The following is a 461373-nucleotide window of genomic DNA, read 5'->3' on the forward strand; positions in this document are numbered from 1 at the left end:
AGCCGCCGAGGGCTTCGTCCGATGCGTTGTCGATGACTTCCTGAATGATGTGCAGCGGATTCTCGGTGCGGGTGTACATGCCGGGTCGTTGCTTGACCGGCTCCAAACCCTTCAACACCTTGATCGACGCTTCGCTATACGCGGCGTTTGGCTTTTTCGTAGACATGATTGACTCGGTGCGTCGGTTCATCGTTGTCCACAGGTCCTGTGGACAGGGCCGTGGACAATGCGTTGAGTATTCAAAAAAAAGCGAAACGAAACAACGGGGTTAGGTGGAGCGGCCCGCGATGCGGGCAAGCTGTTTTGTCGCGCGGCTTCCGTTGGCGCGCTCGAATGCCGGAGATGGACGCACAGCCCGCCGGGGAAGCCTGTTCGCGGGGTATTGTACTGATTTCGATCACGGCGGCAATTGACCCCACGCTGAATTGGCCGACTGGATAAGGCGCGGCGGGCGTTGGCGGACATGCAATGGAGGATGGACGGCTTGCAGGACGGCGGCGCGATAGGTATCGGCGGAAATGCACGGGCGCGCGCCCCCTGAATTTCAGTGCCGTGCGCGGCGGCGCTTTCTGTTGTTTTTGTGCCGGCCGCGCACGCCGCGTTACTTGACGCGGTTTTCCAGCTCGTCCCAACGTTCGAGCGCGAGCATCAACTCCTCGTCGATCTCGGTATAGCGCTCGGTCAGACGCGCGCCTTCGCGTGCATCTTTCGCGAACACCGAGCCGTCTTCGAGCTGCGCGCCGATTGCCTTCTGTTCGGCCTCGAGGTCGGCAATCATTTTCGGTAGCGCCTCCAGTTCGCGCTGCTCCTTGAACGACAGCTTCGCGCTGCGCTGCGCATTGCGGCCCGACGCGCTGTCCTTCGGCGCCGCTTCTTTCGGCGCTTCCTTGCTCGATTCTTTCTGCGCTTCGAGCGCAAGTTGCTCCGAGCGATCGCGCTGCGTCTGCCAGTCCGTGAAGCCGCCGACGTATTCGCGCCACTTGCCGCCGCCTTCCGAGGCGATCACCGACGTCACGACGTTATCGAGAAAGGCGCGGTCGTGGCTGACGAGCAGCACCGTGCCGTCGTAGTCGATCAGCAGTTCTTCGAGCAGTTCGAGCGTCGGAATGTCGAGGTCGTTGGTCGGTTCATCGAGCACCAGCACGTTGGCCGGGCGCGCGAACAGGCGCGCGAGCAACAGCCGGTTGCGCTCGCCGCCCGACAGCGACTTGACCGGCGAACGCGCGCGCTCCGGCGCGAACAGGAAGTCGCCGAGATAGCTCATCACGTGCTTCTTCTGGCCGTTGATTTCGACCCACTCGCTGCCGGGGCTGATCGTGTCCGCGAGACTCTTTTCCAGATCGAGCGCCGCGCGCATCTGATCGAAATACGCGACCTGCAGATTCGTGCCGACGCGCACGTTGCCCTCGTCCGGCGCGAGTTGACCGAGGATCAGCTTCAGCAGCGTGGTCTTGCCCGCGCCGTTCGGACCGACGAAGCCGATCTTGTCGCCGCGCATCACCGTGGCCGTGAAGCGGTCCACCACCGCGCGCTCGCCATAGCGCTTCGTCACATCCGTCAGTTCCGCGACGATCTTGCCGGACTTCTCGCCCTGACCGACGTCGAGCTTCACGTTGCCCTGCACGTTGCGGCGCTCGGCGCGCTCGTTGCGCATCTGCACGAGGCGCGCGATGCGGCCGACGCTGCGCGTGCGGCGTGCCTCGACGCCCTTGCGAATCCACACTTCTTCCTGCGCGAGCAGTTTGTCGAACTTCTCGCTCTCGATGCGCTCGACTTCGAGCTGCTGCGCCTTGCGCGTCTGGTACGCGGAGAAATTGCCCGGATACGACAGCAGCCGCCCGCGATCGAGTTCGACGATGCGCGTCGCGACGCGGTCGAGAAACGCGCGATCGTGCGTGATGAACAGCAGCCCAGCGCGCAGCGACACCAGCAGATCTTCGAGCCAGCGGATGCCGTCGAAGTCGAGATGGTTGGTCGGCTCGTCGAGCAGCAGCACGTCGGGCTGCACGACGAGCGCGCGCGCGAGCGCGGCGCGCTTCTGCATGCCGCCCGACAGAGAGCCGACTCGGGCTTCGCCGTTCAGGCCGATCTGCTGCAGCGTGGTCGCGACGCGCGTGCTCCAATTCCATGCGTCCGCGGCGTCCAACGACGATTGCAGCGTGTTCATGCGCGCGAGCAGCGTGTCGTGTTCGGCGCCCTCAGGCGTGTCGGCGAGCTGGTGCGCGACCGCGTCGTATTCGTCGAGCAGCGCGCGCGCCTCGGTGAGTCCGGCGGCGACCGCGTCGAACACGGTGTCGTCGGCGTTGAACTCGGGCTCCTGCGGCACGTAGACCGTGCTCAGATGCTGCTGACGCGTGACGAGGCCGTCGTCGGGTTTGGTCAGATCGGCGACGATTTTCAACAGCGACGACTTGCCCGCGCCGTTGCGCCCGATCAGCCCGACGCGCTCGCCCGCTTCGAGCGAGAAATCCACGTGGTCGAGCAGCGCGACGTGACCGAACGCGAGCTGGGCTCCGGTAATGGTGTAAAGCGACATGGGAATGGGAGAAGACAGCGATGAGTCGGAACTGCTCATTGTACCGGGCGCGGGGCCGGTCGCAGGTATGCGGGACGGGAACATCCGTGCGATGAAGCGCGCAACACAGCGTGCAACGCAATCGGCGCGGGCCGGCGACGCGCGCGCCGGGCCGGCCTTTCGAACAGTTGCTTACTTGACGTGCACCGTGATCGTCTTGCTCATCTCCGGCCCATACGAGCGATGCGCGCCGTCGCCGAATTGCAGCGTCAGCGTATGGTCGCCCGGCGGCAGCGTCAGATCGGTTTCAGTCTGGCCTTTGCCGAAGTGCAGCGACTTGTCGGTCGCGGGGATGACCTCGCCCTTCGGCAGCGGCTTGCCGTCGATCAGCAGGTGATGATGCCCGGTGCCGTCGGTCAGCGTGCCGGCGGGCGCGATCTTCATGCCGTCGAGGCCAAACACGACGTGCACCGGATTGGTGACGGTCGCGCCGTCCGCCGGTTGCACGAAGGTCACGCCCGCCGCCTGCGCCACAGCTGACCCGGCGAGTAGCCCTGCCACCGCGACGCCGACCAACCATCTGTTTTTAAGCATCGGTTTCTCCTTTGGAAACGAAACCCAGCGATGCGGCGCCGCCAGCGGCCTCGCCCGAGACCGATCGTCGCAATACGTGCGAGGCGAGCGCCACATCTGTCCAATGAAATAGCTTGCAGGTCAAAGCGTACACGGCTTGTGTGACGAGGCCAGTCGCGCGAGCCCGGGCTCGCCGCAGAGGCGTTGGGGCGGCGCCGCATCGGTCGTCTGCGGCTGAATTGACAAATTCCGGTAATATTGCGGGTCGCCGCGCCGCCCCATAAAGGGGCAGAGCAAGCCGGCCATTGCATTGAACGAGAGAGCGTGTCGTGAGCGAAGTAATCGAAGTGACGGAATTCAAGAGCTGGGTCTGCCTGATTTGCGGTTGGATCTACAACGAGGAAGACGGTCTGCCCGAAGAAGGTATCGCACCGGGCACGCGTTTCGCCGACATTCGGGAAGACTGGCGCTGCCCGCTGTGCGACGTGGGCAAGGCGGAGTTCGCGGTGGTGGAGTTTTGACAGTGAAATGACGTTGGGGCGATGCGCGCGGTTGCGTGCGCTTCGCCAGATGCTCAGATAGTTGCGCGGCCCGGCAGGCGATGTCTGCGGGGCCGTTTGTTTTTGCGGGATTTCTGCGAGGCGCGGGCGGCTGCTGGCTTGGCTCTCCTTTTGCCCGCGCCGGTTTGATATACTCTGCGCTCGCCGATCTGTCCGGCTCGGTCCTCTCCCTGTAGTTCAATGGATAGAACAAGTGCCTCCTAAGCGCTAGATACAGGTTCGATTCCTGTCAGGGGGACCATCCTGGAACCCAGCATCTCGCAACGTTACCCAAAAAGCCCCGCTCCGCCTTGCGCGACGGGGCTTTTTGCTGCCATCATCCCGCAAGGTTGCCCGATTGAAATCAGTGCGATCAGGGGCATTTTTGGGGCAACCGGCAAATGCCCCCATTGCCGATGCCCCCAACAGATGGCGAAAACCGCCGCCCCGCTCACAGACATACAAATCCGCAAGGCCAAGCCCTCCGAGAAACCGTACAGGCTGGCTGACGGCAAAGGCCTCTACTTGGAAGTGATGCCCAACGGCTCTCGTTACTGGCGCATGAAGTACCGGTTTGATGGCAAGGAGAAGCGCGCCGCATTCGGTGTTTCCCCGTTTCGCACAATCTGGCCCTGGTCGAAGCCCTGCGCAATGTGGCAGACCGCAAAGGTATGACGGTCGCGCAACTAGCAATTGCGTGGGCGGCAGCGCAGGGTGCGGACGTTGTGCCCCTGGTGGGCGCCCGCACGCGAGCGAGACTTGCCGAGGCTCTCGGTTCAGTTAGCCTTCCGCTCACGGATGATGACCTCCTGGAAATAGAGCGCGTCATACCGAAAGGCGCTGCGGCGGGGGAGCGTTATGCATCGACTCTTCTCGCCGAGCTGGACAGTGAGAAGCGGCCCTCGGAGCGCTAATTCACTGCGAGCGGCTGAAACTGGCCGAACCCAGGTCGGCGCCGACCTCGCAGGATCGCTAATCGCAGCAGATATGCGAAAGGAATGGGCCGACACTGAACAGCCCTTCGTCGTCACACCGCCGCAACAACCGTTTCCGAACTACTACGGTCTCACGCGTAATCGAGCGGTCGGACGCTATTGATCTCAGTCGGGTTCAAGGATCAACGCTAATTCGCATAGTCCGTCTGGCCGGCCGGTCAAAGTACGACGACGAACAGTTGGTACCGACCTCGGCGAGCGGCAGACTTGACCAGTGCTTCAAGATTGCAAGACAAACGTCGGCTTTTGGCGCGTAAGTGTAAGCGTTCGTCCCCTACCAACAGGAAATTCACAGTTTGTCGCGACGATCTTGCGGTCTTCAGTTAGGTTGCCGAAGCACTCGTCGTGCTGATCGAAGCGGGGATACTCAACGCATTTGTCCCAGCAGAATTTACTTTTTGCGCATTAAACGTTCCCTAAAGTCGATCGTCCCGCTGTCGTTATGTAGGTGTGGGTTCGATACTGATGTTCGGCCCGCGCAGCAGGCGCCACATCGCCGCCTGCTATCGCGCGTTACGCGGTGCGGTACCTTGGGGACAACATGTTTTCGACGATAAAAGGCCGCCTGGCGCTGGCCATGGCATTCTTGAGCGCGCTTCTCGTGGCAATCGGCACTGTCGGCCTGATCGGCATGAGTCGCTCGAACTACACGACCTACGATCTCTTCACAAACGAAATGCCGAGCGCGGCGTCAGTCGGAAACGCCGAGATGTTCATGGCACGCGAACGCCTGAGTTTCGATCGCGCCGCGATGAACGCCGGCACGCCCGCCGCGGAAGAGGCAATCGGCCGCGGTGCGCTGATGCGCAAGACCTCGGACGAGGCCTGGGCGACGTATGCGGCATTGCCGCAAGGCCCGGGCGAAAAGCAACTGGCTGATACCTTCAATCGCCAGCGGCTCGCACTACAAAAGCTGCTGGACGAGAGCTACGCTGAGGTACGCTCCAACGACCACGACAGAATCATTGCTGCTGCGAATGCCATGCAGGTCGCGTTCAATCAGTTTGCCAAGTCGGGCGTCGAGTTGCGCAAATTTCAGTTCGAGGCTGCCAAAACGGCGTACGACGAGGGTCAGGCGACTTTCAACCAATTCCGCGCGCTTGGCATTTCGGCCGTTTTGCTGGGGTTGGCCGCAGCGGGCTACTCATGGTTCTCATTGCGTCAGAAGATCGCACGTCCGCTCGATACCGCGCTGGCCCAATTTGATGCGATTGCCTCGGGCGACCTTCGCCGCGACGTCATCGTGACTTCGAACGATGAAATGGGTCAGTTGCTTCGCGGCCTCTCGAAGATGCAGACAAGCCTCGTCAATACGGTGCGCACGGTACGCTCAGGCAGCGAATCAATCGCCTCGGCCACGAGGCAGATCGCGGCGGGCAATATCGATCTGTCGTCGCGCACGGAAGAGCAGGCGTCCGCGCTGCAGCAAACGTCGTCAAGCATGGATGAACTGACCGGCACCGTGAAGCAGAATGCTGACAACGCGCGCCAGGCCAGCTCGCTTGCCGCGAACGCGTCGGAAATCGCGGACAAGGGCAGCCGCGTCGTTTCGCAGGTAGTTGAAACGATGGGCGAGATCAATCAGAGCTCAGCAAAAATTGCAGACATCATCACGATCATCGAAGGCATTGCGTTCCAGACGAACATTCTCGCGCTGAACGCGGCCGTGGAAGCGGCGCGCGCCGGCGAGGAAGGGCGTGGCTTTGCGGTCGTTGCGGGCGAAGTGCGCTCGCTCGCCCAGCGCTCGTCGGCGGCCGCGAAAGAAATCAAGCAGCTCATCGACAATTCGGTCGAACGCGTTCAGTCGGGTACCTCGCTAGTCGATGAGGCGGGTCGCACGATGGCTGAAATTATCGGCGCAGTGCAGCGCGTGACCGACATCATGGGCGAGATCGCGGCAGCATCCGCAGAGCAGAGCAGCGGTATCGAACAGGTGGCGCGCGCGGTGACGCAGATGGACGAAGTCACACAGCAGAACGCGGCGCTCGTGGAGGAAGCAGCAGCAGCGGCGCAATCGCTTGAACATCAGGCCGGTGCGTTAAGTACGGCTGTCGCGACCTTCCGCCTTCGCGATGAAGCGCCGCTCGGCATCTCCCCGGTGGTGAAGCCGACGACGGAAACGCCTGCACTGGCTGCGCGCCATGGGGCGCCAAAAATGTCCCAGGCGCGTGTCGAGTCCCGGGCCGACGGACCGCAGCGGGCGACGGTACGCGCCGAATGGGAAACGTTCTGAACTGAGCACGGCAACGCCGGGCGCCCACCCGCGCGCTTGCTGAACAGTGAAGTCGATACTCGCTTTGTGGACGCGCGGGCGGGCACTCCGCGAGGCCGGGATGAGGTTGGCCGGGCACCCGCCGGCGAACATAGTCGAGTGAATAGCGGCTATCAGTGGCCTGCTGACCACGTAGGCGCTACACCCCCTGAAAAATTGAACGGAATGCACGTCCCCGATCTGAAACCGAAGCACACAGCCATCCTGGTTGCAACTGAAGCCGTCGCCGACGCGGAACTGGTCTCCACCCTGATCCACTTGGCTGGGTAATGCGACTGCTTCGCCGGTCATTTCCTTGGCGATGGAGCGAAGGTCAGGATCAGGCAATCAGCACTCCACCGTCAGCACCGGCTGATTTATCAACAGAGCAGGACAAAAATGCGCTCGCCAGGTCTTACCGACGGTCGATCGGTATCGGACAACGAAGCGGTCACGCCCGAATACGTCTATCTCGGCCGCCAGCCGATTCTCGATCGCAACGGAACATTGACTGCGTTCGAATTGCTCTTCCGCGCGCAGGCCGGCAATTTCGCGCAGATCACGGATGATGCAACCGCCACGGCCCAGGTCATCGCGCGACTCGTCGGCGATGTCGGTCTCAGTACTGCGCTGGGCGATCGCGCCGGCTACGTGAACGTCGAGCGGTCGGTGTTGATGTCCGACATTGTCCGGTTGTTGCCGCCAGAGCGTTTCGTGTTGGAGATCCTCGAAACTGTCACGTTCGACGATGCGCTATTCAGGCGCTGCCAGGAACTGCGGCGCGTTGGTTTCCGCTTTGCGCTGGACGATGTTTCGCAACCATCCGCTCGGCTGGTCGAATTTCTGCCATGCGTCGATATCGTCAAGATCGACTTCCTCGGTTGCCCGCGCAAACACCTTGCCGAACTCGTCGGCGTCGTCAGGCAGCATGGGAAATTATTGCTTGCGGAAAAGGTCGAAACACCGGAAGACCATGACGCCGCCATGCGCGCCGGCTTCGAACTGTTTCAGGGCTACTACTTTGCGAAGCCGCAGACGCTGACATCGCAGCGTATCAGGCCATCGCGGGAAGCACTGTTGCGCCTGCTGGTGCTGTTGAGCGAGGAACCGGAGATTGCCGAGCTCGAAGCCGAACTCAAGCTGAATCCGCACCTCGTGATGCAGTTGTTGCGCTTACTCAATTCGAGTGCATTCGGGCTTGGCCACACGATTTCTTCACTGCGCGCGGCGATCATGGTAGTCGGCACGCGACAGATCACGCGCTGGGCGCAGTTGTTGCTCTTCGCACATGAGAGTCTGTTGGCACTGCGCTGCGATCCCCTCGCGCAACTGTGCGGCACGCGCGCGCGTTTCATGGAACTTGTCGCCGGCCGGCTGCGTCCCGGTGACGAGCGATTTGCCGATACGGCGTTCATCACGGGCGTCTTCTCGCTGGTCCATGTCCTGTTCGGCGGTGCGCTTGAAGACGTTGTGTCGACGCTGCCGATTCACGCCAGTATTCGGCGGGCCCTGCTCGAAAAGGGCGGCCAGTTAGGTCTGTTGCTGAACGCCGCTGAGGCAGCCGAATCTGGCGAACTCAACGCGATCCGCGCGGCGTGTGATGCGCTGCATGCCATTACCGCGTGCGAGCTGACCGCGCTCGGGCTCGCTGCGGCCGCCTGGCATGACGACCATGTGCGTGACGTCCACAGTCCCTGAACAGCCGTACTTAACGCACGCCGGGTCGACATCGGGGTTTGTACCAATGAAAATATCGAGAAGGGACGCCGTAATACCGCCCTGCATCCAACGATGCATTGGTCGGGAAGCGGGGATGAAAGCAAACGTTTGCGTACAACTGTGGTTGTCATTACTCGCGCGCTTCGCCTGTTTGACCGCGATCACCGGATATGACGTCTGGTTGTTGCGCCGACTGCATCGAACGGCCTGGGTGCCGGATCATCACCATCCGATCGTGATCACGGAATGCAAGCCGTAACGTGACACGTTGTTATTGGGTTCATGCTGAGAAAAGACCAACATGTTCGACGCCGAAATTGCCGCGACGCTCCTGAACCGGTGGGACCTTAAGCGCGCGTCCCCCGGTGACCGGCCACCGCTGAACCTCTTGCAGGAAGGCAACCTGCATTTCAAGTATCAAGGTGGCAATATCGGCGCGGACGATTCCGCCGCAGACCGATGCCTTCGCGTTGAATGCCTGACATTCCCGGACGGATCGCGCGCCTTGCGTGTAGCTGAGTCAGATGGACAAAGCGGCTGGTCGCGGTGGACGGCTGCCGAGCCGATCCGAACACGCGAAACGAGCGCATGCATCGAGCATGTCGACATCTCTTAGCCTCATTTTGCGTTGGCTTTTTGTGGTCGCCGAAGCCCTTGCACTGATACGGTTCTTCGCGGCCTGCTGACAGCGGGAGTCCCGCCGCAACGGATAACTGAGCCTTGCCGGAGTCGCGCTGTGTGACGCCTCTCGATGCCGGCAGCACAAGGCACGCATGCAGATCTCCTCGGGTATTACGCACCCACCGTCACGCTTATGCTCGTCGGATCTACGTCGTAGCGTTCCCTGCAAGTAGTCGGCTTTAGTGATATTCGACACCTCATCCCGCTACGCCGCCTCAAATCCGCGTCTTGTTCGTCAGGCCAGCGCTTTACCTTCAGCTTCCTCCAGATTCGCGGTCGTCCGCGACACCCTTGCCATTCGGCTAACACTTCCGCTCGCCGGGTGTGTAGAGGACTCTCATCTCCAAGTACGGCGCCCTGCCGGGCGCACGAAAAAAGCCGACAGAATTGCGTCGGCCGGAAGGTTCTGAGGATTCCGAGGGCCATGCCAGAACCTGAGAGGCACGAATTATTGCATTGTCTTCGTCGCCAATTCGCACGGATAAAACTAGGGTGTACACCTATATTCCATTCACCTTTTCCGTCCGTAAACATTTGCAATGTCCATTTAATACGTCCCGGCGGTCAAAAAGAACATGGATAGGCTAACGTTTGCGCAGAAGCTTTGGTTGCCGTTGCTCTTGAGCCTTGCCTGTCTGACCGCAATGACAGGGTTTGACGCGTGGTCATTGCATCAGGTGCGAATCGAAGAACGCGAGAACGACCTGGCGAACAACGCCGACAATGTGGTCAGCCTGGTTCGTCACTATCCCGACCTGGTGCTGCACGGGGTGCTCACGCGTGACGCCGCGCAAAAGGAAGCAATCGAGCGCATCAAGGCCATGCGCTTCGGCAAGGACGGCTACTACACCGTCATGACCGATGAACCGAGGATGTTGCGGCACCCGTTCAAACCTGAACTGGTGGGTCGGGCGCTTGGCGATTTCAAGGATGCCAACGGCACGCTGCTATATCGCGACGCGGTCAATATCGCTAAAGCAGCCGGCGCCGGTTTTATCCGCTATGTGTGGCCACGTCCGGGCGAGGACCGACCGATTCCGAAGCTCACGCGCGTCGCGACCTTCAAGCCGTGGGGCTGGACTTTTCTGAATGGCGTCTACATAGACGACATTGATACCGCGTTCTACCGGTCCCTTATCGAGTCCGGGTCCGTCCTGACCGCTGTTGCAGTGGCGCTGTCAGTCCTGGTTATCGTGATTAATCGAGGGTTGCAACGCTCACTCGGTGGCGAGCCGGCTTCTGCAGCAGAAGCCGCGCGCCGCATTGCAAGCGGCGATCTGAGCGTCCCGGTCAATACCAGCGGTGCGAGTTCAGACAGCCTGCTATCTACGGTCGAAGCGATGCGCGCGCAGCTTGCCCGCACCGTCGGTGCGATCGGAGGTTCCACCGAATCCATCGCCTCAGCGACAAAGGAAATCGCCGCCGGCAACAGCGACCTTTCCCAGCGTACGGAGGAGCGGGCCGCATCACTTCAGGAAACGGCATCGAGCATGGAACAGATGACGTCCATGGTGACAAACAATGCAGACAATGCGCTCCACGCCAACGAGATGGCAAGCACGGCATCAGACATTGCCGGCCGGGGAGGCGAACTGGTCGAGAGGGTGATCGGGACTATGCAGGAAATCTCGAACTCATCGGCCAGGATCGCAGAGATCGTCAGCGTCATCGAAGGTATCGCGTTCCAGACAAACATCCTCGCCCTGAACGCAGCGGTCGAAGCCGCGCGGGCCGGCGAACAGGGGCGCGGGTTTGCCGTCGTGGCAAGCGAAGTGCGAAGCCTTGCCCTGCGCGCAGCGGCCGCAGCCAAGGATGTGAAGGCTCTGATCGGGGAATCGGTCAACCGGGTCGAGAGTGGCTCCGCGCTGGTTGCTGAAAGCGGAACTGCCATTCGGGAAATTGTTGGTGCTGTCAAGCGCGTCGACGCGATCGTCCACGAGATAGCGGCGGCCTCGAACGAACAAAGCGCGGGCATCCAGCAGGTCGGCAAAGCGATTTCCCAGATGGACTCAATAATTCAGCAGAACGCGGCGCTCGTTGAGCAGGCAGCGGCAGCCGCTCATTCACTTAGCGGACAGGCTAGCGGCCTGGCGGACATCGTCGAGGCATTCCGGCTGGAGGCCGCCGATCGTGGTGAAAGTAACGCGGATCATCGCCGGGGAGCAATGGAGAGGGTCCATGTCGCGTTCGCTTAGACCCGTCGTGCGTTGGCTCTTTGTGGTGGCCGGCGTCGGCGCGCTGATATGGTTCTTCGCAACCTACTGGTAGTACTGTCGCGCCACAAGCGGATATCTGACACGAGAGAAGGTCAACCCGGGGGCGGCAATTCACCGGACAACGAGGCGAACCAGGTGGTTCTGGCGTGATCCAGGACCTGTTTGGCAATCAGACTGTGCAGGCGTCGGAGGGAGTTCACATGAACGTGGTGAAGACCGAGATTGGACAACTGGAGAAGGCGCTGAATGTCCTGGTCTGGCGTCCGCGACTTATTCGTCGCGACTATTGGACAATGCAGATCGAACGCTTGCTGGCACGCACTCCCCTCACTGTGCAGGACAGGCAGCGCTTACTCGCGCTGCTCGACCTCCTTGGTCGCACAGGTGAATCGGGCGATTGAAAGAAAACTGCCCGACAGTCGGGACGTCTTCTGAATGCAGTGGTGCCCTTTAGCGACCTGCGTCGTGAGTTGGGGGCCTTGCGGTACACGCGGTAACAACGGGGAACGCGGACACTGGCTGCCGAAGCCATCTCGACAGAGTATCCGCCTGCAGTTGTGGTCACAATCTCGCGATGAACACTTTCGATGCCGAACTTGCAACTAGCCGCAAACGCTTTTAATGCCTGGCGTTTCCCGGCGGTCCGTGCAATTGCGGCAACCAAGAGCGTGATGCCGGTAGCCCGGCCGTGCATGCGACGACGATCGAGGCCAGGGTGAGGTCGCCCGCCCCACCGGTATGTGGTGAAAATTGCGTAACTAGCGTGCCGGCCGTAAGAACGGCACTCAAGGAGCTCTACATCGTTTCGAGCGCAGCCGCACAGCGCGGTGCTCACGGGCTGGATGTTCTTGACGCCCAATGGAAGGCCTTGTATCGGGCGACCCGGCAGGCGAAAGTGATCACGAGCCAACTGTTGCCCGGGAGTGAAACCCAGGCCAGTGCGCTACTGCGCGAACTGGCAGAAACGTGCGCGAAACTTCTTGACCGCCACGCCTCCACTCAGGGCTGCCCGACCGCGGTATGGCGCGAAATAACCCGGCTTGGGCGCGAAGTTTACGAATGTCTGAATCTCTTCCCCACTCACCGAACCTGAACAAGGATCAAGCGCGACTCATGTCTGAGTTTAGTGCCTCGCTGGGCCGGATAGCCCGCCCCGCCCGTGACCGGCGAATCCCTGGCCGCAGGTTCCCTGGGGAACCCGAGGGTCACTGCCAGCGCCTCCGAGTACTTCGAGTAGACACTGGACGGTCGGGGCAGACGAGTAGCGCCACGGGTGTCGCAATTGCACGAAGGTCGGACTACACATGAATGCTCGCAGCCAAGGGCGGACCACTATTCCAGCCGTTCCAGAATTGTGGGAGAGGCGATGAACCCTGACGGAATTCACAAGGCCGCGTTGTTGATGATGTCGCTCGGCGAAGACGAGGCGGGCGAAGCCTTCCGGTTCCTCGGCCCACGTGAGGTGCAGAAAATCAGTTCCGCGATGGCCGCGCTGAGAAACGTTACACGTGGCTCCATCGACGCCGTGCTGCAAGACTTTATCAAGGAAGCAGAAACGCACACCTACCCGCATCACTACTACAACATGACAGCCGAGGGGATTCTCAACCTCTTCGGATCTGCGATCAATGTCGAACGTGTGTACGTACCGGAATCGACAACGGCCATCTGGTCGATTTACTGGATCATGAGCGAATGGGCCGATGGTCTCGACGAGAATGCGCTGAAAGAATTCAAGGCGCTCACGGTCGAAGAAATTCCGCAGGGACCGCCGACGTTGCTGGATCGATCGTTTGTGAAGCAGTAAAGCGCAAAAAAGAATCTCGACATTGCGAGTTCGACGACTGTGATCGCGAAACGCGTTTGAGACGAGGCCAGTCCAACGGCTCCATTATTTTTGCATCGGCCGACGGACACTTTGCTCGTATATCGAAGGATCGACGACGTTCATCTGATCCTTTGGGCGTTCACCAAAAACTCGCTCGAAGTCGTCGGGACCCAGAATGTCAGCAGCGTCGTGGAGAAAAGACGAATAGGCCTGGTTCAGCTCCGAGGCGGACGGAACATCGCTGCCCTGCGGGGCATGTTGCAAACGCTCGACCCGCACCATAAATACGCGTCGATGATTCATCAACGACTTGATCTTCGCATCCGCGTCGGGACCCTTCAAAGTCGCCTGTAGATGCTCCTGAAAATCATCGACATCGGATTCCTGATGTCCTGGCTTCATGGCGTTACTCCCGCTTGGTGTCGAGCACTGAATCTTCTTGCTCGCCCATGCAGCATGCTGCTTGCCGTATGTTCCGAAGATCGCGATGCTCAACCAGTAGCCCCTGCACATGCGGACCGTAACCGGAACTGCTCCACCGCTGCCGGTCCCCCAAAGAATCTGATTTGACAGCTGATGGCATACACCATCGCGACCATAGCTGCAAATCGTTCCACGAGCGGCCGGATCGATGTTCGAGTCCACATCGGGCTTACATAGACAACTAGCATAAAGCAGATTTGCCGCGCCGGAAGCCAAAAAACCATCCGCACTGACAGGCGTCCCACCTCGGGCGTGGAAGCTGCCCCAGCTGTACCAATAGTGCTCGCCAGCGATCAGGACGTCCGCCAGTGCTGGGTAAATCTTCACGCGGCTGTCGTAGGTCGTCACCCATGTATGGTCGACCACGGAATCCTGGAAATACGCCGGAACGGACCACGCGAACAATGTAACGGCGCTCATTGCTTCACCTTTTCGTCCGGTCGCATCGGCACTGTCGCGCGAAACTCGCCCGACAAGCCGGTAAGAACTTTACTCACCTCAAAGGTTATACATCTCGTAGTTCAACGTCCAGCCGACGCCCCGCACGGACGCGGCCATGCCGGTCCAGCTCATCGACGGTAGAAACTGAAACGACGACAGCGCATGCCAGGCGCTCACGCGCGCATGACCGAACGCTTGGGGAACGCCCGGCACGAACGCGACGAGCGCGATAAACAACGCGGTGAGAATCCAGTAGAGCGGCACGACCCGCGCGTTGCGGGCGCAAATGAACGAGCGCGCCGACTGGATTCCCGACGGCAAACCCCGAGTCACCTGCGCCATCACGAAGCCGGAGATCACGAAGAAGACGTCGACGCCGATTTCGCCATAGCGCGACACGCGCGGAAAAACATGGACGAGCCAGCCATGCGCGGCGACGATGCCGTCGGTATGAAACGCGCCGACGCCAAGCGCGGCGAGCGCGCGCAACGCCTGAATTGACCGATCCTTCCTGATACCTGTCACGCCCTTCGATCCGGCAAAGTGCGTAACGGGGCATGGTAGCGCAGAGCGTCGCACGATGCCGCGTGGCCGGGCGCGTCCGATTCGCGCCCGCCCGGCCGAGCGGTCAAGCTCGCGAAACGCTCAGGCCATCAAGCCGGCCGCTGCGGAATATTCAGGCCGCGCGCCACCGCCGGACGCTCGACGAACGCCCCCAGCACGCGCCGCACGTTCGGGAAGTCGTGAATGCCGACCAGTTCTCCCGCCTCATAGAAGCCGACCAGATTGCGCACCCACGGGAAGATCGCGATATCGGCGATCGAATACTGATCGCCCATCACCCATGTGCGTCCTTCCAGGCGCTGCTCCAGCACGCCGAGCAGCCGCTTCGATTCGGCGATGTAGCGATCGCGCGGACGCTTGTCCTCGTACTCCCTGCCAGCGAATTTGTGGAAGAAGCCGACCTGGCCGAACATCGGACCGATGCCGCCCATCTGGAACATCACCCACTGGATCGTCTCGTAGCGCCCGGCGGCGTCCTGCGGGATCAGCCGGCCGCTTTTGTCGGCGAGATAAATCAGGATCGCGCCCGATTCGAACAGCGGCAGCGGTTTGCGGTCGGGACCGTTCGGATCGAGGATCGCCGGAATCTTGTTGTTCGGGTTCAACGACAGAAACGCCGGCGTCATCTGATCGTTGGTATCGAAGCGCACCAGATGTGGCTCGTACGGCAAGCCGGTTTCCTCGAGCATGATCGAGATTTTTACGCCATTGGGCGTCGGCAGCGAATAGAGCTGAATGCGGTCCGGATGCTCGGCCGGCCATTTCTTCGTGATCGCGAAAGCGGATAAATCGGTCATGGGTTCGGGTCGCCCTATGGGACAGAAATTGCAAGACCGCCCAATATAAACCGACTCGCCACAACGCGTGCGAGGCCGCGTGAAGACCTTACAAACGCTGCGGCAACGGCGCCGCTCGCGATCGGCGGTTCACCACAAGTCCTTCGTCGCCGTACCCGCGCGCACGTTGAAGCCATCGCGCCACAGCGCCGCGCCGACCGTCAGCAGCAGCGTCTTTTCGGTGCCGTCGAGCAGTTCCCACGCGGCCGCGAGCCACGTCGCGAAGTTCGCGCAGGTCGCTTCGAGATCTGGCGGCGCCTTGCCTTCCAAATACTGCCGTTCGAACATCGAAAGTATCTTTGCGGGTGTCATGGGCGCGACCTCCTGATGGGATTGCGCCAAGTCTAAAGGGCTCGCAGCGCGTGCGGAATGCCGATCATCGCGATCACGGGTTACTCCCAGGCCGGCCGCCGCGCCAACGTCAGCCGCGACCCATCTTGTGAAATCGGACGCGTCGTGTCCGACCTACGCCGTACAAAAAACAAAGGCGCCGCGACGATCGCGACGCCTCCGCCGTTACGGCAACCTGCACCGAACGGGTTCTCAGTGACGGCCGCGCTTTGCATCGTCCCTGGCGTCTTCCTTCGCATCGCCATAGGCCTTCTGCACCTTGCCGGCGCCCTGCTGCAGGTCGCCCTTGAGTTCCTTCGCAGGGTCGTTCGTGGCCTTGCCGATGCCCTTGTTGACCTTGCCCTTGACCTGCTCGCCAACGCCCTTCACTTGATCCTTGTTCATGCTCGGCTCCCATATGCGTAGTCGACAGAGATGCCGGCGCGGTATTCCGCCGGTGTGTGGGAAGTAGCAACGGCTGTTCCCGGGAACTGCTCCGCGCGCGGGGCCGCGGCACCGACGAACGCCGACGCGCGATCTGGCAAATTTTTTATCAAAAGGCCTAAAGTCTCGCCGCGCACCGCCGTAAATCCGTTCAGGGAGGAGTCATGGACCGCACGGACACTACGATTTCGGGATCATCGCAAGCTGCGTTGATCGACCACGACATCGCGCACATCGCGCGGGTGATGCACGTATCGCTGCGCGGCGATTTCGGCGGTCCGATCCTGCCAGCCACCTATTGGCGCAAACGACTGACCGCGCTGGTCGACAGCGGCCAGCTTTCTACCGCCCAATGGGACAAAGTCGACAGCCTGCTGCTGCAACTCGATCGGCTGGCCTCGACGCCGCTGCCCGAATGGGAACGCTTCGCGCCCGCGCCGACCTCGCGATTCGAGCCGGCTGACCCGGTGAAGAAGGTGAAGTCGGCCTGACCGCAGCCGCCCCACCCGCTGCACCCGCACGCGTCGCGCTAGGCCGGCACGCGGCTCGTCTTGCGCGCCGCAAAAAAGCGGCCGGGCACGAGTTCGCGGCCGCCAACACACATCGCAACGCCGGAAACCAGCGTCACGGGACAAGCGTATATCCGCGTCCGTGACAGGCATGTCTCGCCGCAGACAAACGCAGCGGCGCGACGTATCGCGAAAAATTCCTGATCAGTCGGCGCCGACAATAGGGAAAGGGGACGACCTTAGGTCATAAAAATTCCCAGCAAGGACGCCCCGTGACCCTCGCCGCTCGGTTCGACCTGCTCAAGCAGGCGCGCGCCCGTTTCATCCAACGCGAAATCGCAGCCCATGTCGGCAAAGACATCAAGACGGTGCGTCGCTGGGAAAAAGGTGAAACGCCTTGTCCCGCGATGCTGGAACCCGCGTTGCGCGATCTGCTGCGGCAAGGCGCGCGTGAGGCGCAACACGCGGGCGACGCGGCGCGCTTCCGCTTCCTCGATCTGTTCGCGGGTATCGGCGGCATTCGCATGGGCTTCGAGGCGCACGGCGACGAATGCGTGTTCACCAGCGAGTGGAACGAGTTCTCGACGCGGACTTATCGTGAGAACTACGGCGACAACTCCGCGAGCGGCGGCGCGCACGCGCTGATCGGTGACATCGTCACGTTTCCCGCCGAGGACGTGCCGAGCCACGACGTGCTGCTCGGCGGCTTTCCGTGCCAGCCGTTTTCGATCGCCGGCGTCAGCAAGAAAAACGCGCTTGGCCGGCCGCACGGCTTCGAATGCACGACCCAGGCACGCTGTTTTCGACGTCGCGCGCATCATCGCCGCGAAGCGCCCCGCCGCGTTCCTGCTCGAAAACGCAAAGAACCTGCTGTCGCACGACAAGGGCCGCACCTTCGACGTGATCCTGCAAACGCTGCGCGACGAGCTCGGCTACGAGGTGCACTACCGCGTGATCGATGGCCAGCATTTCACGCCTCAGCATCGCGAGCGCATCATCATGGTGGGCTTTCGCGGCAAGACCAGGTTCACGTGGGACGACCTGCGCCTGAAGCCGCGCGACGCGTGCAGCCGAAGGACACGCTCACCCCGAAGCTATGGGCGTATCTACAAAACTACGCTGCCACCCTCTGGTCCGGCGCGACCCATCTCCGCGGGCGCAGATCCCCTACCATCCAGTGAACGCTTCAACGCACAAGATTTGTCGACCGCCTTCTTGAAATACAAGAAACCGCCTTGCGACGAAGTGCGGCGTAGCAAAGTTATGCATACATCAGTAGCTATAGTTTTCAGCAATTATCGTAAATGCCTTGTGCTCACTTCATTCGTGCTTCCTATCGATCCGTGAGGTGTTCTGGGTGCACCATCGCTCGCCGTGTAAAGCTGACGTTAGAACTCGAATTTAATGAACGGAGTAGACCAGACGACAAGTCACGCGTTGAGACTTTCCCCCGCCTGCTTAAAGACACTGGCTTTGGAGACAAACCCGATAAATCGCATCAGCACGAATTTCATGGCGTAGTAGCCCTCAAGGCGATTTTCGGGACGGGTCGCACCGAAATGAATGCAATTTTTCGGTCCGGGGCAACGATGTGCGGGACACTGCGAAGGTCACGTGATACGACGCCCGCATTGACCATCCCACGCGCACCGAGTACCGCCTTTATTTTCAACAGAACGACGTCATGGCGTGCGCCCAAGCTGGGGACAACATCCTCGTGGGATTCGACGGTACGGGGCAGCTCAACTTCATCCTCGTCCCGAGCGGAGCTGAAGGCCATACGCCTGGGATCAATAGCTGATAGCCTGTTTGAACGCCCTCGACGTCGATTCTTGATACGACTTGTTTGTTTGTATCGCGACACAAAGGCGCAAAAAGACATGACGACGGCCCAATCATTCGTCACCGAGGTCGAGACGAAAGCATAGTGCCGCACGACGATGGCAAATAGTCTATCGCGCCGGCACAATCACCGAATCGCGGAACTCACTTCATAGCGTGGGCCGTTTTCATCACGCTCGTGACATACGGCATCATCAGGCATGCGACTTGATCGATAACTGGAACGACCACACTGTTCCCAAATTGCCGATATGCTTGAGTATCGCTAACGGGTATCACAAAATCATCCGGAAAACCCATCAGTCGTGCGCACTCACGAGGCGTGAGACGCCGAGGACGCCTTTTGCCTCCTTGCGAGAACAAAATTTCACTCCCGTCTTTGAAATAGCGCGCTGACAACGTCCGCGTAACGCTCTCCGGGTCGACTAATCCATATCCAAACCCGTTGCCTGCCGCACGGTGCTTGTCCGCATACACTTGAAGATATGTCCACAGATTCGGTGTCAACGTGTACTTGTCTTGGACCTTTTGCAGTTCATGGTCGAAGAATCGATTGCCGTCGTGCGCAAGCACAGGCTCCGTGCCATCTGTCTTGTGTAGGATCGATCCAAGTCGCGGACCCACTGCTGGAAGTTCGAGTGCGCTGAAATCGAAGTCCGTGCTCTGCCGAAAGCCAACAATCACGATTCGCTCACGATGCTGAGGCGTAAAGTGTTGACCGTCAATGACCTTGTAATGCACCTCGTACTTTAGTTCATTTCGCAAGACCGACAAAATCGTTCTAAAGGTATTTCCCTTGTCATGCGAAATAAGATTCTTAACGTTTTCCAAGAGGAAAGCTGCCGGCCGTTTTGCGTCAATGATTCGCGCCACATCATAAAAGAGCGTGCCCTGAGTTGTGCACTCAAAGCCATGTGGCCGACCCAACGAATTCTTCTTGCTGACACCTGCAATGCTGAATGGCTGGCAAGGAAAGCCAGCTAACAGTACGTCATGTGAGGGAACGGCGCCCGACGGGAACGCGGTTATATCACCAATAAACTGATGATCATGTTGTGAGCCGTAATTCTCCAGATACGTCTTTTTTGAGAATTCATTCCACTCGCTCGTGAAGACGCATTGACCTCCAAATGACTCAAAGCCACGACGTATGCCTCCAATCCCCGCGAATAAATCGATAAACCGAAACTTCGCAAATGCCGGCGCGCGTGGCCTCTTCATTTTCGCACTGATCAATTCCCGCAAGGCCGCTTCCGCAATTACAGGGAATTGACCGCCGTTTGCCTCCCACCTCCGAATCGTGCGCACATTCCGGCCGATTCGCTCGGCCAGTTCGCACTGGGAATAAAGCTCCAGGGCTTGACTTAGGAGTTGCTGCGGCGCGGACATTGTCATATTTATCGACTTTGGGAATTTTAGCGGACATTTTGGCCATTCGCTTTCCGTATGTCCAGGATTTCGTTCCGTTTGCCGCGCGAAGAACTGGGCAGGTTTCGGCGAGGAGTCGGCGATACGATGAGCTTCACTGGATCCCCCGCCTGGGCCGCGTTGCGACGAATGGCCCGGGCATGCCGTACCGAGGATTGGTACACTATCGGTTCAAAGCCAATTGGTGGTTGATAAAAGATCGACAAACCGAACTCTCGTATGTGGTGCCGCCGGTCAGGCCGTGGCCCACTGACGGAGCCGCCCGCGGCGCATTCAAGTGTATTGGAGCGTTCCGGGCCCCGGCGGGCGGGATCGGCTGTCTAAACTGGTGAAAGGTTGATCGAAGCATGGAACCGAAGTTCTACCGCGGCTGGCACCTGGCAAAATCGGACATGGAATACAAGGCAACGGAGTTCGAGTGGGCACTGATCCGCTTCTACGAGTCTTTTTCGCGCTTCGTGCTAACGACCGGCATGATCACAATTGCGGCGGACGTTGACATCAAGTACCAGGAGCACGTCATCCTGCATGTGATCCGCATGCAGGATCGGCCGAAGAATAGTGCGACCATTGCGCGACTGATGAATCGGGATGACATCCCAAACATTCAGTACAGCTTGCGCAAGCTTGAGTCGGCCGGACTGATCGAAAAACAGAAGGACAAGAACAGCAAGACTTATTCTTATACGGCGAGCGAGCTCGGAGTGAAGCTCACCGACGAATACAATAAGGTCCGGCAGGAGATTCTCGTCAAGCGCTTCGAAGAGATCAGCGACGTTGATGAGAAATTCGAGCGCTGCGCGCGCTTCATGTCGCTGCTGACCGGAATTTATGAAGAAGCAGCCCGTGATTCGGCGACGATCACGCCGCAAACCGACGAGCCGCCGCCGAAACCGAAGACTTCACGCAAATCCGCATAACCGTCGGCGCGACCACGCGCGCCGGCTCGCGCGGACGTTACAGTGCCGGATGAAGTTTGTGCCAGTGGGTGGCGTGCTGGAATGCCATGCCGGCGCGGCACAACAGGGCTTCGGCGCCATGCGCCGCGACGAACTGGAAGCCGATCGGCAGGCCGACTTCCGTGAGTCCGCACGGCAATGTGATCGCAGGGTGGCCGCTGGAGTTGAACGGCGCCGTGAACTGGATGAGGCGCGCATTGAGCTCGGGGTCTTGCGCCAGCGCGCCGAGCTGTTCATGGGTCGGCGCGGCGAACGGCTGCACCGGCACGATCAGCAGATCGAGTCCATGCATCAGCCGGTTGATCTTGCCGCGTAGTGCGGCGCGGTTCAACAGCACCTGCTGATATGCCATTGCGCTGGTTTCGCGCCCGATCTCGATCAGGCGCGTGAGCGCCGGGCCGTAGTGCGCCGCGAGCCGCGGGTAGGTATCGGCGTGAGCCACCGCCACTTCGACGCCACAGTTCACCTGCCACTCGTCGACTACCGTGCGCACATCGGGAAAGCTCACTTCCTCGACCTGTGCACCGAGGGACCTCACCGCCTCGACGACCTGCGCGAGCGCACGCACGATGACGTCGTCGGTGCCGTGGCTGCTCCATGCCGGGTCGATGCCAATTCGCAGTCCGCGTAGATCGTGCGCGTCGTTCGGTAACGCGAGCTTCGACTCGGGCAACGAGGTCGGATCGAGCGGATCGTGCCCGGCAATCGCACCGAGCAGAAGCGTCGCGTCGGCGGCATTGCGGGCCATGGGCCCGGCATGATCGAGACTGGCACCCAGCGCAAACACACCGTGACGACTCACACGTCCCCACGTCGGCTTGATGCCGGTGAGACCGTTAGCCGCCGAAGGGAAGCGGATCGAGCCGCCGGTATCGGTACCGAGCGACGCATAGCATAAGCCAGCCGCCGTCGCGACGCCGGAACCGCTCGACGAAGCGCCCGCCCAGTGCCCCGGATGCCACGGATTGACCGGCTCGGCGATCTCGGGGTGATGCGTTGCGAATGCGCCCTCCGTCAGCTGAAGTTTGCCGAGCACGATTGCGCCGGCACCGCGCAGCCGCTTGACGGCGGTCGCGTCTTCGGTCGGCACGAAGTTGCGATGAATGGTTGTGCCGGCGGCAGTCGGCGAACCCGCGCACCAGTACAGGTCCTTCACCGCCAGCGGTACGCCGTGCAGCGGCCCGAGCGCCTCACCATTCAGCACTTTTCGTTCGGCTTCGCGCGCGGATGCGAGCGCCTCTTCACGCATTACGAGCGCGTAGCTGTGCAGCGTGGGGTCGAGCCGCTCGATGCGTTCAAGCATCGCGGTCGTGACTTCCACGGGGGAGATCTCGCGGGTGGCGATCAGGTGCGCCAACTCGCGCACCTCCATGTAGTGCAGTCCGGAATGGGACATGGTCAATCTGCCTCCGTACTCAAAGTCCGAGCTCTGCGCGCTGCCGCGTGAGCGTATCGATCACGGCGTACATGATCTTGTGCGCGCAAGGCATCAGGTCGGGAATGTAAGTCGCGCCCATGCCGCCCAGCCCCTCGGCCACCGGCACCGGCGAGCCTTCGGCGGGCCATGGCCAGCCGATGCGCGCGGTCGGAATGCCGAAGCGGCGCAACGCGGCACCGTCGGTCTGACCGCCGAGCAGCTCGGGTGTCGGATGCGCACGCTGCTCGATATGCTCCCAGCCGCGCCGCGCTGACTGCACGATCCAATTCGACGGGGACGTCGTGCCGCCGGGCACGGAGCCATACATTTCCCAGTCGAGATCGAAATCGGGATGACGCTCCCGTAGTGCCGCGACGAATGCGGCGAACTGCGCCTTCACTTCGCCCGGTGAGGTACGGGGATTGATGCGCACGTCGAAGAAGATCTCGGTGACGGCCGAAGGAAACGCCGGCCGTTCAGGCCAGCCCGCCCGCACGCCCGAGATCCAGCCGTGCGGCTTGACCGCGCCGGACGTATTGCGCTCGGCGTACTCGATCAGCCATTGTTCCAGCTCCAGTATCACGTGCGCGGCGGGCACGACCGAGCTGCGAAAACCCGGCGTGTCACGCGGCACACCCGCGTAACCGAGCGTGCCTTTGACCTTCAGCTTGAACCAGCCCATGCCGGGCTCTTCGTGATAGACCCAGTTCCAGGGCTTCATCACGATCGCAAAATCGGGCGCGACGCCGCGGCTCAACAGGTGCGTGACGCCCGCGGACATGCCCGCGTGGTCACGCGCGGCAAGATCGACGGGCATGCCGCCATCGGCCATCGCGACGATCAGGTCGCCGACCAGCGGCACGTCGGCTTCGATCAGCGCGGTCGCGACTTCGGTGAGCGTCGCGATCATCCCTTTGGGGTTCGACGCGCCAAGGCCATAGACCCAGTCACCTTGCATGCGTGCGCGCGGCTTCAGGTCCGCGAAGTCCGGTGGACCGATCCACGGGTCGTCGCTTTCGTCGCCTTCGAGATGGGTGTCGATCGGCGCGTAGAGCATCAGCGCGGCACCGCCGCCGCTGCCGCGTTTCTCCGCGACGACGTTGCCGGTGCGCTCGTTCATGGGCCGATAGCTCGAGTTCAGGCCGACGCGCGCCAGATGGCTGACCATGAACTGGCTCGCGTCGCGCGCCGCGCCGGTCGGGCTGTGAATGTCCGTGAGTTCGAAGAGCAGCTGTTGCAGCCGCCGCGCGTCGAGCTTTGCGCAGGCCCGGTCGTACCAGGCCTGTTGCTCGGGAGAAAAGGGCAGTGGCGTAGTGCTGACCACGATGGATACCTCCAGATTGCGTTGCGATGTGTGGTCAGTTCGACGGCGCGAACTGCTCGGCGTAGATGTTTTCCGGTCGCAGGCCGAGATTCACGAGCTTCGTCGTGGCGGCCTCGATCATGCGCGGCGGACCGCACAGATAGGCGACGGCGCTTTCATGCGCTATGTCGCCTTCGCTGATCGCATCGACGGGATTGCCGGCGAGCAGTTCGCCGCTCGCGTGGTGGTCCACCGAAACACGCGTCGTGAGATTCGGCAGCCATTGCCGGCGCAGTTCCAGATCGTCGAGGCAGAAAAGCTGCTCGGGCGTAGCACAGCCGAAGCTCAGCAGGATCGGCGGCTTGCGTCCGGGCTGGCGACGCAGCGCGTCGATCATCGACAGGATGGGCGCGAGGCCGGTCCCGCCCGCCACCATGATGTGCGGTGCAGGTACCTTCTCACGCAGGAAGAAACTGCCGAACGGGCCTTCGATTTCCAGGACGTCGTCGGGTTTCGCCTCGTGCTCCAGCCACTTCGACATCACGCCATCTTCAAGCACACGAATCAGCAGTTCGAGCTTTGGCAGGTCGGCCGCCGTGCTGGCGGGCGAATAGCTGCGCGTGACATTCGTGCCCGGCACGCGTACCTGAATGAACTGCCCCGGCTTGAAGTCGAGCCATGCGCCTTCGGCCAGTTCGAGCCGCAGGCGCACAACGTTCGACGCCACTTTCTCGACGCTGTCGACGAATGCGTGCGCCTTGACCGCCTGCACGTCGGCCGCATCGCTCGCATAGTTCAGCGTGAACGTGCAGTCGGTTTCAGGTTCGGTCAGGCACAGCAGCCGGTCGCCGGCTTCGTATTCGCTGCGCAGGAGCGTCGAGCTGGCGCCCGCGCGCATACCGGCGTGGCCCTCGACAAGCTTTGCCACGCAGCTCGAACAGGAACCCGACCGGCACTGGTGGATGACCGGGATACCTGCGGCGAGGGCAGCGTCCAGCACGCTCACGCCCTGCTGCACGGCAACCGATGTCGCTTTCCCGTCGCGGAAGTTCAATGTGACGTATTTAACGGAAGACATACGGATACCTTCAGTGCTGCTGTGATTAGTGTTCCTCTTCGATCTTCTCGACGAAGTACGAAGGACGTTTGCCGTCTGCGGTCCGCTTCATGCGGATGCTCGACGCCTTGATAGTGCCGTCGATCCCATTGCCGGGCTTGGCGATGCCACGATTCCAGCGTGAAGCGATCTTGCGCCAGGTGATCGGCGACACGTCGGTTGCAACGAGTTGTTCGTTGTCCCAGCCGGTGCCGTCAGCATAGAAGTCCTGCATCGCTTCGCGTGCGTACAGGTCGCAGTTGTTGAAGCCATGCAGGCACAGCGGCTTGAACAGATAGTCGTAGCGATACTTGAAGTCCTTGCGCTCCTTGTCGGTCGGGCACACGCGCGCGAGGATTTCCCAGTACTCGTAGGTGTCGTCGGTGATCGGCACATACCACTCGAACTGGACGACATGCTCTTCCGGCCAGTTCTCGACCATCAGCACGCCGGGCAGGAACACGGAGGTGCGGTACGGGCGGGCATTGACGTTCTCGACCTTCAGGTCGACTCTCTCGTTCTCGAGGACAGGGTCCCACTTCTCTGTGAAGAGCCATTGCACGAGGCCCTTCGGACCGTTCTCGTCTTCGACCGGCGCGATACAGTCGTCTGCGGTCGGCACGATGCCAAGCGGCAGCACCCAGTCCTTCGCATGAATGATCGCGTTGTCCTTGTGCACGAGGATGTGTGCGTTATCGAAACCGTTTTCGCAGGCGATGCGCCAGTTCGCGAAACCCGTGCGGTGCATGCCGTATGCGACGACGTCCTTGTCCAGCAGGCTTGGCGCGGACGGCCACAGCGGATGCGGGAAGCGTTCGTCGTTCTCCGGGAAGCGGATGGGCAGGTCGTGCGCAAGCGGCGGCACGTCTTCATCCGGATAGTCGTCTTCGCGCATGAAGACGAAGATCATGCCGGCGATTTCCTCGACCGGATAGGTCGTGATGCCCGTTGTGCCAATCAGCTTGTCGTCCGGATTGCCGGCGATGGTCGCAAGCTTGCCGCTTTCCAGGTCGAACGTGAAGCCGTGGTACCAGCAGCTGATCGTGTCCTTGGTCAGACACATCGGCTTGGCGGAGAGCCGCACGCCGCGGTGAATGCACTGATCCTTCAGCGCGTAGATCTTGCCGTTCACGCGGCGCAACACGATCTGCACTCCGCAGATCTGGATGCCTTCGACGGCATCTTCCGGCAACTCATGGCTGAACAGCGCCGGATACCAGTGGTTGATGAAGCCCCATGCCGCGTCCTTGTACGGCTGGTACTGGCTCTGGACTTTCGCGTCATTGACGCGGGCATCGCTGATCTCGTTGAGTCTCTGACCGGTGCTGCGCCGGCGGACGATGGGCGTGTCGCTCATGGAGTGCTCCTTGATGTGTGGGCTGGGCGCGTCTCGTGACCGCTCACGAGCGCTGATTTCTGTACAGCTTGTCGAGGTTCGATGCGCCTCGCCGTGCGCCTCTCGACCGATGCTGTGAGTGAAGACTACGAAATCATAAATTGACAGTCAATTTATTTTCAATCAATCTTCCGTCGTACATTGATTGTAAATCGATCGAACGTGATGCGATAAAAATCGGTGAACGCCCATGGGAAGGCGCTTAGCGGGCGATTTGCGGATTTGCAGCGGGTGCCGCAGCGGGCAATCTCACCAGGGTTGTCCCTGGCGATGCAGGCGGCAAAAACGAGACCGGGACGAACACCTGTCGCCGTTAAGAGCGTCACGCAGGCAAAAAAAGCGGCCCGAAAAGCGGCCGCCTGACAACTCGCCGGTCGGCAGGCGCAGCAAAGGCTATTGACGAAAGGAAGAGGAGAACGCGGTGAAACTGAAGCAGTCCGTACTACTAATCGGCTTGGCGTTGGCCGCCAATGCCCATGCGCAAAGCAGCGTCGAAGTCTACGGGATCATCGACACGGGCGTGATGTACGTGTCGAACGTGGGCGGCCACAGCAACTGGCTGGCTGATCCCGACACGATAGCGCCGAACCTGTTCGGCTTTCGCGGAACCGAAGATCTCGGCAATGGCCGGAAGGCGATCTTCAAGCTCGAAGGCATGTTCAGCGTGAACAACGGGGAATCCAGCAACGGGCTTTTCGGGCATGAAACCTATGTGGGATTGCGTGACGAGCGATGGGGCACGCTGACCGCCGGCAACCAGATCGACTTCATGTTCTATTCGCTCGTGGTCGACCACTGGGGTCCGGCTTTCCCGTTCGTCAATTCACTGGGTCTGCGGCAAGGCTCGTTCTCAGGGCTGAACATTCCGGGGCCGCCGGGTAATAACTCGTTCGACTTCGATCGCACACTCGGCGCTCCGATCGCGAACTCGGTCAAGTACATGAGCCCGACAATCGGTGGCCTCTCGATGGGCGCGCAGTACAGCTTCGGCGGACAGGCTGGTTCGTTCGGTCAGGATAGCGGGCAGAGCTTCGGCCTGAACTATCACATCGGCACCGTCGCGCTGAATGGCGCGTACACGTACGTCAAGTATCCCGAGTTGAACAACGGCAACGACGGTATCCGTAACATAGGTCTCGCCGCTTCGTGGGTCGTGGGGCCGACAGTGCTGGCCGCGATGTACACGAGCACGCAGAACACGCAGAACGGCGCCCGTGTCGGCGTCTACGAGGCCGACGTGACGTGGACGGCCTCCCCGTTCCTGCATGCGAATCTCGCCTACCAGTACATGAAAGGCAACGACGTCTTGAAAGACCAGAAGGCCAGTCAGGAGACGTTGTCGCTCATGTATTCGCTCTCCAAACGCACGAGCATTTACTCAGCGCTGGCGCTACAGCAGGCCTCGGGCGGTCCCGCCTGGATTTCACTGGTGCCAGGACCCGCCTCGGGCGGCCGGCAGACGGCAGTCGACATCGGTTTGCTGCACGTGTTCTGACGATATGACCTCAGCGCGGACGCTCGCTCAGCAGACTGTGGCGGCAGCACCGCGCTTCTCGACTGGCGCCGGCCAGTCATGCCCCACTGAACCCAAACTGGAGACACCATTTTGAACACCCGCTCAACCATGCGCGCAATGCGCGTTCACGAACCCGGTGGCCGCTTCGTGCTCGACACGGTTCCGCGCCCCGAGCTGCTGCGTCCGACCGACGTCCTCGTCGACGTGAAGGCGTCCGGCGTCGTCCCGAATCTGCGCAACGTAATGAGCAATTACGGCGAGCGTGCTTACCTCACCGTGCCGGATCTGCCCGCTATCTACGGGCTGGACGCGGCCGGCGTGGTTGCCGAGGTGGGCAGCGCCGTAACCGGCCTCGTGCCGGGCGATCGTGTCTATATCAATCCGGGCCGCTCGTGCGGATCGTGCGACGCGTGCCGGACAGGTCAGTCGATCAACTGCGTGGCCTTCACGTTTCAGGGCTACTTCGGCTTTGGCCCGCAATCGAAGACGATGTACCGGCAATACCCATACGGCGGCTTCAGCGAGTTCGCAACGGCGCCCGCCGACGGCCTCGTCAAGCTGCCTGAGGCAGTGAGCTTCGAGCAGGCGGCGCGTTTCGGCTACCTCGGCACCGCGTATTCGGGCCTACGCAAGGCAGGCGTCGGTGCGGGCCGGACCGTGCTGATCGTGGGCGCAAGTGGCACGCTGGGTCTGGGGGCCGTGCAGATCGCACGCGCGATGGGCGCGACTCGTATCCTGTGCGTCGCGCGCAACGAGGCGCTTCTCGCCCGAGTGCATGCGCTCGATCCGCAGCGCATCCGCACGTTTTCGTACGGCACCGGCTCGCTGGCCGACTGGGCCCGTGAACAGACGGACGGAGTGGGCGTCGACGCGGTCATCGACGCGATCGCGCCAGGCGCCTCGCATCAGGTCACGCTCGACAGCATGGAGGCACTCAGGCGCGGTGGCCGGCTCGTCGAAATCGGCGCGATGACCGACCCGCTGCCGCTGAACCTGCACGAGATGATGTGCGCGCAGGTCAGCGTGATCGGCTCACTCTGGTTCTCGGTTGCCGAAGGCCAGGACCTGGCTGCAATGGCCGCGGCCGGCACGCTCGATCTCGGCGTGTTCGAACACCACCGCTACACGCTCGACCAGGCCAACGAAGCACTCTCGGAAGCGGAAAAACGCGCTGGTGGCTTCGTCAACGTTGTCATCGTTCAATGAAACAACCCGAATCGAACAGGAGAACATCATGGTAAGACGCGTCGTGACAGGCGAGAAAGACGGCAAGTCAGTCATCGTCTCCGATGGCCCCGTCGCCAATACGCACGACTACGCAGCCGTGCCCGGCTTCCAGACTACGCTGGCATGGGCGACGCTGCAGGGCGTGGCGCCCCTGCCGCACGACGGCAAGGACCCGGTGGTCGGCATTCAGTCGGTCGTGCCCGATCCGCATGGCACGCGCCTGCTCGTCGTGCAGTTCCCGCCCGAGAGCTCGCTCGATTCCGGCGACTTCGACCCGGTTGCGGCTGGCGCGGAATACGAAGCCCATCTGCCAGGCCTCGCCCAGGCGTTCGAACCCGATGGCTCAGGCATGCACCGCACCACGTCGGTCGACTACGACATCATCGTTTCCGGCGAACTGTGGCTCGAACTCGATGACGGCGAGATTCGTCATTTGCGGGCGGGCGACATCGTGATCCAGAACGGCACGCGCCACGCGTGGCGTAATCGCGGCACGGTGCCGGCGGTGATGGTGGCGGTCTTGATCGGCGCCGAGACGCAGGCAGCGCGGTAACGGCAAACGAAGTGAGAGAGCAAACAATGAGTCAGCAAGCAGAACATCCCCACGACGGGCCGCCCAGGGCACCACGCGCCGAAACGCTGGAATGGAGCGACGCGATGTTGCTCGGTCACGCGCCGATCGACGCCGCGCACGAAGAGTTTGTCGAAGTGGTGACGGCGCTCGCCGGTTGTACGCAGCATACGGCGCTGGCCTGCTTGCAGGCGGTGGAGGCGCATCTGCTGTCCCACTTCGCAGTCGAGCAGGAATGGATGGAAAAGACCGATTTTCCCGCCGCCGAATGCCATCTCGACGAGCACCAACGGGTGATGGAGGCCGTGCAAAAGGTGAACGCACTCGCAGCCATTGGCCAGGTCGGCCTGCAGGACGTCAAGCGTCTCGCACAGGCATTGGCCGACTGGTTTCCAGGCCACGCCGACTATATGGATTCGGCGTTGTCGGCGTGGATCAACAAGAAGATGCATGGCGGCGCACCCGTCGTGTTGCGACGCGATCTGCAGGTGGCCGAAGTGGCCTGAACGAAGTAACGGAGCTAAACATGATCATGAAGGACAAGGTGGGACTCGTAACGGGCGGCGGCTCGGGCATGGGGCGCGCGGCGGCGCTGGCGCTGGCGTGCGAGGGCGCGATCGTCGTGCTCGCTGGGCGTGGTGAAGAAAAGCTTGCGGCAGTGCGCGACGAAATCCAGCGAGCCGGAGGGCGCGCGGAAATCCGCTCGGCCGACGTTTCGCGTCGCGAGGACAACGAGGCGCTCGTCGCATTCGTCGAGTCGCGCTTCGGCAGGCTCGACTTCGCATTCAACAACGCGGGCGGCCACGCAGACTTCAAGCCCATCGACCAGACTCCAGTCGAAGAGTCGGAATGGGTGATCGATCTGAACTTCAAGGGCGTCTATTACGGCGTCAAGTATCAGGTTGAAGCGATGCTGCGCGCGGGCGGCGGGGCGATCGTCAACAACGCGTCCATCTTCGGCTTGCGAGGCATGAATGGCATCGCTCACTACGTTGCAAGCAAGCACGCAGTAGTCGGCCTCACGCGCGCAGTCGCGAAGGAATATGCCGGTAGCGGTATCCGCATTAACGCCGTGTGTCCGGGCGCAACCGAGACGCCGAACTACATGCGCTCGACCAACGGCGATGTGCACCTGCTCGACGACATGATTCCGATGCGCCGCATCGGCCAGCCTCATGAAATCGCCGACGCGGTGCTCTGGCTGCTCTCCGAGAAGGCGGCCTACGTGACGGGCACCACCCTGTCCGTCGACGGCGGCATGACAACCTGAACGACAGTTTCAGGCTCACGGGACACAAGGAGAAAGAACGATGAAATCGAATCGTGCAGCACGGTATATCGGCGGCGCGCTCCTCGCGCTGGTTGTCTTCGGTGCGAATGCTCAGGGAGCAAGTGCAACGGCTTCGACGCCGGCTGCAAGCGCGGCTTCGGGCGAGAGCAAAAGCACGGCGCGCGCAGCGAACCGGGAACTGCAGAAGAAAGTGCGCCGCGCGCTGGCTCACACCAAGGGCCTCAACGCGTCGGGCATTGCAGTACGCGCGCACGACGGCACGCTCACTTTGCAGGGGTGGGTGCCGGAGCAGTCCCAAATCCGGCTTGCATTGCGCACGGCGCAAGGTGTGCCCGGTGTCGTGTCGGTGAACAACCAGTTGACCATACGGCCAGTGGGACAGTGAGACATCGTCCCGGCGCGGGCGTTCAGGCGTTGAACGGTCACGCCCGGGACGACGAATCAATGTGGAATCAGGCAAAAGAAATCGAACAAGATCGCCGGCGGCAATCTCGAGTTGTCGGCGCGCACGGAGTCGCAGGCGGCGTCGCTAGAAGAGACCGCTTCATCGATGGAGCAACTGAGTTGGACGGTCAAGCTCTGAACGCCGAAAACGCCCGCGAGGCAGACCCGCCGGCCCGTTCGGCCCCCGAAGTGGCCGCTCGCGGCGGCGCTGCGGTCGGGCGCGTGGTCGAGACAATGGCGTGGATCGACGAGTCGTCGAGGCGGCGCGCGCAGGTGATCAGGGGCGTGGGTTCTCGGTAGTGGCCTCCGAAGTGCGCAGTCTTGCGAAGCGTTCGGCCGAAGCCGCGAAGGAAATCAAGGTTTTGATCGACGACTCCGTGTCGAAGGTCGGTGCGGGCAGCCGGCTCGTCCACGAGGCGGGAGCGACGACGAACGAGGTGGTCGACAGCATCCGTTGCGTCGCCTCCATCGTGGACGAGATCTCGGCGGCGAGCCAGGAGCAGTCGGCGGGCATCGCCCAGATCAATCGCGCGGTAATGCAGATGGATGACGCGGTGCAACCGAGCTCTGCGATGGTGGAAGAAGCCGCGGCCGCCGCAAACGCGCTGCATGACGAGGCAGGCCAACTGACCCGTGTCGCGTCGCCGTTCAGCCTGGGGGCGGAGTCAACGGTTTGAGTGAGTGCCGGTCGGCTCCGGAGAAATGCCCCTCGGCCACGAGGGGCGAATGAGTAGTGGAAGCAGTCTCTTGATTTTACGTTGGCATCGCTAATTAAACATTTTGATACGCCGAATGGCGCTACGTTGGAGAGAGTCATGTCTAGCTCGATTGAATTGGCGCAGGAAGACGAAGTCGATGTCTCAACCGTCCGGGTGCCGGACAGCTCGCGCATGCCGAAGTTCGCACTCACGATGGCCTGGTGGGGGTTGTGCAGTGCGATGGTGTATCTGATCATCGGCGCAACGCTGGCGCTTTACTACGGCACGACCAACGCGCTGATCGGAATGCTGATGTCGGTGATCGTCTATTCCGCCGTGAACTATGTACTGACGAACCATGCAATCCGCACGGGCCTTTCCGTGTCGCTTTTCTCCCGTGTGCTGTTCGGCAGCGCAGGCGCTGCGCTGGCCACGCTGATATTCGCGGCAACCGTCATCTACTACGCCGTCTTTGAGAGCTCGGTCATCGCGGTGGCCTTGAACAGTCTCTTTCCGTCTGTTTCCTATCCATTGGCGTGCCTGATCGTGGTCGCCTATAGCGTGCCTCTGGTCTTCGGCAGCGTGCAGAACTGGCTCGACAAGCTCAACGGTGTGCTTCTGCCCTTTTACGCGGCCGGTCTGATCGCAGCAGTGGTCGTAGCGACGACAACGCGTGGCTATAGCCCGGCGTGGATGCATTTCGGCGAGTCGTCGAAAGGACCAGCTGTGTCGAACGGCTGGTGGGACTGCTTCGTCTATTACATGGGCGTCTGGCTCTTCATGCTCGCCGCATTCGACTTCGCCCGCTTCGGCAAAAAACAGCATGCCCGCTACCACAGCCTGATCAACTTCGGCATGCCGTTCTGGATTGTCACATTCATGGTGAACGGCATCGTCGGGATTTATCTCGTCAGTACGATCTCCGGGCAAGGTGCACTTTCCGAGGTGTCGGTCGTGCTCGCGCTGCTCAAGCTGATGGGGCTCTGGGGACTCGCGTTTCTCGTTGTCACGCAGACGCGCATCAACACCGCAAACTACTATCTCGCGACGATCAACACGCAGGCGCTGTTCGAAGCGGGGCTCGGCCTGAAGCTGCCGAAATTCGTCTGGACGATCGCCGTCGGCGCGATCGTGTACGCGCTGATGCTGTCCGGCATCTTCTCGAAGCTGCTGCTCGCGCTCGCGTATCAAGGGGTGTTCGTCGTCGCGTGGGTGGCGGTGGCGCTTGCTCATATCCTCTCGCACAAGTCGGAGCGGACTTCCGACGACACAGTTGAAGCGTCCCTGCGCGACGTGCCGACCTTCAACGCGGGCGGACTGATCGCGTGGTTTGTTGGGGTCGCGGCTGGCATTGGCGTGATGAGCGGACCGGAATCGATCCACTCCTTTTCCGCGCCGGCGACGTTTGTGATTTCGGTCGCGGCGTACCTGATGGTGTCGACCTATACGAAGCGCTCCGTACCGATCGCGACGTAGTCACGCATTTGGCTTCAATAAGGGCCTGGAGTTCGCGCCCGGTTCATCCTGACCTGTCTGACCAACGGGGCTGCGCTCACAACAAGTCTGCGGCCCCCTATTTCATCAAGGAGCAAAGTAATGTCAGATCCGACGATCATCCGCCGCCGCACGGTGAGCGGCGGCAATGGTGGTACATCGAGTCAGTATCAGCCCTATAGGGACGCTGCATGGGGCTTCGTCAATCATTGGTATCCGGCGCTTTTCAGCCGCGAACTGGTGGAGGACCAGGTGGAAGGCGTGCAGATATGCGGGATTCCAATCGTATTGCGGCGCGCGAACGGCAAGGTTCATGCGCTCAAGGATCAATGTCTGCACCGTGGCGTTCGCCTTTCCGAAAAGCCGATGTGCTTCAACAAGAAGACGATCTCGTGCTGGTATCACGGCTTCACGTTCGACCTTGAAACGGGCAATCTTGCGACCATCATCGCGAACCCGGAAGACAGGCTAATTGGCACGGTCGGCATTACGAGCTATCCGGTGCACGAAGTAGCGGGGATGATCTTCGTGTTCGTGCGTGACGACGATTTTCCGCTCGCGGACGTTCCCCCGCTGGAACAGGACCTGCCGGTGCGCTTTCCGACGCACAGTGACCGCTACCCGCACCCACTGTGGCCGGCCGTGCCCAGTCTGCTCGACGAGAACGCGGTCGCGATGGGCATTCACCGGATCGGCTTTACGAACTGGCGCATTGCGTGCGAGAACGGCATCGACAACGCACATCTACTGCTGCACAAGGACAACAGCATCATTCACGCGATGGAATGGGTCCTGCCGCTTGGCCTGTTGCCGAACGGCGAAGACTGCGTGGAAGTCCTCGAGGACCCGGACGGGCCCAAGGGCATGCTGCAATGGCTCGGTACGGACAAATGGCAACCGGTGCTGGAAAACAAGGAGCTCGGGCTGAAAGTCGCCGGACTCGTAGGCCGGCCCTATCGGACTTCGATTGTGCTGCCGGGACTCGTGGCGGTCGAGAACTGGCCGGGCGAACATATGACCCAATTGGAGTGGTTCGTGCCGATTACCGACGATACACACGAGTACTGGGAGGTGATCGTACGTATTTGCAATACTCCGGAGGAACTGGAAGCGCACAAGTACCGCTATGAGCGTGTCTACGAGCCGCTGGCCCTGCACGGCTTCAACGACTGCGATATCTATGCGCGTGAGTCGATGGAGGACTTTTACGGCGATGGCACAGGCTGGGAGAACGAGAAGATGGTCGCAACGGACATTTCAGCCGTCACCTGGCGCAAGGTGGCGTCGCGATGGAATCGCGGCATCGCGAAACCGGGACGGGGCGTGCCGGGCGCACGAAAGGACAGCAGCCTGCGCTTCAAGCGCGCGGCGGACGGCAAGCGAATGACCTATAAGACGGAGCAGATCGAAGACTGATCTGCGCCTTGTGCCCCCTTCCCCGGACTTTGCACCGGGAAGGGAGGCTTTTCGTCGGGGGTCAGGTCTGTTTCAGGTTTCTTTCCGCCTTATCACGCTCGGCTCCGATCCGGTGGCTGGCGCACTTCTTTCAGTCCGCGGGGTGATGGTGGCGGCGTCGCGAGCTGCCTCATCGTAGATCCCGGTAAGCAGAGACATGAAGCGCCCGTAGCGCTCGAACTTTTCCTCCGGGTCGTTGATTTCCCCAAGGCGCTGGACCAGTATTTCTTTTCGAACCTTGTAATACTCGTCCGTCAATCGAATCCCCAGATCGCTCGCAAAATACGAGTACGTCTTGCTGTTCGTGTCCTGTCGCTTCTCGATCAATCCAGCGGCTTCCAGCTTTCTCAGGCTGTACTGGATATTGGGAATATCGTCGCGATTCATCAATCGTCCGATCATGGCGCTCGTCTTGGGGCGGTCCTGCATACGGATGACGTGAAGGATTACGTGCTCCTGATGTTTGAGATCGACGTTCGCTGTAATCGTAACGACGCCGGTTGCCAGAACGAAGCGGCTGAACGATTCGTAAAACCGAATCAGTGACCACTCGAACTCGGCGATCTTGAACTCGGTGTCCGATTTTGCTAGGTGCCACGACCGGTAGAACCTGGGATCCATTGCTTGACTCGCTCATTAAAAGTTGTCGATGGGGGAATGCGGCCCAATTGGTTGGGCCGCCGACGGATACCGGCATCACCAGAGAGTTCCGCGTGGGTAGCTAGCTACTTGCTGCGATGAGGCACGGACAATGGATTATCAATCGACAAAATATTGAACAACATTGGATGTCCACCAGTACTCGTGGGCGTGTGGAAACGCCATTTTTGCTGCTGAGCGCGAGATTGCCGGTCAGGTCGATCGAGTTTAATACGTCGAGCTTGTCAATCGAACATCGCTAGCACAAGAAAGCCCCTCGGGGCTTCAGGTTCCTGCCATCTTCATGGCCTTCATCGTCCCCGCAACGCCAAGTATGTTCACGACTCGCTTGAGGTTGTAGGCCAATACCTGAAGGCTCATTTCAGTACTCACTCGCTCAAGCGTCCTGGTCAGGAAGTGTGCGGGCCCCAACCAGTGTTTGAGCGTACCGAAGACATGCTCGACAGTACTTCGACGGATGGTCATCGCATCGGGCTTCCGGTCAAGCCGGCGCTGCATGGCTTCAATTTTTTTTCGTGCTCCCATCGTCGGATGCGGCGATAGTCGCTGGGCGAACATCGCTCCTTCAGAGGGCGGCGCGGGCAGGCGCTGGGCCAGTACACCCGCAGAGTCATCTCGTGCTCAACGGTGTTGAATCGATGAATGGCCCGCTCGCCGGCAGGGCATCGATTCACATCGTTGCTTGACTCGAAGATAAAGTCGGCTTTCGTGAAGAGACCTTTCTTCCTTGATGCGGAGGTGAGTGGCTTGGGAACGTACGCACTGATCTTGTTCAGATCGCATGCCCGTATCTCCGGGCCGCTGAAGTAGCCACGGTCAGCAACAACCTTCAGCTTCGGTTTGACCACCGCGTCCTTCGCAGACAGCGCAATTCTGCTGAGTTGTCCGTGATCGTTGCCTACGTTAGTCACCTCGTGCCCAACGATCAGGTGATGTTTCGTGTCCACGGCCGCCTGAACGTTGTCGCCCACTATGCCGGAGCCTCTCCCGCTTGTTGCCATGGATCGTGCGTCGGGATCCGTCATCGACAGCTGTTTGTCCGGTTGCTTCTTCAACTGCTTCTTGATCTGGTTGAGCTCATGCATCTGCTGACGCAAGCGGGCCATCTTCTCGTACAGCCGCACGGTCTTCACATCGAACCCCGTCGGGCTGGTCCGGTCCGCGCTTTCGATCAGATCGAGGTATCGCGTCAAATAGCGTCCACGAGTTTGCCACTCCCAATGAGCGGGCACGATTCGTTTTGCTAAGACCTTGGCATTTCCGGTCTGCGTCTCCACACCAGCGAAGTTGACAATCTCGAACAACCCTTTGGCAATACAGGCGAGAATGACCGCGTAGAACAAGAAAAGCACGCTTGCGGCACCAGGCTGACCGCGATTCAGTAACGTGAATCGCAGCGACACAACGTTATGCAAAGACACTCTTGATCTCCGGCTGGGAGGAAGAACGGTGTAACGCGCCGGGTGACCCTTACACGAAAGGCTGTCAATTGTCCCTCGGACCTCGCGGAATTGTCAGCAATCCCGCCGCTCATGCGACGTTCATTGTGTTGCATCGACCGGTTGAATCCGCCGGGTGTAGCGGTCATCGTTTTCTTCGAGCGCGCTACTAATCAGACCAGCACGCCACCGCCGTCCACAATTATGGTCTGTCCCGTAGCATAGCGATTGGTCATCAGATAGACGTACGTTTGCGCGAGGTCCTCCGCCTCGCCGACACGACCGACTGGCAGGGCCGCGCCGCTCGCGGCGTAGAGCGCTTCGCGCTCGAGTTCGGGCAAGTCATCCCACAGCGGCGTGCGCACCAAACCGGGACTCACGAGGTTGACGCGAATGGGCGCCAACTCCACCGCGAGTGCCCGTGTGAGACCTTCATTCGCGCTGCAGACGCTGGCCAGCGCCGCCCACCCCTTTTGTGGCCGCAAGCTCGCAATACCGCTGGTCAACACCACGGAGCCGCCGGGACGGAGATACGGCGCCGCATGTTTGACGGCGGCAATGGCGCCGAAGACTCGCACTTCGAAAATCTGACGCACGGTAGCGAGGTCCATGTCGGCGAGCGCCCCGGTTCGCAACGAATCCCCCGCGCTATAGACCAGATGGTCGAAAGCGCCGACTTGCCCGAACAGCGCGCGCACGGCGGACTCGTTACTCAGATCGACCGTGTATCCCTTGACCCGATCGCCGAGTCTCGCGACGGCTTTGGCGACTCGCTCACTGCGCGATGAAACAACGCTCACCGAGGCGCCGGCTGCCAGCGCGGCTTCAGCCGTGGCAAGGCCGATTCCCGAGGTGCCGCCCAGCAGGACGACGTGTTGATGCCGAAGCTTCATGCTTGCAATAGTCATGGTTGAGTCCTCGCTGTGGTTGTAGTTGAAGCCATGACCCTAGTATTATTCATTAGCTTGACTTGATAAACTCCGAATCTTTTCGAACACTCATTAATAGAGCTTGCGAATGGATCGATTCAGCAGCATGGCAATATTTGCACGCGTGGTCGAACGCGGCAGCTTTACCGCCGCGGCCGAAGGCAGCGGTATGACGCCCACGATGGTCGGCAACCATATTCGCGAGTTGGAGCGACGCCTCGAAGGCCGGTTGCTGAATCGCACCACGCGGCGTCAAAGCCTGACCGAACTCGGCATGCGCTATCACGCGCGATGCCTCGAAATTCTGGCGATGGTGGATTTCGCCGAGCTGGATGCGCGAGAAATGCAGAGCAGCCCGCGTGGCCGGTTGCGGGTGAGTTGCCCTGCTATCTATGGCACGCGTGTGCTCGTACCGGCGCTTGCCGCGTACCTCGACCGCTATCCTGAGGTTCAGGTCGAGCTGTCCCTAAGCGATCGCTTCGTCGATCTGGCGGAAGAAGGTTTCGACGCCGCCATCCGCGCCGGTGTACTGCCGGACTCGGGCTTGATTGCGCGGCCGTTGACCCATTCGCCGCGTATCGCCTGCGCATCACCGGCCTATCTGGCGCGCCACGGGCAGCCGCTGGTGCCAGCCGATCTGGTACAGCACAACTGCCTCGCTTTCATGGTCGCGACTGGACCCGAACGTGAATGGCGTTTCCCACGTCCCGATAACAATGGCGTGGAGCGCATCGCGGTGCGCGGGCGTCTCGACGTCAATGGCGGCCTAGCGCTTCGCGAAGCCGCCCTCGCGGGACTGGGGGTGATTTTTCAACCTCAGGTAATGCTGCAGGAAGATCTGGACGCGGGCCGGCTCGTTCGTCTTTTCCCCGACTGGCCGGCGCAGACCTGGCCCATCCATGTGGTGCACCTGCCCGATGCGCACATGCCACCGAAGCTGGCGAGTTTTATCGCCTTTCTCCAGGAAACGTTGGGGCACGACAGCGAACCGTAGACCGGCCATGTTATGGGAAAGCGGCATGTAGCTACTCGACAGCGAGTTTCTGTGACGGCTTGAATGGCGAGTCTGGTCGATCACACGCCTGACACTCTCGGCTCGCGAAGGTCCGCTGCTTGAGGCGGAGCCGCCGCTCGAATGACCGTGTAGCGGCGACGGCGAATGGCGGCTCCTAGCCCGAACCCGGTCCGATAGCTGAATTGAGAACCGCTTGCCGGCCCGCAGCGGATGATCGTCGCAAGTCGACCCCAACGAGACATCCGACTTTGGATTTGCAGCCGTCCGTTGCCAAGCGGGATCTGGCCATTCAGGAAACCGGTTCCGCGCACTGGCGATACCACGGCAACCGAGAGCCGCGTCGGAGTAATCGGCCCCCTCAAGGATCGAGTTGCCAACGCAGTACGGGATGGGTCGCGCCGGCCGGCAATGCCCAGACGCCGGTTGAACTGAAGTCGAACGTCGGGCCGAAGCTCAATGGCACGCTCATCTGCGCGGTGGTGAGTCCATTCGCGATCGGCACGGGGGTACCCGTGCCCACGCCGACCGTGGCTCCGGTTGTCTGCGTGTCCCAGAAGACGTCGTTGGCGATCGTGCCGGTATTGCTGGTCGCAACACCGAGCGCGGGCGGCCCCAAGCCTGGGATAATTTCCTGGATGACGTTGCCCGTCGCGAAGGATTGCTCGATCGTGCCGGTGTTGCTTTGAACGAGCGCGGCGCTCCCCCGGCCAAAGCAGAGCCCGCCGCCGCCACCACCGCAGTAGTCGGGCGTGAACGTAACGGTCCCGGTCGCATATGACTGCGTAATCAGACCGTCGTTGGTGCCTACTAGACCGCCGGCGCCCTGAGTGTGAGCAACGGCATTCACTGTGCCCGTCCCGGACGTCGGCGGGATGTCCGGGCTTTGCGCTTCGTACGACTGCCGGATCACGCCGGTGCTGAAGTTGTATCCGACGAGGCCGCCCAACACGCCCTCGCTCACCATCGACGCGTCGCTGGACGAGCGTGTGATCGTGCCGTAATTCGAGCCCACCAGGCCGCCGCTGATCGAACCGATCGAGACGAAACCGTTAGACAGCGAAAGGCTGCCACTCGTCTGGGCGTGCGCGATCAGGCCGTCGTTGACGCCGGCCAGGATGCCAAAGGAGCCATAGCCGCTGATGCTGACGAAGCCATTTACGCTGACGTTGCGAACGACAGCCGTCGCACCGATCACACCGAACAGACCACTCGCTGCCTCGAAATTCGCCGGATCGCTTGTGGCGGGAACACTCTGCCACGCATTCAGATTCGAGATCGTGTGGCCCATGCCATCAAACTGCCCGGTGAACGGCGTGGCGCCTGTTCCGATCGGCACATAAAGGCCTGCGCAGCATCGTGGCGTGCTGATGTCGAAGTCCTTGCCGAGCGCATAGTCGCCGGCAAGATCGAGCGATATATTTTCCAGCGAATTGACGAGCCGGTAGCCGGTGATCTGCGTGATCAGTCCGCTGTTGGATGGTGCCGTCCAGGTCGTGTTGGCGAGCAGCGTCCCCGGCGCGTAGGTGCCGTTCATGTCGTACAGCGCGCTGACCGTCCCGGTGCTTTTCGACCAGTCGATCGTGCCGCCGTTCGTCACGCTGCCGCCGTTATCGATGCCCGTCGCGTCCGCGCGCAGCGTGAGGTCACCAGAACCCGTGTCGCGGATCTTCGCGCCCGACGAAAGCGCGACGTTATGGTACGCCGCGAGCGTCAGCGCCGACGCACCGTGCCAGTCGATATCGGATGCGATCTGCAGGTCTCCGGCCGCACCATTGGCGCCGGTGGTCGTGAGGTCGACCGTGCTGCCCGCGTTCAGGCTGCGCTCGAGCGCACGCGCGACTGAGGCGTCCACGGTGAGCGATGGCGTCGCGATGTTCCATCGACCGGCGTACACGGCGGCGCCTCTCTGGAACGACAGTTGCGCTGCCTTGGTATCAACCGTGCCTCCGCGGCCGTCAGCGTTCTTCGCCACGATCGCGCCTTGTTGCGACACCGTGCCGTCGTCCGCCACGAGCCACACGTGGCCCTCGCGGGTCGCCGTGCCCGTCGCACGGATGCGCGCGCCGCCGCCCGCGAGCGCGTACACGTTGCCGTCCGCGGCTTGCAGGCTGATCTGCGCGGCGCGCGTGGTACCCGAATCAATCACATTGCCCGCGCTGCCCGCCTGGACGAATACCTGTTGGCCGCTCGACGAGTCCTGCAGCAGCACCTTCGATCCGGCCGCGAATTCCGCCGCGCCTTCAGGCGCATTGACAGTTCCAGCGTTGATCACGGTCCGGGCGAGCAGGAACACGTCGCCGCCACTGGAGCTGATCTTCCCGAGATTCACGACTACCGCGTCCGAGTTGCCCGACAGGGTAAGCGCGCCGCCGTTCATGAACGCGCAGTTGCATGTGTCCAGCGTGGATGCAACGAAGCGTCCGCCCGTCGCCACTATGCCGGATCGACCCACGACGATGCCTTGTGGATTGATCACGTACACGCTGCCCGTGGCACTGAGCGTGCCGAGAATCGCTGAGAGCGAGCCACCCGTCACCCGGTTCAGCGTCGCACCAGCGCCGTTGTTGAACGTCACGCTATTGTTCCGGCCGATCGAGAAGCTGTTCCAGTCGATCACACCGCGTGTCGAACTGGGTTGCGTGATCACGAGGCTGTTGCCCGCGCCCGCTATCGTGCCGGTGCCAGCGACGTAATGGCCGCCCTGCGGAAGGCTGCCCGCCGCGAACGCCACGGTTGTCAGGCAAAGTCCAGTCAGCGAAATGCCAGTGGCAAGCCAGATGCGTCCGTTGGACTGCTCACGATTCCGTGCGCGTCCCGCGGACCGAGGTTGTTCTGGACGTGACATACAGCCCCCTTTCCGCATGCATGCGAAATGGCCGCCAACGACCCGCGGAGCCGACCGGAGACGCGTGAGTCGCCGTGTCTGAAGAATAGCAGTTGGCGTCGCGCATGCATGCCGATATCTCAGCGCCTGGCGCCTTCTTATGGGGCTTTTTGTGCCACCCCGTTTGCGTGGGGGGACTTGGTGAAGAAAAACCAGGTGGTAGATTACGGGCTTGAGCCCCGCGTCGGCCAACGCGCTTAAGGTCGAATAACGTGGCTAGACTAAGCCGCGGTCGATCGGGCAAGTGTAACGTTGAATCGTTCTGACATTGAGTCAGATTGTCGGCAATCTCGATACCACCTCGAATGTCTCAAAGTGGCCGATCCCGGAAGGTCGAAGTCAAACGTGGCTTGCTCAACCCGGGTCGGCTTCGCACTTCCGCAGCCGACCCGTCGATCCGTCATTCAGTCAAGGGCGGCAATGGAGTGCAAAGCAGCCCGCGGCGCTTCTGCCTGAGCCCCATGAGGCGCGCGGTGCCGCTGCGCGGGTAAGCACGTCAACCTTTGACAACGATAGCGCGCGGCCTACGCCATCACGATTTGGATGCGCCGGAATCACCACCCGCTGCGTGCAATGACACAAGTCGCGCAAGCACGATGGCCGGATAGAGTTGGCCAATTAGCGCCTCGAGATGCGTGAGCGATCTTGCCTGCGGCGCGACGGGCAGAATGTCGCCATAACCTGCCGTGGTCAGCGTGACAAAACTGAAATAGATCCAGATCGAGCGGTCCAATGCATTCGAGTGGAGTGATGCACTGTAAAACGCCTTGGGAACAAGGATGCTGACGAGTTGGTAAGCCTGGGTCGAAAGTACGCCTATCAATATATAAAGAGCAATAGCTCCGTCGATTCGGTCAAATGTCACCCTACCTGGAACGAACACATTCATTCCAGTGGCCACGCTAATCAGCGCAACGGCAGCGAGAGTGCTTGCGTCACGTACCGCGAATGTGAGATTGGCCGGAGCCGACCAACTGGCCCAACGGACGATGATAGCGAGGAGAGCGACGAGCGCGATCAGCAGGAAGGCTCTGGGTCGGTCTGTTGCCGATACCACGCCGGTCAGGAGGACCAACGAGAGAAGCAGGTCCTGCACAATTCGGCTGACCACGGTGCCCGGTTCGGTGAAGAACGGGACGCCGAACACAGCGATGACGAGAAGCGCCAAAAGTACGCCCATGCTCGCCTTGCGTAGCAGTGCGCCGCAGTCTGCCAATTGTTGCGCGTACGACATCGCTTCTCCCGCCAAACGAATGCGGACATTCGATTCTTTTCGTCAACTGACAAAACGTAGGTTAAGCGCAGCGCACTGGCAATAGGTCCATGGTCCCACCCGCCCGCAATTTCAAAGCGCTGCGGTGCTCTCGCTCAAACCACCGACGAAGCCCTATTCAAAGCCGAGCGGTTTCCCCGATGTGCAACCAGGTGCTCTCCGCGCGGCCTAGCAAAGCGTTCGGCGATCGAATGTTCGCTACCGCAGTGGAGAAGACGCGAGCCGGTCAGCAGTCGATAAGTGCGGAGAGTCGTGAATTCTGCTCGGGAACAGGAAGTCGGTTGAGTCCTGAACGAGGCCGCTGCAATACTGGCGTCCCGGTCGGTGCGCCAGCAAAGAATCATTGCTCATGCCTGCCTTCGCGCCTGGCAACCGTCCGCTCCGCCTCCAGCCTAGACGGGAGCCTGTAACACGCCCGCTTCTGCCTTCGTTGCTTCTCTCCTTGATTGAGCTTGCCGACTCAGCCAGCGATTCGTGTTACGGCAGCAGGCTCAGTCGTTACCCCTCCGAACCCTCAATGCCGTATTGCCTTGCTTCGTGCTAGCGCCTACATTGGGAAAGGATTTGCGGAAAATCCCACGATTGGCCGTACGCGTCGAAGCACGGGATTGTCTACAACAAATACAAAAGAGGCCTGACGGCGCCATCACGTACTTCGAAGACGATCCAGAAATGCCGCCGAAATGCTTCGAAGTCTTGAAGAGACCAAACGCGCATAACGCCACCCATGCCGATGTACCGCCGATGCTCGAGTTGCTTCCTCGCGCGCCGGGTCAAGTCGAGTTCATTCAGCCGTAACGGAGGAGAAGCATGCGCCCTGTAATCGTCGACGTAGCGGAGCAAAAGCGCCTGAACGACTCTCGTGAGGCGCACGTGCCGTGGAAGAAGTGGGGGCCCTACCTCAGCGAGCGGCAATGGGGAACGGTGCGAGAAGACTACAGCGATAACGGCGACGCCTGGAACTACTTCACTCATGACCATTCGCGCTCACGCGCCTACAAGTGGGGTGAGGACGGGCTCGGCGGAGTGTGCGACGACCAACAGCGGCTGTGCTTCGCGCTGGCACTCTGGAACGAACGCGACGCGATATTGAAGGAGCGCCTCTTCGGCCTCACCAACAGCGAGGGCAATCATGGCGAGGACGTGAAGGAGTATTACTTCTACCTCGACAGCACGCCGACGCACTCGTACATGAAGTACCTCTACAAGTATCCGCAGCGCGAGTATCCGTACCGCGATCTGGTCGAGACCAACCGGAAACGATCGCGGGAGGAAATGGAGTACGAACTGCTCGACACGGGCGTCTTCAGCGATGACCGCTATTTCGATGTGTTCGTGGAATACGCGAAGGCGGCTCCTGAAGACATCCTCGTGCGCATTTCCATTCACAACCGCGGACCGGAAGCAGCGCGACTGCGGGTCTTGCCGATGCTATGGTTCCGCAACACATGGTCGTGGGGCGAGGACGATTGCAAGCCCTCGCTGCACGAAGAAGGTCCCGGCGCCATTCGCGCCACGCATCACGATCTCGGCGAGTACTGGCTCCATTGCGAAGGCGCGCCGGAGACACTTTTCACCGAAAACGAGAGCAATGCGCAGCGTCTATGGAATCAGCCGAACACGTCGCCCTATGTCAAGGATGCGTTCCACGCCTACGTCATCTCGGGGCAGCGCGACGCCGTGAATCCCGCCAGGACGGGGACCAAGGCCGCCGCCCATTACGTGCGCGACGTACCCGCCGGCGGCAGCGCGACCGTTCGCTTGCGCCTGACGGCATCGAGACTGGACGACGCCTTCGGCGGCTTCGAGGAGACGTTCAATAGCCGCCTCGCCGATGCGAACGAGTTCTACGAGCGCATTGCGCCCAATTCGCTGACCGAAGATCAGCGCCGGGTGCACCGCCAGGCATTGGCCGGAATGCTGTGGGGCAAGCAGTACTACTACTTCGACCTCGAACACTGGCTGCGCGAGCACGGAAGTCATCCGTTGCTCGACGCCGCCCGGGGCGATGTGCGCAATTCCGAGTGGTTCCACATGCTGAACGCTGACGTGATCTCCATGCCGGACAAGTGGGAGTATCCGTGGTACGCGGCCTGGGACCTGGCCTTCCACACGATTACGCTGGCGCTCGTCGATTTCGATTTCGCGAAGGAGCAACTGCTGCTGATGCTTCGTAGCCTGTACGTCCATCCAAGCGGCCAGATTCCAGCCTACGAGTGGAACTTCAGCGACGTCAATCCGCCGGTGCATGCCGCCGCCACGCTCTGGCTGTACAAATACGAAAAAGAACTGGGACGGGCCGACCCGCGTTTCCTGGAACGCTCGTTTCAGGGCTTGATGCTCAATTTCAACTGGTGGGTAAATCGCAAGGACCCATCGGGTCGCAACGTCTTCGCCGGCGGCTTTCTGGGCCTCGACAACATCGGCGTGTTCGATCGCAGCGCGCGGCTTCCGACCGGCGGCTCGCTCGAGCAGGCGGACGGGACGGCGTGGATGGCGTTCTACTGCCAGACCATGCTCGAGATGGCGATCAATCTGACCGAATACGACCCGATCTACGAGGAAGTCGCTTTCAAATTTGTACAACATTTCATGTGGATCGCCTATGCGATGGACCGGCGCGGCGAACATGAGGACGAGATGTGGGACGAGCAGGACGGCTTTTTCTATGACCTGCTGCGACTCCCCGACGGCCGGACGACGCGCCTGAAGATCAGGTCGCTGGTGGGGCTGCTGCCGCTGTGTGCGTCGACCGTGTTCGAAGCGCAGTCGCTCACGCGCTATCCGAAGCTCGTGGAACTGATCGCGCAGTTTCGAAAGCGCTACCCCGAATTGATCGCGCACGTTGCCCCGACCGATGCGGGCTTCATCGGCTACAAGGAGCGGAGGCTTCTGTCGATCCTGAACAAGCGCAAGCTCGAACGGGTGCTCGGCTACATGCTCGACGAGAACGAGTTCCTGGGGCCGCACGGCATCCGTTCGCTCTCCCGCTATCATCTGGACCATCCGTATGTGATCCACGTCGGCCCACAGGAGTACAAGGTGCAGTACCTGCCGGCTGAATCGAATACCGGCATGTTCGGCGGCAATTCCAACTGGCGCGGTCCGGTCTGGATGCCGATCAACTTGCTGATTGTCCGCGCGCTGGTGAATCTGTATAGCTTTTTCGGCGACGATTTCAAGGTGGAATGCCCGACCGGGTCCGGGCAACGGATGACGCTCTTCGAAGTGGCGCAGGAACTCGTCCGGCGCCTGACCGGTACATTCCTGCGCGATGCGGGCGGCAAGCGGCCCGTCTATGGCGGAACGGAAAAGTTCCAGAACGATCCGCACTGGCGCGACCTGATCCTCTTTTACGAGTACTTCCACGGTGACAATGGCGCGGGCCTCGGGGCCAGTCACCAGACTGGCTGGACGGGCCTCGTCGCCCCGCTCCTCGACCTGTTCGGACGTGTGGACGCGAACGCCGCCCTGGAAACCGACCGTGGGCGCGTAATGGCACGGATCGTCAGGGAACAAGTGGGCGGCGAAGAACCCGGCGAGAAGTGACGAAAGGAAAATGCCCGACGTCCGCTACCCGATGCTGAATCAGATCAACACTCGCGTCTGGCTGACCGAGTTGTCTCGTACGCTCGGCAGGCGCGCAACGCTCGACGACATCCCCGACGCCGAACGGCATCGTATTGCCGGGAGAGGCTTCGACTGGGTCTGGTTGCTGAGTGTCTGGCAGACCGGCCCGGCAGTTCAGGCGATCTCGCGTGCACCGAATGGAGCCGAGAGTTCGCCGATACGCTGCCGGATCCTACGAACGACGACATCGCCGGCTCCCGGTTCGCCATCCAGAGCTACACGGTCCATCGCGATCCGGGCGGTGCGGCGGCGCTTTCCCGGTTGCGGCAGCGACTGCAGCACGCGCATGCCTCGTAGCTCGACAACAGAAAACGCCACCCTTTTGCCCGCACGGAAAACCGTGGGTTGAGCCGTCGCGCCGGGGTGGCCTTCGTTACCTCTGCGTTCTCGCGCCTAAGTGCCGCTATGACGAGCCGCTTTCCGCGTTCTCAGTTTCTTCCCTTTGATCGGACGATGCCGGTGTCGCATACCACTGCTCCCGCGGTACAAGCTTCGGTTCGTCGGGATCGCCCTCGTAGGCAGGAGTCATGATCTGCACTCCGTACTGGTTGAAGACATCGAGGATGTGTCGGTGCAGGTCCGCATAGATCCGGGCGATCCCATTCGGGTCACGGATATAGACATTCAGTTCGTAAGTGACCGCAAAATCCCCCAGCCTGGTTAGCAGGATGAACGGCTGCGGCTCCCCGAGCACCCGCGAAGTTCGCTCTGCGGCCATGCGCAGCATCGCCTCCACCTGTCGCCAGGGGGTCTCGTACCCGATTCCGACCGTGGTATGGAGGATCAATCCTCGGGTGCCGGCCAGGGAGCTGAAGTTTGTTACGTCGCCGTTCAGGATCTGGGAATTGGGAATCGTGACCTCTTCGTTCTTGACCGTCCGCAGATGGGTCACCTGGAGGCGGATGGCGATCACCTCGCCGGTCACGTCCCCCACCTTCACCCGGTCGCCGACCTTGAACACCCTTCGATAAGTCATCAGGTAGCCAGCAATGAGATTGGCAATCGCTGTCGAGGAGCCGAGCGAGAGCACTAGACCGATGAAGATGGAAATCCCTTTGAAGGCGGCGGACTCGGAGCCAGGGATGTACGGGTAGGCGACGACAAGCGCGAAGGCCAGGATCAAAACCCGGACAAGCTTGTAGGTCGGGAGGCCCCATTCCGGCTCGAATTGGGCAAAGGTGACACGCTTCTGCGCCACCGCGTCGAAGAAGCGCCTTATCCGGCGCAGGACGAACTGGGACAGATAGTAGATGATGCCCAGAATGAGAAGGTCCGGGATATTGGCGCCCACGGATTTTCCCATATGCTCGACCGCGCCAGCGGCGAGGGTGAACAGGCCATTGGAGATGGAGCGAGTCCATGGAAAGAGCCCAAGTACGTAATGCAAATAGGCATACGCTGACACAATAATGGTCGCGACGCCAATCACAAGCATCAGGCGATGAAATGCCTTCCAGATGGTCTCGGAACGGAGGATCTCAAAAGACTGGATGCCGACGGCGTGGACACGACTCTTCAGAAGTCGGGAAAGCGCTTTGTCCAACCACCGGTTGAGCATGAGCAGAACTGCGATCGCCAGCACTAGCAGGGCCGTGGCTCCGGCCCCATACAGCCCCGCCTTGACCAGGGCGTCGCTTCTACGGGACTGCCGGTATTCGTCGATGGCCCGGTGGATTCGCATCAGATGCAGTGTGGCGAGATGGTCGCGGCTCGTGTGTTCCAACTGGGCATCCGCTTCGCTCACAATCATCAGCGTAGCTTGCCCGGCCATGATCATCGTGACGTTCTCCACAACTTCGGCGCTCAACCCGTCGCTCGGGAATGAGGGGTCTGCCGCTACCTTTTCGATTCTTCCCCTGATGGCCTCGGCGCGCTGCTCGGCGGGAAAGGACGAAACCCCTCGGACGCTGAACAGGAGCTGACCGTCGATCTCGACCGGGGCCGTGTCCAGCACCGACTCAAGGAGGATGGGCGTTTCCGGGCGCAACTCCTCACTTGCAGCCTGAAGCGGAGACGCCAGCATCATGAACAACACCGCAAGGATGGGAATTCTGAGAGACATTGGGCGCTCTCCTGCCAACAAGGCCGTCATCGTGTCACCGGACAAGGCGTCTGCTCGGCCAAACTTTGCCGGAAGACTTCCCACGGATATCCTGCCGTGCGCGCGACTGGCGCTCTTGACGTATATCAAGAGAGCCCAAAAAGCGACGCCCGGATTGTCGGATTCCATGCGCGTCGCGCGGGCCGAGGTTGTTCTGGACGTGACATACTGCCCCATTTCCGCATGCATGCGGAATGGCCGCCAACGACCCGCGGAGCCGACCGGAGACGCGTGAGTCGCCGTGTCTGAAGAAGCAGTTGGCGTCGCGCATGCATGCCGATATCTCAGCGCTTGGCGCCTTCTTATGGGGCTTTTTGTGCCACCCCGTTTGCGCGGGGGACTGAGTGAAGAAAAACCAGGTGCTAGATTACGGGCTTGAGCCCCGCGTCGGCCAACGCGCTTAAGGTCGAATAACGTGGCTAGACTAAGCCCCGGTCGATCGGGGAAGTGTAACGTTGAATCGTTCTGACATTGAGTCAGATTGTCGGCAATCTTCGATACCACCTCGAATGTCTCAAAGTGGCCGCGTACCGCCCGACGATCGAGCGCGGCGATCGCGTCCGGCGCGTGCGCGATGCAATAGGCATAACACGACCCACAAGAGCCAGTCAATTTTCTAGGTAGCGGACATTCGCGAGCGCGTAACGGCGGGTAATATTCATCAGATAAATATCCCTCCCGGACCGTCAAGGACGGTAGCTGAGCAGCCGTTATATAAAAGAGCATTTAAAAATGCCAGTAACCGGGGATATATTTGAAAAGAACATTGAGAATTTCCTTAGCGTCGTTCGCTTGCGCGACGTTCCTTGCGGGATGTGCGACCAACGAGCAGGGCCAACTCGTTATCGATCCGAACAAGGTGAACGAAGTATTGGCGGGCGCACTGACTCCGCCGCCCCCAACGCCGCCGCCCGTGGTGGTCGAAGAGGTTTATCAGCCGATGCCAACTGACATCTACATCTCTACCGTTGTCGACCGCGATGTGGTGATATTCGGCGGCAATACGTATATCTGGGTGGTCGGCCCGGACGGAGTGCGTCACCGGCGCTTCTACGCCCATGGCGATCATCGGGAAGACGTCTTCCATCGTAGGGACGAACTTCACAGGGTCATGATGAATCACGGCGGCCACTTGCCCGACCATGCGATAGCGGCGCACGGGCCGATCGAACATCCTGGTGGGCCGGCCCACCCGGGTGTTGCACAGAACCATTCGATGCCCGGTGCTGTGCCGCTTGCGCATGCCGCTGTTCAGAGCAAGCCTGCCCCTGCGGCAAAGCCGGCGGCAAAGGATGTGAAGAAGTCGTAGGTTCGCCTCTCGACATTAGATGGCGGAGAAGCCGAGCATTTGCTCTCCGCCTTCCGGTTGAATCCGCCCAATACACGTCGATCGCCGGGCTCACAGCCGCCCGTCGGTGTGGCTCTCGCGCAGTCTGCTTCTGTCTGCTGACCATCGGCGGACCTCGACCAAGCCACCCAATCGTCGATTGTCATCAATTCAGCTGCATTAGTCGAACGTCGCTAGGTGGCCGGACAGCGACCGATCGCAGGCCGGCCGCCTGCCGCTCAGACCTCGGTCTGTTCGGCCATCTCAAGCGCATCGTCGACTTCGATGCCTAGATATCGAACGGTACTCTCCAGCTTCGTATGTCCGAGCAGCAACTGTACGGCACGGAGGTTTTTCGTCCGGCGATATATCAATGATGCCTTCGTCCGGCGCATCGTATGCGTGCCGTATGCCGTGTCGTCGAGACCGATCGAGCGTACCCAGCGATGCACGAGTCGCGCGTACTGACGCGTTGATAGATGGGGCGATTCGTGAATCCGGCCTGGAAACAGGAAGTCAGAAGGTGAGAGCCCTGCGGCCTTTATCCAGACTTCCACACTCTCCCTGGTTTGCTCAGTGATTTCGAACTGCACGGGTCGTTGCGTCTTCTGCTGCATCACAGTCGCCCGGGGCGCAACGCGGGAGCCGAGGCAGATGTCGCGCACTCGTAGTTTAGTCAGGTCGCATGCCCTCAGCTTGCTGTCGATCGCCAGATTAAACATCGCAAGATCACGGGTTTTCGCCCCGAGCTGCAGCCTGATCCGGATGGCCCAGATTTCCCTGAGCTTCAGCGGCGGCTTCTGCCCGGTCAGCTTGTCTTTGTTCCATGGCACACGCGCGACGCTGTTGTTGGTTGTCGCTTCCATCACGATCTCCTTTCAAGGGAAGGGAGACCCAGTTTGCGTCAAGCGGCGGTGGGCGATAGCCGACCCATAGCCGCTATTGCGACCGTGTTGGCCAAAGGTCCGCTCTCGAGCGCACAACGGACCTCTCGTACTGGCCGCGTCTTTCCAGCACGCGGCAACGGACTTCGACAAGTCTGTCGTCGCCTGGCTTCAAGCAGGCTGATCGAAGCTGCCGGGGCTCTTGTCCGTGGCCGTCCACTGCGAAGTACGAGCTCGATCCGCCTTCCGCAAGCCGGCCTTCAGGCCTTCAGTGTCGAAGTCCGTCGTATAGACTGGCGTGCCGGGCTGGTGACGCCAGGAGTCGTCGATACCGCCATTATCGACGGCATCGAAACCCACTTCGTTGACGAGCTGCATCACTGTCGCCTTGGCGTCGGCGCTATCGCCCGAGACTGGCAGCGCAATCCGCCCGGGTGCGCCTTCCGGCTTGCCGAGATTGCGCAAATGATCCGCGTAGATGCTGTTGAACACCTTGATTACTGGCCGGCCGATCTGCTGCGCGACCCACGCGCTTTCCGTCATTCCGGACTCGATCCCGTCGATGCGGCCATCGCGCTCGCGTGGATAATAATTGCCAGTATCGATTACAACCGTGGTTTCCGGCACGTCGTCGAACAGGCCGGCAGGCAGATCGAGCACCTTCTTTTCGGGAATCGTGACCACGATCACTGCTGCACCGCGGACCACATCCGCGAGTTCGGCTGGTTTCGCGCCAGTTTCGCGGGCGACATCGGCGAGCGTATCCGGCCCGCGCGAGTTGCCGATAAGCACCTCGTGCCCTTGTTCGACCCAGCGCAGCGCCAGCACCCTCCCTATATTCCCCGCGCCAATGATGCCAATTTTCATACACCCTCCTGTTCTTTCCGTTGACTGAAGCGGGACGCGCACAACGGCCATGCCCATGCGAGTTGACCATCCCCGCGGACTCGCCATAGCCTAGCATCATCCGGGCTGAGATACTGGGCCGTTCCGTCCCGCAGTATGGGCGGCCTTGGGCCAACAGCGCATCGCGGGTCCAGCCTTCCTGCGGCCTGCTCATGCGCAGCTTGTAATCGCCAAAACGCTTCAGGTTGTGGGTTGGATACGGACTCAGGAACTCCAGGCCTCGGGCGGATCGACTAAACCAGTCGCGCGGTGAAGTGGGCCAGCGCGGCCCGTGTAGTGAGTTTTCCTAACCGGGTACTGCGTGACGCGACAGGCTCGTGCCGACCCTGAGCCGCCGCTGGGACCGACGCGAGATCAATGGCCGCTTCGAGGTCCAACGGTCATCCGTGAGTCAGCGGCGGCCGCCAGGTTGTCGGCCTGAGCTGACGCTCGCCGCTCGGGCAGCGTGCCGCGGCTGCCCGTCGCTTTGCTGACATTCGCAAACCGGTGCCGGCGAATGTCAGCTCCCGTTACTAACGAATGAGTCTTCTCGTTAAGGGTTATTCGACGTCTGCCCACACGCGCCGCGGCACACTCACAGCCATGTGAATGACAGCAGACGTCGAATAACCCTTAACGCGTGCTGCCGGCCGCAGCCTTGCGAAGTTGGGGCTGCGTGTGTCAATTGCATGTAGCAGTGACCGGCCATCTCCCGCCATTGGGCCATTCGGCGACCGGTCCACTCGAATGTCTCTTCCATTTCAACACCAGCCATTTCTCTTGAGGCCGGTCTAGCGACGTAAGCACTCATGCTGGCCGGCCGTCCTGCTCATGGATTTGGGGATTTCCTAGGCAGCCACTGGCCAGGGTAAACCAGAGATCCGGGCCCGACGACATTGGTTCGACATGTCGTTAAGTGCCGCGCTAACAGGACCTTTCAAGCCGCCTCTGGTTCCATCGCGAGAATATGCCCGGCACGATCAATTCGATGCTGACGTGACATGGCTTAGCTCCCTAAGCATTGGAAACGTTTCGAGTCTTAACGTTTCCTTCAGATCGGTCTAGTACGATCTTGTGCAACATGTGTTTCACCGTATTCGACCACCATGCTGCGCATCCCGTCGCGTTGGTACGCTGACGGCAGTTCCTCCTGCGGACGGCTACGCTTCGAGGCGCCAGTTGTAGCATCGGAAGGTTTGAATAGATCCGGGGCGGACTGAAGTTGCCTTCAATCGTCGCCACGATGACCCGGCGATCATGGCGCGGCCCGCGATCGTCATTCACGTTGCGTCTTAAAGTAACTGCAGAAAGGTAGTTGCGCGAACCTTTCGCCACACTGCTGCGCGAGGGCGAAAATGAGATCGATGACTTCTGGAATCAGGGTGACAGGGAGACGGTGCGGGGCCGCCGCAATCACGGCGTTCACTTTTTCGGGCGCATATGCCGGCGGGATCGATCACGAAGTCGCGCTGGATCAGAGCGGCATATGGAACCGCAATGTTCAGCTCGCACTTGAATACGCCGTGATAGCCACGACGGCGGGTGGGGCTCTGTGGCTTGGGAACGACAACGAACTGGGCCATACATTCTGGCAAACGGCCGACGCTACGGCGATATCGGCGGTCGCTGCTCAAGGCATGAAGTATGCATTCGGTCGCCAGCGGCCCAGCGCTGGCCAGGGACCGAACCAATGGTTCAGCGGCGGAAAGAGTTTTCCCAGTGGTGAAGTCACCCTTCAGGCGAGTTTCGTAACGCCGTTCATCGTCAACTATGGTCGGCGTGATCCGTGGGTTTGGGCACTCGAGGTGTTGCCGCTCTATGATTCGATCGCACGCGTGAAAAGCCAGGCGCATTGGCAGACCGACGTCCTCGCCGGTTGGGCGCTGGGCACGGCGGTAGGATACTTGACCACGACATGGCAGACACCCCTGTTCGTGCAGATTCTCCCGCACGGTTTAACGGTAGGCTTCGCGAAGCGGTTCTAGGTCTGGTTGCGAAACGGACGTGACTGGTGTGCAGGTGGCGGCACGGCGACGTCCTGACCTCGTTTGAACAACGCTCCGTAAGTTCGACGCGGAGAGTTGCTCGCAGCCACGCGTATCCAGCATCGCGAATCGTCATCGCGATGGAATGGCCGTTTGAATCCGCCCTCCAAACCTGACGATTTCACCACGTCGCGTCGAAGGACCGAAAGGGGTCGACAGTACACTTGGCGCCGGCGAGACGCGTCGCTCACGACCGCTGAGGTGCGAACGGCCGGAGAGTGTCCTGAAGCTGACCGACCAAGGCCCACTCCTGAATGTCAGCTATGGCCGAGCTGCTCGCATTGGGCATCGGGCAGGTTTCGGAGTGGACCAGCCGTTCGAATGGCAACCTCGTGGTATGGACGAGCGGCAGCTCTTGGCCGACCTCTGCCCGACGGCATTCGGCAGCGGCCGGTAGAGTCGAGATGTGGCGCGGTAGCGGTAGGTTCGGTTTGTCTGTTGCCGCCCCTTTCGTCTGGCGGTGCCCGAATAACTTCACCCTAACCCCGTTTCCACACCCCGCTCATCGAACCGGACATGCAGATCTCCCGCATCCGGCTCTCGGACAAGACCTCACGCCGTCACACACGCCAGGCTACGCCCCCGCGGGCGCTCAGACGTACGAGACCGAAGTGCCCGTAGAGGTGCGAGGATGGATAGGTCCCGCGCCTGCGACGTCTGAGCTTGTACTTGTTGCGTAACCACCGGCGCAACCGCGTCGCGGTGTAGCTGTCGAGTGCACGGTATGCCCGGCTAACGCTCCCTACCTGGAAGTAATTCGCCCAGCCGCGCAGCGTGCGGTTCAACCTGCCCACCAGTTCCGTGGTCTCTTGCCATGCCGTCTTGAGGGCGGTCATTGCATGAATCTTTTCGACCATGCGCCGGATACTCTTCTTCGACGGGCGCATGCCCATGCGGGCCTGACCAGTTGTCGCTGAGTACATCCGCCCAAACGTAAAACCCAGGAAGTCGAATTCGCCTTCCGGCACTTTACAGATTCGTGTCTTCTCCTCGTTGACCGTCAACTTCAGCTTGCTCATGATCTCGCGCAGTCGCGACAAGGCCTCTTCGGCCTTACCCCGCTTGCACAAGATCACAAGATCGTCCGCATAGGTCACGATGCGACTGCCAAGACTGCGCTGAAGTCCAAGCTTCTTCCATGCCAGCACAAACCGGCGCATATACATATTTGCCAGTAAAGGTGAGATGGGTGATCCTTGCGGAATGCCACGTCTGCTGTCCCTGGCCTCCGTCGTACGTGTCTTCCGGCCTCGGTTATCGGTTTCTTCAACGGGGCATTCCAGCCACATCCTGATCAGATGCAGCACCCGCCGATCCACGATGCGTCGCGCGAGCGACAACATCAAGTCGGCGTGAGGAATACTTCCGAAGTAGTCCGCGAGGTCGGCGTCAACAACGTCCGTTTGCCCTCTATGCAGCCGTTCCTCCACCTCGGTCACCGCTTGCTGGGCGTTGCGCCCCGGGCGGTAAGCGTACTGCTCTGATGGAAGGTCCGCTTCGAAGATCGGTTCGAGCACCAGCATTGCTGCTGTCATGCACACCCGATCTCGCAAGGTCGAGATGCCCAGTGGCCTCAACTTGCCATTGGCCTTCGGGATAAACACTCTTCTGATAGGGTCCGGCCGGTAATTCTCCTGCCTGAGCGCAAGCGCCAGTTCGCCGAGCCACTTCTGCACCCCATACGCCTCAACATCCGCGAAGTCCTGCCGGTCGACACCCGGCGCGCCCCTGTTCGAGCGACACTGGGCGTACGCATGCGCCAGCACATCCTCGCGATAGATCTTGTCGTACAGCGCGTAGAAGCGATACCCGGCTTCTGCCTTCGCTTTCGCGTGTAACGCCATCTGCAGCTTCTGAACACGAATCGGAGTTGATAGGTTGCCCAATCTCCACGTCCTCACTACGTATTGCGTTCGTCTTGAACTGAGGCCCCTTCCCTCCACCGGCATTACCCGGCTTCAGCGGTACTACGGGCCTCTCCGTCATCCCAAGGCGCCCGGCCTGTCCCTCACGGGCGTCCGGTTGGTCATCCCTGACCACGCCGAGGGACTTCCCGTGTTGCGTACGCTTTCCTTGTGTACATGCTGTCGCCACTACCCCGGCGCAGCGACTGGGCGTCCAGCCTGCTCATTCGCCCAGCCGTATCAGCCTTCCCCGATAGGGTTGTCGGGTCGGCCTGCGCATCGACCTTTTCGAGGTTTGCTCGGCGTTCACTCGCGTTACGGCCTGCACACTCGCGCTGTCACCAATTTGTGACACGCATCACCGAAGGCTTCAGCCATTTCGTTGCCTCCACGATTGCTCCGAATTAGAAAGGACTTTCCCCATTCCGTGGCGTAGCGATATGCCACGATGGTTGGTGCTGGCAACCCATCTGAGAAGGGGAAAGTCATGGAGAAGATTACTCGTATCGGCGTCGACCTCGCCAAGAACCTGATCGTGGTACATGGAGTCGACTCAATGGAGCGCGTGGCGGTCAGGAAGGCGATCCCAAGGCAGAAGTTTCTCGAATGGTTCGCCAATCTCGAGCCCTGCCTGGTGGCCATGGAAGCCTGCAGCGCGGCCCACTACTGGGGCCGAAAGCTTCGCGCGCTCGGCCACGAAGTCCGCCTGATCGCCCCACAGTTCGCCGCGGCGTACCGCAAAGGCGGAAAGCACGTGAAGAACGACCGGCTGGACGCGGAAGCCATCTGTGAAGCAGCGAGCCGCCCCCATATGCGTTTCGTCGCGCTGAAGACCGCTGACCAGCAGAACGTTCTGGTGCTGCACCGGATGCGCAGCGGCTTTGTCGAGGAGCGTACGGCACTCGTCAACCGCCTGCGTGGCGAACTGTTCGAGTTCGGCGTGTTCCTCCCGCAAGGCATCGACGCGTTCCGTGACCACTTCGTCGAGGCACTGGAGGACGGGACCACGGAGCTGGACGGTATCGCACGCACCGCGCTCCTCGCCGGCTGGCATCACATCCACGCCCTCGACGAGCAGATCGCGTGGTATGACTCGCAGATTGCCGCGCGGGTCAAACATGACGCCAACGCGCAACGCCTCATGGCCATCGTTGGTATCGGGCCGCTCACCGCGTCGGCCGCCGTCGCGACTGTCGGTGACGCGCGCGTGTTCAGGAACGGACGGCAATTTTCCGCCTGGCTTGGCTCTGTGCCCAAACAGGCCAGCAGTGGCGGTAAAACCCGGCTCGGCCACATCACCAAGCAGGGCAACACCTATCTGCGCACCCTGCTGTTCCAAGGTGCTCGCTCGGCCCTAACGAGTGCGCATCGACGAACAGACCGGCTGTCGCGCTGGATCGTTCAGCTCCGCCCGCGGGCGGGCTGGTATCGAACGCTGGTGGCCATCGTCAACAAACACGCGCGAATCCTCTGGGCGATCCTCGCCAAAGGCGAGCGCTTCGATCCCTCCCATACCCCGATCCGTCCGTCGTGACTCGTGAGCCGCACCACGATCCCCGAAACACAGGACACCACCGTACAGCACCCCAAAGGGGCCACTCCCAACACTAGGACGCAACAGGCATGGATAGCGACAGGTCAGACCGGCAGCAGGCGAACTCGAGGAAGCTTCAGGCGACGCATCTCATGCGTGGCGCCGCGCTCCGGATGGAGTCCTGCTGCGCGGTTACTATCCGGGCCCGGGCACAGAAGCGACAGTGCCCCAACAAGGCCGTTTATAGGTATGCAGTCTGCCCCGCCGCCGATCTGCCATCGTGTCCGCCACAACATCGGAATCAATCAATGACCGAATAAACCTCAAGCTTGCAAAAAGGGAAAGTCCTTATAGGTTGCTTCCGGCTGGAGCATTTGCCGCGCGGGGCTTGCACCCGCTGGAAAGCGCCACCTTTTCACGGCGCACACCCACAACGGTCGTTCAGCTTCCTCCATAACGGCCGCTCGTTCGGGAGTGGAGGCGTTTTGTAAGCGCTCACCAATCCGAATGCTCTTTTATTGTCCACTGTAAAATTTCTTGCAGGTTTTGACTTGCTCCAGTCTTGCAGGTTTTGACTTGCTCCAGTCTTCACGGCCTCACATCAAAAAGCCATACCCCTCAAGGCAGGATGAGTGCCTTCAAAAGGCTGCTTGAGTAGCGCAAGCTAGCGCGACGGATTTTGCTACTTACTCCGCGCTCGTAAAGGAACATGAGAGTAACCTCTCTCGACAATTGGCCTTCGAATCTAAGGACGGTAGATGCTAAGCGATCTGGGTGATTTCGACGATTACATAAATGCGCAGGTGCATGAATGGAATGCGCCCGGCATAGGCGTCAGTATTGTAGAAGACGAAGAAGTTATCTTCACGAGAGGCTATGGTTACCGCGACTATGCAAACAGACTGCCGTTTTCATCTTCAACTTTGTTTCCTATCGCGTCGAACACCAAATTATTTACAGCCATTGCGGCCGGCGTTCTAGTCGAGAAGGGCGCGCTGACCTTCGACCAGCCGATTCGCGACGTTGTCCCGAGTTTGCGCTTTTACGACAAGTCGCTTGATGCCGCGGTGACACTACGCGATATGCTCGGCCATCGTACCGGCGTGCCCCGGTACGACATGATCCTGCATAGAGCCGAGTTCTCAAAAAAGGAACTATTCGACCGGATCCGATTCATGAAGCCTGTCGCTCCGTTCCGGTCGAAGCTTATCTACAACAACATGATGTACGAGGCTGTGGGCCACATCATCGAGTTGCTAAGCGGCAAGTCGTGGGATCAATTCATCCGCGACGAGGTTTTGACTCCTGTGGGTATGCCCCAGACTGCTTTCACCATTGCCGACATGTTGGCTCATCCGAATCATGCGGTACCGTTCACGGAGAGGCGCGATAGTGAGGAGCTCTGGCAGACACCATATCCAGAGCTGAACTGGTCGAGTCCAGCTGGGAGCATCGTCTCTAGCCTCGATGATATGAGTCGCTGGCTGGCCATGTTGATGAACAACGGGGTGATGGCGGGAAAGAAGGTGCTTCCGGAGCAGATACTTCGGGCGACTTTGGCGCCGGGGCTCGCATTTCCGGACCCGCTGGGCGACGTCCTAGGTTTTCAGCCGGAGATCAATTCAATCTATGGGATGGGCCGGCAAACCTCTTCGTATCGGGGACATCTGCTTGCGAGTCATGGCGGCGATCTCCGCGCCTTCCATTCGCAGGTCTCGTATTTGCCGCGCGAGAAATTGGGCGTAGTCGTGTTCGTGATCGGCGACCACTGCTCAATGCTGCGAAATGCCGTCGGCTATAACGTCTATGACCGCCTGCTGGGACTGGGCGAGTCGAGTTCGATGGACGCATTGCGCGAGTTCCATTCGAAAGCAAAGCAGAACATGCGCGAGTCGCGCGAACGGGTAAAGCCAAGCGCCATTCCAGACACACGACCCTCACACGATCTCGCAGTCTACGTCGGTCGCTACGAGCATCCTGCCTACGGGCAACTGTATATCTCGCTCACGGATTCCGAGCTTCAGTTTCGCTTCCGTCAAACGAAGCTGCCATTGCATCATTACCACTATGACCGGTTCGATACCGACGATGACGAGGCTGAAGGCGCATGGTCCATGTCGTTTCTGACCAGTCCACTCGGCGATATCGACCGCGTCAGTTTGTGGCTCGACGCGACGGATGCCGTGTTCGTCCGGATTCCGAATGCGCCTTCGCCGAGTGTGCTCAGGCAGCTCACCGGCACGTACCAGGCTGCTTTCGGCGCCAAGTGCTTGATTAAGCTGCGGCGCGACAACCAGCTCATGCTGCACTTTCCAGAGGCTCCCGCGGAAGTTTTAACTCCGTTCAAAGATCTTCAGTTTCGCAACCCGAAATGGCCACAAAGGACATTCGAGTTCGTGATGGAAGACGAGCGAGTGACCGCATTGAGGCACTGGAACTCGGTCGCCGAGTTTGTTTTGACTCGGGTCGAGAATGTTGAATCCGCCGATACGATGGAGGACGAAGAGCCGATCGCCGATTAAACCACTGTTCGGGCTGACTTCTGCTTAAGGCATCCAGCTCATGTCGATCCACATGGGAAGGTCGCATTGGTTGGACCCAGACATCCACCCAAATGCATCACGCAGAACTCTGCCGCCTGTCAGGCTGTCATCAATGCCTGATGGTCAAGGAGTCGTAAAGCTTGTCGCCTGGATAGATGGAGCCAACACGATGACTATAGCTGCAAGTCCGATTGATCCGATCACCGGTATTCTCGAAGCTTTCAAATCCCACAATGTCGTCGCGATTTGCGACGGCGGCCACGGATGTGAACAGGCTTATGCTTTTCGGATTTCGCTGATCCGGGACCCCAGATTTGCTTATATCGTGAACGATATCGTCGTTGAGAGCGGCAATTCCCTTTATCAGGAGATGATGGACCGATTTGTTGCGGGGGAAGACATACCCGAAAATCAACTCCGCCAAGCCTGGCAAAACACTACGCAACCCCACGATGTGTGGGATCGTCCAGTCTTTGAGGGGCTTTTTCGTGAGGTGCGCGATGTGAATACCTCACTCCCTAAAGACCGTCAGATTCGTGTCTTGTTGGGGCGATCCGCCGATAGATTGGTCGAGAATCAAAAACGCCGAGGAGTTCGATGAAGCTTCGAGAGCCGTTGGCGACCGCAACAGCTGTGCAGTAGAAATCATCCAACGTGAAGTGCTGGCCAAGCAGCGCCGCGCCTTGGTCGTCTACGGTGGCATGCATTTATTGCGTAAAAACCTGTACTGGCAAGCGACGAACCAAGAGAGAGCGGAACAACGATTCAATCCGCTACCGAACAGCATCGTTTCGTTGCTGGAAAGGCAAGGCGTCGAAGTCTATTCTGTTTGGGTTCCAGTGTTTGTTGATCCGGCGACCTTGCAGCCCGACGTCAACTCCTGGCCGACTCCCAGCCTGGTGCACATTCGCCGCACCTCGCTCGGGGAGGCGAGCTTTCGCTCATATTACCCGCACGCCATGTTTATCAAGCATCACGATGTCATTGTGGAGATTTATGTCGATCCTATTCGCTCTCCCGTGATGCAGGAGCAGTTCAACGCCATCCTTTATCTTGGGCCGCCTTCGGGGCTAACCTGGAGTCAACTCTCTCCCGCGTTGTCCTCAGATCCGGAATACATCAAAATGCGGGCAGACAGGTTAGCGTGGGCCAGCATGGGCGGCAGCCGCTAATTCACAGACGTCCGTCTAATTAGATTCCGGAAGAATTGCAGCATGCTGCTCGTCAGTTGCCTGCGAACGCGCGGGGGCGTTTTGTCGACGAGTTGGGTGGCAGTGTCGAACGTCCCAAATGGCCGACCTCTGCCCGACGCGAGCGGCAGTCGTCGGCCCGACGGCAACCTAGACCGGGACGGCCAGACGCTTCGTCATCGGCACGCAAGCCAATTCCAGTCCACGCGCGGTGCGGTACGTCGAAACCGAATCTCCCGACCAACCGCAGTGGCGATAGAAAGGTGCCGCGTTCAGCGTTGCATCGAGGTGCATCGTGGTAACGCCGTGATCGACGGCCAGCGATTCGAGAAATTGCAACATCTCACGCCCAATGCCGAGCCCCATGTGAGAGGGCCGCACAAAGATAGCGTCGACTTGGCCATTTGCCACCGTGAGCATTCCTGTACCAATGACTACATCCTCATCCGTAGCAACGTAGAAGTCGCGCTCAACGACGCTGGCCCATTTCTCGGTAGGCGCACCGTTGACCCACGCCGAGAGAGCCGCTGCGGGATAGTGACCAGTGCATGCAGCATGCACCGATGTTTTACGAATATGCCACGCGTCGAACACGTCATCGCAGGTCGCTTTTCGTATGGTCAGCATGCCGCGCTCCTCGACCTGAGCGGCCAAGTCGCCAAGTCCGAAAGGTTCCGAGAAACGGGATTGCGATTTTTGTAATGCATGTATTCACTCCGATTTACGTCAATGCAATTCGGGGCGAATGAAAAGAGACGGCCCCGTCATGACTGGCCGGGCCGTTGAGAAAGTCTACATGTGATCTTGGAACGTCACGACTCCCACGGCTCGCCATCGGCGGTCATGGTGCACATCATGAAGTTGAGAGCAGTGCGGTTCATGAGAATATATTGCCCACCGAAAACGATGCAGTCAAGGACGGCCTGCCGATCGTCAACAATCCAGGGGGCATTTGGAATGTCTCAAAGTGGCCGGTCCGTGCATCATGCGATTTGCATACGGAGCCGGCGTCCGCCGACGAAGGCGGGTGGCTGTCCGCGCCCCCCACTTCCGACGTTCAAGCATCCCTCACTTGAACGGCTGCTCATTAATGCGGAGGAGACGTACACGCAATCAGCTTTGGGCGGCCGGGCGGCTAGCCCACTTAGAATCCACGCAGTCTTCCACTGCGGCTGGCTACGAGGATTGCCGCGCATATGTTCATCGAATATGCGATCGCGGACCTCTCTAAAAAAGCCGGAGAAGGAGACTCGATCTCAGCATTAAGCGATGCGCGCAGCATCGAGTCCCACCTCCTCGCACAACCAGTCGCAGAAGCACTTCACCTTCTCCGTGTTGCGCTCGTTCACGCGATAGGACAGAAAATGCGTCTCGCGGGAGATCGGCTCGAAGACATCCGCGCCCAGCTCAACCAGTTCACCGCGCGACAACTCGCGCTCGGCGAGACGCGTGGTTTCGAGCGCGACGCCCATCCGATCGACAGCGGCGGAGATCGCGAGCGCCCCGCGATCGAACGAGGGCCGCGCCCGCGACGGGAACGGGAGTCCGTTGAGCGCGAACCAGTCGGACCACGTCACGCGGCTGAGCTGGGAATCGATCAGCGTCATTTCCCCGATCTGCTTCTCGATGGCAACGCCGCTTCGCACGAGCGCAGGCGAACACATCGGCACGATGCGTTCTGCGCCGAGCGCGCGTGTCACGATGCCCGCGCGCTCGTGTGCGACCGCGTATGAGATGGCGACATCGACTTCATGCACCCGGGTGAGGTCGATCGGCTCGGGACCGGACGACAGACGGATCGTCACGCCCGGATGCGCCTGCGTGAATTCAGGCAGGCGCGGACCGAGCCACTTGGCGGCGAAGCTCGGCGCGCTGTGCACCGCGAGCACTTGCGCATCGGGCGCGAGCGCGACCTCGCTGCATGCAGCCTCGATCACATCGAAAACGCGTCCGAGGCTCTCATAAAGGCGCCGTCCTTCCGATGTCGCTTCCACCCGCCGATTGCGCCGATGAAACAGCGGCCGGCCGAAATATTCTTCGAGCTCCTTGACCTGATGACTGATCGCGGACTGCGTCAGATGCAGTTCCTCGGCCGCGAGCGTGAAGCTCTCCAGCCGCGCGGCCGCTTCGAAGGCGCGCAGCAGCACGAAATTGGGAATTCGTCTCATGTCTTTCACCGAAACATGAATGTGGTTCATCTTTGTATGAACAGCCGTCGTTTGTCAATGACGGCAGCGACCGCGACCATAGGACCCATCGAAGCAATCCGCTTCGACCGGTTCAAACCTCACTTCAAAAAGGAGTCGACCCATGGCAGCAGTGATGGAAACGCGGCCGCAGGCGCTGATCAAGGACGGCAAGGTTTCAATCTATCAGCCGGAGCAGGAAGGGCTCATCTTTCCGGAGCTTCCGTCATTTTCGAATCCCGCCGCGCAGCGGCAGCATGTGAAGGAACGGCTGGTCGGCGCCTGTCGCGCGTTCGCCCAGCAAGGGTTCGACTACGGCTTCGCCGGACATCTGACCGTGCGCGATCCCGAGAATCCCGGCCTTTACTGGACCAATCCGATGGCCATCCACTTCTCGCAAGTGAAGATCTCGAACCTGATCTGCGCGGACCATCAGGGGCACGTCGTCGAGGGGCGCCATGCAATCAACCGCGCGGGCTTCGTGCTGCATGCGGCCGTGCACGAGATGCACCAGGACATCGTCGCGATGTGCCATGCGCATACGGTCTACGGCACCGCGTTCGCGTCGCTCGGCCGGCAACTCGAGCCGATCACGCAGGACGCCGCGGCGTTCTACGAGGATCACGTCGTGATCGGCGACGAAGCAGGACAAGTAGCCGTCGAGGTGAAGGCGGGTCACAAGGTCGCGAACGCGTTCAAGGACGTGAAGGCCGCGATCCACCAGAATCACGGGCTTCTGACGGCAAGCCGGCACAGCATCGAATCGGCGGCGTTCTGGTTCATCGCGCTCGAACGGTGCTGCCAGCAGCAACTGCTGGTCGAGTCGACCGGCATCGCACCCAAGCTCGTCACGCCCGAACGCGCGCGCTACAGCCGCGAGCACGTCGGCAGCGACTACATCGGCTGGCTGCACTTTCAGGCGATCTGGGACGACCTCGTCGCCACGCAGCCGGACATGTTCGACTGATTCCGTAGAAGCAGTCCGAGCACGGCGACAACGCGAGACGAGCGCTAAAAAACGCAGCGTTGCGCCGCAACCTGAACACCAGGAGACACCACAATGAGTTCCCCCAGTCCGGTTGCGTATTACCAGGGCAGCGAGTCGTCCACCTATGCGAAGGTGACATGGCGGCTCTTGCCGTTTCTGTTTCTGTGCTATCTATGCGCGTATCTCGATCGAATCAACGTGAGCTTCGCGAAGCTGCAGATGCTGCAAGCGCTCAAGTTCAGCGACGCGGTCTATGGCGCGGGCGCCGGCGTCTTCTTCGTGGGCTATCTTCTCTTCGAAGTGCCCAGTAACCTGATCCTGCTGCGCGTCGGCGCGCGCCGCTGGATCGCCCGCATCATGATCACCTGGGGCATCGTCTCGGCGGGCATGATGTTCGTCAGAACGCCGATGAGCTTCTACATCATGCGCTTCCTGCTGGGCGTCGCCGAAGCGGGCTTTATCCCCGCGATCCTGCTCTATCTCACGTACTGGTTCCCGGCCTCGCGCCGCAGCAAGGTCACCGCGCTCTTCTTGACGGGCATTCCGATGTCGGGAGTCGTCGGCGGGCCGCTGTCGGGCTGGATCATGAATCATATGAATGCATCGCACGGGCTGGCGGGCTGGCAATGGCTGTTCCTGATAGAAGGCATTCCGACCGCGATCCTCGGGCTGGTCGCGTTCTTCTATCTCGACGACAAGCTTGCCGATGCGAAGTGGCTCACAGACTCGCAGAAAGCCATGCTCGAAGCCGGCCTGAAGGACGAAGAGCCGGCTCACGCGCTGCATTCGGTGAAGGACGGCCTGATGCACCCGAAGGTGCTGCTCCTGAGTGCGATCTACTTCTTTTTCACGATGGGCCTGTACGGCGTGAGCTTCTGGCTGCCCACGCTCGTCAAGGCGAGCGGCGTGGCCGATCCGCTCAATATCGGCCTGCTTTCCGCGATCCCTTACGCGGCGGCGGCCGTCTCCATGCTGCTCGTCGGTCAGAGCTCGGACGCCCGCGGCGAGCGGCGCTGGCATCTCGCGTTGCCCGGGGTGGTCGGAGCGGCCGGACTGTGCACGAGCGTCGCGTTCGCCCATTCGACGCCAATCGCGATGATCGCCCTCACGATCGGCACGATGGGCGTGATGACGACAATTTCGCAGTTCTGGGTGTTGCCGCCCGCTATCCTGGGCGGCGCCGCCGCGGCGGCGGGGCTTGCGCTGGCGAATTCGGTCGGCAGCGTATCGGGTGTCGTGAGCCCTTACGTGATCGGGCTGATCCAGACAGGCACGGGATCGACCGGCAACGGCGTACTGGGGCTGGCGGCGAGCCTGATCATCGGCAGCGCGCTCGTCTTCACCGTGCCGGCCGCACTCGTGAACGGCCGGCGCAAGCGGGCTTGAGCGAAGTCCCGCTCCATGCAAAGACCCCGCGTTCGCGGGATCATCGCATCAGCTCACTTTTTCTTCCTGCCGATTGCTCAGCACCTGCCCGAGCCGCTCGACGAGATTCTGCCGCGCCCGAGTCGTATGAAGATCGGTCAGTTCCGTCGCGCGCTGCGGGTCGCCATCGGCGATGGCCGCAGCGATGGCTGCGTGCTCGTCCCAGATCGCCTGGCGCTGCCCCGACGACTGCAGCACCGCGCCCATCACCCGTCGCAGATGGACCCAGTGCATCTGCGCGGTCTCCACGATTAGCGGATTGCCCGACGCGGCATAGATCGCGGTGTGGAACGCCATGTCGGCATCGATCATCGCCTTCACGTCGTCGCCCTTCGATGCGCGGCGGCCGTTCGTGATCAATGCCTTGTCCAGCTTCGCGCCGCGACCGGCGGCAAGACGCGCGGCGAGCGAGTCGAGCGCGCCGCGGATTTCATAGAGATGGCTGATCCAGGCCGCGTCGAGCGGAGTCACGAGCAAACCCCGACCGGGCGCGTCCTGCACCAGTCCGTCCTTCTTGAGCAAGCGCAGCGCCTGCAACACCGGCGAGCGCGACACCGCAAGTTGCTCGGCGATTTCTTCCTGCGTGATGCGCGTCCCGGGCGCGAGCGTCCCAGAGCTAATGGCATCGAGCAGCACCTTGTAGACCTCGTCCACGTAGTCGGTGCGCGCCTGAAGCTTGAGCAGTTTCGTCGCCATGATCAAAGCTCGTTTTTGGATACAGAATACGGCAAGGGTATAACCGCACCGCGGGACGCGTCAATCTCCGGCGCTAAAGCGAAAAGGTGAATCTCCGCGTTTACCCATAGAGACATCGCCGTAGCGCGCGACTAATCTTTGGATACAGAGTACGGTGTTCTGAATATCGAGTTCGGCGTTCAAAGTGCCGGCGACTGACCACTCCACCACCTCAAATAGGATTTGCGATGACGATCAAGGAAGACAAGCTGGAAGGACAGAAGACGAGCGGCGGCAATGTCGTGTCGAAGAAGCTGATTCCGTACGGCGGTTACTACACAAGCAAGGTGCCGGGCCACGATCCCGAGCTCACCGAGGCCGGCCCCGGTACACCGATGGGCGAGTTCATGCGCGCGTTCTGGCATCCCGTGTGCATGTCGATCGAACTGACGGACACACCGCGTTATCTCAAGATCCTCGGCGAGGAACTGGTGGCGTTTCGCGATGGCAGCGGGCGCGTGGGCGTGCTGCATGCGCATTGCGTGCACCGCGGCGCGTCGCTCGAATACGGCGCGATCCAGGAGCGCGGCATCCGGTGCTGCTATCACGGCATGGTGTTCGACGTGGACGGCACATGCCTGCATGTGCCGTTTCCGAAGGGCGAAGAGAAGGAAGCCGAGAAATACGCGTGCTCGATCCAGCAGGGTGCGTACAAGGCGGTCGAGCGCAACGGCCTCGTGTTCGCGTACATGGGACCGCCCGATGCCGAGCCGCCCTTTCCCGAATGGGAAGGCGACTTCACGGTGTTGCCGGGCGACGAGCTTGTGCCGTACAGCAACTTCCAGCATTGCAATTGGCTGCAGGTGCAGGACAACGCCGCCGACAACTATCACCCCACCGCGCTGCATGCCGGCAAGAATGTCGTGAATGGGCAGTACCAGGGCACGACATTCGACGAGGTCGGCGCGGCATCGATGGAAGTCGCGCCCGACATGCACTTCGTGCCGGTGCAGCAGGGCCGCAGCCTCGCCTGCGCGGGCGCGCGTCGAGTCGATAAGGACCGGCTCTTCGTGCGCGTGCAACATCAGGTGCTGCCGAATCTGAGCCTGCATGCGTACACGTCGGAAGACGGATCGAAGAAGAAGCTGTTCAGCCGCTTTCACATCATCCGCTGGACCGTTCCCGTCGACGACGAGAACAGCAAGATGATCGGCTGGCGCGTGATGGGCCCGGGCATCGATACGCGCGGCGTCGGCAAGAAGGAACTCGTCGGCTATGAGTCGATCGACTTTCTCGAAGGACAGGTCGCGATGCGGCGCGCCGAGCGCTTCGGCGAATACAAGCTCGAAGATCTGCCGCCCATTCCGCCGAATCATCGCGAGCGCGAGAACTACAAGGCCGCGCAATACGCGCCCGGCGACTACGAAGCGATCATCAGCCAGCGACCGATCGCCGTGCACGCGCTCGAGAACCCGACGAAGTTCGACGCCGGCCTCTTCCTCTTTCGCAAGTTGCTACGCGATGCGTTGCGCGGCACGAATCCGGCGGCATCGGCGCAGAGCTTCGCCGAGTGGTTCCGTGCGAACGCGGGCGCACCCAACAGCTATTGCTCGGGCAACGTGTTCGAGATTCCCGAAGGCGAGACGGTCGAAGAAGAAGTCGCGCGGCGCCGCAAGGTCACGAAGACGATCGTCTCGATCCTCACCGAGAGCGAGCGGCTAAAGGCGCATGAACGCGCAGTGTTCGTGCGCGAGAAGTTCGAGCAACTCGAACAATCGATGAAGAACTGAGGCGCCACGACAAGCAAGGGGCGCGTTGCGCGCCTCGTGCGGCGAATCGGGATTCGGCAGCACATATGAGGGATCAGGAAAATGGCAAGCGAACAGACATCGAACTCCGGCGGCAGCACGCTCCAGTTGCTCGTGCGGCAGGTTCGTTTCGAAGGCATAGGCATCAACTCTTACGAACTGGTCGATCCGTCCGGCGCCGAGTTGCCGGCCTTCACTGCCGGCGCTCATATCGACATCCATCTCGGCGACGGCCTCGTGCGCCAGTATTCGCTGTGCAACGCACCCAACGAACGCCATCGCTATGTGATCGCCGTGCTGCGCGACGAGCGCGGCCGTGGCGGATCGAGAGCGCTGCACGAGCGCGTGCATGTGCAGGACATCGTGCGCGTGAGCCGTCCGCGCAACCAATTTCAGCTCGTCGACGATGCGCGCAGGGTGATCCTCATCGCGGGCGGCATCGGTGTGACGCCGCTCACGTCGATGGCGCATTGGCTGGAAGACGCCGGCATCGAATACGAAATGCACTACTGCGCGAAAGATGCGGACTGTGCCGCGCTTTCCGGGGAACTCGAGCCGATGCGCGTGAACGGCCGCGTGCACTTTCACTTCGACGGCGGTGATCCGAAGGTGGGGCTCGACATCCGCCGCCTGCTGAGCGAGCCGTCGCACGGCGTGCACGTGTATTACTGCGGTCCAGCTGGTTTCATGCAGGCATGCGCGGATGCGAGCGCGCACTGGCCCGCCGGCACCGTCCACTTCGAGCACTTCAAGGCGCCGGAACGAAGCGAACCCGCGAGCGCGGCGAACGATGTGGCGGACACGTTCAGCGTGAAGATCGCGAGCACGGGACAGATGATCGAAGTCGCGAACGATCAGAGCATCGCGGACGCACTCGAACAAGCGGGCGTCGCAATCGAAACATCGTGTCATGCGGGGCTGTGCGGGACATGCAAGGTGCGGTATCTGTCCGGGGAAGTTGAGCACAACGACTGCATTCTCAACGACGACGAGAAGGCCGAATTCCTGACGGCCTGCGTATCGCGCGCGAGAAGCAAGGTACTGGTGCTCGATCTTTAGCCGAGATGTTCGATTAGACTCGCGATGGAGCTGTAGCCTCTCGTGCGCAAGGGGCCGTTGTCGGATATGAGGCCGACCTCCGTATGTCTCTTCTCACGCACGGACGAAAGGCTGATGATGGCCGGACACCGCCGACGGAAGGGATCGAAGCTAATCTCGCCCACCAGCTTTGACAAAGGCGAGCCAGTTCCAGGTCACACCCATCCGCTGATTTCCTCGTTGGGTGGATTCGGTCCGGACATTTAGCACAGTCCTCAAGCTATGGGCACTTGCTAACCGAATGGTCTCTGCTGCCGAAACATCAAACATTCTGCGTGGCTGAATGCAAGCACAGTTGCAGTTAATCCGAGCACGCGCGTCGCGTCAGTTGCAGTCATTTCGAGCAGGAAGCGGCGTCAATTGCAAGCACGGTCGTTTTCAAATGCAAGTCGCTACAATTAATGGTCGGTCCAGCGCCTGGCCGAGCCCGTCTTTATGACTGGCGCGTAGCGCGTGGGGGCCGGCTCCGCCTCTTGATTGCCTTATCAGAAGCCGTCCGTCAGCGGCTCACAGCGTATGCGAAGGTGCTGGCAAGTGAAGGTTTACTTATGCGTAGCTCCGAAATTCTCTTCGATCAGGGCGAGGCGCTGCGCCCGCGTCGCCTGACGCCGCGCGAATGCGCGCGACTGATGGGCTTTCCCGACGCCTTCAGGATTCCGGTCAGCGATACGCAGGCCTACCGGCAGTTCGGCAATAGCGTCGTGATGCCGGTGATGCGCGAAGTGGCGCGTATCATGCTGCCGCATGTGCAAACCCTGCTTGCCCACCCCACCCGCGATGCGTCAAAACACTCCCCGCCGCTCTACGCGTGAGCGGCCGCGCGACCCGACGGCCCGCTGACGATGGTCGATATCGTCGATAGCGCGACGCGCAGCCGGATGATGTCCGGCATTCGCGGCCGCAATACCAAGCCGGAGATCCTGATCCGCAGCCTGCTGCATCGGCGGGGCCTGCGCTTTCGGCTCGACGCGCGCGATCTGCCCGGCCGCCCCGACATCGTGCTGCCGCGCTATCGCGCGGTGGTGCTCGTGCATGGCTGCTTCTGGCATGGCCACGACTGTCATCTGTTCAAATGGCCGCAGACGCGGCCCGACTTCTGGCGCGACAAGATCGGCCGCAATCGCAGCAACGACGACAAGGTGCGCGCCGCGCTGCTCGCGAGCGGCTGGCGCGTCGCGGTGGTGTGGGAATGCGCTTTGCGGGGCGCGAATTGCGATATCGCGGGCGTGATCGAGCGGCTCGTAGCGTGGATCGGAAGCGACGCGCCGGAGTTGGAGGAACGCGGCTGAAAACCGCGCGCGACCTGCCCTGCTCGCGCGAGTCTCGCGGCCGCTGGTGCTACACTCGAAAGGCTCACCCGGCGCGCTTTCGAGATGCCTTCGAGGCACGCTTCGGCAGCGTTTTCCGGGTGCTTCCCGGCGATTTCGCGGCACGTCCTCACGCGCTTCGGCATGCCACGAGTTGCGCCTCGCCCGCCGCGACATCGCGCACTCTGACGATCCCAGAACCAATCAACAAGGGAGGCACATCATGGCTGACTTCCGTCTCTGGTCCGACGATTTTCCCACCAACGGGTTCATGCCGAGAGCCCACGAGTACAACGACAAGGCGTTTGGCGGCGACGGCGAAAACATCTCGCCGTCGCTGCAATGGGAAGCGCCGCCCGCGGACACGCAAAGCTTCGCGCTCACCGTTCACGATCCCGACGCGCCGACCGGCAGCGGCTTCTGGCATTGGGTCGTCGTGAACATTCCGGCCGACGCGCGCTCGCTGCCGCGCAACGCCGGCAAGGCCGACGGCTCGCTGCTGCCGCAGGGCGCGATGCAGGTGCGCAACGACTATGGGACCGTCGGCTTCGGCGGCGCCGCGCCGCCGCGCGGCGATCGCACGCATCGCTATATCTTCCGGCTGCATGCGCTGAAAGTGCCGCATCTGCCGGTCAGCGCGGAAACCACCAACGCGGTCGCGCGCTTCATGACGCACCTGAACGAAATCGATTCGACGACCCACACGGGCCTTTACGAACTCAAATAACGCACGCGCGGCGCCGGCGCCCGGTAACGCCGGCGGCGCGCCGACCGATACGCCTGCAGCGGCCAGCGCGTGAGCCGCGCACAGGCGCGCCAACATCTCCGACAAATCAAACAATCGATGCACGCACCCTCCCCGCGCACGGACGGCTCGACGCCGTCCACTTCCCGCTTCGAAGGCAAGGAACTGGGCCTACCGGTTCCACAACGCTACTGGGCGATGCTCGTCATCGCGCTCTCGCTGACGCTCGCGGTGCTCGACAGCGCGATCGCCAACGTCGCGCTGCCGACGATCGCGCGCAACCTCAATGCGAGCGCCGCCGCGTCGATCTGGGTCGTCAACGCGTATCAGCTCGCGATCACGATCTCCCTGCTGCCGCTGGCGTCGCTCGGCGACCGCATCGGCTACCGGCGCATTTATCTGTCGGGCCTGATCCTGTTCACGGTCGCGTCGTTCGGTTGCGCGCTGTCGAACTCGCTGGCGACGCTCGCGCTCGCGCGAGTGATCCAGGGCTTCGGCGCGGCCGGCATCATGAGCGTGAACACCGCGATCGTGCGCATGATCTATCCGCCCACCCAGCTCGGGCGGGGCGTCTCGATCAACGCGATGGTGGTGGCGGTGTCGTCGGCGGTCGGGCCGACGGTCGCCTCGGGCGTGCTCGCGGTCGCGAGCTGGCCGTGGCTGTTCGCGATCAACGTGCCGATCGGGATCGCGGCGATCGTCGGCGGCTTCAAGGCGCTGCCGATGAACCCCGGCCACGAATCCCCGTATGACTATCTGAGCGCGGTGATGAACGCGTTCGTGTTCGGCCTGCTGATTTTCGCGGTCGATGGCCTCGGCCACGGCGAGCATTTCGGCTACGTGACGCTCGAGGCGCTCGGAGCGCTGGTAATCGGCTACTTCTTCGTGCGTCGCCAGCTGACGCGGCCCGCCCCGCTGCTGCCGATCGACCTGCTGCGTATTCCGGTGTTCGCGCTGTCGGTCGGCACGTCGGTCTGCTCGTTCTGCGCGCAGATGCTCGCGTTCGTGTCGCTGCCGTTCCTGCTGCAGGAAACGCTCGGCATGTCGCAGGTCGAAACGGGTCTTTTGATGACGCCGTGGCCCGCGATCATCATCATCGCGGCGCCCATTGCCGGCGTGCTGTCGGACAGGATATCGGCCGGCTGGCTCGGCGGCGTCGGGCTCGCCGCGATGACGGTCGGCCTGCTGCTGCTCGCGACGCTCGGGCCTCACCCGGACGCGCTGCAGATTTCGTGGCGCATGGCGCTGTGCGGCGCGGGCTTCGGCATCTTCCAGTCGCCGAACAATCGCACGATGCTGTCGTCCGCGCCGCGCGAACGCAGCGGCGGCGCGAGCGGCATGCTCGGCACCGCGCGCCTGACCGGGCAAACGCTCGGCGCGGCGCTGGTCGCGCTGATCTTCGGCGTCGCGCCGCAGAGCGGGACGATCATCGCGCTGTATGTGGCCGCGGGGTTCTCGGCGGTCGCGGCGGTCGTCAGCACGATGCGGGTCATGCAGAAGGTGGCGCAGCCGGCCTGAGGGTGTGGCCATTACGCGCAAGACATGCACGATAAAAGGCGCGCATCGCACGAGGCGATGCACGCCTTTTTGCTTTGATCTTCCCTGTCACTCCATGCACGACGTGAGCGGCATACGCGCGGCCCGCGCGGGCCGCGCGTGTCGGCTCAGGGTGATGCCGTCACGTCAGCGAGCTTTACCGCTTTGGCCGTCACCGAAGACGCGGTCGCGACGTGGCGCAGATCATCGAGCAACGTGTCGCGCCACACCGACAGGTTGCTCTCGCGCATCGGCTCCATCATGTCCGCATGACGCGCCTGACGTTCGGCGAGCGGCATCGCTAATGCGCGCTCGAGCGCTTCGGCCATCTGCGACAGATCGAACGGATTGACGACGAGCGCGCCCGGCAGCTGCTCGGCCGCGCCCGCGAATTGCGACAGCACGAGCACGCCCGGATCGGCCGGATCCTGCGACGCGACGTACTCCTTGGCCACCAGATTCATGCCGTCGCGCAGCGGCGTCACATAGCCGACCTGCGACTGGCGAAAGAGCGCCATCAGCAGATTGCGCTCGTACTTGCGGTTCAGATACTGGATCGGCGTCCAGTCGAGCTGCGCAAATCGGCCGTTGATGCGGCCCGCCTCGCCTTCGAGCGTTTGCCGGATGCGCTGATAGGTCTGCACGTCCGCGCGGGTCGGCGGCGCGATCTGCACGAGCGATACGCGGCCGTGCCAGCCGGGCGCGTTCTGCAACAGCCGCTCGAACGCCTGGAAGCGCTCGACCAGCCCCTTCGAATAATCGAGCCGGTCGACGCTCATGATCAGCTTGCGCCCGCGCATGCCGTCGCGCAGGCTGCGCACCGCCTTGCGGTCGGTGAACTGCTCGGCGGCCTTCGCGATCGCATCGGGATAGATGCCGATCGGGTACGCGCCGACCTTCAGGAAGCGGTCGTACGCGTGCACCATGCCGTCTTCGCTCGACGTGCCGTGGTGACCGCGCTCGATATAGTCGACGAACGACTGGCGATCCGCCTCGGTCTGAAAGCCGATCACGTCGTAGCTGCACATCGCCTTGACGATCTCCTCGTGAGGCGGGATCGTGCGCAACACTTCGGGCACCGGAAACGGAATGTGCAGGAAGAAGCCGATCGGGTTCTTCACGCCGAGTTCGCGCAGGCAGCGCGCGAACGGCAGCAGATGGTAGTCGTGCACCCAGATGATGTCGCTGGGCTTGAGCAGTTCCTTGAGCTGCTTCGCGAGCGTCGCGTTGACGCGCTGGTAGCCCGCGTAGTCTTCGCGGTTGTAGCGGGACAGGTCGTTGCGATAGTGGAAGGTCGGCCACAACGTGGTGTTCGAAAAACCGCGGTAGTACTCGTCGTAATCGCGCTTGGTGAGGCCCACGGTCGCGTAGGTGACGTTGCCCTGCTTCTCGATCACGGGCGCGGATGGCTCGCTGACCGTTTCGCCGCTCCAGCCGAACCAGACGCCGCCGGTCTCCTTCAGTGCGTCCAGCACGCCGATCGCGAGCCCGCCCGCTGCCGGACGCGCTTCCTGAATCGGTGCGACACGATTCGATACCACGATCAATCTGCTCATTAGTGCTCCATTGTTTCGTTGTATGCGGAATTGCGCCAAAACGGTGCACGCAAGCACCGTGCCGATATATGGGAGATCGGAAATAAAGTTGTATAAAAATGTGACAAAACGAACGAATCCCCGCAATCATCAAGGATGGCGAAGAAAATTTTTCTGTTAAATCCGACGAATGCGACGGTCTTTCTTACCGGCATTCGGTCGCACAGGCACTCCGCCCGGGTGCTACGCTGCCTCAGGCATCCTGCTCCGACCCCAGATCGCGCTGGTATTCGAGCCCTTCCTGACGCACCCCGCCCTGGTTGTGCTCGCCGTCCGGCGGCGTGTGCGGGGCGATCCGATTCTGCGCGGCCGGGTCCGGCGACACCACCGGCTCAGTCTCGACCTCGGCCGGCCGTGGCCCGCGCTTGGAGTGCCGCGCGGAACGTCGCAATGCGGGGTGTCTCATGATCGTGCCTCCGGGGGAAGCCTGCCGATTGTCGCGGCATCCCTACAGTCTAGGGGGCGAAACCGTAAATTGCCGGTAAAACATGCGCCGGCTTTGTAACAAATACAGCAATGCGCTGCACCGCTCCAGAGCATGGCCCGGTGCATCGAGTGCGCAACAGAGCGCCGACATCGAGGTCGTATCAACATTGCCGTGGTCGCGACAGACGGTCGGCGGCCTGAGGCGTTTGCGTTGGCTGCGGCGGCGGATCGCCGATCGGCGGCGTGACCGGTTCGACGGGTTCGATCGGATCGGGTGTCGGGCCGGGGATCGTGTCGGGCTCGGCCGGGTCCGGCGGCGCGACGGGCGGTGCAGTGGGGGGCTCGACCGGTTCGGGCCGATGAGCGTGCAACGGCCTGGACGGCGCGGAAACGGCAGCGTAATGCGGCAGGTGCAGCATGTCGGTGACCTCGTTTTGCGTTCCACCGGAGCGCAGCAAGGCTTGTGCCGTTCGGGTGTCCGCCCGGAAGCCCGGGCGGGCGGATGCTGGGGACGGGGATGACGTGCGAACGAGCGCGGATCAGGCGTCCGCGCCGCCGAGTGCGCGTGATTCGTCGGTGGGCTCGCCGTCGTCGCGCGCATCGTTGCCGTACTCGACGAGCCGGTTGTACAGGGTCTTCAGGCTGATGCCGAGAATTTCCGCGGCGCGCGTCTTCACGCCGCCGCATTGCTCGAGCGTCGCAAGAATCAGCTGACGGTCGGCTTCCGCGAGCGAGGTGCCGAACGGGATCGTGATCGCGGTGCCGGCCGCGGGCTTCGACAGCGTGATTTGCAACGGCACCGTCGCCGTGCTATCCGAATCCCCGCTCGACATGATGTGCGCGCGCTGCACGTAGTTCTTCAGTTCGCGCACATTGCCCGGCCACGGATACGACAGCAGCATCTCCTTCACCGCGACAGGGAAATGCTTCTTCGTGCCGTGACGCTCGTTGAGCTCATCGAGGAACGATTGCGCGAGCAGCTCGACGTCCTTGCCGCGATCGCGCAGCGGCGGCAGGCTGATTGGAAACACGTTCAGCCGGTGGTACAGATCGAGCCGCAGCTTGCCTTCGAGCACCGCCTGCTCGGGATCGCGATTGGTGGCCGCGATCAGACGCACGTCGGTTTCGATTTCCTTGGTCGTGCCTACGCGCATGAACATGCCGGTCTCGAGCACGCGCAGCAGCTTCACCTGCAGCTCGATCGGCATCTCGGTGATTTCGTCGAGGAACAGCGTGCCGCCGTTCGCGCGCTCGAAATAGCCCTTGTGCTGCCGGTCCGCGCCGGTGAACGAACCGCGCTCGTGGCCGAACATTTCCGATTCGATCAGATTCGGCGAAATCGCGCCGCAGTTGACCGCGAGGAACGCGTGCTTGCGACGCAGGCTCAGCTCGTGCAGCGTCTGCGCGGCAACTTCCTTGCCGGTGCCCGATTCGCCGACGAGCATCACCGAGGCCGCCGTCGGCGCGACGCGGCTGATCTGGTCGTAGACCTCCTGCATAGCCGGCGAATTGCCGAGCATCAGACCGAAGCGGCCCATGCGGCGCAACTCGCCGCGCAGCGTGCCGATTTCGGCCTTCAGGTCGCCGGCGCGCGGCAGGCGCGACAGGATCGACTTCACGCGCTGCATGTTGATCGGCTTCACGAGGTAGTCGGCCGCGCCCATTTTCAGAGCGCTGACCGCCGACTCGACCGTCGCATGGCCGGTGATCACGATCACTTCGACGCCGGAGCGCGGATCGAGATCTTCGAACAGATCGACCCCGCTGCCGTCGGGCAGCTTCAGGTCGGTGAATACGACGTCCGGCATCTGCCGGATCAGTTGAATACGCGCTTCGCGCAGATCGCCCGCGGTGGCGGTGGTCAGCCCGTCTTCCCCGATGACGGCGGAAAGTGCCTCGCGGGTACCTGCGTCGTCATCGACAATGAGTACATGTGGCATCGCGTTTCGAAAGCCTGCAAGCGTGGTTCAGAAAATATGCGGAACATGCCAATGGGCATGCCGCTGGGTCGGGTCGGCTGCATGACGCGGAATCGACTGCGTTCCGTTCAGCCGACCATTCGATGAAAAATGGCAACAATCACGGGCAAGTTCGCCCCGATTTCCGCGTCATTGTTGTCAATTTATCTATTATACGGCTTTATAAGGTTCATTTAACAATCCCGTTCCAGGCGCCGGCCGCAGGCCGCTTGATTCGAGCGAACCGCGTCAGCCGCGCGGAAACGGCCATGCGCGGGGTTCGCCGTTGACCTGCCCCGAGCCGTTGGCGCTGTGCGAGGCGGGCGCCAACTCGGTCGACAAGGTCGCCGGCGCCGCCACCGCGCCGCCCTCGTTTTCCCAGCGGCTCAGCTCGCGCGCCGGTGAGACCTGGCCCGTGCGTTTGTGTTGCACGTAGCGAACCGCCAGGAAGCCGCCGATTGCCATCAATGCGCCAAAAAAACCAATTGTGGGTCGTGTCATCATGAACTCCTTGGATCGTGATGCGGATGAATGCAGCCGTGCCAAGCGTGCGCCGCGTCTAACGCGCGACCAGCACGCCGAGCAGAAAACCGGTGCCCGCCGCGAGCGCGAGCGAGTGCCACGGGTTATGGCGCACATAGTGCTCGGTGCTGACCGCCGCCTCGCGATACCGGCGATGCACGTTGCGTTGTGCATCGCCGAGCGCCGATTGCAGCGTTTCCACGTGCGTGCCGAGCCGGTCGCGCAAGGCATCGACACCTTCGCCCGGCACATTGGCGGCGAGCCGCAGCATTTCCTCGGAGTCCCTCAGCAGCACCCGAAGGTCCTCGACGATCTTCTGTCCGCCGAGTGCAAGTTGTTGCGTGGTGGTGTCAGTCATCGTTCACTCCTCGTCTGATTCGGCGTTCGTGAGTTGCCGCGGAATCGGTGCGTCGACCGGTGCAACAGTTCGGGCTTCGGGCGCACGATGCAGGTTGCCGGTTTGCGCTGGCCGGCGGCGCTGCGACGTAGCCGTCAAAGCTCGCACGACTCGATCAAACGGTCAATGAGGCAATGCATGTGCCCGGTATATTTACCGCTCCAGCGCACTGATAAAGCCAATCTCGCGCACTTTCGACCGATTGCGCCCACGGCTATTTCAGCGGCTGCCAGTTCGATTGCCGGAATCAGTGTCGAAGTGGTTAAATCGTCTTTTATGAGATAGTGGCTGTACGGTCTATCGCATTCAAGGCCTGCGCGCCGCAACACGAACTCCATTTGCACAGGACTTCCCTTTTTATGGCGTCAATCGATCTGGACTCGCCCACCGTGTCCGCCGGCGGCAATGCTTCGCCACAGGCGAAGCAGCGCGTCGCGGACGCCGTCGCGGGACTGAAATCGTACGGGCTGCTGTACGGCTCGTCGCCGGTAATGCTCGATCTGTACGAGCAGATCGAACGCGTCGCCAATACCGACGCGACCGCGCTGATCATCGGCGAATCGGGCACCGGCAAGGAGCTGATCGCCCGCACCATCCACGAGCGCAGTGGCCGCAAGGACGGCGCGTTCGTCGCCGTGAACTGCGGCGCGATTCCCGATGAGCTGATCGAAGCCGAACTGTTTGGCCACGAAAAAGGCAGCTTCACCGGCGCGGTCCAGGGCCGCGTCGGCTACTTCGAACATGCGAACGGCGGCACGCTGTTTCTGGACGAAATCACCGAAATGGCGCCGGTGCGCCAGGTCAAGTTGCTGCGCGCGCTCGAAACCGGCACGTTCTATCGCGTCGGCGGCAACGAGTTGATCAGCGGCAACGTGCGCGTGATCGCCGCGACCAATCGCGACCCCGCGGTGGCCGTCAAGGAAAACGGCTTGCGCGAGGATCTGATGTACCGGCTAGCGGTGTTTCCGCTGCGCGCGCCGCCGCTGCGCGAGCGCGAAAACGATCGCGAACTGCTCGCGCAACACTTCCTCGCGCAATTGAATCAGCAGGAAGGCACCAACAAGAGCTTCAGCAAACGCTCGATCGAAACGCTGCGTTCATGGTCGTGGCCGGGCAACGTGCGCGAGTTGAAGAACGCCGTGTATCGCGCGTTCATTCTCGCGGAAAAAACGGTTGAATTGCCGCATCCGCATCTTGCGTCGCGAGTCAAGAAAGCGGTCACGCAAGGCGACGCGATGAGCGTGTGGATCGGCACGCCGCTCGCCGACGCGCAGAAGCAGATCATTCTCGGCACCCTCAAGTACTGCGGCGGCGACAAGCGGCGCGCTGCCAAAGCGCTCGGCGTGAGCCTCAAAACGCTGTACAACCGGCTGAGCGCATACGGCGACGAAAGCGGGGAAGACGAAGCCGACTCATAGGCACGGTGCAACGCGAGCCGTCCGCCGATGGCGACGGCCAGCTGTTGTGCCGTTCGTCATGAACCCTTCGCCGCGCGTTTCGCGGCGCCGGATTCACCTGCTCAACGTCTCACGCCGACGGCAAATTCACCTGATGTCCGAGATACCTGGCAGAGCCAGGTAAGCCCGCCCATCCATGCAACAGAAAACATCGCAGCGCACGATGTTTTGCAATTTCTTGCATTTTTTCCCTGCCAATTACAAAACGCATCCTGCACAATGCGGCAGCGTAATAAACGACGTGTCCTTCGTTTACACGCGCGAAGCGTGAACGCAGGCACCTGTACGGGCAGGGATGGGAGAAATGCAAAAGAACATGGTGTGGGCTGTCAACGCGAAGTCCCTCGTCGCTGGCAAACGCCCGCACGTAACAGCGCTGATCGCGCTGGCGCTGGCGGTGTCGTCGGCATTGAGCGGCTGTAGTTCGTTGTACACGGAAGGCGCGGTCGCGGGCGCCGGTGTCGCGGGCGCCGCGGTCGCCAACACGGTCACCAGCAATGCGGCGGTCGCGACCGGTATCGGTCTTGGCGCGGTCGCCGCCGCGCGCGCCGGTGTGCAGTACTCGGAGCGCGTGGTCCACACGAATTCGCAGAACAGCATCGCGCAGGCGGCCGGTCCGCTCGAGGTCGGCGCGGTCGCCCCGTGGAGCATCACCCACTCTTTCCCAATCGAAGACGACGAACACGGCCGCGTGACCGTCAGCCGTCTGATCAGCACCGGCCCGCTCGACTGCAAGGAAATCGTCTTTTCCGTCGATCAGAACGCAACGCGCGACAAGCCCGCGAGCAGCGCGTTCTACATCGCATCGGTGTGCCGTGATGGTAAGGACTGGCGTTGGGCATCGGCCGAACCCGCCACCGAGCGCTGGGGTGCGCTGCAATGAAATTTCGTTCGCTTGGCGGTCCGATGGGTGATCGGATGCGGCTCATCGCGGCCGGCGCACTATGCGTCGGCGCGAGCCTGCTGGCGAGCGGCTGCGCGTCGATCGGCGCGGCGAGTGGCGCGGCGGCGGGTATCGCGTCAGGCCTCGTGACCAGCAATCCGGCCGTCGCGCTCGGCGTCGGCGTGGCCGTGCAGGCCGCGACCGACGAAGCGGTCGCGCGCTACATGCGCAGCATGCACAAGGATCAGCAGGATCTGATGGCGGCGCTGGTCGGCACGATGCCGGTCGGCGAAACGAAACCGTGGTCGGTCAAGCACACCTTGCCGATCGAAAACGGCCACGGCGAGGTGCGCGTGACCCGCGCGTTCAGCTCGGCGCTCGCGCTGTGCAAGGATTTCGTGTTCTCGGTGCAGGACGGCGACGGCCCGAATGCGCCCGAGAGGTGGTTCACCGCGAGCGCGTGCCAGCAGGACAAGGGTTGGAAGTGGGCAACGGCCGAGCCGGCGGTTGCACGCTGGGGCAATCTGCAATAAAAAAGCGGCGAGGTTTTCCTCGCCGCTTTTTTGTCTGAACCGCAGTCGTTTCCGCGGCAACTTTGGCTTAAGACTCCACGTCTTCCAGACTGAAGATTTCAGTCTGGTCGTTATACGAAAAGATCTCGCCGTAACGGCCCCAGTTGATGACCGCGTCGAGCGTCTCTTCTGCCGCGCTGTCCGACAGGAAGTCCTCGAGCTCCTGCTCGAAACGCACCCGCGGCGCGCGATGTCCCGGCCGCTCATTCAACACCTTCTTGATCCGCGCCGCGAGCGGCACGTGCCGCAGCAGATGCTCGGCGAACATCATCTTCCGTTCCTGCGTGCCGAACTCGGAGAACACGCGCGCCGGCGGCGTCAGGAAAATGTCGCCCTCGCGCACGTCGGCGAAACCGAGGTGCTGCAGCACTTCGGCGATCGGGAACAGATCGTCGACCTCCAGATGCAGCGAGCGCGCGATTTCCGGCATGTCCGCGCGGCCGTGATACGGCGCGGCGGCGAGCGTTTCGATCAGACCGGCCATCAGGTTGGTCGACACGTGCGGCAGCCAGCTACCGAGCTCCAGCCCCTTCTTGGTCTTTTCGTCGGTCTGACGCGCGGTCATCTTCGCGTAGATCTCGTCGACGAGGCGGCGGAATGCCGGGTCCAGACGGTTGCGCGGATGCTTGAACGGCACCTTGATCTCGGCGATCACGCGGCCCGGGTTCGACGACAGCACCAGAATGCGGTCGCACATGAACACCGCTTCCTCGATGTTGTGCGTCACGATCAGCACCGCCTTGATCGGCATGCGCCCCTGAGTCCAGAGATCGAGCAGGTCGGTACGCAGCGTTTCGGCGGTCAGCACGTCGAGCGCGGAGAACGGCTCGTCCATCAGCAGCAGCGTCGGATCGACGACGAGCGCGCGCGCAAAGCCGACGCGCTGGCGCATGCCGCCCGACAGCTCGCGCGGATACGCGTTTTCGAAACCGTCGAGGCCGATCAGGTCGATCGCGGCGAGCGCGCGCGTGCGCCGCTCCGACGCGCCGACGCCTTGCGCCTCGAGACCCGCTTCCACGTTCTGCAGCACGGTCAGCCACGGAAACAGCGCGAAGGTCTGGAACACCATCGCGACACCCTTCGCCGGGCCTGCGAGCGGCTTGCCCATGTACGTGACTTCGCCGTCGGTCGGCTCGATCAGACCGGCGATGATGCGCAACAGCGTCGACTTGCCCGAGCCCGAACGGCCAAGCAGACCGACTATCTCGCCCTCGCGCAGCGACAGATTCGCGTCGTCGAGGACGAGCAGTTCGCCCTGCGTCTTGTTGAAGCCGCGGCACACGTCCTTCACGCGCAGGATTTCCTCGCCGAGGCGCGGAGGCTTCGGCGGCGTCTGGATCGGCGCGGCGGTCATAGCAGCTTTAGGATTTTGCATCGCGTTAAGCCTTCGTTTCTCAATCTAGACGGAGCTTGCCTTCGGCGTAGGCGTACATCGGACGCCACAGCAGACGGTTGAAGAGGGTCACGAACAGGGACATCACGGCGATGCCCACGATGATCTTCGGATAGTCGCCCGCCGCGGTAGTCTGCGCGATATAGGCGCCGAGGCCATGCGCGGCGACCTTGGTATCGCCCCACTGCACGAACTCGGCAACGATGCTCGCGTTCCACGCGCCGCCCGACGCGGTGATCGCGCCGGTCACGTAGTACGGAAAAATACCCGGCAGCATCGCCTGACGCCACCACTGCCAGCCGCGAATGTGGAAATTCTTGGCCGCCTCGCGGTAGTCGTTCGGATACGAGCTTGCACCGGCAATCACGTTGAACAGGATATACCACTGCGTGCCGAGCACGATCAGCGGCGACAGCCAGATGTCTGGATTCAGGTGAAAGCGCACGATCGCGATCACGAACACCGGGAACAGCAGGTTCGCCGGGAACGCCGCGAGGAACTGCGCGAGTGGCTGCACCTTTTCCGCGAGCGCCGGACGCAGGCCAATCAGCACGCCGACGGGCACCCAGATCACGGAAGCGATCGCGATCAGCACGACCACGCGCAGGAGCGTGATCAGGCCCAGCACGAACACGTGGCCGATCTCGTCGAGCGTCACGCCGGTACGCACATACAGGAACACGCGGTACACCACATACACCGTGGCGAGCAGCACGATCGCCGCCCAGACGATGTCGCCGAGCTTCGAGTTCTTCTCGCGCTGCGGGATGTGAAAGCGCGGCGCGCTGAACGCCGGCAGTTGGAAGCGCACCCGGGCCGCGCGCGCGAACATCCAGCCCAGCGGCACGAGCAACCGGTGAATCAGCCGCGTGCGGCGGATCAGGTCGAGCAGCCACGATTCCGGCGCATCGCCCGAACTCGTGAACTCCATGCGGAACTTGTCCGCCCACGCGACGAGCGGACGGAACAGCAACTGGTCGTAGGCGAGAATCACGACCGTCATCGCGAGGATGACCCAGCCGATCGCGTGCAGGTTCTTGTCGCTGATCGCCTGCGCCAGGTAGGCGCCGATGCCCGGCAGCTTAATCGTGTTATTGCCGACCGTAATCGCCTCGGAAGCCACGACGAAGAACCAGCCGCCCGACATCGACATCATCATGTTCCAGATCAGGCCGGGCATCGAGAATGGCACTTCGAGTTTCCAGAAGCGCTGCCATGAAGTCAGATGAAAGCCGCGCGAGACTTCGTCGAGATCGCGCGGCACCGTGCGCAGCGACTGATAGAAGCTGAACGTCATGTTCCACGCCTGGCTCGTGAAGATCGCGAAGATCGCGGCGAGTTCGGCGCCGAGCACGCGGCCCGGGAACATCGCGAGGAAGAACGTGACCGTGAACGAGATGTAGCCGAGCACCGGCACCGACTGCAGGATGTCGAGAATCGGCACCAGCACGAGACCGGCGCGGCGGCTCTTGGCGGCCAGCGTCCCGTAGACCAGCGTGAAGATCAGCGACGCGACCATTGCCGCGAGCATGCGCAGCGTGGTGCGCATCGCGTACTCGGGCAGGTTGGCCGGATCGAGCGAGATCGCCTGCGTGTTGAGCGTCGACATCGGCGCGAGCGTCTCGTGAAAGCCGATCGACGCCATCGCGATCAGGCAGATGATCAGCGGGAACGCGACGAAGTCCCAGCGGTTGGGCAACACGCGCCATGCCGATGCATTGGCGGTGCGCTTCAGGTCGAAGCTGAAATCCATCAGATGCCCTCCCTCTTCAAACAGGCATTCGAACGCTCGAAGGAGGCCGCGGCTGCTCCGCGGCGGTCTATGGGTCGGTCCGGAAAGCGGAAATCAGGCATGGCAAAACGCGCGTGCGTGGTAAATCGTTAGCGTTGGAGACACATGGGCCGGCAATGGACAGGTTCGTGAACGCGTCGCCCACGACCACAACCATCACGCCGAACTCCTGTCGCCGCAGGCGCCGCCCGAGGGCTGGCGGGCTTTCCTCGTTTTGGACGGCACGACACTACACCATCCTATGTTTCAGGCACAACCTTTTGGCCGCAAATTGCGAGGCGGCGCCGCGAGGCCGTGGCGTAAGGCTTCAGCAAGCCCCGGCACGCGTCGCCGCGCCGCACCGTACCCTGCTGCCGCGTACTTCAGGGTGACAGGTCGCGAGGCCGTCTCGCGGCGTGGCGCACAAGCCACATCGGCGCGTCGCCCCGGCCGTCGTCGCTCGATCGCTCCATTGGCCCGCACAGCTATCAAGAAAGCGGCGCGACTGCCGTTAAGAACCTGATCGGCGCGGCATATGCAGGCGGCATCCCAGCAATAACGGTGGCATCGTGCTCCGCGACGGTTAAAATCGGGAAACGACGTACCTGTTTATCCAGCGGTTCATCCCGGACATGGCGACGGCGCAGCGCGCCTCGCTCGCGACGGGATGAAACCGCAGCTGATGCAGATAACGACACAGCGTTGAGAGCGCGCTGCCCACGAACGAGCAAGTTGCATGTCACAGCCAGACGGATCAGAGGGTCGATGAACAGGACAATCTTGCGCCAGGTAGCCGGGCCGGTCAGCTTCGTGCTGATCGTACTCGTCTGCTGGTTCGTGGCTGGCATGGTCGCGGACCGGATGGTACAGCAAGAGCTGGACGCGGCGTTGCGCACGCAGCGGCAAATGTCCACGTCGATCGTCGACAACATGGCTGAAGTGATTGCCAGCGATCTCGCGATGTCCCGCGCCATCCCCGCAACCATGGCCGAAATGGACGTGGTCCAGCGTGCCCTGGTGCAATCGCAGAATTATGCCGTGAACGGCGAGGCGGCGGAACCCGCCTTGCGGGCCGCCTTGCTCAAGGATCCGAAGATGGCCGCGGTCAGCAGGTTCCTGCACGAAGCGCAGGGCTTCTCCGGGCTCGATCAGGTCTGGATCGTCAACGCGAACGGGATTTGCGTCGCGTCGAGCGGCACGATGTCGAACCCCGAGGGCGCGCAGCAATCGTTCGTCGGCGTGGACATGCGCGCGCGCGGCTATCTGACCAACGCGCTGCTCGGTGCATTCTCCGAAGCCTACGGCGTGGGTCGCGCGAGCGGCGAGCCGGGCATCTTCATCGCCGCGCCGGTGTACGCGGACGGGCTGCTGGTCGGCGCGGTGGTCGCGAAGGTCGGCATCGCGCGGTTGCGCCACTGGGTCGCGCACGCGGGCACCTTCGTGTCCGACGACAACGGCGTCATCATCATGGCGCACAACAGCGCGCTCGAAGGCCACGCGTTGCCGAACTCGCGCGTCACGCTGATGAGCCCCGCCGAGCGGCGCATCGTCTACCGCCGGGAGACGTTCCCCGACATGCTGATCCGCGAAGACACGCAAGTGCGTGAGCAGGCGCCGTGGGTGCCGGCGTCGGTCGCCGCGCAGCTGTTCGGCATGATCGAACGGCCGGCCCCGGCTCTCTATCAGAACCGCGGCGGCCTGAACTCGGGGCTCTCCGCGCACCTGGTCGATCCGCTCGCCGCGTGGCCGGAGCTGCTGCGCAACCACAAGCGCGACCACCTGCTGGTGTTCTTGACGCTGGCCGGCACCGTCGCGCTCGCGTGGGTGATCACCGTGTCCTACGTGCGCGAGCGGCGCCACCATCGCGCGACACGCGATCTCGCCGAGCAGTTGCAGTCGGCCAATACGCTGCTGTCGGCGGAGGCGCGGCACGATGCGTTGACCGGCGCGCTGTCGCGGCGCTATTTCCTCGACCTGCTACGCCACGAGATCGATCGCGCGCACGCGGGGCGCGAGCCGCTGTGCATGGCGATCGCCGATCTCGACCACTTCAAGCAGATCAACGACCGCTTCGGCCACGCCGCCGGCGACCGCGCGCTCGAACATTTCGTCGATACGTGTCGCGCCGAGCTGCGTGGCTCCGACGCGGTCGGCCGGCTCGGCGGCGAAGAGTTCGGCCTGCTGCTGCCGGCCACCGATCTGACGGGCGGGCGCGAGGTCGTCGAGCGTCTGCGGCTGCGGTTGAAAGCGGTGCCCTCGCCGAAGCTGCCAGCCTCGGCGGGGCTGAGCGTGAGCATCGGCATCACCGAACTGTCGCCCGACGATCTGCCCGAGCGCCTCATGAGCCGCGCCGATACCGCGCTGTACGCGGCGAAGACCGGCGGGCGCGACCGCACCGAAGCACTGCGGCCCGACGATACGGCGCCGCCTACGCGCACGGCGGTGAATGCCTGGTGAATGCCTGGCGCTCGCCGAAAGATTCAGCGCGCGACGGTATCGCCCTCTCCGCTCAGCCAACCCACGCCGACACCCTACCTGCGCTGAAGACGACGCCGAGCCTCCCGCAACGAAGCAGGTATCATCAATCCTGATATCGGATTGTCACTACCGCACTAACGGGAGATTCGCATGAAGGGAAATCTGGTGATCGTCTGTCGCGATCACGACGCTGATGCATTCGACCATCTGCTCGCCGAATACGGCGCGTTCCAGACGCGTCTGTCGTCGACCGCGTGGTATCTGAAACTGGAGGTCGCGCCGGAACTGATTCAGGAGGAAATACTCGCGCGCCTCGGCAAATATACGACGCACTATATTTTCGAGGCGGAATCGGTGACGTGGAATACCGTCGATAGCGAAACGGCGAACGCGTTGAATACGCTGTTTTCGGACTGAGCTCTCGCCGCTCGCGATGCCGACGCCCCGTGCGCATCGCGACTCCAACACCCCTGCTTCTACCAGGCGATTTCCGAGGCGGTCGCGACCCGCGGCAACACGTCGAACGGAAAACTCATCAACACCCGCAATCCGCGGCCGCCATGATTGCCGATTTCCCATTCACCGCCCGCGCGCCGCACGAGCCGCTCGACGATCGCAAGGCCCAGGCCGCTATGGCCGTTGCCGCCGCGCGCCGGATCGAGCCGCACGAACGGCCGGCTCGCGCTGATCAGGTCCTGGGCGGCGATGCCCGTGCCGTTGTCGCTAATTGATAGCGTAAAGCCCTGCGGTGTGCGCGCGGTCGCGACGACCACCGGCGGCGCGCCATACGCATGCGCGTTGTCGATCAGATTCGACAGAATCCGGTCGAGCGTGGCCGCCGGCAGCAGAAATGACGGCCCGGCGTTCAGTTCCGTGCGCACGGTCGGCGCACTGGCAGCCACCGCCCGATAGCTGCGCACGACACGCTCGCACTGCGCATCCACTTCCACGGGTTCGCTGCGGTCCGCGCCGTCGTGCGCGAACAGCAGGAACTGCTCGACGATATGCGTCATCGAATCGACGTCGCGCACGACGCCGTCGCGCGTCTTCGCGTCGTCCATCATTTCGGCGCGCAGCCGCAGACGCGCGAGCGGCGTCTTCAGGTCATGCGCGACACCGGCAAGCATCACCGCGCGATCGTTCTCGGTACGCGCGACTTCCTGCACCATTTGATTGAAGCCATGGGTGAGTTGCCGCAACTCGCGCGGCCCGCGCTCGGGCACCGGCGGTACGGGCAGCCCGCGACCGAAGCGCGCCACCGCCTGCGCGAGCAAGCGCAGCGGCCGCTGCAGCGCCCACGCGGCGAACAGCGCCGCCATCACCGCAAACGAGAAAATGATGACGAGCCACAAGACCGTGCGGTCGAGCGAGCGCGGCATGCGCAGCGGCTGCACCGGCACGACGATCCAGTTCTGATCGGTCGCGGCGCGCACCCATAGCGTGGGCGGAGCGCCGGGCGGACCGACGCGCACCTGGGTGTCGGCCGGCATGCGGTCGCGCACGTCCTCGACGAAACGCACGAGCGGCGGCGGCATGTTAGCGCTGGCCGCCGGCACGTCCGGGCTCGCCGGATCGACCAGCTTCACACGCGACGGCAGCGGTTGATCCGGTGTGCGGGCGACGTGCTGACGCACCGCGTCGACGAGGAAGGTCGCTTCCTCGACCGCGTAGCGCGTTTGCAGTTGCGAACGTTCGAGTCGCATCAGCGCATACCACGCGAAATGCGACAGCAACAGCACCGCGACGACGAGCAGCGCAAGCCGCCCGAACAGCGAATCAATGGGCCGACGCATGCTGCTCGCCGTCCGGCACGAACACGTAACCACGGCCGCGCACGGTCTGGATGAAGCGCGGCGTGGATGGATCGGTTTCGAGAATGCGACGCAGGCGCCACACCTGCACGTCGATGCCGCGGTCGGTGCCGTCGTACTCGGGACCGTGCAGCAGTTCCAGCAGGCGCTCGCGCGTGAGCGTGCGCATGGGGTGATTGACGAAAATCTTCAGCAGCGCGAACTCGCTGCCCGACAGCGTGAGCGGCTTGTCTTCGAGATGCAGCGTACGCGACTGGAAATCCAGCGTGAAGCGGCCGAAGCTGAACGGCTCGCGCTGCTCGGGCGCGGCCGCCGACGGCAGCGTGCGGCGCCGCCGCAGCACCGCCTGCACGCGCGCGAGCAGTTCGCGCGGATTGAACGGTTTGCCGAGGTAATCGTCCGCGCCGAGTTCGAGCCCGACGATACGATCGACGTCGTCCGCACGCGCGGTCAGCATGATGACGGGGATATCGTCGCCCGACGCGCGCAGCTTGCGCAGCGCGGTGAGGCCGTCCACGCCTGGCATCATCAGGTCCAGCACGATGAGGTCGGGGCGCTCGCGCTCGAGGCGCCGTTCGAGCGAGCCCGCGTCGTGCAGCACTGAAACTTCGATGCCCTGACGGGCGAGATAGTCGCGCAACAGATCGCGCAGTTCGACGTCGTCGTCGACGACCAGAATTTGAGTAGCCATGGAATGAAGTTTAACGCGCAGCCAAAAGGGATTTCGTTTTCCAAACGGTCTGAAGGGTTACCGGGTGTTACGGTGAAAGCCACACGTAATTGCTGGTAATAGCGGCGTCCGGGCGCGTAACACGGCGGCGCACGCGGTTCTCTACGCTGTGCCTTACCGAGTGCAGGCAGTCCAAAGACCGGTTGCTTCGTCGGCTATTCCATTACAAGGAGCCTCATATGTCCACCAAAAAGATGTCGCGCGTTCTCGCCGTTGCTGCCACCGCTCTCGCCATCGGCGCGGGCGCCGCTTACGCCGCCCAACCCGCCGAGCAGGCGCACGGCGGGCCCGGCGGCTGGCATGGCCATTTCATGAAGGAACTGACCCAACTCCACGACCAGCTGAAGCTGAACGCGGATCAGGAAAAGCTGTGGCAAAACGCGCTCGATACGATGAAGCAGAACCACGAAGCGATGCGCGCCAACCACAAGCAGGTTCAAGATCAGTTCAAGGCCGCACAGCAACAGCCGATCCTGGACCTGAACGCGATGGCCGCGACGCATCAGCAGATCGAGCAGAAGGACGCGCAACTGCGTCAGCAAACCACCGACGCGTGGCTGAAGTTCTATAACGGCCTGAACGACCAGCAGAAGACCACCGTCAGCACGGCGCTGAAGCAGCGCTTCGCGCGGATGGAGCAGCGTCACGAGAAGATGCGCGAGCGCTGGGAGCATCACAAGGGCGCGGCGTCGGCGCCGGCCGCCAATCAATAAGCGGCGCGTTGCATCCGGGAGGCGGGCCAGGGAGGGCGCCTCGCTAATAGAAAAACGCCACGGAAGATGTTTTCCGTGGCGTTGCTGTTTGGCGCTGCTCGCTGCCCGATCGGCGGCCCGCGCGAATCAACTGCTTGAATCAGCCGTTCAACTGACCCAGATCGAACAGCAGCACTTCCGCGTCGTCGCCCTTTTCCAGCGTCACCGTGTCGACGTCGCTGAGCTTCGCGGCATCGCCCGCCTCGAGCACCGTGCCGTTCACGCTCAGCGTGCCGCGCGCGACGTGCAGATAGCCGAGGCGCCCCGCCGGCAGCGCGAACGTCGCGTGTTCGGCGCCGTCGAACAGTCCCGCGTAGATCGACGCGTCCGCATGGATCGTCACCGAGCCGTCGCGGCCGTCGGGCGACGCGATCACGCGCAGGCGGCCGCGCTTGCTGTCGGCGTCAAAGCGCTTTTCCTCGTAGCCGGGCTGGTCGCCCGCGCGGCGCGGGATGATCCAGATCTGCAGCAAGTGCGCGAGTTCGTCGCGCGACGCGTTGAACTCGCTATGCTGCACGCCGGTGCCCGCGCTCATTCGCTGCACGTCGCCGGGACGGATCGTCGAGCCATTGCCCATGCTGTCGCGATGCGCGAGCGCGCCTTCGAGCACATACGTGACGATCTCCATGTCGCGATGCCCGTGCGCGCCGAAACCCTGACCGCCGGCGATGCGGTCTTCGTTGATCACGCGCAGCGGCCCGAAGTGCACGTGCTCGGGGTCGCGGTAATCGGCAAACGAGAAGCTGTGATACGAGTCGAGCCAGCCGTGGTTGGCGTGACCGCGTTCTGCGGAGCGGCGAATCTCGATCATGGAGAGTCTCCCGGTAAGTAGTCAATCAGAGCGATGTTGGGAATGTAGGGGTTGCGCCCCCCCATAACAATCGTGCGCGACCGCACCGCAGCGTTCCATCGCTGCATGCAATCGCGCGGGCGGCGAGCCCGGCGAGCCTATTGCGCGGACCGCCCGGCGTCCGGATGCCGGCGCCCGGATGCCCGACGCCCGGCAGCCCGGCCCCCGCAAAACCACGCCGGCGTCGCGCACGCACAACGCGTTGCACGGCGTCTTGCCGCTCGATGCCGCGCTGCGCTGGCAGCTTGCCGCTCTTCGGGTAAAATACCGCGCTTTTCAAGCCGCGTGGACGTCCCGCGGGACGTGCAGGCCGCGCCGGCAAGCCTCGGCGGGCCGGCCGCAACCGGTGCGCGACGGCTTCGACTCGGCACCAAACCGTGCGAGCCGCGCCCGATAAGCACCGAACGCGCCGGACCGGCGCGCCACGTCGGACGAACCGCCCGCGCAAGGACGACCAGAGCGCGGCGACAATCCCTGCGGCACGGCAATTTTGACCGCCTAGAATAGCGACCGTCTGCCCTCGGCCGGCGCTCGTCGAGTCGTGTCATCACGACGATCAGTTTGATTCAGGAGAAACATGAAGAAGTTCGCACTGTGCGTGGCTCTGGCAGTCATGGCCACCGGCGCGATGGCGAAAGAATGGAAAACGGTGCGCATCGGGGTCGACGCCAGTTATCCGCCGTTCGAATCGAAGGCGCCTAATGGCGACATCGTCGGTTTCGATGCCGATCTGACCCGCGCGCTGTGCGCGAAGATGAACGTGAAGTGCGTGTGGGTCACGCAGGATCTCGATGGCATCATCCCGGCGCTGAAAGCTCGCAAGTTCGACGCGATCGTTTCCTCGCTGAGCGTCACCGACAAGCGCCGCGAGCAGATCGACTTCTCCGACAAGATGTTCGACGCGCCGGCCCGCATGATTGCGAAAACCGGTTCGCCGCTTCTGCCCACCCCTGAATCGCTGAAAGGCAAGCACGTCGGCGTCGAGCAGGGTTCGACGCAGGAACAGTACGCGAAGGCCTGGTGGGAGCCGAAGGGCGTGCTCGTCGTGTCGTACCAGAATCAGGACCAGGTGTACGCGGATCTCGCGTCGGGGCGCCTCGACGCCGCGCTGCAGGACGAAGTGCAGGCCGACGCCGGCTTTCCGAAGACGCCGCGCGGCAAAGGGTTCTCCTGGGCCGGTCCGGAAGTGAAGGATCCGCAGACGATCGGCGAAGGCACCGCGATCGGTCTGCGCAAGGGCGATGCCGAGCTGAAGGCGAAGTTCAATCAGGCGCTCGCCGAGGTTCATCAGGACGGCACGTTCAAGAAGCTCGAAAAGCAGTACTTCGATTTCGACATTTATCCTGGCCGTTGAGCGAAACAGGCAGGATACTGCGTGGTAAGCCGGCTCGTGCCGGTGGCAGTGAAAGCGGCAACGAAGGTGGCGACGCCAGGCAGTAGATTCAAAACAATCCGAGACGAAAGTCCCACAAGCGCGCTGCAGGAGCACCAACGTTTCTGCAGCATGATTTGCACAGCGGTACGCTGTGCGCCGCGGATCACGGCGAGCCAGGCGCTCGTCCCCGACGCGGCGCTACGTGGACCGCGTCTTTCGCGGTGCGCGAGAAGCGCATCGTCGTGGACTACCTATGTTCCTTCAAGGCTACGGCCCGCTGCTTCTCAGCGGCACCTGGCAAACCGTCAAGCTGGCGGTGTTCTCGCTCGTGCTCGCGTTCGTGCTCGGCCTGCTCGGCGCGGCGGCGAAATTGTCGAAGAACCGCCTGTCGAACGGCATCGGCACCGTGTATACGACGCTCGTGCGCGGCGTGCCCGATCTCGTGCTGATGCTGCTGCTGTTCTATAGCATCCAGATCTGGCTGAACAACCTGACCGACGCGCTCGGCTGGGAGCAGATCGACATCGACCCGTTCGTGGCCGGCGTCGCGGTGCTCGGCTTCATCTACGGCGCGTACTTCACCGAGACGTTCCGCGGCGCGTTTATCGCGGTGCCGCGCGGCCAGCTCGAAGCGGGCGCCGCCTACGGCATGACGAGCTGGCAGGTGTTCTCGCGCGTGATGTTCCCGCAAATGATGCGCTTCGCGCTGCCGGGCATCGGCAATAACTGGCAGGTGATGGTCAAGGCGACGGCGCTCGTGTCGATCATCGGTCTCGCCGACGTCGTCAAGGCCTCGCAGGACGCCGGCAAGGGTACCTTGCGGTTCTTCTTCTTTACCCTGCTCGCGGGGGCGATCTATCTCGTCATCACCACAGTGTCGAACTTCGTGCTGATGTACCTCGAAAAGCGTTACTCGACCGGCGTGCGAAAGGCGGATCTATGATCGAGATCATTCAGCAATACTGGCGCAACTATCTGTTCACCGACGGCTATCGCTTCACCGGTGTCGCGATCACGTTGTGGCTGCTGGTCGTGTCGATCGGCCTGGGCTTCTGTCTGTCGGTGCCGCTCGCGGTCGCGCGCGTGTCGAAGAAGAAATGGCTCGCGGGCCTCGTGTGGCTCTATACGTACATCTTCCGCGGCACGCCGCTCTACGTGCAGCTGCTGCTGTGCTACACGGGTCTCTACAGCCTCGAGATCATCCGCAACAACGAGCTGACCAACGCGTTCTTCCGCGACGGCATGCACTGCACGCTGCTCGCGTTCACGCTGAATACCTGCGCGTACACGACCGAAATCTTCGCGGGCGCGATCAAGGCGACGCCCTACGGCGAGATCGAAGCGGCGCGCGCGTACGGCATGTCGTCGTTCACGCTGTACCGGCGCGTGATTCTGCCGTCGGCGCTGCGCCGCGCACTGCCCTACTACAGCAACGAAGTGATCCTGATGCTGCACGCGACCACCGTCGCGTTCACGGCCACGGTGCCGGACATCCTGAAGATCGCGCGCGACGTGAACTCCGCGACGTATCAGTCGTTCAATGCGTTCGGCATCGCCGCGCTGCTGTATCTGTGTATTTCTTTCGCGCTCGTGTGGCTGTTCCGCCGCGCCGAGCGTCGCTGGCTCGCTTACCTGCGGCCGCAAGGCAAGTAACTGCGCGTCCCTGGACAAGCAAGCTCGTTAAGGATCCTGATGAACTCCAAGAAGCAGAAGCTCTTCGTCGACGAGCTTCACAAAAAGTACGGCGACAACGAAGTCCTCAAGGGCGTGTCGCTGAAAGCCAATGCCGGCGACGTGATCAGCGTGATCGGTTCGTCCGGCTCGGGCAAGAGCACGATGCTCCGCTGCATCAACTTTCTCGAACAGCCGAACGCGGGGCGCATTTTCGTCGACGGCGAGGAAGTGCGCACGCAGACTGCCAGGAACGGCGCGTTGCGCGTGTCGGACCCGAAGCAGTTGCAGCGCGTGCGCACCAAGCTTTCGATGGTGTTCCAGCACTTCAATCTGTGGTCGCACATGAACGTGCTCGAGAACATCATCGAGGCGCCGGTGCATGTGCTCGGTCTGAAACGCAAGGAAGCCGAGGACCGCGCGCGCGAATATCTGGAGAAGGTCGGTCTCGCGCCGCGTCTCGAGAAGCAGTATCCGTCGCATCTGTCGGGTGGCCAGCAGCAGCGTGTCGCGATTGCGCGGGCTCTCGCGATGCATCCCGACGTGATGCTGTTCGACGAGCCGACCTCCGCGCTCGACCCGGAGCTCGTCGGCGAAGTGCTGAAGGTAATGCAGAAGCTCGCCGAGGAAGGCCGCACGATGATCGTCGTCACTCACGAAATGGGCTTCGCGCGCAACGTGTCGAACCACGTGATGTTTCTGCACCAGGGCCGCGTCGAGGAAGAAGGCCATCCCGACGAAGTGTTCAGGAACACGAAGAGCGAACGTCTGAAGCAATTCCTGTCGGGCAGTCTCAAGTAATAAAATTACCCGCCACTTATGATGCGAACGGCATCGCAAATGTAGTCAATGTAGTTTTACAAGGCGCTTACGAGCGCCTTTTTCGTTTCTGCCACGTCCTTCCACCCGGCCATTCGAACGACGAAAAAGCGCCGAAAATCCCAAAAAACGGGCCATTCGGGCCAAGTTTTCGCCCTACCCTGCCACTTTTGACTCGTCAATAGTGGCAATCCTTAATGCGCCCCCTTGCAGGCCGCGATTTCCTTGCCGAACAAGGCTTTGCGCCTTTTCCCGAGGAACTGCTTCGGGTGCCGGCGCGCATTCGTATTGCAATTTGGCGACACCCCTTATGGACGGTACTAATTTCTTCTTCCAGTTAAAGTTATTTTTGATAAATTGGTAACCAAAGTAGCAAAACAAAGTTGATTAAAAGTAGTTTCACTTCAAAACACAGAGGAGAACCGGTCGGCGTGGGATCGGCATGATGCAAAGATAGCTCGACGCTACATGTCATGACAGGAGAATCCCTATCCACCCGCCACTCTCCCTGGTACCGCTTTCTGTTCGGTGCTTATCGCGTCCGAACACCACTCGCAGTACTGGGTTTCTTTTTTGACAGGGTATGGAGGAGAAGATGAAGAAAGCTTTGCTCGTCGCCGCGCTGATGTCGGCCGGCGTTGTTGCACACGCTCAGAGTAGCGTCACGCTGTATGGCCGTTTGGATGCAGGTCTCGAGTACATGTCGGGCGTCCCGACCGGCGCTAACGCCAACGGCGCGGCCAACACCAGCTCGAACCGCTTCAAGGCGGAAAGCGGCGACTGGGGCACCAGCCTGTGGGGCATGAAGGGTGTCGAGGACATCGGCGCCGGCAACAAGATCCTGTTCCAGTTGGAAGGCTCGTTCAACACGATGACGGGCGCAGGTCCTGGCGGCGGCGGTCTCTTCAATCGCTGGGCAACGGTCGGTATTTCGAACAACCAGTACGGTACGTTCACGATGGGCCGCATGCTCTTCATCTCGAACGGCGTGTGGGACTTCGACCCGTTCGGTCAGTCGAACTGGTCGTCGGCATCGCTGGTGCGTGGCCGCAACTGGCCGCAGTCGAGCAACAACTTCGCGTACCAGTCGCCGAAGATCGCAGGCTTTGACTTCTACGGTCAGTACGCGCTGTCGAACGCGACGAGCTGGAACGGTAACGGCTCGACGCCGCAAGGTCGCGAAGCTGGCGCGCAGATCACCTACACGACGTCGCTCTTCCAGGTCCGCGGTCTGTACGACGAAATCCGCAACCCGGCAAACGGCGGTCTGTACGGCCCGCACCTCGACGTGATCAACGCGGGCAATGCGGCTGGCGGCGTATTTTCGGCATCGCGCGAGTACTCGGCTCTGCTGAACGTGTTCCTCGGCCAGTTCAAGATTCAGGCTGCTTACCAGGCGGTCCGTTCGGCAGGCGCTACGGGCGTTCTGCCCGGTCAGCCGACCACGCTCGATCACGAATGGGGCGGTGTGACATGGCAGGCAACGCCGGCTGCAGCGCTGATCGCGGCGGTCTACCACGTGAACGGCAACAACGGCGCGGGCAATGCGACGATCTACACGGTTGGCGGTTCGTACAACCTGTCGAAGCGCACGCTGCTCGACCTGCAGGCCGCGACGGTGCGCAACAGCCGTAATGCTAACTTCGGTCTGAACGCGAACAATGCGGGCTTCGCCGCTGCAACGGACAACCCGCTGCAAGGCCGCCAGCAAAGCGGCGTGTACGCGGGTATCCAGCACTCGTTCTAATCGAACGGTGCGCCCCGAGGGTCATCCCTCGGGGTGTAATACAGGTTTCTTCAAGAGAATCTTTTTCACGCTGCTGCGAGAGGCGCGTATCGGTGCGATATCCGCAAGGGTATTGCACCGTTTTTTATTCGGCGCACGGTTTTTGCCGTTGCGCGCACCGGGCCGGTGCGTGATTGCGTCGGCTTATACCGCTGCTTCGTTCTCTTCGCCGGTACGGATTCGGATCACGCGCTCGACGTCCGAGACGAAGATCTTGCCGTCGCCGATCTTGCCGGTACGCGCCGCGCCGATGATCGCATCGATGACCTGATCGCACTGGTTGTCCGCGACCACGACTTCGATCTTCACTTTCGGCAGAAAGTCGACCACGTATTCCGCACCACGATAGAGCTCGGTATGCCCCTTCTGGCGGCCGAACCCCTTGACCTCGGTAACGGTCAGGCCGGTGAGGCCGACTTCCGCGAGCGCCTCGCGCACTTCGTCGAGTTTGAACGGTTTGATGACTGCGGTGATGCGCTTCATGGCGAACCTCGTCTCTTGATGGGAAGAGTGGAAAGGGAAAGGATGATTTTTATTCTACGCCGCGCCGGATGCATTGCGGCATCCGCGCGCGGATGTCGTCTTTCACTCCACCGGTTCGGTGTAGCGCGACGTGATCGGATAACGCCAGTCGCGGCCGAACGCGCGATGCGTGACGCGAATGCCGATCGGCGCCTGACGGCGCTTGTACTCGTTGATCTTGATCAGGCGCGTGACGCGCTTCACGTCGTCGACCTGATAACCCGCCGCGATGATCTCCGCGAGCGAACGGTCCTCCTCCATATACATGCGCATGATCGCGTCGAGTACTTCGTATTCGGGCAGGCTGTCCTGATCGGTCTGGTTCTCGCGCAGCTCAGCGGACGGCGCGCGCGTCAGAATCCGCTCGGGAATCACCTCGCGCGTCGCAAACGTGGTGGCCGCGTTGCGATAGCGGCACAGCCGGTACACGAGCGTCTTCGCGATGTCCTTGATCACCGCGAAGCCGCCGGCCATGTCGCCGTACAGCGTGCAATAGCCGACCGCCATCTCGCTCTTGTTGCCGGTGGTCAGCACGATCGAGCCGAACTTGTTCGACAGCGCCATCAGCAGCGTGCCGCGAATGCGCGCCTGAATGTTCTCTTCGGTCGCATCTTCGGCGCGGCCCGCGAACTCCTCGGCGAGCGAGCCGCGGAACGCATCGAACATCGGCGCGATCGCGATCTCGTCGTAACGCACGCCGACGCGGCGCGCCATCTCGGCGGCGTCGCTGGTCGAGATATCGGCCGTGTAGCGCGACGGCATCATCACCGCGCGTACCTTGTCGGCGCCGAGCGCATCGCATGCAACGGCCAGCACAAGCGCCGAATCGACGCCGCCCGACAGACCGATCAAAGCACCAGGAAAACCGTTCTTGCCGATGTAGTCGCGCACACCCATGACGAGCGCCGCGTAGACCTGTGCTTCGATCGACTGCTCCGGCGCGATCGCGGCCGGCAGCGGCGTGCCGTCGTCGAACTCGACGATCGCCGTGGCTTCCTCGAACTGCGCGAGCTTCGCGACGAGGTCGCCCCGCGCGTCGAGCACGAACGAACCGCCATCGAACACGAGTTCGTCCTGGGCCGCCGACCATGTTCACGTAGACCATCGGAATACCGGTCTCGCGAATGCGCGCGCGCAGAATGTCGAAGCGCACCGCTTCCTTGTTCAGGTGGTACGGCGAGCCGTTCGGAATCAGCAGCACCTGCGCTCCCGCGGCCTTTGCCATCTGCGCGGCCGACGCATGCCACGCGTCCTCGCAGATCACGACACCGTACTTGACGCCAGCGAGTTCGAACACGAAAGGCTGCGGGTCGGAGGCGAAGTAGCGTTTCTCGTCGAACACCTCGGTGTTCGGCAGATCCTGCTTGCGATAGGTGCCCTTCACTTCGCCGTCGACGATCAGCGATGCCGCATTGAACGTATCGACTGGCGGCAAGCCGCGCTCGATCGGCGCGTTTGCATTACCATGGCCGTTCGCCGGGCGGTGCGCGAGGTTGTCCGACCCGTCGCGCAGCGGATGGCCGACGATCACATGCAGACCGGTGAACGGCTTCAACTGTGCGGCGAGATCGGCCAACGCGGCCGCGCTCGCGGTATAGAACGCGGGGCGCAGCAGCAGGTCTTCGGGCGGATAACCCGACAGCGCGAGTTCAGGCGCGACCAGCAGCTTCGCACCATCGCTGTGCGCGGCGCGCGCGGCGGCGACGATCTTCGCGACGTTGCCGGCGAAGTCGCCGACGGTGACATTGATTTGAGCAAGAGCGATTCGGGTCTTCATGGCAGGATCGACAGGCAAGCCTTCACGGCTCGCGGTACCGCGGCTCGATGGCTCGACGGGATTGAACAAACCGGATAAACCAACTCAACGAACGACGTGGCAGCTTCAGTTTCACGGCGCCGCGCCGGTCATTGCACACAGTCACTCAGATTGAACCAGCAACGTATCGATTATCGCACGGGCATTCTGGCATCGCCCTCCGAGGTGGACGCCGCCGAGTGGAACGCCCTCCTCGCCGCGCAGCCGCAGCCCACGCCGTTTTTGCGGCACGAGTTTCTGAGCGCGCTCAACGCGACGCAATGCGCGGTTCCCGACACCGGTTGGGCGCCGCAATTCGTCACGCTGACTGACGCGCGCACGGGCATGCTCGCGGCGGCGGCGCCCGTCTATCTGAAAGGACACTCGTACGGCGAGTACGTGTTCGACTGGGCCTGGGCCGACGCGTACAAGCGCAACGGCCTGCCCTATTACCCGAAGCTGCTGTGCGCGGTGCCCTTCACGCCGGTACAGGGCAACCGGCTGCTGTCGACGAACGAGCATGCGTTGCGCCATCTCGCGGCCACGTTGATGGCGTTCGCCGAGCAGGCCGAGGTGTCGTCGCTGCATGTGCTGTTTCCGACGCAGAGCGAAGCGGACGCGCTCACCGATATCGGCATGATGCAACGCGAAGGCGTGCAGTTTCACTGGCTCAACGACGGCTATCGCGACTTCGAAGACTTTCTGTCGACGCTCGAACAGAAGAAGCGCAAGAACATCCGCGCCGAACGGCGCAAGGTGCACGAGGCCGGCATCACGATGCGAAGGATCCGCGGCGCAGACATCGAGGATGCCGACTGGCGCTTCTTCAGCAAGTGCTATCGGCAAACCTATCGCGAGCATTTTTCGAGTCCGTATCTGAACCTCGATTTCTTCCGGATGATCGGCGCGTCGATGCCGGAGAATCTGCTGCTCGTGATCGCCGAATATGAAGGCAAGCCGATCGCGAGCTCGCTCGTCGTCTATCAGCGCGACGAGAAAACCGGCGGCACCTTGTACGGCCGCTACTGGGGCGCGCTCGAACACGTGCCGTGCCTGCACTTCGAAACCGCGTACTATCAGCCGCTCGAATTCTGCATCGAAGAAAAGCTCGGCGCATTCGAAGGCGGCGCGCAGGGCGAGCACAAGATGGCGCGCGGCTTTCTGCCCACGGTCACGCGTTCGACGCATTGGCTCGCGCACCCGGCGTTCGCCGATGCGGTCGGGCATTTCCTCGATAACGAAAAAAACAGCATCCACGCGTACGTGGACGAGCTGCGCGAACACAATCCATTCAAAGGCTAGAAGCGCGGTTATGGCGTGGTTTCTCTATCTGCTCGAATGCTCGGACGGCAGCGTCTATACCGGCATCGCGACCGATGTCGCTGCTCGCTTCGACAAACATCTGAGCGGCACGGGCGCGCGTTATACGCGCTCGCGCAGGCCGGTGCGGGTGCTGGCGTCGTTCGAGCTGGCGGACCGGTCGAGCGCGTCGAGCGCCGAGTATTGGGTCAAGCGGCTCACGGCGGCCGATAAACGGGCGCTGGCGGCCGGGGTGTTCACGCTGCAGTCGGTGTTGCCGGTGGCAGCGGTGAATGACGTCGCGGAAGACGGCGAACGTTCCGACTGCTGAGTCGAGCTATCCCCTCGCCTCCCGCATCCGCTCCGTCAGCAGCCGATGCACCCGCGCCAGCTCGCCCACCACATCTGCTTCCAGCGACGTCAACTGCTCGCGAGCGGGTAACTCGAGCCGCACCGGCCGTAACGTGCGGTTCAGCGCGGCCTCGATCGCCGCGCTCGTCGCCTCGACCCATTCGTCGAGTTCGCTATGCAGGTCGCGACGGTTCGCGGTGAGGCGCAATTGCGTCGCGGTGCCGGCCATCCGTCGCAGCAGGCTTAGCACCGTCAGCGTGACCGTATCGGCCATCGAGTCCTCGAGCTTTTCGAGCCGCACGCGGCCAATCGCTTCTTCCGCGTTGTTGCTGGTGAGGCCCGCAGCGCGGCGCAATTGCTCGATCTCCTTGCCGCCGTGTCGAGGCGCTTCGAGCGACGCGCGCAGATACGCGAGATTCGCGCGCACCGCGTCGCCGAGATAGACGCGCACATCGAGCTTCTCGCGCGTCGGCCATAGAAGGAACGTCGCGAGCAGCGCGAGCACGCAACCGAGCACGTTGTTGCCGAGCCGCGTCAGCGCGAACGTCAACTGGTTGGCGCCCGGCGTCGCGAAGTCGGCGACCAGCACGAAGGTCGGCGTCAGGAACAGCACGAACAGGCTGTAACTGACGGGGCGCAGCGCCATCGTCGCCATCACCAGCGGGAACACCGCGAGCGAGATACCGAGCGGCGAATGAATCGCATAGCCGATCGCCGCCGCGAGCACGCCGCCGACGATACTGCCCGTCGCGCGTTCGATGCTGCGCGGCCAGGTCGCGGCGATCGACGGCTGCAGGATCAGCAGCGTGGCCATCGTGGCCCAATAGCCGAACGGCAGACCGAGCGCGCGAATCACGACGAAGCCCGCCGTCGTCGTCACGCCGACACGCGCCGCATGGCGCAAGCCGACCGACTGCCACGACAGGTTGGCCTTCAGCGTCGACCACGCGCGCGCCGTATAACGCGCGACGCACGCGCTCCACGGCTCGACGTGCACCTCACGCGGCGCGAAATCGACGAGCTCGAAACCGGATTGCAGCTTCACCGGTTCGAGCAACGCGCTTTCGAGCCGATGCGCGAGACGCCGCAGACGCGCCTGCTGGTCCGCGAGACGTTCCCAGCGCGCGTCGCCGGTCGCGCTGCCGATGTCGCTGAGCACTTCGCCGATCGCATTGAGCGAGCGCACCGCGCGTTGCGTGCGGCGCGGATCGTCGGGCACTTTCGCGCCCGCGCCCGACACTGCGATCAGATACGCGAACAGCGCTTCGCCGTCGGTCAACAAGCCGAGCAGCGTGTCGTAGACGGCCGCGCCGCCCGCTTTCGATGCGGGCACGCTCGCCAGCGCATCGCGCGAACGTTCGAGCGCCGCGCGCGCATCGGCGCGAAACCGCGCGGCATGCGTGGCCCATTCGCGCGGCGCGGCACGTCCGCCGACAAGCCGCGCGCTATCGAACGCGACATCGGCGAGGCGCAGATACACCGCGCGCAACGACGCGCGGCTCGCGCCGAATGGATGAATGCGCCACACCGTCAAGCTCAGCACGATCGCGAACAGACAGCCAACCAGATAGACGCCGAGAAACGCAACACCGGTACGCGCGTCGTGCATCGGCCGATCGACCATCACGACGCAGGCGGTCGCCGCGAGGATCGTCACCTGCGACGTGGCCGCGCCCCAGATGCGGCCGAACGCGCCGAGCGTCGTGAGCGCGAGTACCGCGAGCGCGGCGAACGTGGTGCCCGCGGCGGACGCGAATGCGGCGATGCCGCCGCACAGCGTCGACAGCAGCGCGAAGCCCATCATCGACATGAAGCGCGCGCGGTTCGAGCCGGCGGCATCGGCGAGACAGGTCCAGAACGCGCCGATCGCGGCCCACGCGAACACTGGATCGTGCAGCAGGTTGCCGAGCGCGAGCATCGCCGTCGACGCGCATGCTGCTCGCAAGCCCTCCGACAGATTCGCCTCGCTCGCCGCGAACGACACCATCCAGACCGGCCGCTTGCGATAGATCGCGGTGACGACCGAATGCAGCCGGGTCGACCAGCGCGGCGATGTCGAGTGGGACTTGCTGCGGTTCATCATCCGGACAGTGGGTTTGGTTAAGCTTATGGAAACGCGCGGGGGGGTGCCGAAGTGAGTTCGCGCGCGCAAGGGCGTGCGACGAATGATAAGGGTTTACACCTAAATATAAAAATGCGTTCCGTTCATCGAGGCAATGCGTTCAGCTTATGTGCGCGAGACGAAAATCGTGGCGCTCTTTGCACGGTAGACGAACGCCGCGCAAATCACATGAAAAAACCGCGCGGTCCTTGCGGACTCGCGCGGTTTTCGTACTGCATGCAGCGAGCGGATGAACCGCGGCGCGCTTACTTCTTGTAGTTCGCGACGCCTTCGCTGACTTCCTTATGGGCAGCATCGACGTCGGCCCAGCCTTCGACCTTCACCCACTTGCCCTTCTCGAGCGCCTTGTATTGCTCGAAGAAGTGCTTGATCTGGTCCTTCAGGTACGCCGGCACGTCGTCGATCGACTTCAGGTTCGCCGTCATCGGGCAGATCTTGTCGTGCGGCACGGCGATCAGCTTCGCGTCGACACCCGACTCATCGGTCATCTGCAGCATGCCGAGCGCGCGGGCACGCACGACCGAGCCTGCCAGCAGCGGGAACGGCGTGATCACCAGCACGTCGACCGGATCGCCGTCGCCCGACAGCGTCTGCGGAATGAAGCCGTAGTTGGCCGGATAGCGCATGCCGGTGCCGATGAAACGGTCGACGACGAGCAGGCCCAGGTCCTTGTCGGCTTCGTACTTCACCGGGTCGCTTTGCGCCGGGATTTCGATGATGACGTTGAAATCCTGCGGAAGGTCTTTGCCTGCGGGAACGTGATTGAAGCTCATGAGCGCTCTCTGAAGGGGATGGAAATCGAAGGCGGCGAACGGCGCGCGGGCTGCGGATGCGGTGCGAACTGTGTGCGAACCGCGAACGTCGGGCCCTGATGAAACCCTCTCGCCCCGAACGACGGGGCCGCGCACCGGACCGTACGGAATGCGCCATTATAGCCAATCGGCAGGTGGCATCCGCGGTCGGATCGGCGCGATAATCGTCTGGCGAGTCTCGCTTCGCGTCTCTACCGTTTTGTGTCTCCCCTTCGAACCCGCGCCGCCGCACGCCGGCCGCACGTCATCAAGGAGCATGCATGGAAGAAGCACGGCATTTCATCGGCGGCGAGTGGTGCGCCGCTTCCGGCGGCGAATCGATCGCCGTACTCGATCCCTCGGACGGCCAGCCGTTCACGCGCATCGCGCGCGGCACCGAGGCCGATATCGACACCGCCGTGCACACCGCACGCGCAGCGTTCGACGGCGCATGGGGCGCGCTGAGCGCCGCCGAGCGCGGCCGCGTGCTGTACCGGCTGTCGCTGCTGGTGGCAGCGCGCCAGGAAGACCTTGCACAGCTCGAAGCGCGCGACACCGGCAAACCGCTCAAGCAGGCGCGCGCCGACGCCGCCGCCCTGACCCGCTACTTCGAGTTCTACGCCGGCGCGGCCGACAAGCTGCACGGCGAAACCCTGCCCTACCAATCCGGCTACACGGTGCTGACGATCCGCGAGCCGCACGGCGTGACCGGCCACATCGTGCCGTGGAATTACCCGATGCAGATCTTCGGGCGCAGCGTCGGCGCGGCGCTCGCGACCGGCAATGCGTGCGTCGTCAAACCGGCCGAGGACGCGTGCCTTTCCGTGCTGCGGGTCGCAGAGCTCGCCGCCGAGGCCGGCTTGCCGGCCGGTGCGCTGAACATCGTGACCGGCTATGGACACGAAGCGGGCGCCGCGCTCGCGCGTCATCCGGGCATCGATCACATCTCGTTCACGGGCTCGCCCGAAACCGGCAAGCTCGTCACGCAGATGGCCGCCGAAAACCACGTGCCGGTCACGCTCGAACTTGGCGGCAAGTCGCCGCAAATCGTGTTCGCCGACGCGGATCTCGACGCCGCGCTGCCAGTGCTGATCTCCGCGATCGTGCAGAACGCCGGGCAAACCTGCTCGGCGGGCAGTCGCGTGCTGATCGAGCAGGCGATTTACGAGCCGCTGCTCGACAGACTCAGCAGCGCCTTTCAGGCGTTGCGCGTCGGGCCGTCGAATGCCGACCTCGACTGCGGACCGCTGATCAGCGCGAAACAGCAGCAACGCGTGTGGGACTTTCTGTCGGACGCGCAACACGACGGCATCGCGATGGCCGCGCACGGCGAGGTGATTCCCGAAGCGCCCGAAAGCGGCTTCTATCAGGCCCCGACCTTGCTGCGCGACGTGCCCGCGAGCCACCGCCTCGCGCGCGACGAAGTGTTCGGTCCGGTGCTCGCCGCGATGTCGTTCCGCGACGAAGCCGAAGCGCTCGCGCTCGCGAACGGCACGCAATTCGGGCTCGTCGCCGGCATCTGGACACGCGATGGCGCGCGCCAGATGCGCCTCGCCCGACGGTTGCGCTCGGGCCAGGTGTTCATCAACAACTATGGCGCGGGCGGCGGCGTCGAATTGCCGTTCGGCGGCGTCAAGCATTCGGGACATGGCCGCGAGAAAGGCTTCGAGGCGCTGTATGGCTTTACGGTGCTGAAGACGATCGCGATCCGGCACGGCTAGCGGGTGCCGTAGGGCCCGCTCGCGAGCAGCGCGAGCAGCACGTTACACGCAACAACGCATCGCTCTATCCATCACAAACAACGGAGACATCATGCGGTTGACAGGTAAAACGGCCATCGTCACGGGTGGCGGTTCGGGTTTCGGCGAAGGCATCGCAAAGACCTTTGCGCGCGAAGGCGCGAACGTCGTGGTCAACGACCTCAACGAGCCGGCCGCCGAACGCGTCGCGAGTGAGATCGCGATTGCGGGCGGCAAGGCGATCGCCGTCCCCGGCAACGTCGCGCAACGCGACGACTGGCGCACGCTGCGCGAGGCCGCGCTGGAAGACTTCGGCAGCGTGCAGATCGTCGTCAACAACGCGGGCACCACGCATCGCAACAAGCCGGTACTCGAAGTGACCGAGGCCGAGTTCGACCGCGTCTATGCGGTGAACGTGAAGAGCATCTACTGGAGCGTGCAGGAGTTCGTGCCGTATTTTCGCGAGCAAGGCGGCGGCAGCTTCATCAATATCGCGTCGACGGCGGGCGTGCGGCCGCGGCCCGGGCTCGTCTGGTACAACGGCAGCAAGGGCGCGGTGATCGTCGCTAGCAAGTCGCTCGCCGTTGAGCTGGGGCCGGAGCGGATTCGCGTGAACTGCGTGAATCCGGTGATCGGTGAGACCGCGCTGTTGTCCGAGTTCATGGGGGTTGAGGATACGCCGCAGAACCGGCAGAAGTTCCTGGCAGGGATTCCTCTCGGGCGGTTTTCGACGCCGCAGGATATTGCGAATGCGGCGCTGTATCTGGCTTCGGATGAGGCGGAGTTTATTACCGGCGTGTGCCTCGAAGTGGATGGGGGGCGCTGCGTGTAGCGGTAGGTGAAGCGCTGCGCACGCACAGCGTGCGCAGTCAGTGTTTTCCCCCAATATCGATTCGTCCTGCAAAAGACCTGGCGCGGATAGAATCGTTCGGCGACTGCACTTCAATTCCATAAAAAAGAGGAGACATTGTCATGGCTAGTCCTGCAAATCCGCTGCGCCATCCCGGCGCTGGCGCCCCGCCTTCGACGTTCGAAGAGGCGACTTATCGCAAGGTTACCTGGCGGCTCGCGCCGTTATTGATGCTCTGCTACATCGTTGCCTATCTGGACCGCGTAAACGTCGGCTTCGCGAAGCTGGGGATGAGCACGGATCTTGGCTTGAGCGATGCCGTGTATGGCTTCGGCGCGGGGATTTTCTTCCTCGGCTATTTCATCTTCGAAGTGCCGAGCAACGTGATCCTGCATAAGGTCGGCGCGCGTGTCTGGATCGCGCGGATCATGATTTCGTGGGGCGTGATATCCATACTGACGATGTTCGTCACCACGCCGACGATGTTTTATGTCATGCGCTTTCTGCTCGGGCTTGCAGAGGCGGGCTTCTTTCCTGGGATTATTTTGTATCTCACCTACTGGTATCCGGCACATCGGCGTGGACGGATGACGACCTGGTTTATGACCGCGATTGCGTTGTCGGGGGTGATTGGTGGGCCGGTGTCTGGCTATATCCTGAAGAACTTTAATGGCGTGAACGGGTGGCACGGGTGGCAGTGGCTGTTTCTGCTCGAAGGGGTGCCGTCGGTGTTGGTTGGGATCATCGTGTTTGTGATGCTCGATGATCGGATTTCGAAGGCCAAGTGGCTGACCCGGGAAGAGCAGCAGTTGCTTGAGAGTCAGGTGTCGGCTGAGGAAGCGACCAAGCACGATATGCCGATTCGGCAGGTACTCACTAGCGGGCGGGTGTTGATGTTGAGCCTCACCTACTTTTCGTTTGTGATGGGCCTTTATGGGGTGAGCTTCTGGTTGCCGACGATTATCAAATCTACCGGCGTCACCGATGCGTTTTTGATTGGGCTGCTATCGGCGGTGCCGTTTGCGGCGGCTGTTGTGGCGATGGTCTTTGTGGCGCGGAGTGCGGATCGGTCGAGGGAACGACGCTGGCATATTGCGTTGCCGGCGTTTCTTGGTGCTGTGGGGCTCGTGCTTTCCGTCGTTTGGGCGCATAACACCTTGCTTGCCATGACTGGGTTGACGCTGGCTACTATGGGCATCCTCACTACACTGCCGTTGTTTTGGAGTTTGCCTACGGCGATTCTTGCAGGCACCGGCGCCGCTGCCGGGATTGCGATGATTAATTCGATTGGGAACCTTGCCGGTTTCCTTAGTCCTTATGCTGTGGGGTGGTTGAAGGAGGTTACTGCGGCGAACGACTCAGGCATGTATATGCTCGCGGCGTTTATGGTGCTTGGCGGTTTGCTTGCTATTAGTGTGCCGGCGAGGATGGTTGATAAGTGAACGGAATCGCTGCTGCGAGAGTCTAGCGACACTCGTTACTGGCCCCTCTCTTCTTACAAGCGGAAAGCCCCGAAAAACGGGGCCTTCCGCTAAGGCTTCGGAAGAAGCATTGTGGTGCAAAAGGAACGACCCAACGAGGCAAGTGATCGAACAGGCCGAGCGCCCCGTATGACTTCCTATCAGAACAGACGTACAGCGTCCGTTGCTGTCAAATGGGTGACGAAAAACATCGCAGTCAAACCTGGCCAAAATTTCAATGACCGCCGCTGCACCTGGCCGGTTGTACCCATTCAGTTCTGGTGCCGCAAAGCTGCCGCTGCCGCAGGGAATGGCGGCCTTCGGAACGAGGTTTCGGCGTCGTCAGAACAACGCTGCGATATCGCGAATTGGGTGCAGTGCCAGGTTACTCGTCATCGTCCCCGTGATGATGATGGTGCTCCCAGCCCCTGTGCCAACCATGGTCATGGTGCCAGTGCCTGTCACGGTCGTCATTGTATTCGTACCCATAGCCATACCCGTAGCCATAGGCCGGAGCAGGCACGTAAGTCACTGGTGGCGCCTCATAGACCACTGGGGGCGGCGCGACATAAACTGGCCCCGGCGCGCCAAGGTAAACACCAAGGTCTACATGAGCCAGCGCCGCGCCCGAAGTGCACGCAGCGGAAACGCCTGCAATACACAAAATGAAGGTGCGCTTCATGTTTATCTCCCTGTTCGCTGGCATCGGGTGTTGATGCGATTTAGCGATATCGATTGTATGTGTAGCTCTAGTGGACAAATAAACGTGAAGTGTCAGCCTGGTAACCGTTTGTAAAGCGCTGTGCCCTCCGGTTCTCTGCGTGCTTACGAAGCACTCAGAGAATCGCCATAGACATGCACATGCTCACCAACCTGAACGGTAGGCTGCGTGTCGTAGTTGAAGTTTCGATACTTGCCATCCTGCATTCTGACTTGCACCTGGTAGGTGGCATCTTTGCGTATGGCATGTTCGATAACCGTTACCGGCAAGGCCGCCGCCAACCGCACCCGCTATCGTCGCAGAACACGGCCGCGCCCTTGGCCAACCTGATTGACCAGCAGCCCGCCTGCCACCGCACCGCCTACTGCGCCGAGCCCGGTGGTCGACTCTTGCGTTTGGACTGCGTTGACCGCGACACCTGCATTAGGGTCGACGGCAACGGGTCGTGGCGGCTGGGTGGCATTACGGTAAATATCGTCGTGCGCGTACCTGGGCGCTGGCGACGACGCACTGCTATGGTGGTGATGAACATGGGATTCGCTCACCGTGTTGGTCCGCGTGCCTTGTTGCTCCGCATACGGTTGAGCCACGTCGAGCGGCATGCTGGCTGGCTGCGCGGCGACCGCTGCAGTTTGCGACAGCGGCGGCGTTACCGCTCGGGATTTCGGAAGCAGACCGGTCATTGCGGCGATGCCGGTGAGATTTGTAAGCAGTAGTAGCTCGCCGGGACGCGTTGGCATCACCTGCTCCAGCGGGCCACGGATGCGTCACGCGCCTGCAAGCGATCCGCGTGCGGTGCGCGCCTCCGGTAGAGTCGTGAAAAGGAAAAGTGCTTCGGCTACTGTAGACCGCACGCAAGCAATTCGACTCATAGAGAAACAATGGCCGGTCACCGCGGCCATTATCGATTGGTCCTGCGCAAACTCCCGCATCAATCCTTTTCCGCCATCCGCGCCGGCTGCACAGCCGGCATCCTGCGATAGATAGTGTTCCGCGAGACCCCGAGCGCACGCGCCGCGGCAGACACGTTTCCGCCATAGCGCGCCAGCGTCATCGCAACCACAGAGGTGGCAACGTCCTGCAGCCGAGCACCGTCGGGCAGCGACGCATCGCCAGCAGCAGGCGCATTCGCAGCCGAACCGGCCGAAAGGGCTGCAGAGCTCGAAGCGGCCGACGCAGCAGAGTCCCCCTGTCCAAGCTCGCCATCGCCGCAACCCGCGCCCCCCACATCATCCAGAAAATCATCCGGCAAATGCTCCCACCGAATCACCCCATCCTCCTCCACCATCGCCGCCGCAGTGCGCAGCAGATTAGCCAGCTGCCGACAGTTACCCGGCCACGCATGTCGCCCGAACGCCGCCATCACATCAGCCGAAACGCTGAGCGCCTGCCGCCCCCCGCTTTCGACTGATTCCCACAGCAACATCTTTTGAACGACGACCGCGAGATCGCTCCGCTCACGCAACGCCGGCAACCGAACCGCAAGCCCGTTGATCCGATAGTAAAGATCCTCGCGAAACTGGTTCTGCGCAATCATCTCGCGCAAGTTGCGGTGTGTCGCGCAAATAATGGCGACATCAACAGGAACCGCCCGCGTCGCCCCAAGCGGCGTCACAACCCGCTCCTGCAAAACACGCAGCAACCGCACCTGCAACGAATGCGGCATATCCCCAATCTCATCGAGAAACAGCGTGCCTCCATGCGCCTGCATCAGCTTGCCGATCGCCCCTTTACGCCGCGCGCCGGTAAACGCTCCCTCTTCATACCCGAATAGCTCGGATTCGATCAGCGACTCCGGAATCGAAGCACAGTTAACCGCCACAAACGGCCCATCACCTCGCGGCGAATCGTTATGAATCGCTTGCGCGAGCAACTCCTTGCCGGTACCGGTCTCGCCGGTGATCAGAATCGGAATATCCTTGCCGAGCACCCTGTGAACCTTCGCGATCAGTGCGGACACACGGGCATCGCCAGTATCGAGATCGCCGAGCCGCGACAGTCCCGCAGCCGGTTGACGCGCATTCGCACACACCGGTCGCGGCGCGACTGCACCCTGCACATCGACGGCCCCACGCCCCAGCCCAAACGACGACCGCCTGAACTGCCCGCGCGCGCAAACCACCGCACCGTTGTGCAAATTCAGCAGCAGATGCGGCGCGACGCCATGCGTCAACCGGTCGATCAATTGCGCATACGAGATCTGAAACAGCGACGACAGCGTATGCGCGCGCAACGCAGCGAGCGAAAAGCCCAACTGAAACTGCGCACTCCGATTGGCGGACAGAAAGCGACCATCATCGGTAAACGCAATGATCCCTTCCATCAGCGTGCCGAGAAATTCCGGCCGTCCGTGGAAAGACACTTGCAGCACGTCGCGAAACGCTGTCGAGAACAGATGGTTTTCGATCATCTGCACCGACATCTTCGCGAGCGCCATCGTGTGCTGGTGATAGCTGCGGTGGTCGCCCGTCACGTCGAGCACGCCGGTCAGATCGCCGTACGGATCGAGAATCGGCACGCTCGAACAGGTCAGGAAGCGGTTTGCCGCCAGATAGTGCTGATCGCCATGAACGACCATCGCACACCCCTCGGCCAGCGAGGTACCGATCGCGTTGGTCCCCTGACGATCCTCGGCCCAGTTCGCGCCAGGCCGCAGCGCCACTTTTTCCGCGCGATGCAGAAAGTCGTCGTCGCCGATCGAATGCAGGATCAACCCTTCGGCGTTGGTCAGCACGATCATGCTTTGCGTATTGACGATCTGCTCGCGCAGCGTCTCCATGACCGGCATCGCATGCGCGCACAGCACCTGGTTCTGTTCGCGCTTCAGCGCGAGTCCCGTGTCGGACAGGATGTCGTAATCCGGCCGGATCGATGCGCGCAGGCCGAACGTCTCGGAGCGTTCGTGGGCTTTCTGGATCGCCGGTGCGGGCCAACTTTTGGAGCGGTTAGCCGCCGCCACGCCGAGCGGATGAACGTCGTCGCGCATTGTCTCCTCCTGAATGCGCCCAGGTCGTGCCGGACGCTTCGATGCGTGTCGACAGAATACTCCCTTTGTCATTCCGCCCGACGCGTGCGGCGACCCCGCGCGGGCCCGCATCCTTGATCTGCGTCAGCGTCGGCCGAATCTGCGGCGTTTCTGAACACCCGCTGCCCGCGCAACTGTTCCGAAACGGAACACTTCCGCCCTACAACTCACCGCAGTCCCTGAAATATCCCACTTCGATGCATTGGTACGGTTCGTGCCTGTTGTGGTCCCGCGCAGTCACCCGATCAACATCACAAAACGGAGACAAGTGATGAATCCATTTGACCTGAAAGCCCTCGGCATCGACATCGAGTATCCCTATCGCCAGCGTTACGAAAACTACATCGGCGGCAAGTGGGTACCGCCGGTCGGCGGCGACTATTTCGACAACGTGTCGCCGATCAACGGGCAGCCGTTTTGTCACGTGCCTCGCTCGAGCGCTGCCGATATCGACCTCGCCATCGACGCCGCGCACGCAGCGCGCCGCAAATGGGCGAAGACCTCGGTGACAGAGCGCGCGAACCTGCTGCTGGCGGTGGCCGAGCGCATGGAGAAGAACCTGAAGCTGCTCGCGGTCGCCGAGACGATCGACAACGGCAAGCCGCTGCGCGAAACGATGGCCGCGGACCTGCCGCTCGCCGTCGATCATTTCCGCTATTTCGCGGGCTGCATCCGCGCGCAGGAAGGCGGCATCTCGGAGATCGACGACAACACGGTCGCTTATCACTTTCACGAGCCGGCTGGGGTGGTCGGTCAGATCATCCCGTGGAATTTTCCGCTGCTGATGGCGGCATGGAAGCTCGCGCCCGCGCTCGCGGCCGGCTGCTGCGTCGTGATGAAGCCCGCCGAGCAGACGCCTGCTTCGGTACTCGTGCTGGTCGAACTGATCGGCGACCTGTTCCCTGCCGGGGTCATCAACATCGTCAACGGCTTCGGCAAGGAAGCGGGCGAAGCGCTCGCCACCAGCAAGCGCATCGCGAAGATCGCGTTCACCGGCTCGACGCCGGTCGGCAAGCGCATCCTGCACGCAGCCGCGGACAACCTGATCCCGTCGACGGTCGAACTCGGCGGCAAGAGCCCGAACATCTTTTTCGCCGACGTGCTCGATCGCGACGACGCGTTCCTCGACAAGGCGCTCGAAGGTCTCGCGATGTTCGCGCTGAATCAGGGCGAAGTGTGCACGTGCCCGTCGCGCGTGCTGGTTCAGGAGTCGATTTACGAGCGCTTCATCGAGAAGGCGATCGCCCGGGTGGAACTCATCAAGGCCGGCCATCCGTTGAACCTCGAAACGATGATCGGCGCGCAGGCATCGCAGCAGCAGCTCGACAAGATCCTGTCGTATATCGACATCGGCCGGGACGAAGGGGCGCGGTGTCTCGTCGGCGGCGAGCGCGCAACGCCTGGCGCCGGCCTCGGCGAAGGTTTCTACGTGAAGCCGACGATGCTGTTCGGCAACAACGATATGCGTGTGTTCCAGGAGGAGATCTTCGGGCCGGTCGCCTCGGTGATGACGTTCAAGGACGAACAGCACGCGATCGAACTCGCGAACGACACGTACTATGGCCTGGGCGCGGGCGTGTGGACTCGCGACGGTACCCGCGCTTACAAGATGGGACGCGAGATCGAGGCGGGACGCGTGTGGACCAACTGCTATCACCTGTATCCGGCGCATGCGGCCTTCGGTGGCTACAAGCAGTCGGGGATCGGGCGCGAAACACACAAGATGGCGTTGTCGAACTATCAGCAGACGAAGTGTCTGCTGGTCAGCTATCAGGCGGAAGCGCTGGGGTTCTTCTAAGCGAAGGGCGCGTCGTCTATGGACGGCGCATGCCGGCTCTCCGGTGACCCAGCTCCAAGTCTGAATACTATTCCTTCCCAACCCCCTCGACATAGTTATCAACCGCACTGCTCACGGTCGGATGAAAGCACGCATCGCCAATCAGATCGGTCAACTCGAAGCGTCTGAGCTTGTCGCGAACCGGATCCTTCATCTCTGCGAAGTGCAGCGCGATCCCGCGCTCGTCGAGCGTGCGGGTCAGTTCCCGCAGCATGTCGGCGGAGGTGACGTCCACGCTCGTCACCGGTTCGGCCGCCACCACCACACGCCGCACCGGTGCCGGCGATTCGGCGACGGCTTCCTGCAGGCGCTCCTGAAACTGCTCGGCATTCGCAAAGAACAGCGGTGCATCCCAGCGAAACAGCACGAGCCCGGGGATTCGCTGGGCATGCGGATAGCGCTGCAAGTCGTGATAGCCGCGCAAACCTTCGACGCGACCGAGCACCGCGTAGTGCGGTCGCCAGCCGTCCCACAGAAATTCGATGACCGCGATCACCACCGCGAAGCAGATGCCGGGAATCGCACCGAACACCGCGACGCCGGCAAAGCAGGCCATCGACAGCCAGAACTCCCATTGCTGGATGCGGAAAATCCGCTTCAGGTCCGTGATCTCGAACAGACCGATCGCCGCCGCGATGACGACCGCGGCGAGCGCACTGTTGGGCAGGTAGCGCATCAGATTGGGCGCGGCCATCAGCAGCGCCGCGACCGCCAGCGCGCCGACGACGCCCGTCAGTTGCGTCTTCGCACCCGCCGCCTCGGCGACCGGCGTGCGCGACGAACTGCTGCTGATCGGGAAGCCGTGGAACAGGCCGGCCGCAAGATTGGCCGCGCCGAGCCCGACCATCTCCTGATTGGGGTCGACGCGGCTGCGAAAACGTGCCGCGAAAGTTCGCGACAGCACGCTGGTATCCGCGAACGAGATCAGCGCGACCGCGCAGCCGCCGAGCAGAATCTTGACCAGATCGGCGTCGGTGACCCACGGCAGCGCAAAGGTCGGCAGGCCTTGAGGAATCTTGCCGAGCACCTTCACACCAATGCTATCGAGGTGCAATGCGGTGACGCACAACGTCGCAACGATCACGGCGATCAGGATACCCGGCAGCTTTTCGAAGCGCTTGAGAAACAGGATCAGCACGAGGCTTCCAGCGCCCACCGCGAAGCTATACCAGTTGGATTTGCCGTCGGCGATGGCCTGCACGAGGCTCACGATGTCCCGCAATGGCCCGCGCTCTTCGATCGAGATGGCAAACAGTTTGGGCAGCTGACTGATCAGCACGGCGAGGGCAATGCCGTTCATATAGCCGTAGCGAATGGGTTTCGACAACAATTCAGTGATGAATCCCAGCCGCAGCAAGCCCATCACGATACAGAACAGGCCGGACACGATCGCCATCATGCTGGCCGCCGCAATCGCGCGCGACGGGTCGCCCGCAGCGATTTGCACGACGACCGCCAGAATCGGAGCGGCGAGCGCGGAGTCGGGACCGAGCACGAGAATCCGGCTCGGACCGAACAGCGCATACGCCAACAGCGGAACGATCGTCGCGTAGAGGCCGTACACGCCAGGGACGCCGGACGCCTCCGCGTAAGCGATCCCAACCGGCACCAGCATCGTGGTCAGCACCAGTCCAGCCGTCAGATCGTTCGGCAGCCAGCTCAGCCGGTACGCCTTGAGCACCGTCAGTCCCGGCAGCCAGCGCATCCAGCGGTGTGCGCTGCTTACAGCAGTCTGTTCTTTGCGAGGAACTGGCCTGTCCGCTTCCATTTTTGGAATGTCCGTAGTCGAGGACGCCGCACCACGGTTTGTGGACGGTACCGTCATTCGAAGGATAGTCCAGACATTCCGTCGGCGACAGGGATGAGGCCGACCGGCCGCGCATCAGGGCCGCTGGCGCCTCAGCAGCCACGCGACGCCCCCGGCCAGCGCCATCACTGCCGCGGCGTACACCGCATGGCGATGCCGATCGGTGAACATCTGCCAGCAGTACGCACGCGCTTCATCATCGAAGCGACCATGCGAAGTGTAGTGGCCCGGCACCGGCTCGTAGAGATTCGCGGGCGCATCGGCGGGCAACGGTTCATCGGTCAATTGCCCGTCGTAACCCGCCCGCGCGAGATAGCGGTCGAGCAGCGTCGGCGCGATCCGGTTCGCGAGGATCGCCTTGACCGTCGACCACCCGACCCACACCTGCCGCCGCCGATGGGTGGCCGCAAAGTAGATCGCCCGTGCCGCCACTTCCGGCTGAAACACCGGCGCCACCGGCCGCGCCTTGCGCCCCGTGCGATTGAGCGCCCAGTCGAATTGCGGCGTATTGACCGCGGGCAAATCGACCATCGTCAGATGGATATCGACTCCGTCGTGCAGCAACTCGGAACGCAACGAATCGGTGAAGCCGCGCACGGCAAACTTCGCGCCGCAATAGATCGACTGCAACGGCACCGACCGGTACCCGAGCGCCGAGCCGACATTGACGATCGTCCCGTGCCCGCGCGCGCGCATCACGGGGAGCGCCGCCAGCATGCCGTTGACCTGCCCCAGATAGGTCACCTGCGTGCCGCGTTCGACATCGCGCGCGCTGAGCGCCGACACCGGCGCAAACGCGGTCGCCATCGCGACGTTGACCCAGACGTCGATGCCGCCCCACTCGCGCTTCACGCGCTGCGCGGCGCGCTCGATCGCGTCGGCATCGGCGACATCGGCCGCAATGGCGAGTGCGCGCACGCCATAGGTCGCGGCGATCTCCTCGGCGGCACGAGCGAGCCGTCGCGGTTCGCGCGCGATGAGCCCAACGTCATAGCCCTGCCGCGCAAATTCGGACGCGCTCGCGCGCCCCACGCCGGCACTTGCCCCTGTAATGACGACGACGCCCTTGCGCTCGACGTCGCCGCTGCGGGTCCCGGTTTGCACCGTCACAGCGTCGCTGGCCACTTTGAACACCTCCGAGGTTGCGCATCCAGTGAGGTGGTGAAGCAAAGCGCAGTCCCGACGATTCGAGCTGGGGATCTGCGAATTGCGCGCGAGTCCAGCGCACGCTCGGCCGGCGGGACGCCGGAAAAACAAATGGCCGCAGCGCGGGGCTGCGGCCATCAGGTAGCGGTTTGCGGGGCTTGCGCGCTTCAGCGCATGGCCGAAAACGCCGAACTCACGTCACGTTCATCGCCAACGCACTCTCGCGATAGTGCTGGCTCGCCTTGTCGGTATCGCCCAACTGCTCGTGCAGACGCGCGAGCGCGCGATGCGAGCGGATCTTCAGCGTCTCGTTGTCGGCAAGCTTCAGCGCGCGTTCGAGGAACGACTGCGCCTTGCCCCACAACTGCTGATGCAGGCACAGGCGCCCCAGCGCGAACATCAGGTCCGCGTCTTCCGGCCGATCCTTCTGCCACGCCTCGGCCTTCTGGATCAGCGGCAACGCATCGCCGCCGGCCGTGTCCGGATAGCGTCGCAACAGGCGCGCATCCCAGTTCTGCGCGAGCGCCTCCTCGACGATCTTGCGCGCCTCCTGCGGACGGTTCAGCGCGACCAGCAGTTCGGCGGCGGTGTCGGCGAGGCGCGGCGAATGACGCTCGGTCGCCGACAGCGAGTTCCACAGTTCGAGCAGCGCGTCCGCATTGTGGCGACGATCGCGCAGCAGATTTTCCGCCGCCAGTTGACGCAGCCGCACCGCGACCGCCGGATGGATCGCCTCGCGTTTCTCCAGCGTCTTCACGAGCTTCAGCACTTCGCCCCAGTTCTTCAGCTGCTGCTGCGCGCGCAGCATGATTTGCTGCGCGTGAATGCGCCGCGCGCCCTGCGATTGCATCTCGGTCAGCGCATTGAGCGCGCCGTCGGCGTCGCGGCCGTCGGCGCGCATGTCGGCGGTGGCCATCAGGCGCGCGTCCTGCCAGTCGGCTTCGTCGATCTGCGCGAGCCATTCGTCGCGCCGCGCGTACTCATGCATGCGATGCGCGGCGGTCGCCGCGATCAAACCGGCCGCGCCCTTGTTGTCGCCATTCGTGAGCGCGTCCTTGGCGGCCTTTTCCGCGCGCGAGAAACGCCCCGCGTACAGGTTGCCGATCGCGTCGCGCAACGCCGCATGCGCCTTCGCGACACGCGCGCGTGCGCGGTACGCGGCGACGCGCTGCGGCATGCGCCAGACATTGCGGATGATGCGCAACAGCGCATAGAGCAGGATGAACAGCACCACCAGCCCGACGACGAACAGGTTCAGCGACATGTCGACGCGGTACGGCGGATAGATCAGCAGCACTTGCCCAGCGTCGAAGCGCCCGCCCACCGCGAGCACGACCGCGACGGCGAACAGCGCCGCGAGCCATAGGAGTCCCCGGATCGCCATGATTAACCCCGGTTCCGGTATTGATTGACGGCCTGCAGGCTCGTATCGAGGTTCGGCAGCTCGACGGCGGCCGAACCGGCGTCCACCTGCTTGACCAGATCGATGACCGTCTGCGTGTCTTTCGACGACGCGTCGAAGTAGCGCGTCAACGCGGACTGCGCCGCCTGCAGGTCGGACTTCAGCGTGGTCTGGTTGCGCGACAGCAGCGCGAGACGCGCCGACAGCAGACGCAGCTTCAGGTTCTCGCGCACGAAGTAGCCTTGATCCGGCGTGACCAGCATCGCGTCGGCGTTGTCGATACGGCGCACCTGCACGAGGCTCGTCAGCTGTTCGCCGATGCCGTGCGCGACCTCGTCGATCCACACTTCCCAGCGCGGCTTGCCGGTGGCCGCGGCCACCTTCGCGGTGTCGGCCCACGTGGCCGCATGCGGCGTGGCACGCGGAATCGGTGCTTCACCCGACAGCGGCAGGCCGTTCACGTGATCGATCGCGTTGTCGAGCTTGATCGCGAGGCCGGTCAGATCGGTGGACGGCGCGGCCTTCAGCTTGTCGATGTCCTGCGCGATCGCCTTGCGCACCGCGACCGCCTGCGGACTGTCCGACGCCGCGAGGCGTGTATCGGCGCTTTGCAATGCGAACAGCGCGAGCTGCGTATTGCCGGTCAGCTGCAACTGCTGGCTCGCCGCCGACAGCATCTGCCCGACTTCGGCGAGCGTCCAGTCGTCGCGATTGCGCGCGAGATCCGCGTATTGCTGTTGCAGCGCCTGCTGCGCGGCCTGCGCATCGGCGAGCTTGCCTTCGAGCTGCGCGACCTGCGAGTCCGATTGATGCACGGTGGCGAGCGCCTGGTCGATCTTGATGCGCAGTTCGTTGGTCTGAGTGTCGTTGGCCTGCTGACGCTGCGCGAGTTCCTGCTCGGTGCGCACCAGCTTGCGGTTCATCGCGAAGCCGCCCACGCCCGCCGCGCACGCGATGACCACGATGACAAACCACAGCAGCGGTCCGCTCGTGCTGCGGCGCTTTTGCGCTTCGTACGGCGTGAAGGGTTGGTTCGGCGGCAAGGCGGCGCTTGCGGGCGGCTGAGGTGAGGCGTTCGTGGATGCGTTCGTTTCAGTCATGCGTGGTTGAGCCGGGTTGGACGATACCGGTTGGACGACGGGAGGCACGGCGGCCGCGGCAACGAGGGCTCGGACTATGCGCTCGTCGCCCGCGCCGGACACCGTAATCCTATCAAAACCCAATGCCCGCGCGGTCTGCGCGATGCGCGGATGCGGCGTGACGAGCGGCGCGTGTTTGAGCTGCTCGAGCTCGCCGGCGGTCAGATGTTCGTGCGCGAGTTCGTGCAGATTGCGTACGCCTTCGGAGCTGGTCAGAAGCCATGCGTGCGGCGTGCCCGCGAGCAGTTCGTGCACGCGCGCCCATGCGCCGATCGACGGCTCCGGCACGATGCGCCGGTAAGCAGCCACCGCGTCGATTTCGGCGCCGGCTTCACGCAGGCGCTCGCTCAGCCATTCGCGGCCGCCGTCGCCGCGCACGATCAGCACGCGCTTGCCTTCGAGGCCCGCGGCACCGAGTTGCGCCTCGAGCGCGGCAAACAGGCTCTCGGAGTCGAAGCTCGTCGATTCGTCGTCGGCGCCCGCCGCGGGGCTGATCACGCGATGCTCGGGCGCGCTGACGCCGTGGCGCGCGAGCGCTTGCACGCTGCCCGGGCCGACCACGCCGATCGGCAGCGCATGCGGCCAGATATCGTTCTGGCGCGCGAACGCGTGATCGACTGCGTTCGGCGACACGAACACGACGAGCGCGTAGCGTTCGAGCGACGCGAGCGCGGCGCACAACGACGCGTCATCGATGACGGGCGCGATGTCGATCAGCGGGAAGTCGAGCGACGCGAGTCCGGCTGCTTCGAGCTGTTCGACGAGTTCGCTCGACTGGCCGGCCGGCCGCGTGATCACGACCGTGAAGGGCGCCTTCTCGGGCGAGACGGCGGCCATCACTCGCTGGCCGCCGCGCCGGGCGCGGCCGCGGGACCGCTCGCCGTACTGAGCGCGCGGACGATGTCGAGCGCGCCCTGCTGCGCGAGCGAGTGCGCTACTTCCTCGCCGAGCGCGCGCGCGCGTTCGACGGTGAGCGCCGGCGCCGACGCCTGCGCGCTCAGCACGCGCTGGCCGTCCGGCGTCGCGACGATGCCGCGCAGATGCAGCGCGCCATCGCCCCAGGTTGCGTAGGCGGCGAGCGGCACCTCGCAGCTGCCGCCGAGCACGCGCGATACCATGCGCTCCGCTTCGACGGCCGCCGCCGTGTGCTGATGATGCAGCGGCGCGAGCCATGCGGCGAGGTCCGCGCGATCGGCGCGAATCTCGATGCCGAGTGCGCCCTGGCCCGCCGCGGGCAGACTGTCCTCGGGATCGAGCAGCGCGCGGATGCGGTCGGCGAGGCCCAGCCGCTTCAGCCCGGCCGCGGCCAGAATGATCGCCGCGTAATCGCCGCGATCGAGCTTGGCGAGTCGGGTATCGAGATTGCCGCGCAACGGCCGCACGTCGAGACGCGGATAGCGCATGCGCAGCATCGCCTCACGCCGCAGGCTCGAGGTGCCGACCACGGCGCCGGCCGGCAGCGCGGCGAGCGAGTCATACTGAGTGGACACGAGCGCATCGCGCGGGTCCTCGCGCTCCATGATGGTGGACAGCGCGAAACCGGCCGGCAACTCCATCGGCACGTCCTTCAGCGAATGCACCGCGAGGTCGGCGCGGCCATCGGCGAGCGCGGCTTCGAGCTCCTTCACGAAGAGCCCCTTGCCACCCACCTTCGACAGCGTGCGATCGAGAATCTGATCGCCACGTGTCGTCATTCCGAGGATTTTTACGTCACAAGATGGATATAATTTGTGCAGCGCACATCGCACATGCTCGGCTTGCCACATGGCAAGGCGGCTCTCTCGCGACGCAATCACAAGCGTGTGGGGTGGCGTGGAAAACGTCTCGGTGTTCATTAGCTTGCTGCTGGATGTCGGGATGGAATAACAATCAATGTTAGCACGCGGCCTCGTTCGCGCCCTTTGGTTCCAAGGCACGGCGAAGCGCCGTGCGCAAGCGATATCGACGGAGGAGACGGGCTTCGCGTCATGCGCGACGGCCCCATTCCGCGTTGTCACGTACGGTCGTTCGCGCACTGCGCGGCGGCATGCGGGATGATGCAATGCGGCGAACATGCTGAGGCAATGCCTGCCGCGTGTTCGGTCCCAGCGCGGGCTGGCAACCCGTGGCTCCTCTCTCCCTCGTCGGCGTCGCGCGATTCGGCAGCGCGCGTGTCGTTCCGCGTACGCGGTGCGGCACGCGCGGGCCCCGCTTCTAGTGGGTCGAGCAATCGCCGTGTACAGTCGCCGTTTCAAGTCTCCGTTGCAGTTGCACTAGCAGTCCGTCTTGCAGTCCGTTGCGTAGTCCCTGTTGCACGCAGTTCACGTTGCACTTGCTGATGGCAGTCCCGCAGTCGCAGTTCATCAATCAACAGACCCTGGCTTCCCCGAGGAAACTCATCGTGACGTCTTCCGGATCGGCGCGCCCCGCCCGCCGCAACACTGCCTCGCCCACCGCTCGCCCGGCCGACGCCGCGGCGCCTGACCCCCTGTCCGACGTTGCCGCGCACGCTATATCGTCGAGCGTCGGTCAACATGGCGACACGCGCGCCGACCAGCGCGCCAGGCGCCGCGCCCTCGCCGCTCGCGCCACCAAAGCCCCGAAGGCCGCGCAGACCTCGGTGCCCGTCAAGCAGGACAAGGCGCAAAAGGCGTCGAAAGCCGGCAAGGCCAGCAAGGCTGAACAGGCCGCGACGTCGGCCACCGCGCGCAAGCCGGCCAAGGCCAAGGTCGATGGCGACACAACACTCCCGCGCGCCGCGAAACCGTCGAAACTGAAGGACCTGCCGCAGGCTCAGTCCGCCGCCGCGACCACCGCGAAGAGCAGCGGTCGCACGCGCGAGGACAAGGACCACCCGCTGTTCCAGGACATCCGCTATCTCGGGCGTCTGCTCGGCGACGTGCTGCGCGAGCAGGAAGGCGAGGCGGTGTTCGACATCGTCGAGACGATCCGGCAGACGGCAGTGCGTTTCCGACGCGAGGACGACAGCGCCGCCGCGCAGACGCTCGACAAGAAGCTGCGCACGCTGACGCCCGAGCAGACCGTCAGCGTCGTGCGCGCGTTCAGCTACTTTTCGCATCTCGCGAACATCGCCGAGGACCGTCACCGCAACCGCCGACACCGAATTCACGCGCTCGCGGGCTCGGCCTCGCAGCCGGGCACGATCGCCCATGCGCTCGAGCGGCTCGCCGCGGCTGGTGCCGCAGCGACACCGGTGCTGCAGCGGTTTTTCGACGACGCGCTGATCATGCCGGTGCTGACCGCGCATCCGACCGAAGTGCAGCGCAAGAGCATTCTCGACGCGCAGCACGACATAGCGCGTCTGCTCGCCGAGCGCGACCAGCCGCTGACGAACCGCGAGCGCGCGCACAACGAAGCGATGCTGCGCGCGCGCGTCACGTCGCTGTGGCAAACGCGCATGCTGCGCGACTCGCGTCTGACGGTCGCCGACGAAATCGAAAACGCGCTGTCGTACTACCGCAGCACCTTCCTCGAAGAACTGCCGGCGCTGTACGCCGACATCGAGGAGGCGCTGAAGGAGCATGGCCTCGAAGCGCGCCTGCCGCCGTTCTTCCAGATGGGCAGCTGGATCGGCGGCGATCGCGACGGCAATCCGAACGTCACCGCCGAAACGCTCGAAAACGCGATCACGCGGCAGGCCGCGGTGATCTTCGAGCACTACCTGGAGCAGGTGCACAAGCTCGGCGCGGAGCTATCGATGTCGAATGTGCTCGTCGGCGCGAGCGATGCGCTGAATGAGCTCGCGGCCATCTCGCCCGACCATTCGCCGCATCGCACCGACGAGCCGTATCGTCGCGCGCTGATCGGCATATACACACGGCTCGCGGCGAGCGCGCGCGTGCGCCTGGGCGAAGGCAGCGTGCCGCTGCGCAGCGCCGGCCGAGGCGCGGCGCCGATCCGCGCGCTTCCCTACGACGACGCCGCCGACTTCGTGCGCGACCTCCACGTGCTGATGGATTCGCTCGCCGAGCATCACGGCGCGCCGCTCGCCGCGCCGCGTCTCGCGCCCCTCGCGCGCGCGGCCGAAGTGTTCGGTTTCCATCTCGCGAGCATCGATCTGCGGCAAAGCTCCGACATCCACGAAGCGGTAATCGCCGAGCTGCTCAAGCGCGCCGGTGTCGAGGACGATTACGCGGCGTTGCCGGAAGCCGACAAGCTGAACGTGCTGGTCGCCGAGCTCGCGCAGCCGCGCGCGCTGCGCGTGCGCTCCGCCGACTACTCCGAGCTCGTGAAAAGCGAACTCGCGGTGCTCGAGGAAGCGCGCATGACGCGCGAGAAGTTCGGCGCGCGCGCGGTGCGCAACTACATCATTTCGCACACGGAGACCGTTTCCGATCTGGTCGAGGTGATGCTGCTGCAGAAGGAAACCGGCCTGTTGCGCGGACGCCTCGGCGACGAGCACGACCCCGCGCGCGCCGGCCTGATGGTGATCCCGCTGTTCGAGACGATCCCCGACCTGCGCAACGCGCCGCACATCATGCGCGATCTGATCGCGCTGCCAGGGATTAGCGCGCTGATCGAACACCAGGGCAACGAGCAGGAAGTGATGCTCGGCTACTCGGACAGCAACAAGGACGGCGGCTTCCTGACGTCGAACTGGGAACTGTATCGCGCGGAGCTTGCGCTCGTGTCGCTGTTCAACGAACGCGGCGTGACGCTGCGTCTGTTCCATGGGCGCGGCGGCACCGTCGGCCGCGGCGGCGGCCCGACCTACCAGGCGATCCTGTCGCAGCCGCCGGGCACCGTCGACGGTCAGATCCGTTTGACCGAGCAGGGCGAAGTGATCGCGAGCAAGTTCGCGAATCCGGAAATCGGCCGGCGCAATCTGGAAACCGTCGTGGCCGCGACGCTCGAAGCGTCGCTGCTGCCGCACGACCACACGTTGGCCGAGCTGCCGGTGTACGAGGAAACGATGCAGCAGCTGTCCGATACGGCGATGGCCGCGTATCGCGCGCTGGTCTACGAAACGCCGGGCTTCAAGGAGTATTTCTTCGAGTCCACACCGATCGCGGAGATCGCCGAGCTGAACATCGGCAGCCGCCCCGCGTCGCGCAAGCTGCAGGATCCGAAGCAACGCAAGATCGAGGATCTGCGCGCGATTCCGTGGGGCTTCTCATGGGGTCAATGCCGGCTGCTGCTGACCGGCTGGTACGGCTTCGGCAGCGCGGTGGCCGAGCACCTCGACAGCGCGCCGTCCGACGCCGAACGCGCGCGCCGTCTCGCGCTGCTGCAGAAGATGCACAAGAGCTGGCCGTTCTTTTCGAACCTGATGTCGAACATGGACATGGTCATCGCGAAGACCGACCTCGCGGTCGCGTCGCGTTATGCCGCGCTCGTGACCGACAAGAAGCTGCGCAAGCATGTGTTCGAGCGCATCGTCGCCGAGTGGGAACGCACGTCGAAGGCGTTGTCGGAGATCACCGGCAAGAGCGACCGGCTCGCCGAGAATCCGCTGCTCGCGCGCTCGATCAAGAATCGCTTCCCGTACCTCGATCCGCTCAATCACCTGCAGGTCGAACTGCTCAAACGCTATCGCGCGGGCGACACGAATGCGCGCGTGCGGCGCGGCATTCATTTGAGCATCAACGGAATCGCGGCGGGGTTGCGCAATACCGGTTGAGGTTGCCGCATTGGTGGACAAAAAGCCGGGTGTGGCCGACGCAGGTCACACCCGGCTTTTCTCATTGCGCGAATCCAGCCGCTACAATAGAGCCCGCCATGTACCAGTACAAGTTCATCAATTATTCTGGTATCTCGATTACCCCTCCACGCGCAGCCGATAGCATGACGACGCCGTCCTCCGCCGATCACCCGCCGCCGCTCGACGCCACCCCGGCCCGCGCGCTCGGCGACTTCATCCGCGCCCATCGCGAGCGGCTGTCGCCGCAGGCGGTCGGGCTGCCGCCGGGGCCGCGTCGCCGCACGCCCGGTCTGCGGCGCGAGGAAGTCGCGCAGCTGTGCGGCGTGAGCCCGACCTGGTACACGTGGATCGAGCAGGGCCGGCCAGTGTCCGCTTCCGCCGATGCGCTCGCGCGCATCGCGGTCGCGTTGCAGCTATCGCGCGCCGAGCGCGCGTATCTGTTCGAGCTGGCCGCGCAACGCGATCCGGCCGACCCCGACCCCGCCGCCGCCGATGCGCCCGCCACGCTGCTGCAAACCGTGCAGCTCATCGACACGCCCGCCTACGTGCTCGACCGGCAGTGGAATGCGCTTGCGTGGAACCAGCGCGCGGCCGATCTGTTCGTCGGCTGGCTCGACGGCGCGCACGACCGCAACCTGCTGCGCTACACGTTCACCGAGCCGGCCGCGCGCGCGTTGATCGTCGATTGGGAAACGCGCGCGCGGCGGCTCGCCGCCGAATTCCGCGCCGACTCGATCCGCCATCTGAACGATGCGCCCACACGCGGGCTGATCGATTCGCTGTCGGCCGCGAGCGACGAGTTCGCACGCTACTGGGCCTCGCAGGACGTCGGCGGGCGCGAAGGTGGCAGGCGCGAGTTCAGCCATCCGCGCGACGGGCGCATCGTTTATGACCAGATCACGTTCAAGCCCGCGCATCGCGAGGATCTGAAGCTCGTGGTGCTGGTGCGCGAATAGGCCCGCGATGGGCGGCAGCGCTTTGGCCGCCCTCCCCCGGTGTTAAAATCTTCGTCTTTCTTCGCTGCGGCGGCGCTTTTGCACGATTCGCGCACTCGCGTTGCCCGCCTCTTCACCGCTCGTTTTTACCGCCCTACACCATGACGTCCCAACTGCACAAAAAAGGCGAAGCCTGGTCGGCTCGCTTCTCGGAGCCGATGTCGGAACTCGTCAAACGCTACACGTCGTCGGTTTTCTTCGACAAGCGTCTGGCGTTCGTCGACATCGAAGGGTCGCTCGCGCACGCGTCGATGCTCGCCGCGCAGAAGATCATTTCCGCCGACGACCTCGCCGCGATCCAGCGCGGCATGGCGCAGATCAAAGGTGAAATCGAGCGCGGCGAGTTCGAATGGCAGCTCGATCTCGAAGACGTGCACCTGAACATCGAAGCGCGCCTGACCGCGCTGATCGGCGACGCCGGCAAGCGCCTGCACACCGGCCGCTCACGCAACGACCAGGTCGCGACCGACATCCGCCTGTGGCTGCGCGGCGAGATCGACCGCATCGGCGAGCTGCTCACCGAACTGCGCGTGGCGCTGCTCGAGATCGCGGAGAAGAACGCCGCGACCATCATGCCGGGCTTCACGCACCTGCAGGTCGCGCAGCCCGTCACGTTCGGCCACCATCTGCTCGCGTACGTCGAAATGTTCTCGCGCGACGCCGAGCGCATGATCGACTGCCGCAAGCGCGTGAACCGTCTGCCGCTCGGCGCGGCCGCGCTCGCCGGCACCAGCTATCCGATCGACCGTCACGCCGTGGCGAAGACCCTCGGCTTCGACGGCATCTGTGCGAATTCGCTCGATGCAGTCTCCGACCGCGACTTCGCGATCGAATTCACGGCCGCCTCCGCGCTCGTGATGACGCACGTGTCGCGCTTCTCCGAAGAACTGGTGCTGTGGATGAGCCCGCGCGTCGGCTTCATCGATCTGGCCGACCGTTTCTGCACCGGCTCGTCGATCATGCCGCAGAAGAAGAACCCGGACGTGCCCGAACTCGCGCGCGGCAAGACCGGCCGCGTGAACGGCCATCTGATGGCGCTGCTCACGCTGATGAAGGGCCAACCGCTCGCGTACAACAAGGACAACCAGGAAGACAAGGAGCCGCTGTTCGACACCGTCGATACCGTCGCCGACACGCTGCGCATCTTCTCTGAAATGGTCGCCGGCATCACGGTCAAGCCGCAGGCGATGCGCGACGCCGCGCTGCAAGGCTTCTCGACCGCGACGGACCTCGCCGACTATCTCGTCAAGCGCGGCCTGCCGTTCCGCGATGCTCACGAAGCAGTCGCGCTCGCGGTGCGCGTGTGCGCCGATCGCGGCTGCGATCTCGCGGACCTGACGCTCGACGAAATGCGCGGCGAACTGCCGAACGTCGCGCATCTGATCGGCGAGGACGTGTTCTCGTATCTGACGCTCGAGGGCTCGGTGGCGAGCCGCAATCATCCGGGCGGCACCGCGCCCGAGCAGGTGCTGGCCGCGGTGAAAGTGGCGCGTGCGGCGTTGAGGTAATCGACGCCTGGGTAGCGCCGTGAGTCTCAGCTTGCGGCGCGGCTGGTTGAACCGGGATCGAAAAGGTGGACCCGTTTGGCGGGTTCGCCTTTTTTATTGCCGCGTGTGAATGGCGAATCGAAGGCAAAAGAAAGCCCGCCAGAAGCGGGCTGAAAAGACTTCCACCGATACCTCAGCAAGAGGCCATCAGAGTGTAGGCGGGTTTCGCTCGCCGACCAATGCGCGCACATTTCCGGCCATTACAGCGGAAAGCAAAACGCGTCAGCGGGGCGCACGCACAATGACATCCGGCGGGCGAACGCCAATTGAATCCCGACGGTTTTTGACTACCATTCAATCAGGTTCTCCTCGTGGTTCGTCGACCATGCTCTCTCGCACTTCTCCCCCTCCTGTTTCTCACCGTGTGGCTCTGCGCTCCTTCACGGCCGCTCGCATGCATCGGCTATCGCTCGTCGCGCTCGGTGTTGTCGCCGTAGCCGGTTGCACGATCACACCGCTGACGCCGCACGAAACCGTCAGCACACCGGTGGCCGCGATCAACAGCGCGACGCTCGATCAATATCGCGAGGCGGTCGCACGACGGATCGTCGAGCGCAATCCGTCGTATGTGCTCCAGGGCAGGCCTCAGCCGATGCTGCGCTCGCTGGTGGTGGTGTCGTTCACGGTCGATCGTGATGGACACATCGTCGAGTCGTCGGTGTATCGCACGAACGGCGACGACGAAGCCGAAAGCACCGCGCTCGCGACGCTGCGCCGCTCGGCGCCGCTGCCGCTACCTCCCGGCAAGCTGCTGAATGGCCGCGGCCAGCTCGAGCTATTCGAAGACTGGCTGTTCAACGACAACGGCAAATTCCAGCTGCGCGAGCTCGCCTCGCCGCAAGCGGAAGCGTACGACTGAGCGCGGTTGGCGCGTGCGCTGACACGCACCGCCCAGCGCATCCGCGCATGGGTCGGCCACGCGCGAGCTACTCGAGTCATCGCGCATAACTCATAAAGCCCCTCTCGTTGCCGCGCAAACTTACGCCGCCATTGCTGCGCGACGAGCGCGCTCGCTATAATTTTCCGATTCCCCGCGCCGGAGCCTTCCGGCATGGCTCACGCCGTCCGCACACCCGCCGGCGCGGCGCATGAGCCGACTGCAGTGCCGCGCCGCCACCCCGCGTGCGGCGCCCAAACCTATACCTCAACGAGGATGCCGCCGTTGCGCGCCGCCTGTCTGCGAAGACGGCTCAGCGCGCCGCGGCCTCATACAATTGGAGACCCTGCATGTCCACTTCGCCGATTTCCGCCGCTCAGCCCGCAAGCGGGCAAAACAGTAGCGCGCGGATCATCTTCGCGAGCTTCATCGGCACCGCGATCGAGTTCTACGATTTCTATGTCTACGCGACCGCCGCGGCGCTCGTGATCGGACCGGTATTCTTCCCGCATGGCTCGGCCACCGCGCAGGCGCTGTCGGCGTTTGTCACGTTCGGCATCGCGTTCGTCGCGAGACCGATCGGCTCGTTCCTGTTCGGCCACTTCGGCGACCGCATCGGCCGCAAATCGACTCTGGTTGCGTCGCTGCTCGTGATGGGTCTGTCGACCACGCTGATCGGCTTCGTGCCGGGCTACGACGCGATCGGCAGCCTCGCGCCGATCCTGCTGTGCGTGCTGCGTTTCGGCCAGGGTATCGGCCTCGGCGGCGAATGGGGCGGCGCCGCGCTGCTCGCCACCGAAAACGCGCCGGCCGGCAAACGCGGCTGGTTCGGCATGTTCCCGCAGCTCGGGCCTTCGATCGGCTTTCTCGCGTCCAACGGCCTGTTCTTCGCGCTCGCAATGTCGCTCTCCGACGAGCAGTTCCGCAGCTGGGGCTGGCGCGTGCCGTTCATCGTCAGCTCGGTGCTCGTCGCGCTCGGGCTGTACGTGCGGCTGAAGATCGCCGAAACGCCCGCGTTCCAGGTAGCGATCGAGCGCAAGGAGCGCGTGCGCGTGCCGATCGCGACGCTGTTCTCGCAGCACTGGCAGCCGACCGTGCTCGGCGCGCTCGCGATGGTGGTCTGCTACACGCTGTTCTACAACGCGACGACGTTCTCGCTGTCGTACGGCGTCGGGTCGCTGCATATTCCGCGGCAGACGTTCCTCGGCCTGCTGTGCGTCGCGGTCGTGTTCATGGCAATCGCGACGCCGCTGTCGGCCCGTGCAAGCGATCGCTTCGGGCGCAAGCCGGTGCTGATCGTCGGCATCATCGCGGCAATCCTGTCAGGCTTCACGATGGCGCCGCTGCTCGGCAGCGGCGAGCCATTGCTCGTGCTGCTGTTTCTCGTGATCCAGCTGTTCCTGATGGGCGTGACCTTCGCGCCGATGGGCGCGCTGCTGCCGGAACTGTTTCCGACCAACGTGCGCTATACGGGCGCCGGTGTCGCGTACAACCTCGGCGGGATTCTCGGCGCATCGGTCGCACCGTATATCGCGCAGGTGCTCGCCGCGCACGGCGGCTTGGCGTGGGTCGGCGCGTACGTGTCGGTCGCCGCAGCCGTGAGCCTTGTCGGCGTGCTGTGCATGCGCGAGACGCGTGATGAGAGTTTGATGAAATGATGCAACGCGCATCGACGGAACAATGCTTCCGTCGATGTGCGTTTGCCGAGGTTCGATCGATGCTGCACCCGCGCAGTTTTTACGCGTCTGCGGCAGCATGCAGCGGGCATTAGTTCCTCGCTGTTTCCGCGGGCCGGCCCGGGTAAAACCCCCGCCTTGCGCGTCCTTTTGACTTGCCTATACTCCCTGACATAACCCTATAAAGAACGGGGAGATCCGCATGAACGTCCATCTTCACAATGCCGATATCGTGACGATCATCGCGCTGGCCTTGCTCGGCTCGCTGCTGCTCGCGCTGCGCTTCCGTCCGACGACATGGAAATCCATCGTCGTCGAGGCGCTGGCCGCGAACGCCGCGGCCATTGCCGCGGTGGTGGCGTTCGAAATGCTGGTCGCCTGAGGCTGGTGCTTCGGGCCTGAGCACGGCGCGCGGCTTAGCGGTAGTAGTAGCCGTGATGGTAGTAGCCACCGCCGCCGTAGTAATAGCCCGGCGCCGGCGCGATAACGCAGCCGCCGAGTGCCGATGCGAGCAGCGTGCCGGCCACGAGAGTCAGGATCAAGCGTTTCATGTTGTTCTCCATCGAGTCAGATTGATTCGAGCGCAAACCCCGAATGACCCGATTGGACACGATGCGCGCCGCTGCGAACGTTGCCATTTGTAAGGGAACATCACCGAGCGGTTACAGGACCGGCGCGCTGGATCGACGCGTTCGATCGACCCGCCCCGCTGCCGCCGGATCGCGCCACCATGGCGGAAAACACCGCCTATACTCCGTTGAGCGCACTGTCGCGATAGAAGCCTTGCTGGCCGCGCCAGCGTCGCCGCAATCGAGCGGGTCAACGCGCGCCGTGCGAGCCTCGACGCACCGCGGCGTATCAGCTTGCCGCCTTGGCGTCCGCGCATCGGACGCTTCGGCCTCAAACGAAAAGCGACAGTTTTAACAGACGTGTAATCGATTCCTCTCCGCCCGCTGTTCCCCGACACGGGCGTTGTTTGAGGCGCGACGATGCAGTCCCCGCCAGCAAGGGCGGACTACGCATCGCGCCTCTTTTCTTTTGCGCAAACGATTGCGCGAGCGGGCGAACGGACTCAGGCGGCGGCTGATCCGTGCTGCATCGCGAGCACAGGCTCTGCCGCGTACACGTAATCGATCGCTTCGAGCGCCGCGCTGATGGGCGGCACCGAGTGGCCGTCGCCGATCGAGGTCGAGCGATACGGCGCCTCGACGCCGCAATGCAATGGCGACGTCGCGACGAAGATCATCACGGTGCGCTTCTGCAGCGCATGCGCGAGGTGCACGAAACCCGTATCGGTACCGACCACGAGCGCGCACGCGCCGATCATCTGCGCAACTTCAGTCACACTCAATCGCGGCAGCACGGTCGCGCCTGGCACCTGCGCGGCGATCTGCCCGGCTTCGGCAAGCTCACCGTCCGAACCCCACGGCAGCACCACCCGAAAACCGCGCTCGCTCAACTCGCGTCCAAGCGCCGCCCAGTGCGTGAGCGGCCATTTCTTGTCGGCTTTCGAGGTGGCGTGAAAGAGCGCGGCGACAGGCGCGTCGTGCGTCGCGAACGGCTGCGGGACGGTTTCGGGTAGCTGCAGGTCGTAGATGGGCGGCCCTTCCACTTCGTAGCCGAGCGCCTCGCTGGCGCTGATGCGCATGCCGTGCCACGCGTTGCCTTGCGGACGTGGGCCGAAACGCCCGGTGTAGGCGAACGCGGCGCCACCCTCGCCCAGATCCTGCGATTGATAGCCGATGCGCCGCGACGAGCGCGCGAGGAAGGCGATGATCGCGCTCTTGTAGACGCCGTGAATGTCGATGATGTAGTCGTAGCGATACGCGCGCAGCTCGGCGATCGATGCCCAGATCGCCTTCAGATCACTCCAGCGACGCGCCTTCTTGAAGCGGCGCAGCGGCGCGCACAGCACGCGATCGACGCCCTGGCTCCAATGCACGACGTGCGCAAATGCTTCGTCCGCCGCCCAGTCCACCTGAACGCCAGGAAATGCGCGTTTGATGTCGGCGACGACTGGCAACGCCTGCACGATATCGCCTAGTGAAGTGACCTTGACGATAAGGATTCGCTTCATTGAGGGTCTGTTGGTTGTTCGAAATTGAAAGTATTCTAGCTGACCTTCTTACCGATCCCCGCCAAATGGCCGTTGCGCGCGGTTCGATTCTCAATACGGCGCGTTACAGCAAAAAGATATCCGCCTCACGATTCACTTCACTTCATTATTTCAAACATCTTTCACGTATTCTGGTTGGTCCCGCACGCTTTATACTTGGCCCTTTGCACGAATCTAATTCATGTCCCGGCCCTTCCCTTCCCGTTCGCCCGCTGTCATGCGTCACGCAAAACGCCTGTGGCGGCAATACGGCATCTTCTGGCTCGGTGCCATCGCCGTCGGCCTGGTCGCGGTGCTGTATGCGCGTCTGATCGACTGGGGGTATGACGCGTTTCTCCATGTCCGGCAGCGGTATGTGTGGGCGCCGCTCGTGATCACGCCCGCGGTCGCCGCACTCGCGGTCTGGCTCACGCGCAAGTTCTTTCGCGGCTCCGAGGGCAGCGGCATCCCGCAGGTGATCGCGACGCTGCACATGAAACAGCGCGGATACGGCACGCGGCTGCTGTCGCTGCGAATTCTGCTCGGCAAAATCGGCGTGTCGTTTCTCGCGATTCTCGGCGGCTTTACGATCGGCCGTGAAGGACCGACCGTGCAGGTCGGCGCCGCGCTGATGTTCAATCTGCGCCGGTTCTATCCGCGCTCGAATGCGCAGATCGAACGGCAGCTCGCGTTGGCGGGCGCGGCAGCGGGTTTGTCGGCGGCGTTCAATACGCCGCTCGCGGGCGTCGTATTCGCAATCGAGGAATTGACGCGCAGCTTCGAGGCGCGCACGAGTGGCGTGCTGATCACGGCGATCATCATCGCGGGTGTGGTCGCACTCGGCCTGAACGGCAACTACACGTATTTCGGCACGATCCAGATCGGCGCGCATTTTCCCGATCTGCTCGCCGTCGCGGTGGTGCTCACCGCGATCGTGACGGGAATCGCGGGCGGTATTTTCGGCTGGCTGCTGCTCAATACCGCGCGCTGGATTCCGGAACCGCTGCGTCAGTTGCACGGCGAGCGGCCGGTCGTGTTCGCCGCGCTGTGCGGCTTCGCGATCGCGGTGGTCGGCGTGATCTCGGGCGGCACGACGTTCGGCAGCGGCTATACGGAAGCGCGCGGCCTGCTCGAGGGACACGAGCAGTTGTCGGTGTTCTATCCGTTCCTGAAGATGATCGCGATGGTCGGCTCATACCTGCCCGGCATTCCGGGCGGCATCTTCGCGCCGTCGCTGTCGATCGGCGCGGGCTTCGGCAATCTGCTGCACATGGTGTTCGATTCGATGCAATTGCCGATGCTGATCGCGCTCGCGATGGTCGGCTATCTGGCCGCAGTCACGCAGTCGCCGATCACCTCGTTCGTGATCGTGATGGAGATGATCGATGGCCACGCGCTCGTGATTTCGCTAATGGCCACCGCGTTGATCGCGAGCCGAGTGTCCCGCCTGTTCGCGCCGCCGCTCTATGAGTCGCTCGCCGAGCGCTACGTGGCACCGCTGCCGCAGCCCACGCCTGCGCCAGTGCCGGAAGTGCCCGAGGTCGAGGTGCCGGAAGCGGAAAGCGAGGACGGCGAGCCGCGCGCCGACGATGCCGCAGACGACATCACGACGGATACCTCCGACTCGCCGCGTCAGTAGATGCGCGAGGGCGACGCGAGGCTGACGTTGCGCGTGTAACGGCACCGCTGGAGTGCAACGGTCATTTCGACAGGGAAATGGCGAGCGCCGTGGAGATGCGAAGAGATGGCTTCAGACAGAAGCCAGAGAACGAGCCCAACGCCGCACGGCGTCGCGTCGCTCCGACGCGACGCCGTGCGACGTCTGCACATGATGCGAGATGGACCGCGGTCCATCCGAAGCTCAGGCCTGCGGTATTTCGATCTTGACTTCGAGCACTTCGAGATCGTCCTGACGCTCGAGACTGACGCGTATGTCGTCGTCGGAAATCTTCACGTACTTCGAGATCACGGCCACCAGTTCGCGTTGCAACGCCGGCAGATAATCGGCGGGCGCATGGCCGCCGGCGCGCTCGTGCGCGATGATCAACTGCAGGCGTTCCTTCGCTACCGACGCGGACTTCTTTTTCTCGCCCAGCAAAAACGAAAGAATCGACATTACGTGCGCTCCCCTTACTTGGTGCCGAAGAGGCGCTGCAGCAGCCCGGGCTTCTGGTAATCGACAAAGCGAAGCGATTTCTGCTCGCCGAGGAAACGCGACACGACGTCCTTATAGGCTTCGGCCACATCGGTGCCGTCCATATGCACGGCCGGCAGACCCTGGTTCGACGCGTGCAGCACCGCTTCCGATTCCGGAATCACGCCGATCAGATCAATGCGCAGAATTTCCTGGATGTCGGTCAGCGACAGCATTTCGCCTTCGCTGACGCGCTTCGGGTTGTAGCGGGTGATCAGCAGGTGCTCCTTGATCGGTTCCTTGCCTTCGATCGCGCGCTTGGTCTTCGACGACAGGATGCCGAGAATGCGATCGGAGTCGCGCACCGACGACACTTCCGGGTTCGTCACGATCAGCGCTTCGTCGGCGAAGTGCATCGCAAGCAGCGCGCCCGACTCGATACCGGCCGGCGAATCGCAGACGATGTATTCGAAGTCCATCGCGATCAAATCGTTGATGACCTTTTCGACACCTTCCATTGTCAGCGCGTCTTTATCGCGCGTCTGCGAGGCCGGCAGAATGAACAGGTTCTCGCATTTCTTGTCTTTGATCAGCGCCTGATTCAGATTCGCTTCGCCCTGGATCACGTTGATCAGGTCGTACACCACGCGGCGCTCGCAGCCCATGATGAGGTCGAGGTTGCGCAGGCCGACGTCGAAGTCGATCACGGCGGTCTTGCTGCCGCGCAACGCGAGGGCCGACGCGAAGCTCGCGCTCGTGGTCGTTTTGCCCACGCCACCCTTGCCCGAAGTCACCACAATGATTTTTGCCATTACCCTTACCTTGAGTTCATCAAATGCGTCAATTGGTGCGCGGCCCGCCTCGCCGTGAAACGCCGCGCGCCGCAATCGCTCGGGGCAGCGCGCGTTTCGCGGCGCTTTACGTGAGCCGCAGCGGTTCGATCATCAGTTTTTCTTCTTCGAGCCAGATCTGCACCGCCTTGCCGAGCACGTCGGCCGGCAGCGGGTTCTCGGTCGTTCGATAGATGCCCGCAATCGAGATCAGTTCCGGTTCGAGACACGTGCAGAAGATGCGCGCGTCGTGATTGCCCTGCACGCCGGCCAATGCCCGGCCGCGCAGCGGCGCGTAAATGTGGATGTTGCCTTCCGCGATCACCTCGGCGCCATAGCTGACCAGACCGAGCACGACCAGATCGCCTTTTGCGTAAATACGCTGCCCCGAGCGCAACGGCTTGTCGACCACCAGCGTTTGCGGCGACGTGGCAAGACGCACCGGCTCGGCGGCAGGCGTGGGTTCGACGGCAGCGGCCGTGCCCGTGGCCGCACTGGCGGTTGCGGATGCAGAGCTGGCGGACGCGCTCGTGCCCGCGCTTGCCTCGGTGCCTGCTGCCGCGTTTGCCGCGCTCGCCGTGCTGTCCTCATCGGCCTGCTTCGCCGGCGCGCCGCGACGATCGCGCGCTTCGAGCAGCGGCAATCCCGACTCCGTCGCCCACTGTTGCTCCGCATTCGCGACCACGCCGACCGGACGCATGCGCACGCTGTCGAGCAGTTGCGCGATGTCGGCGAGCGGCACGCGTTCGTTGCCGGCGAGACGCCGCACGTCGATCGCGACGACGTCGTTAGCGAAGAATTCGGGGGTCGCCTCGAAGCGTCGCGTCAGCTCGGCACGCATCGCATCGAGGTCGGTCGTTTTGACCACGAACATCAGCGTGTCGACAGAGCCGCTGCGCAGTTCGAAAAAGGGCGATTTCTTGGGCGACATAGCGTTCGGCGAAAAATTTTGCGTATTTTACAGGCGTACACGCGCGCGGCCACTATTTTTCCCGGGAGAATCGGTGCTCGCGCGCGCGAGCAACGCGTGTCGTCGATGCGATCGACGCGCGACGGTGCGAAAGAAACGCTGGCCGGAAAAAGACCGTGATGAAGGGACGGCGAAGACGAGCGGCGCGCGCGACGCGCCGCTTGGGCGATCACTGCTGTAACACCTGCGAAGTAGTCGGCACGTGCCGCACCAGCAGACTCTCGACCTGCTCGGGTGCGCGCTCGACGCGCCGGTGCTCGCCGGTCGGGCCAAAGCCGAGCGCTTCGTAAAAGCGCATCGCGTTGCGGTTCGCGTCGGCGACCCACGCGTAGATTTCCGTGGCGCCCGCATTTGCGAGCCAGCTGCTCGCGGTATCGACGAGCAGCTCGCCGCCGCGCAGATGGCGCACGGCCGGCGCCACCCACAACTCGCAGACGAACGCGCGGCGCGCCGCGGTGTCGTCGAAATGCGCCTCGATCAGCCCGGCCGGATGGCCCTCGGTATAGAGCAGGAATGTACCGACGGACTGCGAAACCGCGTGATTCGCCGCGGTCGCGTCGAAACTGGCGGCATCGGCCGACAACGCGTCCTCGAGCGTAGCGCCGAAGGCGTACGGCGCCTCCCGCAGCGAGGCAGTGCGGAGTTCGCGAAAAACGGCGCCCTGATCAGCAGTGATGCGGCGAACGGTCAATGACGGACTCATGCAGACGAAAACCCCTGGAAACCCTAACGCGTAGCTTTAACCGAACCGGCCGGCGAGTCAAATTTATTATTGACCACAATAGGCGGTTCCGCTCACGGCGCGTCGTAGTCGCCCGTGCCGTCCGGCCACGGCGTCAGCAGTTCATAGCCGTCGTCGGTCACGGCGACCATGTGCTCCCACTGCGCCGACAGCGAGCGGTCCTTCGTGATCACGGTCCAGCCGTCGCGCTGCACCGACGTGCCGGCGCGGCCCGCGTTGATCATCGGCTCGATCGTGAAGACCATGCCCGGCTTCAGACGCGCCCCCTGTCCCGGCTGGCCGTAGTGCAGCACCTGCGGGTCCTCGTGATAGACCTTGCCGATGCCGTGTCCGCAGTAGTCGCGCACGATCGAGAAGCCCTCGCGTTGCGCGATCTTCTGGATCGCGTGGCCGACGTCGCCGAGCGTCGCGCCCGGCTTCACCTCGCGGATGCCGGCCACCATCGCCTCGTAGGTCGTATCGATCAGCGCACGCGCGACCGTGCTCGGCTGGCCGACGCAGTACATGCGGCTCGTGTCGCCGAAATAGCCGTCCTTGATGATCGCGACGTCGATGTTGATGATGTCGCCATCCTTCAGGATCTCGTTGCGATTCGGGATGCCGTGACACACGACATGATTGACCGACGTGCAGACGGTCTTCGGAAAGCCCAGATAGCCGACGTTGGCCGGAATCGCTCTCTGCGTGTGGACGATGTAGTCGTTGCACAGCGCGTCGAGGTCGTCGGTGGAGACGCCAGCCTTGATGTGCTCGCCGATCATTGCCAGCACATCGGCCGCGAGGCGGCCCGCAATGCGCAGCTTCGCGATATCGTCGGGAGTCTTGTAGGTAATGGCCATGAATTCAGTCGATGTGAGTCGCGGGTCAAGCGCGAGATGACCCGCCGCGCCCGAAAGCCCGGCGGCCCGCAACCGCCACTCGATCGGGCGATTTCGGGCAATTGTACAGAGGATCGCGGATGGACCCCGCGCAAATCGGCTGACGCGGTGCGCGGGAGGAGGCGGTGGCGCTATCGGAGCTATGCCGTGGCGCGCGCCCGAATCACAATGACGGGCTTTTGCCCGGCCAGCTTGCAGGCCTGTTCGTTCAGATGGACTAACGGCAAAGGGACTCGAACGATCATCGAGCCGGACATCGTGATCGTTCAGTTTCCCGAACTAAATTTCGGGCGTCCCGTCATGCCGCCCGCTGCGTTCCGCCCTTCGCCATATCGTACGGATCACGCTGATTGCGGGCGTACTGCTTCGGCGCCATTCCCGACCAGCGCCGGAACGCGCGAATGAACGCCTTCTCCGACGCATAACCGCCGCTCTCGGCGATTTCGATCAGACGCCGCCGCGGATCGCGCAGCGCACCGCTCGCAAGGTACATGCGATAGGAGGTCAGATGCCCGAGCGGCGTGTCGCCGAACAGCTCGACGAAGCGCGCGCTAAAGCGCGAGCGCGACATGCCCGCCGCCGACAGCGATTCGACGGTCCAGCTCCGCTCGGGCTGCCGATGCAGCAGATCGAAGCGGCGATCGCGCGCGTGACCAGCATCGTCGGTGAAATTGCGCAGGCATCGCGTGAGCAGAGCGATGGGATTTAGCAGGTGAGCATCGCGATCACGCAGATGGACGAGGTCACGCAGCAGAATGCGGCGCTCGTCGAGGAAAGCGCGGCGGCGGCTGCGTCGCTCGCGGATCAGGCGCGGGCGTTGAGGGAGGAAGGGTTTCGGGTGGGATGAGACGCCCGTCCCCTCGCCTCGATACGCTGAAGGTAAGGGTTGGGCGCCGCTGTCAGGCCCGGCGACGTGCTGCCCTTGACACCGGGCAGCACCGATTCCCACTGACGCGCAGGGCCGCTTGCGTCGATATCCGCGGCTTAGTTGTCGGGATGGGCGGCCGTGAAGCTTTGGAACGCACTGTACGACGGATTCAACGGCGAGCCGTTCATCATGATGCCGAAGGTCTCGTTGCCGCTGTCGAGCACGTAATACATGACGCTTTGGATATTGTGCGTCTTGCGGTTCTGATAGAACTCGCCGAGCTTCGTCGTGATGTAGTTCCCACGATAGGTCTCAGTTTGCTCCGGTCCGGTGTTCCACTCGGTGACGATGAACGGCACGCCATACCGGGCCTTGCAATAGATCGGCAGATCGAAGCCTGGCTGCGCGCCGTCCGTCCCGAGGTCGAACAGATCGCCATACACCTCGTAGTTGTGCCACGTGGTGATGTCCCAGCGCACGGTCGGGTGACCGCCGCTACCATCCGGTTGCATACCGTCCCACAGCGCGTCCGCCGCGCCGACATCGTTCACGCAGAAGTTGATGCCGCATTTGGCGTTGGACTGAACCGACTTCACGCCGTCGATCATCCCGCGCATCACGCCGCGCATCACCGGCCAGTTCGCGTTGTTGAAGTCCGACGCCCTTGTGCCCGCACAGGTGAAGTCGAGCACGGTGGCGTTCGTCCGCGTCAGCTCATTGCCGCATTCGTAGATCGTGACGCCATACGGCTTCAGTGCGTTCGCGATGCCCTGAGCTACCGCGTAACCCTGGCTGTAAGCGGCATTCTCGCCAGCCATCAGGTTGCCGTTGGAGTCGTAGACGCCCTGACTGATCAGCACGATCAGCGTCATCCCCGCCGACTGGAAAGCCTGCGCGAGCCCGATCACCGCGTTCAACTGGGTCGACGTGTTGGTGCAGCCGACGCGATAGCTCGTGCAACCCATGCCCTTCAGGATCGACACGATCTGTTGGGGCGTGTAGTTGTAGTCGAAGTGACCGTTCATGCCGTAGAACATGCCGGCGGACGGTGCGATCGCGATGCGCGGATCGTTACAGGGCAACCACTGGCCGGCGGTGTCGTTGTTCACGTAGAACTGGCCACCCGAGCCGCAATGCCAGATCTTGCCGCCGTACCACAACACGAGCGAGACGTTGTACGTATCGCCGACCGTCGCCCCGTTCCGGTAAATGACGCCATTACTCAGCGTCCAGATCGCGCCGGACTTGTCGATGATGTACGGCGAATCGGGCAGCGAGGTGCCGTCGGCCGAGGTGCCGCCAAGGCGCGGGTCGTTGCAGCCCGTCCAGCCCGAGCCCGTCCATTGGTAGAACTGACCACCCGTACCTTCGTGATAAATCACGCCGCCGTAAAACAGCACGAGCGAGACGTTGTAGGTGTTGCCTGCTGCCGACCCGTTGCGGTAGACCGAACCTCCGGAAAGAGTCCAGACGTTGCCGGAGTTGTCCGTGATGGACGTGGCGGGCGGCATGGAGATGCTGTTCGGGTCGCTCGTCTTCGCAGTCGGCGTTGTATTGCTCGATGCACCGGACGCACCCGAAGCTGCCGCTGCACCGGAAGCACCGGTCGCGGCGGCTGCCTTGCCACTCGCGTTCGATGACCCACTGCCCCCACCACACGCGGCCAAAAGATAACTTGCGCTCAGGGCCGTGAGGCCCCCAATGAATTGACGTCGTTTTATCATCGCGGAGTAATTCCAAAGGTCGGGAAAATTCCCGATAAAAAGACCAAAAGGTGAATTCGCTGTGATTCGGACGGACAATGAATAAGGATTCGCTGCAAAAAATTTGCAGGCCTTAAAAAACTGTTGTCCTGAAGTGCTTAGAACGCACGTCTGTGTTGTCCGATTGAACCGATGCGCGAAGTGCTCCTCGCGGTGATTCAGATTGACAGGGCTGGGTGCGCGTTGGTTCGCAAACGTTTGCGGTGCGAACCCTTTACCGATTCATTGCCGAAGCTTTCATTTTTAGGAAAATCCTTCCTGTAAAAGCTTCTGACGGCGTAAATCGTACCCTGAACGAATGACCGAGCCCACCCAAAAATCGTATTTATTTGTAAAAAAGGCACTTCTTGCGGAGATCTGTGGGGTCGGCGAAGATTCGCACTTTCACAAGTCGATCGGGGGGCGGGTCACCCGCAAATTTTCTGACTTCGACCCCTTATAGCGTGCAATAGCCACGCCCCGAGTATTCCGATATATGAATTAGGGGACCTGCAGCACGGATGACTTAAGATACTTGTATGGAAATGAGATGAAAAAAGACCACGAGCAACGAATGGCTCATGTAAAAAATTGAAACAAAGGATTTCGCCAAAATAGAAATGATGCTTGAATAATTTCGAATTGCCTTGGCAAAGCCGTTCGAGAATTCAAAGCAAAAAACCCCTTGATCTCGGTGAAATCAAGGGGTTTCAGAATTTGGCGGAAAGGGTGGGATTCGAACCCACGGTACGGGGAAACCGTACGCCTGATTTCGAGTCAGGTACATTCGACCACTCTGCCACCTTTCCGGGTATTCCAACTCGTTACTTCTTCGTCGGATCCAAGCGGGCCGTTGCTTGGGAGAAAAAGATTATATCAGCTCGAACAAGTTTTCCAAGCCCCCGTCGAAAAAACTTCTGGAAAATTTTCGCGGGACCTCGATGCCGTTCGCGGCATCGTCAGACACGCGACGACACCGCGCCTGCAGGCGCATCGGCGACGCTCAGGCCGCCGGCACTTGCAGCCGCTCGACGCCGCCGAGGTAAGGCCGCAGTGCCGTGGGCACTGTCACCGAGCCATCGGCGTTCTGGAAGTTCTCGAGCACCGCGACGAGCGTGCGGCCCACCGCGAGACCCGAGCCGTTGAGCGTATGCACGAGCTCTGGCTTGCCCTGCGCGTTGCGGAAGCGTGCCTGCATGCGTCGCGCCTGGAACGACTCGGTATTCGAGCAACTCGAAATCTCACGATAGGTGTTCTGCGCGGGCAGCCACACTTCGAGGTCGTAGGTCTTCGCTGCGGAGAAGCCCATGTCGCCGGTGCACAGCGTGATCACGCGATACGGCAGTTCGAGCTTTTGCAGAATCGCCTCCGCATGGCCGACCATCTGCTCGAGCGCGTCGTACGATGCGTCTGGCGCTACGACCTGCACCATCTCGACCTTGTCGAACTGATGCTGGCGGATCATGCCGCGCGTGTCACGGCCATACGAGCCCGCTTCCGAGCGAAAGCACGGCGAGTGCGCGGTCAGCTTGATCGGCAGCGTGTCCGCTTCGACGATGCTCTCACGCACCGTGTTCGTCAGCGAAATTTCCGAGGTCGAGATCAGGTACTGCGTGACCGTGTTTTCACCGCCGCCCTTTTCGACGCGGAACATATCGTCCGCGAACTTCGGCAGCTGGCCCGTGCCGTACAGGATGTCGGGATTGACGATGTACGGCGTGTAGATCTCGGTATAGCCGTGCTGCTGCGTGTGCGTGTCGATCATGAACTGCGCGAGCGCGCGATGCAGCCGCGCAATCTGGCCGCGCAGCATCGTGAAGCGCGCGCCCGACAGCTTAGCGCCGGTCTCGAAGTCGAGGCCGAGCGGCGTGCCGACGTCAACGTGATCCTTGACCTCGAAGTCGAACTGACGCGGCGTGCCCCAGCGGCGCACTTCGACGTTGCCGGCTTCGTCGTTGCCGACCGGCACGCTTTCGTGCGCGAGATTCGGCACGTCGAGCAGCAGATCGGACAGACGCTTCTGGATGTGTTCGAGCTTGACCGCCGACGCCTTCATCTCGTCGCCGATGCCGCCGACTTCGGCCATCACCGCCGACGTATCTTCGCCGCGTCCTTTCATCGCGCCGATCTGCTTGGACAGGCTGTTGCGGCGCGCCTGCAGTTCTTCGGTACGGGTCTGGGTATCGCGGCGCTCCGCTTCGAGCGCGGTGAAGGCCGCGACGTCGAGGGTATAGCCGCGGTCGGCGAGGCGCTTTGCGACGCCGTCGAGGTCTTTGCGCAGCAACTGGATGTCGAGCATGGGATGGGACGGATGTTCGTTGTATGAAAACGCGATTTTAACGCACCGGCAAAGGCGAAACGCCTCAAGCCTTCTTCGGCTTGTTGTCGGCGCGCCACCGCGCATCGAGCTCGCCAAGGCGCGCGAGCTTCTCGCCGATCTTGCCTTCGAGACCACGCGGTGTCGGCTCGTACCAATGCGGCTCGCGCATGCCGTCGGGCAGATAGGTTTCGCCGGCCGCGTAGGCATCGGGTTCGTCGTGCGCGTAGCGGTAGTCGTGGCCGTAGCCGAGTTCCTTCATCAGCTTCGTCGGCGCGTTGCGCAGATGCACCGGCACCGCGCGCGACTGGTCCTTGCCGACGAAGCGCCGCGCCTCGTTGTACGCGTTGTACCCGGCATTCGATTTCGGCGCGACCGCCAGATAGATGATCGCCTGCGCAAGCGCGAGCTCACCTTCGGGCGACCCCAGACGCTCGTAGGTTTCGGCGGCGTCGAGCGTGATGCGCGCGGCGCGCGGGTCCGCGAGGCCGATGTCTTCCCACGCCATGCGCACGATGCGACGCGCGAGATAGCGCGGGTCCGCACCGCCGTCGAGCATGCGGCAGAACCAGTACAACGCGCCGTCCGGGTTGCTGCCGCGCACGGATTTATGCAGCGCGCTGATCTGGTCGTAGAAGGCGTCGCCGCCCTTGTCGAAGCGGCGCAGATTCTCCGCGAGCGCGCTGCCCAATAACGCGCCGTCGATTTCGGTGGTCTTCTGCCGGGCGGCCGCGCGCGCGACGATCTCGAGGTTGTTCAACAGCTTGCGGCCGTCGCCGTCGGCGGATCCGATCAGCGCGGCGCGCGCTTCGTCGGTGAACGTGAGGCCGCCGAGTTCCTTCCGCGCGCGCTCGAGCAGCTCGCGCTGTTCGTCGTCGGTCAGGCTTTTCAGCACGTAGACGGCGGCGCGCGACAGCAATGCGCTATTGACCTCGAACGACGGATTCTCGGTCGTCGCGCCGACGAACACGAACAGGCCCGACTCGACGTGCGGCAAGAACGCGTCTTGCTGACTCTTGTTGAAGCGATGCACTTCGTCGACGAACACCAGCGTCTGATGGCCGTTCGCGCGATGGATCTGCGCGGTCTCGACCGCCTCGCGGATATCCTTCACGCCCGACAGCACCGCCGACAACGCGATGAACTGCGCGTGAAACGCATCGGCCATCAGCCGCGCGAGCGTGGTCTTGCCGACGCCCGGCGGGCCCCACAGGATCATCGAATGGGCCTCGCCCGATTCGAACGCGACCCTGAGCGGCTTGTTCGCACCGAGCAGATGCGACTGGCCGATCACTTCGTCGATATTGCGTGGCCGCAGGCGTTCGGCGAGCGGAACATTGGCACGGGTTTCTTCAAACATGACGTTTTGGGGATAATCTCGGCTTTCCGGGGCACGCACCGCTTCGGAGCAGCGCCTCGCGGGACAGGCGCAAAGCCCGCGCCCGGCCGGAAACACAGGCACGAACGCGGGCAACGTCCTGCATTATGACAGTGACGGCGGCCAGGCGATGGTCGACCCGGGGCGCCGGCAACGCAAAGAATCACAGCACCACCAACAGGAACGAACATCAGATGGCTCAAGATTCTGTCGCCGGCGACGCCGGCTCCACCTACGCGCCGCTCACGCCGGTGCCCGACGCGCGCCGCGCGTTTCGCACCGGCGACGCGTTCGCGCTGTGGTTCTCGCTCGGCATCGGCCTGCTCGTCGCCCAGGCGGGCGCGCTGCTGGTGCCGGGGCTGTCGCTACCGCATGCGCTCGTCGCGATCGTGCTCGGCAGCGTGATCGGCGTCGTGCTGCTCGCGCTCGTGGGCGTGATCGGCACCGACACCGGGCTCGCGGCGATGTCGTCGCTGCGTCCGACGCTCGGCGTGCGCGGCGCGTCGGTGCCGGCCGTGCTGAACATGGTGCAACTGGTCGGCTGGGGCTCGTTCGAGGTGATCGTGATGCGCGATTCCGCCGATGCGCTCGCGAAACAGGCGTTCGGCCTGTCGATGCCGCTCGTGTGGACCGTGATCTTCGGCGTGCTCGCGACGCTGCTCGCGATCAGCGGCCCGCTGTCGTTCGTGCGGCGCTTTCTGCGCAAGTGGGGGATCTGGCTGCTGCTCGCGGGGGCCGCGTGGCTCACGTGGAACCTGCTCGCGCGCCACAATCTCGCGGACCTGATGCGTCGTCCCGGCACCGGCGAGATGTCGTTCGGCGGCGCGGTCGACCTCGTGGTCGCGATGCCGCTGTCGTGGCTGCCGCTGATCGCCGACTACACGCGCTTCGGCCGCCGCGCCGGCGAGACGTTCCGCGGCACGCTATACGGCTATGGCATCGCCAACATCTGGTTCTATGCGCTCGGCGCGGTCTATGGGCTCGCGGCCGGCGGCGGCGATGCATTGCTGACCGGCGCGCTCGCGCAAGCGGGCGGCGGGTTTGCGCTGCTGCTGATTCTGATCGACGAAATCGACAATGCGTTCGCCGACATCCACTCGGCCGCGGTGTCGACCGGCACGTTCTGGACGCGCGCGAGCGTGCCGTTGCTGTCGGCCGCGTTCGGTGCGCTGTGCACGCTGATCGCGCTGCTCGTGCCGATGGCGAAGTACCAGAACTTCCTGCTGCTGATCGGCTCGGTATTCGCGCCGCTGTTCGGCGTCGTGCTGATGGATCACTTCATCGTGCGCAAGCGTCGCGTCGACGCCGCGGTGCTCGCCGATGTGCGCGGCCGCTACGGCTTCTCGGGCGGCTGGCACCTGCGCGCGTTCGTCGCGTGGGCGATCGGCATCGCCTCGTACCAGGTGATCAATCAATGGCTACCGAATGTCGGCGCGACGCTGCCGTCGCTCGCGATCGGCGCGGTATGCTATTACGCGTTCGTATCGGCGCGCAAGACCGCGTATGCGTGAGCGCGTCATCCTGAGCGCGTTGCATCAGACGCAGCTGTCACAAAAATAAAAAAGACCTGCAATCCAAATGCAGGTCTTTTTTTGTGACCGTCGAACGGCCAATCACAGTGCGCGCGGCGGGCTATTTTTTTGCCGCTTTGCGTCGACGCGATTCGGCCTTGCGACACAGATCCGTGAGCAGCCAACGGGCGACAGTCTCCGGCCGATTCGGCGCATACGAGGCGAATTTGCTCTCGTTCGCGAAATGGACGACGACGGTGCCCGTCATTACGCGATAAGCTCCGGCGTAGTTTATGCCGTCCAGTTCCACACTTAGCGCGTGGGTGGTTTCATATTCCGCGAAAGTCAAAATAATGCGATATCTCGAAACGAGACATTATCGCTACGATTTTTCGGGAGTCAAAGAAATATGCAATTGGTTGCATATTAAATCATCACCGGCGGTAATAGTTGCGTCTTCCGCTCTAAAACCCAAATAACGGGCTGCCGAATACGTTAGATAACCTGACTGCCTTACTGCCGTTCAAGCGGAACCGCCGGCGTATCGGCGAAACGCTCAAGCGCGCGATTGCCTTCCCGATGGGCTTCGGCCTCATCGATAAAGGTTTTTTCACTATATGCAACGACCTTGAAACCACTTCCGGCCGCGCGCGGAACCGTTATTCCCCAATGCCACCCGCCCTCCTGCTGAAACACATGGAGGGATGGGGACAAGCGTGAATCGTGTGAAGAAGACAATCTCATGACATGCCTCACCTTTCCAGACATCTGAAGCAACAGCCAGTTTCGATCAGTTTAGGCGTTATTTTGTTGCGTTGCAGCAAAAAATTGTTAGAGATTGCGCACCCAATCCTGGAAAATGATCGGACGCGTCAAATCCAGCCCATGAGCAACGCCGGTCTTTCCAGTCTCGCACTAAATCATTACGTCTGCCGGTACGACGATTTCATGTTCGTCGCGGCGCCGGGCGCGCATCCCCAAGCAATCCACGCGCCGCGAAATAAAAAGCCGCGCTCGACAAGCGCGGCTTCGCGGGCGTTTGCAAAGGCGCCACGTGTCGGCGCCTACCGCGCGGTTTATCCGTTGATCACATCCGCGCCCTTCGGCACCGTGAACTTGAATGCATCGAGCGGCAGTTGCGGATTTTTCTGGATGTTCGAGAACGTGAGCAGCGTCACGTTACCGAACACGTCGTGCAATTCCATCGCCTCGAGATTGCCGTCCTTGAAGCCGATGCCGACCCGCTCGAACTGCGTGTCCTTCGCCTTCGGCGTCAGTTCGAGCCAGTCGATGCCGGCCTTCACGCCCGCGTCGCGCAGCGAGAAGTTCTTGTCCAGATCGTTGCTGCCGAACAGGATCGCCGCCGGGCTTGCGCCGAGCGCGTTGCCGAGCGGGCGCACCGTCACCTGGTTCAGATCCTTGTCGTAGACGTAGAGCTTGTCGCCGTCCGCCTGCAGCAATTGCGAGTAGGGCTTCTGGTATTGCCAGATGAACTTGCCGGGCCGCGCGAACATGAACGTGCCGCTCGACGTGGTCGGCCTGGCCGGGTTCGCGGTGGACAGCGCGCCGCTCGCGCCCTGCGCCTTGCTCGGCGCGCGCACTTCCTGCTGCACGAAGGTGCCGCGCGCCGAATGGACCTGCGCGATGAATGCCTTCAGTTGCTCGGTGCCGCTCGCGAACGCGTGCGAGGCGACGAGCAGCGACGCACCGATCGCGACACTGCCCACGGCGCGCGCGATCTTGCGCATGCCGCGGGACACGCGCTCGCCGAGGCGGCCCGCTCGACGCTGTCGGGCATCCTGCTGCGCGATTGCTTGCATAGGTTTTTCTCCCTTGAATGAATTCGGTGATGGGCTGCGCCGGCTCGATGCACTCGCTGCACCCAGAGCGACTGGCCCGGCGTCGAGCCGAAATGGCGCACCCGACGGTGCACGCGGCGTCGCTCGCGATGGCCGCAATGGCTCGTTGCGGCTATTCCGCCTCGCGCGCCGGCGCCAGGATCTCGCGATTGCCGTTCGACGACATCGCCGACACCACGCCCGAATTCTCCATCTGTTCGAGTAGACGCGCCGCCCGGTTGTAGCCGATGCGCAGGTGCCGCTGCACGAGTGAAATCGACGCGCGGCGATTCTTCAGCACGACGTCGACCGCCTGATCGTATAACGGGTCCGACTCGCCTTCGGTGGACGCGGTTCCCGCCGAGCCTTCGTCGCCCTCGCCGCTCACGCCGCCTTCGAGAATGCCCTCGATATAGTTCGGCTCGCCCTGCTCCTTGAGCTTGTCGACGACGCGATGCACTTCATCATCCGACACGAACGCGCCGTGCACGCGCACCGGCAAACCGGAGCCTGGCGGCAGATAGAGCATGTCGCCCATGCCGAGCAGCGACTCGGCGCCCTGCTGGTCGAGAATCGTGCGCGAGTCGATCTTCGACGACACCTGGAACGCCATACGGGTCGGCACGTTGGCCTTGATCAGGCCGGTGATCACGTCGACCGACGGACGCTGCGTAGCGAGAATCAGATGGATGCCAGCCGCGCGCGCCTTCTGCGCGATCCGCGCGATCAGCTCTTCGACCTTCTTGCCGACGACCATCATCAGGTCGGCCAGTTCGTCGATGACGATCACGATGTTCGGCAAACGCGTCAACGGTTCCGGATCGTCCGGCGTCAGGCTGAACGGATTCGGCAGCTTCTCTTCGCGCTTGGCCGCTTCGTCGATCTTGTTGTTGTAGCCACCGAGGTTGCGCACGCCGACCTTGCTCATCAGCTTGTAGCGGCGCTCCATTTCGGCGACCGCCCAGTTCAGCGCGTGGCCCGCCTGGCGCATGTCGGTGACGACCGGACACAGCAGATGCGGAATGCCTTCGTAGACGCTCATTTCGAGCATCTTCGGATCGATCAGGATCATGCGCACCTGCTCGGCGCTCGCCTTGTACAGCAGCGACAGGATCATCGCGTTGATACCCACAGACTTGCCCGAACCCGTCGTGCCGGCGACGAGCAAATGCGGCATCTTCGCGAGATCCGCGCACACGGGCTTGCCGCCGATGTCCTTGCCGAGACCCATCGTGAGCGGCGACGCGGCATCGGCATACACGGCCGAGCCGAGAATTTCGGACAGGCTGACGGTCTGACGGCGCTGGTTCGGCAGCTCCAACGCCATGTAGTTCTTGCCAGGAATCGTTTCGACGACGCGAATCGACACGAGCGACAGCGAGCGCGCGAGATCCTTCGCGAGATTAACGATCTGACTGCCCTTCACGCCCGTGGCCGGCTCGATTTCATAGCGCGTGACGACGGGCCCCGGATACGCGGCGACCACGCTCACGTCGACACCGAAGTCCTTCAGCTTCTTCTCGATCAGGCGAGACGTGAATTCGAGCGTGTCCGCGGAAATAGTTTCCTGCGCGGCCGGCGCGGGGTCGAGCAGCGAGATGGGCGGCAGCGTGGAGTCGCCGGGCAGATCGGTAAAGAGCGGCACCTGGCGTTCCTTCTCGACACGCTCCGACTTCGCCGGCGTGGCGAGCGGCGGCACGATCACCACGGGCTCGTGCTCCTCGATGCGCACGCGGCCCTTCTCGACCTTGCCTTCGCGCTTCACGGCGGCCGCTTCGCCGAGCTTGCGATCGAGCCCGGCCTCGCGGCGCAGCTTCGCGAACGTCACCGCGGAAATGATCGATTCGCCGACCTTCTCCGCGACCGACAGCCACGAAAAACGAAAGTACAGCGACAGCCCGATCCCGAGACCGAGCAGCAGCGCGAGCGTGCCACCGGTGAAGCCGAGCGCATGCGAGATGCCGCGCGCGACAGCCTCGCCGATCACGCCGCCAGGCGCGCGCGGCAACTGCACCTTCAGCGACCACATGCGCAGCGCTTCGAGGCCGTTGCAAGACAGCAGCACGAGCATGAACGCGAACGGGTCCGCGAGCCAGCTGACGCCGCGCGGCGCGTCGTCGTCCTGCGGCTCTTCGTTGCGGGTGATGCGCCTGTAGTTCGCGGAGATGTGACGGCCGAGCAGCACGATCCACCAGTAGGCGGACAGGCCGAACAGCAGCAGCAGGATGTCGGAAGTCCACGCGCCGACGCGGCCCGCCCAGTTCGAGATATGGTCGACCTGCGCGGCATGGGTCCAGCTCGGGTCGTGCCTGCTGTAGCTGACGAGCGACATCAGCAGGAACACGCCGAGGGCCACCTGCAGAATCCAGCGGATTTCGGTGAAGAGGCGCGACATGCGGTGCGGCAATGCCTGCGCGCTCGCGGTATAGGGAGCTTTTGCCATTGATCCTGTTGCCTGGGGTAGCCGGTTCAGGCTGAAACTGCCGCCGGGAACGCGGCCCGAGCCTCGCCGCGCACGGCTTCGGGCCCGATCCCGGCTACCGGAAACTTCGATCCGGGCTATTGTAAACGCTGTCTCCCGCGCGAGGCTGTAAATGACGGTAACTTGACTGTTTGACCACAGACTGACCACAGACGCATGCGCGAGGCGCGCTGAATTCGTCGTATCGCGCCGCGGGCTCGCCCCGAGCGCCCACGCCGCCACGCTATCGCGGCGATCAGAAAGCTTGATGGCGCAGCGGCACGCCCCGCCCTTTATAATGCCCGACTGATACCCATCTACAGTTTCAGCTCAAAAACGCACGGCTACGCAGCGACGAGCCGCGCGCCGTACAAGGATTCGATCATGCCCGCAACTGCAACGAAACACGCCAAGGTTCTGATTCTCGGTTCCGGTCCCGCCGGCTACACGGCGGCGGTTTACGCGGCGCGCGCCAACCTCGCGCCGGTGCTCGTCACCGGCATCGCGCAAGGCGGCCAGCTGATGACCACGACCGACGTCGAAAACTGGCCCGCCGACGCCAACGGCGTGCAAGGCCCGGAACTGATGGCGCGCTTCCTCGAGCACGCCGAGCGCTTCAATACCGAGATCATCTTCGACCACATCCACACGGCGAAGCTAGATGAGAAGCCGATTCGCCTGATCGGCGATTCGGGCGAGTACACGTGCGATTCGCTGATCATCTCGACGGGCGCATCGGCGCAGTATCTCGGCCTGCCGTCGGAAGAGGCGTTCATGGGCAAGGGCGTGTCGGCCTGCGCGACCTGCGACGGCTTCTTCTACAAGCAGCAGCACGTCGCCGTGATCGGCGGCGGCAATACGGCCGTCGAGGAGGCGCTGTACCTCTCCGGCATCGCGAAGAAGGTGACCGTGATCCATCGCCGCGACAAGTTCCGCGCCGAGCCGATCCTGATCGACCGTCTGCTCGCGAAGGAGAAGGAAGGCGTCGTCGAGATCAAGTGGAACCATGTGCTCGAAGAAGTAACCGGCGACAACTCCGGCGTGACCGGCCTGCGCATCAAGCACACGCAGACTGGCGAGACCACCAACATCGCGCTGCAGGGCCTGTTCGTCGCGATCGGCCACAAGCCGAACACGGACATCTTCGAAGGTCAGCTCGAGATGAAGAACGGCTACATCATCACGAAGGGCGGCCTGAACGGTTTCGCGACCGCGACCAGCGTGCCGGGCGTGTTCGCCGCGGGCGACGTGCAGGACCACATCTATCGCCAGGCGATCACGAGCGCGGGCACCGGCTGTATGGCCGCGCTCGACGCGCAGCGCTATCTCGAGACCATCAATGAGATGGCCGGCGAGCACGCGATGAGCGCTGAAGCGGACCGCTGATCCGGCAGCGCGCTGCCGGATGGCGAGACGAAGTCCCGACAAACGGGCGCGACAGTAGAATGACGGTGGCGCAGCGCTGCTGTCATTGGCTCACGAAGGCCGCGGCTGAAATGCCGGCGGCCTTTGTCGTTTTTGCCGCTTTGTCAATGTGCGTCGAGCGCATTGGCAGCACCACCGACCGACCTTTCCGCCTGTATTGCCACCATGCCGAAGAATCAGCCCCATCCGAACGAACCGAAACGCCCGCAAGCCGCCACGCGTCCCGCGCCCGCAACGGCTGCGCCCGCCGTCGCACCGAAGCTCGATCGCGCATCGGGGCTCGCCGGACTCGGTGCGTTGCGTGAAGCGTTGAAGGGCGAAGCCGAGCGGCGCGAGTGCGAACAGGCGGCGGCGCGAGCGGCGCAGCGCGAAGCGGCCGCGGACGCCGATCTGTTCCGCCGCGAGATCGGCGAAGTCGCGCCGCTGCCGATTCCGCCGCGCGCGACGCTCACGCGCAATCCTCCGCCGCCGCTGCCGGTGCAGACGCTGCTCGACGAGGAAGCGGTGCTGCACGAAGCGATCTCCGACGAATTCGACCCCGAAGTGCTGCTCGAAACCGACGAAACGCTGTCGTATTGCCGCCCCGGCGTGAGCCGCGACGTAGTGCGCAAGCTGCGGCGCGGCGACTGGATCGTGCAGGCGCAGATCGACCTGCACGGCATGCGGCGCGACGAGGCACGCGAGGCGCTCGCGGAATTCATCCGCGAATCGGTCAAGCGCGGCCTGCGATGCCTGCGCGTGATTCACGGCAAGGGTTTGGGGTCGATCGGCAAGGAGCCGGTGCTGAAGGGCAAAGTGCGCGCGTGGCTCGTGCAGAAATCCGAAGTGATCGCGTTCTGTCAGGCGCGCCCGCATGACGGCGGCGCCGGTGCGGTGGTCGTGCTGTTGCAGCCGGGGTCGTTGCCGCCGCATGGGGCGAGCGCGAAGGTCTGAGGTCGATTTTTTCAGCCGTCGTTCGTCGTGGGGTAAACGGCCAGCCTGGCCGTCGCGCGGTGTGGCTCTCGTCGTCACCGCGTAGTCGTGCTGTGCAACCGTCAAAGGTGATCGCGATGCCCGTGCTGCTTTATGCCCATCCGTTCTCGTCCTACTGCCAGAAGGCCCTGACCGCGCTGTACGAAAACGGTACGCCGTTCGAGATGCGCGTGCTCGCGCACAACGACCCGAAGGTCATGGCCGAATTGGCCGCACTGTGGCCGATCAGGCGCTTCCCGGTGCTCGTCGACGGCGGGCGCACGGTGGTCGAGGCGAGCATCATCATCGAATATCTGGGCCTGCATTATCCGGGGCCGGTCACGCTGTTGCCCGCCGATCCGCGCGCAGCGCTCGAGGTGCGCACGATGGACCGCTTCTTCGACAATTACATTTCGACTCCACAGCAAAAGGTCGTGTTCGATAGCCTGCGTCCCGAAGCCGAGCGCGACCGGCGTGGCGTCGCCGATGCGCGCGCGCTGCTGGACACATCGTACGCATGGCTCGACCGTCACATGGCCGAGCGCGAATGGGCCGCCGGCGACCGCTTCAGCCTCGCCGACTGCGGCGCCGCCCCGTCCCTGTTCTACGCCGACTGGACGCACCCGATCGACCCCGCGTTCGCGCACGTGCGTGCGTACCGGCAGCGGCTGCTCGCGCGACCCTCGTTCGCACGCGCGGTCGACGAGGCGCGGCCCTACCGGCCGCTATTTCCGTTGGGCGCGCCGGAGCGGGATTGAGCCACGAGCGGCGGTCGCAGATGCGCGCGAACGAGGCGCGGCAGACAACCTGTTTTGCTGGCTGTAGACTTCCTGTCGTGTCGCAAACCTGCCCCGCCCTTCTTCTGGCTCACCACCCACAAGGCACACCATGGACCGTTTCGAAGCGATGGAGATCTTCACGCGCGTGGTCGAAGCGAACAGCTTCACCAAGGTTTCGGAATCGCTCGATCTGCCGCGCGCGAAGGTCAGCCGCACGATCCAGGCGCTCGAGGAACACGTCGGCGTGCGGCTCCTGAACCGCTCGACGCGCCAGGTCAGCGTGACCGAAGACGGCGCATCGTTCTACGAACGCTGCGTGCGCATTCTCGCCGACGTCGCCGATGCCGAGTCGTCGCTGTCGAGCAAGCGCGAGAATCCGGCCGGGACGATCCGCGTCGACACCTCCGGCACGCTCGCGCGCTCGCTGCTGCTGCCCGCGCTCGACGACTTCTACGCGCAATACCCCGCGATCGACGTGCGCCTTGGTCTCGCGGACCGCAACATCGATCTGATCCAGGACGGCGTCGATTGCGTGATCCGCATGGGCACGCTCGACGAGTCGAGCCTCGTTGCGAAGCGCATCGGGCTTGCGCGCATCGTCACGTGCGCGTCGCCCGCGTATCTGCGGAAGTTCGGCACGCCGACCACACTGGCGGAGCTCGGCGAGCATCGCGCGGTCAACTACGTGTCCGCGCGCAGCGGCAGGACCTTCCCGTTCGAATACGAAGTGGACGGCGAAATCGAGCGCGTCGCGATGGATAGCACGCTCGCCGTCAACGACGGCTCGGTGTACATCACGGCGGCTGTGTTGGGCCACGGCATCATCCAGCCGTCGCGCTTCATGGTCGCCGAGCTGATCGAGCAAGGCGCGCTCACGGAGATTCTCGGCAACTACACGAGCCCCGGTACACCGCTGTCGATTCTGTATGCGCATCGCCGCAATCTGAGTTCGCGGCTACGCGCGTTTATCGACTGGGCCAGCGAGCTCGCGCGCAACAATCCGGACTTGCGTTTGCCCGAGGCGGCGTAACGGCTGCAAAAGAACAAAAGCCCCATGCGCAATTCAACGCATGGGGCTTTTCCGTAGCGACGGATTCAGCGCTTACGCGACGACTTACGCAATCCGCTCTTCATTCGCCGGATCGAACAACACCGCCTTCGACGTATCGAACAGCAGCGTCGCATTCTTATCCGGTTGCGGGTTCGACGCCGGGTGCACGCGGCTCACCACGCGCTTGCCGTTGATCTGCGCGAACACCAGCGTGTCCGGACCAGTCGGCTCGATCACGTCGACCTTCACTTCGACCGGCTGCAGCTTCGCGTCGTCGCCGTGCGCGCCGCGCGCATCGGTGATGCGTTCCGGACGCAGGCCGAGAATCACGTTGTTGCCGACGTGCGAGCGCACCTTCCCCGAATCGAACGGCAGCACCAGCACCTTGCGCGCGACGCCCGTATCGAGTTCGATACCGACGCCCGAGCCCTGCTCGACCAGCTTGCCTTCGATGAAGTTCATCGGCGGTGCGCCGATGAAGCCCGCGACGAACAGGTTCGACGGCGAGTCGTAGATTTCCTGCGGCGCGCCGAACTGCTGAACGATGCCGTCCTTCATCACCGCGATGCGGTCGCCGAGCGTCATCGCTTCGATCTGGTCGTGCGTCACGTAGACGATCGTCGTGCCGAGGCGTTGATGCAGCAGCTTGATTTCCGAGCGCATCTCGATGCGCAGCTTCGCGTCGAGGTTCGACAGCGGCTCGTCGAACAGGAACATCACCGGATCGCGCGCGAGCGCGCGACCCATCGCGACGCGCTGACGCTGGCCGCCCGACAGCTGACCCGGCTTGCGATCGAGCAGATGCTTGATCTGCAGCGTGTTCGACACACGCTCGACAATCTGCGTCTGCTCCTGCTTCGGCACCTTGCGGATGTTCAGGCCGAACGAGATGTTGTCGCGCACCGTCATCGACGGATACAGCGCGTACGACTGGAACACCATCGCGATGTCGCGATCTTTCGGCGACAGGTTGTTGACCGTCTTGCCGTCGATCTGGATCTCGCCCTTGGTCACGGTTTCGAGACCGGCAATCATGTTGAGCAGCGTCGACTTACCGCAGCCCGAGCCGCCGACCAGAATCAGGAACTGGCCGTCTTCGATGTCGATGTTGACACCCTTCAGAACCGGCACCCCGTTCGGGTAGGTCTTGTACACGTCACGGATGGAAAGGCTTGCCATGCTGTGAATCCTCTAGTCTCTGGTACTGCTTGAAAACGTCTTGTCAGGCGACGACGGCACGCGTTCGGTGAAACGCCGTCGCTCCAGGGTGATTTAGCCCTTCACCGCGCCCGCGGTCAGGCCGCGCACGAAGTAACGTCCGGCGATGATGTAGACGAGCAGCGTAGGCATCGCCGCGATGATCGCGCCGGCCATGTCCACGTTGTATTCCTTCACGCCGGTCGAGGTGTTGACGAGGTTGTTCAGCGCCACGGTGATCGGCATCGAATCGACGCCGGAGAACACGATACCGAACAGGAAGTCGTTCCAGATCTGCGTGAATTGCCAGATCAGGCACACCATGAAGATCGGCAGCGACACCGGCAGCAGGATCTTCGTGAAGATCGTGAAGAAACCCGCACCGTCGATACGCGCGGCCTTCACGAGTTCAGCCGGCACGCTCACGTAGAAGTTGCGGAAGAACATCGTCGTGAACGCGATACCGTAGATCACGTGCACGAGCACCAAGCCGCTCACTGTGTTCGCCAGGCCGAGGATGCCTTCGAGGCGCGCCATCGGCAGCAGGATCGCCTGGAACGGAATGAAGCAGCCGACCAGCAGCATCGTGAAGATCGGATCGGCGCCGCGGAAACGCCAGTGTGTGAGCACATAGCCGTTGAACGCGCCGATGATCGACGAGATCAGCACGGCCGGAATCACCATGCGCACCGAGTTCATGAAGAACGGCTGCATGCCGTCGCAGCGCACCCCCGTACACGCGCCGCTCCACGCCTTGATCCACGGCGCGAAACTCCAGCTCGTCGGCGGCGTCAGCAGGTTGCCGGTGCGCAGCTGGTCGATGTCCTTGAACGACGTCGACAGCATCACGTACAGCGGGAACAGGAAGTACAGCGCGAACAGAACCAGGGCCGCGTAAATGACGGCACGGCTAATCGTCATCTTAGGCTGCATTGCGGGTGCTCCTCGATTCCAGATACATCAGCGGCACGAGCACGGCCACCACGGTAGCGAGCATCATGATCGACGATGCCGCGCCGACGCCGAGCTGCCCACGGTTGAACGAAAACGTGTACATGAAAATGGCCGGCAGCGACGACGACGTGCCCGGACCGCCGGCGGTCAGCGCGACGACCAGGTCGAACGTCTTGATGGTGATGTGACAAAGGATCAGCAGCACGGAGAAGAACACCGGCCGCATGCTCGGAATCACGATCTTGCGGTAGATGGTCGGCAGGTTCGCGCCGTCCATCTGCGCGGCCTTGAAGATCTCGCTGTCGACGCCGCGCAAACCGGCGAGGAACAGCGCCATCACGAAGCCGGTGGACTGCCAGACCGCCGCGATCACGATACAGAAGATCGCCCTGTCCGGGTCGCCGAGCCAGTTGAATGAGAAGCTCGTCCAGCCCCAGTCGTGAAACACCTTCTCGATGCCGATGCTCGGCGTCAGAATCCATTGCCACGCGGTGCCGGTCACGATGAACGACAGCGCCATCGGATACAGGAACACGGCGCGCAGCGCGCCTTCGTTGCGGATCTGCTGATCGAGCAGGATCGCGAGCAACAGACCCAGACCGATGCAGATACCGATGAACGGAATGCCGAACCAGCCGAGGTTCGCGGCCGAAGTCCAGAACACGTCGTTCTGGAACAGTTCGCGATAGCGGTCGAGACCCGCGAACTCCCACCGAGGCATCAGCCGCGAAGTAGACAGCGACAGATAGCCGGTGATTGCGATAAAGCCATACACGAAGATCAGGCTGATCACGACGCTGGGTGCGAGCACCAGCTTCGGAATATAGCGATCGGCAAGGGCCGCCATGGGCGACGTGCGGCGGGCGACGGGGGCCGTTTTCCCGTTCCCGCTGATGGAAGCAGTCACTACTCGACTCCTGCTGAAACTGTACCGCCGGGCTGCCCGTGCACGCATGGCGCGGGACCGCGACGGCCTGGGTGTGACTCCATGAAACCAGGGTGAGCCGCGTGGGCGCCAGACTGCGCTGCGAACCAAAGCAGCGAGGTCCGATCCCACACGGCCCGAAGGGCGCGCCCGGTGCTTCGGATGCAAGCCGCCGGGCGCAACGCTTCGTACTTACGCTTACTTGGTCTTCGCTGCCCTCGCGAGAGCCTGAACCGCGGTCTTCGAATCTTCCTGCGAGTTCATGAACTTCGTGACGACGTCGGAGATCGCGCCTGCCGCGGCATCCGGCTGAGCCATGCCGTGAGCGAGCGACGGCACATAACCGCCGGCCTTGATCGCAATCTGCTCATCCGCGTACGACTTCTTCGCGCAGTCGTCGAACTTGTCCATCGGCACGCCGAGACGCACCGGGATCGAGCCCTTGTACAGGCTGAACTGCTCCTGGAACTCCGGCGACATGATCGTCTTCGCGAGCGCGAGCTGGCCCGGCGTCGCGGCCTTCTGGCCCTTCTGCTGGAAGAACACGAACGAGTCGACGTTGAACGTATAAGCCTTGTCGGTGTTCGGCACCACCGCGCAGATGTAGTCCGTGCCCGACTTCTTGCCAGCGTTGGTGAACTCGCCCTTCGCCCAGTCGCCCATGAACTGCATACCGGCCTTGCCGTTGATGACCATGGCCGTGGCGAGGTTCCAGTCACGGCCCGTACGGCCCGCGTCGAAGTAGCCCTGGATCTTGCGGACCGTGTCGAACACCTGAACCATCTTTTCCGAGGTCAGCGTCTTCTCGTCGAGGTCGACGAGCGCCTTCTTGTAGAAGTCCGCGCCTTCCGACAGCACGACGTCTTCCCACAGCGTCAGGTCTTGCCACGGCTGGCCGCCCATTGCGATCGGCTGAATGCCCGCGGCCTTCATCTTGTCGGCCACTGCGAAGAACTCAGGCCACGTGGTCGGCACCTTGCCGCCTGCCTTGTCCAACGCTGCCTTGTTGATGTACAGCCAGTTCACGCGGTGCACCGAGAACGGCGCGGCGACGTAGTGGCCGTCCGCTTGGATGATCTTGTCGATTTGCGGCGGCAGGTTCTTCTTCCAGTCGCCCGCGACCGAGTCGATCGGCACCAGCACGCCCTGCGAAGCCCATTCCTGGATCAGCGGACCTTTGATCTGCGCGGCGCTCGGTGCGTTGCCCGAGATCACCTGCGTCTTGAGTGCCGTCATGGCAGCCGCGCCAGCGCCGCCCGCGACCGCGAAGTCCTTCCACGTGTAGCCCTGCTTCGTCATGTCGTCCTTGAGGACGCCGACGGCCTTGGATTCGCCGCCCGAAGTCCACCAGTGCAGCACTTCGATCGACTCGGCGGCCTGCACGGCCGACACGCCACACATCAGACCCGCAGCGCACAGAGCGCCCATGATCGCGCGAAATTTCATTGCTTATCTCCTCCAGACACCTGAACAAAAAAACGAATGGCCCCTGATGTCGCCAGGGTGCTGTGGTTGGTTCAAACAGGCAAAACACTGGGCGATCGAGCACGGTCGGGCGCATGCGCGAGGGCATGTGCCGGCGGACCGATGTCCGGCCGCTGGACGCTCAAGAGGTGAGTGGTTCGGGATGCAACTGACTGTCTCCTCTTTTGATTTTTGCCTGCCCGCATCGCGCTGCAGACTCGAGGTACCTCATACGCCAACTCGACGCCAGCCTGACGTCGGCTGCGGGCAACGACCCCGCAAGCCCGTCGACTCCCCGGCTTTCCATAAGGTCCGCCGGCACCCTGCTGGCGCGTACCGGAAGGCGTTGTCCCATTGTCCGTTAGCGTGCCGGGGACGCCCGCCGATTCGCAAAAAACGTGCATTCCGTCAGTACAGCGCACGCTTTTTTCATCGAATTAACGCTACCTCTTGATTTGGATTGTAGTTAAACTACAATTCAGTGTCAAAAAATATTTTATCGGACTACGGTCGCTCTTCCGGGGCGCTGCGCGTGCAGTGTCCGATCAGCGCGGCGGCCCTTCAGGACATCGACGGAGACTCATGCATACCGACACAAGCTTCACCTTCGTTCTCTTCGGCGGAACCGGCGATCTGTCGATGCGCAAGATCCTGCCCGCGCTGTTCGAGGCGCACCGCGCGGGTGGCATGCTCGCCGACAGCGGCAAGATCGTCGTGGTCGCGCGGCACGTCGAGGATCGCGGCGAGTATCTGCAGTGGGTCGACGGGCACGTCAAGCCGCATGTGTCGAAGAACGGCCTCGACGAAGCCGCGTGGACGAGCTTCCTCGCGCGCATCGAGTTCGTGAAGATCGATCTCGGCAATCCGGACGACTTCGCGCAACTGCGCGACGCGATCCAGGAGATGCCCGGCATCCGCGTGTTCTATCTGGCGACGGGTCCGTCGCTGTTCGTGCCGATCTGCCATGCGCTCGCCGCGGTGGGCCTGAACCACAACGCGCGCATCGTGCTCGAGAAGCCGCTCGGCTACGACCTGAAGTCGTCGAACGCAATTAATGATGCGGTCGGCGAAATCTTCGCGGAAGAACAGATCTACCGGATCGACCATTACCTCGGCAAGGAGCCGGTGCAGAACCTGCTCGCGCTGCGCTTCGGCAATGCGCTGTTCGAGCCGCTGTGGCGCCGCGAGTGGGTCGAAAGCATCCAGATCACGATCGCCGAGGAGCTCGGCGTCGAAGCGCGCGGCGATTTCTACGACAATACCGGCGCGCTGCGCGACATGGTGCAGAACCACCTGTTGCAGTTGCTGTCGATCGTCGCGATGGAGCCGCCCCACTCGATGGATTCCGACTCGGTGCGCGACGAAAAGCTGCGCGTGCTGCGCGCGCTCAAACCGATCGAGCCGCAGGAAATCGGCAAGGTTGCGGTGCGCGGCCAGTATCATTCGGGCGTGATCCGTGGCAACACGGTCCCGGCCTACGCGACCGAGCACGGCGTGAAGCCCGATAGCTCGACCGAGACCTTCGTCGCGCTGAAGGTCGAGATCGAGAATTGGCGCTGGGCCGGCGTGCCGTTTTTCCTGCGCACGGGCAAGCGGCTCGCCGACCGCGTCGCCGAGATCGTCGTGAATTTCCGTGCGGTGCCGCATTCGGCGCTTGGCGCGTCGGCGCTGCGCGCGGGCGCGAACCGCCTCGTGATCCGTCTGCAGCCTAACGAGACGATTCGTCTGTACTGTCTCGCGAAGCAGCCCGGCGAGGGTATGAACCTCGCGAGCGTATACCTCGATCTCGCGTTCGACCGGTTCTTCCGCGAAGGCCAGATGGAGGCCTATCAGCGGCTGCTGCTCGACGTGATCAACGGGCGCCTCGCGCTGTTCGTGCGGCGCGACGAACAGGAAGCCGCGTGGCGCTGGGTCGAGCCGATCCTCAACGAGTGGAAGGCCTCCACCAAGCCGCCCAAGCCGTACGCGGCGGGCACGTGGGGACCGTCCGCGGCGAGCGCGATGCTCGCCCAGCACGGCACCTGCTGGCTCGAGGAAGAGAATTGAGTTTGATGAATTGATGGACGGCGCCGCGCGCAATGAATACCTCGGCGCGCGGCGCCGGCAACACCACCGACGAACTGAACGGAGTCGCGCCGGTATCGCGTCATGCGTCCGCAGGCCACCGGCCTTGCAGGCATCGCGCGAGAGCAGTCAGGCTGATTCCGCAGACCTAACAAGAAAGCAGCACGGAGGAGAAGTGATCGAGCTTCACGCTTTCGACGACCAGCGCGCCCAATCCGACGCGCTGGCGAAAGCGGTGGGCGACGCGTTACATGCGTCGCTTGCCGCACAGGCGGCCGGCACCGGCACGTCAACCCCGCTCGCGCGCCCGGCCATGCTAGCGGTGTCCGGCGGCAGCAGCCCGCGTCCGTTCCTGCAAACGTTGTCGACGCAGACGTTCGACTGGCCCCGCATCGCGATCACACTGGTCGACGACCGCTGGGTGCCGGAGACCGATAGCGCGAGCAACGCGCAACTCGCGCGCGCCACGTTGCTGCAGAACGCCGCGCAACACGCGACCTTCTGGCCGCTCGTCGACACCACCCAGGATCTGCATTCGCACGTCGCCGCGCTGAATGCGGACGCGCGCTTCGCCACGGCGCCCGACGTCGCGGTGCTGGGCATGGGCGAAGACGGCCACACCGCGTCGATCTTCGCCGACGCGCCCGAATGGAATCACGCGATCAACACGACCGAGCGTTTCGTCGCCGTGCATCCGGGCGCGGCGCCGCACGCGCGCGTGAGCTGGTCGCTGTCCGCGCTGAAGGACGTGAAGCATCTGTTTCTGCTGATCGCAGGGCCGCGCAAGATGGACGTGCTCAACGCCGCGTCCGCCGCGCTACAAAAAAATGCCATCTCGCAGCTGGCAAACGACAAGGGAGTGAGACTCGATGTCTACTGGTGTGCAAACTAAGGCTGTGCCGGGCGCGGTCCAGCACGCCGATGGACCGAGGCTCCTGGCCGACATCGGCGGTACCAATGCGCGTTTCGCGCTTGAGACGGGCCCCGGCGAAATCGGCTCGGTGCAGGTCTATCCTTGCGCCGACTACCCGGGTGTCGCCGACGTCATCAAGAAGTATCTGAAGGACATGAAGATCGGTCGCGTCAATCACGCGGCGATCGCGATTGCGAACCCGGTCGACGGCGACCAGGTCAGCATGACCAATCACGACTGGACCTTTTCGATCGAAGCGACGCGCCGCGCGCTCGGTTTCGACACGCTGCTCGTCGTCAACGACTTCACCGCGCTTGCGATGGCGCTGCCCGGCCTCACCGACACGCAGCGCGTGCAGGTGGGCGGCGGCCAGCGCCGGCCGAACAGCGTGATCGGCCTGCTCGGCCCCGGCACGGGCATGGGCGTGTCGGGTCTGATCCCCGCCGACGACCGCTGGATCGCGCTCGGCAGCGAAGGCGGCCATGCCACCTTCGCGCCCGCCGACGAGCGTGAAGATATCGTGCTGCAGTACGCGCGCAAGAAGTGGTCACACGTGTCGTTCGAACGCGTGGCCGCGGGTCCCGGCATCGAGATGATCTATCGCGCGCTCGCGGGCCGCGACAAGAAGCGCGTGCCGGCCAGCGTCAATACGGCCGATGTGGTCAAGCGCGCGCTCGAAGGCGAGCCGCTCGCGGCCGAATCGGTCGACGTGTTCTGCGGCATTCTCGGCACCTTCGCCGGCAATATCGCGGTGACGCTCGGCGCGCTCGGCGGCATCTATATCGGCGGCGGCGTCGTGCCACGCCTCGGCGAGTTCTTCGCGCGTTCGTCGTTCCGCCAGCGCTTCGAGGCGAAGGGCCGCTTCGAGGCGTATCTGCAGAACGTGCCGACCTATGTGATTACCGCCGAGTACCCGGCGTTCCTCGGCGTATCGGCGATTCTGGCGGAGCAGCTGTCGAACCGCGCGGGCGGCAGCTCGTCGGCGGTGTTCGAGCGGATTCGCCAGATGCGCGACGCGCTGACGCCGGCCGAGCGCCGCGTCGCCGATCTCGCGTTGAACCACCCGCGTTCGATCATCAATGATCCGATCGTCGATATCGCGCGCAAGGCCGACGTCAGTCAGCCGACCGTGATCCGCTTCTGCCGCTCGCTCGGCTGCCAGGGGCTGTCGGACTTCAAGCTCAAGCTCGCGACCGGTTTGACCGGCACGATTCCGGTCAGCCACAGCCAGGTGCATCTCGGCGACACCGCGACCGACTTCGGCGCGAAGGTGCTCGACAACACCGTGTCCGCGATTCTGCAATTGCGCGAGCATCTGAACTTCGAGCACGTGGAACGCGCCATCGACCTGCTGAACGGCGCGCGGCGCATCGAGTTCTACGGACTCGGCAATTCGAACATCGTCGCGCAGGACGCGCACTACAAGTTCTTCCGCTTCGGCATTCCGACCATCGCATACGGTGACCTGTACATGCAGGCGGCCTCGGCCGCGCTGCTCGGCAAGGGCGACGTGATCGTCGCGGTGTCGAAGTCGGGGCGCGCGCCCGAGCTGCTGCGCGTGCTCGACGTCGCGATGCAGGCCGGCGCGCAGGTGATCGCGATCACGTCGAGCAACACACCGCTCGCGAAGCGTGCGACGGTCGCGCTGGAAACCGATCACATCGAGATTCGCGAGTCGCAACTGTCGATGATCTCGCGCATCCTGCACCTCGTGATGATCGACATTCTCGCTGTCGGTGTGGCGATTCGGCGCGCGATGCCGAGCGACGACGTCGCCGAGACGGTCGAGAAAGCGCGCGAAGGCGCCGACGACGACGCGACGGCCGTGCTCGACTGGCTCAGCCACGGCGCTGCTTCGTCGGCGCGCGACTGAGCCTCCGCTCACGGCTGTCCCGATCCGCTTGCGGTGAACGAATCCGCGGCGTGTGCATCGTCTTCGATGCGCCCGCCGCGGGTTTTCCTGTTTGGGGACGCGAAAAGCGGCCGATAATAGGCGCTCTATCTCCTGGCCGAACCGCTTTGCCATGATCATCCGCCCGCATCTCCACTGGTTTCGCATGCTGCTCGCGTGGCGCGGCTCGGTGCTGCCGCAGTTGCTGCCGCGGCTCCTGCTGATCTTCTTCATCTCGATCATTGCGCTCGCCGCACACGATCATCTGCTGCCCGTCAGCCTGAACCTGAGCTCGATCGCGCCGTTCTCGCTGGTCGGCATTGCGCTCGCGGTGTTTCTCGGCTTTCGCAACAACGCGAGCTACGACCGCTGGTGGGAGGCGCGCAAGCTGTGGGGGCAGTTGCTCAATGAGTCGCGCTCGCTGACGCGCCAGGCGCTGACGCTGCCGTCGCGCGAGTTGCCCAAAGAAGAAGCCGCCGCGTTTCTCACGATACTGAGCGCGCTCCCGCATGCGCTGCGTCATCAGTTGCGCAAGACCGAACCGCGCGACGACCTTGCCGCGCGGCTGCCCCGCGCACTGTTTGAACGTGTGACTGGATCGCGCTACAAGCCAGCCGCGCTGTTGCTGTGCCTCGGCGAATGGGTGCAGCGCTCGGCACGCGCGGGGGCGCTCGATCCGATGGCGGTGCTCGCGTTCGACCGCAATCTGAGCGGGCTGTCGGATGTGATCGGCGGGTGCGAGCGCATCGCGTCGACGCCACTGCCGTTCGCGTATTCGGTGATGATCCACCGCACCGTGTACTTCTTCTGCGCGTCGCTGCCATTCGGACTCGTCAATAGCATCGGCATTTTCACGCCGGTGTTCGCGGTGTTCGTCGCGTACACGTTCATGGCGCACGAAGCGATCGCGTCGCAGCTCGAAGAACCGTTCGGCACCGACGACAACGATCTCGCGCTCAACATGATGTCGGCGATGATCGAGGATGCGATGCGCGATCTGCGCGGCGAGCCGGCACTCGCGCTGCCGCAGCCGCGCGAAGACCGATATCAATGGGATTGAATGCGCGGTGGGCGGCGCCGGTCGGCGGCCGTCAGTGGTTGCCGGCCGTTTCGGAGAGCCGTTTGATCGTCGCGACGCGCGCGCCGATGATGTCGATACGCCCGTGCTCGTCGACGAGCCGCGTCGACGCCGTCAGATACGAGCTCCACGCGCGTTGCGCGTGCACGAGCGTCGGCCGCGATTGCGCCGGCATCTTCGATTCGAGCACACGGTAGTAGCGGTTCAGATCGAACATCGCGTGTTCGCACCGCGCGTCGGCGTTGCAGGCGCGCGGCCGGCGCGGCGCCGGACCGTTCGCATCGGCGAGCGCGCTGCGCAGCGCGAGCGCGCGGTCGCGCACCGGCTGCAGCTGCATGTCGGCTTCGGAAAGCACGTACATCGAACCCTGGGTCGTGGCGAAGACAGCGGCGAGCAACTGCTTTCTCGGCATCGCGCGACGCAAGCCAGCTCGACTGGCTCCTTTCCCACAGCCTGCGCCGCGCGGGCGGCAGCTTCGCGAGCAACTGCTGGTACGCGTTGTCGACCGCGACCTTCCAGCCGATGCGCGCAGCGTCCATGCACTGCACCTGCCCCATCGTCGTCGACATGTCGGCGCGCGCGAGACACGCGCGCATCGACGCGTCGATCGGATCGGCGGCGGCCACCTCGGCATGCGCCGCCGGACTCGCGATGCCGCCGAACACCACCGTGCCGGCCGCCAGCGCGAAGGCCAGCATACCGGCCCCGCGCCGCCAGCGGCCGATCGCTGCCAGGCCCGGCAGAAACGTCACCCACCCCATCGTCAGATGCGCACGCAATCGACGAAGTATTCGATGCGCCCGTTGACCATTTCGCCGACGAGCCCGTGGATATCCGTATGGAAACCCGGGAAGCGCTCGTTGAACTCGCGCGCGAAACGCAGATAGTTGACGATGGTCCTGTTGAAACGCTCGCCCGGAATCAGCAGCGGAATGCCCGGCGGATACGGCGTCAACAGGATCGACGTGACACGGCCTTCGAGCTCGTCGATCGGTACCCGATCGATCTCGCGGTGGGCGAGCTTCGCGAACGCGTCGGACGGCTTCATCGCCGGCTCCATGCTCGACAGGTACATCTCGGTCGTCAGACGCGCGATGTCGTTCGCGCGATACACGCTGTGGATCTGCTGGCACAGGTCGCGCAGGCCGACACGCTCGTACATCGGATGATGCTGCACGAACTCGGGCAGCACACGCCACAGCGGCTGGTTGTTGTCGTAGTCGTCCTTGAACTGCTGCAGCTCGGTCACCATCGAGTTCCAGCGGCCCTTCGTGATGCCGATCGTGAACATGATGAAGAACGAGTACAGGCCCGTCTTCTCGACGATGATGCCGTGCTCGGCCAGGTACTTCGTGACGATCGCGGCCGGAATGCCGGTTTCGCCGAAGCCGCCGTCCATGTCGAGACCCGGCGTGACGATCGTCGCCTTGATCGGATCGAGCATGTTGAAGCCTTCGGCGAGCGGGCCGAAGCCGTGCCACGCGTCGTTGGGGCGCAGCATCCAGTCGTCGCGCGAGCCGATGCCTTCCTCGGCGAACTGGTCCGGGCCCCACACCTTGAAGAACCAGTCGTCGCCGTATTCGGTGTCGACCTTGGTCATCGCGCGGCGGAAGTCGAGCGCTTCAGCGATCGATTCCTCGACGAGCGCGGTGCCGCCCGGCGCTTCCATCATCGCGGCAGCCACGTCGCACGACGCGATGATCGCGTACTGCGGGCTCGTCGACGTATGCATCAGATACGCCTCGTTGAAGCGATGCTTGTCGAAGCGGCTGTTCTTCGAATCCTGCACGACGATCTGCGACGCCTGCGAGATGCCGGCGAGCAGCTTGTGCGTGGAGTGCGTCGCGTACACCATCGCGCCGATGCGCGGACGGCCCGCGCCGATAGCGTGCATGTCCTGATAGAACTCGTGGAATTCGGCGTGCGGCAGCCACGCTTCGTCGAAGTGCAGCGTGTCGAGCCATTCGCCCAACATCTCCTTGATCATCTCGACGTTGTAGATCACGCCGTCGTAGGTGCTTTGCGTGATCGTCAGAATGCGCGGCTTCAGGTTCGGGTTCTTCGCGAGCGCTTCGCGCGCGAACGGGTTCGCCTCGATCTTCTTGCGGATGTTCTCCGGTTCGAACTCGCTGCGCGGAATCGGGCCGATGATGCCGAAGTTGTTGCGGGTCGGCGTCAGAAACACCGGGATCGCGCCGGTCATCGTGATCGCGTGCAGGATCGACTTGTGGCAGTTGCGGTCGACCAGCACGATGTCGCCCGGCGCCACCGTGCCGTGCCAGACGATCTTGTTCGAGGTGGAGGTGCCGTTGGTCACGAAGAACACGTGGTCGGCGCTGAAGATCCGCGCGGCGTTGCGCTCCGAGGCCGCGACCGGACCGGTATGGTCGAGCAGCTGGCCCAGTTCGTCGACCGCGTTGCAGACGTCGGCGCGCAGCATGTTCTCGCCGAAGAACTGGTGGAACATCTGGCCGAGCGGGCTCTTCAGGAACGCGACGCCGCCCGAGTGACCCGGGCAGTGCCACGAGTACGAACCTTCTTCCGCGTACTGCACCAGTTCCTTGAAGAACGGCGGCGCAAGCGAGTCGAGATACACCTTCGCCTCGCGGATGATATGGCGCGCGACGAACTCCGGCGTGTCCTCGAACATATGGATGAAGCCGTGCAGCTCGCGCAGGATGTCGTTCGGCAGATGGCGCGAAGTGCGCGTTTCGCCGTACAGGAAGATCGGAATATCGGCGTTGCGGCGGCGCACTTCGGTCACGAACGCGCGCAGCGCGACGATCGCGGCGGCAAGCTCGGGCGTCTCGCCTTCGACGACCACGTTATCGACGTACGGCAGCAGTTCGTCGTCGTCGATCGACAGGATGAAGCACGACGCGCGGCTCGACTGCTGCGCGAACGAGGTCAGATCGCCGTAGCTCGTCAACCCGAGCACTTCCGCGCCTTCTTTCTCGATGGCTTCGGCCAAAGCCCGGATGCCGGAACCCGAGATGTTCTCGGAGCGGAAATCTTCGTCGATGATGACGACGGGAAAACGGAACTTCATGGGCGATTCTCCAAAAAGAAAACGACCGCTGCGTTACGTAAAAAGCGCAGCGGTCACCCGAATAACTGGTGGTTCAAGATGCTGCCGGCGTCACGTTTTCGGCAACGTGACGCCGTGCTGACCTTGATACTTGCCGCCGCGATCCGCGTACGACGTTTCACAAATCTCATCGCTTTCGAAAAACAGCACCTGGGCGACGCCTTCGTTCGCGTAAATTTTCGCAGGCAATGGTGTCGTATTCGAGAATTCGAGCGTGACGTGGCCTTCCCATTCCGGCTCGAACGGCGTCACGTTGACGATGATCCCGCAACGCGCGTATGTCGATTTGCCGAGGCACACGGTCAGCACGCTGCGCGGAATACGGAAATACTCGACCGTGCGCGCGAGCGCGAACGAGTTCGGCGGGATGATGCAGACGTCGCCCTTGAAATCGACAAACGACTTCTCGTCGAAGTTCTTCGGATCGACGATCGTCGAGTTGATGTTGGTGAAGATCTTGAATTCGTCGGCGCAGCGGATGTCGTAGCCGTAGCTCGAGGTGCCGTAGCTGACAATCTTCCGGCCGTCTTCGGAGACGCGAACCTGATCGGGCGCAAACGGCTCGATCATCTTGTGCGACTCGGCCATGCGCCGGATCCACTTGTCAGATTTGATGGTCATAGGTGAGAGCTGCTCGACGTGAATATCAGGAGTGACGAAAGGTAGATGAAAACGGCCGCCCGGCGCTTCGGCGCCCAGCCGGCGAAGGCCGCTCATTTTACGCGATCACGGAGACGCTGCCGCCGATGGCGCGAGCCGCGCCCGATGAAGGAGGTCCGCCGACTGGCACGACGCCGTTGCGGGGCGGGTCACCGAACGGCGGCCGAGCGGCGAGAGCGCGCTCGCGGTTCACTGCTGGCGAATCACGCCGCAGGCGATCGCCGCGCCCGCGCCATGCTGAGGGTACGCGTAGGGATCGGTCGCGTCGTGGTGGAGCAGTACCGCGCGCTGCAGCACCGAGCGGATGCCGTCGAGCGACACGTCCGGCGCGACGATGAAGCCGGTGGCCACGCCGTTCGCGTCCGCATGGATGTTGCCGAGATCGCCCTCGACGCGCGCGCCGGCCTTGAGCCGTTCGGCCGCCGGCGAAAACACCGGACCGGCGCTGGAGCCGTCGGCGGCGTTGCAGTCGCCGCGCTCGTGCACCTGCAGCGCGTGGTCGCTGTTGGGCGGCAAGCCCGCGAGATTGTAGGTGACCTGGACGCCGTCCGAGCGCTCGATAAACGTCACGAGGCCGTGCGCCTGATTGCCCACGGTGGGCAGCAATTGCGCGTCGGCGCGCTTTTCCTGTGGTCTCAGGAATACGCCACAGCCGCTCAACAGCACACAGCTGGCAGTCAGGACGATGAACGCATGTACCGCGTGCCCGTCGATTCGTTTTCCCATGCGATCCTCTTGTCGGCCTGGCGGCCGCCCCTGCGGCCGCCGAGCCGAACTCGTGAAGTCGACATGATACCGCGAGAGTTCGTGAAAATAGGGATCGAGATCGCCCCTAATCCCTCGCCCGAACGGCCGCTCAGGTGTTCTGCACGACGATGTTCGGAAACTTCGAGCTCATGTCGCGCGCGCGCTCGGCGATATGCACCGCGACCTTGCGCGCGATCGAGCGATAGAGCTCCGCAATGCGCCCGTTCGGGTCCGCGACGACCGTGGGACGGCCCGAGTCGGCCTGCTCGCGGATCGTGATGTCGAGCGGCAGGCTGCCGAGCACGTCGACGCCATACTCCTTGCCCATGCGCTCGCCGCCGCCGGCGCCGAAGATGTGCTCCTCGTGCCCGCAATTCGAACAGATGTGCAGCCCCATGTTCTCGACGATGCCGAGAATCGGGATGCCGACCTTTTCGAACATCTTGAGGCCCTTCTTCGCGTCGAGCAGCGCGATGTCCTGCGGCGTCGTGACGATCACGGCGCCCGTAACCGGCACGCGCTGCGCGAGCGTCAGCTGGATGTCGCCGGTGCCTGGCGGCATGTCGACGATCAGATAGTCGAGTTCGTGCCAGTTGGTCTGGCGCAGCAGCTGTTCGAGCGCCGAGGTCGCCATCGGGCCGCGCCACACCATCGGGTTGTCCGCCTCGATCAGGAAACCTATCGAGCTGGCCTGCACGCCGTGGCCGGTCATCGGGTTCATCGATTTGTCGTCGGGCGATTCGGGGCGGCCCTCGATGCCGAGCATGGTGGGCAGCGACGGGCCGTAGATGTCGGCGTCGAGAATGCCGACCGCCGCGCCCTCGCTCGCGAGCGCGAGCGCGAGATTCACCGCGGTCGTGCTCTTGCCGACGCCGCCCTTGCCCGAGGCAACCGCGACGATGTTCTTCACGCCGGGCAGCAGTTTCACGCCGCGCTGCACGGTGTGCGCGGCAATCTGTTGCGAAACCTCGACGCGCACGTTCGCGACGCCGGGCACCGCGCGCAGCGCGTCCGCGAACCGCTGGCGGATCGCGTCGAACTGGCTTTTTGCCGGGTAGCCGAGCGTCACCTGAATGCTGACCGCGTCGCCCTCCACAACCACGTTGCGGATGCTCTTCGCGGCCGCGTACGGCGCGCCCGTGTTGGGGTCAGTGACGGCCGCGACGGCGACGTCGACCAAAGCCCGATCGATACTCATTGATACTCCGTGGGGAAGAGGTGCGGCGCGGCGAGATGGACCGATCGGCCACGCGGCGGAATTTGCAAGAAATTGTTATGCGGCATTGCGAAAATCGAGCTTGCCGGGCACCCTTCGGGGCACGCGGGACGCCGTAGGGTCGCATCGCTGCGTGTTTCAGGCATTATTGTAGTGTCTGACGGCAGACGGTGCCTGAAGACCCTTCTTCGCTGTAGGACCGCGCGAAGCAAGGCGCAGGAATCGTTCCCGAACATTCTGAATGGTCGCTGCATTGCCGGAATGTTTGCTGCATGGACTGACCGCTTCCCGCTGGTTTATTCGCACTCGAAAGGAAATCAAAATGAATGCAAGAATCATGACTCGCGTGGCCGTATTCGCCGTGGCCGGCTCGCTGGTGGCCGGCTGCGCGACCCAACAGGGCACCAACACAGCAGTCGGCACCGGCGTGGGCGCTGGGGCCGGCGCGGCGATCGGCGCGATCTTCGGCGGCGGCAAGGGCGCGGCGATCGGCGCGGCCACCGGCGCCGCGGTAGGCGGCATCACCGGCTACAACTGGGACAACATCCGCAACCGCATGTCGGGCGCGACCAAGGGCACCGGCACGCAGATCACCGAGCAGCCGGACGGCTCGCTCAAGCTGAACATTCCGAGTTCGGTCACGTTCGACACCAACAGCTACGCGATCAAGCCGTCGTTCGCACCGGTGCTCGACCAGCTCGCGCAGACGCTGCAGCAGAATCCGGAAGTCGTCGCGTCGGTCGTCGGCCATACGGACAGCACCGGCTCGCTGCAATACAACGAAACGCTGTCGGTCAATCGCGCGCAGAGCGTGACCGGCTATCTGGCGCAACGCGGCATCGCGCCGCAGCGCCTGTCGGCCACCGGCATGGGCCCGAACCAGCCGATCGCCGACAACAACACCGAAGCTGGCCGCGCGGCCAACCGTCGCGTCGAGATCTATCTGCGCGCCACGGCCCAGCACGCGACGCAATAAGGGCAAGTCTCAAGGAGAAGGCGCCGCCGGGCCGGCCGGGCGTTTCAGCTGCACGCGCCCGGCTTGCGGGCGGGACGAGCCGCCGGACCGGTTTGTCGACGGATCGAAAAAAATTTCGAACTCTGCGGAAAATCCGCGGTCTGTGTTTACGGTACGTGGTTGGCGAAGCCATCACGTCACCATTCTCCTCTTGTCGTTGTTGCTCCGGGGTTTATCGACCCCGGTTTTTTTTGCCCGCGCGGTTTTGCACCCCGCTTCGCCAGACGTCGTTCCTGGCTGTCCCCCACCGCAGCGCCCGCCCCCATCCCCCTCTGTTCCGCGCGTCCAGCCCGCCGCGCCCGGCCCGCGTGCGGCGTGCGCCCTGCTAAAATCACCGTTTCGTCCCACCGCAGGCACCCCCGATCCTTATGTCAGCACCCGCCACCGACCTCCCAGCAGGCGAGCCGTCCGGCCGCCGTCAGATTCTCGTCACGTCGGCCCTTCCTTATGCGAACGGGCAGATTCATATCGGCCACCTGGTCGAATATATCCAGACGGACATCTGGGTCCGGGTGCTGCGAATGCACGGCCACGAGGTCTACTACGTCGGCGCTGACGACACGCACGGCACGCCGGTGATGCTGCGCGCGGAACAGGAAGGTCTGACGCCGAAACAGCTGATCGATCGCGTCTGGCTGGAGCACAAGCGCGACTTCGACAGCTTCGGCATTTCGTTCGACAACTACTACTCGACGGACTCCGACGAAAACCGCGTGCTCAGCGAAAACGTCTACCTCGCGCTGAAGGAAGCGGGGCTGATCGACGCGCGCGAGATCGAACAGGCGTACGACCCGGTCAAGGAAATGTTCCTGCCGGACCGCTTCATCAAGGGCGAGTGCCCCAAATGCGGCGCCAAAGACCAATACGGCGACAGCTGCGAAGTCTGCGGCTCGACCTACCAGCCCACCGAGCTCGTCAATCCGTACTCGGTCGTCTCGGGCGCGACGCCGATTCGCAAGACGTCAACGCACTATTTCTTCCGCCTGTCCGATCCGCGCTGCGAGAACTTCCTGCGCGCCTGGGTCGGCGGCCTCGCGCAGCCGGAAGCCACCAACAAGATGCGCGAATGGCTCGGCGACGCTGGCGAAGCCAAGCTCGCCGACTGGGACATCTCGCGCGACGCGCCATACTTCGGCTTCGAGATTCCGGGCGCGCCCGGCAAGTATTTCTACGTGTGGCTCGACGCGCCGGTCGGCTATTACGCAAGCTTCAAGAATCTCGCCGAAAAGCGCGGCCTTGACTTCGACGCGTGGGTCCGCAACGGCTCGACGGCCGAGCAGTACCACTTCATCGGCAAGGACATCCTGTATTTCCACACGCTGTTCTGGCCCGCGATGCTCGAGTTCTCGGGCCATCGCACGCCGACCAACGTGTTCGCCCACGGCTTTTTGACCGTCGACGGCGCGAAGATGTCGAAGTCGCGCGGCACCTTCATCACCGCGCAAAGCGTGATCGACACCGGCCTGAACCCGGAATGGCTGCGCTACTACTTCGCGGCCAAGCTGAACGGCACGATGGAAGACCTCGACCTGAACCTCGACGACTTCCAGGCGCGCGTGAACAGCGACCTGGTCGGCAAGTACGTGAACATCGCGAGCCGCGCAGCCGGCTTCCTGATCAAGCGCTTCGACGGCCGCGTGCAGGACAGCGCGATGCATCATCCGCTGCTCGGGACGCTGCGCGCGGCGCTGCCGCAGATCGCCGCGCACTACGAGGCGCGCGAGTACAGCCGCGCGCTGCGTCAGACCATGGAGCTCGCCGACTCGGTCAACGCCTACGTCGATACCGCCAAGCCCTGGGATCAGGCGAAAGACCCGGCCAACGCGGTCGCGCTGCACGAGACCTGCAGCGTCAGCATCGAGGCGTTCCGTCTGCTGTCGCTGGCCCTGAAGCCGGTGTTGCCGAAGCTCGCCGAAGCGGTCGAGGCTTTCCTCGGCATCGAGCCGCTCGTGTGGGCCGACGCCACCGTGCCGCTCAGCTCGGCGCGCCCGATCAACGCGTACAAGCATCTGATGACGCGCGTCGATCCGAAGCAGATCGAGGCGCTGCTCGCCGCCAATCGCGACTCGCTGCAGGCCACGCCGGAAGCGGCGCCGGCCGACGCGAAGGCCAAGGCGAAGGCCCACGCCAAGGCCGTCGCCGCGAAGGAAGAAGAGTCCGGCATCATCACGATCGACGACTTCGCGAAGGTCGATCTGCGCATCGCGAAGATCGTCGACTGCAAGGCGGTGGAAGGCTCGGACAAGCTGCTGCAACTGACGCTCGACGTCGGCGAAGAGAAGACCCGCAACGTGTTCTCGGGCATCAAGTCCGCCTATCAGCCGGAGCAGCTGATCGGCAAGCTGACCGTGATGGTCGCGAACCTCGCGCCCCGCAAGATGAAGTTCGGCATGTCCGAGGGCATGGTGCTGGCGGCATCGGCGGCGGACGAGAAGGCCGAACCGGGCCTCTACGTGCTCGAGCCGCACAGCGGCGCGAAGCCCGGCATGCGCGTGAAGTAACGCGCGGCGTCTTCGGGCGCCTGGGCCTCACCTCGCCGCAGGCAGGTATGACGAAAAAGGCACGCTTCCAGGCGTGCCTTTTTTATGTTGCCCGCGTCACCATGAGATCCGATCGAAGCGCCGCGTGTACAGCACGTCGGCGCCATAGAACGTGCCGCCATACACGACCAGCGACCAGTATCGCGTCAGATTGATCGTCGCCTTGATCGCATTGCTCGCCGACTGCAACCCCTGCTCGTAGCCGATCACCAGCCGCTCGTTGATCGCCTTCGACACCATCACGACTTGCGGATCGGTCAGGCCGACGTCGCTGCGGCCGATCGAAAACTCGTCGAGCCCGACGGTCTGCGCGATCCGATGACCCGTCGCGCTGCCGAGCAGCGCGAGCGCGGTCGTCATCGTGCTCTGCTGGCCGAGGTTGTTACCCTGGTCGGTGCCGTGGCCGAACAGCAACCACGACAGTTTTTCATTGTCCGGCACGCTTGGCTCCGACACGAGCCGCGCGACCGGCGCCTGCAGCGTGCCTGTTACCTGCACGCCGGCCTCGACCTGCTGGTTGCGGCGCATCGCGAGAATGTTGATGCCCGGATTCGTGACCGGACCGTTGAACGTGAAGAAGCCGTTCTCGATCGTGAGCTTGCGGCCGAATGCGGTGTAGGTCGAACCCGGTGTGACGCGCACGTTGCCGACCGCGCGCAGCGGCGTATTCGGCGCGCTCGTCGCGGTGATCGTGCCGGCGAGGCCGAGATCGGCGCCCTTGCCACGGAAGCGGAAGGCGTTGCCGAGGCCGATCTCGATGTTGGCGCGTGGCGCGAACGGGCTCGCCGGCCGCTCGCCGCCTTCGGACGGACGCGGCCGGCCGCCCGAGCGCGTGCCGTCCGGGCGGATGATCACCACGTCGTCGCCGAGGCTCGGCGCGGCCTGCTCGGGCAGATCGAACAGCGCGCTGTCGACCACGAATTTGCCGTCGATCACGGGGCCGCGCTCCACGGCGCCGTTCGAGATGTTCGCACTGCCCGACAGCGACAGATGGCGGTCCGGCGACGCGAACACATCGAGCTTGTCCGCGACGATGCTCGCGGTCATGTCGGGCTCCGAGCTGTCGAGACGCACGCGCCCAGTCGCGCGCAGCGTGCCGCTCGCGCCGTGGAACTCGACCTGCTGGAAGTCCACCATGTTCTGCGACAGCGCGATGCGCACGACCCCGTCCTTCAGTTGCACGCTCTGGCTCACGACCGTCGCGGACAGACCGTCGCCGGTCAGCGCGCCGGTCACGTTCGGCTTCGCGACGGTGCCGCCGAGCGCGAGCTTCAGCGCGAGATGGCCGTCGAGCAGATAGCTGGGGCCGAGCAGGCCGCCCGTCGTGCGCAGCGACGGCACGTTCGCGTTTACATTGCCCGACAGCGCGCTTTGCGGATCGACGCTCAACACGCCGTCGCGCAGCACGAGCGGCGTGTGCGCGTCGGCATCGATCACGCCGACGCGGCTCGCCTGCGCATGCACGGTCGCGCTGAGCCGGTTGCCGCCGGTGAATTCGGCGCGCGCTCGGACGTCGCCAATGCCCATCGACGCGAGCCCGCGGCCGATCTCGACCGTCACGTCGCCGCTGCGCCGGCGCAGCTCGATGTGGCCGCTCGCCGTCGCGCCGAGCGAGAAGTCCCAGTCGCCGTCGAACACGAGGTCGGTGCGCACGGCGGGCGGCTCGCCGGTGATCTGGCGACGCAGCTCCTGCAAGTGCGCGAGCGACACGTCGGTCAGACTGCCGACCGACTGGATACGGCCGTGATCGAACGCGAATGACTTCAGGGTCAGCACCGAGCCTTCGATCGTCAGGCGCGTCGCACCGAGCGTGAGGTGCCCCGGCCCGGCGCTGAGCGCGAGCGGCGATTCGAGATTGAGCGCCGGCGTGCCGCGATTATGCAAACGCGTGACGGTGCCGTCCCAGCGCGAGCCGTCGCGCGTGTCGGTCAGTTTGCCGTTGGCGGCGAGCGTCAGATCGAGCGGTCGGTCCTGCAGCTTGCCGGTCGCGGCGGCTTCGAGCGTGTGGTTCGCGCGTGTGCCGGACAGGCGGGCGGTCAGCGTGGCGAGATCGACGCCGCCCGCGCTGACATTGCGCGCGTCGGTCGTGAACGCGAGCGCGCCGTTCGCGCCGTCGCGCAACTCGGCGTGGCCTTCCGCATGGCCGATGCGGTTGCTGGCGAACACGACGCTGTCGGCCTTGTAATTCAGCGTGACGTTCGGATGCGCGAACGAGCCGGTAACGTCGCCGTCCGCGGCGACCGCGCCCGCGAGGCCGAAGCCCAGCCGATCGAGCTGCGGCGCGTCGATGCCGAAGCGCAGCCGGTCGCCGGCCGCGCCGAAGCTGCCTTGCAGATTCACCCGGTTGCCCGCCACCGAAAGATTCGCGTGGCTCGGCAGGATTCGCGAGCCGGCCAGCTGGATCATGCCGCCGCCCGTGAGCGGCAGGTCGTTGTAGACGCTCGGACCGAGCGTGAATTCGGCGCGCGTTGTGAAGACCGGCGCGAGCACACCTGCCGCCGTGACCGTGGCGTTCACGCGCGCCTCGATCTTGCGCGCTGGCGAACCTGCATGCGCGGCTGCGCGTGGCGCAGGGCCCGCCCGATGCGCGGGCGGTGGCGTCCTGCGCTCGAGCACTTCGGTCTGCACCGCAGCCTGCGCGGTGTTCTTTGCGATGGCGGCGGCCTGATCGCCGGGCGCCGAGCTCTTCGCGCCGGCGGTGCTGCCCACGAGCGCCGCGGCTTGCGCTTGCCGCTCGCGTTGCGCGCCGCTCGCAGCGGACGCGCCGGATGTCGTGACGGGCGTGCGGGCGGGCATCTGCGAGGTCAGCGACAGCGGATCGAAATCGGTCAGTTGCGCCTTCAGGTTGTAGGTCGAGTTCTCATCGTGCTTCAGCGCACCCGATAGATCGATGCCGCCGCGGCCCGACGTGACGCGCACGTCGTTGAAGCTGATGCGTGCCGGGTCGAACGTGATCTTGCCCTGGGCGCGCAGCGCGGCGGCGGGGTCGGCGAGATCGAGCGTCAGGGTCTGGATGTCGTCGTTCAGGCGGATGCCGATCGGGCCGGACAGCTGCGTCGGCCGCACGGTCGCCTGCAGCGCGTTCAGGTCGAGCCGCGCGACGTTCAGATCGAGCCGGCCGTGCCGGCCGCTCAGCGTGCCGCCGCCGGTGAGCGTCGCATTGCGCACGAGCCGCACGTTCAGGTTCGAGATGCTCTGTGTGTGGGCGTCGAGGCGCACGTCGGCGTTCGCATCGATCAGCGGCAGCAGTTTCTGGTCGATTGCACCGGGTTTCGCGTTGACGATCGAGACATGGCCGGCGACGGCGAAACCCGCCGCCGGTTTGGCCGGCGCGTGGTGGCCGCCGAAGACCTGGTCCGGATGGCTGGCGGCCGACGGTTTGGCCGCGCTGGCTGTGCTGGCCGCGCTGGCTGTGCCAGGCGCGGTCGCCGCGCCCTGCTCCACCGGCTGCAGTTCCGCGCGCACCGCCAGATCGGCCAGCGGCGCACCCGGCGCAAAAGCCTGCGGATTCACATGATCGAAGCTCAGCGTCGCGCGCTGCAACAGCACTGCGGCGAACGGCGCCGCTTCGACCCGCGCGTGGCCGGCGAGCTTCATGCCGCTCGCATCGAGCTCGGCGACGAGCTGCTCGAGCGTGCCGCTCAGGTGGCCGGCCACCTGCACCGCTTCATCGTTGATCTTGCCCGCATAACCGACTTCGCCGCTGAGCGGAAACGGCCGCACGCCATCGAGTTTCGCCGCTGCCGTCAGCGCCCCGAACGGCGTGTCGAGCCGATCGATCGCGGCCTCGTGATGACGCCCGTCGCTGCGTCCGTGAAACGCGAAGCTGGACAGCTCCGTCGTCGACGCGCCCTGGTGCAGCAGCAGCCGCTCGACCTGCACGTCGCGAATCTCCAGCTGCATCGGTAGCTGCAGATCCGGCGGCACGCTCAGCGGCTCGCTGGTGCTCGACGACGGGCCGACGCGTGCCTCGATCGTGCCGACGTGCAGGTAGTCGATCGTGAACCGCCACGGCTCGCGCGCGAGCGCCCAGCTGCCCGCGACGCGGTCGATCTCGATGTCGGTGCCGCTGCCGTCGAGGCTGCGCCAGCGCACGTCGCGCAGTTGCACGCCGCACGCGAGCGTGCCGCCGTCGAGCGTGCCGGCGAGCCGGCCGCCGAGCAGCTTCACGGCCGCGTGCCACGCGTACGCGGTGCCGCGCTCGGTCGTCAGCGCCCCGTACAGCAGACCGACCGCGAGTGCGGCGAGCAGTACCAGCATGACCACCGTGCCCGCGACCGCCTTCAGCAGCAACCGGCCCCAGCGCCGCCTCGGCGGCGGCGTGTCGGGCGGCTGCTGCCCATCCGGCGGTCCTGGCGGCATGGCGCCGGGCGGCTGCGCGGGGGGTGGGGCGGTGACGTCGGTGGTCATGCGTGAATGCGATGGCAAATAAGGTAGAGGGTTGTCGTCAAAACGTCAGAACGCGATGCCGAGCGTGATATACGGCCGCACCCTGTTATCGCGGATCCCGTAAGCGACATCGAGATTGACCGGGCCGACCGGGCTGCGCCAGCGCGCTCCGACGCCGGCGCCCGGATAGAAAACTTTTTCGCCCCAGGTGTCGGTCGCGGTGCCGATGTCGAAGAACACGGCCGCGCCCCAGTTGTGCGAGAACCAGTGCTGGTATTCGGCCGCGCTCGTCACCAGGTACTTGGTCGGCAGGATCGAGCCGGCGACGTTGTTACCGATGCTCTGGAAGCCGTAGCCGCGCACCGAGTTCGAGCCGCCCGCGCGGAACAGCAGCGACGCCGGAATGCCCCTCGAGCTGCCGCTCGTGAATACGCCGCCGAGTTCGGCGCGGATCAGCACGATGTCGTCGACGCCGATCGGGAAATACTGCTGGCCGCGCGCGTAGCCGCGGATGAACGACTGGTCGGCGAGCAGACCTTTCACCGCGAAGCCCGCCTCGACGTGGATCAGGTTGCCGCGGCGCGGGAACAGCGGGTCGTCGGTGTCGCGCCGCGTCCACGACCACCCCGGCACCAGCGCGTGCGCGCGGGTCGGCGGCGCCGCGTTCTGGTTGAGCTGATCGTCGTAGAACAGCAGCGAATAGCTGTAGTCGAGGAACTGCGACGTACGCGAGCGTTGCACGCCGCCGCGGATGCTGTAGATGCGCGTGTCGGAGACGTCGGTGGTCGTGTACGACGCGAGCACGCTATTGGTCCACCCGTGTTTGCCCGGCGGCATCGACAGCTGGATCTGCCCGTATTGCTGCGTCTTGTCGGCGCGGCCCTCGACGGTGAACGGCCACGCCGCGCCGAACGTGTTCAGATACGTGTAGCCGCCCTGCACGAGCGGGCCGTTGTCGGTCGAATAGCCGACGCCGCCGCGGAAACTGTGATACGGAAACTCCGACACCTTCACGTGCACCGGCGTGTCGAGCGGCTTGGCGGGGTCGTTGTCCAGGTCGATCGCGACGCTCGCGAAGTACGGCGTGTTCTGCAGTTGCCGCTGCAGTTCGGCAACAGTGCGCGTGTCGTAGATGTCGCCCGGCGAGATCGGATTGACGTTGTGGACGATGCGTTCCGGATAGCGCTTCGTGCCCTGCACGTCGAGTTGGCCCATCGTGAAGGTCGGCCCGCTGTCGTAGATCACCGACAGCTTCGCCGTGTGCGTGCGCGGATCGATCAGCGCCTCCGAGTGGTAGATCTTCGCGGCGAGGTAGCGGCGCGATTGCAGCTCGCGCAGCGACGCGTTCTTCGCGTCGTCCCAGTCGCCCTGTGAGAACGGCTGGCCCTCGCGCAGCGAGAACGCGAAGCGCGTCGCGTTCTCGCGCGACGGGTCTTCGGTCAGCACCGCGCCGCGAAACGACAGATCGACCGACGTGACTTTGGTCTGCGGGCCCGGCTCCACGCGCACGGTGACCTGCCGCAGGTTGTCGACGGTGCGCACGTCGGTGCTGACGAGCGGCGAGAAATAGCCCTGCGTCGCGGCGAGATCGCGCACCTGCTGTGGCGTCGCGGTGATCAGGAACGAGAACTGGTCGTCGGTGACGTCGGGCCGCGTCGCGAAACGCGAGATATCGAGGTGCTGTTCGAGCAGCCGGCGCAGCGCGCGCGGCTCGGCGACCACCTCGACCTTGTAGCTCGGTGCCTTGCTCGCCGCGTGAGCCTTGCCCACGGCGAGCAGCCACATCAGGAGGCCGAGGCCGACGGCGAGCGACACACGCAGCCAGCACCGCGCGAGCGCCTTGCGCGCACGCGCGCGCCCGCGCGCCTGGCCGGTCTCGCCGCGCAACGCACGCGGCATGTCGATCGTACCTCCCGCCAAACAGGACCTCCGGCCAATGAGTGAATTCTCGCGCCCCGGCCGCGCATGCGAACGAGGCATGCTATTTGACCACAACGCGACCCCGATCGGCCTCTCTCGTGCCCCCGGCGGAGCCCCGCGCTTCATCTCAAAAATGGGCGGCCCGCGGCGATTTTCGACCGCGCGCGACGCATGCGGTAAAATCGCGGACGACGGCGCCCTCCCCGCGGCACCGCGCAGCGGCCAGCCCAAGAGCCGCCACCCTACCCACCACGGACGTCGAGCCATGTATCAATCGGACATCACGCAGTTCCTGAACCAGCTCAAGCAACAGAAGCCCAATCTGGAGGCCGAGCAACGCAAAGGCCGCGCACTGCTGTGGGACAAACAGCCGATCGATCTGGAAGAGCGCGCCGAGCAGAAAGCTTCGCGCGTGCAGCAGACGCCTTACTCGTACTACCAGAATTTCTAAGCGCCCCAGTCACGCCGACGATGAGTCACGCTGACAAGGTGCATGGTCCGCTTCACGGTCCGCTTCACGGTCCGATACACGGCCCGATACACGGCCCGGTTCACGGCCCAGCGCCGGCACCGTCCGACACCGCGCTTTCCACCCCCGCCACCGATTCGACGCCCGACACGGTCGACGGCGTCGCGTTCGCGCGTCTGTACGGCGAGCCGCTGTTCAAGCTGCCGAACGATCTGTACATCCCTCCGGACGCGCTCGAGGTGTTCCTCGAGACCTTCGAGGGGCCGCTCGACCTGCTGCTGTACCTGATCCGCAAGCAGAACTTCAACGTGCTCGACATCCCGATGGCGGATGTCACCGTGCAATATCTCGGCTATGTCGAGCAACTGCGCAAGACCAATCTCGAACTCGCGTCCGAGTATCTGCTGATGGCCGCGATGCTGATCGAAATCAAGTCGCGCATGCTGCTGCCGGTCAAGAAGGCCGACACCGGCGAGGAAGCCGAAGACCCGCGCGCCGAACTGGTGCGCCGCCTGCTCGAATACGAGCAGATGAAGCTCGCCGCGCAACGCATCGACCAGTTGCCGCAGCTCGGGCGCGATTTCCTGCGCGCCGAGGTTTACATCGAGCAGAGCATCACGCCGCGTTTCCCCGACGTGAACAGCGACGACCTGCGCGCCGCGTGGGCCGACGTGATCAAGCGCGCGAAGCTGGTCCAGCATCACAAGATTTCGCGCGAGGAGCTGTCGGTGCGCGAGCACATGAGCCTGATCCTGCGGCAGTTGCAGAATGCGCGCTTCATCGAGTTTTCCGATCTGTTCGACACGAGCCGCGGCGTGCCGGTCGTCGTCGTGAATTTCATCGCCGTGCTCGAGCTGTGCCGTGAATCGCTCGTCGAAATCACCCAGGCGGAGCCGTTCGCGCCGATTTACGTGCGGCTGGCGTATCTGCCGGCCTGAGTGCTGAATGACGGCCGCTTGACGGCCGGACCGCGGCCGGACCCTGGAAATCTCGCTACGAAAACCATCGCAGCGAACCCTGGCAGGCCTCAGCGGGGAGCGCGCGGCAAGTGCGTCGCGCGCCGCTCGGAAGTGCCGCCGCGTTTCGGTGCGTCCGCTGCCCAAATCCACTACAATCCGCGCTCCGAACCCGTCATTTGCCGGTGAGGCGATGACCCGTGCGATTCCGCCAGGTATCGCGCCAACCGGATCGCGCGCCGCGCGAGCCTATCCCTGTCCGATCATGAAAGTCATCAGCTCGATCCATGAATTGCGCGACCAGTTGCGCGGCCAGAATCGCACGGCCTTCGTGCCGACGATGGGCAACCTGCACGAGGGCCATCTGTCGCTGATGCGCCTCGCGCGCCAGCACGGCGACCCGGTCGTGGCGAGCATCTTCGTCAACCGCCTGCAGTTCGGCCCGAACGAGGATTTCGACAAATATCCGCGCACGCTCGAAGCCGACATCGAGAAGCTGCAAAAGGAAGGTGTCTACGTGCTGTTCGCGCCAACCGAAAGGGACATGTATCCGGAGCCGCAGGAATACCGCGTGCATCCGCCGCACGATCTCGGCGACATCCTCGAGGGCGAATTCCGCCCCGGCTTCTTTCACGGTGTGTGCACGGTCGTGATGAAGCTGATGTCGTGCGTGCAGCCGCGCGTCGCGGTGTTCGGCAAGAAGGATTACCAGCAGCTGATGATCGTGCGCCAGATGTGCCACCAGTTCGCGCTGCCGACCGAGATCGTCGCCGCCGAAACCGTGCGCGACACCGACGGCCTCGCGCTCAGCTCGCGCAACCGGTTCCTTTCGGCCGCCGAGCGCGCCGAGGCGCCGATGCTGGCCGCCGAACTCAATCGGGTGCGCGACGCGGTGCTCGCGGGCGAGCGCGACTTCGCGAAGCTCGAAGAGTCGGCCAAAGCGACGCTCGCGGCACGCGGCTGGAATCCCGATTACATCGCGATCCGCAAGCGCTCGAACCTGATCGCGCCCGGCGCGCAGGACGCCAACGCACCGCTCGTGGTGCTGGCCGCCGCGAAGCTCGGCGCGACGCGGCTCATCGACAACCTCGAAATCTGACGCCGCAACCGTCCGCGCGAACACAGTTACACTGCGCAGTCACACAGGATTGGATTGATCATGCAACGCAATATGCTGAAGTCGAAGATTCACCGCGTCGCGGTCACGCACTGCGAGCTCCACTACGAGGGCTCGTGCGCGATCGACGAAGATCTGCTCGAAGCGGCGAACATCGTCGAAAACGAGCGTATCGACATCTGGAACATCAACAACGGCGAGCGCTTCTCGACGTACGCGATCAAGGGTGAGCGCGGCAGCGGCATGATTTCGCTGAACGGCTCGGCCGCGCGTCGCGCGCAGCTCGGCGATCTGGTCATCATCGCGGCGTTCGCGGTGGTCGACGAGGCGGAGTTGAAGGCGGGCTGGAAGCCGGACCTCGTGTTCGTCGATGAAAACAACAAGATAAAGGGCAGCCGCGACCACGTGCCCACGCAGGCCTGGAACTGAGCCAAGCTCAGCTTGACGCTTGACTGATGGCGGGCAGCTCCCGCCTCAGCCCTTCTTCCCCGCGCCGTTCGTCCACTCGACGATCGGCTGCCACTGCTCCAGATCCTTCTCCACGCGGCTTTTCGCGACGTCCCACAGCGTCAGGCCGTGCGCCGCGAGCTGCACGTAGTTCTGCGTGTCGCGCAGAAAACCGAGCACCGGCAGCTTCAATCCCTCGACGAAGCGATGCAGCTGCTCAGCCGAGCGCGTGCGCGCATCGACGCGCATGCCGACCACGCCGACCTCGATCGCGCCCTTCCTGACCGCCTTTTCCTTCGCCAGCCGCTCGAGAAATTCCTGGGTCGCGAGAATATCGAACAGCGACGGCTGCAACGGCACGATCACCTTGTCGGCGAGATCGAGCGCGATGTTCAGGCGATTGCCGTGCAGGCCGGCCGGCGTGTCGACGACCGCGTGCTCGAGGCCTTTCGGCGGCTTGGCCGGCGTGTCGGGATTGACCTCCCAGGTTTCGATGTTCGGCAGCGTGGCGGGCCGTAATTCGAGCCACGCATGCGCGGAGTGCTGCTTGTCGAGGTCGGCCAGCGCGACCCATTCGCCCGCCGCTGCGAAATAGCCGGCCAGATTGGTCGATATCGTGCTCTTGCCCACGCCGCCCTTCGGATTCGCCACCACAATCACCGACATGAAATCTCCCGGAAAGAAGGCTGGACGCTGCCAGCCGGTTTGCCGCGCTATTGCTCCATTCCCGCCGATCCGTTGTGACCGGCGCCTGCGGGCCCCACGATCGCTGCCGTTCGAAGTTCGAATTCCAGGGACGCCCACCGGTCCAGCCGTTGATAATATCGACAAATTCAGCGCGGCCGAAGCCCCCACATCGCGAATCGGCCGCTCCAACCCGCCGTTTTTTTCGACAAGGACCTGAATCTCATGAGCAAACTGCGCCCGGAATACACGGTCGAACGCCTGCTGGAGCGCCAGAAGGGCACGCTGCCGGACCTGCTGGGCCTGCGCGTGCTGACTGTGGACCAGGGCACGCTGGTCGCCGAACTGTCCGTGCGCGAGGAGCTGCTCGCGCCGAACGGCTTCCTGCACGCGGCCACGGTGATCGGCCTCGCCGACACCGCGTGCGGCTACGCGTGCATCGCGCATCTGCCCGAAAACTCGCGCAGCTTCACGACGATCGAGCTGAAGAGCAACTTCCTCGGCACCGCGACGCAGGGCACGATCCGCGCGGTCGCGAAGGGTGTGCACCTTGGGCGCAGCACGCAGGTCTGGGACGCGACGGTCACCGGTCCGGATGGTAAGACCATCGCGCTGTTTCGTTGCACGCAGATGGTGTTGTACTGAGCGAACCGCCCGCGCAGCAATCGCGTTCAAGCCGATAAAAAAGGCCGGCGCAAAGCGTCACCCCAGCGCCGCGAACAGCCTGCGCATATCGACGTGCCCCGCCAGCGTATCGGCCAGCCGCTCCAGCGACGCCTCGCGCAACGCCGGATAGTCGACCGCTTCGGCATCGCTCAAACCCGCCCATGCGAGCAGCGCCGCGCACGCGGCCGGCGTATCGAACAGGCCATGCACGTAGGTCGTGAGAATCTGGCCATCGGCGGATATCGCGCCATCGGGACGGCCCAAGTCCGCGCCGCCCTCGTGCGGGCCAGCGTGGTCGAGTCGCAGCGCCGGCGTGTCCAATGCCGGCCCGCGCGTCTCGCCCATATGAATCTCGTAGCCGGCGACGTCCGGCGTGCCGGGCAGCGCCAGGCGCCCGGTCACATTCTTGAGCGTCTTGTCGCGCGTGAGCACCGTCGCATAGTCGAGCCAGCCGAAGCCCGCGAAGGTGCCCGGCGCGCCCTCGACGCCATGCGGATCGGCGATCTCGCGGCCGAGCATCTGCATGCCGCCGCAAATGCCGATCACGCGGCCGCCGTAGCGCAGATGCCGCGCGAGCACGTCGTCCCAGCCCTGTGCGCGCACAAACGCGAGGTCGTCCGGCACGTTCTTCGAGCCCGGCAGGATGATCAGATCGGCGGCCGGCGGCCGCGTACCCGCGCGCACATAGTGAAAATCGACCTGCGGATGTGCGCGCAACGCGTCGAAGTCGGTGTGATTGCTGATGTGCGGCAGCACCGGCACGACCACGCGCAGCAGACGGCGCGAATCAACGCTCGCCGCCGCGCGCAGCTCGGGCGGCAGCATGTCCTCGGCGTCGAGCGTCAGGCCATGCAGATACGGCACGACGCCGAGCACCGGCTTGCCGGTCTTCGCTTCCAGCCAGTCGAGCCCTGGCTTCAGCAGACCGATGTCGCCGCGAAAGCGGTTGATGATGAAGCCGCGCACGCGCGCCTGCTCGCTGTCGGACAGACACGCGAGCGTGCCGGTCAGGTGCGCGAACACGCCGCCGCGATCGATGTCGGCGACCAGCACGACCGGGCAGTCGACCGCCTCCGCGAAACCCATGTTCGCGATGTCGCGCTCGCGCAGATTGATCTCGGCCGGACTGCCCGCGCCTTCGACGAAAATCGTGTCGTACGACGCGCGCAGCCGCGCATACGACTCCAGCACCGCCTCGAACGCGATCGGCTTGTAGTCGTGATACGCGCGCGCGTCGAGATTCATGCGCGCCTTGCCGTGGATGATCACCTGCGCGCCGCGATCGCTGGTCGGCTTCAGCAGCACCGGGTTCAGATCGGTGTGCGCGTCGATGCCCGCGGCGAGCGCCTGCAATGCCTGCGCGCGGCCGATCTCGCCGCCGTCGACGGTCACCGCGCTGTTCAACGCCATGTTCTGCGGCTTGAACGGCGCGACCCGCGCACCCGCGCGCCGCGCGAGGCGGCACAGTCCCGCGACCAGCGTGCTCTTGCCCGCGTCGGACGTGGTGCCCTGGATCATCAGCGTGCCGCGGGGCACGGGCAGGGTGTCGGGAGGAATGGGCATTCGGGTCACGGCGGTGCAGGTGGAAGATGGACAGTGGCGTTGCAATGCAATCGAGCGGCATTATCCCATCGCGCCGGTACAATCATAGGATGACTCTCCGCGACCTCACCTTCGTCCTCGGCGGCGCCCGCTCGGGCAAGAGCGCGCATGCCGAGCGGCTCGCCAGCGACAGCGCCCTCCCCGTCACCTACATCGCCACCGCCCGCGTAACCGACGACGCCGAATTCAACGCGCGCATTGCGCATCATCGCGAGCGGCGGCCCGCGCGTTGGGAGCTCGTCGAAGCGGACGACGACCTCGCCGGCGCGCTCGCGCAACACGACGCGCCGGGCCAGTGTCTGCTGATCGACTGCCTGACGCTGTGGCTCGCAAACCTGCTTTGTCCCGCCGGCGGCGCGGCGGCGCCGCTGTCGCACTACTACGAGCAGGCCGCCGCGTTCGAAGCGGTGCTCGCCGGCGCGCGCGGCAAGATCATCGTCGTCAGCAACGAGATCGGCCTCGGCGTCGTGCCGCTCGGCGAAGCCACGCGTCTTTACGTCGACGAACTCGGCCGCCTCAATCAGCGCATCGCCGCATTGAGTAGCGCGGCCACGCTGATGGTCGCGGGGCTGCCGCTCGCGCTGAAAAGCGCGATCCGCGAGTGATGGCGCCGCTGACCATGCCGCTGGTCGCGACGCTCGCGGTCGCGGGCGTCGCCGTCGATCGCTGGTTCGGCGAGCCGAGCCGCCGGCATCCGCTCGTCGGCTTCGGTAACTGGGCCGCGCGCATCGAGGCGCGCTTCAATCACGACCGGCGTCTGCGGCTCAAGGGCCTGCTCGCATGGGCGCTCGCCGTTCTGCCGCCGGTGTTGATCGCGTGGTGGCTCGTCGCCGTGCTGCCGTTGTTCGCGGCCTGCGCGCTGCATGTCGCGCTGCTGTGGTTCGCGCTCGGCGCGCGCAGCCTGCGCGATCACATCGCGCCGATCGCGCGGGCGCTCGGCCAACGCGATCTCGCCACAGCACGTGAGTTGACCGCACGGATCGTCTCGCGCGACACCGCACAGTCGGACGAAGCAGCGCTCGCGCGCGCCGCGATCGAATCGGCGCTCGAAAACGGCAACGACGCGATCTTCGGCGCGCTGTTCTGGTTCGCGCTCGCGGGCGGGCCTGGCGCGCTCGGCTTTCGCCTCGCCAATACGCTCGACGCGATGTGGGGTTATCGCACGCCGCGCTATCTGCGCTTCGGCTGGGCCGCCGCGCGCATCGACGACGTGCTGAACTGGATTCCCGCACGGCTGACCGCCTCGAGCTACGCGCTGCTCGGCGACACGCTGACCGCCTGGCGCTGCTGGCGCGAGCAGGCGCCGCGCTGGGACAGCCCGAACGCGGGCCCGGTGATGGCCGCCGGCGCCGGCAGCCTGAACGTGCTGATCGGCGGGCCGGCCGTGTATCACGGCACGCTCGAGCATCGGCCGACGCTGGGCTTCGGGCGTCCCGCCGAGGCGCGTCATGTGGGCGCCGCGTTGATGCTGGTCGAACGCACGGTGATTCTCTGGCTGGCCGTGCTGATCGTGCTGGCGTTGTTGAGCGTGCCGTTTCATGGCTGAGCGGAACGACGCGCGTAGCGATGGGATGAGCGCATGACCGACTGGACGCAACCGCGCGAGCACGCCGCAAGCGGCCCGATCGCGCACGGCGGCAACCTGCACGAAGCGGCGGCGCGCTACGGCATTGCGTACGCGCAGTGGCTCGATCTGTCGACGGGCATCAATCCGCACGGCTATCCGGTGCCGCCGCTGCCCGCCGACGCGTGGCGCCGTTTGCCCGACGAAGGCGACGGCTTCGCCGAGCGGGCCGCGCGCTACTACGGCGCGCCCGATGCCGCGCACGTGCTGCCCGTGGCCGGCAGCCAGGCGGCGATTCGCGCGCTGCCCGCGTTGCTGTCGCCCGCGACGGTCGGCATCGCGCCGCTGACCTACGGCGAGTACGCGCCCGCGTTCGCGCGCGCCGGACACGCGGTCGCGCCGCTCGACGTGCATCGCGACACGCTGCCCGCCGCGCTCACGCACGTCGCGATCGTCAACCCCGACAATCCGACCGCCACGCATATCGATGCCGCCAGGCTGCTGCACTGGCACGCGCAACTGCGCGAACGCGGCGGCACGCTGCTCGTCGACGAAGCGTTCGCCGATACGCTGCCGGCCGCGCGGGTCGCGTCGCTGGCGGCGCATACGCATCGGGACGGGCTCGTCGTGTTGCGCTCGCCCGGCAAGTTCTTCGGGCTCGCGGGTGTGCGCGCCGGCTTCGTGCTGGGCGCGCCCGCATTGCTCGCCGCGTTGCGCGACAGGCTGGGGGCGTGGACGGTCAGCGGTCCCGCGCGTCATGCGGTGAGCGCCGCGTTCGACGATGCCGCGTGGCAAACGCGGATGCGTGAGCGGCTCATCGGCGACAGCGCGCGGCTTGCCGCGCTGTTGCATGCGCACGGTTTCGCGACACGCGGCACGCCGCTTTTCGCATGGACCGACGATGCGCGCGCCGCCGCGTTGCATGAAGCGCTCGCGCGGCGCGGCGTGTGGACGCGTCTTTTTCCGCCATCGCTTCGGGTGCCATCGGCCAGCGTGCGCTTCGGGCTGCCGGGCGATGAAGCCGAATGGACCCGCTTCGAGCAACAGTTGCAACAGGCGGTTGACTCTATCGATACCGCGCGGTCGAGTTAGCGCAGTGACCTTCGCACCCAATCCGCTCAACGCTTCGTGATCCGCCCTCGTCCGATGATCCGCTTTCCTCATTCCATCCGCTTTGCCCCGCCCGCGCACCGCTTCATCCATTGGTTCGGCGCCGCAGCGCTCGCGCTGACCGCACTGAGCGCGCACGCCGCGATCACCGTCACCGACGACAGCGGCGCGACCGTCACGCTCGCCGCGCCCGCGCAGCGCGTGATCAGCCTCGCCCCGCACGTGACCGAATTGCTGTACGCCGCGGGCGGCGGCCCGAAGATGGTCGGCGCCGTGTCGTACAGCGACTATCCGCCCGAAGCGAAGCAACTCCCGCGCGTCGGCGACAACAAGGCGCTCGACCTCGAACGCATCGTCGCGCTGAAACCAGACCTGATCGTCGTGTGGCGGCATGGCAACGCGCAGCGCCAGCTCGAGCGCTTGCGCGAACTACACGTGCCGCTCTTTTTCAGCGAGCCGCGCCGTCTCGACGATATCGCCGTGTCGCTGACCAAGCTCGGCCGGCTGCTCGGCACATCGGCGAGCGCGGATGCGGCGGCGGCCGCCTTCCGCGACGACATCGCCCGTCTGCGCGCGCGGTATGCGAACCGCCCGGCCGTCAGCGTGTTTTATCAGGTATGGGACCGGCCGCTGATGACGCTCAACGGCGAGCACATGATCAGCGACGCGATCACGCTATGCGGCGGCCGCAATGTGTTCGCGGACCTGCAGCCGCTCGTGCCGACCGTGTCGACCGAAGCGGTGCTCGCGGCGAATCCGCAGGCGATCGTCACCGCCGCGCCCGGCGCGACGCGGCCCGACACGATGCTGCCGCAACTCGACACATGGCGCGCATGGCCGGGCCTCGCGGCCGTCGCGAACAACAACCTGTTTGCGATCGACGGCGATCTGATCAATCGCCCCGCGCCGCGCATCGCGCAAGGCGCGCGGCAACTGTGCGAGGACCTCGAACTGGCGCGCTCGCGCAGAAAGCAACCCGCGCCATGACGGCGCCGCGTGTGGCGAGAAAAAGGGATCAGTTTTCCCGATGACCACGCGCGGTCACGCATTCCATCGCACGAGCGACCACTGCAGCGTCTCGTCGTTACGTCGCAACCAGACGATCCCCGTCATATCTAGCGACCACTGCACGCAATGCGCGAGCGGCACCTCCAGCACCCACGACGCGATCGCGCGCATCACGCCCGCGTGCGTGACTACGTATGCGGGCGACAGCTCGCGCGTCAGCGCGAACGCATCGAACCACGCTCGCACACGCGCGACGAATTGCGCGACGCTCTCGCCGCCATGCGTGCGCGCATGTTCGAAATTGGCGGCCCAGTCGTCGAGCAGCGCGCGATCGATCGTATCCCAGCGCTGCGCTTCCCAGTCGCCGAAATCCATTTCCTTCAAGCGCTCGTCGTGGCTGACCACGCAGCCGAAGTCGTTCGCGATCTCGGTCGCTAGCGCGGCGCAGCGCGTCAGCGGACTCGTGATCAGCACACGCGGCGCCGGCACCTGCAAGCTCGCGAGCTTCACGGCCAACGCATTGGACGTGACCTCGGCGCTCTCCGCCAACGCGACATCACTATTGCCGTAACAAACCCCCGCCTCGAGCGCGACAGCGGGATGTCGAATCAGGACGATATCCATGCAAGCCCCACCAGGTAGATGCTCAATTCGAAGATCTGCTGCGCGAAGCCGAGGCAATCGCCGGTATAGCCGCCGATGCGTCTGACGAAATAACGGCCCATCGCAAAGCGCAGCGCGAACAGCACAGCACACGTGAGCGCGGCAAAACGCCAGTCGGGCATGCCGGGGCCGTTCGGCCACAGCAGCCACGGCAGCCCGAACAGCGCGGCGCACAACAGCGCCGGCCCGCTCAGACGCTGCGCGACCGGCTTGGCTTTGCCAGCCGCGCGCACATAGTCGAGCGTGGCCAGGTAACTGACCGCGCACGCGCGGCTCGCGCCATGCGCCGCAAGCATCAGGCTTGCGGCGCGCAGCGGTGGCAACGCCGCGAGCGTTTGCCACTTGATCGCCAGGGCGATCACGAGCGCGATGGCGCCGAAAGCACCGATGCGCGAGTCCTGCATGATGCGCAGTGCATCGTCGCGCGTATAGGCGCCACCGAACGCATCGATGCAATCGGCGAGACCGTCCTCGTGAAATGCGCCCGTGACCACGAGCGACGCGGCCATCGACAGCAGCACCGCGACACTCGCCGGAAACACGCGGAGCGCGGCCACATAGACGAGCGCGCTAAGGCCACCGACCAACACGCCGACGAGCGGAAAATAGCGCGCCGCGGCGTTCAGATAATGCGGCTCGAAGCCGACCCAACGCGGCACGGGCACGCGCGTGAAGTAACCGAGCGCCGTGAAGAAATAGCGCAGTTCCGCGAGCGGGTTCATGAAAGTGGCGAGTGCAGGTTCACGGCGCTGCGGGCCGAGCTTCGCGTTATCGCGAGGCGCGTGCTCACGCGCTTCACGGTTCGCGATCGGCGACGCTCGCCGAATCAAAGCTGGCCATCTCGTTGACGAAGGCCACCGCCGCGCGCAGCAACGGCACCGCGAGCGCGGCGCCCGTGCCTTCGCCGAGCCGCAGGTCGAGCGACAGCAGCGGCTGCGCGCCGAAATGATCGAGCATGCGCCGATGCCCGGCCTCGTTCGACGCATGCGCGAACACGCAGTACTCGCGTACCTCGGGCGAGAACGCATCGGCAACCAGCAGCGCGGACGTCGCGATGAAGCCATCGACGAGGATGGTCATGCGCGCCTCGGCGGCCGCCAGATACGCGCCCGCCATCATCGCGATTTCGAAGCCGCCGAAGGTCGCGAGCACGTCGAGCGGCGCGCGTGCATCCGCATAGCGCGCGAGCGCCGCCGCGAGCACGTTGCGCTTCTTCGCGAGTCCGGCGTTGTCGAGACCGGTGCCGCGTCCGACGCAGTCGTCGATCGGCACACCGCATAGGCGGCTCATCAGACACGCGGCCGCCGAGGTGTTCGCGATGCCCATCTCGCCGAAGCCGATCACGTTCGTGCCGAGCGCCGCGTGATGACGCACACGCGCGGCGCCCGCCTGCATCGCGGCGAGCGCTTCGGCGTGCGTCATCGCGGCTTCGTGTGCGAAGTTGCGCGTGCCGGGCCCGACCGGGATGTCGACGAGTCCGTCCGTGGACGGCAGCGGCGTCGCGATGCCCGCGTTGACCACTTCGAGTTCGAGACCCGCGACGCGACTGAGCGCGTTGATCGCCGCGCCGCCCGCGATGAAGTTCGCGACCATCTGCGCGGTCACGGCTTGCGGATACGGGCTCACGCCTTCGGCGGCGATGCCATGATCGCCCGCGAAAACGATCATCGCGGCACGCTGCACGGTGGGACGTGTACTGCGTTGGATCAGGCCCATCTGGCGCGCCAGCGTTTCGAGCCGGCCGAGGCTGCCGGGCGGTTTGGTGCGCGTATCGATGATCCGTTGCAGCTCGGCGCGCAGCGTTTGATCGAGCGGGGCGACTTCGGGCAAACCGGTCGGGAGTGGGATGCGAGTCATAGGTAGGATCGAAACAAGGAATAGAAGTAAATAATCAGCCTGACTGTGCGTCATGACCGGCAGGCGATTCGTGACGCGCGCGCGGCGCGGGAATCAGCGCCTCGTGCTCGCCGTCGCGAATCAGAATCAGCGGATAGCCGAACGCGCGGCTCGTCAACGCGGGCGTCAGCACGTCGCGCACCGGGCCCGCATACGCGCCGCCCGCGCCGTCGAGCAGCAACGCATGCGTCGCGAAGCGGCGTGCAAGGTTCAGGTCGTGGCAGGAGAACAGCACGCTGCGGCGCGGTTCGCGTGTCCATGCGACGAGCGCTTCGAGGCAGTCGATCTGATAATGCAGGTCGAGGTGCGACAACGGTTCGTCGAGCAGCAACAGCGGCGCGTCCTGGCACAGCACTGCCGCGAGGGCAACGCGCTGACGCTCGCCGCCCGATAGCGTCAGCACGTCGCGCGCCGCGAAGTCCGCGAGGCCGAGCCGTTCGAGCGCCGCCCGCGCGGCCGCGCGATCCTCGTCGCGCTCCCAGCCCCAGCCGCCCAGATGCGGGAAGCGGTTCAACAGCACGATGTCGAGCACGCTTGCGTTGAATGCATCGGCCGCGCTTTGCGGCATCAACGCGCGGCGCCGTGCGAGCGGCAGCGGCTGCCAGTCGGCCACGCGCACGCCATCGAGTTCGACATGGCCCGCCGCCGGATGCAACAGGCCCGCCAGCGTCGACAGCAAGGTCGTCTTGCCCGCGCCGTTCGGCCCGGCGATACACCAGATTTCGCCCGCATGGAACGTGTGCGTGAATGCGTCGAGCAAGGTGCGCGCGCCGGCGCGCAACGTCAGGCGCTGCGTGCTCAGCATGGAAGGGGTGGGGCTGGGTTCGGCTCGCATCATCGGCGGCGTTTGAGCAGCATCCACAGGAACACCGGCACGCCGACCAGCGACGTGATCACGCCGACCGGCAATTGCGCGGGGGCGATCACGGTACGAGCGATCAGATCCGCGCCCATCACCGCGACACCGCCGCCGAGCGCGGCCGCCGGCAGCAGCATGCGCTGATCGTTGCCGAACGCGAGCCGCAGCATGTGCGGCACGACGAGACCGACGAAGCCGATCGTGCCCGCGGTCGTCACCGCCGCGGCCGCCGCCAGCGACGCGACCAGGTACACACGCAAACGCAGCGGCATCACCGCGACGCCCAACGCCTGCGCGACCGCGTCGCCGCGCAGCAACACGTTCAGACGCGGCGCGGCCGGCACGATCGCAAGCAACACGAGCGCGAGCGCGATCAGCGCGGTCCACGGCAGCGCGCCGCCGCTGAGGTCGCCGGTGAGCCAGAACAGCATGCCGCGCAGACGGCTGTCGGGCGCGAGATTGAGCAGCAGCGTGATCAGCGCGCCCCACCCGGCCGCGATCACCGCGCCGGTCAATAGCAAACGGGGCGACGTGTCCTGCGGCTCGCCGCGCCATAGCTCACGACGCGCGAGGCCGAGCACCAGCAGGATCGACACGAACGAACCCGCGAACGCGCTCGCATCGACGATCCACCATGCGCCGCCCGCGATCATCGCGACGAGCGCGAACGTGGCCGCGCCGCCCGACACGCCGAGCACGTACGGCTCGGCAAGCGGATTGCGCAGCAGCACCTGCAGCAGCGCGCCGGCGAGCGCGAGCAACGCGCCGCACGCGAAGCCCGCGAGCGCGCGCGGCAAACGCAACGTGCGCACGATTTCGCCGGCGAGATCGTCTCTGCCCGTGCCGCCGAACGTGTGCGTCGGCACGAGCGCCGCAAGCACGCGCGACGGCGCGAGCGGCACGCTGCCGAGCACCAGCGAGGCGCCGAGCACCGCGATGGCGGCGAGCGCGAGGCCGAGCCAGATCGCGGCCGCGCGTTTCGCGTTCATCGGGCGCGGCGTCGCCATCGCGGCGCACAGCGCAGCGGACGCGCGACTCATCCGCGTGCGCTCACGCATGCGACCACCCCGGCGCGCGCGTCACTGCTGCTGCCAGCCGAGCGTGACATACGCACCGCGTCGCGGCGAGTTATACGAGTAGGCCGTTTCATAATCCTTGTTGAACAGATTGTCGATTTGCGCACTGACGTACCACGCTTTGGTGACGTTGTAGCGCGCCGACAGATTCACGATGCCATAAGCGCCGAGGTTGCCGGTGCTATCGGTACGCGGACCGCTGACAATCCACTCGCCGCCAACCCGCCATCCACCGATGCTGCGATTCACCGCGAATGACCCGAACCGACGCGCGCGCCGCACGAGGTCGGTACCGTTGTCGAGATCGACCGGGTTCTGCAGCGTCACCGTTGCGCGCACGTCGGTCTTGCCGACATGACCGCTCCACGATCCTTCGAGTCCCTGCACCTTCGCATGGCCGACGTTCTCCGCGAGGTAGATGCCAGGGATCGTCTGCACGTAGTCAATCAGATTCGTATAGCGCGTCTGGAATGCATTCAGACGCATCACGCCGAGCGCATCGGTCGCGTACTGCAAACCGGCTTCGACCGAATGACTGCGCTCGGGCTGGATCGACGGGTTGCCGCTGATCGGATAGTACAGATCGTCGAAGCTCGGCGCGCGGAACGCATCCGAATAGCTTGCGGTTACCTTCCAGCGCGACGTGATGTCGAATCCGTAGCCGAGATAGTAACTGTTCGCTCCACCGAAATCCGAGTACTGGTCGCGTCGCACGTTGGCCTGTATCTGGTTGCGGCCGAAGCGCGCGCTGTAGCCCGCGAAGACCGAATCGACGTGACGGTCGGGCGCGGCGAACGTGTCGGAGTCGAGCGTCTGGTCGAGATGCTCGTAGCCGAATTGCAGCTTCTGGTTCGCGGCGAACGCGAAATCGTTCTGCCACGTGTACTGGCGATTGTCGGTATCGAAGCGGCCGTTGTAGATGCCATTGGTGTTCGACACGCTGCGGTCGTCGCCCTCGGCGACCGTGAAGTGGGTGGTCCACCAGTCGGTCAGCTTGCCGTTCGCGAATACCGACACCTGACGCACCTTGCTATAGAGATTGTTCAGATCGGTGGGCTCGCCGTACGCATTGTCGTAGCTGTTGTCGTTGTTCGACTGGAAGTAGCTGACGCCCGCGTCCCATCTGTCGGTGAACTTGTGACGCAGCGACGCGCTGATGCTCTCGTTCAGATTGCCGTTCGCGTTCGGATTCGCGGCCGGCGCCTCGAGCGGATTGAGCGACGAAAAGCCGTCGTCCTTCGTGCGCGCGAGCGAGATGTTGAAGGTCGTGCGCCCGTCCTGATCGAGCGCGCCGTTCACGCCGGCCGTTTGCGTCTGCGTGTGATAGCTCCCGTAGCCGACCGAAAAATTGAAACGCGGCGGATGATCACCGCCGTCTTTCGTGAACACCTGCACGACGCCGCCGATCGCGCCCGAGCCATACAACGCCGACACGTTGCCGTTCACCACTTCGACGTGATCGACCTGATCGAGTGGAATCTGCGCGAGCTGAGCGGAGCCGAGGCTCACGGAATCGACGCGCACGCCGTCGATCAGCAGCAGCGATTGCGTCGACGATGCGCCGCGCAGAAAGAGGCTCGTGGTCGAACCGGGGCCGCCCGTGCGCGAAATTTGCGCGCCTGGCGCGAGTTGCAGCAGGCCGGGCAGATCGGTCGCGGTCGTGTCGGCGATGTCCTGCTGATCGAACTGCGTGGTCTGCGGAATCGCATCGCGCAACGCTTGCGGTCCGCGTTGCGCGGTCACGACGATCGGCGACAGCACGTTGCCCGACGCATCGGCGGAGGCGGCATTGGCAGCGATTGCAGCGTTTGCGGCGGTGGCATCCGTGGCGGACGATGAAGACGAATGCGGCGTCGCAGACGCGGACGCGGGCTCGGCGCTTTGCGCATGCACGACGAGCGGCAGGCTCGCGAACGCGAGCAGCGTTGCGCGGGCGATGGGGGACAGCATGGGATGACATTCCTGTGGATAGCGTGCGCGGCCTGCTTCCCCGCGGGCCGACGCGTCACGAGGCGTCCCCTTGTTCAACGTTTTCGCGGGGACGTCCCTCTTTTCTGGCCGGTATCCGGGCTACGACACATCGATCCCGCCTTCCCACGCGTGACGCGCAGTGGCACACTCGCACGTTGAACTTCCAACCTTGCGATCAGGACCGACCTGCATGAGCACATCACATGCGGTCGCTTACCGTTGCGGGGGCAGCGCAGGTTCGCGCATCCGGTTTTGGCACCGCGCGCGCCCTGCTTCCCGTTTAACTGCGCGCGCCGAGAAGCGCGCGCGGGCACCAGAGTGCGGGAAGTTTACGAGCGGCCTCGCGGGGCGTCAAGAAAGGTCAACCGGAGCGCAATCGGTTCTGTTGAATGCAGGTTATTGTCCGATGGATTACCGGTTTTTTACCTTATGGTCGACGACACGACATGCAACGAACCTGCACGAAGCGATGCTGTTACGTCTCGAAACGAGACAATTGTCGGAACCTGTAATATTCCGCGCTAAAATGCGATGTCTTTAGAGGACGCAGCACATGCTCACCGAACTCGAATCACTCTCCCAGAACATCGGCAAGCTGATTGCGATCAGCCAGCGCCACAACGAAGCGCGGCTCGCGCTCGAAGAGCAGCTCGCACAAACGCGTGCCGAAGTACAAGCCACGCATGCGGAACTCGTGCAATTGCGCGAAGAGCGCGACGCGCTGCAGGCGGAACGCGACGCGCTGTCCGCCAAGATCGACGACGCTCAGGTGCGCCTGAATGCGATTCTCGAAAAATTGCCGCGCGCACGCGCGAGCAGCGAACCGGATAACCAGCTCGATCTGCTCGAGTCCGCCCAGCCCGAACACGAGGAAGCGGAAAGCGACGTGAGCCGACACGGAGAAAACGCATGACCACCAAGCAGATCGAGGTATCGATTCTCGAAGTACCCTATCGTCTCGCCTGTTCGCCGGAAACGGAAGGCGCGCTGCTCGAGGCGGTCGCGCGCGTAGACGCCGAGATGAAGAAAATTCGCAGCGGCAGCAACGTGCGCGGCACCGATCGCATCGCGGTGATGGCGGCGCTGTCGCTGGCATCGGAACTGCTTAAGCTGCAAAGCAGCGTGCGGCACGGAGAAGCATTTCCCGCTGAAGAAATCCGGCGTACAATGCAGCAAATGAACGAACAGCTAGGTACTGTGATCGAGCAGTACAGCTTGCAGTAAGCAGTAATGGGCCGGTTTCGAACCGGTCACGTGTTCAACGGTATGTGTTGTAGCTTCATCGGTTTAGCTTCCCTGCCTGGTTCGCCAAGGTCATATATTCCTTGAACCAATGCCATGTGCACGGTTGCGGAAATTTGTAGCACGGGTGTGCGCGTCACTCAGTCTGATGTACCCGAAGTGTTGCTAACTGCGACCAATTCTGAACCCTCGGTTCAGGATGCCGGCCTAGCGGCTAAGGCGGGGACCTTATCTGGAACGGCATCGGACTTCGGTTCGATGCCGTTTTTATTTGGTCGTCGTTTTTTCGTTTGAGCGCCTTTTTCAGGGGCTTTTCCGTACGCGCCTGCTGTTGTTGCGCTTCGTTCAATCTCACACGCTCACTCCGATTCATGCGCTACTGGCTGATGAAGTCCGAACCGGACGAAGCAAGCATCGACGACCTCGCCAACGCACCGCATCGCACCTTGCCGTGGACCGGCGTACGCAACTATCAGGCGCGCAACTTCATGCGCGACGTGATGCAGGTCGGCGACGGCGTGCTCTTCTATCATTCAAGCTGTCCGGAGCCCGGCATCGCGGGCATCGCGGAGGTCTCGTCGACCGCGTATCCGGACCCGACGCAGTTCGATAAAAAGAGTCCGTACTACGACGCGAAATCGTCGCCGGAAACGCCGCGCTGGATGCTCGTCGACGTCGTGTTCAAGAAGAAAATCGAGCTGATTCCGCTTGCCGCGCTGCGCGAGCATGCCGAATTGCAGGACATGCGCGTGCTCGCCAAAGGCAACCGCCTGTCGATCACGCCGGTGACCGACGCCGAATGGCGCTTCATCACCAAACAGCTGGTTTAAGGGCGAACGCGCGACGCGGCACCTGCCGTGATCGCATCCAGGTCATCGTTTCCGATGCGGCGGCGAAGCACTAATTGGGGAACCAAGCGTCGGTAAAACACGCCTAATCGGTCGACGAAAGCGTGAGCTCGAACTGACCGCTCGACGGCAAGCCGATCCATTCGCCAGCGCATCCGTCAAACCGCGCGCCACCACCCGTCGCTCGCGTCGAACGTGCACAACCTGTTCAAACAAGGATTCCAGTCATGACGACAAAAACCGCACGGTCCCTCGCACTTGCGCTCGCCTTGGGCGCGCCTGTGGCACTCGCACTGAACCCTGCGCCCGCTCGAGCGCAGACCATGATGCCGCAGCCTTCGGGCGTGCTGTCGTTGAATGCGCAGGCGAGCGCGGAAATCCCGCAGGATGAAGTCGAAATCACGCTGTTTTACGAACAGGAAGCGAGCGAGCCGTCGTCGCTGACGTCGACGCTGAACGAACGCGCCGACGCGGCATTGCAGAAAGCGCGCGGCGTCAGCGGCGTGACCGCGCGCTCGGGCGCGTTCTCGATCTTCCCGTCGACGGACCGCGACGGACGCATCTCGACGTGGCGCGGCCGCGCGGAAGTCGTGCTCGAATCGCGCGACTTCGCTGCGGCTTCGAAGCTCGCCGGACAGATGGCATCGATCATGCAGGTTGGCAACGTGCGTTTCTCGCTGTCGCCGGAAGCGCAGCGCGCGGCCGAACAGCGGCTCAGCGGCGAGGCGATCAAATCGTTTCGCGAGCAGGCCGCGGCGTCCTCGCAGGCGTTCGGCTTTAGCGGCTATTCGATCCGCGAGGTCAACATGAATCACAGCGGCGTGATGCCGCGTCCGATGATGATGATGAGCGCACGCGCGATGGGCACCGACGCGAAGAGCGCGCCGCTGTCGCTCGAAGGCGGCACGTCGACGGTGACGGTCAACGTGTCGGGGTCGGTGCAGATGAAGTGACGCGCAAGCGCAAGCCCAAACAGAAAACGCCACGGCATCCATCGATGCCGTGGCGTTTTTTCATGCAACGCTTGCTACGCTGGCCGAGCGCCGCTCAGTTCGCGCCAACCGCCTGCGCCGGCTCGCGACGCCCACGGCGATACGCCCACACCATCAGGCCGATGCCCGCGAGAATCATGGGCAGCGACAGCCATTGACCCATCGACAGCCCCATCGCGAGCAGGCCGAGGAAATCGTCCGGCTCGCGCGCGAATTCGACCGTGAAGCGCGCAAGGCCGTAGCCGATCAGGAACATCGCGGAAATCGCGCCGAGCGGCTTCGGTTTGCGCGAGAAAAAGATCAGCATGAAGAACAGCGCCACGCCTTCGAGCGCGATCTCGTACAGCTCCGACGGATGTCGCGGCAGCATGTGATATTGCGCGAACACTTCGTTCAGATGCCATTGCGCGGCCAGTTGCGGATGCGCGGCGAGCCACGTGGCGTCGTCAGGCGCGGCGCCGGGAAACAGCATCGCCCACGGCGCGGACGGCTCGGTCACACGGCCCCACAGCTCGCCGTTGATGAAGTTGCCGAGGCGCCCCGCCGCGAGGCCCGTGGGCACCATCGGCGCGACGAAGTCGGTGACTTGCAGCCACGAGCGCTTGCGCTGATAAGCGAACAGCATCATCGCGAGCGTCACGCCGAGAAAGCCGCCGTGAAACGACATGCCGCCTTCCCACACCTTGAAAATGTCTAGCGGATGCGCGAAATAAAAGCTCGCCTTGTAGAACAGCACATAGCCGAGCCGGCCGCCGAGGATCGTACCCAGCACGCCGTAGAACAGCATGTCGTCAATATCCTTCGGGGTCCAGCCCTGCGCGGCGACGTACGGCAGCCGCAGCCGCAGCCGGGCGACGACGATCGCCGCGACGAACGCGACGAGGTACATCAAGCCATACCAGCGCACGGCGAGCGGCCCCAGATGGATGGCGACAGGGTCGAAATTGGGGTGAATGAGCATCGTGTGGTTATGGGCAGTTCAGGTTCGAAAGCAGTTTTTACAGGGAATCAGAAGTGGATCTAGACACGCGACGCGACGCTCGCCGCATGCGCGCGCACGATGTCGATGAAGCCCGCCAGCACCGGGCTGACCTCGTCGGTGCGCCAGACGAGGCCCGTCTCGATCGCGGGCACCGACTCGGACAGCGGCCGGTACACGACGCCCGTGCGCCGCAGGTTACGCAACGATTGCGGCACCAGCGCGACGCCCATGCCGGCCGACACGAGACTCACGATGGTCTGCATCTGGATCGCCTCCTGGCCGATCCGTGGCGCGAGGCCCGCAACGCCGTAGCAATCCATAATGATGTCATAAAAGCCTGGCGCGAGACGCCTTGGGAAGATCACGAGCGGCGCGTCGGCGACATCGCGCAGGCTGACGGGCGCGTCGAGCCATTCGGCGGCGGAGTCTTCAGCGGCGCTGCCCTTGCCGTTTGTGTTCACGCTGCCCTCCAAGCGTTGCGCCATCTCCGTCGACAGCGCGATCACGAGCGGCTCGCGCGCGATCGGCAGCCACGACAACTGCGCCGCATGCCGCGACGGCAGCGGCGCGATCACCAGACCCGCGTCGATACGCCCGGCCACCAGTTCCTCGACCTGCACGTCGCTGGTCGCCTCGGTCAGTTCGAGCCGCACGCGCGGATGCCGCGCGCCGAAACTCGCGCAGCAGCAGCGGCAGCAGGCCGTAATCCGCAGTCGACACGAACGCGAGCGACAGCACGCCCGCCTCGCCGCGCGCGAGGCTCTGCGCGAGCGGCCTGAGCCCTTCCGCGGCCGCGAGCAGCCGCTGCACCTCCGGCAACAGATCGGCGCCGACCGCCGTCAACTCGACCGAGCGCTTGGTCCGCGCAAACAGTTCGACGCCGAGCGTCTCCTCGAGCGCGCGGATCGCCTGCGACAGCGGCGGCTGCGTCATCGACAGACGCGCGGCCGCGCGCCCGAAGTGCTTTTCTTCGGCGACGGTGACGAAATAGCGCAACTGGCGCAGGTCGGGGATCGTGGGCAGCATGACTAATATATTTTACGACCTGAACAACGGCGAATAATACACACGACGCGTGTCACGCAAAACTGCCTGTTTGCGCGGTCTGGCGGAACTACACTGAACGGATGCGCGCGCGGACGCCGCCGCGCGCTTTCATCAGAACAGCCAGACTGGAGCGCCCCATGGCCTACAACCGTCGTTCGAAGAACATCACGCAAGGCATCGCGCGTTCACCGAATCGCTCGATGTACTACGCGCTCGGCTACCAGAAGGAGGATTTCGACAAACCGATGATCGGCGTCGCCAACGGCCACTCGACGATTACGCCGTGCAACGCCGGCCTGCAGCGTCTCGCCGACGCGGCCGTCACCGCGATCAGGCGCGCCGACGCGAACCCGCAGACCTTCGGCACGCCGACGATCTCGGACGGCATGTCGATGGGCACCGAGGGCATGAAGTACTCGCTCGTGTCGCGCGAGGTGATCGCAGATTGCATCGAGACCTGCGTGCAAGGGCAATGGATGGACGGCGTGGTCGTGATCGGCGGCTGCGACAAGAACATGCCGGGCGGCATGATCGGCCTCGCGCGCATGAACGTGCCGGGCATCTACGTGTACGGCGGCACGATCCGGCCGGGCAACTGGAAAGGCACCGATCTGACGATCGTGTCGTCGTTCGAGGCGGTCGGCGAATTCACGGCGGGCCGCATGTCGCAGGAGGATTTCGAGGGCATCGAGAAAAATGCGTGTCCATCGACCGGTTCGTGCGGCGGCATGTACACGGCCAATACGATGAGCTCGTCGTTCGAGGCGCTCGGCATGTCGCTCATGTATTCGTCGACGATGGCGAATCCCGACCAGGAGAAGGTCGACTCGGCCGCCGAATCGGCGCGTGTGCTCGTCGAAGCCGTCAAGAAGGATCTGAAGCCGCGCGACATCATCACGAAGCAGTCGATCGAAAACGCGGTTGCCTTGATCATGGCGACCGGCGGCTCGACCAACGCGGTGCTGCACTACCTGGCGATCGCGCACGCGGCCGAGATCGAATGGACGATCGAGGACTTCGAGCGCATGCGCAAAAAAGTGCCGGTGATCTGCAACCTGAAGCCGTCGGGCCAGTACGTCGCCACCGATCTGCACAAGGCGGGCGGCATTCCGCAGGTGCTGAAGATCCTGCTCGACGCAGGGCTTCTGCACGGCGATTGCATGACGATCACCGGCAAAACGATCGCCGAGGAGTTGAAGGACGTACCAGCCAAGCCGCGCAGCGATCAGCAGGTGATCTTCCCGATCGACAAGGCGCTCTACGCCGAAGGCCATCTCGCGATCCTGAAGGGCAATCTGGCCGAGGACGGCGCGGTCGCCAAGATCACGGGGCTGAAGAACCCGGTCATCACGGGCCCGGCGCGCGTGTTCGACGACGAGCAGAGCGCGCTCGAAGCGATCCTCGCCGACAAGATCGTCGCCGGCGACGTCGTCGTGCTGCGCTATCTTGGCCCGAAGGGCGGCCCCGGCATGCCGGAAATGCTCGCGCCGACTTCGGCGATCATCGGCAAGGGGCTCGGCGAATCGGTCGGGCTCATCACCGACGGCCGCTTCTCGGGCGGCACCTGGGGCATGGTGGTTGGGCACGTCGCGCCGGAGGCGTTCGTCGGTGGCACGATCGCGCTCGTGCAGGAAGGCGATTCGATCACGATCGACGCGCACCAGCTGCTGCTGCAACTGAACATCGACGATGCCGAGCTGCAGCGCCGCCGCGCCGCATGGCAGGCGCCGAAGCCGCGCTACACCCGCGGCGTGATGGCCAAGTATTTCGCGCTCGCCCAGCCGGCGAATCGGGGGGCGGTGACGGGGTAATGACCGGGGCCGGCGTGGCCCGCCCCGACAGGGATAACCCGCCGCCGCGCTACGCAAAGACGCAAGGGGCGCACGAAAATCCGTGCGCCCCTTTGCTCTTATAATGCGTGGACCACGAGCCGGGCATCTGCACTGGCGGAGACCATAATGACATCGATGTCGTACGCAGCCGTAGCAGCCGCTGTTGCGCTCGCCGCCGCATTGAGCGCCGCCAGTCCCGCAGCCCGTGCCGAAGCAGCCGGGCTCGTGCTCGCCCAGCAGAAGAACTGCATGAGCTGCCACTCGGTTACCCGCCCGTTCATGGGGCCGGCGCTGCACGACGTTGCTATCCGGTATGCGGGACGCGACGACGCCGCGACCTATCTGAAGCACAAGATCCTCGATGGCGGCACCGGCGCATGGGGAACCGTACCGATGCCCGCGAACACGCAACTGACGCCAGATCAGGCGGCCACGCTGGCGGCTTGGGTGCTGACACTCAAATAACGGTGCTCTCAGGTCACCGCGGGGTCAACGCGAGTGCCGCGCGATTTCTTCTTCCACCGCTTCACGTACCCAATCGGTCATCTCGGCTTCGAGCGTCTGCGCGACCTCGCGCGTGATCTGACTCACGAGCAGATTCGTGTGCTGCTGCACTGCATCGCGGCAGCGCGCCTCGATGATGCCGCGCCCCTCGCCCGTCAGAAATCGCTGGAAGCGTCCGTGCAGACGTGCGGCGAACGTGTCGGCATCGAGTGTGGGCTGAGCGGGAGCGGCTTCGTGCGCGCCTTCATGGTCGATATCCGGCGGCACGGTCGCGCCGGCTTCGAGCGGTATGAAGGGCTCGGTACGATCGAACACGCCGGGCGACACCCCCACGTCCTCATGCAAGTCATCATGCCCATGTCGCACATGAATGCCGTGATGCGGCCGTGCGTGTTTTCTCGGGTGCGTGTGATCAGCCACGCGCGGCTGATGAAGCTCGGTCTGCGCGGGAGGCTCATGCTCCGCCGCATGCGCGGCTTCTCGCGTCGGCATCGGCTCCGGCACGAGCACGGGCTCCGGAGAACTCAGTTGCTCGGGCGTGGGCACCGGTTGGGGCGCGAGTACCGGCTCGGGCGCCAGCGTCGGGTCGGCTTGATGCGCGGGCGGTGGCACGAACGCGGGCTCCGTGCGGGAAGCGGGCTCCGGCACCGCCGCCGGTTGCGCGACGGCTGGGGTTGCGGGCTCGGCGCCCGGCTGGGATGCAGGCGCGGCGGCATCGGTCGACGCCTCGCGCGTCTCGCGCGCGCGGCCCGGCACGAGGACCTCGTTCAGGACCGGAATCGAATTGTCGTGGGGATCGGACACGTGCGCTCTCCGTGTTTGAGTCGAAGCCAGGGCAGGCGGTCCGTATGCCGCGTTCCTCGCGGCCATGACGTGCAGCGCAACGAACTAGCCGCCCTGCTTGTAGTTGTTCAAAGCATAGCCGCGATCGCGATAGAAGCGATAGCGCTCGCGGCCCGCAGCGAGTTCCTCGTGTGCGTTACCGACCACTTCGAGCAATCTTTCGAAGCGCGCGAACTGCGCCGGCACCGTTGCGCCCAGATTGAGCAGCACCTGATGATGCGGCACGTCGTCGAGATTCGTGGCCAGCACGACGGGCGTGTCGGCGGCAAGCGGCGTGCCCGCCATGCAGTGCGGCACGAAGTCGAGGGGCGAGAAGGTCCACAGCATTTCGTCGAAGGCGCGCAGGCGCGCGGGCTCGGCCAGCACGACGAGCGGCTGGCCCGCCAGATACGCCTTGCGCACGAGGCGGCACGCGTACAGCAGCGAATCGCCGACGTTCGAGTGAAAGTCGATTCTCGTCATCGGCCGCTCCGCCCCGCTTGCCGCGCGCCGTGCGCGCGCTTACCGCACTGCGTCATTGGCCGGCGCGGTCGATCAGGAACTGCGCGAGCAGCGGCACCGGACGGCCCGTCGCGCCCTTCGCGGTGCCGCTCTTCCACGCAGTGCCGGCGATGTCGAGATGCGCCCACGGGTACGAATCCGTGAAACGCGACAGGAAGCATGCGGCCGTCACGCTGCCCGCCGGACGCCCGCCGATGTTAGCGACGTCCGCGAAGTTCGACTTCAGCTGGTCCTGGTACTCGTCGTCGAGCGGCAGGCGCCAGGCCGGGTCGGCCGCTTCGCGCGACGCGTCGAGCAGTTCGCCCGCGAGCGCGTCGTCCTTCGAGAACAGGCCGCTGTTGTGATGGCCGAGCGCGATGATGCAGGCGCCCGTCAGCGTCGCGATGTCGATGACCGCGGCCGGCTTGAAGCGCTCCGCGTAGGTGAGCGCGTCGCACAGAATCAGGCGGCCCTCGGCGTCGGTGTTCAGCACCTCGATCGTGAGGCCCTTCATGCTGGTGACGATGTCGCCCGGCTTGGTGGCCGTGCCCGACGGCATGTTCTCGACGGCCGGAATGATGCCGACCACGTTGATCTTCAGGCCCATCTCGGCGACCGCGCGCAGCGTGCCGAGCACCGAGCCCGCGCCGCACATGTCGTACTTCATCTCGTCCATGCCCTCGCCCGGCTTCAGCGAGATGCCGCCCGTGTCGAACGTGACGCCCTTGCCGACCAGCACGACCGGCGCGGCCTTCGCGGCGGCGCCCTGGTACTGCAGCACGATGAACTGCGCCGGCTCGACCGCGCCCGCGGTGACCGACAGGAACGAGCCCATCTTCAGCGCTTCACACTGTTTCTCGCCGAGCACCTCGACCTTCAGCTTCCAGTCTTTCGCGAGCTTCTTCGCGGTGTTCGCCAGATAGATCGGCGTGCAGACGTTGCTCGGCAGATTGCCGAGCTCGCGCGTCAGGTCCATGCCGTTGGCGAGCGCGGCGCCCTGCCTGGCGGCGAGCTTGGCGGCCTTCTCGTCACCGGTGTTGACGCTGAACACGATGCGCTTCAACGCGCGCGGCGTGTTGTCCTGCTTGCTCTTCATTTGCGTGAAGCGGTAGGTCAGCTCGCGCAGCGCGAGGATCGCGGCGCGCACGCACCAGTCGGTCGTGCGTTCGAGCACCGGCAGTTGCGCGAGCGTGAACGTGACCTGCACGATCTTCGTGCCGAGTAGCGCGCGCCATGCGGCGCGGACCGCCTCGCCGTAGGCTTTCTGACTGAAAGCATCCTGTTTGCCGAGTCCGACGAGCAGCACGCGCGACGCGCCGATGCCCGACACCTCGTGCAGGAACAGCGTGGTACCCGCCTTGCCGTCCATGTCGCCCGCCTTGATGATGCGCGTGAGCAGGCCCTTGGTGGCCACGTCGATCTCGAGCGCGGCGCCCGACAGCGTTTGCGACTCGAACACACCGATCACGATGCAATCGGATTTCCCGGTCAGGAAACCGTTCGTCGAGCCTTTGGTCCAATCACAGGCTTTTATGCTAAAGTCCATCGCGCTTGTCCTCGGATAAAATCTGGGCTTAGGATGAAAGCCGCAATTATCCGCTATTTTTCCCGCGGCGGCTGCACCGGAGGCGTGACGGGAACGAACCCGAGCGTCGCCGTGAGCGCCCCCTCTCGTCATCAATAATGATTTTCGAACGCTCCCTCCAGCGCGAGCTCGCGTACACGGCTGGCGCCGTGTTCATGGTTCTCCTCACGCTCGTGCTGACGACGATGATGATCCGCATCGTCGGCTTCGCGGCATCGGGCGAGGTCGACCCGCGCGACGTGCTGGTCCTGATCGGCCTCACCGTGATCGGCTATCTGGCCATCATGCTCGTCGCGACGCTGTTCGTGTCGATCCTGTTCGTGCTCACGCGCTGGTACAAGGACTCCGAGATGGTCGTGTGGCTGTCCTCGGGCGTCAGTCTCACGCAATTCATCAAGCCGATCGGCATTTTCGCCACGCCGATCATCATCCTGATCATGTTCTTCGTGTTCGTCGGCTGGCCGTGGTCGAACCAGCAGAGCAAGCTGATCCGCGCGCGCTTCCAGCAGCGCGACGAAGTCTCGCTGCTCGCGCCGGGGCAGTTCCGCGAATCGCCGAGTACGCACCGCGTGTTCTTCATCGAGAAGATGTCGCCCGACCAGGGGCATGTGGAAAACGTGTTCGTGACGAGCACCGAGGGCGGCAAGGTCAACGTCGTGGTGTCGAAGAACGGCCACATCGAGACGCACAAGAACGGCGACCGCTTCGTCGTGCTGGAAAACGGCCGCCGCTACGACGGCGAACCGGGCCACCCCGATTTCCGCATCATGGAGTTCGAGCGCTACGGCGTGAAAATCCAGAGCCAGCCGGTCGTCAATACGCCGACCACCACCGGCTTGCCGACGCTCACGCTGCTGCGCAATCCCACTAAAGAGAACCTCGCCGAATTCGCGTGGCGCGCGGGTCTTCCGTTGATCGCGATCAACCTGATGCTGCTCGCCATTCCGCTCGCGCACCAGAACCCGCGGCGCAGTCGCACGATCAACCTCGTGATGGCCGTGTTGATCTACCTCACGTATTCGAATCTGCTGAACGTCGTGCAGGCGTGGATCGAGCAGGGCAAGATGTCGTTCGGCGTCGGGCTCGTGATCCTGCACGTGATCGTGCTCGGGATCGTCGCGTTCATCTTCTGGATGCGGGTGCGCAACCGTCCGCTATTTACGCGCGCCATTTTCAGCCGTTCGCAGGGAGCCTGACCGATGCGCATTTATGAAAGGTATTTCGCGCGTCAGATCTATCTCACGTTCGTCTTCATCCTGTTCGCATTTTCAGGTCTGTTCTTCTTCTTCGACCTGATCAACGAACTGAACTCGGTCGGCCACGGCAACTACAAGTTTCAGTACGCGGTGCTGCGCGTCGCGCTGCAAACGCCGTCGCGTTTCTACGAAATCATTCCGGTCGCGGCGCTGATCAGCGCGATCTACGTGTTCGCGCAGATGGCGGCGAACTCCGAATACACGATCTTCCGCGTATCAGGCCTCGCGACGAATCAGGCGCTGCGCTCGCTGCTGAAGATCGGCATTCCGCTCGTGATCGTCACCTATCTGATCGGCGAAGTGGTCGGCCCGTATACGGATCAGCTGTCCGAGCGCGTGCGGCTCGAGGCGCTCGGCTCGTCGGTGTCGAGCAACTTCCAGTCGGGCGTGTGGGTCAAGGACACGCTGACCGAGCGCGCCGACGGCGAGCAGGTCACGCGCTTCGTCAACGTCGGCGAGCTGAAGCCCGACGCGACGATCAGCAACGTGCGCATCTACGAGTTCGATTCGAAGTTCCGCCTGTCGAACATTCGCATCGCGCAGAGCGGCCGCTATCAGCCGCCGGGCCACTGGCTGCTGACCGGCGTGACCGATACGCAACTGCTCGACGTGGCCCCCGCTCCGGGTACGCCGGCAGATGCGCTCAATCCGGTCTATCGCGCGAAGCAGGTCACGCTGCCCGAGTATTCGCTGCGCTCGGAGCTGACGCCGCAGATCCTGTCGGTGCTGCTGGTGTCGCCGGACCGGATGTCGATGTTCAATCTATTCCGCTATATCCAGCATCTGACCGAAAACCATCAGGACACGCAGCGCTATGAAATCGCGCTGTGGCGCAAGGTGCTGTATCCGTTCGCGGTGTTCGTGATGCTGGTGCTGTCGCTGCCGTTCGCATATTTGCATACGCGCGCGGGCGTGGTCGGCGTGAAGGTGTTCGGCGGCATCATGCTCGGCATGAGCTTCCAGCTGTTCAACACGCTGTTCTCGCATATCGGCACGCTCAATACGTGGCCCGCGCCGTTGACCGCGGCGACACCTGGGCTCGTCTACCTGGTGCTGGGGCTCGTAGGGTTGAAGTGGGTCGACCGGCACTAACGCCAGTGCGTTGAGGGGCATCGTCAGGAGCTGATGCGATGGCTATGCACGGACTGATTCTGTTTGGCCACGGCGCGCGCGATGCGCGCTGGCGGGAGCCGTTCGAGCGGCTCGCCGACAAGCTACGTGCCGCGCGCGCGGCGACGGGCGAAGCTCCTGCGGTTACGCTCGCCTTTCTCGAACTGATGGAACCCGACCTGCCGACGGCCGTCGCGCAACTCGTCACGCAAGGCTGCGATGCGATCACCGTGGTGCCGGTGTTCTTCGGGCAAGGCGGTCATGTCCGCAAGGATTTGCCCGCGATCGTCGATCATTGCCGCGCCGCGCATCCCGGTGTCGAGATTCGCTGCGCGGTGGCGGTCGGCGAGGATGATTCGGTGCTGGATGCGCTCGCGCAGTATTGCCTGCGGCAGCTCTGATTTTTTCGTTCTGGTTGCTCAGATTCGCCGCTCTCGGGTCGGCCCTGCCGAGGATATTCAGGCCGCGACCAGCATCCCATTCGACGAGTGCTTCGCCTCGGTCTGCCGCGCCGCGAACGCCTCGCCGATCATCAACAGACTCGGCTGCGACGCATCGACCCAGCGCTGCGCTTCGCCGGCCGCAAGATCTTCCAATGTCAGCGTCAGCATGCGTTCGCGCGGCGTGCTGCACGCCTCGACGATCGCCACGGGCGTCGTCGCGGGCTTGCCAGCATCGATCAGTTGCTGCGCGATCTCGACGCCGCTGTCGCGGCCCATGTAGAACACCAGCGAATCGGCGTTGACCTGCTCGCGGATCTCATCGGAACCTGGCGCGCGGCTGAACGTCGCGAGCGCGACGCTGCGCGACACGCCGCGCAGCGTCAGCGAACGCTTCAGCGTGGCCGCGCTCGCCAGCGCGGCGGTGATGCCCGGCACGACTTCATACTCGATGCCCGCGGCTTCGAGCGCGCGCATCTCTTCGTCGGCGCGGCCGAACAGCATCGGATCGCCGCCCTTCAAACGCACGACCACGCCGTGCTCCAAAGCCGCATCGACGATCTGCTTGTTGATGAACTGCTGGGCCGTCGATAGCTGGCCGCAGCGCTTGCCGACCGCAATGCGCTTCGCCCGCGTGGGCGCGTAGTCGAGCATCGCCGGCTCGACCAGCGCGTCGTGCAGCACGACGTCGGCGGCGCCGAGCAGCCGCGCGCCGCGCACCGTAATCAGGTCCGCGGCACCGGGTCCCGCACCAATCAGATAAACCTTACCCATTTACATCAACCTGTTCGTTGGAGCGTACGCGGCGGCGCGTTGCGTCGCCTGTGTGGCCCATCCGTCGCCTGCTAGCCTTGCCGTGCTCAGGCGGAAAACGCGCGGATCATGCCGGCGGCGACCGTGTGGTTCGTTGCCTCGTCGATCAGCACGAATGCGCCGGTGCCCTGATGCGAGTCGTACGCGTCGCACACGAGCGGCTTCTGCAAGGTCAGCGCGACACGACCGATGTCGTTCATCGCCAGTTCCTTGCGATCGGTCGCCTGCGACAGCGTATGCACGTCGAGCACTTCCTTGATCGCGCCGATCTTCGCGAACACGGTGCTGGTGGTCTGCTTCAGCAGATACTTGCGCTGCGTCGACAGCGGCGCGTCGTCGAACCAGCAGAGGTCCGCTTCGAGCTTCTTCGCCGGCTCCGGTGCCGCTTCGCGCAGCACGAAGGTGTCGCCGCGCGACACGTCGACATCTTCCGCGAGACGGATCGTCACCGTCTGACCGGCGAACGCACGGTCCACCTGTGCGGTGCCGCCGACCACCGGCGCGATGATCTCCGCCACGGTCGCTTCGCGATTGGCCGGCAGCACGACGATCGTGTCGCCGAGCTTCACTTCACCCGATTCAACACGGCCCATGTAGCCGCGGAAATCGTCGGCCTGACTGCCGTCCTGACGCGCAACCCACTGCACCGGGAAGCGCAGCGCCTCGCCGCTCGCGGTTTCGACCGGCAACGCTTCGAGCACGTCGAGCAGCGGCTCGCCCGCGTACCACGGCATGCGCTCGCTCGCCGTGACGATGTTGTCGCCCTTCAGCGCCGACACCGGCACGAAGCGCACATCCTGCAGACCGAGGTGACGCGCGAGCTCGACGTACGCGTCGCGGATCTCGTTGAAGCGTGCTTCGCTGTAGTCGACGAGGTCCATCTTGTTGATCGCGACGATCGCGTGCTGCAGACCGAGCAGCTTGACGATCGCGCTATGACGCTTGGTTTGCGGCAGCAGTTGCGCGACGCCGTTTTCGAACGTCACGCGCGTCGCGTCGACGAGGATGATCGCCGCATGCGCGGTCGACGCGCCCGTCACCATGTTGCGCGTGTACTGCTCATGGCCCGGCGTATCGGCGATGATGAACTTACGCTTGGCGGTGGCGAAGTAGCGGTACGCGACATCGATCGTGATGCCCTGCTCGCGCTCGGCTTCGAGGCCGTCGGTCAACAGCGACAGATCGATTTCGTCGCCGACCGTGCGCTTGTTTTTCACGCGCGACAGCGCCGAGAGCTGGTCGCTCAATACAGCCTTGCTGTCGTACAGCAGGCGGCCGATCAGCGTGCTCTTGCCGTCGTCGACGCTGCCCGCGGTGATGAAACGCAGCACGCCGAGGTCTTCTGGTTGATGAATACTGCTCATGATTTTCCTTGTCCCTCTGTCGGCCGGAGTTAGCGCTTCAGCGCTTACTCCCGTCCCAAATGTGCTTAGAAATAACCCTGCTTCTTGCGCTGTTCCATTGCCGCTTCCGACACCTGGTCGTCCATCCGCGTCGCGCCGCGTTCCGTGATTTCGGTGACAGCCGTCTCGGCGATGATCTTCTCGATGACGTCCGCGTCGCTTTCGACCGGGCAGGTGCAGCTGATGTCGCCCACCGTGCGGAAACGCACGATCGCCTGTTCGCTCGTCTCACCCTCGCGCATCGGCGTGAGCGGCGTGACCGGCACGAGCAGGCCGTTGCGGCGCACGATCTCGCGCTGGTGCGCGTAGTAGATCGACGGCAGTTCGAGCTGTTCACGCGCGATGTACTGCCACACGTCGAGCTCGGTCCAGTTCGAGATCGGGAATACGCGCATGTGTTCGCCGTTGTGCAGACGCGCGTTGTACAGGCTCCACAGTTCCGGGCGCTGCGCCTTCGGGTCCCACTGGCCGAATTCGTCACGGAACGAGAAGATGCGCTCTTTCGCGCGGGCCTTTTCTTCGTCGCGGCGCGCGCCGCCGATCATCGCGGTATAGCCGTATTGCTCGATGGTTTCGAGCAGCGTCACCGCCTGCGCGGCATTGCGCGAATCCGTTTCGCGACGCAGACGCACGGTGCCGCGCTTGATCGAATCTTCAACATGGCCGACCACCAGTTCCGCGCCAATCTGTTGCGCGCGACGATCGCGGAAGTCGATCACTTCGTCGTAGTTGTGGCCCGTGTCGATATGCACGAGCGGGAACGGTAGCTGCGTTTTGCGGTTCGCACCGAGGCCGAACGCCTTCAGTGCGAGCGCGAGCACCACGACGGAATCCTTGCCGCCCGAAAACAGCAGCGCCGGCTTGCTGCATTCGGCGACCAGTTCGCGCAGGATGTGAATCGACTCGGCTTCGAGCCAATCGAGGTGATCCATCCGGTTGACCGTGTTGGCAAGCGGAGCGTTGACAGTGGAATCGAGCGTGGTGCTCATGGCGGGTCCTTCGTTGGTTCGTCCGGCAAGCGCTGCTCGCACGGGCGAAAGTATTCAGATCGGTTTCGGCGTAGTGCGCCGCAAGCTCGGTTCGCGGCGCTCAGGCCGACGCGTTTTCGTTGCGCTCGACCGCAATCGGAGTAATCGCCGTGATGTGCAAGCCGCATTCCTTCGTATCGCGCGACTCCCACCACCAGCGCCCCGCCCGGCTGTCTTCGCCGGGGCGGATCGCACGCGTACACGGCTCGCAGCCGATGCTCGGATAACCGCGCGCATGCAGCGGATTGACCGGCACGTCGAACGCACCAAGATAATCCCAGACTTCGGCTTCGGTCCAGTCCGCGAGCGGATTGAACTTGGCGATGTTGCGCGCGCCGTCGTGCTCTTCCTCGTGCAGCTCGGCACGCGTGACCGACTGCTCGCGACGCTGCCCGGTCACCCAGGCGCTGACGTCGGCAAGCGCGCGATTGAGCGGCTCGACCTTGCGGATCTCGCAGCAGCGCTTGCGCAGCTCGACGCTTTCGTAGAACGCGTTCAGGCCGTGTTCGCCCACATACTGTTCGACCGCGGCCGGCTGCGGATGAAACTGCTCGATGTCGTAACCGTAGCGCTCTTTCACGCGATCGAGCATGCCGAGCGTTTCCGCATGCAGACGGCCCGTGTTCAGCGAGAAGATGCCGATCTTCACGCCGCGCGACAGGATCGCGTGCGTGAGCAGCATGTCTTCGGCCGCGAGGCTGCTCGCGAGCTTCACGTTCGCGTGACGCGCCGCGATCGAGTCGAGCAGCGCGTCGAGACGCTCGACCTTCGCTGCCAGCTCCGGGCTCAACGATTGCGCGGTGCTCATGCCGGAACCTTGTCGGCGCCAGCCTGCGCGGCACGGCGGCGGAACAGCGGCGACGTGTCCACGGCGCCCTGGTACTGCACGCTAAAGTCGTCGAACGCTTTCAACGCGTCGTTGATGTCCTTGTCGGCGCGCAGTGCATACGCGTCGAAGCCGCAGCGGAACATGAACGTGATCTGGTCGCGAAGCACGTCGCCGATCGCGCGCAGTTCGCCCTTGTAGCCATAGCGCTCGCGCAGCAGACGGCCGATGCTGTAGCCCCGGCCGTCGCGGAACACCGGGAAGTCCACGGCGATCAGCGCGAGCTTGTCGAAGTCGCCGGCGATATCCGCCGGTTCGCTATCCGGCGCGAGCCACACGCCGAGGTCGGCGGCGCTACGCGCAGCGACGAGCGCTTCACGCTCGGCCTGCCACAGCGCCAGCGGCACGATGACCTTGCCGGCCGGCAGTTCGCTCACTGCCGGCAAAGCGCCGTCTTCCGCGGCACGCACGACGCTCCAGTCGTCGTTGACGACCGCGCGGTTCTTGATGATAGAAGCCATCTGTCCAGTATCCTTTCGCGGTTACGCGTGAGCCGGTTGACGCGCGGCGTACACGCGCTCCTTGAACGGCGCGATGCCGATGCGGGTGTACGTATCGATGAAACGCTCGCCTTCCTGGCGGTTTTCCACGAACGTATCGATCACCTTCGTCATCACGTCGGGCATTTCCTCGGCCGAGAACGACGGGCCGATCACACGGCCAAGGTGAGCGCCGGTCGCGCCGGTGCCCTGCTCGCCGCCGAGCGTCACCTGGTACCACTCGGAGCCGTCCTTGTCGACGCCCAGAATGCCGATGTTGCCGACGTGATGGTGACCGCACGCGTTGATGCAGCCCGAGATGTTCAGCGACACGTCGCCGAGGTCGTACACGTAGTCGAGATCGTTGAAACGTTCCTGGATCGCGAGCGCGATCGGAATCGACTTCGCGTTCGCGAGCGAGCAGAAGTCACCGCCCGGGCACGAGATGATGTCGGTCAACAAGCCGATGTTCGGCGTCGCGAAACCCTGCGCCTTGGCCTTTTCCCACAGCGCGAACAGGTCACGCTTCTTGACGTCGGCGAGGATCAGGTTCTGTTCGTGCGATACGCGGACCTTGCCGAACGAGTATTCGTCGGCCCAGTCGGCGACCGCGTCCATCTGCACGTCCGTCGCGTCGCCCGGCGCAACCGTGGTCGGCTTCAGCGACAGCGTGACCGACGCGTAGCCCGCCACCTTGTGCGGACGCACGTTACGCTCGACCCAGCGCGCGAACGCGCGGTTTTCGAGCAGATGCTTTTCGAACGACGTATCGGTGTCCGGCAGCTTGTCGTAAGCGGGCGGCGCGAAGTATTGCGTCACGCGATCGACTTCGGCCTGCGTGAGCGTCGACGGGCCGTCCTTCAGGTGCTGCCACTCTTCTTCGACCTGCGCGGCGAACTTCTCCGGCGACAGCGCCTTCACCAGAATCTTGATACGCGCCTTGTACATGTTGTCGCGGCGGCCGTAGCGGTTGTACACACGCAACACGGCTTCGCTATAGGTCAGCAGGTGCTGCCACGGCAGATCGCGGCGGATCACCGCGCCGACGATCGGCGTGCGGCCCAGACCACCACCGGCGAGGATGTCGGCCACCAGTTCGCCCTGTTCGTTCTTGCGCAGATACACGCCCATGTCGTGGATCTGCACAGCCGCGCGGTCTTCCTTCGAACCCGACACGGCGATCTTGAACTTGCGCGGCAGCCACGCGAATTCGGGGTGGAACGTCGACCATTGCCGAAGGATTTCGGCCCACGGACGCGGATCGACCACTTCGTCGGGCGCGACGCCGGCGAATTGGTCCGCGGTGATGTTGCGAATGCAGTTGCCCGAGGTCTGAATGCCGTGCATCTGCACCGAGGCGAGCTTGCGCAGAATCTCCGGCGTTTCTTCGAGCTTGATCCAGTTGTACTGGATGTTCGAACGCGTCGAGAAATGGCCGTAGCCGCGGTCGTGCTCACGCGCGATCTGCGCGAGCACGCGCATCTGGTCGCTGCGCAAGTTGCCGTACGGAATCGCGATGCGGTGCATGTACGCGTGGCGCTGATAGTACAGGCCGTTCTGCAGCCGCAGCGGACGGAATTCCTCTTCGCTCAATTCGCCCGACAAGCGGCGGCGAACCTGATCGGCGTACTGCGCGACCCGTTCATCGACGATGGTCTGGTCGTACTGGTCGTATTGGTACATTCGGGGGCCCCAATTTTTTCGAAACTTGCGTGACACGCGACCGTCCGGCTCGGCCGCGGCTTGAATACCGGCTTTGTCAGCTATCGCAAGCGAGCGTTTAGACCCATCGCTCATTTGCTTATAACAAATACAGATATCCATATTGAAAAAGATGGACAGATCGTAATAAACTCGCCTTATATTTCAAACGACTAAAAAATTCTTTTTATATGCGGCGAGGTTATATATGAACCTGCACCAATTCCGCTTCGTCCGCGAGGCTGTGCGGCAGAACTTCAACCTCACCGAAGCGGCCAAGGCATTGTTTACCAGCCAGCCGGGCGTCTCGAAGGCGATCATCGAGCTGGAGGACGAACTTGGCGTCGAAATCTTCACCCGCCACGGCAAGCGCGTGCGCTCGCTGACCGAGCCGGGCCGCATCATATTGCAATCGGTCGAAAAAATCCTGCAGGAAGTGGAAAGCCTGAGGCGGGTCGGCAAGGACTTCGCGGCGCAGGACCAGGGCAATCTGACGATCGCCGCGACCCACACGCAGGCGCGCTACTCGCTGCCCGCGGCGATCGCGGAGTTCAAGAAGCGCTTTCCGAAGGTTCACCTTTCAATTCTGCAAGGCAGTCCCACCCAGGTCGCCGAAATGGTGCTGCACGACCAGGCCGACCTCGCGATCGCGACCGAGGCGATCTCGAACTACAAGGATCTGGTGTCGCTGCCCTGCTTCCAGTGGCACCACGTCGCGGTGATGCAGCCCGACCATCCGCTGCTCGACCGCAAGCTGCTGGCGCTCGATGACCTGACCCAGTACCCGCTGATTACGTACGACAACGCGTTCGCCGGCCGCACCAAGATCAACGAAGCGTTCCGCCTGCGCGGGCTGCATCCGGACATCGTGCTCGAGGCGATCGACGCCGACGTGATCAAGACCTACGTCGAGCTGGGCCTCGGCGTCGGCATCATGGCCGACATCGCGTTCAACGCCGAGCGCGACCGCCATTTGCGCGCGATGCCGGTCGGCCATCTGTTCGGCAGCAACGTGACGCGCGTCGCGCTGAAACAGGGCGCGTATCTGCGCAGCTACGTGTACACGCTCGTCGAGCTGCTGTCGCCGAGCCTGAACCGCAAGCTGATCGAGCAGGCGCTGAATGGGGAACACGAAACCTATGAGCTTTGAACCGCTTCCATACCGCTCTCTCGCTACGGAGACCTTCCGATGAAGTTGCATAACAATAAAGTACGCAACACCCTGCGCGGCCTCGCGGCCGCGGCGCTGCTCGTCGCCGGCGCGGCGCACGCCGACCTGAAAGTCGGCATCGACCTGTCGAACACGGGGCCAGCCGCCGTGATCGGCATCACGAGCAAGAACGCGATGCTGATGTGGCCGCAGACGATCGCCGGCCAGAAAGCCGACTACATCTTCCTCGACGACGCGTCCGACCCCGGCAACGCCGTGCGCAACATCCGCAAGCTGATCAACGAGGACCACGTCGACGTGATCGTCGGCCCGAACATCACGCCGGCCGCGATGGCCGCGCTCGATCCGGTCGCCGACAGCCAGACGCCGATGATCACGCTGATCGGCTCGGCCATCGCCGTCGAGCCGCAGGAAGGCAAGAAGATCTGGGCCTACAAGATGGCGCAGACCGACAGCGCGATGGCCGACGTGATGACGCGCTACATGTCGAACCACGACGTGAAGACGGTCGGCTTCATCGGTTTCGCGGATGGCTACGGCGAGAGCTGGCTCAACGAGTTCAGCAAGTTCGCGGCGCTGCGCCATATCCAGCTGGTCGCGACAGAGCGCTACAACCGCACCGACGCGAGCGTGACCGGCCAGATCCTGAAGCTGATGGCCGCGAAGCCCGACGCGATCCTGATCGCCGGCGCAGGCACCCCAACGGTACTGCCGCAGCGCACGCTGATCGAGCGCGGCTACAAGGGCCCGATCTATCAGACGCATGGCATCGCGACGCCGGAGTTCATCAAGCTCGGCGGTAAAGACGTGGAAGGCACGCTGTTCCCGACGCAACCGGTCGTCGTCGCGCGCACGCTGCCGGCCGATCATCCGTCGAAGAAGGCGGCGCTCGCGTTCGTCGACGCGTACGAGGCGAAGTACGGCCCCGGCAGCGTCACGCAGTTCGCGGGCGACGCGGCCGGCGTGTACCCGCGCCTGCAGGACGCCGTCGCGCGCGCGTTGAAGACCGCGCAGCCGGGTACGCCGGCGTTTCGCGTCGCGTTGCGCGACGAGCTCGAGCACGCGCATGAACTGGTGGTGCCGAACGGGGTCGTCAATACGAGCCCGAAGGATCACGTCGGTCTCGATCAGCGAGCGAGCGTGATGGGCACCATCAAGAATGGCAAGTTTGTTTACCTGAGCCAGTAATCTGGCATCGGGGCGCCGATCGGGTGCCCCTGACGGCGGCTTCGCGAATGTGGAAGCCGCCGTTCGTGCAGCGGGCACCCCATCCGCTTCCATCTGCCTTTCGGTAGAACTTCCCTCACAGCGCATCCGCACGATCGGCCACATCGCGCCAGCGAACGCCTACACTGCATGGGTCCGCTTCTCCGTTGGCGCATTGCACGCGTGCGACGCATGCTGCGTCACGGTCAACGCGTTGCCCGTCCGGCAGACCTGATCACGCGAACGCTGCCGGAGCACAATATCCGCACGGGAGGCATGATGGCCACCGCTTCGATCGCAGAGAACGCCAGCGCTGGCATCGTCACCGTTGCAAGCACCCATACTGGCGACGCGACCGCCGAGCGTCTTCAAACCTTGATTCTGGAGCGAGGGCTGACGGTTTTCGCGTGCATCGATTTCAGCGGTGACGCTGGGCGCGAGGGACTGGCGATGCCGTTCAGCCGGCTCCTGATCTTCGGCAATCCCAAAGCCGGTACACCGTTGATGCAACTCGCGCCGACCGCCGCGCTCGATCTTCCTTTGAAGGTGCTCGTCTGGGAGGACGCGGACGGCCGTGCGTGGCTATCGTTCAACTCGACGGCCTATCTTCGTGAGCGGCATGGTCTGCCGGACGACTTGATGAAGCCGGTGAGCGGTGTGGCCGCCCTCGTCGATGCGGCCGCGCGGTAACGCGTCGAACGAAGGAGACCGCCATGTCCATGCACGCTCTGATCCTCAGCCAATACAACGGCCCGCTCGAATACACGACGCTGCCCCGCCCGGAACCCGCCGCCGGCCAGGTCCTGGTGCGCGTCGCCGCGAGCGGCCTCAATCCGCTCGACATCAAGATTCGCGCGGGCGAAGCCGCGCACGCGCAACACCCGTTGCCGCTCGTCCTCGGTATCGACCTCGCGGGCACGGTGGAGGCGCTCGGCGATGGCGTCGGCGGATTCGCTGTCGGCGACAACGTGTATGGCATGACCGGCGGCGTCGGCGGCATTCAGGGGTCACTCGCCGAGTACGCTGCGGTCGATGCCGCCCTGCTCGCCCATGCGCCGCGCAATCTGTCGATGCGCGAGGCCGCCGCGTTGCCGCTCGCGTTCATCACGTCGTATGCGGGTATCGTCGATCGCGCGCATCTGCAAGGTGGGACCAAAGTGCTGGTCCAGGGTGGCGCCGGAGGGGTCGGCCACATCGCCGTGCAACTGGCGCGCGCGCTCGGCGCCGACGTATATGCAACCGCGAGCGCACACAATGCCGAGCTGGTTCGGCGGCTCGGCGCGACGCCGATCGACTACCGCGCACAGACGGTCGAACAGTATGTGGCGAGTTTGACCGATGGCGAAGGATTCGATCTGGTCGTCGATACGGTAGGGGGGGCCTCACTCGATGCGTCGTTTGCCGCGGTCCGGCACTTCGGGCACGTGGTCAGTGCGCTTGGCTGGGGGACGCATGCGCTTGCGCCGCTGTCGTTTCGCGAAGCCAGCTATTCAGGGATCTTCACGCTGTATCCGTTGCTGACCGGTCGATATCGCGCGCACCTCGGCGAGATGATGCGCGAAGCGACGCGGCTCGTGGAAAGCGGCGCGATCGCGCCCGTGGTCGATCAGACACGGTTCGATTTGCGCAGCGCGGACGAGGCCTATCAGCTCGTTGCCAGTGGGACTGGACGTGTGAAGGTGGTGGTCGACGTGGATACCGCGCAACGCTGACCCGGTCACGAACAGCCCGTCGAAATCAGCGCCGTCACCCGACTCAGGTATGCTGGGCCCTTTGTAACCGCTTCCGTTCAAGGGGAGACCATGCGGCGCGTTGTATTCAATCAGAAAGGTGGCGTAGGCAAATCGACCATCGTCTGCAACCTGGCGGCCATCAGCGCGAACGAAGGTCTGCGTACGCTGGTGATCGACCTCGACGCCCAGGCGAATTCGACCCAGTATCTGCTCGGCCCGCAGGCGAGCGAGGTCAACCCCACTGTCGCGGGCTTCTTCGAAACCGCACTCGGCTTCAGCTTCAGACCCGTGGAAGCAACCTCGTTCATCCACTCGACGCGCTTCGAGAATCTCGACGTCATGCCCGCCCATCCCGACCTCGACACTCTCCACGGCAAGCTCGAATCGCGCTACAAGATCTACAAGCTTCGCGACGCGTTGAACGAACTCGACATGTACGACGCTATTTACATCGACACGCCGCCCGCGCTGAACTTCTACACGCGCTCGGCGCTGATCGCCGTCGAGCGTTGTCTGATTCCGTTCGACTGCGACGACTTCTCGCGTCGCGCGCTCTACACGCTGCTCGAAAACGTCAAGGAGATCCAGCAGGATCACAACGACGGGCTGCAGGTGGAAGGCATCGTCATCAACCAGTTCCAGCCTCGCGCGAGCCTGCCGCAGAAGCTCGTCGACGAACTGATCGGCGAAGGCTTGCCGGTGCTGAGGTCGCGCTTGTCATCTTCGGTGAAGATCCGTGAGTCGCATCAGTTGGCGACGCCCGTCATTCATCTTGATCCGGGGCATAAGCTGGCGCAGGAGTATCGGGCGTTGCACCGGGAGTTGAGCGAGTAAGCCGGAGCTCGGCGCCGAAGCGCGAGCGCGAGCCACCCTTCTTCGCTGTCGCTGAGCGGGTCGTGGTTCATCGCGTGTTTTCGTCCATAGTCCCCGACCGCATACCGTCGGCATAATTGTTAAAGTAACGCTCTCGTCAATCAGCCGCCGCAGTCCCCATCATGCGCACCACCCGAGCCATCCACGCCGTCGAGCGCCTGAAAACGCGCACCGGCAACCCGCGCTTCGCCGCGATCAGTCTGTCTGGCGGCCTGTTCTATCTGGTCGACAAATCGAGCGGAGTCGACAAGAAAGTGTCGGACCCGCTGACGCTCGACGACTTCGTCAAGTTCGTCGACGCCTACGGCCCGCAGAAACCGCGCAAGGCCAGCAAGCTCGATATCGCGTTCGAAGCGCAGATCAAGAAAAGCAAGGGCGGTTGACGCTTCGGCAGCTCCGCCGACCTGGCGTTTTGTTGCAACGCTTCACGCCTCTTCGATCTCCACCCACCGTCCATCCGCCGTACTGCTTTTCAGCACCGCCTCGATAAACCGCAAACCGTCGACGCCATCATCGACCGTCGTCAACAGCAGGCTCTCGGCTGGTGGCGGGCGACCATCGTTCAACGCATCGATCTGCAACGCCGCATCCAGGTACAACTGCGCGAACGCTTCCAGATAGCCTTCCGGATGCCCGGCCGGCACGCGCGTCGCATGCGCGGCAACCTGACTTTTCACCCGAGCGCGCGTCAATCGTTCGGCAGCGCCGCCCAACGGCGTGAACCACAAGGCGTTCGGCTCCTCCTGATCGAACGCGAGTCCCGCCTTCGTGCCATGCACGCGCAAGCGCAGCGCGTTTTCCGCGCCGCTCGCCACCTGGCTCGCCCACAACATGCCGCGCGCGCCGTTCGCATAACGCAGCATCGCCTGCACGTGATCGTCGACACGACGCCCCGGTACGAACGTGTGCAACTCGGCCGACAGCGCGCGCGGCATCATCCCAGTGACGAAAGCGGCCAGTTGATACGCGTGCGTGCCGATATCGCCGAGGCACCCGGCCGGCCCCGCCAACGCCGGATCGGTGCGCCAGCTTGCCTGCCTGTTCGCGCCGCCTGTTTCGACCGGCTCGGCGAGCCAGTCCTGCGCATACTCGACCTGCACGACGCGAATCTCGCCCAGTTCGCCACGTTCGACCAGTTCGCGCGCATGCCGCACGAGCGGGTAGCCCGAATAGGTGTGCGTCAACGCAAACAGCCGCTTTTTTGACTGCGCGAGCTTTGCGAGCGCCTCACCTTCGGCGAGCGAAACCGCGAGCGGCTTGTCGCAGATCACGTGGATGCCGGCTTCGAGAAACGCCGTCGCGACCGGCGCGTGCAGATGATTCGGCGTGACGATCGCGACCGCGTCGATGCCGTCCTCGCGCGCGGCCTCGGCACGCGCCATCTCGCGCCAATCCGCGTAGCTGCGCGCGATGCCCGCTTCGACGGCGCTCGCCCGCGCGCGCTCGGAATTGGACGACAACGCGCCCGCCACCAGTTCGAAACGATCGTCGAGCCGCGCGGCGATCCGGTGCACGGCGCCGATGAACGCGCCCTGCCCGCCGCCGACCATCCCCAGCCTGAGCCTTCTTCGCTGCATTGTTTGCGCTCCCATGTGTTGCGCCGGCTTAACCGCCCGGCTGTCAGATGCCGAGCACGCTCTTTAGCTGCGCGGTATCGACACCGCTTCCCGCGAAGTCATCGAACGCACGCTCGGCCACGCGGATGATGTGCCGGCGAATGAACTCCGCGCCTTCGCGCGCGCCGTCGTGCGGATGCTTCAATGCGCATTCCCATTCGAGCACGGCCCAGCCCGGAAAATCGAACTGCGCCATCTTCGAGAAGATCGCGCCGAAGTCGATCTGTCCATCGCCGAGCGAGCGAAACCGCCCCGCGCGTTCGACCCAGCCGCTGTACCCGCCGTACACGCCCTGCTTGCCGGTCGGACGAAACTCCGCGTCCTTCACATGAAACGCCTTGATGCGCTCGTGGTAGATATCGATGAACGCGAGATAGTCGAGCTGTTGCAGCACAAAGTGACTCGGGTCGTACAGGATGTTCGCGCGCGGATGCTGACCGACCGCAGCGAGAAAGCGCTCGAACGTCACGCCGTCGTGCAGGTCTTCGCCCGGATGCAGTTCGTAGCAGACATCGACGCCGGCCGCGTCGAACGCATCGAGAATCGGCGTCCAGCGGCGCGCGAGCTCTTCGAACGCGGCTTCGACGAGACCGGCCGGCCGCTGCGGCCACGGGTACAGATACGGCCACGCGAGCGCGCCCGAAAACGACACGTGCGTGCTCAGGCCCAAACGACGCGACGCCTGCGCCGCGAGCTTCATCTGCGCGATCGCCCATTCGGTGCGCGCCGCCGGATTGCCGCGCACCTGCGGCGCGGCGAAGCCGTCGAACAGCGTGTCGTAAGCCGGATGCACGGCGACCAGTTGCCCTTGCAGATGGGTCGATAGTTCCGTGATCGCGACGCCCGCGTTGTCGACGGTCTCGCGCAGTTCGTCGCAATACGCGTCGCTCGCGGCCGCCTTGTCGAGATCGATCAGGCGCGGGTCGCACGGCACCTGGATGCCCTTGAAGCCGAGACCCGCGGCCCAATCCGCGAGATGCGCGAGGTTGTCGAACGGCACGTCGTCGCCCATGAACTGCGCGAGAAAAATCGCCGGCCCTTTGATGGTTTTCATCGTACGGTTCCTCGAACTTTGCGCGCGGGCCGCGCCCGCGCGTGCTAGACGATGCTGGGCGCGCCGCTCAGAACGGCGAGTCGGGGAAATAGAACTGCTGGGCGTTTTCCTTCGTGATCAGCACCGACGGAATGATCGTGGTGGCCGGCAGCTTGTCGCCCTTCAGCCGCGCTTCGGCCGTCAGCTTGATCGCGTCGTAGATGAATTTCGGCGAGTACGACACGTCGGCCTTGATCATCGGCGCGCCGTCCATCACGTTCTTCACCATGCCCTTCGAGCCCGCGCCGCCGAACACGATCTTGATGTCGTTGCGCTTCGCCTGATCGATGGCCTTCAGCACGCCGACCGCCATGTCGTCGTCGGCGGCCCATACGGCGTCGATGTGCTTGAAGCGCGTCAGGTAGTCCTGCATCACCTTGAACGCGTCGTCGCGATTCCAGTTCGCGTATTTCGCGTCGAGAATCTTGATGTCCGGATAGTTTTTCATCACGCCGGTGAAGGCGGTCCAGCGTTCGTTGTCGAGCGTGGTCGGAATGCCGCGCAGCGCGACGACGTTGCCCTTGCCGTCGAGCGCCTTCGCCAGATATTCGGCGGGAATCTTGCCGAACGCGGTGTTGTCGCCGGCCACGTAGGCATCCTGCGCGCTCGTGTTCGTCAGGCCGCGATCGACCACCGTCACGTACACGCCTTTCTTCTTCACCTGCTCGACCGGCTGGGTCAGCGTCGCCGATTCGTACGGGAAGATCACGAGCGCGTTGATCTTGTTGACCGTCACGAGATCCTGCAACTGGTTCGCCTGTTCGGGCGCGTTGGCGGCCGTTTTCACGATCACTTTCAGATCGGGATGCGCCTTCTCGAGATCCGCCTTCGCCTTGTTCGCCCACCAGACGATGCCGCCGGTGAAGCCGTGATCGGCCGTCGGAATCGCGACGCCCAGCGTGACCTTGTCGTCGGCGCGCGCCGCGCCGCTCGTGCCCAGTATCCCCAACGCCAGCACGCCGGCGCCGATCGCTCGAATGACTTGCTTCATGGTGTGTGTCTCCAATCATGAGGCGTTCGCTCGCCCCGATTTTTCGGACCTGCCGTTGGTTTACCGCGCCTGCCTTGCTACGCCTGCTTTGCTGCGTTTTCTTCGCTGCGCTGTCGTCACTGCGGCGCCGCCGCCTTGAAGCGCTCCGCTAGCGCCGCCCACGCTGCACGAACGCGACGAAAATAATCACGACGCCCTGCACCGCCGCGTTCAGATACACGCTGATGATGCTGGTCAGGTTCAGGATGTTCGCGATCACCGACAGCAGGATCGCGCCGATCACGGTGCCGATCACGCGTCCCTCGCCGCCCTTGAGCGCGGTGCCGCCGACCACCACCGACGCGATCGCTTCGAGCTCCCACAACAGGCCCGTGGTCGGCGTGGCGGAGCCGAGGCGCGGCACGTAGAGCACGGTGGCCACGCCCACGCAAATCCCCAGCAGCACGTACGTGACGATCTTCACCGTATCGACGCGAATCGCCGCAAAACGCGCGACCTGTTCGTTCGAACCGATCGCCTGCACGTGCCGGCCGAACGCGGTGCGATTGAGGATCAGCGCGCCGCCCGCCGCGACCACGAGAAACACCCAGATCGGCACGGGCACGCCGAACAGGCTCGCGTAATAGACGGGACCGTAGAGGTCCGATAGAGAATCATTGAGCGTCAGCGCGCCGCCATCGGCGAGCCATGTCAGCACCGCGCGAAAAATCCCGAGCGTGCCCAGGGTGACGATGAACGGCTCGATGCGCCCTTTGGTGATCAGCAGCCCATGCGCGCAGCCGAACAGCGCGCCGAGCACGAAAGCCGCGACGATGCCGATCGTCACGATCACGAGCGGCGGCAACGCATGACCGGCGGCGCCCGCCGCGAGCCCGTTCATCAGCCAGATCATGATGCCCGCGATCAGCGCGGCCATCGAGCCGACCGACAGATCGATGCCGCCCGAGATGATCACGAAGGTCATGCCGACCGCGATGATGCCGATGAACGACGTGCGCGTAAGCACGTTCATCAGGTTGTCGAGCGTCGCGAAGTCGCGATTGAGCAGCGTGCCGACGATGCACAGTACGATCAGTCCGGCGAGCGGCCCGAGCGTGTAGAGCCGCTGCGCGACGCGCAGCGCGCGCCGTGATTGCACGGCTTCAGTGGGTGCCGGTCGCATGAGCGATCAACTCCTCTTCAGTCAGATGTTCGAGCGTCAGCGTCGCTTGCAGATGTCCCGCGCGCATGACGGCGACGCGATGGCACAAGCCGATCAGCTCGACCAGTTCGGATGAAATGACGATTACCGCGCGGCCCTGCGCGGCGAGACGATGAATCAGGAAGTAGATGTCGCGTTTCGCGCCGACGTCGACGCCGCGCGTCGGCTCGTCGAGCACGATCACGTTCGGGTCGGGCTGCAGGAACTTCGCGAGCGCGAGCTTCTGCTGGTTGCCGCCCGACAGCATGCGCGCGCGGCTCGACAGGTCGCCGGTACGAATGCCGAATTCGCCGACGGCCTTCTGCAAGGCCGCGCGCCCTGCTTTCATGTCGAGCAGCGGATGCGCGTAGCGTTCGAGCGTCATCAGCGTGACGTTGTCCTGCAGACTCAGGTCGACGTGCAGACCCTTGCCCTTACGGTCCTCGCTCAGATACGTGAGACCGTGGCGCATCGCGTCGCGCGGGTTCTTCAGATCGACTGCCCGGCCGGCGATTTCAATCGTGCCGCCCGTGCGTTTGCGCAAGCCGATGATCGCCTCGAACGCCTCGGTGCGGCCCGCGCCGACGAGGCCCGCGAAGCCGAGCACTTCGCCCGCGCGCACCTCGAAGCTCAGATCCTCGACCCAGTCGGGCACCGTCAGGCCGTTCACACGCAACGCGATCGGCGTGTCGGCGGGCACTGTCTGCTTGTCGGGGAACATGTCGGACACGTCGCGCCCGACCATCAGGTTCGCCATCTGCTGACGCGCGAGCCCCGCGGTTTCACCGCGCGCGACGAAGCGGCCATCGCGCATCACGATCACTTCGTCGGTGATGCGCTCCACTTCATCGAGCTTGTGCGAGATGTAGACGATCGTCACGCCATCGGCCTTGAGCTTCAGCATCAGCGCGAAGAGCCGGTCGGTTTCGGCGGGCGTCAGCGTCGCGGTCGGCTCGTCCATGATCAGCAGGCGCGCGCGGCGCGACAGCGCCTTCGCGATCTCGACCATCTGCTTTTCCGCGACGATCAGCTCGCGCACCTTCGTGTCCGGCGCGCGCTCGAGCCCGACCTGCGCGAGATAGCGCGCAGCGTCGCTGCGCATCGCGGCATCGTCGACTAACCAGCCGCGGCGCTTCTCGTGACCGAGGTACATGTTCTGCGCGATCGTCAGATGCTCGGCGAGATTGAACTCCTGGTGGATCAGCACGATGCCCTGCGCCTCGGCGTCGCGTGAGCCGGCGAAGCGCTGCGCGTGGCCATCGACCAGCACGCTGCCTGACGTTGCCGTTTCATATCCGGCGAGGATTTTCATCAGCGTCGACTTGCCCGCGCCGTTCTCGCCAAGCAGACCGTAGATGCGGCCGGGTGCGAGTTCGAAGCTCACGCCGTGCAGCACGCGCACGGGCCCGAAGTCCTTGCGGATGTCGTCGAAACGGATCGCGAGGCTCATGGCTCACGCACTCCCACGGATCACGAGACGATGCGGCAGCAGCACGCCCGGCACGTTGGCCTGCGGATTCGCGAGGCGTTGCAGCAACAGACGCGCGGCGGTCTCGCCGAGCTCGCGCATCGGCTGCGCGATCGTCGTGAGCGGCGGATCGATCTGCGCGGCGAGCGAGATGTCGTCGAAGCCGGCCACGGCGACGTCGTCGGGCACGCGCTTGCCGACGCTGCGCAAGCCGTGGATCACGCCGATCGCGAGCGTGTCCGACACCGCGAAAATCGCGCTCGGCGCATCGGGCTGCCGCATCAAGCCGGCCACGGCCGAGGCGCCCGCCTCGTAATCGAGGCTGTTCAGATTCATGCGCCAGCGCGGATCGGGCGCGATGCCCGCGTCGCTCAAGGCGTCGAGGTAGCCCTGCTGACGCTGGCGCGCATACAGATAGTCGACGTCGGAATTGATCAAGCCGATGCGCCGGTGGCCGCGCGTGAGCAGGTGGCGCACGGCGTCGCCCGCCGCGCGGTAGTTGTCGATGCCGACGTACGGCACGCCCATTTGCGGATCGAACTCGCAGCACGCGACCCACGGTAGCGCCTGCGACGCCTCGCCGAGCGCCTGCTGGATCGTCGCCGGATCGAGGCAGATCGCGCCGTCCGCGCGGCGCCGCCGCAGCATGTCGAAGTAGCTGCGCTCACGCCCCGGATCCGCGCCGGTGTCGCATAGCAGCATGAAATAGCCGTGCTGACGCGCGACGCTGTCGATGCCGCGCACGATCTCCGCGTAAAACGGATTGCCGAAGTCCGGAACCATCGTCAGCAGCAGGCGGCTTTCGGCGGTGCGCAGATTGCGCGCGAGTTCGTTGACGCGGTAGCCGCTCGCGTCGATCGCGGCGAGCACCCTGTCGCGGGTGGCGGGCCGCACGTTCTCGTGGCCGTTCAGCACGCGCGACACCGTCGCGACCGATACGCCCGCCTGCTCGGCCACGCCGGCGATCGACGGCCGGTCGGCCGCGCGCGGCGAGCGCCTCTGCGGCTGAGGTTGCGGTCGACTGCTCGCGCCGGACACCACGGCCGGCGACGATCGGGACGGCGTTCGGGACACACGACCTCGCAGCGAAAATGTAATCGATTACATTTTGTGGCGATGGCGATGCGAATCGCAAGGACGGATCGCTAGGGATTAACACGGGGTCCGCCCGGCCTGGCGCTTGCCCGCGAGCGGCCGGCGCGAGTCAGCCATTTGGTACAATCCCGCAGTTCCCCTGACGCGGCTTGCGATGCGAATGCCTTGCTCCGAAGCCGCGGCCGCCGGCCATCCGCCGGGGCCGGGTCAGGACGAAAGTTAGCGGCAGCCGCCGCCCGCTCGCCAAACCAAAACCGCCGAATCCACCATGAACATCGAGCAAGCGCGTTTCAACATGATCGAACAGCAGATCCGCCCCTGGGAAGTGCTCGACCAGGACGTGCTGAATTTGCTGTCGATCGTCAAACGTGAGAATTTCGTCCCCGCCGCTTACCGCGATCTGGCTTTTGCCGACTTCGAAGTGCCGCTGCCGGCCGGCCAGCATATGCTGGCGCCGCGCGTCGAGGCGCGCGTGCTGCAGGAGCTCGCGGTGAAGAAGCACGAAAGCGTGCTGGAAATCGGGGCGGGCTCGGGTTACATGGCGGCGCTGCTCGCGCATCGCGCGCAACACGTATTGACCGTCGACATCGAACCGGAACTGGCCGAATTCGCGAAGAGCAATCTGATCGCCAACGGCGTGCTGAACGTCGAAGTCGCAACCGGCGACGCCGCGCGCGGCTGGACCGGCGCGGCACCGTACGACGTGATCTGCGTGTCGGGCGGTTTGCCGGTGCTGCCGCAGGAAATTCTCGAACAGCTGAAGGTCGGCGGCCGTCTCGCGGCGTTCGTCGGCAGCGCGCCGGTGATGAAGGCGCAAGTCATCACGCGCATCGACGAAAAGCAATACCGCATCTCCGACGTGTTCGAAACCTATGTCGAGCCGCTCGCCAATGCGGTGCAGCCGGCGCGGTTCAGGTTCTAAGCGGCTCTTTTTCGCCGCGCTTCGCGCTGTATTGTTGATCCGGACGAGCGGCGAGTATGCCGTCGTCCTTTTAACTGGATGTCTCGCTGATGCAAAACCTGACCGCTCCCGCACTCGCCGAATGGCTCGCCGATACCTCGCGCCCCGCACCCGTGCTGCTCGACGTACGCGAGCCGTGGGAATTGCAAACGGCGTCGATCGCCGGCATCGTGTCGATCCCGATGCGCGAGATTCCCGCGCGCAGCGAAGAACTCGATGACGACGCGCAGATCGTCTGCATCTGCCATCACGGTGCGCGCAGCGCGCAGGTCGCGATGTTCCTCGAATCGCGCGGACACACCAACGTGTTCAATCTGCAAGGCGGGATCGACGCGTGGTCGCGTCAGGTCGATCCGTCGGTTCCGACTTATTGAGTCGAGCTCGATAGACGCGATGCGAAACATTTGGTGATTGAAGGCGGGACAGTCGCTCCAGAAGCGTTCGACTGAGCTTCATCGAACAGTACGTATCATTTCACGACCCCTTGAAGTAAATCCCGAACCATCGGTCCAAGACACTGGCAAACGGAAAGCCGACCCTCGCGAGTCGGCTTTTTTGTACCCACGCCGTCTGATTCAGCGCCATACCACGGACCGAAATCCCACCGAAGCCGAACCCGACGCCGCGATAGCCGCGCTCGCGTCCGATGAACCGGGTGCGCTGCCCTCCGCCTTTCGCGTGCTAGCAGGCGAGCACTGTCCATTTCCCCGCCCTGCTCCCGTTCGCTCATGCCGGGCCTCCTTGTTCCGCATCACTAGTCGTCCGATGTAGCCAGAGCGCACGGCATGCACAAAGACGCGGCGCACTGATGCCGCCGATGCACCGCCGATGCACGCCGATGCCCCGCGCGCGCCAGCGGCGCTTCGCTGGCGGCAAAGCGCGCTTCGTCGCGGCACGACACGCACCCGAACGAAGCGCGGCGCGCGCGACTGCACCAGTTTCGCGCCGCGGCATCGATGGCTCGACGCGCCGCCCTCGCGCCGATAGCCGCGCCGCAATGGGCATCGCACGCGCACCGCGTCGAGTGTGTCACATGGCATGTGCCTTGCAGTAGACGAGCGGCTACTCGTGCGAGCTCAGCCAGGCTGGCTGAAATCGACGCTCATAAACATTGACCATCAATGACAAGGGGAAAGCACATGAAACGTCGCAGTCTGTTGAAGTACGGCTCCATGTCCGGCGCGCTCGCGCTCGCCGGCCGCGTGCCGTTCGCGCACGCGCAGTCCGGTAGCGGCCCGATCAAGGTGGGCATCCTGCATTCGCTTTCCGGCACGATGGCAATCTCCGAAACGTCGCTGAAAGACACCGCGTTGATGACGATCGCCGACATCAACAAGAACGGCGGTGTGATGGGCCGTCAGATCCAGCCAGTGGTCGTCGATCCGGCGTCGAACTGGCCGCTGTTCGCCGAGAAGGCGCGCCAGCTTCTGACGCAGGACAAGTGCGCGGTCGTGTTCGGCTGCTGGACCTCGGTGTCGCGCAAGTCGGTGCTGCCGGTGTTCGAGGAGCTGAACGGCCTGCTGTTCTATCCGGTGCAGTACGAAGGCGAGGAAATGTCGCGCAACGTGTTCTATACGGGCGCCGCGCCGAACCAGCAGGCGATTCCCGCGACCGAATACCTGATGAGCGCCGAAGGCGGCGGCGCAAAGCGCTTCTTCCTGCTCGGCACGGACTATGTATATCCGCGCACGACCAACAAGATCCTGCGCGCGTTCCTCAAATCGAAGGGCGTGCAGGAAGCCGACATTCAGGAGGTCTATACACCGTTCGGCCACAGCGACTATCAGACCATCGTCGCGAACATCAAGACCTTCTCGCAAGGCGGCAAGACTGCCGTGATCTCGACCGTGAACGGCGATTCGAACGTGCCGTTCTACAAGGAGCTGGGCAACCAGGGGCTGAAGGCATCGGATGTGCCGGTCGTCGCGTTCTCGGTCGGCGAAGAGGAGCTGCGCGGCATCGATACGAAGCCGCTCGTCGGCAATCTCGCGGCCTGGAACTACTTCATGTCGTTGCGCAATCCGTCCAACGATAAGTTCAAGAAGCAATGGGCCACGTGGGTCAAGGACAACAACCTGCCGGGCGGCACGAAGCGCGTGACCAACGATCCGATGGAAGCGACCTTCGTCGGCATTCATATGTGGAAGCAGGCGGTCGAGAAAGCAAAGAGCACCGACGTCGACAAGGTGCGCGTCGCGATGGTCGGCCAGACTTTCGCCGCACCGTCGGGCTTCACGCTGGAGATGGACGGCAACCACCATCTGCACAAGCCGGTGATGATCGGCGAGGTACGCGCGGATGGCCAGTTCAACGTCGTGTGGCGCACCAAGGGACCGATTCGCGCGCAACCGTGGAGCCCGTTCATCGCCGGCAATGCGGGCAAGCCGGATGTGGTCAGCTCGATTCCGGCGTTCCTGCGGCGCGCGCGCGTCGCATGACGTGTCGGCGTGAGCCTCGTTGCGGCTCGCGGCGGCGATGTGGCGCGCGGGTCGCCGCGCGTGTATCGCCGCTTCGGTCGCGACGCGCGACCTGCGTGCCGACGCGCGCGCGGCGCGCGCGTGACCCAGACGGCCTGCGCTTCGCGCCGCCGCGCGTTCGCTGCGTCGCGCGGCGTGACCGCGCACGCCAATGCGCGGCAACGTCCCGCTGAAGCGGCGGCGACGTCTGACGCGACGCCCTCGCGCTCTCGAGCGGCTCATCGATTCAACCCAGTGCAAAAGGCCATCATGGCGTTTTCATTTCCGACTTCCGTACGACGACGCGGCGCGACGCTCCTGCTGCCGCTCGCGGTCCTTCTCGCCGCCGCGCCGGGCGCTGCATTCGCGCTGACCCAGGCCGACGTCGCGCCGCTCGCTGGCGACGACTTCGAGGCGAAGTCCGCCGCGATCGACAAGCTGATCGCCACGCACGATGTCGCGTCGCTCGCGGTGCTCAAGGCGCTCGCCGACGACAACGCGCTCGCCACCGACGCAGGCGCGGTACTGCTGCAGGACGGCGACGCCACCCGCGATGCCGTCACCGGCCAGCCCGTCGCCACGAGCGACGCGCAACCGGTCACGCTGAACAACCTGCTGCGCTCCAAAGTGGCGGGCGCGCTGTCGGGTCTGCAACTCGCCTCGCCCGATCGGGCGACACGCGCAGCCGCCGTCGATGCGCTGCTGCAAAACCCCGATCCGTCGATCAAGCCACTCGTCGACGCGGCGCGCGCAAAAGAAACCGATCCCGCTCTGAAGAAACGTCTCGACACGCTGTGGGCGATGAGCGCATTGCACGACCCGGATCCGGCCAAGCGCCTCGATGCGGTGCAACTGGTCGCCGCGCGCCACGACCTCGACATGAACGAACTGCTGCGTCCGCTGGTCGCGAAGAAAGCCGACGGCACGTTTGCCGAAGCCGACGAACGCGTGCGCGCGGCCGCGCAAAGCGGCATCGATGAGCTCGATGCGATCCAGCGCCGCAGCCAGATCGCGGGCACGCTGTTCGCGGGGCTGTCGCTCGGCAGCGTGCTGCTGCTCGCCGCGCTCGGCCTCGCCATCACGTATGGCCTGATCGGCGTGATCAACATGGCGCACGGCGAATTCCTGATGATCGGCGCGTACGCGACCTACGTCGTGCAGAACCTCGTTCAGCGCTTCGCGCCCAATGCGTTCGACTGGTATCCGCTGCTTGCGATACCGGCCGCGTTCGTCGCGGCGGCGCTGGTCGGCATCGTGCTCGAACGGCTCGTGCTGAAGCACCTGTACGGCCGCCCGCTCGAAACGCTGCTGACCACCTTCGGCGTGAGCCTGATCCTGATTCAGGCGACCCGCATGCTGTTCGGCGCGCAGAACGTCCAGGTCGTCAATCCGTCGTGGATGAGCGGCGGCGTGACCGTGCTGCCGAATCTGATCCTGCCGTACAACCGGCTCGCGATTCTCGCGTTCTCGCTGATCGTCGTCGCGATCGCGTGGGCCGTGCTCACGCGCACGCGGCTGGGTCTGTTCGTGCGCGCGGTCACGCAGAACCGTCGCATGGCCGCGTGCGTCGGCGTGAAGACCGCGCGCGTCGATTCGTATGCGTTCGCGTTCGGCGCGGGCATCGCGGGGCTCGGCGGCTGCGCGCTGTCGCAGATCGGCAATGTCGGGCCGGACCTCGGCCAGAGCTACATCATCGATTCGTTCATGGCGGTCGTGCTCGGCGGCGTCGGCCAGCTCGCGGGCACCGTGCTCGGCGGCTTCGGGCTGGGACTCGTCAGCAAGGCGATCGAACCGTTCTGGGGCGCGGTGCTCGCGAAGATCGCGGTGCTCGTGCTGATCGTGCTGTTCATCCAGAAGCGTCCGCAGGGCATGTTCGCCTTGAAGGGCCGTAGCGCGGAGGCATGAGATGACATCGGCTACTTCATCGGCAGACCCCGCTTCCGCTTCGTCGTCGCGCGCCAGTGCCGCTGGCGCTGGCGGCGCGCGCGAGTCCAACACCGGCTTCGCGCTCGGCCTGCCACCGCGGCCCGCGCTGTTGTCGCGTCGCGCGTGGCTCGCGCTGATCGCGCTGATCATCGTGTTCGGCCTCGGCGTGCCGTTCGCCGCGCTGGTGATTCCGGAGACGAGCGCCTTTCATCTGTCCGCATATGCGATGACGCTGACCGGCAAGTTCATGTGCTATGCAATCGCCGCGCTCGCACTCGATCTGGTGTGGGGCTACTGCGGCATCCTGAGTTTGGGTCACGCCTTGTTCTTCGCGCTCGGCGGCTACGCGATCGGCATGTATCTGATGCGCGCGATCGGCCACGACGGCAAGTACGGCAGCGATCTGCCCGACTTCATGGTGTTTCTCGACTGGCACCAGTTGCCGTGGTACTGGCAGGGCACGCAGCATCTCGGCTACGCGCTCTTGCTCGTCGTGCTGGTACCCGCCGTGGTCGCGTGGGTGTTCGGCTTCTTCACGTTCCGCTCGCGCGTGAAGGGTGTCTATCTGTCGATCATCACGCAGGCCATGACCTTCGCCGCGATGCTGCTGTTCTTTCGCAACGAGACGGGCTTCGGCGGCAATAACGGCTTTACCGACTTCAAGCGCATCGGCGGTTTTCCGATCACGCATCAGGGCACGCGCGCCGCCTTGCTGCTCATTACGTTCGCGGTGCTGATCGCCGCGTTCATCGGCGCGCGCGCGATCGTCACGTCGAAGCTCGGCCGCGTGGTGACCGCGGTGCGCGACGGCGAAACGCGGCTGATGTTCCTCGGCTACAGCCCGCTCGCGTACAAGCTGTTCGTGTGGACCGTGTCGGCGGTGCTGTGCGGCATCGCGGGCGCGTTGTACGTGCCGCAGGTCGGCATCATCAATCCGGGCGAGATGTCGCCGGGCAACTCGATCGAAATGGCGATCTGGGTGGCGGTCGGCGGACGCGGCACGCTGATCGGCCCCATCATCGGCGCGTTCGCCGTGAACGGTGCGAAGAGCTTCTTCACGGCGAACTTCCCCGAATACTGGCTGTTCTTTCTCGGCCTGATCTTCGTGCTGGTGCCGCTGCTGCTGCCGAACGGCATCATGGGGCTCGCCGATCTGCTGACGCGTAAAAGGAACCGCTGATGAACGAAAACCCGATGGTTCCCGATCTGGATTTACCCGAAGCACCACCGGAACGCTCGCTGAGCGGCGTCGCGAGCATGGGACACGCGGTCGTGCCCGGCGAGATCGACGTATCGCACGGCACGATCCTCTACCTCGAAGACGTGACGGTCAGCTTCGACGGCTTTCGCGCGCTGAACGCGCTGTCGCTCGCGATCGACGCGGGCGAACTGCGCTGCATCATCGGCCCGAACGGCGCGGGCAAGACGACGATGATGGACGTGATCACGGGCAAGACCGTGCCCGATCACGGCAAAGTGTTTCTCGGCCAGTCGATCGATCTCACGCGCATGAACGAACCGGCGATCGCGCGCGCCGGCATCGGCCGCAAGTTCCAGAAGCCGACCGTGTTCGAGCAGCATCCGGTGTGGGAAAACCTCGAACTCGCGATGAAAACGGACAAGGGCTGGTGGGCGTCGCTGCGCGCGCGGCTCGATGGCGACGCGCAGGCCCGCATCGAGGAAACGCTCGCGCTGATCGGGCTGGAAAGCGAAGCGCGAAGGCTCGCCGGCGAGCTGTCGCACGGCCAGAAGCAGCGCCTCGAAATCGGCATGCTGCTGATGCAGCAACCGGCGCTGCTGCTGCTCGACGAACCCGCGGCCGGCATGACCGATGACGAAACGATGCAACTCGCCGAATTGCTCAACCACCTGCGCGGCACCTGCTCGATGATGGTCGTCGAGCACGACATGGAGTTCGTCGCGGCGCTCGCGGGCGACACAGGCAAGGTGACAGTGACGGCCGAAGGCCGCGTGCTCGCGCACGGCACGCTCGACGAAGTCAAGCGCGACGAGACGGTGATCGAGTCTTATCTGGGCCGCTGATTGCTGCCGGAAGCGGGACCGCATCGTCAACCCGACAGGATGACTGAACAATGCTCGAAGTAGACCGACTGAACCAATACTACGGCGGCAGCCATATTCTGCGCGACGTGAAGCTCACGGTGCCCGACGGCAAGCTGACGGTGCTGCTCGGGCGCAACGGCGTCGGCAAGACCACGCTGCTGCGCTGCCTGATGGGCGTCGTACCCGCGAAAAGCGGCGCGATCGCGTGGCGCGGCGAACAGTTGATGAAACTGCCGACCCATGCCCGCGTCGCCCAGGGGCTCGCCTACGTGCCGCAGGGCCGCGATATCTTTCCGCGCCTCACCGTCGAGGAAAATCTGCTGGTGGGCGCCGCGAGCAGAAAGGCGCCGAAAAAAATCCCCGAGCGCATCTACGAGCTTTTCCCGGTACTGAAGGACATGCGCAACCGGCGCGGCGGCGATCTCTCCGGCGGTCAGCAGCAACAGCTCGCGATTGGCCGCGCGCTGATGAGCGAGCCGCAACTGCTGATCCTCGATGAGCCGACCGAGGGCATCCAGCCGTCGATCATTCAGGACATCGGCCGCACGCTGCGGCAGCTCGTCGAGGACATGGGCATGACGGTGCTGCTGGTCGAGCAGTATTACGACTTCGCCAAAGCGATCGCCGATCGTTACTGGGTGATGAGTCGCGGCGAGATCGTCGCGGGCGGCGAGGGGGCGAACATGGATGCGGATGGGGTAAGAGGGTTGATTGCCGTGTAAGCGAGCTCAAGTTATCCGCCGCGCAACCGTTACACAGGCTAGGCAACGCCGCAACGGTTCGACGAGGTGGACACCATGAACGACAACAAGCAGGTCAGACGCGAGTTTTACAGAAACCCAGCCTCCTATTGCAGGGTGATGAACGTCGTGTCGGCGGTCACTTTCGGTCTATTCGAAGTGGACAACGGCGGTACGGTCGGCATGCTGTCGGTGCGCTGGGAGAAGCTCGGCAACGAACTCGCGCCCCAGCTGCACGCGTATTACGACAGCTGGCACGTGCTCGCGTCGTTCCCCGACGTTCTCGCGAGAATGGCCGGGACGACCGGGCCGTCGTGTTCGCCGGAAGCTTTCTGTCAGCTATTGCTCGACTGCGGATTCATCAATCGCGCGGAACGGGGCGTGGACGATCACGCCGAGCCGACACTAGTACGCTAGACGCCGCCGCGATACGGCCTGGGTCGGCGACACAACATCGATATAGAGGGAGAAAAGCATGTCCGTGACGGTTCACGTCGAATATCAGTATTGCCAACATGGCAAGAAAGCAATCCAGACAGGCAGCGACTCGTTGACCGTCCAGGAAAACACCCCCCGCGCGATCCTTGCGTTGCTGCGACTGTTGCATCCGCAGTGGGAGGGCATCAAGGTGCTGTCGGTGACCGAGGCCTCGCCAGAAGGGGCCGCATCGTAGCCGCTTGCGCGGCTTCCGCGCTTCGACACGCGTGCTATCCTCGCCGCACGCCGATTCCCCCATCCATCCGCATGTCGCTTCACGAAAATCACGCCACGCTCGCCGCCGGGCACACGCCGTGGCGCGCGCGACTCGAACTCGGCTTCGTCGGCGGCGACGCTCGCACGACGCTCGCGCACCGGCGGCACGACGGACCGCTGCGCGTGCAACGGCCGCTCTATCCGGAAGGCCCGGCGATCTGTCACGCGGTGATCGTGCATCCGCCCGGCGGCGTCGCGGGTGGCGATCAGCTCGACATCGACATCACCCTCGCCGCGCACACGCATGCGGTGCTGACGACGCCGGGCGCAACCAAGTGGTACAAGTCGAACGGCCGCGCGGCGCGGCAGCGCATCGCGCTGCGTGTCGGTGAGCACGCGAAGCTCGACTGGCTGCCGCAGAACAACATCGTGTTCGATCACGCGAACGCGCAACTCGATTTTTCGTTGACGCTCGGCGCCGGCGCGAGCGCGATCGGCTGGGACGCGACCCAGCTCGGACGCCAGGCGGCCGGCGAACGCTGGTCGGCGGGTAGCTTGCGCGCGGTGTCGCGCATCGTCGGCGCGAATGGCGAGCTGCTGTGGTTCGAACGCGCGAGCCTCACCGCCGACGATCCGCTGCGCGGCGCGCCGCAGGGGCTCGCCGGCTTTCCGGCCTACGGCACGCTGTGGGCCGTAGGCGCCGCTTGCGACGACGCGCTCGCCGAATCGCTGAGCGCGCAACTGCCGTTCGACGATACGTTGCGAGCGGCCGCGTCGTGCGTGACAAACGGCGTGCTGCTCGTGCGCGCGGTGTCGCGCTCGATGGAAACGCTGCAGCACGCGCTCACGCGCTGCTGGCTGCAATTGCGGCCGGTCGTGCATGGTGTCGCAGCGTTGCCGTTGCGGATCTGGTCGACCTGAGAGCGCGGCTTCCCGCTTTCGTCTTCATCACGCTCTTTGCGCACCAAGGCGGCGCACGCGCACGCCCCAACCATGTGCGCGAACTGGCGCAGCACGCCGCCACGCCGCGCCGCAGAGGGATGGCACACAGCTTGCGTTGCACTCGCCACTTCGCGGCCGGCCACGATGAAGCCAGCGACGACCCGACTCCAACGACACTACCACCGCTCACGCCCATGACCCGCACTCTCTCCCGCTCCGCGCGCCGCGCCTTGCTGGCCGCATTGCTCGCCCTGCCCATCGTCGCCGATCTCGCGTTTCATTCAGGCTCCGCGCACGCCGACACGCTCGACAACATCGCCAAGGCCGGCGTGCTGAAGGTCGCCGTGCCCGAGGACTATCCGCCGTTCGGCTCGGTCGGCCCCGACATGAAGCCGCAGGGCTATGACATCGACACGGCCGCGCTGCTCGCCAAAGCGATGAACGTGAAGCTCGAACTCGTGCCGGTCAACAGCGCGAACCGCATTCCGTATCTGCAAACGGGCAAGGTCGACCTCGTGATCTCGTCGCTCGGCAAAACGCCCGAGCGCGAGAAGGTGATCGACTTTTCGAACGCGTACGCGCCGTACTACCAGGGCGTGTTCGGTCCCGCCGACATCAAGGTGAGCGGTCCCGCCGATCTCACCGGCAAGACCGTCGGCGCGACGCGCGGCGCGCTCGAGGAAATCGGTCTCACGCAGATGGCGCCGAACGCGACGATCAAGCGCTTCGAGGACAACAACGCGACGATCGCCGCGTTCCTGTCCGGCCAGGTGCAACTGATCGCGGCCGGCAACATCGTCGCGGCCGCGATCCTCGCGAAAAATCCGCCGCGCCGTCCGGAGCCGAAGTTCGTGATCAAGAACTCGCCGTGCTTCGTCGGCATGAACAAGAACGAGCCGCGCCTGCAACAGAAGGTCGATACCGCGATCGCCCAGGCCAAACACGACGGCACGCTCGGTGCGATGTCGAAGAAGTGGTTCGGCGCACCGCTGCCCGCCGACCTGTAATTTTGCAGACGCGGTGGCATGCGCGGTCGCAAACGTAGTTGTAAGCGCGCCGTTAGCCGGACTTGATACCGTGATCGGCTGATCGCGCGACGCCAGGACCCCGTCACCGCGACGCGACCACGACACATCAAACGCCGAGACCCACACCCGATGAAGCTGACACCTCGCGAGAAGGACAAGCTGCTGATCTTCACCGCCGCGCTGCTCGCCGAACGGCGCCGCGCGCGCGGCCTCAAGCTGAACTATCCGGAGGCTGTCGCCTTCATCACCGCCGCGCTGATGGAAGCCGCGCGCGACGGCAAGAGCGTCGCCGAGGTGATGCACTACGGCACCACGCTGCTCACGCGCGCCGACGTGATGGAGGGCGTGCCCGAGATGATCCCCGACATCCAGGTCGAAGCGACGTTTCCCGACGGCACCAAGCTCGTCACCGTCCATCACCCGATTCCCTGAACTCCTCTTCGTCAAGGCAGGCCCCATGATTCCCGGCGAACTCCTCATCGACGACGGCGAGCACGAACTGAACGCGGGCCGCGCGACGGTCACGGTGGTCGTGTCGAATACCGGCGACCGTCCCGTGCAGATCGGCTCGCATTACCATTTCTACGAGGTGAACGACGCGCTGTCGTTCGATCGCGAAGCGGCGCGCGGCTTTCGCCTGAACATCGCGGCGGGCACCGCGGTGCGCTTCGAGCCCGGTCAGGAGCGCACGGTCGAACTCGTCGCGCTGGCCGGCGAGCGCATCGTCTACGGCTTCAACGGCAAGGTGATGGGCAAGCTGTGATGCGCTGCCCGCGCCCTGGCGTTTCGACCGCCCTGCTCCGCCTTGCCTTGCCTGTCGCTCGCTTGTAGCTCATTCCGGACCCACACCATGACACTACGCATTGGCCGCCGCGCGTACGCGGAGATGTTCGGCCCCACCACCGGCGACCGCGTACGCCTCGCCGACACCGAACTGCTGATCGAGATCGAGCGCGACTTCACGACCTACGGCGAAGAGGTCAAGTTCGGCGGCGGCAAGGTGATTCGCGACGGCATGGGCCAGTCGCAGCGCGTGCATGCCGAGGTCGTCGATACCGTCGTGACGAACGCGGTGATCCTCGATCACTGGGGCATCGTGAAGGCCGACATCGGCATCAAGGACGGCCGCATCGCGGCGATCGGCAAGGCCGGCAATCCGGACATCCAGCCGAACGTGACGATCGCGATTGGCGCGGCCACCGAAGTGATCGCGGGCGAAGGGCTGATCGTGACCGCGGGCGGCATCGATACGCACATCCACTTCATCAGCCCGCAGCAGATCGAGGAAGCGCTCGCGAGCGGCGTGACGACGATGCTCGGCGGCGGCACCGGCCCCGCGACCGGCACGAATGCGACGACCTGCACGCCGGGGCCGTGGCATCTCGAACGCATGCTGCAAGCGGCCGACGGCTATCCGATGAACCTCGGCTTTCTCGGCAAGGGCAACGTGAGCCAGCCGGCCCCGCTGACCGAACAGATCGCCGCGGGCGCGATCGGCCTGAAGCTGCACGAGGACTGGGGCACGACGCCCGCGGCGATCGACAACTGCCTTGGCGTCGCCGACGATACCGACACGCAGGTCGCGATCCACACGGATACGCTAAACGAAGCGGGCTTCGTCGAAGCGACCGTCGCCGCGTTCAAGGGCCGCACGATCCACACGTATCACACCGAAGGCGCGGGCGGCGGCCACGCCCCCGACATCATCAAGGTGTGCGGCGAAGCGAACGTGCTGCCGTCATCGACGAATCCGACGCGGCCCTACACGGTCAACACGCTCGACGAGCATCTCGACATGCTGATGGTGTGCCATCACCTCGATCCGTCGATTGCCGAAGACATCGCGTTCGCCGAATCGCGGATTCGCCGCGAGACGATCGCCGCCGAGGACATCCTGCACGATCTCGGCGCGCTGTCGATGCTTTCTTCGGATTCGCAGGCGATGGGCCGCGTCGGCGAAGTGATCATCCGCACGTGGCAGACCGCGCACAAGATGAAGGTGCAACGCGGCGCGCTGCCCGAGGACAACGCGCGCCACGACAATTTCCGCGCGAAACGCTATGTCGCGAAGTACACGATCAATCCGGCGATCACGCACGGCATCGCGCATGAAGTCGGTTCGATCGAACTGGGCAAGTGGGCCGACCTCGTGTTCTGGGAGCCGGCGTTCTTTGGCATCAAGCCGTCGCTGATCCTGAAGGGCGGCATGATCGCGATGGCGCAGATGGGCGATCCGAATGCGTCGATTCCGACGCCGCAGCCCGTGCACTATCGCGAGATGTTCGCGACGCGCGGCGGAGCGCTGGGCCGCACGTCGCTGACCTTCGTGTCGCAACTCGCCGCCGATGCGAACGTGGCCGAACGCTATGGTTTGCAGAAACGCATCGTCGCGGTAAAAAACTGCCGTAACGTGACGAAGGCCGACATGATTCACAACGCGTGGCGCCCGAACATCAGCGTCGATCCGGAAACCTACCAGGTGATCGCCGACGGCCAGTTGCTGACCTGCGATCCGGCCACCGTGCTGCCGATGGCGCAACGCTATTTCCTGTTCTGATCATGCGTACACTGAACAAACTTCTCGCGCCGCATCTGAAGATCGCGCCGGTACTCGTCAAGCGTGCGCCGACTTTGACGCTCGCGTTCGATGAACGTCGCAAGAGCCGTCTCGCCGCGACGCTCGATGACGGCGAGGAAATCGCCTTGCTGTTGCCGCGCGGCACCGTGCTGCGCGATGGCGACGTGCTCGTCGCCGATGATGGCGGGCTCGTGCGTGTCGTTGCTGCTGATGAAGCCGTGCTTGTCGTACGCGCACCGGACGCGTTGACGTTGACGCGCGCCGCCTATCACCTCGGCAATCGTCATACGCCGGTCGAAGTGGGCGCCGATTATCTGAAGCTCGAATACGATCCGGTGCTCGCCGACATGCTCAAGCGCATCGGCGTGACGGTCGAGCAGGTGTCGCTGCCGTTTCAGCCTGAAGCCGGGGCGTATGGCGGTGGACATAAGCATGGGCACGACGAGACGTTCGCCGAGGACTATGCGATCGCGCAGCAGGTGTTTGGTGAGCATCATGGGCATGAGCATGCTCATGCCCATGAGGGCTCTTCGCACTCGCACGATCACGACCATGACCACGTGCACGACGAAACGTGCGGACATGGACACCACCCGCATCGTCATGCGCATCGCTGAATTCACCGCGCTGCTGCATCTCGCGTCGCCAGCACTGCCGATTGGCGCGTTCAGCTATTCCCAGGGTCTCGAAGCGGCGATTGAAGCGCAGCTCATCACCGATGCCGACTCCGCGCGCATATGGATTGAACGCGGCCTGACCGACGTGCTCGCGCGCGGCGAGTTGCCGTTCCTCGCGCAGCAGATTGAGCGCTGGCGCACGCACGACGCCGTGGAACTCGCCGACGCCAACGCCGAATTCCTCGCGAGTCGCGAGTCCGCCGAATTGCGCCGCGAAACGGAGCAGATGGGCTGGTCGCTGCGGCAGCTGTGTGTGTCGCTCGAATGGGGCGACGTGGCGAGGCGCGAAACGCTCGCGTCGCTGACGCCACTCGCGCTGCCGAGCGCGTTCGCATTCGCCGCCCACGCGCACAATGCTCCGGTCGATGCCGCGCTCGCCGCCTATGCGTTCAGCTGGGTCGAGAACCAGGCCGCCGCCGCGTTGAAGGCTGTGCCGCTCGGCCAACTCGCGGGGCAGCGCATCATCGTCGCGCTGCGTGAGCCGATCGACGCGGCCGTCGCGCGCGCGCTCGCGACCTCGCGTGACGACCTCAACACGTTCGCGCCGCAGCTCGGCATTCTGTCGGCGCGCCACGAGTCGCAGTATTCGCGGCTCTTCCGCTCGTAACACGATTCCCACGATCCATCATGAACGCATCTCATCATTCCGCTTCCGCTACCCAGACCCGCACGAAGAAGCTGCCGCCGCTGCGAGTGGGAGTCGGCGGCCCGGTTGGCTCGGGCAAGACCACGCTGCTCGAAATGCTGTGCAAGGCGATGCGCGACCAGTACGACCTCGTCGCGATCACGAACGACATCTATACAAAAGAGGATCAGCGTCTGCTGACCGTCGCGGGCGCGCTGCCGGCCGAGCGCATCATGGGCGTCGAGACGGGTGGCTGCCCGCACACAGCGATCCGCGAGGACGCATCGATCAACCTCGAAGCGGTCGACCGCATGCTCACGCGTTTTCCGGATGCGGACATCGTGTTCATCGAATCGGGCGGCGACAATCTCGCGGCGACCTTCAGCCCGGAGCTGTCGGACCTGACCATCTACGTGATCGACGTCGCGGGTGGCGAGAAGATTCCGCGCAAGGGCGGACCTGGGATCACGAAGTCGGATCTGCTCGTGATCAACAAGACCGATCTCGCGCCGCTGGTGGGCGCGAACCTCGATGTGATGGCATCCGATGCGAAGAAGATGCGCGGCGAGCGGCCGTTTGTGATGTGTAATCTGAAGGTGCTCGAAGGTCTTGATGACGTGGTGAAGTTTATTGAAAAGAAGGGTTTGTTGAAGGTATGAGCAAGTGACGCTTCACTCGCCAGGATGGCATTCGCACTTCTTCGCTGAGCGCGCGGGTCCCTGCGCCGAAAACCCAGTTGAGCTCTAAAAAGCACAACAGAGTCGGGCGTCCCTTTTTTGCTAACCGCGGCACCACAGTCACCCCTACTCCGGCAACAACGCCGCCAACACATCCACCGTCCTCGCCGTCGCCCCGCGATGCCTCGCCGCAAACGCGGCAGCCGCACCGCCCATCGCGAGCCGCCGCGACTTGTCGCCGAACAGCTCGCGCAGCGCGCGCGCCAGATCGGCCGGGTCCTGCACCTGCACGGCGGCACCGGCCGCGACCGCATCGGCGGTGGCTTGCGTGAAGTTGAACACGTGCGGCCCGATCAGCACCGGCACGCCGACCGCGCACGCTTCGATCAGGTTCTGTCCGCCAAGCGGCAACAGACTGCCGCCGATAAACGCAAGATCCGACGCCGCGTAGTAAGCGCCCAACTCGCCCATCGAATCGCCGAGCAGCACGTTCACGTCGCGAGGCAGCGGCGCCACGCCATCGTCAGCGGTGCGCGCCGCCGACGCGACCTTCGCATCGGGCGCCCAACTCGATCGGCGTTCGAGCCGCAACCCCGCTTTCTCGACGAGCGCCGCGACTTCATTGAAGCGCTGCGGATGACGCGGCACCAGAATCAGCAGCGCATCGTCGATGCCGAGCGCCGCGAACGCCTCGAGCACGAGCGCTTCTTCGCCCTCGCGCGTGCTCGCCGCGACCCACACGGGCCGCGTGCCGATCGCCGCGCGCCATGCGTGGCCGCGTGCCGCGAGTTCGGGCGGCGTGCTCATGTCGAACTTCAGATTGCCGAGCACCGCGACATTGCGCGCGCCGAGCGAGGTCAACCGCTCGGCATCGGACGGACTCTGCGCGAGCACGCGCGCGAAGCCGCCGAACACGTCCTTCGTCGCGCCGCCGAATTTCGCCGCGCGCTTGAACGAACGCGCCGACATCCGTGCGTTGGTCAGCACGAGCGGCACGTCGGCGCGACGGCACTCGTCGATCAAGGTCGGCCACACCTCGGTTTCCATCACGAGACCGAGCGACGGCCGCCACACGCGCAAGAAGCGCCGTACCGCATGCGGCATGTCGTACGGTAGATAACTGCGCAACACGCGGTCGCCGAAAATCTCGATGCCTGTCGCACGGCCGCTCGGCGTCATGTGCGTAAGCAGAATGCGCGCGTCGGGGCGCGCATTCATCAGCGCATCGATCAGCGGCTGCGCGGCGCGCGTCTCGCCGACCGACACCGCATGCACCCAGATCAACGGCGCGCTGTCTTCTGGCAAGCGCCCGCGCGAATAACCGAAGCGCTCGCCGATATGCTCGCGATAACCGCGCTCCTTGCGCGAACGGATCAACAGACGCAGCACCGCAAGCGGCGCGATGAGCCACCAGAGCGCGCGATAGATCGCCCTTAGCATCGGCGCCCCGCGCGATTCGGAAAGCGCAGCGCGCTCACGCGCGCGATGCGGGCCGGCATCTGCCCGGCCCTTGAATCGACCGCCGCGCTCAAACCAGCGCCCTGCCCTTCAGGCGCTCGAGAATGCCGAGCGGCGCGCATTCCGGCTGCGCCATCGCCTTCACCGGCAGGAAGAAAGTCTGCTCCAGCATGAACTGGCCGGACATCACCGCATGCGAGGTCTGATCCGAGAAACACACCCACACGCTGCCCGGTGGAAACGGCATGGTTTGTTGCGGGCTCGTCTTCTGATAGTCGAGGTCGGCCTTCATGCCATCGTGCAGACTGAGCATCAGATGATCGTATTCGCTGCGCAGCGATTTGGTCACATGCAGCAGGTTCAGCAGCCACGCGGAGCCCGGCATCTGCGGCTTGATACGCGGCAGGAAGCGCCGCGCCATGTCCTCGAACGGCTCGCCGACGCGCCATACGCGCGGCACGCCATGCGGATTGACGTTGGTGAACACGCGCAGGATGCGCTCGCCGTAATTCGGCCGCGACGGAAACGCGTCGACGTGCAGACGGCTATCGTCCTTGCGCCACGAGGTTTCGCGTGTCTCGACCTGATGCAGCCGCAGGCTCGTCGGCGCGACGCGCAGCTTGCCGCTGTACTCGGGAAAGAGCCCGTCGACGAGCGTGCGCGCATTCGCCTGATAACGCGCGATCAACGCGCGCACCGCCGACTGCGTGACCGCATCGCCGGCCACGCCATGCAGCGCGCCGCCGTTCGGTTCGAGGCTGATGTTCTTGCGGTTCGGATCGGCGAGCGCCGGGTCGAGCAGCGCCTGCTCGCCGCCGTCGATCGCGAAGCGCAGGTTCGGGAAGTACAGCACCTTGCCGCGCTCGACGCCGGCGAGCAGCGTCTCGCGCGGCACGGACAGGTTGCAGCCGTGCCAGTCGGCGTTCGCTACTTCGATGATCTGGGATTCGTTCATGATCGCCCTTTGGAACGGAGGGTGCGCAAGGCGAAGCGCACCGACAGGTTGCAGCAGGTGCTGATGCCTGCCGGCCCGGGTTACAACAGCCCGAAGCCGGCAAGCGCCGACTTCACCTGCTGCAGCGTAGGCGGCTGCCCCGCCGCACCGAGATTGACGACGTTCGGCGACCAGTAGCCGCCGGTGCGCCACGCGGTCGAGAAATTGTACAACTCGAGCGTGGGCCGCTTCAGCGCCGCCGCGATATGGACCAGACCTGTGTCGACCCCGACCGTCGCGGCCGCGCCATCGATCAGCCCCACCACCGCCGGCAGCGACAGCTTCGGCGGCACGATCGCGGCCGCGCCGAGCTCCTTCGCGAGCCGCTCGCTGGTCGCGCGCTCGGCGTCGCTGCCCCACGGCAGCACGATCGACGCGCCGCGCCGCACCAGCGCTTGCCCGAGTTCGATCCACGCGGTATCGGGCCACTGCTTGTCGGCGCGCGAAGTCGCGTGCACGAACACCACGTACGGCACCGGCAGATTCAGATTCGCCTGCGACAGCGCGAGCGCGGCGCGGCCCGTGTCGAGGCCGAAGTCGATGTCGTCGGTGGGTTGCGGCGGCGGATCGTTCAGCGCCGCGGCCACCAGTTGACGCGTGCGTTCGACCACGTGCGTGCGCGGCGCGATCGGCACGCGCCGCCCGTAGAAAAAGCGCACCGGCCATTCGTAGCCGGCGCCGTCGGTACGGTTGCCGAGGCCGACGAGCGGTCCGCGCGCCATGTTCGCGAGCCACGCGGTCTTGATGAGCCCCTGGCAGTCGATCACCAGATCGTAGTGCTCGGCGGCGAGCGCGCGGCGAAACGCGCCGATCTCGCGCCAGTTGTCGACGGACAGGATGCGCTTGCGCCAGCGCCGCAGCGACACCGGAATCGCGCGCCGCACACCGCTCACGAGTTCCACGAGCCCGACGAAGCTTTCCTCGACGAGCCAGTCGATCTGCGCGTCGGGATGACGGCGCCGGATGTCGGCGATCACGGGCATGTTGTGAACGACGTCGCCCAGCGACGACACCCTCACGATCAGTATCTTTTGCGCGCTCAAGAGTGGGAAAACCGGCTATCCGGCATCGAAGATGCGTTGAAAGGACCGCAATTCTAGCGCGCCGTCCATGAAAGAAATGAAAAACGCGGCGCGGTAAGGCAACCCGCGCCGCGTTCGGTAGCGGCGACGCTTCGAGCCGTCTTAACGAACTTCGAAGCGCCGCACCGCATCAGCCGTTAGAACGGCAGTTTCGCATCGGCCTTCTCCGCGAGAATCACGCGGCGGAAGTCGTCCTGGATGCGTTTGAGCGCCGCGTCGTTGTCGGCCTCGAAACGCATCACCACGACCGGCGTCGTGTTCGACGAACGCGCGAGGCCGAAGCCGTCCGGATACTCGACGCGCAGGCCGTCGATCTTCACGACGTTGTCCGCGCCGGTGAACTTCGCGTTCTGCTGCATACGCGCGATCAGCTCGAAGTTCTCGCCTTCCTCGAGTTTCAGTTGCAGCTCGGGCGTGGAGTGCGAGTTCGGCAGCGAGTTCAGCAGCTTGCTCGGGTCGGCGACACGCGTGAGGATCTCGAGCAGCCGCGCTCCCGTGTACAGGCCGTCGTCGAAACCATACCAGCGGTCCTTGAAGAACACGTGGCCGCTCATTTCGCCAGCCAGCGGCGCGCCGGTTTCGCGCAGCTTCGCCTTCACGAGCGAGTGGCCGGTCTTCCACATCAGCGGCTCGCCGCCCTTGTCCTTGACCCACTTCGCGAGATTGCGCGTGCACTTCACGTCGTAGATGATCTGCGCGCCCTTGTTGCGCGACAGCACTTCTTCGGCGAACAGCATCAGCTGACGGTCCGGGTAGATGATCTGGCCGTCTTTGGTGACGACGCCGAGGCGGTCGCCGTCGCCGTCGAACGCGAAGCCGATTTCCGCATCCGTTTCCTTCAGCGCGCGAATCACGTCTTCGAGGTTCTCCGGGTGCGCCGGGTCCGGGTGGTGATTCGGGAAGTTGCCGTCGATTTCGGTGAACAGTTCGACGAGTTCGCAGCCGAGCTTCCTGAACAGCTTCGGTGCGAGCCCACCGGCCACGCCGTTGCCGGTATCGACGACGATCTTGATCGGACGCGCGAGCTTCACGTCGCTCGCGATGCGCTCGAGATACGCGTCGGCGATGTCGTACTCCGTGTAGCTGCCGCTGCCGTCGGCGAAGTTCTCGTCGACGATGCGCTGATGCAGCGCGAGGATCTGCTCGCCGTAAATGGCCGCGCCGCGCAGCACCATCTTGAAGCCGTTGTAGTCCGGCGGATTATGGCTACCCGTCACGACGATGCACGAGTCGACGCGCCGCTCGCCGCCCGCCAGTTTCAACGGTACGCTCGCCGCGAAGTAGCCGACCGGCGTGGGCACCATACCCACGTTCACGACATCGACGCCGGCCGCACGCAGGCCGTCGGACAGCGCTCCGATCAGCTCGGGGCCCGACAGGCGTCCGTCGCGCGCGACCACGACCGCATCGCCGCCCTGCGCGCGCACTTCGCTTCCGAATGCGCGACCGATGGAACGCGCGGCGTCGGCGTCGAGCGTCTTGCCAATGACGCCACGAATGTCATACGCCTTGAAAATGGATTTGGAGATCATGTTGGCTCACTTGCGTGCAATGGAAAATTTTGACCTGCGGACCGACCTCGACCGGTAACAATCGCCGGCAAAAACGCGGTAAAAATTCGCGTTAAAAACCACGGTAATACTCGCGTTAAAAACACGTGTTACCGCGCCTCGGTGCGCCCTTGCCGGAAGCGGTCCGGTTCCAACTTATAATTGCGCTTTTCTGACCAGCCTGAATACCGCCATTCTAATGCTTAGACGCCCTCCTTTTGTAAAGTTGCCATGGCTGCCGGCCGGGCGGGCGAATGCGCATAGCGCCGCATGCATGGCCGTACGAGGCGGCTTGACCGACGCGCAGCGGCGAGCGGCCAACGGATGCTGACACTCAAGCGCTTCGCCAATCCCGACGTCACCCGAGCGTTTACGAACATCGTCTGGCTGGGTCTCGAACGGCTCACGCAGATCGGCGTCGCAATCGTGATCAGCGGCATGCTCGCGCGTTACTTCGGGCCCGAAACCTTCGGCAAATGGCAGTACGCGAATACGCTGCTGCTGGTGCTGTCGCCGATCACCTGGGTCTGCGGCGCGGAAATCCTCGTACCGACCATCGTCAACCGGCCGCCCGAACAACTCGGCACCGTCCTCGGCAGCGCGTTCGCGTTGCGCTTTTCCGTCTCGGCCGTTGCGCTGCTGCTTACGTGGCTCGGCATTGCGCTGCACTTCTTCGAACCGCTCGTCGGTGCGATGCTCGCCGGCCTCGCGGTGACGATGCTGTTTCGCGAGCCGTTCGTCGGCGTGATCAACGCGTGGCTGCAAAGCATGACCTACAGCAAGCCGCAATTGCTGACCAGCATGAGCACCGCGGTGATCAAGGCGGGTCTCGTCTATCTGCTGGTGCGCGCGACGGCCGCGCCCGCGCGTTTCGGCTGGCTGTGGGCGCTCGAATCGGCGGCGATCGGCGCGGTGCTGCTGCTCTACTTCATGCGCCGGCATGGCGGCAAGCTGGGCTGGCATGTCGAACGTTCGCTCTTCAAGCACTTCGCGAGCGCGGGCACCGTGTTCTGGCTCGGGCTGATCTGTATGTATCTGTTTCTGAAACTGGACCGGCTGATGCTCGAGCGCGCGATTTCGTTCGCCGACCTCGGACGCTACTCGGCCGCCCAGCAGTTGAATGAAAACTGGATCACGCTCGCGCTGATGCTCGCGCAAACCATTGCGCCCGCATTCGTCTACCGCGTGCAAGGCATCGCGCAACTGCGCCGCAACATGTGGCGGCTCACCGCGCTGACCGCCGTGCTGATGGTGTGCGGCGCGTTCGTGCTCGATCTGCTCGCGGGTTTCATCATCCGCCGTGTGTTCGGGCCGGACTTCGAAGGCGCGATCGAAATCTTCCGCTGGGCCGTGTGGCTGTCGGTGCCCGCCGGCGTCGAGGCGATCGGCAATCTGGTCGTGCTCAAATATCAGGCCAAGTTCGTGTTGCTCGCCAAGTGGCTGCTCGCGCTCGCCGTCGCGTTCGCGGTCAATCTGCTGGCGATCCCGCGGCTCGGCGCGTATGGCGCGCTCGTCGGCCTCGCGGCCGGCTATCTGGCGGCCGTCTCGGTCAATCTTTATTACATCCGTTTCAAATTGCGCCCATGACGAATTCATCCGCCACCGCGCAAACCACGCTCGACGACGTCGCGGTGCTGATACCCGCCTATAACGGCCAGGCGGACGTCGATTCTACGCTCGCGTCGTTCGAAGAAAGTGCGCTGGTGCACGTACTGATCGTCGATGACGGCAGCACGCCGCCGATCGTCGCGCCCACGCTGCCGAACCTGAAGATCGAAGTGCTGCGCATGGCGCAGAACGGCGGCATCGAGCGTGCGCTGCGAACCGGCATCGACGCGCTCGCGCAGCGCGGCTTTCGCTATGCGGCGCGCATCGACGCGGGCGATCGCGCGGTGCCACAGCGGCTCGCGAAGCAGCGCGCGTTCATGGAAGCGCATCCGAACGTGGCGGGCCTCGGCATGTGGACCCAGGTCGTCACGCGCGCGGGCGAGCCGCTTTTCATGCTGACGCCGCCGGCCGAGCCGAACGTGATCCGGCGCCAGCGCTTTTTCCGCTCGTGCCTCGCGCATCCGTCGATGATGCTGCGTATCGATGCCGTCCGCACAGTCGGCAGCTACCGCGCCGCGTATCGTTCGGCGGAGGACCTCGATCTGTTCGTTCGTCTGATGGAACGCTACGACTGCGCGAATCTGCCGGAACTCGGCCTTTTCTATGAGCTGAACGAAGGCGGCATCAGCGCGACGAAACGGCGCCGGCAGATCGGTTCGACGCTACGTTTGCAGTTGCGCTACTTCAACGTGGCCAATCCGTACGACTGGTTGGGCCTCGCGAAGAATCTGTTGCATCTGATGCTGCCTTATCGCACGTTGCAGCGGGTCAAGCGCGCGCTGCTCACGCCGCGCGCGAGCCGTTGAGTCGCGCCGCGTGTGAGCGCTGTCGCTGTCGCTGTCGTTGCCGCTGTCGCTTCATTCGCTGAGGTTCGCGCCGCATCGTAGGGCGCTGTATTCGTATCAATGGTCCACACTTCATTCAACGCCCGGCATTTCTTCGCATGAAGCCCTCTTTCAAGTCGACGCCCGCGCTACGCATTACACTCGTTTGCAACACGGCCTGGGCAATCTATACCTATCGGCAAGGGCTGATCCGCACGCTGATCGGGCGCGGCGTCGACGTGACGGTGCTCGCGCCGCGCGACCGCACGTTCGAGTTGCTCGCCGCGATGGGCTGCCGTTGCATCGAGCTGCCGATGGCGTCGAAAGGCACGAGTCCGGGCGAAGATCTGCGCACGCTCGTCGCGCTGTATCGGCAGTACAGAACCATCCGTCCGCATGTCGTGTTTCACTACACGATCAAGCCGAACATCTACGGCTCGATCGCCGCGAAGCTGGCTGGCGTGCAGTCGGTGGCGGTCACCACCGGGCTCGGCTACGTGTTCATCCAGCACAGCCGCGCCGCGCAGATCGCCAAAAGGCTGTATCGTTTTGCGTTCCGCTTTCCGCGTGAAGTGTGGTTCCTGAATCGCGACGATCAGGCCGCGTTCATCGACGGCAAGCTGCTCGTGCATCCGGAGCGCGCGCGGCTGTTGCACGGCGAGGGCGTCGATCTCGAGCAGTTCGCGTTCACGCCGCTGCGCGAGCGCGCGGAGTTTCGCTTCCTGCTGATCGGGCGGCTGCTGTGGGACAAAGGCGTCGGCGAATACGTCGAGGCCGCGCGGCAATTGCGCGCGCGCTACCGCCACGCGCGCTTTCAGCTGCTCGGCCCGGTCGGCGTCGACAATCCGAGCGCGATCACGCGCGACGAAGTCGCCGCGTGGGAACAGGAAGGCGTGATCGAATATCTGGGCGAGGCGCACGACGTGCGGCCGTTCATCGCGGACGCCGATTGCGTGGTGCTGCCGTCGTATCGCGAAGGCGTGCCGCGCACGCTGATGGAAGCGTCGGCGATGGGCCGGCCGATCGTCGCGACCGACGTGCCCGGCTGCCGCGAAGTAGTGGCCGACGGCGTCAACGGCTTGCTGTGCGAAGTGCGCAATGCGCAGAGCCTCGCCGCGAGTCTCGCGCGCATGCTCGACATGAGCGGCGCGGAGCGTCGCGCGATGGCGGAACGCGGCCGGCAGAAAGTCGCAACCGAATTCGACGAACGCATGGTCGTCGAAACCTATAAAGACCTGGTGCAAAAAATCACGGGTGTTTTACTTTAATGGGAGCAACAGCATGACCACGAAGGGCACGATTCTGGTAACGGGCGGCGCGGGGTTCATCGGCTCGCACACCTGCGTCGAACTGCTGAACGGCGGCTACGACGTCGCGGTGATCGACAACCTCGTGAACAGCAAGCGCGAAGCGGTGCGGCGCGTCGAGAAAATCACCGGCCGTGCGGTGAGCTTCTACGACGACGACGCGCGCGACGCAGCCGCGCTGCAGCGGATTTTCGATGCGCATCCGATCACCGGCGCGATTCATTTCGCGGCGCTGAAAGCGGTCGGCGAGTCGGTCGCGAAGCCGATAGAGTACTACGCGAACAACGTCGGCAGCCTGCTGACGCTACTCGGCGTGATGCGCGATCGCAACGTCAAGCAGTTCGTGTTCAGTTCGTCGGCAACGGTATACGGTGTGCCGAAGAGCTCGCCTATCGACGAATCGTTCCCGCTGTCGGCGACGAATCCGTATGGTCAATCGAAGCTGATCGCCGAGCAGATCCTGCGCGATCTCGAAGTGTCGGACCCGTCGTGGCGCATCGCGACGCTGCGCTACTTCAATCCGGTCGGCGCGCATGAAAGTGGCCTGATCGGCGAAGATCCGGCAGGCATTCCGAACAACCTGATGCCGTACGTCGCACAGGTCGCGGTCGGCAAGCTCGACAAGCTGCGCGTGTTCGGCGGCGACTACGAGACGCCCGACGGCACCGGCGTGCGTGACTACATCCACGTGGTCGATCTCGCGCGCGGGCATCTCGCCGCGCTCGATGCGCTCGTCGAGCGCGATGCGAGCTTCGTCGTCAATCTCGGCACGGGCCAGGGCTATAGCGTGCTCGACGTGGTGCGCTCGTTCGAGAAGGCGTCGGGGCGGCCGGTGCCGTACGAGATCGTCGCGCGCCGCCCGGGCGACGTCGCGCAGTGTTTCGCGGACCCGAGCGCGGCCGAGAAAATCATCGGCTGGCGCGCGCAGTTCGGCATCGAGCGCATGTGCGCGGACCACTGGCGCTGGCAGTCCACAAATCCGCAGGGGTTTGCATAAAGCGCTTCGGCACCAGCGCATCCCGTTAAAAAAACGGCGGCGTCATTCGTGTAGCGCGGATGCCGCCGCCGTTTGCTTTGGCGCTCACCTCGTCAGAACGGTGAGCGCCGTGGCTGCTGAACGCGTTACGCCGTTGCCCCTTCCAGCTGGAACACCGCGACCGCATCACGCAACGCCATCGCATGCTCTTCCAGCGACTTCGCCGCGGCCGCCGCCTGCTCGACGAGAGCCGCGTTGTGCTGCGTGACCTCGTCGATCTGCGACACCGCCTTGTTGACCTGCTCGATACCGTCGCTCTGTTCGAGCGCCGACGCCTCGATCTCGCTCATCACGCCGGTCACGCGCTCGACGGCCGTCAGCGCTTCCTGAATCGTCTTCTGCGCATCCGACACCAGCGAGGCACCCTCCTCGACCTTTGCCGCCGACTCGCCGATCAGCTCCTTGATCTCCTTGGCCGCCGCGCCCGAGCGCTGCGCGAGGCTGCGCACTTCCGAGGCGACCACCGCGAAGCCGCGTCCCTGCTCGCCCGCGCGCGCCGCTTCGACGGCCGCGTTCAACGCGAGAATGTTGGTCTGGAACGCGATCCCCTCGATCATGCCGATGATCTCCGTGACCTTGCGCGATGACTGGCTGATGCCGTCCATCGTCTCCGTCACGCGCGACACCACCTTGCCGCCGCGCGAGACCGTATCGAGCGCGCCGTGCGCGAGGCGGTTCGCCTGCTTGGCGTTGTCGGCGTTCTGTTTCACGGTCGCCGACAGCTGCTCCATGCTCGCCGCGGTCTGCTGCAGCGCGGCCGCCTGCTGCTCGGTGCGCGCCGACAGATCGGCATTGCCCGAGGCGATCTCGTTCGCGCCCTGTGTGATCGCGCTCGTGCTGCCGCGCACCTTGCCGACCGTTTCGACGAGGCCGTCGCGCATCCGCGTCAGCGCGCCGAGGAGCTGGCCCATCTCGTTGCGCGATTTCACCTTGATCGCGCCGCTCAGGTCGCCGGCCGCGATGCGCTCGAAGTGCTTGACCGTCGCGTTGACCGGCTTGATCAGCGCCGACGACAACGCGACGCGCGCGCCCACCGCAATCACGAGCGCGATCACCGCGATCGCGCCGAACAGCACTGTCGCGAGCTGGAAGCGTCGCGCGCCGGTCGCGGCCTGCTGATGCTGATTGTCCATCTGCGCTTTTTCGAGCGCGTCGATCGCTTTCGAGTACGACGCGTACAGGCTGTTCGCCGTGTCGCCCTGGATGTTGCGGAAGGTGTTGAAGTCGAAATCGGTCAACGCCTTGAATTCCGGCTCGATCGCCTTGTCGACGAGCGCCGCGCGCGCGTCGCCGACGCTCTGCGCGAGCTTGCGCTCGGCGTCGCTCTCGAACGGGCCGGCCATGTAGTTGCGGAAGTCGTGGTTAGATTCGAGCAGCACCTTGTGCGCGGCCGGCAGCAGATCGTCGGTCTGCTTGCCGACGCTGAACAAGGTCTGATAGGTGCCCAATGCGAGCTGCACCTGCAGAAGCTTCTCGGAACTCGCCTTCAGATGCGACAGCGCGACCGCACTGCGCTGCGTGTCGTCGAGGCTGTCGTTGGCGAGCTTCAGCGCGCCGTAGCCGACAGCGATCACCGTCAAAAGGAAGGCGACGAATACGCTGATCACGAGCGTCAGTCCGCCACGAATTGTGATGTTATTTAGCATTGGGTCTCCGGAACGCCTTTGTTGCGCGCGACTTACACTTCGTCGCATCCAGGTTTACGGTTGCGGCGCGCGCGCGCCGCATAGGGGGAATCCATGAGGAGCGAGCGCTCACGGGCCTGTGCGGGCCGCTTCGGTCTCGCTATCTGGGATTTTTTGCTGGCCTGGATGAAAGCTTCGCGCCCGTGCCGCGCGCCGGCCGCCGCACGTTTCGTTTGTATAATTCCGCGTCTTCGCTCAGGCCCACTTTCATGCTTAGTTTCGCGCTCGGCTTTCTCGTCTCTCTGCTGATCACGCTGTTGATCGTGCGCTATGCGCATCTGCATGAAAAGTTCTCGACCGACACCGATCTGGCCGGCGTCCAGAAATTCCACGTGCGTCCGGTGCCGCGCATCGGCGGGATCGGGATTCTGGTGGGGCTGATCGTCTCCGCGGTGCAATTGCATCGCGCGTATCCGGCCGTATCGGGCAGCATTCTTGGGCTGGTCGCGTGCGGCATGCCGGCGTTCGGCTCGGGGCTCGTCGAGGATCTGACCAAGCGCGTGTCGCCGCTCGCACGCCTCATCTGCACGATGGCGGCCGCCGCGCTCGCCTGGTTCTTTCTCGACATCGCGGTCACGCGCATCAGCGTGCCGCCGCTCGACTTTCTGCTGTCATATGCGGCGATCTCGTTCGTGGTCACGGTGCTGGCGGTCGCGGCGCTCGCCAACGCGATCAATATCATCGACGGCTTCAACGGCCTCGCGTCGATGGTCGCGTTCATGATGTTCGCGTCGCTCGCGTATGTGGCGTTCCAGGTGCACGACCCGGTCGTGCTGTCCGCGTCGTTCATGATGATGGGCGCGGTGCTCGGCTTCTTCATCTGGAACTTCCCGGCCGGGCTGATTTTTCTCGGCGACGGCGGTGCTTACTTCATCGGCTTCATGCTCGCCGAGCTGTCGATCCTGCTCGTGATGCGCAATCGCGACGTATCCGCGTGGTATCCGGTGCTGCTCTTCATGTACCCGATCTTCGAGACCTGCTTCTCGATCTACCGCAAGAAGTTCATTCGCGGCATGTCGCCGGGCATTCCGGATGGCGTGCATCTGCATATGCTGGTCTACAAGCGGCTGATGCGCTGGGCGGTCGGCGCGCGCACCGCGCGCGAGCTGACGCGCCGCAACTCGCTGACCTCGCCGTATCTGTGGCTGCTGTGCCTGATCGCGGTCGTGCCGGCGACGCTGTTCTGGCGGCACACGCTGCATCTGTTCTGCTTCGTCGTGGTGTTCGCGGCGACTTATGTGTGGCTTTACGTGAGCATCGTGCGGTTCAAGTCGCCGAGATGGATGGTGGTGAGGAAGGGGAAGCGGTGAGCGAAATTCATCAATGCACGGGATAAAAAAAGCCCCGTCGTCGGGGCTTTCGTCTACTTCGTGCGATACCACCGCCATAGCTTCATGATCGCCACATACGGCAGCGCCGCCGCGATCAGTTCAATCGTCACCCACACCACGAAATACAAATCTTCGGGATCGCGGACACCAAGCCAACGCGAAGCACCAAACCATGCGCGCGACTCGCTTTCTGTCCACTCATAATGGTACGGACGGACATAGAGCAGAGAGAGATAGCACAGGCCGATAAACAGGGCGACCTTGAACACCCTACGGGCAAGTGTTGCCATATGTGATGACCTCAATTGTTCCGTAGGCGAGAAGGCCCGAACTGCGCGCGGGGATTTTGACCGTGTGCAGCAGCGCGTTGCGGATTCTCATGAAATCGCTATGGCTCGGCAGCGTGATGCAGCCAAGCGAAATCCCGCGTCCGCCTGCCGGATGCAAACGGAACTGCCCGCGTTTGACGCCATTAATCCACGTCACATCATCGATCGTCCCATCATCACGATACAGCGCGAACCACTCACCGTGATTCAATGGGTGACCCATTGCTGCATTCCACTCATCTTTTGCCGATGCAAACATCTGAGAACGGATGCCGCCCGTGGGGCGGTCCACGATCCAGTATTTACCGGCAGGGAGCGGCCCATCATTAGGTACCATCGTGCAGCCGCCCCGATTGCGGTATTGATTGTTGCCTGAATACGCCTTGAATGTGCTGATGCCAGAAATGGTGAGCGGTGATAGTGGCTCGTTATTCACGAAAAATTTGCCCGTGTGGGCCATGTGTCACGCCTCCTGATTGCGCTGGCTGTAGGTCATTGCGTCCTGCATAGATTCCTCCCGTTGGTGAACCTTGACCGTAAGCGCGCGTGCCGCTGGCGCGCTACAGGTCGATTCCGGAATTGCCGCCTCTTTCGCCTGGACAAAAAAAAGCGCCACAGGGGCGCGCAATACCTTTGCATCACAGAAAAAGAGCCAACAGGGCCGCCACCTCAGCGGGAATGACATACCGGGCGGCGACGGTTCAATGCTAGGTGTATGTGCTGGGCGCAGGCTTCAGACGACTCCGAAAAGCCGGGGCGTGCGCGATGTTCGTCAAACTCTCCTGGGAAAAAAAAGTTCGTCGCGGATTTCCGGGGAGACCTATTGCAGATAGGCTGTAGTCGCCCAATAGCGGGCATTGAGTGTCTAGGAGATCCGGGGCGATTCACTGGATTGTCCTCCATAAAGACCGAGATCTAGCTTCGTTCAACAAGATCTATAAGGCGCAAATAGCGTGGATCTGATGTCAGATCAGGTTCGGTTTCCGCAATCAGTGCTAGCACCTTCGGTAACTCGTACGGCGGACGGGTGAGGACCTGAGGTGTAGTTCTGTTCATCAAATCCAGCGTCGCTTCAGGGAATAGAGCGGTGATCGGTTTTTCCTCATTGATCTCTCGGGTGAACCGGTAGAACGGATGGTCATTTGTCTCCACCGACACCAAGAACTTTTTCACCGCGTCGTAGACGGCCGGGAAACTATCGCCGGTGTCATCAAGCAGGCCGATCCATGCCCGCATCGATGCAGAGGTCCTGTATCGGCGCTCTCTCGGCCAGTCCTCGTTGATTAGCGGGATGACGTGTTTGGCCCAGCCGTTCTCATTCTTTTGTCCAACCAGGCCCAACCAGGATATGAACCGGTTTCGGGTATCGTCAGACATCGCTCGAAAGACTGAACGCATTTCGCGTCGTGAAAGACCGCTCGGCTCATTCGGGTGAAACACCCGCATGAAGCCTAGCCATTCAGCGGCTACCGTCGAGAGGTCGCGATCCCAAGAAAATCCTTCGACCCACGGAAAGAAGTTAAGCAGGAGCGGTTTGATGATCTCTGCCAACGGCGGCCGAGGCACTTGCCCGCTACGAAGAAACCCGTTCCATGCGGGTTCCGAAGCTGGATGCTCAAACGCCAACATTGAAATAAGACGTTCCTCAGTCCAGGCGGGATCGACGAACATGAGCCAATTCAGTTGTGCGCTTGCTATCGACACGGCGTGATCCGAGCCCTCACCTGATGCCGCAAAGAGGCGCTCGATACGAGACTTGATGTGGTCTGGGAATTAGTGAACAAGCCTCTTTCTCTCTAGGGACTGCGTGGAAAAGGGCCTTAGCACACATGCCGACGGGGCCGTTGATCGCATGGCCGAATGTGCGCCGGGACTGTTGAATGGCTTTTCCACCTCGCCGGACATCGCCCAAACCGCTCTTCGCTGCATCTGCTCCACCGCTCAGGATGCCATCGACGATGTGATCGTAGACTGCCCAACCGAGATCATCGTCAAACTCAAGGATCGCAACCAGGTTCTTTTCGAGCCATCGGCCCAAGGTATGGCGCAGTTCGGCGACAACTGAATGTGGCAGTCGCGCTACCCGGTTCAGTAATACCCGTCTCAGCCTGGGCGTGATGGCTGCGGGAAGTTCATTGATCATGGACGACCAGAACGCCTCTGGGTGGTCGCCAGCCTTTCCTGCAATCGTCAGCGCAGACAACGCCTTTCGCGGATTGGCTTTTACCAAACCAGTGAAGGGTCGCCTCTCGGTAAAGCTGCCGAAGTCCCGCCTCAGGTCTTCCTTTGCTTTAGATACCACCTCGTCTACGGGAAGGTCCAAGATTGCGTCGGGTTTTTCGTCTATACCGACCCAACCCACGTGAGAGCCCCACTCGATCACCGTCGAGGTCGCCCAACCGTCGCTCCATCCAGGAATACCTCTGATCATCTCGGCAAGGTGTTCACTGCGATCAGCCGTCAGCTCACAACCCTGTAGTTCGAGATACCGGGCGTATCTGGCGGCGAACTCATCCCGTAGCCCTGGGAACTCCTCGTCAGACCAATGGGGAAGCTGATCTGGGCCCGTCAAGATGCGGTCAGTGAGTTGATTCCGGTTCTCCTGAGAAAACTTTCCCCATCGGTCCACTAGTAGGAAAAGAAGCTCTCGAACCACATCGATGTCCCAGAATGTCTCTTGGTCTAGGGACAAGACTTCTTCGGCAACATGAGCGGCCTCGAAGGCACCCGTTTTGCTGAACGCATACAGCTTGAGCTTCCGAAAGAAGAACTGGTCTGTCGCAGGCCAGGTCGTTGCATGTGCATTCGCCAGTACTGGCCACTTGGCCGCCATTCGGTCAAACAGTTGGGTGAACCAAGTCACGACCTCCGCGGCTTTCGTGATGTCCTCTCTCCCATCGACTTCGCGGTCCGGATAGCAGGTCGGTGTCTGGAAGCAAACGGTCTCGATATCCCCCAGTAGCTCTGAGGCAACGGTTAGATGTTGTTCCAGGATGCTAAAGACCTGCGGCAACACATCGTCTGGGACCTCTAGATTTTCGTTGTGCCGTTCAAGGAAAACGACTTCGAACTGACCTGGGTCGCCGAGATGAATCTCCCCCCAGGGCCTCCACGGTGGTCTGGACTGACCCAAGCCAAACGGTGGCTTGATCTCCAATCGCGGCGTCGCAACTCTCTGAAATTCTCGTAGGACACTGGCCGTCCACCCCTCCGCATCGATCCGTTTCTTTAAGTCGAACCATTCATTGTTCCACTGACGATTGCGAGGGTCTCGATGGTATTCGAGGATGAGGTTCCAGATATGACGAGCACGCTCGTTGAGAGCCTTCGAATGCTCCACTTGCCACTCGAACTGTTGCAGCAGTCGCGGATGCAGTCCGTTCTGCCGAATGGCCCACCAAGCCAGCACAGGACTGTCGACGGACTTGCTCGCCCAAGCGACGAGGTGACCAAGCCTTATGGGCGTCGCCTCGAAACCTTCCACCTGTCGCCCGCCCAACCGATGAAACTCATGTGGATTGTCGTCTTCGCTGCGCCAGACTAAAAGATTATCGTTATTGACGCCCTGTCTGCGAGCATCCTCAGGGATATCTTCCAGATCGTCATCAAGCCCATAAGCGATCACAGGGTCGAAGGTCTCCGCGTCGCTGTCGTAGCCACTGCTCCGTTTGCCTGATCGGACATTCGCATCCATCACACATACCCATTCAGGGTGGGGTACCGGAACGGCCTCCGAGAACGATCTTGCCCCCTGTACTGTGCGAAGGACATGCGCAACTTGACCACGCTCATAAGAGGCCAGATTTTTCGGGTCCTGCTGGCTTTTAGCGATTATGGATGCACGCCACCTACGCGGATCGTCGGCCCGGTCAGCCCACGCTTCCATACTCTTCCACAGGTCCGGATGATCGGAATAGGCTATGGATGTAACACCTCGATCACGCCACTTGGCTTCGATCTCTTCAGGAAGCCCACGGTCAAAGGCAAAGAGTCTAGACCGATCATACTGGCCGTCGTGGTTGAGACCCTGAAGAAGATATTTGACTGGTGGATCTTCCGCCTGATAGCCGACTAAAACGACGGTATATCGTTCGAGGAGGTGCCTGATGAAGTTGGTAGCCCATCCTTCAGATAGGTAGGCACGTCCGAAGTCCGCGCTGCTCAGCACGTATGGGTGACTTTCAGAGACTGTGTCCATCAGTCGCCCATGTAGATAGGTGATCCCCTCTATCTTCGATCCGAAGTTCAGGTCGGGAAAAGCAGGCGGCACATGCCGGGCCAGACGCTCTCCCCCTTGCCCTATCTCGAACAATCGGTCGAAGTTCGTCGTGACAATCTGTGGCACGCCGCTCTGGCCCGAAGAAATGCGCTTAATCAGACCGTGCTCACGTCCAAGATCCTTGCTTTCTCGAGGAGCACTCAACCGCTCTGTCACCAGAGCGTTAAGGAAGGTCTGCACAACCCGCTTTTGAAACGTTATTTTTCACATCGAATGCAGCCTCGGCGTTCAGATCTATGTTGGTGAGTTGATTGCCATGGTTTTTCCGCGCGCCGGAGCGCTCCAACCAGACATATGACCTTCATCGGCCCGGTGTTCAAGCTTTGCGCAAAGCTCTGCGCGTCATCCATAAATTGCCCAAAGCAAACAGCGTGGTGATCTGGGCGATGTTCTTCATCAAACCACGATAGCGGGTCTTGAGGTAACCGAACTGCCGCTTGAGGACGCGAAACGGGTGTTCGACCTTGGCCCGAATACCCGCCTTCAGGCGTTCGATCTGATCGTAGATCGCGTCCAACGAGTCGCTCAGATCCAGTTTCCTGCGCTTTGCCGGTCGCATTGCCACATGCCAACGAACCGCGTCAGTCTCACAACGCTTCTCGATACCCTGATAACCGGCGTCCGCATACACGTCCGTTTCTTCACCATGCAGTAACGCTTGGGCTACGGTGATGTCGTGAACATTGGCCGCCGTTCCAATGACCGTATGGACCAGGCCCGAGTCGGCGTCCACGCCGACATGCATTTTCATCCCGAAGTACCAGTTGCCACCTTTCTGCGTGGATTGCATTTCCGGATCGCGCGTGCCGGAGCCATTCTTTGTCGAACTGGGCGCGCCAATCAGGGTAGCGTCGACTGCCGACCCAGCCTTAAGCATCAGGCCTTTCTCCGTCAGGATTTCATTGACCAGCGCCAGCATTTGCACCGCCAGTCCGTGCGTCTCCAGCAGGTGGCGGAACCGGAGAATCGTGCTTTCATCCGGCAAGCGAACCATCGCGCCGTCCAGACCCGCGAACTCGCGATAAAGCGGCACGTCATAGAGTGCCTCTTCCATAGCAGGGTCTGACAGACCGAACCATTGCTGCATGAAATGAATCTGCAGCATCGTTGCAATCGGGAACGGCGGCCGACCGGTTTTGCCCGTGGGATAGTGCGGCTCGATCAGCGCGATCAGCTTCAACCAGGGCACAACGCGTTGCATCTCATCGAGAAATTCCCGCTTGCGCGTGCGCTTCGTTGACAGGTCCAGACCAAGATCAAGCTGCGTCATCACGTTGCCCCTCACCTAATTCGCTCTGTTTCCAGGATAGCTCAGCAGCAAGGCAATGCCAGGACTTTTGCAGATCTTCCTTAACTTCATCCTTACCGTATTCAAGGTGGAGCAGATTAAAGATTTGATCGAGTGGGACATTCGCCGCAGATTGACCGTCCAGCCATGGTCGGAACGCGACCATGATCTCTGAGTCGGCTGGCGGGTCGAAGAATTCTATGACGTACTGAGTGAGGCCGACAAAGGTCGGCATTCCGGATCGCGACGAAACTCCGGCACCACACAGAAACACGACGCGACCAGCATCACAGCGTTCTAGAAGGATATCCGGTATGGAGGGACCATTGGGATCGAATCTCATGAGCTCAATTTATTAATGTTATTCATGGATTCTACTGGCGGATTTGGCGAGAGCACGTGCTTTGATGGTATCCGTCGCTCACGAGTTCTGGCTGACCGGCATTTGACCGTCCGCTGATTGGTATTCAATTTCGCGCCACAAGTCCGCTTCGGGTCCGAACAGAGACCTTCCCCGGAAATCTGCGAAGAGCCCCAAAAAAGCCCCAGCATGTCTGTAGGGGCTCTTATCGATAAACATCCGACTCCGACGGCCAATTTCAACGGGTCAAATGACCTGCCTTCGCGGGTACTGATTCAATGCTTCGACTACTCTCCGATGACTCGCGGCAGCGGAAGCCTACGACACCCGCGTCGCTGGCGCCACACTACGCAGCGTCGTCGCCGTCGCCGGCAGATACTCCGGCACCCAGCGCCGCAGATCGCGCCGCACTTCATCGTCGGCCGGCACGCGATGCTGCATCAGCCACGGCAGCAGATTGTCGATCAGGCTGTCCGGCACCTCGCGCGCCTGTGCGATGCGCAGCTTCGGGTGCGGCGTGCGCGTGGTGGTTTCGTCGTCCGCGAGCAGTTCCTCGTAGAGCTTCTCGCCCGGGCGCAGGCCCGTGAACACGACGCGAATCTGCTCTTCGGTGAAGCCGTACAGCCGGATCAGATCGTGCGCTAGATCGGCGATTCGCACCGGCTTGCCCATGTCGAGAATGAAAATCTCACCGCCACGCCCCATGCTCGACGCCTGCAACACGAGTTGCGACGCCTCGGGAATCGTCATGAAGAAACGCGTGATTTCCGGATGCGTAACCGTCACCGGCCCGCCGCGCGCGATCTGCTCCTGGAACTTCGGAATCACGCTGCCCGCGCTGCCGAGCACGTTGCCGAAGCGCACGGTCTCGAACTGCGTACGCCGCGCCCCCTGCTGCTGCAGCGCCGAGCACGCCATTTCCGCGAGCCGCTTGCTCGCGCCCATCACGTTGGTCGGGTTGACGGCCTTGTCGGTCGAGATCAGCACGAAATGCGCGACGTCGTGGCGGATTGCCGCGCGCGCGACGCGGTACGTGCCGAGTACGTTGTTGCGCACCGCCTGCCACGTGTTGACCTCTTCCATCAACGGTACGTGCTTGTAGGCCGCCGCATGAAACACGATATGCGGACAGTAGCGCGCCATCACCTGATCGAGCAGAAGCGAGTCCTTCACGTCGCCGATGATCGGCACCACCGACACTTCCGGATACTTGTCGCGCAGTTCTTCATTCAGGCGATAGATCGAGAACTCGGAGATGTCGAATGCGACCAGTTGCACGGGACCGAAGCGCAGGATCTGCCGGCACAGCTCCGAGCCGATCGAGCCACCCGCGCCCGTCACCATCACGACGCGGTTTTTCAGCAGCGCGGCGACGTGATCGGTGTCGATCGTCACCGGGTCACGGCCGAGCAGATCTTCGAGATCGATCTGCCGCACGCGCGACAGGAACGCCTGACCTTGCGTGAGCGGCGTGAGCGCGGGCAGCGTCATTGCACGCACGCCGGCGCGCACGCATAGCGTGGCGACGCGTCGCTGGGTGTCGACGGAGGCCGACGGAATTGCAATGATCGCGTGCTCGACGCGCAGCGTCTCGGCCCAGTGGGCCAGATCGCTGATGGGACCGAGCACCTTATGGGCATAGATTTCGCGGCCATGCTTGGCGGGATCATCGTCTAGCAGGCCAACGAGCCGCCATTCGCCCGAGCGGGAAAGCTCGCGGGCAAGAGTGGCGCCCGCGTTGCCCGCGCCGAGAACGATCACAGGCTTGCCTTGGCCGACGAGGCCGCCGTACAGGTAAAACTCTTTGGTCGCGCGATAGAGCGCACGGGCGCCTCCCATCACGAGAAACAACAGGATTGGCGAGACGATGAGGACCGAGCGCGGGACGATGGGAATCGGCTGGATCATCACCGCGGCGACCATGACCACGATCCCGCCCGCGATGACCGCCTTGGAAATGCGCATCAAATCGGGCAGGCTCGCGAAAACCCACATGCCGCGGTACAAGCCGAAGATGCGGAACATCAAACCGTAAACCGGCAGGACCCAGACTAGCGCGTGCAACGCGCCCATCCAGAAATCGTGGGGAATGGGACCGTTGAAACGGATCAGATAGGCGGAAAGCCACGTGCCCACCACTGCGGACAGATCGAACAGGAAGGCGCTGAACGATAGCCATGAGGCTTTGTTTCGAAGCATCGGCGTCACACCTTTGGTTGTTCGGAGGCAATTGATTGAAAGCGACGCCAGCGGCAATCAATGGCGACACCTATCAGCACGAGCACGACAGCCCATGCAATAACGAAGCTCCACTGCACTTGCACAGACCGACCAAGCGTAGAAACGGCAAGTATTATGCCCGCGAGCATTACTACATACCAGTAAAGCGCTGTCCAGGCGTGCCCCATGCCCGAGCGAACCATGCGTTGATAGTAGTGCTCGCGGTGAGCCTGCCAAAATTTTTCTCCTCGGACGAGGCGACGCGCCAGAGTGACCGAAGCGTCGCCGATGAACGGGGCGAAAACCATGGCTGGAAACCAGATCGGCCACGCGCCTTCGCGCCAACCCCAGTAACCGAGGGCGCCCGCCAGGAAACCGAGAGGAATCGAGCCAGCGTCGCCGAGAAAGATGCGCGCCGGGTGAAAATTGAACAGTAGAAAGCCGGCCGCGGCACCCGCTACGGCCGCGCTCGCAAAGCCCAGCTGGGGCACCGGATGCCCGCTTATCAGCGCCGCCACCGCGTAGCCACCGAAACCGAACAATGCCATTCCGCCGGCGAGCCCGTCGGCACCGTCCATGAAATTGTAAAGATTGACGAGCCAGAGCATCAAAAAGGCGAGGCTCGTCAGCATCCACCACGGTACGTCGGCAGGATAGACCGCCACCAGGACGGCTACCGCGGCGAGATGGCCGGCAAACCGAACGCGCGCCGGCAACCCGCGGCGGTCGTCGATCTGGGACATCGCTGCGAGGAAAACAACGGCGCATGCGATCATCCAGAGCGACGAAGCCGTCAGAAGAATAGCGACCACCGCCACCGGAACGACGCCCCAGCCGCCGACGCGCGGCGTCGGACGTAGATGGAGCGAACGCTCGTTCGGAATGTCCGTCGCAAGCCGCCAGGCGAGGCCGGTCGTTAGCAAGAACCAGAGCAGCACCGCGCAGCCTATCGCGGCGGAAATCGCAACCAGCACGGCAGTCGGCAAGGGAAACAACCCGTGATCGGCAGTCAGCATCGATTGCCCTCAATGCGTCGAGCGGTACCAGCGCGCAGTGGCAGCCAGCCCGTCGTCCGTCGAGTACGGCGGTTGCCACCCGAGTTCGTCGCGAATATGTGACGTATCCTGGCGTAGGCTCCCGATCAGTCGCTCCACCTGGGCCTGACGCCCCGTCAGCCGCCCCGCCGCGTGCAGCCAGCTGGCAGGAACCGGTACGAGGCGCGCCGGCTTGCCGAGGTGCCTGCCCAGAGTGCGCGCCAATTCGGCCACGGTCAGGCTGGTGTCGTCGGCAACGTTGAAGCAGCCGCCGGCCGCGCGCGGATCCGTTACGCAATGCTTCAGAGCATCCGCAAGATTCTCTACGTAGACCATGCTCCGTCTGGCCGCGATGACGCCGAGCGGCAGCGGCACGCCCTTGGCGATGGCGTCCATCAGCCGCAGAAAGTTCGCGCGGACTTCGGCGCCATAGACGAGTGGCGGGCGGACCACGACGATTTCGATGCCCGTTTCCGCACCGTAGCGCGTGAGGCTCTGTTCGGCCTCGGCCTTCGAGCGCCCGTAAGCGTCTTGCGGACACGGCGGATCGTCTTCGCGCAACGGGCGCCCCGGATCGATCTCCGCCTGCGCCTTGACGCTACTGACGAACACGAAGCGGCGCGCGCCGTGGCGCTGCGCCGCCCCTGCTACCCGCATCGTCCCGCCCACGTTCATCTGGCGAAACGCTGCATCCGGGTCGGCCGCACTATCGCGCATGACATGGACGCGCGCGGCCAGATGGACAACGCAATCGGGCCGCAAATCCTGCGGCCAGGCGGCCGATACGTCCTTGAAGTTCTCGCTGTCGTGAACCCATTCGCGCACGCCGACCGTGCAACAGCCCGGCTGCCGAACGAGCGCGGTCACGGCGTGGCCTTCGGCGGTCAGCGCGCGGCACAATGAACGTCCGACAAAGCCACTTGCGCCGGTAACTAGCACGCGGCTCATAGCCACCTCCAGCCGAACCGCCTGAAGAACTTGAAAGCAGAGGCGGCGAACATGCGGACATGCGCTGAACCCTTGCGCGAGGCGCCGCCGCCATGGTGCAGCACGCGGACCATGGGCGCATATGCAATACGCGCGAGTTCGTGAGTTCGCAGGCTCAGGTCGTAGTCCTCGAAATAGAGGAAGTAGCGAGGATCGAAGCCGTCGAGTTTCTTCAGCACACTCGTCCGGAACAGCATGAAGCAGCCGCTGACGATGGGTGGATCCCAGACGATGTCGTGCTCGTTGATCAGATCGCGCATTTCGTAGCGCGCAAGCCGCTTTTCGAAGAGACGGTGAATGCTTCGCGGAAGGAAACCGCGGATAAACAGGTCGACCAGGGTCGGATAGCGGCGGCACAAATACTGGATGCGCCCTTCCTGATCGCCAATTCGCGGCGTGATAAGACCCACCTCCCGATTCGCATCGAAAAAATCGAGCGCTGTTGTCAATGCATCGCGCTCGAGATCGATGTCCGGATTCAAAATGAGGTGATACTCGCTCTTGAACCGCTGGATCGCCAGATTGTGGCCTCGCCCATAGCCGACATTGCCGTGATCGCTCAGGATTTCGCAAGCCACGCCTGAGCCGGTCAACGCGCCAATGGCCTGCGATATTTCCGGAAGATCGCCGTTATCCACGATGCATACATTGATCGCGACATCAGGGCGGAACTGGCGCAATTCGCTGCACGCGGCCCCCAAGCTGGCGAGAGTGGAGGACAACAACCGCTCTTCCGGCCTGAATACGACAAGAGAAACGGATAAGCCCCCGTTTTCGGAACGCGGCTCATCTGAAGAAATCATTTTGACAAACCGATGTGTCGTGAAACAATAATTTTAAATTTGAGGGCCGTAAGAGCAGGCATTTTGCTGAAAAACTGCGGATTCGGCAACCGAATTTGCTGTTTGTTACGCTAGTTTCCATGGCATGTCGAGACGCACTAGAAGCAAATGCCGTATTGCGTCCGCACAGCAAATTACCCGGAACATTCTACGAAAGTTGCGCAAAAACAACGAAACAGCAAGTCGAGCCGCTCCAATACGCGGCTCCTCCCATTCGCATGCTGACCGCCCTCGGACTGCCCGAGAGTCGTTGGCGCTGGCGGCAGCGCGTCATGAAGCCTACGCAGAGGCGACTTCTCTTGATCCCGCACGATTGACAAACGGTTGGTGACAAACTGAAAAGTCGACCTATCCACCCGCAAACATGTGTGGCACGCTCGTCACCATGATGATGTTCGAGCATGCTGCTTCCGCTCCGGGCGCCGCAACAATGCGCCTGATATCGGTGTCTTGACCGGACGCGGCGGAACAGGTCAACTAACGCTTGCCTCAAAATCAAGTCACGTATTCGCATGACGGCCTGCGACTTCCTGGCAAGCCGCCCCGAAGCCCTACCGGATTGACAACATTGAACAGCGCACCTGCATTGTCACGGCGACTCTTTACTATCCGCGATTTCAGCGGCGAAGCTCGCATCGAAGTAACGCGCGTGACGAACGTTTGCCTGATACGGCCGATCGCGTTCGAGCGGCTACGTACATGGAATCAGTACTGGACAGGCGAAGAAGCCAAGCGAGATCCAGAGCCGCGTGCACCTTCCCCCACCACCGAATCAACTTGACGTTAATCCAGGCCACGCCCCCTCAGCGTCAAGGGCCCGCTTCAATGACGATGCCGCACCTCCAATCGTTTTTGCGAGCGCGCCAGAATGTGAGAACGATCGGTGGCCACCTAACCGGCCGTACACCATGACCTTGGGGAGATACGGTATCGGGGCGCACCGACATTCCCAATGGGAGCTATCATGTTTAAGCGCATTCAAAAACTCATGGACGCCACGCAAAGCATGGAACACGGTGCACATGCCGCAGCACCTTGGACAAGCATGCATCCGGGGACATTTCGGGCCTCTTTTGCGGAACCGAATTTGACAAATGAGGAGCGACAACTAGTCGAATCGTTCTCAGACTTGTATTATCGAAAAATAGATAACTTTCGCGGTCTTCATACCATCGTCCTCTCATGGATGGGCTACGAAATGTTCAAGTGCCCGCTCGATCTATGGGTTTATCAAGAGTTGATCGTCCGCGAGCGTCCAGATTTAATTGTCGAGGTAGGCACGTACAAAGGCGGTAGTGCACTGTACCTCGCGACCGTATGCGATCTGGCAGGCTTTGGAGAGGTTATCACCATCGACATTGATGCCACACATGATCCGATTCGGCCGCGACATCCTCGGATTACCTATCTGACGGGGGACAGCATCGCCGATGACGTGATCGATAAGGTCGCCAAAGCCGCGGATGGAAAACGCAATATCCTTATCATCTTGGACGGAGATCATCGATGCGAGCACGTCCTTCAGGAATTGCGGCTTTATCAGCGCTTCATTCAACCGGGCGGTTTCCTAGTCGTTGAGGATACCAACATAAACGGTCACCCCACTTATGCGGAATTTGGCCCCGGCCCTTGGGAAGCCGTCGACCTGTTCCTGGCGGAGAACGATCACTTCTATGCCGATCGCTCGTGCGAGCGATTCTTATTGACGATGAATCCACGAGGATTCCTGCGCAGGCGCTGATTTTATCCCAGCACGCCACCCAATAACGATGATGTCTTGGAGATCAGGAAACAGAATGTCGCGACCGTCTTTCTCGATTTTATTACCGAGCCGAAATCGACTCGAACTATTAAAACACGCTGTCGACTCCGTCCTGGCACAGAACGAAAGAAATCTGGAAATCATCATTTCCGACAACGACTCCAGTGAAAATTATATCGATTATGTGCGGACAATTACTTCAGTTCCGGTCCGTTACATTCGCGGAGACTCGCCGATTTCAGTAACCGACAATTGGAACCGTGCGCTCAAAGCGGCGACCGGCGACTACATCGTAATGCTGGGCGACGACGACGCCTTGACGCCAGGTTTCATTCAGAGGATGAGCGATATTATCGAAGCTCATTCGCATCCGGACGTCGTTTACTGCATGGCATATCACTATGCGTACCCCGATGTATTTCCCAATGAGGCAGAGGGCTACCTGTGCACGGTGAACAACAGCAGCCTGTTTGACGATTCCCCCGCCCCCTATGTACTCAATAACCAAAAGGCAAGGCAACTCGGACAGCAGGCTCTTAGATTTCGGCATCTGATAAGTTTCAACGCTCAGCATTATGTCTGGCGGCGCGAATTCGTGCAGCGCAATGGCTCAGAACCAGCTTTTTTCCAATCGCCCTATCCGGATTTCTTCGCCAGTTTCGTGACTTTCTTGACGGCCAAAAAGATAGTTGTCACGCCAACCGCTGAAGTCATTATTGGCATCTCCAAGCGCTCGTTCGGTTTCTTTCACGCAAACGACAGAGAGGAAGAAGGATTCCGCGAATTCTTCGGCGAATCGGTTTCGGAAGCCAGGCTTGCTGCCGGAGACGACGAAATCATCCGCGCATTGCGCCATCCCGGCACTGGCCACTATAGAAACTGGTTGATAGCTGCACTATTCGTGAAGCAACATTTGGCTGATTCCATTGACTTGCGTGTCGATCTTCGTCGTTATCGTCGGATCCAGATATTCGAGCTCGCCCAAAGCAGTGCATATAACAAGACATTGAGCCGACAATTCTTCAGGCAAAAAATGACGGATTTCGATCCACGTGATCTACAGTACGCCGAAAGACTGCTATGGACGTTTGTGATGCTAGATCGCGTCAAGACGCTGCCGCGGCCGATGGTGGTCTACGGAATCAGTGAGTTGTTGAACATCCACCACCCGCCAAAGATATACCATCACGATATCGGTAACCACGTAAACATCGGAGATGCCTTTCGCTGGCTGGAAAAAAACGCCGATTCCATTCTTCAACGCAACGCGCCCCGTTGAGACTCTTTGGATAATGCGAATGACGAAGTGGTCCTCGAAAAAGTCCGATTGTGTCAAACCTTCGCCGAAGCTTGCGTTCCTTCCGGCGTTTCCGAGTTTTCAATCATGACCAGGAAAAATCGCCCCTCGCTTTCGCGGTACAAAGTATTCCTCAGGCTATGTTTCCTGTCGATGGCAGGCGGCCGTCCGCGTCTTGGCGTATTTGCATTGTTCGATTCCGGTTGGTATCGGTCGTCGAACCGCGATGTCCCGCAAAAAGGGCTAAAGCCGCTGTCGCATTTCCTCCGACACGGATTGATGGAGGGCCGCAATCCACACCCTTTGTTCGACTCCGACTGGTACCTCGAGCACAACCCCGACGTCGCATCAGCGGGTCTCAATCCGTTTGTCCATTTCGTCACTTCAGGTGCTCGCGAAAGACGCGATCCGCATCCGTTGTTCGATATCCATTGGTATCTCGAGACCAATGCCGACGTCGCGGCAGCGGGCGTCAACCCGTTGATGCATTTCGTCAGGTCAGGCGCTCGCGAGGGCCGCGATCCTCATCCCTTGTTCGACACAGACTGGTACCTCAAGGGCAACCCGGACCTGGCAGCCTCGGGTGGCAATCCGTTGATCCATTTCCTCACGTCGGGTGCTGGCGAAAGACGCGATCCGCATCCGTTGTTCGACGCCCATTGGTATCTCGAGACCAATCCCGACGTCGCAGCAGCGGGCGACAACCCGTTGCTGCATTTCATCAGGGCTGGCGCTCGCGAGGGACGCGACCCCCACCCCTTGTTTGACATCGACTGGTACCTCAAGACCTATCCCGACGTAGCGACAGCGGGACTCAACCCCTTGATCCATTTCATCACGTCGGGTGCTCGCGAAGGACGCGATCCGCATCCGTTGTTCGACGCCCATTGGTATCTCGAGAGCAATCCCGAAGTCGCGGCAGCGGGCGACAACCCGTTGCTGCATTTCATCAGGGCGGGCGCTCGCGAGGGACGTGACCCCCACCCCTTGTTTGACACTGACTGGTACCTCGAGACCTATCCCGACGTTGCGACAGCGGGACTCAACCCGTTGGTCCATTTCATCACGTCAGGCGCTCGCGAAGGACGAAGCCCACATCCGTTGTTCAACAGCGCCTGGTACCTGGAAACCAATCCGGACGTCGCCGATGCCCAGTTCAACCCGCTAGTTCACTTCCTATGGTCCGGTGCGTCCGAAGGCCGCGCTCCAAGTCCCGACTTCGATACGAAATGGTACGTTTCGCAATATCCGGACGTAGCCGCGGCAGGAATCAATCCGCTGGTGCACTATGTTCTCCACGGGATCCGCGAAGGACGACTGCCGCATGGAAAAGTCGAGGCAGTACAGCAACTAGATGCAGCGATCAAGCTGTATGAGGAAACGGGGGACCTGACCGCCGAGACGATTCTTCGTCTGCGTCGCGATAACACGGGCACTGTTGCGTTGGGCTTTCTGCTGCCTAATCAACCACTCAGCGTGTTCGTCGATCCGAGCCTGAGTTCGACTCCTACCCTGAGGATCCTGCTGCCATCCCTTAAGGTGCAACACGCCACCGGCGGCCCCAACACGGCATATATCCTGGGCATGTTACTCGCCAACGCGGGCATCCCGGTCCATTTCGTATCGACTGACTTACCTCTCGATGACGATCTCGACGGAATCAAGTCGCACCTTCATCGGTTGACTGGCCTCCAGGCGGACATTCTGGACGTCCAGTTTTTCAATGGCAGTGACCGGACGAAGCCGTTGGCCCTCGGCTATAACGATGTGCTGCTGGCCACCGCGTGGTGGACCGCGCAGACCGCGAAATCAGCGACAAACATACTTCGCTGCAAGCGCATTTACTATCTGGTGCAAGACTACGAGACGCTCTTCTATGGCGCCAACGAGAACTTCGCAGATGCCGAAGCCTCGTACAGTTTCGATCATGTCCCCATCGTCAACACCAGTCTTCTGCGTGATCATTTGGTTAGTCGAGGGGTAGGCCGCTACTCGAATGCCGACTTCAGCCGGCAAGCCATCGTATTTGAGCCCGCGATTGACCGATCGTATTTCCATCCTGAGAACCGTAACACTCAGTCGCCTCGCCGCCTGCTCTTCTACGCGCGACCTACAGTCGCAAAGCGGAATCTCTTCGGGCTTGGCGTTGCTGTTCTATGTGCGGCCGTCGAGAAAGGTCTTTTCGGTGACGGTGGCTGGGAGTTCATCGGAATGGGAGAACCGTTTGATCCGATCCCCCTTGGCCGTGGCTATACGCTCACGCCAGCCAGCTGGCTCGGCTTTGAAGCATACGCAGAACAGATGCGGGGAACGGACATTCTCCTATCCTCGATGCTCTCGCCGCATCCAAGCTATCCACCGCTCGAAATGGCCGCATGTGGAGGACTGGCGGTCACCACTGTGTTTGGAAGCAAGACGGCAGCGCGCCTCGTGGCACTCTCGCCCAATCTGATCGGTGCAGAACCAGAAATCGGCGACATGCTTCTGGCTCTCGCGCGCGCGCGGGCGCTGAGCGACGATCGTGGTCGCCGGCAAACAGCGCCACAACTGGGTTTGCCGCGCAGCTGGTCCGAAAGCCTTTCGCCTGCAGTGGAAGCCCTGGTCACGGAATTGCACCGTGATGGCGTGTCACGCCGCGAAACGCTTCCGAAACTCGCACCTCCCGTTTCCGTGGTTTGTGCAAACGACTTCATCGACAACAAACCCAACTTCTATCGTCGGCGGGCGCAAGTGCGTCGCAAACGGTATGTCGAAGGTAACACCCCGCGCCTCCTTAGTCTGGTCACGACTGTCTATGATACTGACCCGTCGTTTGTCACCGACCTTGCCCACACTGTCTTCGGTCAAGATACGACAACCGACTTCGAATGGCTGATACTGGACAACGGCTCGAGGAGGTCTGAAACGTGGGAAGTCCTGAACGAAATCGCTCGGGATCGCCGGGTACGCCTTGGACGTGTGGAACACAATCTGGGCATAGTCGGCGGCATGCGCTGGTGTCTCGAGCGGGCGCAAGGCCGCTATATTGTTCCGGTCGACAGCGACGACCTGTTGTTCCCCGATTGCGTGCGGACAGCTACGAGCTTCCTGGAGCAAGCAGGAATGCCGCGAGTCGCATATACCGATGAAGACAAGACCGACGGACACAAGCATCGTGATGCTTATCTGAAGCCGGACTGGGATCCCGTTCTGTTCGTCCATTCGTGTTACATCGCCCATCTGACCGTAATCGATCGAAAGACAGCACTCGAACTCGGCTGCTACTCAGATCCGGCCACCGAGGGATGCCACGATTGGGATACGTTCATACGGTTCCTCAACGCCGGATATGAGCCCGCTCATATCCCAGAGGTGCTTTATTCGTGGCGCATGCATGCTGCTTCGACGTCGGGCAATTACCGCGCCAAACCTTATATCTACGCGTCTCACAAGGCCGCGCTCGAGCGCTTCCTCGACGCACGCGGCAAGCTCGACAAATATGAGGTCGCGCTTTCACCGCTTTTCGACGGCACGCCAGACTACCGTTTCAAGCAACGCCACGCTTGCGCCGACGGTTCTCAGAACGCGAGGCGCGTCAGCGATATTCAAGGCCTCATCGCTACCATAATGCTCGAGCAACGCGTGTCGCGCGACGGCCTTCGCACTGCAATCGGTCAGGTTGACGCAGGCGTACGGTACATCCACTTGCAAAGTCGCGCATGTGAACTCACCGAAGATGACTTTGCAGACGAAGTGCTCATGCATTTCGATCTTTTCCCAGATTCCGCGATCGTTGGCGGCCGCATTCACGATGGCGAAGTGCTTCGTGAAGGGGGATATGTATTCGGCTATGGTGGTTCAATTGGCTGCCCTGAAAGTGGCAACTCGCTCAGCAACTCCGGATACTTCGCGCAAAGCTGGAAGCCACGTTCGGTCGCGGCTGTGTCTGCACGCCACAGTGTGGTGAGTCGGGAGTTCCTCATCGAAAACCTCGACAAATTGCCAGCAGAAATCAGCTTGACGATGCTCGGTCCGTGGCTCGGCGCTCTTGCGTGTATTGTCGGGCGGCGGGTGATCTATACGCCACTGACTGGTGTGAAAGCGGGAGCCGGCGAGGAAATCGCACCATCGCGGGAGGAACTGGCTGAATTCACCGAAGTGTTCAGCAGGCTGATGCGAAATCCGGTCGGATACGCTCGCCACCTGGATCGCAGCGGACAGCGCGCCTATCAGCCTGAGGAAGCCGGCGCGCCGCTGATTCGCTTGCCCCACGCGGTTTCTTTTCCACAGCACATCGAACAGCGCTTTGCAGCACTAGCTCCTCGTCTTATGGACGATATGCCCATGATATCGGTATTGACGACCGTGTACGAACGTACCGATACGAAGCTGTTCTGTGCAACTGCGGAAGCCATGCGCGCACAACGTCACAGAGCGTCCGAGTGGATCGTCCTGGCGCATGGTCCGATACCGGCCGATCTCGACAAGGCGCTAGCGGCCTTCGAGGAAGAAGGGCTGCTTCGAACACTGCGCCACGAAGTGAATCTCGGCATTCATGGCGGGCTACGCGTTTGTCTCGAAAACGCAACTGGTGACTTCGCGATCTCGATGGATGCCGACGATCTCTTGACGCCGGATGCCCTTGCCATACTGGCCGACGCTGCGAAGAGCAATCCCGACCGGGTCATTTTCTATTCCGACGAAGATCTGCTAATCGGAGATGCGTTGGATCATCCCTACTATCGGCCAGACTTCGACCCCGTACTGTTGTTCGCCCAATCGTACATATGGCACACGATACTGTTCCATCGGCAATTGGCACTCACGCTAGGCGTGTTCACATCGGGTGATGCAGAGTACGCGCAAGATTGGGACATTCTTGTCCGCTTTGTCGAAAGCGGTCATGACCCGATGCATATTCGAGAAGTTCTATACCACTGGCGCCAGCATCCGCGCTCGCTCTCAAACAGTGGCAGCTCTTTCTCGGGAAGCGCAATGTCCATCCAGGCAGTGCTTCGCGGCATCGCGCAGCGCCGTCGTCCGGATCTTTACGAGGTTACGCCGTATCCATTCGATCTCGGCATTCAAGACTTCTATCTTAAGCGCTTGCAGAAGGAACCTCCGTCGATAGACCTCATATCGCTCGGCGTTGATGCACGCGGACCTGAGCAGTTTCCATTCGCTGCGCGTCAAATTGCCCCGCCATCGAGGGGCGTGCAAGGAATCGCCGTTTTGCTCGATCTTCTGGAACATTCCGAGAGCGAATTTTCGATGCTTGTTGGGCCGTCGGCCACGGCAATCGAGAATCAAGCGATATGGGACTCTCTGAAGCACTTCGAGCTGGTGAGCAAGGTTGTCGCCGTTACGGGTCCGCTCATCGACACATCGGGAAGAGTCCTGCGGGGCGCGTTGGTGTCAACTGAAAGCGGACAACTCTGCGACACGATCGCGGGCCGTGCGATGAGCGATCCCTGCGCCGGTTCCCTGGGACTCAAACCGCATTGCGTGGATGGAGTATCCCCTGACCTTCTGATTGCACGTCGCACGTTCCTGGTCGATGCACTCAAAGCAGCTCCTGCGAATCTCGCGACGCGAAGTTTGGGCGCATGGCTCGGAAGCTTCGCCGCCGGTACCGGACGACTCGTGGTCTACGAACCTCTACTGAGGGCCTTTGTGAAGAACGAGAACGGTCTGATCGGCGACGGGCTAAGCGGCCTGCAAACGACCTGGAGTCACTTGCTGGCGTCACGCTCGCCCAGCAATGTGCCGATCCGCGGCCTCGCCGGATTTGTCCGGCATAACGATATACATGAGTAGCCGTTCCACAGGTCACGAAACATTACTGTCAGTAAGGCTCCCCCATGCGCGGAGCGCTCGCTTTTCAAAAAAGAATCGGCCGCGTACACTCTGCTTGCTTTCTGAGCATTCCTGGTCGTCCAATACAACCCGAAACAGTTACTGCTGCATTCCATGCCATCTATGAAAGCCGTAATTCTTGCCGGCGGGTTTGGTACCCGAATCAGTGAAGAGTCCCACCTGAAGCCCAAGCCGATGATCGAGATCGGCGGCAAGCCGATTCTGTGGCACATCATGAAGATCTACTCGCACTACGGGATCAACGACTTTGTGATTTGCCTCGGATATAAGGGTTACGTCATCAAGGAATACTTTGCAAACTATTTCTTGCACACGTCCGACGTCACGTTCGACATGAGCAAGCAAAACGGCATGGAAGTACATCAGCGGTACGCCGAGCCCTGGCGAGTCACGTTGATCGATACCGGGCCGGCGACGATGACGGGCGGCCGCCTAAAAAGAGTTCGTGACTATGTCGGTGGCGAAACGTTTTGTTTTACTTATGGCGACGGTGTCGCTGACATTGACGTGCACCGTCTCGTCGCGTTTCACCAACGACACGGCAAGCTGGCGACGATAACGGCGATTCAACCGCCGGGTCGCTACGGCGCACTGCATACCCACGACGATGCCGTCTTGAACTTCCAGGAAAAGCCCGCCGGCGACGGCGCGTGGATCAATGGCGGCTTCTTTGTCCTGGAGCCCGAGATCTTCGACTACATTGACGGCGACGATACGAGTTGGGAGGCCACGCCCCTGCCCAAGCTCGCAGCCGAACGACAACTCATGTCGTACCGTCACCGCGGCTTCTGGCAGGCAATGGATACGCTGCGCGACAAGAACCATCTGGAAGAATTGTGGCGGACTACTCCTCCGTGGCGGGTCTGGTCGTGAATCTGTTCAGTGGCGCCTACCTCAATCGCCGGGTACTCCTGACCGGTCACACAGGCTTCAAAGGAAGTTGGCTCGCGCTTTGGCTGACGAAGCTTGGGGCACACGTCACTGGCGCATCGCTTGCGCCGGCGACTACGCCTAATCATTGGGATCTGCTAAAGCTCGATGTCATTGACCATCGGATCGACATACGCGATCCAGATGCAGTCGCACGCGTCGTCGAGGAAACGCAGCCTGAGATCGTGTTTCACCTCGCAGCCCAAGCCCTCGTGCGCCGTTCTTATACCGCCCCCGTCGAAACCTGGGCAACCAATGTGATGGGAACGTGCCACGTGCTCGAAGCATGTCGCACAACATCGAGTGTGAAAGCCATCGTCGTCGTCACTACGGACAAGTGTTACGAAAACAATGAGTGGGTTTGGGGTTATCGCGAGTGTGATCGACTGGGTGGCCACGACCCCTACAGCGCATCCAAGGCCGCGACGGAGCTCGTCGTGGCCAGCTACCGTGCGTCGCTCATGCCGAAGGCCAACGCGCCGCTCGTCGCGACAGCACGTGCAGGCAACGTTATCGGCGGCGGCGACTGGTCAGAGGACCGGCTAATACCCGATCTCGTCCGTGCTCTGGCCAACGGCACCTCTTTGGAAATACGCTCGCCGAATGCAACACGGCCGTGGCAGCATGTGCTTGAATCGTTGAGCGGGTATTTGCTTCTCGGTGAGCAACTGCTGACAGAACAGAATCGCTTTGCAGAAGCCTGGAACCTCGGTCCGGACTCCCATGGCAATCGTTCAGTCTCCGATGTGCTGCGGCGCATTTCAGAGTCGTGGCCCGAGATCAAATGGCACATGACGACGCAGAGTCATCCGCATGAGGCGCGTTTGCTATCGCTCGATAGCACGAAGGCGCGCACGTTGCTTGGCTGGCAACCCGTGTGGGGCATCGACGACGCATTGAGGCACACATCCGACTGGTATCGGACATGGCTCGCGTCCGGCGACGTCGTTAGTGCGCGCCAACTCGACCAATATGTTGAGGATGCCGCAGCTATCGGCACACTGTGGTGTGGAGCATGAACGTTACGCCTACTGCCATTGCCGGCGTGATGGTTGCACACGCCACGCCCTTTGCCGATCATCGCGGGATTTTTCAAAGAGTTTTCTGTGACAAAGAGCTCGGATCGATAATCGGCGGACGCCACATTACACAGATCAATCACTCCAGGACAATGCGCGCGGGTGCGGTACGAGGCATGCATTTCCAGCGCGCACCACACGCGGAAATGAAACTGGTTCGCTGCCTTCGCGGCAAGGTCTGGGATGTTGCCATCGATCTGCGGGCCGACTCGCCAACCTTTCTGCAATGGCACGCAGAGGAGCTTTCGTTTGATAACGGAAGAATGCTTGTCATTCCGGAGGGATGCGCGCACGGGTTTCAAGTTATCGAGCCTGAAAGCGAGTTGCTATATCTTCATACGGCGTCGTATGAGCCCTCCGCAGAAGGTGGCATACGACACGATGATCCAGCGCTGCGCATCACATGGCCGCTGGCGGTCGCCGAGGTCTCTCAACGAGATCAATTACACCCACTTATAACGCCGCAGTTTCGCGGAATAACTGTATGAACTGCCGACACTGTCAAAGCGCCCTGGAACACGTCTTTCTCGACTTGGGTTTCGCACCGCCATCCAATGCCTATCTGAGAGCAAGCGACCTGAAGGCACCGGAGACGTACTTCCCGCTCAAGCTTTTTGTCTGCCAACATTGCTGGCTTGTTCAAACCGAGGACTATGCTCGCGCGCATGAACTATTCAACTCGGACTACGCGTATTTCTCGTCGGTCTCCCAGAGTTGGCTAGCGCATGCGAAAACCTACTCCGAAATGGTGACTCAGCGTTTCGGCCTCGGACGGGACAGTCTTGTGATCGAAATAGCATCGAACGATGGCTATTTGCTCAAGAATTTCGTTGAATTGAGTATTCCCTGTTTGGGTATCGAACCGACTGCAAGCACGGCAGAAGTAGCTCAACGTCTCGGCATTCCGGTGCTGCGTGAGTTTTTTGGTCAAGCACTCGCAGAGAAACTCGCCGCAGAAAGCAAACAAGCGGACATCATCGCAGGTAATAATGTTTTCGCGCATGTTCCCGACATCAATGACTTCACCGCGGGTTTGAAAGCAGCGCTGAAGCCACATGGCACGATCACACTGGAGTTCCCGCATTTGATGCGATTGATCGAGCATGTCCAGTTCGACACTGTGTACCACGAACACTTCTCCTATCTGTCGCTTCAAACCGTAGTGAAGATCTTTGCCCGCGCAGGCCTGCGCGTGTGGCAAGTGGATGAGCTTTCGACGCATGGCGGCAGCCTCCGCGTGTACGGGTGCCACCACGATGATAAACGCGAAAATCATCCGTCGGTAGCCAGAGTGCTGGACGAAGAGGCTAAGTTTGGACTCGCGGAGCTTTCGACATATATCAACTTCCAGTCGCGAGCCGATCAGGTCAAGAATGACCTGCTCAAGTTTCTGCTCGAACAGAAAGCACTCGGGAAAAAAGTTGCTGCGTATGGTGCGGCCGCCAAGGGCAACACGCTTCTCAACTATGCTGGGGTGAAGCCGGATCTGCTGTCGTATGTATGCGATGCGGCGCCGTCGAAACAAGGGAAGTATCTGCCAGGAAGCCACATCCCCATTCTTCCGACAGACGCACTCCGCGAACACCGTCCGGATATCGTTCTCGTACTGCCTTGGAACATTCTCCACGAGATCACCGATCAGCACGCCTACATAAGAGAATGGGGGGGGCGATTTGCCGCCGCCGTGCCGGCGATGCGCGTTTCCTGATACCGGCGAACCGAGCTACCACATCCCGCGCCGCCGGATGCCTCGTCCGTCCGGCGCGACTCCGACGCCTCTCTACCAGCTCAAATCCCAGCAGCTACCAACTGCAGTCGGCGTGCATCTCCCCAGAACGCCATGGGTTCATGGCTGGGATAGGGATAATGCCCCAGGTTGAGTGCAATTCGCGTGTTCCGCTCGGCAATTCTTCGCTCCACGAGCCGACGCACGGAGATCGGCACGCCGCTACAGATGTTCGTTATGCCACTCAATTCAGGATGCTCAATCAATACGGCCAAGCGCTGAGCGACTTGCGCCACTGGCAGGTAGTCCCGCAACTGCTCGCCCCCCGACATATTGAAAACAGCATCGCCGTCGTCAATCGCGCGATCAAGTTGTGCAAGTACACTACGCGGGTTTTGTCCCTCGCCGTACATGTAGAACAATCGTGCCCATTGCAGGGTGAATGACTGCTGCTGACGCCAGTTCTCGAGAAATTTGCGAAGTGTGTCTTTCGCAAGCGAGTACGCATTCGCGGGCTGGGATTCCAGCGTCTCCGAGAGAAGCCCGTCTCGCATCCCATATTCAAAGCATGTCCCGGTCACGAGGACTTGCGAAACACCCGCCATCACACACTGCTTGAGGAACTGATATGCGGCGGGCAGATTCTCTTCGAAGTGAAACAGCGCCTGATAGTTCGGAAGCCCTGGCCACGCAAGATGGATGACAGCATCTTGATTCCCTAACAAATCAAAGAAATTGAGCTCTATACAGCCAATGTCGCAGGCGACGATGCGAACCTCACTGGACCACTGAAAACTGTGCGCTTTTGAAATCTCCCGCACGACCGCGACAACTTCGTGGCCACGGGAAAGCAATTCGGGCACGAGATGCCGGCCAACAAAACCAGTGGCTCCAGTTACGACGATTTTCATGGGAGGTGTCCTGTATCCGGGTTACTTGTTCGTCGAGGCGCACTATACCTTGCGGACTAACTCCCCGCCCAAGCGCGACCAAGAACACGCCCCGACGATCTTACAATACAAAGAAAGTCCCGTGTCCTGCATAAGACTCGATATCGCAGCCTCGGAAATAAGTGAGCTAACGATTGCTGATGCAAGAACTTTAAAAACATGGTCGGATAGTCAGTGCAAACATAGGCAATGTGTAATCGTGCTGATGCCGCTGGTCTTGGTCCAATATGCTGCAATTTGCCGATGGATCGAGAACGATTACCCATCACAACGTTGAACCGACTCGTTCGGCGGTTATGGGTACCTTTGTGGCTGCCGCGCGACCGTCGGCACATAATTTCTGCAATGTTTTAGCATCGATATGAACCTCTGTGAGTCCGAGCCAGATGGCTTTCGCACCGGCTTCGCCGTCGCCCTAGCGGCCGAGAAAGCGTGATCAGGCGCAGCACCTCATTGAGCTTGGGCCTGGCTCGTTGCTTGGCGTCGATCACCAAATACGCGCCGCGAATTTAATCGAGATTGAAGAACAGTTCGATGTCCTGATCGGGTCAGCTGCAGCGCATGTGCATCAGATGTGCAATCCGCCAGGTCACGAGCGGGAACAACGCCAGCACACGTTCGAGCCGTTCGATCGCGCCCGATTGCAGCGCCTCGACACCACAACCTTTCTTCAGCACGTTTAACAGGATCTCAATTTCCCAGCACGCCCGATACCAATCGATCAGCTCAATCGCTTCCCGCAGCGTCGTGGCTTCGCGGTTGGTCAGCAAGCGCCATTCGATCGGCTTGACGCCGCGTAGTGCATCAAACTCGGGCGCCACAAGGAGCGTGGCCGCCACGCTTTGACCCACGCCGGCATGCAGTTCGATGCGCCGCAGCCACACATGCTGACGCAGCTGGCGTGCCTTCGCGCCGCGAAGCGTGCCGCCACCGTGAAGGCAATCTTGCCGAGCGGCGCGTCTTCTGTCGCTGCCGCCCACAGCTTCGCTCGGGCAGCGCGGTCACGGGTCGAGCGGATCAGCCGGTCCGCCGGTGTGCTCAACCCCTGCGCCCGCACGATCAGCGCGAGCATGTCTGCCTCGCGATCTGTGACGTACTCCAGTCGCATGTGCGGCAGACCCGATGCCAGTTCCGCGACTCGCTCGTGCCCTCGATCCAGCACGGGCTTTCCTCGAGGGCCGCCGCGCTTAACCTGTGCGTTCCTGGGCTCACACGCCCACATCCGCGCGTCGAGTACACCCAGAGACACCCGCCTAGGCCGTTCAAATCCAGCTCCGTTGCGTCCTGCAGACACAACCCGACCGACTGGCTCGCCATGCGTTGCGCGGTCTGCCTCCAGTTCGGCTCCAGAATCGCTGCCCACTCAACCTCGTCGTTGTCGAAGAAGCGGTACACCACCATCGTCTCGCCCGAGCGAGGACACGCCTGCGGTTGGCTTGGCTGCCAATCGTTCCATCAAGGTCCTCGCTCGCCTGTCCAAGCGCGCGTCGCCAAGCCCAAGGTCGGCAAATTCGGTTTCCGTCCAGCACGCCAAGGCTTTCATGCGTAAAGCGAAAGTAAACGCGAGGCGCCGAAAGTCTACAAGCCCCGGCCTTTCTCATTGCCCGAAAACCGCTTATTCTGGCCTACGGTTGCGGAAGGCTAACTTGTGTATGAGACGATGCCTCACCTATGTGTCTGTCAAAACATTCAGCGCCTGAGCAAAGTTCGTGTGCCACAAAACTTCCGTCGACGTGGCAAACTTGACAGTAGCATTCACGTAAGTTTGCGCCCATCCAGCGATACATAATGAATTTTGTCGAATATGTCTAGTAATAGAAGCAGCAAGATTGCATTTCTACACATCCCTAAAACGGCCGGCGTTTCAGTTATCAATGCCTTTCTTGAACGGCTTGGTACGGAATCTTGCCAAACGTTTAGCAGCGAAATTTCAGATAAATCCTTTAACGGCAAAATTTTTGTTTCCGGGCATGTTTATCTCGGCGACATTCAATGCGATGAATTTATTTTTACCTTTTTTCGGAACCCACTGGAACAGATTGCATCGCATCTGATGTGGATCGACCACTATAATGAACCTGAGTACGAACGCGAACTCAATGGCTTCCCCGAAAAAATCAGACAGGAAATACGTCAGCTTGCATGCGTGGATCTGTCAAGTGCCAAATCGATAGACGGATATTTTCGATCACGCGCCTTTGACGCCGAGCTTAGATTGGTTAATCTTCAATCTGAATTGCTTGCGTTCAAGCACGATGACGTCATTGAAATGGCACAAGCAGATCTCGCAAACGAAGCAATAAATAATCTAGATCGACTTGGATTCGTTGGTATTTCCGAGAATTTATCAGCTGATATGAATGCACTTTTTGATCTGCTCAATTTGGGATCAAATCCGATTATTTCACGCCTCAACTCTTCTCCGTCTTCGCGAAGAGTAGATACGAAGAGGCCTGATATTCGGGATACCCTACTGAAATACGTTCAAGCAGATCTACGATTGTACAAGCACGTCATCGCGAAAAGAAAAGCTCTTTCAAGATCAAACGGAACATTTTCTCGGTTATTCGATTTTTTTCGAGGAAATATGCAAGAGCTTAAATGAAGCGCTAACTAATGAGGATAAACAAGCCGTCAGGCCGAGATCACACTGGTTGCCGAATGGTTTCTATACGCCGGATCGCACGGGCATTCGTCCGCAGCAGCACCTCGCATCGATTGCCGGGGTCGCTGCAAGCCAATGCCTATGGCGGCTAGCAGGCGATCTGTGAAACCGGGCGTGCCGTCGAAGCAGCGTCCTAGGCCCGCGACAGACGTCAGGCCTACGAACTGCACGTATCGCGACCGAATGCCTTCAACACCGAAGCGCTCGCGCGTATCGGCGCGCCTTACCGCATCGACGAGAAGATCCGGGAAGCCACCCGACGAACGTCGGGACTAGCGGCAGACATACACCAGACGTTTGCTCGACCAGCTTCATTTGAGCTTCCTCCGAAATACGAATTCCTTGCTTGAGTTTAAAGGCTCAGCGAGGGATTCGCTTTTCCGGGGCAAGCTCACTCTGCTACGCACAATCTCACCATGACCAGTGGCAGTTGATTCCCTCATGGCGTAGTACGTAAATCCCGTGTACGCTTACAGATCCTTTCCCTGGTGCAAGTTAATTCCCGTATAGGAGGATGCCTTTGGACCGTAGAGAAAAGATGGTCTCCGGCATAGACCTGTCTTCGTCAGTCGGGGCCGAAATCGGCGCACTATGCAATCCTCTGGTCACCAAAGAGGAATGTGACATTATTTACGTCGACTACGCCGACGCAGCGAGCCTGAGAAAGCACTACGCGGGGAATCCATCCGTCAACGTCGACAGGATCGTCGAAACGGACGCCATATGGGGTAAGCAAACCCTATCCGAGACATTGAAGCGGTCGGTGGATTTCATCGTCGCGTCTCATGTGGTCGAGCATGTCCCCGACCTGGTCACGTGGTTACGCGAACTTCGATCTGCGCTCAAGTCCAACGGGCAGGTGCGACTCGCTATTCCGGACAAACGCTTTACGTTCGACCTTCTGCGGAGAGAAACCGAACTCAGCGACGTTCTTGATTCGTACATCTCGTTGGCCCGCGTGCCCAAGCCCCATGCGATCCTTGACTACTATCTGAACGCGACGCAAGTTGATCCTTTGGCCGCATGGCGGGGCGAGCTCAACGAAAGCAACGTCAAGCGTCCCAACACTTTCGAACCGGCGATGGCGTTGGCACGGGACGCGGCTGAGAACGGCACGTACCATGATGCGCATTGCTGGGTATTCACGCCCCGTTCATTTGCGAACCTTATGGCACAGCTGTGCTCGCTCGGACTGGTCGAGTTTGCATGCGATCGATTCTTTGACACTGAAGTCAACACAATTGAATTTTTTGTGTCGCTACGACCTGAAGCCAACACTGAAAAGATCGTTGCAAGCTGGCGGCGGATGGCGTCTGAAGTTTCCCATCCGCCGAAATTTGTTAGTCGGCTCACTCAGGAGCCGGCGAGATTCAAGTCCGCTCTGCGAGCCGTTTGCACGCGACTCCTGCGATCGCCCGTATCAAGCTCGAGATGAAGTGCAACTGGTGCGAATCCGTGAGCCACACTTTTGCAGCACGGCCGGAGTGCACATACGCTGAAGCACGTTCAATCAAGCCGACGACCGCGTCCACTCAACCAATACGGCGACTGTACGCGAGGCGGGCAAAGTAACGCGTTCTATGTGGCAGTTAAATTCCGAGCGCTTTCTTCGCAGCCGTGTGAGCGCTACCTGCGTCCTATGAGCACTCAGATGCTCTTTGCGATGATGGACAGCCAAGAAAAAAAAGCATGGCTTCGAGACAGGCTCGTTGTACTTCAAGGCGTTTTCCAGCAACCGAAGATCGATCATTACAACGCCATCGTCTCGAGGATTCGCGGCGAAGTCGATGATGGAAAAGACGATCAAGGATATGGAGACAGGATCGGGCAGCTTCATCAGAAGGAACCCGATTTGCTGCGTCTCGCATCGTCACCCCGCATACATAGGTTCGTTCGCTGGGCGTTCAACGATGACTCCCTCCTGATGGGATCCCTGCAGTTCGAGAAAGGCACCCAGCAGGAAGCGCATATTGATGCAATCTTCTTTTGGCCCGAGCCCGCCTATTCGATGGCAGGCGTATGGATAGCGCTCGAAGACATCCACGCAGACGCGGGTCCACTGTTCTATATTCCCGGCAGCCACCGTTGGCCGTTCTATCGAAGCGAGGATATTGTACAAACGCGCCCTGAACTCGCGGCAAAGCGCGAGGAAGCGCGGTTGGGAAGACTTACCCCGCAAGAGCGCAGCAACGTTGTAGGCGAAAATCGGTGCTGCCTGGACGGAAGAACTTCACGCCTTCGAAAAAGCGAGCGAGTCACGTCGAGTGCCAATTTGCCTGAAGTCGGGAGACGTGGTGATATGGCACTCATTGCTTACGCACAGAGGCTCGCCAAGAAACGATGTTACTCGAAGCAGAAGGAGTGCGGTTTTCCACTTCTTTGAGCTTCCCTCGGTTTTTCGCCTTCCAGAGGGCCCCGGGTTATGCAGCCGTATCCTTTGTCCGCTGAGCCGCAAGCCAGTCTTACATGAACTGAATTGGCGACATGAAGCCAGGCGATGAATGACGGATTATGCCGAAATCTACTGCGCGTTCACCACCCGCGGTGCCGCATTCCCGCTCCATATCGGCGTAATCCGGAATTCGGCGAAATGAAACCAGCAGCGCTGGCCACGTGTGGTCGGAAACACCTCTTCCAGCGCCGCCCAGAAGGCCATTGCGCCGTCGCCGATCGCCAGCCGTGGCCCTGCCTTCAGACCACGTTTTTTCAGGTCGAGCAGCAGCTCTAGCCACGACGCTTTCTTCTCGCGATACCCATCGTCGATCGCCACACGTTCTTTGCTCCCGTCCGGTTTCACCCCGATGATGACCAGCAAGCATTGCCCATCGGAGTTCTCGCTGCGCAGCCCCGTGTGAATGCCGTCGACCCACCAATAGACGTAGTGCGTCTCGGACATGTCACGCCGGCTCCAAGCCACATGCTCGTCGGCCCATTGCGCCTTAAGCCGGCTCACCACGTTGGCCGACAAGCCCTTGGCGTCATCGCCCAGCAGCACGCTCAACGCTTCGCCCATGTCGCCCGTCGAGATGCCCTTCAGATACAGCCATGGCAGCGCTGCGCTTACGCGAGGCGACTTCCTCACGTACGGCGGCACGATCGTCGAATTGAACTTCACGCCCGATCCCGATCGATCGCGCACCTTCGGCACCTTCACCGTAATCGGCCCGGCGGCCGTCAACACCTCGCGCTCTGGCAAGTAGCCGTTGCGCACGACGGCGCGTTGCCCTTGCAAAGTCTTGACGTTCGCGAACCGCTCCATCAGCTCTGACAGCTCCGCTTCGATCGCTTGTTGAATCACTTGCCGCGCCCCGTGCCGAACCAACTCGTCCAAGCCAAGCCCGACTCCCGATAGACCGACGACTGCTTTTTCCGTATCCTTGCTCATGGTGGATGGTTTGATTTTTTCTGGTTTCCGACTTCGACAATCAGATTCTCAGCTGAAACCTCCACCGCCTTCAACTTCCCGCCTCAACTCTCCCGTACACCATGCATGGACGCCCCGGCTTGCCAAGCTCTCGTTTGTAACGGAGGGCAGGTAGTGATTGCGGCCATGCATCCGGACTTCGCTGTCCGGCGCGAGGCCGGCGGTCCCTGATGGAACGCGCTGGCCGGACTCTCATCACTTTCGCGTGCTCTTGCGCACACTGGTGTACCCAGAGTTTCCCGGCCACGGTCTAACCTGTCTCGCCATCACGTCATGATCGCCTGAGCAATCGGCTGTAGTCTCCTGCCAGTAGTTACGCGGTGTGTAGGCGACTGACGGTCACGCAGTCGCTGCAGGCGAATGGTAATCAGGGTGAAACTCGCGGCCGTGGACCAATAGCGCCCAGACGATCCGCGCGTTCTTGTTCGCGAGCGCGACGGCGGCGACGTTCGCGTTTCGCCGCTGCAGCAGGCTAGTCAGCCAGCCGCTCTTGCATTCCTTGCGTTGGGCAACCTGCAGAAGGGAGCGCGCGCCGTGGACCAGCAATGTTCGCAGGTAGGTATCACCGCGCTTGCTGATTCCCAGCAGCACGTTCTTGCCACCGCTGGAGTTCTGTCGGGGTACCAGACCGAGCCACGCTGCAAGTTGCCGGGCGTTCCTGAAGCTCTTTGCGTCGCCGACAGACGCGACGAGCGCACTCGCGGTAAGTGGCCCGATGCCGGGGACACGTGCGAGCCGTCGACTCGTGTCGTCACTGCGGTGCCAGGCCTGAATCTGCGCCTCGAGATCCCGGACCTGCCTGTCAAGCTCCTTCAGATGGTCCATGAGGCGCTGGATGAGCAATCGAAACGAGCCAGTTAGTTCGTTCTCTGCATCTTCGATCAGTTCGGGTACCTGGCGCTCGAGATGCCCAATTCCCTTGGGAATAACGATCCCGAATTCGGCGAGCAGTCCGCGAATCTGGTTGGCCTGCGCGGTTCGCGCCCGCACAAAACTCTCGCGTACGCGATGCAGCGACAACACCGATTGCTGCTCGATGCTCTTGACCGGCACAAAGCGCATGTTCGGCCGCGCGACTGCCTCGCAGATTGCTTCGGCATCCGCCGCGTCATTCTTGTTCGTCATGACGTACGGTTTGACAAACTGCGGTGCAATCAGTCGGACCGTCTGGCCCATGGCCTGCAGCTTGCGGGCCCAATAGTGCGCGCTGGCGCACGCTTCCATCCCGATCACGCAAGCGGGGAGGTTGGCGTAGAACTCCGCAACGTGATTCCGCTTGAGCACTTTCTTCAGCACCGTTCGGCCATGCTCATTTACACCATGAACGGCAAAAACGTTCTTCGCCAGATCGATGCCAACTGTCGTAATCTTCATGATGGGCGCTCCCCTCGGTCAGGTGGTTGCTTCGACACTTCCACTTTGGCACATTGATGCCGCTTCGGGTGGGGGCGTCCATCCCATTACTTTTGACGTTAGCTCCGCGCTAAAGTTACAAAGCAAATGGTTGCATGAATCAGGCGACAACCACCTTGACTCGCTCCGGGAAAAGGAAAGCTGGTGTTGGCCGGAGAATGTTGAGTGTGACAACGCTACCCGCGGGGCCGATCACTTTGAACGGGCCGCCCGAACCCCATCCCACAGTCCCCGCAGCATGCTATGTAATGCCTGGAATCGATGAGGATGGAACATGATCAGGAACACGAAAATTTGGAGCAAGCGTACCGTGTCTACACGCCGCCAAGCCCAACAAGGATAATTGCGCCTCTGTAGCAGCACGCTGTTGCGGAACATGTAATAGTATCGAAACGGCTTATGGAGTGGAATTTCTCGCCAGCGGCCAAGCCACACCCGCCTACGCTCTTCTCCAAGGGAGTGGTTCATGCTTGCTTCACAGTGCCCCCACACCTGATACCCCTTTGCACGAGCCCGCAACACCCACTCAGTATCGACCTGGTCAATGAATAACACCTCGTCCATCCCGCCAACGGCATCGAGGACATCGATTGAAATCAACGATCCTGAGGAAATAAGAAGGTCTATCAGGATCACCGATTGACCGGGTTCACAGGCGACAGGAGCAAAGCGGATCCTCCCGAAGCGCACATGTGGAGCAAGGTGACCGGTTTGACGGTCTCTGAATCGTGGCCCGATGGCTGCCACCTTATTGCCGTCTGCAACCAGATCCTCATGCGCCAACTTCAGAGCAGCCACCATCCTCGGCTCCGGCACGCTGTCTTGATCCATCAGCAAAATATATTTTGCACCGCGCTCTCGTGCCCAACGGATGCCGACATTGTGAGCCGCCGCAATTCCGAGATTTTTGCATAGGGGCAAGACATTTAACCTCGAGTCGCCCAGCGCAGCCACGAAACCAGCCACGTCTTCGCCGGATCCGTTGTCTACCACAACCACACTGTCGGTCTGCGATGCGACAGACTTGAGAAGTTCGCCAAGACGTGCCAAATCCGGCTGATAACTGACTATGATCGCCGCGACGCCCGCAACCGGAGATGGTAGAGACTGAAGATTCATAGCTGCGCACGCAATCAGCGCTCAAGATTGGAAGCCGGCGAACCGCTGTTCGCCTTTCACTTGGACTGCGCGACAATCGCAGAGCATTCAATCCAAAGTAATGTACATGAAAGGCCATTGGTCGCGAATGCGACTGCTGCGATCGATTTCAGTCGAGTTGCAGCGCGGCGAGGATAGTTTCGCGTTGATTAAACCATGCATACTTCGAACGAGCGTCCTCACGCGCATTTTCGATCAATGTCGACCACCCGGAATCGTTTTCGATTGCTCTCTCGATCACAGAGAACCATTCATGTGCCTGGGCAAGATAGCCGTTCTCGTCGTTGCGAATCGAATTGACATATGTGTAAGACGGTGACGCGACGCTTATCGCTCCCACGACGGCCGCCTCGAAATACTTGAGTTCTGATTTGCAGTTCGTAAAGTCATTTGACTGCAGCGGCATCAGATTGAACTCGACAGTACTGATGAGACGCTGCAAGTTCACATAGTCTTGAAAGGGTTGACGTTTGACCCGATCACCGAATTTACTGAGAGCCGGGCCAGCCTCGATATATCCCACGACCATAAGTTCGATCCTGGGATCCTTCGCCAGCAGCGCCTCGATAGCCGGAACGATAATCGCATAGTCGAGCTTGTGCGAAGGCGAGCCGCTGAAGTAGCCTAGGTGAATCTTGTCGTCACGTGCGAATCCTTTGACCTGTTTATGCCGAAAGAGCGCATCGGAAAAATCGAGTTGCTCTTTGTTCATGAAGTTCGGCACCACGCTCACCGGCAGTCCGGAAAATGCCGTAATCTTGCCGGCCAGAAAAGCATTCGTCGTGATGGCGCCATCGCACATTTTCAGCGCCGCACCCAGCCTGCCAATATACGAGAACCAATAGTCCCAACGGCCGGGATCGCCGACGTCTTCGTCAAGCGTGTTCATGATCAGGTGCGCAAAGCTCGAATCGAAAACAAAATCGTCGATATCAAACAATATGCGCTTTCCTCGCAGCCGGAACTTCATCACGAGCTGATTGATGCGATGACAATACCGGGACCGGCAAATCACCAGTACATCTGCGAGATCTGCTATCTCGTCGATTCGTGCCCAGTCCTGAAGAAAGAAAAAACTCGCCGATACACCCCCCCTCTCGTCCTGGTTCAGCACCTGCACCATGTTATAGGCACGGTAGCGAAACGTGCTGTTGTTCGGCTCTTCATAGAAATAGGCAACCCGCCGCTTACCACGCGTAAGCATTCTCATCCGCTCACTCAGCGGCAGGATCCACGGGTCAGAATAAGCTAAGGGAGCAATATCGACTTTAAACATTAGAGTTCTTCGGACAACTGCTTGATGATCTTGCCGAACGCTTGCTGCCAATCGCCAGCAAGTCCGTTGTTAAGGAAATTTTGCTCTCTCAACTGCTGTTTGGATGCCAGCGTCACTGCCGACCTCAGTGCTTCAACCAATGCATCACGTTCAAGGTCCGCGCAGATCAGGTTATGCGAGTAGCCAGACAAATCGCTCTTGCTGCCAAAGCGGTTGGTTACTACGACCGCCCCGCTGGCCACCAGATCCAATGGCGGATAGCTGGGGTGCGGCGTGCTCATCAAGCTGAGGCCCACATCGATTGTCCCTGCAAGTTCTGCATACTGCGACCATGTGAGATTCTCGAATTTTTCGGGCACGTAGTCACCGTCGAAAACCACGGTTGGTATGTCTTTACCGACCAGACAGATCTCCCATTCCGACGGGTCCAGCACCTTTTCGGCAATCGCCCGTTCGATGACTTCAATCCCAAGATAGAAGAGATTACGCACATTGTTTGGCCTTGCGTAAAAGAAAAATCGCTTCTTTTGCAACGCCTGCTTTCTTCGCGGATGGTAAATAGAGGCCGGGAAAGCCGGCTCGAACCACATTCCTTTGGCGGCAATATTGCTTAGTCCATCGGAAATCAGATGATCGAACAGCAGCTTCGTATTGATCAGAAAGCGGATTTCGATATTGCGAAGTGTATCCTCACATTTAACACGATCGTCGCCGAACGGATAGAACATCCGCTCATCTTCCTGCAACAAATAGATAATCGACTCGCGCGGCACACTGGGTAATGTAGCCGCAGTCGTCCACCACGACGTCGTCACAAAGAGATCGCCTTCCTTGACGTCGAGTTCGTACTTCTGATCGTAGAACGCTGCAAACTTGAACTGCAATTCGTGCTTCAGCTTGATACCGTACAACGCGAGGATGTGATCGATGTTATCGGGTTGAGCCCGCTGCGTTCGCGTGACTATCCGAAGCTGCGCATTGAGTTCATTCGCAAGCAGCGCTGAAAAGATCAGCGCAGTCCCGACTCCGCCAAACAGACTGCCACTGGAGACGCTGTCAGTGACGATGCTGACGCGTCGGACGCCGGATGCGGGAATCGAATACGTCAGCAAAGGCGCAAGCGACTCGAAGCGCTGACGATAAAGCTGCGCCACGCTCTTTTGGGTCGAGTCGCCGCTGCCCACTAAACTGGACGAAACATGTAGTTTTTTGCCCAACTTCCGGTAGACAAGCTCCCGCAACGCCGAGGTTCCATGGGTTTTCCAGTAGCAGTAGACCCTATAAGCTCGATCAATCATTCGAAGTCCTCGTTGCGTGCTGTTAAGCGACACACGTCATATTATTTGACCGACCATCATCAATGTCGGCAATTCAACACGCCTGCATTGAAGACAGGAAAGCGGGCCTTGTGCCTAGTTCCAGCCTTCCGCTGCAGGCGCCATTACGCACTCACACCTGAGCTTCGTACTCCGAAAGCACTTCTTCGGTCGGCCCAAACGCGCGGATGCGCCCGCGCTCCATCCAAAGTACCTTGTTGCAAACCTTGCGGATTTCCGCATTTGAGTGCATTGCCAGCACCACAATTTCCGCACGGCTATGAAGATCCGCAAGGCGCTGTTCGGCCTTATGCATGAAAGACGCATCGCCAACGCCCATCACCTCGTCGAGCAGGAGAATCTCAGCATCGACCGCAGTCGATATGGCGAAGCCCAAGCGCACGCGCATGCCGCTCGAATAGGTTCTGAGCGGCAGATCGAGATAGTCGCCTAGCTCACAAAACTGCGCGATCGACTGCTGCTTCTCTCGGATTTCCGCATCCGACATACCCAGCAACAAGCCTCTCAAGCGGATGTTCTGCATGCCGGTCGAGTTCTCATCCATTCCGAGACTGGTATCGAGCAGCGGCACGATCTTTCCGTCGCTCTCGACCGTGCCGTACGTGGGCGAGTAGATGCCGGCCATGATTCTGAGCAGTGTCGACTTGCCTGCGCCGTTGTGGCCGATCAGGCCAAACCGGTCGCCGCTTTCCAAACGCAAGTTGACGCTGTCGAGCGCACGCACGACCACTACGCCGTCATTACCCTCGGCGATTGAATTGCGACGACCCACGCGCATGACCTGCTTCTTGAGCGACCGTCCTTGAACGTCATAGATGGGCAGGTCGAGCGTCGTGTTCTTAAGTTCGATGTACGCCATGATTTGCTCTATCAGACCCAGTATGGAATGCGTTTCAAGTAACGTCCCGTCAGGGCAAGCGCGAGAAGCCAACCTGCCACGGCGAGCCCCACAGCGACACCCCACGTGGTCGCACTCGGCCACTCCCCGATCAACGGCGCGCGAACCAGTTCGACTAGATGCGCGAGAGGATTCAGATCAACGATGAATGAAAAGCGGGTCAACGAATTCGGATGATAAATGATTGGCGTAACATAAAACGCGATCTGCATTAACGCGGAGACGATCTGCGGCAAATCGCGAAAACGCGCGGATAGCAGCCCCGTGACCATCGCCATCCACATCGCGTTGGCCATATACAGCACCAAAGCCGGAATAAAGACGGGCAGTGTCTCCCAGCTCTTAATGCCATAAATTGCCAGCAACACCACTACAATCACGAAGTTGTGCGCGAGGATGATGAGATTGCGCCAGGCAACCTGCAGCATGAAGATCAGCTTCGGCGTCGCCGCCTGCCGGATGTAGTGGCCGCTGTTTATGTAAGCCGTGCTACCCTCCAGAACAGTGGCCGAAAACGTCGTCCATAGGACGAGGCTGACAGCGAGATACGGAAGATAGTCACTCATCTTCATCCCGAAGAGCGTGCCGTATACCACGCCGATCGAACCGACCATCACGCCGGTGCTGATCGTTAGCCAGAACGGTCCTACGCGCGAACGCGCGTAGCGTTGCCGAACCTCTAGCCAGCCGAGAAGTGTCCAAAGCCGCCAGGAAGCGATGCTTCGCTTCAAATCATAAAGTGCCAGGTTGTACATTACAGAGTCTGCAACTTTTGCGTTAAAAATGGACGCGTCATCGTGTATCGACGCGTACCGTGTCATGGTTGATCGAGCCGGCCCATGCGGCCGGTCACCCCGTGCCAGATTCCCATCAGCGCCATTCGCAGATGGCTCAGACGTGGTTGAAGAAACAACCCATAAATCGCCAATCGAAACGGAAACTTGACGAGTTCCGTGGACTTCCAGGTCCACGGAATATAGCTCCGTTTGATTAGAGCAACTGCATTCCTGAAGAGGTAATAATGACGTAGCGGGCTATGACTCGGATATTGCCGGCCAAGCACTCGAACCGGTTCGCCGCCCAGTTCATGCGCGAGCCGCAACCCCGGCGCACCCAGTACTGCGTAACCTCTCGACCGTGCTCTCGCGCACCATTCGAGATCGACGAAATCAATAAACAACGCGTCATCCATCGGACCAATTTCCTGCCAGGAGGCCAGATTGATGCACGAGCCAGAGCTGATCAGAAAATCGATCTCGAGCGGCTGTGTGCCAACGGGCGGAATCCGCTGCAGCTTCAGGTATCCAAAGCGAACGAACGGCGCAACACCGCCGAGACGGGCATCCTCGTACGCCGGACCGATCAATGCAACCCGCCCACGCTGGCACCGTTCCTCGTCGAGCAAACGCGGCAACTCGTCCAGTAGCTGAATTGACGGCTCGCTATCCTGGTCGAAGATCAGCGCGCAGGTGCGTCCTGCCTTCAGGAGCACTTCGACGCCTTGATTGATACCCGTCGCGATTCCGCGGTTGGCGCCGTTCGCGACGTAGACGATTCGCTTGTCGAGACCGATCTGCCCGGCACTCTGAGTCTGCTCTGTATTGTCGACGACAACGCAGAGGCCCGCGTCTGCATAGCGATTCGCCCGACGGATGCAAGCAGCATCCGGCCGATAAAACACAACGACGATCCCGGCGGACGCATCACCGGACAAGACGCCACGATCAGCCGGAGTCATGGAGGGCAATCACTTTTCAACAATGGATCGGCAGCAACCGCGCCACTCGTGGCCGCGGCTATGCACATTGACAAGCCATGCAGAGTCGCAACGCATCCCGCCAGTCCGGCATTGAAAGCCCGAAGGTCTCGGTAAGCTTGCGATGCGACAACAGTGAATTTGCCGGACGTTTCGCGGGAACGGGATAATCGCTCGTGCCGATCGGTACGACGTGCGGCCCTTCCTCTCCCATTGCAGCTTCAAAGATTGCTTGTGCGAAACCGCGCCACGATGTCTCGCCCGCAGCAGTCAGGTGATAGACGCCCGAACGCTCGCGCCACCAGTTAGCATTATTCGCAGCAAGGCCTTGCGCGATGATGTGCGACGTCGATGTCGCAATGGTATTGGACCAGGTAGGCGCTCCGATCTGATCGGCAACCACGCGCAATTCAGGCCGCTCCTTACCCAGCTTCAACATGGTCAGCAAAAAGTTCTTTCCACGCGTTCCGTACACCCAGCTAGTGCGCAAGATCAGATGCTCGCAGCCGGATGCAGCAATGACCTGCTCTCCCGCGAGCTTGCTCTTGCCATATACGTTTTGCGGATTGGTCGAATCGTCCTCGACGTAGGGTGCGTTCTTCGTTCCGTCGAAGACGTAGTCGGTCGAATAGTGGATCAGCACCGCGCCCAGCTTTTTCGCCTCCTCGGCGAGCACGCCCGGTGCTTCGCCGTTGATGCGCATTGCCAGGTCGCGCTCTTCTTCGGCCTTGTCCACCGCCGTATAAGCAGCCGGATTGACGATCAGCGCGGGACGCACGTCACGCACCACCGCGCGAATCTGATCGAGGTTCGACAGATCGAGCCGCGAGCGGTCGACCGCGACCACGTTGCCGAGCCCTTGCAGCGTGCGCGCGAGCTCATAACCGACCTGGCCGTTCACGCCGGTGACGAGGATGGTCCGTTTCGCGTGATGTGCGGTCATGCGATCCTCTTATGCGTAGACTTCGGCGTCGGCGAGACGCTTGCCCGCCGCATCCTTGGCCGCGAGCAGCGGCTCGAAGTCGACCGGCCATTCGATCCCGATCGCCGGATCGTTCCACACGATGCTGCGCTCGTGCTCGGGGAACCAATAATCCGTGGTCTTGTAGAGGAACTGCGCGGACTCCGACAGCACGACGAAGCCGTGCGCGAAACCGGGCGGCACCCACACCTGCCGATGGTTCTCGACCGACAGCGTCACGCCGACCCACTTGCCGAAGTTCGGCGAGCTCTTGCGGATGTCGACGGCGACGTCGAACACCTCGCCCTCGACCACGCGCACGAGCTTGCCCTGCGCATGCTGGATCTGATAGTGCAGACCGCGCAGCACGCCTCTCGCCGAACGCGAATGATTGTCCTGCACGAACTCGACGCCCGGCTCGACCTTCTCGGCGAATTCGAGCGCATTGAAGCTTTCGAAAAAGAAGCCGCGCGCATCGCCGAACACCTTCGGCTCGATGATCTTGACTTCGGGCAGTGAGGTTGCGGTTACCTGGATGGCCATGCGACGTGATCCGTGAGAATGTTTTGCAGGTATTGCCCGTAGGCATTCTTCGCGAGCGGTTTGGCGAGCGCGAGCAACTGCTCGCCGTCGATCCACTGGCGCCGGTACGCGATCTCTTCCGGGCACGCGACCACCAGACCCTGGCGCTTTTGCAGCGTTGCGATGAAGGTCGCGGCTTCGATCAACGAATCATGCGTGCCGGTGTCGAGCCACGCAAAACCGCGGCCCATGATCTCGACGTTGAGCGCCGCGTTCGCGAGGTAGCGCGAGTTCACGTCGGTGATTTCGAGCTCGCCGCGCGGCGACGGCTTGATATCCGCGGCGATGTCGCAGACCTGCTTGTCGTAGAAGTACAGACCCGTGACCGCGTAGTTCGAACGCGGCTTCGCGGGCTTTTCCTCGATCGACAACGCGCGGAACTGCTGGTCGAATTCGACGACGCCGTAGCGCTCCGGGTCGTGCACGTGATACGCGAACACGGTGGCGCCGTCGGTCTGATCGTCGGCGCGCTCGAGTTGCTTCGCGAGATCGTGGCCGTAGAAGATGTTGTCGCCGAGAATCAATGCCGACGGATCATTGTTCACGAACTCGCGGCCGATGATGAACGCCTGCGCGAGCCCATCCGGCGACGGCTGCACCGCGTACTGGATGTTCATGCCCCACTGGCGGCCGTCACCGAGCATCGCCTCGAAGCGCGGCGTGTCTTGCGGCGTGGAGATGATCAGCACGTCGCGAATACCCGCCACCATCAGCGTGGACAGCGGGTAGTAGATCATCGGCTTGTCGTACACCGGCAGCAGCTGCTTGGAGACGACGTGCGTGATCGGATACAGGCGGGTGCCCGAGCCGCCCGCGAGAATAATGCCTTTGCGCGCCATTGCCGTGCCTTTACGCGCGCTGCGCGTAGTTGGTCTCGACCCACTTCCGGTATTCGCCCGAAGCGACTTCGTCGACCCATTGCTGGTTGTCGAGATACCACTGGACCGTTTTGGCGAGCCCCGTCTCGAACGTCTCCGCCGGCTTCCAGCCGAGTTCGCGCTCGAGCTTGCGGGCGTCGATCGCGTAACGGCGGTCGTGACCCGGACGATCTTTCACATAGGTGATCTGGTCGCGATACGAGCCGGCCGCCTTCGGGCGCTGCTGGTCGAGCAGGTCGCACAGCGTGTGCACGACCTCGAGATTCTTCTTCTCGTTCCAGCCGCCGACGTTGTACGTCTCGCCCGGTGTGCCGCGCGCGAGCACTTCACGGATCGCGCTGCAGTGGTCGCCGACGTACAGCCAGTCGCGCACGTTCTGCCCGTCGCCATACACGGGTAGCGGCTTGCCGCCGAGCGCGTTGGCGATCATCAGCGGAATCAGCTTTTCGGGAAACTGGTACGGGCCGTAGTTGTTCGAGCAGTTGGTGGTCAGCACCGGCAGGCCGTACGTGTGGTGGTAGGCGCGCACGAGGTGATCCGAACCGGCCTTGGTCGCCGAATAGGGGCTATTCGGCGCATAAGGCGTCGTTTCGGAGAACTGCGGATCGGTTGCCGACAGCGAGCCGAACACTTCGTCGGTCGACACGTGCAGGAAGCGAAACGCGGCGCGCTCCGCAACGCCCAGCGTGTGCCAGTAGCTGCGCGTCGCTTCGAGCAGCGTGAAGGTGCCGACGACGTTGGTTTGCACGAAATCGGCCGGACCGTGGATCGAGCGATCCACATGGCTCTCGGCCGCGAAATGCAGCACGGCGCGCGGCTTGTGCTCGGCCAATAGCGCGTCGAGCGCGGCGCGATCGCAAATGTCGACGCGCGCGAAAATGTGTTTGGGATTGCCCTGTAGCGACTTCAGCGTGCCCAGGTTGCCGGCGTAGGTCAGGTTGTCTACGTTGAGCACCGCTTCGTCCGACGCATTCAGCCAGTCGAGCACGAAATTAGCGCCGATAAAGCCGGCACCGCCCGTTACCAGGATCATGTAATTCCCTTGTCGATGTTAGTGACAGGCGGCGAAGAGCTTGCGACCTGTTCACCCCGCGTGGTGTCCATTTCTCTGGTCGTCCGTCGCATTCCCCGGAGGGTGGGCACTCAGACGCCAATTTTATGAAACCCCAATTATAAAGCCGCCGAGTGCAAAAACTAGAACCCTAACAACTTGAAACAGCTTGACAGAATTCGTTGCCGTGGGTCTGTGAAAAGGGGCTTTTCGGTGCGGTTACGCGCATTTTGGCGCCTGTAATGATGTGCGCCACATATTGTGCGGCGCGGCGCGGAAAGAGTGGAAAACGAAGAAGAACGGCGAAAGCGTCATGAAAGGCCGCAAACGCGGCCGTTCGGTGCAGACCGTCAGGCGGTTGCTCGCGCGAGCGCGCTCAGGCCGCGAGCATCCAGCGCAGCGTGTCAATGAAAGGGATCGACTCGACCGCCGGTACCAGCGAGTGCAATTGGGCGGGCGAACCGGCAAGCATCTTGACGTCCGTTTGCCGGACAAAGGCGGGGTTGACCTGGACTTCGATGTCGTGCCCGGTCAGTTCGCTCGCGGTCGTGAGGATTTCACGCAACGAGTACGGCGTGCCGGTGCAGACGTTGACGATTTCGGCGGCGACATTGGAGTCGAGCAACGCCTCGTACGCGCTCGCCACATAACGCACGTCAGAGAAGTCGCGCGCGATGTCGATATTGCCGAGTTCGATCGATGCCGCGCGCCGCGCAAAGTGGCTGACGATCTTCGGCACGAGGAAGTTCACCGCCTGGCCGCGGCCGGTGTAGTTGAACGGCCGCACGATCAGGATCGGCAGGCGGTCGAACCATGTGCGCACCAGCGCTTCCATGGCCGCTTTGCTGGCCGCGTAATGATTGACCGGAGTAAGCGGGAAGCCCTCGTCGATCGCGGCGCTGCTGACGTTGCCGTACACGTTCGCGCTGCTCGCGATCAGCAGCTTGCGCGGCACATGACCCATTGCAGCGCAGGCTTCGAGCAGGTTCTGCGTGCCGATCACGTTGACGCGGTAGAACTCGAGCGGATCGTTGTGACCCACGAAGCTGATTGCGGCCAGATGCACGATGTAGTCGGGCCGCACGGTTTCGAGCACGCGCCGGCATGCGTCCGGTGATGTGATGTCGAGTTTGACGCGTGTCGGCGTGTCGGGCTCGTCGCGGCCGGACACCGCTTCGATCACGGTATGGCCGCGCCCGATCAGCTTCTCGACCAGATAGCGGCCGGTAAAACCGTTCGCACCGGTGACGAGCGTGCGAAATGGTTGTTTCGCCGCGGAAGACGACATGCTTGCTTCGTTCACGAAAGAGTCATCCAGTTGTTGTACTGCAATATCGCGCGTGGTCCATGCGTGGTTGCCGCTTTGCTGTGTTGCTGTTCCACCCGCGTCCCGCAACGTGGTCGCGCGATACCCGAACCCTAAACGGGCTATTATGTCACGCTAACTTGCCGCGCTGCGCAGCACGGCACGCGTCGTGCAACGCCGCGCGTATCGAATCGCCTTGATTTCCTCGATGACACCCCTCAACGCTTCCAGTACCTCCGCTCGCCTCGTCCCTCTTGCTTTCGGCGATCTGCAAGGCTGCCGCGGACCGTTTCAGAAACTGCTCGCCAGAGCCGCGCCGCCGGACGGTACACCGCTGTGGTTCGCCGGTGATCTGATCAACCGCGGCCCCGACTCGCTCGACACGTTGCGCGACGCGGTGCCGGTGCTCGGCAATCACGATCTGCATCTGCTGTCGGTGTCGGCGGGGATTCGCAAGTCGAAGAAAGGCGACACGATCGAAGACATCCTCGCCGCGCCCGATGCCGCCGATCTGCTCGAGTGGATACGCCACCGCCCGCTCGCGCATTTCGACAACGGCATGCTGATGGTGCATGCGGGCGTGCTGCCGCAATGGGATGCGACGCTGACGCTCGAACTCGCCGACGAGTTGCAACGCGCGCTGGGTGCGCCGAACTGGAAAGAGACGCTTGCCGGCTTGTACGGCAATGAATCGAACCGCTGGAAGCCGGGCCTGAAGGGTATCGAGCGTCTGCGCGTCACGTGCAGCGCGTTGACGCGCATGCGCTTTTGCAGCGCCGACGGCGTGATGGATTTCAGCAGCAGCGGCACGCTCGCATCCACGCCGAGCGGCTGCATGCCGTGGTTCGACGTGCCGTCGCGCCAGACCGCCGACGCGTGCGCTGAAGAGCCAGGGGCACAACACGCCGTTGCCCCAACCAATGATGATCAGAAAATGCGGCAGCAGGTTGAGGTGGGCCAATCCGGTAGTAAAACGTGGGCAGGAGCCCCGATCAACAGCGTGCCCAAGAACGCGCACACCGACGAGACTGCGTGCTGCCTCAGCGCCCAATAAATCGCCCACAACTGCAGCAGTGCGCACAGGTAGATCCACGCGCCGTATGTCTGCGCGACCGGGCCGAGGAACGGCCCGAGCAACTTCGTGACGATCGCCAATGGCAGGTTGCCGTCCATGAACACGATATTCGTGCCGACAGGAAAATCGCTCGTCCCGATATGTCCAGGCGGAAATTGCCACGGCGCGCTACGGAACAGGTTGATTGCGGCCAGGTTCCGCCGGTAGTCCCCGATGTACAACCATTCGAGATGCGAAGGACGCAAGGCCGACAGGCGGCGATGATTCGGATGCGGGGCCGCGCTGTGCGCCCGCCTCACGAAAAAACGAATCGCTTGTCGAGTTGGTATTTCACTACATAGCCGATCGTGAGGCCAATGGCGCCGCCGACGAAACGCGCTGGCTCGGAATGAAAGATGGCGTCCGCTCCGAACTCGAATCCCCAGAAGATGACCGTGGTCGCCACGCCCATCAACGAGTACAGGAAGAAACTCGCCACGCCATGCGAAATATTCTTGTGGCGGTAGCGAAAGATCCAGATCTTGTCGAGTACGAACTTCAGCACGAGGCCGCCTCCGGTGCCGACCAGCACCGAGAGCAGCACGTCGAAACGGCCGCCATAAGCCATCAGCGACAGCTTTTGCAGACCGATGTTCGCGACGATGGACAGCGCCGCGAAGAGCGCATAAAGGACCACGAGGTGGGGCGTGGCGAGTGGTTTGGCCGATGAATTCACGGTATCGATGCGTTGATGTATCGAGTGCCGGAAACGGTCGGCCTTCGCGAGCGCGACAGGCCGACCGCCTTCCATTACAACGACAGACGGTTATAGATGCGGCGCGGAATCGATCGAATGATGAGCATGATGCCCGCCCAGAACCACGGGGTGTACAGCACGTCGCGGTGACGCGACACGGCTTTCACGATATCGGCGGCCACGGCTTGCGGCGTCGCCACGAGGGGCTTGGGCAGCGGCAGGCCCTGCGTCATCGGCGTCGCGACGAAGCCCGGCTTGATCGTCACCACATGTGCGCCGACCTTCTTCAGGCGCGCATTGAGCCCTTCGCAGAATGTGGCCAGTGCGGCCTTCGCACTGCCGTACAGGTAGTTCGATGGACGACCCCGATCCCCTGCGACCGAGGCGATCACCGCCAGGGTGCCGCTGCGCTGCTGCTCGAGGATGTTCGCGAAACGCGTAAGCAGTGCGATCACCGAAACGACGTTCGTCGTGAATTCGCGCACCGCGACGGCCGCGTCGCGCTCGCATTCATGCTGATCGGGCAAGGTGCCCGGCGCAACCAGCACGATGTCGATGCTGCCGAGGGCGCTCTGGCATGCCTGCACAACGGCCGCGTGCGCATTCAGATCGTCGATGTCCAGATGGAGGCAGGTGACGAGCTCGGCGCCGCGCGCCTTCAGGTCGTCTGCAGTTTCCTGAAGGCGCCGCGCGTTGCGGGCGACCAGCGCGAAGCGCACGCCCGGCCCATTCCATGCACGCGCACAGGCGGAAGCGATGGCCGAAGTTGCACCAATGATCACAATGTTCTTCATAAGCGAGTCGTTCGCTCCCAAAATCGAGAAAGCAATGCAGGGTCCCTCAGTGCCTCCAGATCCGTCCAACGGGGGTAGGCTGCGCGAAAATCGTTCCCCGACATGTGCGCATCCTTTGCCGGATAGAGACGTCCACCGCTCTCGCGGACGATCGCATCGAGCGTGTCGAACAGGCGCTGGTTCGACGCCTCGCGCTGCGGGAAGTCGAGCGCAAGGGAAGTCCCCTCCCGCGGAAAGGACAGCCACCCCGGCGACAAAAGATCGCCGCAGCGCTTGAGCACGGCGAGGAACGAGCCAGTGCCGCTGCGCGAAATCGCATCGAGCACTTCGCGTATAGCTTCGCGTGCGCAACTCGGCGGAATCACGCATTGATATTGCTGGAAGCCGGAGCGGCCATAAACCCGGTTCCATTGCAACAGCGCGTCGAGCGGATAGAAATAGCTATCGTATCCGACCTTCGCCTTTATCTCGCCCGCAACCTGTCGGCGATAGTACGTCTCATTGAGCACGCGCAGCGTCACCTTGTTGAACACAGGGACTGGTGAGACGATCGGAATCGTGTGCTTCTTGCGGCGCTCGACTGCGAGCGGCCCTTCCGCCGCATGGTCGCCGACCATGAAGATGCCACGTCCGAGCGCCGCACCGCGGCTTTGGCAATCGATCCATGCGACGCTGTATTCATGAAGCGGATCGAGGCGCTCGGACAGGACAAAGAATTCGTCGACGTTGTCGAAGCGGATGCTCGTTACATCCATCAAGCTAGTGCGGATCGGCATGAGTTGAATCTCAACCCAGGTAATCAGTCCCGTGAGCCCCAGTCCGCCGATGGTCGCGCCGAAAAAATCGGCCTCTGCGCCAGCCCCGCCTCCAGGGGTACATTCGTGCTCGCTGCCATCGCTGCGCAGTAGGCCGAAGCGGCGCACGTAGCGGCCGAAAGTACCTCGCACGTGATGATTCTTGCCGTGAACGTCATTGGCCACGGCTCCGCCAAGCGTAACGTACTTGGTCCCCGGCGTAACCGGCAGCATCCAGCCGCGCGGAATCGCGAGCTCGAGAATCATTTCCAACGTTACGCCCGCCTCCGCGCGCAACACGCCGCTCGCGGTGTCGAAGTTGATCAGACGATCGAGGCCGCGCATGCACACGACATGGCCCGAAGACGCGAGACAGCTGTCGCCATAGCTGCGGCCCTGGCCAAATCCGAGCGTCGTGCCGCTATGTGAAGCGGCCGCGCGCCACGCCGTTGCTACTGCGTCGCGCCACGCGGGTGTGTGCGGATTCTGCGGTGCATAAGGATAGAGCCCCCAGGACTGAACGTGCGCCATCTTCTAGATCGCCAACCAGAAAACGATGGCGCACAACCCGATTACCACCCAACTACCACGATCCTTGGCGGCGAAAACGACAGGATCGTCATGCATGTGACCGCGATGGGCGATGATCCAGATACGGCTTACCCAGTAGAGTAGAAGCGGGCAGGCAAGCCAAATATATTGGGGATGGCGATACAGCAAACGTGTATTCTCGTCCTGGATATAGAGCGCCAGCACCAGCACCGACAGATAGCCCGCAGCCGCACCGAGCGATGAGACGAGCGACAGGTCAGCCGCCACATATCCCCGGCCCCGCGACTTGACGAGTCCGCGCGCCTGCAGCAGATGCAGTTCGGCAAAGCGCTTGACGAGGGCGAGGCTAAGGAAGATGAACATCGAGAAGGCGAGCAGCCAGAAGCTCAGTCGCGCGTCGATGGCCGCGCTCCCCGCAACGATGCGCGAAGTGTAGAGGCAAGCGAGTGCCACCACGTCCACCATGACTTGCCTCTTCAGATAGAACGAATAGGCGAGCGTGAGCGCGTAGTACGCGAACAGCACCAAGGTAAATCGGATGGGCAACAACACGTGGGCGATACAGAATCCGATCACCATTAAAACCGGAAATAATATTGCGCCTTGCCATAGCGGCAAGGTCCCTGCCGCGAGCGGGCGCCGACGCTTGGTCGGGTGATGCCGATCGTCCTCGAGATCGAGCAGGTCGTTCAGCAGGTAGACGCTCGACGCGCACAGCCCGAACGAAACGAAACCGAAGACGGCCGCGGCGAGCAGATGCAACGACGATACCTCGTGCGCAGCCAGCAGCGGCAAGAAAATGAGCAGGTTCTTGAGCCATTGATGCAGCCGCAATGACTTCGCCCAAACCTTGGTACGCGGCGGACGCGTCTCGATGACGTTCTCGACATTACCTTGCCTGCGCGCGACCCACTCGACTCCTACCGACGGATTGACCACGTAGGCACGGTCGGCGGCCTGCCACACGGCGATGTCCGCGTGCGAATTTCCGGCGTAGTCGAAGCCCTTTTCGCTGAATTCGGCGACGAGCCGATCGCGCTTGTTGCGCGAGCTCAGATTGACGTTGCTATTGGTAGCGAAGGTTTGGTCGAACAGACTCAGGTGATCGGCAATCGCGTACGCGAAGCGCTCATGGCTCGCGGTGGCGAGGACAAGGCGGCGCCCGGCGGCGCGTTCCTGCTTGAGCCATTCCAGCACCTTCTCGTCATAGGGCAGCACCGTCACGTCGATATCGGTCGTCTCAGCGAGACGGGACTTGAGCCCGGGCTTGCCAAAGCGCATCAGCCAAAGCAGCGGCTGATAAAAACGATGAGGCGCGGCCTTGAAAAACGCAAAGACGGATTCGATCAGAACGTCGGAGCGCATCAGCGTTCCATCGAGATCGACTACGAGGGGCTTTTGGCTCATTTGAATGGCCTTGAATTCCGAAAAATGTGAATGAGCAAAAGGCTGCTCGGCTCCTCGTGACATTGAATGATGGCAGTAAGTGACGGCCGGCGCGAGAGTCTCGCTCGCCAGAGACGCTGCGTCAGCAACGATTGACAGGCGACCTCGGAAACCCATCCGTCAGGCACAACCTCAACGCATCCTTCCAATGCGGCGCGGCGAGCCCGAACACGCGCGCCAGCTTGCCGTTCGACATTCTGGAATTGGTTGGGCGCTTCGCGGGCGTCGGGTAATCCGCGGCCGGAATCGGCAGCGTGTTCGGCCTGTTCGGCAAATCCGCGAGTTCAAAGATCGCCGACGCGAAACCGTGCCACGACGTCGAGTCGCCCGCGCACAGGTGATAGATGCCCGAACGCTCGTCCCACCACTTCGCGCCGTCTTCGGCGGCGAAGGACTGCGCGCACAGATGCGCGCTCAGCGCCGCGATCGTATTGCACCAGGTGGGCGCGCCGAACTGGTCGGCCACCACCTTCAGCTCCGGACGATCGGCGCCGAGCCGCAACATCGTCAGCAGAAAGTTCTTGCCGCGCGTGCCGTACACCCAGCTCGTGCGCAATACGAGGTGATTCACTCCGCTCGCCGCGATTGCCTGCTCGCCCGCGAGCTTGCTGCGGCCGTAGACGTTCTGCGGATCGGTTGGATCGTCTTCGACGTACGCGCCTTCTTTCGTGCCGTTGAACACGTAGTCGGTCGAATAGTGGATCAGCGCGGCGCCGAGCTTTTTCGCCTCCTCGGCGAGCACGCCCGGTGCTTCGCCGTTGATGCGCATTGCCAGGTCGCGCTCTTCTTCGGCCTTGTCCACCGCCGTATAAGCGGCCGGATTGACGATCAGCGCGGGACGCACGTCGCGCACCACCGCGCGAATCTGATCGAGGTTCGACAGATCGAGCCGCGAGCGGTCGACCGCGACCACGTTGCCGAGCCCTTGCAGCGTGCGCGCGAGCTCATAACCGACCTGGCCGTTCACGCCGGTGACGAGGATGGTCCGTTTCGCGTGATGTGCGGTCATGCGATCCTCTTATGCGTAGACTTCGGCGTCGGCGAGACGCTTGCCCGCCGCATCCTTGGCCGCGAGCAGCGGCTCGAAGTCGACCGGCCATTCGATCCCGATCGCCGGATCGTTCCACACGATGCTGCGCTCGTGCTCGGGGAACCAATAATCCGTGGTCTTGTAGAGGAACTGCGCGGACTCCGACAGCACGACGAAGCCGTGCGCGAAACCGGGCGGCACCCACACCTGCCGATGGTTCTCGACCGACAGCGTCACGCCGACCCACTTGCCGAAGTTCGGCGAGCTCTTGCGGATGTCGACGGCGACGTCGAACACCTCGCCCTCGACCACACGCACGAGCTTGCCCTGCGCATGCTGGATCTGATAGTGCAGACCGCGCAGCACGCCTCTCGCCGAACGCGAATGATTGTCCTGCACGAACTCGACGCCCGGCTCGACCTTCTCGGCGAATTCGAGCGCATTGAAGCTTTCGAAAAAGAAGCCGCGCGCATCGCCGAACACCTTCGGCTCGATGATCTTGACTTCGGGCAGTGAGGTTGCGGTTACCTGGATGGCCATGCGACGTGATCCGTGAGAATGTTTTGCAGGTATTGCCCGTAGGCATTCTTCGCGAGCGGTTTGGCGAGCGCGAGCAACTGCTCGCCGTCGATCCACTGGCGCCGGTACGCGATCTCTTCCGGGCACGCGACCACCAGACCCTGGCGCTTTTGCAGCGTTGCGATGAAGGTCGCGGCTTCGATCAACGAATCATGCGTGCCGGTGTCGAGCCACGCAAAACCGCGGCCCATGATCTCGACGTTGAGCGCCGCGTTCGCGAGGTAGCGCGAGTTCACGTCGGTGATTTCGAGCTCGCCGCGCGGCGACGGCTTGATGTCCGCGGCGATGTCGCAGACCTGCTTGTCGTAGAAGTACAGACCCGTGACCGCGTAGTTCGAACGCGGCTTGAGCGGCTTCTCTTCGATCGACAACGCGCGGAACTGCTTGTCGAATTCGACCACGCCGTAGCGCTCCGGGTCCTGCACGTGATACGCGAACACGGTGGCGCCGTCGGTCTGATCGTCGGCGCGTTCGAGGTGCTTCGCGAGATCGTGGCCGTAAAAGATGTTGTCGCCGAGAATCAACGCCGACGGATCATTGTTCACGAACTCGCGGCCGATGATGAACGCCTGCGCGAGCCCATCCGGCGACGGCTGCACCGCGTACTGGATGTTCATGCCCCACTGGCGGCCGTCACCGAGCATCGCCTCGAAGCGCGGCGTGTCTTGCGGCGTGGAGATGATCAGCACGTCGCGAATACCCGCCACCATCAGCGTGGACAGCGGGTAGTAGATCATCGGCTTGTCGTACACCGGCAGCAGCTGCTTGGAGACGACGTGCGTGATCGGATACAGGCGGGTGCCCGAGCCGCCCGCGAGAATAATGCCTTTGCGCGCCATTGCCGTGCCTTTACGCGCGCTGCGCGTAGTTGGTCTCGACCCACTTCCGGTATTCGCCCGAAGCGACTTCGTCGACCCATTGCTGGTTGTCGAGATACCACTGGACCGTTTTGGCGAGCCCCGTCTCGAACGTCTCCGCCGGCTTCCAGCCGAGTTCGCGCTCGAGCTTGCGGGCGTCGATCGCGTAACGGCGGTCGTGACCCGGACGATCTTTCACATAGGTGATCTGGTCGCGATACGAGCCGGCCGCCTTCGGGCGCTGCTGGTCGAGCAGGTCGCACAGCGTGTGCACGACCTCGAGATTCTTCTTCTCGTTCCAGCCGCCGACGTTGTACGTCTCGCCCGGTGTGCCGCGCGCGAGCACTTCACGGATCGCGCTGCAGTGGTCGCCGACGTACAGCCAGTCGCGCACGTTCTGCCCGTCGCCATACACGGGTAGCGGCTTGCCGCCGAGCGCGTTGGCGATCATCAGCGGAATCAGCTTTTCGGGAAACTGGTACGGGCCGTAGTTGTTCGAGCAGTTGGTGGTCAGCACCGGCAGGCCGTACGTGTGGTGGTAGGCGCGCACGAGGTGATCCGAACCGGCCTTGGTCGCCGAATAGGGGCTATTCGGCGCATAAGGCGTCGTTTCGGAGAACTGCGGATCGGTTGCCGACAGCGAGCCGAACACTTCGTCGGTCGACACGTGCAGGAAGCGAAACGCGGCGCGCTCCGCAACGCCCAGCGTGTGCCAGTAGCTGCGCGTCGCTTCGAGCAGCGTGAAGGTGCCGACGACGTTGGTTTGCACGAAATCGGCCGGACCGTGGATCGAGCGATCCACATGGCTCTCGGCCGCGAAATGCAGCACGGCGCGCGGCTTGTGCTCGGCCAATAGCGCGTCGAGCGCGGCGCGATCGCAAATGTCGACGCGCGCGAAAATGTGTTTGGGATTGCCCTGTAGCGACTTCAGCGTGCCCAGGTTGCCGGCGTAGGTCAGGTTGTCTACGTTGAGCACCGCTTCGTCCGACGCATTCAGCCAGTCGAGCACGAAATTAGCGCCGATAAAGCCGGCACCGCCCGTTATCAGGATCATGTAATTCCTTTGTCGATGTGAGTGGCGCCCGGAATCGACTCGCCGACCTTCCCATGATGCGTGATGGTTTGCGATTCTGCAGCAGTCCGTTGCATCCGCCTGTGCGCAAGCAAACGCTCGGACGCTATTCTTATGATGACCCGATTATAAGGTTGTCCACGCCAAAACTCGAACCCAACAACTTGAAACAGCTTCACCAGCCTGGTTGCCGTTGACTGTCGTAGTGACCATTTATGCGGCCGATAGCGCGAACCGGGCACAGAAACGCTATGCCATCTCGCGATCGACACCGCCGGTGAATCGTGTCAAGCCGAGCGGACGCCGCCGCGACACGTGCCGAGCCCGACGCGTGTCGGCGTGTCGGGTTCGTCGCGGCCGGACACCGCTTCGATCAAGGTATGGCCGCGCCCGGTCAGCTTCTCGACCAGATAGCGGCCGGTAAAACCGTTCGCACCGGTGACGAGCGTGCGAAATGATTGCTTCGCCGCAGAAGACGATATGCCGGCTTCGTTCACGAAAGAGTCATCCTGTTGTTGTATTGGAATCGCGCGCGGTCCATGCGGGGTTGCCGCCGTGCCGTGTTACGGCGGTGTTCCACCCGCGTCCCGCAACGTGATCGCACGATACGCGAACCCCAAACGGGCTATTATGTCACGCTAGCTTGCTGCTCTGCCCAGCGTGGCACGCGCCGTGCAGCACCGCGCGTATCGAATCGCCTTGATTTCCTCGATGACACCCCTCAACGCTTCCAGTACCTCCGCTCGCCTCGTCCCTCTTGCTTTCGGCGATCTGCAAGGCTGTCGCGCACCGTTTCAGAAACTGCTCGCCAAAGCCGCGCCGCCGGACGGCACACCGCTGTGGTTCGCCGGCGATCTGATCAACCGCGGCCCCGACTCGCTCGACACCTTGCGCGACGTGATCGCGCTCGGCGAGCGCGCGGTGCCGGTGCTCGGCAATCACGATCTGCATCTGCTGTCGGTGTCGGCGGGGATTCGCAGGTCGAAGAAAGGCGACACGATCGAAGACATCCTCGCCGCGCCCGATGCCGCCGATCTGCTCGAGTGGATACGCCACCGCCCGCTCGCGCATTTCGACAACGGCATGCTGATGGTGCATGCGGGCGTGCTGCCGCAATGGGATGCGACGCTGACGCTCGAACTCGCCGACGAGTTGCAACGCGCGCTGCGTGCGCCGAACTGGAAAGAGACGCTTGCCGGCCTGTACGGCAATGAACCGAACCGCTGGAAGCCGGGCCTGAAGGGTATCGAGCGGCTGCGCGTCACGTGCAGCGCGTTGACGCGCATGCGCTTTTGCAGCGCCGATGGCGTGATGGATTTCAGCAGCAGCGGCACGCTCGCATCCACACCGAGCGGCTGCATGCCGTGGTTCGACGTGCCGTCGCGCCAGACCGCCGACGTGACCGTCGTGTTCGGTCATTGGGCCGCGCTCGGCCTGATGTTGCGCGACAACCTGATCGGCCTCGACTCGGGTTGCGTGTGGGGGCACAAGCTGTCGGCGGTACGGCTCGCGAAAAACCCGGCTGAGCGGACGTTGACGCAAGTCGATTGCGATTCGTGCGGCGAGCCGCGCGGGGGCAACTAAACAGAAGACGGCGACGCGGCCCGGCAGCGCCGCCGCTTAGACCGGGCGGCGCGGCTGATCGACGGGCTCGATCAGCGTTTCCGCCGTCTCAGCAGCGTCGCTCGACGACGCAGCATCTGCAACGTCGCCCTCTTGCGCGACCGTCCCCGCCACTGCGTTGCCGGCCTGCATGTCCCGCAACGCGTTCGCCACCACCTGCTGAGCCTGCGCCGCGAGCACCCGCCGGTCCGCGTCCGGCGCGAGCGGTGCGCCAACATATACGTGGGCGGTCAGCGGACCACCACGCAACAGCATGTCGAGCGAGTCGGACAACGACACGTCGTCGATATATGCGGGTGCCGTCGACTGCCGGCCCTGCGCGTCCTCGTACATGATGCACAGCGGCTGCACCGGCACACCGGCCGACACCGCCGCCTGGAACATGTTCGCGTGAAACGGCAGCAACTCGAGCCCGTTCGACGTCGTGCCTTCGGGGAACACGCACATCAGTTCACCCGCGCTGAGCCGTGCGGCGAGTTCGTGCATGATGCGCTTCGCGTCACTGCGCTTCTCGCGCTGGATGAACACCGTATCGAGCTGCTGCGCGAGCCATCCGACCACCGGCCATTGCCGGATCTCCGCCTTCGACACGAACGGCGTCGGCCGCCACGCGTTGATCACGTAGATGTCGATCCACGAGATGTGATTGGCGACGACGAGCGCGCCACGATCGAGCCGCGCCGCGTCGTTATGCACGACGAGGCGCATGCCGCAGAGCCGCAGCATCTTCAGCGACCACGCTCGATTGAGCGCGTGACGCCGCTCGGCGCTCGCGTTCGGAAAGCGCGTCGCGACGGTCCACATGCCGTGCAGCAGATGCGTGATGAGACGGACCTTGCGTAACGCGAGCTTCATGGCCGGAGCTTTCCTTGACTGGACCGAAACGATACCGCTCAGCGCTGTTCGTAGGCGAGCTGACCTGACACGACGGTCGCGCGCACCTGTGCCGGCAGCTCGTAGCCGAGGAACGGCGTGTTGTGCCCCTGGCTCTTCAGCGCACGCGGCTCGACGCGCCAGTGAGCGTGACGGTCGAACACGCAGAGGTCGGCCACCGCGCCAAGCGCGATGCGGCCAGCCGCTTCGAGGCCGAGCACCTGCGCCGGAGCCGCGGTGATGCGATTCAGCGCGGTCGCAAGCGGCACGCCCGCTTCGTCGGCCCACTTCACCGTCAGCGACAGGAACAGTTCGAGGCCGGTTGCGCCCGGCGTCGCTTCGGCGAAAGGCAGCAGCTTTTCGTCGTCGTCGACCGGCGTGTGCGCGGAGCAGATCGCGTCGATCGTGCCGTCGACGAGGCCCGCGCGGATCGCTTCGCGATCGCGCTGCTGGCGCAGCGGCGGATCGAGCCGGAACTGCGCGTCGAAATAGCCGATGTCGAGGTCGATCAGATGCACGTGGTTCACGGTGACGTCGCACGACACCGGCAGGCCCTCGCCCTTCGCCGCGCGCATGAGCGCCACGCCCGCCGCCGACGACACATGCGACACATGCACGCGCGCGCCGGTCACGCGCACGAGTTCGAAGATCGTATGCAGCGCGATCGTTTCGGCCGCCACCGGGACACCCGACAGCCCGAGCCGCGACGCCAGCGCGCCGCTCGCGGCGACGCCGCCCTTGCCCAGATACGCATCGACGGGACGCAGCCACACGGTGAAACCATAGGTCTTCGCGTATTGCAGCGCGCGCATCAGCACCTGGGTATCGACGATCGGCGTGTCGGCCTGCGAGAAGCCGACGCAGCCCGCCTCGGTCAGCTGCACCATCTCGGTGATGGCCTGCCCTTTGAGACCGACCGTCAGCGCGCCGAGCGGATACACATGCGCCTTGTTCAGATTGCGCGCGCGGAACTTCAGCATTTCGACGAGGCCCGGTTCGTCGAGCGTCGGATCGGTGTCCGGCGGACATACGAGGCTCGTCACGCCGCCCGCGAGCGCCGCGGCCATTTCCGAGCCAAGCGTCGCCTTGTGCTCATAGCCCGGCTCACGCAAACGCGCGCACAGGTCGACGAGACCCGGCGCGATCGACAGGCCGCGCGCGTCGATCGTGCGCTCTGCCTGGAAGCCGGCCGGCGCGTTGCCGAGGGCGGCGATCTCGCCCGCCTCGATAAAGATGTCCTGCTGCTGTTCGGTGCCCGCTGCCGGATCGATCAGCGTGCCGCCTTGAATATGAATCTTCATGCGCTGCCTTTGTTAAACCTGTGGTTCAGCCTATCGTTCGGCTTCCTGATCAGGCGTTGCTTAGTCGTTGTTGCCCGCGACGATCCCCATCACCGCCATGCGCACCGCGATACCGAACGTGACCTGATTCAGGATCACCGATTGCGGGCCGTCCGCGACCTGCGAGTCGATCTCGACGCCGCGGTTCATCGGGCCGGGGTGCATCACGATCGCGTCGGGGGCGGCAAGCGCGAGACGCTCGGGCGTCAACCCCCAGCTCTTGAAGTACTCCTGCGACGACGGCAGCAGCGCGCCGCTCATGCGTTCGTTCTGGAGGCGCAGCATGATGATCACGTCGACATCCTTGAGACCTTCGTCGAGGTTGTGAAACACGCGCACGCCCATCTGTTCGATGCCGCCCGGCAGCAGCGTGCGCGGACCGATCGCGCGCACTTCGGGCACGCCGAGCGTGGTCAGCGCATGAATGTCCGAGCGCGCGACGCGCGAATGCAGGATGTCGCCGACGATCGCCACGCGCAGCTTCGTGAAGTCCTTCTTGTAGTGGCGGATCGTGTACATGTCGAGCAGACCCTGCGTCGGGTGCGCGTGACGGCCGTCGCCGGCGTTGATCACGTGGACGTGCGGCGCGCAGTGCTGCGCGATCAGGAACGGCGCGCCGCTCGACGCATGACGCACGACGAACAGATCCGCGTGCATCGCCGACAGGTTGTTGATCGTGTCGAGCAGCGATTCGCCCTTGCTCGTCGACGACGCGTTGATGTTCAGATTCAGCACGTCGGCCGAGAGCCGCGTGGCCGCGATCTCGAACGTGGTACGCGTGCGCGTCGAGTTCTCGAAGAACAGGTTGAACACCGACTTGCCGCGCAACAGCGGCACCTTCTTCACTTCGCGATCGGTCACGCTGACGAACTGGTCGGCGGTCTCGAGAATGTGATTGACGATAGCCTTCGGCAACCCCTCGATCGACAGCAGATGTTTGAGCTCGCCGTTCTTGGTGAGCTGCGGGTTGCCCTTCAGGAAGCCATAGCGGAAGCGCTCGGATGCGCTAGCGGAGGAATCCTGCGGAGCCGGGGTGGCGGTGTTCATGATGTACCTGCTTCAAATACGGGCTTCAACGTGATCGAGGCCGGCGCGTCGCTCGCGCCAGTTTCAATCGACGCGTGCTTCAGTGTGAAAAGAGAACCGCTGGCCGCCCGCGCCGTCGTCTTCACGGGCCAGCACGAGGGTCGCGTCGGCGGGTACGTCGACCGCGCCGCCGACGAAGCGCGCCGCCACCGGCAACTCGCGTCCGCCCCGGTCGGCGAGCACCGCGAGTTCGACCGATGCCGGCCGGCCATAGTCATACAGCTCGTTCACCGCCGCGCGAATCGTGCGGCCGGTGTACAGCACGTCGTCGATCAGCACGATGCGCCGGCCATCGACCTCGAACGGCAGCGAGGTCGGGCTTGCTTGCGCGTGCAGCCCTTTCTTCGCGTAGTCGTCGCGATGCAGCGCGACGTTCACCACGCCGAAGCTCGGCAGTTTCAGATCGCGCGCGAGCCGCTCGGCGAGCCACGCGCCGCCGCTATGGATACCAGCCAGCACCGCCGCTTCGGCACCGTCTTGCGTGGCGGCGAGATGGGCGCCATACGCCGCGCGAATCTGGTCGAGCAACGCGCGATACAGCGCTTCGGCGTCAATGGAACTCATGATCGTCGGAAAGTCCGTCAAGATATTGCTGGAGGATGATGCTCGCGGCTTCGGCATCGAGCATGTCGGCGCGGGCATTGCCGGCGCGGATTTCCGCCTCGGCCTCGACCGACGAGTAGCGCTCGTCGACCCACGTGACCGGCAGATTGAAGCGGCCGTTCAGCTGGTTGCCGAAGCGCTTCGCGAGTTGCGTGCGCTCGTGCGGTGTGCCGTCGGGATGCATCGGCAGGCCGACCACCAGCGCATCGGGCTTCCATTCGGCGATCAGCTTGCCGAGCGCTTCGAAGCGGTACTCCTTGCTGCGGTTCTGCACGACGACGAGCGGCCGCGCGCGGCGCGTCAGCGAATTGCCGACTGCCACGCCGATGCGTTTCTCTCCGTAGTCGAACGCAAGCAGCGTCGCCTCACGTCCGACCGGCAGATTCATGCGCGGCCCCTCATGCGTGCCCGGCCTCGCCCGACAGCATCGACAACGACACGCCGAGCAGCGCGAGCGCCGCTTCGAGACGATCTTCGGCGGGCACGTCGAAAACGATCTTCGGATCGGCCTCGACCGTCAGCCAGCCGTTCTTGGAGATTTCGTCTTCGAGCTGACCCGCGCCCCAGCCGGCGTGGCCGAGCGTCAGCAGGAAACGCTCCGGACCGCTGCCGCTCGCGACGGCCTCGAGCACGTCTTTCGACGTGGTCATTTCGAGCCCGCCCGGCACCGACATCGACGACGTGTATGCGCTGCCGCCTTTCGGATCGTGCAGCACGAAGCCGCGCTCGGTTTGCACCGGGCCGCCGAAATACACGGGGACATGGAGAAGCGGTTCGATCTCGAGCTTCAGATCGATGCGACTGAAGAGCGCCTGCAGGTCGATATCGGTCGGCCGGTTGATCACGAGGCCGAGCGCGCCGCGCTCACTGTGATCGCAAAGGTAGACCACCGTTCCTGAAAACGTGGGATCGGCCATGTTCGGCATGGCGATCAGGAACTGGTTGGTCAGATTGATGCGATCGGTACTCTTGGACATAGTTCGGATTTTAGCAAAGACGATGCGCGATGGCGGGCTGCTTCGAGCACTGCAACGCGTTGGTTGCACGCTACGCGACGCGCCATCGACGCCGGATCAAGTTGCACTCTATCACGCGCGCGACTTGCGCCATGCCGCGATCAGGCGCCGAAACACCGCGTAGAACGGCACGTTCGGCGCGCGTCGCCAAGTAGCGGGATTGTGACTTGTCACAATGGATTTCAGCGGGTTCGGCGCGCGTCGGTCGAGGCGTTGCGGATGCAATTCGCGCGCCACGTCGCGCGTTTGGTCCGGCCCGGCATGCGCTTCACGCGCCGCCCTGCTCGATCGCACGCGTGAGCGCGGCGAGCGCCGCCTGCGTGAAGCTGCCGCCGGCCGGCCCAACGCCCGCGGCGACCTTGTGCAGCGACGCACGCAAAGCCTCGGCGGCCTGCTCGAGCGTGTCGGCCGGCGGCGCGCCGACCATCACGTGCGCGCGCACCGCCGGCGTCGCGACGCCCGCATGCGCACGACGCCGCCATGCGAGACCGAGCGCGTCGGCGAGCAGCGCCACGTGACCGAGACCGAGCGCGCAGGCGGCCGAGCCGAGCCGGTAGGCGGCGTCGCCTGCCTGCAGCGCTTCGCTCGGGTCGGCTTTTTCCGGCTGATCGGCCGCGCGCGCATGGGCGGCGAGCGCCTCGATGGACGCGTCGGCGGTCTGCAGGAAGTCTTCGTACGCGTTCGCGTTGACGCTCAGCACGCCGAGATCGCGCGTGTGCGGCAGCGACTGCGCCTCGAGCGCACTCGCCTCCCACAGCGCTTCCGACGACTGCGTGCCGGCGACGTGCCAGTCGACGGTCAAGCCATAATCGTGCAGCACCTCGACCTGGTCGGCGTCTTGCGCGGCCGCGCCGAACAGCGCGTAGTCGCGCCACAACAGCGCGAGCGTCGCGCGCACCAGCGAACGCGGCGCGCGCTCGATGCCGCGCGCGTGATCGGCGAGCGCCAGGTTGCAGCGCGCGTAGAAGCGCCGCGCCTCGATATCGCGGATTGCGTGGCCGCGCGCGCGCAGCGCCTTCGCGCAGGCGCGCGCGAGCCGCCAGAAGTCATATGCATCTGGGCCGGCGAGTTCGGTGAACACGGCGTCGAGTTCGTCGAGCGCGGCGTTCGTGACCGCAAGCGCCACCGCGCTGCCTGTGTCGGCCTGCGAGCGCAGCACCGGCAGCAATGCGCGCTCGTAGCGCGCCCGCAGATGGGCAAGCTGATCGGCCGATTGCGCGTGCAGCGAAGCCGGCGGCACTGGCCGCGCGCACAGCGCGAGGTCTTCGAACGCGACGGCGGAGCCCGGCGTGGGTTCGATGAGTTGCGCGCACAGCTCGCGGTAGTGGTTGAACAGCGTCGGCGAGCAACTGAGCTCGCGCAGATTGTGACGCTCGAGCGCCGCGCGGAAGTCGCGCAGCGCCGCGCCGAACACTGGCCGCGCGCTTTCCGCTTCGGCTGGCTCGCCGCTCGCGAGCGGCGAGAGCCGCACGAGGGCGTCGGTGAAACGCTGCGCGCTGAGCCAGCCCGCCGTGCGCAATGCATGCGACGCGCGCAGCAGCGCGGCACCGCTCTCGTCGCGCTGCTCGAACGCGAGCGACGCCTCGGCGAGCGCGAGTTCCGCAGGGCGGACCGCACCGCCGCGCGGGTTCGGCAGTGCATCGATGGAAACGGGTGCTGCGGATCGAAGAGTCATGGGCAGGCGACACGAAGCTGACGGGGCCGTCGCTTCGCGCCGCATGCTGAGTGAGCGGCCACCGCGCGAACCGGCGACAGGACAATGACAGACTACCGTTGCGACACGACGCGACCGGCGATGTTCCGCGCCGGCGCGCTCAGACAGGCGCCGGGCGCGCCGGACGCATCAAGCGATTGCAGCAATTGCACGGCGGATGACGCCGCTGACTTTTCGGGATCGAAGCTCAGGGTTCAGGTTCGGGACCGAATCTCGGGACCCGGTTTGGGGGCCGAAGCTTCCGGCGTGTCGCACGAACCCATCAAACCGCGACGCCGGAACAATGATCAAGCGACTCGAACGACCGACCGGCTGACGCCGGCGGCCTGCCGAACTTCAGATCTGTACCATTTCGAAGTCTTCCTTGCGCGCTCCGCACTCCGGACACGTCCAGTTGATGGGCACGTCTTCCCAGCGCGTGCCCGGCGCAATGCCTTCGTCGGGCAAGCCGGCCTCTTCGTCGTAAATCCAGCCGCAAATCAGGCACATCCAGCTTTGATATTCCATTCTTTTGTCGCGTCATTGAGTCCGTGGAAGCGGGAGCCATGATGGTACCGTGTTGCCGCCCCCATGCCTAGCAATCGAAAACGCGCAATCGTAGCGTGGACCGGGCTTCGGCGGTGCGCCCGCGCGCCGTGCGGACGACGCTTGCGGCGTCATTCCGCACGGCGGTGGGGACACCCGGCAGCGCGATAGAGGGCGTCCTCGGCAAGCTCGCGGCGCTAGCGGGGCAACCTCAAAGCAATCCCCGCCGGCCGCTCGTCAGCGGGCCGCGAGCCAGCCTCTGGCGATCCCCGCCGCGCGAAAAAACGCCCTCTCAACGGTTTAGGCCGCATAATTGAGCCAATTGCGCATTGCGCGCTGAAATCCTGCTTTCTTTATCCATTTTCATGCCCAGCGACACGCCTCCGATCGTCCTCACCTTCGGTCTCTCCGACCCCACCGGCGGCTCCGGCCTGCAGGCGGACCTGTTGACACTTGCCAGCATGGGCTGCCACGGCGTTTCCGTGCTCACGGGCTATACCGTGCGCGACTCGGCGAATTGCGACGAAGTCACCGGGCTCGACCCGGACGTCGTCGCGACGCAGGCGCGCATGCTGCTCGAGGACATGCCGATCGCCGCATTCAAGGTCGGCGCGTGCACGCGCGCCGAAGTGGTCAGCGCGATCGCGGAAGTTGTCGCCGACTACGACGACATCCCGCTGATCCTCGCCCCCGACTTCACGCTCGACGACGAACACGTGCTCGCCGCCGACGAACTCCGCGAAGCGATCGCCGATCTGCTCGCGCCCCAAACCACGCTGCTGGTCGCCGACTCGGCGACGCTGCTCGCGCTCGCGCAGCCCGACGGCGACGCGGAGGCGCCGAGCCTCGACGCGGCGATCTCGCATCTGCTGTCGCAAGGCTGCGAGTACATTCTGTCGACCGAAACCGGCACGCATCGGCTCGTCAACACACTCTTCAGCGAGGACGGCCAGTTGCGTCAGGACATGTGGGACCGCGCGCCGCATCGGTTGACGGGCCTGACCGATACGCTCGGCTCCGCGATCGCCGCGCTTCTCGCCAACGGCCAGGAGCCCGCGGAAGCGGTGCGCGAAAGCCAGGAGTATCTGTATCAGGCAGTGCGCAATGCGTTCAGGCCCGGCATGGGGGCGTACACGCCCGATCGCTTCTTCTGGGCGCGCAGCAGCGATGAAGACGAAACGCCGCCCGCGCAAGGCAAGGGCGCGGCGCCGGGGGAAGCGCGGCACTGACCTCGCCATTCGTCGGCATCGACTGAAAACCCGCTGTCAGCCGCTTTTTTCATTCATGCGAATTTCGCGATTGGCGCGACTTTCCATTCGACGATCCTGCGCGATCCGCTCGCGCGCCAGATCTCGCACTACTGGGTATACGGCGAACGGCAAGAACGGCCAGATCACGCGCGGCGTCAGCGTGTCGGCGACCGAGGCCCTGGCGCTGCAAGGCGTACTGTCGCTCGACGAGTGGGTCAGCGAATCGCTCGGGGGCAGGAACCTGTTCGTGCAGATGCTGAGCGGCGAGCCGGCGGTCAACGAAGCGAGCCTCGCCGTGGCGCAAATCTATTTGCGCGAACAGATCGGTACCGTCGGCGTCTGCCAGGACATGAGCGAATTTCTATTGCGGCTGTGCGGTTCGACGGGGTTGAAATTACCGTTCTGTTTCGAATCGAATCGCATCCATGGCGCGCCGAAAGGCAAAGCTCACGTAAGCGAAGCAGCAAGACAAAAGTTCATCGACGACAATAGCCTTGATTACGAGCTGTTCCGCGACGGGAATCGAATCGAATCGAATCGTCGAAGCCTTTGCGAAAGAAACGGGCAGCGTCTTTTCGAATGCGCTCGAATTGGTGCGCGTGATTCAGTCCGAAATAAATCAGCTCGAGAATCCGCACGTATATAGCGCGACGGTTTTCGGCATCGATGGCTCATTCCTGTCGCGCGTGCATGAAGTGATCGGCCGCTTCGATCTCGCGCCGATCGACACCTATCTGGAGTTCGCGCGAATCCGGCGGCGTCCGCCCGCCGACCTGTTCGACGGTTTGGTCGACACGCTGCGCGACGGCGGAGTGTGCGGCTGGGCCGTCAAACTGAGCGAGCCGCAGCGGCAGGTACCGCTCGAGGTGCGGGTCGGCACGCGGATCGTCGCGACCGGCTGCAGCGGTGAGCCGCGGCCCGAGGTGGCGAGCACCGGCTATCCGAGCGCATACAGCGGATTTTCGATTCCACTGCCGAACGATATCCCGGAAGCCTTTCGCGTTACCATTGCCAATTCCACCGAAAGCCTGCACAACGCCGGCACGTGGCGGCAAGGCTGGCACTGCGAATGAGCCAGAAAAGCCAAGAGAACCTATCCATGAAAGAGCCGCCCCAATTCGTGCAACGCTTCCACGGCAAGATCGCAGTGCAGGACCGCATACGCATGTTCGATCAGATGCCCACCACGATCTGGCTGACCGGCCTGTCCGGCGCCGGCAAATCGACGCTCGCGTTCGCGCTCGAGGAGCAGCTGATCGCGCTCGGTCACGCCTGCTATGTGCTCGACGGCGACAACATCCGCCACGGTCTGGCGAGCGACCTTGGATTCGAGCCCCACGACCGGCGCGAAAACATCCGCCGGGTCGCGCACGTCGCCCAATTGATGAACGACGCGGGTCTGATCGTGATTTCCGCGCTGATTTCGCCGCTACGCGAAGATCGGGCGATGGCGCGCGAGATCATCGGAGCCGACAAGTTCGTCGAAACCTACGTGTCCGCCTCGCTCGCCACCTGCGCGAGCCGCGATCCCAAAGGTCTTTACGCGAAAGCGGGGTCTGGCGAGATCAGCTCGTTCACCGGCTTATCAGCGCCCTATGAAGCGCCGATCGATCCCGACCTGCACGTCGACACGGGCACGCTGAGCCCCGCACAAAGCGTCGCGCAGATCTTCCACTACCTGCGCGAAAAGTGCCTCGGAAGGTCCTCTCATCGCACGGCTCACGCCGCGGGCGCCTGATCCGGCCAAAAAGGGCGTCCCGAAGCGCTCCCCAGCAAGCACATCAACGCCGGCACCAAACGAAAAAAAACCCGCCAAAGCGGGTTTTTTTCGTTTGGGGAAACGCCTCGCGGCGCACTCCCCACATGGACTTCCAGCCGGGCCCCGTCCGTGATCCAGACGCGCGGCAGTTCAACCACGCGGCCGGACCACGAGGCCCGAGCGGAATTACATGTCCATGCCCATGCCGCCCATGCCGCCGGGCATGCCGCCAGGCATCGGAGCATCTTCCTTCGGCAGTTCACAGACAGCTGCGTCGGTCGTCAGCAACAGGCCAGCAACCGAAGCTGCGTTTTGCAGCGCCGTGCGCGTCACCTTCGTCGGGTCCACGACACCTGCGTCGACCAGGTCGACGTACTCGCCGGTCGCTGCGTTGTAGCCGTAGTTGCCCTTGCCAGCAGCAACCGCTGCCACGACGACACTCGCTTCTTCGCCACCGTTGGCGACGATCTGGCGCAGCGGCTCTTCCATGGCGCGCAGAACGATCTTGATACCTGCGTCCTGATCGGCGTTAGCGCCCTTCAGGCCAGCGATTGCCGTACGTGCACGGATCAGCGCGACGCCGCCGCCTGCCACGATGCCTTCTTCCACAGCCGCGCGCGTTGCGTGCAGTGCGTCTTCGACACGTGCCTTCTTTTCCTTCATTTCGACTTCGGTCGCAGCACCGACCTTGATCACCGCAACACCGCCTGCCAGCTTGGCAACGCGCTCTTGCAGCTTTTCACGGTCGTAGTCCGAGGTCGCTTCTTCGATCTGCGTGCGCACTTGCTTGACGCGAGCTTCGATGTTCGCTGCTTCGCCAGCGCCGTCGATGATCGTGGTGTTTTCCTTGCCCACTTCGATGCGCTTCGCCTGGCCCAGTTCAGCCAGCGTTGCCTTCTCGAGCGTGAGGCCGGTTTCTTCAGCGATGACCTGCCCGCCGGTCAGGATCGCGATGTCTTCCAACATCGCCTTACGACGATCGCCGAATCCCGGAGCCTTGACGGCAACGGTCTTGAGGATGCCGCGGATGTTGTTGACGACCAGCGTTGCGAGCGCTTCGCCTTCGACGTCTTCAGCGATGATCAGCAGCGGACGGCCAGCCTTCGCGACTTGCTCGAGCACCGGCAGCAGATCACGGATGTTCGACACCTTCTTGTCGTGCAGCAGCACGAACGGGTTCTCGAGCACGGCGACTTGCTTGTCCGGGTTGTTGATGAAATACGGCGACAGGTAGCCGCGGTCGAATTGCATACCTTCGACAACGTCCAGCTCGTCTTGCAGCGACTTGCCGTCTTCGACGGTGATCACGCCTTCCTTGCCGACCTTGTCCATTGCTTCAGCGATGCGCTCGCCGATCGACGAATCGCTGTTCGCCGAGATCGCGCCAACCTGGGCGATTTCCTTGTTGGTCGTGCATGGCTTGCTGATCTTGCGCAGTTCTTCGATTGCGGCTGCAACAGCCTTGTCGATGCCGCGCTTCAGGTCCATCGGGTTCATGCCCGATGCGACGTACTTCATGCCTTCGCGGACGATCGATTGCGCGAGAACCGTAGCGGTCGTCGTGCCGTCGCCTGCGTTGTCGCTGGTCTTGGAAGCGACTTCCTTGACCATTTGCGCGCCCATGTTCTGGAGCTTGTCTTTCAGTTCGATCTCTTTCGCGACCGACACACCGTCCTTGGTGACCGTCGGGCCGCCAAAGCTGCGCTCGAGAACCACGTTGCGGCCCTTCGGACCCAGCGTTACCTTCACGGCGTTGGCGAGAATATTCACGCCTTCGACCATCTTGGCACGGGCGGAATCACCGAATACGACGTCTTTAGCTGCCATCTTCTAACTCCTTGAATACTTTGGATATAACCGGGAAGTAGCGAGCTTGCGCTTACTTCTGCACCACGGCCATGATGTCTTCTTCGCGCATCACGAGCAGTTCGTTGCCGTCGACCTTGACGGTCTGGCCTGCATACTTGCCGAACAGGACGCGGTCGCCGACCTTCACGTCGAGCGCAATGGCTGCGCCCTTGTCGTCGCGCTTGCCCGGGCCGACTGCGAGGATTTCACCTTGATCCGGCTTTTCCGCTGCGGCTTCGGGGATCACGATGCCCGACGCGGTCTTGGTTTCCTGATCCAGACGTTTGACGATCACGCGATCATGCAAAGGACGAAGGTTCATACATACTCCTCTCTGATTGAGACTGAAGAACGCTGAGAAAAACCCGGCTGGCCGAGCCAACCGGAGATGTTGTTAGCACTCTCGTGCAGCGAGTGCTAATTATATGGACGGGCGGTGACAAATTCAAGAAGTAGGAACGCTGTCGAGATCCACTGCGTGTGAACTTATTCGCTCAAGCTTGAGCCTGCCCCAAGGCGAAGAGTCCGTCGTTCGGAATTTCTCTATAAAAACAATGCTTACCGACGCATGACGCTGACATTCAGCCCCTCGCGAAGCGAACGGCGGGCCACGACGAGGCAGCGACCGCGGAGCGGAGCGCCGGCTCGGAACGTCAAACCTAGGGAAATCCCGGAGCGCGCGCCGCTGCCGCCGCTGCAATAGTCAGCCCTGCCCCGCCTCGGGCGATTCTCCATTTGATGAGGTTTGCGGCTGAGGCGAGTTGAAGATCTGCGGGGACGTTGAATCGATGTCTCGACGTCGCGACAACAATCTTGGGCTATAACTGGATGCGAAAGATTTGAGATTTTTCCACTCTGAAGATCAGTGAAAGATGTGTCCAACCGACGAGTCGGTAATTGCGCTCTTCCAAATAGCGAAATATGGCGGAATCTATCACTTCCCTGATCGATGCCAACGTCGTTTCCACAATAATGATCTTCGGTTTGTATCTGCCGATATCGATCGATCGCAAGGCTTCGAAATCGTGACCTTCCACGTCGATGGAAAGCAGATCGATTTCCTGACTGGCGTAGGGACTGTGCTCCAGAACGTCGTTCAACGTGGTGGTTTCAACAGTCCGGACAGAGGTGGGCTGATGGCCTTCTGTCGCAGCGAATGCGGGGTCTATGGTTGAAGTCAACCCATAATTGGAGAAATTATAAACTTCCTTGACCTGTTTCTCGTTGGAGATGGCCGCGCATACATTTACGTCGCCAGTCCGCGCAAGAGAAAACGCTTCGATTTTCACCGGATCCATGTCTATGTTGATACCGCGCCAACCACGCTTGTACAGCGCATGCGTGTTCGAGAATTTGACAGGGTGGTATGCACCCACGTCTACATAAATCCCCTTATTACACCGCGGACTGATTATTTCGCGCAATACTACGTCTTCCCCAAACTGCGAATAGTACAAACGCGGTCCGCGCGTTATCCAGGTCTTACGAACGAGCCAAAGGAAGTGTCCCAACGTCTTGAAGTTCACGATAGTCGCTCCCCAACATGGAAAGGCAACGGCAAAAGATCAAACAGCGTTTGACCTGTAGACTTGTCCAGCAGAAGGTCGGTCCTGTATTGCGTTGCTAATTACGCGTCGCCAATGCGGCACAGGGCCGACGGAACGATATTCGCGAACTAGATACATGCTCGAATAATCGCTCAGACTAAGATCTGCAGGCTACTCGACGCATGGCTGAACACTGAGCAAAAGTCATAAATTTTGTATCTTTGGCCGAAACCGTGGAGTGGCTTAAAAACTTCCGGTTTGAGCCGGGTCCCGTGTTTCAGCCTCCCGACAGCGCCCGTTCACTTCACTTCTGCGCAGGCCGGTGCAACGCATTACCCGCCATCCACTTGAGCCGTTCGCAATTGACCTTGATGCGCGCCGCGAATTCCTTCGGATCTCGCTCGCGCAGTGCGTTCATCTGGCCATTGGTGATGTCGGCGCGGTGCCAGCCCGTGTCCCAGTGCTGATCGAAATCGGTCGCACCGGTCAGGACCTTTCGGAGCCGCTGCTTATAGGCGCCGATCCGCTCGGGCGACACGTCGCAAAACGCCTGCGCGAAGCTTGCGCGCTCGCCCGCTGTCTCCGCGCTCATGTTGGCGTCGCTCGCGCTGCTCGCTAGCGGCGCGGCGAGCGACAGCACCGACAGACAGAACGCTGCGCAAAGCGGCCGATAGCGATACGATAGGTTTTTCATCTTCGACTCCTGACGATCCTTCGTGGCGACCAGGGATTGTCCCGATCTTAAACGCCGCCTCGCCGATTGTGTCCTGATTGCACTGCACGATGGCGTTTTCGCGCGCTATCCGATGCATCGCGTGGCCAAACCGCGGTGCTACGCTCGTTAGAGCGGCATTCGCGACGTGCCCGTTCCGGGGAGCCGTGGCGCAAGCACCGCAACGCCACGGCCTATCGGCAGGCCGCGACAGAAGCACGAGCGCCAGGCATGAGAACGAGCTCGAACACGACGCGCAACGAGCACAGAACGAAAGCACGACACGAAATCAAACACAAAAAGGCGAGACATCGCTGCGGGAGTGACTGCGATGGCATTTAGAACATATACCGTACTGACGCTGTTGGTGACGAGCACTGCCGCGTTCGCGTGGCGGCCTGTCACCTATCCGATCCGAAGTCAGAGCCCTTACGAGCGCAGCATCGACAACGCGATGTGCTACGCCGAGGCGAACCGCGTGACCGGGGTCAACATGGCCCACGAGTCGCAGATTCCGCCGCGTCAGCCGCCCGCGGCCAAAGGTGCGTCGACCGGCGTACCGCCGAAGCCGCCGCTTCCGCCTAGTTCCTTCTCAGCCACGCCGCTGCCGTGGAGCGCGAGCGCGCCCGAAGCCGCGAGCGCGCCGTTGGCTGGCGCGCAAGCGCCTGGCGGCGCATCGTCGGCGAAACCGGTGGACGAAGCCGCGGCCGGCGCCAGCGCGCCAGGCGCGCCAGCCACCGCGGCGGCGAATGCACCGCCGAACGCATCGGCAGCGGCAACGGGCCCCAGTGCGACCGCGGCACCCGGCGCGTCGGATGGGGCGGCCGCTTCGCTGCAGGCCAACGCGGCGTCGAACGTGAAGCTGCCGCCCCTGCCCGCGCCCGAGCCGCCGATGACCCGCTATTGGGCCGCCTACGGCGCGTGCATGCAGGCGCGCGGTTACGTCGTCCAGTAGTCCGGCCGACGCCGCTTGCGGGCGTCGTTGCATTCATTCTTTTTGATGGCGCCGCCCTTCGGCGCCAGTGGAGCGACACGGCCATGCCGCGCGACACGATCTCCGACCAGCCATTTTTCCATCACTGCGCATACTGCGGCGTGCCGCTGTCGGGCCGCTTTTCGCCGTGTCCCGCATGCCATGCGCTGCCGATCGATTCGTTCGATACGGACGACAAGCCCGGCGAGCGCTCCGCGCGATCCCGGGCGCTGAGCGCATCGCGCACGCAACTCGAACCGCTGCCAGCGGCCGCGAGCTTGCCCGCGGACCGTTCGTCGCGACGCTCCGCGCAAACGAAGATGAGCCCCTACGATCTGATCGACGAAGCGACGTTCGAGCCGGGCGGGCGTCGACGGCGGCATCCGCTCGCGCTTGCCGCAGCCGCGCTCGCGACGCTCGGCGTCGTGTACGTCGGCTTCGTTCTACTCAACGACGACGATGCGAGCGTCGACACGCCGGTCACGGTCTTCGGCACGGTGCGCCAGGACAACCCTGGCCAAGCCCCTGCACAGAACGTTGCGCAGAATGCGGCGCCGTCGGTTGCCGCGGCGCCGAAGCCCGCGTCGACCGTCGCACAACCGCCTCGTCCCGTTGTCGTCGCGCGGCAGCAACCGGCGAACGTGCACGCGGCCCCCGTCGCGCCACCGGCACCGCCCGTCGTGGCGACCGCGTCCACCGTAGCGCGATCGTCACCGCCGGTCGTCACGACCGCGCCTGCCGTAGCGCGATCGAGCCCGCCTATCGTGGCGACCACGCCGACCGTCGCGCCATCGTCAACGCAGGTCGTTGTGACCGTGCCCGCCGTCGCGCCACCGGCACCGCCCGTCGTGGCGACCGCGCCGACCGTTGCGCGACCGACACCGCCGGTCGTCACGACCGCGCCCACCGTAGCGCGATCGAGCCCGCCCATCGTGGCGACCACGCCGACCGTTGCGCCATCGTCACCGCAGGTCGTTGCGACCGCGCCTGCCGTAGCGCGATCGGCTCCGCCCGTCGTGGCGACCGCGCCCGTCCCAGCGCGACCGTCAACGCCCGTCGTTGCGACCGCGCCGACCGTAGCGCGACCGACACCGCCGGTCGTCACGACCGCGCCGACCGTAGCGTCAACGAAGACATCGGGCGCGGCCATCTCCGCGCGGAATCTCCGCGCCTACGCCGCGTGGCACGGCGGTCGCGTCGACCAGCACCAACGCCAGCACCGACACGATGGCCGCCCCGCTCACGCAAGCCGACAAACAGCGCGCCGACGCCGAGCGCAATCTGAAAGCCGCGCACGGCTATCTGCAACGAGGCAATCTGTCGGCGACCAAAGCACGCCTCGCCGCCGTAACCACCGCGCAGCCCGGCAATCGCGACGCGCGCAGCATGCGCGCCCAGGTGAGCACGCTAGAGCAGCAACGGGACGCATTGCTGAGTCTCGCGCGCGGCTGCGGCAACGTCGGACATTGGGAGTGCGCGTCGCACAACGCCAACGAAGCGTTGCGGATCGATTCGAGCAGCAAGGCCGCGCAACGGCTCGTCGCGCTCGCGTCGCACGAGTCGGCGTGGCAAACCATGCAACCGACGGCGGAAGAGTCGCGCGAATTGCGCGATCTGCTGCGTCATCACTAAGGATTGCGAGGTATCTCGCGGGACGGCGGCACGGGCGTGCAGTCGATCACGCCCGCCCGCGTGGCGCCCGAAAGACGCGCGGCTGGCAGCAGTGTCAGCCGGCGATGCTGTCGTAGCCGTAATAGCCGCCCTGATACCCTGAGCCGAGGAACGCCGCTTCCTGCGGCACGTCGGTGAGCAGCACGCCGCGCAGACCAACGCCACCGTTGCGCAGTCGTTTGGTGGTTTCGACGATCTCATGCAGCGGTTGACGCCCATGCCGCACGACGAGCAGCGTCGTCGCCGCGTATTTGCCGATCAGCGTCGAGTCGGTCACGGCGAGCACCGGCGGCGTGTCGATGATCACGACGTCGTATTGCGGCTTCAGCACCTCGAGCATCGCTTCGAAGCGTTTGCTCATCAGCAGCTCGGCCGGGTGCGAGGGCAGCGTGCCTTTCGCGAGCACGTCGAGGTTGGGCAGCACGTCGCGCTGGATCATCGCGTCGAGATCGCCGCCGCACAGCACGTCGGATAGTCCCGGCCGATGGCTGATGCCGAAATGCGAATGCACGTCGCCGCGTCGCATGTCGGCGTCGATGATCAGCACGCGCTTGTTCGCCGACGCGACCAGCGTCGCCAGATTCACCGACAGGAACGACTTGCCCGCATCGGGCCGCGAGCCGGTGATCATCACGACGTTGTTGGCCGCATGATCGAGCGACAGCTGCAGCGAGGTGCGCAGATTGCGCACCCCTTCCACCGCGATATCTTCGGGCGCCTGTTGCGCCAGCACATGCTGCCCGCGCTGGCGCAGCGACACTTTTTCCTGCAGGCGCAATTGCGTCTGGCTGCGCGGCACCACCGCGAATACCGGCACGCCGAGCATCCCCTCGAGTTCGTCCGGGCGCTCCACGCCGCCGCGCATCGCGCGCCGCAAGAAGACCAGCAGCAAGCCCAGCACGAGGCCGCCGCCGAGCGAGATCAGGATCACCAGCATGCGCTTCGGCCACACCGGATCGTCGGGCGTTTCGGCGAAGTCCACCACGCGCACGCCGCCCACCTGCCCCGCCTGCGCGACCCGCAGTCGCTGCACGCTGTTGAGCAGGTTCGTGTACAGATCGGTGTTCACGTGCACGTCGCGCTGCAGACGCAGCGCGGTCTGCTCGGTGTCGGGCATCGTCGAGACGCTGTGGTTCATCGTGCTCTGCGCGCCCTGCAACGCGGCGATCTGCGCATCGAGCGCGGCGACCATCGGATGATTCGGCGTAAAACGCTGCAACAGCTCCGCGCGCTGCTGCTGCAGATCGAGCAGCTTCGTCTTGTTGTCGACGATCTGCTGCAGCAGCAGCTTGCTTTCTTCACCGAGATCGACGGTGCCATGTGTATTGCGGAACTTGCCGTAGCGCTCTTCCGCGTCGTCGAGCGCCTTGCGCGCGTCGGGCAGTTGCTGTTCGAGATACGCGAGCGTGTGGTCGGATTCGGTCGAACGGCTCGCGAGATCCTGCCGCACGAACTGGCGCGCCACGTTGTTGACGATCGCCGCGGTCAGCGCCGGATCGGCGCCTTCGAGACTCACGCGGATCACGCCGGAGTCCTCCGCCGTTTCCTGCACGACCATCGTCTTCGCCAGACGCTCAACCGTGCCGAGCGTCGACGCGCGCGTCAGCTCAAAACGCGAGCCGGGCGCGCCGACCAGTGTGTCGACGTGCAGCGTGACCGGGCCGACCGCGGTATCGGTTTGCACGGTCTCGCCGACGCGCCCCGACAGGATCGCGCTGCCGTGAGGATCGCGCAGCATGAAGGTGTTGCCGGCGCCCGCGACCAGCGTGAAGGTCTCGCCATACGAGTCCTTCGACGTATCGAAGCGCGACACCGCGATGCTCTCGTTGCCCCACGCGAACCCGCGCAGGTTGACGAACGACGGCAGCCGGAACCACCAGTGCCCGTTCACGAGGCCGGCGATCTTGCTGCCGATCACCGGCAGATAACGCGGCTTCGCCGTGATGTCGAGGTGCAGCGCGCGGACCGCCTCCTCGGTGACGAGACGCGACTTCAAAAGCTCGATCTGCGCCGCGGTCGACGGCTTCGAATCGTACGCGCCGGGAAGCGGCGCCGCCGCGTCCCGGCCGTTCGTATTGACGTTCACCGCGTTCGCCGTCCTGTCCTGGACGTGAAACAGCACGTCCGAACGATAGACCGGCGGCGTGAGGAACGCGTACGCGCAACCGAGCGCGAGCGCGATCAGCGTCACGGTGAGGATCGTGCGCCAACCGCGCACGATCGTGCGCGCGTAGTCCGACAGATGCGACTGCCGCGGTTCATACACGCCGGCGTAACGATTTTCGTAATTGATTGCCATGTTTTCACCCAACAAGGCCTGCCGGTTCAGATATCGCGTCACGCATGCGTCACTTCGACACGACGACTCCCGTCACCGCCGCGTTGATCGCAGGCAACAGCAGGTTCAACACACGGTTGAAGCGAACCAGACCGCCCTGACCGACGTACACGATGTCCTTCGGCTGCAGCTCGAACTGGTTCGCGAGCAGCATCGCCACCGGCGAGGTGGCATCGAGGTGATAGATCTGCGGCGAGTCGCTGGTCGAATTGCGGATCACGAACAGCTGCTGCCCCGAGGCCGTATTCGAGTCGAAGCTGCCGCCGTCGGAGATCGCCTGCGACAGCGTCAGCGAGCCGTTGCGCAACGGCAGCACCGTGGCCGGCTTGTTGACTTCGCCCATCACGTAGACGCCGCTGTCTTCGCGCGCGTTCACGCGCACGGTGTCGCCCGGCTGCAGATAGATATCCGACGGATTGCGGCCGCGCTTGACGAGGTCGTCGATGTTCAGCCTATAGGTCGTGCCGTCGCGGATCAGATCGACCCGGCTGCGATCCGCGGTCGTGTTGAAGCCGCCGCTCAGGCCGATCGCGTTCGTCAGCGACAGCGGAATGTCGTTGATTGATTGCGTGCCCGGTGTGCGCACTTCGCCGTCGATATACACCGTCGCGTTACGGAACGACGCGACGCGCACCGTCACCTCGGGCTTCTGATAGACCTTGCTCAGCCGCGAATGCAGCTCGCGCTGGATCGTCCCGACATCCTTGCCGGCGACGTGCAGGTTGCCCGCGTACGGAAACTGGATGTCGCCGTTCTCGTCGATCAGGAAGCCCGGAATTGCATCGGCAGGGCGCGAGGTCGTCGGCGGCTGTCCCAGCGCGGCCGCGAGTTCCGGGTGATCCCACACGACGATCTGCAGCACGTCTCCGGGGCCGACCCTGTAGACGGCCGGCTTGCCGAACAGACCCGACGTCGTCGGCGGCAACGCCGAGGCAGTCTGGTCGGCATTCAATTTCTTCAGCAGTTCCAGATTGATATCGGTAATCGGAATCTGCTTCTGCTGCGAGGCTTCGGTACTGAATTCGCCACCCGTGTCCTGAATCGCGGCAGGCGTGATCATCCGTTGTCCCGGTACGATCTGACATCCGGAAAGCAATGCTGCGCTTGCGAAAACCACAAGACTTCCTGTGCGAAAACCAAGTGAGCTCATGATCTTTACTCCTTCGCCCCGAGGCGTTGTTATCGACTTTCTAGTAAGCGTTTCGATGCACCAGTCCGGCGACAATCGTCGCGCCGATGATCCGCATGTCGAGTGCGAACGACCAGTGACCCAGGTAGTACAGGTCATGTTCGACGCGACGCTCCATCTTCTCGATGCGGTCGGTTTCGCCACGGAAGCCGTTGATTTGCGCCCAGCCCGTGATTCCCGGTTTGATCCGGTAGCGATTGATATAGCCCGCGACCACCTTCTGATAGAGGTCGTCGTGCTCGAGCGCATGGGGACGCGGTCCTACGACCGACATGTCGCCACGCAACACGTTGAAAAATTGCGGCAGTTCGTCGAGGCTCGTGCGGCGCAGAAACGCGCCCACTTTCGTCACGCGCTTGTCGTTGCGCGTCGCCTGGCTCAAGGTGCCCTTCGCTTCGGTATGCACGCGCATCGAGCGGAACTTGTAGATCGTAAACACACGGCCGTCCGCGCCCTTGCGCTTCTGTTTGAACAGCACCGGTCCGCGCGAGGACAGCTTGACCGCGATCGCGATGCCAAGCAGCAGCGGCGCGAGGGCAACGATCGCGGCCGCGGCGAACAGCCGGTCGAAGATTTCCTTTTTCAGCATCGCGTTGGCCGACAGCGGCGAGGCGACCAGATTGATCGCCGGCACGCCGAGCAGATCGACCACGCCACTGCCTTCGAACAGCGCATGGCTGCGCACGTCCGGCATGAAGCGGATATTCACGAGGTCGTCGCGGAACTCGTCGATCAGCGCGCAGATCAGCGGCTCCTCGGACAGCGACAGCATCAGCCATAGCTCGTGCACGTCGTTGGTGCGGATGTAGTCGGCCAGCAGATCCACGCGATCGAACACCGGCAGGCTCGGTTCCGTCACGCCGGAGTCGTCCGGGCGCGTGTTGTAGACGGCGGTCGCGCGAAAGCCCGCGGTCGGCGCCGACTCGATGCGGCGCAGGAGCGCATCGCACTGCGAACCGCTGCCGACGATCGCCACCTGATGCAGGTTCATACCCGCGCCGCGCGCCCGCGCGAGCACCGCGTGCGTGATCACCCGATTCGCGATCAGCATGCCACCCGTCGTCGCGGTCCAGTACGAGAACCACAGCCGCGACACGATATCGATGCGATGCAGCGAGTACATCAGCACGAGCGCGCAGGCCTGCACGATCAGCCACGCGAGCGACACCTGACCGGCGAGCCCGAGCTTCGAGCGGCCGCGCCATGATTCGTAGACGCCGAACGCGGGGAAGATCGCGAGCGCGAACGCAGCCGAAAACATCACCAGCGCCCAGTAGAAACCCGACTGGCCGAGATAATCAAAGCGGATCCGCGACGCCACGGTCGCACCCGCCAATACCAGAGCGACATCGAAAATCCGCGCGAGCAGATCCTGAAACTTGCGCATTTCACTTACCTCGTTCTGCCGTTCCTGTACGCAAAAAGGGGCGTGCATGGGCTGCCTATGGGCAGCGGCCGTAGTTGTCGTCAAACCTCACGATGTCGTCTTCGCCGAGATAGGTACCCGACTGGATTTCGATGATTTCGAGTGGCACCCTGCCGGGGTTTTCGAGCCGGTGACGCGTGCCGAGCGGAATGTAGGTCGATTCGTTTTCGCTGAGCAGGAACTGCTCTTCGCCGCGCGTGACGAGCGCGGTGCCGCGCACGACCACCCAGTGCTCAGCGCGATGATGATGGAGTTGCAGCGACAGCTTCGCGCCGGGCGTCACGACGATGCGCTTGACCTGGAAGCGCTCGCCGCGATCGATCGAGTCGTAGAAGCCCCACGGGCGCCGCACCTTGCGATGCGCGTCGGCCTCCGGCGCGTGCTGCGCCTTGATGCGCGACACGAGCCCCTTGACGTCCTGCACATGCGAGCGATCCACCACGAGCACCGCGTCGGCGGTCTCGACCACGACGACGTTCGCGGTGCCGACGCACGCGACGAGCCGCCCCTCCGAATGCGCATAGCAGGACACCGCACCTTCGAACGTCACGCGGCCGCGCCCGGCGTTGCCGTTCGGGTCCTTCTCCATCGCGGCCCATACCGCGTCCCATGAGCCGAGGTCGGACCAGCCGGCTTCGAGCGGGATCACGACGCCGGGGGGAATGATCGCGGCTCGACTTTGAGCTTGCATATCGTTCTGTGGCGCGCCTTGCGCTTCGACGTTGCTCGCGCTGTCGTCTTGCGCCGGCGGCGGTTCGGTCAAACGCTCCATCACCGCGTAGTCGATCGAATCGGCGGGCGCGTCGAGGAACGCGTCGTGCGATGGCCGGAATACGTCGCCGTCCTGCTTGCCGCTCGCGAACGAGGTTGCGCACGGCGCATGCATGTCGGGCCGCAGCGCCGCGAGCGTGTCGAGCCACACGCGCGCACGCACGATGAAGATGCCGCTATTCCACCAGTACGTACCGGCCGTCAGGTATTGCCTCGCGATTTCCTCGGCGGGCTTCTCGACGAAACCGTCGATCGCATGGCCGCCAGCGGCCAATGCCGCGCCGATTCGGATATAGCCGAAGCCGGTGTCGGGACGCGTCGGCGGCACACCGAGCGTCGCAATCGCGCCCTCGCTCGCGTGGTGCGCCGCGCACGCTAGCGCGCGCTGCAGGGCAGGCACGTCCGCGATCGCGTGGTCGGCCGGCATCACGATCAGGATCGCGTCGTCGCCGGCCGCGCACGCGAGCGATGCCGCGAGCGTCAGCGCGGGCGCCGTGTCGCGGCGCGCGGGCTCGACGATCAGACGCGCGTCGACGCCGTTTTCATGCAACTGTTCGGCGATCACGAAGCGATGCTCCTCGCCGCACACGACGATCGGCGAAGCGTCGACGCTCCAGCCCGCCGGGAAGCCCTCGAGCCGCCGCGCGGTCGCCTGCAGCAGCGAGTCGGAGCCGACCACGTCGATCAGCTGCTTCGGGAAGTTCTCGCGCGACACCGGCCAAAGCCGCGTGCCCGAGCCGCCCGCGAGAATGACCGGGACGATGTGCGCGCAGCGCGCGCCAGCAACCCCGGCGCTTGCGCCGTTCGGCTCGACGGATCGGGCGCTCACACCTGCCTGCGTCAACATATCGGGAATCCTTTTCGATCTGCACGGTACGACGAACAACGGACCAGTCCCCGCCTGTCTCGCGCGGTTACCGGGCTGGCTCCGTCGGCGCTACTCGCCTGCCATACGGCGGCTTTGAATCCTGAACTCGGTCGGCGAAATCCTCATCCGCTTGCGAAACACTTTCGCCAGCCGGTCGCCGTTGCCCATCCCGGTGCGCCGGGCGATCTTGTCGACCGGCAATTCCGATTCGGTCAACAGGCTGCACGTCACCGCGAGGCGCTCGTGCAACAGGAAACTCGACGGCGTGATACCCATTTCCATCTTGAAGCGGCGCAGAAAGTTGCGTTCGCTCATCGCCGCGAACTGCGCGGCATCCGCAATCGAAATCGCCTGCTGGCAGTTTTCCTGCAGCCAGCGCGCCGCCGCGCGAACCTTGTCGCCGGGACTCATGCCGCCGTCCTCGCCGAGCAGCGGCGCGAGGTTCGTGCACGAGTCGGACAGCAGCCGCTCGGCAGCCGAGCGCGCGGTCGCGTTGCCCAGATCGCGCTTGATCATCGCGAGCGCGCTGCGCATCGATTCCAGCCGGTCGTTAAGGTCGACGACGCCCTGCTCCGCGGAGCCCGCGCCATTTCTGGCCAAGGCCGGCTGGTGCGGGTCGCTCCCGTCCTTGTCCTCGGGCAGGGCCGCCGCGTCGAGCACCGCGCGCCCTTCGGCGATCGGCCGGATCATCGCGGTGTTGCGACGCACGCGCCGCAGCCAACCAAGCAGACGCTCATCGCGCGCCGCCGACGCCGCGCCCTTGCCGCCCGCCACATAGAGCGCGTCGAAGCCGGCGTAATGGCGCGCGTCGAGTCCGTCGGTCCATACGCGCAAACCCGACGACGAAGTCACCATGCCGCCGCCGGCGGACAAGAACGATACGTCGTACAGCCATGCGCCCGAACCGGAAGTGGCGAGTTCGTTGGCAGCCTGGAACACCTCGGCGATCACGCCCGCCCCTTGCAGCGAGCAGTCGTTGAACAACAGAATCGCGACACGGCGCACGCCCTTGTTCGGAGCATGCACCCAGCGCAGCATTGCAGACTCGAGACTCGCGCAGGTCATAGTCATCCTCTCGACAGAAAAAGATCTACTACACCTTTTACGATCACGCACAATGCGAACTCCGCGCAGTGCATCATAGCGACGGCCTTCGGCGCTCCGCCGCCATGTCCGAAAGTGCAGACATATTGGCGCTATGACTACGTGATCGGCCAGTGCAATTCGGCACAATGCCGAAATGACCGTCTTTTCAATGGATTAATCGTCTAACCGCATATGGTTGAATATGCACTCGCAAATCTTAAGGCAATTTAGAAAATGAATGCGTACGCCAGCGCACACTGCGCGGCTACTCGAAAAACGGCGTGTCCCGCCTTATGTGCCCACCGAGGCGCATTTTAAAAGAGATTTTTTGCCGTAATTGGCTATTGATGAGTGGAACACCCCCCGCCCCTACCAGGCGTGCCCGGCCGCATCGACAACTTCGCCTGTCGACCCGCGCAAGCGCCGCGCAACCGCCCCTTCCGCCGTCCAATGCAAGCACTCAACGCGCCAGAACAGATTATTTAATCTATTTTTATTGATCGCGGGAATATAAACGTGGCGATTAACGTTTCAAACCTGAAACACGGATATCGGACGACTTTAGCGCCCCTGCAATAGATGGGCCAATGACGGAATAAGTCGGGTGCGAGCGGGTGCATTTCCGCCAACCGATTGCGGAAATGGACTGCGAGGTTTCCGCAAAGGGGGTTGGGGACAGCGAACGAAGTCCGCCATCCCTATGCAACGACTGTGACACCCGTCGAGAACGCGCCGCGTAATGGCACGACGCGACGATAGTTCGGCGTCGCCTGACAGGTTTACGGCGGGCAAGCGCACATAGAAGTGGTTCTGAACGGGTTACGATGCCCCCGAGAAACGCGCTGGAACCGCACACATGAACGGCATTTCATGGATCACGCTGATACTTGCCACGATGATCGGCGGGTTCCTGTTCGCAATGATCGGCGTGGTGCTGCTCGCGCTGCTGCTCGGCAGCGTATCGGACCGGCTGTCGAGCAACGACGAGACTCGCCAGGACTCCTAGGGCCTGTTCACGCTAATAACGGGCTTGCGCTGGCCGCCAGAAGGTTTTTTTAAAACAGGGGAACGTGCCTTTCCGCCCGTCTCGCGGCGTCGGTCGTCGCTTGTTTGGCGCGGCCAAACGGCGCTCCTCTCTCCTTGCACTACGCGCGGAAAGGCACGTTCGCAAGCCCGTTATTAGCGTGAACAGGCCCTAGCTACTTCGAAAGATCCTCGAGCGCGACATCGCGCGTCTTCGGTCCCAGCGTACCGATCGCGACCATGACGATCGCCATTGCCCCCGAGATGAACACGAACACACCGTTCACGCCGAAGCGACCGAGGCAGGCGGCGATCACGAACGCCGAGAACATCGCCGACATCCGGCTCCACGAGTAAACAAAGCCGACCGCGCGCGCGCGGATGCCGGTCGGAAACAGTTCGGCCTGGTACGCGTGATAGCTGTATGAAATGATGTTGCCCGCGAGCACGAGGCACACGCCGAGACTCACGAGCAGCACCGTCTCCCGCGCCTGGCTGAACGCGAGTCCGCACACGACGTTGACCGCCGCCATGCAGACGATGACGGTCTTGCGCTCGAAGCGATCGGCGATCAGTAGCCCCAGCAACGGCCCGAGCGGCGCCGCGATCGCGATGATGCTCGCGTACATCAGACTCGTCGTCACCGTGATGCCTTGCCTGATCAGCAGCGTCGGAATCCAGTTCGCGAAGCCGTAGTAGCCCATCGTCTGGAACACGTGAAAGATGATCAGCATCAGCGTGCGCTTACGATACGGCGGCACCAGCAGATCGCGAAACGCGGCCCGCGCGCGCACCGGTTCGGGCAGCGCGGGCTCGGGCAACGGCAGGCCGCATTGGCGCCGATACTCGCGTGCGACGCGTGCTTCGAGACGCGTCATCACCGCGTCGGCTTCGTCGAGGCGGCCTTTTTGCGCGAGCCAGCGCGGGCTCTCCGGCAAGCCGCGGCGAATCCACCACACCACGATCGCGCCGAGCGCGCCGATCAGCACGACCACACGCCAGCCGTCGAGGCCGAACACGTGTTGCGGCACCAGCAGATACGACAGAAACGCGACGATCGGCACCGCGCAGAAGCCGACCGCCTGCGAGCACGCCGAAGCGCGCCCGCGAATGTGCTTCGGCACGAGTTCGGAAATATACGTGCCGATCGTGACGATCTCGACGCCGATGCCGATTCCCGCGATAAAGCGCCAGCAGTTCAATCCGAGCGCCGTGTGCTGGAACGCCATCACGACGTTGGCCGCCGTGTACCACAGCAGCGACCAGGTGAAGATCGCGCGCCGGCCGAAGCGGTCGGCGAGAAAGCCGCAGGCCGCCGTGCCGATGAAGAGGCCGGCGAACAGCGCGGCGATGAAACTCGCGACGCCACTCGTGCCGAACAGGCCGCGCGTCGTGGCCGTCAGCAGTCCGCTGTGCACGAGTCCCGGCGCGATATAGCCGGAGTACATCAGGTCGTAGAGTTCGAAGAACATGCCGAAGCTCAGCAGCATCACGAGCTGCCAGATCGTGCGAGTCGCGGGTAGCCGGTCGAGCCGCGCGGAAATGCGCGCGCCGTCGAGCGCGATCGCGCCGGCGCGATCCGAGCCTGCTGCATCCGCGCCTGCGTCCGTGGGTGAGCCGTCGAGCGCGCCGGCATCGCCGAGCGCCGTTGCGTACATCGCCTGATTCGACGATTTCATCGTCTGTCTCCAGAATTATTGGTCTATTGCCCGCTGCACCGGGTCAAGCGCGGCACGACGCTCACGCAGCCGCGCGCGGCGCCCGCGATTCCACGCCACCGCCGAGCTCCGCGATCCGCGCGTCCTCGAACCCGAGTTCGCGCAGCACTTCGACGGTGTGCTCGCCGATCTTCGCGATCGGCCGACGCGGCCCGAGACGCGCACCGTCGAGCGAAATCGGCAGCAACGGCATCGCGGTTTCGCTGCCGTCGTCGAGCGTCAGCGGCACCAGGCCGCCGCTCGCGTTCAGGTGCGGATCGTCGAACAACTCCTCGGGCTTCGTGATCGACGCGAACGGAATGTGATTGCGCTCGAACAGCGGCACGAGCGTCGCGCCGTCGAAACGGCTCAGGCTTTCGCCGAGCGTCTGCAGCAGCCAGCCGCGCGCGAGCACACGGTCGTTGTTGGTCGCGAGGCGCGCATCGGCGAGCAGATCGTCGCGTTCGAGAATCGCGCACAGCGCGCGCCACTGCGCGTCGCCGGTCGCGGCGATGAACATCTGCTCGCCGTGCGCGAGCGTAAACACGTCGTAGACGGCCCAGGCGCTGATGCGCTCGGGCATCGGCGCGGCGGCCACGCCGGTCGCCGCGAACTGCTGCATGTGCTGCGCCGAGAGCAGCACGCAGTTCTCGAACAGCGCGCTCTGCACCTCCTTGCCGCGGCCGCTCGCGTGCCGCTCGTGCAGCGCCGCCAGCACGCCGATCGCGCCGAACATGCCGCCCATGATGTCGTTGACCGAGCTGCCCGCGCGTAGCGGACGGCCCACCGGACCGGTCATGTACGCGAGGCCCGCCATCATCTGCACGACTTCGTCGAGCGCCAGACGATGTTCGTACGGACCATTGAGAAAGCCCTTGTGGGACACGTAAATCAGCCTGGGATTTCGCTCGCGCAGCGTCGCGTAATCGAGGCCGAGACTCGCCATGCGGCCGGGCTTGAAGTTTTCGACGAAGACGTCGGCGCTATCGACGAGTTGCTTCAGCGCCGCGAGACCGGCTTCACTGTCGAGATCGAGCGCGACGCTCTTCTTGTTGCGATTGAAGGTGCGGAAAAAGCCCGCGCCGGTGCCGAGCAGCCGGCGCGTGCTGTCGCCGCGCGGCGGCTCGACCTTGATCACTTCGGCGCCGAGGTCGCCGAGAATCATGCCGCAGGTCGGACCCATCACCATATGCGACAACTCGATCACGCGGATGCCAGCGAGCGGCAAGGTACCCGGCTGCGGCGTGGACGTCGACGACGAAGCTGAAGTAGCGGAGGAAAGCGGAGTCATTGCGGCACCTGCGGAACGGAAGAATGGAGACAACGCAAAGATTCGGCGTAGCTGGCGGAGTCGCGCGCGACCGCTTGCGCGTGCGCGAACTGTTTCGGCAATCCCGCTCGCGCGAGATAGCCGTACAGCGGCTCGCCCGGCAGCGCTTGCGCCAGCACCGCGCGCGATGCGAGTAGCCGCGCGATGTCGATACCGGTGTCGTAGCCCATGCTGTGGAGCATGAACACGAGGTCTTCGGTATTGACGTTGCCGGTTGCGCCCGGCGCATGCGGGCAGCCGCCGAGACCAGCCAGCGACGCATCGAACTCGCGGATCCCGTGCTGCAGCGCGACCAGCGTGTTGGCGAGCGCGAGGCCGCGCGTGTCGTGGAAATGCAGCGAGCGCAGCCTGTCGTCCGCGACGTCGCGCACCAGTTCGATGACCTCGCCGACCTGACGCGGCGTCGCTTCGCCGGTCGTATCGCCGAGCGCGATTACGTCGGCGCCGGCCTGCACCGCGGCGCGCGCAATCGCGACGATATCCGCGTACGGCACGGCGCCCTGCAGCGTGCAGCCGAACACCGTCGACAAACCGGCGATCAACTCGACGCGGCGCCCGCCTGCCGGGGACGCGCCATCGATCAGCTCGCGCATCGCGGCGAGGGCGTCGATCATCTCGGCGGGTGTCTTGCGCACGTTCGCGGCGCTATGCGCGGCGCTCACCGAAATCGGCGCGACGATGCGCTCTACGCCAGCCTCGAGCGCGTGCCGCGCGCCCTTCAGGTTCGGCACGAGCGCGGTCACGCTGAGATCGTCGTAGCTGCGCGCGTGGGCGACCACATCGGCGGCGTCCGCCATTTGCGGCAGCAGCTTCGCCGGCACGAACGAGGCGACTTCCATGTGGCGCACGCCGGCCGCGTAGGCGGCGTCGATCCAGCGCCGCTTGTCGTCGGTGGACATGATGCGGGCAATGCTTTGCAGACCGTCGCGCAGACCGACTTCGGTCACGACGACGCGCTCGCGAGTTTCATTCATCGGCTGGAATCCTGGTCGTGGACGCGGGCATCAGAAGCCCGTGGAATGGAAGTGATGCGCTAACTGGGTCACAGCGTGCCCGCGTGACGACGCGCGGCAAAGTCTGCTTTGACGAAGCACACCATCGCCGCTCGCGATGGCCGCTCAGGCCGATGGGGCGGGCTTTGACGCTCGCCTGGGTGAAATGCTTAGGGGTTTGTCTGGGGAGGTGGCGAAGGCGCGGGTGACGAGGTGCGTCGCCCGTCTTACATCGCGCCCAGCAGATGCTCGAGCAAACGCGCGGCCGCCAGAGTCAACGCCGCGCGATCGCGCATGCAGACGACGAAGCGCCGCTCGGCCCAAGCCTCGCGCAACGGCACGGCGACGATGCCATACTCGTCGGCCGCATGGCGCGGCAGCGCCTCGCGCGGCAGGATCGCGACCGCGAGACCCGCCTGGATGAAGCGATAGGCGGCATCGAACGTCGATACAAAGGTGCGGTAATTCAATTCGCTGCCCTTCTCCAGCGCGATGCGCTGCATCAGCGCATTGACCGACGCGTTCGATGCGAGCCCCAGATGATCGAACCCGAGCGTCTGCTCGAAGCCGATCTGCATCTCACCCGCGAGCGGGTGCGTGCGCGGCACGATCAGCGCGAGATGGTCGGCGCGATACGGCAACGTGTCGAGACTGCCGAGCGGCACGGTATCGCGGCAGACGCCCAGATCGGCGACGCCCTCTTCGAGCCCGCGCACGATGTCCGCGCTGACGCGCTCCTCGACGTCGACGCGAATCGCCGGATTCGCCTGAAGAAACGCCGACAACGCCTCGGGCAAAAACTCCACCATCGACGACACATTGGCGAGCACGCGCACATGCCCACGCGCGCCGGCCGCGTATTCGCTGAGCTCTGCCTGCAGGCGTTCGTGGCCGCGCATGATGAGCCGCGCGTGGCGCAACAGCGCTTCGCCGGCGGCGGTCGCGCGCACGCCGCGCTGGCTGCGCGACAGCAACGCGACATCGACGAGCGCTTCGAGATCGGCGAGCCGCTTGCTGACCGCCGACGGCGCGATGAACTCACGTTCGGCCGCGCGCGCGATCGTGCCTTCCTCGCACACGGCGATGAACAAGCGCAGCGTCACCTGATCGATTTGCCACATCGGCGAAGCGGATTCGTGGGTTGGGGTGGGGGAAATTATGGTTGATCGTTGAAAACTGTGGAGGGATTTCTGGCGCTTGCGGTTTCGGAGATTTTCGACAATTCCCACGCTTGGCGCTCAAATGGAAAGCCCCGCAAAGCAGGTCGGCTATTGCAGTAGTACGATTCGAAGCTTCGAAGCTATTGTGCTTCGGGTGGCGCGACTTCGATAGAGTCCAGCGTTTCCGCAATTGAAGTGGTTCCACGTAGTTCGCTGCCGGTTATTTGCCGACCGTGGCTATCAAAAAACTCGGTTTTAGTATCGATTACAAGAGTCACGATGGTATCGTTGAAAGCTAATCGACCCTTCTGCGTAGGCGGTCGGAAGAAGCAGGGTACAGAACAACCAGGCGCTGAGTGCCTGTGCTAAACGTTGTTTATCCATAACTCTATTCCTCGATGGTGGCGCCGGTTTGCGTGACCCGGCTTTGCGGAGACGACCGAAAAAAGCCCCACCGTAGCGGGGCATGATGGCATGTGCGAGCATCAGCGCGATCTGATTGAGGCGTTACGCATGGAGCGGAGCCGCGTCCCTCCATCATTTGCGTCGAAGTCGTATTTGTCTTCTTTAGAAAAAACGTTCAGTTCGATGATTCAGGAAGCCGGGCGACGACGGGTGAGGATGTAATCAGGCATGCCGTTGGCCAACGCCGCGCGCCAACTCGAACGCAGCGGCGCCGATCTCATGATTCTCGCGACGAACACGAGCCGGAAGATTCAGTGCTGCCCGGCTTCGATACCGCCGCGTTGCATGACGAGGCGGCGGTGCAGTGGGCGATTGGAGGAGAGTGACGATGGGCTCGAGGCCTCGAGCCCGCGCGAATTGTGTTGCATCTATTCACGCGCGCAGGGGCGAGCGCAACGACTACTTTTCAGCGGCGACGGTAGAGAAGGCTATTCCGGCTGGCTTGACTGGCGGACGCGCGAAAAACGGCCGCAAATCCTGATAGGTTTGATTCGGCGTTGAATCGGCGCGCCGGTTCAACCCTGCGCCGATTCAATGTACACCGCAAACCCGCGCCAGACAAAGTGCTCAGCGGGCGCGTTGATTGTTTGATAGGCGTATGCGCCGATTCTGAAATTGAGTCTGCTCTAACGACAGATGAGGTTTCAGATGCAGATGGTCAACTCGCTGATGCAGCGCGCTGGATTGCTGCAAGTCCTGCCGACTGATGAAGCCGCCGCTGTGCTTAACCGCAAGCCGCAGACGTTGCGCAAGTTGGCCTGCCTCGAAAATGGTCCGATCCGCATCAATGGTCGTCTCGCCTGGAAAGTCTCGGACCTCGCCCTGCTGCTGAACGGAGGCGCAGCATGAGCACGCTTCCGATACTTCCGGCTTTCACGAAAGCCTGGATCAAGGGTGGCCGCCATGACGTCCTGCTCGTCACGCTGCTGCAATTCTATGGAGAGGCGCTGCGCAAACGATATGCGCCTTGTTGCTGTGTGTCGTGCCGATTGTCTTGTTTTTCTTGGGCCGGCGGCAGGAAGTGTCAAGTCGCTTGCCAGGCGAGGGCGACCGGAGCCGTTCTGATGCGCAATGAATCACATGTGCCGGATTTTCTTTAACGATTGTCAAGATGCGCCTATCTCATATTGTTTCCGTTGACCTCGCGAAATCTAAATGGTCAGTTAACGGGTTTTGCAGCCAATGCTGTATCGCTGGTCTTTTCAAGGAGACGCGAGTGGCAGAGTTTGATCCGTTAAGCCGGGGTATCGCGGGACGACAGGCGTGCCACCTGGCGGTGCCAGGCACCGACAGCGCGTCAGCGTTATCGGTCGTGTCGTTCGAGGCCACCGAGAAGATGGGCGCACCGACCGAGGTGCGCATCGAATTGACCCATCCGCAGCAGCTTGTGCGCGCCGACTACCTGAACCGTGATGCGGCTTTCAGCATCGTGGCCGACGATGGGACCGTGCGGAAGTTCTCGGGATATATCGAGCGCTTCTCGACCATTCAGACAACGAAGGATTTCACGAAGTACGAAGTTGTCCTGAAGTCACACTTCGGACGGCTCGAGGCCGTCACGACCACCCAGCCTTACCAGCACCTCACGACACCGCAGATCATCCAGGCCGTCCTGGGCCGGCACGGTATCCCGGCTCACCTGATGGCGTTCCGCCTGCGCCGCCAGTATCCGGTTCACCTGTGGCGCTTCCAGTACCAGGTGAATGATCTGGCCTATGTCCAGATGCTGATGCAGAAGGCCGGCATCTACAGCTATATCGTGGAAACGGAACATGGCGACATGACCGTTTTTGCCGATGACATCGACCACTACCTCTACGACGAGCCGCAACGGATCGTGCCTTACCGCGAGGCGGCGGGACTTGAAGCGGGCGGTGTGGAAGCCGTCACGGCCATCAGGACCCATACCGTGACGGTGCCGCAATCGGTGATCGTGGCGGACTACAACCCGGACGCCGCCTGGGAGCGTTTGCGCGACACGGCGAATGTCGCGCCTGCCGATCCGACCACCTACGGCCAGCCGTACCTCTATGGCACCAATCACCTCGACCAGGCGGGGGCAAAGTGGGAGGCGCAGCTGCGCCACGAAGCGGCCATTGCCCGCCAGGTGGTCTACGAAGGCGGGAGCAACCTGCTCGCATTGCAGTGCGCAAGCGTACTCGAAACGGATATCGTGCTGCCCGATGCGCCCAAAGGTCAGGTCGTGATCGGGGTCACGCACAGCGGCGCGCGCGACGCGTCCTACACCAACAGCTACAAGGCGATCCCTGCCGACCGGCGTTTCCGGCTGGAACTGGAGCCGGAAAAATGGGCCAGGGTAAGCGGCACACTCAGCGGGCGGATTTGCAGCCCGGACAAATACACCTACGGTTACCTGAACGCGGCGGGCTACTACGTGGTTCGGCTCGATGCCGATTTCGGCACCTGGCCCAACGGCGGTGAGAGCGTACCGCTACGTCTCGCGAAACCGTTTGCAGGCAAGCTGCAGACCGGCATGCACTTCGTGGCGCTGGACAATGACGAGGCGGTCATTTCCTTCCGGGACGGCGACCCGGACAAGCCTGAGATTGTCGCGTTTCATCACCACAGCCAGGCGCGCGACCTGGTGACGAACGACCGTCGCTGGCTCTCGCGCAACACGATCCGCACGCAGAAGAACAACAAGCTGCGCATGGAGGATTGGGCGGGCCAGGAAGGCATCAAGCTCAGCACGGAGCACTCGGGCAAGTCGCAGCTGAATCTCGGCTACCTAGTTGACAGCAAGCTCGAATATAGGGGCGAAGGGTATGAGCTGAGATCGTCGGGCTGGGGGGCGCTTCGCGCAGGCAAAGGCGTGATGGTTACGACCTATGACCGTCCCGGCGCCACCGGCAAGCAGCTTGACATGCAGGAGACCATCGCGCAGCTTGAAAGCGCGCTGGCGACCGCAAAGGCGCTCGCCGCATCGGCCGCGAGCGCGAAGGCCGAGCCAGCCGATACCGACGCCCAGCAGCAGATGAAGGACGATCTGGACGGCCTGAAGAAGCCAGGCCTGCTGATGAGCACGCCCGCATCGGCGGGCATCGTCGCGGGCGGCGGCGTGCAGTTTTCGGCGCAGGAGAACATCAACGCCGTGGCTGGCAAAAACGCCGACTGGAGCGTGGTCAAGCGCTTTACGATTGCGGCGGGCGAAAAGATATCGCTGTTCGCGCAGAAACTTGGCATCAGGATTTTTGCTGCCAAAGGGCCGGTGGAATTTCAGGCCCAGAGCGGCCCGATGTCGTTCATTGCGGACAAGGATGTGACCGTTGCAAGCGTCAACGGCAGGGTCAACCTCTCCGCAGCGAAGGAAATCATCCTCGAATGCGGCGGTGCGTTCATTCACATGAAGGACGGCAGCATCACCTTGGGCGGCCCGCTCGACCTGTTCATCAAGACGATCACGGTGCAGAAGAAAGGCAAGGCATCGATGCGCAATCCCGTATCGCTTCCGCCTGTGCCAATTGAGCAGAACCCGGACGAACTGTACACGCAGATGTTTGATGTCAGCACTGTTGTGAAAAGCCAAGGGGATGGACTTACGCTCGCTAACCAGCCCTATCACATCTATTTGCCCGATGGCACGCTCAAGCAGCAGGGCGTGCTGGTCGAAGGCTCGACGTTTAGCGTCAGCACAGCGGAACCGGTAAAGGTCAGGTGTGAAATTGGAGCCGGGGATTGGAAGGTGGTCGAAGACGCCTACGATTACCCTGAACTGGAAGACGCCGCCGCGCAGGCTTGAGACAGTCTTGCTCTTTAAAGTAACTTGTGAAAGGTAACAGATGACTCATCCGCATCACGCACCGCATCCGGCAGCCCCCAAGGCTCCGCCAGCGCCCTACGTCAAAGTGACCTTCCTGTTCAGGGACACCCTGCAAAAGCCGATTGAAGGACTGTCGGTACTGGTTAAGGCCGGCGCGGGCGCACCGCAAGCGCCTGAATGGAAACTTGGACAGGACCGTGACGATCCGCCAGCCGTGAATCCGGCATCTGCACCGGGTGGAGCATCGGCCCCTGGTGAAGCATCGGCTTCAGCGCCAACGGTAAGCAACAGGACGGAAGTGGTTACAGACGCTAACGGATATGCCGTGACAATCCAGAACGCCGCGCGTAGCCAGCCGATCGCTGTCTGGGTAAAGAACCGGAGTGGGAAGTACGTGTTGAAGGCGACAGTGACGCCCAAAAAGGATATCAGCGCGTTCACCGTTGTCAGTCCCGAGTATCACCTGGAAGCGACGACGAAGCTGACACCGAAGGATGAACTTGAGCAGGAGCTGGATTTACCTGTTGTGAAAGAAGGCGAGGTCATGACGATCGAACGCCTGGTTAAGGATTTTGGCCCGTACATTGGCTGGTCGCAGAAGGTCACCGAGCAGGGGCAGGTTAAGAAGGACTTTCCGACAAAAAAGAAGGATGTGACCGAGGATGCGACGACTCATAAGAAGACAACAAAAATTACGATAGAGCACCACTATAAGGTTGTCGATACGAACAAACCGATGACCGTCGCATTTAACGTATTAGGTTCGCGGCTCAACTACCCCAAGACAATTGAAATATCAGAGGCCAAATTCCAAGCAGTTGCGAACGAGTTAAAAGTCGAAGTGGCCGCACTCAAAGCTGTTGCGGCGACAGAATCATCTGGCACCCCCTTTTGTCACAATGGGCTGCCGAAAATTCGGTATGAGCGACATTATTTTTTTCGGGCAACTCAAGATAATTCACATTGGGAAGATCGGGATATTTCAAAATTGCCGAATTTGTTTCCGAAGTATCCTGATCTTTGCTTGCCAAAGGTAGGAGGATATTCAATTGGAAGGGCAAGGGGAGACGACGGTGGATGGGGACATGAAGACGGCGATGTAATGTACCAATACGAGCGATTAGCAAGGGCGGCGAATTTAAGTCTTCCCGCTTCGATTATGGCGTGCTCTTGGGGGGCATTCCAAGTCATGGGGTTCTTTTACTATCGAATGGGATATTCAACCCCAATGGAGCTGGCAAACAAGGCGATGATGGGTGTGGATGAGCAATTCGAAATATTTGTAGCGTATATGACGAAGGTTAGCGCAGGAGCTTTGGATGCCCTTCAAAAAAAGCACTGGGATAAGTTTGCGAGTAGCTACAACGGAGGGGGCTATCCGCCTGCCTATCCGGCACGGATGGAGGCGCATTACAATGAATTCAAGTAAAATATTTCGCCTGTTTTGCGCCGTTGTGGGATTTTTGTTCTGGCATTTTGCAGTGGCCGGTGTGGTTTCTTTATATGATGAATCTAGATTCGTGACGTTTTCGGATGGTCAAAAAATTTACGGACTCTATTCTGCTCATAATGAATTGTTTTATTGCAATTTCTTGTTTATGTCTAAAAAATCAGTTCACGATCGGGATGAAAATGTACCGATAGAAACATTTTCTCTCGATTATCAAAAGCATGGATATACATATGCTCAGATCGAGCATAATTCTTTTATTCGTGGAGTTTTATCAAAAAATGGAAACACCGTAACGATAAGTACTGAAAAGCCTCAGGGTGGATGTCAAAGTGCAGCTGGATTGTTTTCGGGTGATGGGGGTCTTCCTTACACGGAGATAGCGAAAATTTCCGGCATGGGAATTGGTGTTGTTAACAGGAGGTCGTTTATTTATCAGAATCCGGATTCAATAAATAAGCATGGCTATCTTTTGCCGGGAGACATGGTTGTTGTGATTAATAAAAAATATAATTATTCATATATTCGTTATGTCAATCCCGATATGTTAATCGAAGATGACGATAAAAGGCACATCTCAACCGGCTGGGTCCGCTCAGCTGATCTCGTGAACCCATTCCCGGCAGCGAGTAAGCAATGATTGATTTCATTTGTTTTGGCGAAACCACCGACATAACAAAGCCACGAACAGTGCAAATACTGGGGGGATAGTGAATGGGCGCATTCCGCACGCGGGACCCGGTTGCCTACGTGATCATGTTCGAGAAGGACGATGGAGAACGCCGCTTTCACGGCAGCGAATTGGCGGATGGACAGGTGGCGCTGCGCTGCTACCCGTCGCCTTTCGATGCACTGCTTGATATCTCGCGGAATCCCGCAGTCGTTGTTGGACGAGAACAATCCATCGTCATCCATCCGGTCGATGCACTGCGGCCGGAAGCGGGCGGGACACCAGGCGACCGGCCGGTGATCGCCTGCGTTCATGTCGCGTGGCGGGCGTGTTCGGGCAAACTGCTGATTCGCCCGGACGGCATGCCGGATGCCGTGCTGTCCACCTCGCCTGAACTGGAGTCGGGGGGCACTGTACGGAAACTGCCAGGCGGGCTGTTGCGTCTGGTTGATGAAATTCATGAGCAGGCAGGGCTGTTTGCCTGGAACGAAACAGTGAATACCTTCTCGGACTGGAGTGAACGCGACCTGCGGGCGCTGGCGCATCAGGCGTGGCGGGATGCGCCGACGATGGAAGCGGATCGCGCGGAACCCGGTTTTGACCAGTTCGCGCTTTACGACCCGGAGTTCCGGCAATGGCACTTCGTTCAGGCGGATGAGGTCATCGCATCAGCCTGACGTTCTGATGCCCGTTACGCCGCCTCCGGCAGCGCGGCGCTTGCTCGGGGCCGAGGTCGTAGACCCGTTGAAATCCGGCATGGAATCCCTCAACCCTTCTCTACGCGGCAGCGCCACGCGTGAACAGCATCACCCCTTCGTCGCGCCAAACGTCAGGCCCGCGACGAAATGCTTCTGCATCGCAAAGAACATCATGACCGATGGCAGCGCCGCCAGAATCGATCCCGCCGAAACGAGATTCGGACCCATACCGTGACGGTGCCGCAATCGTTCATCGTGGCAGACTACAACCCCGAAAGCGCCTGGGAGCGTTTGCGCGACACGGCGAATGTCGCGCCAGGAGACCCGATCACCTACGGCCAGCCCTACCTCTATGGCACGAACCACCTCGACCAGGCGGGCGCAAAGTGGGAGGCGCAGCTCCGGCACGAGGCGGCCATCGCCCGCCAGGTCGTGTACGAGGGCGAGAGCAACGTGCTGGCGTTGCAGTGCGCGAGCGTACTCGAAACGGATATCGTGCGGCCCAATGCGCCCAAAGGTCAGGTCGTGATCGGGGTCACGCACAGCGGCGCGCGCGACCACGCCTGGTCGAACACCTTCAGGGCGATTCCCGCCGACCGGCGTTTCCGGCTCGAACTGAAACCCGAAACCTGGGCAAAAATTCCGGGAACGCTTTCCGCACGTATTTGCAGCCCGGACAAGTACACCTATGGCTACATGAATGCCGCAGGCTACTACGTGGTTCGGCTCGATGCCGACTGCGGCACCTGGCCGAAGGGTGGGGAAAGTGTGCCGCTACGTCTCGCGAAACCGTTTGCAGGCAAGCAGCAGACCGGCATGCACTTCGTTGCGCTGGACAATGACGAGGCGGTCATTTCCTTCCGGGACGGCGACCCGGACAAGCCTGAGATTGTCGCGTTTCATCACCACAGCCAGGCGCGCGACCTGGTGACGAATGACCGGCGCTGGCTGTCGCGCAACATGATCCGCACGCAGAAAAACAACAAGCTGCGCATGGAGGACTGGGAGGGTCAGGAAGGCATCAAGCTCAGCACGGAGCATTCGGGCAAGTCACAACTCAATCTCGGCTACCTCGTCAATAACAAGCTCGAATACCGGGGTGAAGGGCATGAGCTTCGCACATCCGGTTACGGCGTCGAACGCGCGGGCAAGGGGCTGATGCTCACGGCCTGGGACCGCCCTGGCGCGAGCGGCGAGCAGCTCGACATGCAGGAGACCATCGCGCAGCTTGAGAGCGCGCTGGCGACCGCAAAGGCGCTCGCCGCATCGGCCAGCAGCGCCAAGGCTGAACCCGCCGACACTGACACCCAGCAGCAGATGAACAGCGATCTGGACGGGCTGAAGAAGCCGGGGCTGCTGATGAGCACGCCCGCTTCGGCGGCGCTCGTGGCGGCCCAGGGCGTGCAGTTCGCCGCCAAGGACAGCATTTCAACGGTCGCCCGGAAAAACGCCGACTGGAGCGTGCTGAAACGCTTCACCGTCGCGGCGGGTGAAAAGCTGTCGCTCTTTGCGCAGAAACTGGGCATCAAGATCTTTGCGGCGAAAGGCCCGGTTGAATTCCAGGCCCAGAGCGGCCCGATGTCGTTCATTGCGGCCAAGGACGTGAACGTCGCCAGTGTCAACGGCAAGGTCAATCTGTCTGCCGCGAAGGAAATCATCCTCGAATGCGGCGGCGCGTTCATCCACATGAAGGACGGCAGCATCACGCTCGGCGGTCCCGGCGACCTGTTCCTCAAGACCATCACCGTGCAGAAGCAGGGCAAGGCGTCGCTGCACATTCCGGTGTCTGAGCTTCCGCTTTCTCCGGACGAGCGCCTTTTCAGCAACCGGGTTGACCTTTCCGGGGCAGTTTCTGCTGCAGAAAGTCTCGATCATCCCTGGGCGAACCTTCCCTACGTCGTGACGAACAAGACAGGCACCCAACTGGATTCCGGCCTGCTGGACGAAGCGGGCACCGGTCCGCGCTTCTTCAGCCGGAAAGCCACGGATGCACAGGTATGGGTTGGCACGACGGGATGGCATGCAGAAGAGGAAACGCTAAGAGACAACGGGGATGAGGAGGAAACCGTATGAGTTCCAATCCGATGACGGATGCGCCGGAAATCTATGTCGTGCAGCCTGGCGATACGCTGGGCGGGATTGCACGGACCTATGGCACGACAACTTACGTGCTTGCAAAGATGAACAGGCTTCAGAATCCCGACCGGCTAACCGTTGGTCAGCGGCTGGTGGTCAGCGAAAAGAAGGTGTGTGCGGTCGTGCCACTGTTCATCGATCGGGACCGCAATCCAATCAAGGGACTGCGCTACCGTATCGAAAGCAGGCGTGCATCGGCGTTTGAAGGGGTGAGCCAGCTCAATGGGCTTGGTGAGCGGTTCATTACAAAGGTCGAAGGCGATGTTGTTCGTATTCTGGTGCGCAAACTCGATGGCACGTGGAAGCTCATACACGAAACCAAGGCATCGATTGGCGAGAAGCTTGTCACGCTGAAGAGCGGCAAGATTCGCCTGCCCCTCAGGATGGAGCCGCATCCGCAGACGCCGGACGGCTTGCCGGTCAGTGATCCACCATCGGCCCCCAAGCCCAAGCCTGTTCCGATTGGTACGCCGCGCCAGGCCAGCGGTGACATGCATCATCCAGCAGCGCACGGCGCGGACAAGGGCATGAAGGGTCAGCAGAGCAAGACCCCGCAGGGCGCGACCGATACGCACTACAGCAAGGACCGGCCCGACCTGCAAAAATATTTCGCGCTATACACGGGCGAGAAAATTACGGACACGGATTGGGATCAAGCCGCCAAGGCTATTACATGTGAAATCGAGGTGATCCAAGCTTTCGCTCACGTCGAATCAGGAAAGGCACCCTTTGACCCCCATCATCGCCCAACGATCCAGTATGAGCGGCATAAGTTCGCCAAGCATACAGGCCACAAGTACGATGCAGTAAATGCAGACATTTCAGGGAAGCCCTATACGAACAAGAAGTCCGACAAGGCTGGCCATCCAATCGCCGCGAACGACCGTTATGTCGCGGATGCCTACGAGCGTTTTGAGCGCGCATATGGTCTCGACGAAGATGCCGCGATTATGGCCTGCTCGTGGGGCAAGTTTCAGGTACTTGGCGAAAATTATCGGGGTTTGGGCTTTCCGACAGTGCAAAAATTTCTGGAAGCCGCCTGTAAATCGGAACGAGAACACCTTCTCAGGCTTTTCGTGCCCTTTGCAATGACGGTGCGAGATGCGAAATATGGACACGGTACGTTGAGGAATGCACTGATCCAGAAGAACTGGGGCGATGCAGCATGGCTCTACAACGGCCCGGACTACCGCAAATATGATTACGACAACCAACTCAAGGCCGCTTATGAAAAAATTAAGACTGGTGCTCTGCGCGTTTAGCCTGTTCGCTGGAATGTGCAGCCAAGAAGCTTTTCCTGAAGCAATCTCCCTTGAAAGTAAAAAAGGGGCTATTGATTATGACAGGCTAGAGGCGGCTGTAAAGCAGCGTCCAGAATCTTTTATATGGAATGGTGCCCAGTCATTTCGTGCGAGATTCGACAGCGGGAATGTGTATTTTCTCGCGGCAAGCACGATGCTTTCCCCAATCGCCAAGCCTGTTACCCACGGCTATCCGGGCGGGCGCGGCTGGTGCGAATTCGATTTTTTCGACAAGAATTTTAGGTACGTGAATGGCATCCGGGTCAATATCCAGGACCATAGCGACACCAACGTCTGTAACTGGATCGAAGGTGTCTCGGCTGTCACCTACAAGAATCAACCTGCATTGTTAGCGACGGTCCAATATCATCGCGGCATCGACCCGGCCAAGTCGATAGACGAGATCGGGAACAACTATCACCGTTTCACTGCGCTGCTTGTGCTGACCCCTCACCCGGACGGCTCACTCTCGATCCGCCAGGACGATAGTTGCCTGGGTCCGGGGAATCAGATTGGCGAGCTTGCTACCGCACGCAAGCGCATCACCGAATGTAGCCAGTAGCAGTCGCGAGCGTCCTCCTTGTGAGGCGTCCAGGATGCCCCGCTTCGGCGGGGCTTTTCAATCGAGCGTCAGCCGCACCTGTTCCTGCTCCGTGTCGGCATGCTCGAACAGCGCGCCTTGCCGGTGCGCATCATTGATGCGCTCACACGCGTTATCGAAATGCACCGGGTCCGGTTCGATACCGACGAAGCGCCGCCCGGTCTGTAACGCCGCTGCGCCGCTTGAGCCCGAGCGCATGAACGGGTCGAGTACGCAGCCGCCGACCGGCACCACCAAGACAGGCACCCAACTGGATTCCGGCCTGCTGGACGAAGCGGGCACCGGCCCGCGCTTCTTCAGCCGGAAAGCCACGGATGCGCAGGTTTGGGTTGGCACCACGGGATGGGATGCAGAAGAGGAAACGCTAAGAGACAACGGGGATGAGGAGGAAACCGTATGAGTTCCAATCTGATGACGGATGCGCCGGAAGTCTATGTCGTCCAGCCTGGCGATACGCTGGGCGGGATTGCACGGACCTATCGCACGACAACTCACGTGCTTGCAAAGATGAACAGGCTTCAGAATCCCGACCGGCTAGCCGTTGGTCAGCGGCTGGTGGTCAGCGAAAAGAAGGTGTGTGCGGTCGTGCCACTGTTCATCGATCGGGACCGCAATCCAATCAAGGGGCTACGCTACCGTATCGAAAGCAGGCGTGCATCGGCGTTTGAAGGGATGAGCCAGCTAAATGGCCTTGGTGAGCGGTTCATTACAAAGATAGAAGGCGATGTTGTCCGTATTCTGGTGCGCAAGCTCGATGGCACGTGGAAGCTCATACACGAAACCAAGGCATCGATTGGCGAGAAGCTTGTCACGCTGAAGAGCGGCAAGATTCGCCTGCCCTCAGGATGGAACCGCATCCGCAGACGCCGGACGGCTTGCCGGTCAGCGATCCACCATCGGCCCCCAGGCCCAAGCCTGTTCCGATTGGTACGCTGCGCCAGGCCAGCGGTGACATGCATCACCCAGCGGCGCACGGCGCGGACAAGGGCATGAAGGGTCAGCAGGCCAAGACCCCGCAGGGTGCAACCGATACGCGCTACAGCAAGGATTTTCCCGATTTGCGCAAGTATTTTGCGTTGTACACTGGGGAAAAAATTTCCGAAGAAGATTGGGTGTACGCGGTAGGTGTCATTGGCTGTGAAATTGAAGTTATCAAGGCCTTTGCTCATGTTGAAACGAAAAAATCACCTTTCGACCAGTTCCTTCGCCCGGTAATCCAGTATGAACGGCACGTGTTCAGCAAGTGCTCTCATCACCGGTTCGACGCATCGAACGCCGATATTTCCGGAAAATGCTATACGAGTGCCAAATTCGCCAAGGATGGAACCCCGATCGCGGCGACGGACCGATATGTGAAGGATGCGTATGCCCGATTCGAGCGGGCCTACCTACTGGACGCGGACGCGGCAATCCAGGCCTGTTCGTGGGGAATGTTTCAGGTATTGGGCGTCAATTATCGGGATATGAATATAAATAGCCCTGAAAAATTTATGCAGATGGCTTGTACGTCCGAGAAGCAACATTTGCGTGGATTGTTCGTTCCATTCGCCATGGCAAGGCGTGACGGGAAATATGGGCATGGCACGCTGAGGAATGCGCTGATAGAGAAAAACTGGGCAAATGCAGCGTGGCTATACAACGGCCCGGACTATAAAAAAATGACTACGCTAACAAACTCAAGGACGCATATGACGGCATCAAAGCGGGTACTTTGCATGTATAGCTTTTTGCTATTTTTTGTGTGCGGCGTTGTCTGCGCGAAAAATAGTGACCCCAAACTCTATAGCGAGGGCCTCGACTATGACAGGTTGCAAAAGGCTACCGGGCTCCCGTGGGACAAATTCGCGATAGCAGAGACCCAGTCCTTTCGGGTGACTTTGAGCAATGGCGGTAGCTATTTTCTTGTGTCTGGCACAACCTATGAGCCCGATCCCAATTTCAGTGGTCACGGCTATCCGGGAGGGCGAGGTTATTGTGAGTTCGATTTTTTCGATCAGAGCTACAAGCGCGTGGATGGTATCCGCGTGAATATCAGAGACCATAGCGACACCAACGTCTGCAACTGGATTGAAGGCGTTTCTGCCGTGACATATAAGGGTCAGCCCGCATTGCTCACGACGGTTCAATACCATCGCGGCATCGACCCGGCCAAGTCGATAGACGAGATCGGGAACAACTATCACCGTTTCACCGCGCTGCTTGTGCTGACCCCTCACCCGGACGGCTCACTCTCGATCCGCCAGGACGATAGTTGCCTGGGTCCGGGGAATCAGATTGGCGAGCTTGCTACCGCACGAAAACGGCTTGCTGAATGTAACCAATAGCACGAGCCCTCCTTGCGGGTAGGCATTTTGACTGTTTCGCCTTTGTTAAAAAATATTTCGTGGCAGCCTTTCCAAGAATGAGGACGTGAAATTGAATTTTTTTCGCAGATTTGATTGTGCAAAAAATTCTTTCTTACTTGCCCTGTTGACGGCGGGCATGGTCCACGCAGCTGTATTGCCAGCAAACATTGTCAAACTCATACCGAAGCGGTTTGAGGTATTGAGCTACGCAGTGGGCCAGCTAACTGATGATAATCGTCAAGACTATCTGATCGTCATCCATCATCCCGTTGACACTATGCAGCGGCCATCTGGGGGTTGGCCATCGTTTTTTTTGAGCACGTAATACTCGTGGTGAGTGCGAATTTTCGACGTCAGCGCTGAGGCTGCCGTGCGACCGCGGCAATCGCACGCCCATGCATAACTCAGGGCGTCGGCCATTTCGTAACCGTTCGAATACGACCGAAGCCTATCCTGCGGAAACCATTCGCCAGTTTCGACGTTCATCACCATTGCAGACGGCATTGGCGGGAAGTTTGAGTATATTGAATAGGTGACACGACAAACTTGGCACTCTTCCTCGCCCGCGGCACCTGTCTTTTTCTGTTGTCCCATTTGACCTCTTTTGATTTTCCAGAAAACACCCGGCGAATTAAGCATCTAAACGGGGCACGGTCAATGATTTTAATTTGAGACAAAACTTCATTGACAGATATTAACGATTGCTCTGGCCATCTCATTTTTAGGCGAATTTTTCCCGATATCACGGCCAAACAAAAAAGCGGCATCGAGCCGCAATGCCGTTCAGTTAAGCCACTGAGCGGCATTTTTGTTTTTCTGACAAAAAAGCAGTTGTAAGCGAGCGCGGCGATGTTAGCTTTCATCGCCATGCTGGCCGATCCGCTGAAGCGAGTCATCGCGCGTCGAGTCTCACCCATCCCCGCCCTTGCCCGCGATTTTCGGTCTGGCTATGCTGGCGGGTGTGCCGGCTGCCGCAGGCGACCGCCCAACCAGAACAACGCTCGAGAACCTGCCCATGTCCACCACCAGTCTGTTTTTCACCGCTGCCGGCGTCGGCCTCGCGATCGCCGCGCCGGTCGGCCCGATGGGCATGCTGTGCATCCGCCGAACGCTGAGCGGCGGTCCGCGAGCGGGACTCGCGATCGGCTTCGGCATCGCCAGCGGCGACGCGGCCTACGGGCTGATCGCGGCGCTCGGCCTCGTCGGCATTTCGCAGTTCATGCTCGCGTACGACCGCCCGCTGCATCTGCTCGCTGGCCTGTTCCTGCTGTATCTCGGCGTGCGCGCGCTGCTGCAGAAGCCGTCCTCTGAACCCGCCGACGGCAATGGCAACGGCAAGCTCGCGCAGATCGGCCGCGCCGGCGCGCTGCGTGCGTACGCGAGCGCGCTGCTGTTGACGCTGACCAATCCGCAGACCGTCATCATGTTCGCGGCACTATTCACGACGCTCGCGCCACGCGGCGCGTTCTCGCCGGCCATCGCGCTGACGACGGTCGGCGGTGTGTTCGCCGGCTCGATCGCGTGGTGGTGCTGTCTGGTGACCATGGTGTCGCTCGCGCGTCACGCGATCGGCAGCAGGCTTCGCGTCGCGATCGATCGCGTGGTCGGCCTTACGCTCGCGGCGTTCGGCGTCGTCGAAATCCGCCGCGCGCTCTGAGCGGCACCTCACACGCCATGCGGCACATCAGCGCCGTACACGCCGAACGCAGCCCGCTGCCAGCGGCGACGCGCTCACCCTGAGCAAGTGCCGCACGCTGGTGCGGCAGTTTTGCGACAATAGCGCCTTTCGCCGCTGAGGCGACAGCCGACGCGGCCGTGCGGCGCACCGCACGCCGCCGCACCCACCCGCCCCGGCGCGTACGCCGGTCTTGCCGCCCAACCCTTCACCCGCGCTGCGTCGGCTGTCCGCTCAATGGCTCTACCCCACATCAATCTGCTGTACTCCGTCTCCGGCCTGTTCGTCGGCTTTCTGGTCGGGCTGACGGGCGTCGGCGGCGGCTCGCTGATGACGCCGATCCTCGTCCTGCTGTTCAAGGTGCACCCTGCCACCGCGGTCGGCACCGACCTGCTGTACGCGGCCGCCACCAAGGCGACCGGCACGCTGGTGCACGGGCTGAAGGGCTCGGTCGACTGGCAGGTCACGCTGCGCCTCGCGGCCGGCAGCGTGCCCGCGGCGACCGTCACGCTGATCCTGCTGCATCGCTATGGAATGGATACGCCTGGCGCGGGCCGGCTGATCCAGGTCGTGCTCGGCGCGGCGCTGCTGATTACCGCGATCGCGCTGGTGTTCCGTCCGCAGCTCGCGGCGCTCGGCGCGCGCAAGCAACGTGCGCCGAGCCAGGCACGCACGCTCGCGCTGACCATGCTGACCGGCGCGACCCTCGGCGTGCTGGTGTCGTTGACGTCGGTGGGCGCGGGCGCGATCGGCGTGACGGTGTTGTTGCTGCTGTATCCGATGCTGCCGACGACGCGCATCGTCGGCTCCGACATCGCGCACGCGGTGCCGCTGACCTTGCTCGCGGGCGCCGGACATTGGCTGCTCGGCTCGATCGACTGGTCGATGCTGTTGTCGCTGCTGGTGGGATCGCTGCCCGGCATCGCGCTCGGCAGCTATCTGGCCTCGCGCGCGCCGGATGCGCTGCTGCGCAATCTGCTCGCCGCGACGCTGACGCTGGTCGGCGTGCGGCTGGTGTTGTCGTGAGGCGCTGAAGACGCGTCAACCGCGCACGCCGCAACTCGTGTCTATTTGAAAAACCGGCAGGTCAGATCGGCCTCGAACTGCCTGACCCACCGACCGTGGCGATCGTAATACGACTGTGACCAGCTGCCGCGCCGCACGGTGACGACCCGCTCGTGCGCCGGCTCACCGGGTGCCGCGCTCGCGCTGATGTGGAAATGCGCGGGCGCGAAACCGTGGCGCGCGCACACCAGTTCGAATGCCGCGCGATCGCCGATCGGCAGATCGATATAGCGAAACAGCGTGGTTTCCATGACCTTGGCTCCCCCTTCCCTGCTGGTCACAGTACGCCTCGCGATGCGTCGGTAATGTGTCGCAGCGCACGAATCCGCGATGGCCGCGCCTCCATCAGGACCTGTGCGTGCGGCAAGCCGCATTGCTGCGGTCCCGCAAACCTCGCGAGTGCCACGCGCTAAAACCGGCGGCGAAAAAAAAGCTCCGCGATCATGCCGGAGCCTCCGAGTTGATAGATAGACCTCGCGACGCGATGCAAGCGCGGCGTCAAACCGTCTTCGCGACGCCGACGACGGCGCCCATGCACCACGCCGCTGCGCACCACCGCGCGACGCGGCCCGTGCGGCGCCGCGCGCGCACGCGCATCGCTTACTGCTGCATCACGGTCAGCTTGTTTGACACCGACGTCACGCCCGCGACACCCTTGGCGGCTTCCCCGGCCGAATCGATCTGACCCTGGTCCGGCACCGTACCGGTCAGCGTCACTGCGCCGCCGCGCGCGCGCACGGCGATGTTCGACACATCGAGACCCTGGGTCTTGGTCAGCGCGGCGCGCACCTTGCGGCCGAGTTCGTGATTCGCGTGCTTGCCGGCCTTGACTGCGGCTGCCGCCGACGCCGTATCGGTTGCCGGAGCGTTTTGGGCGTAGACGTTGCACGCCACCACCATCGCCACAACCGGACCCAGTGCTTTCAGAAAACCGACCGTCTTCATAGCTCTCTTCTCCTTGGTTTCACATTGGACCGCATGAACAAGCGGCATCGTTACGACTACGGGCGGCCGTCCTCGCGCGAACGCGCGCGTGAGGTTCGGCCGGCAACGGCTGTGACACGATGTGCAAGAGGCGAGAGACGCCGATTACCAGTAACCGGCCAACCGCGACGTCCGCCGACGCACCCGGTTCTTGTCCGTCTTGCCGGGGTCGCGCCGCAAACGTTGGATCGCGGTAGCGATGCACAATTTAATCTAGCCGGCACAGAAGCGCAAAGGGTTTAGCGCGTGGCGTGGCGCGCCGACAGCGGGTGCGTCATGCGTGCCGGATAGAAGCGGACACGCTCCGTGATCGCGCAAAAATTTGCACGGACATCAGGCCAGCGCTCATGCTGGCGTTCATCGCGACGCTCACCATTTGTTACGCGTTTGTCGGCGTGACGGGCGGCTACGCGTTTCGCGGCCGCGCCGATCTCAGGTACCATCGGCGCGACGCGTGCTGGCGCGCACCGCCCAAGCCGCCTTCGCGCATTCGAGCCCGATCGACCGCCGCTTTCAGATGATCCGATGAAGCCTGACACCGGCCGCACCCGCCCTACCCGTCTCGTCGCCCGTTTTGTCGCGATCTCGTGGCGCGACCTGGCGGTCTCGTTCGGCCCGCTCGTGCTGCTCGTGATCGTCGCAATCTGGGCCGCCGTGCGGCTGATCCAGCCCGCCCCGCCGAATACGCTGACGATTAGCGCCGGTCCCGTCGGCAGCACCTTCTGGATCGCCGCGCAGAAGTACAAGACGATCCTCGCGCGCAACCGCATCACGCTGAACGTGCTGGCCTCGCAGGGCTCGCAGGAAAATCTGAAGCGGCTGTTGGATCCGAACGCAAACGTCGACGTCGGTTTCGTGCAGAGCGGCATCGCGCCCGCCGGGCTCGACAAGGACAAAAGCCTGATGTCGCTCGGCAGCGTCGCTTACGTGCCGCTCGCGATCTTCTACCGAGGCGCCCCCGTCGACTGGCTGTCCGGGTTCAAGGGCGAACGCCTCGCGATTGGCCCCGAGGGCAGCGGCACGCGCGAGCTCGCGCTCGCGCTGCTGAAGGCCAACGGCATCGTGCCGGGCGGTCCGACCCAACTGCTGCCGCTGACGGGCGACGCTGCCGCCGACGCGCTGATCGACGGCACGATCGACGCGACCTTCCTCGCGGGCGACTCGGCGCAGCCGGCCGTGATGGGCAAGCTCTACCGCACGCAGAACGTGCGCTTCTACGATTTTTCGCAGGCCGACGCGTACACGCGCCGCTTTCCGTACCTGACGCAGCTGAAGGTGCCGATGGGCGCCTTCGACCTCGGCAAGAACCTGCCGGCGAACTCAATCAGCATCGTCGCGCCGACCGCCGAGCTGATCGCGCGCGATTCGCTGCATCCGGCGCTGTCCGATCTGCTGATCGAAGCCGCCCGCGAGGTGCACGGCGGCGCGACGACGATGCAGCGCGCCGGCGAATTCCCCGCCCCGCTCGCGCACGACTTCCCACTTTCCGACGACGCCGCGCGCTACTACAAGTCGGGCAAGAGCTTCCTGTACCGGACGCTGCCGTTCTGGATCGCGAGTCTCGCGGACCGCCTGCTGGTGATCATCGTGCCGCTGATCGTGCTGCTGGTGCCGGCGCTGCGCGTCGTGCCCGGGTTGTACGCGTGGCGCGTCAAATCGCGCATCTATCGCTGGTACGGCTCTCTGATCGCGATCGAGCGCAGCGCGCTCAGCGAACATTCGTCGGCCGAACGCGCGTCGCTGATCGAGCGGCTCGACGCGATCGAAGACTCGGTCAACGGCATGAAGATGCCGCTCGCGTACGCGGACCAGTTCTACGTGCTGCGCGAGCACATCGGCTTCGTGCGGCGACGGCTCACGGAAAGCCGCGACACGCGGGGCGGGCTGAACGAGGCCGACGAGCAGGCGGCCGATAAAGTCAAAGGCTGAGCACCTCTGACGACACCGCCGGAACTACGCCCACCTGCCGCCACCAGGGGATATCGACCGGTGCAAGCCAGGACCGCACCTGGTAAGATCGCTACAATTTTGATGAGATAACGGACGCACCGTCCGCATCGTCCGACACAGGCAATCCGGGAGACATTTATGACCGTTGGCATCGACGCCCAACAGCGGCAGTGGTTTTACGATTTCGTCTCGCCGTTCACCTACCTGTTGCTCGAGCAATACGACAAATGGCCCGGCTTCGACTTCGCGTTCACGCCGGTCGTGCTGAACGATCTGTATCGCCACTGGGGCCAGCGCTCCGCGTACAGCGTGCCCGCCAAGCGCGCCTTCATGTACCGGCACGCGCTGTTTCGCGCGGAGCAACTCGGCATTCCGTACAAAATGCCGCCCGCCCATCCCTTCGACTCGATGAAGCCGCTGCTGCTCGCGACCGCCGCGAACGGCGACGTGCAATTCGTGCGCGAGATTTTCCGCTTCATCTGGCGCGACGGGCGCGATCCGTCGAGCGACGAAGCGTTCGCCGAGCTGTGCGAGCGCGTCGGCAAGCCGGACGGCCCGGAACTGATCCAGGACGAAGCCGTGCAGGCGCAATTGCAGCGCAATACCGCCGATGCGATCGAACTCGGCGTCTATGGCGTGCCGACGTTTCGTCTGAACGATCAGCTGTTCTGGGGCGAGGACGCGCTGCCGATGGTGCTGTACTGCGCGCGCACGCCGAACTGGCTCGAATCGCGCGAGGTGAAGCGGATCAGTTCGCTACCGTGGGGGCTGCCGGACAAACCAACACCGGCATAACACGGCGGCCGCAGCGGGCCGCGCCCTGGTTGCGGCTTCGGCCCGAACGAATCGATGCCGGCAGGCGTCGCGCTGATGCCGGCCATACCGTGCCCGCTATGCCGCCGAAGCGCAAACGGGCCTAAGGTTAAGCTTTCGCACCCCACGCGCGCGCCGCGCGGCGAGCTCGTCGGCAGCGCCCGCGCCACCACGCTTCGATCATGGACGACACCGCCGCCTCACTCGATATCTGGCTCGTGCGCGTGCTGCGCACGCTGCTCGTCGAGCGCAGCGTCACGCAGAGCGCGTTGCGGCTGAACCAGACCCAGCCCGCGATCAGCACCGCGCTGCGCAAGCTGCGCGAAACGCTCGGCGATCCGATTCTGGTGCGCGGCAAGTCGGGCATGGTGCCGACCGAATACGGCGAGTCGCTGCTCGCGGCCGCGCAGCGCGTGTTGCGCGATGTCGATTTCGTCGCGACGCCGCATGGCGATTTCGACCCGGGCCGCTCGCGCCGCACTTTTCGCGTCGCCGCGCCCGACTATCTGAACGACTTCTTCATGCCGACCGTGATCGCGCGTTTTCGCGAAGCGGCGCCGCATGCGCGCCTCGAAATCGAATCGCTGGGGCCGCTGCTCGATCATTCGGCCGCGCTCGACGCCGGCGAACTCGATCTGGTGATCGGCAACTGGCCGAAGCCCGATCCGCGCTTCGAGCGCAGCGACCTGTTCGCCGATACCGTCGTATGCATGATGCGCGCGGACCATCCGCTGACACACGAGCCGCTCACCCGCGAAGCCTATCTGGCCGCGCCGCATCTCGCGCCGACGCCCTACAGCGGCGTGCGCGGCGGCGCGATCGATACCGGCTTCGCGCGGGCGAAGGCGAGCCGGCGCATCGTCGCGACGCTGCCCTACTTCGGGCTCGTCGCGCAGACGCTTCTGCAATCCGATCTGATCTTCACGACGACGCGGCGCTTCGCGATGCACTACGCGAGCATGTTGCCGCTCGCGGTGGTCGACGTGCCGATCGCGTTTCCGCGCATCCGCTGCTATCAGTTGTGGCATCCGCAGCCGGATCGGCCGAGCGATATCGGCTGGCTGAGGACGTTGATGTCCGAGGTGTCGGGTGAGCTGGTCGCGCGCAAGCCCCCGTTGCGCCGTCGTATGGCCTAAACCGTGATCTGCGCCGTTGCGCGGACGTGGCTCGCGGCCTGCCCCAAAGAATCAACCGTCGCGGCCTGCCGTGTCCTCAGTCGCAGCAGTTGCGCGCACACCGCAATCGCGATCGCGGCGGGCGCCTTGTCGACGATCCCTTCGACGCCGATCGGGCAGGTCATCTCCGCGAGCCGCTCCAACTCCACGCCTCGTTCGAGCAGTCGCCGCTCGAACTTCACGCGCTTCGTGTTCGAGCCGATCATGCCGAAGTAGCTGAAATCACGCCGTCGCATGATGCGCGAGGCGAGCGAAAAATCGAGCGCATGGTTGTGCGTCATCACCAGAAACCACGCGCCGGGCGGCGCCGCGTCGACGATCGCCTCGGGCGTGTCGGTCGCTTCGACCTGCACATTGGGCGGCGTTTCGTCGGGGAACAGCTCGTCGCGTTCGTCGACCCACTGGACCACGCACGGCAGGCTGCCAAGCAGATGCACGAGCGCATGGCCGACGTGTCCCGCGCCGAACAACACGATATGCATCGGTGCCGGCCGCGGTGCAAGCTCGGGTCCGGTCCCGCCCGGACAATAATTCAGGCGTGCTTCCATATTGCGCTCCCAACTCCTTTGCCATTCGCCATCACGCCTGCCGCGCGGCCGCCGTCGCGGCCCGCACCGCTCCGACCGCCTTCAGGATTTCCTCGCTGGTCGCGGGCGCATTGAGCGGCGGATTGACCTGATGGCCGCCGACCGCCGACACCGCGTCGCGCACCGCGAAGAACACCGAGAACGGCAGCAGCAGCGGCGGCTCGCCGGTCGCCTTCGAACGATGGATGCTGTCTTCCGCGTTGCGGTTCCTGAACAGCCTGACATTAAAAACCGGCGGCACGTCGTTGACGGTCGGGATCTTGTACGTCGAGGGCGCGTGCGTCATCAGCTTGCCGCCGGCGTCCCACCACAGCTCCTCGGTGGTGAGCCAGCCCATGCCCTGAATGAACGCGCCTTCCACCTGGCCGACGTCGAGCGCCGGATTCAGCGAGGCGCCGACGTCGTGCAGCGCATCGGCGCGCAGCACGCGCATCTCGCCGGTCAGCGTGTCGATCACGACTTCCGATACCGCCGCGCCATACGAGTAGTAGTAGAACGGCCGTCCTTGCAGCTTCGACTGATCCCAGTAGAGCTTCGGTGTCGCGTAGAAGCCGTCGGACCACAACTGGATGCGCGCGAGATAAGCCTTCGCGACCACTTCCTCGAACCGCACGGCGACCTCGCCGACCATCACGCGATCATGCGCGAAGCGCACGTCTCGCGGATTCACGCTGCCCGCGCCGAGGCGCTCGGCCGCGAACGCGGCGAGCCGCTCGCGCAACTGGCGCGCGGCGTCCTGCGCGGCTTTGCCGTTCAGGTCGGACCCGGTCGACGCGGCCGTCGCAGACGTATTGGCGACCTTGCTGGTATCGGTCGCGGTCACCCGAATCCGGTTGAAACCGACGCCGAGTTCATGCGCGACGACCTGCGCGACCTTCGTGTTCAGCCCCTGGCCCATTTCGGTGCCACCGTGGTTCACGAGCACCGAGCCGTCGGTGTAGATATGCACGAGCGCGCCGGCCTGGTTGAAGTGCGTGACGTTGAACGCGATGCCGAACTTGACCGGCGTGAGTGCCAGGCCTTTCTTCAGAATCTCGTTGTTCGCGTTGAATGCGTCGATCTCCTTGCGGCGCGCGCGATAGTCGCTGGTCGCTTCGATCTCGTCGATCAGCTCGTGAATCACGTTGTCTTCGACCACCTGGCCGTACGGCGTCTGGTTGCATTCGGTCTTGCCGTAGAGATTGCGGCGGCGCACGTCGAGCGCATCGATGCCGCACGAGCGCGCGACGTTGTCGAGAATGTACTCGATCGCGAACGCGCCCTGCGGGCCGCCGAAGCCGCGAAACGCCGTGTTCGACTGCGTGTTGGTCTTGCCGCAGAAGCCGTCGATCGAGACGTCCGACAGCCAGTACGCGTTGTCGAAGTGGCACAGCGCGCGCGTCATCACCGGACCCGACAGGTCGGCGGAAAAGCCGCAGCGCGAGGTCATGTCGACCGCGACGCCTTCGATCACGCCCTCTTCGTCGTAGCCGACTTCGTAGGTGTAGTGGAAATCGTGGCGCTTGCCGGTCACCATCATGTCGTCGTCGCGATCCGGGCGCAGCTTGACCGGGCACAGCAGCTTCCACGCGGCGAGCGCGGCGCAGCAGGCGAACAGCGCCGACTGCGATTCCTTGCCGCCGAAACCGCCGCCCATGCGCCGACATTCGATCAATACGTTATGCGATGCAACGCCCAACGTCTGCGCGACGAGGTGCTGCATTTCGGTCGGATGCTGGGTCGAGCAGTAGACGTGCATGCCGTCGTCGTCTTTCGGCACCGCGTACGAGATCTGCCCTTCCAGATAGAACTGCTCCTGGCCGCCGAGCAGCATCTCACCGGCGTCGCGATGCGCGGCGCGCGCGATTTTCGTGCCGGCGTCGCCGCGCGCGAGCTTCATCGGCGGCAGCACGAACTGGTTCGCGGCGCGCGCCTGCTGCGCAGTCAGCACCGCCGGCAGTTCCTCGTAGGCCACCTCGGCGCGCCGTGCGCCGAGACGCGCCGCCTCGTGCGATTTCGCGACCACGATGAACATCGGTTGGCCGACGTATTGCGCGACGCCGTCAGCGAGGATCGGATCGTCGCCATGAACGATCGGGCCGACGTCGTTGACGCCGGGGATGTCGTCGGCGGTGAAGACCGCGACGACGCCGGGCGTCGCGCGCACCTTGTCGAGCGCGATCGAGACGATCTTCGCGTGCGCCTTCGACGACAGCCCCAGCGCCGCGTGCAGCGTGCCGGCCAGCTCGGGGATGTCGTCGGTGTAGGTCGCGCGGCCGCTTACGTGCAGATGCGCGGACTCGTGCGGGCGCGACACGTGCACCTGGGTGAAGTCGTCGAGTTCCTGAAGCTCTTTCAGGAACGGTTCGGCTTGCTGGTTCATGGTTGTGTTCTCCGTATCCTTGAACGCGCGGCGCTCAGGCGCTCGCGCCGGCCGGCGCGACCGCGCGCACGTCGAGCGCGCTCTTCGGCAGCGGCTGCTGCGCGCGCGTTTCGAGCCAGAAGCGGTACAGCGTGTTCTTCGCCGCTTCGAGGCGGTAGTCGCTGGTCGCGCGCATATCGGTGAGCGGCGCGTAGTCGGTGCCCAGCGCGAGCATCGCGGCCTGCGCGGTCGCCTCGTGCCATTCGGCGTCGCGCAGCACGGCTTCGGCCTGGAGCGCGCGCATCGGCGTCGCGGCCATGCCGCCGAACGCGATGCGCGGCTCGCGGATCGCGTCGCCGTCGGCGATGAACGAGAACGCCGCGCAGACGGCCGAGATATCCGAATCGAAGCGCTTCGACAGCTTGTAGGTACGAAAGCGCAGGTTCGCGCGCGCATCACCGCGCGCGGGCACCTTCAGGCCGACGACGAACTCATGTTCGGCCATGTCCTTCTTCTGATACGCGAGGTACAGGTCTTCGAGCGGCATCTCGCGCTCGATGTCGCCGCCACGCACGATCACGCGCGCGCCGAGCGCGATCAGCCCCGGCATCGAATCGCCGATCGGCGAGCCGTTCGCGATGTTGCCGCCGAGCGTGCCGGCGTTGCGGATCGGCAGCGACGCGAAGCGCTGCCACATTTCGGTCAGCTCCGGGTACTGCTTCGCGATCTCGGCATACGCTTTTTCGACGCTGACGCCGGCGCCGATCTCGATCCAGTCGTCATTGGTTTCGAGGTTTTGCAGCTCGGCGACCTGTCCGACGTAGACCAGGTCGCCGAGCTCGCGCATCTGCTTGGTGACCCACAGGCCGATGTCGGTGCTGCCCGCGAGCAGGCGCGCGGCCGGTTCCTGCTGTTTGATCCGCGCGAGCGCCGCGACCGTGCGCGGCGCGGCGAAGCGCTGGCCCGCGTGCTCGTACTGAAACGTGTCGCGGCGTTCGAGCGTCGCGAGCGTGTCGGCGAGCGCCTTTACGTCGACTGGCGCTCGCGGCGCGGGCGAGTCGAACATGCGCTCGGCCGCATCGACGATCGGCCGGTAGCCGGTGCAGCGGCACAGGTTGCCGGTCAGCGCATTGCCGATCGCCTCGCGCGACGGCACCGTGCGGTTCGCGCAGCCATGCTCGTGACCGTTCTTCTCGTAGAGCGCCCACATCGACATGATGAAGCCCGGCGTGCAGAAACCGCACTGCGAGCCGTGGCAGTCCACCATCGCCTGCTGCACCGGATGCAGCGAGCCGTCCGGCTGGCGCAGGTCTTCGACCGTGAAGAGCGCGCGGCCGTCGAGGGTCGGCACGAACTGGATGCAGGCGTTGACCGCCTTGAACTCGACGCCGCCCGCCGGATTGCGCTCGCCGATCACGACGGTGCAGGCGCCGCAGTCGCCTTCGGCGCAGCCCTCCTTGGTGCCGGTGCAATGCGCGTCCTCGCGCAGATACTGCAGCACCGTGCGGGTGACGGGCGCGTCCTCGATTTCGCGGATCGCGTTGCGGTGATAGAAACGAATCGGCTCGGTCATGTTTCGGTGCTCTCGTCTGTTCTGGGTGCGCGCGGACGCGCCGCGTCGATGGTTTGAAAGCTATCACCATCAATAAACCTAACCCATAGCCTGAATCGCATGGGGGACATATTGTTCGCGCGATATGACCCGCCATTGATTCATCCCATTTTTTGAGCAAACTCTGCAAAGGAATCGGTTCCATGGGAGAATCATGCCTTCCCGCCGAATTCAAGTCTGGTTTTCCCGATGTCCACCGACTCCGCGTCCGCCCGCAGCGAATTTGCGACGACCCTGCAGATCATTCCGGTCGTCTTTTTCACCTTTCTTTGCTACCTCGCGATCGGTATTCCGCTCGCGGTGCTACCCGGTTATGTGCACGCCGACCTTGGCTACAGCGCGGTACTGGCCGGCGCGGCGATCAGCGTGCAGTACCTCGCGACGCTCGCGTCGCGGCCGCTCGCGGGTCGCTCGGCCGATACGCTCGGGCCGAAGCGCACGGTGTCGATCGGTCTGCTCGGCTGCGGCGCGAGCGGCGTGCTGCTGTTGCTCGCCGCGCTGACCGTTCACTGGCCGGGGCTGAGCCTCGCACTGCTCGTGTGCAGCCGGCTCGTGCTCGGTTTCGGCGAAAGTCTGTGCGGCACCGGCGCGATCCTGTGGGGAATCGGCCGGGTCGGCACGTCCAACAACGCCCGGGTGATTTCGTGGAACGGCATCGCGACCTACGGGGCACTCGCGATCGGCGCACCGCTCGGCGTGATGATCTCGCGCTCGATCGGCTTTAGCGCGCTCGGCATTCTGGTGATCGCGCTCGCGGGGCTCGGCTATTACCTCGCGCGTCTGATCGCGCCGGTGCCGGTCGTGCACGGCGAGCGGATGTCGTATCGCAGCGTGTTGACGCGCGTGTTGCCGCACGGTATGGGTCTCGCGCTCGGCTCGGCCGGCTTCGGTTCGATCGCGACCTTCATCACGCTGTTCTATGCGGCGAAGCACTGGCCGAATGCGGCGCTGTCGCTGACGCTGTTCGGCACGCTGTTCATCGGCGCGCGCCTGCTGTTCGCGAACACGATCAAGACCTACGGCGGCTTTCGTGTCGCAATCGTGTCGTTCTCGTTCGAATGCGCGGGTCTGTTGATGCTGTGGCTCGCGCCCGAGCCGCATATCGCGCTCGCGGGCGCCGCGCTGACGGGCTTTGGCTTCGCGCTGGTGTTTCCGGCGCTCGGCGTCGAGGCGGTCGGGCTCGTGCCGCCGGCGAGCCGCGGCGCGGCGCTGTCCGCGTACTCGGTGTTTCTCGATCTGTCGCTCGGCATTACCGGGCCGCTGGCGGGGTATATCGCCGGCGAGTTCGGTTACGGCTCGGTGTTCCTGTTTGCCGCGATCGCGGCTGCCGCGGCGGTCGTGCTGTCGACGGTGTTGTATCTACGCAACGCGAAAGTAACCAGTCTGTCGACCGCGCAGTAAGCCTCGCAGTGAACGCGGTCTGTCGACCGCGCAGTAAGCCTCGCAGTGAACGCGCGCAACGAACGCGCGGCGCTGACGCAACAAGGCCGCGACGCGCAAAGTCTTCACGACGCGCGCCGCGGCCATTCGATCCCGCTGTCCATCAGCGCGGCTATTCCCTCTCCGCCGCCATCTCCTGCTTGATCGTCGTCTGCGCGCGCACCGCGATCTGGCCGTGATTGATTCGGCTCGACACGTTGTACACGCCGATCAGCATGAACAGTTCGGTGGCGGCCACCGAGCACGCGGTGCCGACACCGCCCCAGAAGTAGATGCTGATCGGTGCCTGCACCAGATGGAACAGCGCGCCGTAGATATAGATCCGCTTCAGCAACGACTGATTGCCCGACGCGATGATCGTCAGCATCACCTGGGTCGTCGTCATGCCGACGATCGCCGGCACGAACACGAGAATGCGCAAAATGCGGAAAGTCTCGCCGAATGCCTCGCCGAGAAAACGTCCGACGAACCATTCGCCGAGCACCGTAAAGCCGACCAGAATCAGCACCGCCGACGCCGCGAACGCGAGCATGAAACCGCGGTTGACCTTGTGGATATAGGCGATGTCGTTGCGCTCGTAAGCGACGCAGATCTTCGGAAAGAACGCCTGGATGGCCGGCGCCGTGCACGCGCGTAGCGCGTTGGTGAGTCGCTCGGCCGCCACGTAATAGCCGACCGCGCCCGGGCCGCTGATCATGCGCAGCATGATCACGTTCGCGTACATGTACACGGACGTCAGCGCCGAACCGAGAAAGATGTGATACGCCTCTTTCGCCTCGGCCATCACGTCGGCCCAACTGACCCGCACGGTCAGCAGGATCTCGCGCTTCCAGATCAGCGCGCCCATCAGGATCACGCCGCACACGAAGGTCGGCGCATATTGCAGAGCGGCCGCGAGCATCACGTCGTCGCGAGTCCTCACGAACAGGAACAACGGAATCAGCAGACCCACGCGCGTCGCGAGCAGCGTGCCCGCGAGCACCGGCAGGCGCTGCGTGCCTTCGTAGAAGCAGCCGGGCGTCAGCACGCCGCCCCAGATCACGAGCGAGCCCAGCAGCGTCGCACCGCGCTCCTGCGGCGACATGTGCGCGGCGAAGGCCCAGCCGACCAGCACCAGCGAGCACAGCAACGCGAGAATCGTGCGGCCGATCGTGGTCGACCAGTAGATGCGGTTCACGACCTCCGGGTTATCGATGTGCACCGCCACCTTGCGCGCGCTCGACAGTCCGAAGCCGAAGTCGACGATGACGAGAAGAATCTGCGAAATCGATTGCGCGTAACCGATCACGCCCAACCCGGCCGGCCCAAGTACGTGCGACAGATACGGCAACGTAACGAGCGGCAGCACGTAGTTCAGGGCGTACACCGAATACAGCGCGATGATGACGTTTCTCGTCGACACAATCGTCCTGTCTGCAGTAGGCGGTTAAAACTCAGGTCGAAAAAACAGAATACGACACGAAAGCAGGTTCACTTAGTGCGATATCGATCTTGTTGTAGCGATCGTCTTCGCCATTTGCGTTCAACACCGCGCCCTTCACCGCATTGCCGATCAGATTGCTTACCACGGTCTTGTAGTTGGCGTCGGTTGCGTCGGTTGCGAACAGGATTTCGGCGAGTAGAGCATGGCCGCGTGTGGCCGCGCGCAACACCACCCGGCCCGAGGTCGAGCGCAGCACGTTGATCGAGATGCGCGTCGTCTCCTGCGACACGGTCTGGTTTCCGCAATGCAGCGCCGCCGCGACGCCGCCGCGTTCGTAGCCGACGCCGAGATTCAACGCATGCACGAGGCTCGCGTCCTTGCCGCCCGCGATCGCGCCGCCGCCCGGATACGCCTTGGCGTAACCGACGATCGTGTCACCCGCGCGATCGCCGAAATTGCCCTGAATCGTGATGCCGTCGAGCGGTGTGCTGCCCGGCGCGGTCGAACTGCCGTAGACGAACTGCGGGCCGTCGCAGCCGGCGTTCTCGTCGTCCTGGCCGGGACGGTAGCGGTTGCCGACGATCGTCGCCGCCTGCTGGTAATCGATCTGGATGTGGCAACTCTGACCTGGCGGCACATCGAGGTACGACGGATGGCCGCGCGTCGAGAATTTCCAGCGGCCGATCTTGCCGTCGCCGCCGCAACCGTTGCGCGAGAAGTAATTGCCGTTCACCACTTTGCCCCAGTTGCCGCTCTTCATATAGACGCCGGCACAGCCATTGCGATCGAACACCGCGCCGACGATCAGCGACTCCGCGCCGAGAATCACGCCGTGTCGCGCGTTCCATTCCCAGCGTCCGCCGATCACCTGCCAGAAGTTGTCGACGATATCGGCGCCGGCCGTATGGCAGAACATGCCGACGCAATTGATCAGCGAGCCATCGGTGTGCTCGGTCGCGTAGAAGCCGCGCTCGCACATGTACGCATAGCAGCGCTCGAGCGTCGAGGTGACGCCGAGTTCGTAGCCCGCGCGCGAAAAACCGATCGCCGTGCAACGACTAGCCCCGGCCGACGTACCGAAGTGGATGCCGATCGCCGTGTTGCCGGTGTGCGCCGGATAGTTGGCGAGGTAGTAGATGACCTTGTCGTAATGCGCGGGCCGCACCTGCACATGCTCGACGAACGCCGAGTCGCCGAGCGTCAGCGCCGCCGACCTCGGGCCGCCCGCGTCCTGTCTCTCCAGCACCGTCGCCCCCATCGCGATGTCGGTGATCACCACGTATTCGCCGCCGCCGTCGCCGCGCAGTCTCGAGCCGTTCGCGGTGGCCAGGTCGCCGGTGTAACGCCAGATGCCGCGCGGTAGATACAGCCCGCGCGCACCGCTCGCGAACGCTTCCCTGAGTTCAGCGCCGCAGTCGTAACCGGACGCGCCACGCTGGATCGCCGCCAGCCGGTGCGGATCGACGAAGCGCGCGACGCTGACCTCGAGTCCCGCGACTATGTCGCTGAGCGTCTTCAGATAGCTCGGCGCAACCGGTTCCGATGCGGCACGCTCGGGCACGGACGCGGCGACGCGCAGGATGCCGCCGGCACCGTCGCCCGCGCCGTTACCCATACTCGCGATCGCGTCGCGCTCGCGCGGCGCGTGCCCCGTCGCGCGCGCGACGCCCAAATCGGCGGTGCTTGCACTGGCCCCGGCCAGGCCGCCGAGCAGGAACGTCTTGAGCGCCTGTCGCCGGGTTTTCATCTAGTCTTCCCCCATTGCGTTACTCCGTTCTTTTTTCACGTCGAGAGATCGACTGGCGTCACTCCACCGTGATGCTTTGCGCCTGCTCGGCGGCCACCGGACGCGCGCTCACGGTCATGGGGACCGGCACCGCACGCGCCTTCGCGCCGCGAATCAGCCCCTGCACGCCTGGCGGTCTGAACAGCGGCACACGATACTTGCGGCTGAAACGCCACAAGCTGTTCATATGCCGGCGCCCCGCCTTGCTCAGGAAGCCCGCTGCCGACGCACGCTGATGCTCGTGCGTGAGTCGCGCGCCCGGCACGCACAGCACGCGGTAGCCCGCCTGCCAGATGCGCGCGCAAAAATCGACGTCCTCCATATAGAGAAAGAAGTGCTCGTCCATGCCGCCGAGTTCGCCGAATAACGCGCGCCGCACGATAAAGCCCGTGCCCAGCACCCAGTCGGCCTCGAACGGCGTGCCCGCGGCCCACGCTTCGCGCATCATGTGGTTGTCGATGCGGCGCTTGAACGCGCCGAGCCGCCCGAGCGGCGAACGCCGGCCGAGTATGTCGAGCACTGAATAAAACCGCCGCGCGGAAAACTGCCGCTCGCCATCCGGATAGACCAGATCGAGACCGACGAGGCCGACATCCTTCTCCGTTCTGAACAACTGCACCGCGTTTTCGAGCGATGTATCGACGAAATAGGTGTCCGGGTTCAGCACGAGCACGAGCTCGCGCAAACAGCCGACCATGCCGAAGTTGACGCCGGCTCCGAAGCCGCGATTGATCGACGTTTTGACGAGCCTCACTCCCGTCGGAAGCGTCTCCCTCAGATAGGAAAACGAATTGTCGGGTGAAGCGTTGTCCACCACGACGATGTCCTCCTTATCCGCAATCGAAAGTTCGAGCACGGAGCGAACGCAATTTCCGACCAGTTTTGGCGTGTTGTAATTGACGATCACAACGCTAAACATTCCCTTCAGGTTCATCCCCACCTCCTGCTTTACATCAGGTGTTCGTGGAATTACCCCCAAACACGGCTTTCTGGTTCTTGCACCTTGCTTCGCGCTCTTCGCGCGCACTACCGACTACTCACTGCTCGTCCGCGCGACGCAGACGATCTGGAGCGCACTGCCTTCCCGTTCGCTACGTGCTGTTTGGACGCGGTCCGCCCACGTAATCGAATACTGGCAATGTCATCAGGATGAAGAGAAACGGAATCACTTCGATCGATTGATAGAAGAGCGTTTGAAATAAAGCGGCCCACACGCACAACGAAATCCGGCTCGCGCTGCTCGCGAGTTTCGTCACCGATATCAGCACGCCGTAATAGAAGATCGCGCCCATCAGGCCGATATTCAGAATCTGCTGCAGCACGCTCGATTCGACGACGCCGAACTCCTGTTTCACCGGCTCGGGTGCCGAGTTCGTGACGAGCCCAAAGTACGTGCCGGCGATCACGTTGACCGGCAATACGAGCGACTTGGCCTTCTCCCATGCTTCGGCGCGGCCGTCGTTGCCGTCCGATTGCAGATCGGTCGCGCCTACGAGCCGTTCGGTGCCGACGTTGACGACACTATCGTTCTGACTGCTCACGGCGACGCCGAAGATCATGATTGCCATCGTCGCGAACACGGTGGCAACGATCAGTTTCGCGTTTCTCGTGATGAACTGGATCGGCGCCTGCACGAACGCGAGCCCGAACGTGCCGAGAATGATCAGCATGCCGCTACGCGACAGCGCCGAGAAAATCGCGAAGCTGAGCACCGCGCACGCGAGGCCGGACAGCACGTTCTTGCGCACCAGATAGTCGACGCCGCACAGCGACGCGGCAATCGCGACGAACAGCGGGTAGTGCAGATAGCTGCCGGTCAGCGACGGCGCGCGCAGATTGTCGAAGCCGTACGTCGCGCCGGGCAGATCGATCGGGAAAACGTTCTGCTGCTGCGCGAGCGCGACGGCCGCCTCGATCAGCGCGATCAGCACGAGCCCCGCATAGGCGACGCGCGGCCGCACGAAGCGCTTCTGATAGTTCGAGATCGTGTAGAAATAGATGAACAGCGTGAAGATGAAGACGAACAGATAGGACGGCCCGAGCTCACCGGTGAGCGCGAGCGTCGCGACGATCGACAGCCCGGTCGAGAACAGCATGCCCACGAGGAAGCCGAACGACAGGCGTCCTTCGTCGCGGAAGTAAGCGGCAATCGCCGTCGGCGAGATGTACCACACGAGCAGCCCGACGATGCCGCCGACCTGGATCAGATAGGCGGCGTCCTTGCCGATCAGATACTCGAGCACGCCGCGCGAGGCACACAGCACGACGGCCAGCAGATAGGCGATGGTTGCGATCATGGCGTCAGGCCTGATACGCCACGGAGGCGTTGACGTTGACCGGATCACCGCGGTAGATGCGCTCGATCACGTCCTGGAACTCATCGATTTCGCAGACGTTGAGCAAGGTGCCGTCGTGCTCGACGCCTTCCGCGCCGAGCGGAGTCGAGACGACCGGTAGTTTCGCCGCGAGCATTTCGAGCGTCTTGAGCTTGACGCCGGCGCCCGACAGCAGCGGCACCACGCCGATATCGGCGGACTCGAAGTACTTGCCCGGATTCTCGACGAAGCCGGTCACGCAAATATCGTCGCTATTCAGGCGCTTTACGCGGTCGCTCGGATCGGAGCCGACCACGAACAGCTTCAGTTGCAGGCCGCGCCGGCGCAGCGGCAGGAAAATCGTGTCGACGAAATTGAGCAGCGCCTCTTCGTTTTCACGGCGTTGCATCGCCCCCCAGAACAGGATGTTGCCTTTCTCGACCGTGTCTTTGGAGCGCCGCACTTCCTTCAGAAACGCCGGCAGTGAGATTGGCACGACCTGCAACGCGCCGACCCCGGGGTACAGGCCGTTGATCAGCTGCGCGTCCTTGCTGGACAGCACGAGCACCTTGTCGGCCAGCTTCAGCAGACGCTGCTCGAGCATGAACGTCTGCCGGATGAACAGCCATCCTTCGATGGACTTGATGCGCAACATGACCTGGATCTGCAAGTCATGCGCGCACATCACGATCTTCACGCGGTCGTGGAAACGGTCGCGCAGATTCTGGGCATACGCAAAGCATTGCGAGAACTCGAGCCGCACGGTGTCGTATCGGTTCCTGTCGACGAGCTCGCAGAGGAACTTGCCGATCGCGGGTTTATAGCGCGAGAACAGGCGCGGTGAAAAAGTCAGCGGATTCGCGAGGAACGACGGGATCAGGTCGAACCGGCTCACGTACTGGATGTACACGTTGCGCACGTTCGCGCGGAACTCGATGTCCTTTTCGTCGACCGGCACGCGCGACACGATCAGCACGTCGAGCTCCGATTCCGCGCTCAGTTTGATCAGGTAGTCGTAGGCCAAACGGTGGCCAGCTTGCGGCGCGTTTTTCTGAGGCAGAAAAGGCGTGACAAATAGCTGTTTCATCCGAGTAGTCCCTTGCCTGTACGGTATGCGCCCGGTAAGCGCGGCCGTAAGATCCCTTCGCATTGCCATGTTGGTTTTCTGATCGGTCCAGTCGGGCGCTACGCCCCGCTCCGCGGGCGCGTCGCGAACCAGGCGCCGCGCTTACCTGTCGTACGGTTTGTAGATGTAGGCCGCGTAGCGGTAGCGTCCGTAGCCGTAGCTGTAGCGTCCCGGCCGCATCCGCAGTCCGTTCATGATCACGCCGCGCACCGGCAGGCCGACCTTCTGCATCTGGCGGACCGACTCACGCAGCTCGCCGATGCCCGTGACACCCTGACGCGCGACGAAGAACGTCGTCCCTGCCACGCAGGCGAGTCGGACCGCATCCGCGGCGAGCAGCACCGGCGGTCCGTCGAGCAGCACGACGTCGTAGCCGGTCGCGACCTGGCGCAGCACCGCTTCGAGCCGTGTGTTCGACAGCACGTCGCTCGGGCTCGTAACCTGGCGGCCGCTCGCGATGAAGTCGACACCCTGGAAACGGGTCGCGCGAATCAGCTCTTCGGGACGGTGCGCGCCCTGGATCAGATCGGTGAGGCCGGGACCGCGATCGCCGCCGAGATGCCGATGCAGGAAGCCGCGACGCAGGTCGCCGTCGATCAGCAGGACGCGCTTGCCGGTCGCACCGATTACCGCGGCGAGATTCAGCGACACGAACGACTTGCCGATGCCCGGCGTCGGGCCCGTGATCAGCACGATTTGGTTGCGCGCCTTGGTCATCGTGAATTCGAGCGCGGTGCGAAAGCCACGCAGACTTTCGATGGCCGGATCGATCACCGCTTCGCCCGCAAGCACGAGCGCCTTCGATTCCGGACGGCGACGGCTGTGCGCGAACCGCTCTTCCTGACGGCTGAACGGCACGCTCGCGTAGACCGGCAAACCGGTGCGCAGCTCGACTTCGTACGGATCGTCGATCGCGTCGAACAGACGCTGACGCACGAGCGCGATCACCGAGCCGACGAACACGCCCAGCATCAGCGCGCCGATGATGATCAGCAGCGGCTTGGGCCGCACCGGCGTATCGGGAGCGACGGCGCCGTCGACGATGCGCACGTTGCCGGCCTTACCCGCCTTGATCAGCTTCAGCTGTTCGAGCGTATTGCGCAGCGACGTATCGAGCTCGGTGCCGACCTGCACGTCGCGCTGCAGGCGCAGCACGTTCTGTTCGAGCGGCGGCAGCGATTGCGTCCGGCTCGCGAGATCTTTCGCTTCCTGTTGCGCCGCATGCAACTGCGCGTTGACCGACTGCACGGCCGGATGCTGGTCGGTGAAGCGCGTCAGCAGTTCATTGCGCTTCTGTTGAAGTTCCGCGAGCCGCGTCTGCGTCTGAACCGACAGTTGCAGCAGGTTGGTCGCTTCCTCGCCGAGATCGACGGTGCCATGCTTCGCGCGGAAGTCGTTGAAGCGCGTTTCCGAAGCGGAAAGCTGCTGGCGCATTTCCGGAAGCTGTATTTCGAGGAAACGGATCGAACGCTCCGCTTCCTCGGATTTGCGCTTCAGGTTCTGGCTCACGTATTCGCCAGCGATGGTCGCGAGAATCGCGCTGATCCTCTTCGGATCGCTGCCTTCGAGCGACACGCCCAGGATGTCCGATTCCTTGCCTTTTTCCGAGATCGTCAGTTCCTTGCGCAGCTTTTCGGTCGTCGTCAGCGCGGACTGGCGCCGCACTTCGAAGGTCGCGCCGGGCTTCGCCTCGATCCGGTCGACGACGAGCGTGAGCGGCCCGTAGTTGGTCGTCGCGGTCAGCGGTTCGCCGACCGTGCCGTCGAGCTTCAGCTTGCCGTATTGCAACTCGTAGCTCGATCCTTCGCCCATCTTCAGTACGAACGGACGGTCGAATAGCTCTTCGGGGACGTCGAATTTCGACACCGTGATGCGCTCGTTGCCGTACACGTAGCCGTGCGGTCCCGGCGTCGACAGATGATCGGAATGACGGCCGAGCCAGCGGCCCAACAGCGGGAAGTAGCGCGGCGCCGCTTCGATGTCGAGACTGAGCTTCTCGACCGCGCGGCCCACCACCATGCGCGAGCCGATCACCTGTGCCTCGCCTGACGTCGCGGTCTTCACGTCGAACATCGCGGACACGTCGCCGATCACGCTCTTGGACGAGGTACCCGCGTTCTCCTCGACCTGCACCAGAATGTCCGCGCGATACACGGGTTGGGAGAACACCGAATAAGCGATGCCGAGCGCGACCGCGATGGCCGTCGTGATGGCAATCAGCTTGCGATTGTCGTACAGCGCATCCAGATAGTTCGCGAAGCCTGCCGGCGGATGTTCGATGTTGTTGTTCCGGCTATCGAACGGTGTACTGCTTTGGTTCATGCGAGTTCTCCCAAAGTCTCGACGGTTTGCCACTTATTCTCGGCGCCGGGACCGGCACGTCGCCGCATCCAGTGATGCCTGTGTCCATCGAGCTGACCGCCTCGATCGGACGGGGGTAGCTGATTTACGCCACATCGGCTACCTTTGTGTGTAACAGCGCCTATGCGAAGTCGGCTCTTTTCCCTAACATCGCACCACATGCTTTCTTACGGACCCCGAAATGAACAAACTTCTTGCCGCCGTATTGCCGGTATTGCTGACCGCCCAGGTGGGTTACGCGCAGAGCATCGTGTCCGCCGCCTCTTCTGCTTATGCGCCGCGTTATGTGGCCAAACACTCGCAACTCGACGCGATGACGCCTCATGCGGCCAGTTCCACCACGCTCTACGGCTCCTCGTCGGATTTCGCGTACGCTAAAAAGAACCGCTATGTCGCGCCCAACGTGTACACCCAAACGAAAAACAGCCTTCCGAAGCAGAAACGTACAAGCGTTGCACAGCCTGTCCGCGGCAAGAACTCAGCGGACCCCTACGGCAGCGATTTGTGGAATTCAGACCAGACCTACGCGTCTCCCGAGACCTCCGATCCGTACAGCGTGCGCTGAGCTGTAGCGCATCACCGTCTGGATCCCCCCGTATCGCCGATGTGGCCGCTTGCGGCCACATTCCTGTTTGGTTGAACTGACTGCCGGGCCCGGTAGCGAAGGTTCCCCGATTAGCCGCGTCTCGTCCGCCGTTTTTCCACGCAAACGCTCACGACATACACATGCTTTTGTTCTGATGAGTCTGGCTTTTTCGCCGACTCCGCGCCGTCACCGCGGCCTCGTTTACCCTGTCGAGCCACGCGCTTCAGCGCTCGATAAAATACCTTTCCTTGGCGATCATAATATTCAGAGAGCCCGTCCTTACAACGTTCGGCAGCGCACACAAAAGCCGATTGCCACAGGGTTGCTTCAGACAAATCACGCGATAAGAAACGCGTGTTTTAAAGCTACGATAACGGCACGTATATACACGCCGTTTGCCACAATCAGCGCCGGCTATTTTCAGGGCGCCGGACGCGGATTATCCGCATAGCGCGCGCGTCGGCGCGACGATGCGACGTGCGTCGAACTTTCGCCGATATGCATGATTTCAGCCAGACGCCGCGCGTAATGCTCGGGCAGATATTCTTCGACGTCGTACTTTCTGTGTTCATCGGCAAGATGAATGGCGAGTTCGCCGAGCGCCTGTTTTAGACTGCCCGGATCGAACTTGAACTTGATCTTGTTGCCGACCGATTCCGCGGTCACCGCCATGCTGCCGCCATCGCGAACCAGCACCGGCAGACCGAGCATCGCCGCCTCGATCACGACAAGGGGCGCGTTCTCCGCGCCCACCGACGGCACGACCACCGCATCGGCGAACTCGCGCATGGCGGGAAACAACTGCTGCTGCGGCATCGTGCCGAACAGGATCAGCTTGCGCTGTGCGATCAGCGACGCGTAGCGCTGCTCGATCGCCGCGCGGTCCGGGCCGTCGCCGTAAACGCCGATGCTATTGATGCGCTCGAAGCCCGCCGCCTCGCAGAGCGTCAGAAATTGCAGCAGGCCTTTCTCAGGCGAGATCCGTCCGACGAACGCGATGTTGAAGCGCTCCTTGTCACGCACCGTGACGATTGGCATCGCGGTCGGCACCGCCGACGGATTGTGCACGATGACCGTATTCTCGATGCCGACGCGATGCAGCGCCTGCTGCATGAACAGGCTCGGACACAAGATCCTGTCGAACACGCGCGCGGGCTGATAGGCCGCGCGCACCGCGTGCCACCACGCCTTCGTCATCAGATCGTGCACGAGGCCCTTCGGCGTCGGCCGCAACGTGAAGACCGCGCGTGTGCGCAGCACGTCGAGCGGCAGAATGATCGGACGCTTATCTTTGTCGAAGTACTGCAGCGACGGGTTGTAGTAGACGAGATGATAGTCGTGGCAGGTGTGATACGCGCGGTAACCGAACTGACGCTCGTGCCGCGCGATCACGCTGAGAATGGAAGGCGACAGCACGTTGTGGTAGTTGTGCACCATCAGCCGATGCGGCCGGAAACGATGCAGCGCCTTTTCGAGCGCGCGCGCGGCGGTCGTGTTCCAGGAGCGCGACAGCATCGTCGAGCGCGCGGAAAACTGGCTATCGTCGAAACGCTCGACCTCGACGCCGGGCAGCGTGCCCAACAGCTCGGCCGATTGTTGATAGACCACTTCCGCGCCGCCCATGTGCGCGTAATCGTTGATCACCAGTACCCTGCAGCGCTGCATGTTCTCCTCCTGTTGTATGCCCCTCGTGCCGTCTCGCGAAAAACCCGGACGGCTTTGCCCGGACGAATCGCTCCGTCCAGGCGCTCCCTCTGTTCAAAACTGCGGAAACTTGCCGCGCCAGCCTCCACCCTCGCGCAGATACCGCAGAAACAGCGCAATGCCGCTCAATTGCGCCGCGAAGCGCAGCGTCGATGCCGCATCGTCGATGATGATCGTGCGCAGCCGGTACGGATCGGTGTGCTGATCGTTCCAGCCGATGTCGCAGGTGCGCGCGGTTTTGAATCCCGCGGCCCGCACGAACTCCACTTCGCGTTCACCGTAATTGCCGTTCGGATACGCGAAGTGCTCGCACGGTTGTTGCAGCAGCGCCGCGATCTCATGGCGGCTGTCGCGGATTTCGGCCTCGCTTTCAGCGTCGCTGCAATGCGTGAGGATCGGATGGAAGCGCGTATGCGCCTGGAAGTCGATGTGCTCGCGCATCGCCTGCATCGCTTCGATCGACAGGCCGGTCGGCCGGTCGTCGCCGTCCTGCTGGTAGCCTTGGGCCGCCAGCGCGGCGAGGCGCTCGTCGTTCGTCATCCGCTTCAGACGTTCATGGCCGACGCGCAGCGAGCCCGGATGCAGCCACCAGTGACTGCGCGGCCGTCCGACGATGCGGCTGCACAGGAAGATCGTCGGGCGCACGTTGTGCTTGATGAACACCGGCAACAGCTTCGCGTTGCCCGCGTGGCCGTCGTCGAGCGTGATCGCCACGCGTGGCCGGCCGCGGCCGGGCGCGCTGACGTCGGTCAACGGCACGAACTCGCACAGCTTGCCGAGATAAGTCAGGTGACGGTCGAGCGTGTCCGGATCGGGATCGTGATAAAGCAGCACGGCCACGCGATCGCGCCACAGCACCTTGCGCGTGAACCAGGCGAGACCCGAAATCAGGACGAAGCCCGCGAGCATCTCCTTCACGAGCATCTTGTAGCGCTTCATGCGGCGCCCGCGGTAGCTGTCGGACAGGTGCGAGCGCGCAGGCGCGCCAGTTGCGTGGGTTTTATTCACCTGAGCGCTCCGGCATGGGTGCATGGGCGGCGGGCCACGTGCGTTGCCGCGCACCCGCTTTCAACGAACCGATAATGTGCCGCGCCACGGTCGGCGACGCGTGCTTGGTTCCATAGACGAAGCGCATCACGGGCCCGAAGCTGTGCGCGCACGCGGGTCCGATCACATAGAGGCCGCGCACACGCGTTTCGTAATGCGACGTCAGGTCGGGCATGCCGCCCTGATTCGAAATCGCGTCGGCCAGATCTTTGGACAGGAACGCGTGCTGCCGCATGTCGGTTTTGAAACCGGTCGCGGCGATCACGTGATCGGCGCTCACCCGCGCTTCCTTGCCGTCGGTCAGCACGTTCAGTACGACGCGGTCGTTTTCGACCGCCGCGGAGCGCACCACGGTGCGATGCGAGATCTGCACCTTGCCGACCACGCGATCGTGCAGCCACCACGCGCCGGACGCGCCGTACGTGCGCTCCATGATCTGCTTGCGGCGTCGCGGGTCGAGAATGTGGAACACGCCTGGAAACTCGGACAGGAACAGCGAGCGCCAGCCGCGCCCCAGTCCCGCGTCGGGCCGCTTGATGCGCGACAGGATGTTGCGACCGCCCTGCGGCCGCTCATGCCACACCACGCTGCTCTCGCGCATCAGCACATGCGCGCGCGCGCCGAGCTCGTTGAGCAGCGCGGACAGCCCGAGCGCCGACTGCCCGCCGCCGACGATCGCAATGTCCTTGCCGCGCGCCCACTCGAGGTTCCCATACAGCTCCGAATGCGACGCATATTGCGCCGGCAAGTCCCGCAGCGCCGGCGGGGTTTGCGCGAAGCCCTTCAGGCCGAGCGCGATCACGACTCTGCGCGCGGCGAGCGAGCGGCCATCGCTCAGCGACAGCTGGAACTGATCGCCGACGCGGCGCAATGCGAGCACGTCGACCGGCCGGATTTCGCCGACCAGATTCGACTGGAACCACAGCCCGTACTCGACGAAGGTTTCGAGCGTCAGCGCCATGCCGAGCGGTTGGTAAGGCAGTCCTTTCAGGCGGCAGTAGTCTTCGACGGTAAAGCCGCTGCGCGGCGCGTGCAGGCTCGACGCGAAAGCCTCGGAGCGCAGCAGCATGCCGGGCGGCATGTAGTTGCGCCACGCTCCCATCGGTTCCCCGAGGATCTGGTGATCCACGCCGGCGGCCTTCAGATGCGCGGCCAGAGAAGACCCGTAGGGCCCCGCGCCAATGATGATGGTATCGGTCAAAGACATTGCTGGTCTCCAGGGGGAACGGCTTGCGTCGCCAGCGTCAGGCTTTGGCCTGACGCGACTCAGGCGCCCTGATCGCTTTTTTCCAGCTGCGCTTCATGCGTCGCAGCGGATTCATCACGACATAGTGCTGCAACGCTGGTAACGGATCGTTCCAGCGGAAATAGCCATCGAAAATTTTTGTGCGCTCGCTCAGCAATTCGGGCGGCGGCCGGTCGGAAAACGTCGCGCGCCACGCAACCGGTTGCCGGCTCAGGCGCTCGACGGGCAATGGCAGGCCGAGTTCATGGCGGTACGCGGCAAGCGGAATGTTGACGCCGCACAGCGTCGCGATCTCCTCCTGCCAGTCCGTGCGGCCGACCGTCGGCTCGACCATCACGAACTCGTTGTAGTTGTCGTCCCACTTGTACTCGATGCTGCCCATGCCGTCGAAACCGGCCAGCTCGGCGAAGCGCCGCGTCAGCGGTTCGAGCGTCCCGCGCGCTTCGGGCGCGGCCACGCAGATCGCGGTATTGCCGACGCCCGGCGGCGAGCTCAACACCTTGCGGCCGGTGAACATGCTGACCATGTTGCCGTCGGCGCCGCGATAGAACAGCGTGAAGTGGATGTTGCTGTCAGGCCCCTCGATCCACTCCTGCGCGATGATGCCGCCCGGCGTCGCGAGCATCGCGATGGCGCGATCGCGTGCCTGCTGCAGCGTGTCGACGCGCACCGCGCGTTCTTTCTCGCCGCGCAGCACGTTGCGCTTGTCGTCCGGTTTCAGCACGCACGGGTAGCGCAATTCGGCCAGCCGTTCGATGTCGGCAAGCTTGTCGAGCATGACCGAGCGCGGCACCGGAAAGCCATGCCGCTGCGCGAATTCGTGAAAGCGCGCCTTGCTCGACAACATCTTGACGGTGTCGTCGGCCGGCAGGCGGAACCGATACCAGTGCGACAAGGCCGCCCGATTTTCCGACACGGCATGCACCGCGTCTTCGTCGGTCAGAATCAGAACTGGCAGACGATCGAACCGCTTGCCGAGTTCGATCATTTCATCAACGAATATTTTCCCGACAAAACTCTTTACCTGATGCGCGTGAACGTGCCGGCACCACGTCGCCGCGCGGGTCCTCGTATCGACTGCGATAACCGGAACACGGGCCTGCGCGAGCGATCGCGCCACCCCCAGTCCGTTCAACTCTGCTCCAACGATAACTCCTGCCGATTGACCTGAGTCGTATGCGCTCGCCATAGTGTCGATATCCTTGCTTCGTACGTGCGCGGACCCTCGAAGACAGACTTCGAGACTCCACGCAATCGAATTATCGAATCGGATAGAAATCCTTTTTTATCGCCTCGCGGGGGCGCTTTGGCGTTAAAGCCTGGTTCCGGCGGCATGCATGCATGAGCGCGGCAGGCGCGTCCTGGCACGCGCCGTGTGTCGAATCATGGTCTTGCGATTTACCGCAGCGTGAGCATTGCGCTGCTCTCGCCGTGACCTACTTTACGTTTCGGCCTGATCTCGATACGTGCGCCGGCGCACAGAGAACAATAGAAAGCAGGAAAGGAAGAAAAACCCTTTAAAAAGGCGCAGAGCCTTATTCCGTAAGGGTTTCGACGATTTCTTCATTGTTATGTAAAAAGGTTGCGAAGCATTAATTTATTGCAGCGCGATAATGGCGGAAAAAAACTTTCTAATGGGGCTATAAAGTGCTGGATCGCACAAAAGATATGCGCTGCGAATGCTATTCGTAGCGCGTCGGGAAAATGCTTATTTACCTTCGCTCAAGCCGCGCTCGAGTGCCGCGACTCCCGCCGGCAGATCGACCTTGACGCCGAGATCGACCATCGTGCGCCCCAGAGCATGCACGGTGCGAAACAGGTTGTGCTCGCGGCACTGTTCACCCATCTGGCCGATACGCACGATCGGCAGACCGAACGAGCCCGAGATTTCCACCTGATGCTGCCGCGAGATATGCGCGCAGACGTCGGCGGGACTGAGGCCGTCCGGCACTTCGATGCCGACCACCGAATTCAGACGGCAATTCTCCGGCGCATACAGTTGCAGGCCCATCGCGGTGACGCCTTGTTGCAACGCGAGCGAGCATTTCAGATGGCGCGCGAAGCGCTTCTCCAGCGTCTCCGCGCAGACGAGCCGCAGCGCCTCGTGCAGCGCGAGCACGCCCGACACCGGCGCCGTGTAGTGATACCCGGCGTTGTGCCAGAAGTTTTCCGCCAGCGACGCATCGAGGCACCAGTGCGTATTGGGCACCGTGCGGCCTTTGACGCGCGCCCAGGCCGCGTCTGAAAACGCAATCAGCGACACGCCCGGAATCGATGACAAGCCCTTCTGGCCGCCGGTGATCACCGCGTCGATGCCCCAGGTATCCATTTCGAGCGGCATCGTGCTCAGCGTGCAGACGGCGTCGACGATCACGAGCGCGCCCGCTTCCTTCGCAAGCGCGGCGATGTCTTTCAGATGATGATTCCACACGGTGTTGGAGGTCTCGCCCTGCACGACCGTGACGACCTCGGGACGCTCGCGGCGCAGCGCGTCGGCGATCTGGTCGAGACTCGCGACCGTGCGGTCCGCGACTTCGAGCATGCTCACGCGCGCGCCGACGCGCCGGCCCATTTCGCCCATGCGGTCGCTGAAGAAGCCGTTCTTGATGCACAGCATGCGCGTGCCTTCCCACGCGAGATTGGAGATCGCCATCTCCATCGCGCCCGATCCCGGTCCCGCGACGCCGAGCACCCACTTCGACTGCGTCTGGAACACGTAGCGCGCCATCGTTTTCACCTGGTTCACCACCTTCGCCATCGTGCCGCCCAGATGGTTGATCACGATCGCATTGGCCTTCGCGACCGCGGCGGGAATCGGCACGGGGCCGGCGCCCATCATCAGCAGCGGTTCTTCGGGAAGGATGGCGTCGAGTGATTCGACTATCGGACAGGGGACGGACGAAGCAATGGTAGTGGCGGTTGAAGTCGGCATGATCGGTGTATGAATGTGAAGCGCAAAGGAACGAACGGCCTCGCGGCAGGCACGCCGCTCGAGGCCGTTCGTCCGATCATTCACCGAACCGTGTGATTGCGCAAGTTTTTTGGCCAAGGTAGCCAGCCGTCATGCGCGAGCGGTACCCGCGTTCACCACATCACCCTACTCTTTCATTCGCGAAGTCGCCTAACATCGAGAAACAGCTTCTTCGGAGCCCGATATGCGCACGATCCTGTTCAGCAGTCGTCAATACGACGTCGATACATTCACCGAGGCCAATGCCGCGCATGGCTATGAACTGCATTTCCAGGAATCCCCTCTCGACAGCGAGACCGCGATCCTCGCGCATGGCTACGACGTGGTCTGCCCGTTCGTCAACGACAGCGTCGACGCCGCCACGCTCGAACGGCTTCACGCGGGCGGCACGCGCATGATCGCGCTGCGCTCGGCGGGCTTCAATCACGTCGACCTCGCGGCGGCCGAGCGGCTCGGCATGCCGGTCGCACGCGTGCCGGCCTACTCGCCGTACGCGGTCGCCGAACATGCGGCCGGGCTGATTCTCGCGCTGAACCGGCGCCTGCCGCGCGCGGTCGCGCGCACGCGCGAAGGCGACTTCTCGCTGCATGGGCTGCTCGGCTTCGACCTGCATGGCAAGACGGTCGGCGTGATCGGCGCGGGCATCATCGGCCGGGTGTTCGCGCGCATCATGGCGGGCTTCGGCATGCAGGTGCTCGCCTACGATCCGGGGCCGCCGGCCGACGAACTGCTCGCGCTCGGCGCGCGCTACGTGCCGCTCGATACCTTGCTCGCCGAATCGGACGTCGTCAGTCTGCATTGCCCGCTGTTGCCCGACACCTATCACCTGATCGACCGCGCCGCGCTGGCGAAGATGAAGCGCGGCGCGATGCTGATCAACACCGGGCGCGGCGGGCTCGTCGAGGCGAACGCACTGATCGGCGCGTTGAAGGACGGCCAGCTCGGCCATCTCGGGCTCGACGTGTACGAGGAAGAAGGCGGCATCTTCTTCGAGGATCATTCGAATCTGCCGCTACAGGACGACGTGCTCGCGCGTCTGTTGATGTTTCCGAACGTGATCGTCACCGCGCACCAGGCGTTCTTCACGCGCGAGGCGATGACCGAGATCGCGCAGACCACGCTCGCGAACATCGCGGCGTGGCAGGCGGGCACGCCGCGCAACGTCGTGCAGGCGGGGTAGCCGTGATAACCATGGCGTACGCGAATTGCCGCGGACCGCGAAAGTCAGACGTCGCTGTCGCTTCCCAATTGGGTCGCGCGAATCGCGGTGCGGGCATCATCGGCCGCGCCGCACAGCTCACGCAGCAATCCCGCCTCGCGCTCGTGCACTTCGACCGGACACCAGCGCGCGCCAGCCTCGGCCAGATAGCGCGCGCGATGCTGGCCGTTGCGAAACGCCACCACCCCCTCGCGCTCGATGCCGAAACAGCCGAGCAATCCCGGCGCGCGACGCGTGGAGATCGTCACGTAGGGCATCTGCGGAATCCGCGGGCTGTCGGGATCGAGAAACTCGCGAATGCCGCGGACCTTGCCCGCGTGCCACTCGGCGACCGGCTTCAGCACGTAATCGGTGTTGTCGCGATTCGCGCACACGAGCAGCTTGCGCAGATCGACGAGTACGACCTGGTGACGTGTGCCGTCGGCGACGAAGACGCGCTTCAGACGCACATGGTCGTACCACGCATGCTCGTGCAACGGCACGATCCAGACAGCTTCGGCGTAGCCCGGGGCGGGGGCCGGCGATGAATTGGGCAAAGGCAGGGACAAAGGCAGGCTCGGCAAGCTGGCGGCAGAACGCCAGAGCATTAATAGAGCGCTAACGCTACGAGCCGGACGTGACGGAAACATGACAGCCTACCGGATTAATTACGCCGCATGAGCGCATGGCAACACTGCCTGATCGACAGGCAATCGGGGAGCTTCAGATACCTTTCAGATATACACAACGATGATAGCCTTCCAATATTTGAATAACCATGTGCGAATCGAGTCGAATGACGGCAACGGCGTCGCTACGATCGTGCTGGAGAGGCCCGCGCGGCGCAATGCGGTCGATCGGCAGGTGGCAGAGGCGTTGAGCGCTGCGTTCAGCCGCTTCGAGGCCGAGCCGGCGTGGCACGCGGCCGTGCTGTTCGGCGCGGGCGGCACGTTTTGCGCGGGCGCGGACCTGGGCGCGCTCGCCGACGCTACGCGCCGCAATGAGCTGCACGCGGACGGCAGCGGCCCAGGGCCGATGGGACCGACACGCACATGCTTCAGCAAGCCGGTGATCGCCGCGATCGCCGGCTATGCGGTGGCGGGTGGGCTCGAGCTTGCCGCGATGTGCGATCTGCGCGTCGTCGAGGAAGATGCGGTGCTCGGCGTGTTCTGCCGGCGTGTCGGCATTCCGCTGATCGACGGCGGCACGATCCGGCTGCCGCGACTGATCGGTCTGTCGCGTGCGCTCGATCTGATCCTGACCGGCCGCGCGGTCGATGCGCGCGAGGCGCTTTCGTTCGGGCTCGCCAACCGCGTGGTGCCGAAGGGCGAAGCGCGCGCGGCCGCCGAGCAACTGGCCGCGGAGCTCGCCGCGTTTCCGCAGGCGGCGCTGCTCGCCGATCGTCGCTCCGCACTCGAGAACAGCACGCTGGACGATCTCGCCGAGGCATTGCGGCGCGAAGGCGCGGGCGGCTACGCGGCGGTCTTCGCGGAGGGCGTGGCAGGCGCGGCGCGCTTTGCGTCCGGCGCGGGCCGTCATGGCGACGCGTTCGACGCGGATCGCGGATAAGTCGGCGCCGCGCGATCGGTGACAGGTTTGCAATCGCCGGTCGCGACACCCCGCGCGCACGAGACCTGGGTTACCCGAAACGAACAGGAGGAAATGCGATGGCGACGATCTACCGGGAAATCGCCGTGGCAACCATCGCGGCCGATGCATGGGCCGCGCTGCGCGATCCCGCCGAGGTCGCCCGCGTATTCGCGGGCGTGCTGATCGCGGCGCGCATGGAAGGCGACCTGCGCTGGGTCACCTTCGCCGACGGCACCGTGGTCGAGGAACGCGTGATTGCCGTCGACGATGCCCACATGCGGCTCGCCTACTCGGTGGGCGGCGGGCGCTTCGAGCATCATCATGCGACGCTGCAGGTCGTGGCCGACACGTCCGCACATTGCCGCGTGATCTGGATCGCCGACTTCAAGCCCGACGATCGCAGCAATGTGGTCGAAGCGCTGACGGATGCGGGCTGCGCGGCACTCGGGCGCAACCTCGCGCGGCGCTGAACGCCGCCCGGCGGCTCGGGCTCCCGCCGCCGCGTTCCGCAAAAAACAACAGCTTTCCTGACAGCCTGCAGGCCAGATTTGACTTAGGTAGAATCCCCTACTGTTTTTCCCTATCCGGCGATAGCGTTTCCGCCTTCGGAATCGCCCGCCCGGCGCCCGTTGTTCGCGCCGCTTCACGCGTCACACCCCATCATCGCCATGCCATTGCCTCTGCTTGCCCTTGCCGTTGCCGCGTTTGGAATCGGTACCACCGAGTTCGTCATCATGGGCCTGTTGCCCGATGTCGCGCGCGATCTGTCCGTGTCGATTCCAGCGGCTGGCATGCTGGTCTCCGCGTATGCGCTCGGCGTCACGATCGGCGCGCCGATCGTCGCGATCGCGGTTGCCAACATGCCGCGCAAAAAGGCGCTGATGAGCCTGATCGGCGTGTTCATCGTCGGCAATCTGCTGTGCGCGGTCGCGCCGGGCTATGCGGTGCTGATGGCCGCGCGCATCGTCACCGCGTTCTGCCACGGCGCGTTTTTCGGCATCGGCTCGGTGGTCGCGGCCGGGCTCGTCGCGCCGAATCGCCGCGCACAGGCAATCGCGCTGATGTTCACCGGCCTCACGCTCGCCAACGTGCTCGGCGTGCCGCTCGGCACCGCGCTGGGCCAGGCGGTCGGCTGGCGCGCTACTTTCTGGGCCGTGACCGGCATCGGCGTGCTGGCGGCGGCCGCGCTCGCGGTGTGCCTGCCCGCGAAGATCGAGATGCACAAGGCGAGCCTCGTGCGCGAATTCAGCGTGCTGAAGAACCCGCAGGTGCTGATGGTGCTCGGTATCAGCGTGCTCGCGTCGGCGAGCCTGTTTTCGACCTTCACCTACATCACGCCGATTCTCGAAGACGTGACCGGCTTCACGCCGCACGCGGTCACCATGGTGCTGCTCTTGTTCGGCCTCGGCCTGACGGTCGGCAGCACGCTCGGCGGCAAGCTCGCGGACTGGCGGCTGATGCCGTCGCTGGTCGCGTTCCTGATGGCGATCGTCGTGATCCTGTGCGTGTTCGCGGGCACGATGCACGCGCGCACTCCGGCGATGCTGACCGTGTTCGTGTGGGGGGTGCTCGCATTCGCGATCGTGCCGCCGCTGCAGATGTTGATCGTCGATCGGGCGAGCCACGCGCCGAATCTGGCGTCGACGCTGAATCAGGGGGCGTTCAACCTCGGCAACGCGACCGGCGCGTGGCTCGGCGGCATGGCGATCGGCGCCGGCGCGCCGCTGACGACGCTGCCGTGGGTCGGCGTCGCGACCGCGCTCGGCGCGCTGTTGTTGACATTGTGGTCGGTGTCGATCGAGCGGCGGGTGGCCGTGGCGGGGTGAGCCGGCCGGCTCGAAGTCGTCCGTGTCTCACTAGAACGGTATTGCGTCAGCGCTCGCGATCGGCGTCGATGAAAACGGCCGGCCACGATGCCGTGGTCGGCGTGCTGTTGTGCGCGGCGCTCGCGTTTCTGGCGGCGGCGCGGTGGGAGCGCCGGCGGATCTCGCTGCGGGTGCCGAATTGACGAATAGACGCTAATTGCTGGCTTTTACGATCTATACGCAGGGTGATAATCTCAACCCACGTTGCGCGGACACTCGACAAACGGCCCATATTTCGTGGCGCCGCCGCAAGCAACGGGGAGTCCGCCATGGTCTCGATGCGCCTGTTGCTCCGTGCCAGCCTGTTGGGCACGGCGATCGCGGTAGCCGCGATCGTCGCGGCGAACTGTGGAGGCGGCGGAGGCGGAGACAGCAGTGCCCCGACGGGCGCGAGCGTCGGCGCCGGCGGTAGCGGCGCATCCGGCGCATCGACCCCGGCCGCAGCGAGCGGCGGCAGCACCACCAGCGGTGGCACCACGAGCGGCGGCACCACCACCGGTAGCACCGGCGGCTCGGGCACCGCGATGGGTGGCACATCGGCGGCAGCCGTGCACGACGTGCTCACCTATCACGACGACATCGCGCGCACCGGCCAGAACCTCGGCGAAACCACGCTGACGCCCGCCAACGTGGCGGCTTCGACGTTCGGCAAGGTCGGCTTCTTTAGCGTCGACGGCAAGGTCGACGCGCAGCCGCTATTCGTCGCTTCGCTGGCGATCGCGGGCGGCACGCACAACGTGCTGTACGTCGCGACCGAGAACGACAGTGTGTACGCATTCGATGCAGACACCGGCGCGACCCTGTGGCAAGTGCGCACACTCGGCACCGGCGAAACCCCGAGCGACGACCTCGGCTGCACCCAGATCGTGAACACCATCGGCATCACCTCGACACCGGTGATCGACCGTTCGCGCGGCACGCACGGCACGATCTACGTGGTCGCGATGTCGAAGGACGCGGCCGGCGGCTACCATCATCGCATTCACGCGCTCGACCTCGCGACCGGCGCCGAGCTGCTGAACGGTCCCACCGAAGTCGCCGCCTCTTACCCGGGCAGCGGCGCGGGCAATACGAACGGCGTCTTGCCGTTCACCACGTCGTTGTACGCGGAGCGCGCGGGGCTGTTGTTGCTCGGCAACACGGTCTACACGTCATGGACCTCGCACTGCGACCACGGCGGCTATACGGGCTGGATCATGGGCTACGGCGCCGACACGTTGCAGCAGACCACCGTGCTCAACCTGGCACCAAACGGCATCGGCGGCGCGATCTGGATGAGCGGCGCGGGACCGGCGTCAGACGGCTCGTCGATCTATCTGCTCGATGCCAACGGCACGTTCGACACGACGATGACGTCGAGCGGCTTCCCCGCCAACAACGATTTCGGCAATACGTTCCTGAAGCTCGGCACGGCGGGAGGCCTGTCGGTGGCGGACTACTTCGCGATGACGAACGTCGTGCACGAGTCCAACGACGACATCGACCTCGGCTCCGGCGGCGCACTGGTGCTGCCGGACCTGACCGACGCGGGCGGCACCGTACAGCATCTGACGCTCGGCGCGGGCAAGGACAGCACCATCTACGTGCTGAATCGCGACTCGATGGGCAAGTTCAACCCGACGGCCGACAACATCTATCAGGAGATTCCCGCGCAGCTGGCCGGCGGCGAGTTCGGCATGCCCGCCTATTTCAACGGGCGCGTGTATTTCGGCTCGGTCGGCGATCATCTGAAGGCATTCACCGTGACCAACGCGAAGCTGTCGATCACACCGACCGCGCAAAGCGCGATGACGTTCGCCTATCCCGGGACGACGCCGAGCATCTCGGCGAACGGCACCACGAACGGCATCGTGTGGGCCGCCGAAAACGGCACCGTCGCGGCCCTGCATGCGTTCGACCCGATAACGCTCAACGAGCTGTACAACAGCAACCAGATGGGCACGCGCGATCAGTTCGGCACGGGCAACAAGTTCATCACACCATTGATCGCAAACGGCAAGGTGTATGTCGGCACGACGAATGGGGTGGCCGTATTCGGGTTGCTGGGTGGGTGAAGCGGACGACGCGCCGATTAATTGCGACACGGTACGCCCAAGGTCTCGCACAAACGACGAGGGCCGGCATTGCGCGCCGGCCCCCGCTCGTCGCGACTGCTTCGCGCTCACTCGCGCGCCGGCAGAATCTCTCCGGCACACGCGCCGAACCCCATGCGATACCCGTCGCCCTGGCACCAGCCGACGAGCGTCAACTCATCGCCGTCCTCGATGAACGTGCGCGTGCCGCCCTCCTTCAACGCCAGCGGCTTCTTGCCGTTCCACGTCAGCTCCAGCAGGCTGCCGTACGAATCCTCGGTCGGCCCGCTGATCGTCCCCGAGCCCATCAGGTCGCCCACCCGCGTATTGCAGCCCGCCACAGTGTGATGCGCGAGCTGCTGCGCCATCGTCCAGTACATGTATTTGAAGTTGGTCCGCGCGATCGTGCTCGCTTGCCGCGCGGGTTGCGCACGCAACGTCACTTCGAGGTGAATGTCGAACGCATGCTTTCCTCGATGCCGCAGATAGGCGAGCGGCTCTGGCTCCTGCACCGGCTGCGCGACGCGGAAGGGTTCGAGCGCATCGAGCGTGACGACCCACGGTGAGATCGTCGTCGCGAAGGTCTTCGCATTGAATGGGCCGAGCGGCACGTATTCCCATTGCTGGATGTCGCGCGCGCTCCAGTCGTTCAGCAGCACCATGCCGAAAATGTGCGCCTCCGCGTCCTCGCACGCGATCGGCTCGCCCAGCGCATTGCCGCCGCCGATGATGAAACCCGTCTCCAGTTCGATATCGAGCTTGCGGCTCGCGCCGAACACCGGACGCTCCTGGTCGGGCAACTTCAGCTGACCATTGGGACGACGCACCGGCGTCCCGCTCACGACCACCGACGACGCCCGTCCGTTGTAGCCGATCGGCATCTCCGACCAGTTCGGCAGCAGCGCATTCTTCGGATCGCGGAACATCGCGCCGACATTGGTCGCGTGTTCCTTCGATGAATAGAAATCCGTGTAGCCCGGAATCTGCACCGGCAGATGCAGACGCGCATCGGCCGCGCGCACGAGCACCTTCGCGCGCAACGCGGCAGCGTCGCGCAGCGTCGCGGTGTCGCGCGCGAGCAGTTCGCTCAGCTGGATACGCACACTGCGCCACACGTCGCGGCCAAGCGCGATGAAATCGTTCAGCGCATCGCGCGCGAACACGTTGTGCGCCGGCACGTTCAGCAGACCCGCGGCCTGCAACGCGGCGAGATCGACGATCCGATCGCCGATCGCGACGCCCACGCGACGCGCGTCGTTGCCACGGTCGCTGAAAATGCCGAACGGCAGGTTCTGGATCGGGAAGTCGCCAGCTGGGTCGTTGGCCGACTCGATCCAGCTCTTGCGCGACGCATCGAGCGTCGCCTGGAGATCGTTCACCGCGTTCATCGTTGCTCCGGATTGAAGTGTTTCTTGAGGCCTTGCCAGCACTCGGAGTAATGCGCCTGCAATTGCGCGGTTTCGAGCGCGAAGCGCGTCGGCTTGATCAGCGTGCGGGTCTCGAACATGAAGGCCATCGTGTCGTCGACCTTCTTCGGCACCGAGGTATCGAGATGCGACGCCTTCTCGAACGTGTCCGCGTCCGGGCCGTGGCCCGTCATGCAATTGTGCAGGCTCGCGCCGCCGGGCACGAAGCCCTCGGCCTTCGCGTCGTAGACGCCATGCACGAGGCCCATGAACTCGCTCGCGACGTTGCGATGGAACCAGGGCGGCCGGAACGTATCTTCGGCGGCGAGCCAGCGCGGCGGGAAGATCACGAAGTCGATCGTATCGACACCCGGCGTGTCGCTTTGCGATTGGAGCACGAGGAAGATCGACGGATCCGGATGGTCGAAGCTGACCGAGCCGATCGTGTTGAAGCGGCGCAGGTCGTATTTGTACGGCGCGTAGTTGCCGTGCCATGCCACTACGTCGAGCGGCGAATGGCCGATGTCCGCGCGCCACAGATTGCCGTTCATCTTCGCGACGAGTTCGAACGCACCTTCGCGGTCTTCGTATGCGGCGTGCGGCGTCAGGAAATCGCGCGGATTCGCGAGACCGTTGGAGCCGATCGGCCCCAGTTCCGGCAGACGCAGCAGCGCACCGAAGTTCTCGCAGATATACCCGCGCGCGCTGCCGTCCGGCAGGCTGACCGCGAAGCGCACGCCGCGCGGAATTACCGCGATCTCGAACGGCTCGATATCGACGTGGCCCATTTCGGTCGCGATATGCAGGCGCCCTTGTTGCGGCACGATCAGGAGCTCACCGTCGGCGCTGTAGAAGAAGCGATCGCGCATCGAGCGGTTCGCCGCGTACAGATGAATCGCGCAACCGCTCATCGCTTCGGCCGAGCCGTTGCCCGCCATCGTGACCCAGCCGTCGATGAAATCGGTCGGTTCGCTGGGCATCGGCAGGGGGTCCCAGCGCAGTTGGTTCGGCGGCGTCGGCGGCACCTCGGCGAAGTTCGCGACGAGCCGCTCCGACGGCATCGACGTGAATGGCTTGTGCATGGCCGCCGGACGAATCCGGTACAGCCACGAGCGACGGTTGTGACCGCGTGGCGCCGTAAACGCCGTGCCGGAAATCTGTTCGGCATACAAACCATAGGCCGCGCGTTGCGGCGAATTGCGGCCGGTCGGCAACGCGCCCGGCAACGCCTCGGTCGCGAATTCATTCGCGAAACCCGACTGATAGCCGGGCTCGATTTCAGGCCGCAGGCGTTCGTCGGCCGGCGTACGTGTTGAGGTATCCATACAAGGTTCTCCGCGAGTTGCTCGATTCTTTCCCGGTCGATACGTGATCTTTGCAGTCAGGCTCAGGCCGGCTCCGCTTCGGACGCGCGGTTGGGTTGCCGCGTCGCACCGGCGAGCACGACCACCAGCAGCGCCGAGCACAGCACCGGCAGCGCCGCCGCATGAAACAGCGCGGCATTCGACCAGTTCAACGCGATCAGCTGTCCGCCGACGAGCGGGCCGATCACGGAACCGATCCGGCCAATGCCGAGACTCCAGCCGATGCCGGTCGAGCGCAGCGCGGTCGGATAGAAATGCCCGGCAAGCGCATTGACGGCCGGCTGTCCGCCGACCACACAGAAGCCGCCCGCGAACACGACGACGAGCAGCCACGGCAGCACATGCGCGACCGCACCGATCGTGCCGACTGCGACCGTGGCTACCGCGAAGCACGCGAACAGCACGCGCACGAAACCCATGCGCTCGATGAACCAGCCGAGCAGCAGCGTGCCGATTACACCGCCGGTCTGCAGCACCGTGCCGACGATCACGGCCGCGCCCGGCGTGTAGCCGGCGTCGCGCATTACGGTGGGCAGCCAGTTCGACAGGAAGTACAGCACGATCAGGTTCATGAAGCTGATCGCCCACAGAATCAGCGTGACCGGCCCCCGGCCCGCGCGGAACAACTCGGCGACCGGCGCGCCGTCGCTGCGCTTTTCGCTGACGACGAGGCGCGTGTTCGCGTCGATCGGCAAGGCCGGGTCGAACTTCGCAAGCCAACTCACCGCGCGCTCGCTGCGGCCCTTCAGCACCAGAAACTGCAGCGACTCTGGCAGCATCGCCAGCATCGCGAACGCGAGCAGAAACGGCACCGCGCCGCCAACCCAGAACACCGCGCGCCAGCCATAGGCCGGAATCAGCGCAGCGCTGACGAAGCCGCCGACCGCCGCGCCGAGCGTGAAGCCGCACGACACCAACATCATGCGCTTGACGCGATGCGCGGGCGTCGAGAATTCGCCCACCAGCGCCATCGCGTTCGGCATGATGCAGCCGAGCCCGAGACCCGTGATGAAACGCAGCGTGATCAGCGCGGGAATCGTCGCTACGAACGGCGTGGCGAGCATCGACAGCGAGAAGAAGAACGTCGCGCCGATCAGCACCGGTCGGCGGCCGATGCGGTCGGCCAGCACCGACAGCCCGAGCGCGCCCAGCAGCATGCCGAACAGGCTCGCGCTGAAAACCGGGCCAAGCGCGGTTTTTGCGACGTGCCATTCGGCGATCACGCTGGGCGCGACATAGCCCATCGCCTGCGCGTCGAAACCGTCGATCAGCAGACACAGCCCGCACAGCGCAAGCAGCATCGCCTGAAAAGTCGGGCGATCGGTTTCAGCGAGCACGCGCTCGACTTCGATCACATTGGCGGCGGGTTGGTCACTCATTGGGTCGTCCCCTCAGGCTGGCTAAATTGCGTTTTACGAATAGTAAAACGAATTACGAATAGTGAAATTAACGTATACCCTTGGAAACACGCCGGCGAACCTCGTCATTCCGCGCTCAGCCCCGGCCGATAAGCGTGAGGCCAATAACGATATGAGCATTTTGTTAATCTGCGCAGGGCCCGTACTGCTACCATCAGTGAATGCGGCCATCGCGTCGCGCTGCCACGCGCCCGGTGCGCGTTCATCGTCGCCTTTCATATGCCTTCATGATTTCGCCGACCATCCCCGATCTGATCGCCCGCGCCGCTCATCACCCGTTTCTCGGCGAGCATCTGGCATTGGGACAAGGCGCACACGCCGGCATCGCGCTCGCGCATTTCGACGGCATCGAGCTCACGAGTGCCTACGAGCCGATCTTCGACATCAGCGTGCACGCGCTTGCGCAGTCGCTGTCATGCGGCCCGGAAGGGGTCGACCGCTTCGGTGATGAACTCGGCTTTCAGGCGGTCACGCACCGGCTCGACGCGCCGCCGTTCGAGGTGTTCGATCCGTTCGACAACATCGCCGACGATCAGCGGCTGGTCGCGCTAGACCGCATGTCGCGCGCGCTGCACGCAATCAACTTCTTCGGCCCGCAGCGGCATGGGTTGCTGTTTCTGCGGGTGCACGAGAGGCTGTTGAAGAGCGTGAAGTATGACCACGGCCGGCATTTTTCGAGCGTGCTGACGTCGTTCAATTTGAGTCCGACGCGCATCGTGATCGAGTTGCCGGCGGCGGCGGTCGCACACAAGACGTTCCTGGGCTATCTGACGCGCAGCTATCAGCACTACGGGTTCAAGGTGGCGGGCAATCTGTCGAACGCGGGGCAGATCCTGTCGGTATCCGAAACCGCGCGGCTCGACTTCATCAAGATGGATGCGGCGGCCGCATTGCGCGACGCGACCGTGAAGCCGCTCGTCGGCTACGCGGGCCGGCTGCGGGTGCCGCTGATTTTCAATCGCGTGATGGATGAGGCGCAATTCTCCGCGCTACAGCAGTACGACGTGCGGTTCGTGCAAGGGCCATTATTCAACGCGCATTATCACGACCGGGCGGCGTGACACGGTGTGGGCCCGGTTAGCCGGGGCGCCCCGGCATTACCTCAGCCCGGCTCCCCCAGCCGCGCCGCGAGCGCCTTCAGGCGCGGCGCGACATTCTCGCGAAATACTTCCTCCCCCATCGACGACGCCGGCCCGCTGCAGCTGAGCACGAGCCAGCGCTTTTCGCGCGGCTCGCGAAACGGCACCGCGACTGCGTTCACGTCGTCATGCCACGCACGAAACGAGTAGCAGCATCGCTCGTTCGCGAACGCGGCGATCTCCTGTTCGGCTTCGGCGACGAGCATCGCCCCCACTCTGCCAGCCGCTTTTTTCAGTTCCGCGAGTAACGCGGTACGCACGTCGGGCGGCTGCACGGCGAGATAGGCGCGGCCCATCGAGCTCGTCAGCATCGACAGTTTCGAGCCGGATGCGAGGCCGAGCGTCAATGCGGTTTCGCTGCGAATCGTCTCCAGATACACCATGTCGAGCCCGTCCCGGCACCCGAGCGAGACCGCCGCGCCGACCTCGCGCGCCAGGCTGCGCAGGTGCGGGCGCGCCAGTTCGAGCATGTCGGTGCCCGACAGCAGCGCGAAACCGAGCGACAGCACGCCCGCGTCGAGCGCATATTTGCCGTGTCTCTCGTCCAGCCGCAGATAGCCGAGCACGGTCAGCGTGTAGGCGAGCCGGTTCACGGTTGCCTTCGGCAACCCCGTGCGTTCGACGAAATCCCGATTGCCGAGCATCGTCTCCCCTGGCCGGAACACGCGCAACAGGTCCAGCCCGCGAGCAAGGGCGACGACAAATTTGCGTTCGTCGAGCGGAGCGGAGAAAGTGGATGGCAGCGTCATAGGGTGATACACTCGGGCGTCGTTTGCAAAACATTGTTTCGCAACGCGGAACTCTAGTCAAGCTGGTCTGAGCAGGAAATCAGGAGATACGTCATGGCCGTAGCCGCGCAGTTTCACTGGGAAGACCCATTGCTGCTGGATCAGCAGCTCACCGAAGACGAACGTATGGTGCGCGATGCCGCTGCGGCTTACTCGCAGGACAAGCTGCTGCCGCGCGTGCTGGAGGCGTTCCGCCACGAAAAGACCGATATCGGGATCTTTCGCGAAATGGGCGAGCTTGGCTTGCTCGGTCCGACGATTCCCGAACAGTACGGGGGCCCCGGTCTGAACTATGTCGCGTACGGGCTGATCGCGCGTGAAGTGGAACGCGTCGACTCCGGCTATCGCTCGATGATGTCGGTGCAGTCGTCACTGGTGATGGTGCCGATCTACGAATTCGGCTCGGACGCGCAGAAGGAAAAATATCTGCCGAAGCTCGCGCGCGGCGAGTGGATCGGCTGCTTCGGCCTGACCGAGCCGAACCACGGTTCCGATCCGGGCGGCATGGTCACGCGCGCGAAGAAGGTCGATGGCGGCTACTCGTTGTCGGGCTCGAAGATGTGGATCACCAATTCGCCGATCGCGGACGTGTTCGTCGTATGGGCGAAGCTCGAGGAAGACGGCGAGGACAACATCCGCGGCTTCATTCTCGAGAAGGGCTGGAAGGGTCTGTCGGCACCGGCGATCCACGGCAAGATCGGTCTGCGCGCGTCGATCACCGGCGAGATCGTGCTCGACGAAGCGTTCGTGCCGGAAGAGAACATCATGCCGGGTGTCAGCGGCCTGCGCGGTCCGTTCACGTGTCTGAACTCGGCGCGCTACGGCATCGCCTGGGGCGCGCTCGGGGCGGCCGAAGCGTGCTGGCACATCGCGCGTCAGTACGTGCTCGATCGCAAGCAATTTGGCCGGCCGCTCGCCGCGAACCAGCTGATCCAGAAGAAGCTCGCCGACATGCAGACCGAAATCACGCTCGGCCTGCAAGGCGTACTCCGCCTCGGCCGCATGAAAGACGAAGGCACGGCCGCAGTCGAAATCACCTCGATCATGAAGCGCAATTCGTGCGGCAAAGCGCTCGACATCGCCCGCCTCGCGCGCGACATGCTCGGCGGCAACGGTATTTCGGACGAGTTCGGCGTCGCGCGTCATCTGGTGAACCTCGAGGTCGTCAACACCTACGAAGGCACCCACGACGTTCACGCGCTGATCCTCGGCCGTGCGCAGACCGGTATTCAGGCGTTCTTCTGATTCCGATGCTGGTGCATCGATAATGCCAAAAAGCCGGTTCCTTCGAACCGGCTTTTTGGTTCATGCCGCGCCGCTTACGGGTTCGGCTGCGGCGTCAGGCGCAGGTACGGACGCAACGCCTTGTAGCCCTTCGGGAATTTCTGCTTGATGACTTCCTCGTCCTTCAGCGACGGCACGATCACGACGTCATCGCCCTGCTTCAAGTTGCCCGGCGTCGCGACCGAGTGACTGTCGGTCAGTTGCAGCGAATCGATCACGCGCAGCACTTCGTCGAAGTTGCGGCCGGTGCTCGCCGGATACGTGATGATCAGACGCACCTTCCTGTTCGGATCGATGACGAACAGCGAGCGCACCGTGAACGTTTCGTTCGCGTTCGGATGAATCATGTCGTAAAGCCCGGAGACCTTGCGATCCCCATCCGCGAGAATCGGAAAACCGACGTTGGCGGCCTGCGTCTCGTTGATGTCCTTGATCCACTCCTTGTGCGACTCCGCGCTGTCGACCGACAACGCGATCGTCTTCACGTTGCGCTTTTCGAACTCGTCCGCGAGCTTCGCGGTCAGGCCCAGCTCGGTCGTACAGACCGGCGTGAAGTCGGCCGGATGCGAGAACAGCACGCCCCAGCTATTGCCGAGCCACTCGTGGAACCTGATGCGGCCAATGCTCGACTCCTGTTCGAAATCCGGCGCAATGTCGCCAAGACGTAGACTCATAGTGCATCTCCTGTAGGTATTCGGAAGGTATCCGGATAAGGTCGCGGGCGTGTGCCCGCGGCGGCCCGTCACGATAAAGCATAAGGCCGCGGTGGTACATGGCGAACCAACATCGCGTCAGGACTTTATGCCTTTTTGTAATTTTCTCCCGTTTGACGGAAACTTTGCGGGACAGATCAACTCAATCCGATACCGGGCTGGAACAGAGTGCCCTCAAACGGGTGTCTGGACGCCACACGCTGCCGGGAACGGATCGTGCGGATGCGGCATGCAACCGGCACTATGCTCGCCAGCAACCGTTTCTTTGGTTACGATTTACGCGTAGCGTGAGACAAAGGGAGCTGTCAATGTCGGAAGTCAACAAGGAGAGATTGATGTCGGATATCAAAACCGTCCTCGCGGACGCTGAAGACCTGCTGAAACAGGCCGCGAGCGCTACCGGCGAACGCGCGTCGGAACTGCGCGAAACCGCGCTGACGCGCCTGAAGCAGGCGAAAGAAAAGGCAGCCGACGTTCAGGTCGTGGTCGTCGAAAAAGGCAAGAAGGCCGCCCGCGCCACCGACGACTACGTGCACGAGCATCCGTGGGCGTCGATCGGCATCGCCGCGGGCATCGGCGTGGTGGTCGGTTTGCTGATCAATCGCAAGTAAAGGCCGGTGAGGCCGCCGGAGCAGGCATGTCCGGCGCACCGGCGACACGGGCGGACCGGCGCGAGCCTTGCCGGTCCGCTTCTGCTGGCGCGCGCGCGCCGGCCAGGCCCTCACGCGCAACGCCCACAGCCATGACGACCGAAACACACTCGCAGCGCGCAGAACGCAGCCCGTTGCGCCGCATTCTCAGTTCCGTGTTTGCGATCCTGCAGACGCGGCTCGAACTGGTGGGCATCGAACTCGCCGAGGAAAAAGACCGCCTGCTCGGCGTGCTGTTTCTCGGTCTTGCCGCGATGATGCTCGCCACGATGGCCTTGATCGCGTTGACCGCACTCGTCGCCATTGCCTTCTGGGACACCTACCGATGGCAGGCGCTTGCCGGCATCACCGCGGTCTACGCGATTGCCGGGCTCGCCTGTGCGCTGAAGGCGCGCAGCGGTTTGCGCAACGCGCCGATGGTATTCGAAGCGACCATCGCGGAGTTCGAAAAGGATCGCGAAGCGTTTCGCAGCCGCGACTGATGGGAAAGTTCGTCTGCATCCGATCCGTCGCCTCACCCTCACTGCCGCCGACACGCCATGAGCCCCTCCCGTCCTGATACCGCCTTTCGTAACAAGCGCCATCCGTCGAAGGATCTGAGCGCGCCGCATCTGCGGGCGCTGCGCAAGGAATTGCTGCTCGTTCGCGCGGACGTCGAGCGCGTCGAGCTCGCACAGGCCACCTTCGAACTGCGCCAGGCCGTCACGCATTTCAGCTGGCTCAGGTTCGTGATCCCCGGCTTCGGCGGCGTGCGCGTCGGTAAAGGGCCAAAGGCGAGCGTGCTCAACGCGGGCACGATCGGCGCGTTGCTCAAGCAGTACCCGCTCATCAGCTCGATCGCTTCGCTGTTGCTCGCCAAACCGCTGCGCGCGACGGTCGTCGCGAGCGCGAAACCCGCGCTCAAGTGGGGCAGCCTTGCGCTCGGCGCGTGGGAAGCGTTCCGGATCTGGCAACAGATGAAGAACGAGTCGGCGGCGGCGCGGGCGGCCGCGGCGGCTTCCGCTACGGCGCAGTCGGCGGCGACGCAGGACGATTCGATGCGAAGCGGCTATTGAGGTCGTGGCCGCTGCGGGTGGCAGCGATCTATCGGACCTCCCGCTCGCAAGGTTGCGCGTGTCGGCCTTCAATCACCCGCTAACTGGTATTCCAGCATTCGCTGCTTGTGGGCGTCGCGCCGCTCGCGTCGTTTCTATTGCCTCGCTGACCCGTCGCATCTAGCGTGAACGTGCCGCACGGGTCGTCGCGCATCGGGCCCGCTTCCGCGGGCGCCGCTTCGATCGAATAGCCGCCGTTCGTATCGTCCGCGGGCAGCACGCGCACTCGATACACCGGGGCGCCGAACTGCGGCGCCTGATCGATACCCGGTGGCAAGGCCGGCGCCCCATCGCTCGCCGCGGCCTCGACGAATTGCGCAGCCCGATATAACGCCGACGCCGCATCGATGCGATGCGTGCGCGCAATGTGGCTGCGATACGAAGGAATCGCAAACGCGGCGAGCGTGGCGGCAATCGCGAGCGCGATCACGAGTTCGAGCAGCGTGAATGCGGATGTGTTCGGCCTTTTCATACGTGTCCAGTCGGTGCGTTCTTCAGAATGGTCTTGCTGCAACGCTCCGCCAATGACGTTCGATCGCGCCATCTTCGGTCACGACCTCCATCTGCAACCAGACCTGCGACTCGCTGCTCCGCCCGAAGCCGCGCGCGGTCAGCAGATAAGCGCTGGCGTTGGGTCGACTCGCGAGACGCCAAGGCTCGATCAGGCATTGCGGCGCGCGCGATGATCCCGGCCATTGCGCCACAGGCGTGATGGCGCCTGCGTCGAACGCGGTTTCAAGCCTCCATTGAGTCGGCTCGCCGAATATGAGCGGTGCATCGGGCGCGTCGCCACTTGCCGATAGCACGTTGCGCTCGCACAAGCTCAGCGCCGAATCCGCCGCGTGGAAAGCCTGCAGATAGTCGCGCACATTGGTCGCCGCGCGAGCGGCCGCGAGCGATGTTTCGAACCATATCGCGGACGTGGCGAGCATCATGGCCGAGATCAACAGCACGATGGCTAGCACGACGCCGCGTTGATGTGCCCGTCGGGCACCGCCCCGACAATTTTGCCTGCCTAATTGTTTCGCTGTTCCGCCTGGCCCGCCGCATATGTCGTACGCGCGGCCGCGTTGCGTTGCTGTGTCGCGATCCATCACGACGACACCTCCGCGCGATTACGCAGCGCAACTCGGCGGGAAAACACCTGTCGAGGCCGCAAGTCGGTACCGAGTGTACTCACGCCATCGCAGTCGATGTACTTCGAACGCTGTCCTTGCGGCGCGCCGCGCACCAGCACGCAGACATCGACCGCAACGACGTTCGCCCATTGATCCGCCGCCACGGCCGACGCAGTCACCGCATTCGCCGCGCCGTCCAGCCAGTAGCGCAACCGCACGCGCTCGACGCCTTCGACCAGCGGCTGCGCGGACCCCGCATTGCCGCTGCCCACGCAGTAAAGCTCCGGCTCGCCCGTCGAGCCGCTGACGTTGGCGAAGTAGCGATTGACCACCGGCGCGCCCTCATCGCCAAGGACGGCGTCGCTGCTTTTGACGGCTTGTCCGACACAGTCGGTGACCTGACCGCTCGACGATGGCCATGTCGATACGACGTCTGCGACGTAACGGATCGCGACGCCATCCGAGCCGGTGCTCAACGTGGTGCAAGCGAGGCTATCGTCGGCGCCGGTCGGACGACCGCCCGAGCAGCCGAATAGCGCAGGCGCCGCGTTGTAGCCAATGATATTGGCAGGAACGAAGCCGGCCATCTGCAATTGCTGGCCGATCAGCATCAGCGCGGTCAAGCCCGCTTCGCGAATCCGGGTCGCGTTGCTCGCCTGCACGAACGCGTTGCGCTGCGCCGTGTAAAGGGACACGGCGCCCGCGATCACGATCAACCCGAGCGCCATCGCGATCAGGAATTCGATTAGCGTATGACCGAGTGGGCAATGCGGTCGCTTCATTTCGCGAACGCCAACGCGACACACGACGATCCAGCCGGTGCATCGACGTCGCCGCAAGGCTCCGCCGGCTGGGCGCTCGCATCGCCCAAAGCGGGCCGGTCCCGCACGGACGCCCACGTCACGCGCGCCGCCGCGACCGCGCCACTCTCGCCGATCGATGCGTCGCCGTGCGGCAGCAGAGCGCTCGCCCAGGCGCGCCATTGATTGAGCGCGACATCGCCCGTGGAAGGCGTGCGCGTCGCTTCGGCAATCGAGTCGGCTATCCACGCGGCGCTCTCGCGCAGCGTCATCGCGTGCGCTTCGCGTGCGGTCCACACCTGAACCGCGATCAAACCCAGCGCGCTCACCGCGACCAACGCGACCGCCAGCATCACCTCGATCAACGAGCTGCCATTACATGTCGATGCGTGCACACGCAAACCGGTCTTGAATGCGGGCTGTCTCATGACGTCGCTCCACACGCGCCCTCCGAGATCCGCGCGCGACCTCCTGCAGCGACACTGATGCAGCGCCGCCACGGGTACCCCTGCATCGATTTCGATGGGCTTCGCGGCGCGATATCAAAACTTCGAAACGCGCCGATCAGTTGCCCAGCCGGCGGCGTGAACGTCATATCCGTCTGCACGCCGGTGATGCTCACCGCCGCGAGCGCCGGCTGCGCGCGCAACAACGACGGCTTGCCGCCACGTTCGGCGAATACGGCCCAGCCGCAGGCCCAGTCGGCGATGCCGCCGGCGCAGGCTTGGCCCGACACGAGACAGACGCGCGCTGCATCGACGCGGCACACCGTGATGCGCGCACCGCGCCGCAGCGCCTCGCTGCGCGCGTAGGCGAACGTGGACAGCAGCGCCTTCGCGCGCGCGTCGACCTGATCGCGCATATGCCATGCGGCGAACGACGGCACCGCCATCACGGCCATCAGCATCACGAGCGCTATCACCGCCAGCGTTTCGACGAGTGTGAAACCGGCGCGCGATGGCCGGTAAATCCCCTTGAATTTCATCTGCATCCCTGAGCGTTACGAACGGATGCAGCCAATCTAGCGATTTGCGAGTGCGCCGACCATCGTCCGAACGGCCAGGTGGCATTCAGACGTTAGCGCGCGCAACAATGCACGTGACGATCGATCACGGAGACGGGAGAAGCGATGCGTGAAAAAAAGCGCGAAATGCGCGAGGCGATGGATGCGAATGACCGCAGCTCAGCTGCGAAACGCGTGCGCTCAGCGCTTGCGGGAAGGCTTGGGTGGGGAAGAGGCGCGGCGGAATTCCTCGATCACGTCCTCGAATTCGGAGACGTCTTCGAAGCGCCGGTACACGGAAGCGAAACGGACGTAAGCGATCGTGTCGAGCGCGCGCAACTCGTTCATCACGAGTTCGCCGAGGCGCTCGCTACGCACCTCGCGCTCGCCGCTGCCGAGCAGCTGATACTCGATACGGGCCACAGCCGCTTCGATCGCGTCCACCGCAACCGGGCGCTTGCGCAGCGCCAGTTGCATGCTCGCGACGATCTTGCGGCGATCGAATTCCGTGCGCGTGCCGTCCTTCTTGACGACCGACGGCAACGCCAGCTCGACCCGCTCATACGTCGTGAAACGCTTGTCGCAGGCCGGGCAGCGGCGGCGCCGGCGGATTGTCGCGCCGTCTTCGGATACGCGCGAGTCGACGACTTGCGTATCGGCGTGGCGGCAGAAGGGGCAATGCATGGTTTAGCCGTAAACCGGAAAGCGCTTGGTCAGATCGGCGACTTGAGCCTTCACGCGCTCGATCGTCGCGGCATCTTCCGGGTTGTCCAGCACGTCGGCGATCAGGTTGCCGACCTGCTCGGCTTCCTTCACGCCGAAGCCGCGCGTGGTCATGGCCGGAGAACCGAGGCGGATACCCGAGGTCACGAACGGCTTTTCCGGATCGTTCGGGATCGCGTTCTTGTTGACCGTGATGTGTGCCGAGCCGAGTGCCGCTTCCGCAGCCTTGCCGGTGATCTTCTTCGCGCGCAGATCGACCAGCATCACGTGGCTTTCGGTGCGACCCGACACGATGCGCAGACCGCGCTTGACCAGCGTTTCTGCAAGCACACGCGCGTTCTCGACGACCTGCTGCTGATACGCCTTGAATTCCGGCGAAAGCGCTTCCTTGAACGCGACGGCCTTCGCGGCGATTACGTGCATCAACGGACCGCCCTGGATGCCCGGGAAGATCGCCGAGTTGATCGGCTTCTCGAACTCGGCCTTCATCAGGATCACGCCGCCGCGCGGGCCGCGCAGGCTCTTGTGCGTGGTAGTGGTGACGAAATCGGCGTGCGGCACCGGGTTCGGATAAACACCCGCGGCGACGAGACCGGCGTAGTGCGCCATGTCGACCATGAAGTAGGCGCCGACCGACTTCGCGATCTTCGACATGCGTTCGAAATCGATGCGCAGCGCGAACGCGGACGCGCCCGCTACGATCAGCTTCGGCTTGTGTTCTTGCGCGAGCTTCTCGGCGGCGTCGTAGTCGATGTCTTCGGCTTCGTTCAGGCCGTAGCTGACCACGTTGAACCACTTGCCCGACATGTTGACCGGCGAGCCGTGCGTGAGGTGGCCGCCGTGCGCAAGGCTCATGCCCATGATCGTGTCGCCCGGCTTGAGCATGGCGAAGAACACGCCCTGGTTCGCCTGCGAGCCCGAGTTCGGCTGCACGTTCGCGGCTTCGGCGCCGAACAGCTGCTTCACGCGGTCGATTGCCAGCTGCTCGGCAACGTCGACGTATTCACAGCCGCCGTAGTAGCGCTTGCCCGGATACCCTTCGGCGTACTTGTTCGTGAGTTGCGAGCCTTGCGCGGCCATCACGGCCGGGCTCGTGTAGTTCTCCGACGCGATCAGTTCGATGTGCTCTTCCTGACGGCGGTTTTCCTGCTCGATGACCTTCCAGAGTTCAGGATCGACGTTGGCGATGGTGCTTTGGGCTCTGTCAAACATACGGGTTCCGTTGAGTGTTTTCAGGTTGACCGGATCGTGCGCCGAATCCTGCGTAGAGGGTACACAGCGGGGTACGCAGCGCTGTGGGCGGCGAGGCTTGCCCTGACGTGGCGAGTGGAGAGTCGCCGCATGCGCGAGGCAGGCCAGCCACCGTCAGCGCAGATTAATGCGCGCGGTTCACGGCTGCCCAGGCGAACGGCAAAACGGCACCCTGCGCTTCACGGTGGGTTGTTCCACCTTGAACCCGATTGGTTGAATCGGCTGAGTCGGACGACTCGGTTCTATCGCCAGTCACGCAGGGTCGAGCGCGTTAGTGTATTGGAAGAGACCCGAATAGGCAACCGACTTGCGGATGCTCCGGCGGCCCCTGGCGGGGCCTCCGGACGGTCCGGCGGCCCCGCCGCGCACCCATCTGAGGAAAGCGCGCCGGTCGCGCCGCGCACCCGTTGCGCGCCGCCGCGGCAGCCGCCGATCCGGCTCGTGCATCCTTGCCGCAGCGTGGCATTGGAAGTACGCTTTGGGCCTTTGTCTCTTACCGACCAGGGAACTGCAATGATCGTGTTTGTCACAGGAGCGTCGGCCGGATTCGGCGCCGCCATCGCCCGCTCGTTCGTCAAGGGCGGCCATCGTGTCGTCGCCACTGCACGCCGCAAGGACCGTCTGCAAGCACTCGCCGACGAGCTCGGCGACGCGCTGCTGCCGTACGAGCTCGACGTGCGCGATCGCGCCGCCGTCGAAGCCGTGCCCGCCTCGCTGCCGGCGGACTTCGCCGCGCTCGACGTGCTCGTCAACAACGCCGGCCTCGCGCTCGGCACCGAGCCGGCTCACAAGGCAAGTCTCGATGAATGGAACACCATGATCGAGACCAATTGCACGGGCCTCGTGCAGGTTACGCATGCGCTGTTGCCCGGCATGGTCGAGCGCAACCGCGGGCATATCTTCAATCTGGGTTCGGTGGCGGGCCGCTGGCCGTACGCGGGCGGCAACGTGTACGGCGCGACCAAGGCGTTCGTGCGCCAGTTCAGCCTGAACCTGCGCGCCGAGCTCGCCGGCACCGCGCTGCGCGTGACCGACATCGAGCCGGGTCTGTGCGGCGGCACCGAATTCTCGAACGTGCGTTATCGCGGCGACGACGACAAGGCCGCCAAGGTCTACGAAAACGTGCAACCGCTGACGGCCGAAGACATCGCCGATTCCATCTACTGGATCGCCACGCGCCCAGCGCACGTCAACATCAACACCATCGAGCTGATGCCGGTCGCGCAGTCGTTCGCCGGTCTGTCCGTGCATCGCGGCTGAGTTTGAAGGCGGGCGGCGGCGGCCGCCGCTACCATCGGTCGCGCCGCCGCCCATCATCGTGCTGGCTTTTTCCTGCGGCACGTCGATAGCCGCTCCGCCAGTCCCGGCGCGGCCGGCAAAGCCGGCTCCTATCGCCGCCGACGCCCGCCACAAGCAACTCACACTTCGAAACAGACCCCGGGTTGTGCGTTCCGGTAGAATGCGCCGCATGAATATGTCGACCCAGCCAGCCAGGCACGGAAATCGGCTATACGTGGCCCATCCGCGTGTACTACGAAGATACCGACGCCGGCGGCATCGTGTTTTACGCCAATTACCTGAAATTTTTCGAACGCGCTCGCACCGAATGGCTGCGCGCGTGCGGCGTCGACCAGCATCGGCTTGCGGAAGAAAACGACGCGATTTTCATCGTGCGCAGTACCGCGGTCGATTACCGGGCTCCGGCCCGGCTCGACGACATCGTGAAAATTGTCAGCCGGATCGAGCGTCTTGGCCGAGCTTCGGTAGACTTCGTGCAGGAAGCATGGCGCGAAGGCACGCTGCTTGCCACCGGTTCGGTCCGGGTTGGCTGTGTGGACCGCGCGACGCTGCGGCCAGCCGCGATCCCGCCCGCGGTTCTCGCCGCGCTGCGGCACGGGCCGGGCCCTGGCGAGAGCGCGGACTGAACGGCGGCGGCATGTCAACGGACGATACCTGAGCCTCGTTGTTACGGGGCCAGTGAACTCATACCGGTCAGGTAACACAAAGCATGGTTCGGCTTCGATATCGCCGAAGCTTCCGTTTTGCCCACGGCAAGCTTGAAGCGGCCTTGCAGCCGGACGCCCCCTTCCGGGACGTTAAAACGAACCTTTATGAACACTACACAAGATCTGTCGATCGTTTCACTCGTACTCAACGCGAGCCTGCTGGCCCAGGCCGTCATGGCTCTGCTGCTGTTGCTGTCGCTACTCTCCTGGACTTTCATCTTCCGCAAGTGGTTTGCGATTCGCCGGGCGCGCGCGCAAACTGAACGCTTCGAGCGTGATTTCTGGTCGGGCGGCGACCTGCAGGCCCTGTATCAGAGCGCCGCGAACAACCGTCACACGATCGGCGCGCTCGAGCGGATTTTCGAGTCCGGCATGCGTGAATTCCTGAAGGGCAAAGAGAAGCGCCTGAACGATCCGGGCGCGATTCTCGACGGCGCCCGGCGCGCGATGCGCGCGGCGTTCCAGCGCGAAATGGACGTGCTCGAAGCGAATCTCGCGTTCCTCGCGTCGGTCGGTTCGGTCAGCCCGTATATCGGTCTGTTCGGCACGGTGTGGGGGATCATGAATGCGTTCCGCGGCCTCGCCAACGTGCAACAGGCCACGCTCGCGAACGTCGCGCCGGGCATCGCCGAGGCCCTGACCGCCACCGCGATCGGCCTGTTCGCCGCGATTCCGGCCGTGGTCGCCTACAACCGCTACGCGCACGACATCGACCGTCTGGCGATCCGTTTCGAAACCTTCATCGAAGAGTTCTCGAACATCCTGCAGCGCCAGGCACACTGAGGAGGCCAAGATGGCAGGCTCCCGTTCCTCCAGCATGCGCGGCTCGCGCTCGCGTCGCGCAATGGCCGACATCAACGTCGTGCCGTACATCGACGTGATGCTCGTGCTGCTAGTGATCTTCATGGTCACGGCGCCGCTCGTCGCGCCGTCGATCGTCAATCTGCCGACCGTCGGCGGCGCGGCGCCCCAACAGCAGACGCCACCCGTAATCGTCAACATCCGCGCCGACGGCAACATGAGCGTCAAGTACAAGGACGACTCCGGCACGCAGCAGCAGGAAGACATGACGAAGGCTGGCCTCAACGGTTTCATCGCCGATCGGGCACAATCGCACCCCGATCAGCCCGTCGTGATCGCCGCCGACAAAACCGTGAAATACGAAGTCGTGATGAACGTGATGTCCGAGCTGAAGGCTCGGGGCGTCAAGCGCGTCGGATTGCTAGTCAAATCGCAATGATCCGCAAGAACTCCGAATACCCGCTTCAGCCGCCGCGTGAACGCGGCACCGGGCGAGCTTTTCTGTTCGCGCTGGTGATGCATGCGCTGCTCGGATTCTTCCTGTATCACGGCATCCAATGGCAGAACAGCACGCCCGAGGGCGAACAAGCGGAACTGTGGACAGAGGTGCCGGATTCCGCGATTCCGCGTCCCGTCGTCACGCCGCCGCCCACGCCGGTCGCCCCTGCTCCGCCCGTGCGCGACGAACAGGCCGACATCGCGCTGCAGGAAAAGAAGCGCCAGCAGCAGGAAGCGGCTCGCGCGGCCCAACTGGCCGAACAGCAGCGCCAATTGAAGCTGAAAGAGCAGCAGGAAGCGGAAGCGAAGCGTCAGCAACAACTGGCGGCCGAACAGGCGGCCCAGCTCGCGGCGCAGAAGGCCGCGAAGCTCAAGCAGCAGCAGGCGCAACAGCAGCAACAGCAGCAGGCCGAGAAGCTCAAGCAACAGCAGCTCGCCGAGCAGCAGAAGCAACAGCAACTGAAAGAACAGCAGGAGCAGCAGCAAAAGCAGGCTCAGGCAGAAGTGCAGAAGAAGGCCGAGGCGGAGAAAGCGGCGAAGGCCAAGGCGCAAGCCGATGCGGCCGCGCAGGCGAAAAAGCAGCTCGACAACGAACGTCGCGCGCGGCTTGCGCAGATGCAGGGTCTGGCCGGCGGCGTGGGCGGCAGCAGTTCGAGCAGCAACGGACTGGGAAAGAGCGGAACGGGTAGCGGCTCGGGCGGCACGGCGGCATCGCCGGGTTACGCGGACAAGGTACGACGGCTGGTGCTTCAGCATGTGAACTGGGGCGGCGAAACGGAAGGTCTCGAGACCGTGATCGCCGTGCGTTGTTCGCCGGACGGCAATCAGCTGAGCGCAAACATTACCCACAGCAGCGGCAATGCCGCGTGGGACGCCGCCGCGTTGCGGGCGGTGAGAGCCTCCGATCCGATGCCTCGGGACGTCAATGGCAAGACGCCGGACTACTTTACTATCACGCTGCGTCCGGCGGCTTGATGTGCAGGCTGACAGCCGACCGGCGGCCAACGCCGCGCCCCACCCGGCGCGGCGTTGCGCGGGAACGAAATAGCCGTTTTCCGGTCTGTCTGCTGTCTTCGAGTATTAAGTAAAACCGTTTTGAGGAACCCATACAGCATGAGTTTGATGACCAAGCTAGGCCTGCGAACACTCGTGGCAACGTGCCTGATCGGCGTCGGCGGCGCCGCCAACGCACAACTCAACGTCCTCGTGACGGGCGTCGGATCCACTCAGTTTCCGATCGCAACGGCGAATTTCGCCAATGAAGCGAACTCCCCGCAGCAGGTCAGCACGATCGTGCGTCAGGATCTGCAACGCAGCGGCAAATTCACGAATATCGACGCAGGCTCGACGCCGGTGTCCGAGACCGATTCCGTCGACCTCGGCGCATGGAAGGCGAAGGGCGCCAACGCGTTCGTCGCGGGCAGCGTGAACCGCCTGCCGAACGGCCAGTACGAAGTGCGCTTCAAGCTGTACGATACGGTCAAGGGCGAAAGCCTCGGCGGCCTCGTGCTGGTGAGCCCGGAAAGCGGTCTGCGCATGAGCGCGCACAAGGTCGCGGACTACATTTACGCCAAGCTCATGGGCAATCGCGGCGTGTTCGCCACGCGCCTGTCGTATGTGATCAAGTCGGGCAACCGCTACCAGCTGCAGATCTCGGATTCGGACGGTCAGGACGCGCACATCGCGCTGTCGAGTCCCGAGCCGATCATCTCGCCGGCCTGGTCGCCCGACGGCACCAAGGTCGCTTACGTGTCGTTCGAGAAGAAGAAGCCGATCGTCTATATCCACGACCTGCCCACGGGCCGGCGCATCGTCGTATCGGACCAGAAGGGCAACAACAGTGCGCCGGCGTGGTCGCCGGATGGCCGCACGCTCGCCGTCGCGCTGTCGCGTACCGGCAATACGCAGATTTTCGCGGTCAACGCGGACGGCAGCGGTCTGCGTCGTCTGACGCAAGGCAGCTCGATCGACACCGAGCCGACCTACTCTCCTGACGGTCAGTGGATCTATTTCACGAGCGACCGCGGCGGCGCACCGCAGATCTACAAGATGCCGGCGCAAGGTGAAAGCGCGGGCGGCGCGCAACGCGTCACGTTTACGGGCAGCTACAACACCAGCCCGCGTGTGAGTCCTGACGGCAAGGAGCTTGCCTACATCTCGCGCGTCGGCGGTGCGTTCAAGCTGTACATCCAGGACCTGCAAGGCGGAACCGCCACGGGCCTGACGGACACGACACATGACGAATCGCCGAGCTTCGCGGCGAACGGTCAGTACATTCTTTACGCCACTCAGGTGAACGGCCGTGGCGTGTTGGCCGCAGTATCGACCGACGGTCGCACTCGGCAGGTCCTGTCCGTTCAGGGGGGCAGCGTACGCGAGCCGTCCTGGGGCCCGTTTATGCAATAACGTTGATGCAATAACACAAGGAGAGTAATCAAATGATGTCCAAACTTCGTTTCGCATTCGCCGTCGTGATGGTCGGTGCACTGGCCGCATGTCACTCGGGCGTCAAGCTCGACGAAAACGCCAACAAGGGCGCAGGCTCGGCCCAACCGAACCCGAACGACGTCGCGACGGTCAATGTCGACCCGCTGAACGATCCGAACAGCCCGCTCGCGAAGCGCAGCATCTACTTCGACTTCGACAGCTACTCGGTGAAGGATGACTATCAACCGCTGCTGCAACAACACGCGCAATATCTGAAGAGCCACCCGCAGCGTCACGTGCTGATCCAGGGCAACACCGACGAGCGCGGCACCAGCGAATACAACCTCGCACTCGGCCAGAAGCGTGCTGAAGCCGTGCGTCGTTCGCTGTCGCTGATGGGCGTGTCGGATTCGCAAATGGAGGCCGTGAGCCTCGGCAAGGAAAAGCCGCTGGCAACGGGTCATGACGAAGCGTCGTGGGCACAGAACCGCCGCGCCGACCTCGCATATCAACAGTAAGTCAACGGGTGATGAGCCGAATGACGCATCGTTTCTCCTGGCTGCGGTTTGCCGCAGTGGCCTGCGTCGCAGGCACGGCCCTCACGGCCGTGCCCGCCCATGCGGGCATGTTCGACGACGATCAGGCCCGCCAGGCCATTCTCGATCTGCGTTCGAAGACCGATAGTCTGTCGAGCCAGCTATCGGCGGCGCAACGCACGATCCTCGATCAGTCCAACCGTCTCGACCAGCTCAACCAGCAGGTCGCGACGCTGCGCGGACAGAACGAGGACATGGCGAACCAGCTCTCGACGCTGCAAAAGCAGCAGAAGGACTACTACACCGATCTCGACACGCGCCTGAAGAAATTCGAGCCGCAGCAGCAGACGGTGGACGGCGTCCAGGGCGAGGTGCAGCCGGGTGAAACAGATGCGTTCAACGCGGCTTCACAGCAATTCCGCAGCGGCGACTTCAAGAACGCGGCGGCATCGTTCCGCAGCTTCATCTCCAAATATCCGAACAGCCCCTATCAGCCGACCGCGCAATACTGGCTCGGCAACGCGCTGTATGCGCTGCGCGACTACAAGGGTTCGACGGCGGTTTGGCAAGGTATCGTGAAGAACTATCCGCAGCATCCGCGTGCACCGGAAGCGCTGCTCGCGATCGCGAACAATCAGCTCGAACAAGGCCAGAAGGCCGCGGCGAAAAAGACGCTCGAGCAGATCGTCGCGCAATACGCCGGCTCGGACGTCGCGCAGTCGGCGCAGAACAAGCTGTCGCAGATCAAGTAGATCGTGGTGCTGGATTGATCACGTTTTGATGTAGTTGGCAGTAACGCGCAGTGTCCGAATTGATAGCCACGCGCGCCTCTCGCTGGAAAGCCCGGGTAGTGATGCCCGGGCTTTCCATTTTGGGCCGATGGTCTTGCAGAGTTGACAGGGCATTGGTGCGCCGATATAATTTCGCTTCTCTTTTGGGTCGTTAGCTCAGCTGGTAGAGCAGCGGACTTTTAATCCGTTGGTCACAGGTTCGAATCCCGTACGGCCTACCAAAAGATTCGAGGGCTGACATGCGAAAGCACGTCGGCCCTTTTCTTTTTCCTTTGCCCGCGCGTGCAAACAGGTACGCGCGCGGTAACGAGCCGCCTCTTCCCGCCCGCCTCAATGTAGCCTACCGTTCAGGCACTGCCCTCCACCCTCCAACACCGCCAAAAAACACCCGGCATCGCGCAACGACATCGCGCAACGACATCGCGCCAACGCGGCAGCGCATTCTACACGGCTGGCAACCTGCTGGTCTCGCGCACAGCCTATGACCCGGCGTTCGCTCTGAGCGGCACACTGCCTTATAACGCGACTCCCACGACCACCAATGCAGCCCCCGTGACCGAAACGCTGTCTGAACAGTTGTGGGTCCGACTTCAAACTCGACGACCACGAATGATGATCCGCTAACGCCCCACCGTACCCGGGACGTCATTCGCTCAACGGAATGGCGTCCGTGCTCCCAATCTATACGCAGTACTAGTCTGAATCCACTCGAAGTGAAACCGAAACAAATCCTGTCCACACTGATCGCCGGCGGCGTCGCTTCCCTGCTCGCGCTGTCGAACGTCCATGCGGCGACGGGCGCCAACGCCGATCGATTCGAAATCGCGAAACGCTATGGCCTCGAAGGCGGCGAGCGTTGGGATTACGTGGCGTACGACGCAGTTCGGCAGCACCTCTTCATCAGCCGCGACAGGCACGTGCAGGTGATCGATACGCGCACCGGCAAACCGGTCGGCGAGATCGCCAACACCGACGGCATGCACGGCTTCGCGTTCGTGGAGGACCTCAAGCTCGGCTTCGTCACCAACGGCCGCGCCAATACGGTAAGCGTCGTCGATCTCGACACACTCAAGGTCGTCGACAGCATCAAGGCCGCGGGCCCCAATCCGGACGGCATCCTCTACGTGCCGGCCTTGCGGCGCATCTTCGTGAGCAATGGCCACGACGGCAGCGTCAGCGCAATCGACGTCGCGACGCGCAAGGTGGTCGCCACGATGAGCGTGGGTGGCAAGCCGGAGGCGCTCGCGGCGGACAGCCACGGGCACGTGTTCGTCAATGTGGAAGATCGCGCCGAGATCGTCGAGATGGACGGTCGGTCCTCGACGGTGCTGGCGCATTGGCCACTCGCACGGTGCAAGTCGCCGACCGGACTCGCGATCGATCCGGCGAGCGAGCGCCTGTTTTCGGTTTGCGCCAGCCACCGCATGATGATCGTCGATGCGACGTCGGGCCGTCGCGTGGCCGCGGTGCTGATAGGGGTCACCCCGACGCGGCGGCTTTCGATCCGGCCTTGAAGCTCGCGTTCAGTTCGAACGGCGCGGACGGCACGCTGACGATCGTGCATGAAGACGATGCGGACCATTACACGGTCGCGCAGAACATGCCAACGCTGGAAGGCGCGAAAACGATGGCGCTCGATGAACAGCAGCACCGGATCTATCTGGTGTCGTCGAAGTTCGGCGCGGCCGACCCGGCCACGGCTGCCAATCCTCATCCGCGCTCATCCGCGCGCGACGGTCATCCCCGGCACGTTCGAAGTGCTCGAGACGCAGCTCAAGGCACGCTGACGCGCGGCATCGACGCACGGCCGCCCGTTGATCGCGGCGGCGCATCAGACATCGGTTCGCCTAGATGAGGCCGTGCGCGACGCCGCTCGGCGTCGCCCAGCGCTCGCTGTCGTTCGACACGCCGAAATCGGCGGCCCGTAGTGAAACGGTGGCCGAGCAGGCCGTCCCACGCTTTGCGCTGGCGCGCGCGAGGATGCGCTGCTCGTGCACGTAGAAGAATTCGAGTTGGCGCGCGTCGGACGCTTTTCGTTCGAGCTCGAACACATCCTCGAACACGCGCCGCGACAGGTGAAAACGCTGAAGTCCGCGGCCAAGCCGGATCTGAAAGACAACACCGTCGCTGTTATGCGGCACCGCTGCCCAGATAAGCGGAATGCTACTCATGGAGCCCCCGTAACTGGATCTTCACGTCAGGAACATTGACGATTTCATCCTCGCACGGATAAACGCACGGCGCGACTTGTCAAAATTAAACAACGTTGATTTGGCGTTTTCGCGACAGTGGCAGGTGTTGCGACGCAACGCCCCATTGATCGACGACGCACCGATCTGGAACGAATCCTTACTCGACAGCAGTCCGTCGCTTGCGCCGCGCGGTCGTTCGTCGGGTACGATGCAATGAGGCCCGATTTAACTTGCAACGCTTCTCGCTGACTTTTCGGTGGCCGGCCATGCAGGGGAATCATTCGCTTTTGCATCGGGAATCCACACGCAAGGAATATGCGTTGGCTCGTTTGCTTCTTGCCACGAGCCGCCTTATGCGCGCTGAGTCAGAAGCTGAAAAGACGCTCGCCACTTGCTGGATGAAGGCGTGGGCAAGCGTCATCGGCGATGCGCAGTTCCCTAAGCTTCCTTACCGACCGGCCACACCCAAAGCGAGGCGGCGCTCCCCGCCAAGGCCCCGCGATTGACATCTGCCGTCGCTCGAACTGAATGGCGACGCGGCGACATCGTCGCGCACTCCGACCCCATTCATTGACCCTATGGTTCGCCACCTCACAGACCGTCTACGCCCTCTGCTCGCATGATCGCTTCACGACGCCTTAGAGCGTTCGCGACAAAGACAGCAACAAAGAAGAGACGACAAAACGGCGAGCGCGGGACCCGAGATGAGTCAGCAGATCATCAACACCGGCTTGCAGCAACTGCGCGATAAGGTCTCGCCTTATCGATGGTATCCGACGTTGCAGATCGGCATTTCTTGTCGCTTCTGAGGTGCAGCGCACGGAAACCGTCGCAGTACTATAAATTTGCAAAGGACTTTTCACATTCCGATTGCATAAAAAACAAACGAAAGAAAGAGCGATACGACCTTCGCTTTTTCTGGTTATTTATCGAGATGAAAAGATATGCAATGATCGCCGCCGAATCAGCGGAGCATGTCTGAACCTTGCGCGAGCATACGTTCCGGCAACCCTACGGCGTATTGCTTTTTCATTGAACCGATAATGACCACCTTTCTGTTCGATCTGCTGTCGAACCTCGCCTTGTTCGCCATCGTATCGATGGCCTGTCGACTGTATAACCGGTTCGGGTCGGGTGCCGCGTTGAGCGGCCCTGCGATTTTCATCGTGCTCGCGCTGGCCGCGTGCGTGCTCGACGGCTTGTTGACGTTCGTCGTGTTCGCCGACGCGCAGAACCGCTATGGACAATTCGCGCTGCCGATGTCGTTTCTTCAGCGTGCCGGCGCGTATGCGCTAGCGATCGTGATCGCGTTCTCGTGGCATCGGATGTCGAGGCGCCGGTGCGCCGTGAAAAACGCCCCGGACAACGCGGTTGTCATCCAGACGTCACCGTACTCCGAATCGCGGCTGCGCATGTGAACCCGGCACGCCCCGACCGGCTATTCACGTACGCCCCGCCATGTTTCATCTCTTTATTGCCGCGCGCGAGCGGTGCAGGAACGGTCCTTGCGCATGCGGGCGCCGTCGGCTATAACTCCCGAAGACCGCGCGTTGTGGGTCATGGCACCACCGTCGTTCAATCCGTTGATGGCAACCTGTAACGAGGAAACATCTTGGATATCGAAACCGTACGTGCATTCATCATGACCCGTGGCATCGACATCGGCACCAAGGTCGTCGGCGCAATCGTGCTGTGGCTGGTCGGCCGCTGGATCATCGGGCTGATCTCCAATCTGGCGCGCAAGCTGCTCGCACGCAACGGCCGGGTCGACCCGACACTCGCCCACTACCTCGCGTCGATTCTCGCCGGGTTGCTGAACCTGCTGCTCGTCCTCGCGATCCTGGAAATCTTCGGTGTGCAGACGACGTCGTTCGCCGCGTTGCTCGCCGGCCTCGGCCTAGCGATCGGTACTGCGTGGGGCGGCCTGCTCGCGCACTTCGCGGCCGGCGTGTTCATGCAGGTGCTGCGGCCGTTCAAGGTCGGCGATTTCGTCATGGCCGCGGGCGTCACCGGCACCGTGACGGAGTTGGGCCTGTTCGGCACCACGATCGTGACGCCGGACAACGTGACGACCATCATCGGCAACAACAAGATCTTCTCCGACACGATCTCGAACTACAGCGTGCTGCCGTTCCGGCGCGTCGAGCTGACCGCGAAGATCGCCAATGGCGTCGATCCGACCGATGCGATCGCGCGTTTGAAAGCCGCCGTCGCGAAGATTCCGAACGTGGCCGAAAACCCCGCGCCGGATATCGAGGTCTTGAGCTTTACGCCAGAAGGACCGCTGCTGTGCGTGCGCCCTTACTCGTCCAACCAGAACTACTGGCAGGTCTACTTCGACACCAATCGCGCGATCGTTCAGACCTTCAAGGAAGCCGGCTATCCGACGCCGGAAACGCCACTCGCACCGCGCGCGATCACGCGCGATTGATCTGATCGAACCTCCGCGCGCACCCGACCCGGGTCGTCGGCATGGCGGCATGAAAAAAGGCGTCGCGAGATTCGCGACGCCTTTCGGTTTTCAAGGCCCGAAATACCGCAAACAACTCGTCATCCACGCGTACTCGCGTTCGCGCCATTCTTGCGCAGCATCTTCCACAGCGCGCCGAGCACGATCGGCACGATCGCCGCGCCGATACCGACCAGCACGATCACGTTCAGATACTGACGGATGAACGGGATGTTGCCGAAGAAATAGCCGAGCAGTGTCAGCAGCAGCACCCACGACAGCGCGCCGACAACGTTGAACATCTGGAAGCGGCTCCACGTCATCGACGACGCGCCCGCGACGAACGGCGCAAACGTCCGCACGACCGGGATGAAACGCGCGAGCACGATCGTCTTGCCGCCGTGCTTTTCATAGAAGTTGTGAGTCTTCTGCAGCGCGGCGCGATCGAGAAAGCGCTCGAGCACCGGAATGTGCGTATTGAACACGCGCGGTCCGATCGCGCGGCCGATCAGATAGTTGGTCGTATTGCCCGAGACCGCCGCCACCAGCAGCAACAGGATCAGCAGCCCGAGATGCATCTGCCCGGTCGCGCAGAACGCGCCGCCGATGAACAGCAGCGAATCGCCCGGCAGAAACGGCAGCACCACGAGCCCCGTTTCAGCGAACACGATCGCGAACAGCACCGCGTAGACCCAGACACCGTACACGTGAATGAAGTCTCCGAGAAACTTGTCGATGTGCAGGACAAGATTGGCGAAATGTAGCAGCGTATCCAAGGAACGTCCTTTTAAACCGGTATGTGCGTAGAGGGAAAACGGCCGCCGCGCGACCCAGCAACAAGGGCAGCAAGCGGCGAGCCGACCGCTGCGAATTGACCGCGACATGATACCGAAAGTGCCTCGGGTCGAATGAAAATCTGCTGGTTGGGCGTCTGCGCGGCGGCGTGCGCCAAGTCGCTATAATTTCGCCATGTCCGAATTCTCCGAAACGCCTGCGGGCACCGCGGCCGCGGCCGCACCTTCCGACGCCTCTCGCGCGGCGCCCGCGCCGCGTCCGTTGCGCGCCATCCAGCCGCTCCCCGATCAATTGATCAGCCAGATCGCCGCCGGCGAAGTGGTCGAGCGGCCGGCGTCGGTAGTCAAGGAGCTGCTCGAGAATGCGCTCGACGCGGGCGCGCAGACGCTGCGCATCCTGCTCGACGAAGGCGGCGTCAAACGCATCTCGATTACCGACGACGGCTGCGGCATCCCCGAGAACGAACTCGTGCTCGCCCTGACGCGCCATGCGACCAGCAAGATCCGCTCGCTCGCCGAGCTCGAAGCGGTCGCGACGCTCGGGTTCCGCGGCGAAGCGCTGGCGTCGATCGCGTCGGTCGCGCAGATGAGCATCACGAGCCGCACCGCAGATGTGCCACACGCGGTGCGCATCGACGCGGAAACCGGCGTGGTGAGTCCCGCCGCCGGCACCCAGGGCACGACGATCGAAGTCCGCGAGCTGTACTTCAATACCCCGGCACGCCGCAAATTCCTGAAAAGCGAACAGACCGAACTCGGCCACTGTCTTGAACAGATCCGCCGCGCCGCGCTCGCGCGGCCGGACGTCGCGATCTCGGTGCTGCACAACGGCAAGGCCGTCGAGCACTGGAACGCGAGCGAGCCGCCCGCGCGGGTTGCGAAGATTCTCGGCGAGACGTTCGCGACCGCCCATCTGCCGCTCGACGAATCCGCCGGTCCGCTTGCGATCTACGGCTGCGCCGGTCTGCCGACCGCGAGCCGCGGTCGCGCCGATCAGCAGTATTTCTTCGTCAACGGCCGCTTCGTGCGGGACAAGCTGCTCACGCACGCGGTGCGCGCCGCGTATGAAGACGTGCTGCACGGCGAGCGTTATCCATCGTACGTGCTGTTCCTCGATCTGCCGCCCGAAGGCGTCGACGTGAACGTACATCCGTCGAAAATCGAGGTGCGTTTCCGCGATTCGCGCTCGATCCACCAGTTCGTGTTCCATGCGGTACAGCGCGCGCTCGCGCGGCACGCGGGCGCGTCGCCTGAAACGACGGCGGGCGGGCATGCGGCGCACCTGGAACCGTCGGCCGGTGGACCGGCTTCATCTGGTTCGCCGCCGCCGGGTGTCACAAGCGGCGTAGGCGACGGCATTGGAACGGGCGCCGGTCTTTCGAGCGGCGCGGGCTTCGGCGCGGGAAGCCGCGGCGTCCTTGGCGGCGGCAGCGGCTTCAGCAGCTTCGGCGCCCCGGGCGCCTCGCAGCCTGGCAACACGTGGATGCGCCAGGCACGCATGACGCAAGGCACGCTGCCGGTCGCGCAACCGCTCGCCGGTTACGACGCGCTGTTCGGCCGCAAGGATCCGCTTGCCGGCCGGGTCGAAGGTGCGTCGCTGTTCGAAGCGCGCGACTCCGCAACCGACACGACGTCGCCATACGACGCAGCGCCGTTCGCGTCGCGCCCCGCTTCCCCCGCATTCGACGCCACCGACGACCAGCCGCTCGGCTTCGCGCTCGGCCAGATCCACGGCATCTACGTGCTCGCACAGAACCGCCAAGGGCTCGTGATCGTCGACATGCATGCGGCACACGAGCGCATCCTGTACGAGCAGTTCAAGAGCGCGCTCGCCGACCGCGCAATCGCCGTGCAGCCGCTGCTGATCCCGCAGACGATGCAGGCCGATCCGGTCGAAATCGGCACGGTCGAGGAAGAGCGCGATACGCTCGATGCGCTCGGCTTCGACCTCGCGGTGCTGTCGCCGACCACGCTCGCGATCCGCGCGGTCCCCGCATTGCTGAAGGACGCCGACCTGCAAGCGCTGGCGCGCGCGGTGCTGTCCGACCTGCATGCATTCGGCGGCTCGCGCGTGCTGACCGAGCGTCAGCACGAACTGCTCGGCACGCTCGCGTGCCATCACGCGGTGCGCGCGAACCGGCGTCTGACGCTCGACGAAATGAACGCGCTGTTGCGCCAGATGGAAGCGACCGAGCGCGCCGATCAGTGCAACCACGGGCGTCCGACCTGGTATCAGCTGACGCTGGCCGATCTCGATCGGCTGTTCATGCGCGGGCAGTAACGCCGCTGCGTTTCGATCACACCGTTGCGCCGCGCGCCCGCTTGCCCATGACGTCACGCCCTACCCCCATCCCGTGCCTGCTCGGCCCGACAGCGTCCGGCAAGACCGCCGCCGCGCTCGCGCTCGCCGCGCGGCGGCCGGTCGAAATCATCAGCGTCGACTCGGCGCTCGTCTATCGCGAGATGGACATCGGCACCGCGAAGCCGACCGCGGAAGAACGCGCGGTCGCGCCGCATCATCTGATCGATATCGTCGATCCAGCCGACTCGTACTCGGCCGCGCAGTTTCGCGCCGATACGCTGCGGCTCGTCGGAGAAATTCATGCGCGCGGGCGGCTGCCGCTGTTGGTCGGCGGCACGATGCTGTACTACAAGGCGCTCACGCAGGGGCTCAACGACCTGCCCGTCGCCGATGCCGAAGTACGCGCGAAGCTCGACGCCGACGCCGCCCGCGACGGCTGGCCGGCGCTTCACGCGCGGCTCGGCGCGCTCGATCCGGTCACGGCCGCGCGTCTCGCGCCGAACGATTCGCAGCGCATCCAGCGCGCGCTGGAGGTGTTCATGCTGACCGGTCAGCCGATGTCGACGCTGCTCGCCGCGCCCGCGCGCACCGACGACGCAGCATCGGCACGCTTCGTGCCGGTCGCGCTGGAGCCGTCCGAGCGTGGCGTGCTGCACGCGCGCATCGAGCAGCGCTTCGATTCGATGCTCGCGCACGGTTTCGTCGATGAAGTGGTGAAGCTGCGCGCGCGCGGCGATCTACTGCCCGAGATGCCGTCGATGCGCTGCGTCGGGTATCGGCAGGTGTGGGAATACCTCGATGGCGCGGTCGACTATCGGACCATGCGCGACAAGGGCGTCTTCGCGACGCGGCAACTCTGCAAGCGGCAGCTCACGTGGCTGCGCAGCATGCCGGAAAGACAGGTGGTGGATTGCTGCGATCCGCACGCGACGGCGCGGGTGGTGAAATTGATCGAAACGCTGGTTTGAGGCGCCGATCAGCGTGAGGGAATCGGAGGGACGTAAAGCGGGAATTTGAAGCGGGAAATGTGAAGCAAAGGATTCGAAGCCCGCGCGGCGCACCATTGCGGCACGCCACGCGAGCCCTCGTCCACCTTTAGACCACGACCGTCTGCGCTTCACCCGCTGCGCTCTCACGGACCGTGCCGATCTTCCAGACCTGCTCGCCCGCCGCGGACAGCAGACCGATCGCCGCTTCGGCATCCGCCGCGGACACGATCACCGCCATACCGATACCGCAGTTGAACACGCGATGCATCTCCGCATCGGCGACGCCGCCGTGCTTCTGCAGCCACGAGAACAGCGGCGGCAGCGGCCACGCGCGATGGTCGAGCTCGGCCGTCAGGCCTTCGCGCAGCACGCGCGGAATGTTCTCGACCAGCCCGCCGCCCGTGATGTGCGCCATACCCTTGACCTCGATCTGCTGCATCAGCGCGAGCAGCGGCTTCACGTAGATGTGCGTCGGCGCCATCAGCGCGTCGGCGAGCGTGCGGCCGTCGAAATCCGCGTTCAGATCGGGATTGGCACGCTCGATGATCTTGCGCACGAGCGAAAAGCCGTTCGAATGGATGCCGCTCGACGCGAGCCCGAGCACCACGTCGCCCGACGCGATCTTGCTGCCGTCGATGATCTTGCTCTTTTCGACCGCGCCGACCGCGAAACCAGCCAGATCGTATTCGCCGTCCGGGTACATGCCCGGCATTTCCGCGGTTTCGCCGCCGATCAGCGCGCAGCCCGACAGCTCGCAGCCGTGCGCAATGCCCTTCACGACGGTCGCCGCCGTGCCGACGTCGAGCTTGCCGCAGGCGAAATAGTCGAGGAAGAACAGCGGCTCGGCGCCCTGCACGAGGATGTCGTTGACGCTCATCGCGACCAGATCCTGGCCGACCGTGTCGTGCTTGTTCAGCTGGAACGCGAGACGCAGCTTGGTGCCGACGCCGTCGGTGCCGGACACTAGCACCGGTTCCTTGTACTTCTTCGGCACTTCGAACAACGCGCCGAATCCACCGATGCCGCCCAGCACGCCGTCGCGCAGGGTTTTCTTGGCAAAGGGCTTGATGGCGTCGACGAGCGCGTCACCCGCATCGATGTCCACGCCGGCGTCGCGATACGACAAACCTTGGGCCGAATCGGTTGAATGCTCGGCGGATTTCGGTTGATTCATGGGGAAAAGCTCGAAGGTCGGTAAAATGCGATTTTACCCGATGCTGGCCCCCTGGCTGGAATTCACGCGACGCGCGGCCTCACGACCCGGCGAGCACGCTTCACGACAACTGAGCGCCTGGCAACGGTCCAGGCCCCGAGGTCCGGGCCACTCGCGGCCTGAGCCTCATTTTCGGCATTAACCTACTGTGCTTCGTCAACTGACGCTCGATCTCGGCACCCCGCCGCCATCGACATTCGACAATTTCTTCGCCGGCGCGAACGCCGAGCTGGTCACGCGCCTGCGTGAGCTCGACGATGCGCTCGCCTCCGGACCGGTCGCCGATCGCACCTTCTACATCTGGGGCGAAGCCGGCAGCGGCCGCACGCACCTGCTGCAGGCGCTCGTGCACGAAGCGCCGCCGGGGCATGCGCGCTTCGCCGGCCCGCAAAGCAGCCTCGCCGCCTTCGGCTTCGATCCGCGCGTCGCGCTCTATGCGATCGACGACTGCGATGCGCTGTCGGCCGCGCAGCAGATCGCCGTGTTCAACCTGTTCAACGAAGTGCGGGCGCATCCGACCAGCGCGCTTGTCGCTGCGGGCAACGCGGCGCCGATCGGCATGACGGTGCGCGAAGATTTGCGCACGCGCCTCGGCTGGGGACTGGTGTTTCATCTTGCGCCGTTGCCCGACGACGCGAAGGCCGCGGTATTGAAACGCGCGGCGCGCGAGCGCGGCATCATGCTCGCCGACGACGTGCCGGCCTACCTGCTCACGCACTTTCGCCGCGACATGCCGAGCCTGATGGCGCTGCTCGACGCGCTCGACCGCTTCTCGCTCGAACAGAAACGCGCGGTCACGCTGCCGCTGTTGCGCACGATGCTCGCGTCGCCCGACCCCGCCGCCGCGCCGGGTTCACACGCCGCTCTTCCCGCTTCAAGTAAAATAGGCCCCCATGGCTAACCTTGCACTCTTCGATCTCGACCACACGCTCATTCCCACCGACAGCGACCACGAATGGGGCCGCTTCATGGTGAAAAAAGGCATGGTCGACGCCGAAAATTTCGCCCGTGAAAACGATCGCTTTTACGCCGACTACAAGGCCGGCAAGCTCGACATTCACGCTTATCTCATCGCCATGCTGACGCCGCTCGCGAAGTACACACGCGCGCAGCTCGCCGACTTTCACGCGCAGTACATGCACGAGGTCATCACGCCGGCCATCCAGCCGGTGGCGCTCGAACTCGTGAAACAGCATCGTGAAGCGGGCGACCTGTGCTGCGTCGTCACCGCGACCAACGAGTTCATCACGCGGCCGATCGCGCAGGCGTTCGGCGTCGACACGCTGATCGCGTGCGAGGCGGAGACCGTCGGCGGCGAGCCGCACGGCGCCTACACCGGTCGCCCGACCGGCACGCCGAGCTACAAGGAAGGCAAGATCGTGCGCACCGAAATGTGGCTCGCATCGCTCGGCAAGAGCTGGAGCGACTTCGAGCACAGCTATTTCTATAGCGATTCGCACAACGACATCCCGCTGCTCGAAAAAGTCACCGATCCCATCGCGACCAATCCGGACGACACGTTGCGCGCCCATGCGCAGGCCAAAGGCTGGCGCATCCTCGAACTCTTCCAACCCTCGTGATCAAGAAACTCATCCGCAAGCTATTCGGCCAGGACACGGCGACCGCTGACGACACGCTCTCCCCCGCCGCCAGCGTCGACGGCAATGCCAATGGCAAGCCGCCGGCGCGCGGCAAGTCCGTATCCGGCACGACCGCTTCCGGCACGGCCGCGCGGCCGCGCCGCAAGTCCGCAGGAGCCGCTGCTGCCGCGAAAGCGCCGCGCGAGCCGGACGTACCCGTCATCATTCCGCACGACGTGCACGGCATCGACCCCACGCTGATCTCGCGCAATGCGATCCGCGTGACCGAGGGCCTGCAACAGGCGGGCTTCCGTGCGTTCATCGTCGGCGGCGCGGTGCGCGATCTGCTGCTCGGCGTCAAGCCGAAAGACTTCGACGTCGCGACCGACGCGACCCCCGAACAGGTGCAGAAGCTGTTCCGCCGCGCGCGCATCATTGGCAGGCGCTTCCAGATCGTGCACGTGCAGTTCGGCCAGGAAATCATCGAGACCTCGACGTTCCGCGCGCTGGTCGATTCGCCCGCGGCCGACGCGCCGCCGCCGAAGCGTCTGAAGCGCGACGAGCTCGACCGCCGCACCCACGCGGTCGATGCGAGCGGCCGCGTGCTGCGCGACAACGTGTGGGGCGAGCAGCACGAGGACGCCACGCGCCGCGACTTCACGATCAACGCGATGTACTACGATCCGGCCACGCAAACCGTGCTGGACTACCACAACGGCATGGCCGACATGCGCGCGCGCCTGTTGCGCATGATCGGCGACCCGGCCACGCGCTATCGCGAGGATCCGGTGCGCATGCTGCGCGTCGTGCGCTTCGCCGCCAAGCTCGACTTCGACATCGACGACGCCACGCGCGCGCCGATCGAGAAGATGGCCGATCTGATCAACAACGTGCCCGCCGCGCGTCTGTTCGACGAAATGCTGAAGCTGATGCTGTCGGGTCACGCGCTCGCGTGCCTGAAGCGACTGCGCCAGGAAGGCCTGCATCACGGGCTGTTGCCGCTGATCGACGTCGTGCTCGAGCAGCCGACCGGCGAAAAATTCATTTCTCTGGCACTCTCTAACACAGATGCACGCGTGCTCGCCGGCAAGCCGGTGTCGCCGGGCTTCCTGTTCGCGACGCTGTTGTGGCACGACGTGCAGCAGCGCTGGCAGAAGTTCGAGGCCGAAGGCGAGTTTCCGGTGCCCGCGCTGCATCGCTCGATGGACGAAGTGCTCGACATGCAGACCGAAAAGCTCGCGATCCACAAGCGCTTCTCGGCCGACATGCGCGAGATCTGGGGCCTGCAGCTGCGCCTCGAAAAGCGCTCGGGCCGCAGCGCGCTGAAGCTGCTGGAACACCAAAGATTTAGAGCGGGGTATGATTTCCTCCTGTTGCGCTGCGCATCGGGCGAACTCGACGAGTCGGTCGGTGCGTGGTGGACGGAGTTCATCGAAGGAGACGCCGCCGCGCGCGAGGCATTGCTCACGCAAGGCGGGAAGGACCGGAGCCCCAGAAAACGACGGCGGCGCGGTGGCGCCGGAAGCCGCAAATCAGGTGACGGGGTGGAGGGCGGCTCGTCCGCCGAACGCACGGACAACGACGCAGGCCGCGAAGGCTCGCACGAAGACTGACGCGGCGTTCGCGGAAAAGCCGTCAAAACGATAGTTGCAGGAAGATATGCCATGACGGTTGCTTATCTTGGCCTCGGCGCGAATCTCGGGGACGCGCGCCAGACCCTGAAAGACGCGGTGGTGTGCCTCGCACAACAGCACACCATCACCGTGCTCGCCAAATCGAGCCTGTATCGCACTGCCCCGATCGACGCGGGCGGCGACGACTTTTTCAACTGCGTCGTGAAGCTGGAAACGACGCTCCCCGTGCGGCATCTGCTCGCGCTGTGCCACAAGATCGAGCATCAGTTCGGCCGTGAGCGGCCGTTCCGGAATGCGCCGCGCACGCTCGATCTCGACATCCTGCTGTATGGCGATCAATCGATCGACGAAGCCGATCTGATCGTGCCGCACCCACGCCTCGTCGAGCGCGCGTTTGCGCTGGTGCCGCTCGTCGAGATCGACGCGGCGATCGTCATTCCGCTGCATGGCCGGGCCGCCGCGCTGCTCGACAGCGTCAGCGATCAGCGCATCGAGAAGGTGAAGTCGCCCTGCCTATGCCCGATGCTCAATGCGCTGACCGGCAATTCCGCCGAGAAAGGCCGTTGCGAATGAGTTCGCCGCCGCTCACGGTCACCGCGCCGCAGCTGCGCCCGCCGTTCGGCTATATCGCGATCGAAGGGCCGATCGGCGTCGGCAAAACCTCACTTGCGCGGCGCCTCGCGCAACGCTGGTCGATGCACGAACTGTTCGAACGCTCGCAAGACAATCCATTTCTTGAACGCTTCTATCGCGACACCACGCGGTATGCGCTACCGGTGCAGTTGCACTTCGCGCTGCAACGCGCGCAGCAGGCGCAGGAAGTCAGCACCGCGCAGGCGAGCGGCACGCCGCTGATCGCCGACTTCATCACGCAGCGAAACGACATCTTCGCGCGTCTGACCTTGCAGGAAGACGAGTGGCAGTTGTACCGCGCGCTTGCCATGCGGCTCGAGGTCAGCGCGCCGGAGCCGGACTTCGTCGTCTATCTGCAGGCGAGCCCAGAGGTGCTGTTCGCGCGCATCCAGAAGCGCGCGGTGCCGATGGAGCTGCAGATTTCCGATGCCTATCTGCGCGCGCTGTGCGACGCGTACAACGAGTTCTTCTACCACTACGACCGCACGCCCGTGCTGACGGTCAACGCCGAACACCTGAATCCGCTCGACTCCGACGCGGACCTTGCGCTGCTCGCCGAACGCATCGAGACGATGCGCGGCCGCAAGGAATTCTTTGTTAAAGCCACGTCGCTGTAAGCGGCGCGGCTAGTTCATTTTTTTCACTGGATTGACCATGACTTATTTGCAGGAAGCGAGCCGGAGCGCGATCACCGTGCCGAAACTGCAGGCAATGCGCGACGCTGGCGAAAAGATCGCCATGCTCACCTGTTACGACGCGAGCTTCGCCGCGCTGCTCGATCGCGCGGGCGTCGACGTGCTGCTGATCGGCGACTCCCTCGGCAACGTGCTGCAAGGCCAGGCGACCACGCTGCCGGTGTCGCTTGCCGACATCGCGTATCACACGGCGAGCGTCGCGCGCGCGCGGCCGTCGGCGCTGATCGTCGCGGACCTGCCGTTCGGCACCTACGGCACGCGCGAAGACGCATTCAGGAGCTCGGTCGAACTGATGCGCGCGGGCGCGCAGATGGTCAAGCTTGAAGGCGGCGAATGGCTCGCCGACACGGTGCGGTTTCTGGTCGAGCGCTCGATTCCGGTGTGCGCGCATGTGGGTCTCACGCCGCAGTCGGTGCATGCGTTCGGCGGCTTCAAGGTGCAGGCCAGGACCGAAGCGGGCGCGAGCCAGTTGCTGCGCGATTCGCTCGCCGTGCAGGAAGCCGGCGCGCAATTGATCGTGATGGAAGCGATCCCGTCGCAACTCGCGGGCGAGGTCACGCAGCAGCTGCGCATTCCGACGATTGGTATCGGCGCGGGCCTCGGCTGCTCGGGTCAGGTGCTGGTGCTGCACGACATGCTCGGGATTTTTCCTGGCAAGCGACCGCGTTTCGTGAAGGATTTCATGCAAGGGCAGCCGAATATTCAGGCGGCCGTCGAGGCGTATGTGCGGGCGGTAAAGGACGGCACGTTTCCCGGCACCGAGCACACGTTCTGATGCTTCGTTGCCGCGCGAGCGCGCGGCATTCCCGTATTTTTCAGTGCTCTAACCAACTAGCCGTGCCGGCACCGCGCCGCGCAACGCGTTGCACACGAGCAGCGCTTCGGCGTTCAGCACATCCGCCCGCGTCAGCACTTTTTCACCTGCCCGCAAGCCCGACGCGTCGTCGAGCAACACGCTTCGCATTACACCTGGCAGCACGCCTGACGCGAGCGGCGGCGTCCACCATTGTCCCGCGAGCTTCACGAACACGTTCGACCTGCCGCCTTCGGTCAGTTCGCCCCGTTCGTTGAAAAACAGCGTATCGAAGGCGCCCTTCGCCTCGGCTTCGCGCCAGCCGCGGTCGTAGTCTGCCCGGCGCGTGGTCTTGTGGCGCAGCAGCGGATCGGCGGCGTGGGTCGGCGCGAACTGCGCTTCGGGACCGAGCAGAACACCAACGATCGCATCCGCCAACGGCGCAAGTATCGCGGCCGAGATCTGGGTCACCCCGCTCTTGCTCAAAGCAAGCCGCATACGATGCGGCATCTGCGCCGGGAGCGTGGCGCACCGCGCTGAAATCTCCTCACGAACGCGCGCTTCGTCGAACCCGAAGCCAAGCGTCGCGGCGCTCGACGACAAGCGCCGCAGATGTCGTTCTACGTGCCGCACGCCGTATTCCCGCGTGGCGTACATCGTTTCGAACAGTTCGAAACCCGGCTCGGCGCCCGTCAGAAAACGTGCTTTCAATCGACACTCCTCGTGCTCGTCGGCGGCCACGCTGTCGAGCACGATGCCCGCGCCGATGCCCAGGCTGCCGCGCAGACCGTTCGTGCCACCGTCTGACGCCGATGACGCGGTCAATGTCAACGTGCGAATCGCGACCGACATGCAGAAGTCGCCGCAATCGTGATCATCGCCCGGCGCATCGAGCCAGCCGATCGCGCCGGTATAGAGCCCGCGCGGCGTGCTTTCCAGTTCGTCGATCAACTGCATCGTGCGATGCTTCGGCGCACCGGTAATCGAACCGCACGGGAACAGCGCGCGCAGGATCGTCGCGAACGAGGTGCCGTCGAGCAACATCGCCTCGACCGTCGACGTCATCTGCCACACCGACGCATACGGCTCGACCGAAAACAACGCCGGCACGCTGACCGAGCCGATCCGCGCGACTCGCGACAGATCGTTGCGCAACAGATCGACGATCATGACGTTCTCGGCGCGGTTCTTCGGATCGGTGGCCAGGAACTCGGCGTTACCCCGGTCGACGGCAGGATCTTGTGAGCGCGGCGCCGTGCCCTTCATCGGCCGCGCGCGCAACGTCGGGCCGTGCTTTTCGACGAACAGTTCGGGCGAACACGACAGCACCCACGCATCGTCCGGCAAAGCGATCAGCGCGCCGAACGACACGGGCTGGCGCGCGCGCAACCGCCGATAGAACGCGAGCGGCGAGCCGAACACGTCGAAGCCGAGGCGGTACGTGTAGTTGACCTGATAGGAATCGCCCGCGCGGAGGGCGGCGTGAATCGCGTCGATCGCCGCGTCGAACTCGGCGCAATCGACGCTCTCGCGCACGTTCGCCGTGCCCGCGACCGACGGCTCCAGAGCGCCGTTGTCGCGCGTCATCAGCCACGCGTCGACCTCGTTGCGCGAAAGCTTCGCACAGCGTTCGAACAATAAAAAACGCAGCGAGGCATTGCCACGCTGCGTTTCAGAAGACCGGCGCGCATCGAAACCCATCAGCGCGCGGCCAAATTCATAATCGGCGAGCACGACAGCGTGCAAACCGCTCCGGGTATCCGCCGCGACGCTTTCGCACACGCCTTCGAGCTGCGCCGCGTCCGTGCAGACCCGCTCGCGCACGAAACCCGTGTACAAGCGGCTGGACGGAAGCGCCGCCGTTGCACCGCAATCGTCGAGCAGCGCGAACACCGCGCCGCGACTGTCCACCGTCATACTGACCGCCGAATCAAATCAATCGAAAAAGCTCTTTACGCGATCGAACCAGCTCTTGCTTTGCGGACTATGCCGCGAACCGCCTTCCACGAGCGCCTTTTCGAACTGCTTGAGCAGATCGCGCTGCGCTTCGGTGAGCTTGACCGGCGTTTCGACCTGCACGTGTACGTACAGATCGCCGGCGATGCTCGAACGCAACCCCTTGATGCCCTTGCCGCGCAAACGGAACGTCTTGCCGGACTGCGTGCCTTCCGGCACCGTGAAGCTGGCGCGACCGGCGAGCGTCGGCACTTCTATATCGCCGCCGAGCGCCGCGGTAGTGAACGGGATCGGCATCTGGCAATGCAGATCGTCGCCGTCACGCTCGAACACCGAGTGCTGCTTGATATGAATCTCGACGTACAGATCGCCCGACGGACCGCCGTTGATGCCCGGCTCGCCGTTGCCGGCCGAGCGGATGCGCATGCCGTCGTCGATACCGGCCGGGATCTTCACTTCGAGTGTCTTGGTTTCCTTCACCTTGCCCGCGCCGTGGCAGTGATTGCACGGCTCAGGGATGTAGGTGCCGGTGCCGTGGCACTTCGGGCAAGTCTGCTGGATGCTGAAGAAGCCCTGCGACATGCGCACCGAACCCGAGCCGCTACAGGTCGGGCAGGTTTCCGGCTTGGTGCCCGGCTTCGCGCCCGAGCCATGGCAGACTTCGCACGAAACCCAGCTCGGCACGCGAATCTGCGTGTCGTAGCCGTGCGCCGCCTGCTCGAGCGTGATTTCCATGCTGTAGCGCAGATCGGCGCCGCGATACACCTGCGGGCCCGCGCGGCCGCCTCCGCGTGCGCCGCCGCCGGCCGCCTGGCCGAAGATGTCGCCGAAGATGTCGCCGAATGCATCGGCAAAGCCGCCGAAACCTTGCGCGCCGGCCCCACCCATGTTCGGATCGACGCCCGCGTGACCGTACTGATCGTACGCGGCGCGCTTTTGCGAATCCGACAGCATTTCATAGGCTTCCTTCACCTCCTTGAAATGCTCTTCCGCATCCTTGTGGCCCGGATTGCGGTCGGGGTGGTGCTTCATCGCGAGCTTGCGATAAGCCTTCTTGATTTCGTCGTCGCTCGCGTTCTTTGCGACGCCCAGAACCTCGTAGTAATCCCGTTTCGCCATATCGGTTCAACGCCACCGCGCAAAGCGACGCGGTAGCTCCTTGTGAATGCTGTGGAGTCTCACGACTCGTCCGGCCGCTGTCTGCGCCGCGCCAAGGCACGGTTCAAAACAACGCCCTCCATAAAACAAACGTGCCCGGAGAGCCCCAAAAAGGCTCGCCAGGCGCGAAAACCGCTCTTGCACTCGAGGCGCCCCATGGGCGCCGATCTCGTGCAGCCGGGCCGTGCACATCGCTGTGCACGGCTTTACGGTCGGATGCCGACCTGGCTTTAGTCTTTCTTCACTTCCTTGAAGTCAGCGTCGACCACATCGTCGGCCTGCTGGCTCGCACCCGCCGATGCACCGGCACCGCCCGCCGCGCCCGCCGCCGCTTCGGCACCTTGCGCAGCCTGCATGTCGGCGTACATCTTCTCGCCCATCTTCTGCGAGGCCGTGGCCACCGCTTCGATCTTCGCTTCGATCGCGGCTTTGTCGCTCGAGTTGCTCTTCAGCGTGTCTTCGAGGTCCTTCAACGCAGCTTCGATCTTGTCCTTCTCGCCAGCTTCGAGCTTGTCGCCGTACTCGGTCAGCGCCTTCTTCGTGCTGTGGACGAGCGCATCACCCTGGTTGCGGGCGTCGGCCAGCTCACGCAGCTTGTGATCTTCTTCCGCGTTCGCTTCGGCGTCCTTCACCATCTTCTCGATTTCGGCTTCGGACAGACCCGAGTTCGCCTTGATCGTGATGCGGTTCTCCTTGCCGGTCGCCTTGTCCTTCGCGCCGACGTGCAGAATGCCGTTCGCGTCGATGTCGAAGCTCACTTCGATCTGCGGCACGCCGCGCGGTGCCGGCGGAATGCCTTCGAGGTTGAACTCGCCGAGCAGCTTGTTGCCCGCTGCCATTTCGCGTTCGCCCTGGAACACCTTGATCGTCACGGCGCCTTGATTATCATCAGCCGTCGAGTAGACCTGCGCGTGCTTGGTCGGGATCGTCGTGTTCTTGTTGATCATCTTCGTCATCACGCCGCCGAGCGTTTCGATGCCGAGCGACAACGGGGTCACGTCGAGCAGCAGCACGTCCTTGCGGTCGCCCGACAGAACCTGGCCCTGGATCGCGGCACCAACGGCCACGGCTTCGTCCGGGTTCACGTCACGGCGCGGATCCTTGCCGAAGAACTCCTTCACCTTTTCCTGCACCTTCGGCATACGGGTCATACCGCCGACCAGGATCACGTCGTCGACTTCGCCGACCTTCACGCCCGCGTCCTTGATCGCGACACGGCACGGCTCGATGGTGCGTTCGATCAGGTCTTCGACCAGCGCTTCCAGCTTGGCGCGCGTGATCTTCAGGTTCAGGTGCTTCGGACCCGATGCGTCCGCCGTGATGTACGGCAGGTTGATTTCGGTCTGCTGGCTCGACGACAGTTCGATCTTGGCCTTTTCAGCCGATTCCTTCAGGCGCTGCAGCGCGAGCACGTCTTTCGACAGATCGACGCCCTGCTCCTTCTTGAACTCGCCGATGATGTAGTCGATGATGCGCTGGTCGAAGTCTTCGCCGCCGAGAAACGTATCGCCGTTCGTGGACAGCACTTCGAACTGCATTTCACCGTCGACGTCCGCGATTTCGATGATCGACACGTCGAACGTGCCGCCGCCCAGGTCGTACACCGCGATCTTGCGATCGCCCTTTTCGGCCTTGTCCAGACCGAACGCGAGAGCCGCGGCGGTCGGTTCGTTGATGATCCGCTTGACTTCGAGACCGGCGATGCGGCCGGCGTCCTTGGTTGCCTGACGCTGGCTGTCGTTGAAGTACGCCGGCACCGTGATCACGGCTTCCGTGACGGTCTCGCCAAGGTAGTCCTCAGCGGTCTTCTTCATCTTGCGCAGGACTTCGGCGGAGATTTGCGGCGGCGCGAGCTTCTGGTCGCGCACTTCGACCCATGCGTCACCGTTGTCGGCCTTGATGATCTTGTAGGGCATCAGGCCGATGTCCTTCTGCACTTCCTTCTCTTCGAAACGGCGGCCGATCAGGCGCTTGACCGCGAACAGCGTGTTCTTCGGGTTCGTGACCGACTGACGCTTGGCCGGCGCGCCGACCAGGATCTCGCTGTCATCCATGTAAGCGATGATCGACGGCGTGGTGCGCGCGCCTTCCGAGTTCTCGATGACCTTGACCGAGTTGCCTTCCATGATCGCCACGCACGAGTTGGTCGTGCCGAGGTCGATACCGATGATTTTGCCCATTTTTACAAATCTCCTGACTTTGATCGCTGCGGAAAGCGCCCGGTGGACCCATCTGGCGGCGGGACGATCCGCTCTCAATTCATACCTGCACTCAAAATAAGTGCGGCCACATCGTTTTCAAGACCTCTTTTGCGATGCGGTCTTTAATTTTTTTCAATCACGGGGCGAGGCGCCTGAATCTTCGCTCCGAGCTCGCTCCGTCAGCCTGCGCGGCGCCCCCGGCGGGGTTCGCCGCAAGTGCCTGAATCGATGGGATCCTTGCGGCACGTAGCGATGCGAAGCGACGCAGCAGACGCCACCGGCGCAAATGCCCGGAGCGAGTGTCGACGTGATTACTTCGGCGCCGCGACGGTCACGAGCGCGGGACGCAGCACGCGATCCGCGATCACGAAACCCTTTTGCAGCACCGCGACGACGGTATTCGGCTCCTGGTCGGCCGGCACCATCGAAATGGCCTGATGGCGATGCGGGTCGAACTTTTCGCCGACCGGATTGATCGCCACGACGCGACCCTTCTCGAGCGCGCCGCTCAACTGCCGCAGCGTGAGCTCGACGCCTTCGCGGACCTTCTGCAAGTCGTCGGACGAATGGGCGACGGCCGCCTCGAGACTGTCGACCACCGGTAGCAGATGCTCGGCGAAGCTCTCGATCGCAAACTTGTGCGCCTTGGCGACGTCTTCCTGAGCGCGACGGCGCACGTTTTCGGTTTCGGCCTTCGCGCGCAGGAAGCTTTCCTGCAACTCGGCGATCTTCGCCTGAGCGTCGGCCAGCGCCTGCTCGGCGGCATCCTGGGCCGGTTCCGCGGGGCTGCCGGTATCCGGCTGTTGAGCAGCGGCCTCGGCCGCCTCGGCGGCCTGGCGCGCGGCTTCTTCGGCGGGCGTGGGATTCTGGCTCGTCGGGTTCTCTTGCGTGTTTTCCATGTCGCTGAAAGTCGTTAAAAAGTAAAAGCCAAAGGCGGTGCAAGCCGTTCCGACACAGTACGATTCATGCTTTGCAAAATCGCGACGCGCGTCGTCGCGACGATCCGCCAGACCGGACTCCAGATGGGGCCTGAAAAAGCCGTTTCAAGCGGTCCGAGGGATTTTTCGCACCACCGACGTGCAGGCGAAATGCGCCGTAACAAGCCTCAACGTGGCGCAATCAGATAGAGATTGAGTGCGGCCCGCAACTGACCTATTCTCCAGTCATGGAGCGGCAACGCCACGTTAACCCTAATCTGACGTAAGCTTACCGACACCTGACAGTCGTTCCGAAAGCCTGTTTCAGCCCATCAAGGGGAGTACCGTGAAACTGACCTTTGCAATCGGGGTGGTCGCACTGGTACTGATCGCCGGCACCACGACCATCTGCATGTCCGGTGCGGTCAACGACCACACCACCGAGTACGGGGGCGCACACGCCACCGTGGAGCAGTTTTTCAATCCCCACCTGAAAATCTGTCGATAGTGCGCCGGTCGCGTTTGGTCGGTCGGCCGTGCAGCGCGGCGGCCGGCTCGTGGTACACCTTGCGCCGCTCCTGCTCGACCTGCCGCTTCGCCTTGCTCTGCGCGGTTTCCACATAAAGCGTCTGCGCGACGCTCGCCGGACCGCGTACGTCGCATACGCCCAGCACTTCCACCTGCCACACGTAGCGCTCGATCTCGATTTCGACCAGATCGCCGACACGCACGTCCTTCGCCGGCTTCACGGCCACGCCGCCGATACGCACCCGCCCCTTGTCGACCGCCTCCGCGGCCAGCGAACGCGTCTTGAAGAAGCGCGCGGCCCACAGCCATTTGTCGATGCGCAGTTTCGCGCCCGGTTCGGTTGAAATGCGGTAGTTCATCTGCGTATTCAAGCTCCTGTCGTGTGCGGCACCGGCACCGCCTGCACGGGCCAGCCCTGCAGATGCTGCGCAACGATTTCGCCAAGCGCGGCAACCCACGGGTGCGACGCGTTCAGACAGGCGATCCGGTGAAACTCCTTGCCACCCGCCTGCAGAAATTCGTCGCGCACTTCCATGCCGATTTCCTCGACCGTTTCGAGGCAGTCGGCGGTGAAACCCGGGCAAAACACGTCAGCACGCCGCACGCCTGCCGCGCCGAGTTCCCTCAACGTTGGCGCCGTGTAGGGCTGCAGCCATTCAGCCTTGCCGAAGCGCGACTGGAACGTGATGCGGCATTCGACCGGCGTCAAATCGAGCGCCTGGATCAGCAGCGCGCCGGTCTGCTGGCATTGCTCGTGGTACGGGTCGCCGAGGTCGAGCGTGCGCTTGGGCACGCCGTGGAAACTGAGCACGAGCTTGTCGCCCGCCGCGAAATCGGGGCGGCCGTGCAGATGCCAGTAGTGATGGACCTGTGCGGCGAGCGCCGCGATGTACGCCGGGTGATCGGCGTACTGGCGCACGGTGCGGATTTCCGGCTGGTTGCGCATGCGCTTGAGCGCGGAAAAGGCTTCGTCGAACGCGGTCGCGGTGGTCGACGCCGAATACTGCGGATACATCGGCATCAGCAACACGCGCTCGGCGCCCGCGAGCTTCAGCTGGTTCAGCATCGCCGGAATGCCGGGCGTGCCGTAGCGCATCGCGTAGTCGACCAGCACCGTGTAGTCGTTCAGTTGCAGCAGATGGCGCAGGCCTTCGACCTGCTTTTCGGTGTGGACGCGCAGCGGTGAGCCCTCGGGCATCCACACCGCCGCATACTTTTTCGCAGAGCTGCGGCCGCGAAACGGCAGAATCAGCAGACGCAGAATGAGCTGCCACAGCAGCACCGGAATTTCGACCACGCGAGGATCGGACAGGAACTGCGCGAGGTAGCGGCGCACCGCACGCGGCGTCGGCGCGTCGGGCGTGCCGAGATTGATCAGCAACACGGCGACGCGATGCGACGTGGCGTTCTGCGAAGGCCGCTCGAGGTCGAAGCGCATAGGTAGCAGAAATCACCGCATCATGCGGCGAGTCGATTCAATGGAGATTCATTATAGCGGCGCGGGTTCTGTCCGGCGCCGCCAGACCCTGGCCATTCGGCCGATTGGCAGGCGCCGCGCGTTCGCGCATCATGGTCGCCACGGACTGCGATGACGCCAGTTCCGCGGAGCCCGAGAACTACTGCTGGCTGAGCGTTATGGACAACAGCCGCGCGGTTATGTCCACGATCGGAATCACGCGGTTGTAGGCCATGCGGGTCGGTCCGATCACACCGAGCGTGCCGACGATCTTGCCGTTCACCTCGTACGGCGCGGTGACGACGCTCATTTCCTCGATCGGTACCAGATTCGATTCGCCGCCAATGAATATTTGCACGCCCGCCGCGTGACTCGACACGTCTAGCAACTGAAGGAGGCTGGTCTTCTGGTCGAACACATCGAACAGCTTGCGCAGGCGCGCCATGTCCGACGAAAGATCGGCGACTTCGAGCAGATTGCGCTCGCCCGAGATCAACACGGTCTCGCCGGTGTCGGATTCGTCGGTACTTGCGGTGACGGCCGCGTGCATCAGCGAGGTCATGTCGCCACGCAGTTCGTCGATTTCCTCGCGCAGGCGGCGGCGCACCTCGTCGAACGAGAGGCCCGCGAAGTGCGCGTTGATGTAATTGGAGGCTTCCACCAGCTGCGAGGGCGAAAAGTCGCGCTGGGTGGCGAGGATGCGGTTTTGCACGTCGCCTTCGGGCGTCACGATGATCAGCAGAATGCGCTGATCGGACAGGCGCATGAATTCGATCTGCTTGAACACGTGGCTGCGACGCGGCGTGAGCACGACGCCGGCGAACTGCGACAGATTTGACAGCACGCTCGCCGCCGCGGCGACGATCTTCTGCGGCTCGCCCACCTGCAGCGTGGTCTTGACGGTGCGCGTCACCGCCTCCTCGTCGGCGGCGGATTCGACCGTCAGCATCGTGTCGACGAACAGGCGGTAGCCGCGTGGCGTCGGAATGCGCCCTGCCGACGTATGCGGACTGATCACGAGCCCCAGATCCTCGAGGTCGGACATCACGTTGCGGATCGTGGCCGGACTCAGTTCGAGGCCCGAATAACGTGACAGCGTGCGCGAGCCGACCGGCTGACCTTCGGCGATGTAGCGCTCAATCAGCGTTTTGAGGAGGGTTTGTGCGCGAGGATCTAGCATGACGAAAAATTTTAGCTCAATGGCACCGCAGCCGCGAGCGCCCGCGGCGCCCGCTCCCGGCGAATGCGCCGCCGTCAGCAGGCTCGCACGTCATCAGGTCTTCACCATTCTAACGATAATCGCGACATACGCAGACGCCCTGCGTGCGCCGCCCCACAACCGGGTTGGTCGGCGGTTCTTTTCAGGCCCTACCTATGGTGTAATGCCGGCATGCAAGTGACCAGCCAGTTCAAGACCGTCGCGCTCGTCGGGCGCAGCAATACGCCAGGCATCGGCGAGCCGCTGACCGCGCTCGCCGCGTGCATCGCAAAGCTCGGCCTCGAAGTCGTGTTCGAAGCCGACACCGCCGCCGAAATCGGCGTGACCGACTATCCGGCGCTGCGTCTCGCCGAGATCGGCGCGCGCGCCGACGTCGCCGTGGTGCTCGGCGGCGACGGCACGATGCTCGGCATCGGCCGCCAGCTCGCGCCGTATCGCACGCCCTTGATCGGCATCAACCACGGGCGCCTCGGCTTCATCACGGACATCCCGATCTCCGACATGCGCGAGATCGTGCCGCAGATGCTGTCCGGCAATTTCGAGCGCGAGGAGCGCGTGCTGCTCGAAGCGCGCATCGTGCGCGACGGCACGCCGATCTACCACGCGCTCGCGTTCAACGACGTGGTGGTCAACCGCAGCGGCTTCTCGGGCATGGCGGAGCTGCGCGTGTCGGTCGACGGACGCTTCATGTACAACCAGCGCTCGGACGGCCTGATCGTCGCGACGCCGACCGGCTCGACCGCGTACGCGCTGTCCTCGCAGGGGCCGATCCTGCATCCGCAACTACAGGGCATCGTGCTCGTGCCGATCGCGCCGCACGCGCTGTCGAACCGGCCGATCGTGCTGCCCGACGAATCGAAGGTCGGCATCCAGATCGTTTCCGGGCGCGAAGTGAACGTCAATTTCGACATGCAGTCGTTCACGTCGCTGGAGCTCGGTGACACGATCGAGGTGCGCCGTTCGCGCCACACGGTGCCGATGCTGCATCCGGTCGGCTACAGCTACTACGCGACGCTACGCAAGAAGCTGCACTGGCACGAGTACCCGTCGCACGAAGAAGACCCGAGGCCGTAAGCGGCACTTTGATTTCGCACGCCGCCGCGGCCGCCACCCGAATCCCAAGCTCACCCGACGACCTCCATGCTTCGCCACCTCTCGATACGCGACTTCGTCATCGTCGCCGCGCTCGACCTTGAATTCGACAGCGGCTTTACCGTTTTCTCGGGCGAAACTGGCGCCGGCAAATCGATCCTGATCGACGCGCTCGCGCTGGCACTAGGCGCGCGCGCCGAGGCGAGCGTCGTGCGCACCGGCGAGAGCCGCGCCGACATCACCGCGGAGTTCGAGACGCACGCACAGGTCGATCAATGGCTCGACACGCAGGCGCTCGGCGCGGCTGACGACGGCCAGCACGGCGGCACCGTGATGCTGCGGCGGGTGGTCGACGCGAACGGCCGCTCGCGCGCGTTCATCAACGGTACGGCGGCCACGCTCGCGCAGCTGCGCGAGGTCGGCGAGATGCTCGTCGATATTCACGGCCAGCACGCGCACCAGTTGCTGATGCGCCCGGACGCGCAGCGCGAGCTGTTCGACACGCACGCGGGCCTGTCCGACCTGGCCGCCGCCGTAACGCGCGCGTGGCGCACGTTGCGCGACAAGGCGCAGGCCGTCGAGCAGGCGCAAACGCGCGATCGCGAGCTGCAACTCGAACGCGAGCGACTCGCGTGGCAACTCACTGAACTCGACAAGCTCGCGCCACAGCCGGGCGAATGGGAAGAAGTCAACACCGAGCATCGGCGGCTGTCGCATTCCGCGAATCTGATCGACGGCGTGCAGGGAGCGCTCGGCGCGCTGTCCGAATCGGACGACGCGATGATCACGCATCTCGGTTCGATCGTGTCGAAGGTGCGCGACCTCGCGGAGATCGACCCAGCGCTGAACGACGTGCTCGCCGCGCTCGAACCGGCCGAAATCCAGTTGCAGGAAGCCGCGTATTCGCTGAGCCACTACGCGCAGAAGCTCGAGCTCGATCCGGAGCGGCTCGCGCAGGTCGAAAAGCGCCTCGACGCGCTGCACTCGGCTGCGCGCAAGTTTCGCCTGCGGCCTGAGACGCTGCCGGAAGAACACGCAGAGCGGCGCAAGCAGTTGGCCGCGCTCGACGCCGCCGCCGACCTCGACGGCCTGCGCGCCGCCGAGGCGCAAGCGAAGGAAGTGTTCGTCGCCGAGGCGAAAAAGCTGTCGAAGGCACGCGCGAAAGCAGGCAAGGCGCTCGGCGAGGCGGTCACGACCGGCATGCAGGAACTGTCGATGAAAGGCGGCAGCTTCGAGGTCGCGCTGGTGCCGCTGCTCGAAGGCGGCGCGCACGGGCTCGAGCAGATCGAGTTTCGCGTCGCCGGTCATGCCGGCGTGCCGCTGCGGCCGCTCGCGAAGGTTGCGTCAGGCGGCGAACTCGCGCGTATCAGTCTCGCGCTCGCAGTGATCGCGAGCGCGGCCAGCCCGACACCGACGCTGATCTTCGACGAAGTGGATACGGGCATCGGCGGCGGCGTGGCCGAAGTGGTCGGACGGCTATTGCATCAGCTCGGCGAGGCGCGCCAGGTGCTGTGCGTGACCCATCTGCCGCAGGTCGCCGCGCGCGGCGATCATCATTTCCAGGTCGCAAAGACGAGCAACGGCACCGGCGGCACGCTCAGCAGCGTGAGCTCGCTCGACAAGGCGAGCCGCATCGAGGAAGTCGCGCGAATGCTCGGCGGCCTCGAAATCACGGCGACCACGCGCAAGCACGCGAAGGAAATGCTGGCCGCCTGAAATTGCGCCGCGCATAGACGGCCGCACACGGCTGGGTCGGCCTGGCCGGGACGTCACACCGATCCCGGCCGCGCATGATGCGCTACGCGAAGTGCGTGAGCGTCATTACCCAAACACCCTCTTCCACAACGCCAGCACCGCCTCGCGCTCGGCCGAGACCAGCGCCGGATCGACCCGCGCCTTCTCCATCCCATCGAGCCGCAGCGTGTGCTGCAGCTTGCGATAGCGCCGATAGGCGGCGCCGACCGTCTCCGCTTCCGCTTCGCTCATCAGCCCGAAACGCGACACCTCACGCAGCAGCGCGATATTGCCGGTATTGCGGATCAGCTCGGGATCGCGCGCCGCATGCAGCAGCACCCAGTACTGCACGGTGAACTCGATATCGACCATGCCGCCGCGGTCGTGCTTCAGGTCGAACAGCGCCGGCGTATGGTTCGGGTGTCCCGCCTCGACACGCGCGCGCATCTCGACGATCTCTTTCGCGAGCGGCGCCGCTTCGCGCGGCGTCGTCAGCACCTGTTCGCGGATCGCCTCGAACTTCGCGCCGATCTCCGGATCGCCCGCGCAGTAGCGCGCACGCGTCAGCGCCTGATGCTCCCACACCCACGCGGTATTCGCCGCGTCGCCCTCGCGCAACTGGTAGCGGCGGAACGCATCGAGGTCGGTGACGAGCAGGCCCGACTCGCCGTTGGGCCGCAGCCGCAGGTCGATGTCGAACAATGTGCCGGCGCCGGTCGCGGTGGTCAGCCATGTGATCAGACGCCGTGTGTAGGTTGCGTAGACGTCGGCGGCGGCATCGTCGGGATCGTCGTACAGGAAGATCAGGTCGAGGTCCGACGCGTAGCCGAGCTCCTTGCCGCCGAGCTTGCCGTAGGCGATCACCGCGAAGCGCGGCACGTCGCGATGACGTTTGGCCAACTGCTTCCACACGGCTTCGATCGTCACGTCGAGCACTGCGTCGGCGAGCTCGGACAGCCGGTCGCTGACGTGCTCGACGGACAGCTTGCCGGCAAGATCGATCAGCAGAATGCGGAACACCTCGGCCTGATGCGCGTGACGCAGCAGATCCATCTGCTGCTCGACGCCATCGGCGGCGGCGAGCCGCAAACACAGCGTACGCTTGAATTCAGCCCAGTCGAACGGACTGTTGATCGCCTCGACGTCGAGCAGCTCGTCGAGCAGCTGCGGATGGCGGATCAGATAGCCGGCCGCCCAGCGCGAGCCGCCCAGCACCGACAGCACCTGGTGCAGCGCCTGCGGATACTCGGTCAGAAGCGCCAGATACGCGCCGCGCCGGCTCACCGCTTCGAGCAGATCGAACAGGCGGGCGACCGTATCGCCGCGCCGCCCGGCCGGCTCCAGCGTGCGCGCGGCTTCGAGCGCGCGCTGCGCGACGATGTCGAAACGCTGCCGGCTGCGCTCGTTCAGGCCCGCGTAGCGCGACGAACGCCACACCGCCTGCAGCCGGGCGAGCAGCTCACCGGGCTCGGCCACCCCCAGTTCGACGAGGCGCGCGCGCAGTGCGTCGTCGGCGCTATCGTCGGCGAGCGCGCTGCTCCACACCCACGCGGCCGCGCCGTCCTCGGGCGCGCCGCAACCGTCGCGGCCGCCCACCTTGTCGGCGAAAATCTGGTCGAACTGCTGTTCGACGAACTCGCGATGCGCGTCGAGCTTCGTCATCAATTGCGGGTAGTCGTCGCAGCCCATCGCGCGCGCGAGCGCCATGCGGTCTTCGGCATCGATGGGCATTGCGTGGGTCTGCGCGTCGTTGCGATATTGCAAACGATGCTCGAGCTCCCGCAGAAAGCGATACGCCTGCGACAGCTTCACGCACACCGACGGGTCCATCAACCCATGCGTGGCCGCGTGGCGCAGCACGGCGAGCGTCGGCCGCACGCGAAAGCCGGCGTCCTGGCCGCCGCGGATCAGCTGGAACACCTGCGCGCTGAATTCGATTTCACGGATGCCGCCACGGCCGAGCTTGATGTCGTCGGCCTTGTCGGGGCGCATCGACGCGCGGCGCTGCGCCTCCTGGCGGATCTGCAGATGCAGCGCGCGAATCGCGCTGATCACGCCGAAATCCAGATAGCGTCGATAGACGAACGGCGTGACGATCGCCCCGAGTTGCTTCTGCAGCCGCTGCGCCGAGGCGCTCGCGCCCTCGGACACGAGCCGGCCCTTGATCCACGCGTAGCGCTCCCACTCGCGGCCCTGCACATAGAAATACTCTTCGAGCATGCCGAGGCTGCATACGAGCGGCCCCGAATCGCCGTTCGGCCGCAGACGCATATCGACGCGAAACACGTAGCCGTCGGCGGTGACTTCGGCGAGCGCGCCGATCAGCCGCTTGCCGAGCCGCGTGAAGAACTCCTGGGTCGCGAGCGGCGAGCGCTGGCCGCCGGCGGTCTCGCCGTCGTCCTCATAGACGAAGATCAGGTCGATATCCGACGACACGTTCAGCTCGCGCCCGCCGAGCTTGCCCATACCGACCACGCCGAGCGTGAGCCGTTCGCCCTGCTGGTCGCGCGGCTCGCCATACAGCGCTTCGAGCTCGGCGCTCAGCACCGTCAGCGCGCGCTGGATCGTCGTTTCCGCGAGATCGGTCATCGCGCCGGTGACTTCGGCGATATCGGCCTCACCGGCCAGGTCGCGCTCCATCACCGCGCAGAATACTTCGGTGCGCAGCTGGCGCAGCGCGCGCTTCAGCGCATCTTCGTTGACCGGCGCACCGGCTGGGCCCGCCGCCTCGGCGCACAGTTCGTCGAGACGCGCGTCGATGCGCTCGCGCGTCAGCGGTTCGTCGGCCAGCGCGCCGACATGCGCGACCAGTTGCGGGCGGGCCGCGGCGGCGCGCGCGGCATAGTGCGAATAGCTGGAACTCAGGAGGGTGGCGTCAGTCATCAAAAATCTGGCTCGCTCGTTGCTTGATCGAATTTGTCCGGCGGTATTCTGACGGTGTACGGTGTCGTTCCGGGGTCGTTGTCGTGTCGTTCCGTCGTGCCATCGGCATGCGGCGACAAGCGTGCCGAACCGCATGCCGGACGGCCTCGCCAATCCGCGTCACGGGCCGTCGGACAGGGTTTGCAGGAGGTCCGCCGACGCTTTCCCGTGTGATACATTTCGTCGTTAACACGCAAAACTACCATACGCCCAGCCGCCGCAGCATGTCCGAGCGAAACGAATCCGCCGACCCGCAAGCCCCCCCGCAGGTCCGGCATGTGAGCGGAAGCGACCACATCGTGCTGCGTCGGACGTTGCGCGTGCTCGCCACGCTCGCGCTCGTCCTCTATTTCATCGCGGGCGGACTGTTTCTGGGTTTGCGCTACGTGGTGCTGCCGCGCGTCGACACGTTCCGGCCGCGCATCGAAGCCGCGGTCTCCGACAAGCTGCGCACCCAATTCACGATCGGCCGGCTCGCGCCGCACTGGAGCGGCTTCCAGCCAGGGCTCGATGTCACGAACCTCGTCATCCGCGATCACGACGGCCTACCCGCGCTGACGATTCCGCACGCCACCGCGTCGGTGTCCTGGCGCTCGTTGTGGGAGTTTCATCTGGCGCTGTCGAGCCTGATCGTCGATCAGCCGGACGTGCTGGTGTCGCGCAGCGAGGACGGCGTGCTGTCGGTCGCGGGCGTGCCGGTGCCGACGCGCCACAGCGGCAACGACGCGCTGTCCACCTGGTTGTTGCGTCAGCAGGCGATCGTCGTGCGCGGCGGCGTGCTGCGCTGGCGCGACGCGACGCGCAACGAATCCGAACTGGCGCTGCGCGACATCCGCCTCGCGATCCTCAATGACGGCCGCGACCACCGCATGGCGCTGCAGGCGCCACCCGACGGCCAGGTGCTGAAAGGCCCGCTCGACTTCCGCACGCACTTCCGCCACGCGCCGCTCTCCGCGATCGGCAAGCCGATCAACTGGAGCGGGCAGGTGTACATGTCGACGGGCCCGGTCGATCTGCCGACGCTCGCGCGCTACATCCAGTTCCCGATCGAGACATTCGCCGGCCGCATCGACAATGCAATCTGGATCGACTTCAGCGAAGGCCGCATGACCCAGGCGACCGGCCAGTTGAACGGCAACGACGTCGCGATGCGCGTGCGCCCGACCCAGCCAAGGCTACTCGTGCCGATCGCCCACTTTCTGTGGCGCGTCGAGGCAAACGAAGGCGAGTACCGGCTGCAGCTGTCGGACCTGCGTGCCGAGCTCGGCCAGCCGCCGCTCGAAGACGGCACGCCGCTCACGCGCATCCTGCGCTTCCGGACCCTCGACAGCCGCTACCGGATGGCGTCGCAGCAGCATGGGCAGCTTTTGAGCGTCAGCGGCGATCGCGTAGATCTCGGCATCCTCGCCGAATTCAGCCGCGCGCTGCCGCTGCCGCGGCACTTTCTCAATGAACTCGTGCGCATCAATCCGCGCGGGCGCGTCGCGAACTACGTGATCGAGCTCGAGCGCGGCAAGCCGGAATCCGGAGAAGTGGGCAGCGACCGTCGGCCCACGGGTGCTGAACCGATCGAGCGTTATCGCTTCAAGGGCGATTTGCAGGGCATCAGCTTTGCCGCCCAGGAGCCGGGGCCGGGCCTGACGCCGCGCGGCCACCCGCGCGCCGGCGTTCCCGGCATCGAAAACCTGTGGGGCAACGTCGACGCCGATGAAAAAGGCGGCCACGCGAACCTCGATACGACCAACGTGGCGATCACGCTGCCGGGCGTGTTCGACGATCCGCGTCTCACGCTTGCGCGTCTGCACGGCCGCGCCGACTGGACGATGGGCACGAAGGCACCGGGCGACACGCGTCCCGCGTTCGCGGTCAAGCTCAACGATTTCAGCGTATCGAACCCTGACGTCGAGGCGAGCGCGACTGCGAGCTACAGCAATCCCGGCCACGGCCGCGGCTCGCTCGACCTGAAAGCCGACTTCCAGCGCGCGCAGGTGACGCACATCGCCCGCTATCTGCCGACCGCGGTCAGCGAAAAGCTGCGCATTTACCTCGGCCACGGCTTGCAGGCTGGCGTGTCGCGTGGCGGCACGATCGAAGTGCACGGCGACCTGACCAAGTTCCCCTACGCGCGCGACCCCGACGCCGGCATCTTCCGCATCGTCGCGCCGTTCACCGGCGGCAAGTTCGATCCGACGCCGTTCCCGCCGCGCAACATGCGCAACGGCACGCCAAACGTTTGGCCGCCGCTCGACGGAATCGACGGCGTGTTCGAACTCAAGCAGAACCTGCTGCGCTTCGACATCGACCGCGGCCGTTACAAGCGCGTCGCGCTGACCGGCGTGAACGGCCGCATCGACGACCTCGGCACCAAAGGCTCGAACCTCACCATAGAGGGCAACGGCCGCGGCCCGCTCGCCGATATGCTCGACTACGTGAACGGCAGCTCGCTCGGCATCATGGCGCGGCACCAGACCGAAAAGATTCGCGCGGAAGGGCCCGCGTCGCTCGCGCTGAAGCTGACGATCCCGCGTACGCCGAAGCCGCATATCGGCGTGGAAGGCGCGCTCGGCTTCCAGAACAATCGCCTGAGCGTGAGCAATGCGCCGTCGCTGTCGCAGCTGAACGGCCGGGTGCGCTTCACCGAGCGCACGGCCGAAGTCGAGCGGCTCTCCGGCCAGTTCCTCGGCGGTGACGTGCATGCGAACGGCGGCTTGCGCCAAGACGGCACGTACGCGCTCGCACTCAACGGCCACATCGCCGTCGATGCCGCGCGCGAACTGCATCTGCATGGCCCGGCCGCACAGGTGCTCACGCATATGAGCGGCAGCGCGCCTTATGCATTGCGCGTCACCGGCGCGAAGGGCCGCCTGCCCGAGGTCAGCGCCAACTCTGATCTGAGCGGCCTCGGGCTCGATTTTCCAGCGCCGTTCAAAAAGACTGCCGGCACACCGATGCCGCTGCACTTCTCGGTCAATCCGTCGACGGTGCCGGGCGAAGCCGGCCTCGAACGCGCCGACCTGACGTTGGGGCCGGTCGCCGCCGCGTATCTACTGCGCTATCGGCCCAACGCGCAGCCGCGTACGTCACCGACCGTCGTGCGCGGCGCGATCGGCGTGAACCGGCCGGTCGACCTGCCGTCCGAGGGCGTGGTCGCCGTGGTGGACATCAAGGAGTTCAATGCCGACGCCTGGCGCGTGCTCGCCGCGCAGCTGCGCGCGGGCGCGAGCGCGGACGGGGCGAATGGCGTGAACGGCAGTGCGAACGGCGGTAATACCGCCAGCAGCGCGGCCACACCCGCGGCCGCGCCGAATCCCATGCTCACGCAGTTCCTGCCGAACCGCTTCGCGCTGCACATCGACATGCTTACGCTGCTCAAGCGTCACTGGGACAACGTGATCGTCGGCGCGTCGCACGCGGACCGCACGTGGCAGGCGAACATCGCGTCGAATCAGGTGTCGGGCCACGTGTCGTGGCTGCCGGGAGCGACCCGCGAATCGCCGGGCGAACTGCAGGCGCGCTTCGCGCGCGTCGTGATTCCGTCGGTCGCGGACAAGGACCTGCTTGGTCCGGCGATGTCGGCGCCCGCGCTGAACATGCCGTCGATCGATCTGGTCGTAAACGAACTGATCGTGCACGATCGCAACGTCGGCCGGCTCGAGGTCGATGCGCACAACTTCGAAGAAAACGGCGTGCCGGTCTGGCAGCTCGACAAGCTCGACGTGACGAACCCCACCGCGACGCTGACCGCGACCGCGAACTGGCGCACCTCGACCGAACTGCCCACCTCGGCCGACGAAGCCATGCCGCGCCGCACCGTGTTCGATTTCAAGCTCGACATCAAGGATGCCGGCGCGATGCTCGAGCGCTTCGGTCTGCCGAGGACGCTCAGGGGCGGCACCGGCTCGATTCAGGGCAAGGCCGTGTGGCAGGGCGGCCCGACCACGATCGACTATTCGACGCTGAACGGCAACCTCGCGCTGGATCTACACCACGGTCAGATCCTGAAGGTCGATCCGGGCGTCGCGACGCTGCTCGGCGTGCTGAGCCTGCAAAGCCTCGCGCGCATCGCCACACTCAATTTCCGCGATGTGATCGGCGAGGGCCTGCCGTTTTCGAGCGTGACGGGTACCGCGCAGATTCATGACGGCATCGCTCGCACCGACAACTTCAGGATGGTGACCGCGCCGGCCCGCGCCGAGATGGTGGGCTCGGTCGACATCGCGCAGAAGAGCCAGGACCTGCACCTGCACGTAGTGCCGACCGTCAGCGCCGGCTCCGCGGTGATCGCCGCGACGGTCATCAATCCGCTGATCGGCCTCGGCGCGCTGATCGCCGATATCGCGTTCACACATGGGGTGTCGCACGTATTCGCGCGCGACTACGCGATCACCGGCTCGTGGTCGAAACCGCACGTCGAGCGGGTGACGGGCGAACGGGGTAAGATTGACGCTCCGGCTTCGGCCGTGGAAGCGCACTGAGCTCCGGCTTCCCTGGCGCCGCCGTCTCGAACCACGCGGCCGCTCGTGCCGCTCTATCGACTCAATGCGCCAACGGGGCCGAGCCAGCCCAGAACCATGCATGCGGCGCCCGCGCTTCACACCGCCGCCCGCCGGGAGTCTTTCGACACGCTCATGAGCGAAACACACGTCACTTCATCCGCATCCGCCGCAACGTCCAGCGGCCTTGTAGCCAGCCCCTTCCGGGTTGCCGCGCTGCAGATGGTCAGTTCGCCGGATCGCGATCGCAATCTCGCCGACGCAGAGCGCCTGATCACCGAAGCCGCCGCCGACGGCGCGCAACTCGTGCTGCTCCCCGAGTATTTCTGTTTCATGGGCTTCAAGGACACCGACAAGCTCGCCGTGCGCGAGCCGCATCAGGACGGCCCGATCCAACGCTTTCTCGCCGACGCCGCGCGCCGCCACCAGATCTGGGTGATCGGCGGCACCCTGCCGCTGAACGCACCGGAGCCGTCGCGCGTACTGAACACGACGCTGGTGTTCGACCCGAACGGCAACGAGGCCGCGCGCTACGACAAGATCCACCTGTTCAACTTCGAAAAGGGCGAAGAATCATTCGACGAAGCGCGCACGATTCGACCCGGCACCTCGGTGCAAAGCTTCGAGGCGCCATTCGGCCGGGTCGGCCTGTCGGTCTGCTACGATCTGCGCTTTCCCGAGCTGTACCGGCGCATGGGCGACTGCACGCTGATCGTGGTGCCGTCCGCGTTTACCTACACGACCGGCCGCGCGCATTGGGAGCTGCTGCTGCGCACTCGCGCGATCGAAAACCAGTGCTACGTGCTCGCCGCGGCGCAAGGCGGCAAACATGAAAACGGCCGCCGCACCTGGGGCCACAGCATGCTGATCGACCCGTGGGGCGAGATCGTCGCGGTGCGCGACGAGGGCGCCGGCGTGGTCGCGGGCAACCTCGAACGCGCGCGCATCGAGGAAGTGCGGCAGAGCCTGCCGGCATGGCGTCATCGCGTGCTGACCTGAAACCGACATTGAAACTGCGGCGCCTACCACGCATATTGCGACGCAGGCGCTCCCCGACCCCTTCGTATCGAGCAGAACATACTTCGCATGAACATCATCGAACCCGGTATCCGTAATCTCGCCGCCGCCAAGGACATCCTCCTCACGCCCTATGGTCTCGACGAATCGCTGCTCACGCGCACGCTCGCCGAAATCTTCACGCACCGCGTCGACTACGCGGACCTGTACTTCCAGACCACTCGCAGCGAAGCGTGGAGTCTCGAGGAAGGCATCGTGAAGTCGGGCAGCTTCAGCATCGATCAGGGTGTCGGCGTGCGCGCCGTGTCGGGCGACCGCACCGCGTTCGCCTACTCGGACGACCTGTCGCCCGAAGCGATCCGCCAGGCGGCCATCGCCACGCGCGCGATCGCCAAGGCAGGCGGCGGCAAGCAGAAGATCAAGGTGGCGTCGTCGCTGACCGGCATCGCCGGGCGCGATCTGTACCTGCCGTCCGACCCGCTGCATTCGCTCGACGCCACCGCCAAGGTCAAACTGCTCGAGCGCATCGAGCAGATGGCGCGCGGCCGCGACCCGCGCATCCAGCAGGTGATGGCGGGCCTCGCCGGCGAATACGACGTGGTGCTGGTCGCGCGCAGCGACGGCGGCTTCGCGGCCGACATCCGGCCGCTCGTGCGTGTCTCGGTAACGGTGATCGCCGAGCAGAACGGCCGCCGCGAAATCGGCAGCGGCGGCGGCGGCGGGCGTTTCGACTACGGCTATTTCACCGATGAAGTGCTATCGCGCTATGTCGACGATGCGGTGCACGCCGCTCTCGTCAATCTCGACGCGCGTCCGGCGCCGGCCGGCGCGATGACCGTCGTGCTCGGGCCGGGCTGGCCCGGCGTGCTGCTGCACGAGGCGATCGGCCACGGGCTCGAGGGCGACTTCAACCGCAAAGGGTCGTCGGCATTCGCGGGACGCATCGGCGAGCAAGTCGCCGCGAAGGGCGTCACCGTGGTCGACGACGGCACGCTGCCGAATCGTCGCGGCTCGCTCAATATCGATGACGAAGGCAATCCGACCCAGTGCACGACGCTGATCGAGGACGGCATCCTGAAGGGCTACATCCAGGACACGCTGAACGCGCGTCTGATGAAGATGCCGGTCACCGGCAACGCTCGACGCGAATCGTACGCGGCGCTGCCGATGCCGCGCATGACCAACACCTACATGCTGAACGGCGACAAGGACCCGCAAGAAATCCTCGCGTCCGTGAAGAACGGCCTCTATGCGGTGAACTTCGGCGGCGGTCAGGTCGACATCACGAACGGCAAATTCGTGTTCTCGGCCTCCGAGGCGTACATGATCGAGAACGGCAAGATCACGTATCCGGTCAAGGGCGCGACGCTGATCGGCAGCGGACCGGAATCGCTGAAGTACGTCACGATGATCGGCAACGACATGAAGCTCGATTCGGGCGTGGGCGTGTGCGGCAAGGAAGGCCAGAGCGTGCCGGTGGGCGTCGGTCAACCGACGCTGCGCATCGAGCGGATGACCGTCGGCGGCACCGCCTGATTTCGCGACCAATGCATGCTTCACGCATGCAAAGCGCGAAGCATGCGGGTTTTCCGCATTTTTCGGCGACCCAGCTTGTCAGCCGAGCCTGTACCGGGTTATAAAGTCACTCACCCTTTTTGACCAGCGACGCATTCACTTCGCCATGTCCGCCAAGTTTTATTTTTACTTTTTTTGGTATCTCAGACCGCTGGCGGATCGAGAGGGGTGTTAGTGCACGCAGGACACCGAGAATTCCCGAAAAACCGCCAGCTAGCCTGGCGGTTTTTTTTCGTCTCACGTTTTTCGATACCTGACTGACATTTTGTCGTTGACCATTTTTTGATTGTCGTCCGCGCTGGCCTCGCTGTTTGATCGCTGACTGATCGCCCCGTTGCCCGCGCGAACACGCTACGAACCGTTTCAGGAGAACAACATGCCCCCGCACAATACCGATGATGTCCGCATCCGCGAATTGAAGGAACTCACGCCGCCCGCTCACCTGATCCGCGAATTTGCCTGCGACGAGAAGGTTTCCAACGTGATCTACGACTCGCGCACCGCGATGCATCGCATTCTGCACGGCATGGACGATCGTCTGATCGTCGTGATCGGCCCGTGCTCGATTCACGATCCGAAGGCCGCGATCGAATACGCGGGGCGTCTGATCGAGCAGCGCAAGCGCTTTGCCGGCGAACTCGAAGTCGTGATGCGCGTGTACTTCGAAAAGCCGCGTACGACGGTGGGCTGGAAGGGTCTCATCAACGACCCGCATATGGACAACAGCTTCAAGATCAACGAAGGGCTGCGCACCGCGCGCGAGCTGCTTCTGCGCATCAACGAACTCGGCCTGCCGGCCGGCACCGAGTACCTCGACATGATCAGCCCGCAGTACATCGCGGATCTGATCTCCTGGGGTGCCATCGGCGCGCGCACGACCGAATCGCAGGTGCACCGCGAGCTGGCTTCGGGACTGTCGTGCCCGGTCGGCTTCAAGAACGGCACGGACGGCAACGTGAAGATCGCCGTCGACGCGATCAAGGCCGCCTCGCAGCCGCATCATTTCCTGTCGGTCACGAAGGGCGGCCACTCGGCGATCGTATCGACCGCGGGCAACGAGGATTGCCACGTGATTCTGCGTGGCGGCAAAACGCCGAACTACGACGCCGACAGCGTCAACGCGGCCTGCGCGGACATCGGTAAGGCGGGCCTCGCCGCGCGTCTGATGATCGATGCGAGCCACGCCAACAGCTCGAAGAAGCACGAGAACCAGATTCCTGTGTGCGCGGACATCGGCCGTCAGATTGCCACGGGTGACGAGCGGATCGTCGGCGTGATGGTGGAGTCGCATCTCGTCGCGGGCCGCCAGGATCTGCAGGAAGGCTGCGAGCTCACGTACGGGCAGAGCATTACCGATGCGTGCATCGGCTGGGATGAGAGCGTCGCCGTGCTCGAAGGCCTTGCCGAAGCGGTCAGGCAGCGCCGCGTCGCGCGCGGCAGCGGCAACTGAACACCTGCCCCCGCAGCCACTGCGGGGGCTTGTCGGCAGTCCGTGGAAGAAACCCGGTTCAATATCGAACCGGGTTTTTTATTGGCCATTCGGACGAATGGTAGTCAGCCTGCCGCCTCGATATCGTCATAACTCGTTGCCTGGTCGCTTACACGCTTGACCAGGCTGGAGAATGCGTATAAGATTTTATACACGAGGTGGCGATGGAGCAGGAAAAAGAAATTCGCTGGTTAGGCTCCAGCTACTGTGATTTGCTCGTTTTTCCCGACGAAGCACGTCGTCTCGCAGGGTTTCAGCTTCACAAGATTCAGTCAGGACTCGACCCTGACGACTGGAAACCATTCGAGTCTATCGGCGCGGGAACGCGCGAAATTCGCATCAGAGACCAGGACGGCATTTTTCGCGTGATGTACGTGACCAAATACGCCGAAGCGCTGTACGTGCTGCATTGCTTTCAGAAGAAAACGCAGAGGCTCGGACCGCGCGACAGAAAAATTGCCGAAATGCGCTACCGCGCCATCACCCATTACAGGACCACCCAGCCATGACGATCGACACCAACATTCGTCACGTAACGCGAGCCGGCGCGAACGTGTTCCTCGAACTCGGTTTTTCCGCCGAGGAAGCGAAGCGCCTTCACGATGCGTCGCAAAAGCAGATCAACGACACGCGGCTGCTCAAGGAACAGCTGATGACCGAGCTGTCCACGTGGATCGAACAGCATCATCTGAAGCAGGCCGAGGCGGCCGAAATTCTGATGGTGTCGCGCCCGCGCGTGTCCGACGTCGTCAACAAGAAAACCAACAAGTTCACGATCGACACGCTCGTGGAAATGCTGAGCCGCATCGGCAAGCCGGTCACGCTCGCCGTCGGTTGAGCGTCGGCTCGTGCGAAGCACCGTGCGTGTCTATGCGCACATGTGCGTCGCCATTCAAGGCGCGCCGCGATCGTGCTGCCACAGCACGTCGGTGCCGCCGTCCACGCGATTGAGCACGCGCGCCAGCACGAACAGCAGATCGGACAGCCGGTTCACGTACTGACGTGGTGCCGCATTCAGCGCCTCGTGTTCGCCAAGCGCGACGATCGCCCGCTCCGCGCGCCGGCAAACGGTACGGCACACATGCGCGAGCGCGGCCGCGCGCGAACCGCCCGGCAGAATGAATTCCTTCAGCGGCGGCAACATGGCGTTGTGGTCGGCGAGCCACCCGTCGAGCTGCGCGAGATGCTGTTCGGTAATCATCGTGTGACCGGGAATGCACAGCTCGCCGCCCAGATCGAACAGGTCGTGCTGGATTGCGACCAGCGCCGCGCGCACGTTCTCGGGCAGCTTCTCGCACAACAGCACGCCGAGATTCGAATTCAGTTCGTCGACGTCGCCAATCGCGGCGATACGCGCGCTGTCCTTGCGCACGCGGCGGCCGTCGCCGAGACCGGTGGTGCCGTCGTCGCCGGTGCGAGTGGTGATCTTGCTGAGGCGATTGCCCATGACGTCTCCCATGCATTAGTGACGATGCTGCCAGCTGGTTTGTCCATATTGCACGCATCGCGAAATCGCCGCCATTATATGAGCGGAAGCCGGCCCAGCGCCGCCTGGTGGGCGAACGGCGTAAAATGAAACACTTGCTGCAAACAGACCGTTATCTAAAGAAACTTTCATGGGACCGGAGTAAGCGCTGTAGCGCTAACTCCGGTCGACACAGGAGACATGCGTGAACCATCCCGTGCCGCCGGCGCCGCTACGCCGGCCGTTTCCCACCGCATTGCTGAACCAGCTCAAAGCCGCTTTCGGCGATCGGGTTTCCGTTGCCGAAGCCGTGCGTGCGCACCACGGCCGCGACGAATCACCGTTCGATCCGCAACTGCCTGACGCCGTCGTGTTCGCGCGTACAACCGAAGACGTGCAAACCGCCGTCAAGCTGTGCGGCCAGTACGACGTGCCGATCATTCCGTACGGCAATGGCTCGTCGCTCGAAGGACATCTGCTTGCCGTGCAAGGCGGCGTGTCGATCGATCTGTCGGAAATGAACCGGGTGTTGTCGATCAACGCCGAAGACCTGACCGTCACCGTCGAGCCCGGCATCTCGCGCAAGCAACTGAACGAAGCGCTGCGCGACACCGGCCTGTTCTTCCCGATCGACCCCGGCGCGGACGCGAGCATCGGCGGGATGTCGGCAACCCGCGCGTCGGGTACCAACGCCGTGCGCTACGGCACGATGCGCGAGAACGTGCTCGGCCTGACGGTCGTGCTCGCCGATGGCCGCGTGATCAAGACCGGCTCGCGCGCGCGCAAATCGTCGGCGGGGTACGACCTCACGCGCCTGTTCGTCGGCTCGGAAGGCACGCTCGGCGTGATAACGGAAATCACGCTGCGCCTCTATCCGCAGCCGGAGGCGGTGTCGGCCGCGGTGTGCACGTTCCCGTCGATGGGCGATGCGGTGCGCGCGGTCATCGAGACGATCCAGATCGGCGTGCCGATCGCGCGTGTCGAGTTCGTCGATTCGCTTGCGATCCGCTCGATCAATCGCCATTCGAATCTGACACTGCGCGAAGTGCCCACATTATTCTTCGAATTTCACGGCACCGAGGCCGGCGTCAAGGAACAGGCCGAACTCGTGCAGGAAATCGCCGCACAGAATGCCGGTGAAGGCTTCGAATGGGCGACGCGCCCCGAAGACCGCAGCCGTCTGTGGAACGCGCGTCACAACGCCTATTTCGCGATGCTGCAACTGAAGCCCGGCTCGCGCGCGGTGACCACCGACGTCTGTGTGCCGATCTCGCGTCTCGCGGAGTGTGTGGTCGAAACGGAGCAGGATCTGTTGGCGTCGCCGCTGCCCTGCCCGATCGTCGGCCATGTCGGCGACGGAAACTTTCACGTCGCGATCCTGATCGACCCGGACAAGCCCGAAGAGCTCGAGGAAGCCGAGCGCCTGAACCATCGCATCGTGCAGCGCGCGCTGCGGATGGACGGCACCTGCACCGGCGAGCATGGCATCGGCCTGCACAAGATGGGCTTTCTCATCGAGGAGCACGGCGACGTCGCGGTCGACACGATGCGCTCCATCAAGCACGCGCTAGACCCTCGCAATCTGATGAACCCGGGCAAGATCTTCGCCTGGGCGGCGGCCTGATCGACACCGTGCTTGGCGGCCGCGGCAAACCGCTGACACGCCCAGCGGCAACCGCGCCAAGCTGAACACGCAAGTGATGCGAAGCAGGCAGCACGAAACAGCCGGCTCGAACCAGGAAGCCGGACCGGCGCAAGCCACGAGGAGACAACTCACATGAACGCACCCGCTGAACTGTCGGCCGAAGTCCTCGCGCGGCGTCAGCGCGAAGTCGTGCAGGCGCTGATGGCCGTGTTGCCGACCCACTGTCTGCTGTATCGCGAAGAAGACACCGTCGCGTACGAATGCGACGGACTCGCCGCGTACCGGCGTCTGCCGCTCGCGGTCGTGTTGCCGGAAACCGAGTCGCAGGTGCAGCGCATCGTGCAGATCTGCCATCGCCTCAAGGTGCCCATCGTGCCGCGCGGCGCGGGCACCGGCCTGTCCGGCGGCGCGATGCCGATTCGGCACGGCGTGGTGGTATCGCTCGCGCGCTTTCGCAAGATCGTCGAAGTCGACTCGTACGCGCGCATCGCGACCGTGCAGCCGGGCGTGCGCAATCTGGCGATCTCCGAAGCCGCGGCGCCGTATGGTCTTTACTATGCGCCGGATCCGTCGTCGCAGATCGCCTGCACGATCGGTGGCAACGTGTCAGAGAATTCGGGCGGCGTGCATTGTCTGAAGTACGGCCTCACCGTGCACAACGTGCTGCGCGTGCGCGCGGTCACGATGGAAGGCGAGATCGTCGAATTCGGCTCGCTCGCGCCTGACGCGCCGGGGCTCGATCTGCTCGCGGTGCTGATCGGCAGCGAGGGCATGTTCGCGATCGTCACCGAGGTCACCGTCAAGCTGATCCCGAAGCCGCAAACGGCGCAGGTCATCATGGCCAGCTTCGACGACGTCGTCAAAGGCGGCGACGCCGTTGCGGGCATCATCGCGGCGGGCATCATTCCGGCCGGCCTCGAGATGATGGACAAGCCCGCCACGCGCGCGGTCGAGGAGTTCGTCAACGCGGGCTACGACCTCGACGCGGCGGCGATCCTGCTGTGCGAATCGGACGGCACGCCCGAGGAAGTCGCGGCCGAGATCGTGCGCATGACCGCGGTGCTGCGCGAGCATGGCGCGACCCGTATCCAGATTTCACGCACGGAAGCCGAGCGCCTGCGCTTCTGGTCCGGGCGCAAGAACGCGTTTCCGGCCGCCGGCCGCATTTCGCCGGACTACTACTGCATGGACGGCACCGTGCCGCGCCGCAGTATCGGGCCGCTGCTCGCGCGCATCGAGGAGATGGAGAAGACCTACCAGTTGCGCTGCATCAACGTGTTCCATGCCGGCGACGGCAACATGCACCCGCTGATCCTGTTCAACGGCAACGACCAGGACGAGTGGCATCGCGCCGAGCTGTTCGGTTGCGACATCCTCGAAGCTTGCGTCGAGCTGGGCGGCACGGTGACGGGCGAGCATGGCGTCGGCATCGAGAAGATCAATTCGATGTGCGTGCAGTTCTCGCCCGAAGAGCGCGACACGTTCCACGCGGTCAAGCGGGCATTCGACGCGCCCGGCCTGTTGAACCCCGACAAGGGCATCCCGACGCGGGCGCGCTGTGCCGAATACGGCAAGATGCACGTGCGCGGCGGGCTGCTGCCTCATCCCGAGCTGCCGCGCTTCTAGCGGCTGGCGTTTGCAGCGCGCATCCGTTCGCCGCGCCCGCGCTGATGCTCGGGCGGCCGGCGCGGCGCTTTGCGCGCGCCCCTCCAGACCGATGCCGCGCCCCGTCATGCGGGTGCGCTCCGGCTTGCCAGCGAGCCGCCGCCCGGTACAATCAAACGAAACACGACGAGCAGGACACCATGGAAGAGGACGACATCGTCGCCGTATGGTCCGAACGCGTGCGTTCGGCCAGCGCCGAGGGACGCGCGCTGCGCATACGCGGCGGCGGCACCAAAGACTGGTATGGCCAGACGCTGGAAGGTGAAATCCTCGACACGCGCGCTTATCGCGGCATCATCGCGTACGATCCGGCCGAGCTCGTGATCACCGCGCGCGCGGGAACACCGCTGCTGGAAATCGAAGCCGCGCTCGCCGAGCACGACCAGATGCTGCCGTTCGAGCCGCCGCACTTCGGGCCGCAGGCCACCTTCGGCGGCTGCATCGCCGCTGGCATTTCGGGGCCGCGCAGGCCGGCCGTCGGCGCCGCGCGCGACTTCGTGCTCGGCGCCGTCGTGATGAACGGCCAGGGGCAGGTGCTGCACTTCGGCGGCCAGGTCGTCAAGAACGTCGCGGGTTACGACGTGTCGCGGCTGCTCGCGGGCTCGCTCGGCACGCTCGGGGCTGATCCTCGAGCTGTCGGTCAAAGTGCTGCCGCGGCCGCAAGTCGAAGCCACGCTGAAGTTCGACATGAACGGCACCGACGCGGTACGCAAGCTCAACGAATGGGGCGGCCGGCCGCTGCCGATCACCGCGAGCGCATGGCGCAACGGCACGCTCGCGGTGCGCCTGGGCGGCGCGGAAGCCGCGGTCAAGGCAGCCCGCACCGGGCTCGGCGGCGAAGTCGTCGATGCGGTCGAAGCTGAACGCTTCTGGGCCGGCCTGCGCGAACAGACCGATTCGTTTTTCGCGGGCATTCCGCCGAAGGCCGCGCTGTGGCGCCTCGCGCTACCGTCGATCACCGAGCCGCTGCAGCTGCCCGGCGCGCAACTGATGGAATGGGGCGGCGGCCAGCGCTGGTGGATCACCGACACCGACGCGCAAACCGTGCGCATCAGCGCGAAACAGGCCGGCGGCCACGCGACCATCTTCCGCTGCGGCCACGGCTACGACCGCAGCGCCGGCGTATTCACACCGCTGCCCGCGCCGCTGATGAAAATCCATCGCGGCCTCAAACATGCATTCGACCCGGCCCGCATCTTCAACCGCGGCCGTCTCTACTCCGACTTCTGAGCGACGCGATGCAAACCAACCTCGCGGACTTCATTCGCAATACGCCCGATGGCAACGAAGCGGACGCCATCCTGCACAAATGCGTGCATTGCGGTTTCTGCACGGCCACCTGCCCGACCTACCAACTGCTTGGCGACGAGCTCGACGGCCCGCGCGGGCGCATCTATCTGATCAAGCAGATGGTCGAAGGCGCGCCGGTCACGCGCAGCACGCAGGTTCACCTCGACCGCTGCCTGACCTGCCGCAATTGCGAGTCGACCTGCCCGTCGGGCGTGCAATATGGGCGGCTCGTCGAAATCGGCCGCAAGCTCACCGAAGAGAAAGTCAAGCGTCCGCTCAATCAGCGGCTGATGCGGCGCCTGCTCGCGAGCGTGCTGCCGAACAGCGCGATCTTCACGCCGGCGATGCGTCTGGGTCAGCACGTGCGCGGCCTGCTGCCGAAGAAGCTGCGCGACAAGGTGCCCGCGCGCCAACGCCCGCTCGCATGGCCGAGCGCAAAACACGAACGCAAGGTGCTGATGCTGGCAGGCTGCGTGCAACCGTCGATGATGCCGAACGTCAACATCGCGACCGCGCGCGTGTTCGATGCGCTCGGCATCGAAACGCTGATCGCGCCCGACGCCGGCTGTTGCGGCGCGATTCGCCTGCACCTCGGCTACCACGACGAAGCGCTCGATGACCTGCGCACGAACATCGACGCATGGTGGCCCTACGTCGAACAGGGCGTTGAAGCGATCGTGATGAACGCGTCGGGCTGCGGCGCGACGGTCAAGGAATACGCGCACCTGCTGCGCCTCGATCCGACCTATGCCGAGAAGGCGCGCCGCATCGTCGAATTGACGCGCGACGTCTCCGAGATCCTGCCCGAGTTCGAAGAAAAGCTCGTCGCCATCACGCGCCGCCGCTCGGTACACACGGTCGCGTTTCATCCACCCTGCACGCTGCAGCATGGCCAGCAGATCCGCGGCAAGGTCGAGCAACTGCTCAGCGCGCTCGGCGTCGAAGTGCGCCTGCCCGCCGACAGCCATCTGTGCTGCGGCTCGGCCGGCACCTACTCGCTGCTGCAGCCGCGCCTGTCGTACGCGCTGCGCGACCAGAAGCTCGAGCGTTTGCAGGCGCAGGAGCCGCAGGTGATCGTGTCGGCGAACGTCGGTTGCATCGCGCATCTGCAAAGCGGTACGTCGACGCCGGTCGCGCACTGGATCGAATTGGTCGAGCACATGCTGTCCGTATAATCGGGCCATCGTCTTCGCTGAACACCGGTTCGTTCCATGTCCGATCTGCCTCACAATCTCGCCGACGTGCACGAGCGCATCGCCCGAGCCGCGCAAGCGGCCGGCCGCGATGCGCGGTCCGTGGTGCTGCTCGCGGTCTCCAAGACGTTTCCCGCCGATGCCGTGCGCGCCGCTCATGCGGCCGGTCAGCGCGCATTCGGCGAGAACTACGTGCAGGAAGCGCTCGACAAGATCGAGGCACTTGCCGATCTGCGCGCGTCGCTCGAATGGCATTTCATCGGGCCGCTGCAATCGAACAAGACGCGGCCCGTCGCCGAGCATTTCGACTGGGTACATTCGGTCGATCGGCTAAAGATCGCGCAGCGGCTGTCGGAGCAGCGCCCGGACAACCTGCCGCCGCTCAACGTGTGCCTGCAGGTCAACGTCAGCGGTGAAGCGTCGAAGAGTGGCGTCGCCATCGCCGAGGCGGCCGCTATCGCGCAACAGGTCGCCGCGCTGCCGAAGCTGAAGCTGCGCGGACTGATGTCGATTCCCGAACCTGGCGGCGATCTCGCAGAACAACGCGCGCCGCATCGCCAATTGCGCGAGCTGTTCGAGCGCTTGCGTAACGACGGGCTCGCGCTCGATACGCTGTCGATGGGCATGTCGGCCGATCTCGAAGCAGCCGTGCTCGAAGGCGCGACGATCGTGCGCGTCGGCACCGCGATCTTCGGCGCACGCGATTATTCGCGCTGAGCATTTCCACGGCCCTTGCGCGAACCTGGCTGCGCGAAGCCCTCACCGCATCTCATCTGAACCTATCCGGACCATCATGAAAATTGCGTTTATCGGCGGCGGCAACATGGCCGCGGCGTTGATCGGCGGCCTCATCAAGCGGGGCGCCACGCCCGCGGACCTGTACGCGGTCGATCCGAACGAAGACGCGCGCCAGCGCAACGAGCAGCAATTCGGTATCCGCACCGGCGCGGCCGCCGACGTCACGCTCGCCGACTACGACGCGGTCGTGCTCGCGGTGAAACCGCAGATCCTGAAGAGCGTAGCCGGGACGCTGGCGCCGCATCTGCGCGCGTCGCAACTCGTCGTCAGCATCGTCGCGGGCATTCGCATCGACGACATGTCGCGCTGGCTCGCTGGCCACAACCGCGTCGTGCGCGTGATGCCGAATACGCCGGCGCTGATCGGCATGGGCGTCACGGGTCTCGTCGCCAGCGGCAGCGTCGACGAAGCGGGCCGCGCGCTCGCGTCACAGGTGCTCGGCGCGGTCGGCGAAACCGTCTGGTTCGACGACGAAGCGAAGATTGACGCGGTCACCGCGATCTCGGGCAGCGGGCCGGCCTACGTGTTCTATTTCATCGAAGCGCTGCAGGAAGCCGCGCGCCAGCTCGGTATGGACGAAGCGCAGGGCCGCGCGCTGGCGGTCGCGACCTTCACGGGCGCCGCGCAACTCGCGGCCAATTCCGACGAGCCGCCGAGCGTGCTGCGCGAGCGCGTGACATCCAAAGGCGGCACGACCGCGGCAGCGCTCGCCTCGTTCGAAGCGAGCGGCATCAAGGACGCGATCGTGCGCGGCGCACTGGCCGCCGACGCGCGGGCGCGCGAGATGGGCGACGAATTCGGCAAGCAGTAACGCGAACCGGCGTCGAAAGGAAACAGCGGAAACAGACACGCCGTAGCGCGACTGTCCTTCTTCTAATCAGGGCAGGCGCCTACGGCGTGTAGAAACGCAGCGGTCTGAAGCCAGAAAAGCGCTGACGCGAATTAAAACGAAGCCACCACGTAATGCGCGGCGATCCCCGCGAACAACGCGCCGCCGAGCCAGTTGTTGTGACGGAACGCGGCAAAGCACTGCATGCGCTCGCGATGGCGGATCAGCGTGTAGTGATAGATCGCGCAACCCACCGCGACCGCCCAGCCGAGCCAGTACAGCGGACCAAACCCGAGCGTCACGCCAATGCCGACGTAAATCCCGAGCGTCACTGCATAGCACAGCATGACCGCGGCCACGTCGAAACGGCCGAACGTCAGCGCCGACGTACGGATGCCGATCTTGATGTCGTCATCGCGATCGACCATCGCGTATTCGGTGTCGTAAGCAACGGCCCAAAAGATATTCGCGACCAGCATCATCCACGCGAGCAGCGGCACGTGATCCTGCACCGCGGCGAACGCCATCGGAATACCGAAGCCGAACGCGATGCCAAGATACGCCTGCGGAATCGCGAAGAAGCGCTTCATGAACGGATACGTGCCGGCGACGAACAGCGCGACCACCGACAACTCCTTGGTCAATGCATTGAGCGGCTGAATCAGCAGAAACGCGATCAGCGACAGCACGGTTGCCAGCACGACCGCTTCCCACGCATTGATCTTGCCGGACGTGATCGGCCGGTTCTCGGTGCGCTTCACGTGACGGTCGAAATCGCGGTCCGCGTAGTCGTTGATCGCGCAGCCGGCCGAGCGCATCAGCACCGTGCCGAGCGTGAAGATCACCAGCAATTGCCACGACGGATGACCGCCGGACGCGATCCACAGTGCGTTGAGCGTCGGCCACAGCAGCAGCAGGCTGCCGATCGGCTTGTCCATGCGCACGAGGCG

394 protein-coding genes, 3 tRNA genes, 1 other RNA gene, 18 pseudogenes and 2 riboswitches (2 of these 418 running past the window's edge) are annotated in these 461373 nt (G+C 63.3%); of the genes and pseudogenes, 208 read left to right on the forward strand and 208 right to left on the reverse strand.

All coding sequences use genetic code 11. From position 1 onward, the window contains the following. From OKW44_RS22690 to OKW44_RS22700, 3 genes are all read right to left on the reverse strand, one after another. Positions 1-166 carry the 5' end (the start) of a DNA topoisomerase IV subunit B gene (locus OKW44_RS22690; protein WP_018419859.1) on the reverse strand. The gene continues 1820 nt to the left of window position 1, outside the view, so 166 of the gene's 1986 nt are visible here — the first part of the coding sequence; its start codon is at positions 164-166; the stop codon falls past the left edge of the window. Between the two features lie 435 nt (positions 167-601). Continuing rightward, positions 602-2536 (reverse strand): ATP-binding cassette domain-containing protein, encoded by a 1935-nt coding sequence (locus OKW44_RS22695; RefSeq protein ID WP_018419858.1) that lies wholly within the window; start codon positions 2534-2536, stop codon positions 602-604. A gap of 171 nt (positions 2537-2707) precedes the next feature. Then, positions 2708-3109, reverse strand: a complete 402-nt coding sequence (locus tag OKW44_RS22700) for a DUF4399 domain-containing protein (RefSeq protein ID WP_018419857.1) — start codon at positions 3107-3109, stop codon at positions 2708-2710. Between the two features lie 308 nt (positions 3110-3417). Here OKW44_RS22700 and OKW44_RS22705 point away from each other — a divergent pair, with 308 nt between their 5' ends. From OKW44_RS22705 to OKW44_RS22750, 10 genes and pseudogenes are all read left to right on the forward strand, one after another. Then, entirely contained in the window at positions 3418-3609 is a 192-nt protein-coding gene (locus tag OKW44_RS22705; RefSeq protein WP_018419856.1) for a rubredoxin, read from the forward strand. Between the two features lie 205 nt (positions 3610-3814). Further along, positions 3815-3889 (forward strand) — tRNA-Arg (locus OKW44_RS22710). Positions 3890-4056: 167 nt separating this feature from the next. After that, a pseudogene (locus tag OKW44_RS22715) lies at positions 4057-4242 on the forward strand (Arm DNA-binding domain-containing protein); the annotation flags it as partial. A gap of 56 nt (positions 4243-4298) precedes the next feature. Continuing rightward, positions 4299-4541: an aldo/keto reductase gene (locus OKW44_RS22720; protein ID WP_018419854.1), complete on the forward strand. Its 243-nt coding sequence runs from the start codon at positions 4299-4301 to the stop codon at positions 4539-4541. Between the two features lie 622 nt (positions 4542-5163). Then, entirely contained in the window at positions 5164-6855 is a 1692-nt protein-coding gene (locus OKW44_RS22725; protein WP_018419853.1) for a methyl-accepting chemotaxis protein, read from the forward strand. A gap of 417 nt (positions 6856-7272) precedes the next feature. Further along, positions 7273-8571 (forward strand): EAL and HDOD domain-containing protein, encoded by a 1299-nt coding sequence (locus OKW44_RS22730; protein ID WP_018419851.1) that lies wholly within the window; start codon positions 7273-7275, stop codon positions 8569-8571. A 322-nt stretch (positions 8572-8893) separates the two neighbouring features. Then, entirely contained in the window at positions 8894-9208 is a 315-nt protein-coding gene (locus tag OKW44_RS22735; RefSeq protein WP_018419849.1) for a hypothetical protein, read from the forward strand. Between the two features lie 640 nt (positions 9209-9848). Next, on the forward strand, positions 9849-11468 hold the full coding sequence (locus tag OKW44_RS22740; RefSeq protein WP_018419848.1) for a methyl-accepting chemotaxis protein: 1620 nt from the start codon (positions 9849-9851) through the stop codon (positions 11466-11468). A 221-nt stretch (positions 11469-11689) separates the two neighbouring features. Further along, positions 11690-11890, forward strand: a complete 201-nt coding sequence (locus tag OKW44_RS22745; RefSeq protein ID WP_113061904.1) for a hypothetical protein — start codon at positions 11690-11692, stop codon at positions 11888-11890. 1004 nt (positions 11891-12894) lie between these two features. Then, positions 12895-13053, forward strand: a pseudogene (locus OKW44_RS22750) (magnesium and cobalt transport protein CorA); the annotation flags it as partial. A 327-nt stretch (positions 13054-13380) separates the two neighbouring features. Here the strand turns inward: OKW44_RS22750 and OKW44_RS22755 are convergent. The 5 genes from OKW44_RS22755 to OKW44_RS22775 all read right to left on the reverse strand — a co-directional run bounded on the left by OKW44_RS22755 (position 13381) and on the right by OKW44_RS22775 (position 16376). Next, a complete protein-coding gene (locus tag OKW44_RS22755; protein WP_018419844.1) occupies positions 13381-14220 on the reverse strand; it encodes a hypothetical protein in 840 nt (279 codons plus the stop codon). A gap of 78 nt (positions 14221-14298) precedes the next feature. Then, a complete protein-coding gene (locus OKW44_RS22760) occupies positions 14299-14766 on the reverse strand; it encodes an acyltransferase family protein (protein WP_084754026.1) in 468 nt (155 codons plus the stop codon). A 128-nt stretch (positions 14767-14894) separates the two neighbouring features. After that, positions 14895-15602: a glutathione S-transferase C-terminal domain-containing protein gene (locus OKW44_RS22765; RefSeq protein ID WP_018419842.1), complete on the reverse strand. Its 708-nt coding sequence runs from the start codon at positions 15600-15602 to the stop codon at positions 14895-14897. A gap of 129 nt (positions 15603-15731) precedes the next feature. Continuing rightward, positions 15732-15953: a hypothetical protein gene (locus OKW44_RS22770; RefSeq protein WP_026225675.1), complete on the reverse strand. Its 222-nt coding sequence runs from the start codon at positions 15951-15953 to the stop codon at positions 15732-15734. Positions 15954-16184: 231 nt separating this feature from the next. After that, on the reverse strand, positions 16185-16376 hold the full coding sequence (locus OKW44_RS22775) for a CsbD family protein (RefSeq protein ID WP_018419840.1): 192 nt from the start codon (positions 16374-16376) through the stop codon (positions 16185-16187). A 203-nt stretch (positions 16377-16579) separates the two neighbouring features. Here OKW44_RS22775 and OKW44_RS22780 point away from each other — a divergent pair, with 203 nt between their 5' ends. Beyond that, on the forward strand, positions 16580-16906 hold the full coding sequence (locus tag OKW44_RS22780; RefSeq protein WP_018419839.1) for a hypothetical protein: 327 nt from the start codon (positions 16580-16582) through the stop codon (positions 16904-16906). 290 nt (positions 16907-17196) lie between these two features. Further along, positions 17197-18045 (forward strand): annotated as a pseudogene (gene dcm, locus OKW44_RS22785) (DNA (cytosine-5-)-methyltransferase); the annotation flags it as partial. Between the two features lie 865 nt (positions 18046-18910). On the opposite strand, the gene dcm (OKW44_RS22790) reads toward dcm (OKW44_RS22785), so the two are convergent. Next, positions 18911-20161 (reverse strand): DNA (cytosine-5-)-methyltransferase, encoded by a 1251-nt coding sequence (gene dcm / locus OKW44_RS22790; protein ID WP_018419836.1) that lies wholly within the window; start codon positions 20159-20161, stop codon positions 18911-18913. 380 nt (positions 20162-20541) lie between these two features. Between dcm (OKW44_RS22790) and OKW44_RS22795 the strand changes: the two genes are divergently transcribed. After that, entirely contained in the window at positions 20542-21114 is a 573-nt protein-coding gene (locus tag OKW44_RS22795; RefSeq protein WP_018419835.1) for a winged helix DNA-binding protein, read from the forward strand. A gap of 37 nt (positions 21115-21151) precedes the next feature. Here the strand turns inward: OKW44_RS22795 and OKW44_RS22800 are convergent, their stop codons facing one another. The 4 genes from OKW44_RS22800 to OKW44_RS22815 are packed head-to-tail and all read right to left on the reverse strand — an operon-like array spanning position 21152 to position 26326. After that, entirely contained in the window at positions 21152-22549 is a 1398-nt protein-coding gene (locus OKW44_RS22800; RefSeq protein ID WP_018419834.1) for an amidase, read from the reverse strand. Between the two features lie 19 nt (positions 22550-22568). Further along, on the reverse strand, positions 22569-23894 hold the full coding sequence (locus OKW44_RS22805; protein ID WP_018419833.1) for a M20 family metallopeptidase: 1326 nt from the start codon (positions 23892-23894) through the stop codon (positions 22569-22571). Positions 23895-23928: 34 nt separating this feature from the next. Further along, on the reverse strand, positions 23929-24951 hold the full coding sequence (locus tag OKW44_RS22810) for a ring-hydroxylating dioxygenase ferredoxin reductase family protein (protein ID WP_026225672.1): 1023 nt from the start codon (positions 24949-24951) through the stop codon (positions 23929-23931). A gap of 25 nt (positions 24952-24976) precedes the next feature. After that, entirely contained in the window at positions 24977-26326 is a 1350-nt protein-coding gene (locus tag OKW44_RS22815; RefSeq protein ID WP_018419831.1) for an aromatic ring-hydroxylating dioxygenase subunit alpha, read from the reverse strand. A gap of 460 nt (positions 26327-26786) precedes the next feature. Between OKW44_RS22815 and OKW44_RS22820 the strand changes: the two genes are divergently transcribed. The 9 genes and pseudogenes from OKW44_RS22820 to OKW44_RS22860 all read left to right on the forward strand — a co-directional run bounded on the left by OKW44_RS22820 (position 26787) and on the right by OKW44_RS22860 (position 35022). Then, complete coding sequence (locus OKW44_RS22820) at positions 26787-27860, forward strand: porin (RefSeq protein WP_018419830.1); 1074 nt, start codon at positions 26787-26789, stop codon at positions 27858-27860. 129 nt (positions 27861-27989) lie between these two features. Beyond that, positions 27990-29087 carry an alcohol dehydrogenase catalytic domain-containing protein gene (locus OKW44_RS22825; RefSeq protein ID WP_018419829.1) on the forward strand — a complete coding sequence of 366 codons (1098 nt, stop codon included), beginning with the start codon at positions 27990-27992 and terminating at the stop codon, positions 29085-29087. A gap of 28 nt (positions 29088-29115) precedes the next feature. Continuing rightward, the gene (locus tag OKW44_RS22830) at positions 29116-29661 is read left to right on the forward strand and encodes a cupin domain-containing protein (RefSeq protein WP_018419828.1); all 546 of its coding nucleotides are present in this window, start codon (positions 29116-29118) and stop codon (positions 29659-29661) included. Between the two features lie 26 nt (positions 29662-29687). Further along, positions 29688-30185 (forward strand): bacteriohemerythrin, encoded by a 498-nt coding sequence (locus OKW44_RS22835; RefSeq protein ID WP_113061893.1) that lies wholly within the window; start codon positions 29688-29690, stop codon positions 30183-30185. Positions 30186-30205: 20 nt separating this feature from the next. Then, complete coding sequence (locus tag OKW44_RS22840; protein WP_018419826.1) at positions 30206-30949, forward strand: SDR family NAD(P)-dependent oxidoreductase; 744 nt, start codon at positions 30206-30208, stop codon at positions 30947-30949. Between the two features lie 40 nt (positions 30950-30989). Further along, positions 30990-31355, forward strand: a complete 366-nt coding sequence (locus tag OKW44_RS22845) for a BON domain-containing protein (protein ID WP_018419825.1) — start codon at positions 30990-30992, stop codon at positions 31353-31355. Positions 31356-31436: 81 nt separating this feature from the next. Continuing rightward, positions 31437-32091, forward strand: a pseudogene (locus OKW44_RS22850) (methyl-accepting chemotaxis protein); the annotation flags it as partial. 138 nt (positions 32092-32229) lie between these two features. Then, on the forward strand, positions 32230-33588 hold the full coding sequence (locus OKW44_RS22855) for a purine-cytosine permease family protein (protein WP_018419823.1): 1359 nt from the start codon (positions 32230-32232) through the stop codon (positions 33586-33588). A 120-nt stretch (positions 33589-33708) separates the two neighbouring features. Next, a complete protein-coding gene (locus OKW44_RS22860; RefSeq protein WP_018419822.1) occupies positions 33709-35022 on the forward strand; it encodes a Rieske 2Fe-2S domain-containing protein in 1314 nt (437 codons plus the stop codon). Between the two features lie 72 nt (positions 35023-35094). Here the strand turns inward: OKW44_RS22860 and OKW44_RS22865 are convergent, their stop codons facing one another. The 3 genes and pseudogenes from OKW44_RS22865 to OKW44_RS22875 form a co-directional block, all read right to left on the reverse strand. Then, positions 35095-35682 (reverse strand): winged helix DNA-binding protein, encoded by a 588-nt coding sequence (locus OKW44_RS22865; protein WP_018419821.1) that lies wholly within the window; start codon positions 35680-35682, stop codon positions 35095-35097. Positions 35683-35985: 303 nt separating this feature from the next. After that, positions 35986-36914, reverse strand: a pseudogene (locus tag OKW44_RS22870) (transposase); the annotation flags it as partial. Positions 36915-37333: 419 nt separating this feature from the next. Continuing rightward, positions 37334-38068, reverse strand: a complete 735-nt coding sequence (locus OKW44_RS22875; protein WP_239499037.1) for an SDR family oxidoreductase — start codon at positions 38066-38068, stop codon at positions 37334-37336. A gap of 127 nt (positions 38069-38195) precedes the next feature. Here OKW44_RS22875 and OKW44_RS22880 point away from each other — a divergent pair, with 127 nt between their 5' ends. After that, complete coding sequence (locus OKW44_RS22880) at positions 38196-39083, forward strand: LysR family transcriptional regulator (RefSeq protein ID WP_018419819.1); 888 nt, start codon at positions 38196-38198, stop codon at positions 39081-39083. Between the two features lie 379 nt (positions 39084-39462). Here OKW44_RS22880 and OKW44_RS22885 read toward each other — a convergent pair whose 3' ends face one another. Next, positions 39463-41949, reverse strand: a complete 2487-nt coding sequence (locus OKW44_RS22885) for a two-partner secretion domain-containing protein (RefSeq protein WP_026225669.1) — start codon at positions 41947-41949, stop codon at positions 39463-39465. A gap of 571 nt (positions 41950-42520) precedes the next feature. Further along, positions 42521-43222 carry a potassium channel family protein gene (locus OKW44_RS22890; protein WP_018419817.1) on the reverse strand — a complete coding sequence of 234 codons (702 nt, stop codon included), beginning with the start codon at positions 43220-43222 and terminating at the stop codon, positions 42521-42523. A gap of 849 nt (positions 43223-44071) precedes the next feature. Between OKW44_RS22890 and OKW44_RS22895 the strand changes: the two genes are divergently transcribed. Beyond that, a complete protein-coding gene (locus OKW44_RS22895) occupies positions 44072-46810 on the forward strand; it encodes an MGH1-like glycoside hydrolase domain-containing protein (RefSeq protein WP_018419815.1) in 2739 nt (912 codons plus the stop codon). Between the two features lie 195 nt (positions 46811-47005). On the opposite strand, the gene OKW44_RS22900 is transcribed toward OKW44_RS22895, so the two are convergent. Next, on the reverse strand, positions 47006-47179 hold the full coding sequence (locus OKW44_RS22900; protein ID WP_018419814.1) for a hypothetical protein: 174 nt from the start codon (positions 47177-47179) through the stop codon (positions 47006-47008). A gap of 115 nt (positions 47180-47294) precedes the next feature. Further along, on the reverse strand, positions 47295-48953 hold the full coding sequence (locus OKW44_RS22905) for a mechanosensitive ion channel family protein (RefSeq protein ID WP_035470573.1): 1659 nt from the start codon (positions 48951-48953) through the stop codon (positions 47295-47297). A 793-nt stretch (positions 48954-49746) separates the two neighbouring features. On the opposite strand from OKW44_RS22905, the gene OKW44_RS22910 reads away from it, so the two are divergent. Next, a complete protein-coding gene (locus OKW44_RS22910; RefSeq protein ID WP_239499035.1) occupies positions 49747-50301 on the forward strand; it encodes a hypothetical protein in 555 nt (184 codons plus the stop codon). A gap of 257 nt (positions 50302-50558) precedes the next feature. Here the strand turns inward: OKW44_RS22910 and OKW44_RS22915 are convergent, their stop codons facing one another. Together OKW44_RS22915 and OKW44_RS22920 are read right to left on the reverse strand one after the other, a co-directional pair. Then, positions 50559-51185, reverse strand: coding sequence for a tyrosine-type recombinase/integrase (locus tag OKW44_RS22915; RefSeq protein WP_018419811.1), 627 nt, complete (start codon positions 51183-51185; stop codon positions 50559-50561). Between the two features lie 189 nt (positions 51186-51374). Next, on the reverse strand, positions 51375-52070 hold the full coding sequence (locus OKW44_RS22920) for an NADPH-dependent F420 reductase (protein WP_018421032.1): 696 nt from the start codon (positions 52068-52070) through the stop codon (positions 51375-51377). A 1382-nt stretch (positions 52071-53452) separates the two neighbouring features. Between OKW44_RS22920 and OKW44_RS22925 the strand changes: the two genes are divergently transcribed. Continuing rightward, on the forward strand, positions 53453-54073 hold the full coding sequence (locus OKW44_RS22925) for a phosphatase PAP2 family protein (protein ID WP_051103764.1): 621 nt from the start codon (positions 53453-53455) through the stop codon (positions 54071-54073). Positions 54074-54693: 620 nt separating this feature from the next. Here the strand turns inward: OKW44_RS22925 and ltrA are convergent. After that, on the reverse strand, positions 54694-56082 hold the full coding sequence (gene ltrA / locus OKW44_RS22930; RefSeq protein ID WP_348524864.1) for a group II intron reverse transcriptase/maturase: 1389 nt from the start codon (positions 56080-56082) through the stop codon (positions 54694-54696). Positions 56083-56524: 442 nt separating this feature from the next. Here ltrA and OKW44_RS22935 point away from each other — a divergent pair, with 442 nt between their 5' ends. From OKW44_RS22935 to OKW44_RS22950, 4 genes are all read left to right on the forward strand, one after another. Next, positions 56525-57571: an IS110 family RNA-guided transposase gene (locus OKW44_RS22935; protein WP_280784104.1), complete on the forward strand. Its 1047-nt coding sequence runs from the start codon at positions 56525-56527 to the stop codon at positions 57569-57571. Between the two features lie 758 nt (positions 57572-58329). Beyond that, positions 58330-60093, forward strand: a complete 1764-nt coding sequence (locus OKW44_RS22940) for a serine hydrolase (protein ID WP_018419807.1) — start codon at positions 58330-58332, stop codon at positions 60091-60093. A 190-nt stretch (positions 60094-60283) separates the two neighbouring features. Continuing rightward, positions 60284-60715 (forward strand): hypothetical protein, encoded by a 432-nt coding sequence (locus tag OKW44_RS22945; RefSeq protein WP_239499034.1) that lies wholly within the window; start codon positions 60284-60286, stop codon positions 60713-60715. Between the two features lie 58 nt (positions 60716-60773). Then, a complete protein-coding gene (locus tag OKW44_RS22950) occupies positions 60774-61286 on the forward strand; it encodes a hypothetical protein (RefSeq protein WP_239499033.1) in 513 nt (170 codons plus the stop codon). 168 nt (positions 61287-61454) lie between these two features. On the opposite strand, the gene OKW44_RS22955 is transcribed toward OKW44_RS22950, so the two are convergent. Together OKW44_RS22955 and OKW44_RS22960 are read right to left on the reverse strand one after the other, a co-directional pair. Next, the gene (locus OKW44_RS22955) at positions 61455-61931 is read right to left on the reverse strand and encodes a GNAT family N-acetyltransferase (protein ID WP_026225667.1); all 477 of its coding nucleotides are present in this window, start codon (positions 61929-61931) and stop codon (positions 61455-61457) included. A gap of 635 nt (positions 61932-62566) precedes the next feature. Then, the gene (locus OKW44_RS22960; protein WP_113061902.1) at positions 62567-63472 is read right to left on the reverse strand and encodes a LysR substrate-binding domain-containing protein; all 906 of its coding nucleotides are present in this window, start codon (positions 63470-63472) and stop codon (positions 62567-62569) included. Between the two features lie 142 nt (positions 63473-63614). Here OKW44_RS22960 and OKW44_RS22965 point away from each other — a divergent pair, with 142 nt between their 5' ends. Both OKW44_RS22965 and OKW44_RS22970 read left to right on the forward strand, forming a co-directional pair. Then, complete coding sequence (locus OKW44_RS22965; protein WP_018419804.1) at positions 63615-64457, forward strand: class II aldolase/adducin family protein; 843 nt, start codon at positions 63615-63617, stop codon at positions 64455-64457. Between the two features lie 93 nt (positions 64458-64550). Then, positions 64551-65864, forward strand: coding sequence for an MFS transporter (locus OKW44_RS22970; RefSeq protein ID WP_018419803.1), 1314 nt, complete (start codon positions 64551-64553; stop codon positions 65862-65864). A gap of 48 nt (positions 65865-65912) precedes the next feature. Here the strand turns inward: OKW44_RS22970 and OKW44_RS22975 are convergent, their stop codons facing one another. Further along, positions 65913-66599, reverse strand: coding sequence for a GntR family transcriptional regulator (locus tag OKW44_RS22975; RefSeq protein ID WP_018419802.1), 687 nt, complete (start codon positions 66597-66599; stop codon positions 65913-65915). A 227-nt stretch (positions 66600-66826) separates the two neighbouring features. Between OKW44_RS22975 and OKW44_RS22980 the strand changes: the two genes are divergently transcribed. The 6 genes and pseudogenes from OKW44_RS22980 (at position 66827) to OKW44_RS23005 (ending at position 73054) form a co-directional block, all read left to right on the forward strand. After that, a complete protein-coding gene (locus OKW44_RS22980; RefSeq protein ID WP_018419801.1) occupies positions 66827-68368 on the forward strand; it encodes a Rieske 2Fe-2S domain-containing protein in 1542 nt (513 codons plus the stop codon). 81 nt (positions 68369-68449) lie between these two features. Continuing rightward, on the forward strand, positions 68450-69445 hold the full coding sequence (locus OKW44_RS22985) for a PDR/VanB family oxidoreductase (RefSeq protein WP_018419800.1): 996 nt from the start codon (positions 68450-68452) through the stop codon (positions 69443-69445). 596 nt (positions 69446-70041) lie between these two features. After that, positions 70042-70296, forward strand: a pseudogene (locus OKW44_RS22990) (DNA cytosine methyltransferase); the annotation flags it as partial. A 30-nt stretch (positions 70297-70326) separates the two neighbouring features. Then, positions 70327-70773 carry a very short patch repair endonuclease gene (locus tag OKW44_RS22995; RefSeq protein WP_018419797.1) on the forward strand — a complete coding sequence of 149 codons (447 nt, stop codon included), beginning with the start codon at positions 70327-70329 and terminating at the stop codon, positions 70771-70773. A gap of 241 nt (positions 70774-71014) precedes the next feature. Further along, positions 71015-71518 (forward strand): YbhB/YbcL family Raf kinase inhibitor-like protein, encoded by a 504-nt coding sequence (locus OKW44_RS23000; protein ID WP_018419796.1) that lies wholly within the window; start codon positions 71015-71017, stop codon positions 71516-71518. Positions 71519-71635: 117 nt separating this feature from the next. Beyond that, positions 71636-73054, forward strand: a complete 1419-nt coding sequence (locus OKW44_RS23005) for an MFS transporter (RefSeq protein WP_084754024.1) — start codon at positions 71636-71638, stop codon at positions 73052-73054. A gap of 146 nt (positions 73055-73200) precedes the next feature. Here the strand turns inward: OKW44_RS23005 and otsA are convergent, their stop codons facing one another. From otsA to OKW44_RS23025, 4 genes are all read right to left on the reverse strand, one after another. Further along, complete coding sequence (gene otsA, locus OKW44_RS23010; RefSeq protein WP_018419794.1) at positions 73201-74628, reverse strand: alpha,alpha-trehalose-phosphate synthase (UDP-forming); 1428 nt, start codon at positions 74626-74628, stop codon at positions 73201-73203. A 232-nt stretch (positions 74629-74860) separates the two neighbouring features. Then, positions 74861-75073, reverse strand: coding sequence for a hypothetical protein (locus OKW44_RS23015; RefSeq protein ID WP_026225665.1), 213 nt, complete (start codon positions 75071-75073; stop codon positions 74861-74863). A gap of 181 nt (positions 75074-75254) precedes the next feature. Next, on the reverse strand, positions 75255-75503 hold the full coding sequence (locus OKW44_RS23020; RefSeq protein ID WP_026225664.1) for a hypothetical protein: 249 nt from the start codon (positions 75501-75503) through the stop codon (positions 75255-75257). Positions 75504-75632: 129 nt separating this feature from the next. Further along, positions 75633-77033, reverse strand: coding sequence for a sigma-54-dependent transcriptional regulator (locus tag OKW44_RS23025; RefSeq protein WP_018419791.1), 1401 nt, complete (start codon positions 77031-77033; stop codon positions 75633-75635). Here OKW44_RS23025 and OKW44_RS23030 point away from each other — a divergent pair. Further along, entirely contained in the window at positions 77027-77341 is a 315-nt protein-coding gene (locus OKW44_RS23030) for a hypothetical protein (RefSeq protein ID WP_162633930.1), read from the forward strand. The two genes, OKW44_RS23025 and OKW44_RS23030, sit on opposite strands and share 7 nt — an antisense overlap. Here the strand turns inward: OKW44_RS23030 and OKW44_RS23035 are convergent. Next, positions 77301-77552 (reverse strand): hypothetical protein, encoded by a 252-nt coding sequence (locus OKW44_RS23035; RefSeq protein ID WP_018419790.1) that lies wholly within the window; start codon positions 77550-77552, stop codon positions 77301-77303. The two genes, OKW44_RS23030 and OKW44_RS23035, sit on opposite strands and share 41 nt — an antisense overlap. A 58-nt stretch (positions 77553-77610) precedes the next feature. Beyond that, positions 77611-77931 carry an ElaB/YgaM/YqjD family protein gene (locus OKW44_RS23040; RefSeq protein ID WP_018419789.1) on the reverse strand — a complete coding sequence of 107 codons (321 nt, stop codon included), beginning with the start codon at positions 77929-77931 and terminating at the stop codon, positions 77611-77613. A gap of 398 nt (positions 77932-78329) precedes the next feature. Between OKW44_RS23040 and OKW44_RS23045 the strand changes: the two genes are divergently transcribed. The 3 genes from OKW44_RS23045 to OKW44_RS23055 all read left to right on the forward strand — a co-directional run bounded on the left by OKW44_RS23045 (position 78330) and on the right by OKW44_RS23055 (position 80843). Next, a complete protein-coding gene (locus OKW44_RS23045) occupies positions 78330-79388 on the forward strand; it encodes a sigma-54 interaction domain-containing protein (RefSeq protein WP_018419788.1) in 1059 nt (352 codons plus the stop codon). 343 nt (positions 79389-79731) lie between these two features. Continuing rightward, positions 79732-80310, forward strand: a complete 579-nt coding sequence (locus OKW44_RS23050; RefSeq protein WP_018419787.1) for a hypothetical protein — start codon at positions 79732-79734, stop codon at positions 80308-80310. Beyond that, positions 80307-80843, forward strand: a complete 537-nt coding sequence (locus OKW44_RS23055; RefSeq protein ID WP_018419786.1) for a hypothetical protein — start codon at positions 80307-80309, stop codon at positions 80841-80843. Before OKW44_RS23050 ends, OKW44_RS23055 begins: the two co-directional genes overlap by 4 nt. Before the next feature lie 67 nt (positions 80844-80910). Here the strand turns inward: OKW44_RS23055 and OKW44_RS23060 are convergent, their stop codons facing one another. Both OKW44_RS23060 and OKW44_RS23065 read right to left on the reverse strand, forming a co-directional pair. Next, entirely contained in the window at positions 80911-82257 is a 1347-nt protein-coding gene (locus OKW44_RS23060) for an ABC transporter ATP-binding protein (protein ID WP_026225663.1), read from the reverse strand. Positions 82258-82276: 19 nt separating this feature from the next. Beyond that, on the reverse strand, positions 82277-84028 hold the full coding sequence (locus OKW44_RS23065) for an ABC transporter permease (protein ID WP_018419784.1): 1752 nt from the start codon (positions 84026-84028) through the stop codon (positions 82277-82279). 783 nt (positions 84029-84811) lie between these two features. Between OKW44_RS23065 and OKW44_RS23070 the strand changes: the two genes are divergently transcribed. Both OKW44_RS23070 and OKW44_RS23075 read left to right on the forward strand, forming a co-directional pair. Then, on the forward strand, positions 84812-86503 hold the full coding sequence (locus OKW44_RS23070; RefSeq protein ID WP_018419783.1) for a sensor domain-containing diguanylate cyclase: 1692 nt from the start codon (positions 84812-84814) through the stop codon (positions 86501-86503). 171 nt (positions 86504-86674) lie between these two features. Beyond that, the gene (locus OKW44_RS23075) at positions 86675-86941 is read left to right on the forward strand and encodes a hypothetical protein (RefSeq protein ID WP_018419782.1); all 267 of its coding nucleotides are present in this window, start codon (positions 86675-86677) and stop codon (positions 86939-86941) included. 59 nt (positions 86942-87000) lie between these two features. Here the strand turns inward: OKW44_RS23075 and OKW44_RS23080 are convergent, their stop codons facing one another. Both OKW44_RS23080 and OKW44_RS23085 read right to left on the reverse strand, forming a co-directional pair. After that, positions 87001-88317, reverse strand: a complete 1317-nt coding sequence (locus tag OKW44_RS23080) for an ATP-binding protein (RefSeq protein WP_018419781.1) — start codon at positions 88315-88317, stop codon at positions 87001-87003. After that, the gene (locus OKW44_RS23085; protein ID WP_018419780.1) at positions 88301-89026 is read right to left on the reverse strand and encodes a response regulator; all 726 of its coding nucleotides are present in this window, start codon (positions 89024-89026) and stop codon (positions 88301-88303) included. Before OKW44_RS23085 ends, OKW44_RS23080 begins: the two co-directional genes overlap by 17 nt. Positions 89027-89244: 218 nt before the next feature. Here OKW44_RS23085 and OKW44_RS23090 point away from each other — a divergent pair, with 218 nt between their 5' ends. Further along, positions 89245-89778 carry a periplasmic heavy metal sensor gene (locus OKW44_RS23090; RefSeq protein ID WP_018419779.1) on the forward strand — a complete coding sequence of 178 codons (534 nt, stop codon included), beginning with the start codon at positions 89245-89247 and terminating at the stop codon, positions 89776-89778. Between the two features lie 139 nt (positions 89779-89917). Here the strand turns inward: OKW44_RS23090 and OKW44_RS23095 are convergent, their stop codons facing one another. Further along, positions 89918-90628, reverse strand: coding sequence for a pirin family protein (locus OKW44_RS23095; RefSeq protein ID WP_018419778.1), 711 nt, complete (start codon positions 90626-90628; stop codon positions 89918-89920). 616 nt (positions 90629-91244) lie between these two features. Between OKW44_RS23095 and OKW44_RS23100 the strand changes: the two genes are divergently transcribed. The 5 genes from OKW44_RS23100 (at position 91245) to OKW44_RS23120 (ending at position 96279) form a co-directional block, all read left to right on the forward strand. Then, positions 91245-92021 (forward strand): ABC transporter substrate-binding protein, encoded by a 777-nt coding sequence (locus tag OKW44_RS23100; protein WP_018419776.1) that lies wholly within the window; start codon positions 91245-91247, stop codon positions 92019-92021. A 274-nt stretch (positions 92022-92295) separates the two neighbouring features. Then, the gene (locus OKW44_RS23105; protein ID WP_018419775.1) at positions 92296-92985 is read left to right on the forward strand and encodes an ABC transporter permease; all 690 of its coding nucleotides are present in this window, start codon (positions 92296-92298) and stop codon (positions 92983-92985) included. After that, positions 92982-93695 carry an ABC transporter permease gene (locus OKW44_RS23110; protein ID WP_018419774.1) on the forward strand — a complete coding sequence of 238 codons (714 nt, stop codon included), beginning with the start codon at positions 92982-92984 and terminating at the stop codon, positions 93693-93695. The genes OKW44_RS23105 and OKW44_RS23110 overlap by 4 nt, the downstream gene beginning before the upstream one ends. A gap of 39 nt (positions 93696-93734) precedes the next feature. Further along, on the forward strand, positions 93735-94514 hold the full coding sequence (locus OKW44_RS23115; RefSeq protein ID WP_018419773.1) for an ABC transporter ATP-binding protein: 780 nt from the start codon (positions 93735-93737) through the stop codon (positions 94512-94514). A gap of 613 nt (positions 94515-95127) precedes the next feature. After that, positions 95128-96279 (forward strand): porin, encoded by a 1152-nt coding sequence (locus OKW44_RS23120; RefSeq protein ID WP_018419772.1) that lies wholly within the window; start codon positions 95128-95130, stop codon positions 96277-96279. Positions 96280-96462: 183 nt separating this feature from the next. On the opposite strand, the gene glnK is transcribed toward OKW44_RS23120, so the two are convergent. Next, complete coding sequence (gene glnK / locus OKW44_RS23125) at positions 96463-96801, reverse strand: P-II family nitrogen regulator (RefSeq protein ID WP_018419771.1); 339 nt, start codon at positions 96799-96801, stop codon at positions 96463-96465. A 102-nt stretch (positions 96802-96903) separates the two neighbouring features. Continuing rightward, positions 96904-98617, reverse strand: a pseudogene (locus OKW44_RS23130) (NAD+ synthase). A gap of 150 nt (positions 98618-98767) precedes the next feature. Here OKW44_RS23130 and OKW44_RS23135 point away from each other — a divergent pair. Both OKW44_RS23135 and OKW44_RS23140 read left to right on the forward strand, forming a co-directional pair. After that, positions 98768-99937, forward strand: a complete 1170-nt coding sequence (locus tag OKW44_RS23135; protein WP_018419769.1) for a GNAT family N-acetyltransferase — start codon at positions 98768-98770, stop codon at positions 99935-99937. 10 nt (positions 99938-99947) lie between these two features. Next, positions 99948-100265, forward strand: a complete 318-nt coding sequence (locus OKW44_RS23140) for a GIY-YIG nuclease family protein (protein ID WP_018419768.1) — start codon at positions 99948-99950, stop codon at positions 100263-100265. A gap of 6 nt (positions 100266-100271) precedes the next feature. Here the strand turns inward: OKW44_RS23140 and OKW44_RS23145 are convergent, their stop codons facing one another. Together OKW44_RS23145 and ppa are read right to left on the reverse strand one after the other, a co-directional pair. Continuing rightward, positions 100272-102368, reverse strand: coding sequence for an FUSC family protein (locus tag OKW44_RS23145; protein WP_018419767.1), 2097 nt, complete (start codon positions 102366-102368; stop codon positions 100272-100274). A 284-nt stretch (positions 102369-102652) separates the two neighbouring features. After that, the gene (ppa, locus tag OKW44_RS23150) at positions 102653-103180 is read right to left on the reverse strand and encodes an inorganic diphosphatase (protein ID WP_018419766.1); all 528 of its coding nucleotides are present in this window, start codon (positions 103178-103180) and stop codon (positions 102653-102655) included. Between the two features lie 299 nt (positions 103181-103479). Between ppa and OKW44_RS23155 the strand changes: the two genes are divergently transcribed. The 3 genes from OKW44_RS23155 to OKW44_RS23165 all read left to right on the forward strand — a co-directional run bounded on the left by OKW44_RS23155 (position 103480) and on the right by OKW44_RS23165 (position 107229). Beyond that, a complete protein-coding gene (locus tag OKW44_RS23155; RefSeq protein WP_018419765.1) occupies positions 103480-104919 on the forward strand; it encodes an aldehyde dehydrogenase family protein in 1440 nt (479 codons plus the stop codon). 91 nt (positions 104920-105010) lie between these two features. Next, positions 105011-105769 carry an SDR family oxidoreductase gene (locus tag OKW44_RS23160; RefSeq protein WP_018419764.1) on the forward strand — a complete coding sequence of 253 codons (759 nt, stop codon included), beginning with the start codon at positions 105011-105013 and terminating at the stop codon, positions 105767-105769. A gap of 140 nt (positions 105770-105909) precedes the next feature. Continuing rightward, positions 105910-107229 (forward strand): MFS transporter, encoded by a 1320-nt coding sequence (locus OKW44_RS23165; RefSeq protein WP_026225662.1) that lies wholly within the window; start codon positions 105910-105912, stop codon positions 107227-107229. Positions 107230-107632: 403 nt separating this feature from the next. On the opposite strand, the gene OKW44_RS23170 is transcribed toward OKW44_RS23165, so the two are convergent. The 3 genes and pseudogenes from OKW44_RS23170 to OKW44_RS23180 form a co-directional block, all read right to left on the reverse strand. Beyond that, positions 107633-107929, reverse strand: a complete 297-nt coding sequence (locus OKW44_RS23170) for a hypothetical protein (RefSeq protein WP_084754042.1) — start codon at positions 107927-107929, stop codon at positions 107633-107635. 143 nt (positions 107930-108072) lie between these two features. Then, a pseudogene (locus tag OKW44_RS23175) lies at positions 108073-108684 on the reverse strand (glycine zipper 2TM domain-containing protein); the annotation flags it as partial. Between the two features lie 215 nt (positions 108685-108899). Further along, the gene (locus OKW44_RS23180) at positions 108900-110954 is read right to left on the reverse strand and encodes a sigma-54-dependent Fis family transcriptional regulator (protein ID WP_018419760.1); all 2055 of its coding nucleotides are present in this window, start codon (positions 110952-110954) and stop codon (positions 108900-108902) included. 310 nt (positions 110955-111264) lie between these two features. Here OKW44_RS23180 and OKW44_RS23185 point away from each other — a divergent pair, with 310 nt between their 5' ends. Next, positions 111265-112791 (forward strand): aldehyde dehydrogenase family protein, encoded by a 1527-nt coding sequence (locus tag OKW44_RS23185; RefSeq protein ID WP_018419759.1) that lies wholly within the window; start codon positions 111265-111267, stop codon positions 112789-112791. 67 nt (positions 112792-112858) lie between these two features. On the opposite strand, the gene OKW44_RS23190 is transcribed toward OKW44_RS23185, so the two are convergent. From OKW44_RS23190 to hemC, 5 genes are all read right to left on the reverse strand, one after another. Beyond that, on the reverse strand, positions 112859-114598 hold the full coding sequence (locus tag OKW44_RS23190) for a SulP family inorganic anion transporter (protein WP_026225661.1): 1740 nt from the start codon (positions 114596-114598) through the stop codon (positions 112859-112861). A 114-nt stretch (positions 114599-114712) separates the two neighbouring features. Then, positions 114713-115741, reverse strand: a complete 1029-nt coding sequence (locus tag OKW44_RS23195; RefSeq protein WP_051103771.1) for an SDR family oxidoreductase — start codon at positions 115739-115741, stop codon at positions 114713-114715. Between the two features lie 235 nt (positions 115742-115976). Next, positions 115977-117167, reverse strand: a complete 1191-nt coding sequence (locus OKW44_RS23200; RefSeq protein WP_018419756.1) for a heme biosynthesis protein HemY — start codon at positions 117165-117167, stop codon at positions 115977-115979. 2 nt (positions 117168-117169) lie between these two features. Beyond that, on the reverse strand, positions 117170-119161 hold the full coding sequence (gene hemDX, locus OKW44_RS23205) for a fused uroporphyrinogen-III synthase HemD/membrane protein HemX (RefSeq protein ID WP_018419755.1): 1992 nt from the start codon (positions 119159-119161) through the stop codon (positions 117170-117172). Continuing rightward, positions 119161-120159 carry a hydroxymethylbilane synthase gene (gene hemC, locus OKW44_RS23210; RefSeq protein WP_026225659.1) on the reverse strand — a complete coding sequence of 333 codons (999 nt, stop codon included), beginning with the start codon at positions 120157-120159 and terminating at the stop codon, positions 119161-119163. The genes hemDX and hemC overlap by 1 nt, the downstream gene beginning before the upstream one ends. Before the next feature lie 545 nt (positions 120160-120704). Here hemC and ppc point away from each other — a divergent pair. The 6 genes from ppc (at position 120705) to OKW44_RS23240 (ending at position 129442) form a co-directional block, all read left to right on the forward strand. After that, complete coding sequence (ppc, locus tag OKW44_RS23215) at positions 120705-123944, forward strand: phosphoenolpyruvate carboxylase (protein WP_280784127.1); 3240 nt, start codon at positions 120705-120707, stop codon at positions 123942-123944. A 164-nt stretch (positions 123945-124108) separates the two neighbouring features. Then, a complete protein-coding gene (locus OKW44_RS23220) occupies positions 124109-124921 on the forward strand; it encodes a helix-turn-helix transcriptional regulator (RefSeq protein WP_018419752.1) in 813 nt (270 codons plus the stop codon). Between the two features lie 140 nt (positions 124922-125061). Then, complete coding sequence (argH, locus tag OKW44_RS23225; RefSeq protein WP_018419751.1) at positions 125062-126468, forward strand: argininosuccinate lyase; 1407 nt, start codon at positions 125062-125064, stop codon at positions 126466-126468. 364 nt (positions 126469-126832) lie between these two features. Beyond that, on the forward strand, positions 126833-127366 hold the full coding sequence (locus tag OKW44_RS23230; RefSeq protein WP_026225657.1) for an energy transducer TonB: 534 nt from the start codon (positions 126833-126835) through the stop codon (positions 127364-127366). 368 nt (positions 127367-127734) lie between these two features. After that, the gene (locus OKW44_RS23235; protein WP_018419749.1) at positions 127735-129042 is read left to right on the forward strand and encodes an MFS transporter; all 1308 of its coding nucleotides are present in this window, start codon (positions 127735-127737) and stop codon (positions 129040-129042) included. A gap of 220 nt (positions 129043-129262) precedes the next feature. Continuing rightward, complete coding sequence (locus OKW44_RS23240; protein ID WP_018419748.1) at positions 129263-129442, forward strand: hypothetical protein; 180 nt, start codon at positions 129263-129265, stop codon at positions 129440-129442. Between the two features lie 34 nt (positions 129443-129476). Here the strand turns inward: OKW44_RS23240 and OKW44_RS23245 are convergent, their stop codons facing one another. Further along, positions 129477-129611 (reverse strand): hypothetical protein, encoded by a 135-nt coding sequence (locus OKW44_RS23245; protein WP_260321106.1) that lies wholly within the window; start codon positions 129609-129611, stop codon positions 129477-129479. Positions 129612-130132: 521 nt separating this feature from the next. Beyond that, on the reverse strand, positions 130133-131137 hold the full coding sequence (waaC, locus tag OKW44_RS23250) for a lipopolysaccharide heptosyltransferase I (protein ID WP_018419746.1): 1005 nt from the start codon (positions 131135-131137) through the stop codon (positions 130133-130135). A gap of 220 nt (positions 131138-131357) precedes the next feature. On the opposite strand from waaC (OKW44_RS23250), the gene OKW44_RS23255 reads away from it, so the two are divergent. Further along, entirely contained in the window at positions 131358-132794 is a 1437-nt protein-coding gene (locus OKW44_RS23255) for a chloride channel protein (RefSeq protein WP_026225656.1), read from the forward strand. A 222-nt stretch (positions 132795-133016) separates the two neighbouring features. Here the strand turns inward: OKW44_RS23255 and minE are convergent, their stop codons facing one another. The 6 genes from minE to OKW44_RS23285 all read right to left on the reverse strand — a co-directional run bounded on the left by minE (position 133017) and on the right by OKW44_RS23285 (position 137280). Continuing rightward, a complete protein-coding gene (gene minE / locus OKW44_RS23260) occupies positions 133017-133271 on the reverse strand; it encodes a cell division topological specificity factor MinE (protein ID WP_008922443.1) in 255 nt (84 codons plus the stop codon). A gap of 14 nt (positions 133272-133285) precedes the next feature. Then, positions 133286-134101 (reverse strand): septum site-determining protein MinD, encoded by an 816-nt coding sequence (minD, locus tag OKW44_RS23265; protein WP_018419744.1) that lies wholly within the window; start codon positions 134099-134101, stop codon positions 133286-133288. Positions 134102-134207: 106 nt separating this feature from the next. Further along, complete coding sequence (minC, locus tag OKW44_RS23270) at positions 134208-135050, reverse strand: septum site-determining protein MinC (protein ID WP_018419743.1); 843 nt, start codon at positions 135048-135050, stop codon at positions 134208-134210. Positions 135051-135258: 208 nt separating this feature from the next. Next, positions 135259-135792, reverse strand: coding sequence for a GNAT family N-acetyltransferase (locus OKW44_RS23275; protein WP_026225655.1), 534 nt, complete (start codon positions 135790-135792; stop codon positions 135259-135261). 92 nt (positions 135793-135884) lie between these two features. Next, a complete protein-coding gene (map, locus tag OKW44_RS23280) occupies positions 135885-136670 on the reverse strand; it encodes a type I methionyl aminopeptidase (RefSeq protein WP_026225654.1) in 786 nt (261 codons plus the stop codon). 337 nt (positions 136671-137007) lie between these two features. Continuing rightward, positions 137008-137280, reverse strand: coding sequence for a helix-turn-helix transcriptional regulator (locus OKW44_RS23285; RefSeq protein WP_018419740.1), 273 nt, complete (start codon positions 137278-137280; stop codon positions 137008-137010). Between the two features lie 63 nt (positions 137281-137343). Between OKW44_RS23285 and OKW44_RS23290 the strand changes: the two are divergent. Continuing rightward, a pseudogene (locus OKW44_RS23290) lies at positions 137344-137556 on the forward strand (methyl-accepting chemotaxis protein); the annotation flags it as partial. Between the two features lie 137 nt (positions 137557-137693). On the opposite strand, the gene OKW44_RS23295 reads toward OKW44_RS23290, so the two are convergent. The 4 genes from OKW44_RS23295 to OKW44_RS23310 all read right to left on the reverse strand — a co-directional run bounded on the left by OKW44_RS23295 (position 137694) and on the right by OKW44_RS23310 (position 142996). Next, entirely contained in the window at positions 137694-139301 is a 1608-nt protein-coding gene (locus tag OKW44_RS23295; RefSeq protein ID WP_026225653.1) for a hypothetical protein, read from the reverse strand. A 736-nt stretch (positions 139302-140037) separates the two neighbouring features. Beyond that, a tRNA-Ser gene (locus tag OKW44_RS23300) sits at positions 140038-140128 on the reverse strand. A 194-nt stretch (positions 140129-140322) separates the two neighbouring features. Then, complete coding sequence (gene serS / locus OKW44_RS23305; RefSeq protein WP_018419735.1) at positions 140323-141618, reverse strand: serine--tRNA ligase; 1296 nt, start codon at positions 141616-141618, stop codon at positions 140323-140325. A gap of 64 nt (positions 141619-141682) precedes the next feature. Continuing rightward, positions 141683-142996 (reverse strand): replication-associated recombination protein A, encoded by a 1314-nt coding sequence (locus tag OKW44_RS23310; protein WP_018419734.1) that lies wholly within the window; start codon positions 142994-142996, stop codon positions 141683-141685. Positions 142997-143208: 212 nt separating this feature from the next. Between OKW44_RS23310 and cytX the strand changes: the two genes are divergently transcribed. Continuing rightward, positions 143209-144525, forward strand: a complete 1317-nt coding sequence (cytX, locus tag OKW44_RS23315; RefSeq protein WP_018419733.1) for a putative hydroxymethylpyrimidine transporter CytX — start codon at positions 143209-143211, stop codon at positions 144523-144525. A gap of 513 nt (positions 144526-145038) precedes the next feature. On the opposite strand, the gene OKW44_RS23320 is transcribed toward cytX, so the two are convergent. The 3 genes from OKW44_RS23320 to OKW44_RS23330 form a co-directional block, all read right to left on the reverse strand. Then, a complete protein-coding gene (locus OKW44_RS23320; RefSeq protein ID WP_084754041.1) occupies positions 145039-145269 on the reverse strand; it encodes a hypothetical protein in 231 nt (76 codons plus the stop codon). 332 nt (positions 145270-145601) lie between these two features. Then, a complete protein-coding gene (gene lolA, locus OKW44_RS23325; protein ID WP_018419731.1) occupies positions 145602-146345 on the reverse strand; it encodes an outer membrane lipoprotein chaperone LolA in 744 nt (247 codons plus the stop codon). Positions 146346-146496: 151 nt separating this feature from the next. Continuing rightward, a complete protein-coding gene (locus OKW44_RS23330; RefSeq protein WP_018419730.1) occupies positions 146497-148806 on the reverse strand; it encodes a DNA translocase FtsK in 2310 nt (769 codons plus the stop codon). Positions 148807-149208: 402 nt separating this feature from the next. Between OKW44_RS23330 and trxB the strand changes: the two genes are divergently transcribed. The 4 genes from trxB to OKW44_RS23350 all read left to right on the forward strand — a co-directional run bounded on the left by trxB (position 149209) and on the right by OKW44_RS23350 (position 153009). Next, a complete protein-coding gene (gene trxB, locus OKW44_RS23335) occupies positions 149209-150210 on the forward strand; it encodes a thioredoxin-disulfide reductase (RefSeq protein WP_018419729.1) in 1002 nt (333 codons plus the stop codon). A gap of 204 nt (positions 150211-150414) precedes the next feature. Then, positions 150415-151182 (forward strand): Smr/MutS family protein, encoded by a 768-nt coding sequence (locus OKW44_RS23340; RefSeq protein WP_018419728.1) that lies wholly within the window; start codon positions 150415-150417, stop codon positions 151180-151182. Positions 151183-151298: 116 nt separating this feature from the next. Continuing rightward, positions 151299-151958, forward strand: coding sequence for a glutathione S-transferase family protein (locus OKW44_RS23345; protein WP_026225651.1), 660 nt, complete (start codon positions 151299-151301; stop codon positions 151956-151958). 130 nt (positions 151959-152088) lie between these two features. Then, complete coding sequence (locus OKW44_RS23350; RefSeq protein ID WP_018419726.1) at positions 152089-153009, forward strand: LysR family transcriptional regulator; 921 nt, start codon at positions 152089-152091, stop codon at positions 153007-153009. Positions 153010-153093: 84 nt separating this feature from the next. Here OKW44_RS23350 and OKW44_RS23355 read toward each other — a convergent pair whose 3' ends face one another. The 4 genes from OKW44_RS23355 to OKW44_RS23370 form a co-directional block, all read right to left on the reverse strand. Further along, positions 153094-154209, reverse strand: a complete 1116-nt coding sequence (locus tag OKW44_RS23355) for an ABC transporter ATP-binding protein (protein ID WP_018419725.1) — start codon at positions 154207-154209, stop codon at positions 153094-153096. 93 nt (positions 154210-154302) lie between these two features. Then, a complete protein-coding gene (locus tag OKW44_RS23360) occupies positions 154303-155160 on the reverse strand; it encodes a carbohydrate ABC transporter permease (RefSeq protein ID WP_018419724.1) in 858 nt (285 codons plus the stop codon). Then, positions 155150-156088 carry a carbohydrate ABC transporter permease gene (locus OKW44_RS23365; protein ID WP_026225650.1) on the reverse strand — a complete coding sequence of 313 codons (939 nt, stop codon included), beginning with the start codon at positions 156086-156088 and terminating at the stop codon, positions 155150-155152. The genes OKW44_RS23360 and OKW44_RS23365 overlap by 11 nt, the downstream gene beginning before the upstream one ends. A gap of 216 nt (positions 156089-156304) precedes the next feature. Then, the gene (locus tag OKW44_RS23370) at positions 156305-157552 is read right to left on the reverse strand and encodes an ABC transporter substrate-binding protein (RefSeq protein ID WP_018419722.1); all 1248 of its coding nucleotides are present in this window, start codon (positions 157550-157552) and stop codon (positions 156305-156307) included. Between the two features lie 600 nt (positions 157553-158152). Here OKW44_RS23370 and zwf point away from each other — a divergent pair. From zwf to OKW44_RS23390, 4 genes are all read left to right on the forward strand, one after another. Next, entirely contained in the window at positions 158153-159616 is a 1464-nt protein-coding gene (zwf, locus tag OKW44_RS23375; RefSeq protein ID WP_018419721.1) for a glucose-6-phosphate dehydrogenase, read from the forward strand. A gap of 193 nt (positions 159617-159809) precedes the next feature. After that, entirely contained in the window at positions 159810-160526 is a 717-nt protein-coding gene (pgl, locus tag OKW44_RS23380) for a 6-phosphogluconolactonase (protein ID WP_018419719.1), read from the forward strand. Then, a complete protein-coding gene (locus OKW44_RS23385; protein ID WP_026225649.1) occupies positions 160504-162420 on the forward strand; it encodes a bifunctional transcriptional regulator/glucokinase in 1917 nt (638 codons plus the stop codon). The genes pgl and OKW44_RS23385 overlap by 23 nt, the downstream gene beginning before the upstream one ends. 151 nt (positions 162421-162571) lie before the next feature. Then, on the forward strand, positions 162572-163498 hold the full coding sequence (locus OKW44_RS23390; protein ID WP_018419717.1) for a bestrophin family protein: 927 nt from the start codon (positions 162572-162574) through the stop codon (positions 163496-163498). A 31-nt stretch (positions 163499-163529) separates the two neighbouring features. Here OKW44_RS23390 and OKW44_RS23395 read toward each other — a convergent pair. The 5 genes and pseudogenes from OKW44_RS23395 to apbC form a co-directional block, all read right to left on the reverse strand. Beyond that, positions 163530-164214: pseudogene (locus OKW44_RS23395) on the reverse strand (lysozyme inhibitor LprI family protein). Positions 164215-164279: 65 nt separating this feature from the next. Further along, positions 164280-166565 (reverse strand): arginine/lysine/ornithine decarboxylase, encoded by a 2286-nt coding sequence (locus tag OKW44_RS23400; RefSeq protein WP_018419715.1) that lies wholly within the window; start codon positions 166563-166565, stop codon positions 164280-164282. 90 nt (positions 166566-166655) lie between these two features. Further along, positions 166656-167225 carry a dCTP deaminase gene (dcd, locus tag OKW44_RS23405; protein WP_008924193.1) on the reverse strand — a complete coding sequence of 190 codons (570 nt, stop codon included), beginning with the start codon at positions 167223-167225 and terminating at the stop codon, positions 166656-166658. A 228-nt stretch (positions 167226-167453) separates the two neighbouring features. Beyond that, positions 167454-167990 (reverse strand): superoxide dismutase family protein, encoded by a 537-nt coding sequence (locus OKW44_RS23410; RefSeq protein WP_018419713.1) that lies wholly within the window; start codon positions 167988-167990, stop codon positions 167454-167456. Positions 167991-168120: 130 nt separating this feature from the next. Beyond that, positions 168121-169209: an iron-sulfur cluster carrier protein ApbC gene (gene apbC / locus OKW44_RS23415; RefSeq protein WP_018419712.1), complete on the reverse strand. Its 1089-nt coding sequence runs from the start codon at positions 169207-169209 to the stop codon at positions 168121-168123. A gap of 340 nt (positions 169210-169549) precedes the next feature. Between apbC and OKW44_RS23420 the strand changes: the two genes are divergently transcribed. After that, on the forward strand, positions 169550-170203 hold the full coding sequence (locus tag OKW44_RS23420; protein ID WP_018419711.1) for a YiaD family glycine zipper/OmpA-like lipoprotein: 654 nt from the start codon (positions 169550-169552) through the stop codon (positions 170201-170203). 407 nt (positions 170204-170610) lie between these two features. Continuing rightward, positions 170611-172743, forward strand: coding sequence for a methionine--tRNA ligase (gene metG / locus OKW44_RS23425; RefSeq protein ID WP_018419710.1), 2133 nt, complete (start codon positions 170611-170613; stop codon positions 172741-172743). Positions 172744-172839: 96 nt separating this feature from the next. Here metG and OKW44_RS23430 read toward each other — a convergent pair whose 3' ends face one another. Both OKW44_RS23430 and OKW44_RS23435 read right to left on the reverse strand, forming a co-directional pair. Then, a complete protein-coding gene (locus tag OKW44_RS23430; RefSeq protein WP_018419709.1) occupies positions 172840-177192 on the reverse strand; it encodes a translocation/assembly module TamB domain-containing protein in 4353 nt (1450 codons plus the stop codon). Between the two features lie 45 nt (positions 177193-177237). Continuing rightward, a complete protein-coding gene (locus OKW44_RS23435; protein WP_018419708.1) occupies positions 177238-179091 on the reverse strand; it encodes an autotransporter assembly complex protein TamA in 1854 nt (617 codons plus the stop codon). A 265-nt stretch (positions 179092-179356) separates the two neighbouring features. Here OKW44_RS23435 and OKW44_RS23440 point away from each other — a divergent pair, with 265 nt between their 5' ends. The 4 genes from OKW44_RS23440 (at position 179357) to panD (ending at position 182062) form a co-directional block, all read left to right on the forward strand. After that, positions 179357-179542, forward strand: a complete 186-nt coding sequence (locus OKW44_RS23440) for a DUF3460 family protein (RefSeq protein ID WP_013088716.1) — start codon at positions 179357-179359, stop codon at positions 179540-179542. Positions 179543-179562: 20 nt separating this feature from the next. After that, complete coding sequence (locus OKW44_RS23445; RefSeq protein WP_018419707.1) at positions 179563-180498, forward strand: segregation and condensation protein A; 936 nt, start codon at positions 179563-179565, stop codon at positions 180496-180498. Positions 180499-180781: 283 nt separating this feature from the next. Beyond that, the gene (gene panC, locus OKW44_RS23450) at positions 180782-181615 is read left to right on the forward strand and encodes a pantoate--beta-alanine ligase (protein WP_018419706.1); all 834 of its coding nucleotides are present in this window, start codon (positions 180782-180784) and stop codon (positions 181613-181615) included. A gap of 60 nt (positions 181616-181675) precedes the next feature. Next, positions 181676-182062 carry an aspartate 1-decarboxylase gene (gene panD / locus OKW44_RS23455; RefSeq protein WP_008924033.1) on the forward strand — a complete coding sequence of 129 codons (387 nt, stop codon included), beginning with the start codon at positions 181676-181678 and terminating at the stop codon, positions 182060-182062. 45 nt (positions 182063-182107) lie between these two features. On the opposite strand, the gene OKW44_RS23460 is transcribed toward panD, so the two are convergent. Then, entirely contained in the window at positions 182108-182746 is a 639-nt protein-coding gene (locus OKW44_RS23460) for a ParA family protein (RefSeq protein WP_018419705.1), read from the reverse strand. A gap of 243 nt (positions 182747-182989) precedes the next feature. On the opposite strand from OKW44_RS23460, the gene OKW44_RS23465 reads away from it, so the two are divergent. Further along, positions 182990-183409 carry a PaaI family thioesterase gene (locus OKW44_RS23465; RefSeq protein WP_018419704.1) on the forward strand — a complete coding sequence of 140 codons (420 nt, stop codon included), beginning with the start codon at positions 182990-182992 and terminating at the stop codon, positions 183407-183409. A gap of 57 nt (positions 183410-183466) precedes the next feature. Here OKW44_RS23465 and OKW44_RS23470 read toward each other — a convergent pair whose 3' ends face one another. Continuing rightward, the gene (locus OKW44_RS23470; protein WP_026225647.1) at positions 183467-184993 is read right to left on the reverse strand and encodes a cobyric acid synthase; all 1527 of its coding nucleotides are present in this window, start codon (positions 184991-184993) and stop codon (positions 183467-183469) included. An 89-nt stretch (positions 184994-185082) separates the two neighbouring features. Here OKW44_RS23470 and cobU point away from each other — a divergent pair, with 89 nt between their 5' ends. Genes cobU through OKW44_RS23490 form a run of 4 tightly spaced genes read left to right on the forward strand, consistent with a single transcriptional unit; the run spans position 185083 to position 188693 of the window. After that, positions 185083-185637, forward strand: coding sequence for a bifunctional adenosylcobinamide kinase/adenosylcobinamide-phosphate guanylyltransferase (gene cobU / locus OKW44_RS23475; protein WP_018419702.1), 555 nt, complete (start codon positions 185083-185085; stop codon positions 185635-185637). Continuing rightward, positions 185637-186578, forward strand: a complete 942-nt coding sequence (gene cbiB, locus OKW44_RS23480; RefSeq protein WP_018419701.1) for an adenosylcobinamide-phosphate synthase CbiB — start codon at positions 185637-185639, stop codon at positions 186576-186578. Before cobU ends, cbiB begins: the two co-directional genes overlap by 1 nt. Positions 186579-186611: 33 nt before the next feature. After that, complete coding sequence (gene cobD, locus OKW44_RS23485) at positions 186612-187688, forward strand: threonine-phosphate decarboxylase CobD (protein WP_018419700.1); 1077 nt, start codon at positions 186612-186614, stop codon at positions 187686-187688. A 54-nt stretch (positions 187689-187742) separates the two neighbouring features. Beyond that, complete coding sequence (locus tag OKW44_RS23490; protein ID WP_018419699.1) at positions 187743-188693, forward strand: cobalamin-binding protein; 951 nt, start codon at positions 187743-187745, stop codon at positions 188691-188693. A gap of 54 nt (positions 188694-188747) precedes the next feature. On the opposite strand, the gene cobC is transcribed toward OKW44_RS23490, so the two are convergent. From cobC to OKW44_RS23520, 6 genes are all read right to left on the reverse strand, one after another. Continuing rightward, complete coding sequence (gene cobC, locus OKW44_RS23495; RefSeq protein WP_018419698.1) at positions 188748-189338, reverse strand: alpha-ribazole phosphatase; 591 nt, start codon at positions 189336-189338, stop codon at positions 188748-188750. After that, positions 189323-190099, reverse strand: a complete 777-nt coding sequence (locus OKW44_RS23500; RefSeq protein WP_026225646.1) for an adenosylcobinamide-GDP ribazoletransferase — start codon at positions 190097-190099, stop codon at positions 189323-189325. Before OKW44_RS23500 ends, cobC begins: the two co-directional genes overlap by 16 nt. A gap of 73 nt (positions 190100-190172) precedes the next feature. Then, positions 190173-191234, reverse strand: coding sequence for a nicotinate-nucleotide--dimethylbenzimidazole phosphoribosyltransferase (gene cobT, locus OKW44_RS23505; protein WP_018419696.1), 1062 nt, complete (start codon positions 191232-191234; stop codon positions 190173-190175). Positions 191235-191268: 34 nt separating this feature from the next. Next, a complete protein-coding gene (locus OKW44_RS23510) occupies positions 191269-192078 on the reverse strand; it encodes an ABC transporter ATP-binding protein (RefSeq protein ID WP_018419695.1) in 810 nt (269 codons plus the stop codon). A gap of 29 nt (positions 192079-192107) precedes the next feature. Further along, positions 192108-193172: a FecCD family ABC transporter permease gene (locus OKW44_RS23515; protein ID WP_026225644.1), complete on the reverse strand. Its 1065-nt coding sequence runs from the start codon at positions 193170-193172 to the stop codon at positions 192108-192110. Between the two features lie 39 nt (positions 193173-193211). After that, positions 193212-195158 (reverse strand): TonB-dependent receptor domain-containing protein, encoded by a 1947-nt coding sequence (locus OKW44_RS23520; RefSeq protein ID WP_018419693.1) that lies wholly within the window; start codon positions 195156-195158, stop codon positions 193212-193214. Between the two features lie 89 nt (positions 195159-195247). Beyond that, a riboswitch (cobalamin riboswitch) is annotated at positions 195248-195512 on the reverse strand. Between the two features lie 220 nt (positions 195513-195732). Here OKW44_RS23520 and OKW44_RS23525 point away from each other — a divergent pair. The 5 genes from OKW44_RS23525 (at position 195733) to OKW44_RS23545 (ending at position 198222) form a co-directional block, all read left to right on the forward strand. Beyond that, on the forward strand, positions 195733-196092 hold the full coding sequence (locus tag OKW44_RS23525; RefSeq protein ID WP_018419692.1) for an ATPase: 360 nt from the start codon (positions 195733-195735) through the stop codon (positions 196090-196092). Beyond that, on the forward strand, positions 196089-196403 hold the full coding sequence (locus OKW44_RS23530; protein WP_018419691.1) for a cell division protein ZapA: 315 nt from the start codon (positions 196089-196091) through the stop codon (positions 196401-196403). Before OKW44_RS23525 ends, OKW44_RS23530 begins: the two co-directional genes overlap by 4 nt. 66 nt (positions 196404-196469) lie before the next feature. Then, positions 196470-196651: non-coding RNA, 6S RNA (gene ssrS / locus OKW44_RS23535), on the forward strand. Between the two features lie 141 nt (positions 196652-196792). Further along, the gene (locus OKW44_RS23540) at positions 196793-197251 is read left to right on the forward strand and encodes an EVE domain-containing protein (protein WP_018419690.1); all 459 of its coding nucleotides are present in this window, start codon (positions 196793-196795) and stop codon (positions 197249-197251) included. A gap of 245 nt (positions 197252-197496) precedes the next feature. Then, positions 197497-198222: an SIMPL domain-containing protein gene (locus tag OKW44_RS23545; protein WP_026225643.1), complete on the forward strand. Its 726-nt coding sequence runs from the start codon at positions 197497-197499 to the stop codon at positions 198220-198222. Between the two features lie 94 nt (positions 198223-198316). Here the strand turns inward: OKW44_RS23545 and lgt are convergent, their stop codons facing one another. Both lgt and OKW44_RS23555 read right to left on the reverse strand, forming a co-directional pair. After that, a complete protein-coding gene (lgt, locus tag OKW44_RS23550) occupies positions 198317-199222 on the reverse strand; it encodes a prolipoprotein diacylglyceryl transferase (protein WP_018419688.1) in 906 nt (301 codons plus the stop codon). Between the two features lie 59 nt (positions 199223-199281). After that, a pseudogene (locus tag OKW44_RS23555) lies at positions 199282-200269 on the reverse strand (LysR family transcriptional regulator). Positions 200270-200427: 158 nt separating this feature from the next. Here OKW44_RS23555 and ilvD point away from each other — a divergent pair. Both ilvD and OKW44_RS23565 read left to right on the forward strand, forming a co-directional pair. Then, positions 200428-202101 carry a dihydroxy-acid dehydratase gene (gene ilvD, locus OKW44_RS23560; protein ID WP_018419686.1) on the forward strand — a complete coding sequence of 558 codons (1674 nt, stop codon included), beginning with the start codon at positions 200428-200430 and terminating at the stop codon, positions 202099-202101. A gap of 147 nt (positions 202102-202248) precedes the next feature. Further along, a complete protein-coding gene (locus tag OKW44_RS23565; RefSeq protein WP_026225642.1) occupies positions 202249-202587 on the forward strand; it encodes a c-type cytochrome in 339 nt (112 codons plus the stop codon). Positions 202588-202611: 24 nt separating this feature from the next. Here OKW44_RS23565 and OKW44_RS23570 read toward each other — a convergent pair whose 3' ends face one another. From OKW44_RS23570 to OKW44_RS23580, 3 genes are all read right to left on the reverse strand, one after another. Next, the gene (locus OKW44_RS23570; protein ID WP_018419683.1) at positions 202612-203430 is read right to left on the reverse strand and encodes a DUF2486 family protein; all 819 of its coding nucleotides are present in this window, start codon (positions 203428-203430) and stop codon (positions 202612-202614) included. Between the two features lie 84 nt (positions 203431-203514). Further along, positions 203515-203931, reverse strand: a complete 417-nt coding sequence (locus tag OKW44_RS23575; protein ID WP_018419682.1) for a DNA polymerase III subunit chi — start codon at positions 203929-203931, stop codon at positions 203515-203517. 52 nt (positions 203932-203983) lie between these two features. After that, positions 203984-205495: a leucyl aminopeptidase gene (locus tag OKW44_RS23580; protein WP_018419681.1), complete on the reverse strand. Its 1512-nt coding sequence runs from the start codon at positions 205493-205495 to the stop codon at positions 203984-203986. A 137-nt stretch (positions 205496-205632) separates the two neighbouring features. Here OKW44_RS23580 and lptF point away from each other — a divergent pair, with 137 nt between their 5' ends. The 3 genes from lptF to OKW44_RS23595 are packed head-to-tail and all read left to right on the forward strand — an operon-like array spanning position 205633 to position 208301. Further along, positions 205633-206730: an LPS export ABC transporter permease LptF gene (lptF, locus tag OKW44_RS23585; RefSeq protein WP_018419680.1), complete on the forward strand. Its 1098-nt coding sequence runs from the start codon at positions 205633-205635 to the stop codon at positions 206728-206730. A 3-nt stretch (positions 206731-206733) separates the two neighbouring features. Continuing rightward, positions 206734-207882, forward strand: a complete 1149-nt coding sequence (gene lptG / locus OKW44_RS23590) for an LPS export ABC transporter permease LptG (protein ID WP_018419679.1) — start codon at positions 206734-206736, stop codon at positions 207880-207882. Between the two features lie 38 nt (positions 207883-207920). Next, positions 207921-208301 (forward strand): sirohydrochlorin chelatase, encoded by a 381-nt coding sequence (locus OKW44_RS23595; RefSeq protein ID WP_018419678.1) that lies wholly within the window; start codon positions 207921-207923, stop codon positions 208299-208301. 57 nt (positions 208302-208358) lie between these two features. On the opposite strand, the gene cobA is transcribed toward OKW44_RS23595, so the two are convergent. The 6 genes from cobA to OKW44_RS23625 all read right to left on the reverse strand — a co-directional run bounded on the left by cobA (position 208359) and on the right by OKW44_RS23625 (position 214632). Next, on the reverse strand, positions 208359-209114 hold the full coding sequence (gene cobA / locus OKW44_RS23600) for a uroporphyrinogen-III C-methyltransferase (protein WP_018419677.1): 756 nt from the start codon (positions 209112-209114) through the stop codon (positions 208359-208361). A gap of 86 nt (positions 209115-209200) precedes the next feature. Then, the gene (locus OKW44_RS23605) at positions 209201-210517 is read right to left on the reverse strand and encodes a sulfate adenylyltransferase subunit 1 (RefSeq protein ID WP_018419676.1); all 1317 of its coding nucleotides are present in this window, start codon (positions 210515-210517) and stop codon (positions 209201-209203) included. A gap of 65 nt (positions 210518-210582) precedes the next feature. Next, on the reverse strand, positions 210583-211545 hold the full coding sequence (gene cysD / locus OKW44_RS23610; RefSeq protein WP_018419675.1) for a sulfate adenylyltransferase subunit CysD: 963 nt from the start codon (positions 211543-211545) through the stop codon (positions 210583-210585). A gap of 100 nt (positions 211546-211645) precedes the next feature. Continuing rightward, complete coding sequence (locus tag OKW44_RS23615) at positions 211646-212392, reverse strand: phosphoadenylyl-sulfate reductase (RefSeq protein WP_018419674.1); 747 nt, start codon at positions 212390-212392, stop codon at positions 211646-211648. Further along, positions 212389-212931, reverse strand: coding sequence for a DUF934 domain-containing protein (locus OKW44_RS23620; RefSeq protein WP_018419673.1), 543 nt, complete (start codon positions 212929-212931; stop codon positions 212389-212391). Before OKW44_RS23620 ends, OKW44_RS23615 begins: the two co-directional genes overlap by 4 nt. Before the next feature lie 21 nt (positions 212932-212952). Then, positions 212953-214632: a nitrite/sulfite reductase gene (locus OKW44_RS23625; protein WP_018419672.1), complete on the reverse strand. Its 1680-nt coding sequence runs from the start codon at positions 214630-214632 to the stop codon at positions 212953-212955. A gap of 226 nt (positions 214633-214858) precedes the next feature. Between OKW44_RS23625 and OKW44_RS23630 the strand changes: the two genes are divergently transcribed. From OKW44_RS23630 to OKW44_RS23655, 6 genes are all read left to right on the forward strand, one after another. Next, positions 214859-215800: a CysB family HTH-type transcriptional regulator gene (locus OKW44_RS23630; RefSeq protein WP_018419671.1), complete on the forward strand. Its 942-nt coding sequence runs from the start codon at positions 214859-214861 to the stop codon at positions 215798-215800. Between the two features lie 39 nt (positions 215801-215839). Continuing rightward, complete coding sequence (locus OKW44_RS23635; RefSeq protein ID WP_018419670.1) at positions 215840-217009, forward strand: ABC transporter substrate-binding protein; 1170 nt, start codon at positions 215840-215842, stop codon at positions 217007-217009. Between the two features lie 168 nt (positions 217010-217177). Beyond that, positions 217178-217717 (forward strand): DUF302 domain-containing protein, encoded by a 540-nt coding sequence (locus OKW44_RS23640; protein WP_018419669.1) that lies wholly within the window; start codon positions 217178-217180, stop codon positions 217715-217717. Positions 217718-217740: 23 nt separating this feature from the next. Next, a complete protein-coding gene (locus OKW44_RS23645; RefSeq protein ID WP_018419668.1) occupies positions 217741-218739 on the forward strand; it encodes a zinc-dependent alcohol dehydrogenase family protein in 999 nt (332 codons plus the stop codon). A gap of 90 nt (positions 218740-218829) precedes the next feature. Then, entirely contained in the window at positions 218830-219594 is a 765-nt protein-coding gene (locus OKW44_RS23650; RefSeq protein ID WP_018419667.1) for a ParA family protein, read from the forward strand. A 161-nt stretch (positions 219595-219755) separates the two neighbouring features. Next, the gene (locus tag OKW44_RS23655) at positions 219756-220016 is read left to right on the forward strand and encodes a hypothetical protein (RefSeq protein ID WP_008921314.1); all 261 of its coding nucleotides are present in this window, start codon (positions 219756-219758) and stop codon (positions 220014-220016) included. Positions 220017-220058: 42 nt separating this feature from the next. Here OKW44_RS23655 and OKW44_RS23660 read toward each other — a convergent pair whose 3' ends face one another. The 6 genes from OKW44_RS23660 to OKW44_RS23685 form a co-directional block, all read right to left on the reverse strand. After that, complete coding sequence (locus OKW44_RS23660; protein WP_026225640.1) at positions 220059-221210, reverse strand: Gfo/Idh/MocA family protein; 1152 nt, start codon at positions 221208-221210, stop codon at positions 220059-220061. Positions 221211-221253: 43 nt separating this feature from the next. Continuing rightward, positions 221254-222303 (reverse strand): sugar phosphate isomerase/epimerase family protein, encoded by a 1050-nt coding sequence (locus tag OKW44_RS23665; protein WP_018419665.1) that lies wholly within the window; start codon positions 222301-222303, stop codon positions 221254-221256. A gap of 67 nt (positions 222304-222370) precedes the next feature. Then, positions 222371-223333 carry a substrate-binding domain-containing protein gene (locus tag OKW44_RS23670; RefSeq protein ID WP_018419664.1) on the reverse strand — a complete coding sequence of 321 codons (963 nt, stop codon included), beginning with the start codon at positions 223331-223333 and terminating at the stop codon, positions 222371-222373. A gap of 148 nt (positions 223334-223481) precedes the next feature. Continuing rightward, positions 223482-224495, reverse strand: coding sequence for an ABC transporter permease (locus OKW44_RS23675; RefSeq protein WP_018419663.1), 1014 nt, complete (start codon positions 224493-224495; stop codon positions 223482-223484). Next, positions 224476-225963, reverse strand: a complete 1488-nt coding sequence (locus tag OKW44_RS23680) for a sugar ABC transporter ATP-binding protein (protein WP_018419662.1) — start codon at positions 225961-225963, stop codon at positions 224476-224478. The genes OKW44_RS23675 and OKW44_RS23680 overlap by 20 nt, the downstream gene beginning before the upstream one ends. Before the next feature lie 3 nt (positions 225964-225966). Further along, positions 225967-227055 (reverse strand): LacI family DNA-binding transcriptional regulator, encoded by a 1089-nt coding sequence (locus OKW44_RS23685; RefSeq protein WP_026225639.1) that lies wholly within the window; start codon positions 227053-227055, stop codon positions 225967-225969. 289 nt (positions 227056-227344) lie between these two features. On the opposite strand from OKW44_RS23685, the gene OKW44_RS23690 reads away from it, so the two are divergent. The 17 genes from OKW44_RS23690 to ureG all read left to right on the forward strand — a co-directional run bounded on the left by OKW44_RS23690 (position 227345) and on the right by ureG (position 242425). Beyond that, positions 227345-227998, forward strand: coding sequence for a protein-L-isoaspartate O-methyltransferase family protein (locus OKW44_RS23690; RefSeq protein ID WP_018419660.1), 654 nt, complete (start codon positions 227345-227347; stop codon positions 227996-227998). A gap of 89 nt (positions 227999-228087) precedes the next feature. Next, on the forward strand, positions 228088-228411 hold the full coding sequence (locus OKW44_RS23695) for a rhodanese-like domain-containing protein (RefSeq protein ID WP_018419659.1): 324 nt from the start codon (positions 228088-228090) through the stop codon (positions 228409-228411). 765 nt (positions 228412-229176) lie between these two features. Further along, complete coding sequence (gene urtA / locus OKW44_RS23700) at positions 229177-230475, forward strand: urea ABC transporter substrate-binding protein (protein WP_018419657.1); 1299 nt, start codon at positions 229177-229179, stop codon at positions 230473-230475. A 288-nt stretch (positions 230476-230763) separates the two neighbouring features. Next, on the forward strand, positions 230764-232398 hold the full coding sequence (urtB, locus tag OKW44_RS23705) for an urea ABC transporter permease subunit UrtB (RefSeq protein ID WP_084754039.1): 1635 nt from the start codon (positions 230764-230766) through the stop codon (positions 232396-232398). Between the two features lies 1 nt (position 232399). Next, complete coding sequence (urtC, locus tag OKW44_RS23710) at positions 232400-233599, forward strand: urea ABC transporter permease subunit UrtC (protein ID WP_018419655.1); 1200 nt, start codon at positions 232400-232402, stop codon at positions 233597-233599. Next, positions 233599-234462, forward strand: a complete 864-nt coding sequence (gene urtD / locus OKW44_RS23715; protein ID WP_018419654.1) for an urea ABC transporter ATP-binding protein UrtD — start codon at positions 233599-233601, stop codon at positions 234460-234462. The genes urtC and urtD overlap by 1 nt, the downstream gene beginning before the upstream one ends. A gap of 50 nt (positions 234463-234512) precedes the next feature. Beyond that, entirely contained in the window at positions 234513-235205 is a 693-nt protein-coding gene (gene urtE, locus OKW44_RS23720; RefSeq protein WP_018419653.1) for an urea ABC transporter ATP-binding subunit UrtE, read from the forward strand. Between the two features lie 75 nt (positions 235206-235280). Beyond that, complete coding sequence (locus OKW44_RS23725) at positions 235281-235640, forward strand: hypothetical protein (RefSeq protein ID WP_113061892.1); 360 nt, start codon at positions 235281-235283, stop codon at positions 235638-235640. A gap of 58 nt (positions 235641-235698) precedes the next feature. Continuing rightward, positions 235699-235896 carry a hypothetical protein gene (locus tag OKW44_RS23730; RefSeq protein WP_018419651.1) on the forward strand — a complete coding sequence of 66 codons (198 nt, stop codon included), beginning with the start codon at positions 235699-235701 and terminating at the stop codon, positions 235894-235896. A gap of 71 nt (positions 235897-235967) precedes the next feature. Next, positions 235968-236837 (forward strand): urease accessory protein UreD, encoded by an 870-nt coding sequence (locus tag OKW44_RS23735; protein WP_018419650.1) that lies wholly within the window; start codon positions 235968-235970, stop codon positions 236835-236837. A gap of 215 nt (positions 236838-237052) precedes the next feature. Continuing rightward, positions 237053-237865 carry a transporter substrate-binding domain-containing protein gene (locus OKW44_RS23740; RefSeq protein WP_018419649.1) on the forward strand — a complete coding sequence of 271 codons (813 nt, stop codon included), beginning with the start codon at positions 237053-237055 and terminating at the stop codon, positions 237863-237865. Between the two features lie 150 nt (positions 237866-238015). Then, positions 238016-238318 carry an urease subunit gamma gene (gene ureA, locus OKW44_RS23745; RefSeq protein ID WP_008923043.1) on the forward strand — a complete coding sequence of 101 codons (303 nt, stop codon included), beginning with the start codon at positions 238016-238018 and terminating at the stop codon, positions 238316-238318. 25 nt (positions 238319-238343) lie between these two features. After that, entirely contained in the window at positions 238344-238649 is a 306-nt protein-coding gene (locus OKW44_RS23750) for an urease subunit beta (RefSeq protein ID WP_018419648.1), read from the forward strand. Between the two features lie 87 nt (positions 238650-238736). Continuing rightward, positions 238737-240443 carry an urease subunit alpha gene (ureC, locus tag OKW44_RS23755; RefSeq protein WP_018419647.1) on the forward strand — a complete coding sequence of 569 codons (1707 nt, stop codon included), beginning with the start codon at positions 238737-238739 and terminating at the stop codon, positions 240441-240443. 2 nt (positions 240444-240445) lie between these two features. Further along, on the forward strand, positions 240446-241081 hold the full coding sequence (gene ureE, locus OKW44_RS23760; RefSeq protein ID WP_018419646.1) for an urease accessory protein UreE: 636 nt from the start codon (positions 240446-240448) through the stop codon (positions 241079-241081). After that, on the forward strand, positions 241068-241748 hold the full coding sequence (locus tag OKW44_RS23765; RefSeq protein WP_026225637.1) for an urease accessory protein UreF: 681 nt from the start codon (positions 241068-241070) through the stop codon (positions 241746-241748). Before ureE ends, OKW44_RS23765 begins: the two co-directional genes overlap by 14 nt. Before the next feature lie 20 nt (positions 241749-241768). After that, positions 241769-242425 carry an urease accessory protein UreG gene (gene ureG / locus OKW44_RS23770; RefSeq protein WP_018419644.1) on the forward strand — a complete coding sequence of 219 codons (657 nt, stop codon included), beginning with the start codon at positions 241769-241771 and terminating at the stop codon, positions 242423-242425. Between the two features lie 144 nt (positions 242426-242569). On the opposite strand, the gene waaA is transcribed toward ureG, so the two are convergent. The 4 genes from waaA to OKW44_RS23790 form a co-directional block, all read right to left on the reverse strand. Continuing rightward, entirely contained in the window at positions 242570-243883 is a 1314-nt protein-coding gene (gene waaA, locus OKW44_RS23775) for a lipid IV(A) 3-deoxy-D-manno-octulosonic acid transferase (RefSeq protein WP_018419643.1), read from the reverse strand. A gap of 88 nt (positions 243884-243971) precedes the next feature. Beyond that, complete coding sequence (gene kdoO, locus OKW44_RS23780) at positions 243972-244856, reverse strand: Kdo hydroxylase KdoO (protein ID WP_018419642.1); 885 nt, start codon at positions 244854-244856, stop codon at positions 243972-243974. Positions 244857-244936: 80 nt separating this feature from the next. Next, positions 244937-245938 carry a lipopolysaccharide heptosyltransferase I gene (gene waaC, locus OKW44_RS23785; protein WP_018419641.1) on the reverse strand — a complete coding sequence of 334 codons (1002 nt, stop codon included), beginning with the start codon at positions 245936-245938 and terminating at the stop codon, positions 244937-244939. A 176-nt stretch (positions 245939-246114) separates the two neighbouring features. Further along, positions 246115-247509: a phosphomannomutase/phosphoglucomutase gene (locus OKW44_RS23790; RefSeq protein WP_018419640.1), complete on the reverse strand. Its 1395-nt coding sequence runs from the start codon at positions 247507-247509 to the stop codon at positions 246115-246117. Between the two features lie 342 nt (positions 247510-247851). On the opposite strand from OKW44_RS23790, the gene OKW44_RS23795 reads away from it, so the two are divergent. The 4 genes from OKW44_RS23795 (at position 247852) to galE (ending at position 252263) form a co-directional block, all read left to right on the forward strand. Further along, the gene (locus OKW44_RS23795) at positions 247852-249114 is read left to right on the forward strand and encodes an oligosaccharide flippase family protein (protein ID WP_018419639.1); all 1263 of its coding nucleotides are present in this window, start codon (positions 247852-247854) and stop codon (positions 249112-249114) included. Continuing rightward, positions 249111-249941, forward strand: coding sequence for a glycosyltransferase (locus tag OKW44_RS23800; RefSeq protein ID WP_018419638.1), 831 nt, complete (start codon positions 249111-249113; stop codon positions 249939-249941). Before OKW44_RS23795 ends, OKW44_RS23800 begins: the two co-directional genes overlap by 4 nt. 137 nt (positions 249942-250078) lie before the next feature. Beyond that, entirely contained in the window at positions 250079-251227 is a 1149-nt protein-coding gene (locus OKW44_RS23805) for a glycosyltransferase family 4 protein (RefSeq protein WP_018419637.1), read from the forward strand. Positions 251228-251240: 13 nt separating this feature from the next. Further along, positions 251241-252263, forward strand: coding sequence for a UDP-glucose 4-epimerase GalE (gene galE / locus OKW44_RS23810; RefSeq protein ID WP_018419636.1), 1023 nt, complete (start codon positions 251241-251243; stop codon positions 252261-252263). Between the two features lie 125 nt (positions 252264-252388). Here galE and OKW44_RS23815 read toward each other — a convergent pair whose 3' ends face one another. Beyond that, entirely contained in the window at positions 252389-253948 is a 1560-nt protein-coding gene (locus OKW44_RS23815) for a methyl-accepting chemotaxis protein (RefSeq protein ID WP_018419635.1), read from the reverse strand. 248 nt (positions 253949-254196) lie between these two features. Here OKW44_RS23815 and OKW44_RS23820 point away from each other — a divergent pair, with 248 nt between their 5' ends. Then, positions 254197-255297 (forward strand): MraY family glycosyltransferase, encoded by a 1101-nt coding sequence (locus tag OKW44_RS23820; protein ID WP_018419634.1) that lies wholly within the window; start codon positions 254197-254199, stop codon positions 255295-255297. Between the two features lie 53 nt (positions 255298-255350). Here the strand turns inward: OKW44_RS23820 and OKW44_RS23825 are convergent, their stop codons facing one another. The 10 genes from OKW44_RS23825 to OKW44_RS23870 all read right to left on the reverse strand — a co-directional run bounded on the left by OKW44_RS23825 (position 255351) and on the right by OKW44_RS23870 (position 266619). Beyond that, positions 255351-255608 carry a hypothetical protein gene (locus OKW44_RS23825; protein ID WP_026225636.1) on the reverse strand — a complete coding sequence of 86 codons (258 nt, stop codon included), beginning with the start codon at positions 255606-255608 and terminating at the stop codon, positions 255351-255353. Continuing rightward, entirely contained in the window at positions 255589-256107 is a 519-nt protein-coding gene (locus OKW44_RS23830) for a DUF2778 domain-containing protein (RefSeq protein ID WP_026225635.1), read from the reverse strand. The genes OKW44_RS23825 and OKW44_RS23830 overlap by 20 nt, the downstream gene beginning before the upstream one ends. 455 nt (positions 256108-256562) lie before the next feature. Beyond that, positions 256563-257318, reverse strand: coding sequence for a hypothetical protein (locus tag OKW44_RS23835; RefSeq protein ID WP_429411533.1), 756 nt, complete (start codon positions 257316-257318; stop codon positions 256563-256565). Between the two features lie 49 nt (positions 257319-257367). Next, on the reverse strand, positions 257368-260106 hold the full coding sequence (locus OKW44_RS23840) for an SIR2 family protein (RefSeq protein WP_429411536.1): 2739 nt from the start codon (positions 260104-260106) through the stop codon (positions 257368-257370). A gap of 136 nt (positions 260107-260242) precedes the next feature. After that, positions 260243-261196, reverse strand: coding sequence for an IS5 family transposase (locus OKW44_RS23845; protein ID WP_018419628.1), 954 nt, complete (start codon positions 261194-261196; stop codon positions 260243-260245). After that, positions 261183-261557 (reverse strand): hypothetical protein, encoded by a 375-nt coding sequence (locus OKW44_RS23850; RefSeq protein WP_162633928.1) that lies wholly within the window; start codon positions 261555-261557, stop codon positions 261183-261185. The genes OKW44_RS23845 and OKW44_RS23850 overlap by 14 nt, the downstream gene beginning before the upstream one ends. Positions 261558-261893: 336 nt before the next feature. Further along, a complete protein-coding gene (locus OKW44_RS23855) occupies positions 261894-263774 on the reverse strand; it encodes a polysaccharide biosynthesis protein (RefSeq protein ID WP_026225634.1) in 1881 nt (626 codons plus the stop codon). Between the two features lie 5 nt (positions 263775-263779). After that, positions 263780-264811, reverse strand: coding sequence for an MraY family glycosyltransferase (locus tag OKW44_RS23860; protein ID WP_018419625.1), 1032 nt, complete (start codon positions 264809-264811; stop codon positions 263780-263782). A gap of 9 nt (positions 264812-264820) precedes the next feature. Continuing rightward, positions 264821-265777 (reverse strand): UDP-glucose 4-epimerase family protein, encoded by a 957-nt coding sequence (locus OKW44_RS23865; RefSeq protein WP_018419624.1) that lies wholly within the window; start codon positions 265775-265777, stop codon positions 264821-264823. Beyond that, positions 265774-266619 (reverse strand): glycosyltransferase family 2 protein, encoded by an 846-nt coding sequence (locus OKW44_RS23870; RefSeq protein ID WP_026225633.1) that lies wholly within the window; start codon positions 266617-266619, stop codon positions 265774-265776. Before OKW44_RS23870 ends, OKW44_RS23865 begins: the two co-directional genes overlap by 4 nt. 1003 nt (positions 266620-267622) lie before the next feature. Here OKW44_RS23870 and OKW44_RS23875 point away from each other — a divergent pair. From OKW44_RS23875 to OKW44_RS23905, 7 genes are all read left to right on the forward strand, one after another. Beyond that, positions 267623-268399, forward strand: a complete 777-nt coding sequence (locus OKW44_RS23875) for a CmcI family methyltransferase (RefSeq protein WP_162633927.1) — start codon at positions 267623-267625, stop codon at positions 268397-268399. A gap of 55 nt (positions 268400-268454) precedes the next feature. After that, on the forward strand, positions 268455-269699 hold the full coding sequence (locus OKW44_RS23880; RefSeq protein ID WP_018419621.1) for a glycosyltransferase family 2 protein: 1245 nt from the start codon (positions 268455-268457) through the stop codon (positions 269697-269699). 6 nt (positions 269700-269705) lie between these two features. Next, positions 269706-275513 (forward strand): rhamnosyltransferase WsaF family glycosyltransferase, encoded by a 5808-nt coding sequence (locus OKW44_RS23885; RefSeq protein WP_162633926.1) that lies wholly within the window; start codon positions 269706-269708, stop codon positions 275511-275513. A 162-nt stretch (positions 275514-275675) separates the two neighbouring features. Continuing rightward, positions 275676-276446, forward strand: a complete 771-nt coding sequence (rfbF, locus tag OKW44_RS23890; protein WP_026225631.1) for a glucose-1-phosphate cytidylyltransferase — start codon at positions 275676-275678, stop codon at positions 276444-276446. Next, a complete protein-coding gene (gene rfbG / locus OKW44_RS23895) occupies positions 276443-277522 on the forward strand; it encodes a CDP-glucose 4,6-dehydratase (RefSeq protein WP_026225630.1) in 1080 nt (359 codons plus the stop codon). Before rfbF ends, rfbG begins: the two co-directional genes overlap by 4 nt. Next, a complete protein-coding gene (locus tag OKW44_RS23900; protein ID WP_018419617.1) occupies positions 277519-278070 on the forward strand; it encodes a dTDP-4-dehydrorhamnose 3,5-epimerase family protein in 552 nt (183 codons plus the stop codon). The genes rfbG and OKW44_RS23900 overlap by 4 nt, the downstream gene beginning before the upstream one ends. Then, on the forward strand, positions 278067-279290 hold the full coding sequence (locus OKW44_RS23905; RefSeq protein WP_018419616.1) for a class I SAM-dependent methyltransferase: 1224 nt from the start codon (positions 278067-278069) through the stop codon (positions 279288-279290). Before OKW44_RS23900 ends, OKW44_RS23905 begins: the two co-directional genes overlap by 4 nt. Positions 279291-279370: 80 nt before the next feature. On the opposite strand, the gene OKW44_RS23910 is transcribed toward OKW44_RS23905, so the two are convergent. Beyond that, positions 279371-280219, reverse strand: a complete 849-nt coding sequence (locus OKW44_RS23910; RefSeq protein ID WP_018419615.1) for an NAD-dependent epimerase/dehydratase family protein — start codon at positions 280217-280219, stop codon at positions 279371-279373. Between the two features lie 304 nt (positions 280220-280523). After that, positions 280524-281801 (reverse strand): annotated as a pseudogene (locus tag OKW44_RS23915) (IS4/Tn5 family transposase DNA-binding protein). Positions 281802-282062: 261 nt separating this feature from the next. On the opposite strand from OKW44_RS23915, the gene OKW44_RS23920 reads away from it, so the two are divergent. The 5 genes and pseudogenes from OKW44_RS23920 (at position 282063) to OKW44_RS23940 (ending at position 285424) form a co-directional block, all read left to right on the forward strand. After that, complete coding sequence (locus tag OKW44_RS23920; RefSeq protein ID WP_084754018.1) at positions 282063-282863, forward strand: sulfotransferase family 2 domain-containing protein; 801 nt, start codon at positions 282063-282065, stop codon at positions 282861-282863. Positions 282864-282927: 64 nt separating this feature from the next. Then, positions 282928-283196 (forward strand): annotated as a pseudogene (locus tag OKW44_RS23925) (IS66 family transposase); the annotation flags it as partial. 247 nt (positions 283197-283443) lie between these two features. Next, on the forward strand, positions 283444-284358 hold the full coding sequence (locus OKW44_RS23930; RefSeq protein WP_162633925.1) for a class I SAM-dependent methyltransferase: 915 nt from the start codon (positions 283444-283446) through the stop codon (positions 284356-284358). A 216-nt stretch (positions 284359-284574) separates the two neighbouring features. Next, a complete protein-coding gene (locus tag OKW44_RS23935) occupies positions 284575-285306 on the forward strand; it encodes a phytanoyl-CoA dioxygenase family protein (RefSeq protein WP_026225627.1) in 732 nt (243 codons plus the stop codon). Next, positions 285218-285424, forward strand: coding sequence for a hypothetical protein (locus OKW44_RS23940; RefSeq protein ID WP_429411550.1), 207 nt, complete (start codon positions 285218-285220; stop codon positions 285422-285424). The genes OKW44_RS23935 and OKW44_RS23940 overlap by 89 nt, the downstream gene beginning before the upstream one ends. An 89-nt stretch (positions 285425-285513) precedes the next feature. Here the strand turns inward: OKW44_RS23940 and OKW44_RS23945 are convergent. From OKW44_RS23945 to OKW44_RS24005, 13 genes and pseudogenes are all read right to left on the reverse strand, one after another. Further along, positions 285514-286308, reverse strand: a pseudogene (locus OKW44_RS23945) (IS256 family transposase); the annotation flags it as partial. 378 nt (positions 286309-286686) lie between these two features. After that, positions 286687-287721 carry an IS110 family RNA-guided transposase gene (locus tag OKW44_RS23950; RefSeq protein WP_018419612.1) on the reverse strand — a complete coding sequence of 345 codons (1035 nt, stop codon included), beginning with the start codon at positions 287719-287721 and terminating at the stop codon, positions 286687-286689. A 231-nt stretch (positions 287722-287952) separates the two neighbouring features. Next, complete coding sequence (locus OKW44_RS23955; RefSeq protein WP_018419611.1) at positions 287953-288879, reverse strand: glycosyltransferase family 2 protein; 927 nt, start codon at positions 288877-288879, stop codon at positions 287953-287955. A gap of 148 nt (positions 288880-289027) precedes the next feature. After that, positions 289028-290194 carry a glycosyltransferase family protein gene (locus OKW44_RS23960; RefSeq protein ID WP_026225626.1) on the reverse strand — a complete coding sequence of 389 codons (1167 nt, stop codon included), beginning with the start codon at positions 290192-290194 and terminating at the stop codon, positions 289028-289030. Next, positions 290194-291492 carry a rhamnosyltransferase WsaF family glycosyltransferase gene (locus OKW44_RS23965; protein ID WP_026225625.1) on the reverse strand — a complete coding sequence of 433 codons (1299 nt, stop codon included), beginning with the start codon at positions 291490-291492 and terminating at the stop codon, positions 290194-290196. Before OKW44_RS23965 ends, OKW44_RS23960 begins: the two co-directional genes overlap by 1 nt. A gap of 151 nt (positions 291493-291643) precedes the next feature. After that, on the reverse strand, positions 291644-292390 hold the full coding sequence (locus OKW44_RS23970) for an ABC transporter ATP-binding protein (RefSeq protein WP_018419608.1): 747 nt from the start codon (positions 292388-292390) through the stop codon (positions 291644-291646). Between the two features lie 11 nt (positions 292391-292401). Beyond that, positions 292402-293184 carry an ABC transporter permease gene (locus OKW44_RS23975; protein WP_018419607.1) on the reverse strand — a complete coding sequence of 261 codons (783 nt, stop codon included), beginning with the start codon at positions 293182-293184 and terminating at the stop codon, positions 292402-292404. Between the two features lie 62 nt (positions 293185-293246). After that, positions 293247-294167: a glycosyltransferase family 2 protein gene (locus tag OKW44_RS23980; protein ID WP_018419606.1), complete on the reverse strand. Its 921-nt coding sequence runs from the start codon at positions 294165-294167 to the stop codon at positions 293247-293249. A gap of 58 nt (positions 294168-294225) precedes the next feature. After that, positions 294226-295128: a dTDP-4-dehydrorhamnose reductase gene (gene rfbD, locus OKW44_RS23985; protein ID WP_018419605.1), complete on the reverse strand. Its 903-nt coding sequence runs from the start codon at positions 295126-295128 to the stop codon at positions 294226-294228. Between the two features lie 9 nt (positions 295129-295137). After that, on the reverse strand, positions 295138-295689 hold the full coding sequence (gene rfbC, locus OKW44_RS23990; RefSeq protein ID WP_018419595.1) for a dTDP-4-dehydrorhamnose 3,5-epimerase: 552 nt from the start codon (positions 295687-295689) through the stop codon (positions 295138-295140). Further along, a complete protein-coding gene (gene rfbA / locus OKW44_RS23995) occupies positions 295674-296567 on the reverse strand; it encodes a glucose-1-phosphate thymidylyltransferase RfbA (RefSeq protein ID WP_018419604.1) in 894 nt (297 codons plus the stop codon). The genes rfbC (OKW44_RS23990) and rfbA (OKW44_RS23995) overlap by 16 nt, the downstream gene beginning before the upstream one ends. Positions 296568-296577: 10 nt before the next feature. Next, on the reverse strand, positions 296578-297639 hold the full coding sequence (gene rfbB, locus OKW44_RS24000; protein ID WP_018419603.1) for a dTDP-glucose 4,6-dehydratase: 1062 nt from the start codon (positions 297637-297639) through the stop codon (positions 296578-296580). 394 nt (positions 297640-298033) lie between these two features. Beyond that, complete coding sequence (locus tag OKW44_RS24005; RefSeq protein WP_018419602.1) at positions 298034-298945, reverse strand: GDP-mannose 4,6-dehydratase; 912 nt, start codon at positions 298943-298945, stop codon at positions 298034-298036. Between the two features lie 226 nt (positions 298946-299171). Here OKW44_RS24005 and OKW44_RS24010 point away from each other — a divergent pair, with 226 nt between their 5' ends. Continuing rightward, entirely contained in the window at positions 299172-300017 is an 846-nt protein-coding gene (locus OKW44_RS24010; RefSeq protein ID WP_429411561.1) for a symmetrical bis(5'-nucleosyl)-tetraphosphatase, read from the forward strand. On the opposite strand, the pseudogene OKW44_RS37025 reads toward OKW44_RS24010, so the two are convergent. The 10 genes and pseudogenes from OKW44_RS37025 to OKW44_RS24055 all read right to left on the reverse strand — a co-directional run. Next, a pseudogene (locus OKW44_RS37025) lies at positions 300014-300337 on the reverse strand (DUF6311 domain-containing protein); the annotation flags it as partial. The gene OKW44_RS24010 and the pseudogene OKW44_RS37025 overlap by 4 nt on opposite strands. Then, positions 300334-300753, reverse strand: a complete 420-nt coding sequence (locus OKW44_RS24015) for a GtrA family protein (protein WP_026225623.1) — start codon at positions 300751-300753, stop codon at positions 300334-300336. The gene OKW44_RS24015 and the pseudogene OKW44_RS37025, both read right to left, overlap by 4 nt. A 74-nt stretch (positions 300754-300827) precedes the next feature. Continuing rightward, a complete protein-coding gene (locus OKW44_RS24020) occupies positions 300828-301568 on the reverse strand; it encodes an SDR family oxidoreductase (protein ID WP_018419599.1) in 741 nt (246 codons plus the stop codon). Next, entirely contained in the window at positions 301565-302893 is a 1329-nt protein-coding gene (locus OKW44_RS24025; protein ID WP_018419598.1) for an FAD-binding oxidoreductase, read from the reverse strand. Before OKW44_RS24025 ends, OKW44_RS24020 begins: the two co-directional genes overlap by 4 nt. 3 nt (positions 302894-302896) lie before the next feature. Then, entirely contained in the window at positions 302897-304321 is a 1425-nt protein-coding gene (locus OKW44_RS24030; RefSeq protein WP_018419597.1) for a UbiA family prenyltransferase, read from the reverse strand. Positions 304322-304442: 121 nt separating this feature from the next. Further along, complete coding sequence (gene rfbD, locus OKW44_RS24035) at positions 304443-305369, reverse strand: dTDP-4-dehydrorhamnose reductase (protein ID WP_018419596.1); 927 nt, start codon at positions 305367-305369, stop codon at positions 304443-304445. Positions 305370-305378: 9 nt separating this feature from the next. Continuing rightward, positions 305379-305930 carry a dTDP-4-dehydrorhamnose 3,5-epimerase gene (rfbC, locus tag OKW44_RS24040; protein WP_018419595.1) on the reverse strand — a complete coding sequence of 184 codons (552 nt, stop codon included), beginning with the start codon at positions 305928-305930 and terminating at the stop codon, positions 305379-305381. Continuing rightward, entirely contained in the window at positions 305915-306808 is an 894-nt protein-coding gene (gene rfbA / locus OKW44_RS24045; RefSeq protein WP_018419594.1) for a glucose-1-phosphate thymidylyltransferase RfbA, read from the reverse strand. Before rfbA (OKW44_RS24045) ends, rfbC (OKW44_RS24040) begins: the two co-directional genes overlap by 16 nt. Positions 306809-306818: 10 nt before the next feature. Next, positions 306819-307880 (reverse strand): dTDP-glucose 4,6-dehydratase, encoded by a 1062-nt coding sequence (gene rfbB / locus OKW44_RS24050; protein WP_018419593.1) that lies wholly within the window; start codon positions 307878-307880, stop codon positions 306819-306821. Between the two features lie 305 nt (positions 307881-308185). After that, entirely contained in the window at positions 308186-308395 is a 210-nt protein-coding gene (locus OKW44_RS24055; protein WP_018419592.1) for an NAD-dependent epimerase/dehydratase family protein, read from the reverse strand. A gap of 214 nt (positions 308396-308609) precedes the next feature. Between OKW44_RS24055 and OKW44_RS24060 the strand changes: the two genes are divergently transcribed. After that, the gene (locus OKW44_RS24060; protein ID WP_018419591.1) at positions 308610-309482 is read left to right on the forward strand and encodes a symmetrical bis(5'-nucleosyl)-tetraphosphatase; all 873 of its coding nucleotides are present in this window, start codon (positions 308610-308612) and stop codon (positions 309480-309482) included. A gap of 36 nt (positions 309483-309518) precedes the next feature. On the opposite strand, the gene OKW44_RS24065 is transcribed toward OKW44_RS24060, so the two are convergent. The 8 genes from OKW44_RS24065 to OKW44_RS24100 form a co-directional block, all read right to left on the reverse strand. Continuing rightward, a complete protein-coding gene (locus OKW44_RS24065; RefSeq protein ID WP_018419590.1) occupies positions 309519-310376 on the reverse strand; it encodes a lysophospholipid acyltransferase family protein in 858 nt (285 codons plus the stop codon). A 38-nt stretch (positions 310377-310414) separates the two neighbouring features. Beyond that, positions 310415-311695 carry a dihydroorotase gene (locus OKW44_RS24070; RefSeq protein WP_018419589.1) on the reverse strand — a complete coding sequence of 427 codons (1281 nt, stop codon included), beginning with the start codon at positions 311693-311695 and terminating at the stop codon, positions 310415-310417. 60 nt (positions 311696-311755) lie between these two features. Further along, on the reverse strand, positions 311756-312781 hold the full coding sequence (locus OKW44_RS24075; RefSeq protein ID WP_018419588.1) for an aspartate carbamoyltransferase catalytic subunit: 1026 nt from the start codon (positions 312779-312781) through the stop codon (positions 311756-311758). Between the two features lie 63 nt (positions 312782-312844). Next, positions 312845-313384 (reverse strand): bifunctional pyr operon transcriptional regulator/uracil phosphoribosyltransferase PyrR, encoded by a 540-nt coding sequence (gene pyrR, locus OKW44_RS24080; protein WP_018419587.1) that lies wholly within the window; start codon positions 313382-313384, stop codon positions 312845-312847. Beyond that, positions 313371-313811, reverse strand: a complete 441-nt coding sequence (gene ruvX / locus OKW44_RS24085; protein WP_018419586.1) for a Holliday junction resolvase RuvX — start codon at positions 313809-313811, stop codon at positions 313371-313373. Before ruvX ends, pyrR begins: the two co-directional genes overlap by 14 nt. A 10-nt stretch (positions 313812-313821) precedes the next feature. Beyond that, positions 313822-314400 carry a YqgE/AlgH family protein gene (locus OKW44_RS24090; protein ID WP_018419585.1) on the reverse strand — a complete coding sequence of 193 codons (579 nt, stop codon included), beginning with the start codon at positions 314398-314400 and terminating at the stop codon, positions 313822-313824. Positions 314401-314707: 307 nt separating this feature from the next. Next, positions 314708-316114 carry a FimL-related protein gene (locus tag OKW44_RS24095; protein ID WP_018419583.1) on the reverse strand — a complete coding sequence of 469 codons (1407 nt, stop codon included), beginning with the start codon at positions 316112-316114 and terminating at the stop codon, positions 314708-314710. A 375-nt stretch (positions 316115-316489) separates the two neighbouring features. After that, positions 316490-316660, reverse strand: coding sequence for a rubredoxin (locus OKW44_RS24100; RefSeq protein ID WP_006047743.1), 171 nt, complete (start codon positions 316658-316660; stop codon positions 316490-316492). Between the two features lie 383 nt (positions 316661-317043). On the opposite strand from OKW44_RS24100, the gene OKW44_RS24105 reads away from it, so the two are divergent. Genes OKW44_RS24105 through cysC form a run of 4 tightly spaced genes read left to right on the forward strand, consistent with a single transcriptional unit; the run spans position 317044 to position 319666 of the window. Next, positions 317044-317907, forward strand: coding sequence for a hydroxymethylpyrimidine/phosphomethylpyrimidine kinase (locus tag OKW44_RS24105; RefSeq protein ID WP_018419581.1), 864 nt, complete (start codon positions 317044-317046; stop codon positions 317905-317907). Further along, positions 317846-318574, forward strand: a complete 729-nt coding sequence (locus tag OKW44_RS24110) for a hypothetical protein (RefSeq protein WP_239499031.1) — start codon at positions 317846-317848, stop codon at positions 318572-318574. Before OKW44_RS24105 ends, OKW44_RS24110 begins: the two co-directional genes overlap by 62 nt. A 49-nt stretch (positions 318575-318623) precedes the next feature. After that, a complete protein-coding gene (locus OKW44_RS24115; protein ID WP_239499030.1) occupies positions 318624-319001 on the forward strand; it encodes a hypothetical protein in 378 nt (125 codons plus the stop codon). Between the two features lie 26 nt (positions 319002-319027). Then, positions 319028-319666, forward strand: a complete 639-nt coding sequence (gene cysC / locus OKW44_RS24120) for an adenylyl-sulfate kinase (protein ID WP_018419578.1) — start codon at positions 319028-319030, stop codon at positions 319664-319666. Between the two features lie 207 nt (positions 319667-319873). Here cysC and groL read toward each other — a convergent pair whose 3' ends face one another. The 4 genes from groL to OKW44_RS24140 all read right to left on the reverse strand — a co-directional run bounded on the left by groL (position 319874) and on the right by OKW44_RS24140 (position 323776). Then, positions 319874-321514 carry a chaperonin GroEL gene (groL, locus tag OKW44_RS24125; protein ID WP_018419577.1) on the reverse strand — a complete coding sequence of 547 codons (1641 nt, stop codon included), beginning with the start codon at positions 321512-321514 and terminating at the stop codon, positions 319874-319876. Between the two features lie 52 nt (positions 321515-321566). Next, complete coding sequence (gene groES / locus OKW44_RS24130) at positions 321567-321857, reverse strand: co-chaperone GroES (protein WP_008923887.1); 291 nt, start codon at positions 321855-321857, stop codon at positions 321567-321569. Positions 321858-322353: 496 nt separating this feature from the next. Beyond that, positions 322354-323061 (reverse strand): FkbM family methyltransferase, encoded by a 708-nt coding sequence (locus OKW44_RS24135; protein WP_035470460.1) that lies wholly within the window; start codon positions 323059-323061, stop codon positions 322354-322356. Positions 323062-323386: 325 nt separating this feature from the next. Beyond that, positions 323387-323776, reverse strand: coding sequence for a hypothetical protein (locus OKW44_RS24140; protein WP_018419575.1), 390 nt, complete (start codon positions 323774-323776; stop codon positions 323387-323389). A 349-nt stretch (positions 323777-324125) separates the two neighbouring features. On the opposite strand from OKW44_RS24140, the gene OKW44_RS24145 reads away from it, so the two are divergent. Further along, positions 324126-324749 carry a hypothetical protein gene (locus OKW44_RS24145; RefSeq protein ID WP_018419574.1) on the forward strand — a complete coding sequence of 208 codons (624 nt, stop codon included), beginning with the start codon at positions 324126-324128 and terminating at the stop codon, positions 324747-324749. Positions 324750-324870: 121 nt separating this feature from the next. Here the strand turns inward: OKW44_RS24145 and OKW44_RS24150 are convergent, their stop codons facing one another. After that, the gene (locus OKW44_RS24150) at positions 324871-325014 is read right to left on the reverse strand and encodes a hypothetical protein (protein WP_429362257.1); all 144 of its coding nucleotides are present in this window, start codon (positions 325012-325014) and stop codon (positions 324871-324873) included. 81 nt (positions 325015-325095) lie between these two features. Then, a complete protein-coding gene (locus OKW44_RS24155) occupies positions 325096-325917 on the reverse strand; it encodes a hypothetical protein (protein ID WP_429411578.1) in 822 nt (273 codons plus the stop codon). Positions 325918-325994: 77 nt separating this feature from the next. On the opposite strand from OKW44_RS24155, the gene OKW44_RS24160 reads away from it, so the two are divergent. After that, entirely contained in the window at positions 325995-326399 is a 405-nt protein-coding gene (locus OKW44_RS24160) for a hypothetical protein (RefSeq protein ID WP_429411581.1), read from the forward strand. 94 nt (positions 326400-326493) lie between these two features. Here OKW44_RS24160 and OKW44_RS24165 read toward each other — a convergent pair whose 3' ends face one another. The 5 genes from OKW44_RS24165 to OKW44_RS24185 all read right to left on the reverse strand — a co-directional run bounded on the left by OKW44_RS24165 (position 326494) and on the right by OKW44_RS24185 (position 334095). Next, a complete protein-coding gene (locus OKW44_RS24165; protein ID WP_018419573.1) occupies positions 326494-328737 on the reverse strand; it encodes a polysaccharide biosynthesis tyrosine autokinase in 2244 nt (747 codons plus the stop codon). A gap of 49 nt (positions 328738-328786) precedes the next feature. Continuing rightward, positions 328787-329926, reverse strand: coding sequence for a polysaccharide biosynthesis/export family protein (locus OKW44_RS24170; protein WP_026225621.1), 1140 nt, complete (start codon positions 329924-329926; stop codon positions 328787-328789). A gap of 40 nt (positions 329927-329966) precedes the next feature. Continuing rightward, the gene (locus OKW44_RS24175; RefSeq protein WP_018419571.1) at positions 329967-331352 is read right to left on the reverse strand and encodes an undecaprenyl-phosphate glucose phosphotransferase; all 1386 of its coding nucleotides are present in this window, start codon (positions 331350-331352) and stop codon (positions 329967-329969) included. Positions 331353-331407: 55 nt separating this feature from the next. Next, entirely contained in the window at positions 331408-333009 is a 1602-nt protein-coding gene (locus OKW44_RS24180; RefSeq protein ID WP_018419570.1) for a sugar phosphate nucleotidyltransferase, read from the reverse strand. A 90-nt stretch (positions 333010-333099) separates the two neighbouring features. Then, on the reverse strand, positions 333100-334095 hold the full coding sequence (locus OKW44_RS24185; protein ID WP_026225620.1) for a helix-turn-helix domain-containing protein: 996 nt from the start codon (positions 334093-334095) through the stop codon (positions 333100-333102). Positions 334096-334972: 877 nt separating this feature from the next. Here OKW44_RS24185 and OKW44_RS24190 point away from each other — a divergent pair. Beyond that, positions 334973-335122 carry a hypothetical protein gene (locus OKW44_RS24190; protein WP_018419568.1) on the forward strand — a complete coding sequence of 50 codons (150 nt, stop codon included), beginning with the start codon at positions 334973-334975 and terminating at the stop codon, positions 335120-335122. 193 nt (positions 335123-335315) lie between these two features. Here the strand turns inward: OKW44_RS24190 and OKW44_RS24195 are convergent, their stop codons facing one another. The 4 genes from OKW44_RS24195 to OKW44_RS24210 all read right to left on the reverse strand — a co-directional run bounded on the left by OKW44_RS24195 (position 335316) and on the right by OKW44_RS24210 (position 340279). Further along, positions 335316-336818 (reverse strand): MFS transporter, encoded by a 1503-nt coding sequence (locus tag OKW44_RS24195; RefSeq protein WP_018419567.1) that lies wholly within the window; start codon positions 336816-336818, stop codon positions 335316-335318. A gap of 61 nt (positions 336819-336879) precedes the next feature. After that, on the reverse strand, positions 336880-338127 hold the full coding sequence (locus OKW44_RS24200) for a CaiB/BaiF CoA transferase family protein (RefSeq protein WP_026225619.1): 1248 nt from the start codon (positions 338125-338127) through the stop codon (positions 336880-336882). Continuing rightward, positions 338124-339140, reverse strand: coding sequence for a hydroxymethylglutaryl-CoA lyase (locus OKW44_RS24205; protein ID WP_018419565.1), 1017 nt, complete (start codon positions 339138-339140; stop codon positions 338124-338126). Before OKW44_RS24205 ends, OKW44_RS24200 begins: the two co-directional genes overlap by 4 nt. Positions 339141-339385: 245 nt before the next feature. Further along, a complete protein-coding gene (locus tag OKW44_RS24210; RefSeq protein ID WP_018419564.1) occupies positions 339386-340279 on the reverse strand; it encodes a LysR family transcriptional regulator in 894 nt (297 codons plus the stop codon). A 1152-nt stretch (positions 340280-341431) separates the two neighbouring features. Between OKW44_RS24210 and OKW44_RS24215 the strand changes: the two genes are divergently transcribed. From OKW44_RS24215 to OKW44_RS24240, 6 genes are all read left to right on the forward strand, one after another. After that, positions 341432-341632 carry a hypothetical protein gene (locus tag OKW44_RS24215; RefSeq protein WP_018419563.1) on the forward strand — a complete coding sequence of 67 codons (201 nt, stop codon included), beginning with the start codon at positions 341432-341434 and terminating at the stop codon, positions 341630-341632. Continuing rightward, positions 341629-341883, forward strand: coding sequence for a hypothetical protein (locus OKW44_RS24220; RefSeq protein ID WP_162633923.1), 255 nt, complete (start codon positions 341629-341631; stop codon positions 341881-341883). The genes OKW44_RS24215 and OKW44_RS24220 overlap by 4 nt, the downstream gene beginning before the upstream one ends. A gap of 176 nt (positions 341884-342059) precedes the next feature. Continuing rightward, the gene (locus OKW44_RS24225) at positions 342060-344543 is read left to right on the forward strand and encodes a type VI secretion system Vgr family protein (protein WP_018419562.1); all 2484 of its coding nucleotides are present in this window, start codon (positions 342060-342062) and stop codon (positions 344541-344543) included. Between the two features lie 40 nt (positions 344544-344583). Then, positions 344584-345993, forward strand: coding sequence for an N-acetylmuramidase family protein (locus OKW44_RS24230; RefSeq protein ID WP_026225618.1), 1410 nt, complete (start codon positions 344584-344586; stop codon positions 345991-345993). Continuing rightward, positions 345980-346654, forward strand: a complete 675-nt coding sequence (locus OKW44_RS24235) for a hypothetical protein (protein ID WP_162633922.1) — start codon at positions 345980-345982, stop codon at positions 346652-346654. Before OKW44_RS24230 ends, OKW44_RS24235 begins: the two co-directional genes overlap by 14 nt. 74 nt (positions 346655-346728) lie before the next feature. Continuing rightward, positions 346729-347361, forward strand: a complete 633-nt coding sequence (locus tag OKW44_RS24240; protein ID WP_280784244.1) for a hypothetical protein — start codon at positions 346729-346731, stop codon at positions 347359-347361. A 129-nt stretch (positions 347362-347490) separates the two neighbouring features. Here the strand turns inward: OKW44_RS24240 and OKW44_RS24245 are convergent. Beyond that, positions 347491-347601, reverse strand: a pseudogene (locus OKW44_RS24245) (carbohydrate ABC transporter permease); the annotation flags it as partial. A 12-nt stretch (positions 347602-347613) separates the two neighbouring features. On the opposite strand from OKW44_RS24245, the gene OKW44_RS24250 reads away from it, so the two are divergent. Genes OKW44_RS24250 through OKW44_RS24260 form a run of 3 tightly spaced genes read left to right on the forward strand, consistent with a single transcriptional unit; the run spans position 347614 to position 351381 of the window. Further along, complete coding sequence (locus OKW44_RS24250) at positions 347614-349455, forward strand: DUF2345 domain-containing protein (RefSeq protein WP_018419558.1); 1842 nt, start codon at positions 347614-347616, stop codon at positions 349453-349455. Next, complete coding sequence (locus OKW44_RS24255) at positions 349452-350780, forward strand: LysM peptidoglycan-binding domain-containing protein (RefSeq protein ID WP_018419557.1); 1329 nt, start codon at positions 349452-349454, stop codon at positions 350778-350780. Before OKW44_RS24250 ends, OKW44_RS24255 begins: the two co-directional genes overlap by 4 nt. Then, positions 350746-351381, forward strand: coding sequence for a hypothetical protein (locus tag OKW44_RS24260; protein ID WP_239499194.1), 636 nt, complete (start codon positions 350746-350748; stop codon positions 351379-351381). The genes OKW44_RS24255 and OKW44_RS24260 overlap by 35 nt, the downstream gene beginning before the upstream one ends. 57 nt (positions 351382-351438) lie before the next feature. Here the strand turns inward: OKW44_RS24260 and OKW44_RS24265 are convergent, their stop codons facing one another. After that, on the reverse strand, positions 351439-351618 hold the full coding sequence (locus OKW44_RS24265) for a hypothetical protein (RefSeq protein ID WP_280784246.1): 180 nt from the start codon (positions 351616-351618) through the stop codon (positions 351439-351441). Here OKW44_RS24265 and OKW44_RS24270 point away from each other — a divergent pair. Genes OKW44_RS24270 through OKW44_RS24280 form a run of 3 tightly spaced genes read left to right on the forward strand, consistent with a single transcriptional unit; the run spans position 351617 to position 353744 of the window. Further along, the gene (locus OKW44_RS24270) at positions 351617-351820 is read left to right on the forward strand and encodes a hypothetical protein (protein WP_280784248.1); all 204 of its coding nucleotides are present in this window, start codon (positions 351617-351619) and stop codon (positions 351818-351820) included. The genes OKW44_RS24265 and OKW44_RS24270 overlap by 2 nt on opposite strands. Further along, a complete protein-coding gene (locus OKW44_RS24275; RefSeq protein ID WP_280784250.1) occupies positions 351817-352413 on the forward strand; it encodes a LysM peptidoglycan-binding domain-containing protein in 597 nt (198 codons plus the stop codon). Before OKW44_RS24270 ends, OKW44_RS24275 begins: the two co-directional genes overlap by 4 nt. Then, positions 352374-353744, forward strand: coding sequence for an N-acetylmuramidase domain-containing protein (locus tag OKW44_RS24280; RefSeq protein ID WP_280784252.1), 1371 nt, complete (start codon positions 352374-352376; stop codon positions 353742-353744). The genes OKW44_RS24275 and OKW44_RS24280 overlap by 40 nt, the downstream gene beginning before the upstream one ends. A gap of 506 nt (positions 353745-354250) precedes the next feature. On the opposite strand, the gene OKW44_RS24285 is transcribed toward OKW44_RS24280, so the two are convergent. After that, positions 354251-354661 (reverse strand): hypothetical protein, encoded by a 411-nt coding sequence (locus OKW44_RS24285; protein ID WP_162633921.1) that lies wholly within the window; start codon positions 354659-354661, stop codon positions 354251-354253. Positions 354662-354780: 119 nt separating this feature from the next. On the opposite strand from OKW44_RS24285, the gene OKW44_RS24290 reads away from it, so the two are divergent. Both OKW44_RS24290 and OKW44_RS24295 read left to right on the forward strand, forming a co-directional pair. Further along, positions 354781-355422 carry a LysE family translocator gene (locus tag OKW44_RS24290; protein ID WP_018419555.1) on the forward strand — a complete coding sequence of 214 codons (642 nt, stop codon included), beginning with the start codon at positions 354781-354783 and terminating at the stop codon, positions 355420-355422. A 255-nt stretch (positions 355423-355677) separates the two neighbouring features. Then, a complete protein-coding gene (locus OKW44_RS24295) occupies positions 355678-356466 on the forward strand; it encodes a sulfite exporter TauE/SafE family protein (RefSeq protein ID WP_018419554.1) in 789 nt (262 codons plus the stop codon). A gap of 41 nt (positions 356467-356507) precedes the next feature. Here the strand turns inward: OKW44_RS24295 and OKW44_RS24300 are convergent, their stop codons facing one another. Together OKW44_RS24300 and OKW44_RS24305 are read right to left on the reverse strand one after the other, a co-directional pair. Next, positions 356508-356756 carry a hypothetical protein gene (locus tag OKW44_RS24300; protein ID WP_018419553.1) on the reverse strand — a complete coding sequence of 83 codons (249 nt, stop codon included), beginning with the start codon at positions 356754-356756 and terminating at the stop codon, positions 356508-356510. Between the two features lie 349 nt (positions 356757-357105). Next, positions 357106-357450 (reverse strand): BON domain-containing protein, encoded by a 345-nt coding sequence (locus OKW44_RS24305; RefSeq protein ID WP_018419551.1) that lies wholly within the window; start codon positions 357448-357450, stop codon positions 357106-357108. Positions 357451-358014: 564 nt separating this feature from the next. On the opposite strand from OKW44_RS24305, the gene OKW44_RS24310 reads away from it, so the two are divergent. The 3 genes from OKW44_RS24310 to OKW44_RS24320 all read left to right on the forward strand — a co-directional run bounded on the left by OKW44_RS24310 (position 358015) and on the right by OKW44_RS24320 (position 361388). Beyond that, a complete protein-coding gene (locus OKW44_RS24310) occupies positions 358015-359418 on the forward strand; it encodes a TAXI family TRAP transporter solute-binding subunit (RefSeq protein WP_018419549.1) in 1404 nt (467 codons plus the stop codon). 159 nt (positions 359419-359577) lie between these two features. Continuing rightward, the gene (locus OKW44_RS24315; RefSeq protein ID WP_018419548.1) at positions 359578-360234 is read left to right on the forward strand and encodes a 2-hydroxychromene-2-carboxylate isomerase; all 657 of its coding nucleotides are present in this window, start codon (positions 359578-359580) and stop codon (positions 360232-360234) included. Between the two features lie 200 nt (positions 360235-360434). Further along, positions 360435-361388, forward strand: coding sequence for a LysR family transcriptional regulator (locus OKW44_RS24320; RefSeq protein WP_018419547.1), 954 nt, complete (start codon positions 360435-360437; stop codon positions 361386-361388). Here OKW44_RS24320 and xdhC read toward each other — a convergent pair. The 3 genes from xdhC to xdhA are packed head-to-tail and all read right to left on the reverse strand — an operon-like array spanning position 361385 to position 365928. Continuing rightward, complete coding sequence (xdhC, locus tag OKW44_RS24325; protein ID WP_018419546.1) at positions 361385-361975, reverse strand: xanthine dehydrogenase accessory protein XdhC; 591 nt, start codon at positions 361973-361975, stop codon at positions 361385-361387. The two genes, OKW44_RS24320 and xdhC, sit on opposite strands and share 4 nt — an antisense overlap. Before the next feature lie 31 nt (positions 361976-362006). Next, complete coding sequence (gene xdhB / locus OKW44_RS24330) at positions 362007-364376, reverse strand: xanthine dehydrogenase molybdopterin binding subunit (protein WP_018419545.1); 2370 nt, start codon at positions 364374-364376, stop codon at positions 362007-362009. A gap of 34 nt (positions 364377-364410) precedes the next feature. Then, complete coding sequence (gene xdhA / locus OKW44_RS24335; protein ID WP_018419544.1) at positions 364411-365928, reverse strand: xanthine dehydrogenase small subunit; 1518 nt, start codon at positions 365926-365928, stop codon at positions 364411-364413. Positions 365929-366156: 228 nt separating this feature from the next. On the opposite strand from xdhA, the gene OKW44_RS24340 reads away from it, so the two are divergent. Beyond that, complete coding sequence (locus OKW44_RS24340) at positions 366157-367368, forward strand: MFS transporter (protein ID WP_018419543.1); 1212 nt, start codon at positions 366157-366159, stop codon at positions 367366-367368. Positions 367369-367519: 151 nt separating this feature from the next. On the opposite strand, the gene OKW44_RS24345 is transcribed toward OKW44_RS24340, so the two are convergent. The 6 genes from OKW44_RS24345 to OKW44_RS24370 form a co-directional block, all read right to left on the reverse strand. After that, complete coding sequence (locus OKW44_RS24345; RefSeq protein WP_018419542.1) at positions 367520-368809, reverse strand: oligosaccharide flippase family protein; 1290 nt, start codon at positions 368807-368809, stop codon at positions 367520-367522. Between the two features lie 31 nt (positions 368810-368840). Further along, positions 368841-370577 carry a hypothetical protein gene (locus tag OKW44_RS24350; RefSeq protein WP_018419541.1) on the reverse strand — a complete coding sequence of 579 codons (1737 nt, stop codon included), beginning with the start codon at positions 370575-370577 and terminating at the stop codon, positions 368841-368843. A gap of 58 nt (positions 370578-370635) precedes the next feature. After that, positions 370636-371550 carry a glycosyltransferase family 2 protein gene (locus OKW44_RS24355; RefSeq protein WP_018419540.1) on the reverse strand — a complete coding sequence of 305 codons (915 nt, stop codon included), beginning with the start codon at positions 371548-371550 and terminating at the stop codon, positions 370636-370638. Between the two features lie 157 nt (positions 371551-371707). Beyond that, positions 371708-372913 carry a hypothetical protein gene (locus OKW44_RS24360; RefSeq protein WP_018419539.1) on the reverse strand — a complete coding sequence of 402 codons (1206 nt, stop codon included), beginning with the start codon at positions 372911-372913 and terminating at the stop codon, positions 371708-371710. Between the two features lie 4 nt (positions 372914-372917). Further along, complete coding sequence (locus OKW44_RS24365; RefSeq protein WP_018419538.1) at positions 372918-374018, reverse strand: glycosyltransferase; 1101 nt, start codon at positions 374016-374018, stop codon at positions 372918-372920. 141 nt (positions 374019-374159) lie between these two features. After that, on the reverse strand, positions 374160-376379 hold the full coding sequence (locus OKW44_RS24370) for a GNVR domain-containing protein (RefSeq protein ID WP_018419537.1): 2220 nt from the start codon (positions 376377-376379) through the stop codon (positions 374160-374162). A gap of 220 nt (positions 376380-376599) precedes the next feature. Between OKW44_RS24370 and OKW44_RS24375 the strand changes: the two genes are divergently transcribed. Then, positions 376600-376983, forward strand: a complete 384-nt coding sequence (locus OKW44_RS24375; protein WP_018419536.1) for a hypothetical protein — start codon at positions 376600-376602, stop codon at positions 376981-376983. Between the two features lie 441 nt (positions 376984-377424). Here OKW44_RS24375 and OKW44_RS24380 read toward each other — a convergent pair whose 3' ends face one another. The 5 genes from OKW44_RS24380 to OKW44_RS24400 all read right to left on the reverse strand — a co-directional run bounded on the left by OKW44_RS24380 (position 377425) and on the right by OKW44_RS24400 (position 383933). Continuing rightward, on the reverse strand, positions 377425-378669 hold the full coding sequence (locus tag OKW44_RS24380; protein ID WP_018419535.1) for a glycosyltransferase: 1245 nt from the start codon (positions 378667-378669) through the stop codon (positions 377425-377427). A 93-nt stretch (positions 378670-378762) separates the two neighbouring features. Further along, positions 378763-379647, reverse strand: a complete 885-nt coding sequence (locus OKW44_RS24385) for a polysaccharide deacetylase family protein (protein ID WP_018419534.1) — start codon at positions 379645-379647, stop codon at positions 378763-378765. Positions 379648-379708: 61 nt separating this feature from the next. Next, positions 379709-380962, reverse strand: a complete 1254-nt coding sequence (locus OKW44_RS24390; protein ID WP_018419533.1) for an FAD-dependent oxidoreductase — start codon at positions 380960-380962, stop codon at positions 379709-379711. A gap of 37 nt (positions 380963-380999) precedes the next feature. Further along, positions 381000-381989, reverse strand: a complete 990-nt coding sequence (locus OKW44_RS24395; protein ID WP_018419532.1) for a carboxylate--amine ligase — start codon at positions 381987-381989, stop codon at positions 381000-381002. Positions 381990-382709: 720 nt separating this feature from the next. Further along, the gene (locus OKW44_RS24400; protein WP_026225616.1) at positions 382710-383933 is read right to left on the reverse strand and encodes a pyridoxal-phosphate-dependent aminotransferase family protein; all 1224 of its coding nucleotides are present in this window, start codon (positions 383931-383933) and stop codon (positions 382710-382712) included. Positions 383934-384156: 223 nt separating this feature from the next. On the opposite strand from OKW44_RS24400, the gene OKW44_RS24405 reads away from it, so the two are divergent. After that, positions 384157-385152 carry a 2-hydroxyacid dehydrogenase gene (locus tag OKW44_RS24405; protein ID WP_018419530.1) on the forward strand — a complete coding sequence of 332 codons (996 nt, stop codon included), beginning with the start codon at positions 384157-384159 and terminating at the stop codon, positions 385150-385152. Positions 385153-385196: 44 nt separating this feature from the next. On the opposite strand, the gene OKW44_RS24410 is transcribed toward OKW44_RS24405, so the two are convergent. Further along, the gene (locus tag OKW44_RS24410; protein ID WP_429411610.1) at positions 385197-385778 is read right to left on the reverse strand and encodes a plasmid fertility inhibition factor family protein; all 582 of its coding nucleotides are present in this window, start codon (positions 385776-385778) and stop codon (positions 385197-385199) included. A 142-nt stretch (positions 385779-385920) separates the two neighbouring features. Here OKW44_RS24410 and OKW44_RS24415 point away from each other — a divergent pair, with 142 nt between their 5' ends. The 4 genes from OKW44_RS24415 (at position 385921) to OKW44_RS24430 (ending at position 390679) form a co-directional block, all read left to right on the forward strand. Beyond that, positions 385921-386739, forward strand: a complete 819-nt coding sequence (locus tag OKW44_RS24415; RefSeq protein WP_026225614.1) for a crotonase/enoyl-CoA hydratase family protein — start codon at positions 385921-385923, stop codon at positions 386737-386739. A gap of 98 nt (positions 386740-386837) precedes the next feature. Further along, on the forward strand, positions 386838-387230 hold the full coding sequence (locus tag OKW44_RS24420) for an SRPBCC family protein (protein WP_018419527.1): 393 nt from the start codon (positions 386838-386840) through the stop codon (positions 387228-387230). 198 nt (positions 387231-387428) lie between these two features. Next, on the forward strand, positions 387429-388586 hold the full coding sequence (locus tag OKW44_RS24425) for an MFS transporter (protein ID WP_026225613.1): 1158 nt from the start codon (positions 387429-387431) through the stop codon (positions 388584-388586). Positions 388587-388894: 308 nt separating this feature from the next. Then, entirely contained in the window at positions 388895-390679 is a 1785-nt protein-coding gene (locus tag OKW44_RS24430; RefSeq protein WP_018419524.1) for an outer membrane protein assembly factor BamB family protein, read from the forward strand. 107 nt (positions 390680-390786) lie between these two features. Here the strand turns inward: OKW44_RS24430 and fahA are convergent, their stop codons facing one another. The 3 genes from fahA to OKW44_RS24445 all read right to left on the reverse strand — a co-directional run bounded on the left by fahA (position 390787) and on the right by OKW44_RS24445 (position 394846). Then, positions 390787-392085 carry a fumarylacetoacetase gene (fahA, locus tag OKW44_RS24435; RefSeq protein WP_018419523.1) on the reverse strand — a complete coding sequence of 433 codons (1299 nt, stop codon included), beginning with the start codon at positions 392083-392085 and terminating at the stop codon, positions 390787-390789. Further along, entirely contained in the window at positions 392082-393428 is a 1347-nt protein-coding gene (hmgA, locus tag OKW44_RS24440; protein WP_018419522.1) for a homogentisate 1,2-dioxygenase, read from the reverse strand. The genes fahA and hmgA overlap by 4 nt, the downstream gene beginning before the upstream one ends. A gap of 62 nt (positions 393429-393490) precedes the next feature. Continuing rightward, on the reverse strand, positions 393491-394846 hold the full coding sequence (locus tag OKW44_RS24445) for an MFS transporter (protein ID WP_018419521.1): 1356 nt from the start codon (positions 394844-394846) through the stop codon (positions 393491-393493). Positions 394847-395112: 266 nt separating this feature from the next. Here OKW44_RS24445 and OKW44_RS24450 point away from each other — a divergent pair, with 266 nt between their 5' ends. Continuing rightward, positions 395113-395946, forward strand: coding sequence for an EAL domain-containing protein (locus OKW44_RS24450; protein WP_026225612.1), 834 nt, complete (start codon positions 395113-395115; stop codon positions 395944-395946). 41 nt (positions 395947-395987) lie between these two features. Here the strand turns inward: OKW44_RS24450 and OKW44_RS24455 are convergent, their stop codons facing one another. Continuing rightward, entirely contained in the window at positions 395988-396773 is a 786-nt protein-coding gene (locus OKW44_RS24455; protein WP_018419519.1) for an IclR family transcriptional regulator, read from the reverse strand. A gap of 93 nt (positions 396774-396866) precedes the next feature. Here OKW44_RS24455 and OKW44_RS24460 point away from each other — a divergent pair, with 93 nt between their 5' ends. Then, positions 396867-398057 (forward strand): acyl-CoA dehydrogenase, encoded by a 1191-nt coding sequence (locus OKW44_RS24460; RefSeq protein ID WP_018419518.1) that lies wholly within the window; start codon positions 396867-396869, stop codon positions 398055-398057. Between the two features lie 74 nt (positions 398058-398131). Here the strand turns inward: OKW44_RS24460 and OKW44_RS24465 are convergent, their stop codons facing one another. Then, a complete protein-coding gene (locus OKW44_RS24465; protein WP_018419517.1) occupies positions 398132-398770 on the reverse strand; it encodes a peroxiredoxin in 639 nt (212 codons plus the stop codon). Positions 398771-399117: 347 nt separating this feature from the next. Here OKW44_RS24465 and OKW44_RS24470 point away from each other — a divergent pair, with 347 nt between their 5' ends. From OKW44_RS24470 to OKW44_RS24480, 3 genes are all read left to right on the forward strand, one after another. Further along, positions 399118-399420, forward strand: a complete 303-nt coding sequence (locus OKW44_RS24470; RefSeq protein ID WP_026225611.1) for an ElaB/YgaM/YqjD family protein — start codon at positions 399118-399120, stop codon at positions 399418-399420. Between the two features lie 131 nt (positions 399421-399551). Continuing rightward, the gene (locus OKW44_RS24475; RefSeq protein WP_018419515.1) at positions 399552-399941 is read left to right on the forward strand and encodes a phage holin family protein; all 390 of its coding nucleotides are present in this window, start codon (positions 399552-399554) and stop codon (positions 399939-399941) included. A 57-nt stretch (positions 399942-399998) separates the two neighbouring features. Then, positions 399999-400514 (forward strand): DUF3318 domain-containing protein, encoded by a 516-nt coding sequence (locus OKW44_RS24480; protein ID WP_018419514.1) that lies wholly within the window; start codon positions 399999-400001, stop codon positions 400512-400514. A 79-nt stretch (positions 400515-400593) separates the two neighbouring features. Here OKW44_RS24480 and OKW44_RS24485 read toward each other — a convergent pair whose 3' ends face one another. The 7 genes from OKW44_RS24485 to glyA form a co-directional block, all read right to left on the reverse strand. After that, positions 400594-401025, reverse strand: a complete 432-nt coding sequence (locus OKW44_RS24485; protein ID WP_018419513.1) for a type IV pilin protein — start codon at positions 401023-401025, stop codon at positions 400594-400596. A gap of 22 nt (positions 401026-401047) precedes the next feature. Beyond that, positions 401048-401518: a pilus assembly PilX family protein gene (locus tag OKW44_RS24490; RefSeq protein WP_018419512.1), complete on the reverse strand. Its 471-nt coding sequence runs from the start codon at positions 401516-401518 to the stop codon at positions 401048-401050. 128 nt (positions 401519-401646) lie between these two features. Continuing rightward, positions 401647-402453 carry a type IV pillus assembly protein gene (locus OKW44_RS24495; RefSeq protein ID WP_018419511.1) on the reverse strand — a complete coding sequence of 269 codons (807 nt, stop codon included), beginning with the start codon at positions 402451-402453 and terminating at the stop codon, positions 401647-401649. Further along, complete coding sequence (locus tag OKW44_RS24500) at positions 402450-402899, reverse strand: type IV pilus modification PilV family protein (RefSeq protein ID WP_018419510.1); 450 nt, start codon at positions 402897-402899, stop codon at positions 402450-402452. Before OKW44_RS24500 ends, OKW44_RS24495 begins: the two co-directional genes overlap by 4 nt. Continuing rightward, the gene (locus OKW44_RS24505; RefSeq protein WP_018419509.1) at positions 402896-403462 is read right to left on the reverse strand and encodes a GspH/FimT family pseudopilin; all 567 of its coding nucleotides are present in this window, start codon (positions 403460-403462) and stop codon (positions 402896-402898) included. Before OKW44_RS24505 ends, OKW44_RS24500 begins: the two co-directional genes overlap by 4 nt. A gap of 213 nt (positions 403463-403675) precedes the next feature. Next, complete coding sequence (gene nrdR / locus OKW44_RS24510) at positions 403676-404158, reverse strand: transcriptional regulator NrdR (protein ID WP_008919734.1); 483 nt, start codon at positions 404156-404158, stop codon at positions 403676-403678. Between the two features lie 3 nt (positions 404159-404161). Beyond that, positions 404162-405409, reverse strand: coding sequence for a serine hydroxymethyltransferase (gene glyA, locus OKW44_RS24515; protein ID WP_018419508.1), 1248 nt, complete (start codon positions 405407-405409; stop codon positions 404162-404164). A gap of 178 nt (positions 405410-405587) precedes the next feature. Beyond that, positions 405588-405714: riboswitch (ZMP/ZTP riboswitch) on the reverse strand. Between the two features lie 247 nt (positions 405715-405961). Here glyA and ydfG point away from each other — a divergent pair. The 11 genes and pseudogenes from ydfG to OKW44_RS24570 all read left to right on the forward strand — a co-directional run bounded on the left by ydfG (position 405962) and on the right by OKW44_RS24570 (position 414362). After that, positions 405962-406708 (forward strand): bifunctional NADP-dependent 3-hydroxy acid dehydrogenase/3-hydroxypropionate dehydrogenase YdfG, encoded by a 747-nt coding sequence (gene ydfG, locus OKW44_RS24520; RefSeq protein WP_018419507.1) that lies wholly within the window; start codon positions 405962-405964, stop codon positions 406706-406708. 199 nt (positions 406709-406907) lie between these two features. Then, a pseudogene (gene ybgC, locus OKW44_RS24525) lies at positions 406908-407373 on the forward strand (tol-pal system-associated acyl-CoA thioesterase). Positions 407374-407559: 186 nt separating this feature from the next. Continuing rightward, on the forward strand, positions 407560-408237 hold the full coding sequence (gene tolQ / locus OKW44_RS24530; RefSeq protein WP_006047860.1) for a protein TolQ: 678 nt from the start codon (positions 407560-407562) through the stop codon (positions 408235-408237). A gap of 10 nt (positions 408238-408247) precedes the next feature. Next, positions 408248-408694 carry a protein TolR gene (tolR, locus tag OKW44_RS24535; RefSeq protein WP_026225609.1) on the forward strand — a complete coding sequence of 149 codons (447 nt, stop codon included), beginning with the start codon at positions 408248-408250 and terminating at the stop codon, positions 408692-408694. Further along, a complete protein-coding gene (tolA, locus tag OKW44_RS24540; protein ID WP_018419504.1) occupies positions 408691-409728 on the forward strand; it encodes a cell envelope integrity protein TolA in 1038 nt (345 codons plus the stop codon). Before tolR ends, tolA begins: the two co-directional genes overlap by 4 nt. Positions 409729-409866: 138 nt before the next feature. After that, positions 409867-411159, forward strand: a complete 1293-nt coding sequence (gene tolB, locus OKW44_RS24545) for a Tol-Pal system beta propeller repeat protein TolB (RefSeq protein WP_018419503.1) — start codon at positions 409867-409869, stop codon at positions 411157-411159. Positions 411160-411191: 32 nt separating this feature from the next. After that, the gene (pal, locus tag OKW44_RS24550) at positions 411192-411698 is read left to right on the forward strand and encodes a peptidoglycan-associated lipoprotein Pal (RefSeq protein ID WP_018419502.1); all 507 of its coding nucleotides are present in this window, start codon (positions 411192-411194) and stop codon (positions 411696-411698) included. Positions 411699-411718: 20 nt separating this feature from the next. Continuing rightward, positions 411719-412468 carry a tol-pal system protein YbgF gene (gene ybgF / locus OKW44_RS24555; protein WP_018419501.1) on the forward strand — a complete coding sequence of 250 codons (750 nt, stop codon included), beginning with the start codon at positions 411719-411721 and terminating at the stop codon, positions 412466-412468. Positions 412469-412652: 184 nt separating this feature from the next. Beyond that, positions 412653-412728: transfer RNA gene (locus OKW44_RS24560), tRNA-Lys, on the forward strand. A 492-nt stretch (positions 412729-413220) separates the two neighbouring features. Next, positions 413221-414021 carry a YncE family protein gene (locus tag OKW44_RS24565; RefSeq protein ID WP_051103761.1) on the forward strand — a complete coding sequence of 267 codons (801 nt, stop codon included), beginning with the start codon at positions 413221-413223 and terminating at the stop codon, positions 414019-414021. Further along, positions 414018-414362: a hypothetical protein gene (locus OKW44_RS24570; protein WP_051103760.1), complete on the forward strand. Its 345-nt coding sequence runs from the start codon at positions 414018-414020 to the stop codon at positions 414360-414362. Before OKW44_RS24565 ends, OKW44_RS24570 begins: the two co-directional genes overlap by 4 nt. Here the strand turns inward: OKW44_RS24570 and OKW44_RS24575 are convergent. After that, entirely contained in the window at positions 414355-414678 is a 324-nt protein-coding gene (locus OKW44_RS24575; RefSeq protein WP_026225608.1) for a hypothetical protein, read from the reverse strand. The two genes, OKW44_RS24570 and OKW44_RS24575, sit on opposite strands and share 8 nt — an antisense overlap. A 1064-nt stretch (positions 414679-415742) precedes the next feature. Between OKW44_RS24575 and OKW44_RS24580 the strand changes: the two genes are divergently transcribed. Both OKW44_RS24580 and OKW44_RS24585 read left to right on the forward strand, forming a co-directional pair. After that, positions 415743-416117, forward strand: coding sequence for a hypothetical protein (locus tag OKW44_RS24580; protein WP_018419497.1), 375 nt, complete (start codon positions 415743-415745; stop codon positions 416115-416117). Positions 416118-416311: 194 nt separating this feature from the next. Then, complete coding sequence (locus OKW44_RS24585; RefSeq protein WP_018419496.1) at positions 416312-417130, forward strand: mechanosensitive ion channel family protein; 819 nt, start codon at positions 416312-416314, stop codon at positions 417128-417130. A 119-nt stretch (positions 417131-417249) separates the two neighbouring features. Here OKW44_RS24585 and OKW44_RS24590 read toward each other — a convergent pair whose 3' ends face one another. Continuing rightward, positions 417250-417924 (reverse strand): VTT domain-containing protein, encoded by a 675-nt coding sequence (locus tag OKW44_RS24590; protein ID WP_018419495.1) that lies wholly within the window; start codon positions 417922-417924, stop codon positions 417250-417252. A gap of 193 nt (positions 417925-418117) precedes the next feature. On the opposite strand from OKW44_RS24590, the gene mutL reads away from it, so the two are divergent. Continuing rightward, on the forward strand, positions 418118-420223 hold the full coding sequence (gene mutL, locus OKW44_RS24595) for a DNA mismatch repair endonuclease MutL (RefSeq protein WP_018419494.1): 2106 nt from the start codon (positions 418118-418120) through the stop codon (positions 420221-420223). Positions 420224-420270: 47 nt separating this feature from the next. Continuing rightward, positions 420271-421212 carry a tRNA (adenosine(37)-N6)-dimethylallyltransferase MiaA gene (miaA, locus tag OKW44_RS24600; RefSeq protein ID WP_018419493.1) on the forward strand — a complete coding sequence of 314 codons (942 nt, stop codon included), beginning with the start codon at positions 420271-420273 and terminating at the stop codon, positions 421210-421212. A gap of 127 nt (positions 421213-421339) precedes the next feature. On the opposite strand, the gene purM is transcribed toward miaA, so the two are convergent. Continuing rightward, positions 421340-422407, reverse strand: a complete 1068-nt coding sequence (gene purM / locus OKW44_RS24605; protein ID WP_018419492.1) for a phosphoribosylformylglycinamidine cyclo-ligase — start codon at positions 422405-422407, stop codon at positions 421340-421342. Positions 422408-422594: 187 nt separating this feature from the next. Between purM and hda the strand changes: the two genes are divergently transcribed. From hda to panB, 6 genes are read left to right on the forward strand one after another with little or no spacing between them, the layout of a single operon-like run. After that, positions 422595-423347 carry a DnaA regulatory inactivator Hda gene (gene hda, locus OKW44_RS24610; RefSeq protein ID WP_018419491.1) on the forward strand — a complete coding sequence of 251 codons (753 nt, stop codon included), beginning with the start codon at positions 422595-422597 and terminating at the stop codon, positions 423345-423347. Beyond that, the gene (locus OKW44_RS24615) at positions 423340-424026 is read left to right on the forward strand and encodes a histidinol-phosphatase (RefSeq protein WP_018419490.1); all 687 of its coding nucleotides are present in this window, start codon (positions 423340-423342) and stop codon (positions 424024-424026) included. Before hda ends, OKW44_RS24615 begins: the two co-directional genes overlap by 8 nt. Continuing rightward, positions 424023-425639, forward strand: a complete 1617-nt coding sequence (gene pcnB / locus OKW44_RS24620; RefSeq protein ID WP_018419489.1) for a polynucleotide adenylyltransferase PcnB — start codon at positions 424023-424025, stop codon at positions 425637-425639. The genes OKW44_RS24615 and pcnB overlap by 4 nt, the downstream gene beginning before the upstream one ends. A 51-nt stretch (positions 425640-425690) precedes the next feature. Next, on the forward strand, positions 425691-426233 hold the full coding sequence (gene folK / locus OKW44_RS24625; RefSeq protein WP_018419488.1) for a 2-amino-4-hydroxy-6-hydroxymethyldihydropteridine diphosphokinase: 543 nt from the start codon (positions 425691-425693) through the stop codon (positions 426231-426233). Beyond that, positions 426230-426910 carry a deoxynucleoside kinase gene (locus OKW44_RS24630; RefSeq protein ID WP_018419487.1) on the forward strand — a complete coding sequence of 227 codons (681 nt, stop codon included), beginning with the start codon at positions 426230-426232 and terminating at the stop codon, positions 426908-426910. Before folK ends, OKW44_RS24630 begins: the two co-directional genes overlap by 4 nt. 37 nt (positions 426911-426947) lie before the next feature. Then, positions 426948-427763, forward strand: coding sequence for a 3-methyl-2-oxobutanoate hydroxymethyltransferase (gene panB / locus OKW44_RS24635; RefSeq protein WP_018419486.1), 816 nt, complete (start codon positions 426948-426950; stop codon positions 427761-427763). A gap of 48 nt (positions 427764-427811) precedes the next feature. On the opposite strand, the gene pabB is transcribed toward panB, so the two are convergent. The 4 genes from pabB to grpE all read right to left on the reverse strand — a co-directional run bounded on the left by pabB (position 427812) and on the right by grpE (position 433995). Then, positions 427812-429698 (reverse strand): aminodeoxychorismate synthase component I, encoded by a 1887-nt coding sequence (pabB, locus tag OKW44_RS24640; protein ID WP_018419485.1) that lies wholly within the window; start codon positions 429696-429698, stop codon positions 427812-427814. Positions 429699-429716: 18 nt separating this feature from the next. Next, positions 429717-430856, reverse strand: a complete 1140-nt coding sequence (gene dnaJ / locus OKW44_RS24645; RefSeq protein WP_018419484.1) for a molecular chaperone DnaJ — start codon at positions 430854-430856, stop codon at positions 429717-429719. 269 nt (positions 430857-431125) lie between these two features. Continuing rightward, a complete protein-coding gene (dnaK, locus tag OKW44_RS24650; RefSeq protein WP_018419483.1) occupies positions 431126-433075 on the reverse strand; it encodes a molecular chaperone DnaK in 1950 nt (649 codons plus the stop codon). 332 nt (positions 433076-433407) lie between these two features. Further along, positions 433408-433995 carry a nucleotide exchange factor GrpE gene (gene grpE / locus OKW44_RS24655; RefSeq protein ID WP_018419482.1) on the reverse strand — a complete coding sequence of 196 codons (588 nt, stop codon included), beginning with the start codon at positions 433993-433995 and terminating at the stop codon, positions 433408-433410. Between the two features lie 364 nt (positions 433996-434359). On the opposite strand from grpE, the gene OKW44_RS24660 reads away from it, so the two are divergent. Then, the gene (locus tag OKW44_RS24660; protein ID WP_184002309.1) at positions 434360-434521 is read left to right on the forward strand and encodes a hypothetical protein; all 162 of its coding nucleotides are present in this window, start codon (positions 434360-434362) and stop codon (positions 434519-434521) included. Here OKW44_RS24660 and OKW44_RS24665 read toward each other — a convergent pair. From OKW44_RS24665 to hrcA, 3 genes are all read right to left on the reverse strand, one after another. Next, the gene (locus tag OKW44_RS24665) at positions 434493-434900 is read right to left on the reverse strand and encodes an RNA-binding S4 domain-containing protein (RefSeq protein ID WP_018419480.1); all 408 of its coding nucleotides are present in this window, start codon (positions 434898-434900) and stop codon (positions 434493-434495) included. The two genes, OKW44_RS24660 and OKW44_RS24665, sit on opposite strands and share 29 nt — an antisense overlap. Positions 434901-434908: 8 nt before the next feature. Continuing rightward, positions 434909-435979, reverse strand: coding sequence for a ferrochelatase (gene hemH / locus OKW44_RS24670; RefSeq protein ID WP_018419479.1), 1071 nt, complete (start codon positions 435977-435979; stop codon positions 434909-434911). 178 nt (positions 435980-436157) lie between these two features. Continuing rightward, entirely contained in the window at positions 436158-437177 is a 1020-nt protein-coding gene (hrcA, locus tag OKW44_RS24675) for a heat-inducible transcriptional repressor HrcA (RefSeq protein ID WP_018419478.1), read from the reverse strand. A gap of 210 nt (positions 437178-437387) precedes the next feature. On the opposite strand from hrcA, the gene OKW44_RS24680 reads away from it, so the two are divergent. Next, entirely contained in the window at positions 437388-438290 is a 903-nt protein-coding gene (locus OKW44_RS24680; RefSeq protein ID WP_018419477.1) for an NAD kinase, read from the forward strand. A gap of 66 nt (positions 438291-438356) precedes the next feature. Next, entirely contained in the window at positions 438357-440024 is a 1668-nt protein-coding gene (gene recN, locus OKW44_RS24685) for a DNA repair protein RecN (RefSeq protein ID WP_018419476.1), read from the forward strand. A 105-nt stretch (positions 440025-440129) separates the two neighbouring features. Here recN and glnE read toward each other — a convergent pair whose 3' ends face one another. Then, positions 440130-442928 (reverse strand): bifunctional [glutamate--ammonia ligase]-adenylyl-L-tyrosine phosphorylase/[glutamate--ammonia-ligase] adenylyltransferase, encoded by a 2799-nt coding sequence (gene glnE, locus OKW44_RS24690; protein ID WP_275426072.1) that lies wholly within the window; start codon positions 442926-442928, stop codon positions 440130-440132. A 260-nt stretch (positions 442929-443188) separates the two neighbouring features. Between glnE and OKW44_RS24695 the strand changes: the two genes are divergently transcribed. The 6 genes from OKW44_RS24695 (at position 443189) to OKW44_RS24720 (ending at position 452376) form a co-directional block, all read left to right on the forward strand. Then, entirely contained in the window at positions 443189-447439 is a 4251-nt protein-coding gene (locus OKW44_RS24695) for a YhdP family protein (protein WP_018419474.1), read from the forward strand. 153 nt (positions 447440-447592) lie between these two features. Then, positions 447593-448456 (forward strand): carbon-nitrogen hydrolase family protein, encoded by an 864-nt coding sequence (locus OKW44_RS24700; RefSeq protein WP_026225607.1) that lies wholly within the window; start codon positions 447593-447595, stop codon positions 448454-448456. An 87-nt stretch (positions 448457-448543) separates the two neighbouring features. Then, positions 448544-450010 (forward strand): metalloprotease TldD, encoded by a 1467-nt coding sequence (gene tldD, locus OKW44_RS24705; RefSeq protein WP_018419472.1) that lies wholly within the window; start codon positions 448544-448546, stop codon positions 450008-450010. A gap of 415 nt (positions 450011-450425) precedes the next feature. Further along, entirely contained in the window at positions 450426-451499 is a 1074-nt protein-coding gene (gene aroG / locus OKW44_RS24710) for a 3-deoxy-7-phosphoheptulonate synthase AroG (protein WP_018419471.1), read from the forward strand. A gap of 203 nt (positions 451500-451702) precedes the next feature. Continuing rightward, a complete protein-coding gene (locus OKW44_RS24715) occupies positions 451703-452047 on the forward strand; it encodes a type II toxin-antitoxin system RelE/ParE family toxin (RefSeq protein WP_018419470.1) in 345 nt (114 codons plus the stop codon). Further along, positions 452044-452376 carry a helix-turn-helix domain-containing protein gene (locus tag OKW44_RS24720; protein ID WP_018419469.1) on the forward strand — a complete coding sequence of 111 codons (333 nt, stop codon included), beginning with the start codon at positions 452044-452046 and terminating at the stop codon, positions 452374-452376. The genes OKW44_RS24715 and OKW44_RS24720 overlap by 4 nt, the downstream gene beginning before the upstream one ends. Positions 452377-452430: 54 nt before the next feature. On the opposite strand, the gene OKW44_RS24725 is transcribed toward OKW44_RS24720, so the two are convergent. Beyond that, positions 452431-452985: a cob(I)yrinic acid a,c-diamide adenosyltransferase gene (locus OKW44_RS24725; protein WP_018419468.1), complete on the reverse strand. Its 555-nt coding sequence runs from the start codon at positions 452983-452985 to the stop codon at positions 452431-452433. A 223-nt stretch (positions 452986-453208) separates the two neighbouring features. Between OKW44_RS24725 and OKW44_RS24730 the strand changes: the two genes are divergently transcribed. The 6 genes and pseudogenes from OKW44_RS24730 (at position 453209) to proC (ending at position 460405) form a co-directional block, all read left to right on the forward strand. Continuing rightward, positions 453209-454627, forward strand: coding sequence for an FAD-linked oxidase C-terminal domain-containing protein (locus OKW44_RS24730; RefSeq protein WP_018419467.1), 1419 nt, complete (start codon positions 453209-453211; stop codon positions 454625-454627). Positions 454628-454780: 153 nt separating this feature from the next. Continuing rightward, entirely contained in the window at positions 454781-456274 is a 1494-nt protein-coding gene (locus tag OKW44_RS24735) for an FAD-linked oxidase C-terminal domain-containing protein (RefSeq protein WP_018419466.1), read from the forward strand. A 179-nt stretch (positions 456275-456453) separates the two neighbouring features. Further along, positions 456454-457543, forward strand: a pseudogene (glcE, locus tag OKW44_RS24740) (glycolate oxidase subunit GlcE). A gap of 8 nt (positions 457544-457551) precedes the next feature. Then, the gene (gene glcF, locus OKW44_RS24745) at positions 457552-458778 is read left to right on the forward strand and encodes a glycolate oxidase subunit GlcF (protein ID WP_018419464.1); all 1227 of its coding nucleotides are present in this window, start codon (positions 457552-457554) and stop codon (positions 458776-458778) included. A gap of 36 nt (positions 458779-458814) precedes the next feature. Next, positions 458815-459513, forward strand: coding sequence for a YggS family pyridoxal phosphate-dependent enzyme (locus OKW44_RS24750; protein WP_018419463.1), 699 nt, complete (start codon positions 458815-458817; stop codon positions 459511-459513). Positions 459514-459589: 76 nt separating this feature from the next. Continuing rightward, positions 459590-460405, forward strand: a complete 816-nt coding sequence (gene proC / locus OKW44_RS24755; RefSeq protein ID WP_018419462.1) for a pyrroline-5-carboxylate reductase — start codon at positions 459590-459592, stop codon at positions 460403-460405. A gap of 131 nt (positions 460406-460536) precedes the next feature. On the opposite strand, the gene ubiA is transcribed toward proC, so the two are convergent. Continuing rightward, positions 460537-461373, reverse strand: the 3' portion of a protein-coding gene (ubiA, locus tag OKW44_RS24760) for a 4-hydroxybenzoate octaprenyltransferase (protein ID WP_018419461.1). The gene runs 27 nt beyond the window's last position; the window shows 837 of its 864 coding nt (coding positions 28-864); its start codon lies off the right edge, out of view; the stop codon is at positions 460537-460539.

This window comes from Paraburkholderia lebeckiae (assembly GCF_050436325.1).
Taxonomy (GTDB): Bacteria; Pseudomonadota; Gammaproteobacteria; order Burkholderiales; family Burkholderiaceae; genus Paraburkholderia; species Paraburkholderia tuberum.

Excerpts from the sequence above, each read along its gene's own strand:
- OKW44_RS22695 (WP_018419858.1), bottom strand. The coding sequence starts at position 2,536 with ATGTCGCTTTACACCATTACCGGAGCCCAGCTCGCGTTCGGTCACGTC.
- OKW44_RS22700 (WP_018419857.1), bottom strand. The coding sequence starts at position 3,109 with ATGCTTAAAAACAGATGGTTGGTCGGCGTCGCGGTGGCAGGGCTACTC.
- OKW44_RS22720 (WP_018419854.1), top strand. The coding sequence starts at position 4,299 with ATGACGGTCGCGCAACTAGCAATTGCGTGGGCGGCAGCGCAGGGTGCG.
- OKW44_RS22725 (WP_018419853.1), top strand. The coding sequence starts at position 5,164 with ATGTTTTCGACGATAAAAGGCCGCCTGGCGCTGGCCATGGCATTCTTG.
- OKW44_RS22730 (WP_018419851.1), top strand. The coding sequence starts at position 7,273 with ATGCGCTCGCCAGGTCTTACCGACGGTCGATCGGTATCGGACAACGAA.
- OKW44_RS22735 (WP_018419849.1), top strand. The coding sequence starts at position 8,894 with ATGTTCGACGCCGAAATTGCCGCGACGCTCCTGAACCGGTGGGACCTT.
- OKW44_RS22740 (WP_018419848.1), top strand. The coding sequence starts at position 9,849 with ATGGATAGGCTAACGTTTGCGCAGAAGCTTTGGTTGCCGTTGCTCTTG.
- OKW44_RS22745 (WP_113061904.1), top strand. The coding sequence starts at position 11,690 with ATGAACGTGGTGAAGACCGAGATTGGACAACTGGAGAAGGCGCTGAAT.
- OKW44_RS22755 (WP_018419844.1), bottom strand. The coding sequence starts at position 14,220 with ATGAGCGCCGTTACATTGTTCGCGTGGTCCGTTCCGGCGTATTTCCAG.
- OKW44_RS22765 (WP_018419842.1), bottom strand. The coding sequence starts at position 15,602 with ATGACCGATTTATCCGCTTTCGCGATCACGAAGAAATGGCCGGCCGAG.
- OKW44_RS22770 (WP_026225675.1), bottom strand. The coding sequence starts at position 15,953 with ATGACACCCGCAAAGATACTTTCGATGTTCGAACGGCAGTATTTGGAA.
- OKW44_RS22775 (WP_018419840.1), bottom strand. The coding sequence starts at position 16,376 with ATGAACAAGGATCAAGTGAAGGGCGTTGGCGAGCAGGTCAAGGGCAAG.
- OKW44_RS22780 (WP_018419839.1), top strand. The coding sequence starts at position 16,580 with ATGGACCGCACGGACACTACGATTTCGGGATCATCGCAAGCTGCGTTG.
- dcm (WP_018419836.1), bottom strand. The coding sequence starts at position 20,161 with ATGACAATGTCCGCGCCGCAGCAACTCCTAAGTCAAGCCCTGGAGCTT.
- OKW44_RS22795 (WP_018419835.1), top strand. The coding sequence starts at position 20,542 with ATGGAACCGAAGTTCTACCGCGGCTGGCACCTGGCAAAATCGGACATG.
- OKW44_RS22800 (WP_018419834.1), bottom strand. The coding sequence starts at position 22,549 with ATGTCCCATTCCGGACTGCACTACATGGAGGTGCGCGAGTTGGCGCAC.
- OKW44_RS22810 (WP_026225672.1), bottom strand. The coding sequence starts at position 24,951 with ATGTCTTCCGTTAAATACGTCACATTGAACTTCCGCGACGGGAAAGCG.
- OKW44_RS22815 (WP_018419831.1), bottom strand. The coding sequence starts at position 26,326 with ATGAGCGACACGCCCATCGTCCGCCGGCGCAGCACCGGTCAGAGACTC.
- OKW44_RS22825 (WP_018419829.1), top strand. The coding sequence starts at position 27,990 with ATGCGCGCAATGCGCGTTCACGAACCCGGTGGCCGCTTCGTGCTCGAC.
- OKW44_RS22830 (WP_018419828.1), top strand. The coding sequence starts at position 29,116 with ATGGTAAGACGCGTCGTGACAGGCGAGAAAGACGGCAAGTCAGTCATC.
- OKW44_RS22835 (WP_113061893.1), top strand. The coding sequence starts at position 29,688 with ATGAGTCAGCAAGCAGAACATCCCCACGACGGGCCGCCCAGGGCACCA.
- OKW44_RS22840 (WP_018419826.1), top strand. The coding sequence starts at position 30,206 with ATGATCATGAAGGACAAGGTGGGACTCGTAACGGGCGGCGGCTCGGGC.
- OKW44_RS22845 (WP_018419825.1), top strand. The coding sequence starts at position 30,990 with ATGAAATCGAATCGTGCAGCACGGTATATCGGCGGCGCGCTCCTCGCG.
- OKW44_RS22855 (WP_018419823.1), top strand. The coding sequence starts at position 32,230 with ATGTCTAGCTCGATTGAATTGGCGCAGGAAGACGAAGTCGATGTCTCA.
- OKW44_RS22860 (WP_018419822.1), top strand. The coding sequence starts at position 33,709 with ATGTCAGATCCGACGATCATCCGCCGCCGCACGGTGAGCGGCGGCAAT.
- OKW44_RS22865 (WP_018419821.1), bottom strand. The coding sequence starts at position 35,682 with ATGGATCCCAGGTTCTACCGGTCGTGGCACCTAGCAAAATCGGACACC.
- OKW44_RS22875 (WP_239499037.1), bottom strand. The coding sequence starts at position 38,068 with ATGACTATTGCAAGCATGAAGCTTCGGCATCAACACGTCGTCCTGCTG.
- OKW44_RS22880 (WP_018419819.1), top strand. The coding sequence starts at position 38,196 with ATGGCAATATTTGCACGCGTGGTCGAACGCGGCAGCTTTACCGCCGCG.
- OKW44_RS22885 (WP_026225669.1), bottom strand. The coding sequence starts at position 41,949 with ATGTCACGTCCAGAACAACCTCGGTCCGCGGGACGCGCACGGAATCGT.
- OKW44_RS22890 (WP_018419817.1), bottom strand. The coding sequence starts at position 43,222 with ATGTCGTACGCGCAACAATTGGCAGACTGCGGCGCACTGCTACGCAAG.
- OKW44_RS22895 (WP_018419815.1), top strand. The coding sequence starts at position 44,072 with ATGCGCCCTGTAATCGTCGACGTAGCGGAGCAAAAGCGCCTGAACGAC.
- OKW44_RS22900 (WP_018419814.1), bottom strand. The coding sequence starts at position 47,179 with ATGCGCGTGCTGCAGTCGCTGCCGCAACCGGGAAAGCGCCGCCGCACC.
- OKW44_RS22905 (WP_035470573.1), bottom strand. The coding sequence starts at position 48,953 with ATGTCTCTCAGAATTCCCATCCTTGCGGTGTTGTTCATGATGCTGGCG.
- OKW44_RS22915 (WP_018419811.1), bottom strand. The coding sequence starts at position 51,185 with ATGGAAGCGACAACCAACAACAGCGTCGCGCGTGTGCCATGGAACAAA.
- OKW44_RS22920 (WP_018421032.1), bottom strand. The coding sequence starts at position 52,070 with ATGAAAATTGGCATCATTGGCGCGGGGAATATAGGGAGGGTGCTGGCG.
- OKW44_RS22925 (WP_051103764.1), top strand. The coding sequence starts at position 53,453 with ATGACTTCTGGAATCAGGGTGACAGGGAGACGGTGCGGGGCCGCCGCA.
- ltrA (WP_348524864.1), bottom strand. The coding sequence starts at position 56,082 with ATGCCGGTGGAGGGAAGGGGCCTCAGTTCAAGACGAACGCAATACGTA.
- OKW44_RS22935 (WP_280784104.1), top strand. The coding sequence starts at position 56,525 with ATGGAGAAGATTACTCGTATCGGCGTCGACCTCGCCAAGAACCTGATC.
- OKW44_RS22940 (WP_018419807.1), top strand. The coding sequence starts at position 58,330 with ATGCTAAGCGATCTGGGTGATTTCGACGATTACATAAATGCGCAGGTG.
- OKW44_RS22945 (WP_239499034.1), top strand. The coding sequence starts at position 60,284 with ATGACTATAGCTGCAAGTCCGATTGATCCGATCACCGGTATTCTCGAA.
- OKW44_RS22955 (WP_026225667.1), bottom strand. The coding sequence starts at position 61,931 with ATGCTGACCATACGAAAAGCGACCTGCGATGACGTGTTCGACGCGTGG.
- OKW44_RS22960 (WP_113061902.1), bottom strand. The coding sequence starts at position 63,472 with ATGAGACGAATTCCCAATTTCGTGCTGCTGCGCGCCTTCGAAGCGGCC.
- OKW44_RS22965 (WP_018419804.1), top strand. The coding sequence starts at position 63,615 with ATGGCAGCAGTGATGGAAACGCGGCCGCAGGCGCTGATCAAGGACGGC.
- OKW44_RS22970 (WP_018419803.1), top strand. The coding sequence starts at position 64,551 with ATGAGTTCCCCCAGTCCGGTTGCGTATTACCAGGGCAGCGAGTCGTCC.
- OKW44_RS22975 (WP_018419802.1), bottom strand. The coding sequence starts at position 66,599 with ATGGCGACGAAACTGCTCAAGCTTCAGGCGCGCACCGACTACGTGGAC.
- OKW44_RS22980 (WP_018419801.1), top strand. The coding sequence starts at position 66,827 with ATGACGATCAAGGAAGACAAGCTGGAAGGACAGAAGACGAGCGGCGGC.
- OKW44_RS22985 (WP_018419800.1), top strand. The coding sequence starts at position 68,450 with ATGGCAAGCGAACAGACATCGAACTCCGGCGGCAGCACGCTCCAGTTG.
- OKW44_RS22995 (WP_018419797.1), top strand. The coding sequence starts at position 70,327 with ATGGTCGATATCGTCGATAGCGCGACGCGCAGCCGGATGATGTCCGGC.
- OKW44_RS23000 (WP_018419796.1), top strand. The coding sequence starts at position 71,015 with ATGGCTGACTTCCGTCTCTGGTCCGACGATTTTCCCACCAACGGGTTC.
- OKW44_RS23005 (WP_084754024.1), top strand. The coding sequence starts at position 71,636 with ATGCACGCACCCTCCCCGCGCACGGACGGCTCGACGCCGTCCACTTCC.
- otsA (WP_018419794.1), bottom strand. The coding sequence starts at position 74,628 with ATGAGCAGATTGATCGTGGTATCGAATCGTGTCGCACCGATTCAGGAA.
- OKW44_RS23015 (WP_026225665.1), bottom strand. The coding sequence starts at position 75,073 with ATGAGACACCCCGCATTGCGACGTTCCGCGCGGCACTCCAAGCGCGGG.
- OKW44_RS23025 (WP_018419791.1), bottom strand. The coding sequence starts at position 77,033 with ATGCCACATGTACTCATTGTCGATGACGACGCAGGTACCCGCGAGGCA.
- OKW44_RS23035 (WP_018419790.1), bottom strand. The coding sequence starts at position 77,552 with ATGACACGACCCACAATTGGTTTTTTTGGCGCATTGATGGCAATCGGC.
- OKW44_RS23040 (WP_018419789.1), bottom strand. The coding sequence starts at position 77,931 with ATGACTGACACCACCACGCAACAACTTGCACTCGGCGGACAGAAGATC.
- OKW44_RS23045 (WP_018419788.1), top strand. The coding sequence starts at position 78,330 with ATGGCGTCAATCGATCTGGACTCGCCCACCGTGTCCGCCGGCGGCAAT.
- OKW44_RS23050 (WP_018419787.1), top strand. The coding sequence starts at position 79,732 with ATGCAAAAGAACATGGTGTGGGCTGTCAACGCGAAGTCCCTCGTCGCT.
- OKW44_RS23055 (WP_018419786.1), top strand. The coding sequence starts at position 80,307 with ATGAAATTTCGTTCGCTTGGCGGTCCGATGGGTGATCGGATGCGGCTC.
- OKW44_RS23060 (WP_026225663.1), bottom strand. The coding sequence starts at position 82,257 with ATGCAAAATCCTAAAGCTGCTATGACCGCCGCGCCGATCCAGACGCCG.
- OKW44_RS23065 (WP_018419784.1), bottom strand. The coding sequence starts at position 84,028 with ATGGATTTCAGCTTCGACCTGAAGCGCACCGCCAATGCATCGGCATGG.
- OKW44_RS23070 (WP_018419783.1), top strand. The coding sequence starts at position 84,812 with ATGAACAGGACAATCTTGCGCCAGGTAGCCGGGCCGGTCAGCTTCGTG.
- OKW44_RS23075 (WP_018419782.1), top strand. The coding sequence starts at position 86,675 with ATGAAGGGAAATCTGGTGATCGTCTGTCGCGATCACGACGCTGATGCA.
- OKW44_RS23080 (WP_018419781.1), bottom strand. The coding sequence starts at position 88,317 with ATGCGTCGGCCCATTGATTCGCTGTTCGGGCGGCTTGCGCTGCTCGTC.
- OKW44_RS23085 (WP_018419780.1), bottom strand. The coding sequence starts at position 89,026 with ATGGCTACTCAAATTCTGGTCGTCGACGACGACGTCGAACTGCGCGAT.
- OKW44_RS23090 (WP_018419779.1), top strand. The coding sequence starts at position 89,245 with ATGTCCACCAAAAAGATGTCGCGCGTTCTCGCCGTTGCTGCCACCGCT.
- OKW44_RS23095 (WP_018419778.1), bottom strand. The coding sequence starts at position 90,628 with ATGATCGAGATTCGCCGCTCCGCAGAACGCGGTCACGCCAACCACGGC.
- OKW44_RS23100 (WP_018419776.1), top strand. The coding sequence starts at position 91,245 with ATGAAGAAGTTCGCACTGTGCGTGGCTCTGGCAGTCATGGCCACCGGC.
- OKW44_RS23105 (WP_018419775.1), top strand. The coding sequence starts at position 92,296 with ATGTTCCTTCAAGGCTACGGCCCGCTGCTTCTCAGCGGCACCTGGCAA.
- OKW44_RS23110 (WP_018419774.1), top strand. The coding sequence starts at position 92,982 with ATGATCGAGATCATTCAGCAATACTGGCGCAACTATCTGTTCACCGAC.
- OKW44_RS23115 (WP_018419773.1), top strand. The coding sequence starts at position 93,735 with ATGAACTCCAAGAAGCAGAAGCTCTTCGTCGACGAGCTTCACAAAAAG.
- OKW44_RS23120 (WP_018419772.1), top strand. The coding sequence starts at position 95,128 with ATGAAGAAAGCTTTGCTCGTCGCCGCGCTGATGTCGGCCGGCGTTGTT.
- glnK (WP_018419771.1), bottom strand. The coding sequence starts at position 96,801 with ATGAAGCGCATCACCGCAGTCATCAAACCGTTCAAACTCGACGAAGTG.
- OKW44_RS23140 (WP_018419768.1), top strand. The coding sequence starts at position 99,948 with ATGGCGTGGTTTCTCTATCTGCTCGAATGCTCGGACGGCAGCGTCTAT.
- OKW44_RS23145 (WP_018419767.1), bottom strand. The coding sequence starts at position 102,368 with ATGATGAACCGCAGCAAGTCCCACTCGACATCGCCGCGCTGGTCGACC.
- ppa (WP_018419766.1), bottom strand. The coding sequence starts at position 103,180 with ATGAGCTTCAATCACGTTCCCGCAGGCAAAGACCTTCCGCAGGATTTC.
- OKW44_RS23155 (WP_018419765.1), top strand. The coding sequence starts at position 103,480 with ATGGAAGAAGCACGGCATTTCATCGGCGGCGAGTGGTGCGCCGCTTCC.
- OKW44_RS23160 (WP_018419764.1), top strand. The coding sequence starts at position 105,011 with ATGCGGTTGACAGGTAAAACGGCCATCGTCACGGGTGGCGGTTCGGGT.
- OKW44_RS23165 (WP_026225662.1), top strand. The coding sequence starts at position 105,910 with ATGGCTAGTCCTGCAAATCCGCTGCGCCATCCCGGCGCTGGCGCCCCG.
- OKW44_RS23170 (WP_084754042.1), bottom strand. The coding sequence starts at position 107,929 with ATGAAGCGCACCTTCATTTTGTGTATTGCAGGCGTTTCCGCTGCGTGC.
- OKW44_RS23180 (WP_018419760.1), bottom strand. The coding sequence starts at position 110,954 with ATGCGCGACGACGTTCATCCGCTCGGCGTGGCGGCGGCTAACCGCTCC.
- OKW44_RS23185 (WP_018419759.1), top strand. The coding sequence starts at position 111,265 with ATGAATCCATTTGACCTGAAAGCCCTCGGCATCGACATCGAGTATCCC.
- OKW44_RS23190 (WP_026225661.1), bottom strand. The coding sequence starts at position 114,598 with ATGGAAGCGGACAGGCCAGTTCCTCGCAAAGAACAGACTGCTGTAAGC.
- OKW44_RS23200 (WP_018419756.1), bottom strand. The coding sequence starts at position 117,167 with ATGGCGATCCGGGGACTCCTATGGCTCGCGGCGCTGTTCGCCGTCGCG.
- hemDX (WP_018419755.1), bottom strand. The coding sequence starts at position 119,161 with ATGGCCGCCGTCTCGCCCGAGAAGGCGCCCTTCACGGTCGTGATCACG.
- hemC (WP_026225659.1), bottom strand. The coding sequence starts at position 120,159 with ATGAACACCGAGACGTTTTCCACGCCACCCCACACGCTTGTGATTGCG.
- OKW44_RS23220 (WP_018419752.1), top strand. The coding sequence starts at position 124,109 with ATGACGACGCCGTCCTCCGCCGATCACCCGCCGCCGCTCGACGCCACC.
- argH (WP_018419751.1), top strand. The coding sequence starts at position 125,062 with ATGACGTCCCAACTGCACAAAAAAGGCGAAGCCTGGTCGGCTCGCTTC.
- OKW44_RS23230 (WP_026225657.1), top strand. The coding sequence starts at position 126,833 with ATGCTCTCTCGCACTTCTCCCCCTCCTGTTTCTCACCGTGTGGCTCTG.
- OKW44_RS23235 (WP_018419749.1), top strand. The coding sequence starts at position 127,735 with ATGTCCACTTCGCCGATTTCCGCCGCTCAGCCCGCAAGCGGGCAAAAC.
- OKW44_RS23240 (WP_018419748.1), top strand. The coding sequence starts at position 129,263 with ATGAACGTCCATCTTCACAATGCCGATATCGTGACGATCATCGCGCTG.
- OKW44_RS23245 (WP_260321106.1), bottom strand. The coding sequence starts at position 129,611 with ATGAAACGCTTGATCCTGACTCTCGTGGCCGGCACGCTGCTCGCATCG.
- waaC (WP_018419746.1), bottom strand. The coding sequence starts at position 131,137 with ATGAAGCGAATCCTTATCGTCAAGGTCACTTCACTAGGCGATATCGTG.
- OKW44_RS23255 (WP_026225656.1), top strand. The coding sequence starts at position 131,358 with ATGTCCCGGCCCTTCCCTTCCCGTTCGCCCGCTGTCATGCGTCACGCA.
- minE (WP_008922443.1), bottom strand. The coding sequence starts at position 133,271 with ATGTCGATTCTTTCGTTTTTGCTGGGCGAGAAAAAGAAGTCCGCGTCG.
- minD (WP_018419744.1), bottom strand. The coding sequence starts at position 134,101 with ATGGCAAAAATCATTGTGGTGACTTCGGGCAAGGGTGGCGTGGGCAAA.
- minC (WP_018419743.1), bottom strand. The coding sequence starts at position 135,050 with ATGTCGCCCAAGAAATCGCCCTTTTTCGAACTGCGCAGCGGCTCTGTC.
- OKW44_RS23275 (WP_026225655.1), bottom strand. The coding sequence starts at position 135,792 with ATGAGTCCGTCATTGACCGTTCGCCGCATCACTGCTGATCAGGGCGCC.
- map (WP_026225654.1), bottom strand. The coding sequence starts at position 136,670 with ATGGCCATTACCTACAAGACTCCCGACGATATCGCGAAGCTGCGCATT.
- OKW44_RS23285 (WP_018419740.1), bottom strand. The coding sequence starts at position 137,280 with ATGTCGCGCTCGCGCTTTAGCGCGCGCTTCGTCGAGCTGTTCGGCGAC.
- OKW44_RS23295 (WP_026225653.1), bottom strand. The coding sequence starts at position 139,301 with ATGATAAAACGACGTCAATTCATTGGGGGCCTCACGGCCCTGAGCGCA.
- serS (WP_018419735.1), bottom strand. The coding sequence starts at position 141,618 with ATGCTCGACATCCAGTTGCTGCGCAAAGACCTCGACGGCGTCGCAAAG.
- OKW44_RS23310 (WP_018419734.1), bottom strand. The coding sequence starts at position 142,996 with ATGTTTGAAGAAACCCGTGCCAATGTTCCGCTCGCCGAACGCCTGCGG.
- cytX (WP_018419733.1), top strand. The coding sequence starts at position 143,209 with ATGGCTCAAGATTCTGTCGCCGGCGACGCCGGCTCCACCTACGCGCCG.
- OKW44_RS23320 (WP_084754041.1), bottom strand. The coding sequence starts at position 145,269 with ATGAGATTGTCTTCTTCACACGATTCACGCTTGTCCCCATCCCTCCAT.
- lolA (WP_018419731.1), bottom strand. The coding sequence starts at position 146,345 with ATGCAAGCAATCGCGCAGCAGGATGCCCGACAGCGTCGAGCGGGCCGC.
- OKW44_RS23330 (WP_018419730.1), bottom strand. The coding sequence starts at position 148,806 with ATGGCAAAAGCTCCCTATACCGCGAGCGCGCAGGCATTGCCGCACCGC.
- trxB (WP_018419729.1), top strand. The coding sequence starts at position 149,209 with ATGCCCGCAACTGCAACGAAACACGCCAAGGTTCTGATTCTCGGTTCC.
- OKW44_RS23340 (WP_018419728.1), top strand. The coding sequence starts at position 150,415 with ATGCCGAAGAATCAGCCCCATCCGAACGAACCGAAACGCCCGCAAGCC.
- OKW44_RS23345 (WP_026225651.1), top strand. The coding sequence starts at position 151,299 with ATGCCCGTGCTGCTTTATGCCCATCCGTTCTCGTCCTACTGCCAGAAG.
- OKW44_RS23350 (WP_018419726.1), top strand. The coding sequence starts at position 152,089 with ATGGACCGTTTCGAAGCGATGGAGATCTTCACGCGCGTGGTCGAAGCG.
- OKW44_RS23355 (WP_018419725.1), bottom strand. The coding sequence starts at position 154,209 with ATGGCAAGCCTTTCCATCCGTGACGTGTACAAGACCTACCCGAACGGG.
- OKW44_RS23360 (WP_018419724.1), bottom strand. The coding sequence starts at position 155,160 with ATGCAGCCTAAGATGACGATTAGCCGTGCCGTCATTTACGCGGCCCTG.
- OKW44_RS23370 (WP_018419722.1), bottom strand. The coding sequence starts at position 157,552 with ATGAAATTTCGCGCGATCATGGGCGCTCTGTGCGCTGCGGGTCTGATG.
- zwf (WP_018419721.1), top strand. The coding sequence starts at position 158,153 with ATGCATACCGACACAAGCTTCACCTTCGTTCTCTTCGGCGGAACCGGC.
- OKW44_RS23385 (WP_026225649.1), top strand. The coding sequence starts at position 160,504 with ATGTCTACTGGTGTGCAAACTAAGGCTGTGCCGGGCGCGGTCCAGCAC.
- OKW44_RS23390 (WP_018419717.1), top strand. The coding sequence starts at position 162,572 with ATGATCATCCGCCCGCATCTCCACTGGTTTCGCATGCTGCTCGCGTGG.
- OKW44_RS23400 (WP_018419715.1), bottom strand. The coding sequence starts at position 166,565 with ATGAAGTTCCGTTTTCCCGTCGTCATCATCGACGAAGATTTCCGCTCC.
- dcd (WP_008924193.1), bottom strand. The coding sequence starts at position 167,225 with ATGACCATCAAATCTGACAAGTGGATCCGGCGCATGGCCGAGTCGCAC.
- OKW44_RS23410 (WP_018419713.1), bottom strand. The coding sequence starts at position 167,990 with ATGGGAAAACGAATCGACGGGCACGCGGTACATGCGTTCATCGTCCTG.
- apbC (WP_018419712.1), bottom strand. The coding sequence starts at position 169,209 with ATGAGTATCGATCGGGCTTTGGTCGACGTCGCCGTCGCGGCCGTCACT.
- OKW44_RS23420 (WP_018419711.1), top strand. The coding sequence starts at position 169,550 with ATGAATGCAAGAATCATGACTCGCGTGGCCGTATTCGCCGTGGCCGGC.
- metG (WP_018419710.1), top strand. The coding sequence starts at position 170,611 with ATGTCAGCACCCGCCACCGACCTCCCAGCAGGCGAGCCGTCCGGCCGC.
- OKW44_RS23430 (WP_018419709.1), bottom strand. The coding sequence starts at position 177,192 with ATGACCACCGACGTCACCGCCCCACCCCCCGCGCAGCCGCCCGGCGCC.
- OKW44_RS23440 (WP_013088716.1), top strand. The coding sequence starts at position 179,357 with ATGTATCAATCGGACATCACGCAGTTCCTGAACCAGCTCAAGCAACAG.
- OKW44_RS23445 (WP_018419707.1), top strand. The coding sequence starts at position 179,563 with ATGAGTCACGCTGACAAGGTGCATGGTCCGCTTCACGGTCCGCTTCAC.
- panC (WP_018419706.1), top strand. The coding sequence starts at position 180,782 with ATGAAAGTCATCAGCTCGATCCATGAATTGCGCGACCAGTTGCGCGGC.
- panD (WP_008924033.1), top strand. The coding sequence starts at position 181,676 with ATGCAACGCAATATGCTGAAGTCGAAGATTCACCGCGTCGCGGTCACG.
- OKW44_RS23460 (WP_018419705.1), bottom strand. The coding sequence starts at position 182,746 with ATGTCGGTGATTGTGGTGGCGAATCCGAAGGGCGGCGTGGGCAAGAGC.
- OKW44_RS23465 (WP_018419704.1), top strand. The coding sequence starts at position 182,990 with ATGAGCAAACTGCGCCCGGAATACACGGTCGAACGCCTGCTGGAGCGC.
- OKW44_RS23470 (WP_026225647.1), bottom strand. The coding sequence starts at position 184,993 with ATGCCCATTCCTCCCGACACCCTGCCCGTGCCCCGCGGCACGCTGATG.
- cobU (WP_018419702.1), top strand. The coding sequence starts at position 185,083 with ATGACTCTCCGCGACCTCACCTTCGTCCTCGGCGGCGCCCGCTCGGGC.
- cbiB (WP_018419701.1), top strand. The coding sequence starts at position 185,637 with ATGGCGCCGCTGACCATGCCGCTGGTCGCGACGCTCGCGGTCGCGGGC.
- cobD (WP_018419700.1), top strand. The coding sequence starts at position 186,612 with ATGACCGACTGGACGCAACCGCGCGAGCACGCCGCAAGCGGCCCGATC.
- OKW44_RS23490 (WP_018419699.1), top strand. The coding sequence starts at position 187,743 with ATGATCCGCTTTCCTCATTCCATCCGCTTTGCCCCGCCCGCGCACCGC.
- cobC (WP_018419698.1), bottom strand. The coding sequence starts at position 189,338 with ATGGATATCGTCCTGATTCGACATCCCGCTGTCGCGCTCGAGGCGGGG.
- OKW44_RS23500 (WP_026225646.1), bottom strand. The coding sequence starts at position 190,099 with ATGAACCCGCTCGCGGAACTGCGCTATTTCTTCACGGCGCTCGGTTAC.
- cobT (WP_018419696.1), bottom strand. The coding sequence starts at position 191,234 with ATGACTCGCATCCCACTCCCGACCGGTTTGCCCGAAGTCGCCCCGCTC.
- OKW44_RS23510 (WP_018419695.1), bottom strand. The coding sequence starts at position 192,078 with ATGCTGAGCACGCAGCGCCTGACGTTGCGCGCCGGCGCGCGCACCTTG.
- OKW44_RS23515 (WP_026225644.1), bottom strand. The coding sequence starts at position 193,172 with ATGAGTCGCGCGTCCGCTGCGCTGTGCGCCGCGATGGCGACGCCGCGC.
- OKW44_RS23520 (WP_018419693.1), bottom strand. The coding sequence starts at position 195,158 with ATGCTGTCCCCCATCGCCCGCGCAACGCTGCTCGCGTTCGCGAGCCTG.
- OKW44_RS23525 (WP_018419692.1), top strand. The coding sequence starts at position 195,733 with ATGCTCACCGAACTCGAATCACTCTCCCAGAACATCGGCAAGCTGATT.
- OKW44_RS23530 (WP_018419691.1), top strand. The coding sequence starts at position 196,089 with ATGACCACCAAGCAGATCGAGGTATCGATTCTCGAAGTACCCTATCGT.
- OKW44_RS23540 (WP_018419690.1), top strand. The coding sequence starts at position 196,793 with ATGCGCTACTGGCTGATGAAGTCCGAACCGGACGAAGCAAGCATCGAC.
- OKW44_RS23545 (WP_026225643.1), top strand. The coding sequence starts at position 197,497 with ATGACGACAAAAACCGCACGGTCCCTCGCACTTGCGCTCGCCTTGGGC.
- lgt (WP_018419688.1), bottom strand. The coding sequence starts at position 199,222 with ATGCTCATTCACCCCAATTTCGACCCTGTCGCCATCCATCTGGGGCCG.
- ilvD (WP_018419686.1), top strand. The coding sequence starts at position 200,428 with ATGGCCTACAACCGTCGTTCGAAGAACATCACGCAAGGCATCGCGCGT.
- OKW44_RS23565 (WP_026225642.1), top strand. The coding sequence starts at position 202,249 with ATGACATCGATGTCGTACGCAGCCGTAGCAGCCGCTGTTGCGCTCGCC.
- OKW44_RS23575 (WP_018419682.1), bottom strand. The coding sequence starts at position 203,931 with ATGACGAGAATCGACTTTCACTCGAACGTCGGCGATTCGCTGCTGTAC.
- OKW44_RS23580 (WP_018419681.1), bottom strand. The coding sequence starts at position 205,495 with ATGGACTTTAGCATAAAAGCCTGTGATTGGACCAAAGGCTCGACGAAC.
- lptF (WP_018419680.1), top strand. The coding sequence starts at position 205,633 with ATGATTTTCGAACGCTCCCTCCAGCGCGAGCTCGCGTACACGGCTGGC.
- lptG (WP_018419679.1), top strand. The coding sequence starts at position 206,734 with ATGCGCATTTATGAAAGGTATTTCGCGCGTCAGATCTATCTCACGTTC.
- OKW44_RS23595 (WP_018419678.1), top strand. The coding sequence starts at position 207,921 with ATGGCTATGCACGGACTGATTCTGTTTGGCCACGGCGCGCGCGATGCG.
- cobA (WP_018419677.1), bottom strand. The coding sequence starts at position 209,114 with ATGGGTAAGGTTTATCTGATTGGTGCGGGACCCGGTGCCGCGGACCTG.
- OKW44_RS23605 (WP_018419676.1), bottom strand. The coding sequence starts at position 210,517 with ATGAGCAGTATTCATCAACCAGAAGACCTCGGCGTGCTGCGTTTCATC.
- cysD (WP_018419675.1), bottom strand. The coding sequence starts at position 211,545 with ATGAGCACCACGCTCGATTCCACTGTCAACGCTCCGCTTGCCAACACG.
- OKW44_RS23615 (WP_018419674.1), bottom strand. The coding sequence starts at position 212,392 with ATGAGCACCGCGCAATCGTTGAGCCCGGAGCTGGCAGCGAAGGTCGAG.
- OKW44_RS23620 (WP_018419673.1), bottom strand. The coding sequence starts at position 212,931 with ATGGCTTCTATCATCAAGAACCGCGCGGTCGTCAACGACGACTGGAGC.
- OKW44_RS23625 (WP_018419672.1), bottom strand. The coding sequence starts at position 214,632 with ATGTACCAATACGACCAGTACGACCAGACCATCGTCGATGAACGGGTC.
- OKW44_RS23630 (WP_018419671.1), top strand. The coding sequence starts at position 214,859 with ATGAACCTGCACCAATTCCGCTTCGTCCGCGAGGCTGTGCGGCAGAAC.
- OKW44_RS23635 (WP_018419670.1), top strand. The coding sequence starts at position 215,840 with ATGAAGTTGCATAACAATAAAGTACGCAACACCCTGCGCGGCCTCGCG.
- OKW44_RS23640 (WP_018419669.1), top strand. The coding sequence starts at position 217,178 with ATGGGTCCGCTTCTCCGTTGGCGCATTGCACGCGTGCGACGCATGCTG.
- OKW44_RS23645 (WP_018419668.1), top strand. The coding sequence starts at position 217,741 with ATGTCCATGCACGCTCTGATCCTCAGCCAATACAACGGCCCGCTCGAA.
- OKW44_RS23650 (WP_018419667.1), top strand. The coding sequence starts at position 218,830 with ATGCGGCGCGTTGTATTCAATCAGAAAGGTGGCGTAGGCAAATCGACC.
- OKW44_RS23655 (WP_008921314.1), top strand. The coding sequence starts at position 219,756 with ATGCGCACCACCCGAGCCATCCACGCCGTCGAGCGCCTGAAAACGCGC.
- OKW44_RS23660 (WP_026225640.1), bottom strand. The coding sequence starts at position 221,210 with ATGCAGCGAAGAAGGCTCAGGCTGGGGATGGTCGGCGGCGGGCAGGGC.
- OKW44_RS23665 (WP_018419665.1), bottom strand. The coding sequence starts at position 222,303 with ATGAAAACCATCAAAGGGCCGGCGATTTTTCTCGCGCAGTTCATGGGC.
- OKW44_RS23670 (WP_018419664.1), bottom strand. The coding sequence starts at position 223,333 with ATGAAGCAAGTCATTCGAGCGATCGGCGCCGGCGTGCTGGCGTTGGGG.
- OKW44_RS23675 (WP_018419663.1), bottom strand. The coding sequence starts at position 224,495 with ATGCGACCGGCACCCACTGAAGCCGTGCAATCACGGCGCGCGCTGCGC.
- OKW44_RS23680 (WP_018419662.1), bottom strand. The coding sequence starts at position 225,963 with ATGAGCCTCGCGATCCGTTTCGACGACATCCGCAAGGACTTCGGGCCC.
- OKW44_RS23690 (WP_018419660.1), top strand. The coding sequence starts at position 227,345 with ATGAACATCGAGCAAGCGCGTTTCAACATGATCGAACAGCAGATCCGC.
- OKW44_RS23695 (WP_018419659.1), top strand. The coding sequence starts at position 228,088 with ATGCAAAACCTGACCGCTCCCGCACTCGCCGAATGGCTCGCCGATACC.
- urtA (WP_018419657.1), top strand. The coding sequence starts at position 229,177 with ATGAAACGTCGCAGTCTGTTGAAGTACGGCTCCATGTCCGGCGCGCTC.
- urtB (WP_084754039.1), top strand. The coding sequence starts at position 230,764 with ATGGCGTTTTCATTTCCGACTTCCGTACGACGACGCGGCGCGACGCTC.
- urtC (WP_018419655.1), top strand. The coding sequence starts at position 232,400 with ATGACATCGGCTACTTCATCGGCAGACCCCGCTTCCGCTTCGTCGTCG.
- urtD (WP_018419654.1), top strand. The coding sequence starts at position 233,599 with ATGAACGAAAACCCGATGGTTCCCGATCTGGATTTACCCGAAGCACCA.
- urtE (WP_018419653.1), top strand. The coding sequence starts at position 234,513 with ATGCTCGAAGTAGACCGACTGAACCAATACTACGGCGGCAGCCATATT.
- OKW44_RS23725 (WP_113061892.1), top strand. The coding sequence starts at position 235,281 with ATGAACGACAACAAGCAGGTCAGACGCGAGTTTTACAGAAACCCAGCC.
- OKW44_RS23730 (WP_018419651.1), top strand. The coding sequence starts at position 235,699 with ATGTCCGTGACGGTTCACGTCGAATATCAGTATTGCCAACATGGCAAG.
- OKW44_RS23735 (WP_018419650.1), top strand. The coding sequence starts at position 235,968 with ATGTCGCTTCACGAAAATCACGCCACGCTCGCCGCCGGGCACACGCCG.
- OKW44_RS23740 (WP_018419649.1), top strand. The coding sequence starts at position 237,053 with ATGACCCGCACTCTCTCCCGCTCCGCGCGCCGCGCCTTGCTGGCCGCA.
- ureA (WP_008923043.1), top strand. The coding sequence starts at position 238,016 with ATGAAGCTGACACCTCGCGAGAAGGACAAGCTGCTGATCTTCACCGCC.
- OKW44_RS23750 (WP_018419648.1), top strand. The coding sequence starts at position 238,344 with ATGATTCCCGGCGAACTCCTCATCGACGACGGCGAGCACGAACTGAAC.
- ureC (WP_018419647.1), top strand. The coding sequence starts at position 238,737 with ATGACACTACGCATTGGCCGCCGCGCGTACGCGGAGATGTTCGGCCCC.
- ureE (WP_018419646.1), top strand. The coding sequence starts at position 240,446 with ATGCGTACACTGAACAAACTTCTCGCGCCGCATCTGAAGATCGCGCCG.
- OKW44_RS23765 (WP_026225637.1), top strand. The coding sequence starts at position 241,068 with ATGCGCATCGCTGAATTCACCGCGCTGCTGCATCTCGCGTCGCCAGCA.
- ureG (WP_018419644.1), top strand. The coding sequence starts at position 241,769 with ATGAACGCATCTCATCATTCCGCTTCCGCTACCCAGACCCGCACGAAG.
- waaA (WP_018419643.1), bottom strand. The coding sequence starts at position 243,883 with ATGCTAAGGGCGATCTATCGCGCGCTCTGGTGGCTCATCGCGCCGCTT.
- kdoO (WP_018419642.1), bottom strand. The coding sequence starts at position 244,856 with ATGAACGAATCCCAGATCATCGAAGTAGCGAACGCCGACTGGCACGGC.
- OKW44_RS23790 (WP_018419640.1), bottom strand. The coding sequence starts at position 247,509 with ATGATCTCCAAATCCATTTTCAAGGCGTATGACATTCGTGGCGTCATT.
- OKW44_RS23795 (WP_018419639.1), top strand. The coding sequence starts at position 247,852 with ATGCTGACACTCAAGCGCTTCGCCAATCCCGACGTCACCCGAGCGTTT.
- OKW44_RS23800 (WP_018419638.1), top strand. The coding sequence starts at position 249,111 with ATGACGAATTCATCCGCCACCGCGCAAACCACGCTCGACGACGTCGCG.
- OKW44_RS23805 (WP_018419637.1), top strand. The coding sequence starts at position 250,079 with ATGAAGCCCTCTTTCAAGTCGACGCCCGCGCTACGCATTACACTCGTT.
- galE (WP_018419636.1), top strand. The coding sequence starts at position 251,241 with ATGACCACGAAGGGCACGATTCTGGTAACGGGCGGCGCGGGGTTCATC.
- OKW44_RS23815 (WP_018419635.1), bottom strand. The coding sequence starts at position 253,948 with ATGCTAAATAACATCACAATTCGTGGCGGACTGACGCTCGTGATCAGC.
- OKW44_RS23820 (WP_018419634.1), top strand. The coding sequence starts at position 254,197 with ATGCTTAGTTTCGCGCTCGGCTTTCTCGTCTCTCTGCTGATCACGCTG.
- OKW44_RS23825 (WP_026225636.1), bottom strand. The coding sequence starts at position 255,608 with ATGGCAACACTTGCCCGTAGGGTGTTCAAGGTCGCCCTGTTTATCGGC.
- OKW44_RS23830 (WP_026225635.1), bottom strand. The coding sequence starts at position 256,107 with ATGGCCCACACGGGCAAATTTTTCGTGAATAACGAGCCACTATCACCG.
- OKW44_RS23835 (WP_429411533.1), bottom strand. The coding sequence starts at position 257,318 with ATGTTCGTCGATCCCGCCTGGACTGAGGAACGTCTTATTTCAATGTTG.
- OKW44_RS23845 (WP_018419628.1), bottom strand. The coding sequence starts at position 261,196 with ATGACGCAGCTTGATCTTGGTCTGGACCTGTCAACGAAGCGCACGCGC.
- OKW44_RS23850 (WP_162633928.1), bottom strand. The coding sequence starts at position 261,557 with ATGAGATTCGATCCCAATGGTCCCTCCATACCGGATATCCTTCTAGAA.
- OKW44_RS23855 (WP_026225634.1), bottom strand. The coding sequence starts at position 263,774 with ATGCTTCGAAACAAAGCCTCATGGCTATCGTTCAGCGCCTTCCTGTTC.
- OKW44_RS23860 (WP_018419625.1), bottom strand. The coding sequence starts at position 264,811 with ATGCTGACTGCCGATCACGGGTTGTTTCCCTTGCCGACTGCCGTGCTG.
- OKW44_RS23865 (WP_018419624.1), bottom strand. The coding sequence starts at position 265,777 with ATGAGCCGCGTGCTAGTTACCGGCGCAAGTGGCTTTGTCGGACGTTCA.
- OKW44_RS23870 (WP_026225633.1), bottom strand. The coding sequence starts at position 266,619 with ATGATTTCTTCAGATGAGCCGCGTTCCGAAAACGGGGGCTTATCCGTT.
- OKW44_RS23875 (WP_162633927.1), top strand. The coding sequence starts at position 267,623 with ATGTTTAAGCGCATTCAAAAACTCATGGACGCCACGCAAAGCATGGAA.
- OKW44_RS23880 (WP_018419621.1), top strand. The coding sequence starts at position 268,455 with ATGTCGCGACCGTCTTTCTCGATTTTATTACCGAGCCGAAATCGACTC.
- rfbF (WP_026225631.1), top strand. The coding sequence starts at position 275,676 with ATGAAAGCCGTAATTCTTGCCGGCGGGTTTGGTACCCGAATCAGTGAA.
- OKW44_RS23900 (WP_018419617.1), top strand. The coding sequence starts at position 277,519 with ATGAACGTTACGCCTACTGCCATTGCCGGCGTGATGGTTGCACACGCC.
- OKW44_RS23905 (WP_018419616.1), top strand. The coding sequence starts at position 278,067 with ATGAACTGCCGACACTGTCAAAGCGCCCTGGAACACGTCTTTCTCGAC.
- OKW44_RS23910 (WP_018419615.1), bottom strand. The coding sequence starts at position 280,219 with ATGAAAATCGTCGTAACTGGAGCCACTGGTTTTGTTGGCCGGCATCTC.
- OKW44_RS23920 (WP_084754018.1), top strand. The coding sequence starts at position 282,063 with ATGTCTAGTAATAGAAGCAGCAAGATTGCATTTCTACACATCCCTAAA.
- OKW44_RS23935 (WP_026225627.1), top strand. The coding sequence starts at position 284,575 with ATGCTCTTTGCGATGATGGACAGCCAAGAAAAAAAAGCATGGCTTCGA.
- OKW44_RS23950 (WP_018419612.1), bottom strand. The coding sequence starts at position 287,721 with ATGAAGATTACGACAGTTGGCATCGATCTGGCGAAGAACGTTTTTGCC.
- OKW44_RS23955 (WP_018419611.1), bottom strand. The coding sequence starts at position 288,879 with ATGAATCTTCAGTCTCTACCATCTCCGGTTGCGGGCGTCGCGGCGATC.
- OKW44_RS23960 (WP_026225626.1), bottom strand. The coding sequence starts at position 290,194 with ATGTTTAAAGTCGATATTGCTCCCTTAGCTTATTCTGACCCGTGGATC.
- OKW44_RS23965 (WP_026225625.1), bottom strand. The coding sequence starts at position 291,492 with ATGATTGATCGAGCTTATAGGGTCTACTGCTACTGGAAAACCCATGGA.
- OKW44_RS23970 (WP_018419608.1), bottom strand. The coding sequence starts at position 292,390 with ATGGCGTACATCGAACTTAAGAACACGACGCTCGACCTGCCCATCTAT.
- OKW44_RS23975 (WP_018419607.1), bottom strand. The coding sequence starts at position 293,184 with ATGTACAACCTGGCACTTTATGATTTGAAGCGAAGCATCGCTTCCTGG.
- OKW44_RS23980 (WP_018419606.1), bottom strand. The coding sequence starts at position 294,167 with ATGACTCCGGCTGATCGTGGCGTCTTGTCCGGTGATGCGTCCGCCGGG.
- rfbD (WP_018419605.1), bottom strand. The coding sequence starts at position 295,128 with ATGACCGCACATCACGCGAAACGGACCATCCTCGTCACCGGCGTGAAC.
- rfbC (WP_018419595.1), bottom strand. The coding sequence starts at position 295,689 with ATGGCCATCCAGGTAACCGCAACCTCACTGCCCGAAGTCAAGATCATC.
- rfbA (WP_018419604.1), bottom strand. The coding sequence starts at position 296,567 with ATGGCGCGCAAAGGCATTATTCTCGCGGGCGGCTCGGGCACCCGCCTG.
- rfbB (WP_018419603.1), bottom strand. The coding sequence starts at position 297,639 with ATGATCCTGGTAACGGGCGGTGCCGGCTTTATCGGCGCTAATTTCGTG.
- OKW44_RS24005 (WP_018419602.1), bottom strand. The coding sequence starts at position 298,945 with ATGTCGTCTTCCGCGGCGAAACAACCATTTCGCACGCTCGTCACCGGT.
- OKW44_RS24010 (WP_429411561.1), top strand. The coding sequence starts at position 299,172 with ATGACACCCCTCAACGCTTCCAGTACCTCCGCTCGCCTCGTCCCTCTT.
- OKW44_RS24020 (WP_018419599.1), bottom strand. The coding sequence starts at position 301,568 with ATGAAGAACATTGTGATCATTGGTGCAACTTCGGCCATCGCTTCCGCC.
- OKW44_RS24025 (WP_018419598.1), bottom strand. The coding sequence starts at position 302,893 with ATGGCGCACGTTCAGTCCTGGGGGCTCTATCCTTATGCACCGCAGAAT.
- OKW44_RS24030 (WP_018419597.1), bottom strand. The coding sequence starts at position 304,321 with ATGAGCCAAAAGCCCCTCGTAGTCGATCTCGATGGAACGCTGATGCGC.
- rfbD (WP_018419596.1), bottom strand. The coding sequence starts at position 305,369 with ATGACCGCACATCACGCGAAACGGACCATCCTCGTCACCGGCGTGAAC.
- rfbC (WP_018419595.1), bottom strand. The coding sequence starts at position 305,930 with ATGGCCATCCAGGTAACCGCAACCTCACTGCCCGAAGTCAAGATCATC.
- rfbA (WP_018419594.1), bottom strand. The coding sequence starts at position 306,808 with ATGGCGCGCAAAGGCATTATTCTCGCGGGCGGCTCGGGCACCCGCCTG.
- rfbB (WP_018419593.1), bottom strand. The coding sequence starts at position 307,880 with ATGATCCTGATAACGGGCGGTGCCGGCTTTATCGGCGCTAATTTCGTG.
- OKW44_RS24060 (WP_018419591.1), top strand. The coding sequence starts at position 308,610 with ATGACACCCCTCAACGCTTCCAGTACCTCCGCTCGCCTCGTCCCTCTT.
- OKW44_RS24065 (WP_018419590.1), bottom strand. The coding sequence starts at position 310,376 with ATGAAGCTCGCGTTACGCAAGGTCCGTCTCATCACGCATCTGCTGCAC.
- OKW44_RS24070 (WP_018419589.1), bottom strand. The coding sequence starts at position 311,695 with ATGAAGATTCATATTCAAGGCGGCACGCTGATCGATCCGGCAGCGGGC.
- OKW44_RS24075 (WP_018419588.1), bottom strand. The coding sequence starts at position 312,781 with ATGAACACCGCCACCCCGGCTCCGCAGGATTCCTCCGCTAGCGCATCC.
- pyrR (WP_018419587.1), bottom strand. The coding sequence starts at position 313,384 with ATGAGTTCCATTGACGCCGAAGCGCTGTATCGCGCGTTGCTCGACCAG.
- ruvX (WP_018419586.1), bottom strand. The coding sequence starts at position 313,811 with ATGAATCTGCCGGTCGGACGTGAGGCGACGCTGCTTGCGTTCGACTAC.
- OKW44_RS24090 (WP_018419585.1), bottom strand. The coding sequence starts at position 314,400 with ATGTCCAAGAGTACCGATCGCATCAATCTGACCAACCAGTTCCTGATC.
- OKW44_RS24095 (WP_018419583.1), bottom strand. The coding sequence starts at position 316,114 with ATGACTCTTCGATCCGCAGCACCCGTTTCCATCGATGCACTGCCGAAC.
- OKW44_RS24100 (WP_006047743.1), bottom strand. The coding sequence starts at position 316,660 with ATGGAATATCAAAGCTGGATGTGCCTGATTTGCGGCTGGATTTACGAC.
- OKW44_RS24105 (WP_018419581.1), top strand. The coding sequence starts at position 317,044 with ATGCCCAGCGACACGCCTCCGATCGTCCTCACCTTCGGTCTCTCCGAC.
- OKW44_RS24110 (WP_239499031.1), top strand. The coding sequence starts at position 317,846 with ATGAAGACGAAACGCCGCCCGCGCAAGGCAAGGGCGCGGCGCCGGGGG.
- cysC (WP_018419578.1), top strand. The coding sequence starts at position 319,028 with ATGAAAGAGCCGCCCCAATTCGTGCAACGCTTCCACGGCAAGATCGCA.
- groL (WP_018419577.1), bottom strand. The coding sequence starts at position 321,514 with ATGGCAGCTAAAGACGTCGTATTCGGTGATTCCGCCCGTGCCAAGATG.
- groES (WP_008923887.1), bottom strand. The coding sequence starts at position 321,857 with ATGAACCTTCGTCCTTTGCATGATCGCGTGATCGTCAAACGTCTGGAT.
- OKW44_RS24140 (WP_018419575.1), bottom strand. The coding sequence starts at position 323,776 with ATGAAAAACCTATCGTATCGCTATCGGCCGCTTTGCGCAGCGTTCTGT.
- OKW44_RS24145 (WP_018419574.1), top strand. The coding sequence starts at position 324,126 with ATGGCATTTAGAACATATACCGTACTGACGCTGTTGGTGACGAGCACT.
- OKW44_RS24155 (WP_429411578.1), bottom strand. The coding sequence starts at position 325,917 with ATGGCCGCGCCCGATGTCTTCGTTGACGCTACGGTCGGCGCGGTCGTG.
- OKW44_RS24160 (WP_429411581.1), top strand. The coding sequence starts at position 325,995 with ATGGCCGCCCCGCTCACGCAAGCCGACAAACAGCGCGCCGACGCCGAG.
- OKW44_RS24165 (WP_018419573.1), bottom strand. The coding sequence starts at position 328,737 with ATGGCAATCAATTACGAAAATCGTTACGCCGGCGTGTATGAACCGCGG.
- OKW44_RS24170 (WP_026225621.1), bottom strand. The coding sequence starts at position 329,926 with ATGAGCTCACTTGGTTTTCGCACAGGAAGTCTTGTGGTTTTCGCAAGC.
- OKW44_RS24175 (WP_018419571.1), bottom strand. The coding sequence starts at position 331,352 with ATGCGCAAGTTTCAGGATCTGCTCGCGCGGATTTTCGATGTCGCTCTG.
- OKW44_RS24180 (WP_018419570.1), bottom strand. The coding sequence starts at position 333,009 with ATGTTGACGCAGGCAGGTGTGAGCGCCCGATCCGTCGAGCCGAACGGC.
- OKW44_RS24185 (WP_026225620.1), bottom strand. The coding sequence starts at position 334,095 with ATGACCTGCGCGAGTCTCGAGTCTGCAATGCTGCGCTGGGTGCATGCT.
- OKW44_RS24190 (WP_018419568.1), top strand. The coding sequence starts at position 334,973 with ATGAACGGCATTTCATGGATCACGCTGATACTTGCCACGATGATCGGC.
- OKW44_RS24195 (WP_018419567.1), bottom strand. The coding sequence starts at position 336,818 with ATGAAATCGTCGAATCAGGCGATGTACGCAACGGCGCTCGGCGATGCC.
- OKW44_RS24200 (WP_026225619.1), bottom strand. The coding sequence starts at position 338,127 with ATGACTCCGCTTTCCTCCGCTACTTCAGCTTCGTCGTCGACGTCCACG.
- OKW44_RS24205 (WP_018419565.1), bottom strand. The coding sequence starts at position 339,140 with ATGAATGAAACTCGCGAGCGCGTCGTCGTGACCGAAGTCGGTCTGCGC.
- OKW44_RS24210 (WP_018419564.1), bottom strand. The coding sequence starts at position 340,279 with ATGTGGCAAATCGATCAGGTGACGCTGCGCTTGTTCATCGCCGTGTGC.
- OKW44_RS24215 (WP_018419563.1), top strand. The coding sequence starts at position 341,432 with ATGCAGATGGTCAACTCGCTGATGCAGCGCGCTGGATTGCTGCAAGTC.
- OKW44_RS24220 (WP_162633923.1), top strand. The coding sequence starts at position 341,629 with ATGAGCACGCTTCCGATACTTCCGGCTTTCACGAAAGCCTGGATCAAG.
- OKW44_RS24230 (WP_026225618.1), top strand. The coding sequence starts at position 344,584 with ATGACTCATCCGCATCACGCACCGCATCCGGCAGCCCCCAAGGCTCCG.
- OKW44_RS24235 (WP_162633922.1), top strand. The coding sequence starts at position 345,980 with ATGAATTCAAGTAAAATATTTCGCCTGTTTTGCGCCGTTGTGGGATTT.
- OKW44_RS24240 (WP_280784244.1), top strand. The coding sequence starts at position 346,729 with ATGGGCGCATTCCGCACGCGGGACCCGGTTGCCTACGTGATCATGTTC.
- OKW44_RS24255 (WP_018419557.1), top strand. The coding sequence starts at position 349,452 with ATGAGTTCCAATCCGATGACGGATGCGCCGGAAATCTATGTCGTGCAG.
- OKW44_RS24260 (WP_239499194.1), top strand. The coding sequence starts at position 350,746 with ATGAAAAAATTAAGACTGGTGCTCTGCGCGTTTAGCCTGTTCGCTGGA.
- OKW44_RS24270 (WP_280784248.1), top strand. The coding sequence starts at position 351,617 with ATGAACGGGTCGAGTACGCAGCCGCCGACCGGCACCACCAAGACAGGC.
- OKW44_RS24265 (WP_280784246.1), bottom strand. The coding sequence starts at position 351,618 with ATGCGCTCGGGCTCAAGCGGCGCAGCGGCGTTACAGACCGGGCGGCGC.
- OKW44_RS24275 (WP_280784250.1), top strand. The coding sequence starts at position 351,817 with ATGAGTTCCAATCTGATGACGGATGCGCCGGAAGTCTATGTCGTCCAG.
- OKW44_RS24280 (WP_280784252.1), top strand. The coding sequence starts at position 352,374 with ATGCATCACCCAGCGGCGCACGGCGCGGACAAGGGCATGAAGGGTCAG.
- OKW44_RS24285 (WP_162633921.1), bottom strand. The coding sequence starts at position 354,661 with ATGACTCGCTTCAGCGGATCGGCCAGCATGGCGATGAAAGCTAACATC.
- OKW44_RS24290 (WP_018419555.1), top strand. The coding sequence starts at position 354,781 with ATGTCCACCACCAGTCTGTTTTTCACCGCTGCCGGCGTCGGCCTCGCG.
- OKW44_RS24295 (WP_018419554.1), top strand. The coding sequence starts at position 355,678 with ATGGCTCTACCCCACATCAATCTGCTGTACTCCGTCTCCGGCCTGTTC.
- OKW44_RS24300 (WP_018419553.1), bottom strand. The coding sequence starts at position 356,756 with ATGGAAACCACGCTGTTTCGCTATATCGATCTGCCGATCGGCGATCGC.
- OKW44_RS24305 (WP_018419551.1), bottom strand. The coding sequence starts at position 357,450 with ATGAAGACGGTCGGTTTTCTGAAAGCACTGGGTCCGGTTGTGGCGATG.
- OKW44_RS24310 (WP_018419549.1), top strand. The coding sequence starts at position 358,015 with ATGAAGCCTGACACCGGCCGCACCCGCCCTACCCGTCTCGTCGCCCGT.
- OKW44_RS24315 (WP_018419548.1), top strand. The coding sequence starts at position 359,578 with ATGACCGTTGGCATCGACGCCCAACAGCGGCAGTGGTTTTACGATTTC.
- OKW44_RS24320 (WP_018419547.1), top strand. The coding sequence starts at position 360,435 with ATGGACGACACCGCCGCCTCACTCGATATCTGGCTCGTGCGCGTGCTG.
- xdhC (WP_018419546.1), bottom strand. The coding sequence starts at position 361,975 with ATGGAAGCACGCCTGAATTATTGTCCGGGCGGGACCGGACCCGAGCTT.
- xdhB (WP_018419545.1), bottom strand. The coding sequence starts at position 364,376 with ATGAACCAGCAAGCCGAACCGTTCCTGAAAGAGCTTCAGGAACTCGAC.
- xdhA (WP_018419544.1), bottom strand. The coding sequence starts at position 365,928 with ATGACCGAGCCGATTCGTTTCTATCACCGCAACGCGATCCGCGAAATC.
- OKW44_RS24340 (WP_018419543.1), top strand. The coding sequence starts at position 366,157 with ATGTCCACCGACTCCGCGTCCGCCCGCAGCGAATTTGCGACGACCCTG.
- OKW44_RS24350 (WP_018419541.1), bottom strand. The coding sequence starts at position 370,577 with ATGAAAACCCGGCGACAGGCGCTCAAGACGTTCCTGCTCGGCGGCCTG.
- OKW44_RS24355 (WP_018419540.1), bottom strand. The coding sequence starts at position 371,550 with ATGAACCTGAAGGGAATGTTTAGCGTTGTGATCGTCAATTACAACACG.
- OKW44_RS24360 (WP_018419539.1), bottom strand. The coding sequence starts at position 372,913 with ATGATCGCAACCATCGCCTATCTGCTGGCCGTCGTGCTGTGTGCCTCG.
- OKW44_RS24365 (WP_018419538.1), bottom strand. The coding sequence starts at position 374,018 with ATGAAACAGCTATTTGTCACGCCTTTTCTGCCTCAGAAAAACGCGCCG.
- OKW44_RS24370 (WP_018419537.1), bottom strand. The coding sequence starts at position 376,379 with ATGAACCAAAGCAGTACACCGTTCGATAGCCGGAACAACAACATCGAA.
- OKW44_RS24375 (WP_018419536.1), top strand. The coding sequence starts at position 376,600 with ATGAACAAACTTCTTGCCGCCGTATTGCCGGTATTGCTGACCGCCCAG.
- OKW44_RS24380 (WP_018419535.1), bottom strand. The coding sequence starts at position 378,669 with ATGCAGCGCTGCAGGGTACTGGTGATCAACGATTACGCGCACATGGGC.
- OKW44_RS24385 (WP_018419534.1), bottom strand. The coding sequence starts at position 379,647 with ATGAAGCGCTACAAGATGCTCGTGAAGGAGATGCTCGCGGGCTTCGTC.
- OKW44_RS24390 (WP_018419533.1), bottom strand. The coding sequence starts at position 380,962 with ATGTCTTTGACCGATACCATCATCATTGGCGCGGGGCCCTACGGGTCT.
- OKW44_RS24395 (WP_018419532.1), bottom strand. The coding sequence starts at position 381,989 with ATGATCGAACTCGGCAAGCGGTTCGATCGTCTGCCAGTTCTGATTCTG.
- OKW44_RS24400 (WP_026225616.1), bottom strand. The coding sequence starts at position 383,933 with ATGCCGACTTCAACCGCCACTACCATTGCTTCGTCCGTCCCCTGTCCG.
- OKW44_RS24405 (WP_018419530.1), top strand. The coding sequence starts at position 384,157 with ATGCGCACGATCCTGTTCAGCAGTCGTCAATACGACGTCGATACATTC.
- OKW44_RS24410 (WP_429411610.1), bottom strand. The coding sequence starts at position 385,778 with ATGCTCTGGCGTTCTGCCGCCAGCTTGCCGAGCCTGCCTTTGTCCCTG.
- OKW44_RS24415 (WP_026225614.1), top strand. The coding sequence starts at position 385,921 with ATGATAGCCTTCCAATATTTGAATAACCATGTGCGAATCGAGTCGAAT.
- OKW44_RS24420 (WP_018419527.1), top strand. The coding sequence starts at position 386,838 with ATGGCGACGATCTACCGGGAAATCGCCGTGGCAACCATCGCGGCCGAT.
- OKW44_RS24425 (WP_026225613.1), top strand. The coding sequence starts at position 387,429 with ATGCCATTGCCTCTGCTTGCCCTTGCCGTTGCCGCGTTTGGAATCGGT.
- OKW44_RS24430 (WP_018419524.1), top strand. The coding sequence starts at position 388,895 with ATGGTCTCGATGCGCCTGTTGCTCCGTGCCAGCCTGTTGGGCACGGCG.
- fahA (WP_018419523.1), bottom strand. The coding sequence starts at position 392,085 with ATGAACGCGGTGAACGATCTCCAGGCGACGCTCGATGCGTCGCGCAAG.
- hmgA (WP_018419522.1), bottom strand. The coding sequence starts at position 393,428 with ATGGATACCTCAACACGTACGCCGGCCGACGAACGCCTGCGGCCTGAA.
- OKW44_RS24445 (WP_018419521.1), bottom strand. The coding sequence starts at position 394,846 with ATGAGTGACCAACCCGCCGCCAATGTGATCGAAGTCGAGCGCGTGCTC.
- OKW44_RS24450 (WP_026225612.1), top strand. The coding sequence starts at position 395,113 with ATGATTTCGCCGACCATCCCCGATCTGATCGCCCGCGCCGCTCATCAC.
- OKW44_RS24455 (WP_018419519.1), bottom strand. The coding sequence starts at position 396,773 with ATGACGCTGCCATCCACTTTCTCCGCTCCGCTCGACGAACGCAAATTT.
- OKW44_RS24460 (WP_018419518.1), top strand. The coding sequence starts at position 396,867 with ATGGCCGTAGCCGCGCAGTTTCACTGGGAAGACCCATTGCTGCTGGAT.
- OKW44_RS24465 (WP_018419517.1), bottom strand. The coding sequence starts at position 398,770 with ATGAGTCTACGTCTTGGCGACATTGCGCCGGATTTCGAACAGGAGTCG.
- OKW44_RS24470 (WP_026225611.1), top strand. The coding sequence starts at position 399,118 with ATGTCGGAAGTCAACAAGGAGAGATTGATGTCGGATATCAAAACCGTC.
- OKW44_RS24475 (WP_018419515.1), top strand. The coding sequence starts at position 399,552 with ATGACGACCGAAACACACTCGCAGCGCGCAGAACGCAGCCCGTTGCGC.
- OKW44_RS24480 (WP_018419514.1), top strand. The coding sequence starts at position 399,999 with ATGAGCCCCTCCCGTCCTGATACCGCCTTTCGTAACAAGCGCCATCCG.
- OKW44_RS24485 (WP_018419513.1), bottom strand. The coding sequence starts at position 401,025 with ATGAAAAGGCCGAACACATCCGCATTCACGCTGCTCGAACTCGTGATC.
- OKW44_RS24495 (WP_018419511.1), bottom strand. The coding sequence starts at position 402,453 with ATGAAGCGACCGCATTGCCCACTCGGTCATACGCTAATCGAATTCCTG.
- OKW44_RS24500 (WP_018419510.1), bottom strand. The coding sequence starts at position 402,899 with ATGAGACAGCCCGCATTCAAGACCGGTTTGCGTGTGCACGCATCGACA.
- OKW44_RS24505 (WP_018419509.1), bottom strand. The coding sequence starts at position 403,462 with ATGCAGATGAAATTCAAGGGGATTTACCGGCCATCGCGCGCCGGTTTC.
- nrdR (WP_008919734.1), bottom strand. The coding sequence starts at position 404,158 with ATGCATTGCCCCTTCTGCCGCCACGCCGATACGCAAGTCGTCGACTCG.
- glyA (WP_018419508.1), bottom strand. The coding sequence starts at position 405,409 with ATGTTTGACAGAGCCCAAAGCACCATCGCCAACGTCGATCCTGAACTC.
- ydfG (WP_018419507.1), top strand. The coding sequence starts at position 405,962 with ATGATCGTGTTTGTCACAGGAGCGTCGGCCGGATTCGGCGCCGCCATC.
- tolQ (WP_006047860.1), top strand. The coding sequence starts at position 407,560 with ATGAACACTACACAAGATCTGTCGATCGTTTCACTCGTACTCAACGCG.
- tolR (WP_026225609.1), top strand. The coding sequence starts at position 408,248 with ATGGCAGGCTCCCGTTCCTCCAGCATGCGCGGCTCGCGCTCGCGTCGC.
- tolA (WP_018419504.1), top strand. The coding sequence starts at position 408,691 with ATGATCCGCAAGAACTCCGAATACCCGCTTCAGCCGCCGCGTGAACGC.
- tolB (WP_018419503.1), top strand. The coding sequence starts at position 409,867 with ATGAGTTTGATGACCAAGCTAGGCCTGCGAACACTCGTGGCAACGTGC.
- pal (WP_018419502.1), top strand. The coding sequence starts at position 411,192 with ATGATGTCCAAACTTCGTTTCGCATTCGCCGTCGTGATGGTCGGTGCA.
- ybgF (WP_018419501.1), top strand. The coding sequence starts at position 411,719 with ATGACGCATCGTTTCTCCTGGCTGCGGTTTGCCGCAGTGGCCTGCGTC.
- OKW44_RS24575 (WP_026225608.1), bottom strand. The coding sequence starts at position 414,678 with ATGAGTAGCATTCCGCTTATCTGGGCAGCGGTGCCGCATAACAGCGAC.
- OKW44_RS24580 (WP_018419497.1), top strand. The coding sequence starts at position 415,743 with ATGACCACCTTTCTGTTCGATCTGCTGTCGAACCTCGCCTTGTTCGCC.
- mutL (WP_018419494.1), top strand. The coding sequence starts at position 418,118 with ATGTCCGAATTCTCCGAAACGCCTGCGGGCACCGCGGCCGCGGCCGCA.
- miaA (WP_018419493.1), top strand. The coding sequence starts at position 420,271 with ATGACGTCACGCCCTACCCCCATCCCGTGCCTGCTCGGCCCGACAGCG.
- purM (WP_018419492.1), bottom strand. The coding sequence starts at position 422,407 with ATGAATCAACCGAAATCCGCCGAGCATTCAACCGATTCGGCCCAAGGT.
- OKW44_RS24615 (WP_018419490.1), top strand. The coding sequence starts at position 423,340 with ATGGCTAACCTTGCACTCTTCGATCTCGACCACACGCTCATTCCCACC.
- folK (WP_018419488.1), top strand. The coding sequence starts at position 425,691 with ATGACGGTTGCTTATCTTGGCCTCGGCGCGAATCTCGGGGACGCGCGC.
- OKW44_RS24630 (WP_018419487.1), top strand. The coding sequence starts at position 426,230 with ATGAGTTCGCCGCCGCTCACGGTCACCGCGCCGCAGCTGCGCCCGCCG.
- panB (WP_018419486.1), top strand. The coding sequence starts at position 426,948 with ATGACTTATTTGCAGGAAGCGAGCCGGAGCGCGATCACCGTGCCGAAA.
- pabB (WP_018419485.1), bottom strand. The coding sequence starts at position 429,698 with ATGACGGTGGACAGTCGCGGCGCGGTGTTCGCGCTGCTCGACGATTGC.
- dnaJ (WP_018419484.1), bottom strand. The coding sequence starts at position 430,856 with ATGGCGAAACGGGATTACTACGAGGTTCTGGGCGTCGCAAAGAACGCG.
- dnaK (WP_018419483.1), bottom strand. The coding sequence starts at position 433,075 with ATGGGCAAAATCATCGGTATCGACCTCGGCACGACCAACTCGTGCGTG.
- grpE (WP_018419482.1), bottom strand. The coding sequence starts at position 433,995 with ATGGAAAACACGCAAGAGAACCCGACGAGCCAGAATCCCACGCCCGCC.
- OKW44_RS24665 (WP_018419480.1), bottom strand. The coding sequence starts at position 434,900 with ATGAACTACCGCATTTCAACCGAACCGGGCGCGAAACTGCGCATCGAC.
- hemH (WP_018419479.1), bottom strand. The coding sequence starts at position 435,979 with ATGCGCTTCGACCTCGAGCGGCCTTCGCAGAACGCCACGTCGCATCGC.
- hrcA (WP_018419478.1), bottom strand. The coding sequence starts at position 437,177 with ATGCTAGATCCTCGCGCACAAACCCTCCTCAAAACGCTGATTGAGCGC.
- OKW44_RS24680 (WP_018419477.1), top strand. The coding sequence starts at position 437,388 with ATGCAAGTGACCAGCCAGTTCAAGACCGTCGCGCTCGTCGGGCGCAGC.
- recN (WP_018419476.1), top strand. The coding sequence starts at position 438,357 with ATGCTTCGCCACCTCTCGATACGCGACTTCGTCATCGTCGCCGCGCTC.
- OKW44_RS24695 (WP_018419474.1), top strand. The coding sequence starts at position 443,189 with ATGTCCGAGCGAAACGAATCCGCCGACCCGCAAGCCCCCCCGCAGGTC.
- OKW44_RS24700 (WP_026225607.1), top strand. The coding sequence starts at position 447,593 with ATGAGCGAAACACACGTCACTTCATCCGCATCCGCCGCAACGTCCAGC.
- tldD (WP_018419472.1), top strand. The coding sequence starts at position 448,544 with ATGAACATCATCGAACCCGGTATCCGTAATCTCGCCGCCGCCAAGGAC.
- aroG (WP_018419471.1), top strand. The coding sequence starts at position 450,426 with ATGCCCCCGCACAATACCGATGATGTCCGCATCCGCGAATTGAAGGAA.
- OKW44_RS24715 (WP_018419470.1), top strand. The coding sequence starts at position 451,703 with ATGGAGCAGGAAAAAGAAATTCGCTGGTTAGGCTCCAGCTACTGTGAT.
- OKW44_RS24720 (WP_018419469.1), top strand. The coding sequence starts at position 452,044 with ATGACGATCGACACCAACATTCGTCACGTAACGCGAGCCGGCGCGAAC.
- OKW44_RS24725 (WP_018419468.1), bottom strand. The coding sequence starts at position 452,985 with ATGGGCAATCGCCTCAGCAAGATCACCACTCGCACCGGCGACGACGGC.
- OKW44_RS24735 (WP_018419466.1), top strand. The coding sequence starts at position 454,781 with ATGAACGCACCCGCTGAACTGTCGGCCGAAGTCCTCGCGCGGCGTCAG.
- glcF (WP_018419464.1), top strand. The coding sequence starts at position 457,552 with ATGCAAACCAACCTCGCGGACTTCATTCGCAATACGCCCGATGGCAAC.
- OKW44_RS24750 (WP_018419463.1), top strand. The coding sequence starts at position 458,815 with ATGTCCGATCTGCCTCACAATCTCGCCGACGTGCACGAGCGCATCGCC.
- proC (WP_018419462.1), top strand. The coding sequence starts at position 459,590 with ATGAAAATTGCGTTTATCGGCGGCGGCAACATGGCCGCGGCGTTGATC.